Origin of the sequence: Streptomyces longhuiensis, assembly GCF_020616555.1 — a bacterium.
Taxonomy (GTDB): Bacteria; Actinomycetota; Actinomycetes; order Streptomycetales; family Streptomycetaceae; genus Streptomyces; species Streptomyces longhuiensis.
In genome coordinates this window covers 114789-565988 of record NZ_CP085173.1, presented here as the reverse complement: position 1 = coordinate 565988, position 451200 = coordinate 114789, and the positions used below count along the sequence as shown (strand labels likewise).

Genomic DNA, 451200 nt, shown 5'->3' with positions numbered 1-451200 from the left:
GCCGACCAGGACGCGTAGCGCGAGGATGTCGGCGCCGCCCGGACCAGCGGCGAGGCGCTGGGTGACAGCGCTGCGGCGGATCCAGCGAAGGCGCGGGGGCAGCCACAGCAACAGCACGAACACCACCGGGATGACGATCAGCGCGACCGTGGTCCACGTCGCCACGTGGCCCACCGTCTCCTGGAGCGAACGACCTGCGTCGGCCAGCCCGGTGCCGGCCTCGGCGGCGGACCTGAGCGGCTTCTTCAACTGGCCTCCGACGAACGGAACCTTCGAGGCGGCCTCGCCCGCGTCGTCGAGTCCATTGGAGAGGCTGTTGCCGGCGCTTTCCGCCTTGCGGCCCGGTTCGGCCAGTCGCGTGATCACGTCGTGCACGGCCAAGGCCAGCTTCACCGCGGCGTAGATCAGGGCCGCCGCGATCAGGTCTGCGAGGACCTGGCGGCTCCGACGTGCCGGGGTCTGGGCGTAGAGGCGCATGGGGCGTGCTCCTTGTCCGGTCAGGGTCGGTGGCTGTTCGTACGGCTACCCCGATCGGGAGGGGTGGACGCCGTGTCCACCGTCGGTCCATGGGTCTCCAGAGATAGACCAGGCCCTGCCGCAATTTCGCGCGAAGGCGGACGGCAGTCTCAACGGCACCCGTTCGCGAGCCTCATCTGATCCATGTGGGCCTCTGGGCCGTGCTCTTCTCGTCGAGGACTTGACGGGCGGGCAGCTCGCGCAGCGAGCGCAATGGCGACGCGATGGCGGTTGACGCACCGACCAGCATCATGCAGCCGCTGGCGATCAGCGTTGCCCTGAGTCCGAGCACGGATCCCGACATGCCCCCTGCCAGGGCGCCGAGCGACTGTCCTCCAAAGACAACGAAGCGCCAGGTGGCGTTGGCACGGGAGAGCAGCGACGGGGCGATCACGGCCTGGCGGAGGGTCTGCTGGTTGACGCCGTACATCGAGGGGCCGATTCCGCGCAGGACCTGTGCGAGAAGCAGGATGGACAGCGACATGGGGGAGGGGCCGACTGCAGCGGCAGCCACTAGACCCCCGAACGAGGCGACAAGGACGCCGGAGATGAAGGCCCGGCCAGTTCCAACCCGTCGAGTGAACCCGGTCGCCATGGTGGCCCCGAGGATTCCCGCCACTCCGCTGACGGCGATCGCAGCTCCGACCAGACCTGAAGCCAGATGCAAGTCCCGGACAAAGAACAGCACCAGGACGACAGCCTGCAGCTGGCCCGCGAACGCACCGATGGCAGCCGCGAGTATCACAGCGCGGAGGATCCTGTGGGAGAACACCGCGCGCAGCCCTTCGAGGATGTCGGTCCGCAGCGACAGGTCGCGAGTGGTGACCGAATCAGCGATCCGTCCGGAGTGGCGTATGGATGCTTTGCACATCCCGGAGACCAGGAAGGACAGGGCGTCGACAGCGACAGCCATCGGCGCGCTGAGCACCGTCACCAGGAGGCCGCCCAGGGCCGATCCTGTCGTGTTGACTGCCGCGTTGCTCAGCATGAGAGCGCTGTTGGCAGGGAGTAGTTCTTCGCGCGGTACCAGCAGCGGAGTGAAGGACTGCGCGGCTATGGTCTCGAAGAGGTTGGCAACGCCCGCGAACAGCACGACGGCGTAGAGGTGCCACATCCGCAGCAAGCCGCAGGTAGCCAGGATCGGTACTGAGCCGAGTACCAGTGTCTGGGCGAAGTCGGTGATGGTGAGTATGCGTCGATACGGAACGCGGTCCGCCCATATGCCGGCCGGTAGCCCGAGAACGAGATGCGGCAGAAGACCCATCGCGCCGAGCAGGCCCATTTGAGTCGGCGAAGCGTGGAGGTAGACCACGGATGTCAGCGGGAGCGCCACCGTTGTGACGCTCGATCCGAGCAGTGATATCGAGTTGCCGAGGAATAGCTTTCGAAAGTTGCCATGGCGGGCGAGTACCTCCCACGGCCGAGTTGGGTGATCGGACTCGTCACGGACCCCTCGCGTCTGTTCCGAGGTATCCCCTGCATCCGCTGGCATGACGGGAACCTAACGGCCAGGGAGGGTGTGACCGCTGCCCTTTCGCCTTCGGCCGAACCGATCGCTCACTCGCCTCGCTGAACACGCGGGCGAGTGTGGGTCTTGAAGCGGTAGGTACGCGGAGGCGCATGCGGCGGACTTGTCAGGGGCGCCTGAGAAGCGCCCCTGACAAGGTGGTCGTCTAGTCGACGTCCGCGCGGGAAAGGCCCAGCTTCAGGTGGTCAGGGCGCGGTGCCCCAGCTCAGGGTGCCTCCCACGTACACGCCGATCTTCGACGCGTCGGCGTACGCCGTGTTCGTGGAGCGGCTGTAGTCGTCGGCCTCGTTGAAGTTCGACCAGTCGGTCTTGTTGAAGCGCAACTGCATCTCTCCGGTCGAGGCCCCCGCCGCCAGAGTGCCGCTGCCGAAGCCGACCTCCAGGTAGTGGCTGGCCCCGGCGACCGGGCTGCCGGAAGCCGTCACGTTCTGGGTCAGGCTGCCGCAGCCCAGTACCGCGTAGTCACAGGCGGTGCTGAAAGTACTCGCGCCGGCTTCGGGCGTGAACCAGTAACGCACCTTCACCGTGGACAGGTTCACCGAGGCGGTCCCGGTGTTGACCAGCTGCAGGCCCATCCGGATCTGGTTGTCGGTGGCCGAGGAATCATTGTTCTTGTACTGGACCTTGAGGGTGCCGGTGCCGGTGCCGCCCCCCTCGGACGTGGTGGCGGAGACCGCCGAGGAGGCCGCCGAAACATTTCCGGCCGCGTCACGGGCCTTGACCGTGTAGCTGTACGAGGTGGAGGCGGTGAGCCCCGTGTCGGCGAAGGAAGTCGTCGCCGAGGAGCCCACCTGGACGCCTGCGCGGTACACGTCGTACGCGGTGACGCCGGTGTTGTCGGTCGACGCCGTCCAGGTTAGCGAGACGCTGCCGCTCGTCTTGCCCGAGACCGTGAGGCCGGTCGGCGCGGTGGGTGCCTGGGTGTCGCCACCGCTGCTGCCGCCCAGGGGCGGGTACGCGTTGTGCAGCAGCTCCTGGAACTGGGCGGAGAACCAGTGGCCCGCCAGCGGTGAGTCGGGCAGTGCGCCGGTCAGGTTGTTGCCGTTGCGCCCGTTACCCGTGTACGTCGGATCGCACATCTGGTCGAAGCCCTTGCCCTCGTCGTTCGCGATGGGCTGGCTGTTGCCGTCCGACTCGCCCGGGGGCTTGGCCCAGACGTACGCGTCGATGCCGGATTCCGGGGCGGTGGTGGGCCGCTCACCGATGCCGGCCCCCTTCTGGTTGCACCAGTTCCCCGCGTGGATACGCCGGTCGATGCGGCCGCCGTTGACGTAGTCGTCGACGCTGGTCTGCGGGCCGGCGGCGGTGGGCCGGGCGGAGCCGCCCCACCCGTTGCGGGCCGTGTCGATGAGCATGCCGATGTTCGAGGCGAAGCCCTGGTTGACCATTTCCGTGCGCAGGGCCTGCGCGAAGGAGAGCTCGTCGACGTAGAAGTTCCAGTCCAGCCACTTCGACTGACGCACCGTCGTGCCGTTCACCGAGTCGGTGACCTTGAAGTACGGCTCCTTCAGAGCCGAGTAGTTGGCCGTGTTGACGATGAAGCCCTGGACGTCCGCGACCGTGGCGCCCTCGGTGGTCGCGGCCTTCTTGAACTCCTGGGCCGCCGGCACGAAGTTGGTGTCCCAGCCCAGCCAGCCGTGGTGCCCCGCGTCGACGTAGTTGTAGACGTTGGGAATGGCCCCCAGAGTGTGGAGCGCGTAGCCCACACCCTTCTCGTAGTTGCCGTTCGCCTTCATGGTCGCGCACTGAGTGGTGGATCCGGCGGTGCCGCCCGCGTTGGTGACGAGGTTGGGCAGCGAGTCCGGTTCGATGATGGTGACGATGCGCAGGTCCGCGTAGGCGGGATCGTCGAGGATGTCGGCAATGGGGTCGATGTACTCGGTCTTGTACCGGTCGAGTTCGGTAGGCCCGAGTTCGCCGTTGGAGGCCAGCGCGGCACAGTCGCGTCCCGGGAGGTCGTAGATGACGACCTGGAAGAGGTTCGCGCCCTGGTCGAGTGCCTCGTCGAGGTGCTCACGCAGGCTCATCGCGTCGCCCGCGCCCTCGATGGCCGCGATGCGGTCCATCCAGACGAACGAGGGTTCGTCGGCGATGGCACTGCCGCCCGGCTCCGCGGCTGCCTTGGCGGACCACTGCGGGTTCACATATGCCTTGGCTCCGGTGTACGGGTTGTCCAGGCGGGCCGCGGCGGAGGCCGGGGTGGGGACGGCCACGGCGAGGGCGGCTGCGATTGCCAGGGCGGAGAGTGCGGCGAACTTTCTTCGTATCCCGTGCCGAGTAGAACTTCGTGATCTCATGCGGCTCCGTAGTCCTTTCCTGCGTGCGCCTTCGGGCACTTTCCGAAGGCGGGGCGAGAGGTTGTTCCGGGGCTCCGCGGTGTTACGGCTCGGTGCCCCGCACCAGGTCGCCGTCGACATGGATCGCGACGGGCGAGGCGTCGGTGAACGTAGTGCCGGTGGTGCGGCTGTAGTCGTCGCCCTCGTCGAAGTCCGACCAGTCGGTCGTGTTCAGCCGCAGCTGGATCTAGCCGGTGGAGGCGCCCGCGGCCAGGCTGCCGCTGCCGAAGCCGATTTCGAGGCAGTGGTCGGCGCCGGCCTTCGGTGAACTCATGGCGGCTGCCCGGTGGGTGATGCTGGAGCAGCCGAGCGGGGACCAGTCGCACCTCGTGCTGTTGGTGGTCACTCCGCTCTGGTCGGTGATCCAGTGGCGCACCTTCATGGTGGACAGGTCGACGGCGGTGCCGCGAGTGTTCACCAATTCAAGGGCGGGCTTGGTCTGGTGGTCGCCGGGGGCGGAGTTGCTGGTGCGGTACTGGGCCTTGAGCGCGCCAGGTTCAGCGCTGCCTTCGTCGCCGCCGCCCGGCTCGCAGGGCACGGTGGCGTAGGCGGCCTTCGGCCGGACGTTCTCGTCATGGAGGCTGGCCGCACCCTGGCCGGGGAACGCGCTGGGAACCCAGGAGAACTTGTCGATGTGGTCCCAGGCCGTGATGCCGACACGCCACGCCACGCCACGGCCAGGCAGGCCTCGATGACGTTGCGGTAGTAGGTGGTCTGGGTGGCGAGTTTCGTCGCGTCGGCGGGCAGTCGCATGCGCACGTCGACGAGTTTGGTGACGGCCCCGTCGAGCCGGAGATCGGCGAAACGCTGCAATTTCTGCTGCGTGCCGCCGGGGGACCCGTACTGGAGGGCCCGATGACCCTGGAACTCGACGTCGTAGATCGGCGCACCGTCGGCGACCAGGTCGCTCACCAGGTTGTACATGGCGTTGCTCTCGGCGCCCGGGCCCTCGGTGTTGCAGCCGTCGATGGAGAGCCCGGTGCCCGGAGCGGCAGGGTACGCGGCTCGCAGCGCGGCGGCGATGTAGCCGCTGCCCCATGCGTTGTGGAGCGGGCTTGTACGGAAGGTCCCGTCGTCGCTGAGCGGCTCGTGCGCGATGTCCCAGGCGGCGACCTCACTCTTGTAGTGACCTGCCACTTCGGTGATGTGATGCGTCATGGCAGCCTGCACGTGCGCCGGCGGCAGGGAGCCGATCCAACCGGGCAGCTCGCTGTGCCGGACGAGCGTGTGACCACGCACGGCCTGGCCGTGATCCCGCGTGATGCCGGTGATCACATCGCCCTTGGCGAAGGTGAACTGCGCCAGCTGCGGCTCGGTGGTTTCCCACGTCATGGAGTTGCCCGGGGTGATCTGACCGGACTCGGAACCGAGGGTGGCGGCGTACACGGTGTTTGGCGACTCGAGGTTGTCGGTGGCGGAGTCGAAGTACTTGGCGTGTGCGACTGCCAGGTCGTGCGGGCTGCCCTGTTCGGCCGCCGGGGCCGGCACGCCCCGCAGGGGCGAGACGGGGGCGTACGCGGAGAGCAACTGGCCGGGCAGTCTGCCCGGGCCGACGGGCATGGAGTGCCTTACCGGAATCATGACATTCGCTTTCCTCGGCCGAGAGCAGCCAGGGCAGGGGAGCGGGACAGCGCCCGTGCCTCGGGTTCACGTCTCGAAGGTGTGGCGTGCAGAGGGTGGGGAAGCGCGCAAGTCTTGATTGTGGGAGCGCTCCCAAAGTGGCGCGGTGATGCGCACCTGTCAAGTGTTGAATCGCAACTGCCTTACATATTCGTAGACTTGAACGCAACTTGACGACCCAGCTCCACGCCCCGCGACGGCAGCCCACACCGCAGAGCGACCGGGCGATCCCACTCTCCGTGACGGCGTATCCGGACCCATGGCCCCGCCGCAACCTTTAGCCGTCGGCGTGCACGGTGCCGCCCGGAGGGCGGTCCGGGCGGACCGGGACGGCATCGAGGCCGGTTGTGCGGGCGGGGGTGAGCGCTATCAATGGCCGCCAGGTCAGGGGCACTTGGGGATGAAGGCTGTGTCGTCGTGCGGGTCCCCGTTGGGGCGGCCCGGCCGTCGGTATCAGGTGTCGGTGGTTGATCTGATTGCGGGGACCTGGCGGCTGTTTCGCGAGACGCCGCTCAAGGCGCCGCTCAAGGCGCCGCTCAAGGCGCCGTCCGGCGATGGATCGAGAGCGCATTTGGCCTATGCGTGCCTATATAGACCCAAAGGCTCGCATTCCTCATGATTTCATCTCGCCATGGAGGAGATCAGATGATGACTGGAGACAAACAGGCGGCCACGTCTCGGCGACGCGTCCTGGCCGCTGCCGCGCTGGCACCGGTGCTGGCCGGGGCGGGGCGGGCCAGCGCCGGCGGGATGCCCGCCGGGGCGATGACGGTCAAGCCGGTGAAGACAACCCTGTCGGACTGGGCGGCCGTAGCGAAGGTGCTGGGCCGCAGCGGCAACCTGCTGCGAGGGACGACGTACCACACCCCCTTCCCGCGCGACGACCTTCGCGTCGTCGTCAAGGGCGGCATCGTCATCACACCGGAACTCGCACTGGGTGCGCACGTGGCGTTCGTCCGATACGCTGACGGCAGCACGATGTGCATGGGCGATGTGGCGGTCACCGAGAGCGAACTGCAGCGGGTGATCGACACCTGGCAGGCGAATGGGATCGCGCAGACCGCGCTCCACAAACATCTTCCCGCCCATCACCCCGACATCTGGTGGGTCCACGTCCACGGACACGGCCATGACGAACTGGCCCTGGCGCGCGGTCTGCGCGCGGGATTCGAACGCACCGACATCCCTCCGGCGACCCCGTCCGGCCCACCGACCCCCGTCAACCTGGACACTGCCGCAATCGACGCTGCGCTGGGCGCCAAAGGTTCCAGCGACGGCGTGGTCTACAAGGCCGTCTTCGCCCGCCGCGAGACGATCTACGACGGCCATCTCGAACTGCCCGCCGGCCTGGGCGCGACCAGCGCGTTCATTTTCCAGCCGCTGGGAAACGGCAGAGCAGCGCTCAGCGGCGACTGCGTCATGCTCGCCGAGGAAGTCCAGAACGTACTGGGAGCCTTGCGGCGGGGCGGGATCGAACTCGTCGAGCTGCACAACCACCACTTGACGGAGAGCCCCCGCCTGTTCTTCACCCATTTCTGGGCCGTGGGCGACGCCGTCAAGCTCGCCAAAGCACTGCGCCCCGCGGTGCATGCCACCAACGTGGTGCCGACCAGCGGAGTATGACGAGCAGACGGCGGATCGCTGCCCCACGGCATCCCCACAAGCTGACTCTCACGATCCATGGCCTTGAGCAGCTCGGCGTATTCCCGCTTCACGGCGGCGAACCCCTCCGGGACGGTCCGCAGATCCCCGGCCTCGTCGACTGACTTCTGGACGATGCCGACCGCATCGACACGTACGGCGCCGCTGACCGTATCCGCTCCTGGCAACTGTGAGCACTGAGGCCGGGCTTGGCTCCTGTCGCCTCCCGCGGCTCGGTGATCGCGTTCTGCGGGCGGGCCTCTCGCTCGGCATCGGTCAGGTCGAGAACGGATCGGGCGTAACCGTTCCCACAGCGAGCAATTCCAGGTCGCTGCGCCCTTTGGCTGGGGCGCGGCGACCTGGACAGGAGCGCTCAGCGACGGCTATGTCCCGTTCGTCGCAGTCCGCACTGCAGGGTTGGAATCATCACGCCGCAACATCTGCGGCCCTGCGGCATGAGGCAAACCGTCATGCGCATGGCGCGACGCCTCAGGCTTCCGACCCAGGTCAGGTTGACCTGCAGCATCCCTCAAGCCGAACGCGGAGGCGTGGAAGGCCGGCGCAAGCGTTTGTGAGGATGCGTCGGTGCTGGTGTTCTCCTGCAGCCGGTGTGCGCCGTACACGATCAGTGCCCAGGTCAGGCAGGCGAAGGCTCCGGTGTGGAGGAGGGCTCGGACGATGTTCCAGGTGACCCACTTGGCCTCGAAGTGGACGCGGACCGTTTCCAGATGCTTGATGTGATCGGGGTCGCCGGCACGGGCGAGTTGGTCGTTGAGGGGGACGTTGACGCCGCTGGTGACCGCGAAAGCCACCAGATATAGAGCCAGCGCGGCGATCAGCCAAGGCAGTGCGGGGCGGCCGTGGCCGCGCCAGGCCAGGACCACGGTCAGGCCGAGGAGCGGGATCGATCCCAGGAAGGGGAGCATGAACACCGGGTTGATGATGGCCTTGTTGATGGCCTGCATGGCCTCTACGAGGGTGTGGTCGGAGGAGCGGGCCAGGCCGGGCATGACCGAGTAGGCGAAGGCCGCGAACAGGCCGGCCATCAGCCCGGTGAAGAGGGTGGCGGCGAGCAGCGTGCCGGTCTGCAGGTGTTTCATGCGGCGCCCCTGTCAGTGCTCTTGTCGGTCCAGATGCCGGTGGCGGCGGTGCCGTGTGCGTAGGCGGTGAAGTCCCGGGCAGCGCGGCCGAGGACCTGCTGGACGCCGTCGCCCAGGTGGGCGCCCCGCCCGTCGAGCACCGTGGTGAACAGGTAGGTGAGCAGGGCGGTGACCTCGTCCGGGACGCCATCGGCGGCCAGTCCGGCGGCGTAGTCGTCGACGGGCACGGAGACGAAGGAGATGTCCCGGCCGGTCGCTTCAGCGATGGTTGCGACGGCGTCGGCGAAGGTGAGCAGGCGCGGCCCGGTCAGCTCGTAGGTCCTCCCGTTGTGCCCGTGCTGGGTGAGTACGGCAGCGGCGACCTCGGCGATGTCGGCGGCGTCCACGAATGGTTCCCCCACCTTGACGACGGGCAGCGCCACCTCACCGGCCAGTACCGGCTCCAGCAGGTAGCCCTCGCTGAAGTTCTGGGCGAACCAACTGGCCCGCAGCACCGTCCAGTCGGCCCCCGAACGGGCCACGGCCTTCTCGCAGGCCTCCGCTCCCTGTTCGCCGCGGCCGGAGAGCAGCACCAGGCGGCGCGCGCCCGATGCCACCGCCAGTTCGGCGAAGGCCCCGATCACGTCAGGCGCCTCAGGAGCGGCCAGATCCGTGTGGTACGCGATGTACACCGCTCGCGCACCTTCCAGCGCGGGCGCCCAGGTCGCCGGATCCGTCCAGTCGAACGGCACGCCCCCGGACCGGGAGCCGATCCGTACCGGCAGACCGCGTCCGGTCAGCAGCCGCGCGACGCGGCTGCCGGTCTTGCCGCTCCCGCCCAGGACGAGGGTCAAGTCATCGCGTGTCACTGTGTTTTCCTCCGCTTCTCGGTAGTGCCGGCCGTGTCTTGTTCGGCCACTTCCGATGATCCGGCGGCTGGGTATCGGCAACAACGAGCAAGCGTGCAAGGATCGTTGACCCAGAGGTTGATGAACCGGGCCTGCGACGGGACGGACGGACGAGGTGGCCATGGAGCGGCGTGACATCGAGATCTTCCTGACCCTTGCCGAGGAACTGCACTTCGGCCGCAGCGCCGAGCGGCTGCACGTCTCGGTGGCCATGGTCAGCAAGGCGATCAAGAAGCTGGAGCGCGCCGTCGGGGCGCCCCTGTTCGACCGCACCAGCCGCCGCGTGACGTTGACGCCCATCGGGCAGCGCCTCGATGACGACATACGCCCTGCTCATCAGCAGATTCTCGACGGTTTCGCACGGGCGGTCGCGGCCGGCCTGGGACTCGACGGGGTCCTGCGCGTCGGTTTCCTCGGCACCGCCGTCGCCCAGTTCGTCCTGCAGGTCGCCGAGGCGTTCCAGGCCAGGCACCCGGCCTGTCGGGTGGAGATCATCGAAAGCCGTTACGCCGACAGCGCCACACTGCTGCACGGCGACACCGTCGACATCTTGCTGATCGCCGCGACGGGCGTCCATCCCGACCTCAACGAGAGCCCCGTGCTCTTTTGCGAGCCCTCGGTCCTGGCGGTCTCGGCGCGCCACCCCTTCGCACGCCGCGATTCGGTCTCCCTGGAGGACCTCGCCCGCGACAGGGTCCTGCGCCCGCGCGGCATTCCCGCTGAACTCGATGCACTGTCCGTGCCCAGCCACACCCCCGGCGGCCGGCCCATCGAGCGCGGCACGGACTTCGCGACCATCCAGGAGATGCTCGCCCTGGTGGGTTCGGGCCGCGGCATCTTCCCCGTCCCCACCCACGCGGGCCGCTATGACTCACGGCCAGACGTGGTCTACATCCCCATCACTGACGGCCTCCCGTACGAATGGCGCCTGATCTGGCGAGCCGCCGCCGAGACGAGCCGGATCCGCGCCTTCTGCCAGGCCGCCCGCGACTTCGTCGAGGCCAACGGGAACCCGCTCCTGGCCGCCTGAGGTCACCAATGGAGCGTGTACGTGGGCAGAGGCCATGGCAGACAACTGCGGGGATCTCCGCGGCTGTTGCGCTCCTTGGCCACCGCCACCTGACGTCGACCACAACTCGCAGGCGGCCGTTGCGACTCGGAGCACGCTGACTGCGTCCAGATGTGGTTCAGGCAGGGACGAAGACGCTCTCGTCGGCTCCGTCGAGGATGAACCCGTTGTCGAAGCGGACCCGTACGCTCACGTGAGGCGCTCGTTCCTGGTAGGCGGTCCACGCGGGTTCCAGAGAGGCAACCTTCTCTTCGAGCTGTCTCCTGCTCTGCGTGGGCATGTCGGGCCCGAAGGCGTCGAGCAGCGCCTTGAGCCGCTCGTACTCGCGCACGTCCTCGCTCTCGTCCTGGTGGTCGGTCACCCGCTCGACGGTCCCGCCGGTGCCCGCCGCCAGGGACAGGAACCCGATGACGACTCCTGACACCTCGACCGAATCGGTCAGCCTGGTGTCGGCTGCCAGCTCCACCCGCTGGCCTTCCTTCAGAGTCATCGACTTCCCATCTCTCCTGTGCACTGTTCGCCGGCCGCAAATCCTGCTGCGGAACGGGCGTCCGCTGAGGCTACATCGGCAGCAGGCCCGCAGGCCGGGAGGGCTGTGGGCCCTGAGCGGAGGTGTTGGTCGTTGCCGTGCAGCACCCCGCACCCGCCCATCGGACAGGCACGTTTCGGTCGGAGAGGCATCGACCGTGCCCGCTTCGGCTTCCGCTCGTCGATCACCGTCTGAGGCGCGTCAGACGCCTCGTTCTCAGAAGTCGGCTCAAAGCATGCAGGGGTACCTCCGGCGTATCGCCTCGACATGGGGCGGAAGCACGAAGGTCCGCTGATCTTGACCGATCGGGATCTCTCCGAGGTGTCTCGACTAGACCGTTGCCTCAGCGCCTGGGGCGGTCGCAGCCTGCGACATGGCCGGGGACACGGTGAACAGCGCGTACACGGCGGCGCGCACCTGGTCGGCGACCACCTCAGGGGTGGAGGTGTCCAGCTTGCCGTCGAGGTGGAGGAACGCCAGGCCGTGGACGAGAGCCCACACCGTGGTCGACAGCGCGCCCGCATCGTCCGCACCCGGGAACGCGTCGCGGACGATGCCGTGGACGTACTCGGTGATGACGGCGGTCGCGGCGACCCGTTCCTCGCTGGCTGGATCGCAGGGCTCGGCGAACATCGCCCGGAACATCGCCGGGTGATCGAGCGCGAACTGCACGTAGACAATCGCGACCGCGGCCAGGTCGTCGGGCGTCGAGGGGGAGGGGTGGGCCGTGGCCAGGTGCCCGGCGAGCTCGCGGTAACCCTCCGCGGCGACTGCGGACACGAGCGCGTCGCGGTCCGCGAAGTGGCGGTAGGGGGCCGTGGCTGACACTCCGGCTCGGCGGGCGACTGCGCGTAGGGACAGTCCGGCGCTGCCGTCCTCCTCGAGCAGTTCCCGGGCGGCACGCAGGCAGGCCGCGCGCAGGTCGCCATGGTGATAGGCGCTGGTCTGCGGCATAAGTCACACTCCCCCATGTTTACGATGCTTACATTTCTGCTTTAATGTGAGTGGTGTACACATCGTAGGTGATCGACATGGAAGAGGGAAACGGGATGACCAGCGAGCTGTTCTCGCCACTGTCCCTGCGCTCCGGGCAGGCACTGGGCAATCGCATCGCGAAGGCGGCCATGGAGGAGAACATGGCCGGCGACGGCCAGCTTCCCGACGAGCAGCTGTTCACGCTGTACCGGCGCTGGGCCGCCGGGGGCACCGGACTGCTGATCACCGGCAACGTCATGGTGCACGCCGAGGCACTGACCGGCCCCGGTGGCGTCGTGCTCGACGAGCACGCGCCGCTGAAGCCGTTCAGCGACTGGGCCAAGGCCGGCAAGTCCGGCGGTGGCGCGATCTGGATGCAGATCAACCACCCCGGCCGCCAGGTGGCATCCGACATGGGCGCCGAGCAGAAGCGGATTCCTGCTTCACCATCGGTTCGAGACAGGTGGCGTGACCGCCCCACACCTACGGTCGTAGCTGAGCCCTCGCCTTGGCTGCGGTACCGCACGAGTGCCGCCTGCTGTGGAAGCGTGGCATCAAGCGGTGACCGCCCGCGCGGTGTCGCCCATGGCTCCGTACTGGGCGAGGTCCGGCAGGTGGTCGCACGAGACTCGCCTGGTTTCACCAGCTCACACGACACGGCATCGGTTGCGAACGGCGCGCCGATCTCCACGTGTGTCTCCCGGAACTGGCCTGCAGCCTCATCCGCCGCCGTCTGCGCACCGCTTGGCTCGTTGAAGTGATGGGTCAGGTCAGGATGATCGGATTGGTGAGTGCGGCGACGTACCCGTTGGGACGGCGGACCTCGATGCGGACGAATGCCGATTCCTCCGCCGTCGTGTGCCACTGCACGACACCTGATCCATCGCCGGGGAGAGACAGGCGGTGAACCCTCCCTCGACGGGTGTGGAAGCTGACGGTCGCTTCCGGCACGCCATGCACCTCTGCCTGCACTTTGACCTCTCCACCACGAGTTGCGAGCCGTTCACCTACCCCGACGATGCGGCCCGCGACGCCGGCGGCAAACGACACCTTCACGGCGGCCGACTCGGCGATCCAGCTGCGACCCGACCGGATCCCGGCCAGGATCGCCTCCGTACTCAGCTCCGTGGCGAAGACCACCGTATGAGGGATGCCGATCTGTCCTTCCAAGTGCGTGTCGCTGTTGCCCACCGCCGGCAGCCACGAGCCCGTCTGGATGCCGGCTGCGAGACTCCGCCCCCACTCTGCCAAGGAGGCCTCGTTGTCTGCATTCCAGGGCCGGTCCGACGTCCACGGCCCGTTCCACACCTCTACGACATCGAAGCCCTGGAAGGAATACATGAAGTCGCCTGACGGATAGGGCGCGTGCGGGTGCGCGACCACGCAAAGGCCTCCCATTCGATGGACCTGATCGAGGCACCGATCGATGAGTCCGTCCCTGGCCCGATCAGTCAACGATCTGGCCAGGGCTGGTGCCGAGTGCGAGCCAGTGCCCGGTGTTCGTGGTCACCTCCTCACCGAGCATGATCAGGAAGTCATCGGCAGCCAGAGGCGTCCACACACCGGGTGCTGCAGCAGAGTTGTGCTCGGTCGTCGCGATGAAGTCGAGCCCGACAGCGCGTGCCCGGTATGCCAACTCCTTGGGAGTGAGTTCTCCGTCCGAGTGGACGGAGTGGACATGGCAGTCCCCGCGATACCAGCTCGGCCCGCGTCCCATCGCCCGTACCGGCGGGAAGTTCGAGCTCGACAAGGTTCTCCTCCCTCAACGGTCTGTCGAGCGAACGTGCGGGCTGAGCACACGGTTCTGTGTCACCGCCGAGCGCCGCCCCGTTGAGACATCAAGTTCTCGTTCTGAAACGACCCCGATAAGCGGTTCTGGCTGCATGGGGAGAGAAGCCGGACCGGAACCGAGTGAGTTCTGGTCCTACCTTTGATCTTGGCCAGTGCTCCGCCGTTTGCGGCGGGGGTGAAGGCCATCTCAGGGCTGCTCTGACCCGCACGTTCGCATGGGTCCGCAGTGTTGTCCTCAGCCGGTGGGGCGCTGCTGGTTTTCGATGTACTGCTTGACGACGGTCAGCGGTGCGCCGCCGCAGGATCCGGCGAAGTAGGAGCCGGGCCAGAAGTGTCCGCCCCACAGGTAGCGGCGGACGTGGCTGTCGTATTCCTGGCGAAGCCTGCGGGAGCTGACGCCCTTGAGGGAGTTGACCAGTTTGGAGAGCTGGACCTTGGGCGGATAGTGCACGAGCAGATGCACATGGTCCTGCTCGCCGTTGAACTGCTTGAGTTCGGCCTCGAAGTCGGTGCAGACGTCGCGCATGATCTCCTCGGTGCGCGTCAGCATGGCGTCGGTGAATGCCTTACGCCGATACTTGGTGACGAATACCAAGTGGGCGTGAAGGTTATAGACGACGTGACGGCCGGTGCGTACGTCAGGATTTGGGTTCCATCGTGGTGACATAAGCCAACTGTATTAGGGTGATGGTCATGGGTGAACTCGTGTGGGAGAAGCGGCAGTTCGGGCACCGCGCCCGGCTGGTGCTGACGCCCGCACAGGTCCGGCTCATGGATGACCAGGCGCACGCGGCACGCGCGATGTGGAATCAGCTCCACGACCTGTGGCAGATGACGCCGAAGTGTCAGCGCGCTCTGACGCGCATGGATCAGGCGTTGCGGCAGGCCCGCAAGGAGATCGACTGGTACGCGGTGCTGCCCGCGCAGGCCGCGCAGGCGGTACTCAAGACGTACTTCCAGGCGTGGCGGAACTGCTGGGACGGGCGTGCGGACGAGCCGAACTTCAAGGCCCGCTTCCGCACGGCATTGTCGGTGGACATCCCGCAGGGCCGGGACTTGCAGATCAAGCGAGTACACCGACGGTGGGGCATGGTCAACATCCCCAAGGTGGGCCGTGTCCGGTTCCGCTGGACCAAGGATCTCCCCGTCGGCAAGCTCGCCAACAAGGAGAACCGGATCACCGGGGCACGGCTGGTCAAAGACGGGCTCGGCTGGCACATCGCCTTCCGTATCCGGACCCTTGAGCTCAAGCCGGAGCCCCACCAGGGTCCCGAGGTCGGTATCGACGCCGGGGTGAACCTGCCGCTTGCGCTGTCCGACGGCAACCATCAGGATCACGGACGACCCGCCCGGCTCCCGGACGGCACCGCCGACCGGGACAAGTGGCTGAACCCGGATGAGAAGGCCAAACTGCTCCGCCTGGAACAGCGCGCCGCGCACCGCAAGAGCTTCCGCAAGCCGAAAGAGCGCAGCTCCAACCGGCTGCACGTCACCTACGACCAGATCAAGCAGCTCCGCGCAAGAGCCACGCGCCGAGCAATCGACTGGCAGCACAAGTCCACCACCGCCATCGCCAACCAGTACGGCACGGTCGTGGTGGAGCAGTTGCAGATCACGAACATGGTCAAGTCCGCCAAGGGAACCATCGAGAACCCGGGGAGGAACGTCGCGCAGAAGTCCGGCCTGAACCGTTCCATCAGCCAGGAGGCGTGGGGCCGCACCGTGACACTGCTGACGTACAAAACCGCGCGAAATGGCGGAACCCTGGTCAAGGTACCCGCCCCGAACACCTCCCTGCGCTGCTCCGCGTGCGGATTCGTCACGCCCGGCAGCCGCGAAGACCAGGCCACGTTCGTATGCAAGAACCCGGACTGCGGATGGTCGGCGAATGCCGACTGGAACGCGGCCCGGAACGTCTTGCACCTGTACCGGATCGGCCTCCTGGCGATCCCGGCTGCCGGGAGGGCAGTCGTCAGGCGCACCCGTGGCGTCAAGCCCGCTGCCGCAAGGTAAGCAGGAATCTCCTTCCTGAGCCTGCGAAGGGAGGAGAGCACTTCAAGTGGCCGGCCTGTCGACGCTGTGCCCGGAAACAGTGCCGCGGCTTCGGGCTGAGACGGGGGAGTGGGACCCGAGAAGAGGGCGAGCCCGTCGTGTGGATGGGCCGCCCTCTTGCCGTGGTGTGGCTCCACGGCCGTGGAGCAGTCGCCGTTCAGCGGACGCCGGCTGCCTTCATGAGCTTCAGCGCGCCGGTCAGCAGGGTGGCCCAGGTCTCGGGGGAGACGCGGGCCGGTGGGTAGAACCCCTGGATGCGCTGGTGGGCGACGGTCTGGGCCTCGGTGTACTTGAGGATGCCGTCCACTCCGTGGCGGCGGCCGAGTCCGGAGTCGCCCATGCCGCCCATCGGCGCGTCGATGCTTCCCCAGGCAGCGGCGAAGGCCTCGTTCACGTTGACGGTGCCGGCGTGCAGGCGGGCGGCGACGGCCCGGCCCCGGGCGCCATTGCGCGACCAGACGCTGGCGTTGAGGCCGTACGGGGTGGAGTTGGCCCGCTGGATCGCCTCCTCGATGTCGCGGTAGGGGTAGATCGAGACGACGGGGCCGAAGGTCTCGTCGTCGTACAGCGTCATGTCGGGGGTGACGTCGGTGAGGATGGTCGGCTCGTAGAACAGCGGTCCCAGGTCCGGCCGTGCCTTGCCGCCTGCGAGGACGATGGCGCCCTTGGCGACGGCGTCGTCGACGTGGGTGGTGACGGTGTCCAGTTGGGACGGGTTCGTGAGACTGCCGACGTCGATGGTGTAGTCGAAGGCGGCGCCGATCTTGAGTTGCTTGGCGCGGGCGACGAACGCGGCGACGAACTGGTCGCGGATGGACTCGGCCACGTACAAGCGCTCAATGGAAACGCACAGTTGTCCGGCGGAGGGGAAGCAGGCGGCAACCGCGCCGTCGGCTGCCTTCTCGACGTCGGCGTCGTCGAGGACGATCATGGCGTTCTTGCCGCCGAGCTCGAGGGATGTGCCGATGAGGCGTTCACCGGCATCACTCGCGATCTTCCGTCCGCTGGCGGTGGAACCGGTGAACATCATGAAGTTGGCGTTGTCCATCAGCGTGTTGCCGATGGAGCTGCCCCTGCCGATCACCATCTGCCACACCCCGGCAGGCAGTCCGGCCTCGTGCATCAGATCGAGTGCCCACAGCGCGCTCAATGCCGTCTGGGTGTCGGGCTTCTGGACGACGGCGTTGCCGGCCATGAGGGCGGGGATGGCGTCGCCGGCGGCCATGCTCAGGGGGTAGTTCCACGGGGAGACGACGGCGACGACGCCTTTGGGGTGGCGCAGTTCGGTGGTGTGGGTCAGCACCGGGATCGCGCCGCGCCGGCGCTTGGGCTCCAGATACTTGGCGGCGTTGCGCGCGTAGTAGCGGGCGGTGATCGCGATGTCGGTCACTTCGAGGAACGCGTCGCGGCGGGTCTTGCCGTTCTCGGCCTGCATCAGATCCAGCACCTCGTCCTGGTGGGCGAGGACCAGGTCGTGGAAGCGCAGAAGGATCCTCTTGCGCTGACTCAGGGATATCGCCGCCCAGGCCTTCTGGGCGATGCGGGCGCGGGCGAAGGCGTCCTCGACGTCCGCGGGTGTGGAGACCGGCAGGTCGGCCAGCGGAGCCCCGGTGTACGGGGCGTTCGTGGTCACCCGCGCGGCGTCTGCTGCGGCGGCGACGCGCGCTGCAAGCCGCTCGATCCGGGCCGGAGTCAGCCAGTGGGGCAGGCCGGCGTCGCGGGGGGCGGTGGTGGGCAGGGTGGCGTGGTCGGTGACCATGGCAGGGCTCCTTACTTCCGGCGCTGGACCGAGGTGGGGACCGGCATGTGCAGGGCCAGCTGACCCTCGGTCACGACGTCGAGCTGAACCTTCCTGATCGGCCTGAGCGATCGCAGGTCGTCGGCCATGCGGCCCTTTCCGACCTGGAGTTGGACGTCACGAGGAACAAGTGCGGTGCCGGCCGACAGCACATTGGTCTGGCTCAGGGTCGAGTGCCAGGCGCCGTCGATCGACGTGTACGAGGTGAGAGCCGAGACCCGCTCGCCGCTCGGGTACACGGTCTGGGCGGGCGTGGCCACCGAGAGAGACAGGTCCGTCCCGCCGGTGTCGTTGGCCACGCGGGCGGTCGTCCGGTTGGCGTCGATGGCCACGTCGAGGCCGGTGACCCACTTGGGGAAGCCGTACCCGTCGTGGCCCCGGACCTGGGCGATTTCGGTGCTGACCGGCAGGGACAGCACGTAGGTGACGAGGTGCTCGTTCTTGAGGGCGGAGACGAGGTCGAAGAATCCGAGCTTGCCGTGCCGCGCGGGCCTGACGGCGATCCCGACGGCGGCTTCCGTGTAGAAGTCGATGTCGCACACGTCGTAGCGGAAGAACATCACCGAGACCAGGCCAAGCCCCGGTGCAATTTCCAGCGGTGCCAGCTCCGCGGGAAGGCGGGTGCGGATCGCGCGGGACGGAGCGAGCAGCGTGAGCCGGGCAGTCGAGATGCTGTAGTAGAAGTTCGGTGTGAGCGTGGGACCGATGGGAGAGTCGACCTTGGTCTTGGGCAGTTTTCGGAAGAAGTCCACGCCGCTGACTCGGGGGTGACGGGCGATCTCGCCGAGATCGGTGTCCATCCGGTACCGGTCGTACAGGCCGCCCTTCGGGACCGGGACCGATCGGCCACCGAGGTCGACCGTGACGGTGTCCTTCTGTGTCGATGTCATGACGTAGTTCCCTCGCTCACTCATGTTTACGGTGCATACATGAATTTAACTCGCCATGTATGCACCGTCAACACTGTGGGCTGGGGGACTGCTGCAGGCGTCCTCGGCGCTCGCGCAGGCGACCGGCACCCCCGAGGCGCTGAGAGGGAAGCAGTTCCGGGCCCGCCCATGCCACGGATGGCTTCGGCGGACCCGGAGCGGTCATCAGTACCTGTGCAAGGGGCGGAGTCAGCTTTCGTGCAGTGCCGTCCGAAGAGCGTCGACAGCGAGCTTGCGGGCGACGTTGGCGGCGCGGGTGTCACGCAGGCTGTCCAGGAGGAGGAAGTCGTGGACCATGCCTGCGACGCGGACGGAGGTGACATCCACGCCGGCCTCGCGGAGTTTGTTGGCGTACTGCTCGCCCTCGTCACGCAGGACATCGGCCTCATCGGTGATGACCAGGGTGGTCGGCAGCCCTTTCAGCTGATCGAGGCTCGCCTGCAGTGGTGAGGCGTAGTGCTCGGTGCGCTGGGCGGGGTCGGTGGTGTAGGCGTCCCAGAACCACTTCATGCCGTCGCGGGTGAGGTAGTAGCCCTCCGCGAACTGCAGGTAGGACGGAGTGTCGAAGTCGGCGTTGGCCACCGGGTAGAGCAGGACCTGAGCCTTGAGGTCGATGCCACCGCGCTCCTTGTTCATCAGCGCGAACACCGCCGACATGCAGCCACCCACCGACTCGCCGGTGACGGCGATGCGCGAGGTGTCCAGGCCGTGCTCAGCGCCGTGCTCCAGGACCCACCGACCCACCGCATAGTTCTGCTCGACCTGGGTGGGGTACTTCGCCTCCGGGGCCCGGTCGTAGACAGGGAAGACGCCCGCGGCGCCCGCACCGACCGCCAGCTCACGGAAGAGGCGATCGTGGGTCTGGTCGTCGCCGAAGACCCAGCCTGCGCCGTGGATGTAGAACACCACAGGCAGCAGGCCAGTGACTCCCTTGGGCCGGATGATGCGGGTACGGACCGTGCCCCACTCGCCGGCGTCCACATCGACCCACTCCTCGTCGACCTCCGGGCGGGGCACGCTCGGGTCGCTCTGCAGGCCGAGGAGGATGTCACGGCCCTTCTCGGGAGGGACCTCGTAGATCCGCGGATGCGGATCGGTCGCCTCGCACAACTCCTTTGCGGCGGGCTCAAGATAGGGGGTGATCGGCGGGGGAAGCTCGGTCATGTCCACTCCCGTGTCACGAGCACACACGTGTGCCCTGCTCCTACGGCCCATCCGACCGCGGCTGTGGCCCCCCTTGCCAGGCGTGAATGCCAGGTTCCATCGTTCGCGCCCTGCCCGGAAGGCGCAACTTAGCCGCAGGCATGCCTTCTGGGGCACGGACCGCGCCGTTGCTCAACAGCGGTTCCGCGGCCTGGGCTCAAGGTTTTCAGGGGCGAACTCCGCAGTCAGGGCTGGGCTGATAGCCGAAAAGGGTGTGTGCCAACGCGATTGAGTAGCGCGGGCCGCTCACTCGGGCTCCGTGCTTCAGGTCTCGCAAAGGCGTACGGCTAGGGCCGCGATGTCGTCGTCGAGACGTCCTCTGCTGTGGCGGACGACCTCGTGGTGCAGAGCCGTGAGCAGTTCGCGGGGTGGTCTCGGGGGCTGCCGACGCATCCACGCTGCCAGCGGAAAGAACTCGCCGTCGCGGGCGCGGGCTTCGGCGATCCCGTCGGTATAGAGGAGCAGTGTGTCGCCAGGGGCGAAGTCGAAGGTGTCGACGTAGTAGTGATCGCCGATCAGCTCGGCGAGGCAGAGCAGTGGCGAGGGATTGGCGGACTCGAGGATGCGGAGGTTCCTGCGGTTCAGGAGTAATGGCGGGGGGTGTCCGCAGTTGAGGATGTCGATACGTCTGCCCTCGTGCGGGATCTCGGCGAGAAGGGCGGTGGCGAAGCGCTCCATCGACCCCTCGGAGGGAAAGGCGGCGTTGTAACGGGTACTGCTGGCGTCCAGCCTGCGTGCGACGTCGACCATGTCGGCCTCGCCGTAGGCCGCTTCCCGGAAGGCGTTGACGATCGCCGCGGCCACCCCCACTGCCGGCAGGCCCTTGCCCCGCACATCACCGATGAGCAGCCTGACCCCATATGGCGTGTCGGCCACCTCGTAGAAGTCCCCGCCGATACGGGCCTCCGCCGCGGCCGCAAGGTACAGCGACTCGATCTCGATATTCCCCAGGCGGCGCGGCATAGGGCTCAGCACCACCTGTTGCGCCGCGTCGGCGACGAGCCGTACCTGGAAGAGGGTGCGCTCCCGCTGGAGCCGGACATGGCTTCCGTACGCGGCGGCCACGGTGACTGCGATGATCCCTGCGGCCGTCCACCACGTTCCCAGATCGGGGAAGACGAGGCTGAGGCCGATCATCAGAAAGAGACAGACCGTCCCGAGCAGGACGGTGGGAAGGACCGGCCACATGGCGGCCGCCAGGGCCGGCGCCGCGGGCAGGAGACGGCTGAAGGCCAATTGCGGCGGAGTGGTGTATGCCAGGCTGGCGATGACGACGGTCAGAATGACCGGCGACAGCCGTACAAGTCTCCCCCGGCCGTAGCGCCGACGGAGCCACGGCCGTCCAGGCTCGATCACATTTCACAGAATATCTTCGCAATAAGGGCATAGCACGCTGGCGAACAGAGTCGGCTCCCCGCCGTCCCGCTCCAGAGCCGACGAGCGTTCCTGTGGCCTCCCTGCGATCGCCGGATGGTCATCCACAGGGCCTGCCGCACGCCGAGCGCTGGCATCAGCGCTGGGAGACGGCCTCGCGGACGTGTGCCGTCCTCGGACCTGGGCCCTCAGCGTTGGTCGCTGCGCAGTGCGCGCCGGGGCAGGTCCATCACCGGCCTCCCTCCGGGCGTCGGCCGTGCCGGGACGGCACGCGGATGGTGCGCTGCTCGACGAATGGAGACGGCATCGCGTCGGCGTGAACCGTGCCACGCGTATAGCCCGCCTCTGGAGGCGGGCCGGCCGTCCACTGCGAAGAATGAGAGCCCTCCGCATCGGTGCCGCAGCCCGCGGCCCCCGAAGCCGTCCGCAGAGAGGCTCCCGCCCATGCCAGGTCTCTTCCGGCGCCGGAAATCCGATCCGCCGGGGCGGAACGCTCCGCGCGCGTCGCATCCGGCCACCGACCGCATGCTGCGTACGCTCCTGCGCCGCCGTAAGAAGGCCCTGTCAGCCCAGGACGTGACCGTCGCCGACCGTCCGAAGGTGCGCAAGGCCGTCACCGCGGCCGCCCTGGGCAACACCATGGAGTGGTTCGACTTCGGCGTCTACGCCTACCTGGCCGGCACCCTGGGCAAGGTCTTCTTCCCGTCGAGCTCCCCCGGTGCGCAGGTCGTCTCCACCTTCGCCACCTTCGCCGCGGCCTTCATCGTGCGCCCCCTGGGCGGACTCGTCTTCGGGCCGCTCGGCGACCGCGTGGGCCGGCAGAAGGTGCTCGCCGCCACGATGATCATGATGGCGGCCAGCACCTTCGCCGTGGGCTTCCTGCCGACCTACTCGGCCGTCGGCTTCCTCGCCCCGATCCTTCTGCTGGTGTGCCGCCTCGTCCAGGGCTTCTCCACCGGCGGCGAGTACGCGGGTGCCACGACCTACATCGCCGAGTACGCGCCCGACAAGCGTCGGGGCTTCCTCGGCAGCTGGCTCGACTTCGGCACCTTCATCGGCTACTCGCTCGGCTCCGGTCTGGTGACGGTCCTCACGCTCGTGCTCGGCAGCGACGGCCTCGAGGACTGGGGCTGGCGGATCCCCTTCTTCGTGGCGGGTCCGCTCGGTCTCATCGGCCTGTACATGCGCATGAAGCTGGAGGAGACCCCCGCGTTCAAGCAGGAGGCCGCGTACGCGCACTCGCAGGCGTCGGGGAAGCGGGCGGACGAGAACCCCGTGGAGCAGGCCCGCCAGTCGGGCAAGGGCCGCGTGAAGGAGATCTTCGCGCGCCACTGGGAGGCGGTACTCATCTGTATGGGCCTCGTCCTGCTCTACAACGTCACCAACTACATGGTGACGTCGTACCTGCCCACCTATATGACCGTGACCCTCGGCGAGAACGACACGACGGCGCAATTGCTGGTCCTCGGCACGATGCTCCTGGTCGTCCTGCTGATCACGACCGTCGGCAGGACGTCCGACCGGTGGGGACGCAGACCCATGTTCATGGCCGGCAGCATCGCGCTCATCGCGCTGTCCTATCCCGCGTTCCTGCTCATCAGGGAGGGCGGCATCCTGCTCCCGGCGTTCGGGTGCGCGATTCTCGGCATGCTGCTCGTCATGTTCGCGGGAACCGCAGCCGCCACACTGCCGGCCCTCTTTCCCACCCGGATTCGCTACGGCGCCCTGTCGATCGCGTACAACCTGTCCGTGTCGCTCTTCGGCGGCACCACACCCCTGTTCGCCTCAGGCCTCGTCGAGGCGACGGGTAACAACATGGTCCCCGCGTACTACCTGATGGTCGCCGGAGCGATCGGCCTCATCTCGACGTTCTTCCTGCACGAGACCGCGGGGCGACCCTTGCGCGGATCCGGCCCCATGGTGGAGACGCCGGAACAGGCCCGCAGACTCGTGGCCCGCAGCCGCACCGCCGCCGGACGGCAGGCGCGCGACATCTGGGTGCGCCTGCGCCATCCGCACGCGCGTCACTCGTCGTCCGACGACGAGTGACGCGCCCCCACAACCGCGAAGCGCCGGACGGCTTTGAGCACCTACGTTCACGGACTTGGGAAAGCACACCCCGACGCGCATGGGGCGGTAATCTCTGCGCTCGGCCGGATGTTCCACCGGGCAGCCGAAGGGTGGGGGCATGGGGATTGCGCGGCAGGTCAGGTCCGGGCCAGGGTCGGAGAGAGATCCGAGTTTGCTGCCGGCCCTAGGGATGTTCATCGTGCTGGCCGCAGTACTGGAACGCTGTCTGTCGCTGTTCGGCGGACCGGAGACGTACATACTCTGTGGCGACCTTGTCGAGCTGTCCAAACGACTCGACCGGGAGGCAGGCGTGAACCGGTGGCTCCTGCTGGTCAGCCTTGTGCTGGCCGTGACGTCGCTGGTCATCTCACGCGTACGCCGCGGGCGAGTTCTTCCCGTCCTTATGCTGACTTTAGTTCTGATCTTGGTGGTTCTGGCGGACGACCATGCGGCGCGTGCGGATGCCGTCGCCCTGCAGATCTCGACATCCCAGACGTGCGACGAACCCACGAACCTCTACGACACCTCGCGGGGCTGGTTCAACTGGAATCCACTCGGTTAGGGACCGTGATCGCATAGGTCACCCGGGTTGAGGCTTGAGTCTCGAGAGGTCCTCATCCTGTGCGAGCAAATCGCACACACAGCTGGTAGGCCCGGACTGCTCACCCTCACCTGGGGCCACGAGGGACGCATTTTCGCCGACGTCGGGCCGCTGGGCGGCGTGCCGCCACAGGAAATTGGCGGCGTAGGCGACGGTGACCAGCAGATTCAGCGCCATGTGGACGAGGCCCATGCGGAAGGCCCGGGGACCCGGCGGGATGGCGAACAGGTCCAGGAAGCCGACCACGGCCGCGGATAGAGCGCCGATCACGCCGAGCGCGATCAGCCACATCGCTCCCCGGACCAGAAATCCCGGATCGCCGACGAGATGCGAGGCGATGTCGAAGACCAGGCTGCCCAGCCCGCGCCCCGATGGGAACGGTGACCAGCATCGGGTGGAACGGGTGCCCGTACGGTCCGGCCAGCGCAGCACTCACCTGGTCGCCTGGCCTGGTCATGCGACGGACCACCCGCCATGACGACCATCTCTCTTTTCGCCAGCAAATCTTGGTCTTATTCGAGCGAGCCGTCAAGATGCCCACTTCCACGCCGCGTTCCACGAAGATTCGCCGGTTGCGCCTATCGCTGTACGCGTTATTGTGAAGAGGTGGCCTCTGACGCAACGCCGCAGACTCCTACAGGTGACTCGGCGATCGAGTCCGTCAGCGTCCTCGGCGAGGACTCCCGGCGGCAGATGTTCGCGTTCATCCGGCGTCAGCGCCGGCCCGTGACCCGGGACGAAGCAGCCGCCAGCGTGGGCATCTCGCGCAAGCTCGCCGCCTTCCATCTCGACAAGCTGGTGGACGCCGGACTGCTGCGTGCCGGCAACGGCTCTCCCGGCGGGATCCGGAAGGTCGGCCGTCAGCCCAAGGTCTACGAACCCACCGACACCCACATCCACGTGAGCATCCCCGACCGCCGTCACGAACTGCTGGCCGACCTCCTGCTGGAGGCCGTCCTGACCGAGGACGGTGACGAATCCGCACCCCACGCCGCCGTGCGCACGGCCGGCCGGCGCGGCCGGGAACTGGGCAAGAGCGAGCGGGAACAGACACGTCCCGGCCGGCTCGGCGCAGAACGTGGACTGAGCGTCTGCGAGCGGATGCTCGAACAACACGGCTTCGAGCCCGTCCGCGAAACCCCCACCCGACTACGGCTGCGCAACTGCCCGTTCCATCCCCTGGCAGCCAAGGCTCCCGAGCTGGTGTGCGGCATGAACCACGCCTTCATCACCGGCTACCTGCAGGGCCTGGAGGTCAGCGGTGTAGAGGCGACCCTCGCCCCGCGCCCGGGGGAGTGCTGCGTCCAGCTGGGACCCACCAAGGGGTGATGCGCAGCCCCGTTCACCAGAGCGACGGCGTCGAGCTTTCGGCCGACGACGTCACCGACGCCACCTGGCGCTACCACTGAGACGGCCGGCAAGATCAGGAAACGGTCGCAGCGCCGAGGAGGCCGTGGGCGACGACCACAGGGACCGGCCCGGCGTCCTTCGACCGGGAGCATTCCCATGCTTACCAAGCTACTTGCGTACCACCAACCCTCGAGTACGACTGAATCGGCAGCACACGGCACCGTGACAGCGAGAGCGTCCGCCTCCGACGGTGGGCTTCTGCTGATCAGGCTGGCCTTCGGACTGCTGATGGCCGGGCACGGCGCTCAAAAGCTCTTCGGGATCTTCGGAGGCTCGGGCCTCACGGAGACCGGGAAGGGGTTCGCCGCCCTCGGCTACCACCCGGGCAAACTCTTCGCTGCGATCGCTGGTCTGTCCGAGTTCCTCGGCGGCCTAGGCCTGGCTTTCGGGCTGCTCACACCGCTCGCGGCGGCTGCCATCATCGGCGTCATGATCAACGCGATGGCGACCGTCACCGGGTCCCACGGCCTGTGGGAGACGGGCGGCGGAGTGGAGTACAACGTCTGCATCGCCGTGGTCGCCCTCGGTATCGCCGCCACAGGTCCTGGGCGGCTGGCGGTGGACCGGTTCTTCCGCTGGGGCACGGGAGGCTGGCCCGAGGCCGCCTTCGCCCTAGGGCTAGGGGGAATAGCCGCCGCGATCACCTTGAGCCTCTGAGCTGTCGGGCCCACACCCGCCCCGGCGCTGTCGACGGCCGTCGCGAGCGGGCAGGTCCCACCCGTCAGCCTCCGGTGGAGCAGCCGGGCTTCACCTGGCCCCCTTCGTGCCCGCAATCCCGCCGTCTCCAGCCGGGTGCCCACAGCGTCGAGTGACTCGGTCCCGGCGACGACCTCTCAGGAGTTGCAGGCACGGGCGCCTGGATCCTGAGCGTCCCGGAGGGCAGCCCCGCCAACTGTCGTGCTCACACGATGTGGTGACTGAGCACGACAGTCGCCCCCAGGCGAGGGCCTTAGGTGACCCACAGGCTCAAGCGGTATCCGGCAGATAGACCCACGCACGCCGCCAAGAGGGCCCCTTTACCCTGGCCGGATGATGGATGAGGGGGACTTCCGGGTCGGCGACGTGCTGTCGGTCGCTTGCCCTTTCACACTGACCAGGGTCGAGCGGGGTGTTACGTGGGATCACATATCGGTGCGCTGGCCGTGGTGGGAAATCGACACAGACAACGATTTCGCGCACTGGAACGGGATCGTCGCCCTCGGTGCAGGCAGCGGCGTGCGCGTCGCACCTGAAGTAGAGGCTGAGCTGTTTCGAACCGACCCTCCGCCCGAACAGCTGAAGGCGGGAGACGTCTGCCGGGTCGGCGTGCCACCCACCGTGGTGCACGTGACGGCTGTCGACCATCACGATCCTCCGCTGGAGACGGCCTGGCTGCCCCATCCCACCCAGACCGTGACCGTGCTGCGCCGAGGTCTGTCGTATCGCGAGTTTCCGGACGGGAGCCATCTCGATGGCTCGGGTTACACGCTCCACCCTGGCGACGGGATCCCCCTTCGCCTTCGAACTGTTGATGCGCCCGTATCCGTTTCTCCGCGTTGGCGACGAGGTCGCCGACGCCGTCGGCTGGGCATGGCGGTTCGACGGGCCCTGGGACTGGTCCGCCTTTGACGGAGAGTCCGCCGGCGCGGGCCCCGAGTGGCCACTCGTCCTGCTCACCCGAGCCGGAATGCCGTGCGCTGTCGAGGACGCGGAGGCAGTGGCTGCGACCACAGCGAGCGGTTCGCACCAGGGGACGGTACGAGCCTGGATGTCACTCACCGAGGCCTCGCCCACGCCCTGACCCGTCGGGACGACTCGTCTCTTCCGCGGCTGGGCACAGACCTGGCCTCACAACGCGCCAACTGTCGTGTCGGTCAAAGCTGTTGAGACTGCGCGCGAGGACCCGGTCGGGCGACCAGGCGGAGCCAGGCCGGAGCGAGTGCGGCGTGGCCGGCCGGCCTTGAGCGAGCGAGCACCGGTCGACGCCGGCGGAGCCGGACATCGCCACGTGAGAACAACGCGTCGGCGGTACCGCCTGAGCACCTCAGCAGCCCCAACCCGCCACAACGGCATATCGCCGCAGACACCACCAATGAAGCGCTCACGCCCTGTAAGGCCGGCCGTGCGCCGCAGCTCACCGCACCGACTCGTTGGGCGGGCGCTCGCGCATGGCGCCGTAGCCGATGAAGTACGCCGGCACGCGCTTGAGCCACGGTGAGGTGGCAAGTAGGTCACTCATCCGCTCCGCCCGCCTGGCATTGCCGAAAGGAGGGCGTCCCGCGAGCACAGGCGCGATGACCCTCGCGTGAGCGAACCGCTGCAGTGCCTGCGTCGCCGCCGTGGTCGGCCACCGGCGCCGCTGGACGCCGCGTACGTCCCGAAGGCCGACCACACCCCTGCTCAGGGGTTCGACGAGATACCGCGCGGCGGCCACTGCGTCCTCGACGGCGAGGTTGATGCCGATGCCGAACACAGGTGACATCGCGTGCGCCGCGTCGCCGATGCACAGCAGTCCCGGGCGGTGCCAGCGCCGGAGGCGGTCGAGCCGTACGTCGAGCATCTTCACCTCGTCCCATGACCGCAGCGCATGCGTCCGGTCCGCGATCCAGGGCACGGCCGCCGAGAAGTCGGCCATGAACCGCTCGAGACCGGCGGCGCGGCGCTCGGCGTCAGTCCCCTTGGGAATCAGCGCGGCGCACTGCCAGTACTCCCCACGGTCGATCATCGCGGTGAGGAGCCGGTCGCCGGCACCTCCCACGAGCCCGTGTGGATCGCCTTCCCGGCGCGGGAGCCGGAACCACCAGGCGTCCATGGGGCAGGTGAACCGCCGCAGCCGAAGTTCGCGCCGTGAGCGGGCCAGCGAGCCCCGACCGTCGCAGGCCACCGTGAGGGTGGCCCGCAGTTCGCCGGTACGGCCGTCGGACGTGCGGTACCGCACCCCGGTGACCCGTTCGTGCTCCACGACGAACGACGTCACCTCGGTGCTCATTCGCACCGAGAAGGACGGCTCTTTCCGGGCCTCGTCGGCGAGGAGGTTCAGCAGGTCCCATTGCGGGACCATCGCCACGTAGTTGTACGGCCCCGGCAGTGCGCTGATGTCCGAGACGGTGATCAGCGAACCGTCCTTGCCGAGTGGCAACTGCACCGTGGTCACCCGACGTTGCTGCAGATGGGCGAAGCGCTCGGCCAGGCCGAGATCGTCCAGCAGCGCCAGGGTCGAGGGATGCACGGTGTCGCCGCGGAAGTCGCGCAGAAAGTCCCCGTGTTTCTCCAGGACCGTGACATCCACGCCGGCGCGGGCCAGCAGCAGGCCGAGGACCATTCCCGCGGGCCCGCCGCCCACCACGCAGCATGTCGTCCGTTCCATCGCAGCCCTTCCCTTCGGTGACATCCGCAACCCGAGCCAGTGGGGCATATACCCTCAAAACTGACAAACTTTGCCGTGTGGGTTCGTGACGACCCTGGAGGCCCGATGAGCGAGCAGCCGGCCCCTTTGCCCTACGCCGATCCAGCCTTCATGGCGGATCCTTTCCCCTTCTACCGGCAGCTGCGCGAGGACGGCCCGGTACGGCGCGCCGTCATCGCCGGTGGCATCGAGGCATGGTTGGTCACCCGCTATGAAGACGGCCTCGCAGCCCTCTCCGACTCACGGCTGAGCAGCGACGTCCGCGACGCCACGGACCCCCGGCTCCTCGAGCGACTGCCCGCCACGGAGCGCGAGTCAATGCTGCGCACCATGCTCCGCTCCGACCCGCCCGACCACACCCGCCTTCGCCGCCTGGTCTCCAAGGCGTTCACCGCCCGCAGGGTGGCCGAACTGCGGCCACGCGTCCAAGAGATCACCGACGGGTTGCTCGACGCGATCGTGCCCGCGGGCAAGGCCGAACTCGTCGAGGACTTCGCGCTGCCGCTTCCCGTCACTGTGATCAGCGAACTACTCGGTGTGCCCGTCACCGACCGGGACGACTTCCAGGGGTGGACCAACGACATGATCCTCCAAGGAGCCGAGCCGCCGGACCCGGCCCGGACGGACCGAGCGTGGCGGCAGATGCGCTCGTACCTGACCGGACTCATCCAGGACAAGCGAGTCCGGCCCGGTGAAGACCTGCTCAGCGCGCTGATCGTCACCCGGGACGAGGAACACCGGCTGGACGAGGACGAGCTGATCGCCATGGCTTTCCTGCTCCTGGTGGCCGGGTACATCACCACGGTCAACCTGATCGGCAGCGGCATCGCCGCACTGCTCGCTCACCCCGACCAGCTGCAGCTCCTGCGGGACGATCCGGAACTGCTGCCCGGTGCGATCGAGGAGTTCCTGCGCCACGACGGACCCGTCAACCCCGGCATCGCCCGGTTCGCGCGCGAGGACGTCACCATCGCGGGAGTGGCGATCCCGCGCGGCGCGACCGTGCTGATCGCCTCCGCCATCGCCGACCGCGACCCCGCACAGTTCCCGGACCCCGACCGCCTGGACATCACCCGGCAGGACAACGCACACCTCGCCTTCGGGCACGGCATCCACTACTGCCTGGGAGCGCCCCTGGCCCGGCTCGAGGGCCAGATCGCCGTGGGAACCGTCCTGCGCCGCCTGCCCCACCTCAGCCTGGCCGTGCCGCCCAGCGAACTGCGATGGCGCTCGGGCGGTCTGCGCGGCCCCGAACAGCTGCCCGTCACGTTCACCCCCGACGCCTCCAGCTGACCGCACCACACAGAGATCTTCATGCTCCACCCATCACGGCAGATGGCTGCTCGTTGCACGTGTGCTCTCTGCCTGCCCAGTCGCTTGTGTGGCCACGGAGACGGGCATCTCGCGGGGCATCGGGCGGGTGGGGGTGCGCCGGCGGTGGGCGGAAGCATCGCTCTACCGGCCGCAAACTGTCATCGCTGCCACACCGCACTCGGCGGCAAGCCCCCCCCGTGAGCCGTCGTAACAGCCCTGCAGGGCTCTGCCCCTAGGAGTCCGGCGCACAGCGACAGGACGAGCATCGCAGCCGAAGCCGCCGCGACAGGCGACGCCTTCGGGACGGCCGTCCGGGCCGAGCCGCATTGAGCCGGGCCCGGCAACGCCGGCCCGGCTCAATGCGGTCATGTGGGCTTGATGTCGTCCACCCGCTCACCCTCCGCCTGGGACGGCTCGGTCCTGGGGACGTCCGGGTGCTGGGCTGAACGCTCAGCCATCTCGTCGCGCTCGCCCTCAGCTTGGGAGGGTGTGTGAGAGTACAGCCAGGTGTCGTAATCCGAGGCTTCGGACTTCATGGCGGGCCTCCCTTGGTCGCCCATCTCCCATGCTCCTCCGTCGGCCCCCGCAGGGCGAGACCAGCGAGCACTGCATCTCGCGTCCCAAGCCAATGAATCTGCCGGATGCGCAGCCCAGCCGATTCCCGGTGGTGCTGCTGGAGCTGAAATTTGCTGGCTTCTCCGCAGCTGACCGCGCTCAGAGGATCCCAGCACTCACCATCAGGCGTTGTCGCTTGTCACCGGCGCCATCCTCAGCCACCGAGCATCACAGGCGGCCAGGAGGGCCGCATCCGTGGGTGCGTTCCTACCGTTCCTGATCCTTATCGGCTGCCTCGCCGCTGTCCTGGGCTTCTTTGCGTGGCCGGCCGCGCGTATTCGTCGGCGGGGCCTTGCGGGCGGGGCCATGAGTGCCGCGCTGAATTCCTGCGAAGAGGCGTTCCGCGTCACCGCTCACGAATCTCACGTGGAGATCCGAGTCCAAACAGAACGCAAAGCACCGATCCCGTCGCCGGACGATCAGTGGGGGCGCAACCCCGGCGAAGCCGACCAGGTCGGCGCAGAGGACCGTCGACCACGTCAGCCGCAACGCCGCCGCTCACGTCGGGGCCTTGGCCGCTGGGTCCATCGTCTGAGGTCCGGTCGCTGATCCACGGGCACTGTGTTGCTGGTTGCAGGAGGAGTTGTTGCGCTGGGCGTCGCGATGTTCCTGGCAGATGATGTTCTGCCGGCGATGAGGCTCGAGGCTGGATCTACCTTTTGATCTTGGCCAGTGCTCCGGCGTTCACGCCGGGGGTGAAGGCCCGCTCAGGACTTCTCTGACTTGCGGGTGAGCATGGGTCGGCACTGTTCACCTCGGCCTATGGGGCGCTTCTGGCTCGATGTATTGGCGTGCGACGGTCAGGGGCCTACCGCCGCAGCTTCCGGTGAAGTAGGGGCCGGACCAGAAGTGGCGGCCCCACAGGTGGCTGCGGATGTGCGCGTCGTACTCCTGGCGCAGACGCCTGGAGGAGGCGGAGTGGACCAGTTTGGAGAGCTGGACCTTGGGCGGGTAGTGCGCGAGCAGGTGCACGTGGCCCTCCTCGTCGTTGAGCTGCTTGAGTTCGGCCCGGAGTCCGCGCACATCTCCCGGATGATCTCTTCGCAGCGCTTCGGCATCTTGTCCGTGAACGCCTTGCGCCGGTATGTGGTGTCGAACGCCAAGTGGACGTGCAGGTTGTAGACGATGTGCCGGCCGGTTCTGACATCGGGGTTCGGATTCCATCACGGTGACATAGACACACTGTAGGATCATGGTCACCATGGGTGAACTCGGCTTGGAGAAGCGGCAGTTCGGGCACCGCGCCCGACTGGCACTGTCCCCTGCCGAGCATCTCCTCGCCGACGAGCAGGCGCACGCCGCCCGCACGGTGTGGAACTGCCTGCACGCGTGGTGGCAGATGATGCCGAAGGACAAGCGGACTCTGGCGAACGCGGACGCCGCGATACGCCAGGCCCGCAAAGAGATCGATTTCCTCGCCGTCCTTCCTGCGCAGGCCGCGCAAGCGGTGCTCAAGACGTACTTCCATGCCTGGAAGAACTGCTGGGACGGCCGTGCCGGCGCTCCGAACTTCAAGGGCCGGTTCCGGTCCGTGATGAGCGTGGACATCCCGCAGGGCCGTGATCTCCAGATCAAGCGGGTACACCGCCGCTGGGGCATGGCCAACATTCCCAAGGTCGGCCGTGTCCGCTTCCGCTGGACCAAAGATCTCCCCGTGGGCAATAAGGCGAATGCCGACAACCGGATCACCGGGGCACGGCTGGTCAAGGACCACCTGGGATGGCACATCGCCTTCCGTGTGCAGAGCGTCGAAGCCAAGCCCGCATCTCACCAGGGGGCGGAGGTCGGAATTGACGCCGGGGTGAACCTGCCCCTCGCCCTGTCGGACGGCAACCACCAGGATCACGGGCGTGCGCCTCACCTCCCGGATGGCAGCGCCGACCGTGACAAGTGGCTGAACACCGAGGAAAAGGGCAAGCTCCTGCGCCTTGAGCGCCGGGCCGCCCAGCGCAGGACACACCGCAAGCCTGGCGAGCGCACCAGCCGCCGCCTGCACCACACCTATGACCAGATCCGGGGGCTGCGCGCTAAAGCCACGCGGCGGCACCAGGACTGGCAGCACAAGACAACCACCACCCTCGCCCAGAAGTACGGCGTCATGGTGGTCGAAGCACTCACCATCACGAACATGGTCAAGTCCGCTCGGGGCACCATCGCCGAGCCGGGGACAGGCGTCGCGCAGAAGGCCGGACTCAACCGCTCCATCAGTCAGGAGGCATGGGGCAGGACGGTCACGATGCTGACGTACAAGGCCGGCCGGTACGGCGGCACCGTGCACAAGGTGCCCGCCCCGAACACCTCCCGACGCTGTTCCACCTGCGGCTTCATCACGCCCGGCAGCCGGGAGGACCAGGCCACGTTCGTATGCAAGAACCCGGACTGCGGATGGTCGGGCAACGCCGACCACAACGCGGCCCGGAACATCTTGCACCTGTACCGGACGGGCCACGCGCTCATCCCGGCTGCCGGGAGGGCAGTCGTCAGGCGTGACAAGCGCGTCAAGCCCGCCACCGCAAGGTAGACGGGAATCTCCTTCCTAAGCTTGCGAAGGGAGGAGAGCACTTCAATGGCGCAAAACAAGGGCCTGTCATCGATCGGTGCCGACCTCATCCGGGAGAGCGACACCGAGGCCCAGGCCGCCAAACACGGCCTGGCGGGCGGCGGGCCGGATAATCGGCGGCCGAGCCAGGCAAGAGCGGCAGACGCCCGTGAGACCGGTGACTTCGATCCGGCCCGCCGATAAGGAAGCGCCTCAACTTTCGCGCTGGTGTCGTGACGTACGCGGCGGCCGTAGTGGAGGGTCGGACAACTTCCCTTCCTGACAAGCCGAGACGCCCCTAGGATCGCACCTCCTGGTTACCGGCCGGTGACCTGTATGAGGGGGTACAGATGGGGTTCTTGATCGGCATTCTGTTGATCGTCTTCGGCGCACCGCTCGTCGGCCTCGTGGGTCACTGGCTGGAGAACGCCGGCCATGAAGCCGCCGGAAAGGCGATCTCCGTCGGTGGGTATGTGACGGTGCTGGGCGTGGCAGCCTGGCTGATCATCGGCAGCTTCTGAAGCAACTGCCCAGGATGGATCGGCCCATCATGCGGTTGCTGTCATCGAGCACCGCGGACAGAAGAGGGGCATCCGTTCCTGCGCCTCGTCGAGAGTGAGCGTGGGGAGCCGTAGGGCGGGCGGTCTTCAGCGCTGGCGTGATCGTCGAGTTGGCGGGCGGCACTGGTCGGCGAGATGGACGGCGTGGCCCAGTGCGACCAACTGGACGGCGTGGCTCAGTGAGACGAGCTGGTGCCGCAGGTCGTCGGTGGTCACGCCGGGGAGCGAAGGCCCGCGGCGCCCGCGCTCAGCTGCTCGATGACGAGGCGAAGCTGCTGCATGTCCGTCAGGTCGGGGGCTTACCCGGCTGGCGCGAAGTTCTCCGTGATCGCGCGGTGGCATGGCGACCGTACGGTGGCGCCTTGGCGGAGCGTGAGGTCAATACGTCAGTGACAGAACGAAGACGTCGCTGAAGACCGCCTGTAACTCGGTGAGAGATACAAATACTTCCGACCACATGCACCGCGCTCGTTCTGGGGGAACACCGTGAAGTACACCCGCATCACCGCACTCGCCGCCATCGGGGTCGCCGCCACCCTCTCGCTCACCGCCTGTGGCAACAACGGCCCCGGGAAGAAGTCGTCATCCAAGGGCTCCTCGTCCTCGTCTTCTTCGTCCTCGGACGGCGCCTCCAAGTCGCAGGGAGGCGGTTCGAAGTCGGAGGGCGGCTCGCAGGCCGGCAATGCGAAGTCGGACTCCGGTGAGGACACCGCGGCCGGCGCCGGCACCGCGAACGGTACGACGAACACCGGCGGCAAGGTCACGTTCTGCAAGACGGAAGACCTGGCCATCGACGCCGTGGATGCCGCGCCCGACGAGAACTCCGGCAGGATCAACATCACCATGATCAACCGCGGTTCGACCACCTGCTCGGCCACGGGCTTCGCGGGCGTCAACATAAAGGACGCCGACAACACCTCGAACCCCATCGAGCGCGGCCACGCCCAGCCGCGTATCACCACCCTGAAGCCCGGCGACGCAGCTGTCTTCAACCTCGCCTACGACATCGACAACAGCGGCGACAGCCTCGCGGACCCGACCGACATCCAGGTGACGCCCCCGAACGAGACCCACACCGTGAGCCTGAAGTGGCCTGCAGGCGCGGGGGAGATCAAGGGCGCCTACACCGACGTCGAGGTCTACCCCACGCACACGACCGAGTAGGGGTGGTGACCGCGGTCAGCCATGGTGGCCAACCGCCGCATCCGGCCAGGACCTTGGCCATCCCTGACGGCGCGCACTGACAACGACGGGCGGTACAGCTGGTCCTCGGGCCACTGCTTCAAGGCCTCGTAGTTGTCGTCGCCGCTTCGTTCCGAGAGGAGGATATTCGCCTCGGTTATGGCACTGAGGCTGCCGATGCGGGAGGTGAACTTCCGTTCTGCGCTCGCGAGTTCGGCCCACCATCCCTGCATGACGACAGCGCCCGCGCCCGTTAATGGTGAGGCGATGGCGCTTGAGGTCAGCCATGGCAATGGCCCGCACTGTCGGGCCACCGCATCGGATGCGGCTTATGGGCAGGGTTTGACGGTGCCTGTTGTCGGCTGGATGGTGCCGGGTGCCGGGTGCCGGGTGCCGGGTGCCGGGTGCCGGGTGCCGGGTGCCGTGTGCCGGGAGATGAGGGACCGTGCCCGGCGTCACGGTCCGTACCGGCGGTGCAGCGCTCAGGTGGTCAGCGGGTCTGGCTCGCCGCGCCCTGGGGCTGGGCGAGTCCGGTGGCCCACAGCTGGTCGACGCGTGAGCGCTCGGTGGCGTTCGGGTAGTGGCTGGTGCAGGTCGGGCCGGGGCCGCCCCCTGACATCAGCTCACTGCAGGGCCCGCTGTAGTCGTCGGGCAGGCCCAGTATGTGCCCGGTCTCGTGGGTGGCGACGCGGACGGAGTCGTTCTGCCGGCTCTGGGTGTAGTCGAGGAAGACGTAGCCGCTTCCGTGGCCGTTGGTGTCGGCGTAGGACCCCTCTGGGTCGTTGCCCTCGCGGTAGGAGAAGTCGGCACCACTCGATGCCGGCTGGAGCTTGACGTTGGACTGGGAGCTGTTCCAGATCGAGGCCGCAGTCGATATCTGCGAACGGAAGCTCGGTGCCTGGGAGGCGTTGTAGTAGAGGGTCACCGCCTGCGCGTTCGGCTGGGCGGCGCGCTTCTTGGCGACCGATTTGAGTACGGCGTCGAAGAATGCCTTGTTGTTCGCAGCCTTCTTGACCGACCCGGCGTACCGCGCATCGGAGGTGCCGGCGGTAGCGGACGGGGCGGCGGCCGTCTGAGCGCTCGCCGGCACCGCTGCGCCCAGTGCGCTGGAGGCCAGACCCAGGCCGAGAGCGAGGGCGAGGAGCCTCGCGGGCATTCGAGACGACTTCATACGGGGGACTCCTACTCGCTCGGTGACGCCGAGCGCCCGGTGCGTGGTCGACTCGGCGTGAGCACCGATTCCGGACTGCGGCGACGTCTTGTGAGTCGTCATTCTTAGAACGGCTCGACAGCGAGCACAATGGGTCCCATAACTACGCTGCTTCGTAGGTTCCGGGACCTCGCCGGGGCGATGTGCGGGCCTTCGGCGCGCACATCGGGGCAGAGGGTGAAGCTGACGCAGCGTCAGAAGCGTTACGCCAGGGGGTGACGAGCGCGCGGGTCGGCCGGGTGGAATCCCGGGGCGAGCGACAGGGTTCGAAATTGGGCAATACGGACATATGAGCCAATGTCTGACACGTCGCATCTACTAAGCACGCCGGTTGGTCGGCGGAGCGCCGTGACTGATGTCATAGAACAGGCGCTTTCGTTCCTTTCGCGCCTTGCCGGCCCCGGCTCGCCCCCCACGGGATCGCCCTCGGAGATGGGGCGCGCCCTTCACCGCCGAGCCGCCGCTCGGTCCCCATCGAGAAGGAGGCCGGGCCCCGCCGTGCAGCCCGGCGCGGGATGTGGGGGAGGGAGGGGGCGGTGGATTCCTCGCCCGCCTCCAGCAGCACGTCTGTCGCACCCACGATGAGGGGGGCCGGCCTCCCGACGACCGCGTGGCCCTTCGGGCAGGTAGGCGTCCGATCCAGCAGGCTGCCCATGGCCTCGATCCGGTGTTCTTCACGAGGTCCACGGCGCGTGCTCGGTGGATGAGCTCACTCGCCGGTTTCGCCCCCACGCCGGATCGCCCCGGTCGAAGGGGTCTTCCATCAGCGCCAGGGCATCGATCGCCGACAGGGCAATCGCGGCGGCTCCTTCCCTGAAAAGCTGGTGATTGAGAGCGGGGCGTGGCCGCCATCCTCTACCTGCGGAGACTGTGCACCCAGGACGTCCTTGTCGATGCGCTGGGCGACGTGAGTGGGTCCTCGGTCGGGGGCGTCGGCCGCGAGATCGGGCCCCTGCTTGCGGAAGCCGGACTCCGCCCGCCCACGGACTCCTCCACCCGGACGCCACCCGGTACCGGACATCAGCACTGTGAGTAATCTGCGCTGGTCAATGTGAAGGTAAGGGATTCCCTCGATGGAGTCGCAGCCGGTGCAGGAAGGTAGCTGGCTGGCGCTGTGAGTGCCGTGCGCGAGTGTTGCTGGCCGGAAATCCTTCGTACTTCCGCTACTTCACGGCTGTTCAAACCTCAACCAGCCAGAAAGGGCGGGCTGACCTGGCCCTATTCGGTGGGTCTACGGTCCTGCCGCTGGGGCGGTATGGCCCGTCTTGTTGTGCGCACGGTGCGGGGGAGAATGGAAAAGGAGGGGTATAGCCCCTTCCTCTCCAGGACGGCGAGGGGCACGGCGCGGCGAGGGTCCCGTTGCGCCGCCGTGCGGGGCTCTTGTCGGGGACCACGAAGGAGTCGCCGCCGTTGTGACTGCGGCCTGGGTTCGGTTGTCACTCCAGCCCCGGACCGAAGCCGACCAGCACCCCCAGGCTCAGCGAGGACGGACGTGAGATGACCACACCATCACGTGGACCCGAAGAAGGGAATTTCGGCGACCCGCTGAGGGTCGCGCAGGCCGCCACCGTCATGCTGGACGAACAAGGGCGAGTGACCGGATGGAGTCGGGAGGCCGAAGCGCTGCTCGGCTACCGCGCTCAGGAGGTGCTCGGGCAATCGATCGACACGCTCTCGGTACGGACGGATGGGGACCGGACTGGAGAGTGGCTCCCGCAACTGTCCAATCCGGAGCATTTTCAGCACGTCACTTTGCGTCATCGTTCGGGTCGTCCTCTGCGAGTGACGGCAGCTTGCTGTCGCCTCTCCGACACGGTGGAGGGCTCGACCGTGTTGCTGTCCCTTGAGGATGCCGAGGAGTTCAACGATCGGCAGATGCAGCAGGCCATGGTGCACGGCCTTGCCGCTCAAGCGACCGTGGCGCTGACGATCTACGGCACCGACCTGCGCGTGGTGTGGGCGAACACCGCCGCCCGGCAAGAACTTCCCGGGCCGTTCGCTCAGTACCTGGGGCGCAGTAAGGATGAGCTGTATCCGGGAAGCCAGATACTCTCCGCGCAACACCCGTCTTCGGTCACACAACTCATGAGTAGTGTGCTCGACACCGGACAGAGCGTGAGGGGCCTGCACTACCGGGGCCGCCCCCCTGCCGATCCCGGCCGAGAGCATGTGTGGTCGCTGTCCTACTACCGGCTACAGGACGCTGAGGGTCGGCCTCTGGGGGTGTGCGAGGAGTCGGTGGACGTCACCGACCTGTACCAGGCGCAACGCCGACTGGCCCTGCTGAACGAGGCCAGCGTGCTGATCGGCAGCACTCTGGGCCTCACCCGCACGGTCGAGGAGCTCGCGGAGGTCCTCGTGCCCCAAGTCGCCGACTTCACCGCCATAGACCTTCTCGGCGACGTCCTGGACGGCGGGGAACTCTCCGCGCGCTCCTCCGACCCGAGCGGCGACATGCGCAGGGTCGTCCACCGCTCAGTCAAGGAAGGCATGCCCGAGGCTGTAGTCGCGCCTGGCCAGACGGTCGGCTATTCGGCAGGCTCCCCGCAGTGGCGGTCTCTCGCGACCGGCCGTCCCATCCTGAACGCCGTCCTGGACCTGTCAAGCCCGTGGCTGCTCCAGGACCCAGTGCGCGAGTCACGCATGCGCATGGTGGGTATTCATTCCCACCTGGTGGTCCCACTCCGCGCCCGGGGAATCACCCTGGGGGTGGCCACCCTCATGCGCTGGCGCACTCCAGATCCCTTCACCAATGAAGACCTGCTCCTCGTCGAGGAACTCACCGCCCGCGCCGCAGTCTGCATCGACAACGCACGCCGCTACAACCGCGAGCACCGCTCCGCACTCACCCTGCAGCGAAGCCTTCTGCCGCACGAGCTGCCCAGTGATACAGGCGTAGAGGCTGCCTACCGCTATCTTCCGGCCGACATCGAGGCGGGAGTGGGTGGTGACTGGTTCGACGTGCTGCCCCTGGCCTGTGCCCGGGTGGGACTGGTCGTCGGAGACGTCGTCGGCCACGGCATCCGTGCCGCAGCGACCATGGGGCGCCTTCGCACCGCCGTCCACACCCTGGCCGACCTCGACTTGTCGCCCGAAGAGCTACTCGTCCACCTCGACGACCTCGTCAGCCGCCTGGCCGACGAAGCCGAAGCGGCGCATCCCACCGGCGTCGAGGGCGTCGTCGGTGCCACCTGCCTGTACGGGATCTACGATCCCGTCACGCGCCGCGCCACCTTCGCCCGTGCCGGCCATCCGCCTCCCGCCCTCGCCCATCTCGAGAAGGCAATGGAGTTCCCCGACATCCCGGCGGGTCCTCCGCTGGGGATCGGTGGGCTGCCGTTCGAGTCGGCCGAGATAGACATCCCGGAAGGTGCCATCCTCGCCCTCTACACCGATGGACTCATCACGGCCTCGGACGGCGACGTGGACACCGGCCTCGAACGCCTCACCTTCGCGCTCGCCCACCCGGACCGCCCCCTGGAGGAGATCTGCGACACCATGGAGCGGGTCCTGCTGCCCGACCACCCCTCGGACGACGTCGCCTTCCTCGTCGCCCGACCCCGCCCGCTCACCGCCGAGAGCGTCGCCACCTGGGACCTTTCCTTCGAACTGAGCTCGGTAGGACTGGCCCGCAAAATGACCAGCGATCGCCTGACACAGTGGCGCCTCGAGGAACTGTCGTTCTCCGCAGAGCTGATCGTCAGCGAACTGGTCACCAACGCCATCCGGCACGCCCACGGCCCCATCGAACTCCGCCTGATCCGCACCCGCAACAGACTCATCTGCGCCGCCTCCGACGCCAGCAGCACCTCTCCACACCTGCGACGGGCCACACTGAGCGACGAAGGAGGCCGAGGGCTGTTCCTCATAGCCCAGTTCGCACAGCGTTGGGGCACCCGTCACACCGCAGAAGGCAAGGTCATCTGGGCCGAACTGGTCATCCCGCAGGACGAGTGCGGGGGCGAAGGCAGCAGCGAATCCAATAGGACACCGTGAGGCGGGGATGGGATTGCCTCAGACTCGATGACGTTTCCGGGTGCGTTCTCAATACCTACGCGGAGCGCAGTCCCGGTCACGGAAGTTCGTCCGGGCTCGCGACCGTCACCGGCTCGTCGGATCTGTAGGGAGAGTCGGGGCGGCAGGCGAAAACGCGGTCATGGAGCCCTTCTTCAGACTGCTGCAGAAGAGCGTTTTCGACCGCCGTACATGGGCCACCGGTCAGGAACTACGGATCGCGATCGTGACCTGGATGGAGAGGACCTACCACCGACGCCGTCGACAGACCGCGCTCGGCCGGCTGACCCCGGTCGGATACGAAACCGTCATGACTACACCGGTCATCCAGGCCACGTGACCCAACCCGTCACCTACCCCTGCATCAGACCCCTTCAGTATGGGGGGATGGTGTCTACAACGACGGTGATCGTCTTGCCGCCACGATGCTGCTGGGTGGTGACCGAGCGGGCCAGATTCTGCACCATGAGCCAGCCGAAACCGCCTGGCAGGGCAGGGTCGTGGGGGAGCGGTTGCGGCGCATGGGTGGTGCGGTCACTGACCTGCAACAGCAATCTGTGCCGGCGCACGCAGGCACTGAAGCGGGTGATGCCGCCGCCGTGGCGCAGGGCGTTGGCCGTCAGCTCGCTGGCGATCAGCAACGCATCCTCTCGTAGTCGGCGCGCTTGGTGATAGGGAAGGCCCTCACAAAGAGGGGCGATGGCCATGCTGGTCTCGGCCCGAGCCTGCGAACAGGTCATGCGCTCTTTGCGAGGCATGTCGAGAGTGCCCATGGAAGAAGCCTCCTTCGGTCGCATGCTGCTGGCTTCCGAATCGCCTGCCCGCCGTCTGCGGAAGCACACATTAAGCGAGGATTTCCTGGCGCTCAGAGGCCACTGCATTGCCGCGATGCTCGGAATTAGGATTCTGGCAATGCCACACGCCAGGCCCTCATTCGCAACGCTGTCGGTGCGCGGCCCTGATCCGGCAGCTGAACGATTGCGGCGCTCAAGTTTGTTTAATGGAAGGCCATTTGGGATTCGAGGTTTCGTATTCCGTTGAGTGGACAGCGTCTCGACGGAGCTTGATGATCCGCCCGCCCGAGAGTCCAGGGTGCCCCGGTCGATACCTTGCCCCCGAGGGCACCGCCTTCCACCACGTCTCTGGACTGGCATCGTGGAGAATCCGGTCCATCCCCGGCCTGGTCGGGGGAGGCATCGGGGCGACAGGAGCCGGCCGCAGGATCCGGGCATCGCGGCGAGAGTGCCCCGCGCAGGTGCTCCTCAGGAGCACTGCTCGGTAGCCCGCCGGGTGCATGGTCCGGAGGTCGCGGGTTCAAGCCGTGTGCCCGCCTTCTACGCCCGAAAGCGCCCTGAACATCTGCTAGTTGGTGTGGTGCTGCCATCATCGTCCCCGGTAGGGACCCAGATCAGAGGGGGCCGTATCCGTGCGTCCTGTGCGGGGGTCGTCGTGTAGACAGGGCCCGACGTGGGCCTGTTGCTCGTCGTGGAAGGCGGGAGGAGTCGGCGAGCGGGTTGCCACAGGGCGGCTCCATAGAGGATGGTTGCCATACGGCAACTTTTCTTCGAGTGGATGAGGTGAGGGGTTCGCGCAGCGGGCCCTCGTACTGTGACTTCTGCCCAACAGGCACACGCCGCGGGCGCGCCTGCCGCGGACATGGCATGGACCTCGGTGCCCTATCCGGTGCTGATGGTCGATCCCAGAGGCACGGTCCGTCTCGTCAACCCGCTGGTCCGTGATGTTTTTCCCGATATCGCCCCGGGTGTTCCTTTGGCCGGGTGCGTTCCGGGCTGGCTGGCCGACGCGCACAGCCGTCGGGCCGCTGCCGGGACAAACGGCGCGAAGGTGTCCGGGCCAGTGGGGGAGCGGAGTTTGGAGGCCCACCCCACGGTCCTGGAAAACGGGGACACTGTGTGGTGGCTGGTGGACGACACCGACCACCGCCGGGCCCGTGAGGCTCTGCGGGTGGAGCGCGAGCGGACGGCGTTCCTGGCTGAGGCATCTAATGTGCTGCTTTCGTCGCTGAACGTCGATCGGTGCATGGACGCGACGGCGGACCTTGCCGTGAAGCACCTCGCGGACGCCGCCTTGGTGGTTGCGCCCCGCGGCCGCCACGGGCTGCCGGTGGTGACGTGCCTGAGTGGCGGCACACCAGAGCGTTCCCAGTGGGCTGCCAATCCTGACGAGGTGCCGGGACTGGCCGAGGCTCTGCAGGGCTTTCCGCCTGTGCCCTCCCGATGGATCGATCCCGAGTCCGCCCCCGGATGGCTGATCCCGGACGGCTTCGGCCCGGTCGGCTCGATCGTGGTGACCCCTCTGCCGGGTCATGGCGTTCCAGCCGGCGCGCTCATACTGCTGCGGCGAGACGGGCAGGCCGCATTCACGCAGGCGGAGGAGGTCTTCGCGCGGCTCTTCGCGGCCCGCGCGGGTGCGGCCATGTCGTCGGCACGCATGTACGCGGAGCAGGCCTCCCTGTCCAGGGCGTTGATGCGGGATCTGCTTCCTCCGGCTCTGCACCACATCTCGGGTGTGGACTTCGCCGGCGGCTACCGCCCCTCGAAGGACCACGAGCGGATCGGCGGCGACTTCTACGATGTCCACCCCGCCACGCAGGACGGCGAAGAGTCCTTCGCGGTGCTCGGCGATGTCTGCGGCAAGGGATTGGAAGCCGCTGTCCTCACCGGAAAGATCCGTAACACGCTTCAGGCACTGCTGCCGATGGCCGATGACCATCAGCGGATGCTCGACCTCCTCAACGGCGCGCTCCTCAACTCGCACCACACGCGTTTCGCCACCCTGGTGATGGCGTCCGCCGTGCGCGAGCAGGCAGTGGTGCGCCTGCGGATCACCAACGCCGGACACCCACCGGTCTTGATCGTGCGCCGCGACGGCACGGTGGAAGAGGGGCGCTCCCGGGGCACGCTGGTGGGAGTGCTACCCACGGCCCAGGCGTCCACGACGCACGAGATCCTGCAACCGGGCGAGTTCTGCGTGCTGTTCACCGATGGCATCACCGAGGCCAAGGGTGGCCCATTGGGTGAGGACCGGTTCGGCGATCAGCGGCTGAAGGACGCCGTGTCCGCCTGCGCGGGGATGCCCGCCGAAGCGACCGTCGAGCACCTGCAGATGCTCGCCTCCCAGTGGGTGGGCGGCGGGCCGCACGACGACATGGCCGTCATGGTCATCGCAGCACCACGTTCCCACCATCTCAGCGCTGTAGGCGGCCATACTCGGGGCAGGTTCACTGCATGACGAACACCATGACCGCTGCCGCCTCGGACGCTCGCCGGGTTGGACAGCTGTGGGAGGCCGTCTCCGCAGGGGACGAACGGGCGGCCACCGACGTGCTCTTCGACGCGCTGGGAGACGGGATGCCGGCGGAGAAGGTGCTGCTGGATCTGATAGCTCCGGTGCAGCGCACCGTGGGTGAGGAGTGGGCCGCCAACCGCATGTCGGTCACGCAGGAGCACGCCGCCACCGCCATCAACGACCGGGCGATCGCCGCGCTTTCCCACCAGTGGTCGGCACACGTCCCTGCGGGCCGCGGGCGGATGACCGTGGCGTGCACGGACGGGGAATGGCACGGCCTGCCCGCCCGCCTCCTGGCCGAGGTGTGCAAACTGCGTGGTTGGACAGTCGACTACCTCGGCGCACAGGTCCCCACCCACCACCTCATAGCCCATATCCACCAGACGGGCCCGGACGTGGTGGCACTCTCATGCTCGATCGCCACCCGCCTGCCCACCGCGCACGCGGCGATCACCGCAGTACAGGCCACCGGCACGCCCGTACTGGTCGGAGGGGCCGCTTTCGGTGCACACGGGCAGTACGCGCGCCGACTCGGCGCGGATGCCTGGGCGCCGGACGCGCGCAGCGCCGCGGACCGCCTCGATCAGGAAACACTGCCGCGGCCGGCAGCGGCACATCAGCCCATCGACGACCTGCCGCACCTGAGCGACCAGGAATACACGATGGTCACCCGCACCCGCACCGAACTGGTGCGCGCCACGATGGGGACTCTGGAAGAGCGCTTCCCCGCCATGCGGGACTACACCCCCGCCCAGCGGGCGCACACGGCCGAAGACCTCGCGCACATCGTGGACTTCCTCGCTGCGGCCCTCTACATCGACGATCCGCAGCTGTTCACCGACTTCCTCGGCTGGACCGCCGGTATCCTCACCGCCCGCCGCGTCCCCGCTCACTCCCTCATCCCTGCACTGGAAATCCTGGGCGAAGAGCTCAGAGACTTCCCCCGCTCCCTTCAGCTCATCCAGCGGGCCACCGACCACCTCACCGGGACAGGACCGGTGACCGCCACCGACAGGACCACCGCATGACACCGCCCCCCGAGCCCACCGCGCTGCGTCTGACGCGCGTCCCCAGCGCCGAGGAGGGCGCCCTGCGGCTGGAGGTGCAGGGTTACCTGGATTACGAAACGGGCGAAGGTTTCCTGACAGCTGCCACACGACAGTTGGCCGACGCCCCCGACGTGAAACATCTCTACCTGGACTGTGCGGAACTGAGCGGCCTGGATTCCATGGGCCTGGCGATGCTGCTGATGCTGCATCGGCACGCGAGTGCCGCCCAGGCCACTATGCACTTGGAGAAGCGCACGCCGGTTCTGGACCGCATACTGGCGATCACCGGCACCCTGGAACACCTCGCCCCCGGCTCACAGAAGGCGGCGGGTGCGGCGGGTGAACAGCCTCAGGCTCAAGGGCTGGCATCGGGTCGAACCCCCGGCGAGCAGCAGGCTGCCGAGTCCTGCGGCCGGGGCACGCGCCCCGATCCCGAACCCCACGCGTGATGATGCCCCGAGGGGCGAACACAGGCCCTCGGCTTCATCGGCCGCCGAACCCCAACCTCCGCCAACCGGCGAGCTTCACGTCGTCCGTGACGACGACCAGCCACGTCCGCCCTGTCCGGATCCCGGAATCGAGCGGACTCCGATGCGTCCAGTCCGTCGCCACGCTGCCCGCACATCAGCACGCTGCTCTGACAGAAAACCGTGCCGTCTCCCGGGAAACGCAGGCCGAGCAGCACGCACCGCGTCCCGCCGAGGACTGGCCGCGGGCGACGCCACCGCTCGAGGCCGGCCCGACTCGGCTGTGGCAGTGCCGCATACGACACACTGCCCGATCGGTGGTCAGCCCTGCCGTAACCGCGGCACTCGATCCGCTGCAGGAGGCTCCCACGAGTGGATGCGAGGCGGGGACTGGGCTGGTTTCGAACGGCCGCGGAGGTAGGATTTGCGAAAGTCAGCCTCACTCCGATGTCAGAGGGTGCTCGGATGCCCCGAAGCCTGCCACCCCGTAACCAAGAGCAGGTGGCTCTGGTAGCGGGCAATGTGTCAGAGCTGCTCCAGGTGCTGTGGGGACGGGGCCATGAAGCCGTGCGGTCAGGTCCGCTGTCCCCTTCCCAGCTGCGCGCCCTGACGGTGATCGAAGGACAACACACGGTCAACCAGCGAGCGCTGGGTGCGGCACTGGGCTCGCGCCCCTCCTCGATCAGCCGGCTGTGCGACCGCCTGGAGGCCGCGGGCCTGATCGAGCGGTGCACCAGCACCACCAGCCGCCGCGAGGTCGATCTGCGCCTCAGCCGCCGCGGAGCTGCCGCACTAGAGGAGTTCCGTACGTCCCGCCTCCGCGAGATCGAGGCCGTACTGCAGCACATGTCGCCGGCCCACCTGGCCACCTTGGCCGAAGGGCTGGAACAGTTCCAGGCGGCAGCCGCTGTGCACATCGGCCTCCAGACAGAGGATGATGCGGACGGTGCCGCTTCCGCGATGACTGCCTGACTGCGACGGCGCGCGGACGTCAGTCATGCGGGGAGGGTCCGGCATCGTCCGGCCGGGCAGCCTGCACGAAGGCCCGCAGCCCTGTCAAAAGCTGCCTGCGGGAGCCGGGCGGCATCCGGCTGAGAACGTCACCCACCCACTCGGCACGCTGGGCGAACACGGTGTCGAGCATGTCGTTTCCCTGAAGCGTCAGCAGCAGGCCTATCTCGCGCCGGCTGGTGGGCGCCGGTTCTCGCCGGAGCAGCCCGGCCGCTTCGAGACGGTCGCACAGTCTGCTGGCGGCGGGCGGAGCCGCCCCCACCTCCCTTGCCATACCGCTGAGGTTGATTCCCGGGTAGCGACGGGCGACGAGCAGGGCTTGCAGCTGGAGGACCGAGAGCTGTGGGGACAGGGGTCTGGAGGCGTGCTGCCAACATGAGATCAGCGCCTCCAGGGCCTCTGTCATCTCTGTGGTCACACCGTGCGAGACCTCGTTCGGGGGGCCCGCCCGGGCCATGCGGCCGTCACTGTCCATCAGCTGAAGTGCACCTCTCGCGGGCTGACGCCGGACCGTACTCACCACGCCTCTTCTGCCCATTGCGCCGAAAATATCCCCGGAACGGGTGCTGGAAAGGCGCCTGTGCGGCAGAGTCACCGCAGCGGACTGCCGCGATCGCGTACATACGAAGACTCCGGCACACGGGTCAGACGGCGCGAGATAGAATCAATCATTGCCGCACGGCAACATTCGTGCGGTGCTGAGACCTACTCTCCAGCCCAGGCTGCTGGGCAGCTGCAGGCGTGGTCGGGGGCTGGAGATTGGTGGAGAGCGCATGCTGTAACAAGGATTCTTCCCGGACGGCGGGCGATCTGCGGATCCAACCGTCTCTTCTCCCGCTGGGCATCTTCCATCCACTGAAACAGGGCTTCCGGTGACGAACTTTCTTGCTGTGGAGCGTGCCGTGCGCAGTGCTGCCCCGTACGACCTCCTGGACACGCTACGGGCCGCACTCATCGAGCACTACCAGGCAGTGAAGGTCGACCTACTGATGGCCGACTACAGTCTCACGGTCCTGCAGCCAGTGACAGAACTGCCCTATACCGCAGAGCCCTTGTCCGTCCATGACAGCCCCGAAGGCCGCGCCTTCGGCAGTCAGGAACCTCACGGATATGCGGTACGCCATGAAGGAGCAGTCGATCTGCATCTCCCGGTGACCGTCCGCGGAGACAGACTCGGCATCCTCAGTGTGCGAGTACCGGAACAGGACTGCACGCCCGACGCCGTAACGGAACTCGCGGCACTCGCGGAAATCGTGGGACACGCCATCGTCGTCGCCGAACGCGATACGGACATCTTCCTGCAGGCCCGACGGGCACGCCGCCTCACTCTCGCCGCCGAAATGCAGTGGCAACTGCTCCCGGCGCGCGCCTGCAGTCGCCAGGAATACGCTATCGGCGCCCAACTGGAACCTGCCTACGCCATCCACGGCGACAACTTCGACTGGGCAGCGACCGCACAGACACTGACGCTCACGATCACCAACGGCATGGGCGAGGGAATCCAGGCATCGCTGCTCACCAACCTCGCCGTCAACGCGCTGCGCAACGCCCGACGGGCCGGCATCGGCATCGCGGACCAAGCCGCCCTGGCTGACCAGGCGCTCTACGCACAGCACCGCGGCGAACAGTATGTCTCCACCTTGCTGCTCTCCTTCGAACTGGCGACCGGTCGGGTCCAGGTGGTGGATGCCGGATCGCCCCAGCTGTGGCGCCAGCGCGACAGGAACGTAGAACGGATTCACTTCGAAGCCCAGCTGCCCCTGGGCATGTTCGAGGAGACCGAATACATCACGCAGGACTTCGAGGCACAGCCCGGCGACCGGCTGATCTTCGTCAGCGATGGCGTGTACGACGCGGTGTCGGAGTCGGGTGAGCCCTACGGCAGACAGATGCTCGCCCGAGCAATCCAGTCGGTGAGCCTTCTGCCCGCGGCTGCGGTTCCCCGGGCGATCCTGCAAGAGCTCTCGGCCTATCTCAAAGCCGTGGCTGATGACGACGCCCTGGTGGTATGCGTGGACTGGTTCGGCCAAGCTCCCCGCTCCTGAGGCCACCGTGCGAACAGGTTGGTTTGCTTCCGGTTGAAACGGTCGAAGGGGGTACGGCCGCCACCGAGTTCGTCAGCGAACGGGTAGCCCAGCGGCTGAAGGAACCCGACGTTGCGACTACTTCTTCCGTGGGTACGCCAGGCCGTCTCGTGCAGCGCGTGCATTTTTGGTTCAGCCTTTGGAATGCCTGTGCATCTGGTGCGCAACCTTTTCGGTCACCTCCTCTACCTTTCCACGCACCTGTTCGCCACGACCTGACCGCTGCATGGATTTGTCACCCAGCGCTTTGCCGAGGGTTTCCTTCACCTTGCCCCTGATCTGCTTCGTCTTGGCGTTTCCCTTGATCATCACGATCACATCGTCTCTCCGAGTTTGACGGACCGTTGCCGACCTCCTGTCCGAGCGTAAACGTCGCAAACGCTGCACGCACTCTTCGCAGGTCTGCTGTTCGCGTGGCCACGAAACAAGTCCTCTCCTGGTGAAGTGGGCGGTGCGACCAGGTCGAATTCCGTCGTGCTGACAGAGCGCCCGAAGCCGCGTCCGTTCCCTGACGCACCTTGCACTTGTCCCTGACGCACCTTGCACTTGGAATAAGCTGTCAGTGATCCATCGAACACGTCTGGTGAGAGTTGATGAGGTGATGGTGATTCGGTCACTCGAATTTGCGTTTCATGCGAGTCCTCTGGGGCACCAAGGGGGCGAGGTCTCAGAAAGGACCGCGTCATGAGCGGCAGTGAAAAGGCAAAAGCCAAGGCAGAACAGGTCGCCGGCAAGGTCAAGAAGACAGCCGGACGTGCGGTCGGCAATGAAAGCGCAGCCGTGAAGGGTAAGGCCAAGGAATCCAAAGGTCATCTGCGTGAGGCTAAGGAGAAGGGCAAGGACGCCTTGTAAGGTCCGACCCCTTGGAGAACTTGCGGGCGGGTCCTCGCGGCTCGGGGGGACCCACCTGTCCGCCACTCAATCCAGGTTGTGAAACTCGAGCTCCAGCAGACCGCCTCCTGTCATGGCGATCGCCCTCGTCGCAGATGCTGTTGCGGGCCTCTGCGTCGCCATGGAGTCCTTCAGGCTCAGGTCGCGCCTCACCGTTGAACCTGAATCGGGCTGACGGCTGGGGAAAATCAGGTAGAAGCGCAGCAAGCGTCGTACGTAGCGGAACGGCACGGCGCCGGCCATTGAGTGCACCCGGCAGCGCCCACCTAGTCATGGTCGTGGAGTTCATCGCTGCCCACGGACCGGCGACCATGTCACACGCTGCCGTCTCCGTGAACAAAAGGAGCGCGCTGGCGACGCGCATCTGTCGCCGTAAGAACGTCTCACGTTCGCGCAGATCGAGGCGTGCTTGCGACCGCCGCCTCTCGCGTTCCCTGCTCGTCCCCTCCACGACGGTCCGGATGCCGCTGGCAGTGACGCTGATGCTGGCTTCCTCCGTGTTCCTCGCCGTCGTCGGCACGCGTGCGTCGGCCCCATCCCTCCTAGGGGGCTGCGCGGGACTTTGGCCGCTCACCGTTCTGCAGGCTGTACGACTACTGCGTCGATGGACGACACCGACTGGTTGGATCACGCCCCTAGGTGTGAGAGGGCGTCAAAGGCCGTGATCTCGGCGATTCTCAGCCGTCCGAGAGTTGTTCGAGCAACGGCTTGACCTTCTCGCAAATGCTTCGCGAAGGGCTAACCGCTCCATACGCCTGTTGTACAGGGACGTCGGCGTGTCCGAACGAGCGAGGACAGATCGAAGGCGGTCCCTCATGCCTCTCGCGCCCGGGGGGAAAGGGGGCCCAGATGGCTCCGCTCGAGATGCAGGTCATCATGACGGCGATCAGGCTTGCCTCATGGCAGAAGAGCGTCGTACACGTGCACGGAAGTCCTCGACGCCATCCACCCGCCGCCCGTCGTCCACTCGCGGACCCGAATACGCCGCTGGCGCAGCCTGCCGGAGTTTGCAGCGATTGATCGGCCACACCACGGAGGGCGTATCGGCTGTGAGGCGCAATGACGACGGATGGTGCGTCGTGGTGGACGTCCTCGAATTGCCCCGGATCCCCGACACGACGAGTCTTCTTGCCTCCTATGAAGTGCAGGTCGATCAGGAGGGCGAACTCATGGAGTACCGCAGGGTCCGCCGCTACCGACGCGGTGCCGCCGACGAGTGATGCAGGTTTGCCCGACAACCGGAAGGACGACCCATGCCTGCGACCACCTATTCCGATGAGGTAGTGGCATGCCCGCCTCGGGCAGGCACCCTGTACGACGTGCTGGAACTGATCCTCGATCGGGGCATGGTGATCGACGTCTTCGTCCGGGTCTCCCTGGTAGGCATCGAGATCCTCAAGATCGACGCGCGCATCGTCGTCGCGAGTGTCGATACGTACCTGCGCTTCGCCGAAGCGTGCAACCGGCTCGACCTGGAACGGGATTCAGGCAGTACTACGGTCCCCGAGCTGCTCAGCGGGAGCGCTGCCAAATCCATCGGCAAACGCAAGGTACGCAAGGCGGCGGAGTCCGTGGGCGAAACCGTGCGCAAGGTAGTCGGTGGCCATGATGACGACTCCGAAGAGCCGGACGAGGACGATGAGGAGACTGAACGGCCGAGGAAGCGGCGCCCTCCTGCCCGCAGCGCTAAGAGTCGACGACGCGTGGAGGCATGAGCCGTGGCAGCTGAGGGTGTATACGTCTACGCGATTGTCCGGGCGGCAGTGGCCCCGCCATCAGATGTTGGCGGCGTAGGTAGCCCACCTGCCCCGCTGAGGTCTATTCGGCGGGGGAAGGTCGCCGCTGTTGTCAGCGAGGCGCCGCCGAAGCTGCGCGCACGGCGCCGCGACCTGCTGGCCCACCAAGACCTGCTGCAGCGCCTTGCGGAGGACGGCCCTGTGCTGCCCATGCGCTTCGGCGTGGTCGCGCCAGACGAGGAAAGCGTGCGCAGGCAGCTGGCCAGAGCCGAGGGGGAACACGTCGCCGCCCTGGAGCGTCTTTCCGGCGGAGTCGAGGTCAACATGAAGGCTTTCCCGGCCCAGAGCGGGCTTTCGTCCCTCATCGCCGAGGACAGAAACGTACGCCACCTGCGGGACGAAGCGCGCCGACGCCCAGGTTATGAAGCCAGTCTCCGGCTGGGCGAGGCAGTCGCTGCCGCTCTCGCCGCACGAGCCGCCGCGGCTGGGCGGCGCATTCTGCGCGAACTCACCCCTCTGGCACGCGAGGTGGCTACGGGACCGGACGTACAAGGTTGCACGCTCAACGTGTCGTTTCTCGTTGACCGGCGCGAGCAAGAACGTTTCCGTGCCCGGGCGCAGCGGTTCGCCGACGCACACCGTGACCATGTCGAGCTACGCCTGGCGGGGCCACTGCCCTGCTACAGCTTTGTCACCGCCGAAAGCTGCCCGTCTCAGACGGCCGCCGGAGTCTGAGATGGGTCTGATCACCGGTCTGTTGACCCTCCCCATCGCCCCAGTACGTGGCGTGGTGTGGGTTGCCGGAAAGCTCCAAGACGCCGCAGAACGCGAGTTGCACGATCCGAGTGTCCTTCGTGCGCAGCTGACGGTGCTGAACCAGGAACTCGAAGACGGCTTCATCAGCCTTGAGGAGTTCGAACGGGAAGAGGATCGGCTGCTCGAGCGGCTGCACGCGGCCGAGGCCAGTCCCACGTTGAGAGAACGAAGGTGACTCACTCATGGATGACACGGCCAAGGCAACCCTGGCGGCCGCTGTGGTAGGCGGTTACGTCTTGGGCCGCACGAAAAAGGGCCGGCTGGCTCTGTCCATCGCCACCTATCTGGCAGGCAGACGGTTTGGTCTTGAACCCCGTGAGCTCGCCGCCGAGGGTATGCGGAGGCTCGGGGAAGTCCCCCAGATCGCGGAACTGCAGGAACAGCTCAGAGGGGAAGTTCTCGAAGCCGGCCGTAAGGCCATGACGGCCGCAGCTGACCGCGGCATGAGCTCGCTCGCGGACGCGATCAGCGATCGTACGGCTCGCCTCCACGGGACTGACGAGGAGGAAGAGGAGTACGAGGACGAGGACGAGGAGGCCCCGGCGGAAGGCGAGTACGAGTACGACGAAGAGGACGAGGACGAACGGCCCGAGGCTGAGTACGAAGAGGAAGACGAGGAGGAAGAGGAAGAGGAGGGCGGCGAGCAGCCAGAAGACGAGTACGAGGAAGAGGAAGAGGAGGAAGAGGAGGAAGAGGAGGAGCCGGAAGAGGAGGAGCCGGAGAAGCCGCGGTCCAGGCGGCCACGTGGTTCTCGTGAGTCGGGCCGGCCTCGGAAGACGCCCAGCACTTCGGCCAAGCGCAGCGCCGCACGCAAGAAGACTGCCCCCGCCCGCCAGAAGTCCGAGCGGGGAACGGCTGGGCGCGCCGACAGCAGGAGGACAGCCGAAGCCAAGAAGTCAGCTGCGAAGAAGACTGCTCCGGCCAAGAAGACGGCTGCCAAGAAGACGGCCGCGAAGAAGTCAGCTGCGAAGAAGACTGCTCCGGCCAAGAAGACGGCCGCCAAGAAGACGGCCGCGAAGAAGTCAACAGCGAAGAAGACTGCTCCGGCCAAGAAGACCGCCGCCAAGAAGACGGCCGCGAAGAAGTCAACAGCGAAGAAGACTGCTCCAGCCAAGAAGACCGCCGCCAAGAAGACGGCCGCCAAGAAGACGGCCGCCAAGAAGACGGCCGCGAAGAAGTCAACAGCGAAGAGGACTGCTCCAGCCAAGAGGACGGCCGCCAAGAAGACGGCCGCCAAGAGGACGGCCGCGAAGAAGTCAGCTGCGAAGAAGACTGCTCCGGCCAAAAAATCCACGGCCAGGAAGACGACGTCATCGAAGCGAGCAGCATCCAAGCGCGCCGATCGTCGGAGGTAGCCCGGCATGGCCAAGACGGAGAATAACGAGCCCGAGGCAGGAGAGTCAGGCGTGGACCGGCTCCGTGAAGAGCTTTCCAAGTTCCTCGGCGCACAATTGGAGAGAGCCGCCGAAAAGGCGGGCGAAAAGCTGACCGATGTCGCTGGCAAGCTCACTGACGTAGCCGAGAACGGTGGATCGCTTCCTGCAATCGGATCTCGCATCCTCCAGGGCGAATCGCCAGTGAAGGCGTTTGTCTCGGAGAAAGCCAAGGGGGTCAAGGACACCGTTGTGGAGAAGGCCAAAGAAGCCTTCGGCGGCGGCAAGGGAAAACGCAAGTCCAGCGGTGGAAAGATCACACACATCTTCGAGATCCAGGATGTGGGAGTGCCGCTGCGCACGGCCTACGACCACTGGACTCAGTACGACCGGTTCAGCAGTTTCGCCAAGGGCGTGCGCGACGTATCGACGAGCGACGAGACGACCAGCGACTGGAAGGTCAAGGTCGGGCCCTCCTCACGCTCTTTCAAAGCAACCGTCCAGGAACAGATTCCCGATGATCGGATCGTGTGGACGTCGGAAGGAGCCAAGGGTACGACGCGAGGTGCCGTCAGTTTCCATGAGCTCTCACCGAACCTGACGCGCATCGTACTGGTAGTGGAGTACTACCCGGCAGGCTTCTTCGAGAAGACAGGCAACATTTGGCGAGCCCAAGGGCGGCGCATGCGCCTGGACTTCAAGCACTTCGTGCGCTTCGTAACCCTCACCCAAGAGGAGGCAGAAGGCTGGCGCGGTGAAATCCGCGACGGCGAAGTTGTGGTGACCCACGAAGAAGCCATGGAAGAAGAAGAGGCGCAGGAGTCGGAAGCCCAGGACGAGGGGCAGGAGGACGAGTACGCCGACAACGAAGAGGAGCCGGAGGACGAAGAACTAGCAGACGAATACGACGACGAGGAAGACGACGAAACCGAGGAAGACGGTGACGCCGGCGACGAGTACGAGGAAGACGAAGAGGAGGAAGAAGAGGACGAGGAGGAAGAAGAGGACGAGGAGGAAGAAGAGGACGAGGCACCCTCAAGGAAGCGTGGAGCAAGGAGGCGCAGCCGTGTCTGAGGTGGACTTCAGGCAGGCAGGCTCTCCGATCTCCGGACCACAGTCCGCCAACCTGGCCGACATTCTCGAACGGGTGCTGGACAAGGGAATCGTCATCGCCGGCGACATCAAGATCGATCTCCTCGACATCGAGCTGCTCACCATCCGTCTCCGTCTCTTCGTTGCATCCGTGGATACCGCAAAGAAGGCGGGAATCGACTGGTGGGAAACCGACCCAGCCCTGAGTTCACGAGCCTCCCGCAACGCCTTGCGGGACGAGAACCGTGAGCTGCGCCGACGTCTGGACGCGTTGGAGTCCAGCACAGATGGGGGTGACCCACCCGGTGCTCCCGACGAAGCCGCACCCGTGAAGACGAAGAAGAGGCGAACCACATGACCGAGCGCAGCCCGGAGGGCTCGGACACCCTCGCCACTTATGTCTTCGCGGTCTGCCGTGGTGTGGATCCGGAGGCCTTCACCGGTCTCCCGGGCGTCGGCGGCGAGGAGATGCGCGCGCTGCCGCTCGGAACACTCACAGCCGTCGTGCAGTCCGTCGACGCTGCCGACTTCACAGATCAAGCCTGGCAGAGCCGCCTGTCCGACCAACGTGAGCTGGAGCGCTACGCCCGCGCGCATCACGAAGTTGTGTCCGCCACCGCCGCCTGCTGCCCCACCGTCCCCCTCCCGCTGGCCACTCTGTACCTCGACGACGAGAGGGCACGGCAAGGCCTGACTGACGAGGCTGAACGGTTCCATACCGTTCTCCGGCGTATCGCGCACCATGCCGAGTGGGGCGTGAAGGTCTACGCGCCCGAAGAGGCCGCCGATGACACCGTGGCTACTGCACCCCTGGCCGCCACGCCCTCAGAGCGAACTCGTCCGTCACCTGGGGCTGGTCTCGCCTATCTGGACCGCAAGCGGGGGATCCAGCGGCGTCGGGAACAGCACCGTGACGAGGCTCTCCGCATCGCTGAAACTGTGGACACTGAAGTCCGCGGCCTTGCCACCGCGTTCCGCAGGCTTCGACCGCAAGCTCTTCAACTGACCGGACAACGTCACGTCCAAGTCCTCAACGCCACCTATCTTGTGGCGGACCACCGAGCCGATGATCTCGCCCTGCTGACGCGGACGCTGCGTGAGCGGACCGGGGTGCGGATCGATCTGTCGGGGCCCTGGGTTCCCTATTCATTCGTCGGTGAGGTATAGGCCATGACGCAAGCATTGGTGCCTTGGGACAGCCCCGAACCGCTGCAAGGTCCTATCGGAGTGCCACTCGTCGACCTACTTGATCGCCTCCTGGCGACCGGTGTGGTGGTCAGCGGAGACCTGGTCATCGCAATCGCAGATGTTCCGCTCATCCGGCTCTCGCTCCATGCTCTGCTGTCATCCGTCAACGAGCGAGTTCCGGCACCTTGGGCGGACGGAGGCCCTCTGTGACCGGCGGCCCTCGTCTCGACCTGGACTCCGACCAGATGGGGCGTGACCTCGTCGCTCTCGTCCTGACCGTGGTGGAACTCCTGCGGCAGTTGATGGAGCGGCAAGCGATCCGGCGTGTGGAGCAGGGCGACCTCAGCGAGAAACAGGTTGACGAGATCGGCACCACGCTCATGCTGCTCGATCAGCGCATGACGGAACTCTGTGAGCAGCACGGACTGAGCCCGGAGGACCTCAATCTCGACCTCGGTCCACTCGGAACCCTCCTCCCCAGAGACTGAGCCAACAGGCTGTTCCACAAACCGAGTTGGCCAGGACGAGCACTCTAGGCCAGGCTGCGAGGTGGATGCGCAGCGCTTGCATCGAGGTGGGAGCTTGGCGCCTTCGCGGGAATAGTGGGACACGCCATCGTCGTGGCCGAACGCGACGCGGGCATCTTCCTGCAGGCCCGACTCACTGCGCGATCTCCCAGACGTGGCCGCCCGGGTCACGGAAGCTGGCTGTCCGAATCCCCCAGGGCCGGTCCATCGGGCCATTCAGCAGCGTCACGCCGCGGGCTGTCAGGGCTTTGCACATCGCGTCCACATCGTCCACGGGGAGGGTGAACTGCATGCGGGATCCGGCGTCCGGAGCAGCTACGCGCGCGGGGCCGATCAACTCGTGTGCTGCGGTGGACCGCAGCAGGTTGATGATGGTGTTCCCGAAGCTGAAAACGGCCGAGTTGTCGTTCTCGAAGGTCACCGGAAGGCGGAACACATCACGGTAGAACTCCTTCGTGGCTTCCAGATCCTCGGTGAACAAGGTGATGGCGCTGATCGCTCCGGGCCAAGGGGTTTCGCTCGTTGTGTCGGTCACGGGGACCAAGAATCCACGAGTGACTGCGTCCTGCACAAGGCTTGTCCCGCAAATGATCTCCGGGTGAGTGTGGGCCCGGCAGTGGGCGGTTGGGGCCCGTCGGCCTACCCAGCGAGGGCGAGGTTGTGCAGTCGAGCGATGCCGCTCATCGCGTGAGAAACGCCGTCCACCTTGTGGCGGCAGTCACGCAGGATCATGGTCTTGCCGACGGAGGCCTTCGCCGCGGATTCCTCCCATGCTTTACAGTCGCGCGGTTGCCGGGAAGGGGACGGCCGACCGCGACGACCAGGCGGCTGTCCGCGTCGACGACAACCTGATGGTTGGTGGAGTACCGGAAATTCTTGGACTGTTCAGCCACCTTGTGGTCGCGGGCGGGTACCAGGGTTCCGTCCACGATGAGCACGGTGTCTTTGCGGAACCTTATGCGGGGCTGGAGTGTGAGCAGAGGGCCGAGGTGGTCGACGATGCGGTCGGCTGACGACTTTGAGACCCCGAACAGCGGGGCAAGGTGGCGCAGCGTCAAGTTGGTTCGCCAGTACGCCGTGACCAGGAGTACTGGGTCCTCCAGCGGTAGGCCCTATGGCCGACCCCGGCGTGCAGCGTCAACTCCCCGACGTCGCAACGAGGTCACCGACTTGCCGAACTGGCGCGGGCTCAGCCGCTGAAGGGAGCTATCCAGGACGGCACCGCTGCCGTGAACAGACCAGCCATGCGGTGATCATTCCAGCCCTCCTGTCGTCGCGGGTCCCGTTTCCTCGGCCCAACGTCGACTCCAGGCGTCCAGCGGGCTCAGCGCCTCGACGAGATCCTGGCCGAGCTGGGTGAGGCGGTAGCCATCGCTGTCCAGGGCGAGCAGGCGGGCGCCGGACAGTTCCTCGATCCGGGTACTGAGCACGCTGGAGGACATACCCGATCGAGTCGACGTTCTCGACGGTCCGGCTACGGACCAAGGTCACTCGGGGAGCCGGCAGCGCGGCCGCCGCCCTCGCGATGGTCTTCAAACTCGTCGAGTCCGCCCAGGCCCGCTGGCGGGCCGCGAATCACCCCACCTCGTCGCCCTCGTCCGCGCCGGAGCCCGCTTGGAACGCGGCCACCTCGTCGAACGCCCCGAGGCTCACGCAGCCTGAGCAACCTCAACCGACCCGCAGGTCTCTCTATTTCTCCGAATACGAATACACATCGCCCCAAGGGAAGGTCGTCATCAGTTGGCGCCACGCCGGAAGGCTGCGCGGTAGTCCCTTGGTCGTCGTCCGGTGTGTTTGGCGAAGAGAACAGCGAAGGTGCCGGGGTCTCTGTACCCGATCGTTGCAGAGATGCTGGCGACCGTTCGGTCCGTGGTCTCAAGGAGGTGTCTGGCGCGATGGACGCGCGACGATCGCAGGTACTGCAGCGGACTCTGGCCTGTCTCGTCTGCGAAGCGCCGCAGCAGCGTTCGAGTGCTGACATTGAATGTGTCCGACAACGCGGCGAGGTCGTATCGGGCGGCAAGGTTCTGGTCGAGCCAGCGCATGACCCTGCGGGAGAACTCGTTTCCAGGCTGTGGAAGAAGTCGCACGTCAACGTACGGGGTCTGAGACGATCGCGCATCGTCGACGAGCGCCACACGCGCGGTCGCCCGCGCCACGCCGGCACCGCTGTGCTGGCGGATCAGCTCCAGCGCGAAGTCGTACATGGCACTGAAGGCCGCCGTCGTCGTCACCCCCTTGTCGGTGACGACGAGACGTTCGGGTCGGACATCAGCGTCAGGACAGCGTCGAGCCAATTCGTCCGCGAAGAGCCATGACGTCGTAGCGCGGCGCCCCTTGAGCAGTCCAGCTTCGGCGAGCAGGAACGCCCCGACACAGATCGAGACGACGACATGGCCTGCGGCAGTATGTGAGTGGATTGCGGCGACTTCTGGGGCGAGGGACGCGAGCTTCGCGTCCACGTCGAGGCCCGGCAGAAGCTCGAACCCTGGCACGACAAGGATGTCGACCTCGCGCAGCGGAGAGACAGTCAGTGCTGCACCGCCCGATGCGGTGACATGACGTCGCGACGAAACGACCGACACTTCGTATCCGGCGTGGTCCGGGCCGGCAACGTGCGTGGCCATCGTCAATAGATCGGGTACGCCGAACACCTCGGACGCGAAGCAGCCCGGATAGGCCAGGACACCGACCCGCAGCGCGCTCACGCTCGCCTCCTCACCATCACGCCTATGGCGAGATTACCCCTCTACATGGCGATCTGGCCTATCACCTTGTGCGGGCAGGCCAGTTCACGCTGTCGGCATGAGAGCCAACGGACGCCTTAACGACGCGATCAAGGACTTCTCCCGACGACTCGTGGACGTCGACGGGGTGGTGAAGACGGTGTACGCCTCGGGTTCCGGACCAGCCGTCGTGTTGATGCCGGAGATGCCGGGTATCAGCCCCGACGTCCTTCGGCTAGCACGGTGGGTGCGGAATGCGGGCCTCACCGTCTACGTCCCCTCGCTCTTCGGCATCGACGGCGCCTATCCCACGGTCGAGGGTGGTAAGGAGGTCGTCCGTCGCGCCTGTGTCAGCGCCGAGTTCCGTGCGTTCGCCGGGGGCGGCTCCAGCCCCGTCACCGCGTGGCTACGTGGGCTCGCGCGCCAAGCCCACGCCGAATGCGGCGGTCCGGGAGTCGGTGCGATCGGTCTGTGCTTCACCGGCAACTTCGCACTCACCATGGCGCTTGAGCCGGCCGTCATTGCGCCAGTGGTCAACCATCCGTCACTGCCGCTGGACGACCCTGCCGCACTCGAGATCAGCGGCGAGGACGCACGCGCGGTCCGAGAGCGCATCGCGCGCGATGGACTGAAAGTTCTCGCCTACCGCTTCGACGACGACCGCTGGTGCACCGGCCAGCGCTTCGCCGCTTACCAAGCACTCCTCGGCGACGCCTTCGACGGCCGCGTTCTTCCGGCCAGTTCCGCCAACACCAACCCGCCCCCGTTCTTCCGTGACGTGGTCGGCTCCCCCCACAGCGTCGTCACCGCCCACCTCGTCGACGAGGACGGACATCCCACTCTGAAGGCCAGGAACGAGATCCTCGCTTTCCTCATCGACCGCTTGAGCCCGTCTGGACATTCCGAATGGTCAGACGACTGACCGTGAGCAGCGTCACCAGTTCGATGGCGGGTCGTCCACATCGGGTCCTTGGCGTGCTCTTAAGACTCAAGTCGCTGACACCCCGATCCACAGGTCTTGACTATTTCTCCGGGCCCCAGGGCGTGCACTATCTGATGCGGAAGAACGGCATCACCGAATACGACGGCTGGGGCACCTTTGCCGACGACCACACACTGTGCGTCGCGCGGTCCGACGGCGAATCGGAGACGCTCATCTTCGACCACTGCGTCATCGCCACCGGTGTCACGACCCGGCTGCTGCCCGGCACCAGGCTCAGCGACAGCGTGGTGACCCATGAGGAGCAGATCCTCGCCGAGGAGCTGCCGGGGAGCGTCGTCATCGGCGGCGGGGCCATCGGTGTCGAGTTCGCCTACGTGCTGCGCGCCTATGGCGTGAACGTGACCATCGTCGAGTACCGGGACCGCGTGGTGCCGACCGAGGACGCCGAGGTGTCCACCGAGCTGGCCAAGCGGTACCGCGAGCTCGGGATCACCATTCTGACCTCGACCCGGGTCGACGCCGTCGACGACACCGGCCCGGCGGGCAAGGTGCGGGTCACGGTCACCCGCGACGGCGCCACCGAGGTACTCGAGGCTGACAAGGTGCTCCAGGCGGTCGGGTTCGCACCCCGCGTCGAGGGCTACATGTCGCGGGTCATGACGTTGTTGACGGTGCCGTCGGCAGCGACTTGGGCGGGTAGCTGCGCAGTACGAGGGCGGTGGTGACCGGTCCGTAGCGGGCGAGGGAGTCCACGACTTGTTCAAGGCGTTCGGCGTGAGAGCAGTGCACGTCGAACACGAGGCAGTCCTCGCCGGTCACGCGGAGGGTCGAGACGACCTCGGGGGTCTGGGCGGCGAGGGTGAGGGCTTGGGTCAGCTGCGCGTGGGTGGTGCGTAGTCGGACGATGGCATGGATGTTCAATCCGACTGCGGCTGGGGCAACGACGGCGCGGTAGCTGGTGATGATCCCGTTCTTCTCCAGGCGTTGGATGCGGGCGCTGGCTGCCGGCTGGGACAGTCCGACTCGGCGTCCGACCTCGGCTCCGGTGAGCCGGCCGTCAGTCTGGAGCAGTTCCAAGATGGCACGGTCGATCTCGTCGAATGATTCCATCGTTGTCACCCCCACTTTCTTTGAGATCGCTTGCTGAGCCCGATCGTTGCCGCTGCCCCATCGAGAATCGCCCCAGGGTGCCACCGCGATGTGTGGGGGCCACGATCGAAAGGGCGGTAGGCAATGGTCGCGTACGTCATCATCCCTGGGATCGACGGTTCGAATGAGCGGCACTGGCAGAGCTTGTGGGAGAAGCGGTGGGGGTCCTCAGCGGTCCGGATCGCACCGGCCTCGTGGAGCAGGCCGGACCTGCCGGACTGGGTTGCCGCGATCCAGGACGCCTACGAGATCGCATCCCGGCGTGAGGGCAAGGTGGCGTTGGTGGCTCACAGCCTCGGCTGCTGGGCAACCGCGCACTGGCTGGACCGGACGCGACCCGACGGGGTCACGGCGTTCCTGGTCGCTCCCCCGAATCCCCAGGGGCCGGCGTTCCCAGGTGAGGCCGCACCTACGTTCTTGGACCTGTCCGCTCGCCTATTGCCGTGCCGGAGCCTGATGGTGGCCAGCGACGACGATCCCTACTGCGACCCGACGACGTCCGCCTCCTTGGCGCATACGTGGCAGGCGCAAGGCCATTTCATCGGAAGCCACGGCCACATCAACTCCGGCAGCGGTCTTGGCGACTGGCAGGCCGGCCAGGAACTCCTTCGCGTACTCGTCGACGGCTGAGATGACCGCTTCGACGCGGAGGCCCTTCGCGTCGACACCGGCCCTCGCCCTGCCAAGAAAGCCCGTGCATGTCGCATCGCAATGCCCCGCTGTCCCCTGAAGGCCGGAGCCGTCTGGTCGGCCGCTGCCAGAACCGTCAGGTCGCCCACGTCGCCGCAGAGAGCCGGAGGCCGCCGAGTTCCTGTCCGAGCTGACGACGGCACGGATGTGGGATCTCACAGCGCACGAGATCGCCAGGAACGTCCATGCCCACCCGACGCTCGGGGAAGCCGTCAAGGAGGCCGTCCACGGCCTCGTCGGTCCGATGATCAATCACTGAGAGCTGAGGAACCACCTATGAAGATCGCCGATTTCCCCGCGTCGGCGGCGCGGGCCAGCGTGGCCGCGGCCCTGGCGGAGGACAGGGCCGCCGACGACATCACCACCTTGTGGAGCGTCCCGGCCGGCCTGATCGCCACCGCCGAGATCAGTACCCGCCAGCCCGGTGTCGCCGCCGGACTGCCCGTGGTCCCCGAGGTCTTCGCCCAGACCGACGCCGAGGTCGAGGTCGAGACTCTGGTCGCGGACGGCGTGCGGCTGCGGGCCGGGGACGTCCTGGTGCGGCTGACCGGATCGGCTCGCAGCCCGATCACCGCCGAGCGCACGGTGCTGAACTTCCTGCAGCGCCTGTGCGGCATCGCCACTGTCACCGACGGCTTCGTCCAAGCCGTGGACGGAACCCCGGCGCGGATCCTGGACACCCGCAAGACCGCCCCGGGGCTGCGGGCGCTGGACAAGTACGCCGTCACCGCGGGCGGCGGCAGCAACCACCGGCTCACCCTGGCGGCGACGGTCCTGCTGAAGGAGAACCACATCACCGCGGCGGGCGGGGTGACCGCGGCGATCAATGCGGTCTGGAAGGGAATGGCCGATTCCGGGACGAGCGTGCCGATCGACGTCGAAGTGCAGACCGTCGCGCAGGCCCGCGAAGCCATGGAAGCGGGAGCCGGCTGGCTCATGCTCGACAACATGGAGGTGGGCGCCATCGAAGAAGTGATGCGCATGAGGGCCGGCCGGTCCGGCGGTTCGGAGATCCTCCTGGAGGCCTCCGGCAACGTCACCCTGGACCGGGTTCGCGCCATCGCCGATGCCGGCGTCGACCTCATCTCGATCGGCGCCCTGACGCACAGCACGCCCGCGCTCGACCTGACGATGCTGATCACGATGGACGCGGCGCCATGCCCGAGGTGACGATCGTCGACGCGTGCCGGCGGCAGGGCCAGGGCGGCAGTCCGACCGCCGTTCTCGACGACGCACCCTTCACCGATGCCGAGCGACGGCGCATCCCTGCTGCGACAGGCACCTCGCACGCGGTCTTCATCGCTGCGGTGGACGGCGAGGATCAGGCTCGACCGTCGTATCGGCTCCGGTTCTTCACCGGCGAAGGCGAGTTGCCCGCCTGTGGTCACGGCACAGTCGCCGCACTGGCGCTGCTCGCTCTGCGCTACAGCGGCGACGCCGATTACCGGGCCGCGCTGCACACCACAAGTCGCGTATTCGAAGGCTGGGCGAAGCGAGAACACGACGACCTGACGGCCACTTTCGACCCGGGCCCGATCAGCCCGCGGGACGCCGGGGAACCCGAACTCCGGGCGATCGCGACCGCCCTCGGCCTGATGGGCGAAGCCCTTCCCGACGGCGCCTGCGTGGCCTCACCCGGCCGGCCACGGCTCCTGTTACCCGTGCGATCGCGCACTGTGCTGGCCGAACTCCGTCCGGACTTTCCGGCGTTGCGCCATGCCTGTGACCGCTACGGACTGCTGGGCTGCTACGCCTACTCGATCCCCGATGCGGACGGTCGGGCGGCGGCCCGGATGTTCGCCCCGTCGATCGGCGTCCCCGAGGATGTCGCCAACGCCAACAGCACCGCATGTCTGGCCGCGTATCTCGCGGATCAGGGCGTCACCGGCATCGCGGTCGACATGGGCGATCACCTCGGCCATCCGTCCACGATCATCGCCAACGCACAACGCAGCGCGTCCGGCACCCTGATCCGCCTGGGCGGCGCCGCAGGAATCGCGGGCGCCGTCCGCCTTCCCCGGCTCGGCTGACACGAAGGCGACTCGCGGTGGTCAGCAGACCGACAAGGACGGCCGCCGACGCTCGTCCGAGACCAACTCGTAAGTCCCGTAAGTCGGATGCACTCATCCCCACACTGGAGGTTCCATGCCCAAGGGCTACTGGGTCAGCGTCTACCGCACCATTTCAGACCCTGAGAAGCTGGCTGCTTACAACAAGCTGGCCGGTCCGGCCGTCAAGGCCGGGGGCGGCCGGGTCCTCGTCCGTGGCGGTCGGGTCGTGGCGCATGATGCCGGAATCGCCGAGCGCACCGTCCTGATCGAGTTCGACAGCTTCGAGCAGGCCGTCGCGGCGCACGAGAGTGCGGCCTACCAGGAGGCGCTGGTCGCCCTCTCAGACGGCGTCGAGCGCGACTTCCGCATCGTCGAAGGCATCGACTGACCGAGGTCCAGTCGGATCTTCACTGAAGATCCACCACCTTGGTTCTCGCTGGTGCGGCTGCTGGTGTGGCGGGGTTCGTGGGTGCTCGTGCTGGCCGTGGGCCGCACGAGCCCCGCCCGCGCCACCAACCTGCTCCGCGCCACCGGTTCTCCACACGATGACTACGTTCCGCCCCTACCCGGGCGTCGACCAACATTGCGGGACAGGCCTTAGGCTGCGGCAGGCCTTTTCGCAAGCAGCCCCCGGGACGCATCCGAGCATGGTGTGGTGGACGCCCTCGCCCTTGAGGTGGCAGTCGCAGAGGATCTTCCAGGTTTTCGTCCAGGCGACGGCATGCTCGACGCGGGCGCGAACTCGCTTGTGGGACTTGTTGTGTTCGTGCTTCCAGCCGCACAGTTCCTCGCCCTTCCACCGTCGATGCAGCATCACGATTCCCATGCCCGGACAGCCACCGTCCACGATGGACATCGTTTTGCCGACAGCGGCCTTCGCGCCGGATTTCGCCCACGCCGTACCGTCGTTGCGATTGCCCGGCAAGCGTCGGCCGACCACAACGACCAGACGGGTGTCGGCATTGATGACGACCGATGGTTCGTCGAGTACCGGTAGCTGTTGGACTGTTCGGTAATCGTGGGGTCGCGGGCTGGCACCATGGTGCGGTTCACGATGAGCGGGGTGTCCTTCGCGAACCGACGGCGGGGCTGGATCGCGAGCGGCGGGCCGATCTGGTCGATGACGCGGTCGGCCACGGACTTGGATATTCAAACAGCCGAGCCAGCTGGCGCAGCGTCAAGTTCGAGCGCCGGTACACCGCAACCAGCAGCGCCCGGTCCTTCAGAGGCAGGCTCTCGTCTAAAACGGACGGCCGCTATCGACAGGTGGGTCGCACCTAGGAGATCTGCATGACTGAACGCGAGCCTTCAATGCGCGCCAGACATCGGCTCCCGGGCCTTCCGTGGAACAGTCACACATGGTCATTCTTGAGAATCACTCGGCGGCCGCGGGCGGTGTCGCTCGGACGGGTCCCGGCGAGTTACCTCTCCACCCTAGGCGCGCATCGGCGCCGGCAACCTGGCTGGCACCGGTACACCGGCAGGTGCGGCCCCGCACGTGCGGCGGTCATGGCCCATTGGGAGGCGACGCGCACTCATTCGGGTGCATCACCCGCGCCGTCACTCCCTCTCGCTCACCCCTGTGGTTTGAGTGATCTTTCGTACGTCGTCATTCTTCCCGTCGGGGCTTGTGCTACCCCGCACGGTGACGACGTCGCCAGACACGATCAACAGGAGTTGTAGTGACATCACCACGACGGGGTGCTGGGCTTGCTGCCGCGGCTGCCCTGCTGGGCTCGCTGTTCCTCGGAGCTCCGGCCGCCCAGGCCGCACCGGCCGCAACGCTCGCCGATGACGCGCACCGGCCACACCTTGCGGCACCGGCAACTACACTCGCCGATGACTCGATCCGGCCACACGTATGCCGAGGCCTGGTACCGGATCCCATTCCGTACCCCCTGCGCTCGGACTACTTCTGCAACGACTGGCGGCTCGGCCCGCAGAAGCTGCCGACCCGCGGCCTGGTAGCGAAGACCCTCCACCGCTACCAGCGCCTCGGCCACCTCACTGCGACCCAGTTCCTGAACCGGTGGTGGGACCCGACCGCCGACACCGGCCAGGGCGACTGGCGCTACCCGGACGCCGACGGGTACGCAAAGGACCCCCAGGGACATCCGATCGCCGCCGTACTCACTCTCCACAAGGATGAGTACGTCGACCGCTTCGGTAATGAGGCTGGACGCTACCTCGCACCCGCCGGCACCAAGTACGGGAAGCGGAGCATTCCGCCGTCCAGCCTCAACACCGCCGATCCGCGCCACCCGTACAACTACTACCTGTACAAGGTGACCAAGGATGTCGACGTGTGCGCGGGGCCGATCGCCCCGGCGTTCGAGCAGCCCGGCCTGGGCGTCCAGTACGTGACGTCCAGTTCGTACTGCCCGGACATTCCGCGCACCTCCGTGCTGGACCTGGTGCGCAACGGCACCCTGGTGCGACGCGCGACCTCGTAGCTTTCCGGCTGCGACGACCGCCGCACGCCTCGTACAGATCGCCGGATAGGAGACTGGTTCCGTGGACCGTCACCAGCTGTGCGAGGCGCTGCGGGCAGCCGGGGTTCCCGATGCCCACTACGAGATTCCCGACTGCCCGGGCGGCCCCCCTCCGCACGAGGGCTACTACTTGGCCCAGCGTCAGGGCGAGTGGATCGTGGGAGTCCACGAGCGCGGCAGGCGCGAGGTGCTGAAGACCTTCGCCGGCGAAGGCCAGGCCTGCACGTGGCTCTACGAACGCCTTACCGACGAGAGCCCGGCCCCCTCGCGGCCCACAGCGGCGGAGATGGACGAGCTGCTGCACGACAGCGAGGGCATCGAACGCCGAGCACAGGAGCAGCTCGAACGGGCGCTCGCGGAGCGCCGGCGCGGGACCTGCCCCGACCCACCGAACGGTGGCCGCTGAGAAGTGTCGACCCGATGGGCGCTTATGTCTCCCTGAGGCTGAAATATCGCCTCGAGCCGATGCGGGGAGATCCTCGACCCACGGGCTCGGCGTGCCGTGCCTGGTACTATTGATCTGAGCTGTCCAGCCGAATTCATGCTGAAACGTCGTGCGTTGGTAGTCCAAGGAAAGACGCCCCGCTTCCTGCGGGGAGATGCAGGTGCAAGGCCTGTCCAGCGCTCTGTGAAGACCCCGTACCGAGATCTGCGGCGCGGGGTCTTTTCACGCCTGCTGCCCGCCGTGGTCTACAGAGGACCGGTCCAGCTGCGCGGAGATTGGGCGGCGGCCCTGTCACTCACTTTCGGGTGACGGCTGACCACTCGCCGCGTCGCCCGGTTTGACGGATGGAATGCGGCGGCCGGTCATGGCAAGGGTTTGGCATGCCGTAGGCCTGTCAATTCCATGCACAGTTGATATAGGCGGATGTCGCAGGCGCGTATCCCGGTGGTGCGGGTGCTCGGCAACGCGTGCCCTTCTGCGTCCGCGGTGTGCCAGCCAGCAGCCGCAAGCTGGGTCGCGCCGCGCTCGCCCAACAGGTCAGCCCCGTCTATCGGTGACACCATGACGTGCCCGTAGCGCGGCCTGGGCAGTGACCGGTGCGATCGGGCCGCCGTCTCCAACCGTGTCGCGTAGCGGACCTGTACATGTGGTGGCGTCCGCCTCCGCGCACCAGTGGTAGCCAACGGGCCCGGTCGGCGAGGACGAGAGTTGGCTCTCCTCATGTACCTCTTGGCGAGGGCCGCGACCAGGTCGCCCGGGTCCTAGTGTTGAGGCGTGCAACGGGGGAGGCCGTACTGGCACTTGTCGTCCTACGTGCCCACCGCTCCGCTGACGAATTCGAAGACGATCCTGTACACCTGCCGGGCTTCCGCTTCCATCCCTCCTGCGGCGCGGCTGGCTCTCCAACGTGGCCTCCAGCACCTTGTCCGACGCTTCCGACATGGCCTACGGCACATCCAGTACCACAGTCCCCTCAGAGACGGCTGCCTCACCCAGACCGGCCTGACCGTCCAACCCGCCTGGTCAGCAGGACGACATCCCGAGTTCAACCTCAGTACGCAGAACAGTCCGTGCGATGGAAGGCTCCCAATCCGGATCAGGTCTGCCTGCGGGAACCCCTGCGTGCTCGGCGCGGACGTGTGTGGCGCCGTCGGTGCTTCAGACCGGGTCCGTGCGGCCGAACAGGCCTGCGTGTCCCGGCGGGAGCTGGATGAGGATACGGCGCAGTAGTGCGTCGTCGGCCACATCCGCGACGGTGGTCAGCACTGCAGTGACGGCGCGGCGCGCTTGCGCCACCTCGAGGTCGTCGCGTGCGGCGACCGCTTCGACGAATCCCGACGGCGTGAGAGGTTCGCTGGCAGGTACGACGTCGATGAGCAGCGGGCTGCACGACAGGGGCAGGAGCCGGGCCAGGTCTGTACGGTCATCGCCCACCAGATGTGCGCCGAGCACCTCGAGCACGCTGTGGACCATGCCGGCCGCCTGCTGCCGTGCTGTGTAACCGCCGCGGTCCTGGACCTGCTCAAGCAGCAATTCAACCGTCGCGTCCATAACCGCTCCTTCTCTCAAGTCCTTCCACTGCGTGAACTCCCGGACTGGTGCGCCACGCAGGGTGATCATCCCAATACCCGGCGTCTGGTCTCGCAATCTCCCTTCCCCGTTCGGTGTAGTCCATATGGCCCCAGGCTTACCTCAATCCCGGCCCGCCACATTGCCGATGCTGCGCCGGAAATTGCCCGCTCTCTATCCAAAGCGCTGTTCGCATCGGCTGTATGCTCCGGAAGGCCTTCGCCGAGTCCGCCAATGTGCGCAGCGCGCAGGTCGAACTCGACTAGGCCCTTTGCGTCTTTTTAGCCGTGAGTGCGAGTCGGACTGCTCTATGCATTCCCGTAGCAGCCGGGGGCTCGTGGCTGCTCAGGAGCGCTAGCATCAGGGCACCGCTGATGACCGATCGAAAGCGATGCCGAAATGGCCGATGACGCGTACTTGTTCTTGCTCTCCGACCGGCATCCGCGGTTGGGGGCTGCTCTTGCTGCCGTGGGCCTTCTGGAATGTGCGGAGACGCCGGCCGTGCACGGCTGGTTGCAGGCCCACGACGTATCAGCGACCTCCGAGCAGGTTCGGGTTCTTCCCTCCGAGGCGCAAACCCTGATCCCTCCGGACGTAGAGCGCTTGCCGGTTCCGTTGAGCGAGGAAGAGACGCTGAGGGTCCAACAGGAGTGTGCGCCCCAGTCCATCACGGACGTGGAGGCGGAGCTGCTGGAGTTCCGGGATGTCACGCAGGACTGGCAGGCTCTGGTCCACCGGGCCTTGACTGCCGGCATTCCCGCGTCGCGTATCGCTCAGCTGACCGGTTTGGACCCACAAGAAGTTGGCCGTCTCAGCGTGTGACCGAGGCGTGCAGAACGCGGTGCGAGGCTGTGGATCGAGGCTCCGCACCGCGTCTCCAGCCCTGGCCCTCGGAGGGGTCGGATGGGGCGAACATGTCGCGGCAGAGTCTGGCCTGGATGACGTGCAGGATACGGTAAGTGCCTCTTTTCCCTTGTGAGTTGGTCGGGATTACGACTCACAGGACGCTGTAGTCCCGGGTAGCGGGATAAGAACCCCTAACGAAATGATCTTCAAGGTGGTTGGATCGCTCCGGGACTGATGATCCGGGGGTGTGGTTGTGGCTCGGTCGAAGCCGTGGGAAGTCGATGACGCGCTGTGGGCGGTGATCGAGCCGTTGCTGCCGAAGGTGGAACGGCGGACGCGGCATCCGGGACGAAAGCGCCATCCGGACTGACTGGTGTTCCAGGGCATCCTGTTCGTGCTGCATACGGGGGTTGCCTGGGAACACCTGCCGCAGGAGTTCGGCTTCGGCTCGGGTATGACCTGCTGGCGGCGCTTGGCCGAGTGGGCCGAGGCCGGCGTATGGACCCGGCTGCACCAGGTCCTCCTCGCCAAGCTCCGTGGCGCGGACGCCCTGAACTTCTCCTGGGCCGCAGTCGACGGCTCCCACATCCGCGCGTTAAAGGGGGCGCCAAGACGGGACGAAGTCCTGTTGACCGGGGCAGAAACGGCAGCAAGCATCACCTGATCACGGACGCCACCGGCATCCCGCTCGCGGTCACTCTGACCGGCGGCAACTGCAATGATGTCACCCAGCTCATCCCACTGCTTCAAGCAGTACCGCCCGTGCGAGGCAAGCGCGGCCGACCTCGCCGCCGCCCGGACGCCGTACTTGCGGACCGCGGTTACGACCACGACAAGTACCGCCGGCTCGTCTGGGACTTCGGCGTGAAGCCGGTCATCGCCCGCCGCGGAACCGAGCATGGTTCCGGCCTCGGTGCCCAACGCTGGTTTGTCGAGCGCGCGTTCGCGCACTTGCACTGGTTCCGCCGCCTGCGGATCCGTTGGGAGATCCGCGACGACATCCACGAAGCCTTCCTCACCCTGGGATGTGCACTCATCTGCTGGCGGCGGCTTGTCTCCCTACTCTGACAGCATCGGAACCCAGTGATTCATCACCTGGTGCAGGCGTTGCCGGTGGTCAGCGATCCAGTCGTCCGGCGGCACGAGCGGCACCCGCACGGTGACCATGGACCCCGACTCGTCCTCCACGATCACCTCCGGACAGTCACGCTCGCCGGTGAGTTGGATGGAGATGGACGGCCCTCTGTCCCACTCCATCCAGACGACGTCCTCGTCGGCGTCGAGCAGGTTCAACGCAGCTGCCCAGCTTTCGAGCTTCGAGGTTGACAGCACCAGGTTGATACGGCCGGACACGAACGGTGTCCTGACCATGATCTCGGCCTCCAGCCCGGCGGACCATCTGAAATCACGCCCCAGAACGTTGACGGTGACGCTGTTCCCCTCGTCGTCGGCGAGGGAGATGAGCTCCCCCGGAGCGATGTCGCCCATAGTTGCCCCTTCATCGGCGAGTACCGAGCGATCGTCGCCCTGCGAGGAGTGCATCCGCCACTCCATTTCGTTAGGGGTTCTAAGCCGCCGGACGCTAACGACGCCGTGCCGGGCGCGGACCCTCGCCGGGCGTTGGTTCCTCCAGGTCCGGACGCTGTCGAGCCGGCCCGCGCCATTCGTGAGAAGTTCCGTTGTGGGGGAGGAGCCAGGCATACCTTTCGAAGCGGTCGGGCTCCGGCACCGATCAGCTCCTCGCCGAGGGTGATCGGTCGGCGAGGAGGTCACGGATCTGCGCAAGCCTCAGCGCCGAACCAACCGACGGGAGGCTCCCGTCGGCCAGAACTGTGGTCTGGTGCCTGTGCCCCAGGAAACCAGATAGAACGGCCCGCAGAGCGCCGTCATCGCCGCGCCGTAACCGCGCGCAGGCGGACCCCTGTTGCTGACGTACACCAGTTCGCGGACCGACGGCTCGCCGTAGCTGACAGCGGGCTACTGTCTTGGCATGAGCAAAGTGGATCCCCTGTTGAAGAGGTTGACTGACCGAGTGGAGCGCGAGGCCCTCACGCTACCGATCACACTCGTCGTATGCGGCACCACGGTCACGGGAGAGGTAGTACCGCACACCGTCTGGGCCGAGCACATAGCCGAGCAACTCGGCGATTCGGCGAGCCGCGCGAGCGCCTTCTCCGCCGATTTCACCTGGGCGACGGAGGAGCCCGAGCAGAACAGCAACTACCTCCACCTGAACGGCGGCAAGGTGGTCAGCGGCGGAGCCGCCTTCCCTGAACACGGCGGGCTGTTCCGAATCGGACTCGACGAGGTCAGCGGCTGGTTCCTGGGCGAGATTCAGGTCCACGGCTAAGGGCTGTCCCCCCCCCCGTAAATAGTCTTTGACTTGAAGGAGACATCGCCGGTCGCCGGTCGCCGGTCGCCGGTCGCCGGTCGGCGACCGGGGCTATGCGGCGAGGGCGAGGTTATGCAGGCGGGCGATGCCGAGCATCGCGTGATGGACGCCGTCGCCTTTGAGGCGGCAGTCTCGGAGGATGTTCCAGGTCTCCATGCGGGCGAAGGTGTGTTTGACGCGAGCGCGGACCTCTTCCCCTTTGCGGCGGCGGCGGTGTGGCATGACGAGTCCGGTGCCCAGGTAGCAGCCGTCGGCGATTGGCGAAGCCGTTCCACCGCTCTTTCTGCAGGAGCAAGCGGCCCTTCGGCCGTGTCGGGCGGTGGCCGGCCGTGCCCATCAATGGTTCGATCCCTTGATCCGACGATACGAGACCTGTTCCCGTGCCTTGCGCCACCGTGACCGAGTGTGCTCGACCACGCTGTCCCACTGCCGGCGGACCTCATGGTCGGAAGGGCGGTGACCCTGACGGATCCGGTTGAGCTCGTCTTGTACTTCTCGTCCCAGTGCCGCCGATGCAACCAGGACCAGCATGACTGCGAAGAGGGCGGAGATCATCGCGAAGACAGCACCGACCACCCCGTAGCGTGCTGCGTAGGAGTTGAAGAGATGCGGCATGTAGATGGCTGCGCCCACTGAATAGGCCGTCGTCAGGACGGCGGCTGTGACACCGAAGGGAAGGAGGTCCGGCCAGCTGATCCGCTTCGCCGACAGGATCCGGCCGCTCCAGACGAGGAATGCAACGGTCACCAGTACCCCACACACCGAAGCGGCCAGACGCAGCGCACCCCGGGCAAAGAGCGCGGACAGCAACGTGCTGACCAACATGTAGCCACCGAGAGTGAGGATCCACCACAAGCCGTTGCGCGTGTTGCGCACGCTGAGGGGCTTGAGTTCCCATGCCTGTTCGAAGAGTCGCTGTGCGGCTCGCGCGAAACTCAGCACCGAGATCGTCAGAAATACGACCCCGAAGATGCCCACGCTTGCGCTGGTCGCTTCGGCAGGAGAGAACAGCGAGTTGACTGCCGTGGCGCCTGCTCCGGTGAGGTTGTAGCGCTTGATGATCCGCTCTGCGGCGTCGTAGTTGACGAAGTTGCTCAAGACAGCGCCAATGAGGATGGAGAGCGGGACCAATGCCGTCAGAGCACTGGACGCCAGGGCCATCGAGCGGTCGAAACCCACGATCTTCTGGAACCGGTTGATGACCCGCAGCGCGAAGGCAGGCCGCAGCCAGAACGTCAGCGTTCTGACGAGGCGCTCTCGATTGATCGCCGTCGCCCTGCCCTCCGTGAAGATCGGGACCTTTGTGGCGACGCGAGCCTAACGCTCGGTCGCCTACCGATGAAGGACGACACGAAAAGCAGCATGCCGACCGTCACTTGTGATGCGGTACAGCAGCGAAGTACCGCAACTACAGCAGCCCTTCACATCCCGTAGCGCCCCTGCGTGGCTTTATCGAGCAGTAGTGACGTCACTTGTCGATGGGTTTGGGAGGCGCCCCGATCCGCGGTCGGGTGATGTTGACGAGTTTGCGAGGCATGGTGGCTCTTCCCAGGGAAGTATCGAGATGCTCTTGGCGAAAGGTGCTGGTCATGCCGCAGGTGGTGCGCTCGGTACTGTCCCGAGAGGGAACTCCGCAGCGTCCTGGGCGTGGAGCTTGGAAGGGGAACCAGTGCTGATCCAGGCAATTGGAGCAGTGCTGCCGGCAGCGCTCGCGGTTGCCCTCAGCCCTTTCCCTCTGATCGGGATCGTGCTGATCCTGGCCGGCCGACAGGGCCGACGCAACGGCCTGCTGTTCACGGCCGGGTGGATCGCCGGGCTCGGGATCGTGGCAACGCTCGTGGTGGTCGTGTTCGGTGGAGCCGACGACCCAGAAAGCCCCTCGTCAGCGATCGCAGACTGGGGACGGGTACTCGCCGGAGTGGCCCTCATCGTGCTCGGGGCGCGCAAATGGTGGCAGCGTCCAGGCGTCGGCGACGAGACCGAGACGCCACGCTGGATGGCGTCACTCGAAGACGTCTCGGCCCTGCGGGCGCTGCTCCTCGGTGCGCTGCTGTCAGGCGCCAACCCGAAGAACCTCGTCCTGACGGCCTCGGCGGCCACGTCGATCGTCGAAGCGGGGGCTCACAACGGCGATCTCACTGTGGCCGTCACTGTGTTCGTTCTCGTCGGATCCTGCACCGTCCTCGGCGCCGTCATCATCCATCTCCTCGGCGGACAACGCGCGGCGTCGTTCCTGGACAATGTCAGGCAATTCATGATCACCAACAGCGCCGTGATCACCACGATCGTGCTCCTTCTCCTGGGCGCCAGCATCCTGGGCGACGGACTCACCGGACTTGGTCGGTGAGTCCTTCCATCGTCAGCACGCGTGAGACGTCAAGCCGAGCGGCTTCATTCACCTGAGCAGCATGCGCGGGGCAACCTGTTATGCCGTCATTTCGCATCAACAATCCGGGGTGGGTTGATCATCAACTGCCGCCGGAACTCATGCACAAGTGCTGTCACTAGACATCGACGAAGCCACCTGCGAGGCCCACGGACGACCTGTTTGCCCTTGGCTGACCGCTCGACATAGGACTACGGATCAGATGGTCGTGGATCAGGTTGCCTGAACCTGGGCCGTCCCTGGGCCGTCCGAAGCCCCTCGACACCGGTCCCCAAGATCCCCGACAAGACCCAGGGCACCCAGGGCAAGAAGAAGTCTTCAGAGAAAGAGACCCCAAGGCCATCGGTTCAAGCGGCAGGAGGCAGCTTGCCCAAAAGCTGTCGATCCGAGGAGGCCCGCCAGTGGAACAGAGCTTTGCAGGTACACCGTGCAATCTGGATGACCTGGTACCCGAGCTCGCGGTCCTCTGTTGTTCCTGCTGGGCGACGACCCGGGGAATTCGAACGACCCGCGGTTCTTCCTCGACCAGCAGTCGGGCAGTGTCGCAGCCTCCGGGGTGCTCGGGCGAGTGCAGAAGAGCTTCACTGTGCCAGGGGTGTCGGTGGCGCTCGGCGTCCGTGGGAGGGGGAGTGGTCACCCATTGTTTTGTTCACGGATCAGGTCGGAGACACCTTCACCGTGAAGCTTGTGGACGGCGCCCCTTCACGACGTCCGGGCACGCCCTCCTGCCCGCAGCCTCTCGCACCTGGAGCATCCTGACACTGCGGTCCGCCTACGGGCACGTGCGTGGCCGCAGGAGCAACGACGCGAGACGGCGGCCGTGACCCGCTTCTTCGGTCGTGTGCGTGATGCCTTGGCATGTGTGGCATGCGTGCGGTCCGGCCCTGTGGCAGCGTGGAAGACGACCAGCCATGGACGTACAGGAACGGCCCGCATGGACGGACGGTCAGGCGTGGCGCCGTCCGCTCGGGCTCGTGCGCTCGCGGTTGCGGGTGCGCAGCATCGCGGGGCAGGTGTTCCTGTGGCAGGTCGCTGCCGTGGTGCTCCTGATCGCCTCCGCGCTGGCGGCGCTCGTCCTGCAGGCCCGGTACTACAGCACGACCGACGCCGAGCACCGCACCCGTACCGCAGCCATCGCGCTGGCGGAGTCTCCAGGAATCGCGAAAGCTCTGGGCGGCCGCGATCCAACGGCGACGCTGCAGCCCATCGCCGAACGGGCTCGCAAGAGCGCCGGTTTCGACTATGTCGTGTTCACCGACCCGCGGGGGATCCGTTACACCTCGCCCATCCCGGGTCTCATCGGGAAGCACATCTACGGCCCGTACCTGCGAGCTCGGAACGGCCCGTACACCAGCAGCTTCACCAACCCTCTGGCACACATCGTGGACACCACCGCGCCGGTCCGCAGCCAGGGTGGACACGTAGCCGGGTACGTTTCGGTGGGCATCACCGTCGCGCGGGTGAACCACGGGGTGATCGGCCAGCTGCCAATCGTGTTCGGTGGCGCGGCGGCCGCGCTCTGCCTGGGCATGGGCGGAGCGGTGCTGGTCCGGCGGCGGCTGCACCGCCAGACGCACGGCCTGGACCCGGCCGAAATGACGCGCTTGTACGAGGAGGCCGACCGGGCGCGGGCCCGCCTGCAGCTCCTGTACGACGCCGGCGGGCGGGTCGGCACCACGCTGGACGTGAAGCGGACCGTGCAGGAGCTGGCGGACGTGGCCGTCCCCCGCTTCGCGGATTTCGTCACGGTCGAGCTGGCAGACCCCGTACTGCACGGCGATGAGCCGTCCCCGGACACGGGCGCGGCCGGGGGCCTGGCGCTCCGCCGCACGGCCGTGAGCGGCATCCGGGACGATGCGCCCCTCTATCCGATGGGATCGGTGGTCAGTTTCCTGCCGACGACCCCCGAAGGCATGGGCCTGGTGACGGGACGTCCTGTCGTCGCCGCCGATCTGCGCCGGGCCCGTGCCTGGCGGGAGCGTGACCCGGCGAATTCCGACAGCCTCCTCGCCTACGGCATCCACTCGCTGCTTTCCGCGCCCCTGCGTGCGCGGGGCCTGAACCTCGGCATGGTCAACTTCTGGCGCGCGGGAGCCTCCGAGCCGTTCGGGGACGACGACCTCTCCTTCGCCGAGGAGTTGGTCGCCCGCGCCGGGATCTCCGTGGACAACGCCCGCCGCTTCACTCGCGAGCACACGATGGCCGAGGTGCTCCAGCGCAGCCTGCTGCCGCGCGGCCTGCCCGAACAGAGCGCCCTGGACGCGGCCTCCCGCTACGGCCCGATATGGCAGGGAGTGGGCGGAGACTGGTTCGACGTCATCCCGCTCCCGGGGTTCCGGGTGGCGCTTGTCGTCGGTGACGTCGTCGGCCATGGCCTGCACGCGGCGGCCACCATGGGCCGCCTGCGGACCGCGGTCGACAACTTCTCCACCCTTGACCTGGCACCCGACGAGCTGATCGCTCGCCTCGACGACCTCGTCACCAGCCTCGACCAGCCAGGTGCCGATGACGAGCAGGGCACAGAGGTCACCGGAGCCACTTGCCTCTATGCGATCTATGATCCGGTCTCCGGGCGCTGCACGATGGCGCGGGCGGGCCACCCGGCGCCTGCTCTCGTGGGGCCTGACGGCGGCGTGGAGTTCGCCGACCTGCCTGCGGGGCCGCCGCTCGGCGTGGGCGGTCTGCCGTTCGAGGCGGTGGAGCTGCAGCTGGAGGCTGGAACCGGGCTCGTCCTCTACACGAACGGGCTCATCTACAGCCGCGAGCGTGACGTGGAGGAGGGGCTCGCCGCGTTGCGCGCCGCGCTGCGGGACGCGAGCGGCGACTCCCCGGAAGGCATGTGTGACGCGGTCTTTCGTGCGCTCGTTCCACCGCAGCCAAAGGACGACGTCGCCCTTCTCGTCGGGCGCACGCGCCTGTTCGCGTCCGACCAGATCGCCGAGTGGGAGCTTCCCAATGATCCGTCCGCCGTCTCGCGGATCCGGTCCGAGTGTGTCGGGCAGCTCTCGGACTGGGGGCTGGAGAGCCTCGCCTTCACCACCGAGCTGATCCTCAGCGAGCTGATCACCAATGCGATTCGCTACGGCAGGCCGCCGGTCCGCGTCCGCCTGTTGCGCGACGAGGGCCTGGTCTGCGAGATCTCAGATCACAGCAGCACCTCACCGCACCTGCGGTACGCCGCGACGACGGACGAGGGCGGCCGGGGGCTGTTCCTGGTCGCTCAACTGGCCAAGCGGTGGGGGACCAGGTACACGGCGCTGGGTAAGGTCATCTGGGCCGAGCAGTCGCTCACCGTCAGGCCCGACCAGCTGGGGGACGCACTGATCGGTTGACTTGTTCCTTGCCCTGAAGGACTGCTGGAGGCGTTCGGGTACGACTCTGGTCAAGCGACTGGCATGCCCGTCTCTTTTGGCACTGCAGATTGATCAGCGCGCAGAAAGGCGGCGCCTCTGCCGCTGATCACATCGCACGGGAGTGGTTCCGGCCCCGGCGCGCCGTGACGAGCCGCTCCGACGGGTCGCGTGCAGGGGAGGGGAGAGGCGCCGCCGCAGTACTTGTGATGCGCTGGGTGGCGGCACCTGAGAGGGGCGTCGTGTGCGCGGGTGGCCGCTCTGCGTTCATGCCTCGTGTCTCGCCGGGGCGAGGGTGAGCGCGGCGTCGTTGCCGACGGTGAGCGCCTGTGAGAAGGGGGCGCCGTGCCGGGTAAGGGCATCGTTCAGCCAGTGGGCGTCGCGGAGGCGGGCTCGATGCAGCGTGAGGCGGCGGGCCTGGAAGGGGGTCAGGCGCAGTCCTCGCAGCGTCCCCGTGGCGCGGTCGAGGCGGGCGGTGTAGAGCAGGCGGAGGTCGTCGCGGTACTGCTCGTGGCCGGTGATCCCTTCGTAGTCGTCGACCAGGTCTCCGCAGCCGTAGAGGATCAACCGGCCGCGGTAGACCTCCAGGGGGCGGGGGTGGTGCGAGGAGTGGCCGTGGACGAGGTCGGCGCCGCCGTCGATGAGGTCGTGGGCGAAGCGGATGTGGTCGGGCGGGACCCGGTAGCCCCAGTTGGAACCCCAGTGGATCGATACGGCCACCAGGTCACCGGGCCGGCGGGCGGTCCGTATGCGGGCGACCAGGTCGGTCGCGGCGGCCGGTGAGGGTGCGGAGACGAAGGCGATGCCGCTGCGGTCCGGGGTGGCTGCCCAGTCGAGCGGGATGCCGCTGGAGGGCAGGCCGACTGCGAACACAAGGAGGCGTGGTCCGTGGCCTGACGTGGTTCTTGGGGAGGAGGCAGGAGGCCGCAGTGTTACTTCTGCCGGCCGCCACGCCTCGGCGGCGTCACGGCCCGCACCGGCGGTACGCAGCCCGGCGGCGCCGAGGCTTTCGAGGGTCTCGGCCAGCCCGTCCCGGCCGAAGTCGAGGACGTGGTTGTTGGCCAGTACGCACACGTCGGGCCGGGCGGCGGCAAGGCACGGCAGGTTCGCCGGATTCATGCGGTAGTGGACGCTCTTGCCGGGGGCGAAGCCGTCTGCCCGGGTCACGCTGGTCTCCAGGTTCAGTATCCAGGCACTGGGCCCGGCGGCCCGAAGCTCCTCCAGCAGGTCGCCCCACGGCCAGTCGTATTCGACGGGCCGTGGTACCGGTCCGTGCGCGGTTTCGGCCATCTCGACGTACATACGTGCGTCCGTCACCCACGGCTCGGCGAGCCGCGGGTCGCCGGGGTACCGCAGCACCTGGTCGATGCCCCGGCCGAGCATCACGTCGCCGGCGAGGCAGACGGTGACCTCGCGTTCCGTCCCACGGTCGCCGTTGGCTTCCACATGTCCACCGTAGGCCCGCAGGACGGGCCGGTAGATGCTGCAGGCGCCGAAGGAGCGCCACGTGCGTAGGCGCCATATGCGCGGCAGGTCCCGGGAGGGGCCCGGTTTTCCGCGAGGAGGCCGGGCCTTTCGCCGTACCTCCCCGCGGAGAACTGCCTGTCGCACCCGTGATCAAAGTCTGGTTGTGTCTGTCGCATGCCCGAATCTGTTTACTTTCTCGAAATCTCGTCCTAGCATCAAACTGAAACCACAGACTCGGGCACGACCGAGCGAGAGCGTCGGAGGCAGACGGACATGTACGCACCGGAGCGGCAGCAGGAGATCCTCCGTCTCGCGCGTGACGGCGGACGCGTGGACGTGCTGTCTCTCGCCGAGGAATTCCAGGTCACCGCGGAGACGATCCGGCGCGACCTGAAGATCCTGGACAGGGCCGGTCTCGTACGGCGGGTGCACGGCGGTGCCATACCGGCCGGGCGGCTCGACTTCGAGCCCGACGTCGCCGAGCGCGAGGGCACTGCGGCCGACGAGAAGGACCGCATCGCCCGGCTCGCGCTGGCCGAGCTCCCCGAGGAAGGGACCGTGATCCTCGACGCTGGCACTACGGTCGCCCGCCTCGCCGCGGTGGTGCCCTTGGAGTCGACGCTCACCGTCGTCACCCACGGCCTGCCCGTCGCGGCCCGCCTCGCCGACCACCCCGGCATCCAGCTGCATCTCGTCGGAGGCCGCGTCCGCCACCGCACTCGCGCCGCCGTCGACGCCTGGGCCCTGCGGGCGTACGGGGAGATCCGCGCGGACGTCCTCTTCCTCGCGGCCAACGGGTTCTCCGCCGAACACGGCCTGACCACCCCCGACCTCGCCGAGGCCGCCGTGAAGCGCGCGGCCGTCGGCGCCGCCCGCCGGGTCGTCCTGCTCGCCGACTCCGCCAAGTACGGGCAGGAGCACTTCGCGCGCTTCGGCGACCTGGGCGATGTGGACGTGCTGATCACCGACAGCGGCCTCAGCGACGGGGACGCGGCCAGGATCGAGAAGGGCGGTACGGAAGTGGTCCGCGCATGAGCCCCATGAGACCGACCCCGGAACCGGCATCGGCTCCGGCACCCCCACGCCAGCCACCACGGAAGACGCACGCGGCATGATCCTCACCGTTACCCCCAACCCGTCCCTGGACCGCACCTACGAGGTCCCGGCGCTCGACCGGGGCGAGGTCCTGCGCGCCACCGGCGAACGCATGGACCCGGGCGGCAAAGGCGTCAACGTCTCGCGGGCCGTCGCCGCCGCCGGCGGCCCCACGCTCGCCGTGCTTCCGCTGGGCGGCGCGCCCGGCGCCCTCGTGGCCGAACTCCTCGACGCCCAGGGGATCAGCGTCGACCCCGTCCCCGTAGCCGGACAGACCCGGTCCAACATCGCGCTCGCCGAGCCGGACGGAACACTGACGAAGATCAACGCTCCGGGCCCCGAACTCACCCCGGAAGAAGCCGAGTCACTGCTCGCGGTCGTCGGCGAGCGCTCCGCGGGCGCCGACTGGATCGCCTGCTGCGGCAGCCTCCCGCGCGGCCTCGCCCCGTCCTGGTACGCCGAGCTCGTCGCCCGCGCCCACGCGGCCGGCGCCCGGATCGCGCTCGATACCTCGGGCCCGGCTCTCCTCGCGGCCCTGCGCGAACGGCCCGACGTCGTCAAGCCGAATGCGGAGGAGCTCGCCGAGGCGGTCGGCCGTCCGCTCGCCACCGTCGGCGACGCGGCCAAGGCGGCCGAGGAGCTGCGGGACCTCGGCGCGCGCGCCGTCCTCGCCTCCCTCGGCGCGGACGGGCAGCTGCTCGTGGACGGTTCGGGAGTCTGGTTCGCCACTGCCCCGGTCGACACCGTCCGCAGCAATGTCGGCGCGGGCGACTCGTCCCTGGCCGGCTTCCTCATCGCGGGCGGCAGTGGCCCGCGGGCGCTGGCCTCGGCCGTCGCCCACGGCGCCGCTGCGGTCCAGCTCCCGGGCAGCGCGATGCCGACCCCGGCCGACCTGGACCCGGACGCGGTGACCCTCACGGCAGACGTCCCGCTGGACCGCGTCCTGAAGGAGCCCGCGCCATGACGGCCTGCGCCCCGCCCCTGAATACGCCCCATCCGGTCGTCTCTGACCTGATCACTCCCCACGCTCCCCTCCGGAGCCGCCGTCCCCGCGGCGAAACCCCCGTCCCCACCCCCGCCGCCAAGGCGATACGAGTGCGAAGGAGCCCGCGATGAGCGAGATGATCACCGCGGACCTGGTCGATCTCGACCTGTCCACCGACACCAAAGAGGCGGCGGCCCGCGCCCTCGCCGAACGGATGGTCGCCCAGGGCCGGGTGACCGACCTGGACGGCTTCCTGGCCGACGTCGCGGCCCGCGAGGCGCAGATGCCGACCGGCCTCGACGGCGGCATCGGCATCCCGCACTGCCGCAGCGAGCACGTCACCGAGCCGACCCTGGCATTCGGCCGCAGCGCCGAGGGGATCGACTTCGGGGCGCCGGACGGCCCGGCCGACCTGATCTTCCTCATCGCCGCGCCCGCCGGTGCGGACGACGCCCACCTCACCATCCTGTCCTCGCTGGCACGGCAGTTGATGGACGAGGACTTCAAGGCGGCGCTGCGCACGGCGACCGATGCAGGGGCCACGGCGGCGCTGATCCGCGGGGACGAACCGGAGCCCACTGCCGAGCCGGAGTCCTTGCCCGAGCCCACTACTGAGCCGGAGTCCACGGCCGAGACCGCTCCCGTGGCCCCCGCCGCGAAGTTCAAGATCGTCGCCGTTACCTCCTGCCCAACGGGCATCGCCCACACCTACATGGCAGCCGAGTCCCTCGAGAACGCGGGCCGGGACGCGGGCGACGTGGAAGTGGTGGTCGAGACTCAGGGCTCGGCCGGGTTCACCCGCCTCGCCCCGGAGGTGATCGCGGGAGCGGACGGCGTGATCTTCGCCCACGACGTGCCCGTACGGGAGAAGGACCGCTTCGCCGGGAAGCCCACCGTCGACGTCGGCGTGAAGGCCGGCATCAACCGGCCCGCCGAACTCATCGGCGAGGTCCGCGAGAAGGCCGCCCGCGGCGAGACGACGTCGGGCGCGGCGTCCGCCACCCCCGTGGACCGTGCCGGTGACGCCGGCGACGGCTACGGCACCAAGCTGCGCAAGTGGCTGATGAGCGGCGTCAGTTACATGGTCCCGTTCGTCGCGGCCGGCGGTCTCCTCATCGCCCTCGGCTTCGCGATCGGCGGCTACACCATCAACAAGGCGCCGTCCGTCGCCGAGCACTTCGTATGGACCCAGACCGACAGCTGGGCCGCGCTGCTCTTCCAGGTCGGCTCCGTCGCCTTCGCGTTCCTCGTCCCGGTTCTCGCGGGCTTCATCGCGTACGGGATGGCCGACCGGCCGGGGCTCGTGCCGGGGTTCGTCGGCGGTTCGATCGCACTCACCATCAACGCCGGCTTCCTCGGGGGCCTTGCCGCCGGTCTCATCGCGGGCGGCGTCGTGATGGCGATCCAGAAGGTGAACGTGCCCCCCGTGCTGCGCGGGATCATGCCGGTGGTCGTCATCCCGCTGATCTCCTCCGCAGTGGTCGGCTTCCTGATGTTCCTCGTCATCGGCAAGCCCATCGCCTCCCTCCAGCGCGCCCTGACGGACTGGCTGAACTCCCTGTCCGGCGCCAACGCGATCATCCTCGGAGTCATCCTCGGCCTGATGATGTGCTTCGACCTGGGCGGCCCGCTGAACAAGGTCGCGTACGCATTCGCGGTCGGCGGCCTCGCGAATCCCACCGAAGGCTCGCTCAAGGTCATGGCCGCGGTGATGGCCGCCGGCATGGTCCCGCCGCTGGCCATGGCTCTCGCGACGACCGTGCGCGGCCGGCTCTTCACCAGGACCGAGCGCGAGAACGGCAAGGCGGCCTGGGTGCTCGGCGCCTCGTTCATCACGGAGGGCGCGATCCCGTTCGCCGCGGCGGACCCGCTGCGCGTCATCCCCGCCTCGATGGCGGGCGGCGCGGTCACCGGCGCCCTGTCGATGGCCTTCGGCTGCACGCTGCGCGCCCCGCACGGCGGCATCTTCGTGGTCCCGCTGATCGGCAACCCATTCCTCTACCTCATCGCCATCGCCGCCGGTGTCTGTGTGTCGACGGCCCTGGTCGTGATCCTGAAGGGGATGCGGAAGTCCGCGCCCGAGGGCGGGGCGGACGGGGCGGGCGACGCGACGGCGCAGGGGCAGGAGCCGAAGATACCGGTGGCCGTCTGACGAGGGACTCCGGTGGCCACCTGACACCAGAACAAACCGGTAGTCACCTGATGGTTGGCACCTGTCCTCTCATGCAAGATGCGTCACGGTCCGGGGCCATAGTCCCGGACCGTGGTGCTGACCGGCCCGTCTCGCGGGCTCCGACGGCTTCTGCGGCGTTGCCTGATCCGGCGCCGGTTGCTCTGCGGCAGTCGGAAGGGTCGGTAGCGAGAGAGATCGGTGCCGGCCTCCGGAGTTCCAGACGTCAGAGGCGGTCGGCGTCCAGGACTGCCTGGGCGAATGCTTCCGGTGCCTCTTGCGGCACGTTGTGCCCGATGTGCTTGAGGGTGCGGTGGTTGTACGGACCGGTGAATTTGGCACGGTAGGCGGCCCCGTCGCCCGCCGGGGTGAATGGGTCCGACGCGCCGTCGACGGTGATCGTGGGCACGTCGATGGCCGGGCCGGTGGCGAGCTTGGCCTCGATGCCGTCGAGGCGTGGGTTGCCCGCCGCGAGGCCCAGCCGCCAACGGTAGTTGTGGATCACGATGCTGACGTAGTCCGGATTGTTGAAGGCCGTAGCGGTGCGGTTGAAGGTGGCATCGTCGAAGTGCCAGGTCGGGGAGACGTTGCGCCAGATCAGTTCCGCGAAGTCGTGGCGGTGCTCAGCCAAGCCCAACTCCCCCCGCTCCGTGGCGAAGTAGTACTGGTACCACCACGCCCACTCGGCAGCCGGGGGCAGCGGCTGCTTGTTCTTCTCCCGGTTGGTGATGAGGTAGCCGGTCACCGAGATCAGGGCTTTGCACCGCTGCGGCCACAGTGCCGCGATGATGTCTGCCGTCCGCGCGCCCCAGTCGAACCCGCCGAGCAGCGCCTTCTCGATCCGCAGTGCGTCCATCAGAGCGATGATGTCCAGCGCGACCACCGCTTGCTGGCCGTTGCGGAAGGTGCTCTGCGACAGGAACGTCGTGGTGCCGTAGCCACGCAGGTAGGGGACGATGACGCGGTAGCCCTTGGCGGCCAGCAGCGGTGCGACGTCGACATAGCTGTGGATGTCGTACGGCCACCCGTGCAGCAGGATGACCACCGGGCCATGGGCCGGGCCGGCCTCCGCATACCCGATGCTCAACTCGCCGGCCCTGACATGCTTCAACGACGTGAACGAGGCAAGCCCGTCCGCTGGGCCGTCCGGCGTCGCACTCCCTCCGCGAGGAGTGGCCGTCGAGGCGGATGCGGGTGAGGAGTCGAGCCGGCCTGCCGGCGTCACAGCAGCTGTCCCGATGGCTCCTGCTCCGATGGTCTTGCCGAAGGCCCGCCTGTTGATCATGAGAACCGTCCTGTAGGGGCGTGTCGAGGGTGCCGTCCTCTGGAGCGCGGTCATGGCCGGGTGCGCCTCTCAGCTGGACCGGGCGCCACGACCGTCTTCCTCGCGGGTACAAGCGCAGGTTCTCAGCCGCTACAGATCGGGGTCCGGTGTCGCCTTTGGAGACGTGGCACGGACGGATCCGGCCCGTCGTGTGTGCGCTCCGGAACGAGGAGGAGGTGCACCCGAGCTTCCCAACCGTCGGGTCGCCGAAGGTGACGGCGGCGAAGCCATCGGCCAGCTACGGGCCGATTTCGTCAGTGTGGAGCACGGGGGCGTCCGTCGCACGTCGATGCTCGCTGTATGTCTGCCACCAGCCAGGAGGTCGGCGGCCTCGTCGAGGGTGAGCTGGCCACCCTTGGCGACCGGCGCATCAGGCTGCCGCATGCGCCGGGTCGTGCTCCGAGGCCCTGTACCGAGCACCGTTCCGGGCCCTCTACACTCACTTGGTAGCTACAAGCAATAAAATCTGAGTGGAAGAGGGGGCGGGCAATGGGCAAGGGGACGGTCCATGACCGCGCAGCGGGGGAGCACACGACAACCGGGGACACCGGGGTCGCGAGCGCCGAGGATGCCGGGGCAGGACTGGGGAACCAGATCGTGCGCTTCACCCGGCTGGTCGCGGCACGCAGGCACCAGACCAAGCTGGAGCAGGGCGCCGGTGAGCGCGTCCTGCTGGCCCGGCTCGTACGGGACGGGGAGCAGCGGGCCACCGATCTGGCCGCCGAGACCTTCCTCGACCTGTCGACGGTCAGCCGTCAGGTCCGCTCCATGGTGGAGCGCGGCCTGATCGAGCGGCGGCCCGACCCGGAGGACCGGCGCGGCACGCTGCTGCACGCGACCGAGTCCGGCAGGGCGGTGTACGAGAAGTACCGCCAGCAGCGCGACGCGCAGCTGGCGGAGCTCCTCGGCCCCTGGCCCCCCGAGGACCGGTATCAGCTGATCCGGCTGATGACACGCCTCAACGACGACCTGGTAGCGCATCAACAGAAACGCCACGGCGACGGGACTCAGCCCGAAGCCGCGGCGCAGCAGGGAGCAAGCAAGCATGAGTGAGGCCGTGTCGGCACCGCGCCGAGACACCGCTAAGCACACGGAGGCGACGCCCGCCTCCTCCGGCGGTGGCCTGAGCCACCGCCAGATCCTGACCATCCTGAGCGGCCTGATGCTGGGCATGTTCCTGGCCGCGCTCGACCAGACCATCGTCTCCACCTCGATCCGCACCATCGCGGACGATCTGCACGGCCTGAGCCAGCAGGCGTGGGCGACGACGGCGTACCTGATCACCTCGACGATCGCGACGCCGCTCTACGGCAAACTGTCCGATCTACACGGCCGCAAGCCCTACTTCCTGGGCGCGATCAGCATCTTCATCCTCGGCTCGGCGGCGTGCACGTTCTCGACGTCGATGACCGAACTCGCCGCGTTCCGCGCCCTGCAGGGCATCGGCGCCGGCGGCCTGATGTCCCTCGCCCTCGCGATCATCGGCGACATCGTGCCGCCCCGCGAACGAGCCCGTTACCAGGGCTACATGCTCGCCACCTTCGCCACCTCCAGCGTCGCTGGGCCGCTCATCGGCGGCTTCCTCGCCGGGCAGGACAGCATCCTGGGTGTCGTCGGCTGGCGCTGGGTGTTCCTGGTGAACGTGCCGATCGGCATCATCGCGCTGTTCGTCGTCGCCAAGGTCCTCAACATCCCGCACACCCGCCGCGACCGGCGAATCGACTGGTGGGGCGCGTTCACCATCGCGCTCGGCGTCGTGCCGCTGCTCCTGGTGGCCGAGCAGGGCCGCGAGTGGGGCTGGGACTCGTCCAAGTCCCTTTCCTGCTACGGCATCGGCATCGTCGGCATCATCTCCTGGATCCTCGTCGAGCGCCGGATGGGCGACGACGCGCTGATCCCGATGCGCCTGTTCCGCAATGCGATCTTCAGCAAGACCAGCCTGCTGTCCGTCCTGATCGGTGCGGGCATGTTCGGCGGGATGCTGATGATCCCGCAGTACCTGCAGATCGTGAAGGGCGCGAGCCCCACCAAGTCCGGTCTCGAGATGCTGCCACTGATGCTCGGCATGATCATCGCGTCCGTCGTCTCCGGCCAGATCACCGCGAAGACCGGCCGCTACAAGATCTTCCCGACCATCGGCACCGTCCTCATGGTCACGGCGCTGCTGCTCTTCCACTTCAAGGTCCAGTGGGACACCCCGCTGTGGGAGAGCATGATCTACATGCTCGTCTTCGGCCTCGGCCTCGGCGGCTGCATGCAGACCTTGGTGCTCGCCGTGCAGAACGCCGTGCCGCCGCAGGACATGGGAGTGGCGACCGCGTCGTCCACGTTCTTCCGCCAGATGGGCGCCACCGCCGGTACGGCCATCTTCCTGTCGGTGCTGTTCTCGAATGTCGGCGACAAGATCTCTTCGGCGTTCAAGTCGGCCGCCGGGACACCCCAGTTCCAGGCCGCGCTGCACGACCCGGCGGTCCTGTCCGACCCCGCCAACAAGCCGGTCCTCGACATGCTGCAGCACCCCGGCGCCGGCGGCGGCTCCGACGTACTGAGCGACTCGTCGTTCATCCAGCACCTGGACCCGCGCCTGTCGGAGCCCTTCAAGCAGGGCTTCGCCGACTCCATGCATGTGGTGTTCCTGATCGCGGCGGGCGTGATCGCGATCGCGTTCCTCATGGTCCTGTGGACCAAGGAGGTCCCGCTGCGCAAGATGTCCGGCCTGGAGGCGCGGGCGGCGGAGGAGAACGGCACCGCTTCGGATGCCGCCGCCGAGAAGACCGTGACGGAGATGGCGGACACGGCGGAAGCGGTGGAGGCGGCCCCGGTCGCCTCGCTCGCCACCGCCCTCATGGACGAACCTGGCTCGGGTGTCCGCGGCCACATCCGCGACATCGCGGGATCGCCTGTGGCGGGCGCCATGGTCACGCTGATCGACCTGCGCGGCAGCCAGGTCGGCCGTACGACGACGCAGGCGGACGGCCGTTACGCGGTCGCCGCGCCCGCCGAGGGAACGTACGTCCTGATCGCCTCCGGCGGCGCCCGGCAGCCGCAGGCCACCACGATCACGGTGGCCGACGGTCCGGTCGACTTCGACCTGGTGCTCTCCGGCGCGGCCGGCCTGACCGGCACGGTCCTGGCGACCCCCGGCGACCTGCCGCTGCCCGGCGCCCTGGTCATCGCGACCGACGTGCGCGGCGAGGTCGTCGCCTCCGCAGCGGCCGACCAGACCGGCGAGTTCGGCTTCGCCGACCTGGTCCCCGGCGGCTACACCCTCGTGGTCAGCGCCCCCGGACACCGCCCGGCGGCCCTGCCGGCCGAGGTGGCGGGCGGCGCAGCCAACCGCTACGAGATCCGCCTCGACCCTGGCGCCCACGTCCACGGCACGGTGCGCAACCGCGCGGGCTACCCGGTCGACGACGCCCAGGTCACGCTCCTCGACGCGGCGGGCAACACGGTCGCCACGACGGTCACCGACGCGCAGGGCGCCTACGCGTTCGACGACCTGGACACCGGCGACTACACCGTGATCGCCAGCGGGTACGCGCCCCAGGCCGTGGCGCTGCTGGTGAGCGGCGAGGGCGAGGAAGACGCGGACGTGAATCTGGGGCACTGACCGACACGGGTGGCGGGAAAGCCTGAGAGGGCGCTGCCGATCCCTGTTGTCCGACGGGGAAGGACCGGTACGACCTCGTGCTCTGCGACCGCCGTTGAGGCGTTGCCGCCTACCGACTGAGAATGCCCCGCCGGAGCACCGCCGGCGGGGCTTCTCCGTCACGCCCCGTGCGCACCGTGAACGCCGCGTTCTTAGCACTTTCAACGCCGCGCACGCGTACGGGGTGTCGGCGGCGATCCGTTGGATCGGCAGCAGCGTGGCGTCCACGATCAGATACGCCTCGGTCCGGAGGGACTTCATCGCCTCGGGCAGGGGCGGTGCGAGGTCGGCCAGGGCGTCGACGGCCTCGCGTAGGGAGCGGTACACGGTCGCGATCCCGATGCGGAACCCCGCGGCGAGCTCGGCGTTCATGTCCCCGCACCTGAGGTTGGCCGGAGCGAGCAGGGCTTGGCGGCCAACGGGAAGGCGCCGCCGGCAGTTCCGATCTCGCGACGCCGGGCACGGAGTTGCCCGGTCAGGGATCACAGGGTCCGGCGGGACAGACAGATGGATGACGGATGGTGGAGCACCGAAGCTCCTGGCGGACACAGGTGATCTTGGTCGAGTACCCGTCTACCAGGAGCTTCTTCGCGTTGTACAGCCAGCCAACGTGCCCACCACGACATCTGATGGGGGACGTCACTGTTCGGTCCAGGAATGCCTATTCCTGGATCTGCTTCGGATCGATCGGGATCTCCCGTGCCGTGTTCTCGGCGCGCTGCTCGGCGCCCAACTGCCGCGCCGCGGTCCCGCAGCAGCGGTCGTACTGGTTCTGCCAGTCCGTCATGAACGTGTCGTAGCTGGACTGGCCGACCAGCTTCAGGTCCGTCTCGTCGTTGTGCCAGATGCCATTGCTCGTCCAGTTCGAGGAACCGACGAACACGAGTCTGGAGTTGGCCACGCCCGCGTAACTGCCGCTGATCATCATGTACTTGTCGTGCGTGTAGTGCAGAGCGTTGCCGTTCGCGTCGGTGCCGTGGCTGGTGTCGTGCACGTCGATGTTCGGCCGGTTCTTCAGGTAGCTCTGCACGCTGTTGTCGACCTGACCGGCGGTGAAAAGAATGTGGATCTTGACGCCGGTTTGTGCCAGGCTCACCAGCTTCTTCGGCAGCTCCAGATAGTTCTTGTCGCCCGGCTCCCCGTGAGAGGTCCACTGGAACATGGCGATGTTGATCGTGGCCGGCGCCTTGATGTTGTTCAGGAAGTCGACCCAGGTATCGCTCTTGTCGCGTGCCTTGGGCCACTGATAGGAGGGCGGGGACAGCGTCCTGGCGGCCGTGCCGCTGGTGGAGCTGTAGTAGTCGGGCGCCAGCGGGCCCGGGCCATTGAGCGCCCCCTTGGACATCGCGGTGAAGTAGCTGACGTAGGAGTTGTACAGCGCGACGTTGCCCTTGACGGTGGCGCTGCTGTTCCACGCCGTGCTGGCCTGGGCGGCGGTGGGGTTGGCGCTGCTGACGGTCACCGTCCTGTTCGCATCGCTCCCGCCGCTGAGCATGTAGTACTTCGCGTGCAGGGAGGAGCCGGCGTAGTGGGTCAGGCAGCCGCCCGGGCACAGCGCGGCGAAGCTGGAGGCTCGCGGGTCGTTGCCCAACTCGGTGACCATCGACTGCCAGATCGCATTGTCGCTGTGGGCGTCCATCAGCGCCTTGACGATGACGCCGCGCTGGTGCGCGGCGATCAGGGCGTTGGCGAAGTCCGGGCCCGGCTGTGCGTTGCTCATCGAGTACATCGAGACGCGAATGGTCTGCCCGCAGCTGGCGCTGTTGATCGACTCGATGATCGAGCCCATGATCTTCATCTGGGCGGCGGGGTCCTCCGGGTCGTTGAAGCGCGGTCCCGGGGTGGAGGTGAACGTCCGAGACTCGCAACTGAGCGGGTCCTTGGCCTTCTTGACCGCGGCCTCCGCGGATGTCAGCGACAGCGCGGTGACGACCAGTGCGGTGATTAACGTGAACGTTCGCTTCATTGGGCGGCCTTTCGCTGGGCTGTTGATGTTGAAGAGTCGGGTTGCCGCAGGAGTGATGCCGCTGGTAGCGGAATCAACTACTGTGCCACCGAATGTTCCGAAAATCACCGTGAAGGCGCGGTACTGCGCATCACGAGAGTCCTCGAGTAGGTGAGCGACCGCGGGGTGTTGCTCTACCGGTCGGCCAATCAGCGGCCGCCGTGGGGAGCGACCATCGCCCGGCGTAGCGACCCGTCCATGCCGTCGGGCCGGCGCTCGCACCCCTGCCACCACCCGCTTTTGACGCGCCCGCAGCAACGACTGCGCCGAACGCCATTACCCCCGGGCAAGGCTGGGAAGGCATACGAACCCTGTCGGGCTCGTGGACTGCAGAGCGCTATCGCTCGCGCTGCGCCGAGGCTGTTGCAGCTATGGCGACAGCGACATGACGAAACTTCAACGTCCCCCCCGGGAGTGTCCTGAAGGGTGCCCCGAGCCGCCGATGATGATCGGCGCCTACACCCCAATGCTCTTGCAGCGGCCCCATGGGCGAGCCTCAAGCGGGCACGCACCACCCTGAACCGGGCCTTCCCTTACATCGGAAGATTACCACGATAGCTTCACGTAAAATCTACAATCGCCCCCGAGGGGGGACATGGGAGGTCTCCTCCAACTTGGCCGAACGGCAAGCCTGTTGACGGGTAACGCTGAGTGAGGCTCTTCCCATCAGATGTTGTGGTGTGCACGTTGGCTCGCCGTACAACGCGAAACAGCTCCTGGTAGGCGGGTTCTCGTCAACGGGATCAAGACGCTGAAGCGCCAGATGGTCGGCTGGGCAGGATCCGAACTCCGCGCAAGCGCGTCCTGCTCTACGCATGGCACTCGGATGCCGCTCTGCTCAACGAATGGCCTTCGCCTGTGACCCGCAACCGTAGCCAGACCGGGCAGCTTCACCCCGCCAAGCTCGCTCCCTTGCGTCGCTCGAAGGCACGGATCGGGCATCGCTCGCCACGCCACGTGGGAACGGGCGCCCCTACCTGCGGCGCTGGCACGCCTCACCGACCCTTACCTGCAGGTCCGGAATCCGCTGCCCCAAGATGCTCTCGGGCAGCGACTCACCAGAACAGGCTTGCGAGGCCACCGTGTCCGTGGCGCTCTGCATCGCGACGATCCTCGACCACCCGGCCATCGCAGCGGGCTCTTCCCTCCACGATGTCAAGGCGCCCCCGAATGGCCCGAATCTCGTGCGAATGCTTGAGCGACTCGGCGACACCGCTCACGACGCTGGCGACGAGAGCGTTGCCCACCCTGAACGCGCTCAAGGCATGAGGCTGCGACACCAGCAGCCTGAAGAACGAGTCCGACAGCGCAGCCCGCGAGCAGAGCAATTGCCAACACCTGTGGATGAACGTCTCACCGCTCCGGTGATCGCAATTCAATGGCCAGTGACGTGCGAGTGGCCGTAACGTCCGCCCATGGACTGGAGCGCCTGGCACGATCAGTACGACCTGTCCGACTCGTGGATGGCACGGCGGCTGCGGACGGTTCAGGCACACGTCCGCACCGCCCTGTCTGAGGCCCCGGCTGGCGAATTGAGGGTCATTAGCGTCTGCGCCGGGGAAGGCCGCGATCTCCTGGACGTTCTGGCCGGGCATCCCCGCCGCGACGATGTGCGCGCGAGGCTGGTCGAGCTGGACCCACGCAACACTGCAGCTGCAGCGGAAAGGGTCGGCCGGGCCGGCCTGTGGCAGGTGGAGGTTGTCACAGGCGACGCCGCCATTGTTGACCAGTACGAGGACATGGCTCCTGCGGAACTCGTCCTGGTCTGCGGCGTCTTCGGCAACATCACCGACGCCGATATAGAGCGCACCATCGCGGCATGCAGTCACCTGTGCAAGGTCGGCGGCACCGTCATCTGGACGCGACACCGCGCCGCGCCCGACCGTGTACCTCAGATCTGTGAATGGTTCGAAGCGCAGGGCTTCGAACTGCGTTGGCTCTCAGCACCGGACGCGGGCTTCGGGGTCGGTGTGCACCGGTTCGTCGGCACGCCTCAACCCCTACGCCGCGGCACCCGCCTGTTTGAGTTCGTCGGCTACGACGTCCTCCGTCAGGCCGTCACAACGGAATTCATCGTCCGTAACGAGCCCACGACGTACAACGAGCGCGAGCCGTAGTCGAGTGGAGTGAGTTCAGATGAGGCCGGCCTCGGCGCGCTCGATCAGGATGCCGTTCTCGAACAAGGCCCCGGCGCGGACCAGCGGGACCAAGTGAGCACCGGTGATCGCGCGTCAGCGGGCCTGGGCGGACTCGACCAGCTTGAATACCATCGCAAGGGCCCCCGGATGCCGGCGCCGCGGGTGACCTTGGTTCACAGCTGCACGGTGGAAGACATCGACTCGAGGGGGTTCGTGTTCCGCCGGTGGATCCAGTGCTCGGCTGGGAATTCGTAGAACGGCCAGCAGTCCTCGGCGTCATCGGTGATCTTCCCGACGGCCGCAGGCCGCCTGGCTCCGTAGGTCTTGGCGAACGCCTCGATCGCACTCTCGGATTGGGTACGGTCCTCGGCGTTATAGATCTCCTGCATCGCCTTCGACGCGGTGGGGTGCGCGGACTTCGGCAGGCCGTTCGTGACATCTCGTGCCCTGTGAACTCGGCACCGCTGATGGTTGGCTGCGGGGAACACCTCCCGGAGCGCGTTCCGCAGGCCCATCGCGCCGTCGCTGACGGCCGGCTCGGGGTCGCGCGTAGTCACCGATGTCGGTGCCCTGGGGGGTGCTGGTGCGTGAAGGTCTGCAGACGCGGTGTCAGGGCGGGCAGGGTGCGGTCCGTTGGGAAGACGAGGGCGACGCACGCAAGGGCTGGCCCAGCCGCAGGGCATTCGGCCGGCCGGCATGTCAGCAGATCTGGAGTGCGGGCCCGGGCAGCGCTGCGGGCTCGGGTCTCGCTGTCGGGATCTGAGTTTTGCGGGGTGGTTGGCCAGGTCTTGGCGAGATGGCGCTCGGCGACGGCGGCAACTTGGAAGCGGTGTCGGGCGGGAATCCGGTCGTCGATGGCGAGGGCCGCGAGCAGGACGAGGCCGTCAGCGGTGGCGGGCTGGCAGGCGTCCCGGTGGAGGATCTCGTTGTAGAAGTCGCAGAGGAAGCCTCGGTCGTCTCAAGAGGGGGCGATCTCGGAGCCGAACAGCATCGCCGCCTGGGGCTGACTGCGACTCGGCAGGCGGTCGGCGATGACGTACCGGAAGAGCTGCCGGATCGGCGAAACGGCCGCGATCGCATCGTGCCGGGTCTGCTCGGTTCGGCTCGCGTATCCATGGCCCGCGCAGCCTCGTGGAGCATCTCGGGTCGACAGCCGTCGCCTGGGCGGGGAACTGGCAGGTCGTCGGCCCGGAGAGCGGCGGTCGGCCGGCCCTGGCGGGCGTTTCGGTCAGTGCGCGGGTGCCGCGAGGCGGTAGGAGTTGTTGCCAGTTCGATGATGAAGGGCTGGCAGGGCGTACTCGGGGCGGTACGAACCGTGCGAGGCCTGGCACTCGAGATGGCGCCATCCGAGTGTGCAGCGGCTGTGTCGGGCCATGATCGCCGGACTGATTGATCATGCTGAGGCCGGACCAGCATCATGCCCAGCGAAGGGGTATCTAGTATGCCGAACGAATCAGTCGCACGCTTCCTGGCTGCCTTGGCGCCTGAGGACAGAGAGGCTGTCGTGGCCAGGCCGGGGGAGGAGCAGGAGCGGCTCGCCGCGGCCTGGGAGCGGGAGTTGGAGGGGGATGACGAGCTTGATGTCCTCGATGAGTTGTCCCCGCCGGCAGCCGAGGCTGAGGCGGCTCGCCGTGTCCTTCGTGGGGATTCGGACTGACTCGTCTGATGGTCCGTCATGAGGTAGTACCTAGCGGATTGGTAGGTGTTTCGGCTGTGTCTGCGATGAGTCCCCAGCAGTGATCGGGCCCCAGCGATGCCACCGCGTTGCCCTGGCTCGGGCTGAGCCTACGGCCGAGCGGCTGTTTCGGAGCGGTACAGAGCCGGGGCGACGGTATGGGGGAGGAGCCACGATTACGGTTTGAGCGGAAAAAGCACGGCGCCTGGATACCCGGCGCTCTCATGGACCACAGAGGAATCTCATGCGAGCCATCACTGTTCAGGACCGCGACGCCGGCGTCGGCGGACTGACTCTCACTGAGCTGCCCCATCCGCATGCCGCCGAGAACGACGTGATTGTGCGCGTCCACGCCGCCGGGTTCACCCCGGGCGAGCTGACCTGGCCCGGCACCTGGACCGACCGCGCGGGGCGTGACCGTACGCCGAGTGTGCCGGGGCACGAGCTGTCTGGTGTCGTGACCGAACTGGGCTATGGCACCACCGGACTGACCATCGGCCAGCGAGTGTTCGGCTTGGCCGACTGGAGCCGTGACGGCTCGCTGGCCGAGTACACGGCGGTCGAGGCCCGCAATCTGGCTCCGCTCCCGGCCGACGTCGACCATGTCACGGCCGCCGCCCTGCCGATCTCCGGACTCACCGCCTGGCAGGCCCTCTTCGACCACGGCCGCCTCACCACCGGCCAGACTGTGCTGGTGCACGGGGCCGCGGGCGGCGTCGGCTCCCTCGCCGTACAGCTCGCCCGGGAGGTCGGCGCCCGGGTGATCGGCACCGGGCGGGCCGCCGACCGGGAAAGCGTCCTCGCGCTGGGCGCGGACGTCTTCGTCGACCTCCAGGCCGAGCGCCTTGAGGACATCGGCGACGTCGACTTGGTCTTCGACGTGATCGGCGGTGACATCCTTGACCGCTCCACGGCGCTGGTCCGGGCCGGAGGCACGCTGGTCACCATCGCTGCGCCGGTCACCGTGCAGCCGGCGGACGGGCGGGCTGTCTTCTTCGTTGTCGAACCTGACCGTGCCCGCCTCGCGGACCTGGCCGGACGGGTGCGGGACGGGCGGCTCAAGCCGATCGTCGGTGCGGTGCGCCCGCTCGCCGAGGCCGCCGACGCATTCGCGCCGCAAAAGCGCGTCCCCGGCAAGACGATCATCCGCGTCAACGAGGACTGAGGCAGCTCCACTGGGCCCCTCAGTCCTGTCGCCCCCGGGGTAGCGCCCCGGTGCCGGCCGATCCTCCGCCGGAGGCACTGACTTGACCGCAGACCACGTTCTGCGGTGATCGCCTCATGGCCGCTGGCCTCGTGTCAGGGCCTTGACCTCCGGAGGCAGGCTGCCACCGGATTGGACGGCGAGGAGCATGACCTCGTCCGAGGTGTACCGCATCGCGATGGCGATATGTGGATTCAAGCCGTCGACGGCATAGGCCGTGGTCGGTTCGGGCCCTGCGGCATCGTCGTTGTGGCCCGGTGTGTCATCACAGGGCGGGAACTCGGCGGGGCCGAGTGCTTTGCCTACGGTGAAGTCGACGTTGGCCACCTGCGTATAGGTGCGGCCCCCGTACGTGGCGGCGATCGCGCAAGACCCTCCGGCCTCCCCGCCACCACCCTGCGCTGAACAGGCGGTCGTCAGCGCGGCCACGACCATCACCGAGTTCAACGGCAGCCACAGCGACCGTGTCGACATGTCGGCGTCGCGGCGGCGTGAAATTCTGATTCGCATCAGTGGGCTCCTTCTGGAGCGTGCGCGCTCCGTCTCACCGGGTGCCGCGTAACCCCTGGGGAGTTCGGACCCCCGGGCGCGTCTCCCGATCAATTCATGAACATGACGGAGTTCGGGGCGAACTGGTTCGTTCCGCTTTCGGTGGCTCGCCCTTCTGACATGATCCGAACAACAGACCCCAGGGCTGTTCGAGGTTCGGATCATGTCGTTGAAGCTCCTCACGTCAACCACATGATGCGAACCCCGAACAGCTCCTAGCGAGCGCTCGTCGGCTGTGTGTTGTTGGGGGTACGGGTGATGGCCAGCAACGCCATGTCGTCGGCTTTCCGGCCACCGGTGTGCCTGTGCACGTCGGCGAGCAGGGCGTCAACGAGGGCATCCGGACTGGGATAGCGATGTCCCGTGAACCTATCGATCGGGTCGTAGAAGGTGCCCGTATCGTCCCGGGCTTCGGTCAGACCATCGGTGTACAGGAGCAGACTGGCCCCTTCGGCGAACGTCACCGTGTCCACGCACCCAGGGCCGGCACCGAGGGCGGCCAGGCCCAGAGGCAAACCGGGCCGACCGGGCTCGACATATCGCACTGCGTCTCCCACGAACAGCAGAGGCGCCGGGTGCCCGCGGTTGACCAACCGGAATTCGTTTCCTCGCTGCGGGAATTCCACAAACACGCCTGTGATGAACCCTTCAAGCTCACTCACGCTCCCTGCCTGCCGAGCATCGAGGGCGACGGCCCGCTCCATCCGTTCCACGAGACCGGCCAGGCTGGGCTCCTGCAGGGCCGCCTCTCGAAAAGTCCCGATGCAGACTGCTACCGCCCTGACCGCTCCCATCCCCTTGCCACGCACATCGCCGATCACGCAGCGCACGCCGAATGGAGTGTCGACGACCGCGTAGAGGTCCCCGCCGATCTGCGCATCCGTCTGAGCAGCCTCGTAGTGTGCGGCGAAGCGCAGCGGACCGACCCTCTCCGGCGGGCGCGGCAGAACTGCATGCTGAGCAGCGGCGGCAATGTCGCGTACGGCCTGCAGTTGCATTTTTCGGTGGTGGAGGAGGCGATTGAGGAAGGCTGCGATCACGGTCACTGTCGCAACCATGGCCAGCTCGCTGAACTCGATCGGACTCTGGTGATAGCCGAAATACCCGAACATGGCCCAGTCGAGGACGAACGCACTCACGCCGGTGAGGATGGTGCCGCACAGAGACAGCAGAGGGGCAGCCGCCAGGATCGCAGCCGCATACAGGGCCGCAGCGCTGACGGTGCGTGGTGTGGTGAGGTCCGTCAACACGGCGAGGAGAAGCAGGACGGCGGGCAGCAAGCGGCTCCGCTTTCCCACCCACTTCCACACACCCAGCCTTGCCACGTGTTGCTCCCGACGTCGACTGGGCTGCTGGCCAGCTCAGGCTAGCTGCCGACCCGCCCGCTCCGCGGTCTCACCGCACCCGGCTCGCCCACGCCGCGCCCCACCACGCGGTGGCCATCACTCAACCGGGGTACACATGTGAGAATCATGCAGCTTCTTCCGGGAGTAACTTCGCCACAGCTTGCAGCCCCTCTGTGTGACGGAGTGGTCCCTTGCCAGGCGGGCAGTTTTCTCGAACGCGGGTACGCCGTTCGACGGTGATCGGTCGGACCGTGGGCCTGGATGCTTGGGAGGCCGCAACAGGTAGGGCTCTCGCCGTCGATGTCCAGCGAGGAAGCCGCCGGGTTCCGTCAGGACGATCCCTGGCAGGTACCGACTTGGACGTCACGGCCCAGCAGTTCGACGACACACTCAACCGGCGCAACAGTGCAAGCCGCAGGATGTACGGCTCTTGCGCGACTACCTGCGGAACCTGGCCCTGCCTGGGGCGAGACCCTCGTCCCCTGCAGTGTCCTCACTCGGAGAGGAGCACGTCTTGCCGCCCCCTCTGATTCCCGTCGCGTCGCCCTACGAGCGTGCAGCACCGTTCGTGAGATGCCGACATCGTGGCCGGGCGTTTCCAGAGCATTGGTGAGGCATCTCGCCTCCCGCGCGCTGAGGGAAGGAGGCCAGTGCCCCGGTGTATTGGTTGCAGGGGAGCGACGGGAGACTGGCCTTATGGATGCAGGTTTTGCCGCGCTGGCGGGGGCCGCTGTCGGATCTGTCGCCTCTTTGGGCGCTGCGGTGGTCGGCGGTCGGGTGCAGGCCCGGGGGCAGCGTGATCAGTGGCGTCGTGAGCATCGTCGTGATGCTTACGCCGGCTACCTCAGCGCGCTCCATGACCGCGACATCGCGATGGATTCAGTCCTGGACGCGCTGCGGTCGGACGACCCCGACCTGCCCGATGTCGATGAGAAGGTAGGCCGCTTCATTGCCCTGGCCCGAGAGGCTCATCGTGCTGGCGAAGTCGTCATTCTTGAGGGTCCGGCTTCGCTTGCGGAGGTGGCGGGGCGAGTCACTCACGCATCGAGCGGCCTCGCCCATGTCATGCGGCGGATGGCCGAGAACGCTCACGCGGGAGTCACCACGCACAAAGCCGAGGATGTCACCCTGGCTGCCGAACGAGAGCGAATCCTCTACGAAGCCGTCAAGGACTTCCGCCTCGCAGCCCGGAGTGTCATCGGCAACACGAACTGACCGGGCAAACACTGACGGCCGGTGTGCCGGTTGGGCAGGACCTCCTCGACTGTGCGTCGTAGATGATGTGGCGCGGCGGTCGGGCGGACCCGAACACGACGGAGGTCAGCGTGCGCAAGGTGCTCGATCTGCATGACGGTGACACCTGAGGGTTTCGCCGAGCAGCACGCGCCCATATGGTGGCCCGGTGATGTCGATCAAGAAGTTCCAAGTCACCTTCGACTGCGCAGAACCTGAGCGCCTCGCTCGTTTCTGGTGCGAGGTGTTGGGGTACGTCGTGCCCCCGCCACCGCAGGGGTTTGCCACTTGGGACGATTTCAATCGCTCGCTGCCGCCTGAGCGGCAGGACTCATGGTTTGCCTGCAGTGATCCCTCAGGTGTGGGCCCGCGACTGTATTTCCAGCGCGTCCCCGAAGGGAAGGCCGCCAAGAACCGGCTGCATCTTGACGTGCGGGTCGGCACCGGGCTCGTGGGTGAAGAGCGCCTCGCCGTACTTGAGGCCGAGTGCGCGCGACTGCTTTCGCTTGGCGCGGTACATGTCCAAACGCTGTATGACGGCAACGATTCGTGCATTCCGATGCAGGACATCGAGGGCAACGAGTTCTGTATCGACTGAGGGGCCGCGAGCGTGCCCTCGTTCGTTCATCGGGTTCCCGCGTGGATACCCCTGGCTTCAGCCGGGGGAGGAATCGGACTCCTGTGGAGCAGGGCAACGGGCTGCGATTCGCCCTCTGGGGATCGCAGTGCGACCCGTCGTCCTTGCGCTCACACGGCCCGATCGTCACACATGCCCGATCGTCTCGGTCCCAAGCGGCTACGTCGCCCGAGTTACCAACCACCCCTGCCGGGACGTAACAGTCTTTAAGAGGCCCGCCACACCGTCAATGCCCCGGTCAGGAAGCTGTCCCCGCTCTTCGGGAGTGCGGTCGACTTCGTCTCGACCACGAACAGGCCGATGTAGCCGTCAGGGTGTTTGAAGCAGATCTCGCTGCCGGTCGTGATGATGGCGAGCGGCAGGCGCGTGTCGGCGCCCTTGCCGGCGAGCCAGGCGCGGCAGTCGTCAAGGGTGGTGCCCGGTTTGCCGTACACCGGGGCGATCGTGCTGGTGGTGGTCTCCAGCGCGCAGCTCTGCTCCTTGGCGCAGGTGAAGCGGATGTCCCCCTTGCGGTCCTTCCGATCTGCACCGTCCTTGATGCTCAGTGAGTTCTTCTCGTCCAGCCACTGCATGGGGTACGGGGTTGCCACGGGTGACGAGGAGGCGTCGACGCCGCTGGATCCCGTTCCGGTTCCCGCTCCGAGCTTGGATGCCGACGCGGACACCGACGGTGACGGTGATGTCGATGCCCCCGTCGAAGTGCCCGTATGGGACCCTTTCGCAGACTTGTCACCGCCCCGGCCGCCGTCGAACGTCCCCGTCGCGTCCATCACCGTCCACGCCAGGACCGAGAGCACCAGCACCCCCGCCGTCACCGCCGCACCGGTGAGCAGCTTCGCGCGTCGGCTGCGGGGTGGTGGGGCGGCCCAACTCGGCTCCTGCCAGGGCGAGTTCGGGCCCACGGGCGGTCGCGTGTGCGCCAGGGTGGGGCCCATCTGAGGAGGAGTCGGGGGTGCAGGGGCCGGTGCCGGGACCGTGATCTCCGGGCCGGTGACCTCGCGCCATACCGCACCGGCGTCCGCGTCCTGCCCGAGCCGCTCCCGGCACCACGCGACGATCTCCGCCAACGTGGCCCGCTCCGCCGGATCGGCGGCGAGGCAGCGGGCGAGCAGCGGGCGCAGTTCCGGAGGCAGTACGGACAGGTCGGGGTCGGAGTGGACGATCCGGTAGAGCACGCTGACCGCGGGGCCGTTGCCGTACAGCGGTTCGCCGAGTGCCGCGAAGGCGATCGTCTGACCCAGCGAGAAGACGTCCGTGGCCGCCGAGACCGGACCCGCGGACGCCTGTTCGGGCGCCATGAACTGCGGGGTGCCGATGGTGGCGCCGGTGGCGGTGTACGACGTGCCGTCCGCGGCGAGCGAGATGCCGAAGTCGATGACGCGGGGGCCGTCGGCGGCCAGCAGCACGTTCGACGGCTTCAGGTCACGGTGCACGATGCCCGCCGCGTGGATCGCCTGCAGCGCCTCGGCCACCCCGGCCGTCAGCCACAGGAGCGCGGGCAGCGGCAGTGGGCCGCGCCGGGCCACGGCCTCTGCGAGAGAGGGGCCGGGCACGTACAGCGTCGCCAGCCAGGGCGGCGCGGCGTCCGCGTCGCCGTCGATCAGCTCGGCGGTGTACGCGCCCCGCACACGCCGCGCCGCCTCCATCTCGCGGCGGAAGCGCCGCCGGAAGTCGGGGTCGTCGGCCAGTTCGAGACGTACGACCTTGATGGCCACAGGGCGGCCGCCCTGGGTGTGCGACAGATAGACCCGCCCCATGCCGCCAGCCCCGAGTCGCGCGGCGATCTGGTATCCGGCCACCCGGTGCGGATCGTCTGCCGCCAGCGGCTCGAACACCTCTCTGGCTTCGTTCATCTCCCTCTCCCCCCTGCCTCTCGCCCACCGAAAGTTGACCAGTGAACCATGAGCAAGAGCAGCAGCCTAACCGATGGTTTGAGAATGAGTTCGGTGTGGCGGCTGGGAGTTGAAGGAGGTTACAGGCCATGTCTCCGCATGGCTGACGATCTTGTTCCTGATGACTTGCGGGAGCGGGTAGCCCCGTTCATCCCTCGACCGCCGCGCCGTCACCGGTTCCCGGGGCTCAAGCCGGTTGATGACCGTTTCGCCCTGATGGGCATCGTGTGCGTGCTGCGCACGGGCGTGACGGGGCAGATGTACGCGCCGAGCGGACCCGGCACGGCACCCGCTCGCTGTTTCACTGACCGCCGGCAACAGGCACGACGTCACCCAACTCATGCTGCTGCGGGTCGCGACACGCCGCATTCGAGGAGTCCGTGGTCGTCCGTGTCACCGGCCCAAGCGGCAGTTCACCGACCGTGGCCACGACTTCGACAAATGCCGGCGCCTGATCCGCAAGCGCGGAGGCTTCTGCTGTTGCGTTCATCGGGGGCGGTGCGTGCGGCGTGGTGTCGGCGGCTGTTGCGTTGGCGGACCAGGGCAGGCCGGTGGCGAGGCCATGGGGCAGCGGAGCCGTGGGTCGGTGCGGCAGAGGGATGGGTGAGTTTGTGTCGGTGAGCTGCTCGATGTCAGCGAGAGTTCGCGGTCACCTGTGCTGTGTGAATGCTTGGGTTGTGAGTTCTTGAAGTTCGGGTAGCGGGACGTCGCGGAGGTGTTGGGTCAGTCCCCATCGGTGACCGAAGGGATCGAGGAGTTGTCCTTCTCGCTGGCCCCAGTAGGTGTCGTTGAGCGGGCGGATGACGGTGGCGCCGGCGTGGACGGCCTGTTGCCAGGCGGCCGTGACATCGTCGACGTGCAGGTAGATGGCGCTGTAGGTGCCGTCGTAGTGCTGGGGTCCGAAGGATTTCAGTTCGGGGAACTCGTCGGCCAGCATGAGGGTGAGTGTTCCGATGCGGAGTTGGACGTGGATGAGCCGGCCGTCGGGTACCACGAGCCTGGTGAGCTCTTCGGCTCCGAAGGCTTTCTGATACCAGCCGGATGCCTCGTCCGTGCCGCGAGCCGTGAGGTGCAAGGTGTGGGAAGTAGACGACATGGTTGTCCCTCTCTGATTTCTGGTCCCGGCCAGTTCAGGTACGGCACCGATTCGATGCGCAACCCGGTGAATCGACGTTGTGGGAGGGCGAGTTGTCAGTGTCGATCGGGTCAAGCGGGTCGGTTGGCCCATGAGCGCAGCTTGTCCGGGTTGCGGATTGCCCAGATGCGTTGGATGTGGGCGTCGTCAATGTCGAACGCGTAGACGGTCAGTACGTTGTTGCCGTTCATCGCGACGAGGCCGGGCTGGCCGTTGACGGTGCGCTCGAGAAGGTCGAGCCGGCCGGCGAGGTTCGCCAGGTGCACCAGGAACTGTGCGACTGCTTCGCGGCCTTGGACGGGAACCGGTGACGCCATTGCGCGTCCACCGCCGTCGGCGGCTGCAGTGACTGACGGGTCGAGGAGCGTGACGAGGGCATTGATGTCTTTGGCCTGCCATGCCTGCCGGAACTCGCGGATGATCGCGGCACGCCGGGGCGCTCCCGTACCGCGGTTGTGGGCGGCGGTTACCCGATGACGGGCTTTGGAGGCCAGTTCGCGGCAGGCCCCTGGTGTGCGGCCGACGATCTCGGCCACGTCGTTGAACGGCAGTCGGAACACATCGTGCAGCATGAAAGCGACCCGCTCGGCCGGCGTCATGGAGTCCAGGATGATCAGGAAGGCCATCTCGACGGATTCATCCAGCGTGATCTGGTCGGCCGGGTCACTCGCGGTCGAGCCGAGTGTGAGCCGGCTCCATTCCGCTCGCACGGGGAGCGGTTCGGGTATCCATGGGCCGACGTACCGTTCGCGGCGCATGCGTGCCGAACGGAGTTGGTCGAGACAGATCCGGCTCACCACGGTGGTCAGCCAGGCGTGTGGAGAGGAGATCGCGTCGCGGCGCGGCGCGGGGAGCGCGAACCAGCGGGTGTAGGCCTCCTGTACGGCATCTTCCGCCTCGGTCAGTGAGCCGAGGAGACGGTAGGCGACATTCGTGAGATTGCGGCGTTCGGGCTCGAGCAGGTCCTCGTCCGAACGCGTCGGGGGCTTTTCGTTTCCGCCTGTGGTCTCCATCGGCTGGTTCCCTTCGCTCGGGCCGCACGGGTCTCCTCGTCCCTACGACGAATCAGGACTCGTCGATGTCAGCAGTGGGCACGGATCTGCTGTAGGCCTGTCCATCTCTCGCGCGCTCCCGTCGGTTCACAGGGTCGGTGAACCTGCCCTGACACGAAAGCTGTTGAGTGCTCACAGGGCGCCCCATCGCGCGCGACAGGGGACATCATGAATGAAGCTCCGCCATCCCGAAGTCCTGGTCAGAGCGGTGGCGTGACCTCATTTCGGGGCGTGCTCGTGCTGGTCGTGGGCGGCAGTCTGTGGAGTAGATCGTCCGGCGGGGTGGTTGCGCCGATGAGTTCACCGACCTCGAACGGTCTGCCCAGAGACGCGACCGTTCTCGACAGGAGTGCCATGTCCACCATCCAGCCAGTGATCGTGACTGCCAACCAGGACAATCTGTTCGGCTTCTATACGAAATTGTTCGGCGCTGAGGAGATCTTTCGGGTACCGGCGGAAGGCCCGGCCTTCTACCTCGGCTTGCGCATCGGCGACACCGACCTCGGGCTGGTGGCCAAGGCGGACCCGGGGACCGGGGCTGCGTCGCGGATCCTGCTCAGCATCGGTGTCGATGACGTCGACGAGACGCTCAGCCGGGTGGCGGCGCTGGGCGGCTCGGTCCGCGGCGGCCCCAACGACATGCCGTGGGGACAGCGCGTCGCCCACATCCAGGACCCCGACGGCAACCCGGTCAACCTCACTCAGCCGATCCCGGCCCGGTGATGCTGTTCCGGGGCAGGTACTGATCGTGGGCTACCTGCCATTCCGGAGGGATGAGGTATCCCGATGACGGCGGGCTGACGGCTGAGGAGCGGGCTCGGCGTGGGCGGATTCGGCTGGCGGCCGCCGATCTGACCGGGGCCGGAGCCGGTGACCCGGCGGTCGCCCGGCGGGTCGCCTCCGCCGGGCAGGCGGTCGACCTGGAGGCGCATCAGCGTGCCCTCGATGATGTGGAGTTCGCCGGTATGGTCGATCCACGCGGAGCGCATGATCAGACGAAGGCCGCCTCAACGTCCGGCGAACACTCAGGTGAACGACCTAGTTCGAGGAGCAATTCGACTCATCGATAGCCTGCATCACCATGATGCGCGCTTGGATCCTGCCGATGCTGCTTGTGCTCAGCGGCTCAGCTGTCGCGACCGGGCAGATCTTCAGGGGGAGCCCCGGCGCAGCCGCAGCACTCCTGCTGGCGTTCCTGACGCTCGCCGGCGTGAACTCACCCCTGATCTTCCCGAGGTCGATCGGCGCGCAGGAGGCACAACGCCGCAGCGCGGTCGACGGCCGACCAGTCGTCTTCTGGCGGCCGGGCTGCAAGTACTGCATACGACTGCGCATCCGGCTGGGCCGCAGCGCCCGCCAGCTGCACTGGGTCAACATCTGGCGCGACCCGGCAGCAGCCGCAGCGGTGAGAGCCGTCAACGACGGCAACGAGACCGTGCCGACGGTCGTCGTGGGGGGCCAGCCACACACCAACCCCGATCCCGCATGGGTGCGCGAACAACTCCCCTCGTCAGCGTGATCAGAAACCACGACCTACCGGAGAGGCGCCCGCGCCCATGCGCACCGAGGTTAAAAGACAAGCCCAGCTTGCGTTTTAACCTTTGCCTAGTCAGCTATTGACTCGTTGAGGCAAAGAAGAGGACCGCACGGAGCTGAGCGACAGCTCTCAATCGTCATGCGACACACCGAGGTCGTGACGCATAGTGGTTCTCATGGTCCGCAGCAAGTCCCAGACCTCGTACTGGGCCTGAGCCGCAGTCTCCATCGTTTCGCCTGGTTCGGGGTCACCGCGTTCGAGGCGCTTGACCTGGCCGTAGACCTTGTTCAGGGCTTGATTGACGACGCTCGCTCGCATGAGTACTTCTTCAGGGGCGATCATCTGTGCTTCGGAGTATCGATCCCGGTGCGCGTCCTTCGCTTCGTCGAGTGTGTCGCTGTCGGCGTCCCCAACGCCGCGTTCCCTCATGACGTGCAGGTGGCGGTTGAGTGCTGTGGTGAACTGCCGGGCATCTCGGTTGAGTTCCACATAGCAGGTGCGTCGGAGTGAACGTTTTTCGCGGATCTCATCATGATCACGAATGAGCTCTATTTCCCGACGCTTCGCTCGTTCGGAGCCGCGTTGGGTGAGTAGTGATCCTCCCAGGGTTCCTGCGACGCCTGCCACCGCGATGATCACTGAGCTGAGATCCACCAACGCACTCCGTGAGCTTCTTCGGCCTCGTGCCCGCTACACATGGCCCCGGCCGTCTAGTCTGCCGTTCTTCGGTACGCCGGAGTTTGGTGCCCCCTCTTGTCTTGTGGTGGGTGAGGCCGCTGTACGCCTCGCCCACTGGCAAGGACTCTGCCCACGTCATGACGGGTGGCCGGGCGGCGGTTCGTTGGGCTCCTGTGCCTGCAGCGCGACCAGTCGCCCGATCACCTCTACCGGAGTGCGATCGGTGCGCGCCAGCAGGAACTGTCGGTCCATCAGCGCCCGGTTCAGGGCCCGGAGGGAGAGGGCGGTCACGCCAGCCGCACCGAGACATTGCCCCGGTAGGAACCCTGAAGCAGCGAGAGGAACGCCCGCGGCACGTCCTCGATCCCGCCGTCGACGACCGTCTGCGGGTAGATGAAGCGGCCCTCGCCCAGCCACGTGCTGAAGTGCTCTTTCCAGGCCGCGATCTGATCCGGTGTGTGGTAGCAGGAGAACGGCAGAAGCTTGATGCCCTTCGCCTCGGCCGCCGCGCGGTCGGGCTTCGGGAAGCGTTCGGCCGCGTCGCCTAGCTGGCTCGACAGTGAGCCGCACAGGGCGAAGCGCGCCCCGGGCCGGGCCGCCTGCAGCGCGGCGTCGTACTGCTCGCCGCCGACAACGTCGAAGAACACCGAGATGCCCTCGGGCGCGAGCTCCCGCAGCCGGTCGGCCGCGGAGCCGTCGTGGTAGTCGAACGCGGCGTCGTAGCCGAGCTCGTTGACGAGGTAGTCGACCTTCGCCGGGCTCCCGGCACTGCCGATCACCCGTGCTGCACCGAGACATCTGGCGATCTGTCCGGCCAGCGAGCCGACCCCGCCCGCAGCACCGGAGACGAACACCACATCGCCCTCGCCGACGGCCGCCACATCGGCCATCCCGTAGTAGGCGGTCGGCCCCTGTCCGAGGTGGTAGCCGGGGTCGGCGAAGAGAGTGCGGTCGAGCTTGACGTACTCGGCGGCCGGACCCGCCGAGTACTCGCTCCAACCAGCCATCGACTGGACCAGGTCGCCGACCGCGAGCTCGGGGCTGTCGGACCGGACCACCGTGCCGGTGGCGGCCACTCCCACCCGCCGGCCCGGCTGCCAGGCCGGCACCGGGAGGGTGCAGTCGGCCCGCATCAGCTCCAGGTATGTCGCGGCGAGCCCGACCTGGTCGGTACGCACCAGGACCTCGCCGTCCACCTCGGTCTTGGCGACGGTGAAATGGTCGAGGGTCGGGACGCCGCTGATCTGCGCGGCCAGTTGAATCTCACGGCTGATCATTTCTTGGTCCTCACATTGGTCCGGTACGGCCTTCGAGATCGACTTTAGGGAGGCTTCCGGCCACTTTCTGACCGGAACCCAGGGCAGTATTCCGGCATGGCCAACACCAGCTCACGGACCCTCAAACTGCTCTCCCTGCTGCAGACCCACCGACACTGGCCCGGCCTGGAACTGGCCGACCGGCTCGGAGTCTCCGAGCGGACCCTGCGCCGAGACGTCGACCGGCTGCGCGAACTCGGCTACCCGGTCAGCGCGGCCCGGGGCACGGACGGCGGCTACCAGCTTGCGCCCGGCGCTGTCCTTCCCCCGCTGCTGCTGGACGACGAGGAGGCGGTGGCACTCGCGGTGGGCATCGGCGACGCGGCACAGAGCGGGATCGCAGAGATGGAGGATGCGTCCCTGCGCGCCCTCACCAAGGTGGTGCAGGTCCTGCCGCCCCGGCTGAAGGCCAGAGTGGACGCCCTGCGCGCGATGACCGTTTCCGCTGCCGCTTCCGGGCCGGTCGTCGCAGCAGGGGTGCTCACCGCAGTCGCCCAGGCATGCCGGGACGAGGAACGGCTGCGGTTCGGCTACACATCCAGGGGCAACGCACCCACCGAGCGCGAGGTCGAACCGCACCGCGTCGTCGCCCTCGGCGGGCGCTGGTACCTGGTCGCCTACGACCTGGACCGCCACGACTGGCGCAGTTTCCGCCTCGACCGGCTGACCGGGCCGACGGCGACCGGCGCCCGCTTCCGGCCCCGCCTGCTTCCGGCCGAGGACGCCGTGGCCTTCGTCCAGACGGCGAGCGGGGCCCCGGCTCCGTATACGGTCGAGGCCCTCGTCCACGCGCCGTCCGCACGGGTTCGGCAGGTGGTCGGCCAGTGGGGCACGATCGAGGCACTCGGCCAGGACAGCTGCCGGCTCACCATGACCTCGACCTCCCTCGACTGGCCGACCCAGGCACTGGGCAACGTGGGCGCCGAGTTCGAGGTCCTGGGGCCGCCGGAGTTCGCCGCGCACGTCCAGGAGTGGGGGGCCCGCTTCCTCCGGGCGACCCGCGCAGCCGAGTGACCTTCCTCGGCGTGGCACCCGGGTCGTCCTGGGCGGGCGACTCGGACACCATGAAGTCCACGATCTGCGCCTTGCAGCGGCCAGTGTCGGCCCAGCGCTTGAGCATGGACACCACGCCGCGGCCCATGCCGTTCTGGTCGACTTGAGGCGGACGGGTGCTTGGAGCCGAGGACGTCGGCCACGCGCTGGCGGCGTCCGGCCTAAACGGTCCTTGGCAGCGGACGAGGGTGCAAAAGCCCCCGTCTCGCGGGGATTTCCTTGAGGACGCCCACCCTCGAAGGCTACGGCGTCTGCCTGCGCCCGCTGGGGGTGACACGTCCGGCCCCGCGCCAATCCCCAGTACGTCACCCCGCGCCCACGCCCTGTGCGGGCCCAGCCTGACCACCCGGCACGTCCTCCTGCCCGGGCAGACAGGACCAGTTCCTCGGCGACCCCGAATACGTCGGCCGTGGCCGACCCATCTCGTAGACCAAAGGGGCGCGCACCGGTCGGCGGGCGGGGGAGGCCGGCATGGCGATCGGGCTCCCCACCTGAGTGTCATTTGTCAGGCCCGACCTGATCGAACGATCGCCGATATTGCCGGTTTCCTCCCCTCCCGGTCGGCGATGGAGACGAAGGAGCGGATGGCACGGCCGTCGGTGACCGTTCGGCATCGAATTACGGATCACAAGGCGTGCGCAGTTTCAGGCGCGGCGGGCGAAATTCCATCGCGACCGGGAAGGCGACGCCGTAGGGTCACACCGTCCCGACAAACGGCGCCCGGGGGCGCCCCAGGCGGAAGCCAAACCGGTGGGAGTAAGAGGCGGCTCGCGGGGTGGTCGCACGCGTGGCGCGCGGTCGGCGTCCTGAGTAGTCCCCACCGGACCCCGGCAGTTGCTCGTGCCAAACCCGTGCCAGGTTGGGCGGGGAGCCACGCAACGACCAGGCAACGGGTCATCGGCCTCAAGCTGGCAGGCCAATTACCCGCAGGTCAGATGCCCAACTCTCTCTGGACGAGTCGAGCTTGACGCGCCCAGAGCTCGATGTCAGAGCGAGGTGAGAGCGTGCGGGTATGGACGCACTGTTTGAATTCCCGGAACCAGAGCCGTCGGAGCAAGCCGTCATTGCCTACTACTGTCTGAGCGATGACCAGTACGGCTCACCCGCTGAGCGCGAAGTCATCTACGACGCAGAGCGAGCCATGACCTCGGCAGTCAAGGAAGCGGGAGTCGGCGAGGTCGACGGAAACGAGTTCGGCGGGGGCGAGGTCGTGCTGTATGCGTACGGTGCGGACGCCGAGGCACTCTTCAGGGTCATGGAACCGACCCTGCGTAGCTTGCCGTTCAGGCCGGCACATGTCGTGCTGCGGCGGGAGCCCCGCGAGACGGAGTCCCGCGTGGACTTGTGACGCCGTACATCAGCGAGTACCGCAACTACAGAATCCGTTCGCATCCATCGCGCCACTGTCCTGTCCGAGGAGAACTTCTGATGCGCGGCGTGACGTCGGTCTGCGCCTGGGCAGTGGGAGTGCCTGCCAGAGAGGTCGCCGCCAGCACGACGGTGCCGATTGTTGGCGTGAGGCGTGTGCGCATGAGACCTCCAGAGTGTGAGCCGGTGCCTGTTGGCGGTAGTCCCCATGGCGTCGGACCCCAGGGCGTTCTGGCTGTTATGGAAGGGAAGTTGGAGGCTATCGGGCACCGCAGCGCCCGGGGGTTCATCAGGGGCACGGTGGGTCCGGGACTAGAAGGGGGTGTCGTCCCAGCAGGTCATGGCGACCCAGCCCCACTGTCCACCGAAGGTCTTGACCTTGATCCAGCCGTTTGCGCGGTTGTATCCGCATCCTTTGTACGGGTCACCTACGACGGTGCTGTTCGGGGAGCAGACACGGTTCTGGTCGTTCGGCACGGCTTCCAGGATCCGGGCGTTGTTCTTCGCGAATTCCCTGATCTGCCCCCAGGTGCTGATGGGTGTCACCATCCCCGTTGCGCAGCCGTCAGTGAATGAGGCGGACTTGTCAATCCCCCCGAATCGTGGAGACCTTCTTATGCAGCCAGCCTCTCGTTGAGGCTGGCCCAGTAGTCGTGTTCGTAGTCGATCGGGCTCGTAAAACCGCACACGCTGTGCAGCCGTCGTGTGTTGTAGAAGTCGGTGATCCAGGTCGCGATCCGGATCCGTGCCTCGGTGCGGGTGGTGAAGGCGTGCCGGTGGACGTACTCGACCTTGAGGACGCTGTTGAACGCTTCGCTGACGGCGTTGTCGAAGCACGAGCCTACGCGTCCCATGGACTGGAAGACGCCCAGCTTGCGGCAGGCTCGGCGGAATCTCCGTGATCCGTATTCGCTCCCGCGGTCGCTGTGAAAGATCACTCCACGGACGTCGCCGCCGCGGGTGGCCGCGGCCATGTGCAACGCGGCGACCACCAGGTCGGCGTCGTGCCGCGGACCCATCGCGTATCCGAGCAGGCGACGGGAGAACAGGTCGATGACCGTGGCCAGATACAGCTTCCCGTCACCGGTTGCGATCTCGGTCATGTCCCCGCACCAGACCAGGTCAGGGGCCTCGGCGGCGAAGTCGCGGTGCACGAAGTCAGGGGCGGCCAGCCGTTTGCCGGGCCGAGTCAGCCCCCGCCGGCGACGCACCGTGCGGGCCACCAGACCGAGCTCGGCCATGACTTTGGCAATGGTGTTCACCGAGACACGCCAGCCCTGCCGCACCAGCTGGATCCAGATCTTCGGTGAGCCATAGGTGCCGCCGGAGGCGGTGAACTCTTCGGTCACCGCCTCGGCCAGCTGCTGGCGGCGTACTTCCCGCCGGGTGGGCTTGCGGGAGCGGTGCTTGTAGAACCACGACTCGCTGACGCCCAAAGCCCGGCACGAGACGCGGTGCGAAATGCCGTGCTCGGTCCTGAAGTCGCTGATCACCCCGACCACTTGGGCCGGGTCCGCCACGGCTACTTCACCCACAGGACCATGCAGCGTTTGAGCACATCACGCTCCATGCCCAGTTCCTTGTTGTCCCGCTTGAGCTGGGCATTCTCCCGCCGCAGCCGCTCCAACTCCTCGCTCCCGACAGCCGGTCTCGTCCCGGCCTGCCGAGCCCGGGACACCCAGGTGGCCAGGGTCGTCTCGTTGATCCCCAGGTCTTTCGCGACCTCGGTGATTGACTTCCCGGTCTCCGTCACGATCCGGACCGCACCCTCACGGAACTCCGGATCGAACTTCCGTCGCTTCTCCGCCATGACTCCCAACTTCCCCTGCAGCCGCAGTCTTCACGCTATGAGGGGAGGGACAGACTTGACGGAGTGGTCAGCGGCGTTCGCGACGCCCGGAATGGCAAGGCTGATGGCTGCGGCAGCCGCCAGCGATGCGACTGTCCTTGAGCGCAGAGACTTTTTCACAGGTTCCCCCTCCTATGTCATCTCGTGCGTCAGACCCTAACGCCTTGCGGGCTGATCCTGCGGAGCAACACCACGAGGCCGACTGCACAGCGAGGCCATTTCACCAGACTGCTCGAAGGTGAAACCTCTGAAGGGCCTGACTCGGATACGCGGCAAAGGGGCCATGAGTTGATCTTGGGCGCCTGACGGGCAGCTGGGGGCACGCTCGGCGTTGTCAGCTCCTTCGGCGCGGGTGCGGTACATGGTGGCGATCGAGGCTTCGGCCCGTCATAAGGATGGTGAAGGCGTCTGCGGCCTCGGGCACCGTCTTGAGCTTTGCCGTCCGGCGCTATCTCATTGGATCTGGCAGTCCGGGTGCGCGTCGGGGGCAATGGGCTTGACCTCGTCGACGTCCAGGCCGCGGTCAACGCCGTGGGGGGCGGCATCCTGCCCGGGCTCGAGATGCCAGGTAGGCGCAGCCGTCTGGGCTTTCGTGCGGGACGCCGATACTGCCGCCCCGGCACCCTGCGCCTCAGGCGAGGACGCGGGCCAGGAAGTCGCGGATGCGCTCGGTGATGGTCCCGAGGTGGCTTTCCAGAGCGAAGTGCCCGGACTCGAGCAGGTGGATCTCTGCGTCGGGCAGGTGTTGGGCGAACGCCTCCGCGCCCGCGGGGCCGAAGATCTCGTCGTTCGCGCCCCAGACCGCCAGCAGTGGGACCTGGGAGTCGCGGAAGTACTCATGGACTTGCGGGTAGAGGACCACGTTGGTGGGGTAGTCGCGGAAGAGCTGAAGCTGGATCTCGTCGTTGCCGGGGCGGTCCAGCAGCGCCTGGTCGTGCACCCAGTTGTCGGGGCTGATCAGGGTGGGGTCGGCGACGCCGTTCACGTATTGCCAGCGAGTGATCTCGGGGGTCAGAGCGCCGCGCATGGGGGCTTCGGTGTCCGGGCCCGGGGCGTGGGCGTAGGCGAAGACGCCGTCCCAGAAGGGCTTGACGAAGCCCTCCTCGTAGGCGTTGCCGTTCTGGGTGATGATCGCGGTGATGTGGTCCGGGGACTGGAGGGCGAGCCGCCAGCCGATGGGAGCGCCGTAGTCCTGCACGTACATCGCGAACCGGTCGATGCCCAACTGCTGGAGCAGGCCGGAGGTGACTTCGGCGAGGGCGTCGAAGGTGTACGGGAAATCTTGCAGGGCGGGCATCGCGGACTGGCCGAACCCGATGTGGTCGGGGGCGATCACGTGGTAGCGGTCGGCGAGTGCCGGGATCAGGTGGCGGAACATGTGCGAGCTGGTCGGGAAGCCGTGCAGGAGTACGACCACGGGTGCCTGGGGGTTGCCGGCCTCCCGGTAGAAGACCTCAAGGCCGTTGACGGTGGCGGTGCGGTGGTGGACTGCGGAGACCATGTCTCTAACCTCTCTGCCTGGATTCGCTGGTTACATATAGAGTCGAGCACGCAAAACCTAACCTGTCAAGTTAGGTTTGCAGGTTAGATCGAAATGGTGCTCGGGGGTGTAGCCCGGCCGCGGCGGCGGAACGCCGGCCCGCCTCAAGCCTCCGCCCGTGAACGGTGGTCAGCCAGCGCACCGTCTACTCAAGCCCGCTCAGGGAGCCAATGTCCGCCCGCGCCGGGCCGGCTCTGTGTGCTGTCGTGGTCGACCGGCTTGAGGTGTCCGGGTGGGCCCGGGACTTGCGTGAGCGGCTATCCGGCGGCCTGCGCGCCCGGCCCACGCGGCACGCGGGTTCGGTTCGCCGTGCGGTCAGACGTGGAGCGCGGACCTGCTCTTTGGGCGCGGTCCGGGTCGGACGAGGGCTGCCCCTTCCGGTCGCGACTGCTGACCGTTTGGCGGTTGCGGTGCCCCTTGGTAAATCTAACCAGTAAAATAAGAGTCTCTGGTTAAGGTGGGCGAGCTGGTAAAGCCTGTCATGTGAACCAATTCGGTTAGGAGGCGCGATGGTGACCGACCGAGAGCAGCAAGACGTACTGCTGGAGCTCCTCAACAGCACGCCGGTGGTCAATGGCGTCGTCCAGGACCAGCTGGCAGATCCGCAGGAGGCCCGATCCTGGCAGCAGGCCCACGGCGGCAGTGGAAGCGCGGACGAGCTGCGTAGCCTCGTGCGGGCGCGCGATGCCCTTCAAAACGTGGTGCGCGGCAGCCGGCCCGCCACTTCGCTGGCTCCGCTCCTCAAAGGCGTCACCTCCCGACCTGAGCTCTCCCCTGAGGGAGTGTCGTGGGCCCTGGAAGCCCCCGCGGAGCGCCAGATGGCAGTGGAAGTGGTCATGGCGTGGAGCGCGGTGCAACAGACAATGCCCGGACGGCTACGGTCGTGTGCCAACCCGGAGTGCCGGCTGTTCCTCATCGACCGCAGCAAAACCAACAAGGCCCGCTGGTGCTCGATGGCAGTCTGCGGTAACCGTATGAAGGCACGGCGCCACTACCAGCGCATCCGCGACGCCGCAGCCGAGTAACACCTCTGTCAGGCGTTCGGTGCCGGTGAGTCAATGCCATCCGCGATCCCCGGAAGGCAAAGCCGGGGAGGGCATCGGTGCTCACATCCGATGTCCGCGGTGACGCCAGAGCTTCGCCGTGGGGGATCTGGCCCGCGATGGGAAGTCAGTAGTTGACGATGAAGGCAGCGATCACAGCAGCGACCGTGGCCGGCGTTGACGAGCGCGGCCGCCCGGTGCGCGCCGTGATCACCGTCGTCGTACGGAGGTTCGTCGAGTCGACGACGGGACCGGTCTGCAGCGCTACTTGCGTGTGTGCAGCGCGTGTGAGAGCGCGTCGACGGTTACGCCCACGATGGCCAGGAGTTGCGTCGGGCTCGCCCCGGCTCTGCTCATGACGGCGAGGGACTGGTTCACGGCGGCCACGTGTTCAGCGAAGGCCTCGGCGTCCTCGTCGGTCAATCGGCCTGCCTTGAGTGCGGCGCGTAGGCGCGTGCGCTGGAAGCCCAGCGCCTCCTTCGTGTGTGTCGCGATGCTCTGGCTCAGCGCTGGAATTGCCATGGCCGATTGGGCCACCAGGCATCCGTCCGGCAGTTCGGGATCGGCGATGCGCTCGAGGGTGACGTCGAAGAATGCACGAACGGCTGTAAGAGGCTCCGAGGCTGCACACGACAGGGCGGCGTCGTACTTGTCGCCGTAGCGCGTGGCGTAGCGATCCAGGCAGCGCAGGAAGAGGGTGTCCTTGTCGCCGAGCGAGGAGTAGATGGAGCTGCGGTTCAGGCCGGTTGCCTGGGACAGATCGTCCACTGAGGTGTCGGCGTAGCCGGCGCGCCAGAACTGGATCATCGCGGCGTCAAGTGCTGTGTCCATGTCGAATTGCTTCTTGCCCGCCACGTGGCACTTCCTTGCCGGTGTGTCCGATGTTTCGTGCTGCTCCGCACCATTCTATCTTGAACTAATCAGTTCAAGATGTGTTAGCGTCCGAGCGCGGCCATGACCGAGCGTCCACCTCGCACTTCGCGACAGCGCGACAGCGTTCGTCCAGTCCGGCTCTTCGTCCCTGTCCTGCTACTGGGCCTCACCGATCAGGCCGTCGGGGCCCGGATGCCGAGCAGCACGCTGGCCGCTCTCGTCATCTGTACTGCGCTCGTGGGCCTAACCCTCGGGCGAAGCTCCGAATCAGGATGCTTAACACCGACGGAGGATCCCCGTGACTGACCCTGCGACCAGCGCATGGCACCGCTGTGAAAGTAACCCTGTCCGCGATCTGCCCCTGCACGACCTGGCGGGATTCACTCACTGCTGGGTTGATGCCGACGGCGTCCGCCTTCATGCCGTCCAAGGCGGCCAGCCGACCGGCCCGGCCGTCGTCCTGCTCGCCGGATTCCCGCAAACCTGGTGGGCATGGCGAAAGGTCATGGCCAGCCTCGCCGGCCGGTTCCACGTCATCGCGATCGACCTGCCGGGACAGGGCCACTCCGAGCGCCCGGAGCGCAGCTACGACACGCACACGATCGCCGCGCATGTCCACGCCGCCGTGAAGGCTCTCGGCGTGTCGACCTACTGGCTGGCCGCCCACGACATCGGCGCCTGGGTCGCCTTCTCCCTCGCACTCAAATTCGAGAGCCAACTGCGTGGGCTCGCATTGCTCGACGCCGGAATTCCCGGCATCACCCTCCCCGAAGCGATCCCCACCGACCCGGATCAGGCGTGGAAGACCTGGCACTTCGCATTCCACCTTGTGCCCGACCTGCCGGAGACGCTGCTTGCCGGCCGCGAACGGGACTACGTCGGCTGGTTCCTGAAAGTGAAGGCCCACTCTCCTGACACGTTCGAGGACGCCGAACTCGACCACTACGCAGCGGCCATCGCCGTCGACGGTGGCCTCCGCGCTTCCCTCGCCTACTACCGAGACGCCGCCGAGTCGGCGCGCAAGAACCACGAGGCGCTCGAGCGGCAGCACCTGACTGTGCCCATCCTCGGAATCTCCAGCAGCCACGGCTCCATTCCGGACATGGCGGCTTCCATCAGCCCGTGGGCCGACGACGCCACCGGACTCGTCGTGCCCGACGCCGGACACTTCATCCCCGATGAGCAGCCCGAAGCCGTCGCTGCCGCCATAGCCGAATTCATCCTCGACCGCGACTGACACCGGTCAAACCTGCCCGACTGTGCACCGCCCGTTGCTCGTGGTGGACGCCGTCCTGCGTGCGGCACGACAAATTCGCCTTCAACGCAGGTCGGCTCGACCAGTCGATCACCGGGCATGGACGTCTGCGCCAACCTGAGCGCGCACACGATCCTGTTGGCAGCGAATACTGTGTTCGGCTTCATCACGTCCCGCACGGCGTCCAGCAGTTCGGCGGGCCGCGGACCATCAACGGCTTGCCGCCTGATGGCCGACTTGTCGCAGGAGACTGGCCGCGCCTGCCGCGCCCCACCCACGTCACCCAAGCTCGCTGCCCCTGGCGCGGTGGTTCGCGCTGAACAGGTGGGCAGGCCCGACGGCCCGACAGGGTGAGATGGAGATGATCAGGCGCGCCTGTCGGCCCAGGTTCCCGCATCGGCGGTGGTCGGGCACGGAGCATGGCGGGCATGACCACTGAGCATCCCGCCGAGCGGGGCGGCACTGGGCGGGACTGGTTCGCCGCCTTCTCCGATCGGGCATCGAATGTCACCAGCTCGCCGCTGTTCTATGTCCTGTGCGTGCTCCTGGTCCTGGGCATGGTCGCCGTGCACCTCGCGCACCTGCCGCTGCCCTGGCTGATCTTCGCCGGCGATGTCATGACGGCCGTCAACCTGCTCTTGCTCACTTTGCTGAAAAACACGGAACGGCGTGACGCTCACGCCGTCCAGCGCAAACTGGACGCGATCGCGGCGGCAATGCTGGAACAGCGCGAGGGCGCGAGCCACACAGCGGCCGACGAGCTACGGCGTGCGATCCGTATGGAGGAGGAGCAGTGACGCGGCTGCTTCACGGACATCCGTCGTCAAGGAACGCCACCGGCTCGAACCCGTAGCCGAGGCTTCCGGCGGACCGGCGTTTGTGGCCTACTCAGTCCTGATCGAGTCCCTCAGCTCCCGCTTGCGTGAGGTCACCGGGCGCCGTGGACATTTCCCCGGCGAGGCGGCAGTTCAGTTCTCACGGCGCTCTGCCTCGTGGACCAGGACTGCGACCCGACCGGCACCATCTCACCGGCCGGAGCGGTCCGAGCGGTGTTGTTGGTCTGCCTGGCGTTATGGGGTGGGGGGGTGTTGTGGGGAGCGCAGTACGAGCAGGGTGATCTCGCTGGGGGCGAAGACGCGGAAGGGCGGGCCCCAGAAGCCGGTGCCGCGGCTGGTGTAGAGGAGGGTGCGGCTGCCGTGGCGGCTGAGGCCGGCGAGGGCGGGCTGGTCGATGCGGACCAGGTGGTGGAAGGGCCAGATCTGGCCGCCGTGGGTGTGGCCGGAGAGCTGGAGGTCGATGCCGTGGGCTGCCGCACGGTCGACGAACTTGGGCTGGTGAGCCAGGAGCAGGACGGGTAGGTCGGGGTCGGCGCCGTTCAGGGCTTTGGCGAGGTGGGCGCGGTGGCCGGCCAGGCCGGAGGACTCCGCGGTGACGTCGTCCACGCCGGCGACCACGAGGGTGTCGCCGCCGCGTTCGAGCAGCAGGTGGTGGTTGCGCAACGGCTGCCAGCCCAGCTCGTCCATCAGGTCCACCCAGCCCTGGGCCTGGCTGTAGTACTCGTGGTTGCCGGTGACGTAGACCCGGGCCCGAGTGGCTTGCACGGTGGCGAGTGGGGCGGCCTGGGCGCGGCGGCGTTCGGCCGTGCCGTCCGCGATGTCGCCGGTGTGGCAGACGAGATCGGCGTCCAGGGTATTCACTGTCGCGCAGACCCTTTCCGACCAGCGGGCACGGTCGAGCGGGCCGTAGTGGGTATCGGTGATGAGAACGACACGGGTGCCGTCCAACCCGGCCCCCAGGCGCGGAAGTTGCACGTCGAGACGGCGCACGCGGGGCACCCGGCGCGCCTCGGCGTACCCCCAGGCGAGCAGCACGGCGGCTGTGCCGAGGACCGCCCAGGTGACGATCCTTGCCCGGTCCTCGCCGTCACCGACGCCGGCCACGGTCAGGGCGAGCCGCAGCAGGACACCGAGCAGAACGGACCAGGTGAACAGAACCCAGCTGGCACCAAGGAGGGTGTCCCCGACGATCGCGGCCCCGTCCTCCTGCCGCCGACCGTGGCCGCGCACCATCGCGAGCGGCATACCTATCAGGCCGAGGGCGAACAAGGCGGTGCCGGCCAACGTGACGGCCAGCGGCCAGTGCTGGCCGGTGAGCAGCAGCACCCAGCAGGGCACCGTCCACAGCAGGACGGGGGCGATCAGGGGGATGAAGCGCATCAGGCGGCGAAGTCGGCTCTGCTGACTCGCTTGCGCTTCGCTGTCAGCGGGCCGGGTGTCGCTTGTGTCGGTCACGCTTCCCCTCCTTCTAAACCAGGCTGCCGTCGCGCGCACTGTATCCGGTCGTCCTGGGGCCCGTCGGATGGACGTGGCCCTTATGGGGGCGGCCGGGATGTGCCGGGTGGAGACCTTGTGCGACGCGGACGCCGTGCTCGCCGGCGCCGTAATGGCGCCTGAGGACAGAGAGGCTGTCGTGGCCAGGCCGGGGCAGTAGCAGGAGCGGCTCGCTGCGTTCTGGGAGCGGGAGTTGGAGGGGGATGACGAGCTTGATGTCTTCGATCGTTCGTGCTGGGCCCACGGCCGAGCGGCCGTTGCGCAGCGCTTCACTTGGCGAGGGAACGGTCGACTTGGCGGGCAAGGCCCTCACCGCCGGCACACCAGATCCGCTATCACGGCAGTCGGCAGGGACGGGTTGGCTGCTGCTGCTTCCACCACCTGCCAGTCCGCGTCGGTGAGCAGCTCTTCGATGACCGGTGGAGGGAGTGCTGGGTGGCCGGCGGCTACGGGTCTCGCCCGTTGGTCTGCCAGGCAGACGAGCAGCGCCGAGTTCGTCGCCCTGCGATGCCGGGCAACCTCACGGAAAACTTTCTGCACCGCTGGTTGGTGCCGGACCAGGTCCTCCAGCAGCACCGGGGGCGCGTCTGGGTTGGTCGCCACCTTGGCCAGGACGCTGACGCCGTGTCGGTGGACCATGGCGCGCAACTGCGCTTCGGTGAGACCGGGGTGCGGAGCGAGGGCCTTGACCACCTTCGCGTCGGGGTCGTCGGCCAGCCGGTTGCGTGTCTCGGGCGGCAAATCGCGTCGTTGGGCTACGAGCATGCGGGCAGCCGGGTCCGGTGACGTGGACAGCTCCTCGACCTCGGCGGGAGAGGAGGCGGCAATACGGGGCAGAAGGGTGGTGCCGGTCCTGGTAGTTCGGGCCAGGTGGGTGAGCACGTCGAGCGGCACGCGGGGGTGGTGTGCGAGCCTGCGGCGCACGTCGGGGTCACGGTCGTCGGCCAGCGCGCGGATCAGGGCGTCGTCGATCGCGGGATTTTCGGCAAGGTCGGCGCGGATACCGGGAGTGAGGTCCGAGGCAAGCCGCGCGCACGCTTGCTGGGGGAGGTCCTGGCGGGTGGCGAGCGCCCAGCGCAACAACATCGACGGATGGTCCACGAAGCCGACGACGGATTCGACGGGCGTGGCAGGGTTACGGAGTGCCGCCTCCATCATGGCGTGGACGGTGGACTCGTGGGATCCGTCGCAGGAGGCGCCCGGCAACAGGTCGCAGTCGAGCCGTGGGCACTGCCGATCGTGAACGAAGGGAGTCTGCTCGCGGTCACAGACCAGGCAGCGTCGCGCCGCAGGCAGCCCCTCCCCGGCCAGCAACGCTGCCAGTGTGGCCGGGGGTGTCGCCTCATTGGCCGCGACCGCGCGGCGGACCTCGGCGTGCGGGTGCGCCGCGAGCCTCGTGGCCACGTCTGGGATGGTCCACAATGCAAGCTCGGCGACGACACGTACGTCCGTGTCCGCCGCAAGCGTGTCCACAAGGTCGGACGGGAGGCCGGGGCAGGCTGCCAGTTTCTCCCGGCGCTCACGGACCGGGTCCGCCGCGAAAAGACGCGCCCACTCCGGGCGACCGACTCCCTGGTCGAGCAATGCGAGCGCGGCATCCGGCCGGACAGAGGGATCGATGTCGGCGGCGGTCAGCCGACCCTCGTACGCGAGCTGCACCGCGCTCTGGTCGACGCGCTCGGCCAACGCGACCGCCTGTGCACGGCTGAGGTCCGCACGACAGGCGAGGTGCGTGGCGATGTCGTCGTCCGCGATGGATATCAGCCGGTCGACCAACTCGGACGGCAGGGCGGGATTGGCGGCGAGCCCGCACAGGATGTGATGCACAGACACATCCTGCCTGGTGCGTGATGGATGACTGCGGGACCTCTTGATGCCAACGAGTTGCCGGCGGAACGCCCCGCCCCTGCTGCGTGGTACCTGACGAAACCCCCTATGGAAGCGCTCAGTCACAGCATGGTGTGACTGAGCGAGCTACTTGGGCCTTGAGTAAGGCAGTTGGCCACTGAGCGCGTTTCCAGGCTCGTACGAAGACGGGAGGGGCTGCTGACTGAAGTGCTAGCGGACCCCTGCCAATAGGCTCCGGCACCATGACTGCCACCACTCCCAAGTCGCCGATCCCGGTTGCGCCTGCCGGCCTGAGTGACAGGGCCCAGCGGTTTGTCGAGGCGGACGGGTTTCGTGTTCCCCACCAGGACATCGGGCGGCACCGAGAGAGCTGGATGGAGCACGGGATCCCGGTCGCAGAGATCGACAGGGCCACGGCTTTCCAGGAGCGATGGGGCGGTCTTGCTCTGCCGCCTGCCCCGTTCTACGAGGGCGGCCCGCACATCCTCAACGCCGACTGCCCCGAAGAGATGGCTGCTGAGGGCTGGTCGTTTCCGGCGGGAACCTGTCGCGTGTCCATGGCCTATGGATTCATGATCGGCCCTGACGACGCGTTCGGGATCGATGCCAACCGCTGGACACCCCTGCACGCCAGCACCGACGGATGGGTGGAGTCCTTGGCACTCGCCGCCCATGCCCGCCGTTGGGCCAAGACCCTCACCAGGCTCGAGGGTGAGGGCGTCGAGTCCTTGGACCTTGGCGGGTACGAGCCCGTTGCTGAAGTGCAGGGGGTGACAGATATGTGGTGGCGGGGCAAGGACTCGCTCATCGCCCTCTACCGAGGCGAGGCCGTCGGCATGGACGCCCCACGATGTCTTGAAGCCCACGTGTATGGGGGCCTTGACGAGTGGGGGCTCCATGGTGGCTGATCGCCAGCACTGCCAGATCGGGCAGCCTGCTTGGCCTGATGGGCCACCTATCGCGCTCAGTCCCCAAGCGCCGGAACTGGGTCATAGTTCAAGCGTCGCCGACAGCGGGCGGTGGTGATCTCCGACGAGAAGTCCGGCCGGGCCGCTGAGAACCGGCGCGCCAGACGCGCCTGACCGGGTCCTTCGCCCGGCAGGCGCCTCTGGTTCGACTCGCTGGAAGCGAGAATCGACTTGGTCTGTTCCTCCCACCCAACGTGTCATGGAGTGGGTCCGAGACCTGTCTGCAGCTGTCGGCGTTCGGGTCGGCCGACGGTGGCCGCATCGGTCAGCGGGTGCGGAGACTGCTGGTGTACACGTCCGTACGATTCTGTGGTGCGCCGGAGTGGGTCTCGGTGAGCACCGCCCGTACTCCCTTGCCGTCTGCCACCAGGCCTTGGTAGTCGCCGAGGAAGTAGCCTCCGGCGAACGGCGCCTGCAGCCAGTCGAAGACTCGCGAGATCCGTCGTTCGGTCCGGAGTTTCGGGTGTCCGTGCCGCAGCGTGGCCAGTTGGTAGGCGGTGGGCAGCGTGGTGGTGTTGCCGGGCTTGAGGAAGCGCAGGTCGTAGTAGGTGAGTGCGACCGTGCCCCGCTCGTCGACCGCGATCGACGGAGAGAAGGCCGGCACGCCCTTGGGACTGATCAGCTCCGGAGTTCCCCAGGTGCGTCCGCGGTCGTTGGACCGCACGAGCTGGACGGAGTCGAACTTTCCACCGGAGAAGTCCGCGCCCTCGTAGGCCATGTACAGCGTGCCTGTCTTGGCGTCGACGGCCGGGCTGGGCAGGGTGGCCGCGGCGCGCAGCAGCTTGGCGGGGTCGTTCGGGTCGACCTCCGGTACGGAGGTGTCCCGGGCCACGGTGACCGGGGCGCTCCAGGTCCTTCCGGCGTCGGTCGAGGTGACCATCGCGTAGTGGGCTTCGGCGACAGTGCTCAGGTCGTCGGAGTAGGTGATCCGGTCGAAGAAGTCGTACAGGGTGCCGGTGCGGCTGTCGACGACGATCACATGGCCGATGGTCTGGGTGTTGGGCACGGTGCTGGTGTCGACGAACCGCCGGGCCTTGCTCCAGGTGCGGCCGCCGTCGCGGGTGAGGGAGATGTAGCCCGGACCGTCGAGGGAGCTGGGGCCGGGTGGGTCGTTGTCGAGGCGGTTCCAGACCTGATAGGCGGTGCCCTTACGGAGGGGGTCGGCGGTGAGTGAGGGCTTGTCGTTGAAGAACGGCTCCTCGTCGACGTGCGTGGTGGTGAGGTTCCGCCAGGTGCGGCCGCCGTCGCGGGACGTGGCGGCCAGGAGAGCGCTGCGGGTGCTCTTGGTGAAGTCGACGCCCTCCCCGCTCGCGTAGACGGTGCCGTCCGGTCCGGTGCTCACCCAGGGGTCGGAGGCCCGTTCGAAGTCCGCGCCGCCCGGGGCGCACAGGCTGAACGGCAGCGTGCTCCGGTGGAAGGTGTGGCCGTCCGCGGTCCAGCTGGCCGCCAGGCCACGGGCGCCGCCGTCGTTCCAGCGGTCCTGCTGGAACACGGTGACCACGCGTTTGGGATCGCGCGGATCGACCGACAGGTACGGCTCGACCTCGGTGGCCGGGTAGACGATGCTGTCGGAGGACCTCGCGCCGATGGTGCAGTGCGCGTACGGGTCGCCGTGGGACACCTTGACAACTTGTGTGCCGTCGGGGTTTCGGTCTGCTGCGGCGGGAGTCGCGCCGGTGACCGTGATGAGCAAGAGCGCGGTGGTGGTCACGGCGGTCAGGGGCAGGAAGACGCGCATGCGGGATCTCCTCCGGGCCTCGCGGCCGGGGTACGGGACCGCCGTCATGGGGGCGGCCGGGGGCGCGGAGGCGTGCCGGAACGCGAGGGTGGGACGGCTCCGCTTGATCCTTTTCGGCGTTGGCGCCGGTGCCCTTGATGGGCCGAAAGGCGGAGTCCGCCCCAGGGTCGTCGAGGAGCACGGCGCGGCGGACGAGCTGGCCGGTGGACCTGTAGCGCGACGCCGGACGGTTCAGACCGTGTCGGGCCGGGATCGGGTGCACGGGCACGGCGGAATCTGGAATGGGGGAAGGCGGGAATGCTTCAGGACCGGACCGATCCGTGCAGCGCCGAGCTTGCGGCTCCGGCACACGGCCATCACGGTCACCACTTCAACAGCACAGCTCGTCAGCACTTGTCGTCGACGAGTTCGGTGAAGTCCTTGGTGCTCATCGCCCGGTCGTCGGCCCAGACCTGGCCCGGCTTGAGGGAGGCGAGGTCGTCGGCGGTGAAGTAGACGTGTGCCATGTAACTGCCGGACCCATGGAAGCCCAGCGCGTAGGTCCGGCCGGGCAGCAGTTTCTGTCTGCCGTAGGTGTGCGCACGCCATTCGGATGGTGGGGAGAAAAGCGGGAAGACGACACCTCCGTGATTCTTCGCTCCCCCTGTCTCCCACCCGCTGTCTTCTTGGTGCGCCTGGCTCCCGTCCGGATTGTCAGTGCCGGCCTGTGCAGGTTGGGAGGCCGAGGAAGAGCCGACCGAGCCGAGTGATGCCTCTTCGATCGCGGCTTCGCCTTCCTCAGGGGTCCAGCTCTGCAGACCGATCCCCGAGAGGGTGTCGCCTCCTTCGCACGGACGCAGTTCGGCCACCGGCTGCCCGTCGTCCCCGTTTCGCACCGCCACGAGCGGCAGGTCAGGGGGGCTGCACCCACTCACCATGGTGAGACCCAACGCCAGGCACGCCGCTCCGCACACACGTCTCATTCTGGCTCCCCCTCGGATGCTGGTTTCCTAGAGTTGGGTGTGCCTGGGGAAAGAGTCGAGTTCTGTACGGTCTCGGTTCGGACTCGTGTGCGGGCCGGGCGTCTTCCCAGGGCCTTGCGGGGTTGCTTGTTGGGTAGATCGCCCGGTAATGGCCCGTCGCCCAAGCGCGTTCCGATGGGACGGGGCCTGCGGTTTTCATCGGGCTGCAGCGGGCTTGACGGTTCGTGTCCGGGTGCTGGCGCGGCGGTAGACGCATCACGTTGCTATGCCGTCAGGCCGGGGGACTGTGGGAGCCGTGTCCGGTAGCGTGGTCCGCCTCTTCGAACGGGCGGGATGAAACGTTGGCCGACGTGGTGCGTGTCATGGAGGCGCTGGCCGGGCAGGGCGTCACGGTGCTGTTCAAGGCGGATGCGGAACGCATGCGTGATGGGGTGCGGCCGTGGACGTTCGTCGCGAGCGGTCTCCCCTTCCACGAGGACTTGCTCGTGCGTACTGATGCCGCCTCGGTGGAAGCCTGTCTGGATGTCTGTCTGCCGCAGCTGCGCGCCCGCGGGCTTGTCATCCCCGAATGAGTGCTGCCCGGCCGGCAGTGCTGTGTGCGGCGGCCACATCTGCGGCTGCGAATGCTGCGGTTGGCAACGCCGTGCCTTCGTCATAGCGCCGGTATGGCTGAAGGCGGCAGAAGGGGTGTCCGGCGACGGAACTGCGGGTGGACCGAGCCACTGGTGCTGGATGGTGTGAGTCAGTGGTGGGCGTTGTGCTCTGCGGAGAGGACGGCGGCGGGGATCCGGCCCGCGGTTGGGGGGACGCCGCAGCCGTTGGCGCGTGGGAGCCCGTGGCGGTGTCGGGGAAGGCGTGCCAACTGATGCTGAAGCGTGCAGGTGTGACGTGTAGTGAGGTGCTGAAGCGGTGGGGGAGGGGCTGCCCGCCACCACACATGCGGTGAGTGTGAGGACGACAGCCAAGCTGTGGCGCACCCGCGTGGATCACGCGGATCCGGTACATCGGCCAACCGCTCCAGAAGGCCTGGGACCTCCCCGGATACGACCTCGGGGTGTTCGCGGAGCTGGTCAAGGGCAGGCGGGATCAGCGTTGATGCGTCGGCAGGCAAGGCCCACTCGGGCCACGGGGCGTCGAGAACCTCATGATCTTGGGAGCCGTGCCTGTCAAGTTCCGGGCCCCGTCGACGATCTGACGGACCACCACGAACCGGGCGTCACGCGACTACGCCGAAGCCCTGGGACCGGTGGCCTTCCCTGGCTGATCAGTGCGCCCAGGCTGTCCGGCTGGCAGGGGGGTGCTTCGGGTTGGCGGCCCGGGGACGGGCGTGGGGCCCCTGGGTGGTGTTCCAGGGGCCCCAGGCGAGTGCTGGCCGGGTCGGGTCCGGGTTAGAAGTGGCGGTAGCAGTTCCTGTAGTCGTCGTGGCCGCGGTGGTTCCAGCTGCTGTACCGGTAGTTGTACCTGTAGTTGTACCGGTCACGGTAGTTGTCCCGGTCCCAGCGGGAGCGGCAGTCGTCGTCGTACCGGTTCCAGTAGTGGGCGCCGCGGTAGTGCCGGTCGTTGTCGCACCGGTCGTGGTCACCGTGGGTGGGGTGCAGGACTCGGTAGGAACCGGAGGGGGCGGCGGCAGTGGTGGACGCCATGGCCGTGCCGGTGAGGGGGATGGCGATCGCGGCGACGGTCAGGGCCGCCGTCGCGGTAGCGCGTGCCAGTTTTCGCACCGTGTTTCTCCTTGGTTTCGGTGAATTGCCGGATGGCGCGTCAGACATTACTGGCCCGTCGCCCCCAGCTGATTTATCCGGCCGGTTCTCTGCCGCTTACCGGACGACAATGGATGACGACCCTGTGGCGGGCATGTGGCCTGTGAACTGCACGTATCCACTGTGCGCGGTCTCGCCCGAAGGGTGGCGGGAAACACCCTTCAAGGTGATGCTGCTTCGGCATGTCGTGGAATTTGCGTGAATCGCAGGGAGGGTTGAACAATTCTTTACAGTGCCCCGGGAATTGCGTTGACGAATTCCGTTCTCATTCGTTATTCAAGGGGGACTCTGCTGCGCAAACCGTGCCGCGTCAGATCGTATGCGCCCCGTGTTGCGCGCAGCCGGCCGTGCGGTTTCTGTGCCGGCATGCGAAGAGCCGGCGGGTTGGCCGAGTCGGCTCGGTGATCAGGCCCTCTCGGCGGGGCGGCCGTCGGGCGGGTGCGGGCGCGGCGGTCAAGACGTTGCCGGTGAGCTTGGACAGTGCCTCGCGCAGTTCGGGGCCGGCGCCGAGAAGCGCGGCCTTGAGCCGGGGTGGTTTTCGCTTGCGCGCGGGCGTTGACGGCTGGCTCGTTTGCTGGCCGGAGCGCACGCCCAGCCAGGGGAGGGGTTTCGTGTGCGGATGAAGACGATCGGGGCTCGCAGGGAGATACGTACAAGCGCATGGCGCGGCCCGGCTGACTGACCATGGCGGCCTGGATGTTGCCCCGGCTCAGATGGCCTGGCGGGGCCGCTTCGCAGGATCCGGTGCATTCCCATCCGGCTCGACGCGTCGCACCGAACGACCCCGGTCAGAAAGGTGAGTTGGCGGCATCCGCGGCGGCAGCCGGGAACTCCTCATGGGTCGGAAGCACTCTGGGTGCGGTGATCACTGCGTCGGCATGGCCGTCCGTGGAGGCACCCACGTCCGGGCATGGCATGGGGGCCTCTGCGGCAGCGTTGACGTCCGGGTGCCCCTCCCAAGGATCATCACGTCCTCAACTACGCCCGTTATCGCTCCTGTTGACCCTGCGCCGTCAGTGTTGTCTCCCTGCGTGTATCTCATGCGCACCGCATGCTGCTGGCGGAGTGAGCTGTCGCGGCCAGCTGCTGTCGTGTGTCCGCTCTCAGTGGCTGCGGTAGACGGTGAGGATGGCTCCGCTGACTTCGATGCGGCGTTCGTGGAGTTGTTCTCCGCAGTGGAGTGCGGTCAGGCAGGTGCGGAACAGGTCGAGTTCGTGGGTGTCGAGGACGGCGGCGGCCAGGCTGAGGAGTTCGTCGAGGGTGGTGGGGGTGAGGGTTTCGGGGAGTTCGCCGGACAGGAGGACGACGGGTTCTCCGGTCCGGTCCCTTACGACGGCGGTGGCTGACGCTCCGTGGACGACGAGCACGTGCACCCCTCTCGAGGAGGTTTTTGGGGTGGTTCACCCTTCTTGCGGGTCGAGAGGATAGTCACGCCGCGGGGCGGCAATGGGGGTCGGATGGCTGCGAGTTGGGCCATTCGGGTGTCGGCGCCGCGCGTGCCGGACGAGTTTCGTTTCGGGGTGCTGGCGCTCCTGCCTGCTGGTTCTCCTGTTGGGCGGGATGTCCGGGGAGGGGGGATGTGCCGGAAGTGGTTGCCGGAGGATTTCCCGACCCGCTACTGTCCAATCTCGTCAGACAGATCGTCCGGCATGAATGGACGTCCGGATGGGATCCGGAGCTGTCCCATGCCCCCTTCAGCAAAGGAATCACCATGCTCGGCATGAGTGAACTCGACGCGGAGTCCGCACAGTTGCTGCCCGGCCGTGAGGCCCTGGGCCGGCTGAAGTTCAGCCTGGTCAAGACGACCAACGTGACGAAGCACGTCGCCTACGTGTCGGCGCACAACAACTCGTACGCGCTGAACGCCTGCTCGCCCGAGGCGATCGCCCAGTCGGCTGGTAACCAGTCGATCTCCGTCCACCAGTGACCGGCATCCACCCCGAAAGAGGATTCACCATGAACAACGACCAGCTCAACGCCGAGTCCGCGGAACTGCTCCCCGACCGCGAGGCCCTGGGCCGCCTGAAGTTCAGCTTCGTCAAGACGACCAACGTCACCCGCCACGTTGCCTACGTCGACGCGCACAACAACTCGCTCGCCGCGAACTACAACTCCCCGGAGGCGATTGCCGCGTCCGAGGCCAACCAGTCCATCAGCATCAACCAGTAACGGATGCCTGGGCGTGCGGACCGCGTGTGTGGCACACGCGGTCCGCACCGGGGAGGGAGGACTGCATGGTGGACAACCACCGAAGGGGCCACGATCCCGCTCTCGCGGGGACGGCACTGCAGGACACGCACCACGCGCCGCCCAACAGCGAAACGTTTCCCTCGCACGACGCGCCCCCCGCAGACAGCGCGTCACACCCGGACACGACGTTTCCCCAGAGTGTCGTGTTCGCCGGCGACAGCATGTCCGCCGCGGATGTCACGCTGGTCCAGGACGACACATATACCAAGAACAGCACGCAACCCTGGGACGGCACTTTCGCCGGAGTTAGCACGTATCCCAGTGACGGCACGTTCTCTGGGGTCGGCACGCCAGCCGGGGTCGTCACATCGGCTGGTGACGGCACGTTCGCCGGGGGAGGCGCGCATCCCGGGGACGGCACGTATCCCGGAAGCAGCGCGACGGCCGGGAATAGCACGTCGGCGGGGGTCGGCATGTCTGCTCGGGTCGGCGTGGTGGCTTTGGATGCGGGTGGGCAGTTGGTGTCTGCTGTGCCGCGTCCGGTGGTGGGGTTGCAGCGTCTGGGGGAGTATCAGGGATCAGGTTCGCGGGAGCGTAAGTATCTGATCCGCCGGGCGGACGGGCAGGTGGTCCAGCTGTCCCGGTTGCTCTACCTCGTCACCGAGGCCATCGACGGTGTGCGCGACACGATGGCCATCTCTCACCGGGTCAGTGGCCGCTTCGGACGCGAGATCAGCGCGGACAATGTCGAGTATCTCGTGGAGCACAAGCTCCAGCCCCTCGGCCTGACCGTCCCGCCCGGCCAACAGGACGAGCAGAGCGTTGCCGCTCCGCGCTCCGATCTCCTGCTGGTCCTCAAGGGCCACCGGGTCATTTTCCCCGAGCGGCAGGTCGCGCGTATCGCGGGGGCGTTGGCGTGGCTTCACCGGCCGCCCGTGGTGGCCCTGGTCCTCGCCGCCCTCGCGTCCCTGGACCTGTGGCTGTTCGCCTTCCACGGCGCGATGCAGCCGGTGCTCCAGGTCGTGGAGCAGCCGGTCCTGATGCTCGCGGTGTTCGTACTGATCGTGGCTTCTTTGGTGTTCCATGAGTTCGGACATGCTTCGGCCTGCCGTTATGGCGGTGCACGGCCCGGGAGTATCGGCTGCGGCCTCTATTTGATCTGGCCCTCCATGTATACGGACGTCACGGACGTCTACCGGATCAACCGGACCGGCCGGATCCGCACCGACCTCGGCGGCGTCTACTTCAACACGGTCTTCGTCCTCGGCCTGGCCGGCGCCTACTTCGTCACCGGCCAGCCCTTCTTCCTGGCCGCGGTCTATCTCGTCCACTTCGAGATCCTCGAGCAGCTCATGCCCGCTCTGAGGCTGGACGGCTACTACATCCTCGGCGACCTCGCCGGGATCCCCGACCTGTTCGGGAAGATCAAGCCCATTCTGCAGAGCATGCTGCCGGGCCGGGAAACCCCCGCCGAAGCGGCCGACCTCAAACGCTCCGCACGGATCATCGTCACCATCTGGGTCCTGACGATGGTCCCGCTGATCGTCGCCGAGCTGGGGTATGTGCTGTGGAACCTGCCGCGCCTGATCGAGACCGGGCTGCGCGCCCTGTCGGAACAGGCGGTCGGCACCTGGTCCGCGTTCACCGACGGCCAGATCGCCGCCGGACTCGTCGGTGTCATCGGCCTCGTCATGCTCCTGTGCCCGCTGGCCGGCGCCGTATACCTGTGCGCGCGTCTGGCAGGAAGGGTCGTGCGCGCCACCCTGCGCGCCACCGAGAACAACATCCGGGTGCGGCTGGCCATCTGTGCCGGTGTGCTGGCCGCGTGCGGTGCGCTGGGTGCGGCCTGGCTGAGCGGGATGACTCCCGAGCCCCTGCCCTCGCAGGCACCGATCGTTCCCCTGCTCGAACCCGGAGTCGTCGCCCCGCGCACCTCGGCCCCCGCCACCAGCGCCCCGCCGGACGATTTTGCGCCCCCGGCGCCGCAGCTCACCCAGGCACCACCGATGAGCCCGACCCCCACGCCCGAGGCGTCCCCCTCTACCACGGCCTCGGCGAGTGATTCCCCCTCGGCCACCGACCCGGCAGACGCCCCCTCGCCCCTCAAGGCGAGTCCGAGCCCGAGCCGGACCCGCCGGCCGAGTTCGGCGCCGCCCTCGCCCAGCCCCTCCTCCGGCACGCCGAGCCCCACCGCGTCCACCTCGCCCTCGGACAGTGGTTTCCCGACACCCACCATGAGCTTCCCCGGCCCCCTGTCCACATGACACCCCCGGCCCGATGACGCCTATGACACTCCGGACTCATGACGCCCCCGCCCCTTGACGCCTATGACGCCCCGGGCCGGCCGGGCTTCATGACATCCCCGGCCTTGTGCCGCCCCGCTGTACGACTGCAGTAAGGAGAAAAACTAGTGAGTCACCGAAAGCCGCGTCCGCGCACTGGCGCACGCACCGCTATGCGCCTGGGCATGCTGACGACTGTCTGTCTGACCGGACTTGCCACTACCGCCCCGGCCGACGCGGTCACAGGGTCGCGGGTCACCGCCGGTGCGGGTATCGCCCTGGACGAGGCACGTTCCCAGGCCAACCCCAGGCACCGGGCCGACTACGACGACGAGTTCACCATCCACCAACTCGGCACCGTCCTCGGCGCCGGCGTTCGCAACCGGGCGATCGCCCGCTCCACCGGCTGCTCACTCGAGCGGCCCTGCCGCTCGGTCGCCCTGTCTTTTCAGGTGGTCACCGCCACCGGCGCCGCACGTCTGAATGCCTCGAACACCAGCAGCGCGGTCAACGACCACTGCCCGGGCTGTCAGACCTTCGCCGGCGCCTACCAGTTCATCGTCTCCACCCCCTACCGCTTCACCCTCACCCAGGCGACCAGGAACCAACTCGCCGTCTATGAACGTCGGTTGGGGGCACTGGAGCGCAGCCGGGAGCCGATCGGCACGGTCAAGAACCACGCCGACACCCTCGCCGCCGAAGTCGTCAGCCTCCTCCAGGACGCGGTGGCCAACACACCCCACGGCCCGGCCGTCAACTCGCTGAACCTCAGGCCCACCGTCACCCTGCGCCGCCACATCGACTAGCACTCCCTGCGCCCCACGACAGCCCATCTGCCACCTCCCGAGTCCGGGAGCAGGCCCCAGCCACCCCCTTCTCGGGTGGGCCTGCCCCCGGACGCCCCCGGGTCCGGGAGCAGGCCCGTCCGCCCCTTCTCGGGTGGGCCTGCCCCTGGACGCCCCCGGGTCCGGGAGCAGGCCCGTCCACCTCCCAGGGTGCGGGCCTGCCCCCGGCCATCTCCCCGGTCCCGGCCTGATCCTCTGGATCCAGGGACCTCGTCTTGTCTTCACTTCGGCATCCGACAGAAGCACACAGACTCATGCGATATCCACCCGAACTGCGCCGCCAGGCCCTGCAGATACTGGCCGACGGTGAACCCGTCAAGAACGTCGCCGCTGCGCTGGGCCTGCCAGGCCCCACTCTCTACCAGTGGCGGCGCCGGCATCTGCCGCATCTGGGCCGCAGCGCACACGCCCCCTCCACCGGGCAGGACCTTGCCGCCGCGCGCCAGCGGATCACACAGCTGGAGACCGAGCTTTCTGCGCTGCGGCGCGTGAGTGAGCTGCTGCGGGAGGTCCTTTCCCCGAAAAGACGGTTCGAGGCAGTACATGTGATGGCCAGGGAGGGCCTGCCGGTGCGGGTGGCCGCGCGGGTCCTGGGGGTGACCGAGTCCGGCTACTTCACCTGGCGTTCCCGCCCGCCCTCCCCACGCGCCCTGCGGCACGCCTGGCTCACCGAACTCATCACGGTCATCCACGCCGCCTCGAACGGCACCTTCGGATACCGGCGCATTCACAGCGAACTCACCCACGGCTACGGCATCACCGTCAGCCACGGCACCGTGGAACTCCTCATGCGCCGCGCCGGCCTCCAGGGAGCGCCGGCCGACCAGCCCTCTCTCACGACAGGAACCGGCCTGTGCCCCTGAACCACCCGACACCGCCCCTGCCCATTGCCGCGCTCCTGCGTGCCCAGATGCGCGCGGACCAGGACCTGCCGGCCTCCCAGGCACACCAGGTGCTGCTGCACTGTGCCCTCGACGCCGCCTGCATCACCCCACGGACCTCCGACCTGCGTGCCATCACCAGCATCGCCGAACTCGACTACCAGGCCGTGGCCACAGTCATCAGATGGCTGAGAACCCTCACCGACAGACGGTGACACATCAGGCGGCCGGTAGGACCACGGTCAGCCCAAGACGGTGAAGCACAAGGAGCCGGGCGCCACCGACGTCAGCTCGAGCCCGGGCTGGTGCCGGTCTGGGTGTCGTGGTCGGGGGTGCTGCGCAGAAGGGACTCCACGAGCGCGGTGACATGACGGCGGTCGGCATCCGACAGCCGCTGCAGACTCGCGATCAACGTGGCGATCTCCGGATCGGCCGCGGAACCGGCACCGTCCTCGAAATACAGATGAATACCGCACGCCTCCGCGGCCGCCCGGCGCACCGCGTCCAGAGGCAGCTCCAGCCCCCTCGCCAAACCCTCCAGGGTGGCCTGCTGCGGCATCCGCGCCACCTGCGCCACGGTCGCCAGATGATGGACCGTCGAACGTGGGATACCACCACGCCGGGCCACATCACCGTAGGACCAGCCCTGTTGCTCCAGCCGGTTCTTCACCAATTCCTGAAGTGCATTGGCCACGAGATCGATTCTCCTTGCTTCTACCGCCCCAGGCAAATGACCACCCAGACGCGACATCCCACCCGCACACGGCATCCCACGACACCAGAATGATCACACAGCCGAACCAGTGCAGACCCCGACAGGCAGCAAGCAGCAAGCCGTCATTCGTGCCGCTGGTTCTCTTCACAGGTCGTGAAGTCAGTTGTTCGCGAGTGTGAGAGGCACCCCGTTTTTAAGGTGAGCCATGGTCGCGAGTCTTTTGGTTCTGGCTCACTTGCCGTGGAGGTCTGACTGACAGCGGTTAACACAATGGGCTGGATCGCTGCTGATGGCCGTGCCTACGTGAGCAGTTGAGCGTTCCGTCTGGTGTGGAGACGTCGCCGTGGGTCGTGCCGGATGAGCTGTGCGACCGTCTGAAGCCGCTGCTGCCGCAGGGCGAACGGTGCTTCCGGCACCCAGGTCGCAAGCCGTTGCCTGACCGGGATGTGTTGTGCGGGATCCTGTATGTGCTGCACACCGGGATCCAGTGGGAGTACCTACCCAAGGAGCTTGGCTTCGGCTCGGGTATGACCTGCTGGCGACGCTTGCGGGACTGGAATGAGGCGGGTGTCTGGCAGGCACTTCACGAAGTCCTGCTCGCCGACCTCAACGCGGCCTCCCGACTGGAGTGGTCCCGTTTCGTCGTCGACTCGTCCCACGTCAGGGCGCTAAAAGGGGGCATCACATGGGCCCGTCGCCAGTTGACCGAGGCCGAGCCGGCTCAAAGCACCACCTGATCACCGACGGGCACGGCACCCCGCACGCGGTCTTGCTCACCGGCGGCAACCGCAACGACGTGACCCAGCTACTGCCCCTGTTCGACACCATTCCACCGATCCGCGGCCGGGTCGGTCGTCCCCGCCACAAACCGGATTCGCTATTCGCTGACCGCGGCTACGACCACGACATCTACCGGGACCAGGTCAGCGATCGAGGCAGCGTGCCGGCGATCGCCCGACGTGGTACTCGGCACGGCAGTGGTCTGGGCACCTACCGGTGGGTCGTCGAAAGGATCTTTGCCTGTTTACACGGCTTCCGACGTCTGTGGATGCCTTGGGAACGGCGGGCCGACATTCCCGAAGCGTTTCTCAAACTCGCCTGCTGCTTGATCACCTACCAACAACTTGGCGTGTTGGGTGGCCCGTAGACGGCTGAGAGCTATCTCCGCTTACTTCAGCGGGTCCGACTTCAGGAAGGTACGCATCTCGATGGCAAGGCGGCGCATGTCTTCTCCAGGGGCATGGAAGGTCGCCATCTCGAAACGCCACTCGTCATCGGGGAGACGGTCATGCAGCCCCCACGTCAACCGGACGTGTGATCCTGCGTGCTCGGCAGCCAGCGTCAAGTCGTCCTCAAGGGAGCGCCAGGTCTTGGTGCCGTTCCAGCCACGAAACTCCTCTGCCAGTTCGGCAAGGAAGACGTCGAGGCCGTCACCGTCCCAGGTCCTCACCGTGACCTCGATCCGCGCCGACTCACCTTGAGCTGTCACGAGGAAGTCGCGCATCACGTCATCTCGCTCTTCCGGGTACGAACGTGTCAGCATGTGGAAGCGCAGGCTGATCGTTCGATGCCGGTCACCTCCGACGCGGACAACCGGGTTGGTCTCGTCTTCCTCCATCACGTGTGCAGGCTACGGACACGAGGCTCCCAGTGACCAGGGGTTTTGTACCTCGTAGCTGACACCCGGTCCGCGGGGGAGCCGAGCGCAGTTTCGACGCGGTCATTCCGTTAGGAGTTGTGAGTGGGATGTCAGTGGCGTGTGGTGGGACGGCCGGACTCTGCTGCCGTAACTGCTGGGAACCCGCCTTGATGCCTGTGTATACGTCTCTGACCCACGCCTTGGCCGAAGCCCTGGTCGATGTCCTGCGGTTCATCGAGAGCTGCGACGACGAGCAGATGGATCCGGACGACGCGGTCAAGGTACTGGAGGGCGTCGGCCACCTGGTCGGCAAGCTGTCGAGCAGTCAGCGGAGCGAGTTCATCGATCTCCTGGGAACGATGGCTGAAGCCGAGTCTGACCCTGCGCGGCGCGCCTTCCTGGAAGGGTTCTCGGAAGGCTTCGGGCTCCTTGATGATGCGGTCTGACCTGCGGCTCACGAGTAGGGCACGACGCGTTTGCGAAGGAGATGGAAGCCTGCCCCGCTGAACATCCGGCGCTTGAGCAATTTGATTCGGATGTCCGCCCCGCGCCACTTCCTCCGCCCGTGGCTGGAGACCGTTGAGAAGTGAGACAGGGCCGTTCGTTACCGTTCGTTACCCAGGGTCCCGGTAGACCGCCAGGACGGCGCCGTTCACCTCGATGCGGCGTTCCTGGATTTTCTCCCCGTATCGCAGTGCGGCCAGGCACTTGCGAAACAGTTCCAGTTCTTGTGTGTCCAGCACCGCGGCGGCCAGATTCATCAGGTCGTCCAGGCTGGCGGGTGTGAGCGCTTCGGGAAGCTCGCCGGAGAGCAGGACCACCGGCTCTCCTGTCCTGTCCCGTACGACGGCCGTCGCAAACGCCCCATGGACGACAAGCACCTGGACCCCCCTCTCTGCCTCATGGAGGTTTCGGGCGGTTCAGGCCCGTGCGACGAGAGGATAGCCCCAATGGAACCTTTTTTAAGGTGATCTGACGCTTCGGCATGCAATAGGCGTAGGTGTCGAGATCGCCGGATCCACCCCCCGACATGCCGCATAGAAGAAACGCCTGATCCTGAGCCGACCGCCCACGTGCGTCGGGTGTGAGGGTCCGTCTGTTCGGTGGGCGGCGAACAGGGTGGGCGCCTCCAACGAGTCCCTCGGCGGCTGGGCCAAGACCTCCACCGACCATGGCTCTGCACCGCCATCGTCGACCGGCTCACCCTCCGGCAGCCTTGTTGGGGCCCCCTTTACCGCCTACTTCCCGCCCCGGAAGCGCTCGGAGAGCCACAGACGCGCGGTCAGGCCTGCGTGTGGTGCGGCGCCAACCTGTGCACACTCGCCGCGGTCGAACTCGGCCAACGCGAAGCCGCCTTTCACGGCACTGTGGCCGCCTGGTTCCCCCGCGGCTGCCGCGCGTGCACCGCCCTGCTCACCTACCCGCAACTGCTCGAGCACAGCACTACGTGCGAGCAGTGCGCCGACGAGGCTGCCCTGTGCCCCGATGCGCGCGACCTGCGGCGGGTGCTGAGGGAGGCCCGCCGGTGAGCGTCGAGGGTGTTCGGTTCTGCTGGTACTGCGACCAGCCGATCGAGCCGGGCCAGAAGATCAGGTCTGTTATGAAGAACTCTCCATCGGCGGGCGGCCTGACGGTCGAGCTGCACGAGGCGTGCGCAGAGAAGGCCCGTTACGTGACGCGGACGCGGACGCGGACGCGGACGCAGCGTTCGCCACTAGAGCGCGTCTCTTTGATCGGTTGGTCTGTTGATCGGGTGTGTCCGTCCGATTAGTGATCACTGATGCGATGTGGGACCGGATCGAGCCGCTGATGCCGGCCGATCCGGTCCGTGGTCGGCGGTGGGCCGATCACCGCCGAACCCTGGAAGCCATCGCGTGGAAGTACCGCACCTGCTCGCCCTGGCGGGACCTGCCCGATGAACTCGGCTCGTTCCAGACCGCCCACAAACGGCTGATCAGGTGGGCCGTGGACGGCACCTGGGAACGCATCCTCGCCGCGGTTCTGGCATCGGCCGAGGGTGCTGACGACATCGGCTGGACCGTGTCGGTGGACTCCACCGTCTGCCGGGCTCACCAGCACGCCGCCGGCGCCAGGAAAAAGGGGCTCCAGGCCGGACCGAACCCGGCGACCATGCGCTTGGACGCTCCCGCGGCGGCCTGAGCACGAAGGTCCACCTCGCCAGCGACGGCCTTGCACGCCCCCTCGCCCTTTGCGTCACCGCAGGCCAAGCTGGCGACGCCCCGGCCTTCGAGACCGTCATGGCCGGCATCCGTGTTCCGCGAAGCGGGCCGGGAAGACCGAGGACCCGACCCGATGCCGTCCTGGCGGACCGCGCGTACTCATCCCGCGCGATCCGAAAACACCTCCGCCGACGTGGAATCCGCGCTGTCATCCCCCAGCCGTCCGACCAACTCGGCCACCGTCTGCGGCGAGGCCGCGCCGGCGGTCGCCCACCGGCTTTCGACGCCGAGGCGTATCGGCAACGCAACGCGGTCGAGCGATGCATCAACCGGCTGAAGCAGTGGCGCGGCCTGGCCATGCGAACGGACAAGCTCGCCATCGCCTACAAGGGCGCACTCCACCTCGCCGCCATCCTCATCTGGGCACGCCGATGACCACGGAACAAGAACCTAGACCCGTTCCAGCGGGCGGTGAGGGGGTGGCGGGGGCTCGACCTGGATGGAATCGTCGGGGCGGACGGTCCCTCCACGGCGGACCACAGCCATGACGCCACACTTGAACGTGAACTCGCCGGACAAGGGGTCCATGGCGAAGACCTCACCGAGCAGCCCCTTGCGGAAGTCGTTGATCTTCGAGCATGGGTTGCGCAGTCCGGTCACCTCAAGTACCGCCTGCTCCCCGAGATGGAGCAGGGCGCCGGTGGGCAGGCCCAACAGGTCCATTCCGCGCGTGGTGATGTTCTCGCCGAGCTGGCCCGCAGAGACCCTATAGCCCTTGAGCGCGAGTTCGTCGAAGAGTTCCTCGGGCATCAGGTGGACCTGGCGCAGGTTGGGCAGGTTCGGCTCGTAGGTCATGCGGAACTGGTGGCGGATTGTCTCACCTGCGTGAACGTCTCCTTCCACTCCGAGCCCCGTGAGCAGCCTGATGGAATCGCGATTGGGCTTGCTGAACGAGTACCCCTCGTTACGGCTCACTGCGGTCACCTGACCAGGCATCACGCCCTCCATCTGTCGTCGTTCTGCGGCCGGTCGATCATAGAGGCGGTGCAAGCAGCCTTGTGAGGGAAGCGTGCAGTGAGCGGACCTCATCCGGCGGATGGGTCATGTCCGGCTCCTGATCGGCACCGTCCCGTCAACGAACGCCAAAGAGACAGCTCCTAGCCCCCGCCGCCGGCGCTTGGAGGTGACCGGCGGCGGGAGAGGGCGGCCGCTCGATGGCGAGCAGTGGAGCGGTCGTCCTGCACGAGATCGCGGAGCGGAACTCCGAGCGCATTGGCGATGCGGATCAGGGCGTCGAGCATCGGGCTCGCGTGGTCCTGCTCGATGCAGTTGACGCCCTGCCCGTCGTCGTAGGAGAGGAAGACAGCTCCGTTAATCGGTGCGAGCTGGGGTGCTGTCCAGGGCCGGGTACACGGACGTAGGGGGTCAAGAGGGCACATCCGGGGCTCCCGTGTACGAGAGGCCCTCCATGGCGGCAGCCGGAAGCGTGCTCACGCAAACGTCGCTGCTGATATCTATCGGGACAGCGCTACGAACGCCCCCTGCCGCCTATCCGGCCTTCCCAGGTCTGGCAGCCGCCCTGCGCTGTGGGGCGGGCTGGTGGCAGGGTGGTCGGTGCCGCGGCGGATCGGGTCGGCGCTCTCCTGGTGGTAGGGGCGCGCAGTGTGGTCGACATCGAACGGAGATGCAGGCCCATGCCATGCCGGTGGCCGAGGACGGTAGATTAGGCATGCCTAAGAAACATCTGCGGCATACGTCTACGCGACTGTAGTCGTCGGCAAGGTGCTATCCGCACTGGTCTGGCTGTGCCGCCCTGGGGTTGTGGGGGGACGGGAGAAGTGCCGAACAAGCGTCGGGACGAGAAGCGTCAGCATGGCGAGCTTGTCGCGGACGTGCTGGCCGTGCTGTGGCAGGCCGGTCAGCCGATGACTGCGCATCAGGTCAATGCCGCCCTCGACAGGGGCCTGGCCAGGACGACGATGGCCACCATCCTGAGCCGTCTCTATGACAAGGGAACGCTGCGCCGGATGCCGGTGGCGCGCGGTTTCGCCTACGAGCCGGTGCAGGACGAGGCGGGACTTGTCGCGGGCCGTATGCGTCGCGAGCTGGAGAGTGATCCCCGCCGTGACCTGGTGCTGAAGCGGTTTGTTTCGTCGCTGTCCGAGGGCGACGAAGAGACGTTGCGACGGCTGCTCCTGGAAGCTGAGGACGAATCCGAGTGACGTACGTGTTGGGCGTGGTCGTTTTCACCCTCGCTTTCCCATGGGGCGGGGTGGCCATTGCAAGACGTCTTGCCTGCAGGCTGCCGCCGCGCTGGGCGTGCTGGGTGCTGACGGGTGCGGCCGTCCTGCTGGCCGGCGCGACGATCTCTGCGCTGGTCGGCTTGTTCCACGTGCCGTTCCTCGCGTCGTTGGAGCAGCTGTCGTTGACGCGTGTGCTTGAGGTGTGGCCGGCGGCGGTTCCGCTGGCCTGTGCGGCTGGAGCGGTGATGCTGGTGCAGCTGGTACTGCTGGCGCGGCGCTGGCTTCAGCACCGTTCGCTGCTCGAACGCGCCTGGCTGTCGGCGGATGAGGGCACCGGTGACGGGGACGTGTTGGTGGTTGCGGGAAGTGACGTGGATGCCTTCGCGCTTCCCGGATACCGGGGGCGCCCTGGCCGGGTTGTGGTGACGTCAGGGATGGTGCGGTCGCTGAAGGCGGGCGAGCGCGAGGTCTTGCTGGCGCACGAGCGGGCTCACCTGGCCGGGCGTCATCATCTGCTGTCGGCAGTGGTCGATCTTGCCGCTGTAGTTCACCCTGCGCTGCGGAGCTTGAGGGAGGCGTTGGTTTTCCACGTGGAGCGATGGGCGGACGAGGATGCCGCCGCGGTCGTGGGGGATCGGCGGATGGCGGCTGCGGCTATCGCCCGGGCGGCTCTGGCCGGGATGTCCCACGGCGGTGTCGGCGGCTATCCGTTGTTGTCGGCGACAAGCGGGCCAGTGCCCCAGCGTGTTGAGGCTCTCCTTCTGCCTGAGCCGGTGATCCCGCGAGGGGGTGGCCGGCGAGCTGTTGTCGCTGCCTTGGCGGGGATGGTGGTCGTTGCGGCGGTAGCGGCTCTTGCGCTGGCTTACGGGCTGCATGAGTACGTGGAGTACGCGGCACGACAGCTGATCGGCTAGCCGACGGGCCGCTCGAGGTTGTGGGGTGGCTCAGCGTGTTGTTCGCTTCCGGCACGGGTTAGTGATCGTGGCTCCTTCATCGGCTGCGTCCAGCGGGCTGGCGAAGAGGTTTCTTGTTGCCGTCGTGCAGGCGCAGACGGACTCGCTGCCGGTGTCGGCATGGATGAGGCGGTGGTGGAGAGTCCGTCTGCGCTGTGTGGCTGTGTGGCTGTGTGGCTGTGGGGGTTCGGCGGTCAGGCTGGGGTGGGGGCAGGCTGGGGTTGTGCAGCGGCGAGCGCGGTGTTGTAGCGGCGCAGCAGCAGCAGCGCGGTGGTGGCGAGGCCGGTGAGGAGTCCGAGCCAGATCCCGACCGTGTCCAGGTTCAGCGCGTAGGCGAGGAGCCATGAGGCAGGCAGTCCGATGGCCCAGTAGCCGATCAGGGTGATGCGGAAGCCGCTCTTGGTGTCGTTCAGGCCGCGCAGGAGACCGACCCCGATGTTCTGGGTGCAGTCGAAGAACTGCAGGAACATGGTGACGATCAGCAGGTGTGTGGCGATGGTGAGGGCCTGGTCGGATCCGGTCTCGAGGAACGGGGCCAGGACAAGGCGGGGCAGGGTGAGGTACACGAGGCCGACAACCGTCATGACGGCCGCCGCGCAGGCGAGGGCGGTGTTCTTGATGCGGCGGGCGCCGTCGTGGTTGCCCAGGGCGAGTTCGCGGCTGACGTTGATGGACGCGGCGTGGGACAGGCCGACGGCGACCTGAAACACGATGTAGACGAGCTGGTTGACGGCGGTGTGCGCGGCGAGCGCGTCGGGTCCGAAGGAGCCGGCCATCAGGGCGGTGACGGAGAAGAAGCCGGCTTCGGAGCCGTAGGTGGCGGCGATCGGGATGCCGAGGCCGAGGAGGCGTTTGGCGGTGGCAGGGTCCGCGCGGGTGATGTCGAGGGTGAGGAGCGGCGCCAGCTCGCTGTCCTTCTTCGCGGCGAGGTAGAGGGCGATGAAAGACAGCAGGTAGACGGTGGAGGTGGAGATGCCCACCCCGGTCAGGCCGAGGCGGGGGAGGCCGAATGCGCCGTGGATGAGTGTCCAGTTGAGTGCGGCGTTGACGGCGATCGAGCCAAGGGTGATCTGCAGGAGTGCCTGGGGGCGTCGCATGCCGACGGTGAACTGGCGGATGGCCTGGAACCACAGGCAGGGGAGCAGGCCTGGGGCGAGCGCGTAGAGCATCGTCTGGGTGAGGCGGACGACGGAGGCGTCCTGGCCGAGCCACGAGAGGAGGTGCCCGATGAGGATCATGACGAGGGCGCCGACGATGCCGGCGAGGGTGGCCACGGCCAGGCTGGCGCGGACGATGGCCCGGACTTCGTCCTGTGCTCCCTCCTTCGAGCCTTCGCCGCTGATGCTGCCGGTGTTGGTGGCTTCGGCTCGTGCGGCTGCGGCGGCGATCTGATTGCCGACGGAGGTGACCAGGCCGACGCCCATGGTGCGGATTTGGTTGAAGATGACGATGGCGAGGCCACCGGCGGCGAGTTCGGTGGTGCCCAGCAGGCCCATCATCACCGTGTCGGTGGTCGTCAGGGCGACCTGCGCGAGCTGGGTGAGGATGAGCGGGATGGCCAGGGCGCCGAGTGTGCGGCTGTCGCGGAGGAGGGTGTTCAGCATGGGTTACCGGTTCCTGCGGAGCTTGGTGAGGTGTTCGTCCACTTCGCGTTCGACCTCGGGGCTGAGGAGGTTGCGCTCGGCCATCCAGTCGTCGTTGAAGACGGTGTCCATGTATTTCTCCCCTCCGTCGTTGATCAAGGCGACCATAGTGGTGCCCGGTGGCAGCAACGGCAGGCGGGTGAGGGCTTCGTAGACGACTCCGCCTGCGGAGCCGCCGATGAGTACTCCAGTGCGGGCGACGGCGCGGCAGGTGGCGAAGGCTTCGATGTCGCCGACCTTGACGCCTTCGTCGATGAGGTCGAAGTCGACCAGTGCGCCGATCTCGGCGCCCTCGGGGGTGCCGGTCCCGGACTGGTAGTAGTCGTGAGCGGGGCCGCCGAAGGCGATGGACCCCTTGGGCTCGACGCCGACGACGGTGAAGTCGGTGATGAGCTTGGCCAGTTCGCGGCCTGTGCCGCACAGACCGCCGCCGGTGCCGACGGCGCCGATGAGGATGTCGATGTCGCCGTCCAGGGCTTCGGCGAGTTCGTGCGCGACGGGGAAGTAGCCGACGCCGTTGGCGGGGTTGTTGTGCTGTTCGGTGAAGATGGTGTTGTCCTGGCCACGGGCCATGTCCTCGGCGAGTTCCTCGCGGGCTGCGGTGGCCAGTTCCTCGGTGCCGTCGTCGACGACATAGACGAGTTCGGTACCCAGGGCTTTCATGGCGCGTAGCTTGTCGACGGCGGCGTGGTTGTCGACGACGGCGGTGAACGTGTAGCCGCGTTCGGCGGCGATCACGGACAGACCAAGACCTGTGTTGCCGGAGGTGGATTCGATGATCCGGCCTCCGGCGCGGAGGTCTCCGCAGGCTTCGGCGGCGTCGATCATTGCGCGGGACATGCGGATTTTCGCGGTGCCTGTGGGGTTGAACATTTCCAGCTTCAGCAGCAGGCGGCTGCCGGTTTCGGTGGTGGCCAGTTCGAGGAGGGGGGTGTAGCCGATCAGGTCGGATATGCGGGAGACCACGGCGGGTCGCTGCAGGGCTCCGGGCATCAGAAGACTCCTGTGAAGGGGACGGCAGGGCGACGGGCGCATGTACTGGCGGTCAGGTGAAGTGGCGGTCGAGGCGCCAGCGCGGGCGGGGGCGGTCGATGTGGTCGATGACCACCTTGGGCGGCAGCGGCAGGTCGTGGAAGGAGGACTCGTTGGAGTCCATCTGGTAGCCGGCCGTGTTGGGGTACAGCAGGAGGTCACCGGGCCCGGGGCGTTGCGGGAAGACGATCTTGCGCCAGGTGAGCATGTCCGATTCCAGGCAGGTGGAAGCGCCGATGCTCGCGGGGAACGCGCCGGTCGGCGCGTTTGGCCGGAGGGGGATCAGCAGCGGGTCGGGGAGGTACTCGCTGTTGAACCACTGCTCGGACAGGCTCAGGCTCGTGCCGTCGACCGTCAGGAGCTGGTAGCCGTCGCGGTCCTTGCTGCCCTGCACGGTGAACACGGTGGCGCCGGCCTGGTCCAGCAGGGCACGGCCCGGCTCCAGCAGAAGTTCGACTCCGGCATCGGTGAGGACCCGGGCGAGGGTGCTGTCGCCGTTCTCGGGCTCGGTTTCCAGCAAGGTGGCCACGGCGTGAGCTTTGGACGCCGGTGAGTGGTACGGGTAGAAGTCCCCGCTCTTGAACGTCTTGCCGGCGTGGAAGTGGGTTGGCTTCTGCGCCTGGAGGAACGTGTGCCAGCTGTCCGCGTCGGTGTAACTGATGGGCAGGCCGCCGCCGATGGAGATCCGGCTGGCTTCCAGGCCCATCACACGTGCTTTCAGGCACTGTTCGACCAGGCGGGCCGCGAGGTCGGCGCGGGGCTCGAGGGCGTAGCCGGACAGGTGGAAGCTGAAGCCTTCCATCCGCAGGGCCTCACCGGCCTCGACACACCGCTGCAGAGCGGTGGTGATTTCGGTGCCGGTCATCCCGAAGCGACTGTGCGGCTGCGCCGGGGGCAGGACACGTAGCAGGATGCGGGCCGGGCGGATCCGTCCGGCCATTGCGGTGGTGATTACCGCGTCGAGTTCATCGAGAGCGTCGACGGCGATCAGGGCACCGTGTGTCACGGCCAGAAGCAGCAGCGCCGGGTCCTTGGCAGGGCCGGTGACCATCAGCTGCTCACCGCGTACTCCGTGACCGAGTGCCTCGCGCAGCTCGGCGGTGGAGGCGACGTCCACGCCGGCACCGTGTGCGGCGGCCTGTTCGACGAAGACGGCTGCCTTATTGGCCTTCTTCGCGAAGTAGACGAAGCCGTCCACGCCGGCCGCGGACAGAGCCGCCCGCATGGCGCGCAGGTTGGTGGCGAAGGCGTCGGGCAGCAGGAAATGGAAGGGTCCGCCGAACGCGTAGGCGAGTTCGGGCAGTACCCCGGATGCCATCACCGCCTCGGTGGCGGCATCGGGCAGGGCCGGCAAGCGGGGCCAGCTTTTGCTGTTCACTGCCACAGGGCCACCTCGGTTCCGAGCTTCTGCTCGGCAGCGAGCTGTGCGAAACGGTGTCCAAGGGCGATGTCGGTGACGACCAGACCGCTGTTGTAGGCGAAGATGCGCTGTTCGGCCGTGGTGCGGGCCCTGGAGACTCCGGAGATGATGACGGGAAGCTCCAGGTCCACGGCGGGCAGGTTGCCGTCGGCGTCGGCCATGTCGGTGCCTGTGACCTGCATTTGGGCTTCGCTGGTGGCGATGACCCGGTCGGCGCGGTGCAGGGTGGAGGGGGACAGGCCGTGGCCGACGAGGATCGCCGTCGCGCCGGGCCGCAGCCAGTCGGCTTCGATTGCGGCGGGCGTGTGGGCGCCGGCAGTCGCGATGACGACGTCGGCTTCGCGCGCGGCGGCCTTCAGGTCGCTGACCAGTTCCACGTCGCGGTCGGTGAAGTGGCGGGCGAGTTCGGCGCGGACGGCGGCGATGCCGTCGGGGTGGGTGCCCGACAGCAGCAGGCGGTCCAGCTGGGGCAGGGTGGTCAGCAGGAACGGCAATGCAAGACGACCCTGGGTGCCGGTGCCGACCACCAGCGCAGTCGAGGCATCCGGGGCGGCGCACTCGCGGGCCAGGAGCGCGGAGACGGCCGGCGTGCGCAGGGATCCGATGCGGGAGCAGTCCATCATCGCGACCGGAAGGCCGGTGACGTCGTCGTAGAGGGTCAGGGTCGTGTAGTAGTGCTGCCTCTCGCGGCTCTCGTGCAGGCCGTGCTTGTACGAGGTCTTGATCGCGACGACCTCGCGGACGCCGTCGCGGCCGAGCATGGCGTATGAGACGGAGTGGCCGTCGGCGGGCTTGACTGTGAGCTTGCGCGGGTTGTCCGACTTGCCTGCCGCCAGGGTGCGATAAGCCTGCTCGACGGTGTCGACGACGTCGGCGAGGGAGATGTCCAGGCCGGCGAGGTCACTGGTGGACAGTACGCGCAAGGTGGTGTCGTCCCGGTCCATGAAGAAGCCCTTTCGAAGTGGGGGAGCGGCGGTTGGGGCGGGCTGGTCAGACGGCCCAGGCGGTCAGGGCGGCCTGCCCGTAGCCGTGCTCGTCGGCCTCGGCACCCGGACGGGTGGGGCGTCCGGGAACGCGTACGGAGGCGCGCTTGAGCCAGCGGTCGGTTCCGTCGTAGCGGGCTTTGAAGGGCACCCTGCCGTGGACGACGATGTCGTTGTCCACGACCAGGACGTCGCCGGGCTCCAGGCTCACCGCGACCGAGACGCGGGCCAGTTCGTCCTCCAGGCGCCGGTATGCCTCACGCCACTCAGCGTCGGCCTCGTCGAGCGGGGTGTAGGCGGGGTCGAACCGCATGGTCAGCCCCTCGGGAGTGCCGAACAGGGTCGGTACGTGCGCGGGGCGTCCGGCGAACTGCTGGGCCTCTTCGTAGGCGTCGTCCGGCAGGATCGGTACGACCGGCCGCTTGAGCTGCTCGACGTCGGCCTCGGAAAGGGCGGTGCGGCGGACACTGGCCGCGGTGGTGGCGATGTTGTCGTTGTTGCGCATGCAACACAGCAGGAGCAAGTGGGCGCGGCCGGGGTGGAATGCGTCCTCGGTGTGGGGCGTGAGCAGGACGGAGCTCGAGGCGCCCGTCTGCTCACTCTCGTGACCGGGTGAGGGCACGATGTTGTGCACGAACCGGCCGTCCTGCTGGCCGTCCCAGGCGATCGGGGTGCCCATCAGTGCGGAGACCAGCAGCAGGACCACGTCCCACAACGCGCCGGCGTCGCCGACCGTCGACCAGTGACCAGGCGTGGGGCCGAGGCCCTCGTCCTCGAGGTGCAGGCCGCGCAGGACGAACAGGCCGTCGGCGGTGTCCACGGGCCGAAGGGTGTGGCGGACCGTGTCTGTGAGCCCGGCGCACGCCTGGGGGAGGGCGGCGAGAAGCTCGGGCGAGGTGGCGGAGCCGTGATCGGCGAGCAGCTTGGCTGCGGCGGTGGCCAGTTCGGCTGCGGCGGTGACGTCGAGAGGGCGTACCGGGGCAGGGCAGGTGGGCACGGTGGCACCTTCCGGGGCAGGACGAATCGAAGCGCGGGCATGCGGCATCGCCGCACCGGCTCGAAAGCGGGGGGAGAGAGGCGTAAATGGTCGGGCGCTGCGCGGCTCGGGGCGCCGCCGGACACCAGGAAAGTAGCAACGCTACTGAGGTAAGGCAACCCTAACTGATGTGATTGACTACATCAACGTAGTCCCATTTTCGGCGAGTCAGCATCTGTCTGACACATCATCAAAACTCTTGCTGAATAGGCGTGTTGAGGAATGCCGGAGCCGCTTCGGCGGCCTCGGCTGCAAGGTGGGGCGGCTTGCGAAGTCTGGCTGACTTCGGTTAGGTAACCCTAAGAACGACCAAGTGCGAACCTGAGACGAGGACTAGACGTGGGCGTCACCAGACGACAGCTGCTGTGGGCCGGCACCGGCATCGGAGCGGCCGGGATTCTTGCAGCCTGCAGTGGCGGCAGTGGGAATTCCAAGGACACGGCAGCCTCTGGTGGGACGCCAGGCAAACCTCGCGCAGGCGGCACTTTGCGAGTGGGGGCACTGGGGCACGCGAGTGCCATCACCCGGGACCCGCACGGCACCCAGGCCAACGAGAGTGACTACCTCATCCTTGCCCTCGTCTTCGACACCCTCACCGTCCCCGGGGCGAAGTCCAACACCGTCCCGCGCCTGGCTGCTTCGTGGGAGTCGTCGGCAGACCTGAAGACGTGGAAGTTCAAGATCGCCAAGGGGGCGGTGTTCCACGACGGCACCCCGGTGACCGCCGAGGACGTGGTGTGGTCGCTGAAGCGACTGCGCAACACCCCCTCCGGCGCGGCCCGTCTGCCCGGTATCCAGGCCAAGAACATCCGCGCCCAGGGCGCGGACACGGTCGTGGTCGTCTCCGACTACGCCAACGCCGAATTCCCCCTCATGACACGCTTCGCGTCCTTCGTGATGAAGAAGGACACCAAGGACTCCGCGATAGCCAAGGCGCCCGGCACCGGCCCGTTCAAGCTGGACTGGTTCCGGGGCGGCAACGCGCGCCTTGTACGCAACGACAAGTGGTACGGCGGCACGGTGCACCTCGACGCGATCGAAGTCACCATGTTCGAAACCCCGCAGGCGATGGCGAACGCTCTGCTCGCCGGGCAGATCGACCTTGCCTCCAACGCCGGTGCCCTAGCCGCCCGCACCGCCGAGTCCCGCAAGGACGTCCAGGTGCTGCGCCGCCCGAACGACATGGCGATGCCGATCGTCATGCGGACCGCCAAGGGCAGCCCCTTCGCGGACGAACGGGTGCGTGAGGCGATGCGCCTGGTCGTGGACCGCGAGGCCATGGTCAAGCAAGTCCTGTCCGGGTACGGCACGGTCGCCAACGACATCCTGGGAACTGGCGACCCCGAGTACGCCAAGGCCATCCCACAGCGCAAGCGCGACCTCGCCAAGGCCAAGAAGCTGCTGAAGGACGCGAACTTCGACCTGTCGAAGACGTACGAACTGGTCACCACCGAGGACATCTCCGGACTCGCGGACTCCGCGACCCTGTTCGCCAACCAGGCCCGCGAAGCCGGGATCAAGATCAAGGTCGTCAAGCAGGAGTCCGGCGCATTCTGGGAGAAGACCTGGAAGTCCGGCGACTTCTACACCAGTTACTGGGGCACCAACGACTCGGTGATCTTCTTCGCCTCCAAGACGATGGTCAGCGAGGCGGGCCAGAACGAGGCCGGATGGGCCGACGCCGGCTTCGACGCCGCCTACCGCAAGGCCATCAGCAGCGCAGACCCCAAGAAGCGCACTGCGGCGCTGAAGGATCTCCAGCAGATCGAGCACGACCGCTCCGGCTACCTGCTGTGGGGCATGGCCGACGGAATCGACCTCGCAGCCGCGAAGGTGCAGAACCTGCCCAAGCTCGCCGGCTACGGACGCGTCCAGCTCGAAGGCGTGTGGCTGCGTTGAGCCAGACGGCCAAGACCGGCCCGGTGGCCGCCCCCGGCACGGGGGCGGCCACCGACCCACGCCGGGCCGCACACATCGCGGTGCGGATCGCGGGGACGGCAGGACGCCGCATCCTGATGCTCATCGTCCTGCTGGCCATGGTGTTCGCGGCAGTTGAGATTCTGCCGGGGGACGCGGCCGGCGCATCGGCCGAGCGCGGGGAGAGCGCGGCAGACCTCGCCGCCCGGCGGCATCTGCTGGGCCTGGACCGACCGTTGTGGGCGCGGTTCGCCCACTGGATGACCGCGCTCCCGACCGGTGACCTCGGTACATCCGCCCGCGGGCAGAAGGTCACCGAGCTGCTCGCCGACCCGCTGCCCAACACCCTCGTCCTGGCCATGACCGCGTTCGCGATCACGGTAGTGCTGTCCCTGCTGCTGGGATGTTGGGCCGCCGCCCGCCCCGGCCGCCCGACCGACCGGATCATCTCCCACACCTCGACAGCCGCGTTCGCCGTGCCCGAGTTCGTGGTCTCGGCCGCGCTGCTGCTGGTGCTGTCCCTGTGGACAGGCTGGCTGCCCGCCGTCACTGTGACCGGCGGCGACGGAAAACCCGCGTCCTGGACCATGCTGATCATGCCGGTCCTCGCCCTGGTCATCCCTCAGGCCGGGTGGAACACCCGTGTCGTGCGCGGCGCACTGGCCGACCAGGCATCGACCCCACACGTGGAAGCCGCCCATCTGGACGGCCTGCCCCTGCACCACGTCCTGCTGCGCCACCAGCTGCCCGGCGCTGTCCCCGCGATCGCCACCGGCATGGCCACCTCCACCGGCCTGCTGTTCGGCGGCGCTGTCGTGGTGGAGACCCTGTTCAACTACCCCGGAATCGGCAGCGTCCTGGCCGGGGCGGTCGCCGCGCGTGACACACCACTGATCGCCGGCGTCGTCATCTGTGCTGGTGCCGTCGTCAGCCTCGTACTGCTGGCCGCCGACCTCATTCGCTACGCCGTCCTGGGAGCGCGCGCATGACCGCCGTCCTGCCCCTGGCCGCACGCCGGCCGTCCCGCCGGGTGAAGACCACCGCACTCGTACTGATCGCGGCCCTGCCGCTGCTCCTCGCGGTTGCCGGACCCCTTGTCGCCCCGCACGCCATCGACACCCCCGTCACCGCACCGTTCGCCACCCCCGGCGACGGTGCCCTGCTGGGCGGGGACCAGCTCGGCCGCGATGTGCTCAGCCGCGTTCTGCACGGCGGCACCCTCCTCATCGCGGGTGCCCTGCTCGTCGCCGTCGTCACCACCCTGGCCGCCACATTGATCGGCTGCATCGCCGTGCTGCGGCCCGGACTTGGCCGAGCTGTCGAGCGCAGCGCGGACGTCGCGATCCTCCTGCCGCCCCTGCTGGGCATCATGCTCATTGCTCTCGCCTGGCCCGGCGGAGGACGCTGGGCCGTGGTCGCTGCCGCCATCATCCTCGGTGTGCCCTACGCGGTCCGGGTCGTCGCAGCCGCCGCGTCCCCCCTCGCCACGGCTGGTTACGTCGAAGCGGCCCTGGGCCGCGGCGAGCCCACGCCCTACATCGCGCTGCGCGAGATCCTGCCCAACCTCCGCGCCACCGTCCTCACCCTGTTCGGACTCCGCTTCGTCGAAGCCGTCTACGTCATCTCCATGGCCGGATTCCTCCAGATAGGCCCCCAGCCGCCCGCCTCCGACTGGTCGCTGATGGTCCGTGAGAACGCCTCCGGCATCCTCCTCAACCCCTGGGCCGTCATCGCCCCCAGCCTGGCCATCGCCCTGCTGGCCATCGCCGTCAACCTGGTCACTCTCTGCCTGGCCCCCGACACCACAGCGAAGGCGGTGACCCGCTCATGAGTGAACTCGCCCCTGCCGACCCCACCGCTCCCACCCCTCAACGCATGACCGAGGCGCCCCTCGTCACCATCACCGGCCTCGAAATACGCCTGCCCGACGGGCCCGTCCTGCTGCCCGAGACCACCGCACGCATACACGCCGGGCAGGTCACCGCCCTCATGGGCGCTTCCGGATCAGGCAAGACGACCCTGCTGCGCGCCTTGATCGGACACCTTCCCCCCGGCGCCGCCACGACCGGAACCCTGGATGTCCTCGGCCGCACGCCGCACCAGCTGCCGGCCGACGAACTGCGCACACTGCGCCGCACCGCCGTCGCCTACGTCGGCCAGGACCCAGGCTCCGCCCTTAACCCCCGCATGACCGCCCGCCGCCTGGTCGCCGAACTCGCCACCGACCCGTCCGAGGAGAACGTTCTCGAGCTGCTGGCCGAATGCCGTCTGCCCGTCGACACCGGGATTGCCAGCCGCAGGCCCACCGCCCTGTCCGGCGGCCAGCAACGACGCGTCGCGCTCGCCCGCGCCCTCGCCCGCACCCCCAAGATCCTCCTCCTGGACGAGCCCACCGCCGGACTCGACGCCGCGGTCCGCGACGAGATCGCCCACCTGCTGCGTCACCTCGCCGCCAGCCGGAACCTCGCCGTCATCATCGCCACCCACGACCCGCATCTGGTTGAGACCTGCGCGGACCGCACAATTCGACTGACGACCAAGAGTGCCCCCGCACTGCGTGCGGTCTTCGACCAGTCCACCACTGAAGACGGCGCGCACGACACGCCCCCCGGCGACGGCATCACCGGGCAATCGATCGAGGCCTACTTCGGCAACGGGCGCCAGCGGCGCCCGGTCCTGACCGACGTCGCATTCACCGCCGTGCCCGGCTCGGCCACGGCCATCATCGGCCTGTCCGGATCCGGCAAGACCACCCTCCTGCGTGTCCTGGCCGGACTTCATCCCGCCCACACCGGGCACCTGACTTTCGACGGCCATCCGCTCGCCCCCCGGGTGCAGCGCCGCACCCGGGAACAACAGCGCCGCATCCAGCTCGTCCCCCAAAATCCCCTTGCCGCGCTCAACCCCCGGCGCACCGTCGCCCAGCAGTTGACCCGGCCCCTTCGCCTGCACGCGGACCTGCCCAAGAGTGTCCGCCCCGAGCGCGTCGTCGAACTCCTCGCCCAGGTCGACCTTCCCGCCGACTACGCCGACCGCTACCCCGCCGAACTGTCCGGTGGACAACGCCAGCGCGTCTCCATCGCCCGTGCGCTGGCCGCCGACCCCGACATCCTGCTCTGCGACGAGGTCACCTCCGCCCTCGACACCGAAACCGCCAACGGCATCATGGACCTCCTCACCCGCCTGCGCGCCGAACACCGGATGACTCTGGTCGTGGTCTCCCACGAACATCACCTGGTCGCCCGCTACACCGACACCGTCCACCTGCTCGACGCAGGCCACATCACGGACCAGGGCCCGACCGCAAGCCTCCTGCCTGCCCAGGCCACATAGTGAAGGTGCCTTAGCCCCGGTCCGGCGCACGGATGATCTCGGGGCACAGTGCGGGGCGCATCGGCTGCACGTCCCCTCCTCGTAGGAACTGGCGCGCGGTTTGCGGCGCGTTGTCGCCGGACGCCTATCGAGACCCTCATCCACGACGGCCGGCTGGGGCGATGCCAGCAGCTCCTACCGGGGCTGCCGGGGTGCCGTGAGCCGCGCTGCCGCTGATTCCTCGATGATGGCGGCGAGATTGTGGATTCCGGGGTCGTTGAAGCGGGGTGCCCGGGCTGCAATGAAGATGGTCCGCTCGATGGGTGTGGAAGGCGTGAGGAGGTCGACGCCGTCAGGAAGCGTCTCGACGGTGAGGTCGGGGACGAGGGCGACGCCGACCCCGGCGGCGACGAGAGCGAGTTGGACGGAGAAGTCCAGGGATTCAGCGACGATTTGGGGGCGGAACCCGGCGAGGCCGCAGGCACGCTCAACCATGTCGAAGCAGGTGACGTCGTCCGTGGCGGCGATCCAAGGGCTTTCGGCGTAGTCCTCCAGACGAGTCGAAGGTTCCCCATCACCTGGACGGTCAGGCTTTCGGGTCGCGAGCCACACGGGTTCGGTCCCGATCGTGCGCGTCGCCAGGCCGGCTGGGACGTCCCGCGGAACGTTCGAGTAGGAGTGGATCACGGCGAGGTCGACGGCGCCCGAGGACAGGGCGTCGAGGGCGGCCTCGGGTTCGGACGTGGTGATGCGCAGTTCGAGCGCGCACCCGTCGTCGCCGATGACGTGGCGGCAGGCGTCGGCAAGGAAGGTACGCCCGGCAGAGGGGAACGCCGTCACGGTGTAATGCCCCACGGTCCCGGCCCGCAGCGCGTTCAGTTCAAGTTCGGCGAGCGAGATCCGATCGATGATGTCGTGCCCGTGCGCGGCGAGAAGGCTGCCGGCCGGCGTAAGGGTGACACGGCGTCCCTGTCGCTGCGTGAGCTGGAGCCCGAGTTCCTTTTCGAGCCCGGTGAGCTGCATGGACACACCAGGAGGGCTGAGGTGGAGTTCGTCGGCGACAGCGGCGATGGTGCCGAGCCGCTGGAGCGCGGCAAGCATGCGCAACTTGCGGACATCGATCACCGCACACCTCTTTCGTAAGTTTCATTTAGGTAATAAGTAAAGAACATTAAATTGTGCTTACTTCTTCATCTTGGCACCATCGAAAGATGAAGGTCAACCGCGCACTGGTCTCCGGACTCACCGTCGTCATGCTCTGGGCATCCGCGTTCCCGGCGATCCGGACAGCAGCACCCGCGATGGGCGTGATCGGGCTGTCATTCGCCCGGCTCCTGATCGCGACACTCGCCTTGGTCGCGTTCGCGTTGATGGCGAAGGCGCGTTTGCCCCACGTACGCGACCTGGGCTTGATCACCGCATGTGGATTCTTCGGCATGACGGCGTACCAGCTGCTGCTGAACTGGGGCGAGACCTACGTTCCCGCCGGTACGGCGAGCATCATCGTTGCTGGGGCGCCCCTCGTTTCCGTCGGTGTCGCGGCGGCGCTGTTCCGCGAGCGGATCTCCGTGGCGACAATCGTGGGCAGCGTCATCGCGCTGGCCGGGGTGGTGTTCGTCTGCCTGGCAAGGGCAGGAGTCTCCGTGTCCGCGTCACTGTGGATCGTGGTCGCCGCGATGGTGGTCCAGGGCATCTACCACCCCCTGCAGCGTCCCCTGCTCCAGCGGTACACAAGCCTTGAAGTCGCCTGCTATGCGATGGCGGCGGGCACGGTGATGACCCTTCCGTTCGTTCCCCTCGACCTCGACACGTTCCTCGGGGCGGGAGCAGGCGCCTGGATCGGTGCCGTCTACTTGGGCCTGCTGCCGTCCGCGCTCGGCTTCGTCATGTGGGCCTATGCCGTGGCGCGCATGCCGGTCGCCACATCGACGTCACTGCTGTACCTGGTACCACCTGTCGCCGTCCTCATCTCCTGGGTCTGGCTCGGCGAACTACCCATCCCGGCCGAACTCCTCGGTGGCGTCGTCGTCATCTTCGGGGTAGTGATCATCTCTCAGGCGCCCCGCGTTTCGGCACGTCGGGCTGCGACGCGGGCCGGGGCCGAGGCCATGGACGACGTGGAGGTTCCCGTCCCCTGATCCCAATTGATCGATGGGTCCTGGGGATCTTGTCCGAGGATGACAAGCAATTCGTCGGCCGTCCGTATGGGGGCAGGCCGCGTCGTCCCGGCGTCGCCCTGCCCCCAGGGGTCTGCTCGCCGCCACTCCAGACCGACTCCAGCACCCTTGCAGCGCGAACGCGATCGAAGTTCCAACTGTCGACTGGAGAATTGGTGCACTGTCATCGAGCGCCAGGCTGACGCGGCTTGGGACCTCAGCGCTTCTTTGTGGCTGGCAACCAGTTGTCCGCAGCGGTCAATACTTACTGGTCGTCGCGCTGCACGAGACGGTAAGTGTTGGTGGAAGGCTTGAGCCCTGGCTTGCGCGGCCGATAGGTGGATGGGACGTACGTGCTGGGTTTCCGGGACCGGGCGCGCCGCGCCGCATCCAGGAGAGCGATGAGAGTGGGGGATTCCCTCCACAACTGGCGGAGTTTACGAACGCTCAGCCCCGCCGCGGCGGCGGCAGCGTCCCAGGTTGCGCCTTTGCTCAGGGCCAGCATCACGACTCGAATCATCGCCGGCGTCTTTGCGCCGCCGGGCTCAAGCCCGTGTGCGCTGGCCAGGGCGGAGGCTGTTTGGACAGCGGAGGCGAAGTGCTGGTCGCTCGCCAGCCACCGCTGCAGGAGGGGTTCGGGCACACCAGCCCATACCGCGGCTGCCTGTGGCCCAAGTCCCAGTGCAGTTGCCTGGAGAATGTCGGCCATACGGGCAAGCCGTTCGTCTCGTTCGCTCGGTAGATCGCCCAGCGGTGCATGGAGGGTTTGCTCGACGTCCTCGCGGGCGGCCAACCATGCCATCACTCGGTCGGCCTGGGGCACCGCTTCCCTTACGGATTCGGCGCTGGGCCTTTTGATCTCGTACATCATCTCCCGTCCAGGGCCGGGGCAAAGGTTGCGGTGCGTGGCCGACGTGGGGTTCCAGGTGTCTGTCGGGTGTGCCGGTATCCGGGCCTGCCAGGCGTCACCGCACTTCAGTGCTGCTGATTGCTGCAGAACGGTTCGGTCTCGGCCGGCGGTACCGGCGCTCTGCTACTCGGTGGTCGGCTGGCTTGCCGGTTGCTGGAGGCGGGTGGCTGGGCGAGGGCGCTCGGGGGCAAGGAAGAGGGCCATGACAGGGATGAGGTAGAGCAGCCAGACGATGATTTGGAAGACGGTCGGGTCGGGCTGGAAGTTGAAGATGCCCTTGAGGAGGGTGCCGTACCAGGAGTCGGGCGGGATCGTGCTGCTGATGTCGAAGGCGAGGTTGCGCAGACCGGGCAGGAAGTCGGCCTCCTGCAGGTCGTGGATGCCGTAGGCGAGGACACCGGCTGCGACAACGACGAGCATGGCGCCCGTCCAGCGGAAGAACTTGGCCAGATTGATCCGCAGCGCGCCCTTGTAGAAGAGCCAGCCGAGGATCACAGAGGTGGCAAGACCCAGCACAGCTCCGATGAGGGGACGGATGCCATCGCCAGTGGCCTGCACCGCGGTCCAGATGAACAGGGACGTCTCAAGGCCTTCGCGGCCGACGGCGAAGAAGGAGGTGATGACCAGAGCGCCGGTGCCGATGGCTAGCGCGGCGTCCAGCCTGTCCTGGAGTTCGCTCTTGAGATGGCGGGCGGTACGCCGCATCCAGAACACCATCCAGGTGACCAGGCCGACGGACAGGATGGACAGGCTTCCGCCGAGGGCTTCCTTGGCCTGGAAGGTGAGAGTGGAGGACCCGAACTGCAGCAGGGCGCCGAAGGCGAGCGACAGCGCGACGGCGATGCCGACACCCGTCCACAGGGGCGGCAGCCGACGCTGGTTGCCGGTCTTGACGAGGTAGGCGACAAGGATGCAGACGACGAGGCTCGCCTCCAGGCCCTCACGCAGACCGATCAGGTAGTTGCCGAACACGCCGGTTCCTTTCTCTGGTTGAAGCAGTGGGGCGCTTGCAGTGCGTCAGGTGAACAGCGCCCGGTCCCACCAGGTGTCCGTGTCGCAGACACCACGCGGGACGGCGAACAGTGCCGAACCCACGTGCTGGACCTACTCGTTGAGCGCGTCATAGCGCGCCAAGTTCGGGCTGCGCGGTTCACTTCGCCACGGCGGCAGCGAGCTTCGACGAACACTCGGCCAGGGCGTTCACACCGTCGGAGAGTTCCTTGCGCTTCGGCCCGCCGACCTTTTCGTACGTGGCATACGCATAGCTGGGTTCGTCCGTGCCCTTGTCCGTGCGGGACGTGTCCAGTTGGGTCGTCAGCGCGGCGACTTGCTGGTCGAGTTCCTTGGTGGGCGAGGGGTCGTTCTTCACGGCGATCGGCTTGAGCAACTCGTAACACGTCTGCGGGCCTTCGAGGTTGGCCTTGAAGTCGACCAGATCGGTGTGGGAGCAGAAAACTTCTCCAGCAGACGCCAACCGGTCCAGTCCGCAGCCGGGATCTGGCCGGCTTCCAGGCCGTCCTCGCGGACGTCGACCTTGGGATCGATGTCACCGAAGGCCTCGGCGACCGGCTCGGTGCGCTCCCAGCCGATCCGGGAGGGGGTGTAGAGCTGCTTCGCCTTGTCGATGTCACCGGCTTGCGGCGCGTCCGTGAATGCCTTTGCCTTAGGAGGGCTCTGTTCGGCCTGCGTCAGCACGTCTGAGGGGTAGGAGACAACCGCGGTGTCCTCCTGCGGGCTCCGCTTGGCTGCCGTGTTCTTGCGTGTGGCCCTGACCTTCTGGCGGATGCCGTCGCCCTTCAAGCCGGGCTTGCACGCGATCTCGTAGTCGCCCGCCTTGAGTTCGGCGACCAGGGATGCCTTGGTTTTGGGACCGATGTTCTCGCGCTCCGCCGCGATCCGGTCGTCAGAGAAGAGCATGCACACCTCGGTGACCTGGGACCCCTTGTCCTCCAGGGCCATGGTGATGTGTCCAGCGGGGAACTTGGTCTCGGACACCTTGTACGCCGAATCCGAGGCGTTCACCGTGAGCGCGCCGTCATTGCTCGTCGCCTTCTGCGTGCAGCTCGACAGGGTGCCGGCGCCAAGGAGAAGGGGACGGGGTATGGCGGACATGGGTGCCTCAATTTCACACGGGTGTGCCGACGGCGCGGGCACAGGTGCCCTGTCGCAGCAGAGTCTACGTAGATGTAGACGGTAAGGGAAGGCTGCCCTTATCTTGAAGCCGGGTGGGGGTGGTTACTCTCATTGGCGCTCGTACCGCGCGATCTCGACACCGCCGCGCAGCCAGACGGCCACCAGTGACGAAGCCTCAGCGGCTGCGCATACGACGCCGCTGGTGGTGCCCATGACGGCGCCCGCGCGGCCTGCGCGGAGTCGAGGAGGCCGCCTGGGCCCGTCCGCTGCTGTGGCCGAGAGGGTTTTTAGCACGTGCTATTGCGTGTCGGTACCTCTGTCGAGCCGGTACCCGTGTCCCCGCAACGTGGTGATCTCCGGCAGCCGCAAGGGGCGCGGTGAGTCGGCCGCGGCCAGGTGAAGGCGGCGGCGCAGCGAGGCGAGGGTGACGTCGAGCGTTTTCGTGGGCCCGAACCAGTTCTCGTCCCACACCTGCGCCATCAGTGTCTCGCGGGAGACAGCTGCCCCCACGTGCCGGGCGAGTAGGGCGAGCAGCTCGAATTCCTTGGGACGCAGCGAGATCTCCTGGTCGTCGAGCAGGCAGCGCCGCGCGGAGGTGTCCACGGTCAAGTCGCCCAGGTGGATGGGCTGTTCCTGTGGTACAGGCCCGGACGGCCGGCGGCGCAGATGAGCGCGCAGCCTGGCCAGCAGGACTGTGAGGGTGAAGGGCTTCACGAGATAGTCGTCGGCTCCGGCGTCGAGCCCGGCGATGACGTCGATCTCGTCGCTCCTGGCGGTGAGGATCACGATGAGCACATCGGGGAATTCGGCTCGCAGGGTGCGGGCGATGTCGATGCCGTCGGTATCGGGCAGGCCGAGATCGAGCAGCACGATGTCCTGAGAGTGAGCGCGTGCCTCAGCCAGCGCGCTCGTGCCGGTGCGGGACCGGACCGTGGTGTATCCGTGGCCCCGCAGTCCGGTTTCGAGATGGCGGCCGATGGTTTCGTCGTCCTCGACGACCAGGACACGGGTCCCCTCCTGGGGCACGGGCGGGCTCATGGTCCGCATCGTAGGCTCCACAGGTTCACAGTTCTCGGAGCTCCTCGACGGCTGGTCGCGAGGAGAGGCGTGCTGCGTTCAGCGCGGCCGCGGCGATCGCTGCGATAGCAACAACGACGGTGAGGGTGAGGTAGCTCCAGGGGACCGCGATGGTGGACGGGGGAGGGTCGAAGACGCCGGTGAGGACCTTGACCAGCATCTGGGACAGGGTCCAGCCGATCAGAGCACCGCCTGCCAGACCGCCGGCCGTCATGACGGCCGCCTCGCTCAGGACGAGACCGCGCAACTGCCGCCGGGTGGCGCCCAGGACAGTAGTGATGGCGAAGGTCCGTCGCCGCTCGGCGAGCCCCAGCGCCAGCACGATGCCACCCGAGGCGGCGGCCAGGATGACCGCGAAGCCCAGTTCGATGCGTGTGAGCCCGGCCAGGTCCACCGAGGTGAGGCTGGAGCCGACGGTGGAGCGGGTCCCGACGACGTCGGTGACCGTCGCGGTGGTTCCCAAGTGGTGCCGCAGCGTGGCCGCGACACTCCTTTGATGGATGCCGCCGGTGTCGATCAGGAACGCACCGACTGCGTTGCTGCCTGTGGTCTTGGCGATGTAGTCGGCGTTGGCTACGAAGAAGCTGTCCTTGGGCGCCGTGGGGAACTCCTTGACGATGCCCGCGTAGTGGAAGGGCACGGTGTGCAGCGACTCGGTGCGGCTGTCCTGCAGCCGCAGGTTGAGGGTGTCACCGGGAGAGAGCTGGAAGTCCTTGACGGTTTCTTCGCTGACCAGGACGGAGTCGGGCCGCGCGGCGAGCTTGTTCATGAGGCTCTTCGCGGTACCGCCGGCGAAGTAGGCGTCCTGGAGGGAGGTCGCTGATGTGATGGAGGCGGGGTTGACCCCGTAGAGGTCCTGAAGGTCGGCGCCGACATAGGCGAAGCGGTGCTGGACGGGCTCGATGTGCCTGACTCCGGCCACCTTCAGGGAGTGCCCCGCGCCGGGGCCGACGGCAGTGCCGGGAGATTCGGTGACGGTGACGTCGGCGCCGTTGGTGAGCTGCGCGTCGACCTCGGCCTGCTGCCGGTAGGTGGCGTTGAACGTGGCTGTGGAAGCGGCGAAGGAGACGGCGAGGGCGAGCAGGACGATGGCGCGGGCCAGCGGACGGCGTTGGCGGGACATGCTCGCTGCCGTTGTGCTCGCAAGCGTTCCGGTCAGCGGACGGGCCAGACGTGCCAGCGGCCGCCTTCCATGGGCGAGTACGACAGTGGCAACGCGCCACAGGAGTAGTGCGCCACCGAACCAGAGCAATGCCGGTCCCAGGAATGCCCAGTACGACACCGAGATGCTAGCGACCCCTTCGGGCGCGAGGACCAGCGCGTACTGGTTTCCGCTCGAGGCTCGGAACACCAGGAGCGAGGCGGCGAGCAGGATGAAGTCCACGCCGAACCTCATCCACCACGGTGAACGAGCGCGGCCGACGACCTGACGTGCGGCGGCGACGGTGCCGCCGCGCAGGTCGCGCAGCGCCGGAATGAGAACCGCACCGGCTGCGACGGCGAGTCCGAGGACCAGAGCGAGGGCGAACCATCCGATGGCCGACGCGCCTTGTACACCGAACGAGGCGGTGCCGAAAGCGGCTTGGCCCACCAGCGCCGCGATGCCCAGCCCGAGGAGACCGCCGGTCATACCGACCAGGGCGGCCTCTGCGCCGGCCAGCGCCATGACCTGACGGGGCCGCAGCCCACGCGTGCGCAGCAGTGCCTGCTCGCGGCGCCTGCGCCCGGCCCCCGCGCCTGCGACCGCGGTGGTCAGGAGGGCTGCGAGCACCGCTCCCGGCACGCCGAGGAACAGGAAGAGGATCTGCGCATAGAGGGCGTCCTGGCGGGCCGCGTCGAGGGCGGCACCGAGGTTGTCGCCGACGAGAGCCCCTCCGGAGGTGTGTGCCTCCAGGTTGTGGGCGGCAGCGGTGACGGACGTGAACGCGGCGGCTGGGTCTGCGGGCAGGGGTGCGTTGCGGGTGAGGTGGATCTGTGTGGTGACGGCCGCGGGGTCGACGGCCCTGACCGGCGCGGTCAGCTTGTCGAACGCGGGGGAGGGGAGCAGCAGGACGTTGTCGGGTGGCGCGGTGGGCTGCGACTGGGGCGGTGCGCCCACCTTCTGGAACAGAGAGTCGGCCTGCGGGAGGTCGACGACACCGGACACCTTCACTTCGGCGGGCCGCGTGCCGGGCAGTCGTACCGTGACGCTGTCGCCGGGAGCGACGTGCAAGTTGGCCGCGGTCTGCTGGGCGAGGAGCACGCCGGACGTGGCGCCGGTGAGCTGCCGGATCTCACGGGGGAACGCGGACCGGTAGGTGTCGGGCAGACCGAGGACGACGCCCGGTCCGGTGTTTTGCGTGCTGCCTTGGCCGGTGGCCTCGAATCCGGTGGATCGGGCCATCCCGACACTCTGCGCGTTCCCAACTCCTGGTGTGGAGTTCACGGTCCGAAGGATCCCGGCTGGGTCGGCTCCGGGCTGGACCTCCACCTGCCAGTCGACCGCGACCGAGCGGACGGCCCGGTCGGTCATGGTCGATTTCGACGCGGTCAGGAACGAGCCGAGCGAGGCCACGAGGGCGACCGCGAGAGCGATTCCGGCCGCGGTGGCGGCCAGCCGTCCCGCGCGGCGTCGCAGCAGCCCGCTGATCCAGTTGATGATCATGGCGTGTCTTTCCGGTGAGCCGTTGCTCCAGTCCGTGGCGACGGAGCGGGCACGGGTTGCAGACGGCCTTCGTGCATCTCCCACTGCTCGGTCAGCCGCTGGGCGACCGTGGGATCGTGCGTGGTGACGACCAGGGCGGCGCCGATCTCGTCGGCCACGGATATGAGGACGTCGATGATGTGCTGGCCCGTCGCGCGGTCCAGCTGACCGGTGGGTTCGTCTGCCAGGACCAGGCGCGGGCGCAGGGCCAGTACGCGGGCGATGGCCACCCGTTGGGCCTGACCGCCCGATAGTTCTTCTGGCAGCTTGCGCGCCAGATCGGCCGCAGCCACGAGGGCGAGGGCGTCCATGGCACGGATCTCCGCCTCCGCTCCCGGGATCTTGGCGAGGACGAGCGGGAGTGCGGTGTTCTCGGCCACGTCGAGGGCCGGTATGAGGCTGGGGCCCTGGAACACCACCCCGACCTGTCCGGTCATGCGCCCCTCGGTGAGACCTGGCCGGCTGACCCTCCCGGCGGTGGGCTCCTCGAGCGCGGCCATCAGATGCACCAGGGTGGACTTGCCCGAACCAGACGGTCCGGTGATGGCGATCCGGTCGCCGGACCGCACCTGACAGGTGGCACCGTGCACCGCGACAACAGCGGTAGGACCCGAACCGTAGGTGCGGGCCGCGTCCTCGCACCGGACGAGTACCTCCCCGGCAACCACGACGCCCGCGTCGTCCGTGGTGCTCATGACGGGATCCTTCCGTCGCGCAGGGTGATGACCCGGTCGGCGATCTTGACCGCTTCGGGGCTGTGGGTGACGACCAGCACCCCGCCCCCGGCATCGGCGCGGGCCCGGAGCAGGCGGAGGATCCGCTGCTCCGTCGCTCCGTCCAGCTCACCGGTCGGCTCGTCGGCGAGGAGGATGTCAGGATCGTTGGCCAGGGCAACGGCAAGGCCCGCACGGGCGAGTTCGCCGCCGGCCAGCTCCTGAGGCAGAGCCCGGGCCCGGTGCCCGAGCCCCACCCGGTCGAGAAGCGAGGCGACAGACTGCTTGCTCCCGCCGGGCGCTGCGGTACGCGCGAGGCGGATGTTGGCGCTGACGTCAAGATGCGCGACGAGGTTGCCGGACTGCAGCAGGACGCCGATACGGCGGGCACGGACGCGTGACCGCTCGGCCTCCGGACGATGGCTGATCCGCTCCCCGCCGATGTGTACGACGCCGCCGTCCGGCTCGTCGAGACCGGCCAGACACGCCAGCAGGGTCGACTTGCCGGATCCCGACGGCCCGATGACAGCGACGGTCTCCCCACGCCGGACCTGCAGCGTGACGCCGCGCAGGGCCAGGGTCTCCTCCTCGCCGGCCCGGTAGAACCGGTACAGGTCCGTGGCCCGGAGTGCGTCTCTGTCGGCGTGTTCCGGGGCCTTGGCACATGGGGTGCTGGTCATCACTGCCACCGCAGCGAGTCCGAGACAATGCGCCACGGGTCCACGTTGTCGGCGCCGACAGGTCCGGACAGCGTCAGATCGACCTCGTGTCCGTTCTTGGAGTAGGCGTAGCGCTCGAACGCGTCGTGCACGACCTTGCCGGTCACGGAGTCCGGTGCGCTGTCCCCGCGGTAGGTGACCAGTACGGCCTTGCCTCCCTGGCGGGACACGGTCGTGACCTTGCCCATCCGGAAACCAGGAACTTGTTTGCGCAGGACGGGCAGGGTCTTCGTGTTCACCGACCCAGCGGTGGGAGCCACGGACGTGTTCGTCGGCGCGATCTCGATCCGGTTCAGCTTGTCCGTGAAAGTCACCGCGTTGCCGGTCGTCGTGCGAGACCACCCCTCGGGGACCTTGACGGTGAAGCCGCCGCCGGCCGGTTTGTAGACGACGTACGCCTGGTTGTCGGGGATGTCACCGGCCGGGTTGGACTCGGTGGGAGCGGGCGCTGGACCGGAGCTGTTCGACGTGCCGCCGCCAGATGCGGAAGTGCTGCCGCCGCTGCATCCCGCCACTGTGCCCGCGGCCAGTGCCACCGCGGCAACGGAAAGAACGAGTTTGCGTCGCATGATCGTGGTTTCCTTCACGAGTGAGGCCGACTGCATACCTGCGACGCTAGGCAGCGGCTGGTTAGAGCCCGGCGCGCGCAGGGTTAGACGACGGCAAAACCTGCCTGTGGCTGCCGGTCACACGCGTGCGCGCCCGCATCATGGAGGCCATGAACAAGCGCGTTGTCAGGGTGGCCCTGGTGGCCGCGGTGGTGGCTCTAGTCCTGCTCGCCGTGCCGCTCGCCGTGGCCATCCGGGTGTCGTTCTTCGCCGATGAACGCGGAGAGGTGGAGCGCCGCGCGATGGCGGCCGCGGCCCGGGTGAGCCCTGACTTCGCCTCCGGCGACCCGGTCGAACTGCCGCCAGGGCCATCCGAAGGCCAGGTCGGCGTCTACGACCGACAGCTGCGTCTGCGTGCGGGGACCGGCCCGGGTACAGCCGACAGCGCCACGCGCCGCGCGATGGCCGACAAGGTGGTCCAGGAGCAGACGGATGACGACCTGGTGGCCGCCGTACCCGTATCCCAGAACGAACGCGTCATCGGTGTCGTACGCGCCTCCACCGCCACGCAAGGAGTGTGGAACCGCGTCCTGCTCGGCTGGGGCGCCCTGGTGGCCGCAGTCCTGATCGCGCTCGGCGTCGCCGTCCTCGTGGCCCGCAGACAGGCACGCATCCTGAGCGCCCCTCTGGAGGCCCTCTCCCGGACATCCCTGGCCATCGCGGACGGCGACCTGTCCGCAAGGGCCGAACTCTGCGGCATCACCGAGATCGACCAGGTGGCCGCCACCCACAACACGATGGTCCAGCACCTGGCTCAACTACTCCAACGCGAGCGGCACTTCACCGCCAACGCCTCCCACCAGCTGCGCACTCCGCTCACCGGCCTGCAACTGGGTCTGGAAACAGGGCTCAACACCCCCGGAGCGGACCAGCGTGCCGCCCTGGAAGAGGCATTGGAGCAGGCACACCACCTTCAGCACACCATTGACGAAGTCCTTCGACTGGCCACGGCGGAAGCGCTGCCGGCCGCCGTCGCCTCCACCCGTCCGGCCGGTGACCTCCTGGACCAGGTCGAGGCACGCTGGCACGGCCCCTTCGCCCAGGACAGCCGTCGCATGGAGGTCGTGCCGGACCCGGCAGCGCTCACCCTGCCCGTCCCCGGCCGGACCACTGACCAGATCCTCGACATCCTCCTCGACAATGCCCGCCGCCACGGCACGGGAACAGTGACGGTGACTTTGCGCGAACTCGGCGGCGCGCTCGCCCTCGACGTCGCTGACGAGGGAACTCTCGCCATCGACGCGAAACGCCTCTTCGAGCGCGGCGTCACGACAGGACCCGGCAGGGGAATCGGCCTGTCCCTCGCTCTCGATCTCGCCGAAAGCGCAGGTGCACGCCTCAGCCTGAGCCAGCGGTCGCCCACGCGCTTCACCTTGCTGCTGCCACTGGCCGAGTAACGCCCCGCTTCCCTTACGTTCCGGGTCCGGAGTGCTGCGCCGACCTTCCAGGGAGCGCCATCAGCGGGGCGTGAACGGCTGTGTGCCGGTGCATAACGGCGCTTCTTCCCGCCGGGGCTCCTGCAGCGGAAGTAGACCGCAACAGAGCAGCCCAAAGGTGCTTCCCGGGCTGATGGCGACCGGCTCGTTGCGATACCGAACCGGCCCCGGAGGTCGTGTCCTGCGCAGCCGCCTTGCTCCTGCCGGCTCCACTTGCTGCCACTCGCCACTTACCACCGCGCAGCCAGCCACAGACAGCCGCCGTCTTGTGTTGCGCAGCCGGTGGCGGATCGTCCCGGCCGGTGGCAGAACGGGCAGAACAGAGATCAACGACCTTTTCGTCCGAGTCCCGTGGCTGTGGTTGAGCGTGCCACCTAGTCTCTCGGCCAACTCGATGGCAGGGCAGCCCCGTTCGCGTCATGGGTTTGTGCTTTGCCTTTCGCCTCTGACTTTCCGGGAGATTGCTTCATGAGACGAGCCTCACGAGCAGCCGCTGCACTGACACTGACCACCACTCTGTTGGTGGCGGCCAGTCTCACCAGTCAGGCGCAGCCGGACAACGACGCGAAGGACTTCGGCACGTGGGCGATGGCGCCGCAGAAGACGGTCACGCCGCAGACCGATGACCAGGACGCCTACAACCAGGCACACGGGCGCCCTCTGCCCGAGCGGGAGCTGCTGCAGCCCTCGCTCGATGCGGCCCTGTCCTCCTACAGCGCGAAGCCGAAGAGCTCTCTGCACGGTGACTACCAGTGCGGGGCCTCGGACGTGTTGGCCGCGCTGTCGAAGACCTGGATCAAGGAGTTCGAGAAGAAGTATCCGCGGGTGCACATCTCCGTGAACCCGCCCTATGCGGGCAGCCTGGGCGCCCTGGAGCTGGTGAAGGGGAACCTCGACTGTGTCTTCGTCTCGCGCGAGCTGAAACCCACGGACGTCAAGGGATTTCACGACGCCTTCGGCTACGACCCGCTGAGCGTGCCGATCTCGGGTGGCAGCTACCGCCACTTCGGATTCCTCGACTCCGTCGGGATCATCGTCAACAAGGACAACCCCGTCGACAAGCTCTCGTTCGACCAGCTCGACGCGGCGTTCTCCACGACACGCAACCGCGGTGGCTCGCCCGCGCTCACCTGGGGAGATCTCGGCGCCACCGGTGAGTGGGCCGACAAGCCGGTCCACATCGTCGGTCTGCAGCCGTGGAACGGCTTCGAGGAGTTCGTCCGCCAGCGTGTCCTGAACGCAGCCGGCAAGCGGGGCGAGTGGCGCCCCGGCGCCGGCGACGGCTCGACTCCGGCAGATCCCGACGTGCGCTGGGAGAAGACCGTCTTCCCCATCGCCAAGGACGTCAAGGCCGACCGTTACGCGATCGGCTACACCGGCATGGCCTACGTCGACCAGGGCGTGAAGGTCATCGCGCTCAGCGAGCACAACGGGGCGACGGCGTATGCGCCCACGTACGAGAACGTCGCCTCCGCGGCGTATCCGTTGAGCCGGGTCACGTACTTCAACGTGAACAAGCGCCCGGGCAAACAGCTGGATCCGGTGATGGAGGAGCTGATGCGATTCATCCTCAGCAAGCAGGGCCAGGGCGTGGTTTCCAAGCAGCAGGTGTTCTTGCCGCTGCGCGCGCAGCAAGCCGACGCGAGCAAGCGGGCCATCCGCCAGGCTCCCTGACCCTCAGTGCCCGGGGCCGGCGGCGTCGCGGCATGCCTGCGACGCCGCCAATCCGGGCCGACCGGGCTCGCCAGGCTCGCTGTCGAGCCCTCAGGGCGGCGATGGCGGATTTGTGGGGCTTGGGCGGCCGGTCAGCAGGCGGCGGAGCCAGTTCAGCCGAGCGGTGGCGGCCGTCTGGGAGAGGACAGCGCGGGGGAGCAGGCTGGTGAAGCCGCGGAATCCGCCCGGTCATCCCTTCTCTTGCGTGGGAGCCCCCGGTTTAGACCGGGCCAGATATGGGGTTGCGGGAGCGACCTTGAGAACCGCGTGGGGTTGCGGGCTAATTGCTCGCTGATGGCTGTCGGCAGGTGTATGGATCTGAGGATGCTCTCGGCCGCGTTCAGCGAGCTCTCAGCGGGGGTGTGGAAGAGTTGCTTCGCGTCAGTCGCGGTCGCGAGATGAATCGTCGGACTGTAGCCGGTCCGATTTCATGTCCCGGCGGCATCAGCGTTCTTATGTCGCGTGCATTGCTGCGTGAGCCTAATCAGATCCGTGCATGCGGCAACGGAATATTTGGAGACAGGTGGAATTATGACTGTCACCGCGCCCCGGTCCTCCAGGGTGGATGGCTCGGCCAAGTATGTGCTGCGGAAGCTCCCCCTTGTGACAGCGTTGTTCTGGGCGCTGAAAATCGTCGCTGTGACTCTCGGGGAAACTGGCAGTGACGAATTTGCGATCGAACTCAAGTTTGGGTACGTCGCCTGTGCGATCGTGTTCTTCGTGTTCTTCGTGATCGTCGTCGGTTTCCAGCTGCGAGCCAAGCGCTTTCATCCGGGAATTTTCTGGACGGTGATCTTTAGCACCAGCATCGTCGGGACCGCCATCTCGGACCTCATGGACCGCGGGGTCGGCCATTCCGGGACTGTGACCAGTAACGGGATTGGCTACGGGGCTGGTGCGGTGATCCTTACCAGCCTCCTGGTGATCATCTTCGTGGTGTGGTGGCGTACCGGGCAGACCTATGACGTGGAGAAGATCGCCTCACGCAAGGGCGAGGTTCTGTACTGGGTTGCGATTCTCGTGTCCAACACCCTCGGCACCGCCAGCGGCGACTGGCTGGCCCACGGCGCCGGCCTGGGATTCCGCAATACCTTCTTCGCCATCGCCGGAGTCATGCTGCTCCTGCTCGCCGCCCACTACCTGACCAGCATCAACACGATGGTGCTGTTCTGGCTGGCGTTCATCCTCACCCGCCCACTGAGCGCGGCAGCCGGTGACTCGATCACCAAGCCTGTCAGCGAGGGCGGACTCGGACTGGGCACGCTGTGGGGCTCGGTGATGCTGGTGGGAGTGCTGGCCGCCTTGGTCGCCTACCAGACCTGGCACATCCGGCGTCACCCGCTCGACATGCTGCCGGCCCCGACCCACCGGATCACTGGGCAGCCCCAGCAGCCCAACGGGCAGGTGGTCCTGGCCTACGGCCCGCGTCCTGAACAGATCGTCGAGGTCTCAACGAAAGCACCTCGTTGATGATGTTCCTTCGAGGGATTCGATTCAGTGCTGTGTGATGGGGAGGCGGACGACGAAGCGGGCGCCGGTGGCGTTGTCCTCGACATGGACGGTGCCGCGGTGGACGGTGATGATGTCGCGGACGATGGAGAGTCCCAGTCCGCTGCCGCCGGTGTCTCTGCCCCGCGCGTCGTCCAGGCGTGTGAAGCGGTCGAAAACGCGCTGTCGGTCGGGTCCGGGGATGCCGGGACCGTCGTCGGAGACGACAAGTTGCGCGGTGCCGTCGCAGACGCCGAGGCTCACGTCGATCCTTTGGGTGGCGTACCGGAGGGCGTTGTCCAGCAGGTTCCGCACCACGCGGGTGAGGGCGTCAACGTCGCCGTCCGCGCGCGCGGCACTGACGGCGTGCTGATCGATGGTGAGATGCGTGCGCTGACGAGCGCGCCGGACTTCGGCGAAGACGATCTCGTCCAGGTCCACGGGGCGTGTGCGGAATTGAGGGCGGGCGTCGAGACGGGCCAGGCGCACCAGGTCGTCGACGAGACGGGAGAGGCGTTCGCTGTCCTCTACGAGGACCGGGCCCAGGCTGCGCCAGTCCGTGGATTCGGGATGCCGGGCGGCGACCTCCAGTTGCGTGTGCAGGCTGCTCAGGGGGCTGCGCAGCTCGTGGCTCGCGTCGGCGATGAACTGGCGCTGCTTGTGCGTAGAGGCCTCTAGCCGGGCGAGTAGATCGTTGAGTGTGGTGGCGAGCCGGCCCAGCGCGTCGGCTGATGGGGGCACATCGAGACGGCGACTGAGATCGGAGACGGTAATTTCGGCGGTCTGAGCGCGCAGCACCTCTACGGGATGCAAAGCACGCCCGGTGAGCAGCCATGCGACGCTGGTGAGCACGGTAACGGCCAGCGGCACGCCAATGGCCAGCCCCCTGGTGAGCCCGGCGAGGCTGTTGTCGACGTCCTCCGTGAGCACGGCGGCGTACACGGTCATCGGCGTGTTGGGCGTGCCGGCGCGGATGGCCACGGCGCGCCATGTTCCGTTCTCTCCGTGGGGAAGGTGATGCACGCTACGGGCGTGGGGCTCATCCGAGGTGGCCGGTGCCGGGGCGAAGGTGAACGCTCTCTGGTTGCCTTCTAGATTCGGTGAGCTGGACCGTACCGTGCCTTTGCTGTCGATGACTTGGGCGGTGATGTCGCGATCGCCGGCGGAGGGCAGCGCGGCAGGGAGGTTTCCGGAGTTGACGATCTCGGCGACGGCTTGGGCCCGCTGCCAGGCGGTCTGGTCGAGTCCGCTGATGAGGTTGGTGCGAAGCCAGGCGACCAGCACTACGGCGGCACCCGCCAGTGCCGCTGTGATCACGAGTGCTGCCGCGGCGGTGAGCCGCAGGCGCAGCGACCGGCGGCTCCACCAGGCCCAGGCACGGGCGGGCCATCGTGTCACTGGCCTGTGCCGCGTAGCCGGTAGCCGGCCCCGCGGATGGTGTCGATCGACTGGCGGTCGAAGGGGACGTCGATCTTGCGCCGCAAATAGCCGACGTACACCTCGACAATGTTGGTGTCGCCGTCGTAGTTCTCGTCCCACACGTGGGTGAGGATGTCGGTTTTGCTGACCACCTCGTCGCGGTGGCGGAGCAGGAATTCCAGCAGCGCGAACTCCCGCGCTGTCAGAGCGATTTCCCGCCCTGCGCGGTGACATCGGCGAGATGCGGGGTCCAAGTTGAGGTCGTCGGCTGTGAGTACGGCGGGTCTGGCCGGTGCCCCGCGGCGCAGCAGGGCCCGCAGGCGGGCGACGAGCACCACGTAGGAGAACGGTTTGCTCAGGTAGTCATCGGCCCCGAGATCGAGGGCGTCTGCCTCGTCGCACTCGCCGTCCTTGGCAGTGAGCATCAGCACTGGGGTCCACACGCCGGCCATCCGTAGCCGTTTGAGGACCTCGTATCCGGTCAGTCCGGGCAGCATGATGTCCAGCACGATGACGTCGTGCGGCTCGTTGACGGCATGCCAGAGCCCGTCCACACCGTTATAGGCGATATTGGCGACGAAGCCGTCGGAGGCGAGGCCGTGCGCGAGTCCCGCGGCAAGCCCGCGTTCGTCTTCGACTACGAGCACTCGCATGATTGCCTTTCCGGCCGCTTTCTGCCCTACCCATTACAGCAGGACCCTGGCCAGTCGGCCGGAGACCGTTTCGCCTGAGACACGGACAAACGCTATGCGCGCACGTTCTTGCCGTGACGCCAGCCTCTGCAGGAAAGAGGTCTGATCACTAAGCTCAAGGCACGGCGAGGCATCGCGATGCCTTTACAGCAAGACTTTCGACAGGTGCCGCGCAGGCCTCCATCTGCGCGGCACGGGCGACTCCGACGTCCGGTGAAACTGTCCAGGTACCGGTGTGACCGGCAGGTCGGTGACGTCGAGGAGCTCCGTGTCCAGCTCGGCCTGGAGAGCGTCGATCTGCTCGCGTACTCGGCGGCCGGTGACCTCGCGCTGCCCTACGTGGCCAGGTACCTCTGGCGCGTCCGCACTTGACGGTGGGCACCGCCCGCGCACGCGCCCACTGCCGTTACGACGCCCTCGGGCGCCGCTCGTCGAAGTGCTGCATGGCCCACGACGGCATCACAAACGCCGACGAAGCCCACTCCAGCTGGGATGGCACCCTCGCAGAACAGACGGACTCCATCATCAAAGCCACTCTGACCTGGGAATACGACGGCCACCGGTCACTGACCCTGCGCTCGGGGATCGTCGTCTGGTTGGTACGGGCCGGGACGGTGACAAAGCGGGTCGGTACCTGCCCTGGGGTCAGGGATGCCCCGTCACCCAAAGGCGCGCCAGGGCCTGTGTTTCCAGGTCGCCGTGGGGCCGTCGACTCGCGCTCTCTTGAGGCAGGGAACTCAACGTGACCAATCGGCGGCAGGGGCGCGCCGCCGCCTGACGCAACTCGACTCGCATCGACCGCCGTCGCCCAAGGCGGGGGCGCACACCGAGGAGGGTCGGTGTGCGCCCGCGGCCGAGTGGATCAGGTCTCCGCAATCCACGTACGCCGCCTCATAGTCGTGTGCGAGGCCGCCGAGCCGTGTAACCCACGACGGATCGTCGAGCAGCTCCTCCGCATCTGGCAGGCCCGCACGGCACAGGAAATGGAGCACGTCCACATCCGCGCAGGCGAAACCGGGGAGCCGGCCGCGCGACCGTTACTCGCCGACCGCCCAAGCCGAACGGCAGGTACGCGGCTATCGGCGCCACCGCCGTGACTGGGGCGCCTGTAAGCGCCTCGGCTTTGCTGCTACACAGCAGGGCGAAGGAGCCAGCCCGTCGTCGGGTTCGTGACTGAGCAGTCATAGCGACTGTGCCTGCGGGCGGACGTCGGGAAACAGACACAGTTTCGTGGACACAAACTGAAGGATCCGTACATATTGTTTCTTTTCATGGGTTGACGCTCAGTGTGGTGATTCTCAGGCTGGTAGGTGGGACTGGCGGAAGGACTGCGGTGGTGAGTGGTGGGCAGAGCGGACATCCCCGGTTGCTGACGGCAGCGGAGACGGCGGCGCCGGTGGATGCCGTCGATGTGATCGCGGAGGACCTGCGGCTGCGTTTCGGGGCCACGCAGGTCTCTTTCCTCATCGTGGACCTGACGGGGAAGGCGGTGGCGCGGCTGTCGACAGCCCCCGCGGAGGATGGGCTGAAGACGGAGCGGATCCCTGTCTTCGGCAGCGCCTACGAGGAGGTGATCCGTACCCAGCGGCTTTATCAGGAGGTGACCGATCAGGGGCAGCGAGTGATCGTGCCGGTCACCAACCGGGGGGACGCGATCGGGCTGCTGGAACTGCTCCTGCCAGCCGATCCCGGCAAGGACGTCCTTGATGAGGTCGGGGAAGCGGCCCATGTCCTGGCCTACATCGTGATCGCCAATGAGCGCTTCACCGACTTCTACACCTGGGGCAAACACTCCAGGCCAACCACTCTGGCAGCGGAAATCCAGTACCAGCTGCTTCCCTCGTCTCTTTCGTGCGAGGCCGCACAGTTCACGCTGTGCGGGAGCCTGGAGCCTTCCGAAGACCTCAGCGGCGACACCTTCGACTACACCCTGCAACGGGACGCACTGCACGTGTCGGTGACCGATCCCATGGGCCACGACCTCGATGCGGCCCTGGCTGCCACGGTCCTCGTGAGCGCCCTGCGTGGCGCCCGCCGCGCAGGAGCCGGCCTGGCCGAACAGGCCCAACGGGTCGACCGGGCACTCGTCGACCACGGCCACGGGCACGCCACCGGGCAGCTGCTGCGCATCAATCTCCATACCGGGCGGGCCCAGCTCGTCAACGCGGGACACCCCTGGCCACTGCGCATGCGCAAGGGCGTTGCAGAGGTGATCACCTGTGAGGTGGACCATCCATTCGGGCTGTCGGAATTCACGACCCTCCCCTACCGTGTGCAGGACCTCGATCTGCGCCATGGCGACCGTCTGCTCATGTTCACCGACGGCATGGTCGAACGACATGGGGAGAAGGTCGACCTGCCTGCCCTACTGGAGCGCACCCGGGGCCTGCACCCGCGGGAGACCGCGTTGTTGCTGACGTCCGCAGTCCGGGACGCAGCTGGCGGGCGGCTCGAAGACGACGCCACCGTGATGTGCCTGGACTGGCACGGCCCACAGGAGACCCAACGACACGCCAGTTCCGGCGCGGACGCTCAACAAGCCTCAGCCAGTCGCACGAAGCAGCAGCCGTGACCAGTGCGGTTTCCTGGACGGTGCCGGGCTGCCGCTGAGTAGCGCTCGCGCCCTACCTCCTCCTGGAGGCGGCGGCCAGACCTAGGTGTTCAGTTCGGGCACGTTGGTGACGGCAGGGTGGCCTTGCGTGGGTGAGGGCCTTCTGGTTTCGGTGACGCCTCGACCTCCTCGACCCCGTCCAGACCGGACAGCAGGACAACGAGCAGGACAGGTCGGGGCGCGCCCTGGGCACTGTCCGGGCGGCTGTCCGCGCTGTCATGGACACGGTCCCGAACGCCGCCCTCGACGATGTCCTTGACCAGCTCGATCGCCTGCGCACCGACGCCGACGAGGACACTGTCCGCGCCGTCTGGGACAACGAGCAGGGCATCGAGGACAGCAGGTCAGAGGGCAACCTCCGCCCCGTTGCCCCGCCGGGACAGACCGTCACGGACTCGATCAGGACAGCCCTGTCCACCGGCATGCGGGACAAGGAGCGGATCTACAAGTGCGTGCAGGGCATCCACGGCAAGGACGTCCCGCGCTCCACCGTCGTCCGCACGGTCAACCGCCTTACCAACGAGCTGAAGGGCACCCGATGACCGAGACCCGCCCCGGCCTCGACCAGTAGGAACTCACCATTCGTGACTGGCTCCGCAAGCGCGGCATTGGCCCCGACGCAGACGAGCCGCAACTCCCCTCCGCGCCAGCTCAACTGCCCGACGGCTTCGAGCCCCGCCCGCCGGACTGGCTCGACGACATCCTCGACGGCAACGCCGAGGCAGGCGCCGACGAGGAACCCGAGCCTGCCACCAGCACGGACCCCGATCCGGACCCGGATCCGCACCCGGTGGACGACGATCCGGACGAGGAGCCCGCGCCTTGCGAGCGCCGCCGCCCGCACATCGAGCTGTCCCGCACATCCCTCGCCGAAGCCCTCGCAGCACTGACACCCAAACAACGCTGGCTTCTGACCCACGGCACCGCCGCAGCCGGATGGCCCATCGGCCTCGTCAACTGGGGCGCGGACACGGCGCGCTGGTTCGCCGCCGGCCACTGGACGAGCAGCTGAGCGTGGACGATCTACGGCCTCGCCGCCATCGTCATCTACCGGCGCACCCGGCACCGCCTGTTCCCCATCGCCTGGCTCGCCGCCGTACCCGTCTCCTCCGTCCCCCTCGGCGCGCTGCTGTACGGCCGCGCCGCCTAGCCAAGGAACCCACCGTGAACAGCCTGTTCGGTAACCTCGGCATCGTCGGCCTCGCCGTCGCGCTGACGGTACTGCTCCATATAGGCATCAAGGGCGGCGGCATGGTCAAGCCCCTCGGCTGGAGGCCGTGCCTGACCGGCGGCATACTCGCGGGCTCGTCGTACGCGGCGGCCGGCGGAATTTTCAAGATCGCGCCTGACCTCGTGGGCGGTCTCCTCGACGCGGCGCAGGGCATCATCCCCGGCTCACCATGCCCGCGGTCGCTGTGGTCATCGCCAGCCGCGGGCTCGTTGCGCAGTGACGAGCCGCGCCTGGTCACACCAGGCCGAGTCCTTCAGGACGTAAGTCACGCTGAGCTCAACTACGGTCCCGAAGCAAGAAGCTCGGCGCTCTCGGAACTCTTTTACTGATCTTGGGAACCTCGATACCTGTGTACGGCCTGTGCACCCGTAGAGTCCGCTCGGCTCAACCGCACCACTCCTCAAAGAAGGACTCAGAAATCCCGATGCGTCACCTCTCCCGCGCGGCCAAGGCGCTGCTCGCCGCAGCCGTGCTCCCGCTGGCCCTGGCGGCCTGCTCATCCGGAACCACCGTTCAGCCCTCGTCTGCCAAGACGAAGCCGGCCAAGGACCCCAACGCCGGTCTCCTGACGGGCGCACAGCTCAAGAAGGCGCTGGCACCCGCGTCCTTCTTCGCTGCCGGTTTCGCGGTCGACCCCAGCGGCGCGCGGGATACCGGCACCACTTACGTCTCGCCGAGTTCCTCCCCAGCGCCGAAGCCGGACTGCTCCCTGCTGGGCGGCACCAGCTGGATAACGATCACCGGCGACTCGGGGGTGTCCTTCGCCCAGAACGACTACGTCAGCAAGGCCACTTCCGAGGACATCGCCCAGGAGATCGACACCTACCGCGGCACGACCTCGACGACTGTGCTGACGGACCTGGAGAAAACCGCCACTGCGTGCGCGACCTTCACCGACTCCGACACGCACACCAAAGTGAAGGTCACCGGCGCCACCACGCCCGGCCTGGGCGACGCCGCTTACACCATCACCCTGACCGACAGCGCCTGGCAGAACGGCACGACCCTGATCGCCGTGCGCGCGGGCACCGACGTCGTCAGCGTCATGTCCACGGACGGGCACGACAACGGCGCTGCCACGGCCAAGAAGCTGGCGACGCAGATCGTGACGTCCCTGAAGGACGAACACCAGCGCGTCTGACCTGCTGGATGTGAGCACGACGACCCTGAGAGGTTTCTCGGATTCCGAGAAACCTCTTGGGCGGCTCGTAGCGCTTGTGGGTGCTTGGGGGCGTGCTGGACGTTGCACCCAACGGGCGACGCTTCACTTCTTGTCGTTCCCCCAGCCAGTCGGACTCGTGGCCTGTTTCAGGGAGGAGCGTCGTGCAGCTGGTCTTCGGCGTCGTGCTGATCTCTGGCGCCTACAGACGCCGCCGGGATGCCGCGCCTCCTAGGTGATGGCCCGCCCAGTCAGAGTCAATCCAAGGCGTGGTCAGAGGGCGACCGTTGCCTGATGCGGTTCTAGGCCGCGCCGGTTCGTGCCTGAACACGGAACGAACCGGTCGCGCAGCCCGTGATCCGCCAACCGCCCTTCTCTCGCGCTGACTTCACATCGGTCACCCCGTGCACGGTGAGCTTCGGCGAGGCCGCGCCGGGGAACCACACGTCGAGGGTGCACGAGCGAGCGCTCTTCGCTTTCGTGCCGCTGAAGTACAGCGTGTGTCGCGAGCTGGAGAGCGCGTCCAGGGTCCCCGGTACGGCCCGCGGATAGGGCCGTACCACGAGGCCCTTGACTCCGGCGGCCGGCGGCAGGGTGTCGCCGGTGGCGCAGTCTTGCTGGACGTAGTTGCCGGTCGTCGGGGACGTGGTGCTCGACTCGGGGCTGCCGCAGGCCTGCTTCCACACCCAGAAGGCGCCGCCCATCCGGTACGCGTCCGCCTGGTCCTGGAATCGCTCGGCCAGGGACTGCGCGCGCTTGCCCGTGAACGGGAACCAGCCCCACTCGCCGCTCCACATAGGCATCCCGTATGCCTTGGCCTGCCGCTCTGCCAGTGTGAAGCCCCGCTCGACGGAGACCAGGGTGATGCCGAGGGTCTGGTCCATGGTGATCGACTCGTTGTACAGGTGCGGGGCGAACACCGTCCAGGGATCGTCGGTGAAGGCCGGCAGCGGCGTCGCGGCGAAGCCGAGCCCGGACCACAGCACGCTGGGTTCGAGGAAGGCCAGGTGGTGGAAGCCGCCTGGGGTCGCGTTCTCGGCCGCGCGGATCGCCTTCAGCGCTCGGTCGTAGTACGCGCCGAGCAGCACCGAGCTGCTGGTGCTCGCGTCGTCACCGAACCCCGGCTCGTTGTAGAGGCCGTATCCGGCCACCGCCGGATTGTCGGCGAAGGTGCGCGCGAGAAGGGCGAGGGTGTCCACGAGGTGGCCCTGGATGCCGTCGGTGTCGTGGTAGAAGTTGCTCGCCGCGCGCTGGACGGCGGACGTGGTGTCCCGGTCGAGCCCCTGGCAGCGGGAGAGTCCGTCGGTGAGCGTCGCCCAGGCGGGCGCGCCGTCGAAGCCCGGCAGCGGTGTCGCGCACGCGCTGCTCTTCGCTCCCGCCGTGTAGCGGGAGTAGGCGTCCTGGTGCATGTCGATGTCGGTGTACATGCCGTACTCGGCGGCCCAGTCGACGGCCTGCTCGATACGGGCGAGGTAGGCCCGCGACCAGTGCCCACGGGTGGGCTCCAGGCGTGACCAGTTGACGTTGAGGCGTACGACGTCGAAGCCCGCGGCGGCCATCTGCTGGAAGTCGTTCTCGGTCAGTGGGAGCACCCTCTTGGCTCCAGACCGGCCGTTGGTGCCGTAATCGTTGAGTTGGTTGACGTTCACGCCGCGCAGCAACACCTGACGGCCGTTCGCATCGACGATCGTCCGGCTCCGCACCGTCAGTGCGGGCAGCTCCTGCGACCCGGTGGCCCGTACGGCGGCGCTCAACGGCGCGGTGCGGTCCGGCGTCGCGGTCAGCAGGTTCCCTGCGACGACGGCGAGCAGCACCAGGACCGTCGCCAGCGGCAGGCCTGTTCGTGGGTTCGTACGTACCTGTGGCAGGCGGCGTAGGAGCAACTCGGTCGGGGCGAGGGCCCACCCGAAGGCCAGGCCGAGCGCCAGCCCCGCGGCGACCGCCTGGCCTGCCATGGGTATCGCCGAAAGGTCGTCGGTGCCGGACACCGCCTCGTGCACCACTGTGCCGAGTCCGTCGACCACGCCGACCACTGCGCCCGCGCCGAGCGCGCAGACCCAGCCGCCGACCAGGAGTCCAATGCCCCGCGCCTGGGCGAATCGCCGCTCGCCGCGCAGTTGCAGCGCGGTCGCCGCCGTCGTCACCAAAACAGCTGACATCGCGGGCAGTTGGGCGGTCAGGCCTGCGGATATCGAGGCGGCGGGTGAGGAGGAGGCCAGGGCGCCGAGCAGCAGCAGTCCGGCGGGCAGAGCGGTCGGCAGCGTCCGGGCGACGATCGACCGGAGGTCCTGTCCGGCCGCCGGCTCTCCTGGCGGGGTCGAACGCCGCAGCGCCAGCGCCGCGACCAGTGCGGGCAGCCAGCCGAGCAGCGCCGTCCGCTCGGCCACCAGTCCTGCCGACCAGAGCGCGACCGGTAGGAAGTCCGTGCTGCCGCTGTGCACGGCTACTCCCACGGTGCCCGCGACGGCCTGCCCGAACCTGGCCAGGCCGCCCGCGAGGACGCACACCCCCCAGACCCGAAGGAGCACCCGGCCGCGCCCGGTGCCCGGCGCGGCCGTCCGCACCGTCACCAGTGTTCCCGCGTACGCCACCGCGGCCAGGACTGGCAGGAACACCAGCCATCCGGCCAGCGACCACAGTCCGTGCACGTCCCCCGGGCGCAGGGTCTGAGCGCCTACCGGGGCGAACAGGCCGGTCGGATCCGCGTACGCGGCGACGAGGCACAGTGCGGCGAGCGAGACGGCGGCGGCTGCCGCCGCGGCGTGGTCCTGGTACCTGGCGCGTGACATCGGGCGATCGTAAGGCGCCGTCGGCCCCGCCAACTGGCCTGTGGCGATCACGAGTTGATTAAGTTACCGACGGGTTGGGCCGGGCGGCGTGAACGCACGGGTGCTCGGCCCTCAGCGAGAGTAGGGGCCGCGCATCGGCGTGTGCTGAACCGTCGTCAGAGGGCTGATGTCTGCGAAGAGGTCCAGGTCGAGCAGGCCGCTGAGGCCAAGGTCGATGTCGCGTCGAGGCCAACATGCTGGCTTGACAGAGAAATCGTCGGCCAGCCGCTCGCGGCAGACGTCCAACGACAGGCGCCAGGTGCGGGGGAAGCCGCGGCGTTCCGGGTCTTGCCGCTCCCGACCGCCCCGATCGTCTCGGAGGACCACGGTGGCGGGCCGTGGGCCCCGGTAGCAGGGAGCGGGCGGGGGTGGGGCCTGGCCGGCGGCGTTCGTCGAGTTGCGCGCGGCCTGGGAGCGAACTTCATGTCGGCGGGGTCGATGCGCCGCAGCACACGAAGACTTTCACGAGGGCGGGGAGACTGGGCCCGCACAGCAGCGTGGCGAACTACCAGGCGTCCTCGGCGACATAGACGCCGGCGCAGAACATCGGGACCGCGACGACCCCGCCGCGGCCCAGCACTTTGGCCTCTGGCCAACCACCATCTCCAGATTCGAACGGAGACTCAACAGAGACGACAACCTCGCCCGCGCCTATCGCAACTGGCTCCAGACCGCCTTGACGGCAATTGGAGCATCAACGCGCGGGGCGGGGGGGGGCTATGGCCGCCCGTCGTCCGGGTGGTCCGCGTGCTCGGCGTAGGGGAGCGCGAGTAGGCGCACGGTCATGCAGGCGCACTCGGGTACTGGCCCGTCCCCCCGCAGATGACGGGCCGGGGATCCCCGGGCCCTATCTGGCGCGTCGGGCGAAGCGGCGCGACCGGCAACGAGCAAGGCCCCTGTCACCGGATGTGCCAATACACTACGCCCTGCACCAACTGGCCCAGAGCGAAAGGGGAGCGGCATGGCTACGGGGGGATGGGGCCCGGGAAACGGCCCGGGTCAGCCTGGCGGCAACGGACCGGGAGGCCAGGGCGGCTGGGGCGCTCCGTACGGACCACCGCAGGGCGGCCCGTACGGTCCGCCACCACCGAATCCGGGGCCATACCCGTACCCGAACCAGCCTCCGTACCCCTACGGCCCCCAGCCCACGAGGCCCGCCGCCCGGCGCCGCCGCGGTTGCCTGTCGTTCGGCTCTCCCTTCGGGCTCGTCGGCGCGATCCTGCGCTCCGCGCACCGCGTTGCCACCAGGCTCTTCGTGCAGGAAGGCGACGGTCGGATCGAGGACCGCGCCGTGGACCGCGTCCAGTTGGCCCGCACGGTGCTCGGTGCCGCTGCCACCATCGCCCTGATCCTCGCCTACAACGTGGACCCGAACCGCTGGGAGGACGCGGCGTACGGCGGTGCCGCCCAGCTCATCGTCGCCCCGTTCGTGCTGATCATCGCCGCGCCCCTGGTCATCATCGGATTCATCTACTACGCGCCCCCGCACCTGCGGCCGCGTCTGCGCTCCCGGCTGCGCGCTCCGCTCAAGGCGGTCGGCTGGTACGTGCTGACGTTGGTCGTCATCGGCGGGGTCCTCGTCCCGACGGCCCTGACCGTCAACGCTGACGACGGGAAGAGCTGGTGGGAGTACGTGCTGGCTGTCGCCTCGCTGATCGTGATCGTGTGGGGGTTTCCCTTCTTCTTCATGGCGTCGTTGTACTCGGCCCGTAGTGCCTTCAACAGCGCCCAGGTCCACCCGATGCTGCCTCCTGTCCTCACCCTGACGCTGGTGTGGGTGTTCGCGGCCTTCAGCGTGATCGGCGACGGCATGCCGGCGGGCCCGCCCATCGTCCAGTTCTGCTCCGTACTGGGCGGACCGCTGTCGGTGACCGCCGTCTCGCTGTGGGAACTGCGCCGGATGAAGACCCGTTTCGGCGTCACCCTGCGCGCCTGATCCGGCTTCGGCGGGCCCCGCTCCCAGGCGACGTGCCGAACCGAAGAGACGGAGTGCGGCGTAGGCAATGGCGCCGGGCAGGATGCGCGGCCTGCGCCAGACCTTCCAGCGACTTCATGTTCGTCGCGGCGTTCTATCGCCAGGTGCGGAGCTGTTCGGCGATGCGAGTGGCGGTGCAGCGCGGGTCGTACAACTCGTGTGCGAGTGCGGTGAGTTGGTCACGGTCTGGATCGACGGGAATCCCACTGGCCGTGAGGTACATGACGGCGACGGCGCATGCCACGGTCAGGTTGGACTGTTCGAGCCAGCGGCAGCGGCCGAGTGTGTGCACGAGTGCGGCGGCCCGAGCGAACGGTCCGCCGTAGACGGGCTGTTCGAGGAGTTCGGCACGGTGGCGTTCCACGGCCGCGACGGGCACTCCGAAATCGTCGGGAGCCGGGTCGTGGCGTCCGGCACGCTGGGTGACTTCGAGGATCCAGGACAGGTCGACCTGAAGAGACATGCTCACGCAGCGGCGTCCCGCGCAGTGTTCTGCGAGCGAATGTGGCCCTGGTCGAGGTCGCGCTCGAGACTGTCGAGGAAGTCGCCGTGGCGGTCGAGAAGGTCCTGGACGGCGGCCATGCCGGCGGCGCGGGCTCCGGTGGTGTCCTCGTCGATGAGACGTTCCACGTAGCGGTTGAAGTCGAGGCCGCGGGCGGCGGCTGCTTCCTTGCCTGCGGCCAGCACGTCGGGGGCGAGCCGCACCTGGGTCTGCTTCCGGTCGTTGCTCACATCCACAAGGTAGCAGGGTGGTAGCAGGCTGTCTCGTGACCGCCGGAACATGCTCAGTGTCCGCTCCCCGTAGGGCGACCCGCGCTCGCCGGCCGTGGCCCTGGACGAGACGGCCCCGGACTTCCGCCTCGGACACCAGGCGCAAAGGAGGTGCGTCTTCGCTGGTCAGCGGTTCGGCCGACGGTGAGGGAAGAACGCTGCCACCAGCTTCGATGAGTCGGCGCACCGCCTCGACGACGGCCCGCTCGCCCCATTCAAGATCGGCGAGCGCCTTCTCGGCCACGTCGCCGCAGAAGGCGTGGGTGCGTACTCATGACTTCGGTGCGTGCGGGCTGGGCCGGCCGAGGCCTATGCGCGGCTGACGGGACGGGTGGTGGGGCGGAGGGTTGCCCGGAAGGGCCGGATTCTCCGGGTGACGTACGTCGCCGGTGCCGAGCAGGACGCGGGCGCGGACCCGCATCGGCTCGTCGCCGCGCCGGGAGAGCACGACCAGCTCGTCGACCCGGGCTGTCATGGGGCCGAGGAGGGCCTCCACCTTGCGTGCGAGGAGGTGCGGGTCCGGGGTACGGCCGAGGGACAGGTGCGGGGTGAAGCCGTGCGGGTGCGATCCGCACAGCGGGAAGCGGAGCTCCAGGGAGTCCCGCAGCCGTGCCCAGGGCTCGTGGTCGGCGGCGGCCGGGTCGAGCCAGACGGTGGCGTCCTCGCGGTGTTCGAACCAGTGGACGCCCGCCAGGCGGGCCGAGAACGGCGGCGTCTCGGCGAGCGCCGCGGCGACCAGCGGCAGGGCCCGGGCGAACTCGGCCTCGGGGACGAAACCGAAGAGCACGTTGACGTGCGGCGGCCAGCGGCGGATCTGCCGGTCGTGTTCGCGGCGGATGTGCTGGATCGGCGGCCACAACTTTGCCGGCGGCAGCCAGGCGACCGCGGTGCGGTTCGTCGATGGGACGGCGAGGACGTCGCCGGGTGCCGGGGCAGGCACGGGACCGACCTGCCCGGCGAGGGTCTCGTCGAGCCGGTCGACGCCCGAGGCGCGGTCCCAGACGACCTGGCCGTCCGCCTCGAAGAACACGACCCGATGCCACGGGATCTCCCCGCCCGGCACGAAGTCGCCGAGCAGGACCCGCTTCGGCGGGGCCCTGCGCTCGGCGACCCCCATCACGAACCGCTCGGGGTCCAGGCGCGGGTCCCAGAGCACCCGGTGGTAGATCTCGTCGCTGGTACGCACGGTCAGCACCTGCCCTCGCCTATCAGGGTGACGCGCGCCCGGCCCACCCTGCAAATCAACGCCTGGCCCGCCCCACCTCGCCGCGGTTACGGCACGAGAGCGAACGACAGCGGCGGATTTCGCCCCGGACTCCCACCAAGGACAAGGGACAAGTAACCCGCGATTAGGACTGTCGACGCCCGCCGATTGCCGACACTGCCGACCCGCGGAAACTCCACGAATCGCCGTCAGCGCCCCAGGATCATGCTTGGCTGCGTGCGGGCCCTCACCCGGTCCGCGCCCTCATAGGTCTGCCCGCGCGCGGGTCCTGCCCCTCGGTCATCCAGCCCTCACCCGGTCCCAACTGACGGCCGTTGGCGCGAGAAGCCCGTCTTCCCGTGAAACACAGTTGCGGGATCGCTCCCGCACCCCCAAAGATCGGCGCCATGACTCCCTCGCCGGCTTCCCAGGCCACCCTGCGCCCGTACCGCCCCGAGGACCGCGATGCCCTCTTCGACATCTGTGTACGGACCGGGCACGAGGGCGGCGATGCCCGCCACCTCTACCCGGACCCGGCGTTTCTTCCGAACATCTTTGCTGCACCCTATGTGGTCCTCGAACCGGACCTGGCCTTCGTCGTGGAGGACGGCGGACGAGCCGTCGGCTACATCGTCGGTACGGCCGACACCGCATCCTTCGTCGCCCGCTACCGTTCCGAGTGGCTCCCCGGCCTGACGGACCGCTACCCCGCCCCCGTACAGCCTCCGTCCACCCCGGCCGAGGTGATGACCGACTTGATGCACCGCCCGGAACGGATGGTGCTCCCGGAACTGGAGGCCTACCCGGCCCATCTCCACATCGACCTGCTGCCCTCCCACCAGCGGAACGGCTACGGGCGGCAGCTCATGAACGCTTTCCTCGCCGCCCTGCACGCCAAGGGCGTCGCGGCGGTCCACCTCTCCATGGTCACCAGCAACACCCCGGCCCGCGCCTTTTACAACCGCGTCGGCTTCCACGAGATCGCCGTCCCGGACCCCGGGCCTGTCACCTACCTCGGCCGGACCACGACCAGCCCCTGAATCGACGGCCTGGAGAGCTCAACGGAAGATCGAGTCCGCCGCGCTGATCGGTATCGGCGTATGTACGAACCGTTCCGGCTCCGTCGGCGGGTGCCGCCACGCCAGCGGGCCAGGTCCGGCCGTCCAGCCCCGGCGCAGTAGGTGCTGGTGCTAGGCGGAGCGACACCAGCACCTTCCGCGATTCTGGCATGCCGCCCGTCGGATGCTGCAAAGCTCAAGCCGGTCATTGCGCGTATGGACCCGAACGCCAGGCGACGTCGGCTGAGACTGCCGACGCGGACGCTCACCGCAAGCCCCAGCCTGGAACAACTCGCCGACCGGGGGCGGCAACGGCGCCCGCGGCGGCGACTCCGGCAATGCCCGCACCACGGGCTCCAGCACCGCTGCCGCGCACGCGATGAAGTCCGCCCACCACATCTGGAGCTGGAGCCGGAGCAGCGGTGACAGCAAGGCCGGCGCCCTCGCGCGCAACACCACCGGCGCCGCATCTGGTGACACCGGCCGGGGCGGCAACGGCGGCAAGGCCACATCCGACACCAAGGCCACGAACGGGAACACCGGCTCGAGCGGCAACTCGGGCGCGACCGACGGCAACAAGGCCAGCCACATCAACCTCCTGACCGGTGGCGAGCGCGGCCACCGCGGCGGACGCGACAACTGCTGGGGTCACCACCAGCTCGGCCACCACGGCACCTGGGGCCAGAGCCGCGGTTCGTCCTGGGGCCACGGCCAGCACCGGGGCTGGAAGCACGACTCCGACAAGGCCACGGCCACCTCGGCCAAGTCCAGCCGCACCGGCGACACAGGCATGAGCGGCAACGCCCACGCCTGGGGCATGGGCCACGCAATGGGCCGCATGCCCGACCCAGCAGTTCGACCACAGCGGTGGGGCCCCGAAGGCCATGCGTCTTCGAGGCCCCACCGCTGTAGGGGTCCCAGCTGCGCTGCAGTAACTGCGGCCTTGAGTGCGAAAACGCCCTGCCACGATCGGATATCTCACCGCCGTCTGTTGGATCAACCGCCCTACCTGACACCGCTACATCGTCTCGCTCGCCTGGCGCCCAGGGCCTGCACGGCGCTCTGACCAGCGACCCGGGCGTGCCGTGCCCGGCATTGTTGATCTTGATCTGGTCGGCGGGCGTCCTGTCGGCAGGCTATGCGTTGGTGGTTCAAGGAAAGACGTCCCGCTTCCTGCGGGGAGATGCAGGTGCAGGACCTGCCCAGCGCTCCGTGAAGACCCCGTGCCGAGTTCTGCGGCGCGGGGTCTCTTCACGTCTGCTTCCTGCAGTGGGCCGGTGCGGCCCGGTCCAGCTGTTGCCGAGACCGGGCAGTGGCGCTGTTACTCACTTTCGGGTGACGGCTGTCCGCTCGCCCAGCCGCCGGGCTTGCTGGGTGGAACGCGCCGGCCAGTCACAGCAAAGGCAGCGATCCTGCCGGTCTATCAATTCCACACATAGGAGACATAGATGGATGTTACAGGCGACTGTCACGGTGATGTAGGCAAACGGCAACGTGCGCCGCGTTGCGTCCGTGGCGCGCCGGCGGAGTGAGCAAGGTGCGCGTGTGCGGCCGACCGGCCGCCACCCGAACACCGCACCACCCCGGCCGCTCTTGGGGGGCTGCCGGGCTGGTGCCCGCACGATGCAGGGAGATCCTGTGACCGTTTCCATGTCCGCTCGCCGTCTGACTGCTGCCGCGCTGAGTGCCGCGGCTGTCACCGCGGTGATCGCGGTGCCCGCGTCCGCCGCCGATCACGGCGCGCAGTGGCGGAGCGTCGAGATCAGCCGCGTGCAGTACGACTCCCCGGGATGGGACAACCGTTCCAACCGCTCCCTGAACCAGGAGTGGGTGGAGATCACCAACAACACGCGCCGCAGCGTGAACCTTGACGGCTGGACCCTGGCGGACGAGGACGGCCACACCTACACCTTCGAGCACTACCGGCTCGCCGGCCGTGCCACGGTCCGCGTCCACACCGGTATCGGCTACGACTCCCGCCGCGACGTCTACCAGGACCGCCGGGCCTACGTGTGGGACAACCGTTCCGACACCGCGACCCTGCGCAACGACCGTGACCGCTTCGTCGACGACGCTTCCTGGGGCCGCCACCACTACCGCCGCTAGAGGCACCTGAGCCGAACACCGCGGCGGCGCGTGCCCCGTGGCTTCGGCAGCCAGGACGACAATCGTGGGGCGGGCTGGTGGTCTACAGCCCGCCCCACACCACTCTTTGGTGCGCTGAGGGCTGGGCGATCATCAGGCTGCGGACAGGCCGAACCTCGACCGACTCGCGCGCGAGCTCGTCATTCACGAGGCAGCGCTCGCGTAGACCTGGCAGTGCGTGGGCCGCGCCTTCATGGCCGACCAGGGCGAGATCCTGCCCAACGAACCCGAGGACCCGATGCGTACCGTCAAGCGTCAGATGACGGGCGTCTTCGTCCGGTTGGAGCGGTGCGATGATCACTGCCCGGCCTAAAGATCTCCAGTAGCTCCGCACGTCGTCGATCAAACGGACGGGGCGCCCGCCGTCCGCGCCCACCAGCCGCCGTCGATGCCGGAGCCGTTGAGGGTGGGCGCACGACCGGTCCTGCGACGTGGCTGCGCTCGCTGACGAAGGTCAGCAGCCCCGACGGTGACGGGTTCAGTCACCCTCGTTGGCCTGCTCCCAGGCCTGCCGCACCTTTGCTGGGATGCGTCCACGCAGGGGGACGCTGAAGCCGTTCGCACGGCCCCACTCGCGGATTCTCTCCGGGTCGGAGGGCGGCGGCACCGACGGCACCGGCGGATACCACTGGTCGAGGTCCGACGGTTCGAAGCTGATGCCCCCTGCCAGGAGATCCTTCGGGAACTGCGGAACCGCCGTTTCTCCGCTCAACACAGAAGCCAGGAACTGCGTCAGGTTTCCGGCGAACGTGAACCAGCGAGGCCCGCGTGCTTCGTTGACGGCAATTGTCCAGGTATCCGGTCGGCTCCGAGGATCGGTCACCCAGAACAGCCGCTCACCGTTGTCTGTGCCACCGCAGGGAAGCAGGAGCGTGGGATCCACGGGAGCCGGGCAGATGCCCTGAGCGTGATCGGATCGCATCCGCTCCCGGAGCTGGTCACTTGCGGAGCCTGTCAGGTTGACGTGGACCGAGGTGTGCCGGGGGTCGTAGACCCAGAGGTAGTCGGCGAAGCAGCCAGGGTCGTACGTGGCGGTGAGTTTTTTGTAGTCGTCGGGCAGGGGGGTGTCCAGAGCGGACTCGACCTGTGCCCAATCCACCGGCTGCTGGTGGGGGGTGGGAGGGGGACAGAGCTCCGTGATGCGCTCAAGGGGACACATTCGATTCCGTTCCTGCGTCGGATCTGCTGCGCGGCATGGTCAGGGTTCTCGAGCCGGGGACCTCGACAGGCTTCGGGCCATCCTGGACCGGCACACCACTCGCGTGCAACAGACGGGAAAGGCGCCCCCGTCGTCGGTCGACTGCCGGGGCTTGCCACTGGGATGTGGTGACCAGCAGTCGCCGAGACCGGAGCCGACTAACTGATCGTTTCAGAATGGGAAACGCCGTCGTCTGGCCTCCATGGTCAATGGCCCCGGCCGTAGCCACACTCTGGGGCCTCAGGGGCTGACGTTGACTCAAGCCCACTCCGTCTGCAGCCCGAACCGCTGGACGTGCTCCGCGCCTAGGAACGAGGTGAGGCCTTCGACGAGCTCGCCGCGCAGGGTCAGCACCGTGATCGACCACGCGAGGTGCGGGGCCGACCGGCTCGCGCCCACGTAGAAGGCCACTGCCGGTTGGCCGTTCGCCGAAGTGAGGTGGTAACGCCAGCTCGGGCAGCGGGTGAGCGGGACCTCAACGGCGAAGTCCATGACGGCGGCCCGGCCCCGGTACCACTGGGCCAGCGGCGGCATCGACCAGGCGACGTCCTCGGTGAGCAGGGCGACCATGGCGTCGGCGTCGCCGCCTTCCAGGGCGGTGGCGAAGGCGGTGACGGTCTCGCGGACCCGGGCGTCGCCGAGCTTGCGCAGGGTCTGCTGCTGCGAGCGCGCCGGGACCCGCTCGGCGAGCAGCCGACGGGCGCGGGCCAGAGCGGAGTTCACCGAGGTGGTGGAGGTGTCCATCATGGTGGCGATCTCGGCGGCGGAGAAGCCGAGCACGTCGAACAGGAGCAGCGCGGCCCGCTGGTTGCCTGACAGGTGCTGCATCGCCGCGACGAAGGCGAGTTCGACGGCCTCGCGCTGCTCGTACCGCGCGGCCGGTCCGGCCGGGCCGGCGGGCAGGCCCGCGTCGAGGTAGGGGCCCAGCCAGGCGACCTCGGTCAGCGGGGTGGCATCGACCACCGCGTGGTCGCTGGCCGGGCCGAGGTCGATGGGCATCGCCCGCCTGCCGCGCCGGTCGACGGCGTCCAGGCAGGTGCGGGTGGCCACGGTGTACAGCCAGGCGCGCAGTGAACTACGCCCCTCGAAGCGGTCCAGGCCCCGCCAGGCCCGCAGCAGCGCCTCCTGCAGTGCATCGTCCGCATCGTGGGTCGACCCGAGCATCCTGTAGCAGTGCGCGTGCAGCTCCCGGCGCAGCGGCGCCACCAGGCGGGTGAACGCGGCGTCGTCCCCCTCGCGCGCCCTGGCCAGGTCGCCCGTCGCGGATCCCGCCGAAATTTCCTCGCCCACGAGGGACGATTCTGCCCCACTCCGGGAGTCACCTCTTCGACCCATCGTTTCCGACACCCCGAGGAGACCCCGATGAGCAGTGCCGCCTGGTTCGACATCTCCACTCCCGAAGCGCCACGCGCCCGCCGCTTCTACCAGGAGCTGTTCGGCTGGCCGGTCCACGTGCTGGACGACACCTACGCCCTGGTCGGCGACGAGGACGGCCGACCGACCGGCGGGGTCGGGCAGGCGGGCCCGGATAGCCCGTACACCGGGCTCGTCGCTTACTTCCCGGTCGACGACGTCGATGGCGCTCTCGCCCGCGCCGAGCGGCTCGGCGCCGCACGAATCCTCCCCCCGACCGACACGCCCGCCAGCCGCATCGCCGTCTTCACCGATCTCGACGGCAACCACGTCGGCCTAATCAGCCGCTGACCGGTCCCCTGCCCGACCTACCACCGCACAGGAGCATCACCCCCATGACGACATCCGCCACCGGAACCTGGCCACTGATCCACACCGAGCGGACCGCCCTGGCCGCCGACCTCGCGCAGCTGACCGACCATCAGTGGGCCACCCCGTCGCTGTGCGAGGGGCTCACCGTTCGTGACGTGCTCGCCCACCTGACCTCGGCGGCCGGCCTCAACCCGGTGCGGTGGATGGCGGGCGTGATCCGCTGCCGCTTCGACTTCGACAAGCAGGTCGCCATGCGGCTGGCCGAACAGCTGGGCGCCACCCCGGCCGAGACGCTCGACCGGTTTAGCCGAGTGGCCACCCGCACGACGAAGCCGATCCCCTCGACCGTGGCCATGCTCGGCGAGACCATCGTGCACGGCGAGGACATCCGCCGGCCGCTCGGCATCGAACGCGACTACCCCGTCCGCACGTTGACCACCCTGGCCGACTACTACCAGCGCACCGATCTGCCCGTCTTCACCAAGACCCGCATCCGCGAACTGCGCCTGACCGCCACCGACAGCCCCTTCACCACCGGCGAGGGGCCACGCGTGTCCGGCACGACCCTGGCCCTGATCATGGCGATGGCCGGTCGCACGTCCTACCTCGATGCGCTCGATGGAGACGGCGTTGCCATCCTTCGCGAGCGCCAGGCACAACCACGGGCATGACGCCCTGTATCAAGGCGTGAAGCTCAATGCCGCCGCCCCGTCCGGGGCGGGGGCATTCTGATCCGACGGTTCGTCAGCCTAGGGTGAAGCGGTCGGCCAGCAGGTACGTGCCGCCCGTCTTCGCTACCTGACCTGCGGAATTAAGGGAGAAACGCCCAGTCTGTTCGGTTCAGAATGAGTTGAACTGCGCTCTTGTGCCCGACGATCATGGTGGGCAGGCTGTCCAGGTGTGTGCTGATCTTGTTCCGGATGACCTGTGGGAGCGGGTGGCTCCGCTGCTGCCGCCCGCTCCCGAACGACGCCACCGCCACCCCGGGCGGCTACGAGTCTCGGACTGGGCGGCCCTGGCCGGCATCATCTACGTGCTGCGGACGGGTGTGGCATGGCGCGATGTCCCCGCGCAGGCCGTGGGCTGCTCCGGAGTCACGGCCTGGCGTCGGCTGCGGGATTGGACCGAGGCCGGCGTCTGGCCCTGCCTGCACGCCGCACTGCTGACCGAACTGCGCCGCGCAGACCTGCTGGACCTGGACGACTGCGCCGTGGACGGCTCGCACGTCCGGGCTCTCAAAGGGGGGATCTTGTCGGCCCATCGCCCGTCGACCGCGCCCGTCCCGGCTCCAAGCACCATGTGATCGTGGATCGTTGTGGCACCCCGCTCGCCGTGATGCTCACCGGAGGCAATCGCCACGACGTCACCCAGCTGCTGCCCCTGCTGGACGCGATCCCGCCGATCCGAGGACTGCGAGGACGCCCGCGACACAGGCCCCGGCGGCTGTTCGCCGACCGGGGCTACGACTTCGTGCAAGTACCGCCGCCTGCTGTGGAAGCGCGGCATCAAACCGATGATCGCCCGACACGGCGTCGCCCACGGTTCCGGACTCGGCAAGGTGCGCTGGGTCGTAGAGCGCGCCTTCGCCTGGCTCCACCAGTTCAAGCGCCTCCGCACCCGCTACGAGCGACGCGCCGATCTCCACCAGGGGCTACTCGACCTCGCCTGCAGCATCATCTGCCTCCGGCGCCTTCGAAAGTCATTCTGAGTGGACGTTAAGTCCGATCTTCCTCGGTTCGTGATCGCTCGATCGTGGTACTGATCGCCGCACGAGCCGCCTGCTGGGCATGTCCATGCGGAGATGCGGGGCGTGAAGAGAGAGCCGTACCTCAGCAGCAAAATGATCAGCCCCACGAAGCGACCAAGCAAGTCACACCCACTCACGCTTGACATACGTTTTGAACGCGTTCAAGATCTGGTTCGGCAAGTGCGGCGCGCTTGAGCCGTGGCGCCGTGATGATCAGGGGGACAGGATGAGCAGGGGGATAGTCGGACGGTGGTTCGTCGCTGTACTGGGCGCTGCTTCGGTACTTATCTCAGGGTGTGCGTACTCGGCCGACCCCGACGAGCTTCCCGGCATATACCGCAACGGCAAGACCGGCGGCGAGATCACGCTCGATTCCGACGGCACATTCACCGCCACTGATCTGTCGACAGACGCGCACACCGACCCCGAAGATTTGCACGGCCACTGGGACTTCGTCGACAGCAGCGGCGGCGACTTCGTCTACCTGGACATCGATGAGCGTGGCATCGGTGAGGTCTCCGGTGTCCAGCTCTACGCGCGCGGCGGAGGGAAGGTGGAGTTCAGCCGTCCGGATGGGTCGTGGTCCCTGGTGCTCACGAAGGTGTCCGCCCAGTAGATCTGGGTGCCCAGTCAGGCGTGTGGTGGCACCACACCCGGCGGCGGCAGATCCGGGTGGCGACCGATGCGTTGAGGAATCAGCAAGGCTGCTTCAGTGGACGCTGAGCCCGTTTCTGGTAGCGGCCGCGTCCGGGCTGGGCGAGGAAGCCTTGGCGGGTGAGGCGTCCGAGGCGGGCGCGTGTGACGTTGACGGATGCCTCGTCGGTAGGCATGCCGAGGAGTTCGTGCAGTTCACGAGCGCGGAACTCTTGGTCGGGGTGCTGGTTGAAGGCGTTCACGATGGCCTGGTAGGCGGTGCTCGTCTCGGGAGGTTCGGGTTCGTTGTGGGCCGGGGCGAGTTCGGCGATGACCTTCTGGGTTGTGACCAGGTCCGCGAGTCGCGCTTCGGTCTCGGCCAGGGCGGCGGTCAAGTTCTCGATCTGGTCGCGTAGTTCAGCGGCCCGGGCCGTGGTCTCGTCGCGCTGAGCCTGGAGGCCGGCCAGGAGCTCGGTGATGTTCATGCGGCCAGCTCGAGGGTGTCGCGCCAGGTGGGACTCGGTATGGTCAGGCGGCGCGTCATGTTCGCGATGGACGCCCAGTAGACACGTGAGGTGGAGGTGTCGGTGCGGTGGTCGTATTCGCGAGCCAGGCGCCGATGCAGCATCAACGTGCCGTTGACCTGTTCCACGATCCACCTTTTCGGCTGCGGGACGAAGCCTTTGCCCTGGTCTTCGGGGTTGCGGCGGACGACCTCGACGTCGATGTCCAACAACGTGCCATGGATGACGACTTGATCCTTGAAGCCCTGGTCCACCAGTGCCTTCTCCAGCCGGTTCCCGCACCGCTCGGCGGCCTGGTCGAGCAGGGCGGTGCCGGCGGCGTTGTCGTGGGCGGATGCGGCCAGCACCACGACGCCGATGATCAGCCCCAGAACGTCCACGGCCAGTCCCCGCTTGCGGCCCGATACCTTCTTGTTCGCGTCCAGCCCCGTCGTGGTCTTCGGGACACCCGCGGCCGCGCGCACGGACTGGGTGTCGATGATCACGAGGGACGGGTCCTCTAATCGCCTCGCTCTCTCCCGAACCTGACAGCGCAGGAGTTCCTGAATCCGCTGGTCCAGTCCGTCCTCGCGCCACAGCGTGAAGTAGTAGAACACCGCCGACCAGGACGGCAGATCATGCGGAAGGAGGCGCCACTGGCAGCCCGTCCGGTTCTGGTAGAAGATCGCGTTCACGACCTCCCGCAGATCGCAGACCCCGGGATCTCCGGTCGCCGACCGGGCCACCCGGACTCGCTTCCAGGCCGTGATCATCGTTTCGATCAACGCCCACTGCTCGTCCGACAAGTCGCTGAGGTACGGCTCTCTCTTCACGCCCCGCATCTCAGCATGGACATGCCCAGCAGGCGGCTCGTGCGGCGATCAGTACCACGATCGAGCTATGGCGAACCGAGGAAGATCGGACTTAACGTCCACTGAAACGATCAGTAACCCCACCCGCCAGCGAACGTCTGATCAGCGGGACAGACTACAGCGACCGCCCCGCTCGTGGGTCGCATCGAGAGGGTCACCAGTTCACGGTGTTGCGCTGTTTGTAGGCCTCGCGGTCGAAGGCTCGAGGCCTGTGGCTTTGTCGAGCAGTAGTGACGTCACTTGTCACCCGAACCTGCAGCAGCCCCCCAATCCACACAACAGTGACGTCGACGAGTCAGTGCGAGAGGTGCCGTTCTTGACGTGAGCGACGAGGGGTTGGGGGCGTCGAGACCAAGGCAGGTGCTAGAAGATTGTTGTATGTGGAGTCAGCGAGTGATCGAACTGACCGGGTGGGAGCCGCTCGGAATCTCCGTCGATTGGGCGGAAGTTGAAGGAGAGCTGGGGGTTCCGCTTCCGGCGGACTACAAGGAGCTCTACGAGGTGTTCGGCGGCGGCGTCTTCAGTGATTCCGTCTACTTTCTGGGACGCGACGAGGGCATCGCGTTTGACTTCCTGACACAGTGGCGGGCCTCCCTGTCGGTCGACCAAGACAGCAGGTACGGAGACGTCTCCGCCGTCGAGCCCTATGCGATGTATGCGCCAGGCGGCAAGGGGCTGGTTGAGTGGGGCTCCACCGAATGGGCCGACGAGTACTTCTGGCTGATCGATGCCGAGCGTCCGGGCGAGTATCCCGTCCTCGCTCGGTCCAATGACATCGGCACGTGGCACCAGTACGACATGTCCACCTCGGAGTTCCTCTACCGCGTCCTTGCCGATGCCGATTTTCAACCTTTCGGGATCGCGAAGTACGACCTCGGCACGACCTTCGAGCCCGGCTCCGGCGACCCCTTCGACGGCCAGCCACTCTGACGAAAGGCCGGCTGTCCCAAGTTCGTGGACACGACAGTGCCGCCGATTCTCATCGAGATCCGTGAGCCAGGTGACACCAACTGCCTCCGGAACGGTTCGCCAGACTCTGTTCCTAGAGACCGATAAAGCCATGGCATGCCACCACAGTTGTCCGCGGGTACCCCTTGCGAGGCTGCGGGTCCGAACAGTAGCCGGAGTGTGCGCCCGTTGCGTGCCCGAAGGGGTAAGGAGCTCCAGCTTCTACCCAGAGCGCATCGAAGGACGAGAAGTTCAGCCTTCTGGATCAAGCTAATGAAACAACTCTACGAAGGCTACGGGGCCTGGCCCAGCCGTGACGTGACATCGGGCGACGAGCCGCGCTGACATCAACGACGACGTACAGACGCAATCGCCGGAAGACGTGCACGGCCTCGGTCCGCCCCGGCGGGCTCTACCGCGATCAGGGCGGAGCGAACTTACAAGGCGGATGCCCAGCCCACTCACCGGTTCCACACCCGCTGGAACTCTTCGGCCGGGATGGCCTCCTGTGGGTTCTCTTCAGGGGCGACCGCTTGATCTGTCAAGAAGCCGTGCTCGTCCTCCAAGTGCTCCCAGTTGTACCGGTGGAGCTGGCCGGCCGAAGTCAGCTCGGCTTGCTTGATGACGATCAACTCGCCGCGGTCGGGTGCGGCCTCGACGTACCACAAGCCGCCATCCTCATCAGCGCGATGGAACTGGTGCCGCAGGCTGGCGTTCTCATCGAATGCTGGGAAGTACGCCACGCTCTGAGCCGAGGCGCCCCTCGAAGCCGACGGTCCTGCTACCCGAAGTCGGCGCGACGATGGTGGAGTTCGACTGTCAGCCCGTCGTGCACCGCGTCCGGGGTTCGCGGGCCGGGCGTGGACGCGTCGTCTGGCTCGACCGCTCGGACCGCGCCCGACACACCGGCTGGATACACCCCCAACTCACGGTCGGCTTGGGCCATTCCGGCTCGGGCGGCCCGGCGCAACTCGTGTGCCCGGGGCATCGCCCGCAGCGCCACGTAGAGCACCGGAATGGCAAGCACGATGAGGAGGGTTCCTACGAACGGATGCGCCCCGGCCCAGTGGGCGAAGCGCACGAAGAGCAACAGGCCCGCGCAGAAAGCAAACCCGATCAGTGCGAGGGCGACCACCAGCACGCTCAGGCGGTCGCCCCCGCCACGGGTCGAGGCCGCGCAACCGGTCATGGGGGGCGCGCCTGTCACGCTGTCGGGCTTGTGCATCACCACTGAATCTCCTTCGTCCGTCAGTAAACGCCGTGGGAGGACGGGTGCCCCGGGAAACCCCAACCATGATCGACTACTTGCGGGTGCTCTACGCCGCGTAAGTCCGTGGCATGAGCACGGGTTCAGCGTCGACGCGATGTTCTGGTACGTGCCCAGCCACCGGCTCCCGCCAGATGGAGAGCCAGAGCGGTGAGTCCGAGGAGCATGACGTTCACAGACGAGAAGACGTCGTTCGTCGCGATGTCGGCGGCATTGATCAGGAATGCCAGGAAGAACAGCACGGCAGAGGCGATGGCAAGCATGGGAACTCCTGTTCCTAGTCGTTGTCGCCCGTGTGCCCGCTTTCGTGTTCCGTATTGCTTCCCGGGTAGTCGCAACGTGAGCGGCGACGCAATGTGGCAGCTCTTGGCGAACGGCACCTTGGAGGCGTCATGCCCGGCATCTTTGACCGGATCAAGCAGTACAGCCGCAGTCCGCAGGGACAACGGGCCATCGCGACGGCGCGCCGGACGGCCGCGGACCCTCGCAAGCAGGCTCAGGCTCGCGCGTGGCTCGACCGACTGCGGCGTCGCTGAGCGACGGCGATGTACGTGTGTCACCGGTCTGTAGTCGGCCTCGTTCCTGGCATGGTGCACCGTCCGGGCTCGGGGCCGGCGTCGTCGCATCCCGGGTCGGCAAGCGCACTTGCCCGGGCGGCCCTGGCCAACACCCTCCCCTCACCGAGGAGATGCCGGTGCCGACCACCAGCCGCTCGGTGCCACCAAGCAGCGATGCGTAGCCGAGGTCCTCGATCTCTCGGGCCATCACGTCGCTGATCGACCACCGGTTGCTCGTCCACCAGGCGCAGGCAGGAGAGCCAGAGTTGATTCGGTGCCATGCTTCGAGGCTGGGGGCGCTGGCAGGGGGGAGCGGGCGCCCCCAGCAAGGCATTGAGGCGCATGGGGAAGCGCACGCATCTGGCCGGTCGACGTATGCGGCGCCGGCGTCGGGGTAGTTGGCGCCGCATGAAACTCGAACCTCGTCCGCGGCGGCGCTCATGGGGCTGGAATCTGGTACGCGCCTTTGCCATGGCAGTTGGCTTCGTCTGCATGGTGGCTTTCGCCGTCGCGCTGGCGAAAGTCACACTCGTCCCGTCACCTACGTCTGTACCGTTGACCCACACCAACCTGCACCCCGGCAGCTCGATTCGGCTGTACTTCAACCAGCCTGACTGGCGAGACACGATCAAGCAGGTCGGAGGAAACGTCGTTCTGGGAGTGCCGTTCGGACTCCTGTTGCCAGTGATCTTCCCGCGCACGCGGGGCTTCGTCCGAGTGGTGCTCATGACGGCGTTCGTGATGCTCACCGTAGAGGTCGCTCAAGGACTGCTGGTTGCCGGTCGGGCATTCGACATCGACGATGTGATCCTCAATGCGGCAGGCGCCTTCCTCGGGTATCTCGTCCTTGGCCGCAGGCTCGGCCGAGCGTTGCATCCGCGCCGCGTCCACTGGTGGCGCCCGCGCGCCGAACCAGCCGACGAACCAGCTCGGGTCGCTGCCGTCAAGAAGAGCCGGGAACGCTGGGTGTGGGCCTGGCGCAAAAGCGACGATCGCCCCGCATCGGCCACCAAAACAAACGCCAAGACAAAGGCCAGGAAGCAAACTGCGCCGAGGTCCCTCCGCAAGAGGATTCCTGCGTTGCTGCGGGCGAAGCGCCCCTGATCCTCGAGGCTGCCCGCCGTGCTAGGAGCATGCTCCCTGAGGCGCTGGTGAAGCTTCCCCTTGATCCCGGACACCTGGAGGCTGGGAGGCGTGAGCCCGGAAGCAGCGCCAGGTGGGAGGCAATTTCACGAAGCGGACATTGCGAAGAGGGCGCCGGCTCGTGGTCTTGCAGGGCGGAGGAGGGCTTGGGCGTGGTGCATTCCCTGAGCGATCTTTCAAGCCCTCATCGATCTGTTGAGGCCGCGGGATCCGATGACACTCCCTCGGGTCGTCAACGGGAGGAGGGGGGGAGTCATGCAGGGCCCGAAGGTCGGTGGCCTCGTTGTGGAGCCATGAAAGAGGTGGCTGGGGGCTGCTCTGCCCGCCGCGTTCTCAGCCGGGCGGAAGCGGTAGGGACGGGCCAGGTGTGGAGTCAGCGTGTGTGTCGGCGCCGCCCCTGGGCCGCACGACGTGGTGTCGGCTGTGTCAGACCTTGCGCCAGCGGGTGTTGGCCCAGGAGAAGGCGCCGTAGGCCGCGAGGCCGAGCGCGAAGGCAGCGCCCCGGCAGGCGCCGCCGAACATTCCCGGAAAGGTGACCACCTTGCGGGCCTTCGGTGAGATATCGGACATCTTCACGTGCTTCTGGAACGTGCGTATGAACGCCCGGGCAGCGATCCATGCACCAGCATCGGCCACCGTCGCACCCGCGACCCCGACGATCCACTGCCCGCCCGGCCAGTCCAGAGTCTTCGCCGTGATGTCCCGGGATTCCTTGTCCGATCTGCCGCTGCCGCTTCCCTTCTATCCGGCCGCGTACGACAGCACGGAGTAGGCGACGAACCCGTAGAAGACGCAGTGGCCTGCAACGATCGTCCTCTTGCAGCCTTCTTGCTGTCGGGCCCCGCTTGCCGAAGGCCGCTTCGGTCAGCCGCCACAGGGCCATCCCTGCCAGCGCTATGCCGAGCAGCCACAGAAGGACGGTGCCGAAAGGCTTCTCAGCGATCTCGGCGATGGCACCACCCTGGTCTGCTTGCTCACTGCCCGAGTCCGGGAAGGCGATCCTGAGCGAGAGCACACCAATGAGTAGGTAGATGACTCCACGGGCCGCGACGCCCGCACGGGCTGCGCCCGAAACTGCTGTGCTGTTCGCCGCGCGCCGGGCCTGTCTGCGTCCTCGGCCTGCAACTGATCCCGTGGTCACGCGCACCTTCTGCCCCCGGAGGGGTATGCGATCGATGAATCCGGCCCGTCCCCTTTTGGTTTCCCGCTCATCGTCCAGGAAGGTGCATCCATGACACACACCCAGAGCACTCCCGCAGGCCCCGCCGAAACGAGCAACGTCGTCAGGCCGTCTTCCTCTGGCAGCGGGGGAGAGGAGGACATCAATGCCGTCCTTGATGAGCGGGCCCGGCGCGCCAGACGTCGGCTGGAGAGACTCATAGGGGTGGCGGCGACCGAAGGCAACGCGCTGGTCCCGCTGCGCAACGGCGACGAGATTTTCACGGCGATGCTGGACGGCATCCGCTCCGCGCGGCACACCGTGGACATGATGACGTTCGTGTACTGGAAGGGCGAGATCGCCCAGCGGTTCGCCGACGCACTGGCCGACCGCGCGCGGGAGGGGGTGCGGGTGCGCCTCCTGCTGGACGGTTTCGGCAGCCGGCTCATCGAGAAGGATCAGCTGGAGGTGATGGAGCGGGCCGGTGTGCAGGTGGCCTGGTTCCGCAAACCGCTCTATCTGTCACCGCTGAAGCAGAACCACCGCTGTCACCGCAAGGTCCTGGTCGTCGATGAGGAGACCGCGTTCACCGGAGGGGTCGGTATCGCCGAGGAGTGGTGCGGCGACGCCCGCACCCCGGACGAGTGGCGCGACACCCACGTGCAGGTGCGCGGTCCCGCCGTGGACGGGCTGGCCGCCGCTTTTGCCCAGAACTGGGCCGAGTGCCACGACGAACTCTTCGATGACCGCGACCGGTTCATCAACCACGCCCCGCAGGGCGAAGCCGTCGTGCAGGTGGTGCGGGGCTCGGCCAGTTTCGGCTGGCAGGACATGCAGACACTGCTACGCGTGATTATCGAGTCTGCGGAGGAACGGATCCGGCTGGCCACCGCCTACTTCGCACCTGATGCCTACTTCATCGAGTTGCTGTGCGCCACCGCACGCCGCGGCGTCGAGATCGAGATCCTGCTCCCGGGCCCGCACACCGACAAGAGGGTCTGCCAGCTGGCCGGCCAGCGCTACTACGAAGACCTCACCGCCTGCGGCGTAAAGGTCTTCCAATATCAGCCCACGATGCTGCACACCAAGGTCATCACCATCGACAGAACCATGGCACTGATCGGTTCGACCAACTTCAACCGCCGCTCCCTCGACCACGACGAAGAGGTCATGCTCGCCGTCCTGGACCCGACGTTCACCGCCACGCTCGATGGCCACTTCACCGAGGATCTCGAGCGCAGCGAGCTCATCAGGCCCGGACGCTGGAAGCGCCGTTCCGCCCTCCAGCGCGCCAGGGAAGCAGCTGTCGTACCCATCCGGCGCTTCCTCTGACCCGCCAGACCCGTCACCGCGCCAGTCCCACGGCGGCCAACTGAGGCCACCCGTGAGGGCTGAAGCTTCTTTTCCCCGCACATGGGCCTCAGCGGGGTCGGCCCCGGCCCAGTTGCGGGATTGGGCCCATCCCTTCGTGCGGCTGGTGGCGCCACGAGTGAAAACCCGGAACACAGCCTGCTCTTTCGACTCGGGAGCCGATCAAAGCCTTGCAGACTCCGCCCACAAGGGCGCTGAGGTCCCACGGCGCCACAGCCTAGGTCCCCGAGATCGAGCGTCGCATCAACGGCATCTGACCTGAAACGTGCGAGGACCCTTGTCCTTATGGCCGAGCAGAATTCCTCGTTCTCAAAGGCCACCCCGCAGAGAGCGGCGGGGGACCGAATGATGCGATAGAGGTGGGGCGGACTCCTTGGGAGTCCGCCCCACCTCTATCGCATCATTCGGTCGGCTAGTGCTTGCCGACATCCTTGATCTTCTCCTTCGCCTCCCGGGCGTCACCCTTCTTGCGCTCGGCGCGGCCCTCGACGGTCAGGCGCTCGTTGCCGACAGCGCGTCCCGAGACCTCCTTGGCGGCGCCCGTGACCTGCTCGGTCTTCGCCTTGGCCTTCTCGTTGGCAGTCAAGTCCGCTCACACTCCCTTGGCTTGGACATCATGTGCTGTCAGTTCGGGTGGCCACGGATCAACAGCGTAAACACGAGTGGCAGCGAATTTCCCGGATGGATAACACGGAATCCGGTGCATGACCAGTTCGGTCAAGGGCGCTCCGTGAGCGGCCACGGCGCGATCAAATACCCTTGTCTCTATAAAACAAACTCCTCTTTCACGCGTTTGTATGAGGTAGACGAGGACAGATGGCGGCCAGGAGGTTGATAACGATGGTTCCCCTGATTCTTGTTCTTCTTCTGGCCCTGCTCCTCTTCGGTGCCGGCTTCGCGTTGAAGGCCCTGTGGTGGATCGCGGTCATCGTCCTGGTGCTGTGGCTGCTCGGCTTCGTGATCCGCCCGGCGGCGAGCGGCGGCCGCAAGGGCCGCTGGTACCGATGGTGATCACGGCCGGCTGAAGACGGCCCGCGGCGGATGCAGCACTGCCGCCGGGGCGATGGACTGAGGGGTGGACCCCGACCTGGGACGGTCGGGTCCACCCCTCTTCTGCGCACCTGCGAAGAATTGCCCGTCCGCTGGGCCGACGTACTCAAGCAGCAAATCGAAAGTCCGAGGAAGCGCGTTGGATCGATCGCGTACAGAAGTGCCGTGCGCAGAAGGCGGGACACAGCCCATGGAGACCAGTATCGGCAGAGTGTCCGAGGCGCCGTCCTTGTACCGGATAACGTTGACGCTCTGCCTTTGAGTGGGTAGGGGGAGTGTTGTGCGACGGGTCGGGCAGGTGGGACAACGCGACGGCGCACCTTCCGATTGACGAGTTCGCACAACGACGCAGAGAGGGGCTGAGGTCTTCATGACCACGCACACGGCACCCGAGATCCAGAAGATGGGCTGTCACGACGCGCGCGCCGAGGTCAGGGCAGTTATGGAAACCGTCTGTCGGCTGCGCTCAGGCCAGGCCAGGCGCTTTCGTGAGGACGCCCTGCTGGTGACCAGCGAGTTGACGTCCAACGCGATCCTGCACGGCGGCGGGCTCACCCGGTTCAACGCCCGCATAGAAGACGGATCCCTGCTGGTGCAGGTGAGCGACCAGAGCATGACGGCGCCTCACCCCGTACGCCACAACCCCGGACTGCCCGGCGGCTTCGGCTGGATGATCACCCAGCGCCTCGCCTCACACGTCTCCGTTGACATCCAGCCCGACGGCAAGACCATCACAGCCGTCCTCGCTCTGCCGTAGAGCACAGGGCGCTCATCGCCGGACACTCAAAAGGATCTTCCGGCTTCCGCATGCATGTCCGCCGCCATGGTGGGTAGTCGCGCCAGAACGGGGAGCAGCAGGCAAGCTCGGAACAAGCAAAAGGGGCGGGCGCATGATCACCGTAACGACGCAGGAGAAGATCCAGGCCGCACAGGCTCAGGAGGACCTCGCCGAGCGGGCATACGCCGACCCCTCTTCCATCGCCCCGAAGGATGCGCGAGAGATCGGCAAGCGGTTCTTCGGCCGGCTCGGGCAGCTGGAGGAAGGCACGCACGAGTATCAGTACGTGCGCAACTGCCTGATCGAGATGAACCTCTCCCTGGTGCAATACGCGGCCTCCCGGTTCCGTCACCGTGGCCAGGAGGAGATGGAAGACATCGTTCAGGTCGGCACGATCGGCCTGATCAAGGCGATCGACCGGTTCGAACTGACCCGTGAGGTCGAGTTCGCGACGTTCGCCGTCCCCTACATCACCGGTGAGATCAAGCGGTTCTTCCGCGACACCAGCTGGGCCGTGCACGTGCCGCGCCGCCTCCAGGAAGCCCGCATCGAACTGTCCAAGGCTACCGAGGAGCTGCGCACCCGTCTGGGCCGCAACCCCTCCACGGCCGAGCTGGCAGAGCTGATGCAGCTGGAGCCGTCCGAGGTCGCCCAGGCGCAGATGGCGTCCAACGGCTACAACGCCTCTTCCCTGGACGCCTCGGTGATGAGCGCAGGTGACGAGTCCGACACCGCGCTGGCCGATTTCATCGGCTTCGAAGAGGACTCCTACGAGCTCATCGACAACTTCCACTCGCTGGCCCCGCTCATCGCCGGCCTCGACGAGCGTGAACGCACGCTGATCCATCTCCGCTTCGTCGAGGAGCACACCCAGTCGCAGATCGGCGAAGCACTCGGTGTCTCGCAGATGCACGTCTCCCGCCTCATCGCCCGCGTGGTGGCGAAGCTCCGCACCGGCCTGATGACCACCGACTAGTCCAGCCCGGCTCCTCGTGAACGCATCCCGCCCTCCGGCATCACAAGTGCCGGAGGGCGGGATGCGTTCGGGGCACGTTGTGTGTCAGGGTGCTGAGCATGACATCAGGCATCGGGAAAGTGCGTCTTGATCAGCGGGAACGTGTAGCGGTGATCACGCCGTTCGGTGACGTGGACCTGCACGATCTCGCCGACGTTGTGGAAGTCTTCGCACAGGTACTGTCCGACACGTCGACGGACGCAACGCTCCTCGATCTGTCGGAAGTGACCTTCGCCGACAGCACCTTCCTCAACCAGCTGATCCGGACGCTCTCCGACCACACCTCGATTGCCAGGCCGCTCGTCCTGACCGGGCCCCTGCAGTCGGAAGTGCGACGACTGCTGCAAATCACCGGGACCGACACCATCCTGCCCCTCGCCGACACTGCACACGAGGGACTGCAGCAACTCCGCGCAGTCGATACGTCCGCAACGAGGGGTCAAACACCCGCCGCTGGCATCTGACCATCATCTGGGCGAAAGCACGTGACTGCTGCCCAAGGCAGGTTCAGTGACTCACGGAACTGCTGGCGGTGGCTGTCGCGGCGTCCGGGGGGGATGGTGAAAGCTTGGTCCAGACCGACGATGCCCAAGATGCGGGTGGTGTTGGTGGGCACCGCGGGCGGCCAGGCCTATGCCACCGCCTTGATCGATGGCCAGGCTCCTGGCCGACAGCAGAGCGCTGATCCCGCTGGAGTCGCAGTCGTCCAGGCCGGTCAAATCCAGGACCAATCGTTGGCCTGCGGAACCGGTGAGGGCGTCCACGGCCTTGCGTGGTTCGGTGCTGTCTCATGGCTATACCTGTGCCCGTGACGACCCGTCCACGGTTCCCTTGCGCTTACGAGGTGTCGTGTTGTTGTCGGTGCTGGGCCGGCCGTCAGGTCGGCGTGGGTGCGGCGGTTGAGGTACGTGGTCCACCAGGCGAGGCGGTCGGCGGAGTTCTGGGGGAAGAGGGTGCTGAGGGCCGTGAGCGCAGTGGAAGCGGCCGCGGTGAGGACGACGGCGGTGAGCGTGGCCCACCAGGGGGCGCCGGTGGCGGTGGCGTGCGCGGCGGTTGTGCTGGCGCCGGCGAGCGCGTTCCATGCGGGCTTGGGTGCCATGAGGGGGTCTGCTTCCCAGTGCCGGTGGCGCCTGCGGGCGCCGGTGGGAGCAGATCGCGCCGCGGGACTTCACACCGCGGTTCCGCGACCTGGACGAGCAGCGGTTCTGGCGGGCCGCGATGCCGACAGGACCTCGATGATTTCGGCGATGCCAGCGACGGGTTCGCCCTCATGCATGGTGATCACGTCACCGGGCTTCAGATGCTGCCATTGCCCAGGCTGCAGGGGAGCCAGGCGAATGTCGGCTGTCTCTCCAGGGCCGAGCTGCGGCGCGAACTCCACCCAAAGCCGCGCGATGTTCAGATCCTGTTGTCCGTCTGCGGTGCGGTTACCGATGTCCCAAAGAGGCCTGAGCCGGCCGTCCCCTGAGAAGGCGCTCTGACGCCCGCCCTCGTCGGTTCCCACAAGCGTCAAGGTCGCACGGATCGTGCCGTGTTTGACTTCCCAGCCCCGCCACTCGCACCAACGGCGGCTGCGGTCGAGCATCATCTGCCGAGCGGCCTCGGAGAGCATCTCCCAGAAGGTGATGGATACCGGATGGACATCCGCGATCTCGATGAGCACGTCGAGCGCCATCTCCCATTCCTGGAGCTGGATTTCCCTGCGAACATCTCCGACCGTCTGGCCGTTCTCTGCCACGGCGCCCTCGGACAGTAGGTCAGCGGCCTGCCGAAGGAGTGTGAACGCGTCATCCATGTACTGGATTGTCGCCTAGTTCCGGCCTCAACTTCTTTGGCGTGAGGCCAGTGAGTTGCTGCCTGCACTGAGGTTTCGGTTTGGGACGTAGCTGATGGTCTGCATCATGCCGAGGTCTTCGTGGTGGAGTTGGTGGCAGTGGGCGATGGCGCGGCCGGTGAAGTGCTCGTACTTGACGAGGAAGGTGATGGATTGGCCCGGTGTGCCGCCAGCCAGGCCGATGGTGTCGTGCCAGATGGGCGGGTCCAGCCGTTTGCCGTTCCGATGGGTGAGGAGGATCTGGTTGGTGTGGAGGTGGAACGGATGGTTGAACTTCGGCATGGTCTCTTCGGTGCGGACGGTCCATCGTTCCACGGTGTCGAGCCGAAGTGTGTGGTTGGTGTACTCGGGGTCGAACAGCCCGTAGGCCGAGTCGCGGGTGAGGTCGCCGTCCGGGTCGGCTGCGGGGGTTGCGTGGGTGCCCAGCATGCGGAAGGCGTTGGGGAATGCCCCTGTGAAGGCGCCGGGGTCGGCGTGGAAGACGACTTCCCGGTCAGCGTCGGGGTTGATGATGTCGTTCTCGTCGAGGAATGGCCTGCCTGGGGGCAGGGACGCGGGCAGCTCCATGGCCGGTTCGACAGGCCGGCCCGTCACCTCGATCGTCATCAGCGGTCCGGGGACCGCCTCGGCCCGAAGTTCGTACCTGCCGGGCAGAGTGCCACGGATCAGGACGTCGGCACGGTTGCCCATGGCCAGCTCCACCGTCTCCCGCGCGACCGGTGCACCGAAGGTGACACCGTCTTGGGCGATCTGGTGCACCGTCATGGCGCCGCTGCCCCCGGTGACCGTGAGCCGAAGGGCAGTGAATGCGGTCGCGGCCACCAGCCGCCACCGCTGGACCTCGCCCTGGCGCAGAGTGATGGTGGGGTTGACCGTGCCGTTGACGGTGAAGACGGACGGGACGCCCATCACCCAGTCACCTGAGGTGAAGGCGGGGACCTTGCCGGCCTTGAGCTTGAGTTCGTTGATACAGACGACGACATCGGCGGCCGCCTTGATCTCCGGGACCTCGTCGACGTCGCCTTCGACGACGATCACCCCGGCCATGCCGCCGACGATCTGCTCGGCGGTGGCTCCGTGCAGGTGTGGGTGGTACCAGTAGGTGCCGGCGGGGTGGTCGGCCGGGACGTGGATGGTCGTCGTGTACTGCGGTTCTGCGGCGTCGGCTGCAGCTTCGCTGGCGGTGCGCGGTGCGAACTCGCGCAGGACGTTGTCGGCGTGCCCGGATGGGGAGACGTGCATCCCGTGGGTGTGCACGTTGAAGCTGTTGGCGTGGTGCGGCGTGTTGTGGCCGCCCAGGTGGGGCGGGTTGGGCGGCAGCCCGTTGACGTGAGTCAGCCGCAGGGTGTCCCCGCCGCGCAGGCGCAGGGTTGGCCCCGGGATCGTCCCGTTGTAGGTGCGCGTGGTGACAGAGCCGTGGCCGGGGATGGCGACGTCCGTGAAGCGGACACCGAGGATTTGGTCGAGAACGCACGAGGCAGAGATCGGCCCAGGCCGCGAGACCACCACGGTCGGTTGAGGAAACGGCGCGGATCGCGGCGCCGTGCGTCGTCCGCTCAGGGCTGCGCCCGGCGCGGCCGCGATGCCGGCGAAGGAGATGGCCTTGAGTGCCGAACGCCGGCCGATTCCGCCGCCTTGTCCCATAAGGCAGCAATCTAGATCAACTCGACCTGGGGCAGCCGGATGGCGCACCGGTGCGGCATCTGCGGCTGCCGCGAGCGCGCGACGGGCGGCGGCGCCGGCGTCGGCGAGGACTGCCTGTCCGTGCCGGCCGCGTGCGCCCCTCTTGCCCGCCCCGACTATGCGGGGGTCAGGAGCCAGGCCGGTAGCCGCACCGCCCGCGATGAGGCCAGGACGCCGGGGCCTCACGAAGCCGACGACCTCCGCGTCGACTGTGTCCCTCGGCCCTCCCACTCATGACCACAACAACCATAGGGACCAACGACACAGCCCTGCTCGAATCACGCATTCCTCAGCAGAGTCGTAAACGCCGGAGCACTGGCCAAGATCAAAAGGTAGAGCAGTTCACGTGGGCACAGGCGTTCCTGTGGATAGGGTGATCCTGGGCAAGGGGGCTATGAACCAGCAGCATGCGCGCGAAGCGGAGAAAGTCCGACAGGCGTGGGGGCGCGTCACACGGTGGCTGGAGCGCCATGCCCCGAGGAGCGCCGCTGCCCTTGGTGAGCCCGCAGGTCCGAAGATGATCAGTGAGGCCGAAGGCCGCCTCGGCGTGAGTTTCCCGCAGCAGATGTGGACCTGGCTTCTGACCCACAATGGCGTACGGAGGAAGGAGGATCACTTTGGCGGCAGCTCTGAGGCCCGTGCGAACTGCTTCCTCCCCTCCGGCTGGCACCTGCTTTCCGTCGAAGAGATCGTGGCGGTGTATGAGTGGCGCACCTCGATGGCGGCCATGCAACCGTCGCCCCACCCAACCCCCGAGTGCCTCGGCTGGCACCGGAACTGGATCCCCTTCGCCGTCGAAAGCGACTGGCTCTACGGCCGGTTCGTCGACGCCAGCACCGGCGTGCTCGGAAGCTGGAGCGACGGCGACCTGAACGAGCTGGGGACGCACGACGACCTCGCGGAGTACTTCCACGACCTCGCGGACGAGATGCGCCTGTACGGCAAGGTCGAGGACGGCGAGCTTGCCTGGTAGGAACCCAGACCGCATCCCTCGCAGCACTGCCCCGCCTCGCACTCGTGTGCGTGACCGCCTCACCGCCCGATAGAAACGATGCCGCGAAGCTCCCAACGCCTTCTCTCGTCGGCCTGCAGCCATAGCAGTCGGGCCCCGCGCAGCCTCACATCCGGGATCTCAGCACGTCGACCTCACAACCCGGCGCGAAGGGGTCGAAACCGTGCTCGATCAGCCAGCGAACTACCAGCAGGCTTCGCAACGACCACCACGCGTGAATCACGTCGAGGTCGACGTCGGTGCCATAGCCGGCGATGACGTCGTCGAGGTGCTTCTCGTGTCCGAGCGTGAAGGTGGCGAGGTCGTACAGGGCATCTCCCTGGCCCGCCTCGGACCAGTCGATGATGCCGGTGACCTCGCCGCCGTCGACAAAGACGTGCGCGATCTGCAGGTCGCCGTGAGTGAACGCCGGAGTCCACGGCCGGAACGCGGCCTCGGCGACCTGGCGGTTGCGGGTGACCAGGTCAGCGGGCAGGACACCGTTCGCCACGAGCAACTCGCACTCGTCGTCGAGTTCCGCCGTCAGCGCGACGATGCTCCGCCCGGCCCGGCCCGGCCGGGGCGGCAGTGGCGCGTCGTGCAGCTTCCGGATGGCGGCGCCCGCAGCGGCCCACGCCGCCGGCGATCCGGTCGATGGCCCGCCGAGGCGCCCCAGCGTCGTCCCTGGGAGCGCGGCGATCGCGAGCACGGACGGCTTGCGCCACAGGATCTCCGGGGTCGGGACCGGCGCGAGGGACATCGCCTCGACCTCGGCGTCGATGCGCGCCTGATCGGCGTCCACCTTGAAGAACACGTCACCGACGCGCAGAGTCGCGCGCTCGGAATGGGCGACGACGACTTTGACTTCATCCATGGGCGACCAGTATCCCAGGGATGATCCCCGACGTCGCCAGGTTTATCGCGTGCGATGAGGCGGCCTGACCGCGTCCCGAGCCCCGGCCGCCTCTTGCACGACACCGACCTCTACAGCGAGGTTAGGCCCGCCACTTCGATAGGAGCCCCTCAGCCGCGGTCAACTTTGGCCTGCGGCCGGGTAGTCCGACCAGTGCCTTCCGGCGAAGTGATCACCTCGTGCCCGTCTTGGCTTGTGCGCTGCCCACCAACTACCAGTAAGGCCCGTGAGGATGGGCGCGCGAGAGGCCGGTGATCGTCACGGCGGGGGTTGCAAACAGCCCGGCAGGCTTCGGGCGCAGACGGCGCGGCATGGTCTCACCAGGGAATCGGCCCGTCCTCGGCCAAGAAGGCGCCCGTCGGGCCGTCCTCGCCCGCCGTCGCCAGGTCAACCGCCAAGGCCGCGCCCTCCTCCGCCGTGCGTATCCCGGTGTGGCGGTTGAGGTCGGTCGCGCAGTAGCCGGGACTCACCGCGTTGACCAGGATCCCTTCGGCGCGCAGTTCATTGGCGTAGAGCACGGTGATCGCGTTCAGCGCGCTCTTCGAGGTGCAGTAGGGGAGGAGGATCGAGGTGTAGGCGGACCACGGGCTGCCCGGGTCGGCGAAGTGGGTGAGGGAGCCGAGTTCGCTGGACATGTTGACGATGCGTGCGGCGGCGGAGCGGCGGAGCAGGGGGAGCATGGCGTGGGTCACCGCGATGACGCCGAACACGTTGGTCTCGTAGACCTGCCGGACGGTAGCGGCGGGGGTTTCACTCGGCTTTTGCGGTGCGGCGGCGATCGCGGCGTTGTTGACGAGGATGTCGAGGCGGCCGAACGTGGCGTCGATGTGCTTGGCGGCGGCCTGGACCGAGGTCTCGTCGGTGACGTCCAGCGGAAGGAACCGTACGTCGGCGCCGCCCGCGCGAAGCTCCTCGGTCGCCGCCTCGCCACGCTCGGCGTTGCGGGCGCCGATCAGCACGGTGATGCCGAGGGCTGCGAGCCTGCGCGCCGTTTCCTTGCCGATGCCCTTGTTCGCGCCGGTGATCAGAGCAGTCTTTCGCGAAGTCGTCATGGCACCCAGCCTCCCCTCACCCACGGGTGGCAGGGAAAGACCAGATGACTCTGGATCTATAGTCCTCAGATATGAGTGAGCTTGAGGTGCGGGAGCTGAGGTACTTCATCGCGGTCGCCGAGGAACTGAACTTCAGCCGGGCCGCGCAACGCCTGGGGATGGCGCAGCCTCCGCTGTCGAAGGCGATCGCTCAGATGGAGTCCCGGCTCGGGGTACGCCTGCTGGAGCGCACCACCCGGCGGGTGAGGCTGACCAACGCCGGTCAGGTGCTGCTCGGCCAGGCCCGGATCGCGGTCGACGCGGTGCACGCGGCGGCCCGGCGAGCACGCCGGGCCGGTCAGCCGACACCGCAGCTCGTCGTGGCGGTCAAACCGGGAGGCGATGCCGGGCTGCTGCGGGACATCCTCGCCGCCTACCGGAGAACTGGTTCGCATCTGCCGCCGCCTGAAGTCGTCGTCGGCGGCAGCGGAGAGCCGATCGCCATGCTGCGGGACGGCCGTGCCGACGTAGCGCTGCTGCGCAGCCCGTTCGACGGTCAAGGGCTGGATTCCCAGACACTCGTGATCGAGCCGCGACTGGCCGTCCTCCCCGCCGCGCACCGCCTGGCCGGACGCCGGCGACTGCGGCTGAGCGACCTCAAGGGCGAAGCGATCCCGCGCTGGAAGGGGGCCGCGCCCTCCACCACCGCCTACTTCACCGGATACGACGGCGCAGAAGCAGGCGATGCCCACAGTGGCTTGGCGCCGGCTGACCCTCCTGAGGGGCCGCTCGTGGCCAGCGTCGAGCAACTCCTGGAGGTGGTCGCGCTGGGGCAGGCGGTGGCGTTCCTGGCACGCTCCACCACCGAGCGGCACCAGCGCCCGGACATCGCATACCGGCCGGTCACCGGCCTCAGCCCCAGCGCGGTCATGGTCGCCTGGCCGGAGACCTCGCGATCCGCAGCCGTTGCCGCCTTCGTCCAAGCCGCCCACGACGTCGCCACCGACGACCCTGACTACATGACCGCACTGGCCTGACCGCACTGGCCTGGCCGGCGTACTCAACCCCTGGTCTGCGCCGACCACGCGCTTCTTTCCTCGCCCCGACACCAGACAGCAACCGGCGCGAAGAATGGCCGGCCCCAACCCGTCACCGTCATGCGCATGCCGCGGGAACACACCAACAGGCAGCCGGAGTCTCCTCCGAGACCGTCTACAAGGCGTTCGGTGGCAAGCCGGGGCCGGTCAAGGCGCTGTGGGACGTCACCCTGGCAGGGGATGACGAACCGCTGGCCATGGCCGAGCGGCCCCAGTTGCGGATGATGTGGGAATTCCGCGACGCGGCCTCCAAGTTCCGCCTGTACGCCGCGTTCGTCCGCGGCGTCCATGAACGGCTCGCCGCTCTGTTCGCCCACCTCGCCCAGGCCGGCCCCGACGTCGGGCAGGTCCTCGTCCTCAGCGAGGAGGAACGCATGACCGGGGTGACCGCCTTCGTCGCCCATCTCGCCGAGACCGGCGTCCTGCCCACGGATGCTGACGCCGCCCATATGGCGGACTCCTGCTGGGCGCTGACCGGGCCCCATCTGTTCACCCAGCTCACCGTCGGTCGCGGCTGTGACGCCGACACCTACGAGGACTGGCTGACGGGCATGCTCGCGTCGCCCCTTGCGGACACGACCTGAGCGCACACCGCTCGGCCGCGCGGTCGTAGCGACGGCGCAGCCGGTGTTGGGCTGCTGCGCCGTACGGAGCGCCTCCTCGAACTGTGGGCGGACCCGTACGCGGATGCTGGTCTTCTGGCCGGGCACCTTGTCGCGGGTAATGCCGTGGGCGGTGAGCGCGTAGTGCTGGGAGTCGAGTTCCTGCCTGGGTGTCGAGCAGGGGCGTAGCCGATGTGGATGTCCGGGCCGGGGGGCGGGGGCGGGTATTGGTATCCGCGGTGGTTTCGTGAGCCGGGCACTTTTGCGAATCGGCCGGTGTGGTGGGCAGCGACCGTGCTGCCGTGCGAGCGGCGAGGTGAGCCGGACTCGACTTCGCAGCGCGAGCAGGGGGTGCTCGACGTCGTCCGCGTCGGCCGGTGAAGGGCCGTGAGGGCCCGTCATGTCCCTGGATCGTCAACCCGTGCACGTCTGAGAAGGCGCTCCGGCCTGTTTTTGCACGAGAACGGTTTCTGAGAGTCGATTGACGGTCGGTGAGGTCCCATCGGCCCGTTATCGATCTTGCTCCGGGAGAGGGTCTGTCGGTGAAAGCGCGGGGTTTGTCGGCGTCGACGGGTGTTTGGCCCTCACGGCTTGTTGTGGGGGCGGATGAGGAGCAGGGCGATGTCGTCGTTGAGGGGTGCGGCTTGTTCGGCGTAGTGGATGAGGGTTTCGGCCAGGGTGTCGAGGTTTTGGGTTTGGGCTGATGTCAGGTGGGCGGCGAGTGCGGTGGTGGCGTCGTCGATGTCGGTGCCGGGGGATTCGACGAGTCCGTCGGTGTACAGGGCGAGGACGGCGCCAGGTGGCAGGGCGATGTCGGTGGTCTGGTATTGGGCGTCCGGGGCGATGCCCAGCAGCAGTCCTGGGGGGGATGCGGAGGATGTCGGTGGGGCCGTCGGGGTGGCGGAGCAGGGCGGGTGGGTGTCCGGCGGTGGCGAGCTGTGCGCGGTGGTGTGTGAGGTCGAGGTGGGCGATGAGGCAGCTGGCGAAGAGGCCGGGGTCGAGGTCGGTCAGGAGGCGGTTGGTGCGGGCGAGGATGTCGCCGGGGGTGGCGCCGGCGGTGGCGTGGGCGTGGACGGCGGTGCGGACCTGTCCCATGAGGGCGGCGGCGGTGGTGTTGTGGCCTTGGACGTCGCCGATCACGGCGACTGCCGTGGTGGGTGTGCAGCGGATGAGGTCGTAGAAGTCGCCGCCGATGTCCATGCCGTTGCGGGCGGGCCGGTAGCGGGCGGTGACCTCTAGCCCGGCAAGGCGTGGCAGGGTCCGGGGCAGCAGGCCGGTTTGCAGGGTGTGGGCCAGCTCGTGCTTGGCGTCGTAGAGGCGGGCGCGGCCCAGGGCCTGGGCGATGAGTCCGGCGAGGGAGGTGAGGATGGCCCGCTCGGCGGGCGGGTAGGGGCGGGGCTTGTCGTAGGCGAGGACGAGGGTGCCGACCGGGTGGCCGGAGGCGATCAGGGGGAGGAAGGCCCAGGATGATTTGTCGTCCAGGTGCACTGCCGTGGGATAGGACCTTTTGAGGTCGGCGAAGGTGGAGTAGAAGCTGGGAACGCCGGTGGTGAGGGCGGCCGCGGCGGGGGTGTCGGCGGTCAGCGGGGCTGCGTCGAAGCGGGCCATCAGGTCGGGGCTGTAGCCCCGGTAGCCGATGATGCGCAGTCGTCCCTCCTCCACGGTCATGAGGGCCATGGCTGTGGGGCCGAAGGCCGGCACGATCTGGTCGGCGGCCTGTTCGACCACGTCATGAGCGCCGACGGCTTCGCCGAGGGCGGCGGCGATGTGCGTCAGGTGATACAGCGCTGTTGCCCCCACAGGCTCGTCAGGGGGTGGGGCAGGATTGCTGGCCTTCGTGGCAACGGGCTTTTCGGCGTGGGTGATGTGGACGCTGATGCCGCTGCCGTCCGGGTAGAGCTGGAAGAACAGCCAGGTGCCGGAAGGGTGTTGGGCGGTGAAGGAGATGGGCTGGCGTGCGATCACCGCCGCTCGGTAGTGGTCTTCGAATATCGGGTCGTACAGCCAGGGGAGCACCTCCCAGGGGCGGTTGCCCATCAGATGGGCGGCGTCGGCACCGAGCAGTTCGGCGCCGGCGGCGTTGAGGAAGGTGAGCTTGCCGTCCAGGTCGAGCGCGCAGCACCCTATGGACAAGCGCTCGGTGAAGTCCAGGGCGGCCATGGCCTGGGCCGGGTCGGCCTGTGGGAGATGCGGCGCGGGAAGCAGGCGGGGCTCATCGGCGGGGCGCAGCGGACGGCCGCTGTCCGTGGCCTGTTGCAGGAGGGCTGCCGCGCGGCGGCAGCAGGCCGTGATCGTCTCCTGTTCGTCCGCGCTGAGCTGCGGCGGGTGCCAGACAGGCCACAGCAGCCCGATGCTGCCCCACACGGTGTCGGCGCCGGTGATCGGGGCCGCGGCCACCATGAAGTCGTACGGCACCACGGCCCCTATCTGCGGGTAGCGGCGGGCGATCTCCTCCTGGCTGCCCAGCCAGATCAGGCGCCGCTGCCGGACGGCCTCCGCAAGCGGGGCCTCGGCGTCCCAGGGAATGCGGGCCCACGGCGCGACGATCCGCCGCGACACACCACAGACCAGCACCATCCGCAGCACCCGCTCACCCGGCGGCAGCAGGTACACGAACCCCGCCGAGGCCCCGGTGTCGCGCACCACATCGGCCAGGACCGCATCGAGCAGCTCCGCGGCGGCGCCGGCAGCGGTGCGAGCGGCAGCGGGGTGCTGCATGACCCTCACCCGCCCCCGGCCGGCTCAGCACTGCGGGTGCGCCCGAAGCGGCTGCGCGCCGCCTCGGCACTGATGCCCAGCCCCGCACCGATCTGCGCCCAGCTGGCCCCGGCGCGCCGGTCCGCCAGCACCGCCGCCCGGACCAGCGCTCCGGCCAGATCAGGAACCCGGGCTACCGCGGCACAGTGCCACCCCGCCGGCCAGCCCGGCGAAGGCTGCTCCAGGGAGCGCTGCTCGGCGCTCATGACGTGCCGCAACAGGACTTCACCGGCCGCAGCCATCCCTTCCCGAGCGGAAGCTGCCTCCTGCCACCTGCGCCGAGCCCGCCAGGCCGCCTGCCGGTGCGCCGGCCGGCAGTACCGGCGCCCCCGGGCCACCGGCCCCGGGAGCGGCGCACCGCACCAGTCACATCGCGCGTCACCCATATTCGGACAATACGCCCGTGGTGCGGTGACGGCGACGCGCAGCCCTGGTCCGGTGGGTCCGGCCCTGATGCGCTCGTGCACTCCTCTCTTTCTCCGTTCGTAGGTCCGCTCTTTCTCTGTTCGTGGGTCCGCCCGCCGTGCGGTCCCGCTCTCGGTGATCGGGCGGTGGCTGCACTGCGCATACCGGCTCGTGCCCGCCGCCGGCAAAGCCGAGGTGCTGGACCTCGAAACCCGCCTCGCGCCATTCCTGGACGGAGCGTCCTGAACCTTTCACCGATCCCTGGATGCTCGTTTTCCGGAGCACGCCCGGGCTGCCCCGCCCGCCCGACGCCGGCGGTGACGGCCGGTGCGACAGCAGTGAAGACGACGCGCTGGGGCCTATGGGCGACCGTGGTCGACGTCACTAGGTCAAAACGGACAAATAATGCCATCATCGATGTCGTGCAAGATTCAACCATCTGTGTGGGGCGCGCGCCCGTGACGACAGCAAGGTCGATACCCCGCCTCGCCGGCCGGCTCCGCACCAAGCGGGCGGACCATGTGGTTCACGGCGCCAAAACCCTCATCGCGACCCTGCTCGCCTGGGGCATGGTGGCCCCTTGGTCCGCCGGGGGGCGCCCCTACATGGCGGTAGCCACGGCGCTGCTCATGGTCAACGCATCCACGGTCTACCAGTCCGTGACCAAGGCGGCGCAGAATGTACTGGCGAGACTCGCCGGGCTCGTCCTCGCCCTCGTGGCGGCCCGACTGCTGGGACCGACCGCGGGCGCCGTCGCGGTCATTGCGGTCATCGCGGTCCTGGCAGGCCCTCGCCGCACCGCTGAGGACCGTCTCCAGATCGCCTCCACGGCAGTCATCGCGCTGGCTGCCACCACGGCCGATCCCATGGGCAGTCTTTGGGCCCCCGTGCTCCAGACGCTCGCCGGTGCGGCCGTGGGCATCGCGGTGAACGCCCTCGTCCTGCCGCCGCTCTACTTGAACGAGTCCGGTTCCGCCGTACGCGACCTCGCCCGCTCCATGGGAACGCTGCTGCATGACATGGGTGTCGGCCTGTCCGGGCGGCAGCTCAACTCGAAGGCCCACAACTGGCTGCACCAGGCGCGCAACCTGGACGAGCGCCTCACTCGCGCAGAGGAGCAGGTGCGGCAGGCTGATGAGAGCCTGCGCTGGAACACACGCTGTGTCGCGCACGCGCGGCGCAACGAGACGGCCTTCAGCGACAGCGACACATTCAGGGCCTTGCGTGGCGTGTCGATCCAGGTACGCGGAATCGCACGGACCCTCGCCGACAGCGCGCACGACCACCACGCCGATCACCACCTGGGGCACCAGTTCCTCGACCGGTACGCCGAAACCCTCCAGCTGGCAGGGGCGGCCGTCCAGACATTCGCCGAATCCACCCCGGCGACCGGGGCGCCGGACACATCCCCTCGCGAACGCTTGCGCGGAGCGATCGACGGCACGCTGGCCTGGCACGACACCATGACCGACATGATCGCCCGGGGCGCCCTCACTAAACCGGGTGCCTGGCACGTCTACGGCTCCCTCATGACCGACGCGGAAAGACTGCTGGCCGACCTCGACTGCACGGGCGCACGCTGATACACGCTGGCTGAGGTTTCAACGGTGCGCGCGACTTTTGGCCACGCCTGACGTTCATGCCAGGGTCGCAGGGGCACCTGTTGTCGCCCCGGGAGCAGTTCCGCCACCCCGCATCCAGACCCACCGGCATCCTCGCGCCCCTGACCCGCACGCGAGGTCCAGGAGTCATGGACCGGAGGGCTGCAAGGCACGCCCTGACTGCCAACGGCTCCCCGGCCGCGCCGTGACGCGCCCAACCGGGCGGACGGGGCCGTAACGGCATCCGGCCGCAGTCCGTCGTCCCGACCCGCACCGTCCACCGGGCCGCGGGGAAACACGGCTCGCCTCCGATCGCGGCCCTCGTCGATCCGGCATGGCGCCCCGCAGGGACGTGCGCAGGACCGGCCGCGCGCTTGAGGGCGTAGGGCTGATGCTGCCCTCGAGTGAGCGGCGGCATCTGCCGGTGGCCGGGGCGAGACTGCCAGGGCGCCGCGGTGCGCAACCCGTTGCCCGTGTCGCCGCCGTGGATGAGTGCGGCGGCGGGGCGGGAGCCGCAAGCTCGCCGGGGGACCGATCCGCAGGGGCCGCCCGTCTCGGCACTCACGGCCGGTCAGCCGTTGCAAGGGGTGCAGCTTCAGCCTCATGCCCGGCCGGGCCCCTGCGGGCTCGGCAACGCCCGGGCCGCGACAGCGGGCCCCGCTCCATCAACGAGCCGGACGCACAGCGCCGGGCCGCCCGCGAGCCGGTCGTCGGCGCCGACGTGCAGAAGCAGGAGTCGCTCCGCCAACTGCCCGGCCCCGGGCGGCAGGCGACCGACGGGGCTGCCGGAATCATTCCGGCCCAACGACTCTCCTGGGCATGGCGCACCTCACTCCCCGGATAGTTCATCGTTCAACCACTTCGGAGTACTGTCGTCAGTGCCTCATCGAAGGCAAGCCCTCGCGGCCTGTTGCGCAGGTGACGCGATAAGCAAGGAGGAAAGATCATGGCTTTCAGGATTGCGCGACGCGCTGCTCTCACGGCCGTCTCTGTGACGGTCGCAGCAACCGGACTCCTCGCGACCGGTGGTCCCGCCTCGGCAGGGGCCCGCCCGACCGACGAGCGGACAGCCGTTTCGCACCACGTGCAACACCTCGGCACTCATGACAACGGCCGCAGCCGGGACGCAGGTCAAGCCAACAACGAAGACCGTCGGCGCTGGGTCAGCGACCAGATCGAATGGACCCTGCACCACAACCGCCTCACCCAGCAGATGAACGACGACGAAGGCCGTCGGCGCTGGGTCGCTGACCAGGTCGAATGGACCCTGCACCACGCCCCAGCAACTCAGCGGACCTACGACGCCCACCGTTGATGCTGAGTCACTGACCAGATCCTCGATCCGGGACCAAGATGGACCTCACCGCTGGGTTCGGCGGCCACATGGACACCGTGACCCAGTGGGCGGCGCTCGCCCAGGATGGCTGGGCCGGCTACCTGGCGGCTCTCAAAGCCACCGAACGGGCCGTGCTCGCCGGGTGTGGTCACCTTTTGACGATCATCCTCTCGACGTGGGGAAACCCCTTGTCCCACCAGTGTCCGTAGCGCCGGTAGGCAGCTGGATCGCGGTTGGCGAGCAGCGCTGACAGCTTTTCCGCCTCCTCGGTCAGACCTTGCCACGCAACCGCGCCGAGCTTACGGAAGGCGGTCAGTTCCAGCCCGCTGTCGACCGCGCGCCATACTCCGGCGACCTGGCCGTCGACGAGCAGGCAGGGCAGCACATCGCCGTTACGCCGGACGGTCAGGGGCCGGTACTCCGGGGGCATGAGCCGCCCGGGGACGGCGTGAGCCAGGAGCGTGCTGTCCCACATCGGCAGCAGCCTCGGCGGCGCCGGGGTGTCATCGGCGGGCACTGTAGCGCCAGGCAGGTCGAACAGGGCGGCGCGGCCGGGGCCTGCCACTTGTACCACCTGGTCGCCGAGCTCATGCAGCGCCTTGGATATGGCGGTGCGAGTCAACAGGGTGAACCGGGCGAAGTCCTGGGCCGACGCGGGCCCGAACGCGCGCAGGTAGGCGAGAAGCAGGCGTTGGACCCCAGCGTCGGCTTCCTGTGGCGCGGCCGCAGGGGCCGCCGGGGAGGCGCGGTAGGTGTTGGGCTGCGTGAACGACCACGGGCCGCCGGTCGGCGCATGATGCACCGGCGCGAACGTGCGCAGCGCCCACCACACGCGGTGTGAGTGCTCGCCGTGCCTTCCCGTGACCTCGTCCTCTACCTGGGCGCCGGTGCGAGGCCGCTTCAGGAACCCGGCGAGCTCTGGGAGCAGCGCGTCGGCGTCGTCGGGAGTCAGCCCTGTTGCGGTGAAGCGGCGGTCGTACAGCCGTGACGCCCGCAGAGTGCTCAGCATGGCAGCGCGGTAGGGCTCGTAGTCCTCGGCATGGACGACGTGCAGCGTGATCCGCATGAGGGTTGCCTTCACGATCCGACCCTGCGCGAACGCTGCGTCGAGATTCTCGGGCGCGAAGTCCTGCACACGGTTCCAAAGAGCCAGGTACGGCGACGCGGGTGCCTGCGCCTGCAGAGCGCAGACCCGCCGAACCGCCTCTGCCACATCGAGGCGCCGGCGCTCGAGCAAGAGCTGACGGTCCAAGGTAGCCAGGGCGAGCTGTCGCGCGGTGAGGCTCATGACCGGATCATGCCACCTCGGCTTCAGCTCCCGCACGGAGCAATTGCTTTGACAGTCCTGTCAGTTGAAGGCGCCTGCTGGGCACGGATCGAACCGGTGCTGCCGCCATGGCCCGAACGGTCGCCAGGGCCGAAGCCGGTGCCCGACCGGCTGTGTCTGCACGGCATCCTGTGGGTCCTGCACCAGAACATGGCTTGGCAACTCCTGCCCTTGGAGCTGAGGTTCGGCTCCGGACAGATGTGCTGGCGGTGCTTGGAGCGCTGGCAGAAGTCGGGCGTCTTCGAGTAACTGCACCGCCTCCTGCTCACTGAACTCAACGCGGCGAGGTCAGTGGCCGGGAGCGGGGGCCTGGGCGGGGGTGGGTTGGGGCAGGGTTTGTTCGGCCCAGATGATTTTTCCGTGTCGGGTGGGGCGGGTGCCCCAGTGCTCGGTGATTTCTCCGGTGATGAACAGGCCGCGGCCGCCTTCGTCGCTGTCGTCGGCACGCCGTAGTTGCGGGACTGTGCTGCTGGTGTCGGAGACTTCGCAGGTGAGTGTCCGGTCTCGGATCAGGCGGAGTCCGATGGGTCCGTCGGAGTAGCGGACGGCGTTGGTGACCAGTTCGCTGACGACCAGTTCGGTGGTGGAGGTGAGGTCTTCGAGGTCCCAGGCGGCGAGCTGGGCGGTCGCATATTTACGTGCCTGGGCCACGGATTCGGGGGAGGGCTGCAGGGTCCAGGACGCCAGTCGGTCGGGGCCGAGGGCGCGGGTTTTGACGAGGAGCAGCACCGCGCAGTTCTGAGCGATCGGGGTGCGCAGGAGGGTGTCGCAACTCGCCTGGAGTGAGCGGGTGCCGGGTGGGAAGAGGCCCTGGATCTGGTCCAGTGTCCGTGTGGTGCTCTGGGCCAGATGGCCCGGGACGTGGGTGCTGGTCAGGATGAGGTGGGTGCCTTCGGGGAGTGTGTGTTCGGTCGCCTGGTAGGCGGGTCGTCCCTGTCCCAGTGCCGGTCCGGACGGGGCGTCGGCGATCTCCAGCGTGCCGTTGGGCAGGACGAGGAGCGGTTGCGGGTGGCCGGCGGTGGCGATTGTGCAGTGCCGGGTGGTGGGGTCGTAGATGGCATAGGTGCAGGTGGCGTTCAGGGCCGCGGTGGGGGACCTGTCGTGTGTGGAGGGGCTCTGCTGTCCGCTGAGCCAGGTGACGAGCTCATGCAGGCGCTCCAGCAGTTCGTCCGGTGGCAGGTCCATCAAAGCCAGGGCTCCGATGGCGGCCCGCAGTTCGCCCATGGCGGCGACGGCGGGGAGGCCGTCGCCCTGGACGTTGCCGGCCACCAGCGCGACGCGGGCGCCGGGCAGCGCGATGACATCGGTCCAGCCGCTGCCGGAGCGGGGGGCCGGGTAGCTGTATGCGCTCTCCACGGCGCTGTGGACCGGGGTTCCGGCCGGTCTGTGTCTCATCTGGAGAATGAGGGCAGCCGCGCGGCCGTGGCTGTACAGCCGGGCGTTGTCCAGGCACAGGGCGGTGCGGGTGGCCAGTTGCTGTGCCAGGACCCGGTCGTCGTCCGCGTACGCGTCCGGGGAGCGCCAGCGGTAGAAGCAGGCCAGACCGAGGACGAGGCCCCGGGCGTGCAGCGGAACCACGATCATCGAGTGGACCTGGACTTCCCCCAGCAGCCGGTGGAGAAGAGGATCGCTCTGCAGCCAGGCGGCATGCGGATCGAGCCTCTTGATCAGCCGGGGACGAAGGTCCGCCAGGGCGTCACGGTAGGGCGATCCGGCGGGAAGACCGCTCACTTCCCCGGCCACGGGGCCGTGTGGATCCTCGATGCTGCGCATCGAGTGCCAGCCCCCGCGCCGCAGCTCGATGTGCTCGATCTGCGGTCCGGGTTCCAGAGCCTCACCGCGCAGTACCGGGTCCAGGAGATCGACCGTGGTGGTGTCGGCGAAATCCGGGACGGTCGCATCGGCAAGGTCCTGCGCGGTGCGGAAGACATCCAGCGTCGTACCGATCCGGGCACTGGCCCCTTCCAGCAGAACCAGCCGCGCCTGAGCCTTGTGCCGCTCGGTGACATCCGTGATCGACGCGGCCACTCCCAGGACCTGGCCCCGTTCGTTGCTCAGCTGGAACCAGGACGTTGAGAGAGCGAACTCACGGTACGGCGCGTGGCGGGAGCGCGCCGTCACCTGGACATCGCGCCGGGGCGTACCGCTCTCGAGTACTTCACGCGCCAGAACCTCAACAGCCGCGGCCCGCTCCCGGTTGAAGCCCTGCAACGCCTCCGCGAGCGTGAAGCCGAGGAACTCCTCGACCGGGAAAGCCCGGACGTTGCGCGCGGCAATGTTCATGTGCACGATGCGCAGCCCGGTGTCGAACACCAGCAGGCCGACCGGAGACTTGGTGAACAGGGCCCTCAGGACCGCGTCCCCCATGCCGCCACCGAGGTGACCCGCAGTATCCCGCGCAGCGCTCACCGCACTCCTTCGGCTGAAGGTGAAAGACCTTGCTCCGGTCTCCGTACCGGATTGGATCATCTCATTCCTGATTGATCGTGGAGGAACAGGACACTTGGGTGCCCTGGGATCAGCCTGCCGGGAGCCCGCGCCACCACCACGTGGACGCAGAACAGCCCGGCCGGGTCGGCGCTGGACCTCCTGCCGGCGGTACGGACTGTGCGACCCGCCGACATCACGTCCCCACTCCTTCCCCTGTGGCGGGGATGTGGCGGCAGGCTCTGCGCGCCATCGAAGACGGACTGGTGCCTCTCGCCCCGAGGAAGGCCCCCGGGGAATCCGGAGAGGGGCAGCAGCGGCCGGGACGGGCCCTGTGTGATGTGATGGCCCGATGCCTGTTGGGACCGTGCAGGGTGGGGCTGTGATACGTGCAGCAGACGCAGCGGGGAAGGGGCAGGCAGATGGGCCGAGCTCCCAGCGTGAGCAGACTCGATGAGTTCCTGGGCGCGTGCCTGGTGCCGGGGTTGTCGGGCGGCACGAGGCCGCCTGTCCGTGTGAGGTCCTTGCCCTTGCCTTGGGGCCTGCCGCACAGGTGGATCTCTGCAGGACGCGGAGCGCTGCCGGACCCCGCAAGAACACACGCCGGTGGACCGACAGGCTGACCGGCGGCAGTCTTTCCTGCAGGCACGAGCCGACGGCATCGCGCGGGTCAAGAAGCCCCTGCCGGGCCGTTCGTGGCGGGTCGCGTCCAGGGAAGTGCTGTACGGGTTCCCGCCGAGTCGGGTGGTGACCAGCCGTGGATCGTCAGCGGCGCATCCAGATCTTGCCACTGGTGTCCTCGTCATAGCCTTCGCAGCAGACGCCCACGGCAACGACGTGGGACGTGCCGGGGATGACAGCAAGGCCGGTGATTGAGTGGTCGGAGGCGACATGCTCGCTCGACCAGTGCCGGCCGTCGTAGTGGAAGACCAGATCGTCTCCCTTCGCGGAGAATGCGGAGACAAAGACCCCGCCATGCCCGTCGGCGGCAGCATTGACGAACTTCCCGGCGACGCCGGAGCCGACCACACTCACCCACTTGTGCCCGTCCCAGCGCACCGCGACAGGCCCGACGGCATCCCCCGTTCGACCCGTGCGGCCGACCGCCCAGAGCTGCGTCGGCGACTGTGCGGCGAGACCGCGCAACTCTCCGGCCGGCCCCGCGACCGCGGGCGGCAGCGGCACCGTGCGCCACCTCCGCCCGTCCCAGTGCAGAGTTACCGGTCGGCCCCGGCCCTCGCCCACAGCCCAGACATCCCGAGGCGACACGGCATGCATGGCATGCACGCACACCACCGACGGCAGGGCGACGGCCGACCAGCCCGCAGCCGTATGGTGCCGGAGGAACGAACGACACACGCCGTCACCGCCCCGCCGCCGAGCCGCCACCCACACGTCGCCGGGCCCCGCGACGGTTGCCGCATCCACCAAGGAGTTGGGCTCACGCCAGGTGGGTGTCCACCGGCTGCCGTTCCACCGCGCCGCTCGGGACTCCTGGCCACCGGCCGGCCCTGCGGCACCGAAGACCCACATGTCACCCGGCCCCGAGGCTGCAACGACGCGCAGGCTTTTCAGGCCCAGCTGCCCGGGTACCTCGACACGCGTCCACGTCCTGCCGCGCCACCGCATGACGACTGGCTCGTCGTTCTCGTCTCCCACAGCCCATGCGTCTTGCGCGCCGGTAGCCACCACGCCGTACAGGTTCCCGGGGTTGCCGGTGTGGCCCACCGGCCGCCACAGCGCGGAGCCGGCCACCCCGCTCTGACGCGCCGTCGGACGCGTGTCCTTGTCCGTCGTACAACCACCGACCGTCATCACCAGGACTGCGCTGAAGACAGCAATCACAAAGCGGCGCACCGGCCGCACCCCCTCTTCGCCCCACCTGAAGCGGGATCGTACGAGAGCTGACGGCTTTCGTCAGCCAGAGCGCCCCCAGTCTTTTGCGGACTGCCTCCAGCGCGTGCGTGTGGTGAAGGGGCGCGACGCACGCTGCGGTGCCCACATTTTTCTGAGACAGGACACTCGTGGACAGCGGTGTGCCGCTCTCCACCGGCAGTGCCACGGATAGATCGATGGCTTTGCCGTCGATGCGTACGATGCCCCACGCGGACAAGGCCCGAGGCATCCGCCTCCTTGGGCACGTAGCTATGCGGCAGATGTTCCGGCACGGGCATCCCTGACCCCTTCATCCACCACTGCAAGATCACGGCCGGGCCTGCGCGTTGCTTGGCGGGAGGAGAAGGCCGCCGCGTGCGACCCCCGATTGAAGCCGGGGATCTCGAAGGGGCTGTGATGCTGGCGATGGACGAACTCGGCGGATGTGTACCAGAGTTGGAGCATGGGAACGGGAGCCGTGGCCTTGGTCGGTCTTGCAGGGGCCGTCGTCGGAGCGGTTGTTACAGGGATGCTCGGTCCGCTTGTGCTGGAGAGGCGCAGAGCCAGGAACGAGTCTGCGCGCGTCCAGATCGAGTCCATCAGGGACGTGCGCGCCGGGAGCCTGATGTGGCTGGGCCATCTTGAAGCCACCGTCGCGTCGCTGGAGCAAGGCCGGCCTGTCGACGCGGACCGGTTCGGGGAAGAGTCCAACGAGCACTTCAAGGAGCTCATGAGGGCCAAGTTCTCCAATGTCCTACTCGATGGGACAGGCCTGCTGGAGAGTCTCAGGCTTGCCGACAGGCGGGTGGCGCGCGACGTGGCCATGCAGAGCCCTGGCCGCTCGGTGAGCAGCGCTACCCGCCGTGCTTTGCAAGAGGCATTCGAGGTGCGGGCAGCCGTGGAACCGACGTTGACACGCAGGATGCGCGTGTTGTTCACCGGTCTGGGAGGCTGATGCGCGGTGCGGGCTGCCTGCTTCACGAGCGGGCAGCCCGCCCTGAGCCGTCTGAGCCGTTCCGTTTCGGATCATCGGGCGGACTACATGAAGAGCCTGCGATGCGGAGTCCGGCGAGGTAGATGCTTGCGGTCTCCTCTTGACGCCCTTGCCTGCGTGAACGCAGGCGAACATCGTCCAAGAGGCGAACCTCACCGAGCCGCGGATGACGCTTTTTCCGCAGGGGCGCGAGTGGAACCGGTCTCGCGAGCGCGCGGGCCTCGTGTCTGACGCCCACGGCGACATGCACGCAGGGGAGATCGAGACCTCCATCCTGCTCCACGCGGAACCGAGCCTCGTGCGCGAAGGCTACGAGACCGCGGACCACGATGGTGGAGAGCGCCCGTTCCTCCTGACGCACGGCATGAAGGCGTACACGGAGACCGGTGTCATTGGCTTCCCGTCGTATGCGACGGCCGACAAGGGGAAGGCCGTGCTTGCGAGCCTTGTCGGCGACTTCTCGGAGCATCTCCGGGCGCTGGGGGAGTAGGCGTGCGGATGGCTCGCGCCTGAAGGTCGTCCAGTGCAGCGCGTGCAGGTGCCCCTGCCGGGGCACCTGCACGTCGTGGGTCACTGACGGTGCAGAGCCATGCGCAGCTCGGCGTCCGGGTCGGTGGACGGGCCGTCGCCGCGCCGGATCTCGACTGTCTCGACCCGGCCCGCGAATTCGGCCGGGCCGTCGTACTCCGGCCACACCATGAGGACGTCCCGCCCGATGCGCAGGCCGTCGGCCTGCAATCCGTACGTCACCGCGTTGGTGCGCGGCACGTCCGCCTCCGCGACCGGCCTGCCGTCCACCGAGAGGTGGGCGCTGCCGGCGTGCGGGGCCGTCTGGTCGAACTCCAGCAGGATCTCGTGTGCGCCCGCCGCCAGAGGCGTGGCGGATCGCAGCACGGTGAACTCCTTGCCGAGGGCGTTCGAGACATAGACGACCCGGCTGTCCTGGACGCACAGCAGATAGCCGCCGTCCGGGCCGCCGTCGGCGACGAGCACGCCGCCCGTCGTGGGGTCGGCAACGTCCGCGCGGACCAGGATGGAGTGGGAGGTGTTGCGGACGACGGGAGTGGAGCGCATGTCGAGGTGGACGGGGCCGTCGTAGCGATAGCAGTCGCGGGGTTCGAGGATGTCGGGCTCGTCCATCGAGCGCTCGGCGAGCCGGTCGTCCAGGGGCAGTACCTGGTGGCGGCCGGCCTCCTCCCACCACAGGTCGACCAGTTCCTTCAGTCTCTCGGGCATGTCCTGGGCGCGGTCGTGGACCTCGGCTACGTCGGTGTCCGTGTGGTACAGCTCCCAGACGTCGGCGTCGAAGTCGCCGTCGTTCAGCGGGTGGTCGATCTGACCGAGGCGGGTGTGGATGGCCTTGGACCAGTGCAGGGTCACCGCCTTCCAGCCGTCCTTCCACATGGCCCGGTGCCCGAACATCTCGAAGTACTGGGTGGACCTGGTCGTCGGGGCGTCGGCGTCGTCGAACGAGTACCGCATCGTTGTGCCGTCGAAGGGCAGCTGAGGATGTCCGTCGACGACGTCGGGCATGGCCGTGCCCGCCACGTCGAGGACGGTCGCCGCGAGGTCGGTGGGGCTGTGGAACTGGGTCCGGATCCCGCCCCGGTCGGTGATCGCCCGCGGCCAGTGCACGATCAGCGGCACCCGGGTGCCGCCCTCGTGGCAGAAGGACTTGTAGAGGCGGTTGGGGGTGTTGCCCGCCATCGCCCAGCCGGTCGCGTAGTGCGGGCTGGTCGTGGGGCCGCCCCAGGCGTCGAGGAGCGGCAGCATCTCCTCGACCTTGTCGCGTACGCCGTTGTAGTAACGGTTCTCGGAGGAGATGCCGTCGGGTCCGCCCTCCGCGCTGGCACCGTTGTCGGAGACGACCATGAACAGGGTGTTGTCCAGCTGGCCGAGGGCTTGCAGGCTGTCGACGAGGCGGCCGATCTGGTGGTCGGTGTGGGCGACGAAGGCGGCGAAGACCTCCATCTGGCGGGCGTAGAGGCGGCGTTCGTCGTCGGTCAGCTCCGCCCAGGAACGGACGCCTGGGTTGCGGTCGGGCAGGGAGGTGCCGGGCGGCACGAGCCCCATCTCGATCTGGCGGGCCAGCGTCTCCTCGCGGATCACGTCCCATCCGGCGTCGAAGCGTCCCTCGTAGCGCCGGATCCAGTCGGCCGGCGCGTGGTGCGGCGAGTGCGCGGCGCCGAAGGCCAGATGCAGGAAGAACGGTTTGCTCGGCGTGACCATTTTGCGCTCGCGGATCCAGGAGACGGACTTGTCCACGAGGTCCGAGCTGAGGTGATAGTCGTCGTCTTCCTTGCCGGTGCGGCGCGGCACCCGGTGGTTGTCCTCGTACAGGTTCGGGTTGAAGTGGTCGTCGTCGGCGCCGAGGAACCCGTAGAACCGGTCGAAGCCCTGGCCGAGCGGCCACCGCAGGAACGGACCAGCGGGGGTCGTCTCGGTCGGCGGCGTGAGGTGCCACTTGCCTGCGGAGAGTGTGCTGTAGCCCTGCAGTTGCAGAACGCGGGGAATCATCGCGGCGTTCTTGGGGATTCGGGCGTTGTAGCCCGGGTAGCCCGTCGCGCGCTCCATGATCATGCCGATGCCGACGGAGTGGTGGTTGCGGCCGGTCATCAGTGAGGCCCGGGTCGGTGAACACATCGCCGCGGCATGGAAGTTGCTGTAGCGCAGGCCGTCGGCGGCCAGCACGTCGATCGCCGGGGTCTCGATCCGGCCGCCGAGCCCGCCGAAGCTGCCGAGCTGGGCGAAGCCCACGTCGTCAAGGATGACCATCACCACGTTCGGGGCGTCGGGCCCCGGGGTGGGCAGCACCGGCCAGGCTTCCTGCGAGGCGGCGATGTTCGCCCCGATCGTGCCGATGAAGGGGCTGCCCTCGGGGTAGGTCCGTTTGGCGGCTGGAGTGCTGCGCATGTCTCAGTCCTCAAGGTGTGCGGTTCAAGGGGAGTTCGGCAGGAGAGGGTCACTTCAGGCCGAGGCGCTCGGCGTCGCGTTCGGGGTGCACCCACAGGGCCACGGCGATGCCGCCGAGGATCATGGCCAGGGCGGGCACGAGGAACCCGACGCGGTAGCCGACGCCGGGGTCGTCGAATAGTCCGGTGAGTGCGCCCATGAGTGCCGGGGCGATGACGCCGGCCGATGTCATGACCGCCGTGCCGATGCCGAGGGTCGCGCCGCGCTGCCCGACCGGCGAGATGTCGACGACGATCAGCGCGCTGAAGATGAACACGATGCTGGGCACGCTGAACGCGACAGTGAACAGGGCCAGGTGGAGCGGGCCGCCGCCGGAACCCGGCAGCAGCGCCGCCGCGAGCGCGGCCCCCGCGACGACGAGGATCACTGCGGCCGTTCCGGCCCGCGCGGCCCGGCGGCTCGCACCACGCCGCATCCACCGGTCGGCCAGCACCGGCACGGCGAGTTCCAGGACGACCGCCACCGCGCGCGGCACGGCGAGAAAGGACCCTGCGTGCTGCTCGCTGAACCCGTCGACGTCCTCCAGGTAGGCGGGCAGCCACGTCAGCATCAGCGCGATGGTGGAGTAGGCGGCGAAGCCACCCGCGCACATGCCCACGAACGTTCGGGACAGCAACAGCTTCCGGTAGGGAACGTGTGGTTCGTCGACGACGACATCCTGGCCCTGGCCCACGCCGAACGTCGTCAGCGGGCCTTCCTTGCCGACAGCGGTCCAGACGAGCCCCCAGACCAGGCCGGCGACCGCCAGAGCGGTGAAGGGTGCGCGCCAGCCGTGGTGCACCGTCAGATAGGTCAGCACGGGCGCAATGACGACACCCAGGGCCGCGCCGATGTTGACCACGGCCGTCGGCAGCGCGCGCCTGCTGTCCGGGAACCACTTCTGTACGGAGTGCTGGGCGATGCCCAGGGTCGGGCCCTCGGCTGCGCCGAGCAGCAGGCGGCTGCCCAGCAGCGCCGGCAGGGTGGCGACGAGGACGATCGGCATCATCGCGGCGGACCAGATCACCGCCATGCCGAGGAGCAGCCACTTCGTGCTCATCCGGTTGGCGAGAAACCCGACGGCGACGCTGGAGACACCGAAGAGGAAGAAGAAAGCGCTCGCCACCAGCCCGTACTGGGCCTTGCTGATGTCGAGCTCTCTCATCAGCGGTTTCGCGGCAATGCCCAGGACGACCTTGTCACCGAAGTTGATGACCATGAGCGCGGTCAGCATCGCGGTGATCAGCCAGGCGCGTCCGCGGGGTGGCTCCGCTCCGGGCCGGGTCTGGCGGGGCGGAGCTTCCACAACAACCGGGTCCGTGTCCGGGTGAGGTGTCATGTCGGGGGCCGTCCTCTGGGGCCGGGCACCGGTTGAACGGTGCGGGTCGAGGTCGGACCGCCGCCACCGCGCCTACGGCGATCCGTGCGTGACGAACCGTTGGAGATATAGAGCTGGGCCGGTGGCTGCTCCGCGCTCTCCGTGGGAGCGCGGAGCAGCGGCTTTCACATGGTGGTGAGCGCCCGGCCGAGGATCTTGCCCTGGGCGAGATCGGTCACGGCCTTGTTGATGTCGTCGAGCGGGTAGCGGTCGGTGACGAAGGCGTTGAGGTCGAACTTGCCGGTGTGGTGCCAGTCCAGGAACGTGGCGATGTCGTCCTGGCGGCAGCCGCCTGCGGTGGTGCCGACGAGGGACTTCTGGCCCGTCAGCATGTTGCCGTTGATCTGCTGGGCGATGTTCAGCTCCAGCGGCTTCTTGGGCAGGCCAACGATGACGGCGGTGCCGCCCATGTTCACGCCGAGGCGGCCGGGTCGGGCGGCGTTGATGGCGTTGGTGACGGTGTCGGGCAGGGCGACGCAGTCCACGGCGACGTCGACACCGCCGCCGGTGATCTCGATGATCTGCTGGACGGGATCGCCCTGGCTGCCGTCGATGGTGTGCGTGGCGCCGAACTTCTCGGCGAACTCCAGCTTGTCGGCGCCGAGGTCCACGGCGATGACGTGCTCTGCGCCCCGGATGGAGGCGGCGGCGACGGCCGACAGGCCGACTCCGCCGACGCCGAACACGGCGACGCTGCCGCCGGCCTGGACCGGGGCGACGTTGGTGACGGCGCCGGCGCCGGTCAGCACGGCGCAGCCGACGACGGAGACGACGTCCTGGTGGCTCTTCTCGTCGAGCGGGACGACGTACAGCTCGTCGACAAGGGCGTGCTCGGCCCAGGTGTAGACGTTGGGCGAGTACGCGGTGCCGAGGCCCGGGATGTCGAGCGAGGCGCGGCCCGGGGCGCGGTCGGAGGCCCGCGGCAGCCACGTGACCATGACCGTGGTGCCCTCTTCGACGTGGGTGACCTCGCTGCCGGTGGCCAGGACGGTGCCGTAGCCCTCGTGTCCGAAGAGCATCGGGTCGGGGTGCGGGGCGTGCATCCAGAACAGCTGGCTCTGGCAGACGCCGCTGGCGTGGACCTTGACGAGGACGTCGTGCGGGCCGGGGTCGGGCAGTGTGACCTCACGCAGGTCGAGCGGCTGCCCGGGCTTGTCCTGGACGACGATGCGGGTGGGGGTGGGCATGGTGGTGCTCCTGACTCAGGGGTACGTAAGACGGGCTCGATGTCAGATGCCGGGCCACGGGCTGGGCAGCGGGGCGTCGGCGACGCGCAGCGTGACGCGCTTGGTACGGGTGCAGCCCGCGACCGCGTCCTCGCCGTAGGCGTTGCCGAGGCCGCTGTCCTTGAAGCCGCCGAACGGCAGGGCGGAGTCCATGACGAGCGGGGTGTTGCCGTGCACGACTCCCGCCTCGATCGCCTGGGTCATGCGGATCATGCGGCCCATGTCGCGGGTCCACACGTAGCTGCTCAGGCCCAGCTCACCGGCGTTGGCCAGCTCGACGGCCTCGGCCTCGGTGGTAAAGGTCTGCACGGTGAGGACCGGGCCGAAGACCTCCTCGCACGCGATCTCCATGTCGGGGCGCACCCCGTCGAGCAGGGTGGGCCGGACGTAGAAGCCACGGCCCTCGGGGTCGTGGGCGCCGCCGCCCGCCAGCACGCGCGCGCCGTCGGCCTTGGCCCGCTCCAGCATGGCGAGGACCTTCTCGTACTGACCGCGCGAGACCAGCGGGCCGACCATGGTGCCCTTGGTGGTCGGATCGCCGACAGCGACCCGTTCCATCCGCACACGGACCTCCTCGACGAACTTGTCGGCGATGTCGGCGTGCACGATCAGGCGGCTGGAGGCGGCGCAGATCTGGCCGGCGTTGACGAGGATGCCGAGGACGGCGGCGCGGGCCGCGGAGTCCAGGTCGGCGTCGTCGAACACGACGATGGGTGACTTGCCGCCCATCTCCAGGGTGAGCTTCTTGAAGGTGTCGGCGGCGGCGTGCGCGATGGCCCGGCCGGTGGGCACGGAGCCTGTGAAGGAGACGCCCGCGACGCGCGGGTGCTCGCACAGCGCGGCGCCGGTGGCGCCGTCACCGGTGACGACCTGGAGGACGCCCGCCGGGATGCCCGCCTCCTCGGCCAGCTCGGCGATGCGCACGGCGGACAGCGGAGAGAGCTCGGACGGCTTGACGATGACGGAGTTTCCACAGGCCAGGGCCGGGGTGACGCGGGCCATGAAGGAGTGGGCCGGGGCGTTCCACGGCAGGACGACGACATACACGCCGAGCGGCTCGACGATGCTGTACGACAGTCGGCCGGGGACGTCGGCGAGCTGCTGGCCGAAGAGCTTGTCGGCGCGGCCGGCCCAGTAGCGGGCGTGTCGGGCGCCGCGGTGGGACTCCATCATCGCGTCGGGCAGGTTCTTGCCGGTGCACTGGACATCGAGCTGGGCGATCTCCAGGTGCGCGGCCTCGACCAGCTCGCCCCACTTCCACAGCAGCTGGCTGCGGGCCTCGCCGGGCAGGCCGATCCACGCGCGCTGGGCGGCTGCGGAGGTCTCGACGGCGGCCGCGCACTGCTCGGCGGTGTGGTTGACGACCTCGCCGACGACCTTTTCGGTGGCCGGGTTCACGATCTCGATCACGGACGACTGCTGGCTGGGCATGGAAGAAGAACCTTTCGTGCTGTCCCCGGCCGACGGGGCCGGAAGTCTGCGAGGGCGGGACGGGAGCGGTCAGGCGGCAAGCGGCTGGACGTCGGGCAGTTCGGCCGCCTTCGGGGCGTCGCGCTCCGGATTGACGGTCAGTACGGCCACGAGCCCGCACAGGAGGGTGAGTGCGCCGCCGCACACGAACGCGAGCGTGTAGCCGGAGCTGTCGTCGGACGCGGCGTCGATGAGCACGCCGGTGACGGCGGGGGCGATCAGGCCGGGCAGTGTCTGGATCGCGACCAGCAGGCCAAGCGAGGCGCCGCGCCGGTCCACGGGCGTGACCTCGGAGGTCGTCTCGTACGAGAGCCCGAAGGCACCCGCACCGACGCCGAACCCGACTGCCACAAGGACGAGTTGGCCCGCCTTCGCGTCGACGAACGGAAGGAACGCCAGCGCGACCCCTGCGGCCAGGACGAGCGCGCCCTGCGTGATACCGCGCGAGTGATGGGAGGAGACGCCCCGCCGGAACAGCCGGGCCGTCCACGGGCTGACGGTGAGCGGGACGATGACGGTGAACGCCGCGTAGAGGGCGACCGCCTGGGCGGCCTGAGCCGACGTGTAATCGTACTGGTCCTTCAGGTACGACGGCAGGAACGCGGAGCCGAGGGCGACGGTCCAGTACGCCCCGAACCCGCCGATCGCACCGCCCCACCAGGTAAGACTGCCGAGGAAGCCGCGGTACGAGGACGGTTCGGGGGTATCCCTGGCCGTGGAGGGTTCGGCGGTCTGCGCGTTGCCGTCGGCGTCCACACTGAAAGGGCCCTCACGGCCGATCAGGAGCCAGAGTGTGGCCCACAGCGCACCGGTGGCCGCGAGCGCCCAGAAGGCGGAGCGCCAGCCGTGGTTGTCGATGAGGTGGCTGAGCACAGGGGCGGCGATGAAGACACCCAGGCCTGAGCCGATCACGTACAGGGCACTGGGCAGGGCGCGCCGCGTGGGCGGGAACCACTTGTACAGCGCGTGCACGGCGACACCCGCGGTCGGCCCCTCGCCCGCACCGAGAATGATCCGCGAGGCGAACAGCGTGCCGACCGATGTCGCCAGCAGCAGGGGCAGTTGGGCCAGGGACCACACGATGGCGAGAGTGAGCAGGACCCAGCGGGTGGCCACGCGGTTGGCGATGAATCCGACGATGACGGCCGAGACGCTGAACAGCACGAAGAAGCTGCTGGCCACCAGGCCGTACAGGCTGTGGCTGAGCCCCAGTTCGTCGGAGAGGGGGTGGGCCGCAAGCCCGAGGACGGTCTTGTCACCGAAGTTGATCATCGCCAGGGCGAAGATCATGAACGCCATCAGCCATGCGCGGCGCGGCTGGGGAACCGCGGCCGGATCCGCCACGTCGGGCAGAGCCCCTTGCTGTCGAGTCATGGTCGTCACGCCTGTCTGCGTCGTCGGAGATCGGATTGGGGAACGGGATCGGGATATGTGGATGTGGCGGCGCGGCCTCAGACGACGCCGTCTGCGTGGAGCACGGCCACGGCGTCGGCATCCAGGCCGAGGAACTGCGCGAGCACCTCGCCTGTGTGCTCACCGAGTGCGGCCCCGAGGCTGCGGATGCTGCCCGGCGTCGCGCTCAGGTGCGGCAGCGGTGCCGCCATCAGCAGGTCGCCGTGGTGCTCGTCGTGGACCTCGGCGATGGTGCCGCGCTCGAGGTAGTGGCGGTCGGCGGCGATGTCGGCGACGTTCATGAGCGGCGCCGACGGGATGCCCGCGTCGTTGAGCAGCGTCACCACGTCATCCGCCTCCAGCGTGGCGACCCAGGCGGCGACGATCTCGTACAACTCCTCCTGGTGGGAGAGCCGTTGGTTCCGTTCCGTGAACCGCTCGTCCTCGGCCAGCTCCGGGCGGCCCATCGTGTGGGCGAGGCGGCGGAAGAGCGGATCGGTGCCGGCGTGCACGGACACCCGCCGGCCATCTGCGGTGTCGAAGTCGCTTGCGGGAGCGATGTTGGGGTTGCGGTTACCGAGCCGCTCGCGCACCTGTCCCGTGCCGCTGTAGGCGACCAGCGCGTTTTCACAGGCCCGGAAACCGGCCTCGTACAGCGCGAGGTCGATGATCTGGCCCTCACCGCCGCGCAGATCGCGGTGGTACAGCGCGGTCATGGTCGCGAACGCGGCCATATAGGCGGCCATGTAGTCGATGACGGAGTAGCCCGAGCGCACCGGCGGGCGGTCCGGGTCACCGCTGACGTAGGTCAGTCCCGAGTAGGCGCTGGCGATCCGGTCGAAGGCGCCCCGGTCGCGGAACGGGCCGGTCAGCCCGTAGCCGGTGAGGAAGACGAGCACAGCGCGCGGGTTGAGGGCGGCCAGCGCGTCCGGGCCCAGGCCCCATTTCTCCAGCGTCGGTGGCCGGTAGTTGGTGACCACGACGTCGAAGTGCGGAACAAGGGCGCGGAGCAGTTCCTGCCCGCGCTCGGTGCGCAGGTCGATGGTGACCGACTTCTTGTTGCGTCCTTCCTGCACCCACTGCAGAGACCGCTTGCCGGGTGCGTCCTGTCCGGCGCCGCCGCGGGTGAAGTCGCCACGGCCAGGCTCCTCGACCTTGACCACGTCGGCTCCGAAGTCGCCCAGGAAGGTCGCGGTGACCGGGGCGGCCAGTACGGTCGAGACGTCGAGTACGCGTATTCCAGCAAGGGGTGACTGTGTGTCGGTCATGCATCCACCTAATCAACGGTTCGTTAACAACGGTTCGTTAACAACGGAGCGTTAAGATGGGACGGTACGTCGCCACCACGCGCCCGACAATGGGTTACTGACCAGTAGTTTTTGGGAGTGTCATGCCGGACCAACCAGCTGCAGTACCGACCAAGCGCCGCCGGCGCACGCGCCAGGAGACCGAGGCCGACCTGCTCGACGCAGCCCTTCGGCTCCTCGAGCGCGACGGCACGCTGGCCGGGATCACGTTGCGCGAGGTCGCCAAGGAGGCGGGGGTCAATCACGGACAGATCTATCAGTACTTCGGAGACCGCCAGACCCTGCTGCGCGCAGCCATCGGCCGCCTGCTCGACACCCAAACCCTGGGCGCGCAGAACCACTGGGAAAAGCCCTTCTCCGAGCGCGTCCGCGCCATGCTGCGCTACGCGCTGGACCAGCCTCAGCTCCTGCGCCTCGAAGCGCTCCTGGCCCTCGACGGAGACCCCGAACTGACGCTCTTCCCGGAACTGGAGCACACCAAGGCGGCCCTGGAACGCGACCGGCGCGACGGCCATCTGCCCGAGGACGCCGACGGACTGGTCATGCACGCCATGACCGCGGCCACGTACCTCGGCTACTGCATCTTCCGCGAGGCCCTCGCCCGTGACCTCGGCCTGGACCCGGACGAACTCGACCAACGGGCATCCGCCGTCTACGACCTCATGCTCGACGGCCTCGTGGACGGTCGCCGAAACCCAGGGCCGTCCGCGAGCTGATCCTGGCACTGGCGGCGGCGAGAACGCCCAGCGCGGTCCCCAGCGGCGCCGTCGAGGAGTCCGGGCCCTGCGGTGTCGCCTGGGGAACGCGGCGCGGCCGCCTCCTCCCAGCTTGCGCCAGGAGGGAGCAGCGTGGAGAGAAGGGAGGGGAGGACCGCGCGCAGTTCGTTGGCGGACTCGGGGGGCGTCGGGGACGGTGCGAGCAGCGAGGTGGGCGAGCCCGGCTACACCGTGGCAGAGCCCGGTGTCCACCGTGGCGCGGAGCTGCGCGGGGTCGGTCAGCGAGTCCAGTAGAGCAGTCTCCGCTTGTGCGCGGCATTCAGCGTTGCCGAGGGCGAGCACGGCGAGTTGCTGGGCGCGCCAGGCCTGCGGTGCCATAGCAGCATGACGGGCGCCATGGCGCGGTGGGCGGCGAGTGTGAGCACCGCCAGGACGGAGCCCACCCCGTGGGTCATGCCGCTGTTGCCGTGGCCGCCGGAGAAGCGGTCGCGCGGACACTCTCCTTCAGGCGCAGCATGCGATCTGCGCTCTCCTCCAACTGGTGGCCGACGGTGAACGCTCCGGGCTGGCGCCCGGTGGGGGCGGAGGCTGCGTTGGAGGAATCACGCCGCGGAGCGGACCGTAGAAAGCCTCGAAATTTGCGTCTCGGCCTGCCGAGACGGTCAGCCGGACCGCAGCAAGTACGCGGTGATCGAGTACGTCGGCGAGCCCGCCGGCCGATAGGCTGAAGCCCACGCGACAGAGCTCCGATTCCGTACCCTCGCACCGGCCGACACGGCGTAGCCAGACGGGAAAACACACAGTGAACAGCGCCGATACCGACCGCCTTCCGCAGCGGGCCTTCCGCTTGATCATCACGGGCGGCGGAACGGGCGGTCACACCTACCCCGCCCTGACCGCTGTGCGCACGCTGACGGCCCGGCTCGCAACTCAGGGCCGTGCGCTGGAAGTCCTGTGGGCAGGCAAAGCGGACAGCTTGGAGTCCCGAGTCGCAGCTGCCGAGGGAATCACGTTCGCGTCGGTGGCCACGGGGAAGATCCGCCGCTCGAAGAACCCGCTGAAGATGATCTCGCCCGCGAACGTGGCGGATATGAGTCGGGTCCCGCTCGGTGTCTTGCAAGCCCGCAAGATCATCAGTGGGTTCCGGCCCGATGTTGTGCTGGCAACTGGCGGGTACGTGGCTGTTCCGGTGGGTGTGGCCGCGACCCGGCTGTGCCATGTGCCCCTGGTGGTGCATGAGCAGACCGTGCGTCTGGGCTTGGCCAACAAGACGCTCGCCGGCGCAGCGACCCGCGTAGCCGTCTCTTCGGAGACCACCCTGCCGCTCCTGCCGGAATCGGTGCGAGCATCGGCGGCTGTGACGGGCAACCCGGTCCGGCCGGAGGTGTTCACCGGGCAGGCTGAGAAAGCGGTCGAGGCATTGAAGTGGGACGGCTTCGACCGCCGCCTGCCGACCGTCTACGTCACCGGCGGGGCGCAGGGATCACAGCAGATCAACACGGTGGTGCGCGATGTGCTGCCGTGGCTGCTCGGCCATGCCAACGTGATTCACCAGTGCGGTCCCGACCACGTCGAGGAACTGCGTGAGCACGCCGCGCATCTTGCTGCGCCGAGCGCGGCGCGTTATCACCTCACGGGATACGTCGGCGCTGAACTGCCCGACGTGCTGGCCCTGGCCGATGTGGTGATCTCCCGTAGCGGTGCCGGCACGATTGCCGAGTTGACCGCGCTGGGCAAGGCCGCAGTGTTCATTCCACTCGCCACCTCGGCCGGAAATGAGCAGGTGCACAACGCCGGACACCTGACGGACAACGGGGCCGCGGTCACGCTGGTCGATGATGTGTCCGCGGCCCGGCTTCAGGCTGCGGTGGAGCCGCTGCTGAAGGATTCGACGCAGCGCCAGGCGATGGCCGAGCGGGCCCGGTCGTACGGCCGCCCCGATGCTGCCGAGCGGCTTGTTGACGTCGTCCTGTCCGCGGCCGCCAGCGGCTGACGGCGGCGGACAGGCTGTCGCGCTACGGCAGGCAGCGGGCGGCTCCGGCCTCGAAGATCGCGGCGCAGGCGGCGAAGTCCCTTACGGTGTGCTGGTGTTACGGCCAGCCATGTTCTGTCAGTCCAGTGTCACCGTTCAGGTAGCCGAGGAGGCCCTCCTTCGGACACTCGATGATGTCCTCAGGCAGATCGTGAACACTGAACCACTCCAGAGCCAGGCACTTTCTTGATCACCCGGCTGACGCCGGGGAGCAGACCGTCGACGAACCGGAAGGCGTTGGCACGGCCCTACTGCCTCAGCTGATGCAGACATGCATCCAGCGGGGTTTCCGCATCCTTCAGGGCGAGGTCAAGCGGCTTCCTGGGCGGACGGACCCCGCCGCCCGCGTCCTGATCGAACTCGAGGGAACCGCCGATTCCGCTCAGCTGACCTCGGAGTTGCTCTGAGGGGGTGTGCGCCCATCTCCTCCGGCCATGGGCTCCGACCACAAATGCGGCCGGAAAATCACGGTTCTCCTTCATCCGATCGTACGTAGCCCGGAGGCGGCCACTTTTGCGATCTTGAGGGGGCGCAGCCGACGAGTACGGTGCCGCCTGGTCGCCCCGGTCCAGCGCCCAGCGGCCCCTTGCCCGGCGGGCCGCCGCACGACCGAACCGCCACCTTCACCACCGGCGATCACTCGATCGAGTCGTCGCCGGCGGCACGGGCCGGATCGGTAACGACAAGCACGGCACTTCGCCAATCGAAGGTCGTACTGCCGGAGTGCGTCACCAACTCTCGTTCACCAGGCCCTGAGGAGGGGCCTCGCCCATGTATAGATCACCACGTCGGCACCTCACGCCGGACGGCCGCTCAGTTGCGGCCACACGCGGTCACTCACGCCGAGTTCCGACGCTCATCCTCGCGGTAGCGACCGCCTTGCTGGCCAGCAGCCCGGCCTCAGCGACCGTCGCCAAAACGACCAGGTTCGGCACTGCGGTGAACCTCGACGACAGCGGCCGTGGCAGCTCCGCCGTCGCGATCGGCGATCTCAACAACGACGGGAAGCCGGACCTTGTGACGGCGATCCGCACCGAGGGCCTCGGCGTGTTCCTCGGCTCGGGCGGCGGCAGCTACGGCGCCGTAACGAAGTACGCGGCGCCGCGCACCTCTTGGTCGAACCTCTTTATCAACTCGGCAGTGATCCGCGACGTCAACGGCGACGGCCACAAGGACGTCATCAGCCAGGACGCGCGCGGCAACGTCGCTCTGGTCTGGCTCGGCGACGGCTCCGGCGCTCTCCGTGCCGGAGCGGCCGTGCAACTCAACCCGAGGCCCGGGTGCGACACCACGGGCGACAACCCCTGTGTCGTGCGCTGGCCGAACGACGTCGCCGTCGGCGACTTCGACGAGGACGGCAAGCCGGATCTCGCGACGTCCAACACGAACACGAACAACGTCGCGGTAGTGCTCGGCAACGGCGACGGAACATTCGGCGCGGCGACGCGGTTCGGACTGGGCGGCAGTACCGGCCCGCAGGGCATCGCGGCCGCCGATCTCAACGGCGATGGCCATCGGGATCTCGTCACGTCGAACTCATCGGCCGGCACGCTCTCCGTGCTGCTGGGCGACGGAGACGGGGGCTTCGGCACAGCTTCGAACGTCTCGGCCGGTGTGCCACTACCGTCCAAGCTCAAGCTCGCCGACGTCAACGAGGACGGCAAGCTTGACGCCGTCATCGTGGCGCCCGGCACGCCGGGGCGCGTCGCTGTCCTGCCCGGCGACGGCGCGGGCGGGTTCGGCACCGCGAGTGTCCTGTCGGCGGGGTCGAACCTCACCTCCGCGTCGGTGTCCGACCTGAATGGCGATTGCCACGCCGACCTGGTCGTCTCCAGCTCCGGCTCGCACGAGGTCGTGGTGTTGGAGGGCGACGGCACGGGTGCGTTCGGCAGCCCGCTCGCATTCGGGCTCAACGGCGGTAGCAACCCGTATGCCGCAGCGGTAGCCGACCTCGACGGCGACGGGCGTCCCGATGTCGTCACGGCCAACAGCAACAGCTCGGCGACGTTCGTCAAGGACGCGTCGGTGCTGCTCAACACGACGAAGCGGCCGCGGACGGCAACACACCAGCAGCGGTCCGACGCTCCCGGGCGCGGATGCGATCACGGCCGACGGCTCCTGCGAGACCATCGTTGAGGTGCCGTAGCCGACGAGCCGTTTCCGGCGGCTGCCTCTGAGCCGCTGACGTGCGTCGCGGGCTCGGCGATTGCGATGATGCGATCGCCGAGCCCCTCTCGCCGGCGCACGCACATCGTTGAGCACTGTCCACGGCTACCGGGTGTGGTCCGGGACGCGTATGTGCAGGCTGCTGCGCCGCCGCCGGGGTGTCATCTGTCGTGGTTGTTGCTGAGCGGTATCGGTCGGATCGAGTCGTGGCACGCGCGCGGCGGTGACGTGGGAAGGGCGCGGTTGATGTTGAGGGCGTAGCGCAGGTACTGCTTGGGGCGGGTGCGGAGATTTCCACGCGCGCTGACAAGGAGTGGATCGTTGAGCCCTTTGTGTTCCTTAGCCGGATCCTGTGGGACTTTCTGCCGGCTTCAGGCGGGGTGGGCGCCGGCCGGGCGGTCGACGCCGCCTTGGCCGGCCGCTCAGTGCCCTCGTGCAGCTTTACGTGATCGCATTCACGCTCGTCTTCCCAAGTCACTGCCTGTGCGGCGCAGTGTCGCAGCATCGCATCGTTGGGGCATAACGGCACACTGAGGACAGGCGGCGATCCGGCGCCGGGTACTCCTGGGTCAGTACCTCACTCGCCCGCTGTGAGGGGGATGGCCCCGATGGCGGCGGAGGCGGCTTGGCTGTGGCGGACGATACGCTCATGATCGTCGATGGCTCCGGTGTCGTCATGGAGTGGAGTCACGAGGCCGAGTCCTTGCTGGGCCTGCCGGCGTCCCAGGTGCTGGGCTTGCCGGCGACAGGTCTCTTCACGGTCGGCAGGGGCGATCATGGCGCGGAAGAGGTACGGCTGAGATGCCGGGAAGGTCACACGGCAACGGGTGAGTTGTGGGTGCGGCCGGTACTGAGGGACGGCGCGGTGGCCTGGGAGATCGGGCGGCTGCCGACGCAGCTCACGCGGGGGAGTGCGGGCAGTATCGGTGCCAGTGTTCTCGAGGCTCTGTTCACTCAGTCGCCCATCGGTTTGCACATCCTCGACGCCGAGCTCCGGGTGGTCCGCTTCAACACGGCCGCACGGGGCATGCGCGGTGTGCCGGCGGACAGCATGCTGGGCCGGCCGCTCGCGCAGGCGTATCCCCTCGTGGATCCTGCGGCTGAGGAAGCTGTGGCCCGCCGAGTCCTGGAGGACGGCGTGCCGGTGCTCGACCGCCTGGTAAGCCTTCGCCTTGCTGCCGATCGCGGCGCGGAACGTGTGTTCTCCGTGTCCATCTTCCGGCTCCGGGATCCGCAGGGTGCGGTGCTGGGGCTTGCGGTCTCCGCGGTCGATGTCACCGACCGCGACCGCGCGCACGCACACGCCGCTGTGCTGGCCGGTGTGCGTGAACGTGTCGGCCGGAGTCTCGATGTGGTCGCCACCTGCCAGGAGGCAGCGGACGTTCTGGTGCCCGGGTACGCCGACATCCTCGTAGTCGAGGTGGTGGACGACGTCGTACGGGGTGAGGACCCGCCCATTGGTCCGCTCGGCCGGGATGTGCCCCTGCGGCGTGCCGCTTTCCGCAGCGCTGCCGCGCAGCCCGTGCATCCACTGGGCGATGTACGCACCGCACCCTACGGGACCCCGTTCGGGCAAGCCCTGTCCGATCTGCGTCCCAGGCTCTTGCAACTGAGTGCCGAAAGCGCCTGGTTTGCGGCGGATCCGGCACATGCCGAAGCCATCCCCGCAGCGGGAGCACATTCACTCATCACGGCGCCGCTGACGCTGCGCGGTACGGTGCTGGGCCTGATGAGCCTGTACCGCTGCGGAGAGAGTGAGCCCTACGCGGACGACGACGTCGGCCTCTGCCTCGAACTGGCTGCTCACACCGCCCTGTGCATCGACAACGCCCGCCGCTTCACTCGCGAGCGGACCATCGCCGCCACAACCCAGCGCAGACTCCTGCCCCAGAGCACGGGGCAGTGCACGGCCCTCGATACAGCGTGGCTCCACCTTCCTGCCGACGGGGGCGCGAGTTGGTTCGACACCATCGCCCTGCCCGGCGCCCGCACCGCACTGGTCACCGGCAATACGAGCGGACAAGGCATCTCCGCCGCCACCACGATGGGACAACTGCGCACCGCAATCCACACGCTGGCCGCACTCGACCTGGAACCCGACGAACTCCTCGCCAGGCTGCACGACACCACCGGCCGTCTCGCCGAGGAACGCGCGGCGCTCCCACCAGCGGACCCGCTCCACAAAGAGACGCTCACGGCAAGCTGCCTCTACGGGATCTACGACCCCATCACCCGCACCTGCACCCTGGCCTGTGCAGGTCACCCCGCACCGATCATCGTCCACCCGGATGGCTCGACTCGTGTCTGCGACGTCCCGGCAGGCACCCCGCTGGGCAGTGCCGAAAACCTCCCCAGGGCCACCGCGCACCTCGAACTCGCCCAGGACAGCATCCTTGCCTTCTATACCGCCTCCCTGCTCCCGCAGACGCAGACGGAGCCTGATGTGCTTCTCAGCGCTTTGAGGCGATCCCACCGCCCGCTGCAGTCCCTGTGCGACGACGTCGTCTACGCACTGGGGAGCCAGCGCCCACGAGGCGACGCCGCGCTCCTTTTGGCCCGTGCCTGCGAGATCGCCCCCGACCACGTGGCCACCTGGCAACTCACCCCCGACGCGACAGCCGCCGGCAAAGCCCGGCACCTTGTCCGGCGCCAACTCACCGAATGGAACCAGGATGAGGAAACCGTCTTCACCACAGAACTGATCGCCAGTGAACTGGCCACCAACGCCGTCCGCTACGGGACTCCTCCGCTGCAACTGCGCCTCATCCTGGAGCACACCCTCACCTGCGAGATGGCAGACGCCGGTGACTCCGCACCCCGCCTGCGGCACGCCCGGTCCGTGGACGAAAACGGCCGTGGACTGTTCATCGTCTCCCAACTCGCCCACCGCTGGGGCACTCGCTACAACCAGTACGGCAAGACCATCTGGACCGAACAGCCCCTCTCACCGCAGTGAAGGCCGAGGAATCAGCCTTCCGCTGTCTCGATAACCGGACCGGACTCGTCACCATGGATCTCAGGGCGGGATCTACTCGGGACTGTTCGGCAGCCGGTCGTCGACACGCTGATTCGATGCACGAATCCCGGCAGCACACGTCCAGCACTGCGGGAGGCGGTCCGCCGCCGTGGAAGCCGGCCTTCACGAGGACGGGAGACAACTCGTCCCGGGCAGGCGCGGCTTGCAGGGCCCTGCCCTGCCTGCCGAGGGTGAGGCCAGGGGCAGCGATGGGTTGATCCGTCTGCGAGTCTTGATCGCTGCCGAGCGTGCTGATTGGCTAGCCGGCATGACTGAGCTCGGAGACGTCGCCTGGCCACCTGCCCCGATCAGGACCGAGAGGCTCGTGCTGCGTGAGTCGGAGGCCCGGGACCGTGCGGCGTTCATCGAGCTGCACGCCTCGCCAGAGGTGCACACCTACCTCGGCGGTCCCCGGAAGCGTGACGCGCTTGAGCGTGAGATGCCCGAGACGCCGGGGCGGTGGCCTGGGAGCTTTGTCGTTGATCTCGACGGGGCGATGATCGGGCAGATCCTGCTGCGGAGAGCAACGGAGCATCGTCGCCCGGCTGCCGTTGGGAAAGCCGATCTCGGCTACCTGTTCCTGCCGCGGGCGTGGGGATTGGGGTACGCCGCCGAGGCGTGCGCGGCGGCACTCGCCTGGCTCGACGGCGCGCTTCCGGGCGAGCCGGTGGTGCTCACCACGCAGAGCGCCAACGTCAGCTCGATGCGGCTCGCGGCGAAGCTGGCGTTCACCGAGGTGGAGCGGTTCGAGGCCTGGGGCGCCGAGCAGTGGCTCGGCATGCGGTCCCCGCTCACGCCGTCTGGTTGAGCTCGTGCTCGACCGTGCGGATCCGCAATTCGACAGCGCTACTGGGACGGAGCCCAGCGCTGGTGAAACGCGTGAACATCTCACCAGGCGGAGGCGGCCCAACGCGTCCCGAAGCGCTGTCCGTTCTCGTGGGCGAAGCCACCATGTGGCAACTCCTGTCGCCCTGCCGTAAGCGCGGCATCTCCGCCCGTGTGCTCGACACCCGAGCGGCCGCCTGCCTGGCCCAAGTAGATTGATCACAAGTGTCGTTGAGGCAGGCGCGAAGGGCTGGGGCATGGCTTTGGAGATCAAGCCGATCGGGGAAGTGGTCGCAGGCCGCACGGAGGTCGCTGATGACTACTGGGGCGGCGTCGAGTCGGTGATCCAGCTTGATGAGGCCGAGTTCCCCCTCGACTCCGTACAGGGCCTTGAGGAGTTCTCGCACCTGATTGTGGTGTGGCACTTCGACCAGGCCTCACCCGGTGATGTCGAGTACCACGCCCGAAGCCCGCGCGGGAACACCCAGTGGCCGGCAACGGGCACGTTCGCCCATCGCAACCACCGACGCCCCAACCAGCTGGCACAGAGCTTTCCCCGACTGCTCAAGGTCGATGGACTCAGCTTGAGGGTGACCGATCTGGATGCGGTGGTGGGCACGAAGATCTACGACCTGTCGCCGTACTTCACCGAGATGGGGCCACGCGGGACGGTCCATGAACCGGCCTGGCCTGCCGAGATGCTGGCCGACTACTGGAGGGACAACTCCTGACAGGCCGTGCGAGGGTGTGCGGCTCAGTGCGCGCTGCCACGGCCGCGAACGGGCGCCTGGAGCACGCCGGAAGCTGGCAGTTTGCGAGCCTCACATCCCATCTGCGCAGGCCGAGGAGATTAGCTGTGGGGTTGCGAGGCCGCGCGCCCGTGCTCCCGGCCTCCTGGTCCTGCCCGCTGGCGCGGAGAGCGCTGAGTGCCAGGTCACCTCGATGCCCGCTCTCTCCGCCAGAACCAGCACCGTGGCTACGGTGGCTTCGAACTCCTCGGGCAGGGCGGCCATGACGGCGTGACTCAGGAATGCGCCCCGTCAGTTCTCACGCCTTGGGTCTTCCGCGACTGCCACGCGACCCGACCGCAAGGACGTCCGCCCTCGCGCCGGGCCGCCGAGGGCGTGGGTGAGGCTTTGGAGATCGTTGTCGGACACCACCTGCAGGCCGTGTTCCGCGAGCAGAGCGGCCATCGCCTGTGGCTTCCATAGTGAGCGCCACGGTTCGCCGGAGGTGCTGGCACTGCCGACCAGGCGGGTCAGTAGCCGGCCGACGGCCGCTCGCGCCGAGGGCGTCTGGTAGTTGACGACGAGGACACTGCCCGGGGCGGTCCGGGCTGCGAGCGCGGCCAGCGTGGCACGCACCTCGTCGCGCGTGAGGTAGGGGACGACGCCTTCCCACAGCCATGCCGTCGGCACGGACGGGTCGTGTCCGGCGCCCTCCAGTGCCGCGCCGAGGTCGTCGACGGAGAAGTCAACCGGTGTGAACCGCACGGAACGTGCGGCGACCGGTAGTTCGACCGCGGGCCGCTCGTTCTCCTCCGGCCCCTGCGGCCTTTGCGACGCGGCCTCGGCGAGGCGGGCCCGTTTGTCCTGCTGGGAGGCCGGATGGTCGACCTCCCACACATCGGTCTGTGCCAGCTCGGGCAGACGCCACGCACGCGTGTCCAGGCCGGCTCCGAGGATGACGAGCTGGCGGGGTCGGCAGGCGCGCAGGGCCTCATCGATGGCGACTGTCCGCGGCACCATGACCTCGGCGCCTGCCCGTACGCTCTCGTACCTCGAGCGTGCCGGCCAGCCTTGTGGCGGCACTCCTGCCCGCACGTCGTCCACGGGTGTACGTTCCTCGGCGCGCAGCAGCCGCACCGCCACCGGGTCCGAGAACCGGCCGACAGCTACGCTGCCGTCCGCCGCTGCCCGCCCCTGGCAGACCAGCACTGCCGTCCGACTCGCCGCACGCCCAGTCTCGTTCACGGGTCCGTATTCAACACGACCTGATCGTGCAGTTGAAGAAGGTGCACCGCGGTCGGTGCAACGGTGCGGTCCGTGTCCTGCGACAGTTCCGCGAGTGCGTGGGACGCCCTCGCCCTCCGGGATGCCCGTTAGCGCCTGGGGCAGCCGTTCGCGGGCGCTGGAGTGGTCGGGGGCGGTCGAGGAGTCTGGTCGCGAGCGGGTCCGTGTCTCTCGCCGGCACGCTCAGCGCGGCGGTGTCATTGCGTCCCTCTATGAGTTCCCTCTCCTCAACCAGTTCCAGGTCTCCCGTCCCCGTCGGCGGGGTGCTCTCGGCTCGGGTACGGGGCACGTGTCGTCAGGGAACGGCAGTTCGCGGAAGAGAAGTGGCCTGGGGGGCCTCTTGTTTGGGTGGGCCGTCCGACCGACAGGTGACCTAGCTGTGCGACGAGCGGCCCGTCACCGCGTCGCCCCGAATGAGCTGGTCACAGCCACTCGTTGATGACGAGGCGAGGGCGGGTGTGCTCGCCGGGTCCGCTGAGAATGCCGAGCCCTCCACCTCACTCGACCTTTGCGGCGCGCGTAGGGCAACGATTGACGACAGCCGCAGCGCCTCTGGTGTGGCGCAAAAACGATGACCCCTCTCGGGCACATCACCCCGTGATGACTGTGTCGGGCACTGTAGAACTTGGCGCCGAATCCCGATGGAGAGGAGTCTCCGACGACAAGGCACGAGGACGAACGGGAGAGGGAAGAGGCAGAACTCAGAAAGCGGAGGGAGGACGAGGAACGCAGGAGGCGGCAAGAGCAGGCCAACATCGAGCAAGCCAATATGTTGGCCAACGACGTGTCGACCTACAGCACGTCGTCTAACAACACGTCCAGCTACGACACGTCCAGCTACAGCACGTCGTCGAACGACACGTCGACCTACGACACGTCCAGCTATAACGACCCCGGCAGCTACTGAACCAGCCGCGTTCAATTTCACTCCGTAGTGGGACGTGCCACCCTGTGAAGGTAGTACGCCTAACCTCGCTGATTCATGATGGGCCGCCGACTCCGTCGGCGGCCCATCATGTTGTCACTGGCCGAGGGCTGGTAGACCGAGGACGTGGGTGTCGTGTCAGGCGGATCCCGGGTTCCACTGCTCCGGGTCGCAGCCTCATCCAGCAGGACCAACCCCGCCTGCGAGAGGAGGCTAGTTACACCTTGGGGGCTTCGTAGTGAAGTTGGCTTCTCGTTATGCCTCGTCGACCAGGTGAGCCGCAGCGCTGAGAGCGATATCCCAGGGATACCCGGCCGGCTTGCCGGACCCTGCCGGGTTGGGCTCGAACCCGCCATCGCCGTACAGGACTGTGACGCCCTGCTCGCGCAGTTCGGTGACGCTGCGATGGAGCTGCCGGTGTTGGGCGTACGCGGCGTTCACACACGGCATCGTCACAGTAGGGATGCCTTTGCCGATGCCTTCGGCGACGACGCCGACCACGAACGACGAGGTGATGCCGAGGGCCCACGAGTTGATGCTGTTGAAGGTGGCCGGGGCGAAGAGGATGACGTCGGCTTTGGGCCAGACATCCGGCTGACCAGGCAACTTGTATTCGCTGCGCACCGGGTGCCCGGTCAGCGCGGCCAGGCCATCGAGGCTGTCTCGGCGGGTGCCAGCTTCGTCGAGCCAGCGGGCCGCTGTTAGCGTCAGGCCGAGACACACGTCCCACCCGTCGGCCTGCGCCGTCTCGATGACCTGCGCGATGTCGAACACAGGCGGCGCGGCTGACGCGAACAGGTACAGGGTCCGTGAGGTCATGCCCTCATCTCATCCCGCACCGTTGATCACATGCAACCGGCCCCGTCCGGAGGGGAACGAGGGCGATCACGGGTCCTGCGCCATGGAGCGCGGGTACCGTTCCAGGTGGTGAGCCAGGAACGGAGTTCCAGTATGCCCAGAGACGACCACGCAGGGGCCCGCATCGCGGAAGCCCGCAAGCTCGGTGGATATACGCAACGCGGATTCGCCCCGTTGATCGGCTTCTCCTACAGCCTGCTCCACCAAGTCGAAGGCGGCCACAAGCCGGCGTCTCCTGACTTCATTGCGGCATGCGCCAGGGCACTGCACATCGATGTCACAGCCCTGACAGGACAGCCGTACATGACCGAGCTGCAACAGGATCGCCTCGCTGAGCTGATCCGCCCCATCCGCGAGTCACTCGACCTGTACGACCTCGGCGCCGATCCCGACGTCACGCCCCGCTCAGCGGGCGAACTCATCGCCGGCGCGGACCTGTTGTGCCAGCACATGAGGGCGGCCAAGCTCACCGCCGCGGCCAAGAGCCTGCCCCGCCTGGTCACCGAACTGACGACCGCCGTTCACCTCCACCCGACCACCGATCTGTGGCGCGCCCTCGCCTCCACGTATCGCAGCGCCCACGACATCGCCGTCAAGCTCGGTTTCTACGACCTGTCCACCATCGCCCTCGACCGCATGGACTGGGCTGCACAGCGCGCGTCCGATCCTCTTCTGGCCGCGGTCCGCCAGTACATGCGAGGTCTCGTCTACTTCCGCGAGGGCGAGCACACCATCGGCTTGCGCCTGGTCGCCGCCGGCCATCTCGTTCTCGGTCAGGCCGACGAGAGCACCGAGTCCCTAGCCGTGGCCGGGCAACTCCATCTCGGCGCTACGGTGATCGCCGCCCGGGCGCGTGACGCAGGGCTGGTGGATACGCATCTCACCGAGGCGCGGCGGATCGCTAAGCGGACCGGGGACGCGTCCGCGGTGCACTGGCTGTCCTTCGGGCCCGTGAACGTGGCAGTGCACGAAGTGTCTGCGTTGGGCGAGCTCCGCCAGTACGGGCAGGCCGTCGAGAAGGCTCGCAGGGTGAAGATGCCCAACACGTGGGCGACGTCCAGGCGGGCGCACTTCTACATCGACCGGGCCCGTTCCGAAATGGAGATCGGGCGGTGTGAGGCCGCGCTGAAGTCCCTGGTCCGGGCGCGGGAGGCCGCACCGCAGCAGACGCGGTATCACCCCGCTGCACGCGAGACGATCCAAGGGCTCGTCCACCAGCAGCGCAGCACGCCCGACGCCCTCGGATACATGGCGGCATGGGTCGGCCTGTGAGCTGTCACTGAGGAGTGACAGTTAGGCCCCTCGCTAGTCGCGACGCTGGTCACACAGCGAATCCGCGACGACGGCGGGGGCCGAGTATGAGCAGTCCCAGAGGAACGGTGCTTCCAACACCCACGATCTGTGAGGTGATTGAGGAAGCGCTGTCCGCGCCCCGTGACTATCCCACCCCGGAGCGGTTGCGGTACCTGTACGCGGCAGCACGGCTGGCGATCCAGAGGCTGACGCCGATCGTGGCCGCTCAGGTCGAGGACGCAGCGCCCGGACCGGAGCGCGCATCCCGGGAGCTAGCGGTCGACGAGGCCGAGGCGATCGTGCGCGAGGGTCTGAGCCCGAGCCCGCTCGCCGCGTCCCTCACGATCAGCGCACTCGGACGCGCACTGTGGGGCCTCCACCAGTTCGCCGGCGGTGAGCGGTGATCTGCGAGGGCGTGCGGTTCTGCTGGACGTGCCAGAAGGCGATCCGGCCTGGCGAGCAGACGCGGAAGACTGACGTGTTCAGCGCGTCCGGGCCCGGCGCCACGGTTGAGTTCCACGCCCCGCGGTGCCCAACCACTCCACCCCCGTACCAGCGGACGCCTGTACCGCGCAGTCACTAGACCCCCGCAGCCGGGTGCTTGGAGCTGATGGTCGGCGGGACAGGGCGGGCCGCCCGATGGCGAGCAGTAGGGGCGGCCCGCCCAACACGTACCGCCCACCACTTGTGCTGGCCCGTCCGGCGAACCCCCACTCCGTCGCATCTGCCCGCACCGCCCCTCCGCGAAAGGAAGGCTCGTGCACCGACTGATCGCCAGCCCGTTCCTCAAGGACTACCTTCTCCTGCACCCCGGTCATCCCTCCGGCGTCCGTATCCCTGAGCCCCGCTACAACGAGCTCCGCGCCCTCACCGAGCCGGACGCCCTCCCGGTCTGGTTGCACGACGCCGCCCGCCAGGCATGGGGGCTGGATCGCCCCCAGCCCGAGGACCTCTTCGTCCGCGAGCGCTCCCGGTACGGGTACGCGAAAGCATCCTGGGAGATCAACCTCGGCTGCGACTACGACTGCGAGTTCTGCTACCTCGGAGAGAAGCGGTTCGAGGGCCTCGACTGGGAAGGCAAACAGCAGCTGCTCCGCACGATGCGTGACGCCGGCGTTCTGTGGCTACAGATCACGGGCGGCGAAGCCCTCATCGACCGAGAGTTCGGCGCGGCCTACGAGTACGCCCACCAGCTGGGCATGATGGTGCAGGTCTCCTCGAACGGCTCGTCCCTGCGGAAGGCTCCGATCCGTGAGCTGTTCGCCCGGCACCGCCCGTACCGGCTCACCCTCAGCGTGTACGGGGCGACCGCAGAGACCTACGAGAAGCTCACCCGGAACCGCGGCTCGTTCGGCAGGTTCCTCGAGGGCCTGGACGCCGCCCGTACCGATGGGCTCCCGGTCCGGCTGAACGTGATCGTGTCGGACGACAACGCCCACGAGGTCGACGCCATGGTCGCCCTGTGCCAGAAGTACGGCTTCTCGCATCAGGTGTTCACGAACATGTCGCCGACGATCGACGGCGAGGCCAACCCCCTTGCCACACAGGCGGAGAGCCACATCACTCCGCGGAGCATCTTCACAGGATGCAACGCGGGCCACACCTTCTTCCACGTCAACCCGCACGGCATCGCATCGGTCTGCAAGGTCGGCCGCGACCCGAGCGTCAATCTCATTACCGAGGGTCTGGACGCCCTTCCCCGACTCGGCCAGATCGCCGAGTCCCTACAGCTCCGCACCGGTGGATGCTCCGGCTGCACAATGGTCGGCACGTGCCGAACGTGCCGACCGCTGGCCAAGCTCTACCAGGAGGCGGGGGATCGACGAGAGCTCTACTGCCAACACGGAGGTTACGGATCATGACACCGCCCACCGCCACCATCGCCCCGCCGCGTGAGCCCGTGATGCTCACCATCAGCACCCGCCCGCCCGCGCACGCGACCGCTACCCTGCCGCTCCCGCTGACCGCCACGCCGATCTGCGCGGACGAGTTCCAGATCATCGCCGATCTCGACGTGGCCGCCGAGGGCGCTAGGTGCTCGTGCTCGGCTGGCGACGACCAGCCCTACTAGAACCGGCACCCTGCTCCACCGTGCCGCCCTGGCCCGTAGGCTGGCCGGGGCGGCATCATCCCCCCACTCTCTGAGGATCAGCGCGTGCCCATTCCCCGCATCGCCTTCGAGCAGCTCCCCGCCGACGCCCGCCGGGCCGTCGCCGACCAGACCGGCACCGTCCACCACACCGAGACGATGACCGGCGGCATGAACTCCAGCATCGCCTCCGTCCTGCACACCGGCAGCGGGCCCGTGTTCGTCAAGGGCATCCCCGCCGACCACCACCAGGTCGACGCGCAGCGCCGCGAAGCCGCCGTCGCCCCACACCTGCCCCCCTCCTGCCCCCGCCTTCACTGGCACATCGAGGCCGCCGGGTGGAGCCTGCTCGGATACGAGGTCGTCCACGGCAGGCACGCCGACTACGCGCCCGGCTCGGCCGACCTCGAGCTCGTCGAGGACGCGCTCACCGAGCTCCAGGCCGTGACCGCGCCAGCCGACCTCGATATCAAGGAAGCCGCAGACCGGTGGAAGAACTATGTCCCGCTGAACGTCCTCCACTACTTCCGCGGCACGGCGCTGCTCCACACCGACTTCGCCCCGGACAACATCTTGATCACCGGCGGCCGGGCCCGCCTCGTCGATTGGGCGTGGCCGACGCGTGGCGCTGCCTGGATCGATCCTGGGGCGCTGGCGCTGCGGCTCATGGAGGCTGGCCACTCGGTTGAGGATGCGCTCGGGTTCGCTGACCGGTTCCCGTCGTGGCACGACGCCGAGGCCGGGGCGCTTGCCGCGTTCGGGATGGCCTCGGCCGCCCTGTGGCACGAGATCTCCGAGCAGTCGCCGGCCGAGTGGAAGCAGGGGATGGCTCGCCACGCTGCCCTGCTGGCTGACCACTTGGCCGAGGGACGGTAGGTCAGACGAGGTCGCGGAGCGGGACGCCGATCCCGACGGCGATGCGGATCAGGTTGTCGAGGATCGGGCTCGCGTGGCCTTGCTCGATGCGGTTGATGCTCTGCCGGTCGAGGCCCGCCTGTTCCGCCAAGGTCTCCTGCGTCATGTTCGCGTGGATGCGCGCGGTTCGGATGCGCTCGCCGACGGCCCGCCGGCCGCCGAGGACGCGGGGAGAGGGCGGAGCGGGCGGCACCCGCTTAACGGATGCCGGATCATGATCGTCTGTCTGTATCGTCGACCGTACATTCTTGGATCAATGTTCGACCCAGGACGCAAAACCGTATGAAATAGAGCATAGGTTCGAGTGGTCTCGGTGGGGCGCCATTGCCAAACGGTGATCAAGACCCACCGATTACTTGCGCCGGACGCTAGCCCTCACGCACGTCGGGTGGCCCCAGCGATGCCCCATGAGCCGTCCCGCCCGCAGGCGGGACCTCACCCACTCACAGGCAGCCCGCCCCGACTCGCGCGCCGCGACCTTGATTACGCCCGCTCTGAGGACTTGGCGCAGCTCCCCGCCGCCGGTCTCATCCTTCTCATCGAACGCCTGCGTGGCCGACTGGACGACACCCTCACCCTGGTCGACGAAATCGCCGCGCCGCGAGCGGACTTACATGACTGAGCAACCTTGTCGTCCGTCAACACCTCGATGTATGTACGGTGTTCGAGCAGGGAGTGCACGGCCCGTTCGATACCGGGCGTCGCGTCGACCGCGTGCGTGGGCGACGACGAGCCCGCGACGGCGACCCAGCGCACGCCGTTCCACGGCTCGAGTCCCTGCGCGATGAGCTCGGGGAAGATCACGGCTTTCAGCCCGACGGTCACCAGGCCGCTGTCGACGCGCGCCAAGCTATTGATGAGCGTGCAGAGCCTCGCCGCGCTCCTGACATCGCTCCTCGTCATCGCCCGAGCGGTAAGCGTTCTGCACTGAACTCCCGCGACGCACCGAGGCGACGGACAAGGGCACCCGTGCCACGCCGTCTTCCTTCTCGCCAACGCGCTCGTCGTACACCTGGAGGGCTGAACTCCTGGCCCTCTTGTGTGACTTGACGGGACTGGGGTACCCGACGCGCACAGGACGTCACGATCGACTGGAGGCGAGATTCATGGGACTCGGCGGATGCATCATGCTGCTCGGCGCGGGGGCGGTACTCACCTTCGCGACCGACTGGCACATGGACGGGGTCAACCTCAAACTGGTCGGCCTGATCATGATGGCGGTGGGGCTCATCGGGGTCGTCACCTACAGCAGCATCGCCCGGCGACGGCGCATGGTGGTGCCGTCGGCCACCCCCGTGGTCGAGGAGGAACGCCACCACCACGGCGGCTACTAGGCGGCCGGACGCCCACTCTCAGGACGTGCGAGTGACGCGGTAGGTGTCCGGCAGCACGCTTACCTGCGTGATCGAGACCGATCCGCTCATCCAGGCACGCTTCGCGATCATCCACCGTTCGGGCACTTGGCGTCGGCGGCACAGCATTTTGTCCCCCTCACGTGCGCCGGGCGCTCGATTGCCGGTTCGCCGGCCTCGACCGGGCCCACTGTGCAGTCGTCGTCATACGCCGTGGTCAGTCTCCGTAGCGGGCTGCAGGGGAGAGCGGAGTCGCCTGCGCTCACTGCATGAGGATGCCAGGGCCAGCGCCTGCTCTCGCCCTGGACAGATCCGCGGCGGTGCCCCCGAAAGCGAGTGGTTCGACGACGCCGCCGGCATCGCTTGCGGCGGTCTCGAGCAGGACCAGATCGCCTTCGGCGATGTCCCGTCCGTCAATGCGGATGTCGCAGACCGCGATGCGACGCAGAGTGCGTACCGGCGGATCGCGGCGGAGCGTCTCGGTGAGCTGCACCTTGATCGGCTGGGTGCCGACGCCGGTCGCCGTGGCAGCGGTGCTGGTCTGCGGGGGAGTGTCAGTTGAGCATCTTGCCGATGCCCTGAATGCCGGAGGCGCCTTCGGTCGTGTGGGTGAGTCGCACGGCTCCAGGCGAGCCGTGCGCATCATCCCGTCTGCCCCTGCGTGGAGGGTCGGCGAGGAGCTGCATACCGGCGCTCTCGACAGCCGGGCAATATGCCTGCTAGCAAGTCGAGTTGTTGGGGTTCCGTATCGCGCATCGCGCGTCTGCCCGTCGTGGCATAAGGCTGTCTGCGCTACAACATCTGGTTCCGATGGGGCCCCGGTTCTTCCTGGGCTTGTGTGCTTTGGCGTGCGGATACGCGGTCCGGTGCCTGCCTGGCTGGCTTGCCAGGCCAGATCATCCATCGTGGCATCGAGTGTCCAGGCGGAAAGTGCTCCGGCCGTGGTGAGTTGCTTGACGCCGTGACGAGCTGGCTGTCCGTCAGCCCACAGCTGCGAGCCACCTGGCCGGCGTCTGCGGTGGCGTGTGCCCCGCCCGGGGAGGTGCGAGCGGTCAGCACCACCGCGGTCAGTTGCAGGCTGGAGCCGCGGTTGCGTAGCGCGAGTGTACGGGCCGTAGGGCCCAGTCGGCGGCGCGGGCCCGGCTGCGGCGTTCCGGCCCGGGGCTGAGCAGGGCTGCATCCAGCAGCTGAACGGTGGCCCTGTGCCCGGATGAGGGGGGCGGCCGGTGCAGCCAGTGGGACTGCTCCAGCTTGCGCCACCACACGCCCTCGCCGTTCAGGTGCATGCTGCGCAGGAGGCCGCGCGGGAGCAGGACAGGGCCGAAGCCGTCGGCGCGCAATGAGCATTGCAGGGTGAGTAGTCGCTCCTGTGGGTCAGTGGGGGAGGGGAGGGTCGCGGCGAGATAGGAAAGCATGTCGCCCACACGGTTCCGCGCTCGTGGCACTGGCACGTCCGAAGGTGCAGCTGGAGTGAGTCGAGGCGGGCGTGCCGGGCCAGATGGGTCAGAGCGGCGGACGGAGCTGGCGTCCCCCCGGCTGGCGTCGTGGCGGGCTGGCACTGCGGGCATACGAGTTCCGGGCCGCAGCACCCGCTGAAACCCATGGTCGAGGGTCACCAAACGAGACATGACCCCTACCGCGGACGCTACTTCAAGCCACAACGCCTTCACGGAGACAAGGCCTACGACATCCCTCACCTGCGGCGATGGCTCTGGGGCAAGCGCATCGGGGTCCGCATCGCCCGCAAGGGTGTCGAGTCCAGCGAACGATTAGGGCGCCGCAGGTGGGTGATCGACGATGTCGTGGCTGACGGGCTACCGCAGACTCAGCCCTCGTTACGAGCGCCAACCCGCCGACTACCTGGCCCTTCTCGGCCTCGCCGCAGCCCTCTGCTGTTACAAACGGCTCCTCAAACTCACCATGTAGGACATCGTCTTAGCATGTCGGTGGCTGGTGGGCTCAGCTTCGCCCTTGATCGCTACGATCTCGACCTGATTCGGCCTGACCTGAAGAACGACATTCCGAATGGAGCGCCACAGGCTGTCATGGTCTACCGCATACATTTCACGGTTCAGGATCTGGCCCGGACACGTGTGGCCGAGGCGCCGATGCCGCTGCATGAGCTGGAACTTGCAGCGCGAGCCCTGCAGAGTCGCAGCCAGCCCGCCTGGCTCGATGCCTGGCGACATCGTGCTCGCGCACAGCTGTCTGCGCAAGCTCGTATGGCCCTGGCCCTCATGCCTGCTGTGGGATATTCGCCAGGCTTCATAAGCCCTACCAAAGTGGGAGCTATTGAAGAACTTTTGGAACAGGTGCGCAGCACGCCTCGCGAGCGCGTAAGGAAGAGTCTGCTGGAAACAGCACATCGTCATCCCTCGCTACCTGGGTGGGCCCGCCGTCTAGCGGACGATGCATCTTTGTTTGCTGAGCTCTGCACAGGGCTCAGCCATCTCCACACCTGCCTGCTCGCTCCGTACTGGGCCCAGTTCACCGAACTCCTGGCGGTCGATCGGACTCTGCGCGCGCAGCAATGGCTCACCGGCGGTGTCGAGCAGCTGCTGACCCAGGCCAACCCCCAATGGATGCAGTGGAACTCGCCAGTTCTGGAAGTCCGAATGATGAGCGGCGCCGACCGGGATCTTTACCTGGACGGGGAAGGGTTCCTGCTCATCCCGTCGATGTTCTGCACACGCGCCATCGTCACTGACGGCCGGCCGGTCGCCGTGAGCTATCCCGTTAGCCCGGATCAGCGCCTCCGTGAGCTCACCGCCCTTGCTTCTTCGCCTGGCCAGGCAAGCCCCTCCGGTGCGTCGACGCTTCTGGGCCGTACGCGCACTACGGTGCTCACCACCATCGCGGAGCACCAAGGCTGTTCCACCAAGGAATTGGCTGCTCGCGCAGGTATCGCACCAGCGAGCGCAAGCGAACACGCAACCATTCTTCGCGAAGCCGGACTGATCCGCTCTCTCCGCCACCGGAACTCCATGCTTCACAGCCTCACCCCTCTCGGCCTGGTACTCCTCAATGGCTCAGCGGGAGGCTGAGGACGCGTCGGTGGCCGGTGCTGTGACGGTGCCGACCAGTGCCGGTGCCGCTCGTAGACGCGCAAACGCCTCCACTCGGCGGTGGGTTACTGCCCCACACGAAGCCCATGATGAGGACAAGAAGTCGCGATTCCCCGCGTGAAACAGACGGTCACATGCCTGTCGGGAATACGCGAGGTCTGTCAGCAGACCACGACAGCTTGATGTGATCCTTCCGGAATGTCGTCCTTCGGGCCAGGCCGAATCAGGTCGAGATCGTAGCGTTCGCAGGTGAGGGTGAGCGCACAGTCAGCAGGAGTCGACGGCGCACGGGTACCTGAGCAGCCACGAGTTGGTCATGCAGTCACATGACCGATGCAACCCTGGGCCCGGGTACGTGATCGACACATGAACCCCCAGGTGGTGGCGGAGGGTGCCCGACAACGTACGTGCTCTTGCGTTTCAGCTCACCCGAGGGGTCTCCTTGCCCAGCGTTCCCATTTCCCGGCCAGGGCCGATCGCGCTTGCCGCGGTCGCCGCTCTGACGATAGGGGTCATACCGGCCACCGCCGCGGTACCGGCGGACACCGGTTCCATGCCGTCCGTGGGTGCCGTTCACCAGCCGGCAGGAAGCGGCGGCACGCACAGCGTCACCCTGATCACCGGTGACAAGGTCACGATCGGCACCTCCGCCGACGGCACCGCCATCCGGTCCTTCGAAAGCCCGAAGGGAACCACCACCGGTTTCCACCGCTCAGTCATCGACGGCTCGACGTATGTCTACCCCGACGCCGCCCTGCCCTACGTCAGCGCGGGCAAGCTCGACAAGCAGCTGTTCAACGTGACGCAGCTGATCGCTGACGGCTACGACGACGCGCACGCCAAACGGCTGCCGCTCCTCGTCCGCTACACCGACGCCGCCGCCAAATCCCGGACCCGGCCGAAGGTGGCCGGCTCGACCGTCGCCCGCCAGCTGGACAGCATCCAGGGCGCGGCCCTCGGGCAGAAGCGCGAGCAGGCGTCGGCGTTCTGGTCCGCGCTCACCGGCGGTTCCGGCGCGGCGGCCCGATCGGCGAACCCGGCCTTCGAGGGTGGTATCGCCAAGGTCTGGCTCGACGGCAAGGTGAAGGCCGACCTGGCCGACTCGACCGCTCAGATCGGCGCGCGGCAGGTCTGGGAGCAGGGGGACACCGGCAAGGGCGTCAAGGTCGCAGTACTCGATACCGGTGTGGACACCGAACATCCCGACCTGGTCGGGAAGTTCGACGCCACCGCCAGCTTCGTGCCGGGCGAGCAGGAGATGACCGACTACGTCGGCCACGGCACCCACGTCGCCTCGACGATCGCCGGCACCGGCAGCGCCTCCGACGGAAAGGAGCGGGGCGTCGCCCCCGGTGCCCAGCTGGATGTCGGAAAGGTACTCAACGGCAGGGGCCAGGGGCAGGAGTCCTGGCTCATCGAGGGCATGGAATGGGCCGCCCGAGACCAGCAAGCCAAGATCATCAGCATGAGTTTGGGCAGCGCCGGCGACGGCACCGACCCGCTGAGCCAGGCGGTCAACCAGCTCAGCGCCGAGACCGGCGCCTTGTTCGTCGTCGCGGCGGGCAACGCCGGCCCGCACAACATCAGCAGCCCCGGTGCCGCGGACTCCGCGCTGACCGTCGGTGCCGTCGACTCGGCGGATCACCTCGCCGACTTCTCCAGCCAGGGACCGCGTAACGTCGACGGAGGGCTGAAGCCCGAAATCACCGCCCCCGGAGTCGACATCCTGGCCGCTCGCTCCAAGGACAGTTCGGCCGGCTCCGGCCACTACACGACGATGAGCGGCACGTCGATGGCGACGCCGCACGTCGCCGGTGCCGCCGCGCTGCTGGCCGCAGCCCACCCCGACTGGACCGGTCCGCAGCTGAAGGACGCGCTCGTCAGCAGCACCAAGGCCACCCCGTCGTACACCCCCTACCAGGCGGGCAGCGGACGGCTCGACGCCCTGGCGGCCGTGCACGCCCCCGTCTTCGCTTCCGCCAGCGCCTACTCCGGTTTCCACGCCTGGCCCACGAAGCCCGCACAGACCGACGTCCAGAAGGTGACGTACACCAATCCCGGCGATGCCCCGGTCAGTCTCGATCTGGCGGTCAACGCCGCCGTCGCGGCGGAGGCCTTCTCCCTCTCCGATGAACGGGTGACCATTGCCGCCCACAGCACCACCTCGGTGACTCTCACCGCGGCACTGGACCGTATACCGACCTTCCAGCCGGTCAGCGGCATGATCACCGGTACGGACAGTGCCGGAGTGGTCCGGGCGCGGACCCTGATCGGGGCCGTCAGGGAGGGGCCGCGGCACGACCTGACCATCGTCGCGAAGGACCGTTCAGGCAAGCCGCTCTCCGGCAGGGTCACCATCGTCTCGGAGCACAGCATGCCGACGGTGACGCTCGACGAGTCCGGCACCGGCACCGTGCACCGGCTGCCCACCGGTACCTACAGCGGATGGCTCATTGCCAATGTGGAGGGAGCCAACGGGCCGCACTCGCTGGGTCTGGCCCTGCTCCCCTTCACCGGCGCCCATTTGGAGAAGGACCGGACCATCACCCTGGACGCCCGGAAGGCTCGTCAGGTCCGGGCACACGTGCCGAAGGAGGCCACCGCGGTCCTGTCGCGGATGGACGTCAGCCAGTCGTTCGGCGGCAATTCGGCGGCTACCTCGTTCATGCCCGGTTCTGTCTCGGAGCAACAAGATGTCGACGCCTACGACAGCATCTGGGCTCTCCCGACCGGCGGGAAAGCCACTGACGGGTTCACGTTCGGCGCCCGCTTCCGACTTGAGCAGCCGGCGCTGACCGTAAGCAGGGGGTCGGAAAGCTACGACGATCTGCTGGTCAAGCGCGCGGCCAGGCCGCTGCCGGCCGGCACCCGAAAGCTGACGGCGGTCTTCGCCGGCGAGGGTACGACCAAGGACCTGGCCCGGAAGAATGTCCGCGGCAAGGCCGTGGTGGTACGGCGCAGCGACGCCATCGGAATCGAGGAGCAGGCCAAGACCGCCGCGGCGGCGGGCGCACAGGTGCTCCTGGTCGCAGGCGACGGCATCGGACGACTGCAGCCCTGGAACGAGCCGACCGACAGCACGCAGAGCCCGGCACCGCTGACGGTGGCGACGCTCAACGCCGACCAGGGCGGTGACCTGATCGACGCACTCCAGCAGGGAACAGCCACGCTGAAGGTCACCTCGCACCCCACCACCGACTACCTGTACGACGTGGTGCACCACTGGTCCGGCGCCGTTCCGGCAAAGCCGGCCTGGCGGGTGAAGCCGGGCGACCTGGCCCGGCTGGACGTCTCGTTCCGCAACTACCGGCCGGGCAAGGCGTACGAGTACCGCAACGACATCTCGGACGGCTGGGGCGGTACCTGGAGGGCCTTCCCGGCTCCCGCCCAGGGAGAGCGGACCGACTGGGTCACCGCGGACACGGACTGGGTGGACGACGCCGGAATCTACGGCGAGACCACGCAGGAGTCGCTCAACCCCCTCCACTACCCGGCAGGGAAGACCGACAAGGTCAGTTGGTTCGGCCCGATCCAGCGGCCCCGGATGAGTTCGTACATCAATCAGCCGACACGCTACGGCGACAACCTCGTCATCCGCGTGCCCGGTTGGGGGGACTCCGGGGCCGGCCATGTCGGCGACGCTTACAACAACTTCGACGTCCAGAACTGGGTGGGGCTCTACCAGGGTGATCACCAGCTCATGTGGGGCAACGCCGAGAAGGCGGTGGCGTTCGGGCTCGCCCCGGAGCGGCTGCCCTACCGGGTGGTGGTCGACAACGACCGTGGCGCCTGGGCCAACCCCTACTCGACGCACACGCTGACCGAGTGGAACTTCACCTCCGCAGCCGCTGAAGCCGACCCCCTACCGCTGATCCAGCTCGACTACGGCGTGGACACCGACAAGGCCGGCCGGGCAGACCGGCAGGCCCAGCTGACGGTGACCGCCTCCCACCTGTCCGGCACGACAGCCGCCATCGGCAAGCCCTCGCTCGAGGTCTCGTACGACGACGGGGCGACCTGGCAGAGGGCTGAGCTGAGCCACAAGAGTGACGGATGGCGGACGGCCCTGCACGCGCCGAGGTCCGCGCGCTTCGTCACGCTCCGGGTCAACGCCAAGGACAGCGCCGACAACAGCGTCTCGCAGACGATCACCCGGGCCTTCGGCCTGCGCTGACGTCACCTGAGGTAACAACCCCGCCGGGCGGGGCCGCAGCCGGCGGCCCCGCCCGGAACGACTTCTGTGGACCAGCTGCGTGCCAACAGCCCCCAGTACACCGGAGCAGCCGGCAAGCTGCTGACCACCCACCTGCTGAATACGCTGGGAGCGTTGCGTGAGATTCGTGACCGCATCGGCGGCATCCCCGGTCTGCCGCCGCCCCCGATTTGTCGGGCGCGACGCGGAACTGAGGCGTGTGGATGGACGCGCTGCGGCAACTGCCTGCACTCGTGCTGGTCGATGGTGAGGCAGGCATCGCCAAGAGCCGCTGGTGCAGGAGGCCTTGGCGGTGGTCGCCACTCGGGGGCCGCGCACACTGGTGGCGGTGTGCCCGCCATGTCGCGAGGCGCTGACCTTTGGCCCGATCGTTGACGCCGCCCGGCAGGCCGCACCGAGTGGCGCCGATGTATCCGGCCTCGGACTGTCGGCGCTGGCCGGTACGCTGCGGCCGCTGTTCTCAAAATGGGCAGACGGCCTGCCACCCGCGCCGGAGCCGCCGGCCGATGCCAGTGCCGCCCGGCACCAGCTGATCCGAGCCTTCGCCGAATTCCTGGACCGCCTCGGAATCGACGTTCTGGTCGTCAAGGACGTGCACTGGGCGGACGAGACGACGCTTGAGTTCCTGCTGTTCCTGGCCTCCCCGCAGCCGTTCCGGCTCACTTTGGTGATGACCTGTCGTCCCGGGGAGGTGGCCGCCGACTCTCTGCTGCCCGCCGAATTCACCGTGGACGTCCGGCACCGTTTTGGCGTTCCGTGGAGTCCCCTGTCGGTTGCGCTGCCCAGACGGTCTTGCCCTGGGCTTGGTAGCGGGTGCCCCACTGGTCGGAGACGCTCGCGATGATGAACAGTCCTCGGCCTGTCTCGTCGATGGTGCGGGCATGTTTGACCTGCGGAGCGCTGGCCGCGGTGTCGCTGACCTCGCAGGTCAGCATCCGCTCGAAGACGAGGCGTAGTTGCAGGGGCGGAGCGCCGTAGCGGACCGCGTTGCCGACGAGCTCGCTGACGATGAGCTCGGTGGTGAACGCGGTTTCCTCGTTCACCCCCCAGACATCCAGTTGGCGGCGGGCCGCTGCGCGGGCGATCGGTGCGGCTTCGGGGCCCGCGGGCAGCGGGAGGGTCAGTACCCGGTCTTGGGGCAGCGCCTTCGTGCGGGCGAGCAGCATCAGTGTCTCGCCGGTCCGGTTGTCGTCGGGGAACGCGTGTGCGATGTCGTCGCGCAGGTCAGGCAGAGGCCTTGTGCCGGCGCTGTCCAAGAGAGGGCGCAGTGGACCGGACGGTGCCAGGACCGTGTCCGCGAGCGCGGCCGTCCCTATCGCCAGAGTGCTTCCTTCGGGGAGGGCGATGGTGGTCGCGGGGAATGGGGCGTTGCCTGTTTCGGCGAGTGGGGGACCGGGGGGGACGGGCAGGTCGACCGATGTGCCGTCGGGATGGACTGCGACCGGCCCGGGGAGGCCGGCGCGGGCGATGGTGCAGGTGAGTTCGACCGGGTCGTAGATCGCGATGGCGCAGCCGGCGGTGACCGGCTCACGGCTCAGGGGATCCGTGGGAGGCAGCGTTGCGCGCGCGGCCACGAGACGGGTCACGGTGTCGCTGAGGCGGGCCAGCAGGTCGTCGGGCTGCAGGTCCAGGGCGGCGAGTGTGTGGACGGCCGTCCGCAGAAGCCCCATCGTGATGGCGGCGGCGATGCCTTGCCCTGCCACGTCGCCGACGATCAGCGCGGTCCGTGCGCCGGGCAGCGCGATTGCGTCGGACCACGCCCCGCCGCCCTGCGGAGCGGGAAGGTGCAGTTGGGAAACGTCGATGCTGGCGTGTGTGGCAGGTGGTTCGGGGAGAAGCCTGCGCTGGACGGTCTGCGCGATGACCCACTCGCGCATGAACTGACGGGCGTTGTCGATGCAGAGCGCAACATGGGCACACACTGCGGACGCCACCGCGATGTCCTCCTCGTCGAAGGGGTCTTGTCGCTGGTGGCGGTAGAAGCTGACCACGCCCAGAGCGTGGCCGCGCAACGCCAGCGGTGCCACGATCAGGGAGTGGGCACCGGATCGCCGGATCACTTCGGCTCGGGCCGGGTCGGCGGCAAGCCACGAGCTGTCCTCCTCGATCGACACGAGGCGCGGCCGAAGGTCGGACAGGACGTCGGAGAAGGGGGTGCCGATCGGCAGGGGGCGGACGACTCCGAGTGGATGATCCGCTGCGATTTGGCTTTGGAAGGCTGTTCGGCGCAGTGGAACGTTCCGGTGGACGGGCACCGGCGGGGGCTCGTTTCCGCGGATGACGTCTTCGATCACTTCGACGTCGGCGATGCCGGCGAAGGAGGGCACCACCGCGTCCACGAGTTCCTTGCAGACGGTGCCCACGTTCAGCCGGTGCCCCACTCGTGTGCGGACTGTGTCCAGGAGGGCCAGCCGGTTCTGTGTGTTCTCCCGGTCGGTGACATCGGCCGCGGACGCTACCAGTCCGGCCACATCGCCGTGGGAGTCCTCCAGGCGGAAGTACGAGACGGAGCGGATGAGGCGCGTGGGCCGGTCCGGCTTCTTGATGCGCCGGACGAGCCGGTTCACCACCGGTTCTCCGCTCTCCAGGACCCTTTGCGCCACGGCGACTTCTTCTTCGGGGTCTGCGAGTTCGTACGCTTCGGTGAAATGCTTGCCCAGCAGGTGCCTCACCGGCGCGTCCTCCAGCCCGGCGGTGGTGGTGCTGGTGCGGACCACGCGCAGCTGGTTGTCGAGGACGTGCACTACGACCGGGGAGTGGGCGAGCATGGCCTTCAAGATCGCCACGTCCTGCCCCGACATGGCGTCCGCCGCCGAGAGCACCTGCCACACCACGCGAGTACCTCGCAGCACCGGCTTGACCAGCACCGAGGCAGTCTCCGAGAACCGTTCCCGCTGGCGTTTGCTGTCAGTGGCGGCCTCACGCATGAGCGCGGTCACGGACCGGCCGACGGCCTCCTCGGCGGACCACCCGAACAGCTCCTCAGCCAGATGCCCCCACTCGACCACCCGGCCACTGTCATTGATGAGTGCGAGCATGTCGCCGCTGGGCATTCGAAAACACCTCCGCCGCCATCTTTGCCCACCCCGTGCCGACGACAGGCCCCCTCGTCCGGTAGCTACGCCGATTGGCTCAGCTCCCTTCTCGCCGGAGCTGTCCCCGGCTGGCTGGTGTCCGCGGTGAGTCAGGGGCGCGGTCTGGGTCGGGCGATGAGTACGGACACGTCGTCGTGCTCGTCCGGATCACACAGTGTTTCCACGAGCCGGTCGCAGGTTGCTTCCAGGGGAAGGCCGTGGTTGTCGAGTACGCGGAGGAGGAGGTCGAGGCGTTCGTCGATGGCGTCGCGGCGTGTTTCGACCAAGCCGTCGGTGTAGAGGACCAGTTGATCGCCGGGGCGCAAGGGCACGGTGGCCGTTTCGAAGGGAACGCCGCCGACCCCGAGGGGTGCACCAGCTGGTAGGTCGAGCAGTTCGGGGGGTCCGCCTGCAGGTGTCAGTGCGGGGGGCAGGTGGCCGGCTACGGCGATTCGGCATTGGTCGCTGTGCGGGTCGTATTCGACGTAGATGCAGGTGGCGATGTAGGGGTCCAGACCGGCGGTGATCTTGTCGAGGCGTTGCAGCACCTGGGCGGGCGGGAGGCCAAGGTCGGCCAGGGTGGCGGTGGCGGTGCGCAGGCGGCCCATCGTGGCGGCCGCGTCGATGCCGCTGCCCATCACGTCGCCCACCACGAGCGCGGTCTTGTCCTCCGTGAGGGGGATGACGTCGAACCAGTCGCCACCGACCTCGTTCGAGGTTCCGGCGGGTTGGTAGCGGGTGGCGATCTCCAGGTTCTCGGGTGGCGTCGGCTGGGGCAGCAGGCTGCGCTGGAGGGTCACCGCAGTGTTGCGGACGCTTTGGTGCAGGCGCGCGTTGTCGAGGGAGACTGCGGTTCGGCTGGCGAGCTCGGCGGCCAGGGTGACGTCGTCCGCGTTGAAGGGCAGTTGATTGCGGCCGCGCATCAGGCCCAGGACGCCAAGTGCCTGGCCCTGGGCGGCCAGCGGTATCGCGAGATATGAGTGGATGCCGACACTGGCCAGGACAGCGGCGGCTCCGGCGTCACGGGCGATGTGCGCCAGATCCCACTCGTCCACGCGAGTCACCAGGATCGGCTCACTGGTCCGTAGGCATTGGGTGGGCAGCCGGTCGGCGGCATAGCTGACCAGTTGGTCGACCGTGCCGGCGGCGCCGGTCGCCTCGGCGAGGTAGGCGGCCTTTACCGCGAGGGTGCGAAAGAGCGCCGGGCCGCTGTCGGGTGTCGCGGGCCGGCGATCGTCCAGGACGGATTCGAGTACATCCACGACCGCGAGGTCGGCGAGCTCGGGCACTGCGACGTCAGCCAGCTCGCAGGCGGTCTGTTTCATGTCCAGGGTGGTACCGATACGGGCGGAACCCTCGGCGATCTGGGCCAGCCGCTGCCGGGCCTGGGCCGCCGCTGTGATCGCGCCGTGCCGATCGGTGACATCCACCACCGACGTGGCGACCCCAAGAACCTGACCTTCTGGATCCTCCAACCGGTAGACGGAGACAGACCAGGCATGATCCTTGTCAGGGTCGGCCGGGGTGCGGCCAATGGTGTACTTGTCGACCAGGGGGCGTCCGGTCTCGAGCACTTTTCTGACTGCCGCCTCGGACGCGTCGACACTGTCGGAGGGCAGGACCTCGCGAAAGCCCCGACCGAGGTGGTCCTCGGCAGACAGGCCGTGTATCCGTTCCATCGCCGGATTGACGGCCACATAACGCAGGTCGGTGTCCAAAACCTCCAGCGCGACCGGTGACTGGGCGATCAGCTGCGTGGACAACGCCAAGTCCTGCTCCACCTTACGCAGCGTCGACACATCGGTGGCGATACCCAGAGCGTAGAAGTCGCCCTGCTTGTCCGGCAGACGGTTGTAGCGGAATTCCACCAGGCGCGTACTGCCGTCCTTGTTCCGGACGGGAATGAGTCCGGCCCAGTCCTCGCCGGTCTCCATCGCCTGCTCGCGCTTACCGGCGACCAGGTCCATATCCGGGTCATGGACCAACAGCTGAGCCGCGTGCTGTCCCAGTACTTCCTGTGCGGAGTAACCGAACAGCTCCTCGGCCTGCGGGCCCCACCACACGAACCGCCCGGCCGTATCAAGCGCCACCACCGCCACGCCGAGCGCATCCGGCACCCCGCTCGGCAGCTCCAGCCGGAAATCGGACGAGCCGCTGTCGGCACTGAAAGATCCCGCTTCACTCATCCCCAGGTGCTCCTTCCACCTGCCAGGCCGACGCGCGCCCAGCGCAGGCCCTGGAGCTGCAGCGCTGGGATGTTTTTCGTTGCTTGCTGGTGCCTCCATAGTCTCTTGACACGACCGACGACGCACAGTGGGGGCGAGGCGTGCGGTCACCGGGTGTGAGTGGCTGAGGTACAGGAAGTAGCGTCGAGATTGATCATGGTCCGTTGCGGCAGCGGCCTCCCAGGGCGGTGGAAAGATCGCTGAGCGGGCACGGAGCGCGGCTACGTCCGGCTGTGCCGGTGGAATTTCTGACGGAGCGAGCCGCTGGCTACGGGGCCCTCGGGGAGGCGCCCATGCGCCCCGAGCGGGAGCGGTTCTTCTTCGATGACGACGGCCGCTTACTTGATCGCGCTGCGACGGTCCGACGGGCATCGCCTCGGGGTGGTGATTCAGATCTGCACCGTGCTGCACATCGGCACGTTCCTGGGAGGGAGCCCCTATGTCTTTGGCCAAGGGAATCGGGGGAGCGTTGGGTTGGCGAGCTGGGCAGCATGGCGGGGTGACCGACCTGCTGTGGGATGGCGTGAAGTACTTCCTCGACCCGGACTTGATGGGGCCGTTGCCGGACGTGCGTGTCCCGAATGCCTCGGTGGAGAACTGGCAGGCGGTCCTCAATCTTGTCGCAGAGAAGGGCTGGAAGTGCCAGTACTGGGAGGGGATGGTGCTTCCGGTGCCCCGGGCGGAGGCCGAGTGCCCGGACCCTCCGGGAGATCGGACGGCGGTTGGGCAAGCCGGTGCTGATGGACCCGGAAAGCGACGTGGCCAGGATTGAGGAGTCCGAGCGCCGGGTCGCCGGAGCGAGACCGGCGTAGGCGCGGCCGGCAGTCGGGAAGGTGCTCGGTCGCGGTCCGTTCCCGGGGAGCGAACGGCTCGATGCCGGTGACCGTGACCGCCTTGTCGGCGTCGGTCCGCTGTGGCCGGGCGCGCGGCCGGGTTCGCCGGTCCGCGTGCGCAACGATTTCAGCTACGGGCGCGAGTGGCAGCCGTCCCCTTTCCTTCGGCGTCGCTGCTCGCTGGGCTGGTCAGGATCGCGCTTGCGACAACGTCGAAGAGGCGGTCGGCGCGTGGCGCGAGCGAGCGCTGATCGCCGAGCCAGGCGAGCGCCGATACCAGCGCGAACAAATCGGCGCCGTCAATGTCGGTCCGCGCCATGCCCGCTGCCTGGGCACGGGCGAGGAGCCGCGCACCGGCCGCACGCAGGGTGACGCACGAAGCGTGGAGTGCGGACTCGGGGTCCTCGATGGCGGCTGCCATCAGCACCACCGCGCCCCGGTACTCGGTCGTCCACGCGACGCAGTCGCGCAGCCACGAAACGAGAGTATCGTCGGGCGAGCTGGACGTTTCGAGGGCGCCTGCCTTGGAGGTCAGCTCGTCGAAGCTCGTGCGGAGCAAGGCATCGAGCAGCGCCTCGCGCGTCGGGAAGTGCCGCAACAGCGTCGCGAGTCCGACATCGGCCCGGCGCGCGATGTCACGCAGTGACACGTCGACGCCCTGCTCGCTGATGGCGGTGCCCGCTACGGCGAGCAGGTGATCGCGGTTCTTCCTGGCGTCGGCCCGCATCTGTCCCTCTTGACTATTCGAATCACTGATCCGAATGAGCCTATCCCGCAGCGCGGGCAGGAGAAAACGATGCCCACCCACACGATGAGTGCGGTCCGGCTCCATGAGCACGGCGGTCCTGAAGTCCTGCGATACGACGAGGTGCCGATTCCCGGGTTGGGGCCGGGTGAGGTGCTCGTTCGCGTGCACGCGGTCGGCGTCAACCCCCCGGACTGGTACCTGCGCGACGGGATGTCCAACCTGCCTGTGGAGGCGCGGCCGAAGTTCAGCTTGCCCGCGATCCCGGGGACGGACCTGTCGGGTGTCGTCGAGGCCGTCGCCGCGGATGTGGACGGCTACTCCGTCGGTGATGAAGTCTTCGGTCTCCTTCGCTTCCCGGGTTTCGAAGGCAGTACCTATGCCCAGTACGTGGCCGCGCCCGCGTCGGACCTCGCAGTCAAGCCGGCCGGCATCGATCACGTGCACGCCGCCGGGGCGCCGATGTCCGCACTCACCGCGTGGCAGTTCCTGATCGAGGTCGGACACGATCACCCCTCGGGCTTCCAGACGGCGCAGCACCGTCCGGTGCCGCTCGACGCCCACAAGACGGTGCTCGTCAACGGCGCCGCGGGCGGCGTGGGGCACTTCGCGCTGCAGCTGGCGAAATGGAAGGGTGCACGGGTCATCGCGGTGGCGTCGGGCGCGCACGAAGCCTTCCTGAGTGAGCTCGGCGCCGACGAGTTCATCGACTACACCAGGAGCCGTCCCGAGGAACTCGTGCACGACATCGACCTCGTTCTCGACGCCATCGGTGGCCCCGACAGCAGGCGCTTCCTGCGTACCCTCAAGCGCGGAGGCTCCCAGTTCCCCGTGTTTTTCGGAGAGTTCGACGAAGAAGAGAACGCGAAGCTGGGCGTCACCGTCACGGGCACCACAGTCCGCTCGAACGGCGCGCAGCTCGCCGAGCTGGGACGCCTACTCGACGCGGGCACGGTCCGCGTCGCGATCGACAGCACGTTCGCGCTCGCGGATGCCCGAGCCGCGCACGAACGCGCCGCCCGAGGACACATCCAGGGCAAGATCGTACTCACGGTCGCCTAGCACTCCAGCCGGACTTTGTGCCTGGCATCCTGTCACGCGCAGTGCCGCGCAGGCCCATATCCAAGCGACACACCCCGGCGACGTGACAGCCTCGTGAATGCGGATACGCGCGACAGGGAAGGTAGGACGGTATGGCCGCTGACGAGACCGGACGGCGCGACCCCGAGCCGCGGCAGGACCTGGTGCAACGCTCGGCACCGTTGCTGCCCGCCGGCAGCGAGATCCGGCAGGTCTTCATCTGCCAGAGCGCGCCGAACTTCTGGTTCTTCGTCATCACTTATCTCACCGGCATGACGATGTTCTGGAACAAGTACCGGTGCTTGGCGGTCACCCAGGACGCCATCTACGTGTTGGACAGCAGCAAGCTGTCCGGTGGCGCCAGCCCACAGCGTCTGGCGGGCACGATGCCACGCCATACCCGACTTGGTCCGGTCTCCGGCCGATGGGGACAGGTGAACCTACTCGGCGAGCGTCATTGGGTCCATAAACGCTTCCACGACCAGATCGCTGCCGCAGACCAGGAGACTGGCTTCGCCCTATAGGTCACGACCTCGGACGGCGACCTGCTGTCACGGTCTGACGCGGCCGACCCGGGCTGCCGCGAGCACCGAATTCCGCAGCGCCCGCAACGGACCACGACTGGACCTGGCGCCGATGCCACCAAGCCCGAGCGCGCCACAGCCACTACCGCCGCCAGGCAGCCCTTCGATCATGAAGATCACGATCTACAGCTGGTGTACTAGGAACGAGCCCGTTTCACGGACGCGTCCCGCGCTCGTCCGCACGGCCCGGTAGTCATCGAGACGTCGATGCGGAGAGTTTGGGACGTGTTGGGCGACCAGGCGGTCGAGGTGCTCGCTGAGGCCAACCGAGCGGCCCCGTGCGGTCGGCTCGGTTCGCCGCTCACCGAGACGGTTGCATTGATTCTGCGAAGCCCCGGGCCCGTGAAGGGCCTTCAAGGCACCTCCTCGTCCGACGCGGGCGACGTCGAGCGTCAACCATGCCCGCAGTGCGCGGCTGAACCGGGCTCGTTGTGCCGCTGGAGCGGCGGCGCGGTCGCCGGCAGCCGGAGGGCCGTTCCACGGCCACGAGGCCTGAGGCGCTGTCCACCAGGGCGCAGGTCAGGAGCTCCTGGCCAGCCCGCACCCCGATCGCGCCCCCTAACCTCACCTCTAGCGACCCGGACGGCGACGGCTGGGTGCCCAGGGCCAATTGGCCGTGGAACTCGTGTCAGCGGCCCGCCTCGACGCGGCCGATGGACGGCTCGTTCCTAAGCGACCGTGAGCACGATCTTGCCCTGGATGTGCCCCCGGGCCATGCGCTCGTGCGCCGCCCGGGCATCCGCGAGCGGGAACGTGCTGTCGATCGCGACGCGAATCTTCCCCGCCTCAACCAAGCTCTCCAGTTCGGCGAGCTGCGCGCCGCTCGAGCGGACCGACACGGCCGTGACCGTGACACCCAGCTCCGCGTTCTCCTCGTCGTCGAACTGGCCGAAGTACACCGGGTAGAGGGACCCGCCGCGCTTGAGGGTGCGCAGGAAGCGCCTGCTGCCTGGCCCCCCGACGGTGTCCAGGACCAGGTCGACGTCACGGACGACCTCCTCGGGCCGCTCCTTGGTGTAGTCGATGAACTCGTCGGCGCCGAGCTCACGCAGGAACGTCTCGTGGGCGCCGGAGGCCACGGCGATGACGCGGGCCCCCTTCCACTTGGCCAGCTGGAGAGCGAGGTGCCCCACGCCACCCGCAGCGCCGTTGATGAGCACCGTGCTCTCGCTGTCGAGTGCCATCGGTCGGTGTTGGGCCTCTTGGAACGGCGAGGGATGATCGTGCCCAAGCTCGATCAAGAACTGCCACGCCGTCAACCCTGACATGACCAGGGCGGCGGCGTGTACGTGGTCGATGCCAGCCAGCTTGCGGGCGAGGTCGGACGCCGGCGCGGTGACGTACTCGGCGTACGCGCTGCTCTGGAGAACGGTGGGGAAGCGCAGAAGGCCGATCACCTCATCTCCGACCACGAAGCCGTTGACGTCGGCGGCGACGGCTTCCACGACGCCTGAGACGTCGGTCCCCGGAATCAGGGGGAGATGGAACTGAGGCCTGATCTCGGGGGGTATGTCAGGCATCCCCTCGCGCGCATACCGGTCAGGAGGGTTGACGCCGACCGCGTGCACGCGAACGAGCACCTCACCCGGCCCCGGCACGGGAACCGGCACCTCCTCATGACGCAGCACCTCAGGGCCGCCGAACTCGTGCAACCGGATCGCCTTCATGGTCTGTTCTGGCACAGCGCTCTCTCCTTCGTCTCTCGCGGGGGTAAACTAAGTGAACCAATGGTCCGTTTTACCGGACCACTGATCCGAATATATGGACCACTGATCCGAATAGTCAAGAGGGGCAGATGCGGGCCGACGCCAGGAAGAACCGCGATCACCTGCTCGCCGTAGCGGGCACCGCCATCAGCGAGCAGGGCGTCGACGTGTCACTGCGTGACATCGCGCGCCGGGCCGATGTCGGACTCGCGACGCTGTTGCGGCACTTCCCGACGCGCGAGGCGCTGCTCGATGCCTTGCTCCGCACGAGCTTCGACGAGCTGACCGTCAAAGCGGGCGCCCTCGAAACGGACGACTCACCCGGCGACGCTCTCGTTTCGTGGCTGCGCGACTGCATCGCGTGGACGACTGAGTACCGGGGCGCGGTGGTGCTGATGGCAGCCGCCATCGAGGACCCCGAGTCCGCACTCCACGCTTCGTGCGTCACCCTGCGCGCGGCCGGTGCGCGGCTCCTCGCCCGTGCCCAGGCAGCGGGCATGGCGCGGACCGACATTGACGGCGCCGATCTGTTCGCGCTCGTAGAGGCGCTCGCCTGGCTCGGCGATCAGCGCTCGCTCGCGCCACGCGCCAACCGCCTCTTCGACGTTGTCGCAAGCGCGATCCTGACCAGCCCAGCGAGCAGCGACGCCGAAGGAAAGGGGACCGCCGCCACTCGCGCCCGTAGCTGAAATCGTCGCGCACGCGGACCGGCGAACCCGGCCGCGCGCCCGGCCACAGCGGACCGACGCCGACAAGGCGATCACGGTCACCGGCATCGAGCCGTTCGCTCCCCCGGAGCGGACCGCGAGCGGCACGAAGCGGCCGACGAAGGCGGCGCGCACGGAACAGTCGAGGCCCGGGCACCTTGTCCGCGGCGGATGTGGGCGGTGCCGTCATCCAGCAGTTCGTCGAGCCGGTTCGGCGCTGGTGCAGCGAGTGCCGAGCCGTGCGCGGTGGGGCTCGCCCTCCGTCCCGCAGCGCGGGCGTCGGCAGGGCATCGCAGCCTGAGTCGATAAGGGCTGCCGGCCCCTCGGTGTGGGCCCGCGCCCACTCCCGCCCGTACCGGAAGTGGTCGGGAATTCCCGTGACCACTTCCGGTCGCCCTTTAATCCCGGTACCCGCACAAGCCGACGGACACGGCGATGCCCGTGCGCTGGGGCAGGTGGAGGAGATCTCCGCGTTCGGACCGGGCGGGTGAATTTGTCGCGGGTGCCGGTGGGCCGGCTGGACGCGTCGGCACGGTACGGGCAGCCGAGCAAGGCGCAGGCGATCGAACGGGCGCCGCAGCCTCGGCATGGGCCGGGCGACGGCGCCGCGCACCGGCTGCGCACAGGGTGACGTACGAAGCGCGGAGTGCGGATTCGGTGTCCTCGATGGCGGCTGCCGTCAGTACGGTCACGCCCCGGCACTCGGTTGTCCGTTTGCCCGCACGACGCAGTCGCGCATCCACGAGAGGAGAGCACCTTCGGGCGAGCTCGACGTCTCGAACTCGCCTGCCTTTGCCGTCAGTTCGCGTGGAGCAGGGCATCGAGCACGCCTCGCGCGTCGGGAAGTGCCGCAGCAGCGTCGCGAGCCCGACATCGCCCCCCCCTTGACTATTCGGATCAGTGGTCCATATATTCGGATCAGTGATCCGGCAAAACGGACTATTGGTTTAGATTGGGCCGCGGTGGACGAGCCGCCCCCTCCGGCCGTCATCGCCGTCCGCCGCAGCAGCCGGGGGCACTGAGGCGCCCCGGCTGCGATCACTACCTGTTGAACCGGTGACGCATTGGATGCGGATTCACCGACGCCAAGGAACAAGGACATCCCCATGCATCTGAAGCTTGAAATGATCGTGCTGCCCGTCTCCGACATCGACCGGGCCAAGGCCTTCTACGAGAAGGTCGGATTCCGCCTGGACGTCGACTACACGGCCAACGAGGACGTCCGGGTTGTGCACTTCACGCCGCCCGGCTCCGAGTGCTCGATCACCTTCGGCGAGGGGATGACCCCCATCGCACCCGGCTCGTTCCAGGGCCTGTACCTCATCGTCTCCGACATCGAGGAGGCCCGCGCGGAGCTCACCGGTCGCGGCATCGAGGTCAGCGAGATCTTCCATGACGCAGGCGGCCTCTTCCACGGCCACGAGGGCGGGGACGTCACCCACCGCAGCCCCGGCCAGGAGCGGCTGGCCGGCCTGCACCCCGAGCGCGCCTCCTACGGCTCCTTCCTCACCTTCAGCGACCCCGACGGCAACGGCTGGGTGCTCCAGGAGGTCACACAGCGCCTTCCCGGCCGCTGACACCCCAAGCCGCCGTCCAAGGGCTGCACGGGCCGTGTCCGGCCCGGATGGCAGCCCGCGCCCGTCCGGCCCAGTACCTCTCGCGGGCCGGGCCGAAAGGCCGGCACCGTGCCGCCGGGCGAGCGCAAGGGTGCTCTCCGCCGCCCGGCGGTCCGGCTGCCACGGGCCGAGCGGCCGCCGGGCAGCTTTGCCGCCGGGCCGTCCCATCCCGTGTCCGACCGAGTCACAAAAGCAATGAGGAACGAAGCAGTGAGGATCGAAACAGTGATGAACGCAGCAGTGATGAACGAGACCACCCGCACCTATGACGTCATCGTCATCGGCGCAGGGCCGGTCGGTGAGAACGTGGCCGAACGCGCCCGCGCCGCCGGGCTCAGCACCGTGATCGTGGAGCGTGAACTGCTCGGCGGTGAGTGCTCGTTCTGGGCCTGCGACCCCAGTAAGGCGCTGCTGCGGCCGGTGGTGGCGCGCGCCGACGCGCGCCGCGTGCCCGGGCTGGGTCAGGCGGCGGCCGGGCCGCTGGACGTCGAGGCGGTCCTCGCGCACCGCGACAAGATGTCCTCGTACTGGAAGGACGAGGACCAGGTCGACTGGCTGGACTCGGTCTCTGTCGACCTCATCCGCGGCCACGGCCGCCTCACCGGCCCCAAGCAGGTGGCCGTGCAGACCCCTGAGGGCGACACCATCGCCCTGACCGCCCGGCACGCCGTCGCCGTCTCCACCGGCACCCGCGCCGCCCTGCCCCCCATCCCCGGATTCGACGCCGTGCGCCCTTGGACCAGCCGCGAGGCCACCAGCGCCGACAAGGTACCCGGACGCCTCGCCGTCGTCGGCGGCGGTGTGGTCGCCGTCGAGATGGCCACCGCCTGGCAAGCCCTCGGCTCCCAGGTCACCATGCTCGTCCTGGAGAACGGACTCCTCGAGCGAATGGAACCGTTCGCCGGTGAACTGGTCACTGACGGACTGCGCGAAGCAGGCGTCGACATCCGCTTCAACACCAGCGTCACCTCCATGGCCCGCGAGGACGGCGAGGTACGGATCACGCTGTCCGACGGCGGACAACTGGCCGCGGACGAGATCCTGCTGGCGACCGGCCGCGCCCCGCAGACCCGCGATGTCGGGCTGGAGAGCGTCGGTCTCACCCCCGGCGGCTGGCTGACCGTCGACGACACCTTCCGGGTCACGGACGTCGACGGCGGCTGGCTCTACGCCGTCGGCGACGTCAACCGCCGCGCCCTGATGACGCATCAGGGCAAGTACCAGGCCCGGATCGCGGGCGCGGTCATCGGCGCCCGCGCCAAGGGAGAGCCCATCGACGACGCCCCCTGGGGCGCGCATGCCGCCACCGCCGATCACACGGCCGTCCCCCAGGTCGTCTTCACCACCCCCGAGATCGCCTCCGTCGGCCTGACCAGCCGCGAGGCCGAGCACAGCGGGCGCAGCATCAAAATCGTCGACTACGACCTCGCCCACGTCGCCGGCGCCCACCAGTACGGCGAGGACTACCGCGGCCAAGCCCGCATGCTCATCGACACCGACCGCAACACCGTCGTGGGCGTCACCTTCGCCGGCCCCGGCGTCGGGGAACTGGTGCACTCGGCCACCATCGCAGTGGCCGGCGAAGTCCCCATCGACCGGCTCTGGCACGCCGTCCCCGCCTTCCCCACCCTCGGCGAAGTCTGGCTGCGGCTGCTGGAGACCCACCGCGGCTGAGCATGCTCCCGGCGGGGTGCGGGACGGTCCCGGACCCCGCCGGCGCATCGACCGAGCCTGCACCTGCCCGTGCAGCTACAGGCCGATCCAGACCATGCGCCCTGATGGACAGCCCGACGAGACATTCGCGGCTGTGTCCTGCGACGGCCCTGGCGGCCACCGTCTGCCTGTCCGCTTGCGCGGACGCGGACGCGCCGCCGTCATCCTCGCCCGAACACGCCTTTCGTTGCTGCCTCGAGGCAGCAACGAAAGGCGTGCACAGCAACGAGCCTCAGCCGTGCGGAACGTCAGCCGTTGTGCGCCGGGGTCTGCTTCATGCCGTCAACGATCGCGCGCTGGGTGATGGCGCTGGTGAAGCGGACGGTACCGGGCTTCATCACGACGCCGTACTCGGTGACCTTCTTCACCTGCACGGTGCGCACACCGAGGAATGCATGGCTCTTCTTGTCGAAGATCCATTCCTCGCGTGCCCCGCTGGTCTCATCCAGCCGTGCCACCGCAACCCCGCGCCGGCCGATTGCATCCCGCGCATCGTTGACCACGACCACGCCAGGGATCTTCGCCGCCGCCTTGAACAGAGCCGAGTTGAGCTCCGCGGGCGCATAGCTCTCCACGACCAGGTCCCCGATCGTGGCGAACGCCTGCTGGTCAGGGGAGTTCCCCTGCCCCTTGGTCTCCTTGTAGATCTTGGCCAGCAGCGCGTCGGGGTCCGTGGTGAGCTTGGACAGGTAGTCGTAGGACGGGCTTCCCAGGTGAGCCTTCGGGGTGTTCCCTTGTTCGTCGGGCAGGCTCAGCGTCTCGCCCTCGGGGCTACTGTTGACGGCCGGGTCGACAAGCCATCCCTTGGTTCCGTCCGGGGACTCCCAGATCTGACGCTGGTGCAGTATGTGGCTGGCAAGGGCACTCTTGCCGTCCACGGTCTTCACGAAGGTGTTGGCCGTCTTGGACGCGATGTAGACGTACTGGCCCGGCTTGACGACCGGGTGGGTGCTCTCCGCGGCCGCCAGCGAGATCTGGTCGAGCAGCTGTGGCACCCCCTCGGTGGTCGACGAACCAAGTGAAGTGGTCAGCGCCGGCCCAGTGGCAACGCCGGCCGATCCTCCGTCACCATCGATCAGCACCGAACCGACAGCCACCGCTCCAGCCAAGGTCAGTGCCATCGCGGGCAGCGTGAACGCGGGGCGCAGCAACCGAGCCTTACGGATCTTCGGGCGGGCGGGGGAAACCGCGGTGGTGCTTTCGTCTTGCTGAATGCGGGCCATCAGACGCTCCTTGTGGAACTGGTTACGGCCCGCAGGGAGATCACGCTCGGGCTGCGGAAGGAGAGACGCGCTCTCCTCCCACTCAGCCGGATTCTGCCGAGTCGCTTTCATCGATTTCCCTCCGATACGGGCCGGATAGCGTGGTTACGCTCATCTCTTCTCTGTCGCCCTGCCCGGCCGAGTTCCCGCATTTCTTGTGCGAGTTCTTCCGCGTGCTCATCGGCACATGGCGCCGACTTCGTGCGTGTCCCGCGGAGTTCGGCTTCGGTGTGTTTGCGCAGCTTGGCACGGGCACGCGAGAGACGTGAGCGGACCGTCCCGACAGCGATGCCGAGCGCCTCGGCCGCCGCCGTGTACTCCAGCCCCTCCCACAGGCAAAGAGCCAGAACCTCACGCTCCGGCCGGCGCAGTGCAGCAAGGGCGCGCAGGGCAGCAGCGATGCGCCGCTGGTCGTCGAGCTGCCCTGCGACCATGTTCGCGTGGTCAGGCAGGGTCATTTCGGCTCGCGCAGCAGCCTCTGCAGCGGCTCGGTAGCGCCTGTTGCTGCGGTAATGGGAGCGGGAGACGTTGGTCGCCACGCCCAGCAGCCAGGGCCGCAGGGAGCCACCCTCGGCGTCGATCTGGCCACGCAGTCGCCAGGCTTCCGCGAAGGTCTCGGCCATCACGTCCTCGGCCGTATGCCAGTCGGGAGCCAGGCGGAAGGCGTGGTTGTAGACCGCGCGGGCGTACGTGTCATACAGCTCGACAAACGCGCTCGGCTCCCCGGCCCGCACCCGGGTGCGGATATCAGTGCTCACAATGCAATACCTGTCGTTTCACACCCGCGAGTTCCCGTGATCCACATCACTAGCGCTGGCGCAGCTGTCGAGAGCCCTGGTCCTGGCCGCAGAGCAGAAGTTGGGCGGCATAGCCGAGGGTACGGTTCGACGACGTGGAGAGATGGACAGCCTCGTGCGGCAGCGGCCGCGTCGGCCGCCCAGGCCATCACCTCCGGCCGTCGAGGGATTTGCCGTCGTCCCACAGAATGCCGTCGAGGATTTCGATCTTCCACGGCTGGATGGGGTTGGGCAGGGCGGTGTGGATTTCGGGGCCGCCGGCCCAGGGGGTGAACGTGGTGCTTCGACAAGTACTGCCGCCTGCTCTGGATACGCGGCATCATGTCGATAGTCGCCCATCGCGGTGTCGCACACGGCTCCGGTCTCGGCAAGGTGCGCTGGGTGGTCGAGTGTGCCTTCGCCTGGCTGCATCAGTTCAAGCGACTCCGAATCCGCTGCGAAGGCCGAGCTGAGCTCCATCAGGGCCTACTCGAACTCGCCTGCAGCATCATCTGCCTCCGACGCCTCCGATGATGATTCTGCAACGATCAGTTATTCAAGGCGCCGCCGATCGCCGTCCTGGCGACCATCTCCGGGCAGTGCAGCCGCCGGGCGCTTGTATGGGCGCCGCCTTCGGCAGAGGCCCTCCGCCGGCCGCCCCGTTGCTGCCGCTCCCCGGGGCGGTGACTGGCCGGCGCGTGGGCGGACGCGTCACAGTCGAACCTCCGAGACCCCCGTGCGCTCGCCGCCCTGGCGGTGCCATCGGCTTCGGCGGCCGACCTGGCCCTCCGGACGCCTCAGCCGCCTGCTCAGTGGGCTGGCCCTCCCTCACGTGCGCGCTCTGGGCGATGACGAGGCGGAGCGGTTCACCACGGCCGCACTGGTCAACTCCCGGCCGACGGCCGCGCCGCCGTCCAGTTGGTCAACTGCGGCCACCTGACGCCCCTTGCCATAAGCCGTCGGGGCGCCTGTTGAAAGAGGCAGTGTCGCTTCCTCTCCCTTTGTTCGACCTCGCCGCCGCCGAGAACGTTCGCGTGGCGTGTATTGAACTGGATCGCGATGAGACGCTGCTGCTGATGTCCGACGGCGTGTCCACGGTGGGGGACCGCAGTCGTGGAGTACTGGAACGGTCAGGGTGCGGCGCCGATGCCCTTGTGTAGCCGCGTAGGCCTTGTCCGCCTCTTCGGGCCGGTGGAACTCCTCGAACCTGACAACGTCTCGTGCTCGCGTTTGCGCCCCGAGGCTGCGGACGAGGAGATCGTTGACGGTGCCCACTTCGGGGGCGTGGCCGGAAGCCGTGGGACGACAACTCCGATGGACCCCTGACGTGCCCCCTGGTGAAATGCCGGGGACCGTATGCTTTCAGCGCAAAGGTTGCGGAATCCGTCCATCCGTTCCATGGCGGGAGAGCACGGGCAGGCGTAAGACAGGGGTAAGGGGTCCGCCCCGGGCCCCCTCACCCCCAGGAGGAGCCATGACCCAGGCCGGATCCATGACCGCGATGAGCAAGGAGATGCAGGACTGCGTCGCAGCGTGCATGTCGTGCCACAGCATCTGCGAGGAGACCATGAGCTCCTGCATGCAGGTGGGCGGCCAGCCCCAGATGCAGATCATGCGCGCGCTCATTGACTGCTCCGAGATGACCCGCATGTGCGCGGACATGATGATGCGCCGCTCGCCGATGTCGCCCGAGATGTGCGCGATGTGCGCCAAGGCGTGCGACATGTGCGCCGAGGCATGTATGTCAATGCCGGACGATCAGCAGATGATGCGCTGTGCCGAGGCGTGTCGCCGCAGCGCGGAGATGTGCCGCGCGATGGCGGGCGCCACGATGTGATCCCCGCCTGATCGGCTTTCACGGCGCCCGGGCCCGGGCGCCGTCAAAGCCCACGGCGGCGCCAGATCGGACTGGGGGTCTCCAACTGTCTCTACTGTCTCCACGGGTCGCCCAGTCGATGTGATTTCAGAGCGCGCCGTCCGCGATCAGTAGTGCTCGCGCCGCCGCGATCTGCTCCTCGCGTGCATCATCGATGTTCACGATGTACTCCACGCGGTCCTCCCAGCCGGGCCCCCTCCCTCCCTCCCTCCGCCCAGGACACGCGCGAAGACAGGGGAGGGAGCGACACAAAGACGGCCGCCCGGGGTGAGAAACGTTGTTGCCGGTCGCCCGACACCACCCAGAAGTCCACGCGGCGTTGGCCACGGGCACCACCCTCGCCGACCAGGCCCCACTCGTCGGCCGCGTCCCGCAGGGCGGAGTGAGCCGCGAATGCATCCGGGAGGCTCTTGTGGGGCGTCCCTATCCGCCACCTCAGCAGCGCACCCTCACTCCCTGGCCGCCCTCGTCGCCGCCCGCCTGCAGCAGCTCGCGCTCATGGCCGCAGCCTCCGATCAAGCTCGCCGTTCCTGGATGGCGCCGGCGGCGGTCTGCGGAGCTGAGGTTGGCCATCGCGCGCCGGGCTCCGCTTCGACATGGGCGTACGAGTGACCTCCGTGATCGATGAGACGTGCGGCTGTGGCGGGTCGGAATCGCGCGTGTGGGGCTGGTCCTATCAGACCCTGGAAGGCCACCTGGAACAGGGTGAACTCACCTACGATGTCGTCAAACGACTGCGGACCGGCGCCGTGGAGTTCTGTATTACCAGCTACTCGAAGCGAGCTCCGCTGACCAACCCCCTGATCCACGCAGAGCTAGAGGGCGCCGCCCCGCTGACACCCAAAACCCTCCCCGGCTACGACAGCATCGTCATCGCCCCTAACCTGTGGGCGAACACATGCTCATACAGAGCCTGTCACGGTCAGTGAAGTTGGTTGTTCAGGACGCGCGTCACGCTGCGTAGTGCACCGGTCAGGCGGCATCGAGCAGCGCGCCTTTGTGCAGTGCCAGCGCCCGAGGATCTCCTTGGCGCATCGGTTCCGCACGGGCGGGCGGGCCCGGTCCTGGCATCCGAGGTACGGCACCTCGACGGGTGCGGCGCGGTGCGCTGGAACAGCGGACCAGCGCGTGTCTCTTGCTGCGGCATGCCGAACTCATCGGTGATCTGACCGTGCATCATGCACTGCAGCAGAACGTGCACGCCCAGCTCATCGTGTCGCTGCATCGCCGTGGCCGTTCCGACGAGGCGGCGGCGTTCCGCTGACTCGCCGGTCGGCGAGGAGAGCGTGAGCGACACCGAGCCAAGCCAGATGGGGAGGGCGGGGAGGTCTGTGGCTGAGCTGTCGAAGAAGACGTGGGCTCGCCGAAGGCTGTCGAGGCGCCCGGAGGAAGGAAACACCCCAGGGGCCCTCCCCGCGGGGAGTCAGTCATCTGAGTCAGAGATTCGTCGGCAGTGGGTGGCGACTTTGTTGAGGGTCTCGTCGGCAGTCTTCGTTCAGACGAAGGGGCGTGGGTGCTCGTTCCAGTCGGCGAGCCAGCTGCGGATGCGGCGCTCGGGGCTTTGACGGAGCGGTGGGCGCCACGCTTGATATGCGGATAGCCGAGCGCGCCGTGTCCGCCGTGCTGCGGCGCGCAGCCGACGAGGTACCCGGCGTCACTGCCGTCAGTTGTCGCCTTGCCCGATCTGACCTCTTCACGGGTGTGGGCGTGGGCATGACCGTGACCGACGTCGGCATCACGGTGGTCGAGGTCCACCACGCATCCGTGTAGCCGTACCCAACTGCAGCAGACCAAGCCGCGTCCGGTGTGTCCCGTCGCCCTTCGTCACATCGCCGCAGCGGCGCCGCCAGCCCATTCCGCACCGCTGCTTCCCCGCAGACCAGAGGCTGATGGCCGCCGCGCCCGTGGGGTGGCCGCGGCCCGGAAAGCCCGCGTGAGCGTCCCGCAGTCTCAGTGGCAACCACGAGGCCCGGCAGGTATTGGCCAACCGTCGGACCCGGCCCCGGGGACGCTGACGTGCAGGCACGTCCGATGCTGATCCGGGCATTCGATGTGAGCTCGGCAAGCTATTGGCCGCAGGCGTGAGCAATCGGTCCGACGCGTGCGCTCGCTGCTCCGCTCGACGTGCGCCAAGCCCGACATTGGTCAGACTTGTATTCATGGCAGAAGAACGTCGGCCACACGCCGGGAAGCCCCCGACGACAGCCGCTCGCCGCTCACCGCCCGTACGGGGAGCAGGCCAAGCCGCGCGGGCTGCCTGCCGGAGCCTGGAAGGGCTGATCAGCCATCCCACGGAGGGCGTATCGGCCGTGAAGCGCGTCGACGACGGTTGGTGTGTCGTCGTGGATGTCCTCGAGCTGCCCCGGATTCCGGATACGACGAGCCTTCTCGCCTCCTACGAGGTGCAGCTCGACCAGGACGGTGAACTCATGGAGTACTGCAGGGTCCGCCGCTATCGGCGCGGATCCGCCGATGAGTGACCCTGGCTTGTCGACAACCGGAAGGACACCCCATGCCTGCGACCACCTACTCCGATGAGGTAGTGGCGTGCCCACCGCGCGCCGGCACGTTGTACGACGTGCTCGAACTCATCCTCGATCGGGGCATGGTGATCGACGTGTTCGTCCGGGTCTCCCTGGTCGGCATCGAGATCCTCAAGATTGACGCGCGCATCGTTGTAGCGAGTGTGGACACCTACCTGCGGTTCGCCGAGGCCTGCAACCGGCTGGACCTGGAACGGGACTCGGGCAGCACCACCCTTCCTGAGCTACTGAGCGGCAGTGCTACCAAGTCCGACGGGCAGGACGACGACGAAGAAGACCAGCGGGAACGGCCCCGGAAGCGGCGTGCTCCAGCCCGTGGCAGTTCGCGTCGACGTCCGGCGGAGGCCTGAGTCATGACAACTGATGGGGTATACGTATATACGCGACCATTCGGGCGGGAAGACTGCTGCCGACGGACTCAAGCGGTGTGGGCAGCCCTGCCCCCGTCTGCGAGTCATTCGGCAGCGTCGGTTCGCCGCTGTCGTCAGTGACGTGCCCGCGAACCTCCGCGCCAGGCGACGCGACCTTTAGCTCATCAGGACCTTTTGCTGCGCCTTACGGGCCAAGGCCCCCGTTCTTCCCATGCGATTTGGGATGGTGGCACCGGACGAGGAGGCGGTACGCGCTCAGTTGGCAGCCTGCGAGGCGGACCACCCGGCTGTACTTGGGCATCTCGCGGACGGGGTCGAGGTCAACGTCAAGGCCTTCTCGGCTCAGAATGCGCTGCGAAGCCCCCTTGCGGAGGACAAGAACGTCCGCCGCCTGCGAGATGAGGCGCGCCACAGGCCCGGCTACGAAGCCGACGTCCGATTGGGCGAAGCCGTCGCAAGTGCTCTGGAAAACAGGGCCGCCGCAGCCGGCCGGCAGCTGCGCGAACTCACGTCCAAGGCGTGTGCCGTGGCCTCGGGACCGGAGGTCCACGGATGCGTGCTCAACGTGTCGTTCCTGGTAAGTCGTGGCGACAGCGACGGCTGACGCGGCGCGGAGTGAGGTGCTCGGCGATTAGCGCCAGCGTGAACAGTACGGCCCCCGCCTGGAGTTCTCGGGTTCTAGTGAACGTTGCAACACTCGACGTCCGGGCGGGGCCGTCGTCATGCAGTGGGCTCGTCGCCAAGTACCGCAGTCAGCCGATCGCGCAGCATACGTGCGGCGGCTGGCGAGAGCAGCGCATCCACCTCGGGGCAGCCGAAGAACAAGGCGAGCCGAATATGGTCATGGAGGCCATTCGTGGCCACGTCGATGTTGATCGTGGGCTCGCCCTCGGCGTGATAATTGGCCGCGTCGTCGGTGCCGTTCAGGGCGAGGATGTCAGGTCCTGGAACGCTCGCCCAGATACTCACGTGCTCGCCCCCTTCTTCGCTTCCAACCAGAGTCCGGCCGACGGCCGTTCGGGCAACTTCGCCCCGGAGCGCCGAATGTACCAGCGGATGAACTCGCGCACGACGGCGGCGCGTGAGCTGCGGCCGGCGGGGTGCTGCGCCTTGGCCGGAAACTGCGGTGGAACCATCCAACCCGGAGACTGATTCCGAATGGCACCCGGCAACCCACCAGGTCACCACCTCCACTGCAACCATCCTGCGCGTGCTGCGCCGCCTTGGCAGGCCCACCGCCCGGCCACGATCTGCAGCTGTCACCGAACTTATGGACTGCATCCCCACCGCCGTCGGGTCGGTTACCTCCGCGAGCCCGACATGCTCCTCCCCATGCCAGGCCCCGACTTCGCCGCCCACGTCCGCACTCTGCTCAACGCTGCCGCCCACAGGCCCGACACCCCTGACAGCCTGCCCGCGCGCCCAGACGCCAGTGAACGCAGCCCACACGAAACCAGCCCACGCCCCGTGTCCAGTCCTGGTACCCACGACTCCACCCCGACCATCCAGCCGCAGTGGGGAGAGACCGCTCACCGGTGATCAGCCCGCTACGGGGTTTTGGCAGTCTGGCTGGCGCGGACGTGCGCAACGTCGGCAGCGCTCTCTTCATGACTTCCGTACCCGGGAGAGGATTCTGCGTGTCGGCGGGCCTGCCGCGATCCGAGGTGACGAGCGAACCGTTGCTCCAGCCGGTGCAGCCGCGTGACCGGCAGCGCGTCCAGCCCGGCCGCGATGTGCCACGTTAACTCGACACTTCCTCCCGTCGCCGGTCATCGATGTCTGTGGCGGGGATGGCATTGTCGATGAGGACGGCGGCGATGGCGGCAGCGGTGGGGAAGGCGTCGGCGTTGAGGACCCGGGTGCGGGCCGCGGCGCCGTCGATGAGCAACGCGAGCTGCTCGCCGAGCTGTTCAGGGTCGGCGGCGCCGGCTTCGCGGGCGGTGTCGGCGAGCCGCGCGGCGACGGCTTCCTTGTAGTCGCGTGCGTACTGGGATGCGGGGTGCTGGGGGTCGTGGAGTTCGACGGCGGCGGCGATGTAGGGGCACAGGGGGGTGGTGGGGGGGATGTCGAAGGCGGCGAGGAGCCGTTCGCGGGGCGTGAGGTCGGTGCGGTCGAACACGCCGGACAGAACGGAGGGGTCGAACCGGCGCAGGTACTCGGCGACGAGCTCGTCCTTGCCGCCGAAGTGCTGGTAGGCCGTGCGCTTGGACACCTCGGCCGCCGCGCAAAGCTGGTCCATGCCGGTGCGGTTGATGCCCTGCTCACGGAACAGTTGCTGGGACGCGCTGAGGATGCGCTCGCGTGCGCCCCGGCCGCGGCGGCGGCCCGTGGGGCCCTTCTCCAACTCCGTCATGGTCCCATTCTATCGCAGCTGGGTAACGACCGGTGTACATAGTTTGCGCCCCTGCCGCCCGCCCCGTACCGTAAGCACACAGGGCGGTGTACATAACACCGTCGCCCCGGGTGCACACGGCACCACCGACCCAAGGGAGCGGCTATGGGAAAGCTCGACGGCAAGGTTGCGGTCATCACCGGCGGCACCACCGGCATGGCGCTGGCCGGCGCGAAGCTGTTCGTCGACGAGGGAGCGCACGTCTTCATCACCGGCCGCCGTCAGGACGCCCTGGACGAGGCCGTGAATCAGATCGGCCGCAACGTCACCGGCGTCCAGGGCGACGCCGCCAACCTGGACGACCTGGACCGCCTGTACGACACCGTCAAGCAGGAGAAGGGAAGCCTCGACGTGCTGTGGGCCAGCGCGGGCGGGGGCGAGCCGGCCCCGCTCGGCGAGATCACCGAGGCCCACTTCGACGCCGCGTTCTACCTCAACGCCCGCGGCACTCTGTTCACCGTCCAAAAGGCCCTCCCGCTCTTCAACGACGGCGGTTCCATCCTCATGACCGGCTCCAACGCCTCCCTCGGCGCCTTCCCCGGCTGGAGCGTCTACGCCGGCAGCAAGGCCGTCCAGCAGGCCTGGGCCCGCGTCTGGCTCAACGAGCTCAAGGACCGTCGCATCCGCGTCAACGTCCTGACTCCCGGTCAGGTCGCCACAGCCAAGCAGGAAGAACTCTTCGACGAGGCCACCAAGCGCCAGTTCGAGTCCCTCATTCCCCGTGGCCAGATGGGCCGCCCCGACGAAATCGCCACCGCGGCCCTCTTCCTCGCCTCCGACGACTCCAGCTACGTCAACGGCATGGAACTCGTCGCCGACGGCGGCACCACCGCCGTCTAAACCGAACAACCACAACCAGGGCAGGACATCTCATGAGCACCATCAGCATCATCGGCACCGGGAACATGGCCCGCACCATCGGCGCACGGGCGATAGCGGGCGGCAACACCGTCGAGGTCATGGGCCGAGATCAGTCCAAGGCGGCTGACCTGGCCAAGGCTCTCGGCGGCGACGCCACGACGGGAGAATGGGGCACCGCCCCGGCCGGGGACATCGTCATCGTGGCCCTGCTGTACGACGGCGTCGTGCCGGTCGTCGCCCAGTACGCAGACGCTCTCGCGGGCAAGGTCATCGTCGACATCAGCAATCCCTTCAACTCCACGTCCGACGGGCTAGCCCACCGCGAGGAGACCTCGATCGCGCAGGAAGTCGCCAAGGCCGCCCCGGCAAGCGCCAGCGTGGTGAAGGCGTTCAACACCATCTTCCGCCATGTCCTGGAGAAGGGTCGGCCCGACGTCTTCATCGCTGGCGATAATGCGCAGGCCAAGGCAAGTGTGGAGACGTTCATCGAGACCCTCGGGCTGCGCCCGCTGGACGTCGGAGGCCTGAAAATGGCGCACTGGCTGGAAGGAGCAGGCGTGGTCACGATGGGCCTCGCCAACCACGGGGTGGGGAACTTGGACTTCGCCCTCAGCGTCACCGAACTTCCCGTCTGAGTGAACGGTTGACGGATCACCGAAAGGACTCGCCAAGTGAGGCCGTGGCGAGTCGGCGGGGTAGTGGTCCTGCACGTCCTTCTCGAAGGCGAAGATCACTCCGTCAGGTCGATGACCGCCCGGCCAGCCGTGCTTCGGCCGCCTCCAGCCCCCCCGGGCCGCCGTCGGTGAACTCGGCGAGCAGCCTGGTCACGCGCGAAGGCCGTAGCCCGGTGGCGTGCGCCAGCTGGACGACCAACTCCGAGCACCGAACGACCACCTCGCCGGGCGCTGTGATGGGGCAGCACACGCCGCAGCCGCACGACGGGCTCGGGGTGGGCGCTGTAGGGGGTGTTGAAGTAGTCGGTTCCCTGCGCACAGAGCGCTGCGAGGATCGGGTCGCCGTCCGCGATGTCGCCGGCGCGTGCCACCCGCGCGTGCGGCAGGGCGAGCGCGAGACGAGGTTCCGGGCTTTTCACGGCGAGCTGCCCGTCGAGCAGGCGGACGTTGCCGGTGGCGTGCGCGGCGAGCAGGGGCCGGTGGAGGTCGACGGCGGTCTCGGCAGTGTGCGTCGCGGGGCCCTGAACGTCGCTGATCATCGGTCACGGGCGTTCCGGGCACGAACGCCTGGTGCACCAATTGGCCGCCGGCACCGTCGACGGCGCCCTGTTCACCGACGACATGCGCTGCCCAGTCCATGCCTCGGACCTGGCGGCAGCCTTCCTGGAACTGGCGTCGAGCGGAGCAGATGGTATCCACCATCTCGCAGGGACCGACGCCCTGAGCCGTCACGAACTCGGCGCCCTCATCGCCACACGCGACGGTCTTGACGCCTCCCGTCTGCCCACGGGCCTGCGAGCAGACAGCACCGTTCCAGCAGCCCTCGACGTTCGCCTCCAAAGTCGGGCGACCCAGCGTCAGTTGCGCACTGTGCTGCGTGGAGAGCCCGGCAGTTCCTGCGCCACGGTGCGTGACCGCGGCGCCTCGCCGGCACTCGCATAGTGCGGCACCACCACCGCCCGTACATGCAGCTCCGGCGCCCCCGCAGGCAGCCAGTGCATGAAGAAGCTCCAGTAGGCCGCGACCTGGAACACCGGATGAGCCGCCACCACCCCTTTGCTGCGCATGACCCGCTGCCTATCCAGGGCGCGGCAAGCCAGCCACTGCCTCCGCCCGACCACCACCAGGCCCAGCCCCCGGTCCGGTCCGGCCCTGAAGAGCAGCGGGTCGAGGTGTCGACTGCCGCACACGCCACCATCTCCGCCCCCGTGGCTGATGTGCCCGGTGCGGGGCGTGGGGAGGGGCGGTGAGGCTGCCGGGCTGTCGCCGTCTGGTCGGACAGATTCTTCCCCGGGTTCTACGCCCCCTACAGGCACCTGTATGGCACGTCAGCTTCGGCGCGGACGCCCAACAAGCCTCAGCCGTCCGCACGAAGCAGCAGCCGTGACCAGAGCGCTCTCCTGGACGGTGCCGGGCTGCCGCTGAGCAGCTCTCGCGCCGCGCCTCCTCCTGTGGGGCATCAAGCCCTACGCCGCGTTCCTGGGCGCGCTGCGATGGGCCGACGCCGTTCCGGTGGAGTCGAGGTAGCCAGGCTCGAGCCGGCGGACGGACCTGCGGCGCCGCCGCGCACGGGCCGCACCTGAGGGCGGCGGCAGCCGTACAGGGACCCGACTCAAAGGCTGCAGGGTATTTGTCCCGTTCGGCTCCTATGGTGGGTACATGAGAGCCATCATCGTCGTGTACGAGGTCGACAAGCCGGAGCCGGCACATCCCTCCCCGGGGGTAGGAGGCCGCGAGGAACGGCATGTCCGCAAGGTGCACGCAGCGCCGACCGCACCCGGGGAGCCTGCCGCCGCGGGGCCGCGCACCTTGTGCGGGAAGGACACCTTCGCCATGGAAACGGGTCCCTTGACCGTCGAGGATGGAGGGACTACCTGGTATCCCGCGCCATACGCGTCTGTGGTCTGTCCGGACTGCGACGTCGTGATCGAGACTTGATGGGCATGCTGACTGCCCTTCGGGGCACGGGGCGTCGGCCGCTGCGGGCAAGAGACTTCCCGACGACGTGGGCGACCCAAGCGGCCCATGAGCCAGCCTGAAGCAGAAGGCCCAGGCCGCCAAGGACTGCGCGACGAACTTCAACATCGGCAGTTGCGTCGAGTGACTCCCTCGCCTGGATCGGCAGCTCGGGAGGCGATTGGCCCGGTGGCTCCGTTCACGGGAATGAGCTCTGGCTCAAGTTCTGTGACGCGGCCACCGTCCGTCACGCTAATAGGACGCGCTTGCGGAGAAGTTGGTGTCCCGCCCGCCCGAACATCTGGCGCTTGAGCATCTTGATCCGGTTGACATGGCCTTCGACCGCGCCCGAGCTCCAGGGCAGGGTGAGACCGGCGATGACGGCATCGCGGTCGCGGTCGATGCCGGCGGCAAGCGTGTGGAGACCGGGCAGATCGTTTCGCCGGACGGCGGCGAGCCAGTCCGGAAGACGCTCGCCCTGGCGCTCGGTCAGCATGACCGCGAAGGCACGGACGTGCCGGGTGAGCGCGTCGATCTCGGGGCAGTGGGTGCGGACGGTTTTGAGCTGCAGTTGCTCGGCCTCAGGGAGGGTTTCCGGTCGCCGGAGAATCCATCCGGCGACTGTTCGGGGCGAGGGCGGCCGGGCGACCACCGGTCGCGGGGGAGGTGCGCTTCTTGTGCAGGTAGGCGCGGACGCGCTGGTATCTGCCCTTAGCCAAGCGGCACGATCTCTTCCCACAGCTTCCAGGCGTTGGTGCAGCCCTCGTTCCAACGGTCGTCCAGGTAGGGCTTGTAGTCATCGAGGACCGACGGCCGGTTCTGCCACTGCCCAGTGAAAAAGCTGCATCGGCGAACTGCTTGACGGTCCGCCAGGTCATGCCGAGCTGCCGCTGGACCGATCAACGGCTGTGCCCGGCCTTCAGCAGTGCGTGGACGTTGGCGTGCCGGGCTCTGGTGCGGTCGGCGAAACGATGGCCGGTCGGCCATGGCGAGCCAGACGAATCTTCCTCCAGCGCAGGCTCCGGATCGGGTTCGGGGCGGCCGTGACAAGGGCGCGGAGGCAGTTGCGGTGCTGAGCGACAGCTCGTTCGGCAGCCTCGCTCACGTTGTGCCAGAGATGCCACCGGTCCGCGACCTGGACCGCCTGAGGAGCACCGGTGACGGCACCTTCGGCGAAGAACGGCGCCCGGTCACGGCAGATGACCTCAACGCCCGGCCGTTCGGCGAGCCAGGCCGCCAGGCTGGACGGCTCCCGGTCGGGTAACAGGTCAACTGGGCGGCGGGTTTCGACATCGATGAGGACGGTGCCGTAGTGGCGGCCCTTCCGGGTGGCGTACTCGTCGACACCGACCACCCGCGGCGCGGCCAGCTCGGGCTCGGGAAGCGCATCAACCAGCCGAAGCACCGTGCTACGGCTGACGGAAGCGCCGAGAACGCTGGCGATGCGAGCCCCGGCCCGGCCCGCGAGGGCCAGAGCGACCGAGGCCAGGGTCGAGCGCAACCGTTCGGTCCGCTGACTGTGACTGTGCCGGCGCGTCAGGCCAGGTATCTGCTCGACGAAGGTGCGGCGTGCGCAGCCCGAGTTTTCGCAGGAGAATCGCCGGACCCTCAATTGAAGGACGACCCGTCGGCCTCCGCTGGGAACATCAGCGGGAAACCGCAGGTAGGAACCGTGAACCCGGTTCGACCAGGCGCCACAGACCGGGCACGCGGCGCCGTCGGCGGTGCATTGCGCGTTAACGCGCACCATCGCGATGTTCACGTCTACCGACAGCACCGCGACGTCCGCGATCGACGGGAACAACAACTCCTTGAGCCGGAGCAGGACCTCTTTCACAGCCCTGAACATTCAGCCCAACTGCGTTGCCCACGGACCAATTTCGGGCGATTTCACCTAGAGCTCGAAAAGGCCCAGCAGTCACTGAGAGTGGCCACGTCAAAGAAGTTGAGCCAGAGCCCTCCTGGAACTGCGGCACCGACGCGGGGCTCACGGAGCTGTGGGAGCTGCTGGACGGTGCCCGTGGCCAATCCTCAGTTGTATTCGAACCAGGCCAGAATGGCCTTGACGCGCCGATTGTCCTCGTCGGGAGGCATGCCGAGCTTCACGAAAACGTTCGCCACATGCTTACTCACGGCAGCGCCGGAAAGAAACAGTTCCTTCGCTATTTCTGCGTTGGAGCGCCCTTCGGCCATGTGGGCGAGCACTTCCCTTTCACGAGCGGTGAGCCGGGCAAGCGGCCCCTGTGGCGAGTCCGCGCGGGTGACGTGGCGAACAACCTCGGGGTCGATCACGACGCCACCTGCGGAGACCGTCTCGACAGCTCGCAGGAAGTCGGCGACTCTGCCCACTTTCTCCTTGAGCAGGTACCCGACGGCTCCGTCGGCACCCGGGCCGTTCAGAAGCTCCCTCACATAGGGGCCCGTGACGTAGGCGGAGAGAACCAACACCGGCAGGTCCCGGTGCCGGGAGCGCAGATCGATCGCGGCACGCAGTCCGTCGTCGGTGTTTTTGGGGGGCATGCGGACATCCGTGATCACCATGTTCGGGGCGGCTCCGGCATGCACCAGCTCGTCGACTGCGGCAACCAGTTCGTCGGCGTCCTCGCATTCGCGGATGACATCATGAGCGTGGGAGGTCAAGATTTCCCGGATGCCGGCCCTTATCAGCACGCTGTCATCTGCCAGAACAATTCTCATGACCCCCCTCCCCGGGGAACGTCCTGCTTCAATTTATCACCATGGGGGTTGGCTGGGAGCGGACGCCACAACCAGCGTCCCGCCACCCGGTGGGCTGAGAATTTCGATATTCCCGCCGACACTTCGCATTCGCTCGCGCAGTCCGGCGAGCCCGGAGCCCGTGTCGATTCTCGCACCGCCGACACCATCGTCGTGCACACGCACGTGTACGTCTGTCGTGGCGCATCTTAGGTCGATCCGAGCGCTTCCCACACCTGCGTGTTTCGAGATGTTCGTCAGGGCTTCGGACACCGTGAAGTATACGGCGGTCGCAGTCGGTGACGAAAGCTGGGCGTCATCGCCGGTGCTGGTCAATTCGACCCGCAAAGGTGATCGCGCGGCCAACTCTCGGACGGCGGCGATGAGGCCGAGGTCGCTCAGTTCACGGGGATGGATGTCGCGCACCGTGTCCCTCAGCCGTTCGAGTGCGCGCTCCGCGTGAGCCTGGGCCTGCCCTGCCAGCCGCACGATTCGTTCCTGGTCGGCGGCTGCGGCTGCGGCTGTGGCCGTGGCTTCCAGCATCCCGAGACGCATGACAACGGCGACGAGTTCCTGTTGGGCGCCGTCGTGCAGATCGCGTTCGATGCGCTGTCGCTCGAATTCGAAGGCCGCGGTCAGCGAAGCCCGACTGGTCCGGAGCTCCTCCAGTTTCGCGAGCAGATCCGGGTCACGGCTTCTGGAGAAGGTGCGCAGAAGAAGGTCGCGAAGAAATGATGTGCCGGTCAGTACGGCGGTGGTGACCGCGCCGAGAACGATGCCTGCGGGCATCGCCAGGAGGGTTTCCCTAACGGATTCAGGGGTGAATGGACCGACCTGCGCGGCGATGCCGAAGAGCCAGAAGACGGGGGAGAACACCAACGCGGCAGCGCCGATGAATCCGAAGAAGGCCACCAGCAGTGACAGCGCGGACAGGAGCACGGCGGTCACGAAAACCGGCAGGTCGGTGCGCCAAATCGACCGTGAACGCAGCCGGAGTGCCACCCACTGGGCCCAGCTGTGGTCAGAGGGTTTCAGGGGCATCGTCTCGACGCCGCACCACCGGGCTCTCGAACGGTCCGTCTCCGCCACCACCGGGGCCGAGACCGGCGCAACGAGAATGGAAAGCAGCAGAATCGGAAAAGCAATTGCCGCGATGCATTCCGTCAGCACCCTCCGGGCAACACGAATCTGCGCCATGCCCGCCATTGTCCCATACTGTGGATCGCGCAAAAGGTAGACCTAGGTCTACCTTTAAGCAGTGCAGGCACCCGTGTGGCTCCCGCCGTGCCCTGCTTAGCTCGATGCATGCCCATCTCAGCTGCTGCTTCCGCGCCGTGCATCCGTTTGCGCGGCCTTCATATGGACTTCCCCGTTCCGGGCCGTCGACGCGAGACGGCGCGCGTCCTGCACGATATCGACCTGGACATTCCCGAAGGCCGGCTGACCGCCATCGTCGGCCCCTCCGGGTCCGGCAAGTCGACGCTTCTGCTCTGCATTGCTGGTCTGGAGCAAGCGACCGCGGGTTCCATCGAGGTCCTGGGAACGGACGTCCTGTCGCTCCCCCCTCGCAAGCAAGCCGCATTCCGCAGTGAGAACGTCGGATTCATCTTCCAGGAGTACAACCTCGTCAGCTCGCTGACGGTCGAGGACAACATCGCCCTGCCGGCGCGACTCGCCGGCCATCGGGTGCCCAGGTCGAGGGTCGGCGACGCCATGTCGAGGCTCGGTATCGCCCAGCACGCGCGGCGGCGCCCCGACCGGCTCTCCGGAGGTGAACGCCAGCGCGTCGCGGTGGCCCGGGTCGTCGCGAATCAGCCGCGGATCGTCTTCGCCGACGAGCCGACCGGCGCGCTCGACCTCAAGTCGGGTCACGTCGTGCTCGATTGGCTACAGGCACTTCCCGCGCAGGGAACCACGGTCCTCATGGTCACACACGACCCTCATGCGGCCGCACGTGCTGACCAGGTCGTGGTGCTGGGGTCCGGGCAAGTGCACGCCATCATTCCTGGTGGCGACTCCCACGCGGTGAGCGATGCCGTCCTCGCGGCGCAGTCGGAGGACGAAGCGGGTGAGCAGGCGTCATGATGCGACTTGTCCTCTCGGACATTCGGATGCAGGCGTCCATGTGGTTGTGGACGTTCCTGTGCGCAGTGGCCGGTGCGGCATGCGCAGCGGGCTCGGTCATCGCCATGTTCACCGCCGTCTCGACAGCGCGGGCGGCGGGTGATGCGCGGATGGTCTCCGCGTCGATCGCGCTCGGCGGCAACATCGTCTTCTTCACCGTGCTTGCCGCCGTGGGCATCGTCGCATCCACCGTCGGCCTGACCTTGACGACCCAGCGACGCGATCATGCCCTGTGGGCGATCCTCGGGATCCCGCGCAATCGCATCAGAGTCATTCTGCGCACGGAACTGGTTGTGCTCGGAGCTGCAGCCGGCGCGCTGGCAGTACCGCTGGCCCCTCTCGTCGCGAGCACCGCCCTCGCACAGTGGACGACCACGGGACTCGACCTGCACGGAGCCACGGCCGGATTCCACCTCTGGCATGTCGGGGCGAGCGTGCTGTCCGGGGTGGTTCCGTGTCTGCTCGGCGGCTGGGGAGTCACGCGCCGTGCCGCCAAGACACCGGAGATGCGCGCGTTTCGAGACCTCTCCGATCCACCGGCGCGGCCCGGCGTCACGCGCAGCGTTCTCGCCCTCTGCCTCCTCGCCGGTGTGGTCGGGATGTGGATTCCCGGGCTGGGACTCGAACTCGAGGGCGGGATCGAACAGCGGACGGCCTTCGCTTTCGCCGGCGACCTCTTTCTCATCTGCCTGTTGCTGCTGATGGGGCCGTGGGTGCTCACACCTCTGATGAGGTTCTGGACCGCACTCGTGCCCTCGCGCGGTGTCGCCTGGCACCTTGCCGTGCAATCGTGCCGCACCCGCGCGGCGAGAAGCGTCGCCACGGTGCTGCCCTTCGCGCTATCCCTGTCGTTCGTCGGACTCTTCATGGTCATGGGGAACGTCATGCCCGGAAGCACCGCCGGGCTGGGCGATGTCCTGGTTGTGCTGGGCTGGGTCTTCGTCGTGTCCTGGGTCGGCGGCCTTGCTGTGATCGCTCTGGTCGGGCGGGAACGCACACGTGATTCCGCCATCGTGACGGTCGCCGGTGCGCGACCAGGTGTGGTCACCCGATCAACGATCTATGAGGGAGTGATCTACGCGGGGACGGCGATCGTCTTCGGCGCGATCGCCATCGCGGTGACGAGTGCCACTATCGCCGTAGGCGCCGAGATCAGTGTCGTCCGGGTTCTGGACGGCCTCCCCTGGGCGACTCTCGGCGTGCTCGCCGGCGTGACGCTCGTGACCACCTGCCTCGCTCTGGCCCTCCAAGCCGCCCGTGTGTCGCGCACGGTCGCAGCCCGGGCTCTGCGTTCGTGAAGCAGGGCGACGTCCGTACCGCCGCGACAGCAGAATCCCCCGGCCGGTATTCAGGCTGCCTGCTGACTCCACGGAACGAACTCGCCACCGACGCGATCGCGTCCTTCGAACCAACCACCACCATGAACGGCATGCGTCACCTGCATGACCAGAATTATGAAGGAATGAATCAATGGGAATGAGGCCTCACACTGTGCTCGCCCTCGGGGGCGTCGCGATCCTCGCTGTCGCAGCAACGGGATGCAGCCCGGACGGTACCCCGGCGAACACAGTCGTGGAATCGAAAATGTTTGATTTCGGTGGAGACAGCCTGACCGTGAAGTCCGACTCCGCCGACCTGGAACTCGTAGCCGCCGATGTCAAGGGCGTTCGGGTGACGCGGCAGGTCAGCGGTACGAAAGTAGGCGGAGAAATAGAATCCGGATGGAAGCTCGAAGGGGGCGTTCTCACGCTCTCGTTGGACTGCACGGGTCTCTCCGTCAACTGCGGTGCGAAGTACACCGTGAAGGTACCGCGCGACGTCGCGATCATTGCCGAGAACGACAAGGGTCTTGTTGAAGCCACGGGCTTCACCGCAGATTTCTCGGCCAAATCCGGCGACATGCGGTTGTCGGACCTCAGCGGGCCCCATCTGGATCTGGAAGGCCGCGACGGAACCATCGAGGGCGACAGGATCTCCGCAAGGTCGGTCACTGTCGCCTCACGGAACGGCGACAACGAGCTGAACTTCGTCTCCGCACCTGACCTCGTCGATGTGCGAAGCCAGGACGGCGACGTTCGGCTCGGCCTGCCGGAGGCGACGTACGCAGTCGACACGGCCGCCAAGAAGGGCGACATCGCAGTGGATGTCATGAAAGACGACACAAGTGACCATGCCGTGAGGATTCACACCCGTAACGGAGACATCGTCATCGGCAAGAGGGAGGCGCCTTAGTTGGATATGAGGAATGGGGGTTTTCCCTACCATGCTCTCTCCCGCTGCCCGCGTTGTTCGGGCGATACCCGGTTCGCCACTGGCAGTGCAGTGAGTCGCGCACCCCGTGGTTTCCGCTGGTTCCCGAATATTCCTTGGCTATCCCATCAAGATAGAAAAGGAATTCATTGGTGGCGCGGATTGGCATTACGTTCTTGAAACCGTACTCCATGCGCTGGCGCCGGCGCATCTCGATCGCCTAAAGCACGACCGCCGGCATTCATGGCGCCCCCTCGTTTAACGCTAGAAGTTAAAAGGTATCCTCGCAATGTTTATGAAAGTCCCTGATCTCATGCGAAATCGCATCCGAAGGGAACGCAGGCCCGCAGTCCATCGGAGGGCGGGAGCCACACGGTGGGAGGTGACTGGATACGGCTCACGCCGACTGTGTACCCGCGCAGCCGCAGTAGCTGTGGCATCGGCCCTTGCGGCCGTCACGATGTCGGCGTGCTCCAATGACTCAGAGGATCACTCGAATTCCGCGTCCCCGAACGCTCCAGGTGTGAGCGCCGAGCTGCAAAAGCTCATGGACACCTCACCGTGGGCAACAGGCGACTGGGGCGTGCAGGTCGCCGACCTGAAGACAGGAAAAGTCCTCCAGTCGAAGAACGCCGAATCCAAGTTCATGACTGGATCGACAGCCAAGACCTTCGCGGTAGGTGCAGCCCTCGACGACCTCGGCAGCGACCACCGTTTCCTTACGCCAATCGTGCACAGCGGTTCGATATCGGAGGCCGGACGACTCACGGGCAACCTGATCATGGTGGGAAGCGGCGATCTGGCTCTCGGCGGACGGACGACTGCAGCAGGACGACTGGACGTCCCCGACTTCGACCACTACGACGCAAACGCCGTGCCGGGAATGGCAACCATCACTCGGGAAGACCCGCTGGCAGGCATCAATGACCTGGCTCGTCAGGTCGCGGCAAGCGGCATCCGTCAAGTGGACGGCAACGTGATCATCGACAATCGGCTCTGGGACCCGGTGTCGATCGGTGGGACGCCTGTCACGCCAACGGTGGTCAACGACAACCTCATTGACCTGCTCATCACGCCCGGCACGCCCGGCACGCCCGGCAACCCGGCGAAGGTCGACTCGCAGCCCAAGACGGCAGCCTTCACCGTCGACGCAAACGTCACAACCACGCCCGCCGGCACGAAGCCGACGGTGAAGACCGAAAGTAACGCCCCCGGGCACATCCGGGTTCGAGGCTCGGTGCCCGCTGACGCCACCGCACCATTCGTGGCGACATTCCAAGTACCCGACCCCGCAGCATTTGCCCGCACCGTACTCATCGAGGCTCTTGAGCGGAATGGTGTCACCGTCAGCGCCCCGACGCTCGGATCCAACCCCGGCTCCGACCTTCCGTCACCGGAGGAGGTGAAGGCCCTGCCTGTCTCGGCGACGTACACGTCACCGCCCTTCAGGGAATACGCCAAGTTGATCAATAAGGTCAGCCACAATCTCGGCGCCAACCTCTTGCCACCGCTGATGGCAGTCCATCACGGCAAGCACACCTATGCCGACGGAATGCAGATCGAGCGGAACTTTCTCGCCGGCGCAGGTATTGACCCGAATTCGTTCAATCTCGTCGATGCCCAGGGCTTGACCGGGGACAAGGCCACACCAGCCGCACAGACGGAGTTGCTGCGGCATCTTTCCCACAGTCGCGACTTCAGCACCTTCTACGACTCTATGCCGAGCCTGGGTGTCGATGGATCACTCGCGGATGTCATCGCGCACACCGACCCTGCCGCAGGACACATTCGCGCGAAGACCGGCACCCTGGTCGGCGCTTTCAAGGGCAAGCTGGCTCTCACCACCAAGGCGCTTGCAGGATACGTTGACGCGAAAAATGGTCACCGTCTCGTCTTCGGTATCTATGTGAACAACGTCCCGGTCCCCAGCAACAGCGTCAGCGACGCGATCGACCTGGCGCTAAAGGCCAACAAGCAATTGGGATCAATGGCCGCCAGCATCTACCAGAACCCCGAAGGGAGAAACTAACCTCCCCTCCGGGTCAGGACCGGCGATCAGCGAACACCCGGGCGGCCGCGACGAGTCGGGCGGTGGCGGCGGTGACCTCTACCTGGAGCGTCGATTTGCCGAGGGATGCACCAGCGTCACCCGACAGCACGGCGAACTGGTTGCCGAGCACGCTCCCCGTCACCTACGGCATGGTTCGCGCGCACATCGCCACCTTGCGCGGGGCTCCGCCTGCTGCGCCGCCGCGGGCGCCGTCGGTGCGGCAGGTGACCAGCTGGCTCACCCGTCACCCAGCGACCCTGACCGAGGAAGACCTCACCGGCCTGAAGGAGGTCCTGGCCCGCTGCCCCGAACTGGACAAGGCGGCCGGACACGTCCGCGATTTTGGCGAGATGCTCAGCAGTCGCCTCGGCTCCACACTCCCCACCTGGATCGACGCAGTCGACGCCAGCCGGCTGCCCGGTCTCACGGGCTTCGCACTCCACTTGCTCCGAGACCTCGATGCCGTGACCGCCGGGCTCACTCTCCACTGGAGCTCCGGCAGCATCGAGGGCGCCGTCAATCGCATCAAGAAGATCAAGCGGCAGCTCTACGGGCGCGCCGGGTTCGATTCGAACTGCTCCGCAAGATGATCCGGCTCCAGTGACCCTCCGCGATCGCGACCGATGGATTCTCCGGCGACCGGAAACCCTCCCTGAGGCCGAGCAGCTGCAGCTCAAAACCGTCCGCACCCACTGCCCCGAGATCGACGCGCTCACCCGGCACGTCCGTGCCTTCGCGGTCATGCTGACCGAGCGCCAGGGCGAGCGTCTTCCGGACTGGCTCGCCGCCGTCCGGCGAAACGATCTGCCCGGTCTCCACACGCTTGCCGCCGGCATCGACCGCGACCGCGATGCCGTCATCGCCGGTCTCACCCTGCCCTGGAGCTCGGGCGCGGTCGAAGGCCATGTCAACCGGATCAAGATGCTCAAGCGCCAGATGTTCGGGCGGGCGGGACACCAACTTCTCCGCAAGCGCGTCCTATGAGCGTGACGGACAGTGGCCGCGTCACAGAACTTGAGCCAGAGCCCGGGAACGGGCAGCAGATGTTCACCACTTCGGAAGCCGCCACAGCACACCGGGAATTCGAACACTGAGTGAGCCGCATGCCCCAGTCGCAGGCGGCGGCCGGCCTTGCCCGCGCTGCGTTGATATTCCACGACGATGGCAGGTGCCGTTCCCACAACGGATGAGAAAACCTGTTGGCCGGCTGCCGGCGAGCTGCGACGATGCGCTTGATTCCCAGGCGGAGGACATTTGTTCGTTTTCGTGTGTGCGGGATGCGGCGCCGAGTTGACCACCCCGCTGTCCCCGGTCTCACTGCCGGCCCACGCCCGTCAGACGTATGGGAACGGAGCCCAGCTTCCGGTGCTCATGAAGTCCGGGACGTTTGCCGTGGACCCGGACCCTTGGGGAGGGCCTTGGCGGATGTGGGACGAGATCGATCCGGGCGAGGCACAGGCACGCGGTATCTACGCGCCGGTCTACGCCCTGTCCGACAGCACGCCTGGGGCGAGTGTCATCGCGCCCGGTGATATCCGTGGAACCCGGCTGATCCTCGGGAAGCGCGGCGGTGCCTGCTGCGGCCTTGACGGGGCCGACGGGCCCAACATGGCCTGCGAGGCATGCGACCTGCCCGTGGCGACCAGGGTCGACGACTGTTCGCTCTGGCAGCAAGTGCGGCTCAGCCCGGACGCCGTGCACCGCGTCCCCGTCGACGGTATCCACGCTGCGCCCCTGTCCTGGGCGGAGCTGGCAGAGGAGGGGGAGAAAACGCCCCCGTTCGAGCCGATCGCCACGTGGGGAGGACGGTCGGGGTCGAACCACTACTGGTCGTGGAGCCCGCAGTGGGAGGCGGCAGCCGGCCAGGCCCTCGCCCACCTGCTGGTTGCCTCCCAAGGGCAGCCGGTGAAGGTCCCGGGCGGTCTGACCGCGGACGTCTTCCAACGCGCGCTCGACGCCCTGCTGCCCGCAGGCCCCGCGAAACGGCGCGCCGTCCTGGCCGGACCAGGAAAACCCTCCCCGGGTAAGGGCGTTGACATCCTCCTCGTGCCGGTCCATCCCCAGACAGGCCAGACCTGGACACCCGCCGGCTCGACTGCCTCGGCATACCTGGTGCCCCTGCCGCTGGGGGTGTGGCTATGGCTGACATCTCCCGAGCCGTACCTGCCGATTCCCGCATCAGGCCGCATACCCCAAGACGTCCTGCGCGACGACCCGCTCCCGCTGCTCCCCAACTACCTGTTCCGGGCCGACCGGGGAACGTTCCAGCACACCTTGGTCCGGCTACCAGCCGTGCGCAGCCCATGGCTGCGCACGATCCTCGAGAACCTCACGCAGGGCACCACGGCCAACCTCTTCTAGCCTCCTGATGGGTTGTCAGTGCCGGATGCGTTCCTGGGGGTCCCGTGCGCGAGGGCGCACCGGGCCTGGACCGGGGGAGTAGCCAGTGGTGCACGTGATGGAGTACGTACGCGCAAACGGAACGAAGGTCCGGGCGCACTCGCGATGGGCGGACGGCGCGTGGCGGGAGATGAGTGTCCCTGGCCACCATCGCCCTGGTGGTCGTCGGCTTCGCCGGCACCACAGGGAGCGGCAGCGCAGACGGGAAGAAGGTGCCCCGGCCCGGGGCGATCGCCGTGCATCCGGTGAAGTTCCCGGACCGGTACAGGCCGCGGCCCCGGCAGACGCCGACCGTCTCGTATCCGATTCCGTGGGACCGGAGCCACTGAGCCGGAGCATCCCGCAACGTGAGCAGGCTCCGGCACGCAAGTCGTTCCGCGAAGGGCTTTCCAACTGCGTACATAACAGTGGGTGATTGATCGAGATGCAGGGAGTGTTGGGGCCTGTTTCTCTGATGTGGCCCGCTCTTCACCTATCACCCAAGGAGTGATCATGAGCGTTGCAGGCGAGTCCGGTCGTGCCCAGCAGATGCGTGCCAAGGCCCAGGACATGGAACAGGCCGCGGAGCGCGCCACTGACCCGCAGGAGCGTCAGCGTCTGAAGGACAAGGCCCGCCAGCTCAAGGAGCAGAGCGAGCACACAGGCGGTACCGGCACGCGGGACATCGACCCGACGGTGTCGTCCCGCTAGTTCCGAGCACAGACACCGGCCGGTGACCGCCCTCCGTGTCTTTCTGGCACGCGAGAGGCCCCCGGCCGGTCACTGCTGTCTCCGCCCAAGAACAACGCCTCCGCCGCCAACGACACTGGCAAGGGACCACCGCACTGCCGGCGGTAGCACCAAGCCGTCCCCGCCAGCTCAGCCACCCTGGTGCGCGCGTGGGGCTCGCGCCGACTCCTCCAGCGCAGCCATCAAGTCCACCGCCGGCCCGGACCCGGGCGGCGCGGCCGGCTGACCGCCGGACCCCTTCGCCCTGGCCAGTTCCTCAAGTGCGTGACGGCGCTCGTCCCGGAACTGGTCGACCTCGGCACCCGTGAAAGCGCCCATCAGTACCTCGGTGAGCTCCAGCTCCGGTCGGTGACCATGCGGAGGAGGCGAGGCCCCCGGATCGCGCAGTTCGTCCTGCCGGAGCAGCGTCTGGAGGATGAGCATGCCGCGGCGTGACCGCGGCAGTCCGACGCCCATCCGGCGGCTCCCAGCCGCGCCCGACCTCCTCGTACGGGATCTCACGGTCCTCGGCTTCACAGAACCGCCGATACTGCACCCTGTCGCTGTCCGCGGCAGGGATCTCCCGCAGCCGCACCTGGTGCTCCTCGGTCGCCGAGACCAGGTTCTCGGGCAGCACGACCAGCCCGAACTGGATCACGCCGGACCACAGGGCCCTCATACTTCCGGCTTCTATCTCCACCGCGCAGGGTGCGCCTCGGCCGAGCTGATCAATCACCGACGTGCACCGGGCTCAAAGTCCATGCCGGCGCGACGTTCCCGCACTCGTGCCGTGGACGGGCCAGCGTTCTCACCGGGCGGGGGCAGGGCCAGTCAGTCGAGGTCGATCGTGAAGCGCCTCTTGCCCGGAGCGATCGTGGCGGCGTGGACCTGACCACGGGCCCGGTCGAATTTCCCGGTGCCGCCGGTGATCGCGTTGTCGAATGAAGGGGGAGGGAGCGTCGGCAGGCCCTGGGTGAGGATGCCGAAGACCATCCCCTGCACGGTGAGTTGGCCGCCCGGGAGGTTGTAGGTCACGACGCACACCTCCGCTCCGCCGTTTTCTTCGGCCAGGGTAGTGGTGCAGGTGCCGTTGGTCTCGCCGACCTGCTTTTTGTCGTTCTTGTCGAAGAGGATCGAGCGGAAGACGGTCCGATCGCCCTGGGCGGCGGGGCCCTCGGGGTTGACGGGGAAGCGGGTCTGCTGTGTGAGGTGGCCGATGACTGTGATGACTCGGTCTGTGCCCTTGGTGTGGGCGGAACCGGTGTCTGTAGCGGCGGCTGCGACAGGGGCACCGGCGAGAAGGGCGACCAGCGCAGTGGCCGTGCCGAGACAGGCTGATCTGATGGGGCGCATCATGTGGCTCCTGAGGTCGATGCTCATGGATGGTCAGGCGACGCATTCATAGCCTCGGTTCTGCCGCCACCCGGAACCTCCCGGCGCGACCCACCGGAAGATCCGACCAGTCGGACCAACCCGTGACGAGAGACGGCCCGCCCGACACCGGCCCCCCTTTTTCTTCCGTTTCTGTATATGGCCGTTTTGCGGGTTTGGTATCGCCCTTGTCCGCGGCCTGGCGGTACCAGGTCTTCGCTTCGTCGTCGCGGCCCTGGTCGGTCCCTGCCGGACCCGATGCCTGCCACGCCCACCGCCGATCCCGGGCTCGTGCCGGTTCACGCGGCAGAACCCGAGTGGGACGGCTGCCGGGCACTCGTGGGCCGGTGGCCCGGCGATCGCGTGCTGATCTGGTCCCGCTCCGGCGGTGATCTGACGGGGCATTTCCCGAGATTGTTGCGGCAGCCGCCGACTTGCCCGACAACACCGCGCTCGACGGCGTTATGTGACCTGTGGGCGGGTCTCAGCCCTAAGGTGTCTCAGGTGGCGCAGCTCCCATAGACGAGACGTGACGGGTGTCGCGGCCACGTGCCGTAGCGGCCGCTCAGAGGTGGCCGTCCAGGAAGTTCCGTACCTCGGCGATGGTCATAGGCCCCGTGCTGTGCGCCACCGCCTCTCCCTCCTTCAGCAGGACGTAGGACGGGGCTCCGGTGATCCCGTATCGCTCGGTTGCGGCCGGACAACGCGTGATGTCGGCGCGGATGGCGGTCAGGCGGCCTGTGTAGTCGTCGGCGATGCCACCCACGACGAGGTCCATCACCCGGCAGGGCTCGATTGCCTTGGGCCATGTCCCGGTGAAGTATGCGAGGACCGGAACCTTGCTCATCCCGAGGATGAAATTGAACTCCGCGTCCTCACGGGGGCGGTGAACCCGCTTCGCCATGGAAGCTCCTGCCTTACGTTCCGTCATTCCATCCCCATCATCCCTCGCTCGGTGTGCCACGCCGGCCCGGTCGGTCGTCCGGTTGACCTGTCGCTAGGGAGGAACGGAGCCGTCGCACAACCACGGTGGTACCCGTCGCGAGCGGCCCGGCCCTCCGCCCCTGGTGACCCGGCCTGGCTGACCCGCCGGTCACCCAGCTGCAACCCGCCGCGCGCCCCTGGGGTCAGCTCGTGCCATGACAGCGCTCGCCACGACGACGTTGAAAGCCGTTTTCAGGGCATAGCTGCCCAGATCATCGACCAGATGCTCGATGAGCGCGTCGACGAGGCCGGTGCGCGTCGTCCACCGGATCCAGTCGAGCCGTATTCGCCACCCCGCTTCTCAGAGACAGCGCTCCCGACGGGCTTCCCGAGGCCTTGTCTGGTTTCACATCAACCCCCGGTCTCAGCTGGCTATTACCGCTCTTCCCCGCGGCCGCATGAGCCAGCTGATGGCACCGAGAACGAGGCGCGATTCCTGGACCGCTCGCGGACGCGGTCGTGGACGGTCGAAGTACACGTCAGCCGACCCGAAGACCGACCGCCAGCGTCAGTTCAAGGACCTGGTGTGGCGATGCGAGATCCGGAAACAGCTCCCGCAGCTGCGACATCCGGTATCGGACTGTCTGGGGATGGACGAACAGCGCCGCCGCCACCTCGTCCCGTCTGCCCTGGTGCAGTAGCCACTCCCGCAACGTCTCCTCCAGCCGCCGTGCGGTCGCGTCAGGCAAGGTCCGCAACGGTGCGAGGGCTCGGGCACGCAGGTCTGCGAACGCGTCCACGTCGGCGCTCAGCACCAGCTCGGGCAGGTGGTCCTCGGTGTCGCGAATATCAGAGGAAAGGGAGCGCGCGCGTACGGCTCGTGCGAACGAGGCGGACGCACGAGTCCAGGGCCGGGCCGGGCCGACCACGGCGGTGCGGTCGGTCAGCTGCCTCAAGAGATGTGAGCGGTCGGCATCGGGGACGAGCAGCACACCGGTGGCGTCCGGCAGATCGTCGAGGACGAGGGTGCTCGGGTCGAGCGTGCGGTAGGCAGGCCGGGCCTGGGCGGCGGGCAGCAGGACCGCGGTCAGCGAAACCGGAGGCTGCCACCCGGCCCGTTGAACAGAGGCCAGCAGCGCGTCCGGGCTCGCGCCGGCGAGGAGGTCGCGGGCCAGGTGTTCCAGGTGGAGCTCGTGGGCCCTGCCCCGGGCGGCCAGTTCGTCGGCGTGGCCCGCGGCGCTCGCGGCGGAGAGCTCGTCGATGTAGGCGAAGGTCAGCTCGGCGAACTTGGCGACCTCGGCGGCGGGCAGACCTGCGGGTACGGCACCTGCTGCCAGGCATCGCCAGGCCACGCGGGCGCCGACGCGGTAGGCGCTGAGCAGGGCGTCCATCGAACGGCCGTCGCGCACCTCGCCGCGGCCCAGCTCGTAGGCTGCGTCACCGGCGTCGCCGCCCGTGGCGTTCCCGCTCGCGAGGTCCAGGTAGTGCCCCAAAGCCGTGCGGACGGCTCGGCGGATGGTGCCGCCCATGCGGCCCGAAAGAGCGTTGGCGTAGGGAGGGACCTCGTCGATGATCGCCTGGACGACCTCGTCGGCGGTGGTCTTCAGCGCGGCCCGAAGTGCGGTGACCGTCGTCTCATCCAGGGCCAGTTCGCTGGCCCTGCGGACTGCATAGCTCACGTTTCTGTTCCCTGCGAACAATTAAGCCGACCAGATTCACATCCTGCGGTCAGGACTTTACGCCTTGAGGCGCATCAAGCTGAAGCCATGACGAGTGCAGCCCTCCGCAGCAGGGCGTGGAAACTACTGGAGATGGTCACGACGCCGCTGCTGCCGTCGGACTACCTCGACCTGGTCAGCCCGCTGCGTGCGGGCGCTGACCTGCGTGGGCGCATCGAGGCCGTGCACCCCGAGACGGGAGACGCCGCGACCATCGTGATCAGGCCGGGACGGGGCTGGCGCGGCCACACAGCCGGTCAGTACGTGCGGATCGGGGTCGATGTCGACGGGGTGCGCCTGTGGCGTGCCTACTCCATCACCTCGCCGACAAACCGCCAGGACGGCCGCGTCACGATCACCGTGAAGGCGATCCCGGACGGCAGGGTCAGCAACCACCTGGTCCGCAGGGCCAAACCGGGCACGCTGATCCAGCTCGACCAGCCGACCGGTGACTTCGTGCTGCCGCAGGCCAAGCCCGCCAAGGTGCTCTACCTGACGGCCGGCAGCGGCATCACGCCCGTGATGGGCATGCTGCGCGACATCGAGTTCGACGACGTCGTCATGGTCCACTGCGCGCCACAGCCGCAAGACGTGATCTTCCGCAACGAACTGCACGACCTGGTCGCGGACAAGAAGCTGCGGCTCACCGAGGTGCACACCGACACAGACGGCATGCTCGACATCGCCCGTCTCGACGAACTCGTGCCCGACTGGGCCGAGCGCGAGACCTGGGCTTGCGGGCCCGCGGGCCTGCTCGACGCCGCCGAAGAGCACTGGACCGAGCACGCCGTACAAGAGCGCCTGCACACCGAACGCTTCCGCCCCAGCATCGTCGTCGCCGGCGACGGAGGCGAGGTCACGTTCAGCGCCACCGGAAAGACCGTCGACGCGGACGGCGCCACGCCGTTGCTGGACATCGGCGAGGAGGCCGGCGTGCTCATGCCCTCCGGGTGCCGCATGGGCATCTGCTTCGGCTGCATCACGCCGCTCAAGGCGGGCGCCGTCCGCGACCTGCGCACCGGCGAGATCACCGAGGCTGAGCCGGACGTCCTCATCCAGACCTGCGTGTCCGCCGCGGCGGGCCCCTGCGACATCGAACGGTAGGAACACCTTGACCGCCATCGACCCCACCGCCCACCTGACCGCCGTGCAGATCGAGGAGCTTGGCCGCGAGTTGGACGCGATCCGCGACGAGGTGATCGCCAGCCGCGGCGAGAAAGACGCCGCCTACATCCGTAAGGTCATCTCGGCGCAGCGCAAGCTCGAGCTGGTCAGCAGGGCCGTGTTGCTGTTCTCGATCTTCCCGCCCGCGTGGCTGCTCGGCACCGCCGGTCTGTCCGTCGCGAAGATCATGGACAACATGGAGATCGGCCACAACGTCCTGCACGGCCAGTGGGACTGGATGCGAGACCCGAAGATTCACTCCACCACCTGGGAGTGGGATCACGTCTCGCCGTCCGAGCAATGGAAGCACTCGCACAACGAGCTGCACCACACGTACACCAACGTGATCGGCAAAGACAACGACCTCGGCTACGGCATCATGCGCGTCGACGAGGACCAGAAGTGGCACCCGTTCCACCTCGGCCAGCCGTTGTGGAACTTCATCAACGCCTGCTTCTTCGAGTACGGCATCGCGGCGTACGACCTGGAGCTCGGCAAGAACCTGCACAAGCACCGCCGCAAGAACCCGGAGTTCTGCGCGCGGGCCAAGGCCGTGGGCCGCAAGATCCGCAAGCAGGTGCTCAAGGACTACGTGATCCACCCGCTGCTGTCGGGCCCGTCGTTCCTCCCCACGCTCGCCGCCACGTTCACCGCGAACCTGGTCCGCAACATCTGGTCCCACTCAGTGATCATGTGTGGGCACTTCCCCGAGGGCGTGCAGGTCTTCGAGCGCCGGTCGATCAAGGGCGAGACGCGCGGCCAGTGGTACCTGCGCCAGATGATGGGCTCGGCGAACATCAGCGGCAGCAGGGCCATGCACTTCATGACCGGCAACCTGTCGCACCAGATCGAGCACCACCTGTTCCCGGACCTGCCGAGCAACCGGTACGCCGAGGTCGCGGTCAAGGTGCGCGCGCTGTTCGAAAAGTACGAGCTGGAGTACGTTACCGGGCCGCTGCCCAAGCAGGTGTTCTCCGCGTGGCGCAAGGTCTTCCGGCTCTCGCTGCCGAACAAGAAGCCCAAGGCCAAGACGCCGGACCACGAGCGGGAGCTCGTCGCGGCCTGATTCCCGGTATTGGTTCAGATCTTTCGGCCGTACCGGCACCGCCGGGTTCAGCGAGATCCGTTGTGGACAGTGGGCGGACGTGAAATCAGACCATACGACACCGGATCCGGGCAGCCCGGTGTCCGGCTGCGTTGCCTGGACGTGCGCCAGCTGCAGGGGAGCCGATAGCAGCCCTCGTAGACCGGCGACGGGCGCATGCCGGGCGGGGGCGGCCGCCCCACGGTGATACCGGCCGCGGTGTCGTCGGGGCCGAGGGCGAGAGCCACGCTGAGTACGAGGAGTCGGTGGGACAGTCCGGCGGTGACGCACACATGCGTGTGGCGGGGCGGCTCGATCTTCAATACGGCGTCAACGAATTGGACGGCGAAGTCTGCCGCAGTGTCGGCCACGGGCGGCGTGGTCCCCCATGGTGGGTACGCGGCGGATACGCCGCCGTGGACGTGATCCATCAGGCTCGGCGCCACCCGCCACGTCCACGCGACGGACTCGTGTACGGCGGGCATTTCACCGGGCACCGCTGTTGAGTCCACCGACACATCCCAGTCGATCCGGCCTGCTTGGTCCTCGGCAGCCTGGACTTTCGACAGCAGCATCTGCCACGTTCCATCAGCTGACCAGCGGCGATGTCGTTTATAGACGGTCTCCCACGGCCCGAACCGCTCTGGCAGGTCCCGCCACTGCACACCCGTCCGCACTCGATAGAGGACCCCGTTGATCACCCGACGGTGATCGCTCCACCTGCCCCCACGAGTACCACCACGAGGTAAGAACGACTCCAGCCGATCCCATTCCGCGTTTGTCAGATCCCCGCGACCCATACCGCCAGCCTGACCCCAACTCCCCACTCACGTCAGGAGATCCAAGAAAAAGTGCCTAGGTGTCAGGTCGTTGCCCGGATGTTGCCCGGACCTTCAAGGAACCCTGCGAACTGGTGCGAACATGCGAAGGCATCTCAAGGCTCTGACCTGCACAGGAGAGGAAAAGTGGAGAGGAGCGGAGATCTGTGTGAACGAGGCCGAGTGGACTCATAACCCGAACCCGTCCAGGGCTCACTCCTGCGGCAGGCTCCCCACCAGCCGCCCGACCAGGGCCGCCCGCTCCGCCATGCGGCTCACGTCGACCCACTCGTGCTCAGCGTGCGGTCCGCCGCCCACGGCGCCGAGGCCGTCCAGGGTGGGGGTGCCCGCCGCCGCGCACAGGTTGCCGTCGGAGATGCCGCCCACCGCCGCCGAGCCGGGCCAGTCCAGGCCCAGGTCGTCGGCGCAGACACGGGCCGTCTCCAGCAGGTCCGTGGCTGAGGCCTCCTCCAGGGGCGGGCGGTTGGGGCCGCCCGTGATCTCGTACGGGAGCTGCGCCGTTTCGGCCACGAGACGGCGCAGCTCGGCGTCGATCTCTTTCTGGGCCACGACATCGGGGACGCGGACGTCGACGGTGACGTACGCGCGGTCGGGAACGGTGTTCTGTGTCGTGCCCGCGTGAGCCATCGTCGGTGTGACGGTGATCCGGTCGTCGTCCGCGGCGAGGGACTCCAGCGCGACGACGATCCGGGCGAGGTCGGTCAGGGCGTTGCGGCCCTTGCCGGGCTCCAGGCCCGCGTGCGCGGCGACACCCTCGACGCGGATGTCGTAGAACGACCAGCCCTTGCGGGCGTGCTTCAGCGCGCCGTCGTCCGCCGCGCCCTCCAGCACCAGCGCCGCACGGGACTTGCGCGCCCACTCGGTCACGACGCGGCCGCCGGCCGGGGAGCCGATCTCCTCGTCGGCGGTCACCAGGAACGCGACGGCGGGGTCCTCGCCAGACATCTCGCGCAGCCGAGCCACCCCGTACAGGCCCTGGATCAGGCCGGCCTTCATGTCGAAGACGCCGGGGCCCGTCGCCCGGGCGCCGTCCACCCGGAACGGGCGGCGCTGCAGTGTATTGCGCGGCCACACCGTGTCGAAGTGCCCCACCAGCAGTACGGGTCGCGCGTCGGCCGGGCCCAGGCGCCACAGCAGCCCGCCGGGGCGCCCGTCGGTGGGGTCGTCCGGCAGGACCGAGGGGGCGGTGCCAAGGAGACGGGTGCCGATCTCGGCCAGGACGTCACGGCACGCACTCAGGGCATCCCCGTCCGAGGACGGCGACTCGGCGGCCACCAGCCGTTCCAGATCCGCGATCATAGACGGGGTGTCGGCGGTGAGCCGGTGGAGCAGATCACGCGGATCGAGGGCATGGGGTGCGGGCACGGCGGGACTCCTTTGGCGCGGCTTCCGTGGGGATACGCCTCTGCATGATTGCCCCGCCGCGGCATGCGATGGTTTGTGCGACCCCCCAAGTTTTGGAGCTGATCGGCCGTGTCTGACCACAACCCGGAGAACTGCGGCGCTGCCGGGCAGACGGGTGCCGACGCCCCTGTGACCCTGGCCACCGTGGTGGACTGCCTGGGCCCCGGAACCGTCGCCATGTGGGCCGCTCCGCACGGTCTGGGAGTACCCGTCCGCACGCTGGCCGTGCACGAGGGCCCGGCCGGGCCGGGCCGCAGCGGACCGGCCCGGCCCGGGGCGCTGCTGCTGGGCATCGGGACCGGTGGCGAGGCGCGGGAACTGATCCGCGCGGCGGCCGGGAGCGGTGCGAGCGCCGTGATCGTCAAGAACGGCGGGGACGGTACCGGGCTGCGCGACGCGGGCGCTCTCGGTACGGAGCACGGGGTGGCGGTCCTGGCCTTGGCGGCCGACCAGGACTGGACCGACCTGATTGGACGGCTGCGCGCACTGCTGGCCGTACGCATGGGCCCCGGGACCGGGCGGGCCGCGATGTTCGGCCGCCGGCACGACCTGGTGAGCCTCGCCAACTCCCTTTCCCGGCTCGTCAACGGCTCGGTGATGGTCTTCACGCCCGGTCAGGAACTGCTCGCCGCCTCCCGCTTGGGCCCCGGGGACGACGAGATGCGCCGGGCGGCCGTGCTCGACCAGCACGGCCCGGTCGGGTACCGGGCCCGGCTGGTCGAACTCGGTGTCTACCGGCGTCTTTGGTCCGGCTCCGAGGTGGTCGACGTGGCGGCCGTGCCCGAGATGGGCGCGGGACGCAGGCTCGCGGCGGCGGTGCGCGCCGGGACGGAGAACCTCGGCTCGATCTGGGTGGCCGAGGGCGCCGAACCGCTGGCCGGGAACGCCACCGCGTTGCTCGCGGAAGCCGCGACGGTCGCTGTCGGTGTGCTGCTCGGCCTCGACCAGGAAGAGGTGGCCCGGCGCCGGCTGGACGAGGAACTGTTCGGCCGGGCCCTGCTCGGGGACGTCGACCCGCGCCTGGCCGCGTCCCATCTGGTTGTTGAACCCGGCACGCCGGTCTCCGTGATGATCGCGGACCTGTCCTCGCGCGACGCCCGCCTCGGCGCCGCCGACCTGTACCGGGCTCGCGAGGAGGCGCTGCGCCATCTCGCCGGCTACCGGTGGCGCGCGCTGGCCACCACCGGGCCCTCCCGGGTCGTCCTTGCCTTGGTGGGTCCGGCCGACCGGGATGGGATGCGGCGGGCGGCGGACGGGGTCGGCGCCGCCGTCGCGGAGGCCGTCGGGGCCCGGCCGCGTATCGGGATCGGGCCCTGCGTGTCCCACCTGGGGGAGCTGCCCGCCAGCCGGATGGAGGCGGAGCTGGTGGTACGGGCCCTGGCCAGGCGTGGCGAGGTCCGCAGCGCCTGCCTGGAGGACGTACGCGGCACGGCCAACCTGCTGCTGTTGGGCGAGGCCGTCACCGCCGACCGGCGGCTCCAGGACGGTCCCGTGCACCGGCTGCGCGCGCACGATCAGCGGCGCGGCACCGCGTACACCGAGACCCTGGCGGCGTACCTGGACGCCTTCGGGGACACCGCGGCGGCCTCGCGGGAGCTGAACGTCCACACCAACACCCTGCGTTACCGGATGGGTCGCATCCGGGAGCTGACGGGGCTCGATCTGGGCGATCCTTACGAGCGGTTGAACGCCGCCGTGCAACTCTTCGCCCACGGACCGGACGTACTTGTTGTCGAACACGAGGAAACACCGAAAATCTCTTCGCCCTCCACAAACCGTGGGGGTACGCCGGGTTTGCACACTGCTGACCACGACCCGGAGACCGGGTTGTGAACGACCGGAATCTGCGTGGAGGTGGAAGATGACAGAGGGCAAGAGCTCCCGGGCACGCTCAGCCAAGCGGGTGGCTGTGGCCGCCGTTGCCGTGCTTTTCATGACCTGGCTGATCGATTACATCGACCGGCTGGTGATCACCCTGGCCCTGCCGGACATCGGTGACGAGTTCGGCCTCGGCACGACGATGCAGGGACTGATCCTTACCGCCTTCTTCATCACCTACGCACTGATGCAGATCCCCGGCGGCATCCTCGCCGACACCAAGGGGGCCCGCCGCACCATGCTGCTGGCCGCCGGCGGCTGGACGATCTTCACGGCCGCCAGCGGGCTGGCCGTGGGTCTGACGTCGATGATCGCGATCCGTGCCGTCTTCGGCATCTTCCAGGGCATGTACCCGGCCGCGTCCATCAAGGCGCTGAGCGAGCGCACCACCCCGGAGCAGCGGCTGACCGCCAACGGCATCATGTCCGCGTCCAACCCGCTGGGCTCAGCGATCGCCCCCATCGTCGCCGCGCCGCTCATCGTCGCCTTCGGCTGGCGCGGGGCATTCTGGGCGGTGTCCATCCTCGGCCTGATGATCGTGTTCGTGCTGTGGAGGGGGATGCCCAAGCCGCTGACGACCGAGGAGCTGGCCGCCGCGTCCGGGAACAAGGCGGCCCCGGAGCCGGTCGCCCAGGTGTCGCTGCGGCAGGCGATGGGCCTGCTCAAGTCCTCGATGATGTGGCGCTTCACCCTGATGTTCTGCGGCTTCAACATCATCGGCTGGGGCCTGGTCTCCTGGGTGCCGTCCTACCTGCGCGAGAACAAGCACGTCTCGCTCACCGGCGTCGGCCTGATGTCCGGCGTCCCGTGGGTCGCCGCGGCGATCAGCATGATGGTCGGCGGCTACCTCTTCGACCGCTTCCTGCAGGGCAACCACCGGCGCGTGGTCATCCCCGTCATGCTGGTCACGGCCGGTCTGCTGGTGATGATGGTGCGCGCCGGGTCGGCGACCGAGTTCATCGCCTGGGAGACCTGCGGAACCCTCGTGATGTACCTCGCCTACATGCAGATCTTCGGTCTGCCGCTGCGCATGCTGCCGCCCGAGTACGCGGGTGTCGGCGGCGGCATGGTGAACTTCGGCGGTCAGCTGGCCGGAGCCATCTCCCCGTTCATCATGGGCTTCCTGGCCGAGCACTTCTCCTACGGTGTGGCCTTCTCCTTCCTCGGCGTCGGCTGTGTCCTGGCGATCGTCGGCGCGCTGGTCACCCCGCAGACCCCGGAGGCCTTCCGGGCCGGCCTCGGCCGTCACCTGGACCTGGCGGAGAAGAAGCCCGCACCGGCCGTCGTGGTGAGCGCCGCATGAGTGTTCCCGCCCCTGGCCCCGCACCGGCCGCAAGGCTCAAGGAGCGGGCGCGCACGGCGATCGAGGCCTGCCGGGAACGGCTGCTGGACCTGAGCGAGGACCTGCAGCGCCACCCGGAGACCGGATTCCGTGAGCACCGGGCCGCTGCGACGGTGGCCGGGTGGTTCACGGAGCTCGGGCTCCCCTTCGAGAGCGGCCTCTCCCTCACCGGGGTGAAGGCGCGCATGTCCGGGCGCACGCCGGGGCCCACCGTCGCCGTGCTCGGTGAACTGGATGCACTGGTGATGCCCCGGCACCCGCTCGCCGACCCGGAGACCGGTGCCGCCCACGCCTGCGGCCACCACGCCCAGGTGGCGTCGATGATCGGCGCGGCGGTCGGCCTGGCCGCCGTCCGGCAGCACCTGGACGGGGACGTGGCGCTCCTCGCGGTGCCGGCCGAGGAGAGCGTGGAGCTGGAATGGAGGCGCGAGCGGGTACGGGCCGGTGACCTGAAGCACCTGGTCGGCAAGGCCGACCTGCTCGCTCGGGGTGCTTTCGACGATGTGGACATGGCGATGCTCTGCCACACGTCGGGGCAGCCCACCCGCCTCAGCGTCGGGGACAGCCACAACGGCTCGGTGGTGAAGCGGATCGTCTTCACCGGCCGGGCCAGCCACGCCGGTTCGTCCCCCTGGCACGGGGTGAACGCCCTGAAGGCGGCGACGCTGGCGATCAGCGCGATCGACGCCCAGCGGGACACCTTCCGCGACGAGGACGCGGTACGCGTCAACGCCGTACTACTGCACGGGGGCGACGCGCCCACCGCCGTACCGGATCGCGCCGAACTCGAAGTCGTGATCCGGGCGCGCACCCTGGACGCCCTGCGCGGCGCCTGCGCCACCGTCGACCGTGCCGCACGGGCGGGTGCGGTGGCGCTGGGCGCCCGGGCAACCACCGAAACCACCCTGAACTACCTTCCGCACCACCAGGACCCGGCCCTGGTGGAGGTGGCCCGGACCAACGGGACCGCGCTCTTCGGCCCGGGCGCCGTGGCCGCCGGCAGGCATCTCGGAGCCTCCACCGACATGGGGGACCTCGGCGCGGTGATGCCGGTGCTGCACCCCTTCACCGCGGGCGCCACCGGTGACGCGCACAGCGTCGACTACGCGGTGACCGACCACGTCCTCGCCGCGCTGGAACCGGCCGTGCTGATGACCTGGTGCGTCATCGACCTGCTGGTCGACGGCGCCGCCGGGGCGCACGACGTCCTCGCGCGGCGCGAGCGGCGTACGGCGGCGGAACCGGACGAGCGGACCGCCGCCGACCGGTACAGCGATTTGCGGGCCGGATTCGACGGCCTGACCCATTACGACGGAACCCACGACACGGTGCGTGGGACAGAAGGAGAACTGTGAGCACCCCCGAGCGGAAACAGCCGAGGATCGCGCTCGTCACCGGAGCGGCCGGAGGCATCGGGGCAGCCATCGCGAGGCGGCTGAGCAAGGAAGGCGTCCAGGTGGTTCTCGCAGACCTCCGCGCCGACCGCCTCGCCCCCCTCGTCGCGGAGAACACCGGGCCATTCGCCGCCCTGGAGGTCGACCTCACCGACCGCGCCTCGCTGCCCGACTTCGTCGACCGCGCCTGGGAGGTGTTCGGCGGCCTGGACATCCTGGTCAACGCCGCCGGTCTCTACCCGAGCGCCCCGCTTCTGGAGATGCGCGACGACCAGTGGGACCAGGTCATGGAGGTCAACCTGTCCGCGGTCTTCTCCCTGTCGCGGGCCTTCGCGCGGCGTGTGGTCGACGCCGGTACGGGCGGCCACATCGTCAACATCAGCTCCGGCGCGTCCGCCCGGGCCCGCCGCGGTGCCGCCCACTACTGCACGTCCAAGGCCGGTCTGGACATGCTCACCAAGGCGTTCGCCCTGGAACTGGCGGAGCACCGCATCCATGTCAACGCGGTCTCGCCAGGCTTCATCGAGGTCGACAGCGAGGTGAACCCGCTCGGCGCGGACTACGTCCGCTCGATCCGCGGCGGACAGCCCTGGCCTCGCGCGGGTGTCCCTGAGGACATCGCGGGCGCGGTCGCCTACCTGTGCGGTCCGGACGCCGAGTGGATCACCGGAGCGTCGCTGTCCGTGGACGGCGGCGCGGGCACCGGCAACGCCGCGCTGCCGCTGAGCTGAACGGAGGAGAACAACGATGACGACTCCGACTACCCCGACGAGCCGTAACGCCATTACCGGTCAGGTGGATTCGTCGACCTCGCGGCGCGGATACGTCTGCGTCACCTTCGACTTCGACGCCCTCTCCTCCTGGATGGCCCGGGGCATGCTGACCGCGACCCCGCGCTCCCGTGGGGAGTTCGCGGCCGTCGCCGTACCCCGGCTGCTGCACATCCTGGAGACCCGGGGCATCACCGCGACCTGGTTCGTACCTGGGCACACCGCCCTCACGTACCCCGAGCTCACGCGCAAACTCATGGAGCGGGGCCACGAGGTGGCGGTGCACGGCCACGCCCACGAGAACGTCGCCGCACTGGAGCCGGCCGAGGAACGCGCTGTGCTCCAGCGGTCGTTGGACGCCCTGAAGGAGGTCACCGGCACCTTGCCGCGCGGCTTCCGGGCCCCGGCCTGGGACCTGTCCGACGCCTCGGTCGACCTGCTCGTCGAGCACGGGCTGGCCTACGACAGCAGCCTGATGGGCCACGACTACGCCCCCTACCCCTGCCGCACGCCGGACTCCCTGGACAATTCGGGGGTCCGCTGGGGCGAACCCGCCGGTCTGCTGGAAATCCCGGTCGCCTGGAGCCTGGACGACTTCCCGTACCTGGAGTTCCTGCGGACCCCGTCCGGCCTCATGCCCGGGCTGCGCAACCCGGCCGAGATGTTCGCCAACTGGACGGCGGACCTGGACTACATGGTGCGGGACTTCGAGGACGGTGTCCTGACCGTCACCATGCACCCCGAGGTGATCGGCCGTGGCCACCGCCTCCTCGCCCTGGAGCACTGGCTCGACGAAGTCGCCTCGCGGGACGTCGAGTTCGTCACCTGCGAGCAGATCGTGGACCTGACCTCCTCGGGAGCGGAGCTAGGACAGTACCGGCCCGTCTGACCGGTCGAACGGAAACGCGGAGCGGTACGGAAGACATGACAGGCTCCCGGGCACACGCCCGGGAGCCTGTCATGTCGTTGGCGCTGTGGTTAACCACATGCAAGCATGTCGCCGTGATCACCGGGTTGCTGACGCGCGTGCCCCGCATCTGATCAATTGCTGCTTTGGATGAACCCTCTTCGGTTGTTGGTGATTGTGGCGAGTAGATCGTTGATGAGACAGTCCACCGCTGCACCGGCCTCCGGTTCGAAGTCGCTGATGCGGTGGGCCGTGTCGGCGATGTCCGAGGGGTTCAGAACTGCTCGTGATTGAGTCAACTCTGCTGTGTATTAGCGTCTCTGAGTGGCTGTTATGTTCTCTGTGTGAGCCTCATGGAGTGGGCGGTGGTGAATGGTGTGCATCCGCATACTGCGTATCGCTCGTTCCGTGAGGGCACGTTGCCGGTACCTGCTCAGCGGGTCGGTCCGCGCACGATCCTGGTGAACATCGAGGCAGACTCCTCGCCGTCCGTGTCGGGCGGCCTGGGCCTGTATGCCCGTGTCTCCTCGCATGACGAGAAGAGTGATCTGGAACGGCAGTTGGCGCGCCTGGTCGTCTGGGCGGCCAGCACCGGTCTCCGGGTGGTGCGTGTGGAGTCCGAGATCGGGTCGGGCATGAACGGTGGCAGGTCCAAAGCGAAGCGCCTTCTGGCCGATCCGGATGTGGCCACGGTCGTGGTCGAGCACAAGGACCGCCTGGGCCGGATGAACGTGGAACTCGTCGAGGCCGCAGTATCCGCGACGGGCCGCCGTCTGGTGGTCCTGGACGGGGGTGAGGTGGAAGACGATCTGGTGCGGGGCATGGTGGAGGTACTGACCTCGTTCTGCGCCCGCCTGTACGGGCGTCGTTCCGCGAAGAATTGGGCAGAGAAGGCTCTTGAGGCGGCTGGAGCCGATGACTGAGCCGAAAAGGAAGCAACTGCGTGCCATCGATGCGCCGTTCGTTGCCCTCGGGCCGTCCGGTGTCGCGATACGCGACCGTCTCAAGCACCTCACGCCCGAGGATGAAAAGGTGTTGCGCCTGATCGGCGAACACCTCGGACACTTGGCGTCCCGCGATCTGGCGGCCCGCTGCCAGGACGCAGGTGACCATTCCACCGAGAGGTGGGCGGCGCGGAAACGGGACCTGACGGCCCAGTCGTCCTCGCGGTGGGCCGGAGCGATCACGAAGGCCACGTACGACCAGTGGGCTTTGTCCCGCCGCTGCCAGCTCGCCCACATCCAGGGCCTTGAAGCCGGTGTCCGTACGCTGATGCACCGCCTGTCCCAGCCGCTCGGTGAGAAGGGCACCAAGCGCGCTCCCAGCGGCTACCGCTCCAAGAGCGAGTGGTTCCACAAAACCCGGCGCCTGGCGATCCTGGAACACCGTCTCGACGTGGCGCGCGCCGACCGTCAGAGCGGTGTCGTGCATGTGGTGCGTGGCGGCAGGCGCCTGCTCAACACTCGCCGCAACCTGGCCAAGGCGCAGCTCACCGAGGCGCAGTGGCGGGAACGCTGGGAGGCGGAACGCTGGTTCCTCCAGGCTGACGGCGAGTCCGGGAAGCGGTACGGGAACGAGACGATCCGCGTCACCCCGGATGGCGAAGTCTCGATCAAGCTGCCGGCCCCGCTCGCCAGCCTGGCGAACAGCAAGCACGGACGCTACGTCCTGGCCTCCAGGGTCGCTTTCGCGCACCGGGGCCAGGAGTGGGCCGACCGCATCGAGGGCAACCGGGCTGTCGCCTACCGCATCCACCGGGACGTCGAGCGTGGGCGCTGGTACCTGACCGCCTCGTGGCAGCGGCCGGTGGTCCAGACGATCGGGCTGGAGACCGCACGCGCCAAGGGCATGATCGGCGTGGACACGAATGCCGATCACTTTGCCGCGTACCGGCTCGACCCACACGGCAACCCGGTAGGCGACCCACACCGCTTCTCCTACGACCTCAGCGGGTCGGCGGGCCACCGGGACGCGCAGATCCGGCACGCCATCACCCAGCTCCTGCACTGGGCGAAAAGCTGCGGCGTCGCCGCCATCGGTATCGAGAACCTGGACTTCACCGCCGAGAAGACCCGGGAGAAGCACGGCCGCAGGAAGCGGTTCCGGCAGTTGATCTCAGGCATGCCGACCGGGAAGCTCAAGGCCCGGCTCGTCTCCATGGCCGCCGAGATGGACCTGTCCATCGTGGCCGTGGACCCGGCCTACACCTCGATGTGGGGCGACCAGCACTGGCGCAAGCCGATGCAGACACCCCACCGCAAGATGTCCCGTCACGATGCCGCTGGCATCGCGATCGGGCGACGCGCCCTCGGGCACCCGATCCGGCGACGGACGGCACCGCCCCACGACGACCAGAGTGATCGTCGTGGGCATCGGACCGTCCAGGCCCGACCGGGTACCCGAGAGCGTGAGGGAACCCGCCCACCCATCACGGACCGTGCACACGATGCGCGTGCCCGAGCGGGATAGAAAAGGCAACGCGGGTGACCAGTGCATCCAAAACCGTTCGGGATGCGCGCAGTGCCGGGCAGTGGGTCCAAGACTCACTCCTGCACACTGATTAGGAACGGTTGAAGCGCCATCCCTGGATGAGGCTCCATCCGGCCTCCACCCGAGCGTGCGTGCCGTCCTGGGATGTAACCCGCAACCAGCCGGTGTATTCGTCGGAGAAGTCGAAGGGCAAGAACACGGAACTGCCCACCGGCCGCAGCTGGGAGACCAGTTCGCCCCATTGCTCCAGGAGACGGGCGAGCTGCTGTGGCAGGTTCTTGGCGGCCGTCGTGGATGTCTTGATCGGTGGTGCGCTCAAGACGCGCTGCGACATCGTTCACGGCTACGGCTGCCACCGTCACCAACGCGATCATCCCCAGCATCAGCCATGCCCTCGACATGCCCAAGTTCCCCTTGTCGGCAGCCAGCACGATGTCCACGACAATGGCGAACGCGCCGATCACACCGGTGCCGACAGGGTTCCGTGTCGCGGCTGCAAGGGCCGGAGCTCCCTCCAGAAAGCGATTGAACGGCCAATGCACCGGGGTTAACTGATCGACGATCACGGTAAATGCGATCAGCGCCAGCGGCGCCATGCGCACCGCGACGTAGCCGGCACCTTTGGGCAGGGCGGCGAGCCGCCCAGTTGGTCGTTCGCTGGGAGCGAGGTGGGTACCAACGTTTCACGCGATTCCGATGGTTGCTATTGAGTATGGCCTTCGGGGGATCGTGCTCCATGGGCCATGGACTGGGGCAACGCCGGACAATGCCGACACGCGATCGCCGCCTGGAAGGGCGAGCAGCGGTCCGCCGCGTGCTTTTGGTTGAACGCCCCCACACCGGGCTGGCGCACCGACACCGGCCGCATGGCCGGATACTTCGTTCGGCTGCTCGCCGCGAGCCTTCTTCGGATGTCCTCGACGGCTACGAACTGACCGCGCCGGCCTTCTCGCGCTTGCTGCTGTCCTGCTCGGGCCTGGGCAGCGCGGGAGCCGGGGCCTTCTGGGGCGCGGCCTGCACGGCGGCTGACGTGTAGAGGACCGAGGCGCCCTGCTTCGACCGGTGAGCCTGGCTCTTGGCGACAAGATTCTCGAGGGTGGTGCGCACGACGGTCGTCTTGATGGTGCGCTGGGGGTGGGCCTCGGTGAGCGCCGAGGTGACCTCGGCTGCGGAACGGGGTTCTTTCTGCTGGTCGAGGTGGGTGCGGATGAGCGCGATCAGGGTGGGCTGTGCCGATGCCGTAGCCGCCTTGGGCTCCGTGCCCTGGGTCTTGTCCTTCTTGGCCTGCACCGTGGTCTTCTTCGTGCTGGGGGCCTTGGCTGCAGCCTTTTTGGACGGGGCACGCCGGGTAGTGGTGTTCTTGCCGGATGCCTGCTGCGGGAGGGACGTCGAAGGCTCCGGGGTGCTCGGCGTAGATGCCGGTCGGCTGTCGAGCGTCTTCTGGATGCTGTGCAGCACGCTCTGGTCGTCCTGCAGGATTTTCAACTGCGCCTGCAGGGCGGAGAGTTCCGCGCCGATACGTTCCTGCTCTTTGTTGTTGAGTTCGAGGTCCTGTGCGACCTGAGTGGTGTACTGAGATGTCACGCTGGTGATGGTGACGGGGTTGTCGGTCATGGTGTTGTCCTCTTTTCAATTCGGGAGCAACGGCGCACTACCGTGAGTGCGAGCGAGGCAGGTGCGCCCGCCTGTTCATGTACTTCCGTGGCGAACGGTGGTGTGGTGGCGTAGCGATAGTACGCATGAGTGATGGCTCATGTTCCCATCGAGTGATGGTTCCACCCTGCATTCAGGGTTGAAGCTTTGTGTAGGGCGGCCCTTAGAGGGCGGTTATTGATCACGCGGCGAGCGTGAGTTTAGCGGTGTGGTGTTCGTATTCGTTTGCGCTGAGGTGGCCGTTGGCGGAGTGCCGGCGGCGGGTGTTGTACCGGGTCAGCCAGGCGAAGACGGTTCTTCGGCAGGTGTCGGAGTCGCCGTAGTAGTGGGCGCCCTGGAGGCTCTCGTGTTTCAGGGAGGCGTGGAAGCTTTCGCAGGATGCGTATTGCGTTCCGTGGTCGCAGTGGAACACGGCGCCGTCCAGGCGGATACGGGGCGAGGCTGCCATCCGCAGTGCGTCAGCGACCAGGCCGGTGCGCATGAACTGATCGATTCAGAATCAGGCTCTCGTGACCTCCGGAACCTGTCAGCTGTCGATTCGATGCAGGACCTGGGCGGACTCATTGGTCTCGACCGGAGCACCTGGGTCAGGTTGCTGATGGGTTGGCAACAAGGCCGGACCACGAAGAGCGCAGGTTCCAGCGGCGCGGCGACCGGCGGTCAGTAGACGTGGTGGCGGCGCTCCAGTGCGACCAGCTCACGGCGTGCTCGCGACGTGCAGGACGGTGGTGGGACGCAACTGCCAGCAGACGGCGGATTTCTGCGCGGGTGAGGTCCACGAGGTCGGGTGCGTCGGCCGCACCCCCTTTCGCGTTCCTGGACGGCCATCGCCGCGAGGAAAACGTGGGCAGAACGGCTGGCAACGCGCCGAATACGCACGCCACGCCACGCCACCCCAGACGGACTGGCTGACCGGAGCCCTCATGGAAGCGCGGCGGCCTGGTCGTCGACTGTCGGCTCAATTGCGGCCGGGCGCTCATGGTCCTACACCTCCCGGGCGGGGCGGAATTGATGCTGCTCCAGCGGGAACTCGTCCCAGAAAATCTGCGATCGAGCCTCGCCGCTCAGGACGGCGGTGAGGAACTGGGGCACGGTCATGTCGTAGCGTTCCCAAACCTCCCCGGACTCGTCGTTGATCAGGATCGGGCGACTGTCGGGAGTGTCGCCGGGCTGGACGAGCCAGTACAGGTATTCGCCGTTGTCCGTGGTGGCCCAGCAGAGCAGGCGGTTGCCATCTGCGTCCATCTCGGCGGGCTTGTCCTCGTACTGCCACAGAGCGTCGTTGGCTTCTTCGCGCTCTGCGGAGATCTTGAGCTGGTCGTATACGTCGTTGGCGCAGCCCGGCTCCAGGAGCAGCAGGTAGCCGTCGACGAAGCCGCCTCCGTAGGTGGTGATGAGCTCTTTGTAGTCTGCGGGCAGCGCCGTGCTCAGGGCGGTTTCGGCGGCGTCCCAGTCGGGCGTCTGGGTGGGTGTGGAGGGCCGGGGCAGGACCTCGGTGAGCCGGTTCAGTTCGGGACTCATCTCGCGGTTAGTTCCTTATCGTCAGTGCTTGCGGTTCCAGATGGTGACGCTGTTGGTTCCGCCGCTGTCGCTGCCGTGCTGGATGCATTTAGCTGGGGGAGGTGTGCGTCGTCTCTTGGCCGTGCTGTTCCTTCAGAATTGTGCTGCCGATACTGCCGAGGTCGGTTTTGAGTGAAGCCGTGATCTTGGTCTTCGTTTTTCCGTTGGCGAGCAATCGTTCCACGTGGTTCTGGAGGTGGGTGTCGAGGCGGTTCAGGAACTTGCCTCGGTGTGTGTAGTTGTGCGGCGTCGGTGGTTCAGCGGGATGCCGTTGTTGTGGTGGACGGACTGCGCTCGGACCATGCCGCCCTGCAGATCCATCACCAGCGCTCTCGACACCAGATGGTCGCAGGCCGCGGCGATGTCGTGCTCGCTGGAAGCTCGGTCGCGGACGTCGTCGGCGGTCAACAAGCCCGCGTACAGGCTCAACCCGATCCCGCCCACGGCCATCGTCTGCCATAGCCGGCGCCAACCCGCACGCATGATGTTCCCTCGTCGATCCCCTTCGCAGCGGCAGCCACGTCGGTCACCGAGCGTAGAGGGGGTGCGTCTGAGCACTGCAGTTGGCTCGACAGACTGCCGAGGCCTGCGGTGCAACACCTACAGAAGCCGGCGCCGCAGGCCGTCGAGCGTAATCGCACGATCGCCTCTTTGCTGCGCCGCCGCTACTGCCGCACCGAAGTCGGGCCGTTGGCAGACCGATCGTGCCCCGGGTTGTGAGTGGCCCCCAGTACGGGTGGAGTTCTTCTGCAGTACCCGCCGCAGGAGACCACCGGCGCACCAACGTCGCGCTCGGGGCTCGCGGAGCCTGCGCCGAGTGGGGCTCTGCCGTGGGTTCTCCGTGTGTCAGATCTGGTCCGCGAGGCGCACGTAGTCGTAGTAGAGAGGGTCCCCGTCCTCGTCCACCGGGTACTCGTAGCTGCTCTGGTTGGCGAGGACGACCCTCAGCTCCGGCAGCTCGTCGAAACCGAGGTCGTTCTCGGTGATCTCGTGGCGCCGCTCTGCGGACAGCTCGAAGAGGTCCACACTCGGGGTGCGGAAGACGTCGAGGCCGTCGAGGAGCACTCGCACGTCGGCGTCCTCGTCGAGGAACCGGAACAGCTCCACGCCGCTCGGCGCGCCCTTGGTGAAGCCGAGCATCACGTCAGGCCGGACGCGTCGTGCTTGAGCAGGATCTGCCCGGGCTCCGGATCACTGGAGGCGACCCGCAGCAGCCCCCACGCCTGGACCGCGTCGCGCGTCTCCTGCGCCGGCATGCCGAGCCGCAGCGGCCCGACACCGACCAGCGGCAGTAGTTCCGGTTCCATGTTCCGTCCTTCGCGATTCTCGATGCTCTGATAGGACTCCGTTGTTTTGTAGTGGATCTTGCTGGTTGATGTCTGGTCCGGGGTAGGGGCTGGTGGCAGGTGGTGCAGATGCCGGTCCAGCATTTCAGGAGTCTTGGAGTGCATCGAGGGGCAGTTCGGACCACTCGGTGACGAGGACGGCGGCGTCGGTGAGGGCTTCTTCGATGGTGGGCCGGGGGTGGGCCTGGTCCCAGGGGTACATGCCGGGCTGGGGGCGGCCGGTCGACTACGGGGCCGCCGCGCGGAGGATGGCCAGAAGGGCCCGGGCGGGCGGGGTGTCCGCGTCGAAGAACTGTGTGGCCAGCGCGGAGGGCACGGTCAATCCATGCATGCGAACCTCGTGGCAGTTGAAACAGAACGCTGCCTCGAACAGCACCGGTCCGAGAGACTCCTCGTACGCCCGGATGCTCCAGCCCGGCGAGAAGCCGCAACGGTGCTGCTCGCTGCCGGGCAAGGTCTGAATCAACGTCAGGACATCGGTGGCCTCGCTCCCGACCCAGTGGGCGACCGCCCTGCCGGGGTAGGGAGCGCCCCGCTTGGCGGGGAGGGCTGAGATCCTGACGACCTCGATCAGCTCGGTGGCGACAAGGCTTTCGGCGGGGAGCTGCATGTGAAAAGTCTGGCCGCTGTGCCGTTCGACAGCTATGGCATTTCGCGGGTGGAGACCTCTCTCGTGAAAAGCACAGGTGCAGAGCTGGAGGAAAGCTGGTGCTTGAAGGGCGCCGCCTTCATCGAGCAGGCGCAGCAGCTGCGCCTACTCCTCGCCCAACCGGGCTCGAGCCGCTGTTTCGCCGGCGAGCCCGGCCTGCTGCTCGTGCTCCGGGTCGCACTGCTCGCCTGCTGCACAACCGGTCTCGCCGCGCGGCCTTGCGCTGACCGCAGGTCAGGCTCCTGCATGAGTTGTGGGTTCGCTGTTCGTCATCAGAAACGAACAGCACAACACGGCCGCACCTGCGGTCAAGGGGCCGGGAAGCTGAGCGTCGCGTTGCCGGTGATGTACTCGTCGTCGTCGGCCTTCGTCAAGGTGAAGTAGTAGGTCCCGTTATCAGGCGCGTCGAAGTACGCGCGCCGGCCTACACGGCACGTGAGCGTGTGGCCTTCCAGCTTTGTGTCCTGGCCGAACCTTTCCCGCACGAGGAGGGCGTGGAAGGACCGCTGAGCACGGCACTTCGTGAAGAGGATGGACACCTTGCCCCTCTTCTGCTTCCAGGTCTGCGTGTCCATCCGGTACTTGAAGGCGAAGGACACCTTCTTCTCAGCGGCCGCGGCGGGACCGGCCTGGCTCAGTGCCAGGGCCAGGGCGCAGAAGACGGCTGCTGTTGCCCGCGCAACTCGTCGCCGGGTGGTGGTCTGAAGCATGCGAGTTGTCCCCTATCTAGCGTGAGTGCATGAATCACAACTTTTTCAGGGATTTGAGCAATTCCCTATCCCCTGTGCGAGGGACGCACCGAGCCGGGAATCACCGCGTACGTAGTCAGCTCCGCGAACGCCGTCCCCTCCTATCACCCGAGCACCGGAGTGACTGTCTTCACCGTTGGGCCGGCGGGGTTACGGTGACGCGCATGACCGTTCTGATCGTCGGTGGCTGCGGCTTCCTGGGTCCGAACTGATTCGGCAAGTGAGGAAGGCGGGGCACACGGCCGTCGCGACGTACGCGACCGGGCGGGGCCGCTCATCCCCAACCGCGTGGTGCCTCCTCGATCTGCGGGACGCGGGAAGGATGGATGCCGTCATGACCGACGTGAATCCAGCCGTGGTCATCAACGCATCGAGCGGCGGGGCCGACTGGGCGGTTACTGCACAAGTGCTCTTCGGCTCGCGATCGTCGCGGCGAAGCACGGAACCCGCATGGTTTACGTGTCGAGCGACGCGGTGTTCTCAGGTGCGGGCCAGGTCCACTACGACGAGTCCGCTCTCCCGGAGACCATCACCCCGTACAGCGTAGCCAAGGCCGCGGCCGAGACCGAAGTTTTTGCGGTGCACCCGAAGGCCGTTGTCGCCCGAACGTCGCTGATCATCGGGCACGGGAGTGAAGAACTCCAGGGCGAGGTCAAAGGCACCACGGGAGCCGCGACGAGCGTAGAGCAACCACTGAGTACCAGCGCTCCTGTCACGTACCGCTTCAACCGCATAGGGAGCCAAAGGAAACAACGCCTTGGCCCCGCGTTCAGCTGCCGTCGGTTCCGTGGCGATCGAGCCAGAAACGGATGTCCTAGGGGAGGGACTCCGGGCTCGCTTCGCCGTAATACAGCCGGAGGAAGTCCTCCATCGCCGCGTTGACGCCCTCGCGGTCACCGGTGGCGAGCAGGTCGAGCAGCAGACCGCGGACGGTGGCGAGTCCCAGCCTGGCGCGGTTCCGGGCCACAGGAGGGTCCGCCCCTGTGGCGACCTCGGCAGCCACGAGCGGCTCCAGCCAGTCGTTTACGAGCCCTTCGAGGAACGGGGCAGCCTCGGGACGGCCTCGCAGCGCCCACCCGTAGATTTCGAAGAAGAGCCGCTCTTGACCCGCCAGTTGAGGGGCCGTCAGCTGCTGCCAGAGGAGACGGGCAGCATCGACGGGCAAGAGACCTGGCTCCAGCCGCAGCCGGGACAGTAGATCGCGTTGACGCTGCTCCGACGTCCGGACGATCTCGACGAGCAGGTGTTCCTTGGAACCGAAATAGTGGATCAGCATGCGGTGACTGACACCGATCGCGGCGCCCAGGCCGCGCAGACTCAGGTCTGCGATGCCGTGTGCCGCGACATAGTCGACGGCCGCGTTCACCAATTGAGCGCGCCGGTCCCCGTCCTTGCCGGGCGCTGCCTCGCCCTCGGGATCTGAGCCGACCATATCCACCACCTCACGAGCGTACCAATTGGTACATGCCCTGTGTACCGTGTGGTACATGAAGTCTGTCACCGTGTCGATCGACGTACCGCAGACGCCCGAGCAGGTCTACGACTTCCTCGATGTCATGGCTCACCACGAGCGATTCACCGACCACTACCTGACCGACTGGCGCTACAGCGGCCCCGGCCGCGGCATCGGATCGTATGCCACGGTCACAGCCGCGCTGGGCGGCAAGAAGACCGACGTCGCCATCGAGGTCGTCGAGGCAGACCCGCCGCGGCGCATCGTCGAACGGAACGTCAGCGCGGCCGGCCGACGCCTGGCCCACGGCATCTACACCATCGAGCCGCTGCGAACCGGCGGGAGTCACGTGTCGTTCACGTACGCCTGGGCCCACACCCCACTCGCCGACCGCCTGCTGGCACTCGTCGTCCGGGCCACGATACGACGCGCCAACCGGACGGTGATGCGACGCCTGGCCACCGAGTTGGCTCGCACGTCCGCTGACGGATCCTGACGTCGGTACATGTCGGCACTTCTTTCCGACGAAGCTGCGCACAGGCGTCTCATGAGACATGGCTGAGTCTGCAGAACGACGGAGATCGCACGGTCTGATTCCCCAAGCGGGCCGACGCCGCGTGAGTTTCGTGGTGGTTGCGTATCCGCACGCCCACGTGGAGGAAGTCGCATCCGGCGGGCTCAGTCGCCGCGCTTGCGTAGCCCCGCGGCCGCCAGCACCACCGTCGGCACCGACACCAGCACAGCCCATCCCAGGCGCCGTGTCTGGAACGAGGCGCACGTCGACTCGGCCCCCTTCTCCATCGACCCGTAGTTGGGGCTCCATTCGGTGCCGAGGACGGAGTGGCACTTGGAGAGCGGATAGCCCGAGCTGATGTCGGGTGCGCTGGTCAGCAGCCAAAGGATCACACCGAACCCGGCGCACGCGAGAAGCCATATGAATGGTCTGGTCATACGTCGCCTGCGCAGCTGTTTGCGCTTGTACCGATCCGTTCTGGACCGCGAGGTCACAGACGCGATCCGAGGGGATCTGAAGTGGCTGGCCGGCGAGCTGGGCGCAGAACGCGATCAGGAAGTGCTGATGGTGCGTCTCAGCCGGGGCGTCAAAGCCCTACCCAAAGAACTCGTCCTCGGCCCCGTCTCGGAACGGCTACAGGCGTGGAACGTCGCTCGCGGCTCCGAGTCCCACCAGCGCAGTCTCGACGCCCTGGGCTCGCGCCGCTACCTGGCCCTGCCCGATTCCCTCGCCGCGCTCGGGCAGCAGCCACCGCTGCGCGCCAAGGCCGGCAAGGCGGCGGACAAGGTCATGGCCAAGGCAGTCCTCAAGGAGTTCGACCGCCTGGCCCAGCGCATGGCCCCCGCTCTGGACCTGCCACCGGGGAGCGGATTATCCGGGGCCGTTTGGTCTGCCGTGGCGGGAGGGTAAACGCCCGTACGGGCACAGCGCGTTGAAGACTGTGGCGGCCTGCCTGAAGGGCTTCTACCTCCACCTGGGCACAAGGTGAAGCACCCTGAGGCCGCGCAGCACGTCGACGAGGCCCAATCCGGACTCTCGTGGCACGGCGACGAGCGGCGTGAACAACAGCAGCCTGCGGATCTGACGATCGACCGCGGCGGTGCGGACGCGACCTTCCCGGCGGCTAGTTCGGATCACCGGGCGGGCCAGAGGAAGGTGCCCGCGACGGGCAGAGCGTGGCCGTCTTCTCGTAACGGGTGGCGATGCCGCGCCACTGCTTCGGGCGGTTGACGCACCGCCCGACGGTGCTGCGCTGCTTGTATGCCTCGCGGTCGAAAGCAGCGGCCTGTCCCTGCCGCGCCGCATTCGACGGCGATGGCGGAGCTGGCCGACTGGGACCGGAATGACGGTGCGTGGGCTCCGTTCACTTCAAAACCCCAGCGGGTGCCTGCCCATGCGAGGGCTGATCGGTGCACTGCGGCAGCGGAGACCATCACACGGCGGCGTGAGGCCGTGTGGTCAGGGGCGTGGCTCGCCGAGGTACTGGTCGGCCCAGGCGCTGATGATGTGCGCGGCCCGCTGTGCCTGCCCGCGTGCGGTCAGCAGGTGGTCCGCGCCTTCGAGGGAGATGAAGCTGCGGGGGTGGCGGGCCTCTTGGAAGATTTCCGCGGCGTTGTCGATGTCGACGGTGGAATCGGTGGGGGAGTGCGCGACCAGGAGCGGCAGGTTCAGCTCGCCGATCCGGTCGCGCAGGTGGGCCTTGCGGACGTCCTCGACGAATGCGCGCTTGAGGACGAGGGTGCGCCCGCCGACGAACCACTGGTGAGAGCCATCGCTGAGTACGCGGTCCAGGACCGAGTCATACTGCCGCTCGACGTGGCTCGGGTCGACGGGCGCGGCGATGGTGGCCAGTGCGCGCAGGCCGGGGATCTCGCCAGCGGCGGCGATGGCGGCGGCGCCGCCCCAGGAGTGCCCCACCAGCAGGTCCACAGGGGTGCCGCGCTCGGCCATGAAAGCCGCGGCGCGGATCGTGTCCTGTGTTTTGACGGTGAAGGACCCGTCTCCCCAGTCGCCGTCGGAGTCGCCGATGCCCAGGTTGTCGAAGCGCAGCATGCCGATGCCTTCGCGGGCCAGCTGCTTGCTGACGCGGGAGGCGGCCGGCGAGTCCTTGCCGAGGGTGAAGCCGTGCGCGAAGAGTCCCCAGCCGCGGACTTCGCCTTCCGGCAGGTCGATCACTCCGGCCAGTTCGGGGCCGACGACGCTCGGGAATGTCACTTTTTCTTTCATCTGTCGTGCTCACCTAGGCAGGAACTGATCGGGGGACAGAGGCGAGAGTGGCACCGGCCGGTGCCACCGCGAGCCGGTGAGCAGCATGCCACGCGTTGCTCACCACTTTCGACAGGCCAGACGCTAACCCGGCAGGGGAGGAACCCGGAGTGTCTGCGACTGGGCCTCTCGGGCCCGGCGGTGGACGCCCCGGGCGATCGCGCGACAGGAGACCCAGACGGCCAGGAGTAATCCGAGGGTGTCTGCGCTGATGTGGCGCTTGCGACCTGCGAATTTCTTGCCGGCATCAATGCCCTGGCCGGTCGCGGGCACGTTCGCGGAGGTCTTCACACTCTGCGCGTCCAGCACGCATGCAGTTGGCTCGCCGTCGGGGACTTCGGCCTCGCGCACCAGGCGACGCAGGAGACCGTTGAGTTGGTCGAAGACGCCTTCTTTCTGCCAGGCGGCGAAGTGGCCGACCGTTTCCCACGGCGCGAAGTCATGTGGCAGACATCGCCAGGGAATGTCGGTGCGGTCGACGTAGAGGACGGCATCCATGATGCAGCGCAGGTCATGCTCAGGCGGTCGGCCAATGGTCAGGCCCTTGCCTCTGCGCTCGGCCCGCCGAGTGGAGAGCGTGGGTTCGATCAGTTCCCAACGTGCGTCGGAGAGGTCGCTGGGATACGGACGGCGTCGTGTCATGTTTCGGGTAGCGTCGAGTAGGCGGTCCCCCCCCAGGACGCAAGCAGGTTCAAGCGGGGGCGCGTTGGGAGCAGACAAGAGCGACCGGTGAGAATCGGCCCCTCGGGAGATGACACCAGTCCCATACGTCACATCGGACTGCTCTGCCTCTGGCGGCTCTCGCCAGCTCGCACCCGGAAGCCGCGGCAAGCGCGGCTTCCGGGGCGGGTTCAGCGGATGGCCTGCTCCTCGCTGCGCGCGGCGGAAGGTCCCGGCCGGAATCCGGCGGGACCTTCGTCGTTCCGTGGCTGCGGTGACCGCCGTCAGCGTTCGAGGACCAGCCTCGAGCAGCCGGGGACGGCCCGGGAGACGCAGACGAACATCACATCGTTGGCCGCTCGCTCGTCGGGCGTCAGCAGGACGTCGCGGTGGTCGATCGTGCCCGACAGGACGCCGGTCTCGCAGGTGCCGCAGGTGCCTTCCCGGCAGGAGGAGAGGACCTCGATGCCGGCCTCCTCCATCACGTCGAGGATCGATTTGTCGGCAGGCACCTGTAGAACCTGTCCGGAGTCGGTCAGCTCAACCTCGAAACCCTCAAAGACGGCGTCCGGGTCGGCCTCGAGCGCCGTGAACCGTTCGGTGCGCAGCGTGCCGGACGGCAGGGGCGTGCACACGGACTCCAGGGCGTCGAGGAGTGGCGCCGGCCCGCAGCAGTAGATCGGCGCGCCGTCCGGACGGCCTGCGACGATCCCGGCCAGGTCGAGGTGTCCGGTCTCGTCCTGCGGGCGGACGACGACGCGGTCGCCGTGGCGCGCCACAAGGTCGTCCACGAAGGCCATCGAGCCCCGGGTGCGGCCACCGTAGTAGAGCCGCCAGTCGGCACCGGCTGCGTCGGCCGAGGCGAGCATCGGGAGGATCGGCGTGATGCCGATGCCGCCCGCCACGAAGACGTATGCGGCCGCCGGCTCCAGCTCGAAGTTGTTGCGCGGACCGCGTGCCTTGATCGGATCGCCCACGCCGAGCTTGTTGTGGACGTGCGCCGAACCGCCGCGGCTTTCCGGCTCGCGCAGCACGGCGACCTGCCAGCTGCTGCGGTCGTCTGGATCGCCGCACAGCGAGTACTGCCGCACCAGCCCGTCGTCGAGCAGCAGGTCGATGTGAGCCCCGGCGGACCAGGCAGGCAGCTCGGCCCCGTCGGGGCTGCGCAGTTCGAGTAGCCGGACGTCCGTGGCGGGCTCCGTGGCGGCCGCGACGACCAGCTCCAGCTCGATCTCAGTGTTCACGCGTCCACCAGCTCCGGCTCGGGGTCGGGTACGGCGGAGTCGGTCCGGCCGCCGCCGTGCGTGTCCGGGTGCGCCAGGAGCCACTCCCACAGGGCGATGGGGTCGGTGTCCTCGTGGGCGGTGCCGCACCAGCAGTAGCCGACGAGCACGTCGGTGTTGAGCTTCCACACCACCCGGTAGACGGTCCGCCCTTTGAGCATCTTGGTCGGCGCCGGCAGGTCCGCGCGCATGGGGGCGGCGGGACCGGCCTGGTTGGGGCTGCTCATGGCGCGGTCACCGCCTTCGCGGCGGCCGTCCTCTCCTCGCCCTGGGCGACCAGCTTGGTGAGGATCCGGCGGGCGGCCAGGGCGCCGGTGTCGATGTTGATCGACAGCTCCTGGTAGTTCTCCTTCTCGCCCTCGACAACCTTTTCGAGCAGGTCGAGCGCGACGACGTCCTGCATGACCACCGTGTGGTTGTTGGTCGCGAGGAACTCGGTGACCTCCTCGTCGTCGAGGGCGAAGTCACGCGAGACCATCCAGAAGTCCAGGGTCTCGTGCTCGGTCGACGGGGTGATCCCGTAGGTCACCTCTACGTGGAAGGCCTTGTCGTCCGGGCCCTCCTCCGGCGGCAGGACGCCGGCCGGGGCGATTCGGCTGTGCAGCAGGTAGAGGCACGGCGCGTGGTACTCGACGTCCTGCCAGCGGGTGATCCGGCCATCGATGCCCGTGGACTTGGAGTAGAACGGCGGGCACTCGGCGTCGTCCATGTGGCGGCTCACGTAGACGACGTTGGCGTCCTCGTCGACCTCGGTCGTGATCGGCGTCTCGGCGACCTCCGGCGTGCCGATGTAGCCGCCGTGGAGGTAGGTCTCGTGGGAGAGGTCCATCAGGTTGTCGACCAACAGGCTGTAGCGCGCCTTGAGCGGCTCCATGCCGCGGACGACCGTGTAGTCGGGCGAGTCCAGCCACGGCGCCCGCGGGATCAGCGCCTCGTCGGCCAGTTCCTGGTCACCGATCCAGACCCACACCAGCGAGTCCTGCTCGCGGACCGTCCAGGCGGGGACGCGGGCCGTGCGCGGGATCCGCTTCTGGGCCGGTGCGGCGACGCAGGCGCCGGTCTTGTCGTAGGTGAAGCCGTGGTAGCCGCAGACGATCTGGTCGTCCTTGAGGTGGCTGAGCGACAGCGGGTACCGGCGGTGCACGCACCGGTCGGCCAGCGCGACGACCTCGCCCTCGCCGGTCCGGTAGAAGACGAGCGGCTCTCCGCAGATCGTGCGTCCGAGCAGGCCGTCGCCGATCTCTTCACTGTAGGCGGCGACGTACCACTGGTTCACAGGCCAACTGGGCATCGGTGTCTCCTTGTGTGCATCTCGCCGGCCGAACCCCGTCCGGGGTCCGGTGCGATGACCGGGTTGCCTCACGTTGACCGACGCGGCCCTCTGCGGCCCAGGGCACTTCCGATGTACGGAAGGAAAGGAATTTCAGCGTGCTCTTGCGAGGAACCCTGGGGGTTCACCCCCCCGGGAGGAATCGCATCCTGTGGTGGCGATGCGCAGCATCGCCGCGGCAACGGGCGCGGAGCGCCCGCAGGAAACCGGGCCGCAGCGCCCGGCGAGGAATGTGCACTGTTCGAATGCCGGTACGTCGGGCGGCGGGTAGCGTCACGGTCGTGAAGTTGACCGTGCAGGTGAAACTGCTGCCGACGCCCGTGCAGGCGGCGGCACTTGAGGAAACCCTGCATGCCTGCAATCAGGCCGCGACCTGGGTGTCCCAGGTGGCGTTCGAGAAGGACATCAAGCGCGCGACCTCCCCCTGCGTGAGCACACCTATACGGCGGTCAAGGACCGGTGGGGGCTCGGAGCGCAGGCGGCCCAGCACGTCATCAAGAAGACCTGCGACGCCTACCGCACGCTCAAGGCGAACCTGAAGGCGGGGAACCTCGGCAGGCCCTCCTCCAAGTGCTACCGGCGGGCGGTCGAGAGACCGATCGCTTTCCGGCCGGAGGGCGCGCAGCCGTATGACGACCGGATGCTGTCCTGGCAGTACACGCAGCGCACGGTGTCGATCTGGACCCTGCCGGGCCGGATGAAGAACGTGGCGTTCACCGCCGCCCCCGAGCATGTGGCGCGCTTGGCCCTGTGCCGCAGGGGCGAGTCCGATCTGCTGTTCCGCGACGGCATGTGATTCCTGATCGCTACCTGCGAGGTCCCCGAGGCCGAACTCAACACCAACGTGGTGGAGTTCCTGGGGGTCGATCTGGGGATCGTGAACATCGCGACGACCTCGGACGGTCAGATCATGGCCGGGCGCCGGCTCAACCGTGGGCGTCTGCGCGAGCGCATCCTGCGTCAGAAACTCCAGCGTAAGAACACCCCGTCCGACAGACGCAGGTTGAAGAAGCGGCGCCGTAAGGAGGCGGGGCGGGCGCGGGACATCAACCACAAGATCGCGAAACATGTGGTGGCCGAGGCAGAACGCACCGGTCGCGGAATCGCCCTGGAAGACCTCACCGGCATCCGCGCACGGGTACGGCTTCGCAAGCCCCCCACCCTCCACTCCTGGGCTTTCGCCCAGCTCGGCCAGTTCATCGCGTACAAGGCCCGCAAGGCGGAAGTGCCGGTGGTGCACGTCGATGCGGCTTACACCTCCCTCACCTCGCCGAATGTGGGCACATTGACAAGGCGAACCGGGTCTGTCCGGCCCGTTTCGTATGCCGGTCCTGTGGTGTCGTTGCACACGCGGACTGGAACGGCTCCCGCAACATCCGCCACCGTGCGGAAGAGTTGTGGCGATGCGGGGTGCAGTCAAACGTCCCAGACCCGCCCCCGAACACCGGGCGTGGGACAGGACGCAAACGCAGCGCCACAGCCAGTGGCGCCCGTTGTGCAAGCCCGGGACTTCCGTCCCGGGTGGTTGACCTCGCGCCCGATGGGCTCTCAGCTCGCGTCGCGCGGGCCCTCAGCCCACGGACCTCAGCCCGCGTCCAGCAGACGCCGGCCACGGGTCTGCCGGGTGGGTTCCCAGCCCAGGGCGCGGGAGATGCTGCGGCTCGCCGCCTGTACCGCGGGGGTCAGCGCCGTCGGGGTGAGGGGGCCGTCGGAGCGGACCACGACAGAGAGCGCCGCCACCACCTCGCCGCCCGCGCCACGCACGGGGCAGGCGACTGACAACGCGTCCTCGGTCACCTGACGGTCGCTGAGGGCCGACCCGGCGCCACGCACTTCGGCGAGCATCTTGCGGAGCACCGCGGGGTCGGTGACGGTGTACGGCGTCCAGCGCCGCATCGGCTCGGCCAGCACCCGCTCCTGGACCTCCCGAGGAGCGTGTGCCAGCAGGACGAGTCCGACGCCGGTGGCCGGCAGGGCGAAGCGCCCGCCGACCTTGGTGAGGACCCGGATCGCGCCACGGCCGGTGATGCGCTCCACGTAGACGACCTCGAGCCCCTCGCGCACGGCCAGCTGCACGTTCTCGTGGGTCGCCTCGTAGAGGTCCTCCATCGCGGGTAGCGCGGTCTCCCGCAGGGCGAGCCCGCGGGGCGCCGCGCACGCCGCCTCCCAGAGCCGGAGTCCGATCTGGTAGCCGCCGTCGGCCTCTTCCAGCGCGCCCCACTCGATGAGGTCGGTGACGATGCGGTGGGTGGTCGTGAGGGAGAGGCCGCTGGCCCGGGACAGCTCGGAGAGGGTGAGCCGCGGGCGGGCGGCGCCGAAAGCGCCCAGCACGTCGAGTGTGCGGACGCTGAGGGAACGGGCGTCGCGCCCGCCCGTCGCTGCGCTTTTACCAGGCACCGGCGGCTCCGGGATGCTCGGGCTCCTGGCGGGAGACCGCCGGGAGCAAGGCGCGCCCGATCGTGTACCGGCGGGCGCGGGGCGATATGAGGGCTACCGTACGGCCCGCCCAGGTCGCCGGGGCGGCCTGGGCCGAGGGTGTCCGACCGGTCACCCGCGCCTCGGGGGCCGTCACCGGTGAAGTCGGTGACGGCCCCCGAGCCGCGGGCGGGGCGCGGACTCGTCACCGCGGATGATCTGACCGCGGCCACGGGCCGTGCACCACCACCAGCCCGTTGTCGGCGTCGACCTCGACGCGGTCGCCGGTCGCGATCCTGGCGACCGGGTCGTCGTCGAGCTCGGTCACCGTGGGGACGCGGGTCACGATCGCGCCCAAGGCGGCCTTGGTGGTCAGGTTGGTGAAGACCATCGCCAGCGGCGCGGTGCCCATGAGGCGGGTCGACTGGAAGAAGCCGGACCAGCCCGAGGAGCCCTTCGCCCCCGGGAAGACCAGCACCTTGCCGGTGAAGCAGACGCCGTAGAGCTCGTGCCTGCGCTCGACGATGGTGCCGGTGGCCGGATCGATCCCGCCCCAGCCGGAGATGGTCTCGTGGGAGACCAGGGCCTCGCCCTCGACGCGCCCCGGCACGATGCCGCGGCCGCGGAGCACAAGCCGCCGGGGTTCTGCGACGCTGGTCATCGGACCACCGCCGCGGGGGCCAGCGAGCCGCGCCAGCGGCCGGTCACGGCGGCGTCGACGCACTCCTCGGTGGTGCCGAACCAGGCCTCGATGCCGAGGATCGCCGGCAGGTAGTGGGCCTGCTTGGCCGAGTCCGTGGCGAACACCTTGGTGCCCGCCGGCGCCACCCGCGACATGGCCGGGCAGGAGTCGGTCAGGACCCGTCCCCCCGCGCCCTCGATGGTGGCCGTCCACCCGTTGCGGTCCGCGACGGAACGCAGCGCGCGCGGCGTCATGACCCACAGTTCGGTCCCGGCCGACAGGGTGCGGCCCTCGAGCGCCCGCGCGACCCGGCCGATCTGCTCGAGCGAGGCGTGCGGGCAGCCGATCAGCACGAAGTCGACGTCCTCGCTGTTCCCGATGGAGTTGAGCGAGTCGTACATTGCGCGGCGCTCCGCCTCGCCGTAGTGCAGCGGCTCGGGCGGGGCGGCGCCGCCGAAGGCGGCCTCCAGGGTCGGCGCGTCGGGTGTGCGTCCAGGGATGTGGTACATCTCGACGCCGCCCGAGGAGGCGGCGGCCGCACCGAAGTGCTTCAGGTCCGCCAGGTCGGGCTGGCCGAGGTCGCCGACCATGACCGGCCGTGCCTCCATGACGGCGTCGCCGACGAAGTAGCCGAACATGCCCCAGTCCTGGAAGCCGGTCATCCGCAGCCCGGACTCGATCAGATGGGTGCCGTACCGGTTCTCCACCAGGTGGTTGCCCCAGCAGGGGATCCGGCCGGTGATGCTCGCCGACCCGGTCGAGGCGCCCCCTTCGCAGTTGGTGCGCGCGCCGAGGACCGAGTTGGCGTACACCACCGCCGAGGACTCCATCCAGGCGACGTGCTCGCCGTAGGTCGGCAGGTTGCCCACCTGGTACGGAGTGCACGTGGCCAGGACGTTGACGCCCTTGGAGCTGTAGAACGACTCGGCGTCGGCCTGCAGCTCGATGTTGCGCTCGGAGTACGGCATGATCCCCAGGGCGTCGTTGCCGAAGCCGTGCTGGAGCTGGCAGGTCGGCACCTTCATCTGCGGCACCGTGATGTCGTCGTCGCAGTCGAGGCTGATCACCGCGAACGCCTTCGACCAGCCGCCCTCCTCGAACAGCTTCGTCTTGGCGGGCGAGGGCTGGGTGTTGGTCCCTGCCACATTGCGTGTCTCGCACAGGTGCTCGGCGCCCAGGGCGTCGGCGTACCTGATGAGCAGGTCCATCGCCGCCGCGACGGCGTCGCCGTCACGGCCGTCGCGCATGGCCTTCTCTTCGTCGGTCAGAGCGACCATCGGCTCCTCCTCAGTCCTCGACGTTCTCACGGACGCGGTCGCGCAGCGCCCCGAGGTCGACCTGGTGGACGTCCTCGCCCAGGGTCAGGTCGAGGGCGTGCGCGGCGGCGAGGCCCATCGCCGAGCAAGGGCCCATCACCCGGACGCTGGAGAGGGCGGCGGCGTCCCCGTCGACACAGCGGCCCGCAGCCACGAGGTTGTGCGCCTGCGGCGAGAGCATGCTGCGCAGCGGGACGTAGTGGGCGTGGTCGGGGCCGAAGGTCTCCCATACGTAGCCCTCGACCCGGTCGTGCAGCTCGACCGGCCAGGCCGTGCGGGCGATGGCGTCGTCGAACTTCGTCTCCTGCCGTACCTCATCGAGGGTCAGCTGGTGGGAGGCGGCGAGCCAGCGGGCCTGCCGTCGCCCCGGGAATCCGTAGGCCTGGACCTTGGCGTTCTTGAACGCCTTCGGGAACTCCTGCCGGAGGAACTTCACGACCCGGTCCGCCTGGGCGCGGCCGCGCAGCTGCGCGTCGGCGGCCTCGACGGCGGTCAGCGGAGCCTCGACGTGGGTCATGTTCATCACCGCGGTGTCGCGGCCCGGGAAGAAGAACGCGAGCCCGTCGCGGCGGACGAGGCCGTACTCGCCGGCCTTCTCGTCGACCCGGGCCACCAGCTCGGCGGGCTCCGGATTACCGGACTCGTCGAGTCCCTCCAGGCGGATCTGCTGGGAGCCCCAGACGGTACGGTCGGGGACCTGGCAGGGCAGCCCCGCCTCCCAGGCGAGCGCAGCGTCGCCGGTCGCGTCGACGACACCGCGGGCGGTGACGCTCACGGGGCCGAAGCGGGTGGCGAAGTCGACCCGCTCGATGACGCCGCCCTCGATCCCCACGCCGCTGACGGAGGCGCCGAGGACCACCCGGATGCCGAGCTCCTGGACGATGTTCTCGAACCAGCGGCCGAGGGCCACCTCGTCGTAGACCACCGTCTGGGTGTGAGTACGGCGGTAGTAGATGTCGTTGGTCTTCTCCATCGCCTCGAAGAGCTCGCCGAAGATCCCGTAGGTCAGCTGGCGGTAGTCGGGCGCGTTGCCGTAGATCCCGCAGAAGAGCCCGATCATCGAGTTGACGCACTGGCCGCCGAGGACCGGGAGCGCGTCGACGAGGACGACGTCGCGGCCGAGGCGGCGCGCCTGGATGGCCGCCGAGAGGCCGGCGATGCCGGCACCGACGACGAGGATGTCGGCGTCGAGCCGTTCGGCCGGATGGTCGGCCGGCTTGGTGACCGTGTGGACGACGAGATCGGAAAGAGCGTGGGGCATGGTGTCGTTCGTCTTTCTTGAGAGCGTTGGTCAGTTGGCGGCGGTCCGGCGCAGCGTGGCGCCCCGGTCGAGCGGCTCCACGGCGTCGGCGTACACGCCGAGCCAGGAGCCGGGCCGCGCCGGCCAGGTCTGCGGCGCGCGTGTTTCGGCGTACGCCTCGATCCGGCGGTTCAGCGCTTCGTCGTCGATCAGCAGGTCGACGGTCCGGTTCGGGACGTCGATCGCGATCTCGTCACCGGTGCGGACGACGCCCAGCGGGCCAGGCACGCCTGCCTCGGGCGAGATCTCGCCGACGACGATGCCCTTGTTGACGAGCCCCGAGAGCTGCCCGTCGGTCACGAACGCCACCTGCTCGCTCAGGCCGGCGCCGTTCAGCGCGAAGACCACGTTGGAGGCCATCCCCATCCCCGGTGTTCCGGTGACGCCAAGACCCCGCAGCACGAGGACCTCGCCCGGCAGCACCTCGCCGCGCTCGATCGCCTCGGTAGCCTCGGGCGCTGCCTCGAAGACACGCGCCGTGCCGCGGAAGGTGCGGGCCCGGTTCTCCGTCACCGACAACTTCACGATGCCGGAGTCGGGGCACAGGTTGCCGCGCATCAGGACGATGGTGGACTCGGCGCGCATCGGCTCGGCGCGGATCACCTCCGCGTCGACGGGGGCGCCGGCGACGGCCTCGGCCATCGGCTTGCCCGTGACCGTCATGGCCGAGCCGTCGATCCTGTCGCCGAGCTGCCGGAGCACGCCGCGAGCGCCGCCCGCGGCGTCGAACTCGTCGATCGTCGTGGGCCCGTTGGGCTGGACCGCCGCGATCGGCCCGACCTCCCGCCCGATCTCCTCGAAGAGCCGGTGGACATCGATGTCGTACGGCGACTCCGCGGCGATCGCCTCCAGATGCTTGACCGCGTTGATCGAGCCGCTGACCGCGATGACCGCCGTCACCGCGTTGCGGAACGCGGCGGGGGTCATCACCGTGCTGGGGCGCCGGGCCGCCTCGATCGCCGCCATGACGACCGGGCCGGCGGCCTTCGCGGCCGCCCACATCGTCTCGCTGTTGGCCTGGGTCGGGGCGGAGCCGGGCAGCGCCATCCCGAGCGCCTCGGCGACGATGTGCATGGTGTTGGCGGTGCCCATCCCCTGGCAGACGCCGGGGCCGGTGATGGCGCGGTCGGACATCTGGCAGAGGTCGTCGAAGCTGATGGCGCCCGCGGCGAGCTTGCCGGCGTCGACGAAGACCTCCTCGATGTCGACACGGCGACCGTTGTCGAGGACACCGCAGCTCTGGTATCCGCAGGCGACGATCACGGTGGGGACGTCGGTCCGCGCGGCCGCCATCAGCTGGCCGGGCGTCGTCTTGTCGCACGACGCCAGGCAGATCATTGCGTCGAGCTTCGCGCCCTCGACCACCGACTCGATGTCGTAGGACACCAGGTCGCGGCCCGAGAGCACATATCCGCCGCCCCGGCCGGCGGCCATGCTGAAGTCCGTCGGCGCGACGGTGCGGATCTCGAAGCCCAGCCCACCGGCGTCGTACACCGACTGGCGGACGGCCTCCGCGACCTTGTCGAGGTGGGCGAAGCACGGCGCCAGCCCGGAGGAGGAGTTGACGATGGCGATCTTGGGCCGACGGATCTCCTCGTCGTTGTAACCCAGCGCCTTCCACTGCGTGCGGGTCGTCGCCCAGCGGGAGGACCCGATCGGATGGTTGCTCCGCAGCTCTGTGGACACCGCTTGACTCTTTCCTGGTTGTTGCTGGTGGTTCTGTGCGAAGTGACTGAGGCGGGCGTCCGTCATCAGGAGGTGGCCGCCATCTTCACCGGCGCCACGCCGGTCGTGGGTGTCTCCACGGAGATCGCTCCCTCGGCCTCGGCCGGCAGCCGACGCTGGACCCGGCCGAACACGAACAGCACCACCACCATCACGGCCGGGCAGACCGCGAACACGGTGAACGCGCCTTGTGCCCCGAGACCGGCGTCGAGGATGACACCGCCGAGCCAGGGACCGACCATCGCGCCGATCTTGGCGACCGAGGACGCCCAGGCGGCGCCGTTGGCACGGATCGCCGTCGGGTAGAAGGTGCCGGCGATGCTGGTGATACCGCCATGGCCGCCGTTGACGAACATCTTGGCGCCGATGACGAAGGCGATGTAGAAGGCCGGGGCGAGAGCTCCGCTGCCCAGCGTCACCATGCAGACGACGGCTGCGAGCGGCATCCACAAGATGATGCCCGCGCCCTTGCGGTCGACGAACCGGCTGATGAACAGCTGCGCGACGGCGCCCGCGACGCTCGCCAGGGCGGCGATGGTGGCGGCCGCGCTCACGCTGAAGCCCATCCGCTCGTTGATCATCGGGGTCCAGAAGACCAGGAAGTAGATCAGCGCCGAGGAGAGGAGGTAGACGACCCACAGCAGGGGAGTGATGGCGGCGAGGTGGCCGCGGAAGAGCTGGGCGGGGGTGAACCGCTTGCCCGAGTGCGCCTGCTCCTGGGCCTCGGTGGTGAAGCGGGTCCCGGGCTCGATGGACAGGCCCGGCTGGAAGCGGCTCAGGATGCGGGAGATGCGCTCGTCGCTGTCGGGGCGGGCCTTCAGCGCCAGGAACTTCACCGACTCGGGCAGCAGCGGCAGCACCGCGAGGACGGTGAGCAGGGAGCAGACACCGCCGACGACGAACACCGATCGCCAGCCGTAGTCGGGGATCAGCCAGTTGGAGACGGGACCGCCGGCGGCGCCGCCGAGCGTGTAGCCGCACATGATGATGGAGACGGCGGTCACCCGGAACCGCTTCGGCGCGTACTCGGCCGCCAGGGCCCAGGTCAGCGGGAGTACGCCGCCGAGGAAGAGCCCGGATATGAAGCGCAGGGCGACCAGGTGTGCGTAGGTGTCCGCCTGGGCGAAACCGAGCATGAAGACGCCGAATCCGGCGACCGACACGATGATGGTGGGACGGCGCCCCATCCGGTCCGCCAGATAACCCATGATCAGCGCACCGATCATGGTGCCGAAGAGGCCGACCGTGCCCAGGGTGCCGAGCTGGGTCTCGGTGAGCCCGAAGTCCTTCTTGAGGTAGGTGGCGGCGAACGACAGGATCTGGAAGTCGAAGCCGTCGAGGAAGGTGATCAGACAGCAGACCGCGTACATCAACAGCCAGCGGCGGTTCGCTCGCTGGCGCTCGATGATCGGGGCCAGTTCCACGAGGTGTGGTGTGGCGCTCATGGACGTCTCCTCATCGTTGAGGGGAGGGCGGGGCGGGGTGCGGGGTCAATGCGGGCCGTGGCGATGCCCTGGCCGGCGTCGACGCTGCCCCGGTCCCCGGTTCGGATGACAGTCAGCGGGTCCCGGTCCGTACCGGTCACGGTGAGGACGCGGGTGACGACCGCGCCGGGCGCGGCTGTTGCGGTCATGGCCGCGAAGACCATGCCGAGGGGTGCGGCGCCGACGAGCCGGGTCGCCTGGAAGAAGCCCGCCGCTCCGGAAGAACGGGCCGATCAGGGAGCTCCTCACATGCTCGCCGAGCGTGGGCAGGCCGTCGATCAGATGTGACCTGCGCCATGGTCAGGGCGTGGGGCATCGAGGGCTCCTGTGGAAGGGGTTGTGCCGCGAACGCGGCGCTCACTGCATGCCCCGCACCGTAGGCGGACCGTCTCGCCGGAGGGAATGCCCAGGTCAATAGAGCGTTCGACTGGGAGGTATCAATTCCGTTTATGGTCCGAGGCAGGCCGCCGCCCGTGCCACCAGGTCACGCAGCCAGCTGTGCGCCGGGTCCTCGTCGTGGCTCGCGTCCCACCAGAGATGCTCTTCCAGCGGATCGAGCGATACCGGGCAGGCGAGCGTGCGCAGCCCGTGCGCGGACCTCAGCGGCGCGGCGAGCCGCTCCGGAACGAGCGCCACCCGCCGCGTTCCGGAGATGAAGTCGGGCACGGCCCGGTAGCTCTCCACGCGTACGGCGATCCGTGGCCGGATGCCCAGGGTGCTCAGCTGCCGGGTCGCCGGAGCGGCCGACGGGTAGCCCTCATCCCGGTGGTAGGGCACCACCCACGGCAGCCGTGCCAGATCCTCGATGCCGAACGACTCGGTCCCGCACAGCGGGTGGTCGGCGGACACCAGGCAGACCCACCGGTCCTGGAAGAGCGGAGCCGAGTGGACACCTGGGGTGCGGAAGTGGCCCAGCGGCGGAGAGACCATGGCGTCGACGAGCCGGATCGCGTCGCCCGCGCCACTGCCCAGGGTCTCCCTGATGAGCTGGACGTGGAGCGCCGCATGCGGCGCCTCGCGGTCGAACAGCCTTGACAGCGCGGGGCCGAGGACCGTGGCCTGGTAGTCGGCCATCAGCAGCGTGAACTCCCGCTCGGTGGTGTCGGGGTCGAACGCCCTGCCTGTCGCGAAGAGCCTCTCGGCGGCCGCGCACACGGTCTCGACCTGCCCGGCCAGCTGCGCGGCGAGCGGCGTCAGGACGTAGGCCCCCTGCACCCGGGCGAGCAGCTCGTCCCCGAAATGCCGGCGCAGCCGGGACAGCGCGGCGCTGACGGCGGGCTGGGTGACGCCGAGGTTCCGGGCGGCCCGGGTGACGTTCCGCTCGCGCAGCAGCGCTCGCAGCGTCACCAGGAGGTTGAGATCGAGGTTCGCGAGGTGCGTGGGACGGGACTGCCGTGGGCTCATATGTCCGGGATTCTGCCCCACGCACGCCGGCCTTTTCCAGCCTTCAACCTCCGGGCCGCCTCCGCGACTGCCACCTATGCTGAACTCACTCGGTGACAGGCCTGAGTGATTTCGTCCCGATGCTCCGATACCCACTGCGGGCAGCCTGTGGCTGCCCTTCGACGGTCTGCGTCTTCCAACTCGCGTGCCAGCACGCTGAGGTGGCCTCCCACACGTTGCAGGTCTCCTCCGCGATCTGGTCTCGCTCACCCACAGGAAGGCACGCAGCATGTCGTCCCGGGTTCCCTTACCGATGATTCCGTCGACTCTCGCTGGTGCAAGGACCGGCTGACGCCGGCAGCAGGCTCCGAGTTGGGCTGCGTTGCTCCCGAGGTGCGGGATCGTCTCGTCGTTCGGTTCGGTGCCGATGTGCTCGGTTGGTGTCGGTCACGAGTTCGACTGTGCTCAGTCGTCCGACGGTGGGCGCCAGGGTGATGCGGAGTGTATGACGGCGACGTAGATGGATTTTGCCGCGTTTCCCATGACGGGTCCGTGCGCGGGCATAGGGCGTCTGCCAGTGCGATAGCCCATCAGGCGGCACTGGTCGGTTCCTTGGAAGGCCGCCGTCAGGTGCTGGAGTGCGTTGTGCGTAGCCTGCGCAAGCGCTGCTGTGCCTTCAATATGCGGCACGACCAGCACGAGGCGGCCGTCCTCGCCCCGGGCGCCCGCGATCGTCGCCTGCTGGCATGTCTCGTGTTCACGGCGGCGGTCTGGATACGGAGGCTCGGCAGGCGTGGAGCGCAAGCTCCCTCCGCGCGGCCCGTGGCGGCGGTCCGCCTGCGCGCTGGTTCAGAGCAGGCCGTGGCGCTCTCGCGCCTCGCCGAGGCGGGCGCCGGAAGGTCCTGTTGCCCAGGCCCGGCCAAGCGACGACCGAGGAGGAGCCAGGTAGCACGGTCACGGAGTGATCAAACCTGCCTCACAACTTCATCCCGCGCCCCACGATCGCCGTGTGCCCAGCCTCTTCGAGCGCCGCCCCAAGCCGCAAAGACACCACACCCCAAGGTCTAGGTTCTTTGTCGGTGAGTCGGAGTGCGGAGGCTAGAGCCTTATGTCCAATATGAGTGTCATGTCTCCAGCGACCAAGCCTGTCTCCTCGACCGTCGCCATCCAGAACAAGGCCCTGTTGAACAGCCTGCCGTTCTCCGACACCCAGGACTTCCAGGACGCGACACGCGGCCTGCTCGGGAAGCGGATCCCGAACGCCATCACCAACGCTGCGGGGACGGTGATCTGGGACAACGACACCTACGATTTCCTCCAGGGCGACGCGCCGGACAGCGTGAACCCAAGCTTGTGGCGCCAGTCGATGCTCAATGCGATCCAGGGCCTGTTCGAGGTCGTGCCCGGTATCTACCAGGTGCGCGGGTTCGACCTGTCGAACGTGACGTTCATCGAGGGCGAGACAGGGGTCTTGGTGCTGGACCCGCTGGTGACGCAGGAGACCGCGGCGGCCGCGCTCGCGCTGTATCGCGAGCACCGCGGCGACCGGCCCGTCACCGGCGTGCTCTACACCCACCCGCACGTGGACCACTTCGGCGGTGTCCGCGGGGTCACGACACAGGAAGACGTGGACGCCGGCCGTGTCCCCATCATTGCCCCGGCGCAGTTCACGGAGCACGCCGTGTCGGAGAACGTCTACGCCGGAACCGCGATGTCCCGACGCTCGGCGTACATGTTCGGGGCTGCGTTGGCTCGCAGCCCGCAAGGTGCGCTCGGAACCGGTCTGGCACAGACCGTCGCGACCGGCAACATCACGCTCATCGCCCCGACGCTGGAGATCACCCAGACCGGCCAGACCGAGACGGTCGACGGCGTCCGGATGATCTTCCAGATGGCGCCCGGCACCGAGGCACCAGCCGAGTTCCTGGTCTACTTCCCCGAGCACAAGGCACTGTGCGCCGCCGAAGACGCGACCCACACGCTGCACAACCTCCTGACGCTACGCGGTGCACTGGTGCGCGATCCGCACGCCTGGTCCCACTACCTCACCGAGACCATCGATCTCTTCGGTGACCAGGCGGAGGCCGTCTTTGCGTCCCACCACTGGCCTACCTGGGGCAACGAGCGCGTCGTGAAATTCCTGTCCGAGCAACGCGACCTGTACGCCTATCTGCACGACCAGTGCCTGCGGCTGATCAACAAGGGTTGGACCGGCATCGAGATCGCGGAGGAGCTGAAGCTCCCGCCCGCTCTCGAGCACGCCTGGCACGCCCGCGGCTACTACGGCTCGGTGAGCCACAACCTCAAGGCGATCTACCAGCGGTACATGGGCTGGTACGACGGCAACCCCGCGCACCTGTGGCAGCATCCGCCCGTCGAGCAGGGCAGGCGGTACGTCGAGCTCGGCGGTGGCGCGGACGTCGTCGTGGACAAGGCTCGCGCCGCGTTCGACGAGGGCGACTTCCGCTGGACCGCGGAACTCCTCAGCCACGTCGTGTTCGCCCAGCCCGACCACGCGGCGGCACGCGAGCTGCTGGCCGATACCTTCGAGCAGCTCGGCTACGGCGCGGAGAACGGCGTGTGGCGCAACATCTACCTGTCGGGCGCGACCGAGCTACGCGAGGGGAAGTTCGGCACACCGACCGTCTCGGCGTCTGCGGACGTCATCTCGGCCCTCACTACCGAGATGCTCTTCGACACCATCGCCATCCAGGTCAATGGCCCCCAGGCGTGGGACGAGAAGCTGACCATCGACATCATTGTGACCGACGCGAACAAGCAGTACCGCCTGCGGCTGGCCAACGGCGCGCTCACCTACAGCGCCGCGCCCCAGAGCGGTGACGCGGACGTCACGCTCACGACGACAGCCCGCACGCTCCCGGCCCTGGCGACGGGAGAACTCACGGCCGACGCTCTCGCAAAGGCGGGCATCGAGATCGCCGGCGACGCCTCGGCCCTCTTCCGCCTCACGGCTGTCCTCGACCCGGGCGACCCGGACTTCTCCATCGTCACCCCCTGACCAGAGCTTGAGCCATCTGCGTAGTCGAGTAGCCCGGAAACACATCTGGATGACATCGATCTCGTACTCGACGTACTGGATGGCGAGGACCGTCCCCCGCCCATACAACGCGCCGTCAGGCGCCAGGCAACCCATTCCTGGACTCCGGGAACGGGGAGGTTATCCGGCATCCAGACGCGAAGCGGGGGCGTTCGCCGTGCCCCGGCCCGCCGGCCGTGGTGGCCGGTCGCCGGCAGGGCTTGCGTATGCAGGAGCCGGGAGCGGCAACTGCCGGCCGCGCTTGATCGTCATATGCCGGGTCCCGGGCTCTGACTGCCCGCTCCAGTGTTGTCGGTTCCGGTCTCGGTCGGCGGTGCTTCGACGGGGAAGAGGATCGGGCTGATCAGGTACTGCGTGCGGTCGGGCGATGGCTCGTTGGCCAAGTGGGGAGCGATTGCCTCCCGCATCCCGCCGATCATCCCGTGCAGTTCTTCAGGGCTGAGCCAGACGGCATGCTGCCGGTAGCCGACCTGGTCGGCTACCGGGTCGGCCGTGCCACGGCCGAGATACGAGGTGAATTCTGCAGTCAGGACCGCCAGAGCGGCAGCGAATGCGCTGCGATGGTCGTCGAGCGACAGTGAATTGGCCGTTGCTGTCCCTATGCCGAGCCCGGCCGCTTCAGCGAGCACGAGGTCACCGTCGGCACCGGCCCCTTCGCGGTGTCAGGCACGGTGAGCGTCCCCCGCGGTCAGGCTCCCGGCCCCGGCGTGGTGCTGCTCGCCGGTGGTGGACCGTTCGACCGCGACGAGACCAGCGGGCCGAACAAACCGCTCAAGGACCTGGCCTGGGGGCTCGCCAGCCGCGGGACGACGGCGCTGCGCTTTGACAAGGCGACATTCGCCCACCGCGATGTTGCCGCGGCATCGGACCTGACGATGACGCAGGAATACGTGCCGCATGCCGTCGACGCGGTCGGCCTGCTTCGTAGCCATCGCTCGGTGGACCCCGAGCGGGTCTTCGTCCTCGGCCACAGCATGGGCGGCAAGGTCGCCCCCGCCGTCGCCGTCGCCGCACCCACGGTGGCGGGCCTGGTGATCACGGCCGGTGACACGCAGCCGATGCACCACGCTGCTGTCCGCGTCGTCAGCTACCTCGCCAACGTGCTCCCCGACCAGGTCCCGCCCGCGGTCATCGAAACCTTTCAGCGGCAGGCCGCCCTGGTCGACAGCGTGGACCTCACGCCCTCGACCCCCGCAGCGGAGCTGCCGTTCGGCCTGTCCGCGCCGTACTGGCTCGAACTGTGTGACTACGACCCGGTCGCAATCGCGGCCGGACTCAGCAAGCCGATACTCATCCTCCAAGGAGGACGCGACTACCAGGTCACCGTCGCCAACGACCTGGTGCGATGGCGGACGGGCCTGGCCGGCCGCCCGGAAGCCGATATCCGTGTCTACCTTTGATCTTGGCCAGTGTTCCGCCGTTTACGGCGGGGGTGAAGGCCATCTCAGGGCTGCTGTGACCCGCACGTTCGCACGGGTCCGCAGTGTTGTCCTCAGCCGGTGGGGCGCTGCTGGTTTTCGATGTACTGCTTGACGACGGTCAGCGGTGCGCCGCCGCAGGATCCGGCGAAGTAGGAGCCGGACCAGAAGTGTCCGCCCCACAGGTAGCGGCGGACGTGGCTGTCGTATTCCTGGCGAAGCCTGCGGGAGCTGACGCCCTTGAGGGAGTTGACCAGTTTGGAGAGCTGGACCTTGGGCGGATAGTGCACGAGCAGATGCACATGGTCCTGATCGCCGTTGAACTGCTTGAGTTCGGCCTCGAAGTCGGTGCAGACGTCGCGCATGATCTCCTCGGTGCGCGTCAGCATGGCGTCGGTGAATGCCTTACGCCGATACTTGGTGACGAATACCAAGTGGACGTGAAGGTTATAGACGACGTGACGGCCGGTGCGTACGTCAGGATTTGGGTTCCAGGGTGATGGTCATGGGTGAACTCGTGTGGGAGAAGCGGCAGTTCGGGCACCGCGCCCGGCTGGCGCTGACGCCCGCACAGGTCCGGCTCATGGATGACCAGGCGCACGCGGCACGCGCGATGTGGAATCAGCTCCACGACCTGTGGCAGATGACGCCGAAGTGTCAGCGCGCTCTGACGCGCATGGATCAGGCGTTGCGGCAGGCCCGCAAGGAGATCGACTGGTACGCGGTGCTGCCCGCGCAGGCCGCGCAGGCGGTACTCAAGACGTACTTCCAGGCGTGGCGGAACTGCTGGGACGGGCGTGCGGACGAGCCGAACTTCAAGGCCCGCTTCCGCACGGCATTGTCGGTGGACATCCCGCAGGGCCGGGACTTGCAGATCAAGCGAGTACACCGACGGTGGGGCATGGTCAACATCCCCAAGGTGGGCCGTGTCCGGTTCCGCTGGACCAAGGATCTCCCCGTCGGCAAGCTCGCCAACAAGGAGAACCGGATCACCGGGGCACGGCTGGTCAAAGACGGGCTCGGCTGGCACATCGCCTTCCGTATCCAGACCCTTGAGCTCAAGCCGGAGCCCCACCAGGGTCCCGAGGTCGGTATCGACGCCGGGGTGAACCTGCCGCTTGCGCTGTCCGACGGCAACCACCAGGACCACGACCGGCCGCCCCGGCTCCCGGACGGCACCGCCGACCGGGACAAGTGGCTGAACCCGGATGAGAAGGCCAAACTGCTCCGCCTGGAACAGCGCGCCGCGCACCGCAAGAGCTTCCGCAAGCCGAAAGAGCGCAGCTCCAACCGGCTGCACGTCACCTACGACCAGATCAAGCAGCTCCGCGCAAGAGCCACGCGCCGAGCAATCGACTGGCAGCACAAGTCCACCACCGCCATCGCCAACCAGTACGGCACGGTCGTGGTAGAGCAGTTGCAGATCACGAACATGGTCAAGTCCGCCAAGGGAACCATCGAGAACCCGGGGAAGAACGTCGCGCAGAAGTCCGGCCTGAACCGTTCCATCAGCCAGGAGGCGTGGGGCCGCACCGTGACACTGCTGACGTACAAAACCGCCCGAAACGGCGGAACACTGGTCAAGGTACCCGCCCCGAACACCTCCCAGCGCTGCTCCGCGTGCGGATTCATCACGCCCGGCAGCCGCGAAGACCAGGCCACGTTCGTATGCAAGAACCCGGACTGCGGATGGTCGGCGAATGCCGACTGGAACGCGGCCCGGAACGTCTTGCACCTGTACCGGATCGGCCTCGTGGCGATCCCGGCTGCCGGGAGGGCAGTCGTCAGGCGCACCCGTGGCGTCAAGCCCGCTGCCGCAAGGTAAGCAGGAATCTCCTTCCTGAGCCTGCGAAGGGAGGAGAGCACTTCAAGAAGCCGACAACCACCTGTTCTTCCCCGGCGCAGGACCATCCACCCCCGCCGAATACGGTATTCCGCAGCATGTCGACCCCGCCGTCATCGGCGACATCGCCCATTGGCTCAGCCGCGGCCAGAAATGAGCGTTCGCGCCGACTGTGAACCAGCGGCCGGCATTCCCCTGGCGGGGGCACCAGCACGAGCGTCTCGTTCTTGCCCCGGTTTCAGTAGAGCCAAGTAGTTCCTGGCGCGACATCTCCGGTCAGGTAGCCGACGATCGGTTCCCGCTGGGTTGCGCTATCCAACCTGCCGAGCAGCTTCAGAGCGTCGGGAAGCGGGAAGAAGGCAGCCTGGTTGATGTCGTCGTCCTGTGGCGCGATGGTCCCCGACCATTCGTCGATCTCAAAGGCAGCGGCCAGCGCCGAAGGGTAGGGCTCGGAGTTGATGTGCATGAGGAATGTGGTCCGTACCGGGTCGCCCACCAGCAGCCCGGTCTCCTCCTTGAGCTCGCGCCGCAGGGCTTCGTGCATGAGCTGGCCGTCCTCGACCCCGCCGCCGGGAAGTTACCAGAGAATCTCCCCGTCGGCGCCGAGGCTCCCGCACACGAGCAGAACCTCGCTGCACCTCCGGACGATGCCAATGACCAGTTGCACCCGGGGTTTTGGGGCCTTCGAACCTTCCACCGTCATCGGCAGACCGTACGTGATGGACAGCTCTCTGTAGAAAGAGCTGACGAAGAGACGGCCATGCAGGACTGTGTCAGAAGAGGTCCAGTAGTTCCGTCAAGGACGCGATGGACGGCACATCGGATGTCATCGAGTTGCGACAGATGGCGCGTCCTGCGTATCCGAGTGTGATCGCGGCGGCGACCAGGCTCGGATCGTCGTCGACGAAGAGGCATTGTGCGGGGGCGAGATTGAGCGCGGTGCTGGCGCGGTGGTACATGCGCGGGTCCGGCTTGTCGCAGCCTAGTTCGGCGGAGATCGCATACGCCTCGAAGAACTGGCCGATCCCGAGTCCGGCGTGGAGCTTGGGCAGATCGGGCCAGGCGTCCGAGACCACCGCCATCCGCACGCCCCGCCGGCTCAGCTCTTTGAGAGTTCCCATGACCTCGGGGTACGTCTCCAGGACCGTGGCAGGCGGGACCTCACGACGCAGGTCGGCGAGGAGCTGCAAGGTTGGTGCGACGCCGAGGTCACGAAGCATCACCCGGTGGTAGTCGTCATAGTCGGGTGTCGAGGCCGAGGCGGCGAAGAATTGGTCGCCCGTGATGATGGCCGCCGCGAACTGTTCCGGCGTGATGGAGGGGGAGTGGGAGAGGACGGTCTGCTCGAAGTCGGCTCGTGGGTTCCACCGACCGCCGATCGGCTGCATCAGCACGCCGCCTGAGTCGAAGAGAACAGCACGGAGATCTTTAGGGGAGGAGAGTCGTGACGTCACCCACCCAGTCTGGTGATCGGACGCCCCACCGGCCGCCGAAACTGTGCCCATTGGCATATGCCGCAAGTTGAGTTGCCTGCACTCACTCGAGACGTCATGCAAATAGCCGTCTCAGTTAAGACGTTGTCCTACATGGTGAGTTTGAGGAGCCGTTTGTAGCAGCAGAGGGCTGCGGCGAGGCCGAGAAAGGCCAGGTAGTTGGCGGGTTGGCGCTCGTAACGGGGGCTGAGTCTGCGGTAGCCCGACAGCCACGACATCGTCCGCTCGATCACCCACCTGCGGCGCCCTAATCGTTCGCTGGACTCGACACCCTTGCGGGCGATGCGGACCCCGATGTGCTTGCCCCAGAGCCATCGCCGCAGGTGAGGGATGTCGTAGGCCTTGTCTGCGTGAAGGCGTTGTGGCTTGAAGTAGCGTCCGCGGTAGGGGTCATGTCTCGTTTGGTGACCCTCGACCATGGGTTTCAACGCGAGGCTGTCGTGGACGTTGGCGGCGGAGAGACCGACGATGATGGGCAGTCCGTTCGCGTCCGACAGGATGTGCATCTTGGAACCCGGCTTGCCCCGGTCCACGGGGCTCGGACCTGCGTGTTCGCCCCCTTTTTTGCCCGCACGTGCGCGGAGTCCAGCACGACACGGGAGACATCGACGAGGCCGGCATCGTCCAGCCGGTGCACAACCGCCTCGTGCAGTCGACCCCACACACCGGCTCTCGACCAGATCATGAACCGCCGGTGCACTGTCGACTTCGACACCCCAAAACAGGGCGGCAACGCCCGCCAGGCGCAACCGCTGACCAGTACGTAGATGATCGCGGCGAACAGCGTCTCATCAGGCGTGTTCTGCTTTCCGCCACCCTGCGGCCGCACCCGATCCGCCGGAATCAACGGCCTGGCGATCTCCCACAGCCCGTCCGGAACAATCCAACTCCACGTCCCCTGACCCATGTTGAGGAGCACTACCCAGCCTCACCATGTAGGACACGGTCTAAGTTCGGGCACTGCAGGTCAGGGGATCGCCCTGTCCGGGCTTATCTGAGACAGGACAGGAAGCCCGGACTGTGAGAGCGGCGGACCACCCGGTAGACGGTTGTCACGAACTACGCTGACACTCCTTCTCGCCGGCCCAGGGAGCAGAGTGCCGCCGTCCTTCGCCCACCAGATAACCAAGTACGACCCCGCCGACCGCGACGAGCGCGGGCACTACAACGGCGCCGAAGACACGGTGAGCGACCACGGGCCGGCCGGTCGAAGTAGCCTACTTGGAGGCGATCGTCGCCTTTGCGCAGGACTCGGGCATTGACCGGCTGGAGATCCGCGAGCCCGAGGTCACCGGCTTCGTCAACTTCGGCCTGGAGGCACCGGTTGACGGACACGGCCTCGGTGGACTGTTCCCGCCGGACCTGACCGGCTACTACGACGGGGCCGAGGTCTCAGTGCCGGTCGCGCTGGAGCTGGTCCGGGCCATGCTCCGCGACCAGGGCGCCTGGTGCAGGCTGGAGTGGGGTGACACGTTCACCGTGCACGTCGGGTGGGACCAGTACGTGTACGTCGGCAGCGACCAGCCTTGCGAAGCAGCCGTCGCCCGGACCCGCGAGCTCGGCCTGTTCGCGGAACCGATCACGGCCTCGCCCTACGCCGCAGACCTTGAGGAGCCAGAGGTGACACAGGCTGCGGACGAGGACTTTTGGGAACGAGTACGCGCAGAACTTGCCACACCGCAGACGCTACTCCTGGAAGAGGCCTACCTCCGCAACGCCACCCGCTGGCACCGCCTCACCGAGGACAACCTCGACACCGTTCGCTCCGCGCTCGGCCCACGCACGCTCCTGACCGTCTGGCCCGACCTCGACCTCACCCCTGATGTCGACGCGATCCTTGCCGCACTGCCCGAGGACGAATCCGTGGACTTCGTCTGGGAGGCACCGGACGGAACGATCCGCCACGTGACCGTCGACGAGACCGACCACCAACAGCTGACCACTTTGGTGGCGGGCGCGAGGGCGGCCTGCGCCCTGCCTCTGGCCCTCGACGAACGCCACCCGCTGTTCCAGGTCGCGCTGCCTGACAGAGACGGCGTGCTGCGCGCCAGGTGGTGATCTGGTTCCTGGTTCTCCATGTCCCGTCTACGCGATCGGCAGGCATTCCCCAACGCTGCTGGCCGGCCCCGGGAATGAACCATCATCGTGCCTTGCCCTGCCCAGGAAGGGCTGGTGCCCAGCGACCTGGAGGTACGCATCGACGGCATCCCGGCACGACGCCGGCTGCGCAATGACGAACCCGTCGAGCAGATCATCGCGGCCCTGCGAATGCTGCGGGGGATCTGACCCGGCAGGAGGAGAGTCAGGGCGGCTCCTCGTCGTCAACGGAAGCCTTGGCGGCTCCGGCCGCGTGGAAAGCACGGGTACGAATGGGAAGTTCACCTACTGGAGAGGCCGGACTCAGGAGAAGGGCCAGCGGGGCGGCCGAGTCCGCCAGCACCCAGTTCCTCATTGAGCCTTTTCCATCATCGGCCTGAGCTGGTCAGACGCAGGGCGGCGGAAACCCGCGTCTTGCCCTGAATCGCGGCGCGCCCCCGGCCTGGCGACGGCCGGCCGGGGGGGGGTGCCCCTATGTCTTTGGTCAAGGTGGATGGGTGCCAGTTCGGATGTCTGGAACGATGTGCCTGTGCATGCTGATGATCAGGTTGGCGAGGGTGTCTCTGCGGGCCTCGCGGCGTTTCTCCGGAACACTGCCGACGACCGTCCGGTGAAGATCGTTCCTTCCGTCTGCGGCGGGTGCGGCGGGCGCGTGTTCTCCGTGCTTGTTGATGATGCCGAGGGCGGAGCCGAGCGGGTATGTGCTGGTTGCGGCGGCCGAGCGTTCATCGCGGATAGCGAGGAGTTCTGGGAGGACGCGGATCCCGGCGAGGCTGGCTGCCCGTGCGGGAGCGAGGAGTTCGAGACGGCAGTCGCGTTCTTGCTCGCCGGCGACGGATCGGTCCGCTGGGTGACCGTTGGGCTACGGTGCCAAAAGGACGGCGCCGCCGGGATCTATGCCGACTGGAAGATCGACTACGGCCCCACGGACCACCTCCTGACCATGGTCTAGGTCTGCGGAGCGACCGCCCGAACAGGCTGGGGTTCGTAAAAGGTTCCGTCACGGAGCATCGCGAACAGAACGTCGGCCCGACGTCGGGCGAGGCAGAGTAGTGCCTGGGTGTGGTGCTTGCCCTGGCTGATCTTCTTGTCGTAGTAGGCCCTTGAGGTCGGGTCGCCCAGGGCGGCGAACGCGGAGAGGAAGAAGGCCCGTTTGAGCTGCTTGTTTCCCCTCCGGGATGGCTGTTCGCCTCGGATCGATGACCCGGAACTGCGGGTTGCCGGGGCGAGACCGGCGTAGGCGGCGAGGTGGCCGGCGGTCGGGAAGGTGCTGCCGTCACCGACCTCGATCAGGATCCGGGCTCCGGTCCTGACGCCGATGCCCGGCATCGAGGTCAGGACCTTCGAAAGAGGGTGGTCCTCCAGGAGTTCCTCGATCCGCCCGGCCAGCAGTCTCCGCTGATCAAGGACGGCGGCCAGGGATCCGGCGAGGCTCGGGACGATCAGCGCGGCTGCCTCGGTGCCCGCAACGACGACGGTCTGTTCGTCCAGGGCCGTGAAGATGTCCTCAACCAGCCGCTCGGCCATCCTCGGTGCCTTCGGCCGCAGCAGGGTGACCAGCCGCCGCCTGCCGGCTTTGCGTATCTGGGCCGGGGACCCGAACCGTTCCAGCAGCGTGAGGACGGCCGGGTGCTGCAACCGTGGCCCCAGCACCCGCTCCAGCGACGGATGGATCTGGGTCAGCAGGCCGTGCAGTCGGTTCGCGACGCGGGTCGCTTCGCCGGCAAGGTCGTCGTCGAACCCGACGATCATCTCCAGCTCGGCGATGGTCTCGTCCTCGCCGTCGATGGCCCGCAGCGTGTGCGGTATCGCGCGGGCGGCGTCCGCGATGATGAACGCGTCCCTCGCGTCCGTCTTGGCCTCGCCCGGGTAGAGGTCGGCGATCCGCCGCATCGTCAGCCCTGGAAGGTAGGCGACCGGGCAGCCCATGTCCCGGGCCACGGCCAGCGGCAGGGCGCCGATCGAGGCCGGCTGGTCGACCACGACCAGCACCGTTCCGTGCTTGGCCTGGAGTTTCGCGAAGAGCTCGCGGAGCTTGGGTTCGGTGTTGGGCAGCCGCCTGTCGAACGCCTTCTTCCCGGCCGGTGTGACGGCGGTGGCGTGGTGTTCGCCCTTGCCGACGTCCAGGCCGAGGAAGACGTCGATGTCGCCGGTGTCGATCACGTGCAGGCCCCTCCATCACGCTTTCGTCCGGCCTTGCCTCGGCACCGAGCTGCCACACCCACGTTACGGAGAGCTTTTCCGGCCCGGGTAAAGCCGGCGCTCAAGCCCCTCATCAGCGGTCCGTCGATGCCTCCGGACCCGGTGACACCACCCCCCGGATCATCAACTGCAACAAGGGGGGGAAGTCATGCCGGACCCGAAGGCCGGAGGCCCCATTGCGGAGCCACGAAAAAAGTAACGGGGGGGGGCGACGCTGCCCGGCCGGCCCCCGTCGGTCCTGTCACCTCTCGTCGAGCTGCGCCGCGGTCCGCGCATTGGGCGTTCCGTCGGGGCCGGGCTGCCGGCGCTGGGGTTCGACGCGGCGGGGTGTCGAGCCGAGCTGGAGCGCGACGATGATCGTGGCGAGGACCGCGAGAGCGGTCGCGATGAGGAACGACAGGCGGTAGCCGTCCACCGGGGAGCCGCTGTGGCCGGTGGTGGCCGCGGCGGCGGTGGCGAGGACCGCAAGGCCGACCGCGGCGCCGGTCTGCTGGCTGGTAGTGAACAGCGCCCCGGCCAGCCCCTGGTCGCTGGCCCGGACACCGTTGGTGATCGCGATCGAGGCGGTCGGCAGGGCGAGCCCGACCCCTGCCGCGGTCAGCACCATGCCGGGCAGTACGGCCGCCGGGTAGCCAGCCCCGGCGGTGATCTGGGCGAGCCACAGCTGCCCGGCGCCCATGCAGGCCAGCCCGGCGAGCAGCAGAGCCTTGACGCTGAACCGGGCCGTCAGCCAGCGTGTGCCGAAGGTGGAGACCAGCACGACGGTGCCAGTCGACGGGACCAGTGCCAGTCCGGTCGTCACCGGGCTGAATTCCAGCACCCTCTGCAGGTAGAGCGACGCGAAGTAGACGTAGCCGGCCAGGATGGCGCCGATCAGCAGCATGGCAGCGATCGCGGCCCGCCGGGCTGGCTCCGCCAGGATCGGCAGGGGCAGCATCGGGGCCGCCGACCGCTTTTCGGCGACCACGAAGCCCGTGGTCAGCAGCACCGCGAGGGCGAGAGCGACGAGGGTGGTGGGCGTGGTGAAGTCGTGCTGCTGCCCGCTGCTGAGGCCGAAGATCAGCGCCGCAATGCCCGTGGTCACCAGCAGTGCCCCGCGCACGTCGAGGCTGCCGCCGCCGGACCGCTTCCCGGTCGGCAGGCGCGGGACCAGCGCGAGGATGACGGCGATGACCGGCAGGTTGATCAGGAAGACAGCCCGCCAGCCGAAGTACTGGGTGAGCAGCCCGCCCGCCACGATCCCGGCGGTCGCGCCCGCCGCCGTGGTGGCCTGCCAGATCGCCAGCGCCCGGTGGCGCGCTGCCCCTTCCGCGCTGGTCGTCGTCAGCAGCGACAGCGCGGCCGGGGAGACCATCGCCCCGGCCGCGCCCTGCACGATCCGGGCGGCAATCAGCATGATCGGCCACTGCGCCAGACCGCAGGCCAGCGACGCGATCCCGAACAGGGCCAGGCCGACGGTCAGCACCTGCCGTCGGCCGAGCAGGTCCGCCAGGCGGCCGCCCGCCAGCAGCAGCGACCCGAAGGACAGCGCGTAACCGGTGACGATCCACTGCAACTGCGCTGCGGGCAAGTCCAGCTCCCTCTGAACCGACGGCAGCGCCACGTTGACGATGCTGAAGTCCAGTTGCAGCACGAACTGGGCGGCGCAGATCAGTGCGACGACGAACGCGGCCCGCTGCGATCCGCTTCCGGCGGGCTGAGGCACGTCGTGCTTCGCCGAGTGGTCCGGCATGGTGAATCCCCTGTCCTTGATGGTGTTCCTTACCGCTTCGTCGGTGTCAACCACGCAGGTCGGAACGTCGATGGCCATCCGGCGGCAGCGTGCGGAGATAGGCTGCATCTGTCCGACAGATGGAACTGTCCGGATGCACTGCAACGCAGGCCTGGAGGCGGCGGCCGATGGAACTCCGACAGCTACGGCACTTTCTGGCGCTGGTCGATGAGCGCAGCGTCACCCGCGCCGCAAAGCGAGAGCTCATCGTGCAGTCGGGCCTGTCGAACTCGCTCCAGGCCCTCGAACGCGAACTCGGCACGCCCCTCTATGTCCGCGGGACCCGGCCGGTCCGGCTCACCGCGGCCGGCGAAGCCCTGGTCGGCCCGGCACGCCGGACCGTGATCAGCGCCGCGCAGGCGGAAGAGGCCGTGCACCACACCCGTGACGTGCTCATCGGCACCCTGCGTCTGGGCGTCGGGCTGTCCGCCCAGCATCTGGTGCCGTTCGCCTCCTACCTCGGCGAGTTCACCCGCGATCACCCCGGTATCGACCTGCGCCTCCAGTACGGGCCCGCGCTGACGATGATCTCGATGATCGGGACCGGAGAGGTGGACTGTGTGATCGGACCCGCGGTCGACCGGGTCCCCGGCATCCGGATGACCGGCCTCGCGCGGGAGCCCCTGCGCCTCGTCTGCCGTGCCGATCACCGCCTGGCGGAGCGGTCCGACATCACCATCGGGGAACTGGCCGACGAGCGGTTCGTCGAGGTGCCGCCGCAGTGGACGGCCCGCCTGCTCAGTGACGCCGCGTTCGCCACCGAGGGGATCCAGCGCCGGGTCGTCTGTGAGGTCGGCGACTGGGAACTGTTCCTCGAACTGGTCGGCGCGGGCGTCGGCATCGGCTTCGCTCCGACCGGCCTGCAGTACCCGGTGCTGACCGCCCCGGACAGCGTCCTGCGGTTCGTCGAGGTCGAGGGCGTGCGTCTGGAGCGGCACATCCACCTGATGCTGCCCCCGGCGGGCGAGACCAGCCCGGCAGCGGCGCGGTTCGCCGATCATCTGCTGCGTGTCCGCTCGGCGGGCGGCTGACCCGCCGCCCGTCGGCGACCGCGGCCCTGCCGATCGGGAGCGGCGCGGCTGCGGAGGCGCCCGCGCTGCCACCATCTGATCGTCAGATGGACTCCATCTGGGGAAAGCACGACGCATGCGACATCAGCGGCGATGGAGGCACGGTTGCATGGGGGTGAAGCTTTCACGCCGACCGCGGACACCGGCTGGACGGCGGCGAAGAAACGCCGCTCCGGACGATCCGCCACACGGTCTGCGCCTGCACAGCCCATGAGAAGAGGAAGGAGGTCACTGAGGTGAACCTCACTGACCACGCCGGAGTCCGGCTCACACACGGCAAGCCCAAAGTCAACGGTGTGGAGATCCACTACGCGATCGGCGGCACCGGCGAGCCGGTGTTCCTGGTGCACGGCGTGCCGAAGACCATGGCCTACTGGCGTCACGTTGTACCGCTGCTGACCCCGCACTACACCGTCATCGTGCTCGACAACCGGGGTGCCGGCGGCTCCCAGCGCCCCCTGTGCGGCTACGACACCTCCACGATGGCCGCCGACGTCGCCGCACTCGCCACCCACCTCGGCTTCGACCGGTTCCGCGTCGCCGGCGAAGACTGGGGCGCGGCCATCGCCTATGCCGTCGCCGCCTTCCACCGGCCCCGGGTGCGGCAACTGGTCTTCCAGGAAACGCTCCTGCCGGGACTTCCGGTCGGCCCGGGAATGCCGGGCGGCGGCCCCGACCCCTCGCTCGCCCCCGACGACGGCCGCACCGGCTGGCACTTCAGCTTCTTCAGCCTGCCGCACATCCCCGAACTGCTGCTGGCCGGACGGGAACGGCCCTTCTGGACGTACTACGCCCGCCGCCAGATGTGGGACCCCAGCGCGCTGGCCGAGGAAGACGTCAACGAGATCGTGCACTCGGCCGAGCAGCCGGGCGGCACCAGGGCCATCCTGGAGATGTACCGCGCCCGGCAGACCGACGCCGAACAGAACCGCCCGCATTACGCCGACCCGCTCAGCTGCCCGGTCCTGGCCGTCGGAGCCGAGGAATACCTCGGGGACGCGGTAGCACAGCAGATGGCGCAAGTGGCCGACGACGTCCACGGCGTCGTCATCCCCGCGGCCGGTCACAACGTCGCGCTGGAGAACCCGACCGCTCTGGCCCAGGCCTACCTCGACTTCTTCGCAGCCGGCTGAGGTCCGGCACCGTCCCGTGCGGCGACGTCCGGACATGAGCAGGCCGAAGGTGGCGTAACGAGAGGGCCGGGCGCGGCGCCGCACGGACGTTCCCCGGCGTCACCGCGGCCTGCAGTGTCGCCGCACCCGGTGAGGCGGCCCGGCGTCACGGGGATTCGTGACTGGAGACCGTGCTCCGCAGAACGTTAGACATGAGGCGTCCACTCAGTCAGCCTTCCCAACCTGCCTACTTTGTCTCGGAGTTGCCCTGACACAAGGGCGAAGCCCCTGGTAGACCGGTTGTCGACCAAGAGAACCGTGTCCACCAGAGGCTTCGCATGCTTGACCGGTTTCCAACTTGGCTGACTGGCGGGCCAGTTGGAGGCGTGCGGGTGGCGTCCGGGAAGGGGTGAAGCTCCTGGTAGATGGGTTGTCGACCAAAAGCAACCTGTCCGCCCGGAGCTCACGTGCTTGACTACCCATCGGGGATCGATCTGTCCACCTCGACCCTGCGGTACCTCTCCCGCCTGCTGGCCACCCGACGCCGGGAGCGGGGCACGCGGTGGCGCCGGCTCCCCGCGGACCGGCAGGCCCTGCTGGTCCTGGCCCATCTGCGGTGCGGGCACACCTACGCCCAGCTCGCGGCCGGGTTCGGTGTCGGGATCGCCACCGTCTACCGCTACGTCACCGAGGCGGTGGAGGTCCTGGCCGCCGTCGCCCCCGACCTTGCCACGGCCGCCCGCACCGCCGCACGCAAGGCGTTCGTCATCCTCGACGGCACCCTGCTGCCCATCGACCGCATCGCCGCCGACCGCCCGTACTTCTCCGGGAAGCACAAGAAGCACGGCATGAACGTGCAGGTCATCACCGACCCGTTTGGGCGCCTGCTGTGGGCCTCACCCGCCTTGCCCGGCGCGGTCCACGACATCAAAGCCGCCCGCACCCACGGCATCATCGACGCCCTGGCCGAGGCCGACGTCCGGTGCTGGGCGGACAAGGGGTACCAGGGCGCCGGCGGCACCGTGCGTGTCCCCTACCGCGGCCGTTGGGAGAAGCTCTCCGCAGGCCAAAAAACCGTCAACGTCACCCACGCCAAGATCCGCGCGGTCGGCGAGCAGGCGATGGCCACCCTGAAGTCCTGGCGGCTGCTGCGCAAGCTCCGCTGCAGCACCACCCGCGTCACTGACCTGGTCAAGGCCGTACTCGCGCTTCACCTGGCAACGTCAAGCTGAAGTTGGAAGAGCCTCATTCTCGTTAGGGAACCCTGACGATATTTATACCGTCAAGAGACCCTGACGGCCTTCCGGTCGCAGTCGAGTCGAGGAGCGACGTATGGGCTGGTCGCACGCGGACGAGACCCACGAGGCATTCGTCGTTGCGGTGCTCTCCGGCGGGGAGGACGCACCCCACGACACCTTCGAGGAATCGAAAGAGACCTGGGAGCGACGCGTGAACTGGGCGTGGTCCTTCAAGTACGACGGAGGTGAAGGGTGACGAGGCACCCAAGGGACCCGGGCTGTCTGTGCATGCGGCTGGCGTGGACCTCGTCGCCCCGTGGACTTCGACGACCCCGAGGCTTGCGATGAAGGGCTGCAACAAGAGTGGGTCCGATATGCCGAGGTCAGCTTGTCCCGCACGCTGCGAGCAGCTCCGACGATTGCTCGATGAAGTGGAGGACACGGTCGCGGCGCTCAGTGCCCCCCTGCGGCCGGGCGGTGCACCCGACGAGCAACGCCCCCTGCTCGCCGCCTATGTGGCCACTCGGCTCAAGAACAGTGCCGAGGGATGGCAGAAGGAGGCCGTGCGCGCAGCCGGGGCGGCGGACTGCTCTTGGGACGACATCGCACAGGCGCTCAGGACGAGCACAGCAGTCTGCACACGAGAGGTTCCGAAGGTACGTGCCTGACGAGCAGCAGAAGCAGGAGCCGCCAGTGCAGAGCTGACCTGGCTCGGCGAGATGCCATCACGCGCCGGACGAGGCGGGAGGACGAGGGAAGGTCGGGCTCGAAGGGCCCCGCTCTTCCCTCGTCTCCCATCCACTGACGACCCGGAAGTCTCAGCGCAGGTGCCGACAGGTGCGCCTGATGTCCTGTGCCTGATGTCCGACTGCCGCGGCGAGCTCCTCGACGGGGTGCTCCAGCGCCTTACCGAGTCGTCGGGCCGGCGCGGGACCTCGTGGGCGGCCGGTATGGCCATTTGGGCAAGACCCATTGCGCGGTCGGGTGCCTCGCGTCCAGCGGCGCGTCCGAAGTGCCGGACCAGAGTCGAAGGCAGGGAGCTGAGGCCGCGACGGGCGGGGTGTGATCGACTGCGGGCGGCGTGAGTGGAAGGCCGGGACCGGTGCTGATGGTCCTGGCCTTCGACGTGTGCCTACCTATGCCTGATACTTCGGGCTGCCGTGTTCGCGGCGGTTAACTCACACTGTAACCCGTCGCTAATGAGTGAGAAGTTCAAAAATCGGTGTGACTTTGAGTCTGCAATTGTCTGAACTTTGCTACCCTGGTGTCGAGTTGATAGGCCTGGGAGGGTGAGTGAATCAGCCGGTGCACGAAGAGGGCGCGATGAACGCGACCGCGGCACGCAACGCCCTCTATGCCTTGGCCAAGCGCGCCCAGGAAGACGGGCGCACGACCCGGATCTGCAAGGGTCAGAGGAAGCAGGAATGCGTCCTGCTGGCGCCGCTCGACCGGCTTCCGGCGGCGCGGAAGGCCGACGCATTCCCGTCCCACGCACTGAGCGCCGCACAGAAAGACTTCGGCGACCTCATCACGCTGGCAGCTCAGGGCCAGCCGCAGGTGCTCCGACGGGGCAACACACCGGTCGCGGTGCTGCTCCCTGCCGACACTCCGTCAGGTACCCCCTCGTCCGACACGACCGCGCACGCTGGCGCGGTGCCCGCAGGAGGTGCGGTGAACAGCCCACAAAACCAGGACAGCCCAGCGCCCCGCAGGCTCGCCACGCTGGGCGATGCCATCGGCGCCGCGCTCAGCTCCGGCCCCGCCGGCGGCCCCACGTTCGGGCTGCCCGGCCTGGATGCCGCAACGGGCGGTCTGCAGCCGGGCCTGCTGACACTCGTCGCAGCACCCCCAGCCGGCGGCGGAAGTCTGTTGGGGCTGTCGGCCGCCAGGAAGACCGCGCTCATCGACAGCCGCAAGGTCCTGTATGCGGCGTCGGGGCCGAGCCGAGCCGACATCTTCCGCAGGATCCTCGCCGCCGAGACCGGCGGCGACTACCCGCGCCTCAAGCAGGGCCGCCTCACCGAGCACGAGCAGCAATTCGCCGAACAGCTCCGCCAGAAAGCCTCCGTGCTGCTCATCGACGACGGCAGTGACCTGACCGCTGAGGCGATCGCGGAGACCGCCCCTCATGTCGAGGACCTGGCCCTCGTGGTCGTGGACCGCCTCCAGGCCGCCCACAACGCCCGGCTTCCCCTGTCCGGTGACCGTCTCCCGGACGCCTCCCAGGTTCTGGCCTCCCTTGCTCGCAGCCTGCACGTGCCGGTACTCGCTATCGTGGACAGCGCCGATCCCACACTTCTGGGGCTCCTGGACGCCGACGTCACGCTGACGCTCGCACCGACCGAGGACTCCTCCAAGGTTCAGGTGACAGTCTCGGAGCGGGACTTCGGCGCGATCGGCTCCGCGTACCTGACCCCCGATCTGCTGCACGCCCGCTTCCTCGACGCCGGTATGGCCCCCGCCGCCCGCACGGCCGCGGAAGAACCCGCGAAGCGTCTGGGCAGCGCCACGGAACGGGAGTTGGCCGAAGCAGCCCTTCCCTACACGTCCGGCGCCCGGCAAGGGCTGCCAGCCTCCGTCACGCGCGTACTGGCCGCGCTGCGTGCCGCGCTGGCAAGCGCCGACCAGGAAGCCCTGGCCGACCTCGGGCCTGAGCTGGCCGAGACAGCTTCGACGGCGCAGCAGCTGCCGGACGACGCCGACGGACGTCGACTCGCCGACGCGCTGAAGGCCTACAACACCGCTGTGTCCGATCGGACCACCGGGGAGCCCGCCGTCGCCCAGCCCGCCATCGACAACGAACCCGTTCCGGACGGCGAAGACGACGCCGAAGCAGAAGTGGAGCTTCAACCGGGGGACGAGGAAGACGAGCCGGAGAGCGCGCCCTTCCCTGCGCTGAAGCTTCTCAAGGAGGCGGTCGCCCGCTCGAAGATGCATCCGATCAAGGTCATCCGCCTCGAGGAACGGGAGAGCGCTCCATGGCCACTGATCAGTGAGCGCATGGACGGCGAGCCGCGCTGGGTCCACCCCGACGCCACCAGCACACGGGTGCCCTACACCCGGGAGAAGGACGGAAAGCGCGTCCGGCGAGATCAACTCGTAGTGCCGTCCGACGTGTTCGGTGAGGGGGTGCTGTGCCTGATCGACCGCAACGGCTCCTACCCGTCGGCGTGTTCGGGCGTTCCGCTCGCCCCGAACAAGCTGGTGCACACCGGTCCCCTCGAGGCTTTCGACAAGACCCATGCCGGCATCTACCTCATCGACATCCCGGAATGGCCGCGCACGGACATGCCGCACCCGCTGGGGCGGATCATCGACCGGCCCGACGAACAGGGCCACGTGTGGGTCACCACCCCGCACATCAAGCTGCTTCTGCGGCTCGTCCGCGAAGGCCACCTCGCCGCGATGCCGACCATCCACGACTCCTGGACGGGGAAGTACAACGAGTCCCTGTTCAAGCCCTTCTACGAAGCAGCCAAGGAAGCACGTACCGAGCTCGTGCAGGTTGGCGGCGACCCGTACAAGGCGTACAAGACGCGGCTGTCCATCGCGCTGCGCCTGCTGTGGCCCAAGCGCCAGGAACAGCGCTCCCCGTTCTGGCGGCCGGACTGGCGCATGAGCATGGTCGCCGAGGCCTCAGTCCGCCACTGGGTCGGCGCCTTCAAGGCCGTCCAGGAGGGCCACAAACTGATCGCATTGCGCAACGTCGACGCAGCCGTCTTCTGGACACTCCCCGGCACCCCGCCCGCCACATACCGGATCGGGACCGGATTCGGCGAGGTCAAGGCCAAGTTCATCGAACCCGGCCAAATGATTCCCGAGGGTGACGACTGATGGCCGGCCCCACCGGCCATGGAGAGTCCCTGGGCGCCGCACTCAACGACCTCCTGCGCGCCCAGGTCACCCCCCGCCACAGGCTGTCGTCCTACAACGCCAAGCACTGGCACGCCCAGCTCTCCCAGCTCACCGGAACCCACCGCGGTTACCAGGCACTGGACGAAGCCGGGCTCGACGTGACCGTCAAGACGCTTCTCAACTGGCTGTCCGACCCGGAATACAACGTCCGCCGCAGCTACCGCGACCTCATCCACACCGCCTACGAGAACGTCGCCATCGTCCCCGCCGACCCGATCCCCGCCCACATCAAGAGTGGCGATTTCGAGATCAGCGGCTATGTCACCACCGGCCGTGACCGGCGCGAGCGCGGAACACGAGAAGCCGCGCCCCTGCGGATCGACGGCCGACAGGGCGACTGGAACGACATCGAGGCGCTCTGGATGGCCGGCGAGCTCACCGACGACGAGATGGAGGACCACTTCATCGACGACGTCATCGAACTGGACATCGGTGGAGGCTCCGACGGATGGGAGTTCGACGGAACCAGCTACTCCGTCGAGCTCAGGTAAGAACCCCACAGGGAAACCGCGTATGAGCACCAGCCCTGAAGAGCCCGCCTTACCGCTCATCACCGTGCACGCAAAGGCAGCCGCAAGCGGACAGCGCCGTGTGTCAGATCTCCTTGAAACCACGGGCGCAAGGCCGCAGGAGATACAGCACCTCCTGGCGGTGATCAAGGCCGGGGTCCTGGAAGGCGCCCACGTCGACGTATCCGCGCTGGGCACATAAGCGCCCGCCGGCAGGAGCGCCGACTTCGGTGAAGGCTGGCTCGCTGCCGTCCAGACGGCCGCAAGCCAGCTCACCCACGTCGCTGACCGCCCTTGGCCCCGGCGGCGCCAGGCCGCTGAGTGCGGCTGGCAAGGCTGATGAGGCTCCTTGAAATTCCCCACCCTGTGCGCGGGGACGGGCCAGACCTACTCACCCTGATTCCCCACCTGCGTGTGCTGGCCTGTGGCGGGCTGTCGGGCAGGATTCGCCCCTGTCAGCCAGCCAGATTCCGCGTGACGGTCCGGCCTGGTACACGGTAAAACCCGACGTGTGACCGTCTTCTACTGCGCCAAGTGCGGGACCGCGCTCACCGGGGACCTGGTGGCGCTCCCGATTGTTCCGGACGTCGATGACCCAGATCAGGGCCGGGACAAGAAGACCGGTCGGGCTCGCTCCACCGTCCCCCGCGGACGCTACGCCGTCGACCCCGACCCGTGGGGCGCCCCGTTCGTCATCGCCGCTGCATCCCGCCGCCGCGCCCGCAGCGGCGGGCGCGAGCTGCTGCGAGCCGGCACTGGGGCCACGGTGTCAGCCGGATGGCGTGACAGTTTCATCGTCCACCCAGACGACGTTCTGCCACACCTCGAACCCTTCACACTCGGGGACAACTGGCTCGGGTGCTGCGGTCCCACCGGCGCGCACGGCCCCAACCTGGCCTGCTTCTGCGGCTCTCGCCTGGCCACCTGGGCCGCCGACTGCATAGGCCCCAATGAACTCCACCTCGACCGCGTCCGTATCTACGCCTGGCATCAGGGCGGACCAGCAGACGGCCATTGACGAAGGTGCGCCCCCACCGTCCCCGGGCGGCCTGCCCCCCTCACGGTCAAACGATCAATGAAGTGGGGGCCGAAGATCGAGCCTGGGGATTTTCATGAATCGCCATCAGGGGCTTTGTCGGTTGGTGATGCCGTTATCGCGCGAGGGTGACGTGTACTGGGGCGTTGGGGCAGTGGGTCAAGCCCTCCGAGAGTGCGGCTCGCTCAGCGGGGTCAATGGCGAGCTGCCAGCGCACCTTCACGACGATCCAGTCCCGCGCGTAGTCGCAGTGGTCGCTTGCCGCGGGCGGCATCCAGGTCGACGGGTCTTGATCGGCCTTGCTGCGGTTCGACTTCGCGGACACGGCGATCAGTGCGCGGTCATCGCCGAGGTCGTTGGCGTAGGCCTGGCGTTCGGCCGCGGTCCAGTTGGAGGCGCCGGAGTCCCAGGCTTCGGCGAGCGGGACGCGGTGGTCTACGTCGAGGCCGCTCGCGCCGTCGATGTATAGGTCGTCGTACTCGGAGTACCAGCGCCCGCCGGTGAGCTTGCAGTTCGGTCGCTGCTCGGGGGTCATGAATGCTTCGGCCTTGAGAACTTCGGCGCGGGTGTTGCAGCCGTCTTTGTCGGCGTCGATCCAGTGCTTGAAGCTGGTGCGCTGGTAGCCAGTACGGTCCTCGTCCGCGATGGGCAGGGCCTTCAACGCGTACTGGAGCGGGGTGGTGATGATGTCGCCGGGGCTGCCGAACGGCCCGGGCGCGGCCTGGGCTGTGGTGGCGGTCGGGATGGCGAGCGCGGCGATGGCGGTGAGCAGGGCGGCAGTGCGGGCGAAGGTGCGCACGAAGCTCCTCGAAGATCAAGAACGGGTCAGGTCCTTCGTAGCGGGATGCTGGCCGCCGAGTCGATGCCACGACGGGGCTATTCACTCGCGAGTGGGGATAGTCAGCCCGTCATACAGCCGCAAGCTGCGTGATGCTGCGGGTGAAACCAGTCCCGGTTGAGGCGTGGCGAAGAGCCGCCGCTCTCGCCGATCCACGCGATGACGAGATTCGCGGATTTGAGATCATCACCAATGACAAGCCTGCCGCCCCCTACAGGCAGAGCATGATGGCCATGAGCGGGGTCAACGGCAACGCACGATACGTACCGTAGGACACCAACCCCTCATGAGCGACGAAGCAGCGCGCCGCGTCACGTTCAGTTTCGCTGCGCCCGTGGACAACGCTGCCGCCTGGAACCTCGACCTCGACGTTTTCGCCAATGGTTTGCTCCAGGCCTTCCCTGGAGCCTCGGCAACCCGCGAGGGCGAACTCGGCCCCCACCCGTCCGACGCTCTGCGGATCGAGATTCCCTTGGGCGGTGGCGCATGGCTCGAGGGGCTCGTGACGATGCCGTACCCGAAGGTCGGTTCCGTTTTGGCTCTGACGGCGTCTGCCGCGGAGGCCGCCGTCCTTGCCCGATGGATTCGTGACTTCTACGCACCATCGCCTGATCTCGTCTACTTCACAAGCGATTTGGCGCTAGACCAAGGGGCCACTGATTACGGCCAGATTCCCTCCTCCGGTGACACACAGGCAATTGCATGCGTCTTGCAGGAACACATCGACGACATGGATGAGTAAGGGTCACTGCGTTCCCTCAGGCTGAACAGCGGGCCTCCGTAACCTCTTCAATAACGTGCCGTTGACCCGTTCATGGATGATCTCGCGCTCGACTGTTCTACCGACTTCGCGGTGCCCGAGCCGCCGGCCGCCCTACTCCCCCTGCTGACGGTGGGGGAGGCGCAGGACGTGCTGGAGATCCTGGCGGCGGTCGCGAACCACACCCCTGCTAATGCTGAGCTGGCCCGCACCTTGCTCATGAACCTGGCCGCCCGGGTTCCGTCACGGGACTAAGCACCGTCGGGCTCTTCGCCCGGAGCGAGGAGTTGAAGGAAGTTGGGCAAGTGAGTCTGGTCGTCGTGCACGCCGTCGCGGCCGCCCTCTCCGACAGGGGCTCCTTTGGCTGGCTGAGATTCGTGAGCGTAGTGACGCGTCGGGCACCTGCTGTCGAGTTCAGGGTCGACGGCTTGATCACGCCACTCGCCGCTCCGTGAGGGCTGTGGTGTGGGCGGGTGCTAGCTGCAGCCGCTGGAGGGGCTGGTCTGGCGCTTGAGGCCCCAGGCGGCAACCAGCTCGTCCCAGTCGTCCCGGCGAGGCTCGTTGTCGCCGATCTTGTTCAGGACCGGCCCCGGCTTCACCTGCCAACGGTGGCCCGATCCGTCCCGGAACTGGAGCACGACCAGTGCGTCAGTGCGAACCTGCGACTGGTGGTCACCAAACAAGAACCAGTCCTGCGTGCATGAGTGCACCTCGCCGAACTGAACTTGTTGGACGCTCACGCCGCCCACCTCAAGCCGAACGGTCACATCCACTATGCGGATCGACTGCTGGTTCTCCACCATCACTCCGGCGGTCGCAGCCCCGGAACTCAACAAGTACACATTGACCTTCATCGCCTCCCGTTCCTCGTCGCTGGCCCGTTGCGTCTGATCGCGATGCAGAGCGATGACGGAAAGAACGACCGCGCACAGCACTCCCAAACTGTTGATCCACTCGTGTATAACGCTCGATCTGCCGTCCTTGCCAGAGGAGTTCATGTCCAGGAATGTGCACGGGAGCGGCTGTGATCACTCCTCGAGGGACAGCCGGCTGGCCATGTGTCTGCCAACTCCCGCACCGCCACCGACAGGTCACGCTTGACGCGGGCGTAGTGCTGCAGCAGCGCCATCGCGGCCCGCACCTCAGGTCGCCGAGTTCATCGAGAGTCCGGGTGAACTTCTCCGTATCGACCGCCCGCTGTCGAGGAGTTGTGAGGATGAGCCGTGCGAGGTCGTGCAGCTGGTGCGCGGCACGGTAGTAGGTGACCTGGAGGTCGGTGAGGCGGCGCACCGCGTACCCGCCGCACTTGCTGCACGGGTCGAACTCCTTGCTGCCCAGCCGCTCTTCAATGGTCTCGATCTCGTCGTGGTGGTGGACCCCGGGCTGTGGGCGTCGGTGCGCGCAGTCGGGGGAGTGGGCTCGGCCCTCAAGACGGCCGGCTGCGTCTGTGGTGTAGGCCTGCACCGAAGCGAGCACTCCCAGGGGAAGACCCGAGCCGCGGGGCCAGTCGCCGTCCGAGCCGGACCCGAAGGGCTCCAGGTCCAGTTGTTCCATCGCCAGCAGGCCGTCCCAGACGGCCGGTGCGAAGGGGCTGCGCGGGTGTCCCCGGTCGTCGTATCCGGCGGCTGGCCATCTGCTGTCAGCGAATCCGCCTGGCCGGGCGGTGATCCCGGTGCTTGTGTGTCGGTATGGAGATCCTGGTTCTGGGCGGAACGGCATGGGTGGCTCGGGAGCTGTCGCGGCAGGCGATCGAACGCGGCCATCGGGTGACCTGCCTCGCACGTGGCGAGAGCGGAGAAGTCGCGGACGGAGCGACACTGGTCGCCGCCGACCGGCGCGATCCGTCGGCCTACGAGCCCCTGCTCGACCGGGTATGGGACGCGGTCGTCGAGGTGTCATGGCAGCCAGGCTTCGTTCGTGGAGCGCTCGACGTGCTGGGCAGCAAGGCCGGCCACTGGGTGTATGTCTCGTCCGGCAACGCCTACGCCTCCCACGCCACGCTGGGGGCGGACGAGTCCGCGGCCCTGCTCGCCCCGACCGACCGGAGCGAGGTCGACCTCGAGTTGTACGGCGAGGCGAAGGTTGCCTGCGAGCAGGCGTCGACGGCCGCTGTGGGCGACCGCCTCCTCATCGCACGAGCCGGGCTCATCGGCGGCCCGGGCGATCACAGCGGGCGCTCCGGCTACTGGGTCGCCCGCGCCGCACGCGACCCGCGAGGACCGATGCTGGTCCCCAACACACCGGCCATGCCGACTCAGGTGGTCGACGTGCGGGACCTCACCTCCTGGCTGCTCGACGGCGCGGAGACGGGAATCATCGGCACATACAACGCTGTCGGCCCGGTCGTTCCGTTCGAAGAGTGGATCCAGCTGTCCCGCGCCGCCGGCGGGCACACCGGTCCGGTGGTCACCGCCGAATCGGCGTGGCTGCTCGCCAACGGCGTGGCCCAGTACATGGGGTCCGAATCGCTGGCGATGTGGCTGGTCGAGCCGGGCTGGGAAGGGTGGTCGGCCCGGGACGGGTCCGCGGCGCGCGCCGCGGGGCTGCGTCACCGGCCCCCGGCGGAGATGCTGGCCGACACGCTGCGCTGGGAACACGAGCAGGGACTGGACCGGGAAAGGCGCGCAGGCCTCAGCGTCCAGCGCGAGCGCGAGTTGCTCGACGCCCTCGGCTGACGGCGCTGGACCGGCTTTCTTCCGACCTGGGACGAACTGATCGAAGCCAGCCGCGGATTGTTCAGCATCGTGGAGGCGCGCGCCGACCCTGACGACGGCGTCGCCACGGTACGCAGCTGGTTGGAAAAGGCAGAGGCCAACCACGTACGCGGAGCGGAACTCATCGGCGAAAGCGCGGTGTCAGACATCATCAGGGAGCAGAAGACCGCGCTCAGGTTCCTGCGCGAGGGCCGCTTCACCGTCGTTCGCATGGTCTTCGAGAAGGTGTGAGGGCGCCAGCCAGCGATCTTGCCCAGCGTTACCCGTCCGCATCAGACGAGCACCCGAATCCATACCGAAGGGGCTCACTGGAGAGAAGCTGCACCCACACGGCATCGTGCCCTTGCGGCGGGCAGCTACCGTCCGCGCTCCGGTCAGTGCCCAGCGTGCGAAGCGTCTTCCGTACAACCAACCTGCCCTGGTGTGTGTCTTCTCCACGCCCGGACCAAGATCCGGCTCATCATGCCTGGAGAACCATGCGAATCCGAACGGCCGCCACCGCCGCAGGCGGCACCCTGGCGCTGCTCACCGTTCTCGCCCCCGCCGCGCAGGCGGACAGCCACAAGGGCGACACCACTTTCACGTCCGTGACGTTCAGCAAGACCACCGTGAACATCGGCGTCAGCGCCGCTCAGTCCCTGACTGTCGTCGCGACGGCCAAGGACGGCTCCGGAATCAGCGGCATCTACGGAGGCAAGCTGGTCAGCCCCGACGGCCGCATCGCCTTCCCCGACTCCGCCTCGTGCACCCGGCCCTCGTCCACGACGATGAAGTGCACTTGGACGTACACCCTGGACGCGAACGACACCGACGACTATTCCGACCTCAAGAACAGCAACGCTGGCACCTGGCACCTCGACGCCGAGGCCGCGGCCAACGACCACGACTTCTACACGCTCGACACCAGCAAGTCGGTCAAGGTGAAGCGCTACGCCAAGCTGACCGCCACCCAGGCGAGCCCTGAACCCGTGGTCAAGGGGCGCCCCCTGACCGTGACCGGCACCCTGACGCGGGCCAACTGGAACACGAACGTCTACGCCGGCTACAGCGCCCAGCGCGTCGCCCTGCAGTTCAAGAAGTCAGGCGCCTCGACGTACTCCACCGTCAAGACCGTGACCACCGACAGCACGGGCAAGCTGAAGACGACGGTCACTGCGAATTCCGCAGGTACCTGGCGCTGGAAATTCGCTGGTACGAGCACCACCAGCGCAGTGACCGCCACTGGGGATAGCGCCGCCTTGAAGTAGCCCAACAGCCGGTCGGCACCGGAGCTCGGACGGACACAGGGCACGCAGCGCGCATACGAATGCCCGTGACCGCCTGGCTGGCTCTCTTCCCCCAGATGGGCCGCCGACTGTGACTTTGCAGAGGCGCGATGCCGTACCGAGCGGTCCCGACTTTCGGCGGTCGGGACCGTCTGCCGGACGCCCCTGCGCTCAACTCGACGCATTTTTCGTCACGTTGGCAGGAAATCCATGAACGGGGAACACCCGGCCTGTTCGAACGGCTGGGTTCCGGGTGGTCAGGAGAGTTGGTCTCCGCTGGTCTCTCCGGTTGAGCTGCAGGGTCGGGTCGGCGCCTTCGGCAAGTCAAGGCCTGCCGAAGACGCCGAGTGCCAGGAATTGTTGCTCGCGCCACAGGTCGGTGCGGCCGGTCACCGTCGGTGTCGTGCGATTCGCTGTGCCTCGGGCGGCCGGTCCAGGTGATGTTCATCTCAGCGCTGCTTCATCCGCAGCATTTGCCCCTGTCCGTGAGCCCGTCGAGGTTCACGAACGGTCCGTTAGGGGGCCGGGCCCGAGGCGGGCAGTGTCAGGCCTTCGGCGTGGCGTTCACCACGACCTTCGCGGAGTTGTTCTTCGTCTCCGGGTCGAAGGCGAACTCCCCGAAGACGGGACGCACCTCGACCGGTCCGGTGGCGTCCTGCACCACGGTGTCCACGCGCAGCTGGAAGGCGAAGGCCCGCTCGGTGTTCTCCGACACCCAGTACGGCAGGTTGCAGTCGTAGCGCGGGGCTCCCACCCGGTTCGGGTAGTAGCCGCCGGTCAGCGTGCGCGGGCGGCACTCCGTGGGGGCGTCGGAGACGGTCGTTCCCTGCGGTACACGGAATTCGACGACTGCGGCCGGGTCGCCGGAGCCCAGGTTGCCGAACCAGGCGGGGCCCTTGTTTTGGAACCGGACCTCGGCAGTGACCGTCTCGCCGGCGCTCCCCATGACGTTGGTGCCGCGCACCGCGAAGTCTGCCGTGTTGTCGGCGAGTACTGCCTGCGCCACGTAATTGTCGCCGCTGTCGATGTCGGTGACGCCGCCCGCCGGGTCCACGCTGAGATCGAGCCGTTCGTACAGCGCCTTGTCGTTGACGGAGAACACCAGTTGCTCGGGCAGCTCCACGCGGGCTCCCGGGGCGATCTCGTCGTCGAAGGTGCACGTGGCATGCGTCATCGGCGCGTACTCGCCACCGCCCTCGTCCTTGCGGTACGTGCACTGCGGGTATGAGGTGACGAAGTCCAGGCCGTAGGAGGCGCTCATCTTCAGGGTGTAGCCGTGCGCCGTCTCGTTGCCCTCGTTGGTCACGCTGACCGGCCGCGGAAGGTTGGCGCCCGGCTGCACGCCCTCCGCCTTGCCGGGGTCGTTGAGTGCGAGGTCCGGGCCCGACGCCACCGTCACCGTGGTGCTGAAACCCTGCGGCGACTTCATCGTGCCGGACGGCGTGGTGGCCGTAGCCGTGTACGAGACAGTGCCCTGCGCGCCCTTCAGCGCGCCGGTGGCGGCCCGGATCCCCAGGTGCACGGCGTCGACGTTGGTCACCGGGATCTGGCCGTCGACTGTGCACACCGCGACGGTGCCCTCGGGCGTACAGTTCGCCGGCCAGATGATGTCAGCCACTCCGGCGAGCCCGGAGACATCGAGCGTCAACCGCCCGTCGGTGACCGAGACGTTACTGTTGTCGTGGTAGAGCCCGAGGTCGAGCGAGCGGGCCGGGGCTTCGCCGCCGTCGACGCCGAGCGGCACGTTCAGCTCGTACGGCGACTGGATCCACAGCGTGTCGGAGGCCGCTGCAGTCGCAGCTCCCAGGCCGATCACGAACAGGCCCGCGACCGCGGTACCGCACGCTCCCAGCCGCAGGGCGCGGCCGACGGAGACTCTGTGCATTGCATCCCCCAAGAGTGTCGGGGAGCCGGACGCTCCAACTCCTCGACAAGCAGACGATCTTGAAGGGGAGAAGGTTGTACCGCTTGCGACCGGCAACGACGGCGGTGGCCGTCCGCCCTCAACCCGCAGGACTGGAACCGGCAGGGACTGTCCGTCGCCTGGCTCGGGTTCGGCGGGTGAGAACGCTGTAGGAGCAGTACGACGGCTGCCGGACAAACCGCGGAACGGGCCGAGGACGTTGATGCCGATCCCGAATTCTGGCTCTGCTCGGAGTTCATGACGTGAAACGACTCGGTGCCAGCTGGGGCGACCACGATGGAATGTCATACGGACCGGCTCAGGAACCGTTCCCCCAGATCTCGCGTGTCCTCCTTTGTTGCCGACTGTTGCTGAGGGGGACTGGATGCGAGTTCGGACGCTGGTGAGCGTGGGGGTATCGACTTGCGTGGCGCTGGCGGCGTGTGCGTGTGGTCCGGAGAAGTCGGAAGAAGACACCTCCACGGCCGCTAAGGCTTCGCAGTCGTCCGAATCGGCACGGCCCGATGAACCGTCGACCACACCGTCCTCGTCCCCTCGGACCGAGAAGCCGTCGGCCGAGCCGACCGGGGACCAGCCCGCGCTCAGGACGAAGGAGGGCGCGATCCAGCGGTACGAGCAGTACCTCCATGCTGTGGGCCGCGAGGACATCAACACTGTCTGCGAAGTGGCCGGGCCCGCCGCGAAGCAGGCAGAGGACCAGGGGTTCGGCCCGTGCACGTCGACGTTCGTCGTCACGTTCCAGATGATCTCGCCCGCGCAGAAGAAGGCCCTGCGAACCGCGACGGTCGATCCGCAGCACGTCGCTGTGCTGGCCCCCGACAAGGTCGAGATCCCAACCGAAGCGATCAGGGCCTCCGTCACCTTCTCCGAGAGCGAGCTCGGCAGCAGCACCCTGGAGTACCTCAAGAGCAATTGGTACATAACCGATTAAACCCGATCCGTCGTCCGCAGAGCCGTATGGCGAAGGGCTGGCTGATCCCCAGTCCCGCGGGAAGCATGGTGCCGCCGGAGCGGTCGACTGGGATGGGCTCGTGTGATGGACTCGCGCCGGCACCGGGCTGCTCAAGGAGTTGGCACTCCGCTGCCCGCTACGACGGAGGCGAGGCCGTGAACGATCCGCGCCGGGGCGCGCGACCGGCGCGGGCGCGTGCAGTTCTCCGGCCAGCAGGGCATTGCAGCATGCCTGCGCCCGGCTGCCCGTAGAGCGCGTCGTGCGACGCGCAGATCCTGTCGTCGCCGGTGGGGTCCGGGTCCTTCCCCAGGAGCGTTTCCAGCAGGTGATCGCTCCCCATGCCGATGCACCGGTGGATCCGGGTCATGCCGATCCGATGGCCTGCCTGGCGAAGGGCCTCCCACCACGCCACCGTATGCAGATAGACGGTGTCCATCAGTGTCCCGTCCACATCGAAGAGCACGGCCGCAGGCTGCTCAGGCTCGTTACTGGTGTCCGTCATGTTCCTCTCCCAATTCTCGTGCGAGCCGTTATCACTGCGTCCACACTGTTCGGCCCGTCTCCGACCGTCTACAGACCCCAGAGCGTGCGGTATGGGCAGCCCCAGCCTCCGCAACGGCACATGCCGGTTTGATGACGACGGCGATGGCGACGTCGGTCGGCGGAGCGGGCTGTATGACCGCCGGGTGGTGCCGACGGTGCTGGGCCAAGGGCCTTTCAGGCCCGACGCCTGTGCCGTTGTGTCAGTTCTTGGTCGGTTCGCCATCGTTCGTTGTAGGCGGCGGCTGCCCGGTCGTTCAGTGCGCTTCCCCACTTACGCAGTTTCGCGGCGATGGCAGGGGTGCTGACGCTGCGCATCCCGATCGCCGAGCGCGCCAAGCCTCGCAAGATCGCAATCGGCGGGGAGTCCAACCACAAGCAGATCAGTGGCTGAGGAGCCAACTCCCGACCGTACCTACGGCGGAGGACGGGCATCGACCTCCCCTTCCGGCCCCGTCCTCCGCACTCCGTCCTTCGGGCAACGATGCAGAAGGAGCAGTGGTGGCCATGCGATGGGAAGCAATCCTCGGCCACGTGCAGGAACGCGGCAAGTACGCCACACCCCAGAAAGCCGAACGCTCCGCACGCACCGTTCTGGCCCTGCTGGGCGCACATCTGGTGGGGGCGGAGCGGGCCGCTAGGCTCCCGGATACCTTCGCCGTGATTCTTCTCAACCCGCTGCAGGCCACCGAGCCGCTCTCGACCGAGCGGTTCGTGCGAGCGACCGCGGCGTGGATCGAGGGAGCCACGGAGCAGACTGCGGCCTGGGACGTCAGTGCCGTACTGAGCGTGACCGCCGACGCCCCCGGCGAGGACCTCGCCCACCGCATCCTGCTCCAACTGCCCCCGGGCCACGACCTCCTCTTCGGCCATCCCGAGCACACCTAAGCCCGTGAGCGTGCGCCGCTCACGCAAATCAGCTGGGCGGGCCGGCCAACGTTGGCCCACCCTGCCGGCGAAGACGCCCTTGAATGAGAAAGGCAACCACCCTCCGATGCTTCCCTCCGTGAATCGGCCGCTGCCCGGTCCGGCATGACGTTTCAGCATATGGTGGGAAAGAATCCGCTACGAAGGCGCGTATCCCACCGGGGAGCGGGCCGAAGACGTCACGCGCACCGTGCTGGCGGACCTGGGCCGCCGGCTCATCGGCGACGAGCGCGTCGACATCGTCGCCTGCCTCCCCGTAGAGGCCGCTGTGAGGATGTTGGGGTGCCGCCTTGGGCGGTGGTCTGGCCCGCGATACGACTGGCCCTGATGCCTTGCGTTTGATCTGCCGACTGCTGCCTGAAGCGGTGCGTGCTGTCACCGAAACGGTGGGCGTGTCCCGATAGACATCTCGGGATCCGAAGAAGTCAAGTAGCAGCTGCCAATCATGAGTGCGAGGGCGGAGCGAATGCACGTTCCTCGTCGAAGAGGACTCGCTCCTGGAGACAGTGGAACAGCTGCCCGAGCAGGCGGTTGAACAGGTGCCGTTGAGCTTGCGCGTGCCAGTCGTCGATATCCCGCCGGTGGCGGTAGTGGGACTGCGCGCCGGGTGATGAGCGCAGGGAGGAGAAGGCCCAGAGGTAGCCGGCGTGGTGGAGGCGATTGCTCTTTACCACGCGGCGTCCGACATAGTGCCTCTTGCCAGAGGCGCGGGAGATCGGCGCGGATCCGGCGTATGCCTTCAGTCCGCGGGCGTCGGAGAAGCGCCTGCGGTCGTCGCCGGTCTCGGCGAGAACTCGTGCCGCGAGTTGGACGCCGACGTCCGGGAAACTCAGGAGCATCTCGGCATCTGGGTGCTCGCGGAAGCTGGCGTCAACTGCTTCGGCGAGGTCTTCACTGGGCTGGCAGGCTGCTTCGCTGCTTCAGCAGAGCGAGAAGTTGCTTGCCGAAGGCGTTCTTGATGGCGATTCTTGAGAACGACCGGCATTGCTCCTCGCCTCACTTGATCCAGTTCTCGATGAATCGGCGCGATGGGTCTGGGAGGTGTCGGCGGCGAGCCTGGGCGCCTGGTCGATCAGGTACAACCTGTACGTTCCGGCTCGGATCAGGGCTTTCCGAGGCTTGTTCAGGGCAGTCCTACGCCTCCGCGGGGGCGGCCGGTCGTGTCGCGTAACGGTGGCGCATGGCGTCGCTGGCTGCGGGGCCTGCGGTGAAGACGTAGGTGTCGCTGTCGTCGAGTCGGCGGCCGGTCTTGGCGTCGACGACGACGGGCTCGACTTCCTCGCCATTGTGGGCGTCGATGAGGATCATGCTGCGTTCGGCCGGTGTGAGGCGGGAGTTGCCCCACGCGGCCAGGGCGACGATCACCGGTCGCAGGGAGTGCCCGAGTTCGGTGAGGACGTACTCGTGGCGAACGGGGTTGGTCTGGTAGGGCCGGCGCTCCAGGAGCCCGTCCGCGACGAGGGACTTCAGCCGGGTGGTGAGCATGCTGGACGAGATGCCCAGGCTTTCCTGGAACTGGTCGAAGCGTGTGTAGCCGTCGAAGGCGTCGTGGAGGATCAGCAGCGTCCACCACTCGCCGACGTGCTCCACCGTCGTGGACAGCGGGCACTCCCGGTCCTCCAGCCTGATCCGGCTTGCCACGGCGACCATCTCCTCAGTTACTGCTAAAGTCGAAGTTAGTGGCTTCTATTTTAGCAGTTAGCAGTAATGACGGGAGCGGTGCCTTCTGCGCCCGCGCCCGGGAACGGAGCACACCGTGAGCGCATCCATCAGTGAATCCCTCGAAGGCCGGCGTGCTCTGGTCACCGGCGGCACCAAGGGCACCGGAGCCGCCATCGCCCGACGGCTCACCCAGGCCGGCGCTACCGTACTGGTCACCGCCCGCAGCCGCCCCGACGACGTCGGGGAGAAGGCGTTCATCGCCGCCGACCTGTCCACCGCCCAGGGCGCGGCCCATGTAGTCGCCGAGGTGGAGGCCCGCGTGGGAGGCGTCGACATCCTGGTCAACACCCTCGGCGGGTCCGAAGCGCCGGCCGGAGGGTTCGCGGCACTCGGCGAGGACGACTGGGCCAGGGAACTCAATACGAACCTCCTGGCCGCCGTCCGACTGGACCGGGCGCTCCTGCCGCACATGATCACCGCGGGCAAGGGCGTCGTCGTGCACGTCACCTCGATCCAGCGCCGCATGCCGCTGTGGAACGGCACTCTGGCCTATGCCGCCGCCAAGGCTGCCCTGACCACCTACAGCAAGGGCCTGGCCAACGAGGTCGCCCCGCACGGCGTCCGCGTCAACACCGTGTCGCCCGGCTTCGTGCAGACCTCGGCCGCCGACAACCTCGTCACCCGGATCGCCCACGACGCAGATATCACCCAGGAAGCGGCGCTGGGCCGGCTCATGGATTCCCTGGGCGGCATCCCGCTGGGCCGTCCCAACCGGCCCGAGGAGGTCGCCGAGTTGGTCGCCTTCCTGGTCTCCGACCGTGCCTCGGCCATCGTCGGCGCCGAACACGTCATCGATGGCGGCACCACCCCCACCGTCTGAACCCGCCACCATCCCAAGGAGCGTCATGTACGACAACCAGCCCCGCACCAGCGCCCCGGACACCCTGCCCGAGGTCATCACCCGCTACCTGAAAGCGCACCGCGCCCACGACACCGCCACCGCAATCACGGCGTTCACCGACCAAGCCACGGTGATCGACGACGGCAACACCTACGCTGGCACCGAGGTGATCGAGGCGTGGCTCAACCGATCGGTCACCGAATTCACCTACACCATCCACCTCACCAACGCCCAGCAGACCGACGCAACCCGCTACATCGCCACCCACCACCTCGAGGGCAACTTCCCCGGCGGCACCATCGATCTGCGCTACCAGTTCACACTCCGCGACGGCCTCATCGAACGCCTCGTCATCGAACCCTAAGACGTTGTCCTACATGGTGAGTTTGAGGAGCCGTTTGTAGCAGCAGAGGGCTGCGGCGAGGCCGAGAAAGGCCAGGTAGTTGGCGGGTTGGCGCTCGTAACGGGGGCTGAGTCTGCGGTAGCCCGACAGCCACGACATCGTCCGCTCGATCACCCACCTGCGGCGCCCTAATCGTTCGCTGGACTCGACACCCTTGCGGGCGATGCGGACCCCGATGTGCTTGCCCCAGAGCCATCGCCGCAGGTGAGGGATGTCGTAGGCCTTGTCTGCGTGAAGGCGTTGTGGCTTGAAGTAGCGTCCGCGGTAGGGGTCATGTCTCGTTTGGTGACCCTCGACCATGGGTTTCAACGCGAGGCTGTCGTGGACGTTGGCGGCGGAGAGACCGACGATGATGGGCAGTCCGTTCGCGTCCGACAGGATGTGCATCTTGGAACCCGGCTTGCCCCGGTCCACGGGGCTCGGACCTGCGTGTTCGCCCCCTTTTTTGCCCGCACGTGCGCGGAGTCCAGCACGACACGGGAGACATCGACGAGGCCGGCATCGTCCAGCCGGTGCACAACCGCCTCGTGCAGTCGACCCCACACACCGGCTCTCGACCAGATCATGAACCGCCGGTGCACTGTCGACTTCGACACCCCAAAACAGGGCGGCAACGCCCGCCAGGCGCAACCGCTGACCAGTACGTAGATGATCGCGGCGAACAGCGTCTCATCAGGCGTGTTCTGCTTTCCGCCACCCTGCGGCCGCACCCGATCCGCCGGAATCAACGGCCTGGCGATCTCCCACAGCCCGTCCGGAACAATCCAACTCCACGTCCCCTGACCCATGTTGAGGAGCACTACCCAGCCTCACCATGTAGGACACCGTCTAAGACCGTGTCCTACATGGCGAGTTGGGGTAGACGCCCTCTATGGGGAGTGGGCAATGGGACTGGATTGTTCCGGATGGTTTGTGGGAGATCGCCGAGCCGTTACTGCCGGCGGCGCGGGTGCGGCCGCAGGGTGGTGGGGTGGCGAACATCGATGACGAGGCAGTCTTTGCCGCGATCATCTATGTTCTGGTCAGCGGCTGTGCCTGGCGGGCCTTGCCGCCGTGTTTCGGGGCGTCGAAGTCGACTGTGCACCGCCGGTTCGTCATCTGGTCCCGTGCCGGTGTCTGGGGCCGGCTGCACCAGAGAGTTCTTCAACGCCTGGACGAGCAGGGCCTGGTGGACCTCTCACGAGCAGTCCTTGACTCTGCCCACGTCCGGGCTAGAAAGGGGGCGAACTTGCAGGTCCGAGCCCCGTGGACCGGGGTAAGCCCGGTTCCAAGATGCACGTCCTGTCGGACGCGAACGGACTGCCCCTACGCGTGGGAATCTCCGCAGCGAACACCCACGACAGCCTCGCGCTGAAGCCGATGCTGTCCCATTTCCACATGGGACACGATTCCTAGCGGCCGAATCCAAGCCCACGCGCCTGCACGCCGACAAGGCTTACGACATCCCCCACCTGCGGCGATGGTTATGGGGCAAACACATAGGCGTGCGTATCGCCCGCAAAGGAGTCGAGTCCAGCGATCGACTGGGGCGACACAGGTGGGTCATCGAGCGGACCATGTCCTGGCTGTCCGGCTACCGCCGACTCAACCACCGCTTTGAGCGCCAACCCGCCAACTACCTGGCCTTTCTCGGACTCGCCGCAGCCCTCTGCAGCTACAAACGACTCCTCACGCTCACCATGTAGGACACGGTCTAAAACGAGGCCACGCCGGAGAACGTCGCCTATCCGAACCAGGCGTGGCCGGAGAACGTCCGAGCACCCGGCTGCGCTCTGATCGCGCAGTACCGGTCGCAGTTCGGCGTCGGACGCGGGGATCGCGGTCATGCCCTCGCAATGGGCCACTGACAAAACATCGCACCCCGGGCAGCATGAGTACGCCGTCCGGGGTGCGTTCGGGCTGGGGGTTCGGTCAGCCCGTGCCGCCCCCGGCGCTGCCGTAGAAGAGGGCGAACACGGCAGCGATGACGACCAAGGCCAAGCCGACGACCACGGCCATATCGAGCTGCGAGACCCGGCGAGAACTCATTTCGTCCTCAACGGAATCTGGAAGTGATCACTGCTGAGAAAACCTCAGTCTCCAGTTGACATGCAGAGTCCCGGTGGGAGGCTTGAAGTGAATGGTCCGCGGGGCTCACCTGCTGCGTCTAATGCTGCGGCTGAAAAGGTAACGTGAAGCAGCGGCCCGGCCATTGAGGTCGTGCGGCTCCCCGATGAGTTCCTCCCTGGTGAGTTGCTCGCGTCAATTCCGAGTGAGTATTTTGCGAAGCCTGCCAGTGTCGTACTGGGGAAAGCAGCCACGTGCGTCCTGCGTTCGCGTTTCACGCGGCGCATGTTGATTCATTCGTGAATTTTGTTCCTTCCATCGATATTCGAAATATCGGACAGGAGGCGAGAACCCCATGAAGGCTCTGGTGTACGACGGGCCACGTTCGGTGAACGTGCAGGATGTGCCGGACGCGAGGATCGAGCGGCCGACGGATGTGCTGGTGAAGATCACTTCCACCAACATTTGCGGGTCGGACCTGCATATGTATGAGGGGCGCACGGACATGGAGACGGGGCGTGTCCTGGGCCACGAGAACATGGGGGAGGTCATCGAGGTCGGCGATGGCGTGGACCGTGTGCGGGTGGGGGACCTGGTCTGTTTGCCGTTCAACATCAGTTGCGGGTTCTGCCGCAACTGTGACAACGGGCTGACAGCCTTCTGCCTGACCACGCCGGTGGATCCGACGATGGCCGGTGCCGCATACGGCTTCGCGGGAATGGGCCCCTACGGCGGCGGTCAGGCAGAGTTCCTGCGGGTCCCGTACGGAGACTCCAACTGCCTGGTGCTGCCGGAGGAGGCGCGAGAGAAGCAGACCGACTACGTGATGCTGTCCGACATCTTCCCGACCGGCTGGCACTGCACGGAGCTGGCCGGCGTGCAGCCGGGCGAGACCGTTGTCATCTATGGCGCGGGCCCGGTCGGTCTGATGGCGGCGCTGTCGGCAAATCTCAAGAGCGCCGCGCAGGTGATGGTCGTCGACCGTCACCCGGACCGGCTCGCGCTCGCCGAGCAGATTGGTGCGATTCCCATCGATGACTCCAAGGCCTCGCCGATCGACCAGATCAACGAACTCACCCACGGTCTGGGGGCGGACCGTGGGTGTGAGTGCGTGGGCTACCAGGCGCACGACCCTCAGGGTGTCGAGCACCCGAACCTGACGCTCAACAACCTGGTGCACTCGGTGAAGTTCACCGGGACGATCGGGGTCGTGGGTGTCTTCGTGCCGCACGACCCGGGGAGCCCGGACAAGCTGTATAAGGCGGAGGGTGAGGTCGCCTTCGACTACGGCCTGCACTGGTTTAAGGGCCAGTCGATGGGGACCGGCCAGGCCAACGTCAAGGCATACAACCGACAGCTGTGCGCCCTGATAGAGCAGGGCAAGGCCAAGCCCTCATGGATCGTCTCCCACGAGCTGCCGCTGGACCAGGCCCCCAACGGCTACCGGCACTTCGACGCCCGTGACGAAGGCTGGACCAAGGTCGTACTCCACCCCAACGGCTCGAGCTGACCGACCGGGCCATCCCGGGTCAAGGCCCGCCCCGCAGACACCGGGAACCTGGCTTTCGCGCGTTGGCTTTGTTCACTAGAACCAGAATCGACAGCGCCTGGACACGAGATTGGGCAGCACCCGAAGCGCTGCAAAAATCGAACAGTTCATGACTTTGGGCAGCCGGGAGTCATGCAACTCGCTGCGCCGCGGGACGTGCGCCCTCGATTCCCGACCACCACCGTGACGGCGCCGCTCTATCGGGAGGCCTCGAGGGCCCGGGGCCTTACAGACGTCCGTCACCAGAGACACCCAGTTGCCCAACTGCGGCTTCCGGAACCACCTTCACTACGGATTCGAGGTCTTCGCGACAGACACCTTCACAGTCCTGACCGCCACACCGTTCCGGCGTCGGCCATTGGTGTTCCCGAGACGATCAGGAGACAGGCGACCATGCCCATCAAGACTCAGCGGAGGCATCCACGTCACGACACAACTGATCAGCACGAACAGGTCCTGCGCAAAGATGTCCACGTGGCGGCGGTCATCACCAGCACCGGTCTTCTGCTGGACACGCGAAGCTTCTCCGCGACCCGGGAGGGCTATCGCCAACTGCTGTCCTGGGCACGTGCCTTCGGGCGGTTACGGCAGGCCGGAGTGAAGTGCACCGGCTCCTACGGAGCCGCCCTTACATTTAGTGGGCCTGGACCCGGGCGCAGACGGCGTCCATCACGCCCAGGTCGAGACAGGCCGGGTCGCCCGGGAGGGTCTGCGCGATCTGCAGGAGTTCTTGCGGGGGTGACCCGCAGTCGGGCCTGGCTGAGCTGCGGCGTTCGCCGCGCGCCGGGTGGGACGAGCGGTGTCGGGACGGCGGGCGGATGGACACCCAGCTCCTCCGGGGCAACGGCGGTGTCGGGTAGCCGAATAACGGCGACGACGAGCCGTGATGGTGCCGGTACTGGTGATGCCGGGGGCGGCGTGTCTCCTGCCCTACGGTCACCCCCCCGACGCGGCACGCCAGCCATGCCACCGGCGGACGGCGATCACGAGCGCCGGACCGGTCGGCGGGCGCTGCCGGTACGGCGCGTACTTCTCCCGCAACAGGGCGACGGTCGCCGGGTACTCGCCCTGGGTGCCGGGCGGCAGCACACGGGCGTCACCGTCCGCGCGGACCCACCACAGCCGCTCCCAGTCCTCGTCGTACGCGTCGACGAGCAGGCAGACAGCCGGGTGGGCCGCGATGTTGTCCAAGCGTTTCAGCTGCTGTGACCTCTTCGGCTTCCAGTCGACGGCGGTGACGATCTCCTCGCCGTGGGCCGCGAAGACGACCGGCACCAGATGCGGGCGCAGGCCCGCGTCCACCGTCGCCAGGCGCGCAACCCGCGCGGTCATGAACCGGCGGCGCGCCTCGTCCCCGGCCATATCCGGCACGGTCAGCTCCTATTCAGCGGCAGCCGCGAGCTGTCACCGGTGGCCGGACGTGGCCTCGGCCAGTTCGTCCAGGGTGCGCAGCGTCTCGTTCTCCGGCAGGGTCGGCAGATACAGCAGGACGCGTTCGACGCCGAGTTCGGCGTAGGTGTCGAGCGCCTTCCGGTCGTGTCGGCCCGCGTACACCACGACGGACGGGCGGTCACCGGCCGTCCGCCGCATACGCGCGATGCGTTCACCCAGCTTCTCGAGCGGCAGAGCGCTCGGCATCCACGCCGCACCGTACGCGGCGACGCGTTCGAAAGCGCGCTCGCTGTCGCCCCCGACCCAGATGGGCGGATGGGGCTTCTGGACCGGCTTGGGCCAGGCGTAGACGGGATCGAAGTCGACGAAGTCGCCATGGAACTCGGCCTCCTCCTTGGTCCACAGCTCGATCATCGCGCGGATGCGTTCGTCCATGAGCCGCCCACGGACGGCTGGATCCGTCCCGTGGTTGCGCATCTCCTCGCGGTTCCAGCCCGCGCCGACCCCGAACACGGCCCGGCCGCCGGAGATCAGATCGAGGGAGGCGACCTCCTTCGCGGTGTGGATCGGATCGCGCTGGATCACCAGAGCGATGCCGGTGCCCAGGAGCAGGTCACGGGTCGCCGAGGCGGCCGCGGCGAGCGCCACGAACGGGTCGAGCGTCCGGTAGTAGATCCGCGGCAGCTCACCGCCCCCCGGGTACGGGGACTCCCGCTTGACCGGAATATGCGAGTGCTCAGCCAGCAGCAGGGAGTCGAACCCACGCTCCTCCAGGGCGGGTCCCAACGCCTTGGGGCCAATGCCCTCATCGGTGACAAATGTCGATACTCCGAACCTCATCCGCGACCACCTCGTCTCGTCGGCACACCCGCTGTCAGTGTGACGCGGTCGGACGCTCCTCGTCGGGCATGCCCTCCCGCGGCGTGGCGTCCGGACCAGGACCGAACCGGCCTGCGAGACGACGGGGCGACCGTCGCCCGGACACGTACACGCGGGTACGACCCGATACTCTTCTTCACCTGAGGAGTGCAGCTTTCCTGATGACGCACAGGACCCTAGACAAGTCCCATCGTCCCAGGTCAGAGGCACTCCTCGCTTATTTGATCAGCCATCGGACAGCCCACCTCGTGAAAGCGCGAGGCTAGGCTAAATAGTCACCGTGGTCGTCCTGGAGCATGAGGCGACGTTCCTGTTCGCGCTTGGAGTAGGCGGCTGCCCGGATCGCCTCGTCGCTCTCCAAGCCCGATCCCAGTGCGCCGCCCACCGTTGCGACCGAAGCGACGAACCATGACAACGTCCAGTAGCCCGTTGCGTGCAGCGGGGTTCGTGTCATGGAAGCGAACACTTGGTCGTTGAGGATAAACAGCGCCCACACCAAGTTGATGACCATCAAGCCCACGTAGCAGACGAGCACCCCGATACCCACGGTCACGACCGTCGAGGCGTTGTAGAGTCTCGCCCTCTGCCTCGCCTCCAGCGAGCCCTCTGCTGAGCGATGCCATAGCTGCGCGTCTACGATCAGCCAGCCGATCATGACCCCGACGGACCCGATCATGGCGATCACGAGTCGCGGCGCGCTCAGGGCCTCGGCCAGGGTCCAGACAGTGGAGTTCACGGTGGCGACTGCTCCCGTGGCAAGTGCGGCCGCCAGGGCTTTCGACAGACCCGGCACCAACCGCCACGGTCGGTTGGCGCGGACCATACCGACGAGCACCCGCAGGTAACCGCGCGGCCCGCTGACGACGTACCGAAGATCGGCGGTCTCCTCCCCGCCGACCGGGACCGGGTGGATGGGCGCGAGTCGACCGGCAAAGGGCCCCAGCAGCGGCTGACTCTGCGGAGGTCCTTCAGCCCCAGTAGCCTTCGGGCCTGCCAAGCCCAGCACGGCTTCTTCCACGGCCCGCCGAGCCCTCGTATACAGCCGAAAGCCCCCCAGAGAGGGAAGAGACAACAGCGCCAAGCCGTGTTCGTGACTCAGATTCACAACGAGCTTGCGCCCGTGCGTGTGCAGCGGAAGGTCGGTGAGGGCCACGACAATGTCCCAATTCTCAGCTCTTCCGCGGTCCATGATCCGGCGCATCAAGGTGGGCAAGTCCTCGGTCCCTGCGGTGAAGGGCTCACTGACCACCTCGACGTCGAACCGTCGCCCCTGGCCCGACTTGTCGGCGAGCCGAGCAGTAAGTGTCTGGGCCATGCGCCGCGCGATCTCCGTCGGCGCATCCGGATCCGCCAGGAGAGCCACGACCGTAACGCCCTGAGACGACACCCGCATGACTGGACCCTTCTCGTCGGCTGCCCCCCGACCGCCCGTGCCCACAGGATGCCCCCGAGGTATCGCCGACGCCGCGTGACACGCTGGCCCCTGCCAGCAGGTGCAGGCGGTACGGTCAGATCTCCTCGTCCTCCCCGTGCAGGGCCTGCCCCACCACCGGGCCACGGTTGCGTGCGCCACCGCGAACACCCGCTCCGCGCCACACCGGGCACCGCGACGAGATCGATTGGCAGCAGGCCCGCCTCCTGTTCAACCTCGTCACCGTGATCACCTTGTTCATGGGCATCACTGCCTCTACGCCGCGCTGTTCCTGCTCGTCCATGTCACTGCGGCGTTCCTGCTCACACCGCAGGCGTTGCGTCCCCCCGTCCGACACCAGCACGATGCCGAGTGCCTCTTTATGGCCCGCCACCGGCCGGGGCCCTCGAGGCCCGCGGTGGGGACCAGGTTGCCCGTCTTTTCTCGGTGCTCGTGCACGAGGCGGATAGCCATGGCACCCTCACCGGCCGCCGACGCCACCCGTTTGAAAGCGTGTTGCAGAAGGCTTTGGGCCAGGATCATCGACGCCGCCACGAAACTGGTCATCGCCACAGCTCGTCCCGCGCCCGGCAACCGGGCAGACGCCCGCGTGTGGAGAGAATCCGGCCTGGCCGAACACTGCCAGGACGTGATCGTGCTGGCAGACGGCGCCTACATCAACACCGGGCTCGTCGTCCCGCACCGCAATCGCGCAGGACGTCCCCTCCTCGCGGGCGAGGAAGCGGACAACGCCGAGCACTGCAAGGTCCGCGCCCGCGTCGAGCACGCCTTCGCCCGCATGAAGAACTACAAGATCCTCCGCGACTGCCGGCAGCGCGGCGACAGTCTCCACCACGCTGTCCAGGCCATCGCCTGCATGCACAACCTCGCCTTCACGGCATGACCAGTAAGGCCCCGAACCGCAGCTCAACCTGCCTACCCACACCCTTATGCAACACGCTTTTCAGGCCGTGGGGTCTGCTGCACGCTCGTGTGAGCGGGGCCCGGCGACGGGGCCTGTCGCGCGGTTCCCGGTGCGATCAGGTAATCAGGAACGGTGAACAAGGACGCGACCGACCCCTTCGTGCATGTCCGGGGCGCCAGTGAGAACAACCTGCGGAACATCGATGTCGACGTTCCGCGGGACGCGATGGTCGCCTTCACCGGCGTCTCCGGTTCGGGCAAGTCCTCGCTCGCGTTCGGCACGCTCTACGCGGAGGCCCAACGGCGCTACTTCGAGTCCGTAGCACCGTACGCCCGAAGGCTGTTGCAACAGGTCGGCGCACCGCACGTGCAGGAAATCACCGGACTGCCACCCGCCGTGGCCCTGCAGCAGCGACGCGGGTCGCCCAGCTCGCGATCGACGGTCGGCACCATCACCACGCTGTCCAATCTGCTGCGCATGCTGTACTCCCGCGCCGGCACCTATCCGCCCCGGGCCGCGCGGCTGGAGGCCGAGTCGTTCTCACCCAACACCACGGCCGGCGCCTGCCCGGAGTGCCACGGACTGGGCGTCGTGCACGACGTCGCCGAGGACCTTCTCGTCCCGGACCCCTCGCTGAGCATCCGCGAGGGGGCGATCGCCGCCTGGCCGGGCGCGTGGCAGGGTGCCAACCTGCGCAGTGTCGTGAGCGGCCTGGGGATCGACATCGACCGACCGTGGCGCAGGCTCAGGAAGAAGGACCGGGACTGGCTGCTGTACACGGACGAGCAGCCCTCCGTGTACATCGAGCCGGAGGAGGACCGCGTCGACTACGGCTACCAGGGCAAGTTCTGGAGCGCCCGCAAGCACGTCATGCACGTCCTCGCCGACTCCAAGAGCGAGAAGATGCGCGAACGGGCGCTCCGGTTCGTCAGGAGTGTGCCTTGCCCCGAGTGTCACGGCAGCGGACTGCGGCCCGAGGCGCTCGCCGTGACCTTCGCCGGACGTTCCATCGCCGAGATCAACGCGATGCCGCTCACCGAGGTCGTGGCGCTGCTGCGGCCCGTCGCGGGGCGGTCCGAGGCCGACGCCACCACGTCGACCGCCCGATCCGGGGAGACGACAGAGGTCGCGGTCCGGATCTGCGGCGATCTGGTCGCGCGGGTCGACGTACTGCTCGACCTGGGCCTCGGATATCTCAGCCTCGGGCGCCGCTCGACGACCCTGTCGCCCGGCGAGGCGCAGCGCCTGCGGATCGCCACCCAGCTGCGCTCGGGGCTGTTCGGCGTCGTCTACGTTCTCGACGAACCCTCCGCGGGCCTGCACCCGGCTGACGCGGAACCGCTGATGGACGTGCTGGACCGCCTCAAGGCGGCGGGCAACTCGCTGTTCGTCGTGGAGCACGACATGGATGTCGTACGGCGGGCGGACTGGGTGGTCGACATCGGCCCCGGCGCGGGTGAAGGCGGCGGACGCGTGCTGTACAGCGGCCCGGTCGCCGGTCTTGAGCGGGTCGGGGAGTCGGCCACGAGCCAGTACCTGTTCGGGCGTGCCCAGCCGCTCGATCACCGCCCGCGCACACCGCACGGCTGGCTGCACCTGAGCGGCGTCTCCCGCCACAATCTGCACGACGTGTCCGTCGACGTACCGCTCTGTGTACTGACGGCGGTGACGGGCGTGTCCGGTTCCGGAAAGTCGACGCTGGTGACGCAGGTGCTCGCCGAGGTCGTCCGCGGCCACCTCGGACTCGTACCTGAGGAGCCCGACGAGGCGCAGCTGGAGGTCGACGTCCAGGACGCGTCGGGGGTCGAGTCGTTCGACCGGCTGGTGCGGGTCGACCAACGGCCCATCGGCCGGACTCCCCGGTCCAACCTGGCCACGTACACGGGGATGTTCGACGCAGTGCGCAAGCTGTACGCGGCGACGGACGAGGCCAGGGCGCGCGGCTACTCGGCCGGGCGGTTCTCCTTCAACGTGTCCGAAGGGCGGTGCGAGACCTGCCAGGGCGAAGGATTCGTCGCGGTGGAACTGCTGTTCCTGCCCGGCACCTACGCGCCGTGCCCGACCTGCCAGGGCGCCCGGTACAACGCCGAAACTCTGGAAGTCACCTACCGCGGCAAGAACATCGCGGAAGTACTGGCGCTGTCCGTCGACGCCGCCGCCGAGTTCCTGTCAGCCGTCCCGGCCGCCTCCCGCAGTCTGGAGACGTTGCGTGAGGTGGGACTGGGGTACCTGCGGCTGGGCCAGCCCGCGACGGAACTCAGCGGTGGTGAGGCGCAACGCATCAAACTGGCCACCGAACTGCAGCGAGCCCGCCGCGGGCACGCGCTCTACCTGCTCGACGAGCCGACGGCGGGGCTGCACCCCTCGGACGTCGCGCTGCTGCTGCGACAGCTGCACCGGCTCGTCGACGCCGGCAACACGGTCGTCCTCGTCGAGCACGACCTGGACACGATCGCCACCGCCGACTGGGTCATCGACCTCGGGCCGGGCGGCGGCGACGCGGGCGGGCGGGTGGTCGCGGCGGGCCCGCCGGCCAAGGTGGCGAGGGCTCGCCGCAGCGCCACCGCGCCCTATCTCGCGGCCCGTCTAGCGCGCTCCTGACGACGGCGCGAGGGGCTGAGGACTGGTCAGCCGGGTTCGGGGCGCAGGGTCGCGCGCGTCGCCGTGCTGCGTTCCAGCTTGTGGCGGATATCGCTCGCGAGGTGTCCCGCCTGGGCCCACTACACGATGAGTTCGGCGACGTGGCGCATCTTGATGTCGGGGTGCTGGGAGATCTCCCGGAGGACGTCCCGGCCGTCCTCCGCGCGCAGGCCGGCCAGCGTGACGACACTGCCGATCGCCCTGATTGCGGGCCCTGGCCGCATGCTGGTGTGCTCGGCAGACCGTGGAGTCGATGCTCAGGTCCCAACGTGATCGCACCCTTCGCGTCGGCCAGGGACTGGAGTCGGGTGGATCTGGGGCCAGGTGCCGTTCTGCTGCCATCGGCGGAGTGAAGTAGGCCGCCGACGAGGTGCCCGTGGCCCGGGTCCTTTTCCGACGGCCCCTTCCCGAACGGATCCGTGTCACGCGTGCCCGCACCGAGTGCCCAGGTCCGCGCCTCCCAGACAACCGGTGTCGCATGCGCCGCGGGGAGGTCAGGAGGGGCGAGCGGACTGCGCCGAGAGCGCGCCGGGACCGGGTGCGCGGTCGCGCAACGCGACGGCGACCGACACAACGGCGCCGCAGGAGAGGACCACCGCGAAGCCGATCATCGCGGTCTGCACGGCGAAATGCCGCAGGGCGATGCTGAACAGGACGGAGGGCAGGCCCATGCCCAGGTACGCGACGACGAAGAACACGGCGAGGACCCCCGCGCGTGAGGCGGGCTCGGCCACTGAAACGGCACGTTCGACGCCTCCCTTGAACAGCAGCCCGGAGCCGGCTCCCGACAGGGACACGGCGACCAGGTAGAGCCAGAGCGCCGGGTGGTAGAGGGCGACGGCGCACAGGACCAGGCCGACCGGGAATACCACCGCCCCCACGGTCAGGACCCGGGGCAGTGGGAGGCGGCCGAGCACCAGCTGGGCGGCCGCCGCGGAACCGAACATGAGGAAGGCCGACAGGCCGACCACGAGGTGCGAGTCGGTGTGCAGGGTGCCATGGAGCACGCTCGCCCCGAGGGAGGAGATCAGGCCGAGGATCGCGAAGGCGAAGGCGCCCAGCGCGCCGGCCGCGCCGAACGTCCGCCCGCCGCCGGGGCGCAGGACGAACCTGCTGGGCGGTTCGGCCGCGGGCAGCTCCAGGTCCACGGTCTCCGGGGTGGACAGCACCAGCGCCAGGCACACTGCCATGGCGAGCGTGAAGATCGCCTGGGCGGTGATCAGGGGCGCGGGAAGCCACTCGGCGGCGGCTCCGGCGACCAGGGGCCCTGAGGCCAGGCCGCCGAGGTTGGCGGCGGTGGCCACGATGCCGGGCAGCACCGAACCCGTCCGTTCCGGACGGGCCTCGTGGTGGAGGTCGTGCAGGTACGTCGTCGCGGTCGAGGCCATCAACCCCAGTCCGACACCGTTCAGGATCCTGCCCGCGATCAGCCCCGGCAGGTCCTGCCACGCGATCAGTACGACTGACGCGACGATGCCAACCAGCAGCGCAGGGACGATGACGCGCCGTCGGCCGAGCCGGTCCGACAGGTGTCCCAGTCCGAGGAAGGCGGCCGCTGCGCCCACGACCATCGAGGCGTACGCCACCGTGACCGTGGTCGCGCCGAAGTGGTCCCGGGCCTCGTACAGCGGCCACAGCGGGGTCGGCGCGGTACCGAAGGCCATAAGCACGGTGAAGGCCACCGCCACGAACCAAAAGCCGGTCGTGTGCGAGGCACGACGCCGGGCGGGGGCGCGGGGCGGCAGGTCGGCGGGAGCGGGTGCTGGGATCGGATGGGTCGGGTCGTCGGGAGCGTCGGCTGTGGGACGGCTCAGCGGCGTCGGAACGGCAGGCAGGGGTACCCCTCCTCGGGCGGAAGTGGATGGCGCTTTCCATTCTCCTGACCAGCCGGGATCAGTGCCAACGAATGTTATTGCTGGGCTCGAGCACTGTGAGCGATACTTCTCGTGTGGAGCTACGTCAGCTGGAGCAGTTCATCGCGGTCGCCGAGGAGTTGAGTTTCACGCGTGCCGCCCGACGGCTGCACGTGGTGCAGTCCGGGGTGTCCGCCGCGATCCGCTCCCTGGAGCGCGAGCTCGGTTGCGCGCTGTTCGAGCGCACGTCGCAGCAGGTCCGGCTCACCGGGGCGGGCGCGGCGCTGCTGCCGGAGGCTCGGGCCACCCTGCACGCCGCCGAGGCGGCCCAGGACGCCGTGCGCGCCGCACAGGACACGCTGCGCGGCACGGTGAATGTGGGCGCCATGGCCTCGGTCGAGGTGGTGGACCTGCCTGCGCTCCTCGGGCAGCTGCACGCGCTGCATCCGGCGATCGACGTCCGGCTGCGGCTGGCGACGACCGGATCGGCGGGACTGGCGCACGCACTGCTCAGCGGGGACCTGGACGTGGCTTTCCTGTCGCTGCCCGAGCACAAACCCGCCGGGATCGACGCACGGGAGCTGGCCACCGTGCCGCTCGTCCTGGTGGTGAGCGCCGCCCATCCGCTCGCGCAGCGGGGGGAGGTGGCACTTGCGGACCTTGCGGGGGAGCCCTTCGTGGACTTCCCGCCGGGCTACGGCAACCGCGAGGTGGTCGACCGGGCGTTCGCGGTGGCGGGCGTCGTACGCCGGGTGGCACTGGAAGTGCCCGACATCGACATGGGGGCGGCACTGGTCCGGCACGGTCTGGGCATCGCCTTCCTGCCCGCGTTCGCCGTTGCCCGTACCCCCGGCCTGCAAGTCCTGGACGTCCACGGCACCATGCTCCGCTGGAGCATGTATCTCGGCACGTCGTCGACCCGGCGACCCAGCTCGGCCCTGCGGGCGCTGCTCGAGCTGGTCGACCTCCATGTCATCGCCCTGTGACGCGCGGGCCGCGACCCGGGCGTCTCCCGTCGGTGGTGTCCGGCCCTCTGTGCTCGCCTGGCTCCGGCCGCGACATCTGTCGCAGCATCCGCTGATGCTCAGGCGGCCGTCGTGTCGTCCACAGGCGGCGTCGGTTCAGCGGGGCATCAGCCAGGTCCGCCCAGCACGATGGTCCACACTCGGGTCGCCACCTGGAGGTTGAGGCGGTCCTCGACGTTCGCGAGGTCGTTGCCGCTGATGTCGCGGATGCGCTGGAGCCGATAACGCAGCGTGCTGCGGTGGATCGCGAGGGATTCGGCGGTCTCGTCGTAGTTGCCGCCGCAGTCGAAGTACCGGGACAGGGTCTCCACCATGGCCGTATGGTGCCGGGAGTCGTAGTCGATGAGCTGCCCGAGCCACTCGTGGACGAATGTCTCTAGTTCCCGGTAATCGTTGCCAGGTCCCAGTACGCGGTAGAGGCCGAGCTCGTCGAAGAATGTCGTGCCGTAGCGCTCGTGGGAGTGGCGGCGTACTTCCAGGGCGCGCTGCGCCTCCTGGTAGCGGTGGGGGATGTCGTCCAGGGAGTCGCACAGGGCGCTCACCCCGATCGTCCCGGACCGTGTCCCGGTCTCCCGGGCGAGCGCCTCGTACAGCGCGCGGGCGTGCGGCCTGTCGTCGGCGACCAGGACCACGTGGTCGGAACGTCTGGTCAGCAGCGAGCGCATGCCCACGGCAGAGGCCGCTCGGCCCACGGTCTGCGCGAAGGAATCGTCCACAGTCCGGTTCGACCACTGCACTACGACAATGTACTGACTGCGGTGCAGGTCGTGTCCGACTGCCTCGGACCGGGCGTAGGCGCTCGCCTCGTCCGTCCCTGCCAGGAGGTCGTCGACCAGCTCGCGGTGCAGCCTCAGCTCCACTTCGGCCAGATTGCGCAGGTGTGCGAGCTCCAGGGCGAGCGACGTGGCGGCGTGTTCCAGCGCGAGCACAGTGTGCTCGTCGGCCTCGCCTCGGGCATCGACCAGGGCCAGCACCCCCAGGATCTCGCCGTGCGGGCGGATCAGGGTTGTCAGCCGGTCCTCTATCCGCACCGGCCCGACCTCCCGGGCAACGGCGCGCAGCATTTCGTCCCGGCGCACGGGGTCCGGCTCCGGATAGGGGTCCGGGCGGCTGGGGCCGGTCCAGGACCTCAGCCGACCGAAGCGGTCTTCGACCAGCGCGGGGAGTCCGGTGAGCTCGTGCAGTGCGCGGGTGATGGCTTCCTCGCCGCCGCCCGAGGCGGCGACGTCGGCCATGAGGGCGTGAATGGCACGCTGGCACCTCAGCTCAGCGACGACGGAGATCAGCTGCTGCTGGAGGGCCGTCCGTTCCTCCCTCAGCCGGTGCAGCTCCAGCGCGTCCTCGCGTTGGTGGCGGTGTGTGAAGGCGGCTGACATGGCATCAGCGGTGTGCCGGACGAGCGTGGCGAGCAGGGAGCGCTCGGCCTCGGTGGGTCGGGAGCGGGACGTCACCACGAGGTAGCCATGGAGTCCCTCAAGTCCGCGTAGCCCCAGAGCCCGGCCCCAGGGTCGGCCGGGTACGGTCACATCGCCGTCTTGCCCGGCCAGCTCCCGCACCCTTCGGTCCACGGCCGAGGCATGGGTCTGCCCGTCCCCCGGGTTGGGGACCAGGTCGCCTTCGACGCTGAGGTAGCCGGCCTCGGCGCTGTATGGCCCTGCGGCGGCTATGTGGTCCATGGCCAGGCGCAGGATCTCGCCTTCGTCGCGGGTGTCGGACAGTGCGCTGAAGAGCACCATCAGTTCGTGGAGGGCATGATCGGTGGGGGTTGGAACGGGGTGGGCGGAGACCCCTCCCCGTGGCCATGGACTGCCGCCCGGCGCTGCCCCGCGGAAGGCTGCTCTCCCGGTCGGGCAGCGGCGGTAGAGGTTGTGCGCCCGGCTGCCAGACATGGGATTCCTCCCTTCCTTGAGCCCTCAGAGAGGTGGCAGCGACCGTTCCTGTGCGCCTCCCTGCCCAATTTACCCGTGATGTCCGGAGTCTTCGTCTCGTGCTCGCAGGGCGACGCGCTCCGCTGCTCTTTGACCTGCCAGGTGCAGGCGTAGAGCTGCTCGGTTTGCGAGTCTGGGACCTGCTAGAGGCCGTCGTGCACACAGTCAGGAAGGACTGGGCGATGACCGAGCAGCCTTGTAGGCCGGTTGCCGCGTACGAGACGTACCAGGAAGCCGAACGCGCAGTCGACCACCTTTCGGACCTGGGGTTTCCCGTGCCGAGGGTGGCCATCTTCGGCACGGACGTCCGCCTCGTCGAGCAGGGCATCGGCCGCATGAACTACGCCGCGGCCGTCCTGCACGGAGCGGCGAGCGGGCACCTTCCCGGTGCGCTGATCGCCTGGCTCTCCGGCCTGGTCGACTGGCTCGACCACGTCATCTCCGCCCTGCTCCTCGCCCTGTACGGGCTGATCTTCGGAGCAGCTGTCGGCGCGCTGTTCGGCATGCCGGCGCACGCCCTGCAGGGCGTGCGCCGGGATTTCGCCTCGTTCCGCTCGATGCAGCCCAGCAAGTACAAGGTCGTCGTGCACGAGGCGGTCGGTGACGGGGCCGTACGGCTGATCGGCGGGCTGCGGACCACCGGCGGAGGTCCCATCCGTACCTGAACGAACGTGATCCGGAGAGTCGGCGCAGGCCGCCGCACCGGGAGGAGTTCCTCATGGCCAAGGCAGTGGGCATCGACCTGGGCACCACCAACTCGGTGATCGCCGCGTGGGAGGGCGGCGAGCCGTCCGTCGTGCCCAACAGCGAGGGCAACCGCACGACACCGTCTGTGGTGGCCTTCACCGATACCGGCGAGCGCCTGGTGGGCCAGCTGGCCCGGCGCCAGTCGATCCTCAACCCCAAGGGCACCATCTACTCGGCCAAGCGGTTCATCGGCCGGCACTACGACGAGATCTCCGACGAGGCCAAAGCGGTGGCGTACGACGTCGTCGAGGGCGACGGCGGGGCGGCCCGCTTCAAGGTGCGCGACAAGCTGTACGCGCCTGAGGAGATCAGCGCACAGGTGCTGCGCAAACTCGCCGACGACGCCTCCAAGCAGCTGGGGGAGCGGGTCACGGAGGCAGTCATCACGGTGCCCGCCTACTTCAACGACGCTCAGCGCACCGCCACCAAGGACGCCGGACGGATCGCGGGACTGGAGGTGCTGCGGATCATCAACGAGCCGACGGCGGCCGCCCTCGCGTACGGCATGGACAAGAAGGAGCACGAGACTGTCCTCGTCTTCGACCTGGGCGGCGGCACCTTCGACGTGAGCATTCTCGACGTCGGCGACGGCGTGGTGGAGGTGCGCTCCACCGCTGGCGACAGCCACCTGGGTGGTGACGACTTCGACCGGCGTCTGGTGGATTACCTCGCGGACGACTTCCAGAAGGAGAACGGCATCGACCTGCGCCAGGACCCGCAGGCGCTGCAACGACTGTTCGAGGCGGCGGAGAAGGCCAAGACCGAGCTCAGTTCGGTGACCCAGACGCAGGTCAGCCTGCCGTTCATCACCGCCGACGCCTCAGGCCCCAAGCACCTCACGGACTCGATCATGCGGTCCACGTTCGAGCAGATCACCGGCGACCTGGTGGAGCGCTGCCTGGGACCGGTCCAGCAGGCAATGGCCGACGCCAAGGTCGGCGAGAGCGACATCGACGAGGTCATCCTCGTAGGCGGCTCCACACGTATCCCTGCGGTCCAGGCCCTGGTCCGTCGGCTGACCGGCGGCAAGGAACCCAACATGAGCGTCAACCCCGATGAGGTCGTGGCCCTGGGCGCCGCGATCCAGGCCGGGGTGCTCAAGGGCGAGGTCAAGGACGTCCTGCTGCTCGACGTCACACCCCTGTCCCTGGGCGTGGAGACGCGCGGCGGAGTGATGACGAAGATCATCGAGCGGAACACCACCATCCCGGTGCGCCGCAGCGAGACCTTCTCCACCGCCGAGGACAACCAGCCGGCCGTCGATGTGGTGGTCCTCCAGGGCGAGCGCGAGCTGGCCGCCGACAACCGGGTGCTCGGCCGGTTCCAGCTCACCGACATCCGGCCGGCGCCGCGGGGCGAACCGCAGATCGAGGTCACCTTCGACATCGACGCCAACGGCATCCTCAACGTCAAGGCCCGCGACCGGGACACCGGCAAGGAACAGGGCATCACCATCAGCGAGAGCTCCAACCTGGACCGCAGTGAGGTCGAACGCATGGTCCAGGAGGCCGAGCGCAACCAGGGCCAGGACCAGGCACTCCGCGAGGCCGTCGACGCCCGCAACGAGCTCGACGCCGTCGCATACCAGGTCGACAAGCGCCTCGCCGAACTGGGCGACGCAGCGCCCGCACACGAGAAGGCGCGCGCCGAGATGCTCGTGTCCGACGCCCGAGCGGCGGTCAAGGAAGAGGCGGGCGTGGAGCGCGTACGGCCCCTGACCTCCGAACTCCAGCAGGTGCTAGCCGGGCTGACGGCCCATCAGGGCGCCGCCACCACGGACGGCCCCGGCCAGGACGCCGCCACCAGCCGTCCCACGAGCGGCGGTGACGGTGGCGACGATGTCATCGACGCCGAATTCGACAAGGACTGAGGCGCGCCATGCCCCGCCACCCCCAGGAACCCGACCGGGCTGCGTCGGATCCGACCGAACCGGCCCCGGAAGGGGCCGTACGCCCTCCCCGCGGGGATCTGCCCCAACCGGGCCCTCCGACCCGGCCGGAAGCAGGGCACGACGAACCGGGACCCGACGCCGCCGGCCCCGCGCCTGCCGAGGACGAGTACACGACCGCGATCCAGGAACTGGAGGACCGCTGGCGGCGCGCGCTCGCCGACCTCGACAACCTTCGCAAGCGCCACGCCAGGGAACTGGAGCGCGAACGGGCAGTCGAGCGGTCCCGCACCGCGGCCGCATTCCTGCCCGTCCTCGACAACCTCGAACTCGCCCTGACCCACGCCGGGGCCGATCCGAGCGCGATCGTGGAGGGCATCCAGGCCGTACGCGACCAGGCGGTGAACATCCTTGAACTGCTCGGCTACCCGCGCCACGCGGAGACAGGCGTCGCCTTCGACCCGGCCCGGCACGAGGTGGTCGGCGTCGTCCAGGACCCCAACGCCGCACCAGACACGGTCGTCGAGGTGCTGCGCCCGGGCTACGGGGACGGCGAAAGGCAGCTCAGACCCGCTGCCGTCACTGTCGCAAAGCGGAAGTGACCGGTCATGGCACGGGACTTCTACGAGGTGCTGGGCGTGTCGCGGACCGCGAGCCAGGACGAGATACAGCAGGAATATCGCAAACTCGCCCGCAAGTACCACCCCGACGTCAACAAGGACCCGGAGGCGGAGGAACGCTTCAAGGACCTCAACGAGGCGTACAGCGTCCTGTCGGACCCGAAGACCCGGGCCCGTTACGACCGCTTCGGCGAGGACTTCCGCAAGATCCCCGAGGACTTCGACGAACGGGTCGCGGCCGGAGCGGGCAGCGGCTTCCGCGCTCGGAGGACCGCAGGCGCGGGCGGCCCCCGTGTCCGGTACGCCACCGGCTTCGGCGACGACTTCGCAGCGGAGGGTGTCGACATCGAGGACCTGCTCGGCTCGCTCTTCGGAGCAGGCGCCGCACCCGCCGGTGTACCAGGAGCCGACCAGGAGGCCGAACTGCCGCTCACCGTCGAGGAGGCGTACAAGGGCGGCCGTCGCACCGTCACGCTCGCCGGTCCCACCGGGCAGCCGCGGCGCTACGAGGTCGACGTGCCACCGGGCGTCACCGACGGGCAGCGCATCCGGCTCGCGGGCGAGGGCGGCCGGGGCAGTGGGGACGCGCCCGCGGGCGACCTGTACCTGCGGGTGCGTATCCAGCCCCACCCCCGGTTCCGGCTGGACGGCCGCGACGTGCACGTCCAGGTCCCCGTAGCCCCCTGGGAGGCGGCCCTGGGTGCGACCGTCCCGGTGCCCACCCCCGGCGGTGGCACTGCCAAGGTCACGGTGCCCGCGGGCTCGTCCAGCGGTCGACGGCTGCGACTGCGCGGCGAGGGCATGCCGAACCCGCGCGGCGCGAACGGCGACCTGTACGCCGAACTCCGCGTCATGGTGCCGCCCGCCCTCGGCGACCGGGAGCGCGAACTGTTTGAGGAGCTCGCCGCCACCTCCTCGTTCGACCCCAGGAGGATGCGATGAACGACCGACCCGCGGAAGCGGCAGGCATCGGCCGGGCCGGCGTGGGCGACCGTCCGGTACGGACGGGCGCCGACGTCACCGCCTCGACGACTGTCCGGTACGCGCTTGTGGCCGTCCCCAGGCTCTCGCTGGACGCCGTGGCCCGTCGCTCGGGACTCCACCCCGATCTGATCCGCCGGTTCGTCGCCCTCGGCCTGGTCGACGCCGAACGCGACGCCGCGGGGCACCTGGTGTTCGACCCCACGGCCCCGGCGGTCCTCGCCCGCATCCAGCGGCTGCGCACCGGACTCTGCCTCAACTACGCATCCATCGGCCTTGTGCTCGACCTGCTCGACCGCATCAGCCTGCTCGAAGCCGCCCTGCGCGACCGAGGCACGAGGAGTGAAACACCCCCATGGACATGAACCGTCTCACCCAAAAGTCCCAGGAAGCCCTCCAGGAGGCCCAGACCGCGGCCGTCCGCATGGGGCACACCGAGGTCGACGGGGAGCACCTGCTGCTCGCACTTCTCGATCAGGAGGACGGTCTGATCCCACGGTTGCTGCAACAGGCCGGCACCGAGCCGAAGGAACTTCGCGAGGCCGTGCGCGAGGAGCTCTCCCGCCGCCCGAAGGTCACCGGCCCCGGCGCGGCACCCGGCCAGGTCTTCGTCACTCAGCGCCTCGCCCGACTGCTCGATGCCGCCGAGCGGGAGGCCAAACGCCTCAAGGACGAGTACGTGTCCGTGGAACATCTCCTGCTCGCCCTGGCTGAGGAGGGTTCTTCCACCGCCGCCGGTCGACTGCTCAACCAGGCCGGCATCACCAGGGACTCGTTCCTGAGCGCGCTCACCCAGGTCCGAGGCAACCAGCGCGTCACCTCCGCCAACCCCGAAGTGGCCTACGAGGCTCTGGAGAAGTACGGCCGCGATCTCGTCGCCGAGGCCAGGGAGGGCAGGCTCGACCCGGTCATCGGCCGGGACGCAGAGATCCGTCGCGTCACCCAGATCCTCAGCCGCAAGACCAAGAACAACCCCGTCCTCATCGGCGACCCCGGCGTCGGCAAGACCGCCATCGTCGAGGGCCTCGCCCAGCGCATCGTCCGCGGCGACGTCCCCGAGGGCCTGCGCGACAAGACGGTGTTCGCCCTAGACATGGGCTCCCTGGTCGCCGGCGCCAAGTATCGCGGGGAGTTCGAGGAACGCCTCAAGGCTGTGCTCAGCGAGGTCACGGCCGCCCAGGGGCGCATCCTGCTCTTCGTCGACGAACTGCACACCGTCGTCGGCGCGGGCGCCGCCGAAGGGGCCATGGACGCGGGCAACATGCTCAAGCCGATGCTCGCCCGCGGCGAACTCCACATGATCGGAGCCACCACCCTCGACGAGTACCGCAAGCACATCGAGAAGGACGCCGCCCTCGAACGCCGCTTCCAGCAGGTTCTGGTCGACGAGCCGAGCGTGGAGGACACCATCTCCATCCTGCGCGGACTGCGCGAACGTCTGGAGGTCTTCCACGGCGTGAAGATCCAGGACACCGCGCTGGTCTCCGCGGCCACCCTCAGCCACCGCTACATCACTGACCGGTTCCTGCCCGACAAGGCCATCGACCTCGTCGACGAGGCGTGCGCCCGGCTGCGTACCGAGATCGACTCGATGCCCGCCGAACTCGACGAGATCACCCGCCGCGTCACCCGCCTGGAGATCGAGGAGGCGGCCCTGTCCAAGGAGACCGACCCCGCCAGCAACGCCCGCCTGGAGGAACTGCGCAGGGAACTGGCCGATCTGCGCGGCGAGGCCGACGCCAAACACGCCCAGTGGGAGGCCGAGCGGCAGGCGATCCGCCGCGTGCAGGAACTGCGCCAGGAACAGGAGCAGGTCCGCCAAGAGGCGGAGGAGGCCGAACGCGCCTACGACCTCAACCGCGCCGCCGAACTCCGCTACGGCCGCCTCCAGGACCTGGAGCGCCGGCTGGCCGCAGAGGAGGAGCAACTGGCTGCGAAACAAGGGCAGAACCGGCTGCTGCGCGAGGTCGTCACCGAGGAGGAGATCGCCGACATCGTCGCTGCCTGGACCGGCATCCCCGTCAGCCGTCTCCAGGAGGGCGAACGCGAGAAACTGCTGCGCCTCGACGAGATCCTGCGCGAGCGCGTCATCGGCCAGGACGAGGCCGTCAAGCTCGTCGCCGACGCCATCATCCGCGCCCGCTCCGGCATCCGCGATCCTCGCCGCCCCATAGGCTCGTTCATCTTCCTAGGCCCCACCGGCGTCGGGAAGACCGAGTTGGCCAAGACCCTCGCCCGGGCCCTGTTCGACTCGGAGGAGAACATGGTCCGCCTCGACATGAGTGAGTACCAGGAGCGGCACACTGTCAGCCGGCTGATGGGCGCACCGCCCGGATACGTCGGCTACGAGGAGGGCGGCCAGCTCACCGAGGCCGTACGCCGCAAGCCGTACTCGGTTGTGTTGTTCGACGAGATCGAGAAAGCGCACACCGATGTCTTCAACACCCTGCTGCAGATCCTCGACGACGGCCGCATCACCGACGCCCAGGGCCGCACGGTCAACTTCCGCAACACCGTGATCATCATGACGTCCAACATCGGCTCCGAGCACCTCCTCGACGGCGCCACCGCCGAGGGCGAGATCAAGCCGGACGCCCGCGCCCTGGTGATGGGCGAGCTGCGCGGGCACTTCCGCCCCGAGTTCCTCAACCGCGTCGACGACATCGTGCTGTTCAAGCCCCTCGGCGAGCGGCAGATCGAGCGGATCGTGGATCTGCAGTTCGACGAGCTGCGGCAGCGGGTCGCCGAGCGCCGCATCACCGTTGAACTCACCGACGCAGCACGAGAGTTGATCGCCCACCAAGGCTACGACCCGGTGTACGGGGCCCGGCCGCTGCGGCGCTACATCTCCCATGAGGTAGAGACACTGGTCGGGCGCGCCCTGCTGCGCGGCGACGTCCAGGACGGCGCGACGGTCCGCGTCGACGCCGAGCAGGGAGAGCTGGTGGTCACCTACGACCAGCAGGAGGGGGCCCGGGAAGCGAGGGCGGCGTGAACACCACCCGCACGACGACGGTGACCTGCCCGAACTGCGGACGCGGCAACCGGATTCCCGTGGCCGCCGAGGGCCGCCCCAAATGCGGCCACTGCAAGCATCCCCTGCCCTGGATCGTCGACGCGGGCGACGACGACTTCGCCGAGGTCGTCGACAACGCCACCACGCCTGTCGTCGTCGACCTCTGGGCCACCTGGTGCGGCCCCTGCCGCATGGTCAGCCCCGCCCTCGAACAAGTCGCCCGCGACCTCGCCGGACGGATCAAGCTCGTCAAGGTCGACGTCGACAAGAACCCACAGCTCAGCCGGCGGTTCGAGGTACAGGCGGTGCCGACCCTGCTCGTCCTGGACCAGGGCGAGACGGTCGCCCGGCAGGCCGGCGCGGCACCCGCGCACGTCCTGCGTGAGTGGGTCGAACAAGCCATGGCGGGCCGGCAAACCGCCGCGGGAGAACGGTGAAACGGGCCGGTGCCGCCCTCGACATGAAGCTGCGTCGCTGAGTGGAAGAGACCACCGCGGGCCGCGGCTGAGCAATCCCATCCACGGAAGGAGAACCCCAATGGCCACGATTCACGACCCGCACCTGGCGATGGTGCGCCCAGTGACGCCGCGTACCCCGGAGGGCTGCGAGGAGTGCCTCATGGAGCGTTCCCCGTGGGTGCACCTGCGGCTCTGCCTCACCTGCGGGCACGTCGGCTGCTGTGACTCCTCGCCCCTCAAGCACGCCAGGCGGCACGCAGGTAGCGCCGGTCACCCCGTCGTGCAGTCCTTCCAACCGGGAGAGGACTGGCGCTGGTGCTACGTCCACGAGGCCATGGTCTGATGAGCACGTCCGAGCACAAGCATGGTGCGGTCCGCGAGACACCGGACCGATATGGGGCGTTCCCGCGCCTGACACCGGAGCAGCTTGAGGATTTGGCCGCGCACGGTGAGCGCCGCAGGACCGCCGAGGGCGAGGTGCTGTACCGCGAGGGCGAGCCGTTCCGGGAATTCCTCGCGATCCTCAGCGGGACAGTCGAGATCCTCCAGGACCACGGCGAGCCCGACGAGCGCACGGTGGCGGTGCACGGGCCCGGCAGGTTCCTGGGCGAACTCGGGCTGCTGGAGGGCCAGGCGGCGTTCAACACCGCCGCGGTGCGCGAGGCGGGCGAGATCCTGGCCGTACCGGTGGAGCGGCAACGCTCCCTGGTCGGCCGCGACCCCGTCCTCGGCGACCTGATCCTCCGCGCTTACTTGGGCCGCAGGTACCTGCTCATAGGCCTCGGCGCCGGCTTCCGGATCCTGGGGTCGTGTTATTCACCGGACACGCTGCGGCTGCGTGAGTTCGCCGCCCGCAACCGGCTGCCGCACCGCTGGTTGGATCTGGAGAAGGACAAGGAGGCTGAGGCGCTGCTGCGTCGGTTCTCCATCCGTCCCGAGGAGACTCCGGTGGTCCTTTGGAAGGGCGAATGGGTACTGCGCAATCCGAGCAACGCCGAACTCGCCCGGCTCATCGGGCTGCCCGCCCCATCGCCGGACGCCGGGCGGTGCGACGTGATGGTGGTAGGTGCGGGCCCCGCGGGACTCGCCGCCGCCGTGTACGGTGCCTCCGACGGCCTCACCACGGTCACCGTCGACGCGGTGGCCACTGGAGGCCAGGCCGGTACCTCGTCTCGCATTGAGAACTACCTTGGCTTCCCGTCTGGCATCTCCGGGGGCGAGCTCATCGAACGCGCGGTGCTCCAGGCCCACAAGTTCGGTGCCCGCCTCATGGTGCCGGCCCGGGTCAGCGGGCTCACCTCGCAGGACGACGAGTACGTCGTCACCTTCACAGACGGGTCCCAGGCGCGGGCGGGTGCTGTGGTGCTCGCCTCGGGCGTGTGGTACCGCAAGCTCGAGGTGCCCGGCATCCAGCGACTGGAGGGCATCAGCGTCTACTACGCGGCGACGGTCCACGAGGCCAGTCTCTGCCAGGCGGATCCGGTCGCCGTGGTCGGCGGCGGGAACTCCGCCGGGCAGGCGGCGCTGTTCCTTGCTAACCACGCGTCCAGGGTCCATCTCCTCGTCCGGGGCCGTGACCTCAACGCGGACATGTCGCGCTACCTGGTGGACCAGGTGGAACGGCACCCGAAGATCGAGGTGCTGCTCCACACCGAAGTCCGAGGCGTCTCCGGGGAGGAGAAGCTGGAGTCGCTGATCGTGGAGGACAACGCAAGCAGTGAGCGCCGCGAGCTGCGTGCCGCGGCGCTGTTCGTGTTCATCGGGGCCCGGCCGCACACGGATTGGCTCAGGGGCGTGCTGGCCCTGGATGAGAAGGGCTTTGTCCTCACCGGCGCCGACGCGCAGGCGGCGGCGGACGCGACCCTGTGGGACTCGCTCGGCCGTGCTCCGTTGCTGCTGGAGACCACCCTTCCCGGGGTCTTCGCCGCCGGCGACGTCAGGAGCGGCTCGGTCAAACGGGTGGCCTCGGCGACCGGTGAGGGTGCCATTGCAATCCGGCTCGTGCACGAGCACCGGGAAAAGACGGGCAACCTGGTCCGCACCGCGGACCCCGAGAGGCATCGGCCGGTGGGGGGCTAGTCCAGTACTAGGCCGTGTCCTGGCGCTGACCCTCCCCCTGACGGACCCCGTAGGCGGCCCGACCTAGCGCACGGTCGTCCTCCCAGCGGGCGCCCTGCGCACCGCCGACGGTCCCATAGACGAGATGAACGGGGCGAGGGAGAGGTGTGCCCGGCATCGGGCTGGTGCCACGACGGCCGGGCGCAACTTCGGTGTACGAACGCCGCGGTGACATGGACGAGCACGAACAGCGTGGCGTAGAGGCAGGTGATGCCGATCGAGGTCGGGCAGGCTTGGCTTGCTGCCGGGCGATAGCCGACCCAGCGTGGTGATCGACAGCAGGGTGACCACCGCGTCGCGGAGCGGCCCCGCGAAAAGGGTGACCCGCCAGATGTCGGTGCTGACGATGCCGAACGCCGCGGTGGCGAACACGCCAGCGAGCGCTCGCGAGAGGCCGGTGGACAGCAGCCAGGGACGGCTGCCGCGGATCGTCCCGCCCGGCAGCCACAACCGCCCGCGGATGCCGGCCAGGACGTAGTGCTGTACCTCGCAGGTGTTCTGGATCCTTCGGGGTGGCAGAGAGTTGCCGGACTCCGGGATCAGCGCTCCCATCACGCCTATAGGCCGTTTTGTTTGGATCACCGGATAATTGGTCCGGGTGTGTTGTGGACCGGCGCGAAGTGGGCGCGGATCGAGGCCTTACTCCCGGGCCGGACACCGAAGTGCGTTGGGTGGTGGCGCGACCCGGCAGGGCGTTCCGGCTAGGCTCACACCCGTGAGGTGGCTGCGGGCCTTCGGGGAGGTCGTGCGATCCGGGCTCCGGATCGAGGAGACGCGGCTGGAGCCCCTGCTCGCGCTGCGCACGGCCGCTGGGGTGGCGATCGTCATCGGGCCGGCGCTGTGGCTGATCTCTCCTTCGTACGCCGCGTCCGCCGCCCTCGGTGCCTACTCCGCGGGTGGGGCCACCTTCCAGCGCACCTGGCGTCCACGCAAGGTGATCGCTCTCAGCGCGGGCGCGGGTCTGGCGCTCAGCACCTTCGTGGGCTACCTGGCGGCGGGGCGACTCGTGACGTTCCTCCCCCTGCTGGCCGTATGGGGCTTCGTCGCGGGGATGGCGTGGGCCGTCGGATCGACCGCTGGGATCGTCGCAGCGACGACGGTCGGCAGCATGCTGGTGACCGTCACGTTGCCCACGAGCGTCGGGCGAGCCCTGGAGCACGCCGGGGTCATCGCGCTCGGAGGCGTGGTACAGGCCATGCTGATCTTGCTGTTCCCGATCCGGCGTTGGGGGGCGCATCGTGACGCGCTCGCCGACGCCCTGGCAGCTGTGGCGGACTACGCCCGCCGGCTGCGGCACGACCCGACCGCCCCGTTCGACCCGGAGCCGTTGATGACGGCCCGGGACGCGGCCGCCGTGACGCCGTCACAGGCCCGAACCCGTCCCCCCGTCCTCCACGGCCCCCGGGGCCTCGCCGAACGCATTCGGCCGGTCGTCGCCGTGCTCGCCGACCCGGACGTCGGCGCCCCGGCGGAGGGTCCCGGGCGGGACCGCGCGCGGGAGTTGCTCGACGCGGCCGCCGACGTCCTGGACGTCGCCGCCCGTTCGATCCGCCGCGGCATTCCCGCCGAGGTGCCGCCCAGGAGCGCGGCCGTCCTGCGCGTCGATCAGGAGCACGAGGTGCTCGAGGGGCCCGCGCGGCAGGCCGCCGAGCGACTCGTGGAACTGCTCGGCGAGGCGTTGGAGATCGCCGGGAGCGGCGGCGGGACGAGGCCCACGCAGCCCGGCCCAGCGGGCTCTCAGTTCCTGGTGCGCCCGACCATGTTCCGGCTTGTCCCGGTCGTCGTCCGGGCGGTCCGTCGTGAGCTCCGTATGGACTCGCCCGTGTTCCGGCACGCCGTCCGCCTGGCGGCGGTGGCCACGCTCGGCTATCTGATCGCCGCCCAGCTACCCCTGGGCCACGGCTACTGGGCGCCCATCGCGTCGGTGATGGTGATGCGGCCGGACTTCCACCGGACGTACGCGCGTGCGGTGGCCCGTCTCGCCGGGACCCTGGCGGGGGTCGCACTCGCCACCGGGATGGTGCGGGCCCTGGGCCCGGACGCCCATGTGTTCGGCGCGCTGACGGTTGTCTCGGCGGGCCTGTCGTACACGCTGAGCCGTACCGGCTACGCCTACTCCCAGTGCTTCACTGCCGCGTACGTCGTCTTCCTGCTTGGTATGGGCGGCCAGGCGTGGGAGCAGACGGTCCCGGAGCGGGTGGTGCTCACTCTGCTCGGCGGGGCCCTGGCCATGCTGGCGTACGTGGTGTTCCCCGCATGGGAGACGCCCCGGCTGGCGGGCCGGCTTGCGGACTGGCTCGCCGCCAACGGCCGCTACGCGGCCGCGGTGCTCCGCAGCTACGCCGATCCGACCCGGGAGCATCGCGCCGACATGCGCAGGGCACTGCTGGCGAGCAGGGAAGCACGTGCCGCCTGGCAGGAGGCCTACGACCGGGCAAGGCAGGAACCGGTCAGCCCCAGGGGCCTGACGTCGCGCGAGGCGGAGGAGGCGCAGGAGGCGCTCAAGGGGTTCGGCCGGGCGGCGATGCTCATGGAGAGCGACGTCCTGCGGGCTGACAGTCGTTTCGTTCCCGAGGCGGAGCGGTTCGCCGATGCCCTGGAGGCGGACACCGCGCAGGCGGCAGTCGACGTGCGTGAGCACAGGAATCCGGACTGGGGGCGCGTCGAAGAGGCGCTCCACGCGTGGGAGGGCGCTGTCGACGGGGACCAGAGCCCGGTGGTGCGGCGTGGGGCGGAACTGCAGAAGCGGGCCTTGGAAGACCTCGCGACGGCGGTGAGCCGCACACCCCTGGAACGGGACGTCGGCTCTGCTCGCGAGGAGCAGCGGGTGCGGGCGGCCGTGAAGGCGGAAGGTGATGGATCAGGACCCGCGCACCGGGATGGGTGACGGCCCGGCTACGGGGCCTCCTGGAGCGGGAAGTAGTCTCCCGGCCGCGTCGAGCGCCGCCACACGTACACCGCTGTCGCCATCACGAGGATCAGCCCCGCCAGGATGAGCAGTTCGATCCCCTCGACGTTCCACCGGAAGGACTTCTCCGCCTCGGCTGTCACGATGAGCACCCTGCGGATGCCGGCAATGAGGCCAACGACGAGGAACGGCTCCGCGTCGAGGGTCTGGTTCCTGATGGTGAGGCGGACGGTGTGCAGCAGCTCGGCCACGATGAACAGCACAAGGCCGTTGTCCAGGGCGGAGAGAACGACCGTCTCCTCACGGTATGGCCCCTGGATCGACCTGATGACGTCGTGGACGACCCCGACGGTCAGGAGCCCCGCGAGCAGTACAAGGAGCGCCGCGACGACGAGGTGGATGCCGTCCTCGATGAGCTGCAGGAGGCCCTGCACCCGGCCGCCCTCGAACTTCGGGAGAATGGGTCGCACAGTCAGCATGCTAGGCGTTCTCCGGCTCGCAGGCGCGATGTGCCGATGAACGGGTGGACGAGCTGATCTCTTCCTTTGAGGGCAGTCTGGGGGAAGGGGCGAGGCGTGACATCGCCGGGGCCCAGGCCACCCGCGAACGCCGCGCCGCCGACCGCACCCAAGCCGAATGGGCCCGACCTGCGCCGCGTCGCCCGCCAGACCACCGCCCTCACCGATTTCCCCGCCGCCCGCCACCCGCTCGACCAACTCCACGCGGCCCTCGCCCTCACAACGACCCCGCTGACCTCATCCACCCCCTCAACGCCACTCGCCCCCACCTGACCACCGCCCGTCCCGACCTCGCCGCCCGACTCGACACCCGTGCGGTGCCGGCCGATGCGCGCGGTCAGCAGGCTGCAGGCAAGGGCGCCGATCGCGGCGCCGAGCAGGATCGCGGCGGCGATCACCTGCTTCATGTCATTCCCGATGTGGAATCCCTTGGAGATCTGCAGCAGTCCGCCGGAGATGATGGTGCAGGAGGCCGGTTCTTTGCGCGGGCCAGGCGAGTGTGGATGTGCCGGCAGTTGCCTTGGCCAGTCACATGCCGAGCACCCGTCGGGTCTCGGCGGCGATCTGCTGTGTCTCGCCGGTTGCGACCACGAGGACCGGGACACCTCTCCTCGCCTGATCGATGCGTCGGAGCCCTTCCCGCATCAAATCTTCCAATTCGGGGACGAGCAGCCCGCCTCGTACACCGAGAACAGTCAGGGCCGAGCAGATCTCCTCGCGTACCTCGGGTTGGTCTTCGCCGATCTCCCCGGTGAAGACCAGCGCGTCCAGCCGGTCCAGCGAGGCGGCCATCGAGGCGATGCCCCTGCGGCAGCTGAGTGTGAATGTCGCCAGAGCCAACGCGGCCGCGGCATCACCCTCCGCGCGGGCGCGCACCAGGTCCCGGGTGTCTCCCGAGATACCGGAGAGGCCGAGCAGACCGGAATGCCGGTGGAGTGTGTCATCCAATTCGTCCGTGCTCAGACCGTGCCGCCGCTGCAGCCACAGCAGCGCGCCGGGGTCGAGGCTGCCGCTGCGCCGGCTCATCACCAGGCCTTCCAGCGGAGTGAGGCCCATGGTGGTGTCCACGCTGCGTCCGTTCCGGACGGCGCAGGCCGAGCAGCCGCCGCCCAGGTGCACGAGCACGACCTGGAGGTTGTCGACGGGGCGGCCCAGGGCCTGCGCCGTCCTCTGGAGTGCCCACGAGTAGGAAAGCCCGTGGAAGCCGTACCGGCGCAGCCCGTATTCGGCTCGCCATCGCTCCGGCACGGCGTACGTGCGCGCCTGTGCCGGCAGATCCTTGTGAAAGACAGTGTCGAAGCAGGCGACATGAGGAACGTCGGGCAGGAGTTCTCGTGCGGCATCGACCACAGGCAGGGCAGGGGTCACATGCAGCGGCGCCAGATCGGCGACGTCCGCCAGCAGAGCCCGTACGCGTGCGTCGATCAGCGTATGACCGGTCAGGTGCGGACCGCTGTGGACGATGCGGTGACCGACCGCCGCAGGAGTGGGCACCTCGCTGAGGAAATTCCGCAGTTCCGCCGCCGCAGCAGGCCCGGGGGGCTCCGAGGCGTCTCGATCCGCCACCCGTTCACCGCCCGCAGCGAACAGGGCGATGTGAAGGCTCGAAGAGCCAGCATCGAGGACCAGTACGTGACCATCACGGCTCTCGTGGGAGCGGTCAGCACTCATCACACACCTCCAGTGCACTCGCGTCCTCGGCACGGTGCGCCGCCACGTAGCAACGGGCCCAGTACAGGCTCCCCGCCATCGCTTCGCGCCACTCCGGCAACGCGAACTTGGCAGGGTGCGGACGTCCAGGGACTCAGCGGTGACGACCTGCCAGGTCGTGCCGTTGATGAATCCGGCGGCCGCGGTGGCGAAGACGTCCGCCAGGGCGCGGGACTGGCTCAGGCATCCGGATCCGGATGCCGGGGCGGCTCGCGTGCAGGGCCCTGGGGAACACCGCCCAGGGGCGGTTGGCGCGCGCCATGCCAACCGCTGGTCCAGCCGTCAATCCGCTATCTGAAGATGACCGGAGAGGCGCAACCGGCCCACCCCATGGGCATAGCCAGGGCGGACCCTGGGACATAGCCGAACTCCGTCACCACGACACTCCTGATCGAGATGCATGGGCTCCTCACCCGAGTGGCCCAGGGGCGCGTGAGGAGACGTGCCCTCTCGCACCTCCACATCATGGGCGCGCGGCAACAGCCTGGCGTGCGATCGTCACCGTAAGTGCGTAGGTGGTCGTACGCGTTGCGAAAGGCTCTCGGCCGCTGACGCGCGGGCATCGTGTGACACCTTTGCTCTCAATCCGTCTGGGCCCGGACAGGGCGTGCAGTCATTGCCGGGTCTCGACCGGAAGACCCCCGTTGACAGCTGCTGTCAGGCCGTGCTGTGTCCCGAAGCTCTCGCTCAACTGCTCGTACGCGTTAGGTTCCGCCGGACAGGCCTAGCGGTTGCCGCAACCGCGATGAGGGCAGGGAGCGCGCATGGCGATGCTGCGTGGAGTGGCGGCCGTAGGAATGCCCGCGGAGCCGGTCGGGGCCACGCGCCCGAGGGACTTACGCCCACTGGGATGGCATCACCGGGCACAGCACGCGGCTAGTGCCAGAGGCGCCTAGGCTGACTGAAGCGGCACAGTGAAATCGGAGGTCAGAATGGTCGCCCTCGGTGTAATTTTGCTGGTCATCGGCTTCGTCACGGGAATCAGCATCCTGTGGACCATCGGTGTCATCCTCGTCGTCATCGGAGCCATCCTCTGGATCATGGGAGCGGTCGGACACTCCGTCGGCGGACGCAAGCATTACTGGTAACGAGCGCGTCATCACGGGGAGCGCGGCAGGCGCGGAGGGGGCTTCATCCGCCACCGGAGAAGGAGGCCAGACCATGGCTACGTGCTGCTGTCGCGGGTGCTGGTGACCTCGATGCGGTGTCCGAACCGAACGACCCCGCGGTGCGTTCGGTGGTTCAGGGTCACGTCCGGCGATGTGCGAGATAGCAACTCCGCCATCTGCAACAACACCAGGAGTTCCGGCGGCGGATGAGCACGGCATCGGGCCGCGCACCCGGCCTTGGTATCGAGGCGTGGGCGGGTCGGGCGGCCTCTTCTGACGGCGGGTTGCACGGGGTGAAACTGGAACCCGAGGAGTTTTGGACGTGAGGGCTTCGGCAAATCGTGAACCATGGTGCGATTCGGCTACACGATGATGACGGAGCAGGCAGGTCCGAGGACTCTGGTGGACAATGTCGTCGCGGCGGAGCGGGCAGGGTTCGACTTTTCCGTGACGTCGGATCACTACTTCCCCTGGCTGGCCTCGCAGGGGCACGCACCTTACGCCTGGAGTGTGCTCGGTGCTGCGGCTCAGGCGACCACACGCATTCCGCTCATGACGTTCGTGACCTGCCCGACGATTCGCTATCACCCGGCTGTGGTGGCCCAGAAGGCGGCCACGATGCAGTTGCTCTCCGAGGGCCGATTCCGTCTCGGTCTCGGGTCGGGGGAGAACCTCAACGAGCATGTGGTGGGCGGGGGCTGGCCGTCGGCCGGTGTCCGTCTCGACATGCTGGAAGAGGCGGTCGAGATCATTCGCGCTCTCTTCGCAGGCGGTGAGCTGAACCATCAGGGCACTCATTTCGACGTGGAGAACGCGAAGCTGTGGGACCTGCCGGGCCAAGCCCCTCCGGTCGGGATCGCGGTCTCTGGGGAACGCTCCTGTTCACTCGCCGGCCGGCTGGCCGACCTGGTCATCGCCACCGAGCCGAAGGCCGAACTGCTGGACGCCTTTGACCGGCACGGAGGGGCAGGCAAGCCGAAGATCGGTCAGCTCCCGGTCTGCTACGACACCGACCGGCACGCCGCCGTGCTTCGTGCTCACGACCAATTCCGCTGGGCTCTGGGCGGCTGGCCGGTCAATGCCGAGTTGCCGGGCCCGTCCGGCTTCAACGTCGCGACGACCTACGTCACGCCTGACGACGTCGCTGAAACGATCCCCTGCGGGGACGACGTCGGAGCCTTCGCCGACGCTGTCCGGCCTTACATCGAGGCGGGATTCACCGAGATCGCACTCGTTCAGGTGGGGGGTGACCGGCAGCGCCCGTTCATCGACTGGGCGGAGAAGCATCTGCTGCCCGCACTGCGAGAGCTTTGAACGGGCCAACCCGTGACGTCGGTCGTTCATCCGCCTCGACCGCACCGGTGCACGTTGTTTCACGCCTGTGAACCTCACTTCCCCAGTCCCGGAAGGCAACAGTCATGCCACGCGCAGTCCTGTTCGACGTCGACGGCACCCTCACCGACACCAACCACCTTCACGTCATCGCGTGGTGGGAGGCATTCCGGCAAGCGGGGCATCATGTGGCGATGCGGGAGATCCACCGGGCGATCGGACTCAGCGCAAGCGATCTCGTCGCCCATCTGCTGGGCGATGGCCGTGACGGGGACGAGGATGAAGCTCTGGCAGCCGCCCACGACACGTTGTACGGCACATGGTTCGACCGGCTCCCCGCTCTCGAGGGAGCCCAGGACCTCCTGCGCACCCTCGCAGACCGGGGTTGGCTTGTCGTGCTGGCCACCTCTGCCGGGGGAGCGGAACTCAAGGCTCTGCGGCGGGCTGTCGACGCGGATGACGTCATCGCCGGCGTGGCCTCGGCCGATGACGTTGCAGCCGGCAAGCCCGCACCCGATCCGGTTCACCAAGCGCTGGAACTCGTCGGAGTGGCCGTCACGGAGGCCGTCTTCGTCGGGGACACGGTATGGGACATGAAGGCAGCCACAGAGGCGGGCGCAAGGGCCGTGGCGCTACTGTCGGGCGGCATCCCTCGGACGGATCTCGAAGAAGCCGGAGCAGCCGCCGTCTACCAGGACCCTGCAGACCTTCTCTCGCATCTGGATTCCAGTCTGATCGCGGAGTACGAGAACCGCGCCTGACGCACCGTCTCGATGGAGCCGCTGCTACGAGCGCCGGGGCGCCTCTTGGAGCCACTGAGCGAGAGCACCCACGTGAGCAGGGTCCGGCACGCAAGTGGTTCCGCGAGAGCGTTCCCCACTGAGCACATAACAGCGGGTGATTGATCAAAATGCAGAGGGTGACGAGGCCTGTTTCGCTGAGGTGACCCGTTCTTCCCCATCACCCAAGGAGTGATCAGCCGCCAACGACGCCGGCAACGGATCACCGCACCCCCGGCACTACCGCCGAGCCGTCCCGCCAGCCACTCAGCCACTCAGCCGCCCTGGTGCGCGCGTGCTGCTCGCACCGAAAGTGAGTGGTTTTGCGGGTTTGGTATCGGCTCCGCGGAGGATGACCCGGCGGGTGCGGTCGCCGAGTGGGCACGGATCTTCGGCAACCCGCTGACCTGGAACGACCTGCCCTGGATGCGTTCGATCACCGATCTGCCGCTGATCGTGAAGGGCATCTGACACCCCGACGACGTCCGCCGTGCCAAGGACGGCGGCGTGGACGGCATCTACTGCTCCAACCACGGCGGACGCCAGGCCAACGGCGGCCTGCCCGCCCTCGACGCGCCAGCCAGCCGGGGCCATATCCACATGGCAGACGCGTCGGGTCGGGCCGTCACCGAATGGACCACGCGTCGCGACGAGCAGACCCCTGCCCGGCAGGATCAGATTGTCCGCGCCTGGTCTGGTCTCCCCACAACGCCGAAGAAGGCATCACGACGCCGAAGACGGCGTCCGGCCTCCCCAGCTAGAAAGTCGGTTGTAACCATGTCTGAGAAGTCCACCGTCCGCAGCGTGACCTATGACCTGCTGCGGACCCTGAACCTCACTACGGTCTTCGGTAACCCCGGCTCCACCGAGCAGCCGTTCCTGCAGGAATTCCCCGAGGACTTCACCTACGTCCTGGCGCTGCAGGAGGCGTCCGTCATCGCGATGGCCGACACCTTCGCCCAGGTCACCGGCCGCCCCGCGCTGGTCAACCTGCACTCCTCGGCCGGGATGGGAAACGCGATGGGCAACCTGGTGGCGGCCTACCACGGGAGCACGCCCCTGATCATCACCTCCGGCCAGCAGCACCGGGAACTGGTCATCGGGGACCCGTACCTCGGCAACCGCGAGGCCACCACGCTGCCCAAACCATGGGTGAAGTGGTCCTACGAACCGGCCCGCGCCGAAGACGTCCCCGAAGCTTTCATGCGGGCCTACGCACAGGCGCTGCAGCCGCCGACGGGACCGGTCTACCTCTCGATTCCCATGGACGACTGGAAGCGGCCCCTGGCCGGCTTCCCGAGAGTGCGGACGGTGAGCGACCGTGTCGCCCCCGACATCGCGCGCCTGCGCGCCTTCGCCGACCGCATCTCTGCCAGCCGTCGCCCCGCACTGGTCTTCGGACCGGAGGTCGACCGCGCCGGCGGCTGGGACGCGGCCGTCGCCCTGGCGGAGAAGCTGCGCGCCGCCGTCTACGGCGCCCCACTGCTGGACCGCGCCTCCTTCCCCGAGGACCACCCCCTCTTCGGCGGCCCGCTCGGCATGTCGGTCAAGACCATCAGCGACCGGCTGACCGGTCACGACCTGGTGGTCGTGATCGGCGCGGAGGTGTTCCGCTACTACCCCTACGTCCCCGGCAACTACCTCCCCGACGGCACCGAACTCCTGCAGATCACTGGCAACCCGGCAGTCGCCGCGGCGGCCCGCGTGGGCGACAGCCTCCTGGGCGACCCCAAAACGGCCATCAAGCTGCTCCTGGACATGATCACAGAGGGACCGGCGCGGACCGCTCCAGAACCGATGCCGCGGCCCCGTGAGCTGCCCCAGACGCCGAACAGCCCGCTCACCCCACCGGAGGTCTACGCCACACTGAGCAGGGTCAGGCCGCCCGACGCGGCCATCGTCAACGAATCGACCTCCACGATGGCCCAGCAGATCGAGTGGCTCCCGACGGTCAGGAGCGGATCGTTCTTCGCCACGGCAAGCGGGGGCATCGGATGGGGCACCCCGGCCGCGGTGGGGGTCGCGCTGGGCGACCGGGAGCGGGGCGTCGAACGGCCGGTGGTCGGCCTGATCGGCGACGGTTCCTTCCAGTACTCCGTGCAGGCCATCTACACGGCGGCCCAGCACAACCTCCCGATCGTGTATGTGGTCATGCGCAACCAGGAGTACTCCATCCTCAAGTCCTTCGCGGTACTCGAGGAGACCCCGGGCGTACCGGGGCTGGACCTGCCGGGGCTCGACATCGCCTCCGTCGCCCGCGGCTTCGGATGCCGCGCCGTCGACGTGGAGACCACCGAGGACCTGGAGCGGGAGTTCAAGTCGGCCCTGACCGCCGGCACCACCACCGTCATCGTGGTCGCCACACAGCCCCAGAAGGCGATGTTGTAGGCCGCGCGGCTTGCACGGTCGAAGACAGAAGAGCGGAGAGGGGACAGCAATCATGGACTTCGGACTGAAGGACCGGGTGTACATAGTCACCGGCGGCACCCGGGGGCTAGGCATGGCCGCGGCGCGCGAGTTGGTGGCGGACGGTGCGCGGGTGGTCGTCAGCGGCCGCAGTGAGAAGTCAGTCGCCGCCGCACAGGCGGAGCTCGGCGGCCCGGGGCAGGCGGTCGGCGTTGTGGCCGACAACGCCGAGAGCGACACTCCAGACCGGCTGGTCGCCGCGGCACATGATGCCTTCAAGCGGCTCGACGGGGTGCTCATCAGCGTCGGCGGACCCCCGGCAGGCACGTCGGACACCATCGACGACGACCAGTGGCGCACCGCCTTCGAGTCGGTCTTCCTCGGCGCGGTGCGGCTGTCCCGCGCGGTGGCGGCGGAGCTGGGCGCGGGAGGTGCCATCGGCTTCGTCCTCTCCAGCTCCGTGTATGAGCCGATCCCCGACCTTGCGATCTCCAACGCCCTGCGGCCGGGCCTGGCCGGATATGCCAAGAACCTCGCGAACGAGCTGGGCCCGAGGGGCATCCGCGTCGTCGGCCTCGTGCCCGCCCACATCGAAACCGACCGCGTACACGAACTCAACGCACGGACCGGCGACGCTGACGCCGCCCGCGAGCGCGCCACCGCCGACGTCCCCCTGCGCCGTTACGGCGCGCCGGACGAGTTCGGTCGCAGCGCCGCCTTCCTGCTCTCGCCGGCCGCGTCGTACCTGACGGGCGTGATGCTGTCGATCGACGGGGGTGTGCGCAAAGGCTTTTGACGGATCCCCCAGCGAACTACACGACCAGCTCAACCCCCAGAGGGCCAAAAGCCCAAGCAACGGTGCAGATCAGAGGATCCTTCCGGTCCGAACGGGACCGACAACGGCTCGCTGACCCGATCGAAACGAATCTCCTGCCCGTTACGACGCCAAAACCTGGCTCGAAGCGCGTCAACGATCACTGTCTGTTCAGGGCCCGGCCGCCTGCCAGCCGTGAACACCAGGCAGTTGAGGAGACATGATGCCCATCTACACGTGCACTACCACCCAGGGGTCGCTGACCAGCGAGGTGAAGGCCCTGCTGGCAGCCGAGATCACCCGGATTCACGTGGACATCAACCACTTGCCACCGGCCTACGTCAATGTGGTGTTCTCCGAGCTGCCTACGGACAGCGTCTTCGCAGGCGGGCAGCCGGCGAAGACGCTGATCCTCAGTGGATGGGTGCGGCGAGGCCACCCGCAGAAGGAGGCGACCCGACTGGCCCTGGAGCTGTCCTCAGCGATCGCCCGGATCTCCGGCGTCGACGAGAGCCAGACCATGGTGGTACTGCAGGACGGCCCTGCACGGTCCGCTGTCGAGGGCGGGCACGTGCTGCCTGAACCAGGCGAGGAAGAGGAGTGGCTGCGCCGGACCGGGGCCTGAACAGCGTGCGCGTCTTTGTGCTGTCCATGCCGGAGGCCATCGACCAGTCCACGGACGGCAACTCGTCTTCGGAGCCGGGGTGTTTGGCATCGGCGTCGTCCCGCACCACTCACATCTGCACGGTGTGAAGCTGTGTGAGGGGGACTGCTCGCGCATGGCCTTCCCCGAGTGCGCGTACCGGTTCGCCCAGTCCTGCAGATGGCGCACTTCACCGTCAAACAGGCCGCCCGCGTCCCGGCTGTCTGCGCCGCGAGCCGACGCTCATCGGCCGGATCCGGTGGTGCCGGGCGGCGGAGGGGACCCGGTTGTCAGTGCCGGGTGCAAGGCCGGGGCAGAGCGTTTGTCGACCACCTCAGCGGCTGAGGCGTCACAGCCACAGCGTGGTAACAGCTGTTACCAAGCGGATATGGCGAAGACACAGCTGGGCGCGCGTGTGGATGAGGACGTCGCGGAACTTGCGAAGAGGCGTGCCTCCGACCTGGGCCTGAGTATGGGGGACTACCTCGCCAGGCTGGTTCAGGACGATGTCAGCGGCCTGCGCGCCCGTGCGGTGGATGCGGCCGCCCGCTTCCTGAACGAGCATCAAGCGGTTTTTGACGACGCCGAAGAGGCCCAGGAGACAGTTCGCGGAGCGCGCGCGGCCTGATGGATCTGCACATCGATGTTCCGTGGATCCTGCAGGTCGCCGAGGCTGCCGGAGCGGACGACCCGGCCCCCGACGACTATGGCGTTCCTGTTTCGGCAGTGGCCCGTCACCGGGCCGAGCTGTTCGAGCAGCCCGTCTATGACGGCCCGTACGCCAAAGCCGCCGCCCTGGTCCACAGCCTGGGCCGGTGCCGCTGGCTGGAGCGCTCCAATCTGGCCGTCGCCGCCGCTACCGGCGTCATGTACCTTGAAGCCGCCGGAATTCCCGTCAAGCCAGCCCGCGAGGACGCCATCGCCCTCAAGGACCTGCTCCTCGACCCTGCCTGCACCGCCGGGAAGATCGCCGCGTTGCTACGGACCTGGCCCACCGCCACCTGACGCCCGCACACCCGGTGCCACTTCGCCCAGAGCAGTACCGCTCGCGCACCGAGGCGCCCGCGCGGAGGGGCAGTGCAGTTCAGAACGGCTTCGCAGAACTCGGCGGTTGTGAGAGGGATTCTGCGAGAACCGGGCAAACGTGCTTGGCGCTGGCCAGCATGAACGGCTCTCACAACCGCGCCGGGCGATGCCGACCGGTCAAGGCCAGCGGACCCGGCCAGGGCCTGCAGCCCTTCCGCGACCCCGATGCCATCGAGGACGAAGAGGAAGACGGCTGAGGGCGCCGGCACATCCGAGACGGCCTGCGCCCGCTGCGCGGCCCGGCCGCGGCGGCGATGGCGACGCGGACGGTAGAGAGGAATGACCTCTTCCCGACGGCGGTCTCCGGATAGGCACGGGGAAGTGCTTATCGGCCGGTTCCGGCGTGGGTGTGGCGGACGTCGTGGTGGGGGCCGTGCCAGTCGAGGCACAGCACCGTGGCGTCGTCGGGCAGGTGGCCGCCGCAGGCGTCGGTAACCGCTGCTGCCAGGACGCGCACGACCTCGCGAGGATGTTCGGAGGCGGTCTCGCGCATAAGGCCGGGCAGGTCGACGGACTCGGCTTGTCGTTCCTGCATGCCGTCGCTGTGGAGCAGGAGCCGGTCGCCGGGGCGCAGGTCGAGGAACTGTACCTGGTACGGGGTGGGGCCGGGGGCGCCGAAGAGCAGGTCGACGTCCAGGCACACCTCGTTCACCGCGCCGTCGCGCAGGAGCAGCGGCCAGGGGTGTCCGGCGTTGACGACCTGTGCGCCGGTCCCGTCCAGGGCGATGCGCAGGAGCTGGCCGGTGGCCATGGTGCCGCGGCCGTGGTCGAGGAGAGCCTGGTGGATCCGGCGGGCCTGCTCGGTCAGGCTGGCGCCATCGCGACGAGCGCCGCGCGAGGCATTGACCAGGAGGGTGGCCATGAGTGCGGCGTCGACGTCGTGGCCCATGGCATCGGTGACGGAAAGATGCAGGGTGTCGTGGCCGAGGGCGTAGTCGTAGGTGTCCCCGGCGGCGTCGTCGGCCGGAACCAGGCACGCGGCGAGCACGAACTGTGCGGCTTCACAGGAGGGCGCGTCAGGCAGGAGCTGGCGCTGGATCTCGGCGGCCAGGCTGAGAGGGGTAGCGCGCTGACCCCACCGGTAGAGGTCGGTGAAGCGGCGGTCTGTGACGATGATGTACGCCAGCGCGTGCGCGGCCTCGCCAACCTCGTCCAGGATCTCCTGGCTGACGTGCGGCAGGGACATCTCCAGGACGCCGATGGTGTCACCGCGGTTGGTCACCGGGGCGAACACCCGCATTCCGTGCCCGGCGTCGGGGGCCTGCACCAGCTCCTGGGTGCGCAGCACCTGTTCGTAGACGCTGCCGGCCAGCTGGATCTGATCGGCGTCGAGGCCGGCCCGCGAGGCGATCCCCTCGTCGACCCGCACCATCTGCCGGCCAGCGACGCCGACGAACAGGAACGACACCGCCCGCGCGTCGAACCGGTCGCGTAGATTGCGCGCCACCACAGCGAGGGACGCCCCCGGCGCCGCGTCCTCCGCAGCGGCGAGCACCTCGGCCAGCCCGAACGAGTCACCCGGCATCCTTGCCTCCGCTCATGCGAATGTCCCAGCCTGACCGCGGGCACTGCCCACATGCGATCTCACACCGGTTCCACCTCGGCGGCGGGGCAGACACGCCCAGTCCCTCGCATAAATGACCGGTTGTGAGAGGCGTTCATGCTGGCCTGCGCCAAGCACGTTTGCCCGGGCCGGTTCTCGCAGAATCCCTCTCACAGTCGCGGCCAGGGTGCTGCGACCTGCGGAAACCGGCTTGGTGTTACTGGCTGTTCCGTTGGTCCCCGATGCCGGGGTCGTGGCGGCCTGCTGCCTCTCGTTCTCGTCGACATCGATATTCCGGCGCGGCAGGTGCCTCCCGCAGCCGTGAACAACTGCTGTCGTGAGTCGTCGATAAAGCCACAGGGCCATGAGCCGGGTGGCGGTGCCCAGCTTCTTCTTGCGGATCTTCCGATCCCCCCGCGGTCTTCTACGCCCAGCCGGAGATCCTCGAGCGGTTGTTCTTGCCGAAGGTGAACGGGCGCGGCTGCTCAGGCAGCAGCGGAGGGACGATGGACGCGGTGGGGTCTTCGGGCCGGGAAGCCATCGCGTCGGCGACGGTGACCGGCAGGCCCAGCCAGTCGGATTCGACCAGCTGGGCAAGGACGCGTTCGGCATCGCCGGCGAGCCAGCCGGTGTGGGTGCTCACCTTTCCTCGGGTGCATGACACTGGCTGCTCCTTCGTGGGCGCGGCTCCCTGTCCGTGTATGAGATTGAGCTTGATGTCAGTTGCCTGGTCGGTGACCTGCACATCTGACGGTGCGTGCGTCAATGGCCTGAAGTGGTGAAGGGTTTGAGGTGCACTGCCTTGACGTAGCTGAGATTCCCTGACGTCGTTGAGAACTCTTGTGCCGATGGGTGGTTCCCTGTGCCCTGGGCGAGGCTCGATCCTTAGAGGGCAACTGATCTAGTTTGCAGACGGTTTGGGGTGTTCGCTGTGACCGAGGTGACGGTGGATCGTTGCGTATCTCGTGAGTTCTCGACGCGCCTATCGCAGTGACCTCTCTGATGCCCGCTGGGCGTTAATCGAGCCCGCGTTCGCGGCCTGGCGGGCCGCCCGGACCGGCCCGGGAACCGCGGCACGGGTACATGATCTGCGGGAGATCGTGAACGCGATTCTCTACGTCAACCGCACGGGTATCCCGTGGGAGTATCTGCCGCACGACTTCCCGCCGTACAAGACCGTCTACGACTATTACGCGAAGTGGGAAACGGACGGCACCACCCAGCAAGTCCAGGACCTGCTGCGAGACAGGGCCCGCCGCACGCACGGCCGGCCCTCGCCTCCGTCAGCTGCCGTGATCGATGCTCAGAGCGTGAAGACCTCCGCAAACGTCGCTGAGGCCAGCCCGGGCATCGACGCCGGCAAAAAGATCAAAGGCCGCAAGCGGCACGTGGCCACGGACACACTCGGCCTGGTTCTCGCAGTCATCGTCACCGCCGCCTCGGTACACGACTCCACCGGCGGAAAACGCCTGCTCGATGAGCTCGCCGCCTCGCATCCCAGCGTGACGAAGGTCTGGGCCGACGGTGGATACCAGAACAGCGTCTTCCAACACGGAGCCGCCAGGGGAATCGACGTCGAGGTCGTAAAACGGCCCACCGCCAAAGGATTCCAACCCCAGCCGAAACGCTGGGTGATCGAAAGAACCTTCGGCTGGCTCATGCAGCACCGACGCCTCGTCCGGGACTACGAAGCCCTGCCCCAGAGCGTGCGGGCCCTCCCGCAGTTCACTCCTGATCCCTAGTCGTCGCCCCCGGATGGAGGCGGCGGAGACCAGTCGCAGAACGCTCCACCCGCGCTTCCGTAGCAAGCCTGCAGACGGACCCACGGCCGCACTCGGCCACGTCGATTTCGAGCTTCGCCGCAGCCGCTGTCCCACAGGAAGCGACCCTGCACGCGATCCGACCCCAGACGGCAATCCCGGCTGCTGGCACAAAGCAGCGATCGATCCGCTATGAATGCTTGGCTTTTCCCGGTTCATCCGCATTGATCTGGGCACTTGGTTGTGAACTGGGGGCCGAACTCGCTGGAGGTGCAGCGTGGCGGTACGGCATCGCCGGGTCAAGGTGACTCCGCAGACTGTCTGGTCCATCCTCGTGGACGGCAGCCGATACGGGGAGTGGGTAGTGGGAACGTCGACCTCCGAGCCGGTACGGGGGCAGTGGCCGCAGGTGGATTCGGCGATCAGCTACGAAGTTTGCGTGGGCCCTCTGCGGTTCAGAGCGCGTCGGCAGGGCCGTCGCACGGCCCCGGATCGGGGGCGGAGAGCGCTGTGCGCGTGCCTGCCGCATCAACGGCGCCGTCCGGGTCCGGTCGCGCCTGCGTGCGGATCAGGTGTGGAGGCGGTTGTTGGGGCCGTCCAGGTCACCGGTGCTTTCGTCGTTGAACCAGTAGTCCCCGGCGGCCAGATAGCGGAACGAGTGGACGCTCTCATTGGGCAGCGCGACGGTGACAGCGCGTTTTCCGTCCTTGCGTGGCTTGAGGGGGTGGACGCCGGGTTGCCAGTCGTTGAAGTCGCCGACCACGCTGACCGGGCCGGGCGGCGTGTCGGCGGGAAGGACGAAGGTGACCTCGGTGCGGTCCTTCTTCAGCGTGCGCTCCAGCATGGGCGGGGCTCCTGACGGCGGCAGCGGATGGGTACACCGCCCATCGTCGGAGGAGGAATCGACAGCCGCACGCCGAACCGACCTCCCTCGCCTTGGCATCACCCGACCACCACACTCCGTGTCGCAAATGATGCGTGATGTCATCTGCCGTGACAGCGTGGCTGGAGAAATCTCCAGCTACGCATCGCTCGCATAGGAGTCGCCGTCATGGGCGGTATGCAGGACAAACGCCAGAAGCCGGGCAAGGGCCGCGAGGAGCAGCAGCGCATGCACCGAGGCGACCAGGACACCGCCCACCCTGGCTCCGGCCAGGGCGCACGTGGGAAGAGTCCCGAGGAGCTCAAGCGGCGCCGCGAGGAGGAGACGAGCCGCGAGCGCCGCGAGGACGAGATGCGCGACGAAGAGCTCTGAGAACGGCCAGTCCGTCACCCCCGCGCACGCAGGACCCTGCCCGGCCCGTAGTCGCCTGGCGGGGTCCTGTCCTGTGCTCGGCTCCCGGGGGTAGGGCCTGTGGAGCCTCGGCCACGACGGCTCGACGACCTGACCATGCGCCATTTGGTCTACTCGCGATGCCGAAGAGGGCGTCTGAGGGCCGCGCAGGGTGTCGGTGCGGAGGTTCGTGAGCCGAGCCTCAGGCGCTCATTAGAGGACCATCCCTTCTGCAGCCCTCTTCGGTAGGGTTGTGACCTCTCGGTCCCGGCGGGTGCATGGCTTGTGGCGCGAGCCATTCGATGGCCACTGTGGGTTGTGCCAGCCCCGCTGGGCCGAGGCCGTCTGATCGGCATCAGGGACACGCCCCGCAGAGGGCCGATAAATGAGCTCCCGGCAGACGTCCTCACCACCGGGCAGGTGCTCCGCGCACGACACAGGAGTACTTCTTTCGTGTACATCGGATGGGACTGGGCGACCGAGACCCACGACGTGACGGTCATGGACAACACCGGTGTCCGGGTGGCCCATTGGGAGTTCGCGCACACCGAGGAAGGCATCGTCAGAACGCTGGCCAAGCTCGCGAAGTACGGCAGCCCGGCGGACCTGCCGGTGGCCAGCGAGACCACCCGCGGCCTGGTCGTGGACCGGCTGCTCCAGGCCGGTCACCCGGTCGTGCCGGTGCACCCGAACGCCTTCCACGCGATGCGGCCGCGCTGGGGCGCTCACCGCCGGACCGCTGGAAGCCTGGTGCAAGCGCCACAGCTACACCGGCAAGCCCGGCAGTGTCCTGATCGAACGCGTTCGCTCCGCTCCTCAGCCTGCGTCCCGGCTCGGCGAGAGCGTGATCGAGCAGCTCGTTCGGGTCCAGGTCCAGCTGGTCAGGAGCATCAGGGCGACGATCCGGGTGCTGGATGCGGCCATCGCCGACGCCGTCGCCTCGCACCCCTACGCGCCGCTCCTCGCGACGATGCCCCGGATCGGCACGATCAACCTCGGGCAGATCATCGGCGAGATCGGACCGATCCTGGAACGCTCCCGCACCAGCGAGCAGTTCATCGCCGACACCGGCGTTGTTCCCGTGACCCGGGCGTCGGGCAAGTCCCACGTGGTGAGCTTCCGCCACGCGGCCAACCGCCGTGCCCGTCTGGCCATCGTGGGATACGCCGACAACAGCCGGCACGCCAGCGACTGGGCCGCGAAGATCTACAACGACGCGCGAGCGGACCGCAAGCGCCATCCCCACGCCGCCCGCATCCTCGCCCGTGCCTGGCTGCGCGTGATGTGGGCCTGCTGGCGCGACGGAACCTGCTACGACTCCGACACACACCGAGCCAACAACAAGATCAACCCCGATCCCGAGGCGGCTTTGGCGGCATAGAGGTTGACTCAGGGAACTCACAGGGCGCCCCGCCCCAGCGGCCGCATGGCCGCCCGCACGGTCTTGCTTGAGAAGTCCGGGGCGGCGGACCAAGAGAGGGTCTGTACGGTGAGTGGTGTAACTCCCTTGTAGAGAGCGACAGTTGATGACTGACGCGACGAGTGGCGTCGAGGCCGGCAAGGCAACCACGGATGCTTCCGGGGCCGTGGATGAGGCTCTGCTGAGCGAGCTGATGGAGCGGGCCCGGGCCGGCGGGGTGAGCCTGACCGGCGAGGTAGGGCTGCTGCAGCAGCTGACCAAGCGGGTGCTGGAGTCCGCGCTCGAAGGCGAACTGACCGCCCACCTGGGCCACGAGCCGGGCGAGCGGGCCGAGGGCGGCCGGGAGAACTACCGCAACGGCCGGCGCGCGAAGACAGTGACGACCGAGATTGGGCCGGTCGAGATCGAGGTGCCCCGGGACCGGGCGGGGAGCTTCGAGCCGCAGTTGGTCAAGAAGCGGCAGAAGCGGCTTGGCGGGGTCGATGAGATGGTGCTGTCGCTGTCCGCGAAGGGGCTCACCCATGGTGAGATCTCCGCGCATCTGGCCGAGGTGTAAGGCACCGAGGTGTCCAAGTCGACGATCTCAACGATTACCGACAGCGTGCTGGCCGGAATGGTCGAGTGGCAGAACCGCCCGCTGGATCCGGTCTACCCGGTGGGTTTGTGGATTGCGTGAACGTGAAGGTCAGGGATGGTCAGGTCGCCAACCATCCGGTCTACATGGCCGTGGCCGTCACCGCCGATGGGCACCGCGACATCCTGGGCCTGTGGGTCGGCGACGGTGGTGAGGGGGCCAAGTAGTGGCTGCAGGTCCTCACCGAGATCAAGAACCGTGGCACGTCCGATGTCCTGATGCTCGTCTGCGACGGGCTGACCGGCCTGCCCGACGCGGTGAACACGGTCTGGCCGCAAACGATCGTGCAGACCTGCGTAGTTCACCTGCTGCGGGCGTCGTTCCGTTACGCGGGCCGCCAGGACTGGGAGAAGCTCGCCAAGGCACTGCGGCCCGTCTACACCGCGCCCACCGAGGACGCCGCTCTGGAGCGGTTCATGGAGTTCACCGAAGCCTGGGGGCACAAGTACCCGGCCATCGTGCGGCTCTGGGAGTCGTCCTGGGCCGAGTTCGTGCCGTTCCTGCAGTTCGACGTGGAGATCCGAAAGATCGTGTGCACGACCAACGCGATCGAGTCGATCAACGCCTGCATCCGCAAGGCCGTCCGGGCCCGAGGACACTTCCCCACGGAACAGGCCGCCCTGAAGTGCGTCTACCTGGCTGTGATGAGCCTGGATCCCACCGGCACCGGGCGCAAACGCTGGACCATGCGCTGGAAGGCCGCTCTCCAGGCCTTCGACATCACATTCGACGGCCGACTCACCGTCGGCCGCGGCTAATTCAATCCGCCCGAGTTCCACCGATCGCTACACAGACCCGGCGGTGTTCGTGGTGAACAGGCGTTGGGTGGCGGTGGTGGCTCCGGTCAGGCTGAGGGGGATGTCGAGGTTCTTGCACATGCGGTGGGCGCGGACGATGACGCTGAGCGTTGCGGGAGTGGGTTCTCCGGCGGGGACCTGGACGGTGACGTGGCGGGGGGTGTGGGTGTGGACGAGGGCTTCGATCGCTGCGGCGGCTGCGGCCCGGGTGGTCACGTCGAGGCTGTGGTGCAGGGTCACGTGCAGGGTGTCGCCGTCGACGCTGTGACTGATCGGCATGATGGCCTCCGCTTGCCGTGTCTTTCGGCCGTACGTGGTCCCGGCGGGCTGGCGCGGGGCTGTCCGGCTCCAGGGTGACACTTGGGCGGCGTTGTCGCAGCTCACGGCGGCTCTCGGCGGGTCGCGTCGCGCTCCCGGGCCACGCCGGGGCCGCTGATCCGGCCCCGATGGCGGCCGTTCGGCTCGTTGTTGCGGCAAGGCGTCGTCCGCACGGTGCGGGCGTGGCCCCCACCGCTCCCCGAGAGCCGCGAGGCACACGCCGGCGCCTCGCTCCAGGCTGCGTTGGTGGCAGCGAGGTTGGGGCCCCGCCGCTTGGGCAGCCCCATCAGTTCATCATCTCGGCCGGTTCGCCGTAACACCGCCCAGGCGCAAAGCCCTGGCCACGCCCCGGAGGGGCAGACCAGGGCTCTGGTTCGCACGGTCCGGGGGAGAGGGAGCCGGAAGCCGTTGTCGCGCGCCGTCTCAACGTTCCGCCTGCCGCACGGACACGCTCCACGTCAACACACAAGCCTCCTCAACCTCCTGGGAGGATGCTGGTCATGGAGCCGCTGCCGATCCCCTGCCCCGCCGACCTGATCCCGGACGCGACCGGCCTGGAAGCGTTCGAGGCCGCCTGCAAGGCGGCCCGGGATCAGCGCGTCGTGTTCATCGCGGTCGAGCAAGTGGGCGGGCCCGGCCCGCGGTGGACGGTCAAGGCCGACGCGCTCACCGCCCCGCAGCACACCATCGACCCCGCCGTGTACAACGCGGTGCGCGAGGCCGTCCTCCGCCTCATCCACTCCCACGAGATCCGTCCCGACTCCTCCGCCGGCCCCGTCTCCTTCGACCTGCACGACGTGGACGGCGAGGTACGGGCCCGCGAACTGGCCGCCGCCCTGCACGCCGCCCTCTACGGCGACCTCAATCCCCTGACCCGCGCCGTGCCCCCAACCACCTGACGACGCACCCGCGACCGGGCCCCGGCACGCTCCCGATCCGATGCGAACGGGCCCGTGCCGAACCAGCTGTGCCCCTGACGGGCCCCGCAGGGCGCGCACCTGTGACCGGCAGCCATCCTGTACGCCCTGGAAGACCCCTCTGAGCTCGGCCTTGGGCATGGAGATGCCCCCTCCGGAGAGGGGGCATCTCCATGAGGCCGCCCATGGTGTTCTACCTGATCAGAGCACCCTACGCGTGTACCGCTACTCTCTCTGGCTACCTCTGGGGCGAGCAGTACGCGCAGTCGAAGGCGCGGCCACTCCCGGCGTCTGCCGGCAGGTCAGGTTCCCGGACTGGGACAGGCTGCGGCCCCGGCCGCCGCCCCTCTCGTATCCGATCCCGTGGGTCCGAGGCCACTGAGCGAAAGCACCCATACCGTGAGCTCCGGCACGCAAGTCGCCCCGCGATGGCGCCCCAACGGCACGCATAACAATGGGTGATTGATCGAGATGCAGAGGGTGACGGAGCCTGTTTCGCTGATGTGGCCCGCTCTTCCTCATCACCCAAGGAGTGATCATGAGCGCTGCAGGCGAGTCCGGTCGTGCCCAGCAGAAGCAGATGCGTGCTCGGGCTGAGGACCTGGAACAGGCCGCGGAACGCGCTACTGACCCGCAGGAGCGTCAGCGTCTGAAGGACAAGGCCCGCCAGCTCAAGGAGCAGAGCGAGCACGCAGGTGGTACGGGCAAGCCGGAAAACATCGACCCGATGTAGTCCCGGCAGTTCCCAGCACAGACACCGGCCAGTGGCGGGCCTCCGTGGCTCTCCGGGCACGCAAGAGGCCCCGGCCGGTCACTGCTGTCTCCGCTCAAGAACAACGCCTCCGCCGACAACGGCACCAGCACTCCCGGGCAGTACCGCCGAGCCGTCCCGCCCGCCACTCAGTCGCCCTGGTGCGCGCGTGCGACTTGCACCGACTCCTCCGGCGCGGCCATCAAGTCCACCGCCGGCACCGGCTCAGGCGGCGCGGCCAGCTGGCCGCCTTCGCCTCTACCAGCTGCTCAAGCGCGTGACGGTACTCGTCCCGCATCTGGTCGACCTCGACACCCGGGAGTTCGCGCATCAGTACCTCGTTGAGCTCCAGCTCCCCCTCGGTGACCGGTGCAGACAGGGCCAGGCCCCCGGATCGAGCAGTTCGTCCTGCCAGAGCAGCGTCTGGAGGGTGAGCATGCCGTGGCGGCCGTTCCCAGCTCCACCAGGCCGTGCCCGTCGGCGACTTCTCCATTGCTCAGGTCGCACAGCCATTTACCTGCTGTCTCGGCACCCAGTCGACTGGAGCCCACCGCGGTTTCGCCGTGCCCAGCACACGGTCACCCGCATCGGGCAATGGCGCACCTGGTCAAGAGGGACGTTCCACTCCGCTCCGCCGGGTCCTATCTGGGCCGCCCCCGGAGGAAGTAGTCCGAGCGGGAGTGGCTGACCAGCCGGATCGACCACTACGCCTAGCACAACCGCTCGGCGAACCCGCAGCTGCGCATCAATGAGCGGGCCGTTGTCATCCTCATCGTCCTGGGGTCCGCGTACACGCCTATGGTCCACCTGAGCGGGCCAGCGATCGCGTGGGATGGAAGCCGCGGCCGAGGAGCGGCGCGCGTGGCTCGACGAGCAGCTGACCGGCGTCCTCCTGCGCTGGTACCGACACGTCCGGCAGATCCAGCGCTGACAGTTGTATGGCTCGCGAGGTGTCGAGCGGCCCCGGTTGGTGCCTCTTGGCAGCTCGGGGCTCACCCTCCTGATGCGGCGGGCAATTCCACGGTGATGCGCATCCCGCCGGCAGGGCGTGGGGTAAGCGTGAGAGTTCCGTCGTGTGCCTCGGTGATGGTCTTGACGATGGCCAGGCCCAGGCCGACGCCTGCCTGGTCGGTGTGGACGCGTTCGGTGCCGCGCTGGAAGGGTTCGGTGAGGGTCGCGACCAGCTGTGGGGTGAGCTGCTCGCCGGTGTTCTCGACGGTGAGCGCCGCGGTCTTGGGGCGGACGCCGGTGTGGACCCACACGGTGCCCTGGTCAGACAGGTTGTGGACGATCGCGTTGTGCACGAGGTTCGTCGTCAGCTGCAGCAGGAGCGTCGGCGATCCGATCGTGGGGGCGATGTCGCCGCGGGTCTCGAGGGTGACGCCGTGCTTTTCGGCGAGGGGGAGGAGCGTTTCGGTGGCTTCTTCCGCCATGAGGGACAGATCGACGCGCTCTCGGGCGAAGGACCGCTGCTCAGCGCGGCTGATCAGGAGCAGTGCCTCAGTAAGGTCGATGGCCCGGGTGTTGACGGCGTGGAGGCGGTCGATGAGTTCGCCGGTGTCTTGGTGCGGATCGGTGCGGGCGACGTCGATGAGTGTCTTCGAGATCGCCAGCGGAGTACGTAGCTCGTGCGAGGCGTTGGCGGCGAATCTCTTCTGTTCCGCGACGTGTGCTTCGAGCTGCGCGAGCATCATGTCGAAGGCGTCGGCGAGTTCGCGGAACTCGTCGTTGCGGCCCGGCAACCGGATCCGGTGGGTCAGCGATCCGGCCGCGGCCGTGCGGGTGGCGTGGGTGATGCGGTCCAGGGGGGCGAGCATGCGTCCGGCGAGGATCCACCCTCCCAGGAGACCGAACACCAGGAGGAACACCATTACTGCGGCTGCCGTTGGGGCGAAACCGCGCACGAAGAGGGTGCCCGGAGTTACTCTCACCGCCCCCGATTCGTTGGTTTGCAACCACCCCTGTCGCAGGAGGAACACTCCCACGGCGACGAGCAGCAAAGCACCCGCGAGTATGAGGAATCCGGCGTAGCTGAGGGTGAGTTTGAGGCGGACGCTCAAGCCGGGCTGCCTATCCACGGTGACCACCCCCATGCCCGGTGACGGGTGCTGTGTCGATGCGGTAGCCGACGCCTGGCACGGTGGTGATGAGCCAGGGTTCGCCGAGACGCTTGCGCAGTGCCGAGACGGTGATGCGTACGGCGTTGGTGAACGGGTCGGCGTTCTCGTCCCATGCCCGTTCCAGGAGTTCTTCGGTGCTGACGACACCGCCTTCGGCGGCGACGAGGACTTCGAGCACGGCGAACTGTTTCCTGGTCAGCGCGACGTAGCGGCCGTCCCGGTAGACCTCTCTGCGGAACGGGTCCAGCCGCAGGCCTGCGATCTCTCGTACGGGAGGTCTGTTGTGGGCGCGTCTGCGGTTGAGTGCTCTGAGCCGGAGCGCGAGTTCTCGGAGTTCGAAGGGTTTCGTGAGGTAGTCGTCGGCGCCGAGTTCGAACCCGGTGGCCTTGTCGTCGAGACGGTCGGCTGCGGTGAGCATGAGGATCGGCATGCCGCTGCCGGAGTCGACGATGTGTTGGGCGATCTCGTCTCCGGAAGGTCCGGGGATGTCGCGGTCGAGGACGGCGATGTCGTAGTCGTTGATGTTCAGCAGTTGCAGAGCGGTGTCGCCGTCGCCTGCGATGTCGGCCGCGATCGCTTCCAGGCGTAGGCCATCGCGGATGGCTTCTGCCATAAAGGGCTCGTCCTCGACGATCAACACGCGCATGTCATTGATGCTACGAGTCGGCGCATATCGTCGGCGTATCGAAAATCCCATACGTGCCGGCAACACCCCGCTGTCTTGACTGGTGGCATGAACCACACCGCACCATCGGCACGAACAACGACCCGCCGGATTCACGGGCGCATTGTTGTCGGCCCTATAGCCGCCACCGCTGCGATCGCCGCAGTCCTCGGCTGTCAGTCGCAGAAATCCTCGCCTTCCCCGACCAGGTCCTCCTCGCCTTCCCCGGCCGTATCACCGTCGTCTTCCTCGACAGCACCGCCCTCGTCCTCCTCCGCAAGGTCCCGCTCGAAGGTTCCTCGCGGTGAGCAGGGTGGTACACCTGCCGGTGGGCGCCATGGTGCGGTCGGCGACGCCGTCGGGAACGACACCACCGCCCGATGGGTGGCCACCGCCGAGACCTCTCCTCACGTGTCGGGGGACGCGGTCGACATCGGGCACTCCGCTGCGAGGACGTGGCTGTCCGTACACGGCGCCGTGTACGGGTTGTGCCAGATCTACAAGAATGAGTCCTGGCACTACGAACTCCGCTCCGAAGCCATCGATCACAGCTGCCCGCGGACGTACGCCGACTCCACCCGGGACCCGAGGATGCAGCAGTGAACGGCAGTGAGCGAGGACAGACGATGGTGCAGGTGGACCCGGCGGAGCAGGCCGGACAGGAGGGCATCGGCCGCCGGGACACCGGCTCCGGTACCTGGCGCGCGGCCGTCCGCCGGGCGATGCGCAGCGGCTCCCGGCCGGAGGCATGGAAGCGCGGCCTGGTGCTCGCGGCGCTGGCGCTGCTGCTCGGCCTGGTCCTGCTGCTGCACTCGAAGATCACGGACCGCGGGGGCCTCGGCAGTCTGGTGGAGACCGTGCTGCCGTGGTTCGGCGTGTTCATCCCGGTGCTTGCGGCCGGTGCCCTGTGGCGCCGCTCCGCCTCCGCGGTGGTCGCGCTGCTGCTGCCGGCCGTGGTGTGGCTGATCCTCTTCGGCGGACTGCTCGGCGACAAGTCCCATGCGGGCGGCGACCTCACGGTGGTCAGCCACAACGTCGCCGCCGAGAACCGAGATCCGGTCGGTACCGCCCGGGCCCTGGCCTCCTCCGGGGCGGACCTGCTGGCGCTCGAGGAGCTGACCGACCAGGCCAAGGGCACGTACGAGAAGGAGCTCGCGAAGGCGTACCCGCACCACACCGTGCAGGGAACGGTCGGGCTGTGGAGCAAGCTCCCGCTGTCGGACACACGGCCGGTCGACGTCCTGCGGGGCATGGTCGGGCCACTGGCCAAGAAGCTGCGGCCCGAGGACATCCCGGTGGACCCGCCCCGTGCACTGCGCACCACGGTGACCACTCAGAAGGGGCCGCTGGCGGTGTACGTGGCGCATCTGGGTTCCGTAAGGCTGATGCCCAGGGGCGGCTTCTGGACGGACTCGCGCGACGCCGGCGCGACAAAGCTCGCCAAGGCCGTCGCCGCCGAGCGCAGCGAGCGGGTGCTGGTGCTCGGTGACTTCAACGGCACCATGGACGACCGTGCGCTCGACGGCCTCGCCTCGCAGCTGCGCTCGGTCCAGGACGTGGCCGGGGACGGCTTCGGCTTCAGTTGGCCCGCGAAGTTCCCGGTGGCGCGCATCGACCAGATCCTGGTCCGCGGCGTGGAGCCGAAGAGCGCGTGGCTGCTGCCGGCCACGGGTAGCGACCACCGGCCGGTGGCGGCCGGAATCAGCTGGTGAACGCCGCGTGAGCCGCCGGGTGGTGACATGTCGGCGGCGTATCGAGAACTGCATTACGCCTGCCGGGACGCCGATTCCGCCCAAGCCTTTCCGTCCGGCGCAGCCGGCCTCACCGCCGCTGCCACTGCGGCGCCGTCTGCGGGCGGGACTGGCCGATTGGTCGGACGCCGCAAGAAGCGCCGGGGCTGAGCCGCCCGCTCCGGGGGTCGGTCTCGTGTCGTCTGGCGAAGGGGCGCGTAAAGGAGTCTTGACATGCAGTCGGGCGTCAAGGCGCCTTTACATGCATGAGTGAGGGCGAACCCAGCTCCTCCGTTGCTGCCGACGCGGCGGACCGGGAGGTCATGGGGCTGACCTTGAAGGCCAACACGACGCTGCTCGCCGACGTGCTCCTGGGCAGCCGGGAGACCGGCGGCGATCCGGCGCTCTCCGCGCTCGCCGCCTCCCGCGGCCTCATCGCCGTCGTCGACGACATCCAGCGCGCCCTGGTGCGGCAGGCCCGCAGCCGCGGCCTCAGCTGGGCCGCCATCGGCGACGTGCTGCACGTCACGCGCCAGGCCGCGTTCCAGCGATTCGGCGGAACCGCGGACACTTCGCAGGGCACTCCAGAGCTGCCCGGCGCGGCCGAAGCGGGGATGCGGGTGCTTGAGCACTTCGTGCACCAGCGATGGGACGAGATGCGCTCAAGCTTTGATACGCGGATGTCGCAGGCGGCCCCAGCGGACATGCTGCGTGGGATCTGGCAAAAGTCAGACCGCGAATTCGGCCCATTCCTGGAGCTGGGCACGCCCACTGTGCGCACTATCTCCGGCTACACCGTGGTCGACATCCCCGTGGCCCACGAGCGCGGGGACCTGGTGCGCCGGGTCGCCCTCAACGCCGACGGACAAGTCGCAGGCTTCTTCGTCCTGCCGGCAGAGACGGAATGACCATGCACGGCACGAAAAAAACCGCAGGACGACGACGTGGCCTGCCCCGATGCGCCGTCCGGCAGGCGCAGGCCGAGGGTGCGGCGCCTGTTCGTCGTCCTCATGGCAGTGGCTTCTCTCGCCCCGCTCGCCCTTTACTACCTGCTGCGTCCCGCCGTCCACAGCGACGCCACCGCTCTGGCGATCAGCGGGCCGTCCCGGTCGGGCTCGCCCTCGCGTCGGCGGCCGTACGCCGCCACTCGCCCTGGGCCGCCCTGCTGATCGCGACCGGCCTCGGCCTCGCGGTCGCCGCCACCGTGATGTCCGGGGGTAGTTCGCTGCCGCTCAAGCTCTACCGCCCGCTCGCGACCGGGGCGTTCGGGCTCGCCTGCGTCGTCTCCGCCGCCGTGCACCGCCCGCTGCTGATGCTTTTGGTCCCTGCCCTCGCCAGCCGTGACGAACGGGTGCACGCGGCCCTGGCGCGGATCGGCGACGCCGACAGACTCCAACGGCGGCTGGTCGGCCTGACGTTGATCGTCGGGTTCGTCTGCCTCGTGGAGGCAGGCGTCACCGCCGCGCTCGCCCTCTCGCTGCCCACCGGCGCTTTCCTGGTGACCTCGCGCGTGATCCGGTGGGCCGTGGCCGGGCTCGGGGTCACCGCTGCCCTCGTGTACCGGGCCTGGGCGGGCCGGGGCCGCCGCAATGCGCGTAGCGGTGGCGGGGCCGAGGGCAAGCAGGCCTGGTTCGGTCCCAAGCGCCACGGCATCGGCTGGGGCCCGCAGACGTGGCAGGGCCGCCTCATCACGCTGGCCGTCGTTGCCGCCCGCGCTCGCGGCCAAGTTCGCCTTCGGCCTCCACCTCTTGAACGGCTAACGACGTCGGGGGAAGTGCCGGCTGGGCTGTTCGGCCGTGACATGAGAAGGGCCGTGCGGGTTGGGTGAGTTGTGAAGCCGACCTATAGAGCGGGCCCGTTTGCGGTAGACCGCATGGCACGTAGACGCGTGGCGATGGACGGTCTCTAGGTGTTGTGCCAGCCGGGTTCGAGGCGGTCGAGAAGGGTGTGGAAGGCCGCGTCGGCAAGGTCCCAGTCGCCGTCGGCCAGGGGTGCAATGAGTAGGCCGAGGAACGCGTCGACCAGGAGGGCGGCCTCCGTTCGGGCTCGGGCCTCGGTCAGGCCCAGGCCGCGGAAGACGGAGATGAGCAGGTCCGTCCACTCGGTGAGCACGTCGCGCATGACGGGGCCGTACCGGTCGGGATGGAGCAGGCTGGCGGTCATGATCTCGAGGTAGAGGGGGAGCCAGGCGCGCATGTTCGGGGCGCTGAGCTGCTGCCAGGTCTGCTCCGCGAAGCCGCGGAGCCACGCAGGGTTCTTGGGCAAGGCGGTGGGGTCGAGCAGATCCCGGGCTAGCAGGAGCGGTCGCCTCTCGTCGAGGGCGAGTGCCTCGGCGACCATGCGTTCCTTGGTTCCGAAGTAATACAAGAGCATGCGGTCGCTGGTGCCCAGGGCCCGGGCCAGCGGGCGAAGGGATAGGTCGGCCAGGCCGTTGCGGATCACGTAGTCACGGACCCGGTTCAGCAGGTCGCGTCGTTTGGCCGGGTCGGGCGGGCGTGGCATGAAGGCTCCCAGCTGCAGCTACGCGAGACGAACCAATCCCGCATGTCCGATTCATTGGCATTTGGGTTGGTATTTACTGTAGCACCTGCTACATGTATATTTGTAAGCGTAGCAAGTGCTACATGACGCACGACCTGGTGCACGCCCGGCCCGGTCATCGACGGCCCTCCGCCTTGCTGGCGGCCATGGTCGCCAGGGCTACAGAAGGGACTGATCCGCATGGCCTCCCAGGCCATCGACCCCTCCACGACCTCGGGCTGGGGACGCTTTGCCCGGCTGTACCGCCGCCGACTCGAGGAGTCGGGGCAGAAGGGCGCCGCGGAGGCACAGGGGAAGGGTTCGTCTCCGCAGGGCGCGTCCACATCGTGGCTCGCCCGGAACCTGGCTCTGTGGTCGCGCACCCTGGAGCCCCTGCGGCCGCTTGACAGGCCCCGCGCCCGTGCCACCGCTTGGGACGCCTCATGGCCTATAGCGCGGGAACTGACCTCGGTACGCCAGGCCCGGCGCCTGGTGAGAGCCCAACTGGGCGACTGGAATCTGGAGGGCCTCGCAGACACCGCCGAGCTCTTGGTCAGCGAACTGGTTACCAACGCCCTGCGTCACACGCGCGGCCCTCTGCGGCTCAACTTGCAGGTGCGCGGCTCGCGGCTTCGGTGCGAGGTCGAGGACACTGACCCCACCGGCCCCGTGCGCAGCGTCGTCGACGCCGACGCAGAAGGCGGACGCGGTACCGAACTGCTCGATCTGCTCACCGAGGCCTGGGGGAGCACACTCACAGCCACCGGCAAGACCACATGGTGCGAAATGCTGACGCAGACGCCTTCGCCGAAGGGATCGCCTGCCTCCGACTGAGCTGCACCAAGGTGTCATCACTGCAACGGCTCGGTCCCCAGCGGAAGCTCCCAGCCGCGCCCGACCTCCTTGTACCCGATTTCACGGTCCTCGGCCTCACAGAACCGCATGTGCTGCACCCGGCCGCTGTCCGCGTCATGGAGCTACCGCGGCCGCACCTGTCGCTCGTCGGTCGCGGAGAACAGCTTCACGGGCAGTACGACCAGCCCGAACTGGATCACGCCGGACCACAGGGCCCTCATGCCTTAGAAGCGTCCATCGCCACCGCTGCGGGTGCACCTCGGACAAGCTGATCACTGCGACCTGATCTAGCCCGGTCACGGGCCCTGCTTCCTGAGCGTAGCTGGTGTGGCCACGGGGGCCGGGGGTTCGGCTCAGGTGGGGTGGGGGACGCGCGGCCAGCCAGCCGAGGCGCCGGGGTGAGGCCTCCGGCCTCGCCGCGGTCGCGGAAAGGGAGGACATCGCCGCGTGCGGCATCGATTGCGCTCCCGCGCACCGAGGCAGAGTGCGCCTGGGGCCCACCTGCCCGGGCCCGGTGTGCCGCGCAGGAGGCGGGGCCGGGAAGTCTCGACGGTCGTCTTCGCCACTGCGGGGAGCGGCACCTTGGCATCGTCTCAGCTCGTCATCTCGGACTGTAAGAGGGCATCTGATCTAGGTAGTTGGTGATTTGGGATGTTCTTGTGACTGCTGGCGATGGTGGGTCGTTGGACAGAGGGTGAGCACTCGTCGTCCGTATCGCAGTGATGTGTCCGATGCCCGGTGGGCTTTGATCGAGCCGGTGTTCGCTGCGTGGCGCGCCGGGCGGACCGGGCCCGGTGTGGCGGCGCGGGTGCATGACTTGCGGGAGATCGTGAACGCGATCCTCTATGTCAACCGCACCGGCATCCCGTGGGAGTACCTTCCGCATGACTTTCCGCCGCACAAGACCGTCTACGACTACTACGCGAAGTGGGAGGCGGACGGCACCACCGGTCGGGTCCACGATCTGCTGCGGGACAAGACCCGCCGCGCCCACGGTCGCGCCGCGCAACCGTCGGCAGCAGTGGTGGACGCCCAGAGCGTGAAGACCTCGGCAAACGTGGCCGAGACCAGCCAGGGCATCGACGCGGGCAAGAAGATTAAAGGTCGCAAGCGTCACCTGATCACTGACACCTCGGCCTGGTCCTCGCCGTCATTGTCACGGCTGCCTCGGTGCACGACTCGACCGGTGGGAAGCGACTGCTCGACGAGCTGACGGTCACACACCCCAGCGTGACCAAGGTCTGGGCTGATGGCGGCTACCAGTCGAGTGTGTTCCAGCACGGTGCCGGCCTGGGCATCGACGTCGAGGTCGTCAAACGGCCGACAGCGAAAGGCTTCCAGCCCCTACCGAAGAGGTGGGTGATCGAGCGGACCTTCGGCTGGCTGATGCAGCACCGGCGCCTGGCGCGGGACTACGAAACCCTGCCTCAGCGGTCCCGAGCAATGATCCACTGGGCAATGGCTAACAAAATGAGCCGCGAACTCACAGGAGAATCCACCCCAACCTGGCGAATCGAAACCGGCGAATCGGTCAACACGCCCTGAACACTGATCAGATGCCCTCTAAGTGGGGCCATGGCTGGAGCACCTCCTCTTCGCGGTCCTGCACCGTAGCGGTGGCCTGGGCGACGGTGTCGAAGACAGGCATTACGTCGCTCAGCTCCGTGATCTGCAGGAGGCGCCGGATGCGCCGCTGCGGGCATACCAGGCGAAGCTGGCCCTGACGGTCCTTGGCCGCGTGGTGCGCGGCAACCAGGACACTCAGGCCGCTCGCGTCGCAGAAGTCCAGCTGGGACATGTCCAGAACGACCCGTGCCGGGGTGTGCGCGGCAATGACCTCTTCGAGGTGGTCGCCCAGCTGGTTCCTGGTAGCGACGTCGAGTTCACCGCTCACCTCGACGACCGTCCACCCCTTGTGGCGACGGGACGACACCCTCAGCCAGTCCATCAACCTCACCCCCTCAGCCTGTGGCGGGAACGCCCGGTCGCGGGCGGCTGAGGGCCCGCGGGGCGACGGCAGCGGATGGCCTCCGCTCACGCGGCGGCCATCCTGCACGCGGCTTGACGTCCCGGCCCAGCCCGCAGGCGTCACGGCGCCCTTGTGGGTCGCCCCGTCGGCGAGCCGATCGAGTCTGCGGTGGACTTGGAAACGGGCACCTGTGCCGCTATGCCCTATAAACCCCGTATAGCTCTTTTTGTGATCGAAAGCAATACGCCCTGAGCAGGGGGTTTGGCATCGAATGCGTGAGGGTCGGGGGTGTACCAGGCCATGGCGCACGCGTCCTCGTCCTGTCGTGGCGCAGCCATCATCCTCGACCCGGGCGCCCGCGCTCGTCGCCTGCTGGCATGTCTCGTGTGCGCGGCGCGGTCTGCGATTTCCCGTGCCGGCGCGCTTTTGACTAGCGGTCGCCGTTGCCTTGGCGGAGCCGGCCGGTGTTGCGGGTGAGGGCATCGATGCGTGCCGCGAGTTCGGGGTGGCCGGCCTTGAGGTGGATGTGGGTGTCGGTGAGCGGGTCGATGAGACGGGCGGCGTCGTTGTCGGCGAGGGCTTCGGTGAGGCGTGCCAGCGGCGGCTGGGCCTGGGCGGGGAGGTCGGTGAGGGCGGTGATCTGGCCGGCGAGCTGGCGCAGATGGGCGGCGTTGGTCCGGGCCCAGGCGGTGAGGGTGCGGTCGGCTGCGCGGCGGCTGCGGGTGGCCTGTACGCGCTGTTCGCGGGTGGTGCCGGGGGCGCCGGGGCGTACGCGCAGGTAGCGCCGCTCCGCGGCCTGGCGGCTGGCGACCCCCAGGGGGTGTGCGAGGTCGGCCCAGCTGGTGCCGGCGGCGCGGGCCGCTTCGATCAGTCCTGGCTCCCATCCCGCGAGCTGTTCGCGTAGTTCGCGCAGCATCAGCAGGGCGGTCAGCGCCTCGTCGGAACTGACCTGCTCCCCTTCTGCCCGCACGGATTGCGCCCCCTGGGCACTGTGGACGGCCTCATTGATCGTTTTCAGCGCCGCGGCGGCGGCGAGGAACGGGACGGGCTGGCCGGCCTGCAGATAAGCGTCCACGAAGGTCTCCTCAAATTCGTCACCCTTTAGACGACACCACACTTGTCATCGTTTGGATGACATGTTACAACGGTGGCAGGTGAAGCGCATTGGCAGTTCCTGCCAGACCTGTGGAGGTGTTTCGTGATGTTGATGCGCACTGACCCGTTCCGTGAACTCGACCGGCTCGCCCAGCAGCTGACAGGCGTGACCGGCACCTGGTCCAGGCCCTCGGCGATGCCGATGGACGCCTACCGCGAGGGCGAGGAGTACGTGATCGCCCTCGACCTGCCCGGTGTCGCCAAGGACGCGATCGACATCGACGTCGAACGGAACATGCTCACCGTCCGGGCCGAGCGCCGCCCGGCCGCAAAGGCCGACGACGTGCAGATGGAGCTCTCCGAGCGACCCCTGGGCGTCTTCTCCCGCCAACTGGTGCTGGCCGACACCCTGGACACCGAGCGCATCACCGCCGACTACGAAGCAGGGGTGCTGACCCTGCGCATCCCGATCGCCGAGCGTGCCAAGCCTCGCAAGATCGCGATCGGCGGGGAGTCCGACCACAAGCAGATCCGAGGCTGAGGAACGGTTCCCCGGCCCGCGCCGGCGGCGGAGGACGGGTGTCGATCTCCCCCTCCCGGCCCGTCCTCCGCACTCCCTCCATCCTTCGCACGACAGAAGAGGCAGAGCGGCCATGCGATGGGACGCATTCCTCGAGCAGGTGCAAGAACGCGGCAAGTACCCCACCCCCCAGGAGGCCGAGCGCTCTGCGCGTACCGTTTTGGCGCTGCTGGGCGCCCATCTGGTGGGTGAGGTCCGGGCCGAGCTGGCCGCCTGCCTTCCGGAGACCTTCGCCCTCATCCTGCTCAACCCGCTGCAGGCCACCGAGCCGCTTTCACCCGAGCGGTTCGTGCGGGCGACCGCGGCGTGGATCGAGGGAGCCACCGAACGGACCGCGGCCTGGGACGTCAGCGCCGTGCTGAGCGTGGCCGCCGATGCGGCGGGCGAAGAACTCACCCGGCGCATCCTGCTCCAGCTGCCCCCGGGCTACGACCTCCTCTTCGGCCATCCCGAGACCTGAGCCCCCGTAAAGACGACATCGTCCTTGGACGAGAAAGGCAACAGCCTCATGCCGCTGCGTGAAGTCTCCGCTGCCCGGCCCGGCACGACGTTTCACCAGATGCTGGAAAGAATCCGCTACGAAGGCGCGTATCCCACCCGGGAGCGGGCCGAGGAGGTCACGGGGGCCGTGCTGACGTCTCTGGGCCGCCAGCTCACCGGCGACGAACGCGTCGAGTTCGCCGCCTGCCTCCCGGGGGAGGCAGCACGCATCTTCGCCGGCCAGATTCCCGACTGTCAGCCACTCACCGGCTGGGGCTTCGTCAAGGACCTGGCCGCCCGCACCGGGGCGACCCCCGCGACCGTCCGCTGGGACACCGGCGCCGTTCTCACCGTCATCGGCGACCTGGCCGGCCCCGGCCTTTTGGACCGTATCCTCACCCAGCTCCCGCCCGGATACGGCCTGCTGTTCGGCCGCGCCGAACTCACCCCGACCGTCTGACCGTCCTGGCACAGGAGCGGAGCGAGAGCAACTGCGCCGACCCGGGCTGGGACATGAAAGAGACGCCGCCATCCCGTGCCGACGTTGGGGACGCTGTACTTCGGGCTGCTGACGCGTCGGGTCCGAGCCGTCGCCGCCCGGCACGCCAGGGCCTCGCGGCGTTTCGGCACCCAGGTCTGAGGCCGTCAGCCTTCCAGGGCGACGCGTACGAGATGCCCTTCGCCCCGCCATGTTCTCGCCAGAAGACCGACCTACAAGCAGCGGCCCTGTCGGCTTGGGTTCAGGGGCAACCGGATGACCCGGCGCCGTCTGTGCCGTGGCTCCTTTACCTGTCGATCACGGCGGCGTACGAAGAACAGGTGGCCCGGCCCGGTTCGGCGAAAGCCGGGCCGGGCCCTCCTCCGTTGGAGACGCAACCGACGACGTGACACACGCGGGCGCACCCCAAGACTCGGGGCTCAGCGTTCAGGCGGCCTGTGCGTTCTGGCCCGGCTGCTCGCCGCGGGTGGCTTCGTCGCGTACGCGCCGGCAGCTGGTGTGGATGAGGCGGGAGACGTGCATCTGTGAGATCCCGAAGTGTGCCGCGATCTGGCTCTGCGTCATGTCCTCGAAGAACCGCAGGTAGAGAATGGTGCGTTCGCGTTCGGGGAGGTGCCTGAGGCCGGCCTTGGCGGCTTCCCGGTCGGTGATGACCTCGTACGCGGCCTCCGGGGCGCCGAGCGCGTCGGCGAGGCTGAACTTGTCAGCGACCACAAGACTCGCATCCAGGGACAGAGCGCTGAAGCCGTCGATGGCTTTGAGGCCGTCGCGGACCTCGTCCTCGCTGAGGCCGCTGTGGGTGGCGATGGCGGCCGCGCTGGGCTCCGAGCCTGCTCCTGGCTGCAGGGCGAGATCGCGGCGGGCCAGGCGGACCTTGTTACGCAGGTTCTGCACGCGCCGCGGAACGTGGACGTCCCACATGTAATCGCGGAAGTGGCGGCGCAGCTCGCCCCGGATGGTAGGGACGGCGTAGGGCTCGAACCGGCCGCGCTGCGGGTCGAAGTTCTGTACAGCCTTGAGCAGCCCCATGGCCGCGACCTGGCGAAGGTCCTCGAGGCTTTCGCCCTTGTCCTGGAAACGGCCGGCGATACGGTGCGCCATGGGTAGCCACGCCTCGACGACTTCTTCACACAACAGATCCCGCTCGCGTCCTTCGCCGAGGCCCGCGAGGTGGGCGAAGGCGTCCGCCGTGTCGGGGCTGTCGTCGTAGGCCCGATCGGAGGGCCCGCGCCGGGCAGTGCGCCTTTGGTCAGTGAGCATGAGAACGCTCCTCAACATTCGCGACTGTCGGTCCGTCCGCGAGAAGCGATGCGCCAGCAGGCCGTTCGACCAGGGAGCGGTTTCGCCGCTCGCGGGTAGATGCCTCCGGTCCGAAGCACCGTTCTGGTACGCCTGCCCACCATTGTCCGCCCAAACGAATCCGCCCACGAATCGCCTCCGGAGCCCGGACCGCTCCGCGGCCGGCAAGGGGCAGTTGATCACCCGTTCGAGTGACCCTTGAAGTGCTGGTATCCGGGTAGCCGCGCGACGTGACCGCGCTAGCTGGACCAGAGAAAACTGCCGGACCGCTGATCGATCAGATCGTGCCGGCCGTCTGTGAGGGAGGCGACACCGGCTTGCCCGCGCTGCTCGGCCGCTTCGCACGCGAGGCCGATGTGCGTGCTGCCCTCACGCTGCGGCAACGGCTGCTCCGGGACCTGCAGGACGAACCCAATCGGGCTGTCGAGGCACTCGGCTCCGCCGGCCATGTCCCAACGCACTGACTAGGCCGTCTGCGCGGCGTTCGGTGGTGCGCTCTGCGCATTCGCCGACTACGTGGACGCGCACACCGGCCGGGCCCTCTGGCCGCGGGCGGCCGATGCGCTGGCACGGTCGGCAGAACGCACCAGTCAGCAGCGCCGGGACCCTCAGATCATCGATGACGTGATCTGAACCGTGTACCTCGGGCCCATCGTTTTCTGACACCGAGGCCGCCGACGTCCTGGCGCTGCTGTGCGAGCAGATCGGCGAGCCCCTCGAACACGGCCTCGCTGCCCGCCGCTATGCGATCTCCGGCGACCGCCACGCCCTGTGCGGCAAGTCCTGTGACCGAGACTGCCCCTAGGTCTTGTGTGCGGCGCTTGTGTCCGCGCGGTGCGGGCGCGGTCCCCACCGCGCCCGCACCGCATCCCCTTGGAGCTGCGAGGCGCCGTCCCCCGGCGCCTGCTCCAGGCTGCCCGTTGGCAGCAGCGAGGTCGGGGCCCCGCCGCTTGGGGCAGCGCGACCAGTTGATCATCTCGGCCGGTTCGACGGAACATCGCCCCCGGCGCAATGCCCTGGCCATGCCCTTGAAGGGGCAGGCCAGGGCTGTCTCTTGCCCGGTCCGGGGAGGGGAACCGGAGGTGTTGTCGCGCGCCATCTCAACGATTGCTGGCCCGCGTGGGCACGCCCCGCGTCACCGCACAGCCCGCACGTGGTCCTCGTCTCCGTTCCTGGGAGGGTGCTTGTCACGGAGCCGCTGCGGACGCCCTGCCCTGCCGACCGGATCCCGATCTGAGGCCGCCTGGTAGTCGGCCAGGATCAGTGGCTCGTAGATCTCAAGGAACAGTGTGTGTCGACGGCTTCGGGAGGCAGTTGGTGATCAATCGGCGGACGAGGGTCGAAGAGACGGCACCAGCGAGCCCGTCGATCGACGTGACCAGACCAGTGAGTTGTGGCTGGGAGGATGCGCAGGCGCTCCGGCGTTGTTGTCTTGGACCACGGCCGTCCGCTCAAGGAAGAGTTCTCTGATGTCGCCGCAGAACGATCAGTCCTCAGCGTCCCATCGTCCGCGGCAGGAGTTGGTGGACGACGTCCTTGCCCGCTTCGATGCTTACGCCCGGATCCGCGCAGGCCGTGACAGCGTGTTCGAGGTTTCCCGGAGCACTCCGCAGCAGGAACAGCGTGCCTTCGACGACTTGGAGCAAGCCGTCGCTCGGCTTCGCAGCACCGCGTGAGAACGTCGGGCCCGCCGGCTGTTCGCCGATGACGGCCGACCGTCAGAGGGAAGACAGGGTCGGCTGGCGTTGGCGGGTGCCTGTGCCTGTGCCCGGGCCCGGGTGCTTGCGCTCAAGCTCCCTCATCAACAGGGCCGCGCAGTGCCCCACGGGTTCTGATGATGCACCTGACAGAGAGACCAACCGCAGCACCACCTGCTGGCCGCGGTTGCTTCTCGCCGGCGCGGGTTCAGGCTCGGGGAATGGGTCGCGGTCGAGGCATGCAGAACCCGTGACGGACTGCCGCAGTGTGCGCGATGATCGCCCTCCGCACGGCCCGGCGCCACCCCGCGCGACGGGGCAGACCGTCCGCCTCACGCGTCCTGGACGGGCAGCTGCAGGTACGAGGCGTGGTCGCCACCGGTGTGGATGATGTGGCGGCCGCTGTTGGCGGGGGTGTATTCGCGGTTGCCGGGCATCATCGTGCCGAGCAGCGAGCGGCCGCTGGCGACGAGGCGGAGCTGTTCGCCGGGGTGGAAGGTGAGTCCGATCGGGAGGAGGTCGATCTCGAGGTCGACGATCTCGCCGGGGGAGAGCTTCTCCACCCGGTCGAAGGTGTGCGCGGGGACGTCGTCGGTGGCGAGGGCCTTGTCGAGGTGGCGCATGGAGACGCGCAGGCGTCCGTCGGAGCCCTTGTAGCGCAGGATCGAACCGCCGCGCTCGGTGACGTCCTGGGCCACCGCGCCCCTGTTGAGCGCGGTGAACGCCTGAAGCGGTGTGCCGTACGCGTCGAGTTTCTGGACGAGGACGAACAGGTCCATGTCGTCCGAGCCGTCCGCCTCGACCCACAGGTGCGCCTTCGGGTAGCCGACCAGGGTGGTCTCCTGGTCGAAGCGCGTCACGAACGACACCAGGTCCGGGGTGGCTGCGACGTCGCACCCCGCTGTCGCCTCGCCGTCGGGCATGGCCGTACCCAGGGCGCGGGTGCGTGCGTCGAGGTAGTACTTCGTCGACGTGACGTCGGCCGGCGGGAACTGGTCCGCGGGGACGTTCACTTGGTCGCCGCCCCGGAGGTCGAGGAGCGAGTAGCGCACGCGTGGCGTCTGCTCCCGCCGTTGTCCTCGCCCTTGAGGACGTGGTCGAAGAACCGGCGCAGGTCCTCGACGTTGGACTGGTCGTAGTAGTCGGGCCATTCCTGGCTGTTGTGGATGCGCAGCCACTTGTCCTCGGAGCCCATCCGGCGCCAGGCGCGGAACGTACCGGCGGTGTGAAGGGTGTTGGAGTAGCTGGCGACGACGTAAGCGGGCACGTTGATCTTGTCGAACTGGGGGATCTTGTTCTCCCACAGTCCGTCCATCAGCGGGTGCTGCTCGGCCTCGGTGAGGATGTCCTCCTTGTGGCCCTTGCCCTAGTAGCTGTTGTCCTGGAGCTGGCGGGCGAACCCGGTGTCGGGCATGCCGCCGCGCAGCACGAGGTCGCGGTAGACGTCGCTGACGCCCTCCCACGGGTTGATCGCCGCCAGGTGCGGCGGCTGCTCGGCCGCGGCGAACCACTGGGTGACCGCGAGGTAGGACGTGCCGCTCATGGCGACCTTGCCGGTGCACCAGTCCTGGACGCCGAGCCACTCGATCAGATCGTAGGCGTCCCGGCCCTCTTGCCGGTCCCACATGACGCTGTCACCTTCGGAGTTCATGACGCCCCGGATGTCCGGGTTGCAGATCGCATAGCCTCGCGCGCACCAGTAGGCGGGGTCGGGGCCCTCGAACTTCTCCAGCCCGGACACGATGCCGTTGTCGAGGCCGACCATGCCGAAGATGCCCATCACGCTGGCGGACGAGCCCTGTCCCTTGCCGTACGGGCTGAACGCCACGATGACCGGCACCTTCTCCGCGCCGACGGGACGGAAGATGTCGACGTACGTTGTCACGCCGTCGCGCAGGGTCACCGGTACGTCCTTCTCGAAGACGATGTCGACGGGCAGCGGCTTGAACGGCGGCGCGATCTGAAAGCCGGCCTCCAGGGTGCGGGTCCCGGGGGCGTAGTCGCTCAGGACGCCCTTGCGGGCGCCCGGCTCCAGCGGCTGGGGCGGCGTGAACACCTTCTGGTCGTCGCTCATGGCGGACTCCTCGCGTCGCTGCGTCGGCGGAGGGATCCCGCCGGCCATGCGACGGTACGTTCGCGGCCGGTATTTATCAACACGTGTTGAGTTCGAGGTGTGGGAGGTAGTTTTGGTGCATGACCGCGCACACGAGTCCCGCCGCCGCGACCGCCCCCGCCACCCGTCGCGGGCGCAGGCCGGGGACGAACACGACCCGGCAGGAGATCCTCACGGCGGCCCGCGCTCGCTTCGCGGCCGACGGCTTCACCGCGACCACGATCCGGCGGGTCGCGGCCGACGCCGGGGTGGACGCGTCGCTGGTGATGCAGTTCTTCCGGTCGAAGAACGAGCTGTTCGCCGCCGTCATGTCCGTCCCCGCGGAGGCGTTGACGCGCTTCAGCGCCGCGTTCGGGGGAGCGGACGAGGGCCTCGGCGAACGCGTTGTACGGGCCTTCCTCAACGTGTGGGAGGAGGACGCCCGCAGCTCCGAGCCGCTCATGGCGATGCTCCGCGGTGCCATCACAAACGACCAGGCGAATCAGCAGCTGCGCGAGTTCCTCCAGGAACGACTGCTCGTCGACGCCATCGCCTCGCGCGCCGTTGACGAGCCCACGCTGCGGGCCGGAATAGCATCGTCGATGCTGGTCGGGCTCATGGTGGGACGGGGCGTCGTTGGTGTCCCGACGCTCACGGCGGTGGAGCGCGAGAGGCTGGTCGCGCTCGTGGGGCCGGCCGTGCAGAGCGTGCTCGTTCCGGTGGTGAGGGCTGCTGACGACGAAGGGACAGGTTCATGACGCCGATCGACGGCCGTATCTACGTCGGGGGGCGCCGCACCACGTGCCCTCCCGATCTGGCGGAAGCGGCCGACGATCTGGATCGGTCCCGGGGAGTGGCCTGGATCGGACTGATGGACCCCGCTCCGGACGAGCTGGATGCTGCAGCGACCCGGTTCGGGCTGCACCCCTTGGCCGTCGAAGACGCTCAGAAGGGGCACCAGCGCGCGAAGCTCGATCGGTACGGCGAGACGCTCTTCGTCGTCCTGCGGCCCGCTTCCTACGACGACCGGCACGAAAGCGTCGGCATCGGCGAGGTGCACCTTTCGTCGGCCCACAGTTCGTCATCACCGTCCGACACGGTCCGGTACCGGACCTCTCGGCGGCCCGCGACGCACTCGAAGCCGAGCCCGAGTTCCTCGGCCGGAGGCCGGAGGCGATGCGCACGGCGTTCTTCGACGTCGTCGATGGCTACGCGCCCGTCGTCGCGGGACTGACGAACGATGTCGACGAGGTCGAGGACAGCCTGTTCGGGGAGAAGAACGCCGACCCCGCGCTGTCGGAGCGCATCTACCGGCTGCTCTCGCAGGTGGTCGCGCTCCAGCGTGCGATCGGACCGCTCCCGGACATGGTGCGAGGCCTGCTGCGCGGCGCCGGCAGGACTCGCACGCAGATGGAGGCCGCGCTCAAGCGGGCCGGGCGCAAGCGGGGCGTCGCGGCCGAGGCAGTGAGGATCCGTGACGTCTTCCGGGCCGATTAAGCTCACCAGCCGCCACTGGTCGAGGGCGCGCTGGGCAAGCAGATGCTCGCGCTCCTGGTCCAGTTGGAGGCTGCCTGCACGGCTGCTGACGACCTTGCCAAGGCGGTCGAAGAGGTTTTCCCTCAGCACTCGGACGCTGAGATCATCCTTGGCTTCCCCGGCCTCGGCGTGCAGCTCGGCGCCCGGGCGCTGGCCGAGATCGGCGACGACAAGTCCCGCTTCACCGACGCCCGCGGGCTGAAGGCGTACGCGGGCTCCTCACCCGTCACCAGGGCCTCTGGCAAGAAGTCGTCCATCACCCGCAGGTGGGTGAAGAACGACCGGCTCAACCACGCCGGATACCTCTGGGCGTTCTCCGCGATCACCGCCTCACCCGATGCCCGGGTCCACTACCGGCGCCGCCGGGACGAGCACGGCGACTGGCACGCTGCCGCCCAGCGGAACCTCTTCAACCGCATGATCGGACAGCTCTACCACTTTCTCCAGAAGCGCGAGCTGCTCGACGAAGCGACCGCGTTCCCCACCGAGCTCACTGCTGCTGCTTGACACCTTGAGCCCCTGAGGTGTCTGACGACCCGCAGCGCAAAGGGCCCGGTACGCGGTGCGTACCGGGCCCTGCTGATGTTCTGAGCACCCTGCGTGTGAGGGGCGGCGGAACCTCTACTCGGCGTCGGATCGATATACCGCGTCTCCGTGCCGTCTGGTGTGTGAACCGACTCGCGGGCAGCGTGGGTGCGGCGGCAAATAGCGGGAAGGCGGACAACGGTGCTTCGGATGAGAGGCACCCCCGCGAGCGGTGTGCCGCTCCGGTCGGTGTTGCCGGGCGTCTCGCTTCTCGCGGACATCTAGTGTTCCGACCGTTGAGGAGCGATTCCATATGCTCACCACCGCGTCTCCGCGACGTGTGCGTTTCGATCGCGCGCACGACAGTCCCGATACAGCGGGCGCCTTCGCTCACCTGGCGGGGCTGGATGAAGGGCGCGAGAGGGAGCTCCTGCGCGAGGAGGTCGTCGAGGCGTGGCTGCCGATGGCGCACCGTATCGCCGCCTCCTTCCGCGGCAAAGCATGTGGTCGCGGAAGGAGGCGGCGCAGTTCGCCCCTGATGGTGGGAATCGCGTAGAGCTCGAACGGGCCCTGCTGCGGGTCATAGTTGTTGACGGCCTTGAGCAGCCCAGGGCGCAACCTGACGCAGATCTTCGAGGCTTTCGCCCTTTGAGACGTCCACGTACCCCGTCGCGTGCAGGACCTGCGCAACAAGGTGCGCCTCGCGCGCCAAAGCCTTGCTCAGGAGCCCGGAGACAGCGAGGAACCAAGCATCGGTGCCATAGCCGTCCAGTCGGGCCTGACCGAGGTGGAGATCCGCGACGGGCTCAAGGCGATCAACGGGTTCAGCGCTCTGTCCCTCGAGGCGGGTCTTCTCCCCTCCGACGGCGAGGGGTACAGCCTCGTCGACGCGCTCGGCGCTCCCGATGGCGCCTACGAGATCGTCATCGACCGCGAAGCGATCAAGTCCGGCTTGGAGCATCTTCCGGAGTGTGAGCGCTCCATCCTGTACATGCGGTTCTTCGAGGACATGACGCAGAGCCGGATCGCGGAGAAGTTCGGCATCTCGCAGATGCACGCGCGCCTCATCCGCGACAGCTGCATGCGTGTCCGCGAGGAAGCCGGCCGTGACTGGGACAGCATCGATGCCGCTCAGGCGGCCTGAACGCTGGGGTGGGTCCCGAGGGCCGACCCCGCTGTAGCAGTGAGCAGGCGGCGGGGTCGGCCGAGATCAATCGCAGGATGTGCACCTACGCTGCGGGCCAGACCGCGGCGGGATCTGCTGATTGGTCTCTGTGGAAACGATGAGTCATGGTCGGCGGGTTCTGCTGTAACGCCGCGCCGTTGACGCTCTCCTGGGCGCGCAGCACCCGTCTGCGTTCGATTTTCTGGGTGAGTTGCCGGGGCGGCGGGAGCCGGATTTTCTGGTCAAGGTGCTTCGCGCAGGAACAGCGCACCGCAGGTGTGGCAGAACGGCTGGGCGGCTTCGGTACCCCACGCGTCGGAGGGCAGCTCTTTCGCTGACGGGTCAATATCCCGGCCACACATGGCGACGTCTTGGTCTGCGCGGACCATGTGCCATTCCTTGAGGGCGTCACCCCCGGGCTCGGACATGATGCGGTACTCCATCGCCGACTGCTCCTTGGGTCCCAGTGCTGATGTGGTTCGTGCTGGCCGGGCCCGCCCGGTCGTCCGCGGGCCGAGTTCTGGGGATGTTTCAGCGGCCGACGGCTCGGCGGAGTTGTTCCTTGTTCATGTGGGAGCGGCCTTCGACGTTCTTCTTCTTGGCTTCCTCGTAGAGTTGGTCACGTGTGGGTGCGCCCGGGCCCTTGTGGGAGCGTTCCCCGCCGCGCTGCGGGGCGGACTTCGGGTCGCGTGTAGATGTTTTGCTTGCGGTTTTGGCCTCGCCGGAGCGAGCGCGTTCCTTGTTCACGGTGCGGGCGGCCATCTCTTTGGCCCGCTTCTCGGGCATGCCGCGATCCTCGGCCTGTTCCTTGATGTGCTCGTACTGCCGCTCGCGCTTCTTGCTGGATCCTGCAGGCATAGCTGCCATCCCGTTCTTCGTGTCGTGCCGGCGGGTGGTTTCACCCTCACCACCAGTCCATGTCCGAAGCGGGAGGGTTGCCAGGCGAGTTCCGCCAGCCGGGCCACAGACGTCTCAGTGTGTGGACGGCGGGCAGGACCGCGCCCGTCTGACCGGTGGAAGGGGCGGTCAGCGGTAGAGCTCGCGCAAATCGCCGCGAGGGACTGGGGTAATCGCTCCAAAACGGCGTTCTGCCCTTACCGGTTCGGGAATCCGTGAAGGGACAGCCGGACGTGCCGGCTGCGTAGCGAGAGGCGTTGAGTCATGGGGCATGGCGGTGATGTGATCGCGGAGCTGACTACCGACCACCGTGAGATCGAAGACCTCTTCAAGCAGTTCTCGGACACTTTCCCTGGGAGCGAGGGCCGCAAGCGCTTGGTGGATGCGTTGACGATCGAGTTGGTGCGGCACTGCGTTGCCGAGGAGGAGTACCTCTAATCCGGCCGTGCGCAAGCATCTGGAGGAGGGCGACGCGCTGGCGGACAAAGAGCTCGCCGACCAGCCCGCGTCGAACGGCTCCTCGACGACCTCCAGCAGCGCGAACCCGGCGATCTTGACTTCGACCGGCTGATGGTGAAGCTGCACACCGAAGTGACCGCCCACGTGGCCGACAAGGAGAACAACCTGTTCCCCCAGCTACGCAGCGGCGTTCATTCCTACGTCCTTGAGAAGCTGGGCAACAAGGTGCGGCAGGCGAAGAAGACCGCTCCCACCCGTCCGCATCCCGGCGCCCCGAGCACCCCGCCGGCAAATAGGCTGCTCGCCCCGGGGCTGGGAATGGTGGACCGGGTGCGCGATTACCTTTCGGGCCGCGGCCAGTAGCTCCCGCCCTCGTTCCTTGTGTACAGGACAAGAGGCGCACGAGTACCTCGAAGGCCCACGCCCCCGTGCCCCTTCCGCCGGACGCATCGGCGCCAACGACAGCGGCATCCATGCTGCTTGCCGCATCATCGTCCTCGAGGACCAGCTCGAAGAGGCCCGGCGCATCAACGACGAATACCGGCGCGCCGCCGAATCGGGTTCGCCGCCCGCGAGCTGAGGTGACAAGGGACCACCGGGCGCCGGCAGGCCCCCTTTAAGGTCCAGAGCAGTTGTGGCCAGGTCCTGTTCTTCTTCCGACAGGCGATGTCCGGGGAAGCGGCCCCCTGCAGGCTGATTCCCGGATGTGGTGGACGAAGTCGTACGAGCGTCCGGTGTTGTCGGCGATGCTCCGGATGAAGGCGCCGCTTTCGTATGCGGTCTTCAGTTCGGCGGCGAGCTTGTCGCGTGCCACGCCGGTGATCGGCTTGCCCGCTTGCCCTTGTCCACGACCTCTCCTCCGCCGCCCTCTACCTCGAAATCCCGCTGGGCTCGCTGCACTCCGCCACCGTCAGCATCCGCGCCTGGCAGAAGGAAGCCGGCAACGCCACGGCTTACCAGAGCGCCCTCCACCGCGTCGCTGAGATCGCCATGGCCGAAGATCGGAGCGAAACGGCCGGAGGTGTCGAAGGCAGGTGACAGCGGCCCCTCGCGGTCTGCCGCGGGCCGCCACAGACCTGCGGCGATTCGGCACTCGTGGCGGAACTGGGCGTGCCAGAGGGCCGGGGCGCTGAGCTGAAGCGACGACAGAGAGGCTGGGGCGTCCCTCTCGGCGGCCCGACGCGGTCCACACCACCTCACCAGTAGTCCTTGACCCTCAGAGGCCACCAGGTATCTCTCTGCAGGGGCAGCAGGGACAGGCGACCGGCGGCACGGAACCGCACGTGACCATCGTGCGATCAGTCGCGGGCCTCGGTGCCGGTCTGGGCGAGCGCGCTGCTGTGGATCCCATGGGCATGGCGGGTCCGCTGGTGATGCCCCCGACCACCGCCCTGCTGCTGGACCACGTGCCCGCCCGCCGAGGAGACCGGGACCGCCAGCGGCGTGTTCAACACCAGCCGCCAGATGGGCGGCGCCCTGGCCGTCGCCGTCTTCGGTGCCCTGATCTCCGGCGCGTCCGGATTACAGCACGAGCTGCGCGTCAGTCTCGCTCGGGCCGGTGCCGTCGCGCTCCTGGCGGCGCTGGCCACCAGGAGCCTGGGCACCCCGGGGCCGCGAGCTGTGATCGAGGGCGCCGTCGACGGTCATCCGGCCGACGCTGCGGCCTCGCTCGGTGACAGGCTCAGTCCTGCTCCTCGATGATGCTCTTCAGTACGCTGGTCGCTCCCATGCCGTTGGGCCAGCCGGAGTAGAACGCCAAGTGCAACAGTGCCTCCTGCAGCTCCTCGTCGGTGACCCCGTTCTCGCGGGCGAAGCCGAGGTGGAACCGCAGCTGGTCCATCTTCCCGAGCGCGGTCAAAGCGGAGATGGTGACGAGGCTGCGGTCGCGCTTGGACAGGCCCTCGCGCTCCCAGACCTCGTCGAAGAGGACCCGGTCGGTGTAATGGACCATCCCCGGGGCGAAGTCGCCGAAGGCGTTCTTCCCGCCGGTCCAGCCGGTGCTCGTGTTCTCAGTCATGATCTCTCCCTGTCTGCGTCGACGTGCGTCGATCGATCTCTGTCTGTGTAATGCCGATGACATCGCCGCACATGCCGAGCGAGGGAGTCCCCGGTGAGGGGCGTACTGGCAGGGCATCCCTCACAGCGGCTTCGCGGCTTAGCGTGGAACGCATGGACGCAAGGAACCAAGCACGGGAGTTCCTCATGTCCCGTCGAGCGAAGCTCACTCCCGAGCAGGTCGGGCTGCCGGTCTCCGGGCACCGGAGGGTGGCGGGCCTGCGCCGCGGCGAGGTGGCGATGCTCGCGGACGTGAGCCCGGAGTACTACGCCAAGATCGAGCGTGGCCACTTGGCCGGCGTGTCCGACGCCGTGCTGGAGTCGCTCGCCCGGGCGCTGCAGCTGGACGACGCCGAGCGCGAGCACCTCTTCGACTTGGCCCGGGCGGCCCATGGCGCGGCCCGGCCCGTGCGCAGGCGCGGGTCGAAGAAGTGGGTACCCCGGGAGAGCCTGACCCGTGCGCTGGATGCCATCGACCGCGGGCCCGCGTTCGTGCGCAACGGCCGGATGGACGTCCTTGCCACCAACGCCCTCGGACATGTCTTCTACGACGAGGTGTTCGACGGCCCGGGGCAGGGGAACCTGGCGCGCTACTGCTTCCTTGACGAACGAGCCAAGGCGTTCTACCCCGACTGGGCGGCGGCTGCGGATATCACCGTTTCCATCTTGCGCACGGAGGCGGGCAGGGATCCCCGGGACAAGCAGCTGCACGACCTGATCGGCGAGCTGTCCACGTGCAGCGACGAATTCCGCACCCGGTGGGGAGCACACAACGTGCGCCGCCACGGATCGGGCACCAAGGAGTTCCACCACCACGAGGTCGGCGACCTCACCTTGACCTATGAGGGGATGGAGCTGACCGCCGAGCCCGGCCTTTCCTTCCTCATCTACACCGCGGAGCCCGGCTCGCCCAGCCAGGAGCGCCTGCAGCTGCTCGCCAGCCTCGCCGCGACGTCCACCGTGCGACCGCTCCGCGGCGGGCACCTGACCACGATCCAAGAAAGTTGACCATGCACACCAGAACACTGGGACAAGGCCTGGAGATCTCCGCGATCGGGCTCGGTGCGATGGGCATGTCCCAGAGCTACGGCCCCAACCCCGGCAGCCGCGACGACATGATCGCGGTGCTGCGGGGCGCCGCCGTCGACGAAGGAGTGACGTTCTTCGACACCGCCGAGGTCTACGGGCCCTACGTGAACGAGGAGCTGGTCGGCGAGGCGCTCGAGCCGATCCGCGACCAGGTCGTGATCGCCACCAAGTTCGGATGGGACATCCAAAACGGCCGGAGCGTGGGCCTCAACAGCCGTCCCGAGCAGATCCGCCACGTCGCGGAGCGGTCCCTGAAGCGGCTCCGCACCGAGGCGATCGACCTGTTCTACCAGCACCGCGTCGACCCCGACGTGCCCATCGAGGACGTCGCGGGCACGGTCGGCGAGCTGATCGCCGAGGGGAAGGTCAGGCACTTCGGGCTCTCCGAGGCCTCGGCCGCCACCATCCGCGCCGCACACGCCGTCCATTCCGTGACTGCGGTCCAGAGCGAGTACTCCCTGTGGACACGAGACCCGGAGGCCGAGGTGCTGCCCACGCTCGCTGAACTCGGCATTGGCTTCGTGCCGTTCAGCCCCCTCGGCAAGGGCTTCCTCACCGGCACCGTCGCAACGTCCGCAACCTTCACCGACGGCGACATCCGCCACCGGGTCCCGCGCTTCACGGCGGAGAACCTGGCCGCGAACCAGGCGCTCGTCGCCCACGTCCGGCAGCTCGCCGAGGCGAAGGGTGCGACGCCGGGCCAGATCGCCCTGGCCTGGCTGCTCGCGCAGCAGCCGTGGATCGTGCCGATCCCGGGCACCCGCCGCACGGCACGCATCCAGGAGAACAACGCCGCGACGGCGCTCGCGCTGTCCGCGGACGAGGTGGCCGACCTCGACGGCCTCGCCCAGCGGGTCGGCGTCAGCGGCGATCGCTACAACGCCGAGCACATGGCGTACGTCAATCGCTAGAGCGGGACACGCTGAAACACAAGGAAAGAACGAAATGACCGTCACCGAATTCGATCAGATCTTCCCGCTCGGGGAGAAGAACGACGCCTACGCGCAGTACTTCATCGGCGAGAGCTACCTGGCTCCGCTCGCCTCGGGAAGTGTTCCCGTCAGCAACGTCTCCTTCGAGCCGGGCTGCCGCAACAACTGGCACATCCACCACGGCACGGGCGGCGGTGGCGATCAGATCCTGCTGTGCACGGCGGGCAGCGGCTGGTACCAGGCCGAGGGCGAGGAGCCCATCAGCATGGAGCCGGGAACGGTGATCCGCGTTCCGGCGGGCACGAAGCACTGGCACGGTGCGAAGGCCGACTCGTGGTTCTCCCACATCGCCTTCATCACCCCGGGCGAAGACGTCAGCAACGAATGGCTCGAGCCCGTCACCGACGAGGTGTACGGCAAGCTGCCGAGGAACGGAGCACACCCATGACCGTCCAGGACGAGACCTACACGCTGTCCAACGGCGTCCAGATCCCCAACTGGGGCTCGGCACCTGGTTCATCGACGACGACAAGGCGGCCGATGCGGTCCGCGCAGCCGTGGAGATCGGCTACCGCAACATCGACACCGCCCAGGCCTACGGCAACGAGCGCGGCGTCGGCGAAGGCGTGCGCACCGCCGGCGTATCCCGCGACGAGCTCTTCGTCTGGACCAAACTCGCCGCGGAGATCAAGGACTACGACCAGGCCGTGGACTCGATCGACGAGTCACTGCAGAAACTCGGGATTGAGTACATCGACCTGATGCTCATCCACAGCCCGCAGCCCTGGGACGACTTCCGCGGCGGCGACTACGCCGAAGGCATCCGCGAAGCATAGCGTGCCCTCGAAGCAGCGCATCAGGCCGGCAAGATCCGCTCCGTCGGGGTGTCCAACTTCCAGCAGCAGGACCTGGAGAACATCCTGCGGGACGCGACCGTCGTGCCGCACGTGAACCAGCTACTGGTCCACGCAGGCAACACCCCCTCAGAGCTCCTGGACTACTGCGAGGGCAAGCAGATCCTCGTCGAGGCGTACTCGCCGATCGCATACGGAGCGATCCTGCAGAACGCCGAGGTGCACGCCATGGCCGAGAAGTACAGCGTGTCCGTCCCGCAGCTGTGCATCCGCTACACCCTCCAGCTGGGCACGGTGTCGCTGCCCAAGACAGCGAACCCCGAACACATGCGGTCCAATGCCGAGGTCGACTTCGAGATCTCCGGCGATGACATGAACGCCCTGCGAGACCTGCGCGACGTGGACTACGGCGAGCACAGCGCGTTCCCCGTCTACAGCGGTAAGTGACGCCAGATCGACGCAGGTTGGAGGCGGAACGTCCTCCATCCCGCCCGCCGCAGCGAAGGCTTCCACTGCGTGCACTTGAGTTGGCGAGCGGCGCCAACTCAAGTGCACAGTCACAATGGTGACGGCGGCCGGATGTCGTGGGGCTATTGGGCGGTGTAGCCGCCGTCGACGGGAAGCGCGACGCCGACGACGAAGCTCGCGCCGTCACTGCACAGCCACAGGACGGCCTGGGCCATCTCGTCGGCGGTGCCGAGCCGGTTGATGGGCTGGTTTGCTTCTGCTTCGGCGCGGTCGAGTTCTCCCTTGGCAATCATGTCGCTGACCATGGGGGTGTCGATGGTGCCGGGGCAGATGGCGTTGATGCGGATGCCGCGTGGTGCGTATTCGAGGGCGGCGCTGGTGGTCAGGCCGATTACGCCGTGCTTGGTGGAGTGGTAGGAGGCGCGGCCGGGGATGCCGACCAGGCCGCCGAGGGAGGAGCAGTTGACGATGGCGCCGCTGCCCTGAGTGCGCATGTGGCGCAGTTCGTGCTTCATGGCGGCCCAGATGCCGCGCAGGTTGATGGCGTGGACCTTCTCGAACTGGTCGAGGGATTCGTCGGCGGCGTCGGTGGGCGGGATCTGGATGCCGGCGTTGTTGTAGGCCATGTCGAGGCGGCCGAAAGTGGTGACGGTGCGGTCGACGGCTGCGGCGACCTGGTCTTCGTCGGTGACGTCGCAGACCAGGGCGAGGGCCTGGTGGCCGGCGTCGGTGAGTTCGTTGGCAGCTTTGTTCACCGCGGTCTCGTTGATGTCGGCGAGGGCCACGGCGGCGCCGGATTCGGCGAAGGCGCGGGCGGCGGCCAGGCCCATGCCGGAGCTGGCGCCGGTGACGAAAGCGACCTGCCCGCTGAAGTCGTACGTGGGGTTCATGAGGTTGCTCCCAACAGGATCGGTGCGAGGTGAACGCAGGCGGATTCAGTGCGTGTTCATGGCCGGTGTCTCGTCCTTGCACGGGCCTGCGGCATGGGTGTGCTGGGCGGCGACGATCCGTGCCGGGCGCGCCGTGCCGCTGAGCGCGAGAACGATGAGCGGCAGCAGGGTGAGGGCCGCTGAGACGGCGCCGACAAGCGCGGGTCCGGTCAGGCCGAGGGACGAGCTCAGGGCCCGCCCTGCGATCGCGGAGCCGGCCGCGATGCCGGTGTTGTAGGCGGAGGTGGTCAGGGCCGAAGTGAGGGTGGGGGCGTCGCCCGCGTAGCGGACGGCGAGGGAGGTGACGACCGGGTTGACGGTGAACCCGGTCAGCGCCATCAGGAAGACCAGGACGACGGCCGCGACCGGGCTGGTCGACAGCGGGATCAGGACCAGCAGCGTCACGGCAGTGGCCGCAGCGGCGGTGATGGTCGTGGCCATGGGAAAGCGGTCACCCAGACGGCCGCCGATCGCGGTGCCGCCGAGGGCACCGATGCCGAAGGCGGTCAGGACCAGCGGCACGGCACCGGTCGCGATCCCGGCACGGTCGGTGAGCAACGGGGTGATGTACGTGTACGTGGCCAGCACACCGCCCATGATCAGTACGGCGGCAGCGAGCGCCAGCCACAGCCTGCCCTGCCGCAGCGCACGCACTTCGGCGCGCACGGACACCTGGCCCCGCTGCTCCGTCCGGGGGATGAAGCGCCCGACGGACACGGTGGCCAGGGCAGCCAGCGCGGCCAGCGCCCAGAACGGGCCGCGCCAGCCGGTGTACTGCCCGACGAACGACCCGATCGGAACACCGACGACGTTGGCCAGGGTCAGGCCGCCCATCATCACGCCGACCGCACGCGTGGAGTTGCCACGGCCCGCAGCGGTGGTGGCGAGGCCGAAGCCGACGGCCCAGAACGCGCCGGTGGCCAGCGCGGTGACCACCCGCGCGGCCAGCACGACGGCGAACGAGCTGCTCAGGACGGCGGCGACATGGCCGAGCGCGAACACAGCCAGGGCCAGGACGAGCGTACGGCGCTGCGGCAGACGCAGGGTGGCCAGGGCCATGGTCGGCCCACCGATGATCATGCCGACGGCGAAAGCGGTGATCAGCAGTCCGGCGTGCGAGACGCTGACGCCGAGATCGCCGGCGATCTCCGGAAGAAGGCCCGCGATGACGAACTCGGTGGTTCCCATGAGGAACGTGCCGGCGGCGAGCACCCAGATGACGAAGGGCAGTTTGCCGGTGGCGGGCCCGGCTGCGGGGGACATCAAAGACTTCTTTCCGTATAAGGAGGGGGTGGTCAAGAGGCGGACTCGATGGTGATTCGCTCAGCACGGGCCAGTCGATCATCAGAGGAGGCATCGATGTGGCCGAGGACGAGAGATGCCCGGAGGCGGAGGGCCCGTCCTGGTAGAAGAGGGCGAGATTGCCCCACGGCGCGAAATAGGCGATGTCACCGGATTTTGGCGCGACCGGGGCAGGCGCGCCGTCGGTGGTGAGCTTGCGGGGCGGGTAGCCGATCCGCTCCGTCCCGTGGAAGTCCGCCAGGTCCAAAGTGAGCGGCAGCAGGGCAGCGAGGTCACGGGCGGCGGGGCTGTCGTTCAAAGTCGCCGCGACGGGGCGGCCGTCGAGCGTGACACGGATGTCCATGGTAAAGCTCCCGTCAGAGCTGGACGGGGCAGGGGAAGACGGCGTCTCCTGCCGCGTGGTCGGCGAAGAGGAGGCGTCGGGGGAGTCGTTGGAGCAGGCAGCCAGCGCCATCAGTAGTGCAGCTGCCGGGGCGGTACGAAGCAGAGTCCGTCGCTGTGCGAAGAGCATGGCGTGGTCAGTCACATCACTCGGGCATGGGCTCGGCGTAGTGCCGGAACCCATTCCGCTCGGTGTGCAGCGCATACAGGCGTTCGGCCAGCGCGGCCCGACTGGAGTGGCCGGCGTCCCGGGCGGATCGCATCGCTCGAGTGCAGGATCTTCGGGTCGTCCAGCGTCTCGAAGCGGACGTCGCCGGGGCATGGATCACTGCTCCGCGCATCAGGGGGCTCCTTCACGTGCTGAGGCGGCGAACCGCCCTTACGTCGATGCAGCGCGGGCCCAGTCACGATTCGTGGCCGACTGGAGGCGCCGCGGATTCCAGGTAACCGGCTTCCCGCGCGCACAGCGAGTCACCAACAAGGGGTGTACTGCCAGTACATCGCTGTGGCCACGTGCCGGACGTACCGTCGATAGCGTGGACAACCAAGCAGAGGTCCGCGAGTTCCTGACCTCGCGACGAGCGAAGATCACCCCAGAGCAGGCGGGCCTGCCCTCCGGCAGCCGGCGCCGGGTGCCCGGCCTGCGCAGGAGTGAGGTCGCCGCGCTGGCCGACATGAGCGTGGAGTACTACTCGAAACTGGAGCGCGGCAACCTCGCCGGCGCCTCCCCAGCCGTCCTGGAGGCGCTCGCCCGCGCTCTCCGGCTCGACGACGCCGAACGCGCCCATCTGCGCAATCTCGCCCACGCGGCCGACGGCTCCGACGCGCTCACCCGCCCCCGGCGGCGTACCCCGCAGTGGAAGGCGCACCGCAGCCTGCAATGGGTCCTGGACGCCGTCACCGCCGGCCCGGCCTTCGTGCGCAACGGCCGCATGGACCTGCTCGCCACGAACCAGCTCGCCCGCGCGTTCTACGACGACGTCTACGCCACACCCCACAACCAGGCCAACCTGGCCCGCTTCAACTTCCTTGACCCAGCCTCCCGCCGCTTCTACCCCGACTGGGAGCAAGCCGCCGACGTTGCCGTGTCGATCCTGCGCACCGAAGCCGGCCGTAATCCCCACGACAAGGGCCTGCACGACCTCGTCGGCGAACTGTCCACCCGCAGCGACGAATTCCGCACCCGCTGGGGCGCCCACAACGTCCGCCACCACGGCACCGGCACCAAACGCTTCCACCACCACGCGATCGGCGAACTCACCCTCGCCTACGAAGGACTGGAGATGGCCGCCGAACCCGGCCTCACCCTCACCGTCTACACCGCCGAACCCGGCTCCCCCTCCGACGAAGGCCTGCGGCTCCTCGCGTCCTGGGCCGCCACCCAGAACTCTGACGCTGCGTGGCCCATGTCCACGAGCTGATGGGTCCGCCCACACTTCAGCGGGACACCTGCTCCTTTGCCGTGTCACGTATGTGAGAGCACCACAGGTCACAGACTCGGCGTACCCACACCAACCTGAGACAGGACACTACTGATCTTTTCGTAAGTTCGGTGGGTGTGGTGGCCGTGTGGGTGGGAGGCTGTCGGCGTGGCTTATCAACCTTCCCCTTCGGTTGCCGGCTCCTCCCTTCCTCCTTTGTCGCGGCCTCAGTTGGCGGAGGCGCGTCGTCTGCGGGCAGTCGAGTTGTTCGAGGACGGCGTCTCGAATGCGGAGATCGCGAGGGCGGTGGGGGTGTGTGCCGAGAGTGTGCGGCGTTGGCGGCGGGTGTGGGAGCAAGGCGGTGCTTCAGCCCTGCGGCGACGGGCAGCCACCGGACGTCCACCCAAACTGGACGACACCCAGGTCGAGATGGTCCGGGCCGCGTTGGAGCAAGGAGCCCAGGCTCATGGTTTCGAGGCCGACCTGTGGACCCTGGAACGAGTCGGCGCGGTCGTCACCCGGACAACGGGGGTGGTGTTGTCGAGGGCGTCGGTATGGCGGCTGCTGACCGGCCGGCTCGGATGGAGCCTTCAACGGCCCGAGCGGCGGGCTGTCGAGCGGGACGAATCGGAGATCGCCCGCTGGATCGCGCACGAGTGGCCGCGCATCAAAAAGGGGCCGTGAACACACGTGCCTGGATCGTCTTCCTCGACGAATCAGGCGTCTCCCTGCTCCCTCAGATCCGCCGCACCTACTCGCCCCGAGGGCGGACTCCGCTCCTGCGGCACCGCCTGAACTGGAAGCGTGCGTCGATGCCCGGGGCCTTGGGCTACCACTCCACCGACCCCGATCGCGGGGCCCGCCTGTGCTTCCACCTCAAGCCCGGCAGCTACGACACCGCCGGACT

General features: G+C 68.0%; 420 protein-coding genes and 45 pseudogenes (2 of these 465 running past the window's edge). 254 read left to right on the top strand and 211 right to left on the bottom strand.

All coding sequences use genetic code 11. From position 1 onward, the window contains the following. The 6 genes and pseudogenes from LGI35_RS02840 to LGI35_RS02820 all read right to left on the bottom strand — a co-directional run. Positions 1 to 477: the 5' portion of a hypothetical protein gene (locus LGI35_RS02840; protein ID WP_227291995.1), read on the bottom strand. The gene continues 144 nt to the left of window position 1, outside the view; 477 of the gene's 621 nt are visible here — the first part of the coding sequence; it begins with the start codon at positions 475 to 477; its stop codon lies beyond the left edge, outside the window. Between the two features lie 172 nt (positions 478 to 649). Continuing rightward, positions 650 to 2008, bottom strand: a complete 1359-nt coding sequence (locus LGI35_RS02835) for an MFS transporter (RefSeq protein ID WP_227291994.1) — start codon at positions 2006 to 2008, stop codon at positions 650 to 652. A 221-nt stretch (positions 2009 to 2229) separates the two neighbouring features. Then, complete coding sequence (locus tag LGI35_RS02830; protein ID WP_227291993.1) at positions 2230 to 4341, bottom strand: glycoside hydrolase family 6 protein; 2112 nt, start codon at positions 4339 to 4341, stop codon at positions 2230 to 2232. Between the two features lie 226 nt (positions 4342 to 4567). Beyond that, positions 4568 to 4798, bottom strand: a complete 231-nt coding sequence (locus tag LGI35_RS02825; RefSeq protein WP_264484714.1) for a cellulose binding domain-containing protein — start codon at positions 4796 to 4798, stop codon at positions 4568 to 4570. Positions 4799 to 4969: 171 nt separating this feature from the next. Further along, positions 4970 to 5050, bottom strand: a pseudogene (locus LGI35_RS46535) (hypothetical protein); the annotation flags it as partial. A 59-nt stretch (positions 5051 to 5109) separates the two neighbouring features. Continuing rightward, a pseudogene (locus LGI35_RS02820) lies at positions 5110 to 5940 on the bottom strand (endo-1,4-beta-xylanase); the annotation flags it as partial. Between the two features lie 708 nt (positions 5941 to 6648). On the opposite strand from LGI35_RS02820, the gene LGI35_RS02815 reads away from it, so the two are divergent. After that, positions 6649 to 7623: a DUF1259 domain-containing protein gene (locus LGI35_RS02815; protein WP_227291992.1), complete on the top strand. Its 975-nt coding sequence runs from the start codon at positions 6649 to 6651 to the stop codon at positions 7621 to 7623. A gap of 401 nt (positions 7624 to 8024) precedes the next feature. On the opposite strand, the gene LGI35_RS02810 is transcribed toward LGI35_RS02815, so the two are convergent. After that, the gene (locus LGI35_RS02810) at positions 8025 to 8741 is read right to left on the bottom strand and encodes an anthrone oxygenase family protein (protein ID WP_227291991.1); all 717 of its coding nucleotides are present in this window, start codon (positions 8739 to 8741) and stop codon (positions 8025 to 8027) included. Next, on the bottom strand, positions 8738 to 9589 hold the full coding sequence (locus LGI35_RS02805) for an NAD(P)H-binding protein (RefSeq protein ID WP_227291990.1): 852 nt from the start codon (positions 9587 to 9589) through the stop codon (positions 8738 to 8740). The genes LGI35_RS02810 and LGI35_RS02805 overlap by 4 nt, the downstream gene beginning before the upstream one ends. Positions 9590 to 9749: 160 nt before the next feature. On the opposite strand from LGI35_RS02805, the gene LGI35_RS02800 reads away from it, so the two are divergent. Further along, entirely contained in the window at positions 9750 to 10658 is a 909-nt protein-coding gene (locus tag LGI35_RS02800; RefSeq protein ID WP_227291989.1) for a LysR family transcriptional regulator, read from the top strand. A gap of 157 nt (positions 10659 to 10815) precedes the next feature. Here LGI35_RS02800 and LGI35_RS02795 read toward each other — a convergent pair whose 3' ends face one another. Beyond that, entirely contained in the window at positions 10816 to 11187 is a 372-nt protein-coding gene (locus LGI35_RS02795) for a hypothetical protein (RefSeq protein WP_227291988.1), read from the bottom strand. 369 nt (positions 11188 to 11556) lie between these two features. Beyond that, positions 11557 to 12180 carry a TetR/AcrR family transcriptional regulator gene (locus LGI35_RS02790; RefSeq protein ID WP_227291987.1) on the bottom strand — a complete coding sequence of 208 codons (624 nt, stop codon included), beginning with the start codon at positions 12178 to 12180 and terminating at the stop codon, positions 11557 to 11559. Positions 12181 to 12257: 77 nt separating this feature from the next. On the opposite strand from LGI35_RS02790, the gene LGI35_RS46530 reads away from it, so the two are divergent. After that, positions 12258 to 12962 (top strand): oxidoreductase, encoded by a 705-nt coding sequence (locus LGI35_RS46530; protein WP_423835677.1) that lies wholly within the window; start codon positions 12258 to 12260, stop codon positions 12960 to 12962. Positions 12963 to 12966: 4 nt separating this feature from the next. Here the strand turns inward: LGI35_RS46530 and LGI35_RS02775 are convergent, their stop codons facing one another. From LGI35_RS02775 to tnpA (LGI35_RS02765), 3 genes are all read right to left on the bottom strand, one after another. Beyond that, on the bottom strand, positions 12967 to 13599 hold the full coding sequence (locus LGI35_RS02775; RefSeq protein ID WP_264484659.1) for a CehA/McbA family metallohydrolase: 633 nt from the start codon (positions 13597 to 13599) through the stop codon (positions 12967 to 12969). A gap of 49 nt (positions 13600 to 13648) precedes the next feature. Then, positions 13649 to 13951 (bottom strand): PHP domain-containing protein, encoded by a 303-nt coding sequence (locus LGI35_RS02770; RefSeq protein WP_227291985.1) that lies wholly within the window; start codon positions 13949 to 13951, stop codon positions 13649 to 13651. Positions 13952 to 14227: 276 nt separating this feature from the next. After that, positions 14228 to 14659 (bottom strand): IS200/IS605 family transposase, encoded by a 432-nt coding sequence (gene tnpA / locus LGI35_RS02765; RefSeq protein WP_227291984.1) that lies wholly within the window; start codon positions 14657 to 14659, stop codon positions 14228 to 14230. Positions 14660 to 14685: 26 nt separating this feature from the next. Between tnpA (LGI35_RS02765) and LGI35_RS02760 the strand changes: the two genes are divergently transcribed. Then, positions 14686 to 16005, top strand: coding sequence for an RNA-guided endonuclease InsQ/TnpB family protein (locus tag LGI35_RS02760; protein ID WP_227291983.1), 1320 nt, complete (start codon positions 14686 to 14688; stop codon positions 16003 to 16005). A 196-nt stretch (positions 16006 to 16201) separates the two neighbouring features. On the opposite strand, the gene LGI35_RS02755 is transcribed toward LGI35_RS02760, so the two are convergent. The 4 genes from LGI35_RS02755 to LGI35_RS02740 all read right to left on the bottom strand — a co-directional run bounded on the left by LGI35_RS02755 (position 16202) and on the right by LGI35_RS02740 (position 21330). After that, on the bottom strand, positions 16202 to 17803 hold the full coding sequence (locus LGI35_RS02755) for a succinic semialdehyde dehydrogenase (protein ID WP_227291982.1): 1602 nt from the start codon (positions 17801 to 17803) through the stop codon (positions 16202 to 16204). Between the two features lie 11 nt (positions 17804 to 17814). After that, positions 17815 to 18732, bottom strand: a complete 918-nt coding sequence (locus LGI35_RS02750; protein WP_227291981.1) for an acetoacetate decarboxylase family protein — start codon at positions 18730 to 18732, stop codon at positions 17815 to 17817. A gap of 228 nt (positions 18733 to 18960) precedes the next feature. Beyond that, the gene (locus tag LGI35_RS02745; RefSeq protein ID WP_227291980.1) at positions 18961 to 19935 is read right to left on the bottom strand and encodes an alpha/beta hydrolase; all 975 of its coding nucleotides are present in this window, start codon (positions 19933 to 19935) and stop codon (positions 18961 to 18963) included. Positions 19936 to 20238: 303 nt separating this feature from the next. After that, on the bottom strand, positions 20239 to 21330 hold the full coding sequence (locus LGI35_RS02740; protein WP_227291979.1) for a PP2C family protein-serine/threonine phosphatase: 1092 nt from the start codon (positions 21328 to 21330) through the stop codon (positions 20239 to 20241). A 543-nt stretch (positions 21331 to 21873) separates the two neighbouring features. Between LGI35_RS02740 and proP the strand changes: the two genes are divergently transcribed. Then, the gene (gene proP / locus LGI35_RS02735; RefSeq protein ID WP_227300180.1) at positions 21874 to 23397 is read left to right on the top strand and encodes a glycine betaine/L-proline transporter ProP; all 1524 of its coding nucleotides are present in this window, start codon (positions 21874 to 21876) and stop codon (positions 23395 to 23397) included. Between the two features lie 211 nt (positions 23398 to 23608). Beyond that, entirely contained in the window at positions 23609 to 23980 is a 372-nt protein-coding gene (locus LGI35_RS02730; RefSeq protein WP_227291978.1) for a hypothetical protein, read from the top strand. An 18-nt stretch (positions 23981 to 23998) separates the two neighbouring features. Here the strand turns inward: LGI35_RS02730 and LGI35_RS02725 are convergent, their stop codons facing one another. Then, positions 23999 to 24451 carry a DUF2231 domain-containing protein gene (locus LGI35_RS02725; RefSeq protein WP_227291977.1) on the bottom strand — a complete coding sequence of 151 codons (453 nt, stop codon included), beginning with the start codon at positions 24449 to 24451 and terminating at the stop codon, positions 23999 to 24001. Between the two features lie 174 nt (positions 24452 to 24625). Between LGI35_RS02725 and LGI35_RS02720 the strand changes: the two genes are divergently transcribed. The 3 genes from LGI35_RS02720 to LGI35_RS02710 all read left to right on the top strand — a co-directional run bounded on the left by LGI35_RS02720 (position 24626) and on the right by LGI35_RS02710 (position 27037). Then, positions 24626 to 25348 (top strand): helix-turn-helix transcriptional regulator, encoded by a 723-nt coding sequence (locus LGI35_RS02720; RefSeq protein WP_227291976.1) that lies wholly within the window; start codon positions 24626 to 24628, stop codon positions 25346 to 25348. 243 nt (positions 25349 to 25591) lie between these two features. Beyond that, positions 25592 to 26086, top strand: a complete 495-nt coding sequence (locus LGI35_RS02715; protein WP_361038770.1) for a DoxX family protein — start codon at positions 25592 to 25594, stop codon at positions 26084 to 26086. 372 nt (positions 26087 to 26458) lie between these two features. Beyond that, positions 26459 to 27037, top strand: a complete 579-nt coding sequence (locus tag LGI35_RS02710; RefSeq protein WP_227291974.1) for a hypothetical protein — start codon at positions 26459 to 26461, stop codon at positions 27035 to 27037. Positions 27038 to 27542: 505 nt separating this feature from the next. On the opposite strand, the gene LGI35_RS02705 is transcribed toward LGI35_RS02710, so the two are convergent. Continuing rightward, complete coding sequence (locus LGI35_RS02705; protein WP_227291973.1) at positions 27543 to 28775, bottom strand: FAD-dependent oxidoreductase; 1233 nt, start codon at positions 28773 to 28775, stop codon at positions 27543 to 27545. Between the two features lie 105 nt (positions 28776 to 28880). Here LGI35_RS02705 and LGI35_RS02700 point away from each other — a divergent pair, with 105 nt between their 5' ends. After that, entirely contained in the window at positions 28881 to 30107 is a 1227-nt protein-coding gene (locus tag LGI35_RS02700) for a cytochrome P450 family protein (protein ID WP_227291972.1), read from the top strand. A gap of 386 nt (positions 30108 to 30493) precedes the next feature. Here LGI35_RS02700 and LGI35_RS02695 read toward each other — a convergent pair whose 3' ends face one another. Beyond that, the gene (locus LGI35_RS02695; RefSeq protein WP_227291971.1) at positions 30494 to 30664 is read right to left on the bottom strand and encodes a hypothetical protein; all 171 of its coding nucleotides are present in this window, start codon (positions 30662 to 30664) and stop codon (positions 30494 to 30496) included. A 786-nt stretch (positions 30665 to 31450) separates the two neighbouring features. Continuing rightward, positions 31451 to 31870, bottom strand: a pseudogene (gene tnpA, locus LGI35_RS02690) (IS200/IS605 family transposase). 74 nt (positions 31871 to 31944) lie between these two features. On the opposite strand from tnpA (LGI35_RS02690), the gene LGI35_RS02685 reads away from it, so the two are divergent. The 3 genes from LGI35_RS02685 to LGI35_RS02675 all read left to right on the top strand — a co-directional run bounded on the left by LGI35_RS02685 (position 31945) and on the right by LGI35_RS02675 (position 33803). Continuing rightward, entirely contained in the window at positions 31945 to 33264 is a 1320-nt protein-coding gene (locus LGI35_RS02685) for an RNA-guided endonuclease InsQ/TnpB family protein (protein WP_227300179.1), read from the top strand. A gap of 45 nt (positions 33265 to 33309) precedes the next feature. Continuing rightward, positions 33310 to 33486 carry a hypothetical protein gene (locus LGI35_RS02680; RefSeq protein WP_227291970.1) on the top strand — a complete coding sequence of 59 codons (177 nt, stop codon included), beginning with the start codon at positions 33310 to 33312 and terminating at the stop codon, positions 33484 to 33486. A gap of 146 nt (positions 33487 to 33632) precedes the next feature. After that, positions 33633 to 33803, top strand: a complete 171-nt coding sequence (locus LGI35_RS02675; RefSeq protein WP_227291969.1) for a hypothetical protein — start codon at positions 33633 to 33635, stop codon at positions 33801 to 33803. A 126-nt stretch (positions 33804 to 33929) separates the two neighbouring features. Here LGI35_RS02675 and LGI35_RS46010 read toward each other — a convergent pair whose 3' ends face one another. Continuing rightward, complete coding sequence (locus LGI35_RS46010; protein WP_264484658.1) at positions 33930 to 34058, bottom strand: hypothetical protein; 129 nt, start codon at positions 34056 to 34058, stop codon at positions 33930 to 33932. Positions 34059 to 34328: 270 nt separating this feature from the next. Here LGI35_RS46010 and LGI35_RS02670 point away from each other — a divergent pair, with 270 nt between their 5' ends. Further along, on the top strand, positions 34329 to 35006 hold the full coding sequence (locus tag LGI35_RS02670; protein ID WP_227291968.1) for a DUF4232 domain-containing protein: 678 nt from the start codon (positions 34329 to 34331) through the stop codon (positions 35004 to 35006). 508 nt (positions 35007 to 35514) lie between these two features. Here LGI35_RS02670 and snpA read toward each other — a convergent pair. After that, a complete protein-coding gene (snpA, locus tag LGI35_RS02665; RefSeq protein ID WP_227291967.1) occupies positions 35515 to 36195 on the bottom strand; it encodes a snapalysin in 681 nt (226 codons plus the stop codon). A gap of 1536 nt (positions 36196 to 37731) precedes the next feature. On the opposite strand from snpA, the gene LGI35_RS02660 reads away from it, so the two are divergent. After that, positions 37732 to 40230: a SpoIIE family protein phosphatase gene (locus LGI35_RS02660; protein WP_227291966.1), complete on the top strand. Its 2499-nt coding sequence runs from the start codon at positions 37732 to 37734 to the stop codon at positions 40228 to 40230. A gap of 58 nt (positions 40231 to 40288) precedes the next feature. Next, positions 40289 to 40588: pseudogene (locus tag LGI35_RS02655) on the top strand (IS3 family transposase); the annotation flags it as partial. Between the two features lie 34 nt (positions 40589 to 40622). On the opposite strand, the gene LGI35_RS02650 reads toward LGI35_RS02655, so the two are convergent. Next, positions 40623 to 41021, bottom strand: a complete 399-nt coding sequence (locus tag LGI35_RS02650) for an ATP-binding protein (RefSeq protein ID WP_227291965.1) — start codon at positions 41019 to 41021, stop codon at positions 40623 to 40625. Between the two features lie 883 nt (positions 41022 to 41904). Here LGI35_RS02650 and LGI35_RS02645 point away from each other — a divergent pair. From LGI35_RS02645 to LGI35_RS02630, 4 genes are all read left to right on the top strand, one after another. After that, positions 41905 to 43500, top strand: coding sequence for a PP2C family protein-serine/threonine phosphatase (locus LGI35_RS02645; protein WP_227291964.1), 1596 nt, complete (start codon positions 41905 to 41907; stop codon positions 43498 to 43500). Next, positions 43497 to 44585, top strand: a complete 1089-nt coding sequence (locus tag LGI35_RS02640; protein ID WP_227291963.1) for a cobalamin B12-binding domain-containing protein — start codon at positions 43497 to 43499, stop codon at positions 44583 to 44585. The genes LGI35_RS02645 and LGI35_RS02640 overlap by 4 nt, the downstream gene beginning before the upstream one ends. After that, positions 44582 to 45055: an STAS domain-containing protein gene (locus LGI35_RS02635; RefSeq protein ID WP_227291962.1), complete on the top strand. Its 474-nt coding sequence runs from the start codon at positions 44582 to 44584 to the stop codon at positions 45053 to 45055. The genes LGI35_RS02640 and LGI35_RS02635 overlap by 4 nt, the downstream gene beginning before the upstream one ends. 483 nt (positions 45056 to 45538) lie before the next feature. Then, entirely contained in the window at positions 45539 to 46045 is a 507-nt protein-coding gene (locus LGI35_RS02630; protein WP_227291961.1) for a MarR family winged helix-turn-helix transcriptional regulator, read from the top strand. A gap of 19 nt (positions 46046 to 46064) precedes the next feature. Here LGI35_RS02630 and LGI35_RS02625 read toward each other — a convergent pair whose 3' ends face one another. Next, positions 46065 to 46559: a MarR family winged helix-turn-helix transcriptional regulator gene (locus LGI35_RS02625; RefSeq protein WP_227291960.1), complete on the bottom strand. Its 495-nt coding sequence runs from the start codon at positions 46557 to 46559 to the stop codon at positions 46065 to 46067. A 397-nt stretch (positions 46560 to 46956) separates the two neighbouring features. On the opposite strand from LGI35_RS02625, the gene LGI35_RS02620 reads away from it, so the two are divergent. After that, positions 46957 to 48129: a PP2C family protein-serine/threonine phosphatase gene (locus LGI35_RS02620; RefSeq protein WP_227291959.1), complete on the top strand. Its 1173-nt coding sequence runs from the start codon at positions 46957 to 46959 to the stop codon at positions 48127 to 48129. A 171-nt stretch (positions 48130 to 48300) separates the two neighbouring features. Here the strand turns inward: LGI35_RS02620 and LGI35_RS02615 are convergent, their stop codons facing one another. After that, the gene (locus LGI35_RS02615) at positions 48301 to 48477 is read right to left on the bottom strand and encodes a CsbD family protein (protein ID WP_227300178.1); all 177 of its coding nucleotides are present in this window, start codon (positions 48475 to 48477) and stop codon (positions 48301 to 48303) included. A 375-nt stretch (positions 48478 to 48852) separates the two neighbouring features. Here LGI35_RS02615 and LGI35_RS02610 point away from each other — a divergent pair, with 375 nt between their 5' ends. After that, positions 48853 to 49020 carry a CsbD family protein gene (locus tag LGI35_RS02610; RefSeq protein WP_227291958.1) on the top strand — a complete coding sequence of 56 codons (168 nt, stop codon included), beginning with the start codon at positions 48853 to 48855 and terminating at the stop codon, positions 49018 to 49020. A gap of 66 nt (positions 49021 to 49086) precedes the next feature. On the opposite strand, the gene LGI35_RS02605 is transcribed toward LGI35_RS02610, so the two are convergent. Then, the gene (locus tag LGI35_RS02605) at positions 49087 to 49302 is read right to left on the bottom strand and encodes a hypothetical protein (protein ID WP_227291957.1); all 216 of its coding nucleotides are present in this window, start codon (positions 49300 to 49302) and stop codon (positions 49087 to 49089) included. A 656-nt stretch (positions 49303 to 49958) separates the two neighbouring features. On the opposite strand from LGI35_RS02605, the gene LGI35_RS02600 reads away from it, so the two are divergent. Genes LGI35_RS02600 through LGI35_RS02555 form a run of 10 tightly spaced genes read left to right on the top strand, consistent with a single transcriptional unit; the run spans position 49959 to position 55752 of the window. Beyond that, the gene (locus LGI35_RS02600) at positions 49959 to 50279 is read left to right on the top strand and encodes a gas vesicle protein GvpO (protein ID WP_227291956.1); all 321 of its coding nucleotides are present in this window, start codon (positions 49959 to 49961) and stop codon (positions 50277 to 50279) included. A gap of 33 nt (positions 50280 to 50312) precedes the next feature. Then, a complete protein-coding gene (gene gvpJ / locus LGI35_RS02595; RefSeq protein ID WP_227291955.1) occupies positions 50313 to 50774 on the top strand; it encodes a gas vesicle protein GvpJ in 462 nt (153 codons plus the stop codon). Between the two features lie 3 nt (positions 50775 to 50777). Beyond that, positions 50778 to 51530 (top strand): GvpL/GvpF family gas vesicle protein, encoded by a 753-nt coding sequence (locus tag LGI35_RS02590; protein ID WP_227291954.1) that lies wholly within the window; start codon positions 50778 to 50780, stop codon positions 51528 to 51530. A 1-nt stretch (position 51531) separates the two neighbouring features. Then, on the top strand, positions 51532 to 51786 hold the full coding sequence (locus LGI35_RS02585; protein WP_227291953.1) for a gas vesicle protein GvpG: 255 nt from the start codon (positions 51532 to 51534) through the stop codon (positions 51784 to 51786). A gap of 7 nt (positions 51787 to 51793) precedes the next feature. After that, positions 51794 to 52966, top strand: a complete 1173-nt coding sequence (locus LGI35_RS02580) for a histone H1-like repetitive region-containing protein (protein WP_227291952.1) — start codon at positions 51794 to 51796, stop codon at positions 52964 to 52966. 6 nt (positions 52967 to 52972) lie between these two features. Continuing rightward, the gene (locus tag LGI35_RS02575) at positions 52973 to 54058 is read left to right on the top strand and encodes an SRPBCC family protein (protein ID WP_227291951.1); all 1086 of its coding nucleotides are present in this window, start codon (positions 52973 to 52975) and stop codon (positions 54056 to 54058) included. Continuing rightward, entirely contained in the window at positions 54051 to 54434 is a 384-nt protein-coding gene (locus LGI35_RS02570; protein ID WP_227291950.1) for a gas vesicle protein, read from the top strand. Before LGI35_RS02575 ends, LGI35_RS02570 begins: the two co-directional genes overlap by 8 nt. After that, on the top strand, positions 54431 to 55243 hold the full coding sequence (locus tag LGI35_RS02565; RefSeq protein WP_227291949.1) for a GvpL/GvpF family gas vesicle protein: 813 nt from the start codon (positions 54431 to 54433) through the stop codon (positions 55241 to 55243). Before LGI35_RS02570 ends, LGI35_RS02565 begins: the two co-directional genes overlap by 4 nt. 3 nt (positions 55244 to 55246) lie before the next feature. Further along, entirely contained in the window at positions 55247 to 55474 is a 228-nt protein-coding gene (locus tag LGI35_RS02560) for a gas vesicle protein (protein WP_227291948.1), read from the top strand. Next, positions 55471 to 55752 carry a gas vesicle protein K gene (locus LGI35_RS02555; protein WP_227291947.1) on the top strand — a complete coding sequence of 94 codons (282 nt, stop codon included), beginning with the start codon at positions 55471 to 55473 and terminating at the stop codon, positions 55750 to 55752. Before LGI35_RS02560 ends, LGI35_RS02555 begins: the two co-directional genes overlap by 4 nt. Positions 55753 to 55924: 172 nt before the next feature. Here the strand turns inward: LGI35_RS02555 and LGI35_RS02550 are convergent, their stop codons facing one another. The 3 genes and pseudogenes from LGI35_RS02550 to LGI35_RS02540 all read right to left on the bottom strand — a co-directional run bounded on the left by LGI35_RS02550 (position 55925) and on the right by LGI35_RS02540 (position 57221). After that, on the bottom strand, positions 55925 to 56326 hold the full coding sequence (locus LGI35_RS02550; protein WP_227291946.1) for a VOC family protein: 402 nt from the start codon (positions 56324 to 56326) through the stop codon (positions 55925 to 55927). 104 nt (positions 56327 to 56430) lie between these two features. Next, a pseudogene (locus LGI35_RS02545) lies at positions 56431 to 57037 on the bottom strand (transposase family protein). Positions 57038 to 57044: 7 nt separating this feature from the next. After that, positions 57045 to 57221: a hypothetical protein gene (locus tag LGI35_RS02540; RefSeq protein ID WP_227291945.1), complete on the bottom strand. Its 177-nt coding sequence runs from the start codon at positions 57219 to 57221 to the stop codon at positions 57045 to 57047. An 8-nt stretch (positions 57222 to 57229) separates the two neighbouring features. On the opposite strand from LGI35_RS02540, the pseudogene LGI35_RS02535 reads away from it, so the two are divergent. Then, a pseudogene (locus tag LGI35_RS02535) lies at positions 57230 to 57453 on the top strand (IS256 family transposase); the annotation flags it as partial. Between the two features lie 74 nt (positions 57454 to 57527). Here LGI35_RS02535 and LGI35_RS02530 read toward each other — a convergent pair. Next, positions 57528 to 58499, bottom strand: coding sequence for a GlxA family transcriptional regulator (locus LGI35_RS02530; protein WP_227291944.1), 972 nt, complete (start codon positions 58497 to 58499; stop codon positions 57528 to 57530). A gap of 151 nt (positions 58500 to 58650) precedes the next feature. On the opposite strand from LGI35_RS02530, the gene LGI35_RS02525 reads away from it, so the two are divergent. Both LGI35_RS02525 and LGI35_RS02520 read left to right on the top strand, forming a co-directional pair. Further along, the gene (locus LGI35_RS02525; protein ID WP_227291943.1) at positions 58651 to 59439 is read left to right on the top strand and encodes a dienelactone hydrolase family protein; all 789 of its coding nucleotides are present in this window, start codon (positions 58651 to 58653) and stop codon (positions 59437 to 59439) included. 116 nt (positions 59440 to 59555) lie between these two features. Next, positions 59556 to 60104 (top strand): annotated as a pseudogene (locus tag LGI35_RS02520) (FAD-dependent oxidoreductase); the annotation flags it as partial. Between the two features lie 10 nt (positions 60105 to 60114). Here LGI35_RS02520 and LGI35_RS02515 read toward each other — a convergent pair. Beyond that, entirely contained in the window at positions 60115 to 60570 is a 456-nt protein-coding gene (locus LGI35_RS02515; protein WP_227291942.1) for an Lrp/AsnC family transcriptional regulator, read from the bottom strand. A gap of 123 nt (positions 60571 to 60693) precedes the next feature. Here LGI35_RS02515 and LGI35_RS02510 point away from each other — a divergent pair, with 123 nt between their 5' ends. From LGI35_RS02510 to LGI35_RS02490, 5 genes and pseudogenes are all read left to right on the top strand, one after another. After that, positions 60694 to 61239, top strand: coding sequence for an RBBP9/YdeN family alpha/beta hydrolase (locus tag LGI35_RS02510; RefSeq protein WP_227291941.1), 546 nt, complete (start codon positions 60694 to 60696; stop codon positions 61237 to 61239). Positions 61240 to 61414: 175 nt separating this feature from the next. After that, positions 61415 to 61558 (top strand): annotated as a pseudogene (locus LGI35_RS02505) (hypothetical protein); the annotation flags it as partial. A 17-nt stretch (positions 61559 to 61575) separates the two neighbouring features. Then, positions 61576 to 62469: a carboxylating nicotinate-nucleotide diphosphorylase gene (gene nadC / locus LGI35_RS02500; RefSeq protein ID WP_227291940.1), complete on the top strand. Its 894-nt coding sequence runs from the start codon at positions 61576 to 61578 to the stop codon at positions 62467 to 62469. Then, positions 62457 to 63329 (top strand): PhzF family phenazine biosynthesis protein, encoded by an 873-nt coding sequence (locus tag LGI35_RS02495; protein ID WP_227291939.1) that lies wholly within the window; start codon positions 62457 to 62459, stop codon positions 63327 to 63329. Before nadC ends, LGI35_RS02495 begins: the two co-directional genes overlap by 13 nt. A gap of 115 nt (positions 63330 to 63444) precedes the next feature. After that, positions 63445 to 63738, top strand: a complete 294-nt coding sequence (locus LGI35_RS02490) for a DUF1330 domain-containing protein (RefSeq protein ID WP_227291938.1) — start codon at positions 63445 to 63447, stop codon at positions 63736 to 63738. A gap of 174 nt (positions 63739 to 63912) precedes the next feature. Here LGI35_RS02490 and LGI35_RS02485 read toward each other — a convergent pair. Next, positions 63913 to 64585 (bottom strand): annotated as a pseudogene (locus LGI35_RS02485) (transposase family protein); the annotation flags it as partial. Positions 64586 to 65032: 447 nt separating this feature from the next. Between LGI35_RS02485 and LGI35_RS02480 the strand changes: the two are divergent. Continuing rightward, positions 65033 to 65803 (top strand): TNT domain-containing protein, encoded by a 771-nt coding sequence (locus LGI35_RS02480; RefSeq protein ID WP_227291937.1) that lies wholly within the window; start codon positions 65033 to 65035, stop codon positions 65801 to 65803. A 61-nt stretch (positions 65804 to 65864) separates the two neighbouring features. Then, complete coding sequence (locus tag LGI35_RS02475; protein WP_227291936.1) at positions 65865 to 66248, top strand: hypothetical protein; 384 nt, start codon at positions 65865 to 65867, stop codon at positions 66246 to 66248. Positions 66249 to 67445: 1197 nt separating this feature from the next. Here the strand turns inward: LGI35_RS02475 and LGI35_RS02465 are convergent. Further along, positions 67446 to 67838: a DUF2267 domain-containing protein gene (locus LGI35_RS02465; protein ID WP_227291935.1), complete on the bottom strand. Its 393-nt coding sequence runs from the start codon at positions 67836 to 67838 to the stop codon at positions 67446 to 67448. Between the two features lie 417 nt (positions 67839 to 68255). On the opposite strand from LGI35_RS02465, the gene LGI35_RS02460 reads away from it, so the two are divergent. Beyond that, positions 68256 to 68678 (top strand): DUF6003 family protein, encoded by a 423-nt coding sequence (locus tag LGI35_RS02460; protein WP_227291934.1) that lies wholly within the window; start codon positions 68256 to 68258, stop codon positions 68676 to 68678. 277 nt (positions 68679 to 68955) lie between these two features. Continuing rightward, positions 68956 to 69770 (top strand): annotated as a pseudogene (locus LGI35_RS02455) (IS5 family transposase). Here the strand turns inward: LGI35_RS02455 and LGI35_RS02450 are convergent. Further along, positions 69762 to 70244, bottom strand: coding sequence for a DUF5959 family protein (locus LGI35_RS02450; protein WP_227291933.1), 483 nt, complete (start codon positions 70242 to 70244; stop codon positions 69762 to 69764). The pseudogene LGI35_RS02455 and the gene LGI35_RS02450 overlap by 9 nt on opposite strands. A gap of 448 nt (positions 70245 to 70692) precedes the next feature. Here LGI35_RS02450 and LGI35_RS02445 point away from each other — a divergent pair, with 448 nt between their 5' ends. Further along, positions 70693 to 71052: a hypothetical protein gene (locus LGI35_RS02445; protein WP_227291932.1), complete on the top strand. Its 360-nt coding sequence runs from the start codon at positions 70693 to 70695 to the stop codon at positions 71050 to 71052. Positions 71053 to 71145: 93 nt separating this feature from the next. Here LGI35_RS02445 and LGI35_RS02440 read toward each other — a convergent pair. Both LGI35_RS02440 and LGI35_RS02435 read right to left on the bottom strand, forming a co-directional pair. Next, positions 71146 to 71397, bottom strand: a pseudogene (locus LGI35_RS02440) (IS5/IS1182 family transposase); the annotation flags it as partial. Between the two features lie 33 nt (positions 71398 to 71430). Further along, on the bottom strand, positions 71431 to 72273 hold the full coding sequence (locus LGI35_RS02435) for a YhjD/YihY/BrkB family envelope integrity protein (RefSeq protein WP_227291931.1): 843 nt from the start codon (positions 72271 to 72273) through the stop codon (positions 71431 to 71433). A gap of 385 nt (positions 72274 to 72658) precedes the next feature. On the opposite strand from LGI35_RS02435, the gene LGI35_RS02430 reads away from it, so the two are divergent. Both LGI35_RS02430 and LGI35_RS02425 read left to right on the top strand, forming a co-directional pair. Next, positions 72659 to 73441 carry a GAP family protein gene (locus LGI35_RS02430; RefSeq protein WP_227291930.1) on the top strand — a complete coding sequence of 261 codons (783 nt, stop codon included), beginning with the start codon at positions 72659 to 72661 and terminating at the stop codon, positions 73439 to 73441. A 950-nt stretch (positions 73442 to 74391) separates the two neighbouring features. Further along, entirely contained in the window at positions 74392 to 76812 is a 2421-nt protein-coding gene (locus tag LGI35_RS02425; protein ID WP_227291929.1) for a SpoIIE family protein phosphatase, read from the top strand. A gap of 285 nt (positions 76813 to 77097) precedes the next feature. Here the strand turns inward: LGI35_RS02425 and LGI35_RS02420 are convergent, their stop codons facing one another. Further along, the gene (locus LGI35_RS02420; RefSeq protein WP_227291928.1) at positions 77098 to 78276 is read right to left on the bottom strand and encodes a CapA family protein; all 1179 of its coding nucleotides are present in this window, start codon (positions 78274 to 78276) and stop codon (positions 77098 to 77100) included. A 294-nt stretch (positions 78277 to 78570) separates the two neighbouring features. Between LGI35_RS02420 and LGI35_RS02415 the strand changes: the two genes are divergently transcribed. The 3 genes from LGI35_RS02415 to LGI35_RS02405 all read left to right on the top strand — a co-directional run bounded on the left by LGI35_RS02415 (position 78571) and on the right by LGI35_RS02405 (position 82529). Next, positions 78571 to 79332: a DeoR/GlpR family DNA-binding transcription regulator gene (locus tag LGI35_RS02415; RefSeq protein ID WP_227291927.1), complete on the top strand. Its 762-nt coding sequence runs from the start codon at positions 78571 to 78573 to the stop codon at positions 79330 to 79332. A 76-nt stretch (positions 79333 to 79408) separates the two neighbouring features. After that, entirely contained in the window at positions 79409 to 80356 is a 948-nt protein-coding gene (gene pfkB / locus LGI35_RS02410; protein ID WP_227291926.1) for a 1-phosphofructokinase, read from the top strand. Positions 80357 to 80504: 148 nt separating this feature from the next. After that, the gene (locus LGI35_RS02405) at positions 80505 to 82529 is read left to right on the top strand and encodes a fructose-specific PTS transporter subunit EIIC (RefSeq protein ID WP_227291925.1); all 2025 of its coding nucleotides are present in this window, start codon (positions 80505 to 80507) and stop codon (positions 82527 to 82529) included. Positions 82530 to 82773: 244 nt separating this feature from the next. On the opposite strand, the gene LGI35_RS02400 is transcribed toward LGI35_RS02405, so the two are convergent. Further along, positions 82774 to 83832 carry an alpha/beta fold hydrolase gene (locus tag LGI35_RS02400; protein ID WP_227291924.1) on the bottom strand — a complete coding sequence of 353 codons (1059 nt, stop codon included), beginning with the start codon at positions 83830 to 83832 and terminating at the stop codon, positions 82774 to 82776. 528 nt (positions 83833 to 84360) lie between these two features. Between LGI35_RS02400 and LGI35_RS02395 the strand changes: the two genes are divergently transcribed. Both LGI35_RS02395 and LGI35_RS02390 read left to right on the top strand, forming a co-directional pair. Next, positions 84361 to 84924, top strand: coding sequence for a MarR family winged helix-turn-helix transcriptional regulator (locus LGI35_RS02395; protein ID WP_227291923.1), 564 nt, complete (start codon positions 84361 to 84363; stop codon positions 84922 to 84924). After that, entirely contained in the window at positions 84917 to 87481 is a 2565-nt protein-coding gene (locus LGI35_RS02390; RefSeq protein ID WP_227291922.1) for an MFS transporter, read from the top strand. Before LGI35_RS02395 ends, LGI35_RS02390 begins: the two co-directional genes overlap by 8 nt. Positions 87482 to 88181: 700 nt before the next feature. Here LGI35_RS02390 and LGI35_RS02380 read toward each other — a convergent pair. Continuing rightward, positions 88182 to 89486: a phospholipase D-like domain-containing protein gene (locus LGI35_RS02380; RefSeq protein WP_227291921.1), complete on the bottom strand. Its 1305-nt coding sequence runs from the start codon at positions 89484 to 89486 to the stop codon at positions 88182 to 88184. Positions 89487 to 90940: 1454 nt separating this feature from the next. On the opposite strand from LGI35_RS02380, the gene LGI35_RS02375 reads away from it, so the two are divergent. Further along, the gene (locus tag LGI35_RS02375; protein WP_227291920.1) at positions 90941 to 91642 is read left to right on the top strand and encodes a class I SAM-dependent methyltransferase; all 702 of its coding nucleotides are present in this window, start codon (positions 90941 to 90943) and stop codon (positions 91640 to 91642) included. Positions 91643 to 91657: 15 nt separating this feature from the next. Here LGI35_RS02375 and LGI35_RS02370 read toward each other — a convergent pair. Continuing rightward, a pseudogene (locus tag LGI35_RS02370) lies at positions 91658 to 92211 on the bottom strand (transposase); the annotation flags it as partial. Positions 92212 to 93104: 893 nt separating this feature from the next. Between LGI35_RS02370 and LGI35_RS46325 the strand changes: the two are divergent. Then, positions 93105 to 93320 carry a hypothetical protein gene (locus LGI35_RS46325; RefSeq protein ID WP_341483336.1) on the top strand — a complete coding sequence of 72 codons (216 nt, stop codon included), beginning with the start codon at positions 93105 to 93107 and terminating at the stop codon, positions 93318 to 93320. A gap of 262 nt (positions 93321 to 93582) precedes the next feature. After that, complete coding sequence (locus LGI35_RS02365; protein WP_227291919.1) at positions 93583 to 94503, top strand: NADP-dependent oxidoreductase; 921 nt, start codon at positions 93583 to 93585, stop codon at positions 94501 to 94503. Positions 94504 to 94617: 114 nt separating this feature from the next. Here LGI35_RS02365 and LGI35_RS02360 read toward each other — a convergent pair whose 3' ends face one another. After that, complete coding sequence (locus tag LGI35_RS02360; protein ID WP_227291918.1) at positions 94618 to 95052, bottom strand: DUF6281 family protein; 435 nt, start codon at positions 95050 to 95052, stop codon at positions 94618 to 94620. 254 nt (positions 95053 to 95306) lie between these two features. Then, positions 95307 to 96371, bottom strand: coding sequence for a PP2C family protein-serine/threonine phosphatase (locus LGI35_RS02355; RefSeq protein WP_227291917.1), 1065 nt, complete (start codon positions 96369 to 96371; stop codon positions 95307 to 95309). Between the two features lie 762 nt (positions 96372 to 97133). On the opposite strand from LGI35_RS02355, the gene LGI35_RS02350 reads away from it, so the two are divergent. Together LGI35_RS02350 and LGI35_RS02345 are read left to right on the top strand one after the other, a co-directional pair. After that, on the top strand, positions 97134 to 97652 hold the full coding sequence (locus tag LGI35_RS02350; RefSeq protein WP_227291916.1) for a proline dehydrogenase: 519 nt from the start codon (positions 97134 to 97136) through the stop codon (positions 97650 to 97652). A 187-nt stretch (positions 97653 to 97839) separates the two neighbouring features. Beyond that, positions 97840 to 98268 carry a VOC family protein gene (locus LGI35_RS02345; protein WP_227291915.1) on the top strand — a complete coding sequence of 143 codons (429 nt, stop codon included), beginning with the start codon at positions 97840 to 97842 and terminating at the stop codon, positions 98266 to 98268. A gap of 245 nt (positions 98269 to 98513) precedes the next feature. Here LGI35_RS02345 and LGI35_RS02340 read toward each other — a convergent pair whose 3' ends face one another. The 3 genes from LGI35_RS02340 to sigJ form a co-directional block, all read right to left on the bottom strand. Further along, a complete protein-coding gene (locus tag LGI35_RS02340; protein WP_227291914.1) occupies positions 98514 to 100160 on the bottom strand; it encodes a serine/threonine-protein kinase in 1647 nt (548 codons plus the stop codon). 688 nt (positions 100161 to 100848) lie between these two features. Beyond that, positions 100849 to 101295 carry a VOC family protein gene (locus tag LGI35_RS02330; protein WP_227291913.1) on the bottom strand — a complete coding sequence of 149 codons (447 nt, stop codon included), beginning with the start codon at positions 101293 to 101295 and terminating at the stop codon, positions 100849 to 100851. A 110-nt stretch (positions 101296 to 101405) separates the two neighbouring features. Continuing rightward, positions 101406 to 102347, bottom strand: a complete 942-nt coding sequence (sigJ, locus tag LGI35_RS02325; RefSeq protein ID WP_227291912.1) for an RNA polymerase sigma factor SigJ — start codon at positions 102345 to 102347, stop codon at positions 101406 to 101408. A gap of 393 nt (positions 102348 to 102740) precedes the next feature. Between sigJ and LGI35_RS02320 the strand changes: the two genes are divergently transcribed. Further along, on the top strand, positions 102741 to 103109 hold the full coding sequence (locus tag LGI35_RS02320) for a VOC family protein (protein WP_227291911.1): 369 nt from the start codon (positions 102741 to 102743) through the stop codon (positions 103107 to 103109). On the opposite strand, the gene LGI35_RS02315 is transcribed toward LGI35_RS02320, so the two are convergent. Further along, positions 103088 to 103375 carry a hypothetical protein gene (locus tag LGI35_RS02315; protein ID WP_227291910.1) on the bottom strand — a complete coding sequence of 96 codons (288 nt, stop codon included), beginning with the start codon at positions 103373 to 103375 and terminating at the stop codon, positions 103088 to 103090. The genes LGI35_RS02320 and LGI35_RS02315 overlap by 22 nt on opposite strands. A gap of 92 nt (positions 103376 to 103467) precedes the next feature. Between LGI35_RS02315 and LGI35_RS02310 the strand changes: the two genes are divergently transcribed. After that, entirely contained in the window at positions 103468 to 103905 is a 438-nt protein-coding gene (locus tag LGI35_RS02310; RefSeq protein ID WP_227291909.1) for a glutaredoxin domain-containing protein, read from the top strand. A 147-nt stretch (positions 103906 to 104052) separates the two neighbouring features. Here the strand turns inward: LGI35_RS02310 and LGI35_RS02305 are convergent, their stop codons facing one another. The 3 genes from LGI35_RS02305 to LGI35_RS02295 all read right to left on the bottom strand — a co-directional run bounded on the left by LGI35_RS02305 (position 104053) and on the right by LGI35_RS02295 (position 105878). Next, complete coding sequence (locus LGI35_RS02305) at positions 104053 to 104577, bottom strand: hypothetical protein (protein ID WP_227291908.1); 525 nt, start codon at positions 104575 to 104577, stop codon at positions 104053 to 104055. Positions 104578 to 104736: 159 nt separating this feature from the next. Beyond that, on the bottom strand, positions 104737 to 104892 hold the full coding sequence (locus LGI35_RS02300) for a hypothetical protein (protein WP_227291907.1): 156 nt from the start codon (positions 104890 to 104892) through the stop codon (positions 104737 to 104739). Beyond that, a complete protein-coding gene (locus LGI35_RS02295) occupies positions 104889 to 105878 on the bottom strand; it encodes an MDR family NADP-dependent oxidoreductase (protein ID WP_227291906.1) in 990 nt (329 codons plus the stop codon). Before LGI35_RS02295 ends, LGI35_RS02300 begins: the two co-directional genes overlap by 4 nt. 96 nt (positions 105879 to 105974) lie before the next feature. On the opposite strand from LGI35_RS02295, the gene LGI35_RS02290 reads away from it, so the two are divergent. Continuing rightward, complete coding sequence (locus tag LGI35_RS02290; protein WP_227291905.1) at positions 105975 to 106931, top strand: helix-turn-helix transcriptional regulator; 957 nt, start codon at positions 105975 to 105977, stop codon at positions 106929 to 106931. A gap of 1051 nt (positions 106932 to 107982) precedes the next feature. Beyond that, entirely contained in the window at positions 107983 to 108318 is a 336-nt protein-coding gene (locus LGI35_RS02285; RefSeq protein WP_227291904.1) for a hypothetical protein, read from the top strand. A gap of 332 nt (positions 108319 to 108650) precedes the next feature. Here LGI35_RS02285 and LGI35_RS02280 read toward each other — a convergent pair whose 3' ends face one another. The 4 genes from LGI35_RS02280 to LGI35_RS02265 form a co-directional block, all read right to left on the bottom strand. Next, a complete protein-coding gene (locus LGI35_RS02280) occupies positions 108651 to 108887 on the bottom strand; it encodes an SH3 domain-containing protein (RefSeq protein WP_227291903.1) in 237 nt (78 codons plus the stop codon). A 65-nt stretch (positions 108888 to 108952) separates the two neighbouring features. Then, positions 108953 to 109873, bottom strand: coding sequence for an IS3 family transposase (locus LGI35_RS02275; RefSeq protein ID WP_227291902.1), 921 nt, complete (start codon positions 109871 to 109873; stop codon positions 108953 to 108955). Further along, entirely contained in the window at positions 109861 to 110148 is a 288-nt protein-coding gene (locus tag LGI35_RS02270; protein ID WP_227291901.1) for a transposase, read from the bottom strand. Before LGI35_RS02270 ends, LGI35_RS02275 begins: the two co-directional genes overlap by 13 nt. 670 nt (positions 110149 to 110818) lie before the next feature. After that, the gene (locus tag LGI35_RS02265) at positions 110819 to 111688 is read right to left on the bottom strand and encodes an alpha/beta fold hydrolase (RefSeq protein ID WP_227291900.1); all 870 of its coding nucleotides are present in this window, start codon (positions 111686 to 111688) and stop codon (positions 110819 to 110821) included. Between the two features lie 548 nt (positions 111689 to 112236). Here LGI35_RS02265 and LGI35_RS02260 point away from each other — a divergent pair. Next, entirely contained in the window at positions 112237 to 112752 is a 516-nt protein-coding gene (locus LGI35_RS02260; protein WP_227291899.1) for a CGNR zinc finger domain-containing protein, read from the top strand. 282 nt (positions 112753 to 113034) lie between these two features. On the opposite strand, the gene LGI35_RS02255 is transcribed toward LGI35_RS02260, so the two are convergent. Next, entirely contained in the window at positions 113035 to 113625 is a 591-nt protein-coding gene (locus tag LGI35_RS02255) for a TetR/AcrR family transcriptional regulator (protein WP_227291898.1), read from the bottom strand. Positions 113626 to 113941: 316 nt separating this feature from the next. Between LGI35_RS02255 and LGI35_RS02250 the strand changes: the two genes are divergently transcribed. Further along, on the top strand, positions 113942 to 114880 hold the full coding sequence (locus LGI35_RS02250; RefSeq protein WP_227291897.1) for an alpha/beta fold hydrolase: 939 nt from the start codon (positions 113942 to 113944) through the stop codon (positions 114878 to 114880). 446 nt (positions 114881 to 115326) lie between these two features. After that, entirely contained in the window at positions 115327 to 115695 is a 369-nt protein-coding gene (locus LGI35_RS02245) for a hypothetical protein (RefSeq protein ID WP_227291896.1), read from the top strand. Between the two features lie 273 nt (positions 115696 to 115968). Here LGI35_RS02245 and LGI35_RS02240 read toward each other — a convergent pair whose 3' ends face one another. Both LGI35_RS02240 and LGI35_RS02235 read right to left on the bottom strand, forming a co-directional pair. Then, positions 115969 to 117189, bottom strand: coding sequence for a metallophosphoesterase (locus LGI35_RS02240; RefSeq protein ID WP_227291895.1), 1221 nt, complete (start codon positions 117187 to 117189; stop codon positions 115969 to 115971). A 348-nt stretch (positions 117190 to 117537) separates the two neighbouring features. After that, complete coding sequence (locus LGI35_RS02235) at positions 117538 to 119055, bottom strand: hypothetical protein (RefSeq protein ID WP_227291894.1); 1518 nt, start codon at positions 119053 to 119055, stop codon at positions 117538 to 117540. A gap of 263 nt (positions 119056 to 119318) precedes the next feature. Between LGI35_RS02235 and LGI35_RS02230 the strand changes: the two genes are divergently transcribed. Next, positions 119319 to 119984, top strand: a complete 666-nt coding sequence (locus LGI35_RS02230) for a hypothetical protein (RefSeq protein WP_227291893.1) — start codon at positions 119319 to 119321, stop codon at positions 119982 to 119984. Positions 119985 to 120309: 325 nt separating this feature from the next. Here the strand turns inward: LGI35_RS02230 and LGI35_RS02225 are convergent, their stop codons facing one another. Further along, on the bottom strand, positions 120310 to 121782 hold the full coding sequence (locus tag LGI35_RS02225; protein WP_227291892.1) for a glycoside hydrolase: 1473 nt from the start codon (positions 121780 to 121782) through the stop codon (positions 120310 to 120312). Between the two features lie 1312 nt (positions 121783 to 123094). Here LGI35_RS02225 and LGI35_RS02220 point away from each other — a divergent pair. Next, positions 123095 to 123316: a hypothetical protein gene (locus LGI35_RS02220; RefSeq protein WP_227300177.1), complete on the top strand. Its 222-nt coding sequence runs from the start codon at positions 123095 to 123097 to the stop codon at positions 123314 to 123316. A gap of 816 nt (positions 123317 to 124132) precedes the next feature. Here the strand turns inward: LGI35_RS02220 and LGI35_RS02215 are convergent. Together LGI35_RS02215 and LGI35_RS02210 are read right to left on the bottom strand one after the other, a co-directional pair. Beyond that, positions 124133 to 124465: a hypothetical protein gene (locus LGI35_RS02215; RefSeq protein WP_227291891.1), complete on the bottom strand. Its 333-nt coding sequence runs from the start codon at positions 124463 to 124465 to the stop codon at positions 124133 to 124135. Positions 124466 to 125607: 1142 nt separating this feature from the next. Beyond that, the gene (locus LGI35_RS02210; RefSeq protein ID WP_227291890.1) at positions 125608 to 125871 is read right to left on the bottom strand and encodes a hypothetical protein; all 264 of its coding nucleotides are present in this window, start codon (positions 125869 to 125871) and stop codon (positions 125608 to 125610) included. Between the two features lie 353 nt (positions 125872 to 126224). On the opposite strand from LGI35_RS02210, the gene LGI35_RS02205 reads away from it, so the two are divergent. From LGI35_RS02205 to LGI35_RS02180, 6 genes are all read left to right on the top strand, one after another. Further along, complete coding sequence (locus LGI35_RS02205) at positions 126225 to 126431, top strand: hypothetical protein (RefSeq protein ID WP_227291889.1); 207 nt, start codon at positions 126225 to 126227, stop codon at positions 126429 to 126431. A gap of 29 nt (positions 126432 to 126460) precedes the next feature. Beyond that, positions 126461 to 126673 (top strand): hypothetical protein, encoded by a 213-nt coding sequence (locus LGI35_RS02200; RefSeq protein WP_227291888.1) that lies wholly within the window; start codon positions 126461 to 126463, stop codon positions 126671 to 126673. A gap of 494 nt (positions 126674 to 127167) precedes the next feature. After that, positions 127168 to 128958, top strand: a complete 1791-nt coding sequence (locus LGI35_RS02195) for a hypothetical protein (protein WP_341483494.1) — start codon at positions 127168 to 127170, stop codon at positions 128956 to 128958. A gap of 203 nt (positions 128959 to 129161) precedes the next feature. After that, complete coding sequence (locus LGI35_RS02190) at positions 129162 to 129782, top strand: hypothetical protein (RefSeq protein WP_227291886.1); 621 nt, start codon at positions 129162 to 129164, stop codon at positions 129780 to 129782. Between the two features lie 293 nt (positions 129783 to 130075). After that, on the top strand, positions 130076 to 130684 hold the full coding sequence (locus LGI35_RS02185) for an IS3 family transposase (RefSeq protein WP_227291885.1): 609 nt from the start codon (positions 130076 to 130078) through the stop codon (positions 130682 to 130684). Further along, positions 130675 to 130917: a hypothetical protein gene (locus tag LGI35_RS02180; protein ID WP_227291884.1), complete on the top strand. Its 243-nt coding sequence runs from the start codon at positions 130675 to 130677 to the stop codon at positions 130915 to 130917. Before LGI35_RS02185 ends, LGI35_RS02180 begins: the two co-directional genes overlap by 10 nt. Before the next feature lie 71 nt (positions 130918 to 130988). Here LGI35_RS02180 and LGI35_RS02175 read toward each other — a convergent pair whose 3' ends face one another. Continuing rightward, positions 130989 to 131396: a helix-turn-helix domain-containing protein gene (locus LGI35_RS02175; protein ID WP_227291883.1), complete on the bottom strand. Its 408-nt coding sequence runs from the start codon at positions 131394 to 131396 to the stop codon at positions 130989 to 130991. 350 nt (positions 131397 to 131746) lie between these two features. Here LGI35_RS02175 and LGI35_RS02170 point away from each other — a divergent pair. Beyond that, positions 131747 to 132564, top strand: a protein-coding gene (locus LGI35_RS02170; RefSeq protein WP_227291882.1) for an IS5 family transposase whose coding sequence is annotated in 2 segments (ribosomal slippage) — positions 131747 to 132070 and positions 132073 to 132564 — 816 coding nt in all. Because the reading frame shifts where the segments join, the coding sequence is not laid out codon by codon here. A gap of 21 nt (positions 132565 to 132585) precedes the next feature. On the opposite strand, the gene LGI35_RS02165 is transcribed toward LGI35_RS02170, so the two are convergent. Next, the gene (locus LGI35_RS02165) at positions 132586 to 133035 is read right to left on the bottom strand and encodes a DUF6228 family protein (RefSeq protein ID WP_341483493.1); all 450 of its coding nucleotides are present in this window, start codon (positions 133033 to 133035) and stop codon (positions 132586 to 132588) included. Between the two features lie 221 nt (positions 133036 to 133256). On the opposite strand from LGI35_RS02165, the gene LGI35_RS02160 reads away from it, so the two are divergent. After that, positions 133257 to 133502 carry a hypothetical protein gene (locus tag LGI35_RS02160; RefSeq protein ID WP_227291880.1) on the top strand — a complete coding sequence of 82 codons (246 nt, stop codon included), beginning with the start codon at positions 133257 to 133259 and terminating at the stop codon, positions 133500 to 133502. A 168-nt stretch (positions 133503 to 133670) separates the two neighbouring features. Here the strand turns inward: LGI35_RS02160 and LGI35_RS02155 are convergent, their stop codons facing one another. After that, positions 133671 to 133877: a hypothetical protein gene (locus LGI35_RS02155; protein WP_227291879.1), complete on the bottom strand. Its 207-nt coding sequence runs from the start codon at positions 133875 to 133877 to the stop codon at positions 133671 to 133673. Between the two features lie 964 nt (positions 133878 to 134841). On the opposite strand from LGI35_RS02155, the gene LGI35_RS02150 reads away from it, so the two are divergent. Further along, positions 134842 to 135671, top strand: a protein-coding gene (locus LGI35_RS02150; protein ID WP_423835767.1) for an IS5 family transposase whose coding sequence is annotated in 2 segments (ribosomal slippage) — positions 134842 to 135168 and positions 135171 to 135671 — 828 coding nt in all. Because the reading frame shifts where the segments join, the coding sequence is not laid out codon by codon here. A 15-nt stretch (positions 135672 to 135686) separates the two neighbouring features. Here the strand turns inward: LGI35_RS02150 and LGI35_RS02145 are convergent. Further along, complete coding sequence (locus LGI35_RS02145) at positions 135687 to 136232, bottom strand: MOSC domain-containing protein (protein ID WP_227291877.1); 546 nt, start codon at positions 136230 to 136232, stop codon at positions 135687 to 135689. An 842-nt stretch (positions 136233 to 137074) separates the two neighbouring features. Between LGI35_RS02145 and LGI35_RS02140 the strand changes: the two genes are divergently transcribed. Both LGI35_RS02140 and LGI35_RS02135 read left to right on the top strand, forming a co-directional pair. Next, entirely contained in the window at positions 137075 to 137458 is a 384-nt protein-coding gene (locus tag LGI35_RS02140) for a BlaI/MecI/CopY family transcriptional regulator (RefSeq protein ID WP_227291876.1), read from the top strand. Beyond that, positions 137455 to 138393 (top strand): M56 family metallopeptidase, encoded by a 939-nt coding sequence (locus LGI35_RS02135; protein ID WP_227291875.1) that lies wholly within the window; start codon positions 137455 to 137457, stop codon positions 138391 to 138393. Before LGI35_RS02140 ends, LGI35_RS02135 begins: the two co-directional genes overlap by 4 nt. A gap of 233 nt (positions 138394 to 138626) precedes the next feature. Here the strand turns inward: LGI35_RS02135 and LGI35_RS02130 are convergent, their stop codons facing one another. From LGI35_RS02130 to LGI35_RS02110, 5 genes are read right to left on the bottom strand one after another with little or no spacing between them, the layout of a single operon-like run. Then, positions 138627 to 140036: an MATE family efflux transporter gene (locus tag LGI35_RS02130; protein WP_227291874.1), complete on the bottom strand. Its 1410-nt coding sequence runs from the start codon at positions 140034 to 140036 to the stop codon at positions 138627 to 138629. 3 nt (positions 140037 to 140039) lie between these two features. After that, entirely contained in the window at positions 140040 to 141068 is a 1029-nt protein-coding gene (locus tag LGI35_RS02125) for a cysteine synthase family protein (protein ID WP_227291873.1), read from the bottom strand. Positions 141069 to 141120: 52 nt separating this feature from the next. Next, a complete protein-coding gene (locus tag LGI35_RS02120; protein WP_227291872.1) occupies positions 141121 to 142491 on the bottom strand; it encodes a Y4yA family PLP-dependent enzyme in 1371 nt (456 codons plus the stop codon). Further along, a complete protein-coding gene (locus tag LGI35_RS02115) occupies positions 142482 to 143471 on the bottom strand; it encodes an ornithine cyclodeaminase family protein (RefSeq protein WP_227291871.1) in 990 nt (329 codons plus the stop codon). The genes LGI35_RS02120 and LGI35_RS02115 overlap by 10 nt, the downstream gene beginning before the upstream one ends. A 46-nt stretch (positions 143472 to 143517) precedes the next feature. After that, positions 143518 to 144507, bottom strand: coding sequence for a TauD/TfdA family dioxygenase (locus LGI35_RS02110; RefSeq protein WP_227291870.1), 990 nt, complete (start codon positions 144505 to 144507; stop codon positions 143518 to 143520). 378 nt (positions 144508 to 144885) lie between these two features. Between LGI35_RS02110 and LGI35_RS02105 the strand changes: the two genes are divergently transcribed. From LGI35_RS02105 to LGI35_RS02090, 4 genes are read left to right on the top strand one after another with little or no spacing between them, the layout of a single operon-like run. Continuing rightward, positions 144886 to 146445, top strand: coding sequence for an ABC transporter substrate-binding protein (locus LGI35_RS02105; RefSeq protein ID WP_227291869.1), 1560 nt, complete (start codon positions 144886 to 144888; stop codon positions 146443 to 146445). After that, the gene (locus tag LGI35_RS02100) at positions 146442 to 147452 is read left to right on the top strand and encodes an ABC transporter permease (RefSeq protein WP_227291868.1); all 1011 of its coding nucleotides are present in this window, start codon (positions 146442 to 146444) and stop codon (positions 147450 to 147452) included. The genes LGI35_RS02105 and LGI35_RS02100 overlap by 4 nt, the downstream gene beginning before the upstream one ends. Then, positions 147449 to 148294: an ABC transporter permease gene (locus tag LGI35_RS02095; RefSeq protein WP_227291867.1), complete on the top strand. Its 846-nt coding sequence runs from the start codon at positions 147449 to 147451 to the stop codon at positions 148292 to 148294. The genes LGI35_RS02100 and LGI35_RS02095 overlap by 4 nt, the downstream gene beginning before the upstream one ends. Then, a complete protein-coding gene (locus LGI35_RS02090; RefSeq protein ID WP_227291866.1) occupies positions 148291 to 149796 on the top strand; it encodes an ABC transporter ATP-binding protein in 1506 nt (501 codons plus the stop codon). Before LGI35_RS02095 ends, LGI35_RS02090 begins: the two co-directional genes overlap by 4 nt. A 174-nt stretch (positions 149797 to 149970) precedes the next feature. Here LGI35_RS02090 and LGI35_RS02085 read toward each other — a convergent pair whose 3' ends face one another. Beyond that, positions 149971 to 150900 (bottom strand): LysR family transcriptional regulator, encoded by a 930-nt coding sequence (locus LGI35_RS02085; RefSeq protein ID WP_227291865.1) that lies wholly within the window; start codon positions 150898 to 150900, stop codon positions 149971 to 149973. Positions 150901 to 150986: 86 nt separating this feature from the next. Between LGI35_RS02085 and LGI35_RS02080 the strand changes: the two genes are divergently transcribed. Next, positions 150987 to 151913, top strand: a complete 927-nt coding sequence (locus LGI35_RS02080; RefSeq protein WP_227291864.1) for a DMT family transporter — start codon at positions 150987 to 150989, stop codon at positions 151911 to 151913. A gap of 283 nt (positions 151914 to 152196) precedes the next feature. Here the strand turns inward: LGI35_RS02080 and LGI35_RS02075 are convergent, their stop codons facing one another. The 9 genes and pseudogenes from LGI35_RS02075 to LGI35_RS02035 all read right to left on the bottom strand — a co-directional run bounded on the left by LGI35_RS02075 (position 152197) and on the right by LGI35_RS02035 (position 160735). Beyond that, positions 152197 to 152802, bottom strand: a complete 606-nt coding sequence (locus tag LGI35_RS02075) for a hypothetical protein (RefSeq protein ID WP_227291863.1) — start codon at positions 152800 to 152802, stop codon at positions 152197 to 152199. A 162-nt stretch (positions 152803 to 152964) separates the two neighbouring features. Next, on the bottom strand, positions 152965 to 153813 hold the full coding sequence (efeU, locus tag LGI35_RS02070) for an iron uptake transporter permease EfeU (RefSeq protein WP_227291862.1): 849 nt from the start codon (positions 153811 to 153813) through the stop codon (positions 152965 to 152967). 45 nt (positions 153814 to 153858) lie between these two features. Continuing rightward, a pseudogene (locus LGI35_RS46525) lies at positions 153859 to 153990 on the bottom strand (deferrochelatase/peroxidase EfeB); the annotation flags it as partial. A 1-nt stretch (position 153991) separates the two neighbouring features. Beyond that, positions 153992 to 154953: pseudogene (locus tag LGI35_RS02060) on the bottom strand (imelysin family protein). A 318-nt stretch (positions 154954 to 155271) separates the two neighbouring features. Beyond that, a complete protein-coding gene (locus tag LGI35_RS02055) occupies positions 155272 to 156021 on the bottom strand; it encodes a response regulator transcription factor (RefSeq protein ID WP_227291861.1) in 750 nt (249 codons plus the stop codon). Between the two features lie 16 nt (positions 156022 to 156037). After that, a complete protein-coding gene (locus tag LGI35_RS02050; RefSeq protein ID WP_227291860.1) occupies positions 156038 to 158695 on the bottom strand; it encodes an ABC transporter permease in 2658 nt (885 codons plus the stop codon). Next, positions 158692 to 159429, bottom strand: coding sequence for an ABC transporter ATP-binding protein (locus tag LGI35_RS02045; protein WP_227291859.1), 738 nt, complete (start codon positions 159427 to 159429; stop codon positions 158692 to 158694). The genes LGI35_RS02050 and LGI35_RS02045 overlap by 4 nt, the downstream gene beginning before the upstream one ends. After that, positions 159426 to 160127 carry an ABC transporter ATP-binding protein gene (locus LGI35_RS02040; RefSeq protein WP_227291858.1) on the bottom strand — a complete coding sequence of 234 codons (702 nt, stop codon included), beginning with the start codon at positions 160125 to 160127 and terminating at the stop codon, positions 159426 to 159428. Before LGI35_RS02040 ends, LGI35_RS02045 begins: the two co-directional genes overlap by 4 nt. Further along, complete coding sequence (locus LGI35_RS02035) at positions 160127 to 160735, bottom strand: hypothetical protein (protein ID WP_227291857.1); 609 nt, start codon at positions 160733 to 160735, stop codon at positions 160127 to 160129. The genes LGI35_RS02040 and LGI35_RS02035 overlap by 1 nt, the downstream gene beginning before the upstream one ends. Positions 160736 to 160884: 149 nt before the next feature. On the opposite strand from LGI35_RS02035, the gene LGI35_RS02030 reads away from it, so the two are divergent. The 3 genes from LGI35_RS02030 to LGI35_RS02020 all read left to right on the top strand — a co-directional run bounded on the left by LGI35_RS02030 (position 160885) and on the right by LGI35_RS02020 (position 165393). Continuing rightward, positions 160885 to 162171, top strand: coding sequence for a sensor histidine kinase (locus LGI35_RS02030; RefSeq protein ID WP_227291856.1), 1287 nt, complete (start codon positions 160885 to 160887; stop codon positions 162169 to 162171). 507 nt (positions 162172 to 162678) lie between these two features. Then, positions 162679 to 163884 (top strand): PstS family phosphate ABC transporter substrate-binding protein, encoded by a 1206-nt coding sequence (locus tag LGI35_RS02025; RefSeq protein ID WP_227291855.1) that lies wholly within the window; start codon positions 162679 to 162681, stop codon positions 163882 to 163884. Positions 163885 to 164454: 570 nt separating this feature from the next. After that, positions 164455 to 165393 carry a COG4705 family protein gene (locus LGI35_RS02020; protein WP_227291854.1) on the top strand — a complete coding sequence of 313 codons (939 nt, stop codon included), beginning with the start codon at positions 164455 to 164457 and terminating at the stop codon, positions 165391 to 165393. A 24-nt stretch (positions 165394 to 165417) separates the two neighbouring features. On the opposite strand, the gene LGI35_RS02015 is transcribed toward LGI35_RS02020, so the two are convergent. Both LGI35_RS02015 and LGI35_RS02010 read right to left on the bottom strand, forming a co-directional pair. Continuing rightward, positions 165418 to 166695 carry a sensor histidine kinase gene (locus tag LGI35_RS02015; protein ID WP_227291853.1) on the bottom strand — a complete coding sequence of 426 codons (1278 nt, stop codon included), beginning with the start codon at positions 166693 to 166695 and terminating at the stop codon, positions 165418 to 165420. Positions 166696 to 166805: 110 nt separating this feature from the next. Then, the gene (locus LGI35_RS02010; protein WP_227291852.1) at positions 166806 to 167483 is read right to left on the bottom strand and encodes a winged helix-turn-helix domain-containing protein; all 678 of its coding nucleotides are present in this window, start codon (positions 167481 to 167483) and stop codon (positions 166806 to 166808) included. A 252-nt stretch (positions 167484 to 167735) separates the two neighbouring features. Between LGI35_RS02010 and LGI35_RS02005 the strand changes: the two genes are divergently transcribed. From LGI35_RS02005 to LGI35_RS01975, 6 genes are all read left to right on the top strand, one after another. Further along, positions 167736 to 167894: a hypothetical protein gene (locus LGI35_RS02005; RefSeq protein ID WP_323182890.1), complete on the top strand. Its 159-nt coding sequence runs from the start codon at positions 167736 to 167738 to the stop codon at positions 167892 to 167894. Positions 167895 to 168858: 964 nt separating this feature from the next. Then, positions 168859 to 170094, top strand: coding sequence for a PP2C family protein-serine/threonine phosphatase (locus LGI35_RS01995; protein WP_423835676.1), 1236 nt, complete (start codon positions 168859 to 168861; stop codon positions 170092 to 170094). 257 nt (positions 170095 to 170351) lie between these two features. Next, the gene (locus LGI35_RS01990) at positions 170352 to 170675 is read left to right on the top strand and encodes a hypothetical protein (RefSeq protein ID WP_227291851.1); all 324 of its coding nucleotides are present in this window, start codon (positions 170352 to 170354) and stop codon (positions 170673 to 170675) included. 248 nt (positions 170676 to 170923) lie between these two features. After that, positions 170924 to 171145, top strand: a complete 222-nt coding sequence (locus LGI35_RS01985) for a hypothetical protein (RefSeq protein WP_227291850.1) — start codon at positions 170924 to 170926, stop codon at positions 171143 to 171145. A gap of 152 nt (positions 171146 to 171297) precedes the next feature. Next, the gene (locus LGI35_RS01980; protein WP_227291849.1) at positions 171298 to 171693 is read left to right on the top strand and encodes a hypothetical protein; all 396 of its coding nucleotides are present in this window, start codon (positions 171298 to 171300) and stop codon (positions 171691 to 171693) included. Positions 171694 to 171788: 95 nt separating this feature from the next. Continuing rightward, positions 171789 to 172505, top strand: coding sequence for a hypothetical protein (locus tag LGI35_RS01975; protein ID WP_227291848.1), 717 nt, complete (start codon positions 171789 to 171791; stop codon positions 172503 to 172505). Positions 172506 to 172825: 320 nt separating this feature from the next. Here LGI35_RS01975 and LGI35_RS01970 read toward each other — a convergent pair whose 3' ends face one another. After that, a complete protein-coding gene (locus tag LGI35_RS01970) occupies positions 172826 to 175312 on the bottom strand; it encodes a glycoside hydrolase family 5 protein (RefSeq protein ID WP_227291847.1) in 2487 nt (828 codons plus the stop codon). 1000 nt (positions 175313 to 176312) lie between these two features. Here LGI35_RS01970 and LGI35_RS01965 point away from each other — a divergent pair. After that, positions 176313 to 177287 (top strand): hypothetical protein, encoded by a 975-nt coding sequence (locus LGI35_RS01965; RefSeq protein ID WP_227291846.1) that lies wholly within the window; start codon positions 176313 to 176315, stop codon positions 177285 to 177287. Positions 177288 to 177420: 133 nt separating this feature from the next. On the opposite strand, the gene LGI35_RS01960 is transcribed toward LGI35_RS01965, so the two are convergent. From LGI35_RS01960 to LGI35_RS01950, 3 genes and pseudogenes are all read right to left on the bottom strand, one after another. Beyond that, positions 177421 to 177789: a fic family toxin-antitoxin system, toxin component gene (locus LGI35_RS01960; protein WP_227300175.1), complete on the bottom strand. Its 369-nt coding sequence runs from the start codon at positions 177787 to 177789 to the stop codon at positions 177421 to 177423. A 2-nt stretch (positions 177790 to 177791) separates the two neighbouring features. After that, complete coding sequence (locus LGI35_RS01955; RefSeq protein WP_227291845.1) at positions 177792 to 178058, bottom strand: hypothetical protein; 267 nt, start codon at positions 178056 to 178058, stop codon at positions 177792 to 177794. Positions 178059 to 178473: 415 nt separating this feature from the next. Continuing rightward, positions 178474 to 179283 (bottom strand): annotated as a pseudogene (locus tag LGI35_RS01950) (RNA repair domain-containing protein); the annotation flags it as partial. A 425-nt stretch (positions 179284 to 179708) separates the two neighbouring features. Here LGI35_RS01950 and LGI35_RS01945 point away from each other — a divergent pair. The 3 genes from LGI35_RS01945 to LGI35_RS01935 all read left to right on the top strand — a co-directional run bounded on the left by LGI35_RS01945 (position 179709) and on the right by LGI35_RS01935 (position 182465). Beyond that, on the top strand, positions 179709 to 180341 hold the full coding sequence (locus tag LGI35_RS01945; protein WP_227291844.1) for a GNAT family N-acetyltransferase: 633 nt from the start codon (positions 179709 to 179711) through the stop codon (positions 180339 to 180341). Between the two features lie 397 nt (positions 180342 to 180738). After that, positions 180739 to 181425: a hypothetical protein gene (locus LGI35_RS01940; protein WP_227291843.1), complete on the top strand. Its 687-nt coding sequence runs from the start codon at positions 180739 to 180741 to the stop codon at positions 181423 to 181425. Between the two features lie 584 nt (positions 181426 to 182009). After that, positions 182010 to 182465, top strand: a complete 456-nt coding sequence (locus tag LGI35_RS01935) for a lamin tail domain-containing protein (protein WP_227300174.1) — start codon at positions 182010 to 182012, stop codon at positions 182463 to 182465. An 82-nt stretch (positions 182466 to 182547) separates the two neighbouring features. Here LGI35_RS01935 and LGI35_RS01930 read toward each other — a convergent pair whose 3' ends face one another. The 3 genes from LGI35_RS01930 to LGI35_RS01920 form a co-directional block, all read right to left on the bottom strand. Beyond that, positions 182548 to 182850, bottom strand: a complete 303-nt coding sequence (locus LGI35_RS01930) for a hypothetical protein (protein WP_227291842.1) — start codon at positions 182848 to 182850, stop codon at positions 182548 to 182550. A 132-nt stretch (positions 182851 to 182982) separates the two neighbouring features. Next, the gene (locus LGI35_RS01925) at positions 182983 to 183387 is read right to left on the bottom strand and encodes an Lsr2 family DNA-binding protein (protein WP_227291841.1); all 405 of its coding nucleotides are present in this window, start codon (positions 183385 to 183387) and stop codon (positions 182983 to 182985) included. 573 nt (positions 183388 to 183960) lie between these two features. Then, on the bottom strand, positions 183961 to 184992 hold the full coding sequence (locus LGI35_RS01920; RefSeq protein WP_227291840.1) for a sigma-70 family RNA polymerase sigma factor: 1032 nt from the start codon (positions 184990 to 184992) through the stop codon (positions 183961 to 183963). Positions 184993 to 185064: 72 nt separating this feature from the next. Between LGI35_RS01920 and LGI35_RS01915 the strand changes: the two genes are divergently transcribed. The 4 genes and pseudogenes from LGI35_RS01915 (at position 185065) to LGI35_RS01900 (ending at position 187790) form a co-directional block, all read left to right on the top strand. Continuing rightward, a complete protein-coding gene (locus LGI35_RS01915; RefSeq protein WP_227291839.1) occupies positions 185065 to 185406 on the top strand; it encodes a VOC family protein in 342 nt (113 codons plus the stop codon). Between the two features lie 44 nt (positions 185407 to 185450). Further along, a complete protein-coding gene (locus LGI35_RS01910) occupies positions 185451 to 186098 on the top strand; it encodes a maleylpyruvate isomerase family mycothiol-dependent enzyme (RefSeq protein ID WP_227291838.1) in 648 nt (215 codons plus the stop codon). Between the two features lie 227 nt (positions 186099 to 186325). After that, a pseudogene (locus LGI35_RS01905) lies at positions 186326 to 187135 on the top strand (IS5 family transposase). Positions 187136 to 187313: 178 nt separating this feature from the next. Next, the gene (locus LGI35_RS01900) at positions 187314 to 187790 is read left to right on the top strand and encodes a hypothetical protein (protein ID WP_227291837.1); all 477 of its coding nucleotides are present in this window, start codon (positions 187314 to 187316) and stop codon (positions 187788 to 187790) included. Positions 187791 to 187869: 79 nt separating this feature from the next. On the opposite strand, the gene LGI35_RS01895 is transcribed toward LGI35_RS01900, so the two are convergent. Both LGI35_RS01895 and LGI35_RS01890 read right to left on the bottom strand, forming a co-directional pair. Continuing rightward, positions 187870 to 188292: a hypothetical protein gene (locus tag LGI35_RS01895; protein WP_227291836.1), complete on the bottom strand. Its 423-nt coding sequence runs from the start codon at positions 188290 to 188292 to the stop codon at positions 187870 to 187872. Beyond that, entirely contained in the window at positions 188289 to 189143 is an 855-nt protein-coding gene (locus LGI35_RS01890; protein ID WP_423835674.1) for an IS5 family transposase, read from the bottom strand. The genes LGI35_RS01895 and LGI35_RS01890 overlap by 4 nt, the downstream gene beginning before the upstream one ends. Before the next feature lie 432 nt (positions 189144 to 189575). Between LGI35_RS01890 and LGI35_RS01885 the strand changes: the two genes are divergently transcribed. Then, on the top strand, positions 189576 to 190112 hold the full coding sequence (locus tag LGI35_RS01885; protein WP_227291834.1) for an SMI1/KNR4 family protein: 537 nt from the start codon (positions 189576 to 189578) through the stop codon (positions 190110 to 190112). A gap of 479 nt (positions 190113 to 190591) precedes the next feature. Here the strand turns inward: LGI35_RS01885 and LGI35_RS01880 are convergent, their stop codons facing one another. The 3 genes from LGI35_RS01880 to LGI35_RS01870 all read right to left on the bottom strand — a co-directional run bounded on the left by LGI35_RS01880 (position 190592) and on the right by LGI35_RS01870 (position 191660). After that, positions 190592 to 190873 (bottom strand): hypothetical protein, encoded by a 282-nt coding sequence (locus LGI35_RS01880; RefSeq protein ID WP_227291833.1) that lies wholly within the window; start codon positions 190871 to 190873, stop codon positions 190592 to 190594. Between the two features lie 38 nt (positions 190874 to 190911). Next, a complete protein-coding gene (locus LGI35_RS46520) occupies positions 190912 to 191361 on the bottom strand; it encodes a hypothetical protein (protein ID WP_423835673.1) in 450 nt (149 codons plus the stop codon). Positions 191362 to 191480: 119 nt separating this feature from the next. Continuing rightward, positions 191481 to 191660 carry a hypothetical protein gene (locus LGI35_RS01870; protein WP_227291832.1) on the bottom strand — a complete coding sequence of 60 codons (180 nt, stop codon included), beginning with the start codon at positions 191658 to 191660 and terminating at the stop codon, positions 191481 to 191483. Between the two features lie 702 nt (positions 191661 to 192362). Here LGI35_RS01870 and LGI35_RS01865 point away from each other — a divergent pair. Further along, entirely contained in the window at positions 192363 to 193058 is a 696-nt protein-coding gene (locus LGI35_RS01865) for a VanZ family protein (protein ID WP_423835672.1), read from the top strand. A gap of 465 nt (positions 193059 to 193523) precedes the next feature. Here LGI35_RS01865 and LGI35_RS01860 read toward each other — a convergent pair. Further along, positions 193524 to 194238, bottom strand: a pseudogene (locus LGI35_RS01860) (DUF1206 domain-containing protein). Positions 194239 to 194328: 90 nt separating this feature from the next. Here LGI35_RS01860 and LGI35_RS01855 point away from each other — a divergent pair. Then, complete coding sequence (locus LGI35_RS01855; protein WP_227291831.1) at positions 194329 to 195588, top strand: phospholipase D-like domain-containing protein; 1260 nt, start codon at positions 194329 to 194331, stop codon at positions 195586 to 195588. Positions 195589 to 196039: 451 nt separating this feature from the next. On the opposite strand, the gene LGI35_RS01850 is transcribed toward LGI35_RS01855, so the two are convergent. Further along, on the bottom strand, positions 196040 to 196213 hold the full coding sequence (locus LGI35_RS01850) for a CsbD family protein (protein ID WP_227291830.1): 174 nt from the start codon (positions 196211 to 196213) through the stop codon (positions 196040 to 196042). A gap of 254 nt (positions 196214 to 196467) precedes the next feature. On the opposite strand from LGI35_RS01850, the gene LGI35_RS01845 reads away from it, so the two are divergent. The 4 genes from LGI35_RS01845 to LGI35_RS01830 all read left to right on the top strand — a co-directional run bounded on the left by LGI35_RS01845 (position 196468) and on the right by LGI35_RS01830 (position 198934). After that, positions 196468 to 196638, top strand: coding sequence for a DUF5670 family protein (locus tag LGI35_RS01845; protein ID WP_227291829.1), 171 nt, complete (start codon positions 196468 to 196470; stop codon positions 196636 to 196638). A 409-nt stretch (positions 196639 to 197047) separates the two neighbouring features. Further along, complete coding sequence (locus tag LGI35_RS01840) at positions 197048 to 197434, top strand: ATP-binding protein (RefSeq protein WP_227291828.1); 387 nt, start codon at positions 197048 to 197050, stop codon at positions 197432 to 197434. Positions 197435 to 197567: 133 nt separating this feature from the next. After that, a complete protein-coding gene (locus LGI35_RS01835) occupies positions 197568 to 198431 on the top strand; it encodes a SigB/SigF/SigG family RNA polymerase sigma factor (RefSeq protein ID WP_227291827.1) in 864 nt (287 codons plus the stop codon). 98 nt (positions 198432 to 198529) lie between these two features. Continuing rightward, positions 198530 to 198934 carry an STAS domain-containing protein gene (locus tag LGI35_RS01830; RefSeq protein WP_227291826.1) on the top strand — a complete coding sequence of 135 codons (405 nt, stop codon included), beginning with the start codon at positions 198530 to 198532 and terminating at the stop codon, positions 198932 to 198934. Positions 198935 to 198985: 51 nt separating this feature from the next. Here the strand turns inward: LGI35_RS01830 and LGI35_RS01825 are convergent, their stop codons facing one another. The 3 genes from LGI35_RS01825 to LGI35_RS01815 form a co-directional block, all read right to left on the bottom strand. Next, positions 198986 to 199234, bottom strand: a complete 249-nt coding sequence (locus tag LGI35_RS01825) for an STAS domain-containing protein (RefSeq protein WP_227291825.1) — start codon at positions 199232 to 199234, stop codon at positions 198986 to 198988. A gap of 404 nt (positions 199235 to 199638) precedes the next feature. Beyond that, positions 199639 to 200265 carry a hypothetical protein gene (locus LGI35_RS01820; RefSeq protein WP_227291824.1) on the bottom strand — a complete coding sequence of 209 codons (627 nt, stop codon included), beginning with the start codon at positions 200263 to 200265 and terminating at the stop codon, positions 199639 to 199641. A gap of 27 nt (positions 200266 to 200292) precedes the next feature. Next, positions 200293 to 201948, bottom strand: a complete 1656-nt coding sequence (locus tag LGI35_RS01815; RefSeq protein ID WP_227291823.1) for a multicopper oxidase family protein — start codon at positions 201946 to 201948, stop codon at positions 200293 to 200295. A 433-nt stretch (positions 201949 to 202381) separates the two neighbouring features. Between LGI35_RS01815 and LGI35_RS01810 the strand changes: the two genes are divergently transcribed. After that, positions 202382 to 202960: an SMI1/KNR4 family protein gene (locus LGI35_RS01810; RefSeq protein WP_227291822.1), complete on the top strand. Its 579-nt coding sequence runs from the start codon at positions 202382 to 202384 to the stop codon at positions 202958 to 202960. Positions 202961 to 203105: 145 nt separating this feature from the next. Here LGI35_RS01810 and LGI35_RS01805 read toward each other — a convergent pair whose 3' ends face one another. Together LGI35_RS01805 and LGI35_RS01800 are read right to left on the bottom strand one after the other, a co-directional pair. Next, positions 203106 to 203852 (bottom strand): phosphotransferase family protein, encoded by a 747-nt coding sequence (locus tag LGI35_RS01805; RefSeq protein ID WP_227291821.1) that lies wholly within the window; start codon positions 203850 to 203852, stop codon positions 203106 to 203108. Positions 203853 to 204208: 356 nt separating this feature from the next. Continuing rightward, positions 204209 to 204943 carry an SDR family oxidoreductase gene (locus LGI35_RS01800; RefSeq protein WP_227291820.1) on the bottom strand — a complete coding sequence of 245 codons (735 nt, stop codon included), beginning with the start codon at positions 204941 to 204943 and terminating at the stop codon, positions 204209 to 204211. A gap of 71 nt (positions 204944 to 205014) precedes the next feature. On the opposite strand from LGI35_RS01800, the gene LGI35_RS01795 reads away from it, so the two are divergent. Continuing rightward, positions 205015 to 205959 (top strand): LysR family transcriptional regulator, encoded by a 945-nt coding sequence (locus LGI35_RS01795; protein WP_227291819.1) that lies wholly within the window; start codon positions 205015 to 205017, stop codon positions 205957 to 205959. Between the two features lie 257 nt (positions 205960 to 206216). After that, positions 206217 to 206603, top strand: a complete 387-nt coding sequence (locus tag LGI35_RS01790; protein ID WP_227291818.1) for a hypothetical protein — start codon at positions 206217 to 206219, stop codon at positions 206601 to 206603. Positions 206604 to 207205: 602 nt separating this feature from the next. On the opposite strand, the pseudogene LGI35_RS01785 reads toward LGI35_RS01790, so the two are convergent. Next, positions 207206 to 209339: pseudogene (locus LGI35_RS01785) on the bottom strand (SpoIIE family protein phosphatase). Between the two features lie 5 nt (positions 209340 to 209344). Next, positions 209345 to 209584: a helix-turn-helix domain-containing protein gene (locus tag LGI35_RS01780; RefSeq protein ID WP_227291817.1), complete on the bottom strand. Its 240-nt coding sequence runs from the start codon at positions 209582 to 209584 to the stop codon at positions 209345 to 209347. A gap of 657 nt (positions 209585 to 210241) precedes the next feature. Here LGI35_RS01780 and LGI35_RS01775 point away from each other — a divergent pair. Further along, positions 210242 to 211366: an FUSC family protein gene (locus LGI35_RS01775; RefSeq protein ID WP_227291816.1), complete on the top strand. Its 1125-nt coding sequence runs from the start codon at positions 210242 to 210244 to the stop codon at positions 211364 to 211366. A 964-nt stretch (positions 211367 to 212330) separates the two neighbouring features. After that, on the top strand, positions 212331 to 212699 hold the full coding sequence (locus tag LGI35_RS01770) for a hypothetical protein (RefSeq protein WP_227291815.1): 369 nt from the start codon (positions 212331 to 212333) through the stop codon (positions 212697 to 212699). 169 nt (positions 212700 to 212868) lie between these two features. On the opposite strand, the gene LGI35_RS01765 is transcribed toward LGI35_RS01770, so the two are convergent. Then, positions 212869 to 214008, bottom strand: a complete 1140-nt coding sequence (locus tag LGI35_RS01765; protein ID WP_227291814.1) for a winged helix DNA-binding domain-containing protein — start codon at positions 214006 to 214008, stop codon at positions 212869 to 212871. A 9-nt stretch (positions 214009 to 214017) separates the two neighbouring features. On the opposite strand from LGI35_RS01765, the gene LGI35_RS01760 reads away from it, so the two are divergent. Then, positions 214018 to 214296 (top strand): transposase, encoded by a 279-nt coding sequence (locus tag LGI35_RS01760; RefSeq protein ID WP_227291813.1) that lies wholly within the window; start codon positions 214018 to 214020, stop codon positions 214294 to 214296. 39 nt (positions 214297 to 214335) lie between these two features. Here LGI35_RS01760 and LGI35_RS01755 read toward each other — a convergent pair whose 3' ends face one another. Together LGI35_RS01755 and LGI35_RS01750 are read right to left on the bottom strand one after the other, a co-directional pair. Further along, entirely contained in the window at positions 214336 to 216456 is a 2121-nt protein-coding gene (locus LGI35_RS01755) for a SpoIIE family protein phosphatase (RefSeq protein WP_227291812.1), read from the bottom strand. A 783-nt stretch (positions 216457 to 217239) separates the two neighbouring features. Then, positions 217240 to 218331: a beta propeller repeat protein gene (locus tag LGI35_RS01750; protein ID WP_227291811.1), complete on the bottom strand. Its 1092-nt coding sequence runs from the start codon at positions 218329 to 218331 to the stop codon at positions 217240 to 217242. A gap of 481 nt (positions 218332 to 218812) precedes the next feature. Here LGI35_RS01750 and LGI35_RS01745 point away from each other — a divergent pair, with 481 nt between their 5' ends. Continuing rightward, entirely contained in the window at positions 218813 to 219304 is a 492-nt protein-coding gene (locus LGI35_RS01745) for a hypothetical protein (RefSeq protein WP_227291810.1), read from the top strand. Positions 219305 to 219509: 205 nt separating this feature from the next. Continuing rightward, positions 219510 to 219833, top strand: coding sequence for a creatininase family protein (locus LGI35_RS01740; RefSeq protein WP_227291809.1), 324 nt, complete (start codon positions 219510 to 219512; stop codon positions 219831 to 219833). 80 nt (positions 219834 to 219913) lie between these two features. Here LGI35_RS01740 and LGI35_RS01735 read toward each other — a convergent pair whose 3' ends face one another. From LGI35_RS01735 to LGI35_RS01710, 6 genes are all read right to left on the bottom strand, one after another. Beyond that, positions 219914 to 222256: an arylsulfatase gene (locus tag LGI35_RS01735; protein ID WP_227291808.1), complete on the bottom strand. Its 2343-nt coding sequence runs from the start codon at positions 222254 to 222256 to the stop codon at positions 219914 to 219916. Between the two features lie 49 nt (positions 222257 to 222305). Next, a complete protein-coding gene (locus LGI35_RS01730; protein WP_227291807.1) occupies positions 222306 to 223634 on the bottom strand; it encodes an MFS transporter in 1329 nt (442 codons plus the stop codon). 164 nt (positions 223635 to 223798) lie between these two features. Beyond that, positions 223799 to 224860 (bottom strand): zinc-binding dehydrogenase, encoded by a 1062-nt coding sequence (locus LGI35_RS01725; protein WP_227291806.1) that lies wholly within the window; start codon positions 224858 to 224860, stop codon positions 223799 to 223801. A gap of 42 nt (positions 224861 to 224902) precedes the next feature. After that, positions 224903 to 226330, bottom strand: coding sequence for an aldehyde dehydrogenase family protein (locus tag LGI35_RS01720; protein WP_227291805.1), 1428 nt, complete (start codon positions 226328 to 226330; stop codon positions 224903 to 224905). A 69-nt stretch (positions 226331 to 226399) separates the two neighbouring features. Further along, on the bottom strand, positions 226400 to 227743 hold the full coding sequence (locus tag LGI35_RS01715; protein ID WP_227291804.1) for an MFS transporter: 1344 nt from the start codon (positions 227741 to 227743) through the stop codon (positions 226400 to 226402). Positions 227744 to 227820: 77 nt separating this feature from the next. Then, positions 227821 to 229029, bottom strand: a complete 1209-nt coding sequence (locus LGI35_RS01710; RefSeq protein WP_227291803.1) for a CaiB/BaiF CoA transferase family protein — start codon at positions 229027 to 229029, stop codon at positions 227821 to 227823. 122 nt (positions 229030 to 229151) lie between these two features. Between LGI35_RS01710 and LGI35_RS01705 the strand changes: the two genes are divergently transcribed. From LGI35_RS01705 to LGI35_RS01670, 7 genes are all read left to right on the top strand, one after another. Then, positions 229152 to 229784, top strand: a complete 633-nt coding sequence (locus LGI35_RS01705) for a TetR/AcrR family transcriptional regulator (RefSeq protein ID WP_227291802.1) — start codon at positions 229152 to 229154, stop codon at positions 229782 to 229784. An 802-nt stretch (positions 229785 to 230586) separates the two neighbouring features. Continuing rightward, positions 230587 to 231777, top strand: coding sequence for a UDP-N-acetylglucosamine--N-acetylmuramyl-(pentapeptide) pyrophosphoryl-undecaprenol N-acetylglucosamine transferase (locus LGI35_RS01700; protein WP_227291801.1), 1191 nt, complete (start codon positions 230587 to 230589; stop codon positions 231775 to 231777). A gap of 302 nt (positions 231778 to 232079) precedes the next feature. Further along, positions 232080 to 232223, top strand: coding sequence for a hypothetical protein (locus LGI35_RS01690; protein ID WP_227291800.1), 144 nt, complete (start codon positions 232080 to 232082; stop codon positions 232221 to 232223). 532 nt (positions 232224 to 232755) lie between these two features. Further along, positions 232756 to 233952 (top strand): FG-GAP repeat domain-containing protein, encoded by a 1197-nt coding sequence (locus LGI35_RS01685; RefSeq protein ID WP_227291799.1) that lies wholly within the window; start codon positions 232756 to 232758, stop codon positions 233950 to 233952. Positions 233953 to 234613: 661 nt separating this feature from the next. Beyond that, positions 234614 to 236938: a SpoIIE family protein phosphatase gene (locus tag LGI35_RS01680; RefSeq protein ID WP_227300173.1), complete on the top strand. Its 2325-nt coding sequence runs from the start codon at positions 234614 to 234616 to the stop codon at positions 236936 to 236938. A gap of 328 nt (positions 236939 to 237266) precedes the next feature. Continuing rightward, complete coding sequence (locus LGI35_RS01675; RefSeq protein ID WP_227291798.1) at positions 237267 to 237806, top strand: GNAT family N-acetyltransferase; 540 nt, start codon at positions 237267 to 237269, stop codon at positions 237804 to 237806. A gap of 274 nt (positions 237807 to 238080) precedes the next feature. After that, complete coding sequence (locus LGI35_RS01670; protein ID WP_227291797.1) at positions 238081 to 238554, top strand: TrmO family methyltransferase domain-containing protein; 474 nt, start codon at positions 238081 to 238083, stop codon at positions 238552 to 238554. A 309-nt stretch (positions 238555 to 238863) separates the two neighbouring features. Here LGI35_RS01670 and LGI35_RS01665 read toward each other — a convergent pair whose 3' ends face one another. After that, entirely contained in the window at positions 238864 to 239760 is an 897-nt protein-coding gene (locus LGI35_RS01665) for a class I SAM-dependent methyltransferase (RefSeq protein ID WP_227300172.1), read from the bottom strand. 844 nt (positions 239761 to 240604) lie between these two features. On the opposite strand from LGI35_RS01665, the gene LGI35_RS01660 reads away from it, so the two are divergent. After that, complete coding sequence (locus LGI35_RS01660) at positions 240605 to 240742, top strand: hypothetical protein (RefSeq protein WP_227291796.1); 138 nt, start codon at positions 240605 to 240607, stop codon at positions 240740 to 240742. 273 nt (positions 240743 to 241015) lie between these two features. Here LGI35_RS01660 and LGI35_RS01655 read toward each other — a convergent pair whose 3' ends face one another. Beyond that, positions 241016 to 241579 carry a flavoprotein gene (locus LGI35_RS01655; protein WP_227291795.1) on the bottom strand — a complete coding sequence of 188 codons (564 nt, stop codon included), beginning with the start codon at positions 241577 to 241579 and terminating at the stop codon, positions 241016 to 241018. 132 nt (positions 241580 to 241711) lie between these two features. On the opposite strand from LGI35_RS01655, the gene LGI35_RS01650 reads away from it, so the two are divergent. From LGI35_RS01650 to LGI35_RS01630, 5 genes are all read left to right on the top strand, one after another. Next, positions 241712 to 242890 carry a helix-turn-helix domain-containing protein gene (locus LGI35_RS01650; RefSeq protein ID WP_227291794.1) on the top strand — a complete coding sequence of 393 codons (1179 nt, stop codon included), beginning with the start codon at positions 241712 to 241714 and terminating at the stop codon, positions 242888 to 242890. Positions 242891 to 243024: 134 nt separating this feature from the next. Next, the gene (locus LGI35_RS01645) at positions 243025 to 243315 is read left to right on the top strand and encodes a DUF6415 family natural product biosynthesis protein (protein WP_264484657.1); all 291 of its coding nucleotides are present in this window, start codon (positions 243025 to 243027) and stop codon (positions 243313 to 243315) included. 354 nt (positions 243316 to 243669) lie between these two features. Then, a complete protein-coding gene (locus LGI35_RS01640) occupies positions 243670 to 244773 on the top strand; it encodes a radical SAM protein (RefSeq protein ID WP_376693455.1) in 1104 nt (367 codons plus the stop codon). Then, a complete protein-coding gene (locus tag LGI35_RS01635) occupies positions 244770 to 244982 on the top strand; it encodes a hypothetical protein (RefSeq protein WP_227291792.1) in 213 nt (70 codons plus the stop codon). The genes LGI35_RS01640 and LGI35_RS01635 overlap by 4 nt, the downstream gene beginning before the upstream one ends. A gap of 84 nt (positions 244983 to 245066) precedes the next feature. After that, positions 245067 to 245876, top strand: coding sequence for a phosphotransferase family protein (locus LGI35_RS01630; protein ID WP_227291791.1), 810 nt, complete (start codon positions 245067 to 245069; stop codon positions 245874 to 245876). 1 nt (position 245877) lies between these two features. On the opposite strand, the gene LGI35_RS46005 is transcribed toward LGI35_RS01630, so the two are convergent. Both LGI35_RS46005 and LGI35_RS46515 read right to left on the bottom strand, forming a co-directional pair. After that, positions 245878 to 246021 (bottom strand): helix-turn-helix domain-containing protein, encoded by a 144-nt coding sequence (locus LGI35_RS46005; RefSeq protein WP_264484656.1) that lies wholly within the window; start codon positions 246019 to 246021, stop codon positions 245878 to 245880. Positions 246022 to 246398: 377 nt separating this feature from the next. After that, positions 246399 to 246716: pseudogene (locus LGI35_RS46515) on the bottom strand (hypothetical protein); the annotation flags it as partial. On the opposite strand from LGI35_RS46515, the gene LGI35_RS01615 reads away from it, so the two are divergent. Further along, complete coding sequence (locus tag LGI35_RS01615) at positions 246634 to 246846, top strand: hypothetical protein (RefSeq protein ID WP_227300768.1); 213 nt, start codon at positions 246634 to 246636, stop codon at positions 246844 to 246846. The pseudogene LGI35_RS46515 and the gene LGI35_RS01615 overlap by 83 nt on opposite strands. A 175-nt stretch (positions 246847 to 247021) precedes the next feature. Then, positions 247022 to 247249, top strand: a complete 228-nt coding sequence (locus LGI35_RS01610; RefSeq protein WP_227291789.1) for a DUF6458 family protein — start codon at positions 247022 to 247024, stop codon at positions 247247 to 247249. A 280-nt stretch (positions 247250 to 247529) separates the two neighbouring features. Here LGI35_RS01610 and LGI35_RS01605 read toward each other — a convergent pair whose 3' ends face one another. Continuing rightward, complete coding sequence (locus LGI35_RS01605) at positions 247530 to 247760, bottom strand: cytochrome P450 (protein ID WP_227291788.1); 231 nt, start codon at positions 247758 to 247760, stop codon at positions 247530 to 247532. A 1018-nt stretch (positions 247761 to 248778) separates the two neighbouring features. On the opposite strand from LGI35_RS01605, the pseudogene LGI35_RS01600 reads away from it, so the two are divergent. The 3 genes and pseudogenes from LGI35_RS01600 to LGI35_RS01590 form a co-directional block, all read left to right on the top strand. Next, positions 248779 to 249193 (top strand): annotated as a pseudogene (locus LGI35_RS01600) (transposase family protein); the annotation flags it as partial. A gap of 14 nt (positions 249194 to 249207) precedes the next feature. Then, on the top strand, positions 249208 to 250311 hold the full coding sequence (locus LGI35_RS01595; protein WP_227291787.1) for a winged helix-turn-helix domain-containing protein: 1104 nt from the start codon (positions 249208 to 249210) through the stop codon (positions 250309 to 250311). A 574-nt stretch (positions 250312 to 250885) separates the two neighbouring features. Beyond that, the gene (locus LGI35_RS01590) at positions 250886 to 254506 is read left to right on the top strand and encodes a S8 family serine peptidase (protein WP_227291786.1); all 3621 of its coding nucleotides are present in this window, start codon (positions 250886 to 250888) and stop codon (positions 254504 to 254506) included. A gap of 499 nt (positions 254507 to 255005) precedes the next feature. Here LGI35_RS01590 and LGI35_RS01585 read toward each other — a convergent pair whose 3' ends face one another. The 3 genes from LGI35_RS01585 to LGI35_RS01575 all read right to left on the bottom strand — a co-directional run bounded on the left by LGI35_RS01585 (position 255006) and on the right by LGI35_RS01575 (position 259805). Beyond that, positions 255006 to 255287, bottom strand: coding sequence for a hypothetical protein (locus tag LGI35_RS01585; protein ID WP_227291785.1), 282 nt, complete (start codon positions 255285 to 255287; stop codon positions 255006 to 255008). Continuing rightward, on the bottom strand, positions 255268 to 257598 hold the full coding sequence (locus tag LGI35_RS01580) for a SpoIIE family protein phosphatase (protein WP_227291784.1): 2331 nt from the start codon (positions 257596 to 257598) through the stop codon (positions 255268 to 255270). The genes LGI35_RS01585 and LGI35_RS01580 overlap by 20 nt, the downstream gene beginning before the upstream one ends. A 131-nt stretch (positions 257599 to 257729) precedes the next feature. Continuing rightward, positions 257730 to 259805: a SpoIIE family protein phosphatase gene (locus tag LGI35_RS01575; RefSeq protein WP_227291783.1), complete on the bottom strand. Its 2076-nt coding sequence runs from the start codon at positions 259803 to 259805 to the stop codon at positions 257730 to 257732. A 478-nt stretch (positions 259806 to 260283) separates the two neighbouring features. Between LGI35_RS01575 and LGI35_RS01570 the strand changes: the two are divergent. Continuing rightward, positions 260284 to 260602, top strand: a pseudogene (locus LGI35_RS01570) (hypothetical protein); the annotation flags it as partial. 202 nt (positions 260603 to 260804) lie between these two features. Here LGI35_RS01570 and LGI35_RS01565 read toward each other — a convergent pair. Then, on the bottom strand, positions 260805 to 261404 hold the full coding sequence (locus LGI35_RS01565; RefSeq protein WP_227291782.1) for a TetR/AcrR family transcriptional regulator: 600 nt from the start codon (positions 261402 to 261404) through the stop codon (positions 260805 to 260807). 69 nt (positions 261405 to 261473) lie between these two features. Here LGI35_RS01565 and LGI35_RS01560 point away from each other — a divergent pair, with 69 nt between their 5' ends. Then, positions 261474 to 262484 (top strand): NADP-dependent oxidoreductase, encoded by a 1011-nt coding sequence (locus tag LGI35_RS01560; protein WP_227300170.1) that lies wholly within the window; start codon positions 261474 to 261476, stop codon positions 262482 to 262484. A 131-nt stretch (positions 262485 to 262615) separates the two neighbouring features. After that, on the top strand, positions 262616 to 263026 hold the full coding sequence (locus LGI35_RS01555) for a hypothetical protein (RefSeq protein WP_227291781.1): 411 nt from the start codon (positions 262616 to 262618) through the stop codon (positions 263024 to 263026). 728 nt (positions 263027 to 263754) lie between these two features. On the opposite strand, the gene LGI35_RS01550 is transcribed toward LGI35_RS01555, so the two are convergent. Continuing rightward, positions 263755 to 264753 carry an NADP-dependent oxidoreductase gene (locus LGI35_RS01550; RefSeq protein ID WP_376693475.1) on the bottom strand — a complete coding sequence of 333 codons (999 nt, stop codon included), beginning with the start codon at positions 264751 to 264753 and terminating at the stop codon, positions 263755 to 263757. A gap of 128 nt (positions 264754 to 264881) precedes the next feature. Here LGI35_RS01550 and LGI35_RS01545 point away from each other — a divergent pair, with 128 nt between their 5' ends. From LGI35_RS01545 to LGI35_RS01535, 3 genes are all read left to right on the top strand, one after another. Next, a complete protein-coding gene (locus LGI35_RS01545; protein WP_227291779.1) occupies positions 264882 to 265481 on the top strand; it encodes a TetR/AcrR family transcriptional regulator in 600 nt (199 codons plus the stop codon). A gap of 1124 nt (positions 265482 to 266605) precedes the next feature. Then, positions 266606 to 267076: a VOC family protein gene (locus LGI35_RS01540; RefSeq protein ID WP_227291778.1), complete on the top strand. Its 471-nt coding sequence runs from the start codon at positions 266606 to 266608 to the stop codon at positions 267074 to 267076. 282 nt (positions 267077 to 267358) lie between these two features. Beyond that, entirely contained in the window at positions 267359 to 268789 is a 1431-nt protein-coding gene (locus LGI35_RS01535; RefSeq protein WP_227300169.1) for a dihydrolipoyl dehydrogenase family protein, read from the top strand. A gap of 287 nt (positions 268790 to 269076) precedes the next feature. On the opposite strand, the gene LGI35_RS01530 is transcribed toward LGI35_RS01535, so the two are convergent. Together LGI35_RS01530 and LGI35_RS01525 are read right to left on the bottom strand one after the other, a co-directional pair. After that, a complete protein-coding gene (locus LGI35_RS01530; protein ID WP_227291777.1) occupies positions 269077 to 270162 on the bottom strand; it encodes a CU044_5270 family protein in 1086 nt (361 codons plus the stop codon). After that, positions 270159 to 270848 (bottom strand): RNA polymerase sigma factor, encoded by a 690-nt coding sequence (locus LGI35_RS01525; protein ID WP_227291776.1) that lies wholly within the window; start codon positions 270846 to 270848, stop codon positions 270159 to 270161. The genes LGI35_RS01530 and LGI35_RS01525 overlap by 4 nt, the downstream gene beginning before the upstream one ends. 324 nt (positions 270849 to 271172) lie before the next feature. Between LGI35_RS01525 and LGI35_RS01520 the strand changes: the two are divergent. From LGI35_RS01520 to LGI35_RS01490, 8 genes and pseudogenes are all read left to right on the top strand, one after another. Continuing rightward, positions 271173 to 271400 (top strand): annotated as a pseudogene (locus LGI35_RS01520) (transposase); the annotation flags it as partial. A gap of 940 nt (positions 271401 to 272340) precedes the next feature. Further along, complete coding sequence (locus LGI35_RS01515; protein ID WP_227291775.1) at positions 272341 to 272703, top strand: four-helix bundle copper-binding protein; 363 nt, start codon at positions 272341 to 272343, stop codon at positions 272701 to 272703. A gap of 635 nt (positions 272704 to 273338) precedes the next feature. Next, the gene (locus LGI35_RS01510) at positions 273339 to 273671 is read left to right on the top strand and encodes a DUF1990 family protein (RefSeq protein ID WP_227291774.1); all 333 of its coding nucleotides are present in this window, start codon (positions 273339 to 273341) and stop codon (positions 273669 to 273671) included. Positions 273672 to 273877: 206 nt separating this feature from the next. Continuing rightward, positions 273878 to 274006, top strand: coding sequence for a hypothetical protein (locus tag LGI35_RS46000; protein WP_264484655.1), 129 nt, complete (start codon positions 273878 to 273880; stop codon positions 274004 to 274006). A 308-nt stretch (positions 274007 to 274314) separates the two neighbouring features. Beyond that, positions 274315 to 274512: a hypothetical protein gene (locus LGI35_RS01505; RefSeq protein WP_227291773.1), complete on the top strand. Its 198-nt coding sequence runs from the start codon at positions 274315 to 274317 to the stop codon at positions 274510 to 274512. Positions 274513 to 274901: 389 nt separating this feature from the next. Then, a complete protein-coding gene (locus LGI35_RS01500; protein ID WP_227291772.1) occupies positions 274902 to 275222 on the top strand; it encodes a gas vesicle protein GvpO in 321 nt (106 codons plus the stop codon). Positions 275223 to 275254: 32 nt separating this feature from the next. Then, positions 275255 to 275635, top strand: a complete 381-nt coding sequence (gene gvpJ / locus LGI35_RS01495) for a gas vesicle protein GvpJ (RefSeq protein ID WP_227291771.1) — start codon at positions 275255 to 275257, stop codon at positions 275633 to 275635. A gap of 244 nt (positions 275636 to 275879) precedes the next feature. Then, positions 275880 to 276260 carry a GvpL/GvpF family gas vesicle protein gene (locus LGI35_RS01490; RefSeq protein ID WP_264484654.1) on the top strand — a complete coding sequence of 127 codons (381 nt, stop codon included), beginning with the start codon at positions 275880 to 275882 and terminating at the stop codon, positions 276258 to 276260. A 116-nt stretch (positions 276261 to 276376) separates the two neighbouring features. Here the strand turns inward: LGI35_RS01490 and LGI35_RS01485 are convergent, their stop codons facing one another. After that, complete coding sequence (locus LGI35_RS01485) at positions 276377 to 276625, bottom strand: hypothetical protein (RefSeq protein WP_227291770.1); 249 nt, start codon at positions 276623 to 276625, stop codon at positions 276377 to 276379. Between the two features lie 772 nt (positions 276626 to 277397). Continuing rightward, positions 277398 to 278009, bottom strand: coding sequence for a TetR/AcrR family transcriptional regulator (locus LGI35_RS01480; RefSeq protein WP_227291769.1), 612 nt, complete (start codon positions 278007 to 278009; stop codon positions 277398 to 277400). A 144-nt stretch (positions 278010 to 278153) separates the two neighbouring features. On the opposite strand from LGI35_RS01480, the gene LGI35_RS01475 reads away from it, so the two are divergent. Continuing rightward, positions 278154 to 278888, top strand: coding sequence for an SDR family NAD(P)-dependent oxidoreductase (locus tag LGI35_RS01475; protein ID WP_227291768.1), 735 nt, complete (start codon positions 278154 to 278156; stop codon positions 278886 to 278888). A gap of 32 nt (positions 278889 to 278920) precedes the next feature. Then, positions 278921 to 279544 carry an NADPH-dependent F420 reductase gene (locus LGI35_RS01470; RefSeq protein WP_227291767.1) on the top strand — a complete coding sequence of 208 codons (624 nt, stop codon included), beginning with the start codon at positions 278921 to 278923 and terminating at the stop codon, positions 279542 to 279544. A gap of 95 nt (positions 279545 to 279639) precedes the next feature. Here the strand turns inward: LGI35_RS01470 and LGI35_RS01465 are convergent, their stop codons facing one another. After that, on the bottom strand, positions 279640 to 280122 hold the full coding sequence (locus LGI35_RS01465) for a hypothetical protein (protein ID WP_227291766.1): 483 nt from the start codon (positions 280120 to 280122) through the stop codon (positions 279640 to 279642). 31 nt (positions 280123 to 280153) lie between these two features. On the opposite strand from LGI35_RS01465, the gene LGI35_RS01460 reads away from it, so the two are divergent. Further along, positions 280154 to 280525, top strand: coding sequence for an SDR family oxidoreductase (locus tag LGI35_RS01460; RefSeq protein WP_376224246.1), 372 nt, complete (start codon positions 280154 to 280156; stop codon positions 280523 to 280525). On the opposite strand, the gene LGI35_RS46510 is transcribed toward LGI35_RS01460, so the two are convergent. From LGI35_RS46510 to LGI35_RS01440, 5 genes are all read right to left on the bottom strand, one after another. Then, positions 280441 to 280650 carry a hypothetical protein gene (locus tag LGI35_RS46510; protein ID WP_376224248.1) on the bottom strand — a complete coding sequence of 70 codons (210 nt, stop codon included), beginning with the start codon at positions 280648 to 280650 and terminating at the stop codon, positions 280441 to 280443. The genes LGI35_RS01460 and LGI35_RS46510 overlap by 85 nt on opposite strands. A 1136-nt stretch (positions 280651 to 281786) precedes the next feature. After that, the gene (locus LGI35_RS01455) at positions 281787 to 282191 is read right to left on the bottom strand and encodes a transposase (RefSeq protein ID WP_227291765.1); all 405 of its coding nucleotides are present in this window, start codon (positions 282189 to 282191) and stop codon (positions 281787 to 281789) included. 267 nt (positions 282192 to 282458) lie between these two features. Beyond that, a complete protein-coding gene (locus LGI35_RS01450; RefSeq protein ID WP_227291764.1) occupies positions 282459 to 283376 on the bottom strand; it encodes an ISL3 family transposase in 918 nt (305 codons plus the stop codon). A gap of 194 nt (positions 283377 to 283570) precedes the next feature. Beyond that, on the bottom strand, positions 283571 to 284236 hold the full coding sequence (locus LGI35_RS01445) for a response regulator transcription factor (protein ID WP_227291763.1): 666 nt from the start codon (positions 284234 to 284236) through the stop codon (positions 283571 to 283573). A gap of 36 nt (positions 284237 to 284272) precedes the next feature. Next, entirely contained in the window at positions 284273 to 285451 is a 1179-nt protein-coding gene (locus tag LGI35_RS01440; RefSeq protein ID WP_227291762.1) for a sensor histidine kinase, read from the bottom strand. A 75-nt stretch (positions 285452 to 285526) separates the two neighbouring features. Between LGI35_RS01440 and LGI35_RS01435 the strand changes: the two genes are divergently transcribed. The 5 genes from LGI35_RS01435 to dacB all read left to right on the top strand — a co-directional run bounded on the left by LGI35_RS01435 (position 285527) and on the right by dacB (position 290657). After that, on the top strand, positions 285527 to 286339 hold the full coding sequence (locus LGI35_RS01435; protein WP_227291761.1) for an ABC transporter ATP-binding protein: 813 nt from the start codon (positions 285527 to 285529) through the stop codon (positions 286337 to 286339). A gap of 104 nt (positions 286340 to 286443) precedes the next feature. Further along, positions 286444 to 287676, top strand: coding sequence for an ABC transporter permease (locus LGI35_RS01430; protein WP_227291760.1), 1233 nt, complete (start codon positions 286444 to 286446; stop codon positions 287674 to 287676). Continuing rightward, positions 287673 to 287858: a hypothetical protein gene (locus LGI35_RS01425; RefSeq protein ID WP_227291759.1), complete on the top strand. Its 186-nt coding sequence runs from the start codon at positions 287673 to 287675 to the stop codon at positions 287856 to 287858. The genes LGI35_RS01430 and LGI35_RS01425 overlap by 4 nt, the downstream gene beginning before the upstream one ends. Next, entirely contained in the window at positions 287849 to 288610 is a 762-nt protein-coding gene (locus tag LGI35_RS01420; protein ID WP_227291758.1) for a DUF4097 family beta strand repeat-containing protein, read from the top strand. The genes LGI35_RS01425 and LGI35_RS01420 overlap by 10 nt, the downstream gene beginning before the upstream one ends. Positions 288611 to 289151: 541 nt before the next feature. Continuing rightward, complete coding sequence (gene dacB / locus LGI35_RS01415) at positions 289152 to 290657, top strand: D-alanyl-D-alanine carboxypeptidase/D-alanyl-D-alanine endopeptidase (protein ID WP_227291757.1); 1506 nt, start codon at positions 289152 to 289154, stop codon at positions 290655 to 290657. Between the two features lie 13 nt (positions 290658 to 290670). Here dacB and LGI35_RS01410 read toward each other — a convergent pair whose 3' ends face one another. After that, a complete protein-coding gene (locus LGI35_RS01410) occupies positions 290671 to 290808 on the bottom strand; it encodes a hypothetical protein (RefSeq protein WP_227291756.1) in 138 nt (45 codons plus the stop codon). Between LGI35_RS01410 and LGI35_RS01405 the strand changes: the two genes are divergently transcribed. From LGI35_RS01405 to LGI35_RS01385, 5 genes are all read left to right on the top strand, one after another. Beyond that, on the top strand, positions 290798 to 291268 hold the full coding sequence (locus LGI35_RS01405; RefSeq protein WP_227291755.1) for a transposase: 471 nt from the start codon (positions 290798 to 290800) through the stop codon (positions 291266 to 291268). The two genes, LGI35_RS01410 and LGI35_RS01405, sit on opposite strands and share 11 nt — an antisense overlap. A 10-nt stretch (positions 291269 to 291278) precedes the next feature. Further along, positions 291279 to 291662 carry a transposase gene (locus tag LGI35_RS01400; RefSeq protein WP_423835671.1) on the top strand — a complete coding sequence of 128 codons (384 nt, stop codon included), beginning with the start codon at positions 291279 to 291281 and terminating at the stop codon, positions 291660 to 291662. 270 nt (positions 291663 to 291932) lie between these two features. Next, the gene (locus LGI35_RS01395; protein ID WP_227291754.1) at positions 291933 to 293039 is read left to right on the top strand and encodes a hypothetical protein; all 1107 of its coding nucleotides are present in this window, start codon (positions 291933 to 291935) and stop codon (positions 293037 to 293039) included. A gap of 173 nt (positions 293040 to 293212) precedes the next feature. Then, entirely contained in the window at positions 293213 to 293407 is a 195-nt protein-coding gene (locus LGI35_RS01390) for a hypothetical protein (protein ID WP_227291753.1), read from the top strand. 163 nt (positions 293408 to 293570) lie between these two features. Continuing rightward, entirely contained in the window at positions 293571 to 293768 is a 198-nt protein-coding gene (locus tag LGI35_RS01385) for a DUF6381 family protein (RefSeq protein WP_227291752.1), read from the top strand. 168 nt (positions 293769 to 293936) lie between these two features. Here the strand turns inward: LGI35_RS01385 and LGI35_RS01380 are convergent, their stop codons facing one another. The 4 genes from LGI35_RS01380 to LGI35_RS01365 all read right to left on the bottom strand — a co-directional run bounded on the left by LGI35_RS01380 (position 293937) and on the right by LGI35_RS01365 (position 297760). Further along, on the bottom strand, positions 293937 to 294263 hold the full coding sequence (locus LGI35_RS01380) for a Ku family protein (RefSeq protein ID WP_227291751.1): 327 nt from the start codon (positions 294261 to 294263) through the stop codon (positions 293937 to 293939). Between the two features lie 354 nt (positions 294264 to 294617). Further along, a complete protein-coding gene (locus LGI35_RS01375; protein WP_227291750.1) occupies positions 294618 to 295166 on the bottom strand; it encodes an allene oxide cyclase barrel-like domain-containing protein in 549 nt (182 codons plus the stop codon). A 556-nt stretch (positions 295167 to 295722) separates the two neighbouring features. Beyond that, positions 295723 to 296061 carry a thioredoxin family protein gene (locus LGI35_RS01370; RefSeq protein ID WP_227291749.1) on the bottom strand — a complete coding sequence of 113 codons (339 nt, stop codon included), beginning with the start codon at positions 296059 to 296061 and terminating at the stop codon, positions 295723 to 295725. Between the two features lie 559 nt (positions 296062 to 296620). Next, positions 296621 to 297760, bottom strand: coding sequence for a PucR family transcriptional regulator (locus tag LGI35_RS01365; RefSeq protein ID WP_227291748.1), 1140 nt, complete (start codon positions 297758 to 297760; stop codon positions 296621 to 296623). A gap of 87 nt (positions 297761 to 297847) precedes the next feature. Here LGI35_RS01365 and LGI35_RS01360 point away from each other — a divergent pair, with 87 nt between their 5' ends. After that, positions 297848 to 298903 carry a ferredoxin reductase gene (locus LGI35_RS01360; RefSeq protein ID WP_227291747.1) on the top strand — a complete coding sequence of 352 codons (1056 nt, stop codon included), beginning with the start codon at positions 297848 to 297850 and terminating at the stop codon, positions 298901 to 298903. A gap of 7 nt (positions 298904 to 298910) precedes the next feature. Further along, on the top strand, positions 298911 to 300029 hold the full coding sequence (locus LGI35_RS01355) for a fatty acid desaturase family protein (RefSeq protein WP_227291746.1): 1119 nt from the start codon (positions 298911 to 298913) through the stop codon (positions 300027 to 300029). Between the two features lie 518 nt (positions 300030 to 300547). On the opposite strand, the pseudogene LGI35_RS01350 reads toward LGI35_RS01355, so the two are convergent. Next, positions 300548 to 300847: pseudogene (locus LGI35_RS01350) on the bottom strand (IS5 family transposase); the annotation flags it as partial. Between the two features lie 231 nt (positions 300848 to 301078). Next, positions 301079 to 302251: a M20/M25/M40 family metallo-hydrolase gene (locus LGI35_RS01345; protein ID WP_227291745.1), complete on the bottom strand. Its 1173-nt coding sequence runs from the start codon at positions 302249 to 302251 to the stop codon at positions 301079 to 301081. Between the two features lie 108 nt (positions 302252 to 302359). Between LGI35_RS01345 and LGI35_RS01340 the strand changes: the two genes are divergently transcribed. The 7 genes and pseudogenes from LGI35_RS01340 (at position 302360) to LGI35_RS01310 (ending at position 311145) form a co-directional block, all read left to right on the top strand. Next, complete coding sequence (locus LGI35_RS01340; RefSeq protein ID WP_227291744.1) at positions 302360 to 304123, top strand: PucR family transcriptional regulator; 1764 nt, start codon at positions 302360 to 302362, stop codon at positions 304121 to 304123. Positions 304124 to 304223: 100 nt separating this feature from the next. After that, positions 304224 to 305471, top strand: coding sequence for an MFS transporter (locus tag LGI35_RS01335; protein WP_264484653.1), 1248 nt, complete (start codon positions 304224 to 304226; stop codon positions 305469 to 305471). Further along, entirely contained in the window at positions 305468 to 306865 is a 1398-nt protein-coding gene (locus LGI35_RS01330) for an amidohydrolase (RefSeq protein ID WP_227291742.1), read from the top strand. The genes LGI35_RS01335 and LGI35_RS01330 overlap by 4 nt, the downstream gene beginning before the upstream one ends. Then, positions 306862 to 307635: an SDR family NAD(P)-dependent oxidoreductase gene (locus tag LGI35_RS01325; protein WP_227291741.1), complete on the top strand. Its 774-nt coding sequence runs from the start codon at positions 306862 to 306864 to the stop codon at positions 307633 to 307635. The genes LGI35_RS01330 and LGI35_RS01325 overlap by 4 nt, the downstream gene beginning before the upstream one ends. A gap of 16 nt (positions 307636 to 307651) precedes the next feature. Further along, entirely contained in the window at positions 307652 to 308563 is a 912-nt protein-coding gene (locus LGI35_RS01320) for a polysaccharide deacetylase family protein (RefSeq protein WP_227291740.1), read from the top strand. Between the two features lie 362 nt (positions 308564 to 308925). Beyond that, the gene (locus LGI35_RS01315) at positions 308926 to 309504 is read left to right on the top strand and encodes an IS607 family transposase (RefSeq protein WP_423835670.1); all 579 of its coding nucleotides are present in this window, start codon (positions 308926 to 308928) and stop codon (positions 309502 to 309504) included. Beyond that, positions 309497 to 311145: pseudogene (locus tag LGI35_RS01310) on the top strand (IS200/IS605 family accessory protein TnpB-related protein). Before LGI35_RS01315 ends, LGI35_RS01310 begins: the two are co-directional and overlap by 8 nt. On the opposite strand, the gene LGI35_RS01305 reads toward LGI35_RS01310, so the two are convergent. The 9 genes from LGI35_RS01305 to LGI35_RS01265 form a co-directional block, all read right to left on the bottom strand. Continuing rightward, positions 311125 to 311673 (bottom strand): hypothetical protein, encoded by a 549-nt coding sequence (locus LGI35_RS01305; RefSeq protein WP_227291739.1) that lies wholly within the window; start codon positions 311671 to 311673, stop codon positions 311125 to 311127. The pseudogene LGI35_RS01310 and the gene LGI35_RS01305 sit on opposite strands and share 21 nt — an antisense overlap. 322 nt (positions 311674 to 311995) lie before the next feature. Continuing rightward, positions 311996 to 312685, bottom strand: coding sequence for a hypothetical protein (locus tag LGI35_RS01300; RefSeq protein ID WP_227291738.1), 690 nt, complete (start codon positions 312683 to 312685; stop codon positions 311996 to 311998). A 220-nt stretch (positions 312686 to 312905) separates the two neighbouring features. Beyond that, on the bottom strand, positions 312906 to 313205 hold the full coding sequence (locus LGI35_RS01295; RefSeq protein WP_227291737.1) for an integrase core domain-containing protein: 300 nt from the start codon (positions 313203 to 313205) through the stop codon (positions 312906 to 312908). A gap of 503 nt (positions 313206 to 313708) precedes the next feature. Further along, complete coding sequence (locus LGI35_RS01290; RefSeq protein WP_227291736.1) at positions 313709 to 314245, bottom strand: SMI1/KNR4 family protein; 537 nt, start codon at positions 314243 to 314245, stop codon at positions 313709 to 313711. 252 nt (positions 314246 to 314497) lie between these two features. Beyond that, entirely contained in the window at positions 314498 to 314767 is a 270-nt protein-coding gene (locus LGI35_RS01285) for a hypothetical protein (RefSeq protein ID WP_227291735.1), read from the bottom strand. A 363-nt stretch (positions 314768 to 315130) separates the two neighbouring features. After that, on the bottom strand, positions 315131 to 315424 hold the full coding sequence (locus tag LGI35_RS01280) for a hypothetical protein (protein ID WP_227291734.1): 294 nt from the start codon (positions 315422 to 315424) through the stop codon (positions 315131 to 315133). Further along, positions 315424 to 315714 (bottom strand): hypothetical protein, encoded by a 291-nt coding sequence (locus tag LGI35_RS01275; RefSeq protein WP_227291733.1) that lies wholly within the window; start codon positions 315712 to 315714, stop codon positions 315424 to 315426. The genes LGI35_RS01280 and LGI35_RS01275 overlap by 1 nt, the downstream gene beginning before the upstream one ends. 142 nt (positions 315715 to 315856) lie before the next feature. Beyond that, entirely contained in the window at positions 315857 to 316240 is a 384-nt protein-coding gene (locus LGI35_RS01270; RefSeq protein ID WP_227291732.1) for a hypothetical protein, read from the bottom strand. A 347-nt stretch (positions 316241 to 316587) separates the two neighbouring features. Beyond that, on the bottom strand, positions 316588 to 316989 hold the full coding sequence (locus tag LGI35_RS01265; protein WP_227291731.1) for a hypothetical protein: 402 nt from the start codon (positions 316987 to 316989) through the stop codon (positions 316588 to 316590). Positions 316990 to 317478: 489 nt separating this feature from the next. Here LGI35_RS01265 and LGI35_RS01260 point away from each other — a divergent pair, with 489 nt between their 5' ends. Beyond that, on the top strand, positions 317479 to 317910 hold the full coding sequence (locus tag LGI35_RS01260) for a sugar nucleotide-binding protein (protein ID WP_264484652.1): 432 nt from the start codon (positions 317479 to 317481) through the stop codon (positions 317908 to 317910). On the opposite strand, the gene LGI35_RS01255 is transcribed toward LGI35_RS01260, so the two are convergent. After that, positions 317843 to 318460 (bottom strand): TetR/AcrR family transcriptional regulator, encoded by a 618-nt coding sequence (locus tag LGI35_RS01255; protein ID WP_227291730.1) that lies wholly within the window; start codon positions 318458 to 318460, stop codon positions 317843 to 317845. The genes LGI35_RS01260 and LGI35_RS01255 overlap by 68 nt on opposite strands. A 55-nt stretch (positions 318461 to 318515) precedes the next feature. Here LGI35_RS01255 and LGI35_RS01250 point away from each other — a divergent pair, with 55 nt between their 5' ends. Next, the gene (locus LGI35_RS01250) at positions 318516 to 318977 is read left to right on the top strand and encodes an SRPBCC family protein (protein WP_227291729.1); all 462 of its coding nucleotides are present in this window, start codon (positions 318516 to 318518) and stop codon (positions 318975 to 318977) included. A 182-nt stretch (positions 318978 to 319159) separates the two neighbouring features. Here the strand turns inward: LGI35_RS01250 and LGI35_RS01245 are convergent, their stop codons facing one another. Continuing rightward, a complete protein-coding gene (locus tag LGI35_RS01245) occupies positions 319160 to 319432 on the bottom strand; it encodes a hypothetical protein (protein WP_227291728.1) in 273 nt (90 codons plus the stop codon). Here LGI35_RS01245 and LGI35_RS01240 point away from each other — a divergent pair. Beyond that, the gene (locus LGI35_RS01240) at positions 319353 to 319904 is read left to right on the top strand and encodes a CHAD domain-containing protein (protein ID WP_341483335.1); all 552 of its coding nucleotides are present in this window, start codon (positions 319353 to 319355) and stop codon (positions 319902 to 319904) included. The genes LGI35_RS01245 and LGI35_RS01240 overlap by 80 nt on opposite strands. A 549-nt stretch (positions 319905 to 320453) precedes the next feature. On the opposite strand, the gene LGI35_RS01235 is transcribed toward LGI35_RS01240, so the two are convergent. From LGI35_RS01235 to LGI35_RS01215, 5 genes and pseudogenes are all read right to left on the bottom strand, one after another. Next, complete coding sequence (locus LGI35_RS01235) at positions 320454 to 321209, bottom strand: alpha/beta hydrolase family protein (protein WP_227291726.1); 756 nt, start codon at positions 321207 to 321209, stop codon at positions 320454 to 320456. A 198-nt stretch (positions 321210 to 321407) separates the two neighbouring features. Further along, positions 321408 to 321902, bottom strand: a pseudogene (locus LGI35_RS01230) (transposase); the annotation flags it as partial. Between the two features lie 302 nt (positions 321903 to 322204). Further along, complete coding sequence (locus tag LGI35_RS01225) at positions 322205 to 323164, bottom strand: PDR/VanB family oxidoreductase (protein ID WP_423835669.1); 960 nt, start codon at positions 323162 to 323164, stop codon at positions 322205 to 322207. Then, on the bottom strand, positions 323161 to 323430 hold the full coding sequence (locus LGI35_RS01220; protein WP_323182888.1) for a hypothetical protein: 270 nt from the start codon (positions 323428 to 323430) through the stop codon (positions 323161 to 323163). The genes LGI35_RS01225 and LGI35_RS01220 overlap by 4 nt, the downstream gene beginning before the upstream one ends. Further along, the gene (locus LGI35_RS01215; protein WP_227291725.1) at positions 323427 to 324494 is read right to left on the bottom strand and encodes an aromatic ring-hydroxylating oxygenase subunit alpha; all 1068 of its coding nucleotides are present in this window, start codon (positions 324492 to 324494) and stop codon (positions 323427 to 323429) included. Before LGI35_RS01215 ends, LGI35_RS01220 begins: the two co-directional genes overlap by 4 nt. A gap of 679 nt (positions 324495 to 325173) precedes the next feature. Between LGI35_RS01215 and LGI35_RS46505 the strand changes: the two genes are divergently transcribed. Continuing rightward, on the top strand, positions 325174 to 325329 hold the full coding sequence (locus LGI35_RS46505) for a hypothetical protein (RefSeq protein ID WP_423835668.1): 156 nt from the start codon (positions 325174 to 325176) through the stop codon (positions 325327 to 325329). Positions 325330 to 325377: 48 nt separating this feature from the next. After that, positions 325378 to 325847, top strand: a pseudogene (locus tag LGI35_RS46500) (IS200/IS605 family accessory protein TnpB-related protein); the annotation flags it as partial. 270 nt (positions 325848 to 326117) lie between these two features. On the opposite strand, the gene LGI35_RS01205 reads toward LGI35_RS46500, so the two are convergent. The 6 genes from LGI35_RS01205 to LGI35_RS01180 form a co-directional block, all read right to left on the bottom strand. Further along, positions 326118 to 326930 (bottom strand): IclR family transcriptional regulator, encoded by an 813-nt coding sequence (locus LGI35_RS01205; protein WP_227291724.1) that lies wholly within the window; start codon positions 326928 to 326930, stop codon positions 326118 to 326120. 223 nt (positions 326931 to 327153) lie between these two features. Beyond that, complete coding sequence (locus tag LGI35_RS01200; protein ID WP_227291723.1) at positions 327154 to 327609, bottom strand: aconitase X swivel domain-containing protein; 456 nt, start codon at positions 327607 to 327609, stop codon at positions 327154 to 327156. After that, positions 327606 to 328907, bottom strand: coding sequence for an aconitase X (locus tag LGI35_RS01195; RefSeq protein ID WP_227291722.1), 1302 nt, complete (start codon positions 328905 to 328907; stop codon positions 327606 to 327608). The genes LGI35_RS01200 and LGI35_RS01195 overlap by 4 nt, the downstream gene beginning before the upstream one ends. A gap of 10 nt (positions 328908 to 328917) precedes the next feature. Further along, the gene (locus LGI35_RS01190; RefSeq protein ID WP_227291721.1) at positions 328918 to 330207 is read right to left on the bottom strand and encodes an FAD-dependent oxidoreductase; all 1290 of its coding nucleotides are present in this window, start codon (positions 330205 to 330207) and stop codon (positions 328918 to 328920) included. Between the two features lie 30 nt (positions 330208 to 330237). Continuing rightward, positions 330238 to 331932, bottom strand: a complete 1695-nt coding sequence (locus LGI35_RS01185; RefSeq protein WP_227291720.1) for a dihydroxy-acid dehydratase domain-containing protein — start codon at positions 331930 to 331932, stop codon at positions 330238 to 330240. A 65-nt stretch (positions 331933 to 331997) separates the two neighbouring features. Beyond that, on the bottom strand, positions 331998 to 333416 hold the full coding sequence (locus tag LGI35_RS01180; RefSeq protein WP_227291719.1) for an MFS transporter: 1419 nt from the start codon (positions 333414 to 333416) through the stop codon (positions 331998 to 332000). Between the two features lie 153 nt (positions 333417 to 333569). Here LGI35_RS01180 and LGI35_RS01175 point away from each other — a divergent pair, with 153 nt between their 5' ends. Next, the gene (locus tag LGI35_RS01175) at positions 333570 to 333743 is read left to right on the top strand and encodes a hypothetical protein (protein ID WP_227291718.1); all 174 of its coding nucleotides are present in this window, start codon (positions 333570 to 333572) and stop codon (positions 333741 to 333743) included. Positions 333744 to 333902: 159 nt separating this feature from the next. Here the strand turns inward: LGI35_RS01175 and LGI35_RS01170 are convergent, their stop codons facing one another. Next, positions 333903 to 334859 (bottom strand): LysR family transcriptional regulator, encoded by a 957-nt coding sequence (locus LGI35_RS01170; protein WP_227291717.1) that lies wholly within the window; start codon positions 334857 to 334859, stop codon positions 333903 to 333905. Between the two features lie 1096 nt (positions 334860 to 335955). Between LGI35_RS01170 and LGI35_RS01165 the strand changes: the two genes are divergently transcribed. Next, complete coding sequence (locus LGI35_RS01165) at positions 335956 to 337857, top strand: alkyl/aryl-sulfatase (protein WP_227291716.1); 1902 nt, start codon at positions 335956 to 335958, stop codon at positions 337855 to 337857. Between the two features lie 287 nt (positions 337858 to 338144). Here LGI35_RS01165 and LGI35_RS01160 read toward each other — a convergent pair whose 3' ends face one another. Then, on the bottom strand, positions 338145 to 338525 hold the full coding sequence (locus LGI35_RS01160; RefSeq protein ID WP_227291715.1) for a hypothetical protein: 381 nt from the start codon (positions 338523 to 338525) through the stop codon (positions 338145 to 338147). A 78-nt stretch (positions 338526 to 338603) separates the two neighbouring features. Between LGI35_RS01160 and LGI35_RS01155 the strand changes: the two genes are divergently transcribed. After that, positions 338604 to 339296 (top strand): alpha/beta hydrolase family protein, encoded by a 693-nt coding sequence (locus tag LGI35_RS01155; protein ID WP_227291714.1) that lies wholly within the window; start codon positions 338604 to 338606, stop codon positions 339294 to 339296. Between the two features lie 92 nt (positions 339297 to 339388). Here LGI35_RS01155 and tnpA (LGI35_RS01150) read toward each other — a convergent pair. Beyond that, positions 339389 to 339793, bottom strand: a pseudogene (gene tnpA, locus LGI35_RS01150) (IS200/IS605 family transposase); the annotation flags it as partial. Positions 339794 to 339819: 26 nt separating this feature from the next. Here tnpA (LGI35_RS01150) and LGI35_RS01145 point away from each other — a divergent pair. Further along, positions 339820 to 341139, top strand: a complete 1320-nt coding sequence (locus LGI35_RS01145) for an RNA-guided endonuclease InsQ/TnpB family protein (RefSeq protein ID WP_227291712.1) — start codon at positions 339820 to 339822, stop codon at positions 341137 to 341139. A 256-nt stretch (positions 341140 to 341395) separates the two neighbouring features. Here LGI35_RS01145 and LGI35_RS01140 read toward each other — a convergent pair whose 3' ends face one another. The 3 genes from LGI35_RS01140 to LGI35_RS01130 form a co-directional block, all read right to left on the bottom strand. Next, positions 341396 to 341701, bottom strand: coding sequence for an NUDIX domain-containing protein (locus LGI35_RS01140; RefSeq protein ID WP_227291711.1), 306 nt, complete (start codon positions 341699 to 341701; stop codon positions 341396 to 341398). A gap of 229 nt (positions 341702 to 341930) precedes the next feature. After that, entirely contained in the window at positions 341931 to 342611 is a 681-nt protein-coding gene (locus LGI35_RS01135; protein ID WP_390955872.1) for an HAD family hydrolase, read from the bottom strand. 128 nt (positions 342612 to 342739) lie between these two features. After that, positions 342740 to 343557, bottom strand: a protein-coding gene (locus tag LGI35_RS01130; RefSeq protein WP_227300162.1) for an IS5 family transposase whose coding sequence is annotated in 2 segments (ribosomal slippage) — positions 342740 to 343218 and positions 343218 to 343557 — 819 coding nt in all. Because the reading frame shifts where the segments join, the coding sequence is not laid out codon by codon here. Positions 343558 to 343871: 314 nt separating this feature from the next. Here LGI35_RS01130 and LGI35_RS01125 point away from each other — a divergent pair. Further along, the gene (locus tag LGI35_RS01125) at positions 343872 to 344708 is read left to right on the top strand and encodes an RNA-binding protein (RefSeq protein WP_227291710.1); all 837 of its coding nucleotides are present in this window, start codon (positions 343872 to 343874) and stop codon (positions 344706 to 344708) included. Positions 344709 to 345276: 568 nt separating this feature from the next. After that, positions 345277 to 345699, top strand: a complete 423-nt coding sequence (locus tag LGI35_RS01120; RefSeq protein ID WP_227291709.1) for a hypothetical protein — start codon at positions 345277 to 345279, stop codon at positions 345697 to 345699. Here LGI35_RS01120 and LGI35_RS01115 read toward each other — a convergent pair. Continuing rightward, a complete protein-coding gene (locus LGI35_RS01115; RefSeq protein WP_423835667.1) occupies positions 345696 to 346910 on the bottom strand; it encodes an IS110 family RNA-guided transposase in 1215 nt (404 codons plus the stop codon). The genes LGI35_RS01120 and LGI35_RS01115 overlap by 4 nt on opposite strands. A gap of 280 nt (positions 346911 to 347190) precedes the next feature. Then, positions 347191 to 348759 (bottom strand): MFS transporter, encoded by a 1569-nt coding sequence (locus LGI35_RS01110; protein ID WP_227291708.1) that lies wholly within the window; start codon positions 348757 to 348759, stop codon positions 347191 to 347193. 89 nt (positions 348760 to 348848) lie between these two features. On the opposite strand from LGI35_RS01110, the gene LGI35_RS01105 reads away from it, so the two are divergent. The 6 genes from LGI35_RS01105 (at position 348849) to LGI35_RS01080 (ending at position 356546) form a co-directional block, all read left to right on the top strand. Then, entirely contained in the window at positions 348849 to 349751 is a 903-nt protein-coding gene (locus LGI35_RS01105) for a LysR family transcriptional regulator (protein WP_227291707.1), read from the top strand. Positions 349752 to 350026: 275 nt separating this feature from the next. Further along, positions 350027 to 350923, top strand: coding sequence for an alpha/beta fold hydrolase (locus LGI35_RS01100; protein ID WP_227291706.1), 897 nt, complete (start codon positions 350027 to 350029; stop codon positions 350921 to 350923). Positions 350924 to 351369: 446 nt separating this feature from the next. Beyond that, positions 351370 to 352134, top strand: a complete 765-nt coding sequence (locus LGI35_RS01095) for a transposase family protein (RefSeq protein ID WP_227291705.1) — start codon at positions 351370 to 351372, stop codon at positions 352132 to 352134. Positions 352135 to 352234: 100 nt separating this feature from the next. Next, positions 352235 to 352396: a hypothetical protein gene (locus LGI35_RS01090; RefSeq protein ID WP_227291704.1), complete on the top strand. Its 162-nt coding sequence runs from the start codon at positions 352235 to 352237 to the stop codon at positions 352394 to 352396. A gap of 1037 nt (positions 352397 to 353433) precedes the next feature. Further along, complete coding sequence (locus tag LGI35_RS01085; protein ID WP_227291703.1) at positions 353434 to 355974, top strand: DnaB-like helicase C-terminal domain-containing protein; 2541 nt, start codon at positions 353434 to 353436, stop codon at positions 355972 to 355974. Next, positions 355974 to 356546 (top strand): hypothetical protein, encoded by a 573-nt coding sequence (locus tag LGI35_RS01080; RefSeq protein ID WP_227291702.1) that lies wholly within the window; start codon positions 355974 to 355976, stop codon positions 356544 to 356546. The genes LGI35_RS01085 and LGI35_RS01080 overlap by 1 nt, the downstream gene beginning before the upstream one ends. Positions 356547 to 356649: 103 nt before the next feature. Here the strand turns inward: LGI35_RS01080 and LGI35_RS01075 are convergent, their stop codons facing one another. Next, positions 356650 to 356898, bottom strand: coding sequence for a hypothetical protein (locus LGI35_RS01075; protein WP_227291701.1), 249 nt, complete (start codon positions 356896 to 356898; stop codon positions 356650 to 356652). A 177-nt stretch (positions 356899 to 357075) separates the two neighbouring features. On the opposite strand from LGI35_RS01075, the gene LGI35_RS01070 reads away from it, so the two are divergent. Then, positions 357076 to 357582: a hypothetical protein gene (locus LGI35_RS01070; protein ID WP_227291700.1), complete on the top strand. Its 507-nt coding sequence runs from the start codon at positions 357076 to 357078 to the stop codon at positions 357580 to 357582. Positions 357583 to 357715: 133 nt separating this feature from the next. Here LGI35_RS01070 and LGI35_RS01065 read toward each other — a convergent pair whose 3' ends face one another. Then, positions 357716 to 358399 carry an HNH endonuclease family protein gene (locus tag LGI35_RS01065; protein ID WP_227291699.1) on the bottom strand — a complete coding sequence of 228 codons (684 nt, stop codon included), beginning with the start codon at positions 358397 to 358399 and terminating at the stop codon, positions 357716 to 357718. A gap of 131 nt (positions 358400 to 358530) precedes the next feature. Between LGI35_RS01065 and LGI35_RS46320 the strand changes: the two genes are divergently transcribed. The 3 genes from LGI35_RS46320 to LGI35_RS01055 all read left to right on the top strand — a co-directional run bounded on the left by LGI35_RS46320 (position 358531) and on the right by LGI35_RS01055 (position 359453). Then, positions 358531 to 358710 (top strand): restriction endonuclease fold toxin-2 domain-containing protein, encoded by a 180-nt coding sequence (locus tag LGI35_RS46320; RefSeq protein WP_341483491.1) that lies wholly within the window; start codon positions 358531 to 358533, stop codon positions 358708 to 358710. Positions 358711 to 358724: 14 nt separating this feature from the next. Next, positions 358725 to 359180, top strand: coding sequence for a hypothetical protein (locus tag LGI35_RS01060; protein ID WP_227291698.1), 456 nt, complete (start codon positions 358725 to 358727; stop codon positions 359178 to 359180). Positions 359181 to 359252: 72 nt separating this feature from the next. Beyond that, a complete protein-coding gene (locus LGI35_RS01055) occupies positions 359253 to 359453 on the top strand; it encodes a hypothetical protein (protein ID WP_227291697.1) in 201 nt (66 codons plus the stop codon). A 221-nt stretch (positions 359454 to 359674) separates the two neighbouring features. Here the strand turns inward: LGI35_RS01055 and LGI35_RS01050 are convergent, their stop codons facing one another. Continuing rightward, positions 359675 to 360196 carry a hypothetical protein gene (locus LGI35_RS01050; RefSeq protein WP_227291696.1) on the bottom strand — a complete coding sequence of 174 codons (522 nt, stop codon included), beginning with the start codon at positions 360194 to 360196 and terminating at the stop codon, positions 359675 to 359677. A gap of 690 nt (positions 360197 to 360886) precedes the next feature. Here LGI35_RS01050 and LGI35_RS01045 point away from each other — a divergent pair. The 3 genes from LGI35_RS01045 to LGI35_RS01035 all read left to right on the top strand — a co-directional run bounded on the left by LGI35_RS01045 (position 360887) and on the right by LGI35_RS01035 (position 363159). Next, complete coding sequence (locus LGI35_RS01045) at positions 360887 to 361873, top strand: NAD-dependent epimerase/dehydratase family protein (RefSeq protein ID WP_227291695.1); 987 nt, start codon at positions 360887 to 360889, stop codon at positions 361871 to 361873. 69 nt (positions 361874 to 361942) lie between these two features. After that, positions 361943 to 362143: a hypothetical protein gene (locus LGI35_RS01040; protein WP_227291694.1), complete on the top strand. Its 201-nt coding sequence runs from the start codon at positions 361943 to 361945 to the stop codon at positions 362141 to 362143. A gap of 245 nt (positions 362144 to 362388) precedes the next feature. Further along, entirely contained in the window at positions 362389 to 363159 is a 771-nt protein-coding gene (locus LGI35_RS01035) for a calcium-binding protein (RefSeq protein ID WP_227291693.1), read from the top strand. Between the two features lie 562 nt (positions 363160 to 363721). Here LGI35_RS01035 and LGI35_RS01030 read toward each other — a convergent pair. Then, positions 363722 to 365062, bottom strand: coding sequence for a COG1361 family protein (locus LGI35_RS01030; protein WP_227291692.1), 1341 nt, complete (start codon positions 365060 to 365062; stop codon positions 363722 to 363724). Between the two features lie 427 nt (positions 365063 to 365489). Between LGI35_RS01030 and LGI35_RS01025 the strand changes: the two genes are divergently transcribed. Continuing rightward, on the top strand, positions 365490 to 366032 hold the full coding sequence (locus tag LGI35_RS01025) for a hypothetical protein (RefSeq protein WP_227291691.1): 543 nt from the start codon (positions 365490 to 365492) through the stop codon (positions 366030 to 366032). A gap of 157 nt (positions 366033 to 366189) precedes the next feature. On the opposite strand, the gene LGI35_RS01020 is transcribed toward LGI35_RS01025, so the two are convergent. Then, positions 366190 to 366555 carry an HAD family hydrolase gene (locus LGI35_RS01020; protein WP_323182887.1) on the bottom strand — a complete coding sequence of 122 codons (366 nt, stop codon included), beginning with the start codon at positions 366553 to 366555 and terminating at the stop codon, positions 366190 to 366192. Positions 366556 to 366888: 333 nt separating this feature from the next. Between LGI35_RS01020 and LGI35_RS01015 the strand changes: the two are divergent. The 3 genes and pseudogenes from LGI35_RS01015 to LGI35_RS01005 all read left to right on the top strand — a co-directional run. Continuing rightward, positions 366889 to 366987: pseudogene (locus tag LGI35_RS01015) on the top strand (Hsp20/alpha crystallin family protein); the annotation flags it as partial. Positions 366988 to 367100: 113 nt separating this feature from the next. Beyond that, entirely contained in the window at positions 367101 to 367481 is a 381-nt protein-coding gene (locus LGI35_RS01010) for a DUF2267 domain-containing protein (RefSeq protein ID WP_227291690.1), read from the top strand. 166 nt (positions 367482 to 367647) lie between these two features. Next, positions 367648 to 367788: pseudogene (locus LGI35_RS01005) on the top strand (DUF2267 domain-containing protein); the annotation flags it as partial. A 175-nt stretch (positions 367789 to 367963) separates the two neighbouring features. Here LGI35_RS01005 and LGI35_RS01000 read toward each other — a convergent pair. Both LGI35_RS01000 and LGI35_RS00995 read right to left on the bottom strand, forming a co-directional pair. Then, a pseudogene (locus tag LGI35_RS01000) lies at positions 367964 to 368483 on the bottom strand (transposase); the annotation flags it as partial. 171 nt (positions 368484 to 368654) lie between these two features. After that, on the bottom strand, positions 368655 to 369170 hold the full coding sequence (locus LGI35_RS00995) for a winged helix-turn-helix transcriptional regulator (RefSeq protein ID WP_227291689.1): 516 nt from the start codon (positions 369168 to 369170) through the stop codon (positions 368655 to 368657). A 106-nt stretch (positions 369171 to 369276) separates the two neighbouring features. Between LGI35_RS00995 and LGI35_RS00990 the strand changes: the two genes are divergently transcribed. Continuing rightward, positions 369277 to 370062, top strand: coding sequence for an SDR family oxidoreductase (locus tag LGI35_RS00990; RefSeq protein WP_227291688.1), 786 nt, complete (start codon positions 369277 to 369279; stop codon positions 370060 to 370062). Positions 370063 to 370087: 25 nt separating this feature from the next. Next, positions 370088 to 370447, top strand: a complete 360-nt coding sequence (locus LGI35_RS00985; protein ID WP_227291687.1) for a nuclear transport factor 2 family protein — start codon at positions 370088 to 370090, stop codon at positions 370445 to 370447. Between the two features lie 9 nt (positions 370448 to 370456). Here the strand turns inward: LGI35_RS00985 and LGI35_RS00980 are convergent. Next, a protein-coding gene (locus tag LGI35_RS00980; protein ID WP_227300162.1) for an IS5 family transposase occupies positions 370457 to 371274 on the bottom strand; the annotation gives its coding sequence in 2 pieces (ribosomal slippage) (positions 370457 to 370935 and positions 370935 to 371274; 819 coding nt in all). An 83-nt stretch (positions 371275 to 371357) separates the two neighbouring features. Here LGI35_RS00980 and LGI35_RS00975 point away from each other — a divergent pair. Continuing rightward, positions 371358 to 372171 (top strand): annotated as a pseudogene (locus tag LGI35_RS00975) (IS5 family transposase). A gap of 716 nt (positions 372172 to 372887) precedes the next feature. Next, positions 372888 to 374042: a glutathione-independent formaldehyde dehydrogenase gene (locus LGI35_RS00970; RefSeq protein WP_227291686.1), complete on the top strand. Its 1155-nt coding sequence runs from the start codon at positions 372888 to 372890 to the stop codon at positions 374040 to 374042. Between the two features lie 673 nt (positions 374043 to 374715). Here LGI35_RS00970 and LGI35_RS00965 read toward each other — a convergent pair. From LGI35_RS00965 to LGI35_RS00945, 5 genes are all read right to left on the bottom strand, one after another. Continuing rightward, entirely contained in the window at positions 374716 to 374907 is a 192-nt protein-coding gene (locus LGI35_RS00965; protein ID WP_227291685.1) for a hypothetical protein, read from the bottom strand. Between the two features lie 110 nt (positions 374908 to 375017). Next, a complete protein-coding gene (locus LGI35_RS00960) occupies positions 375018 to 375452 on the bottom strand; it encodes a TIGR03668 family PPOX class F420-dependent oxidoreductase (protein ID WP_227291684.1) in 435 nt (144 codons plus the stop codon). Between the two features lie 33 nt (positions 375453 to 375485). Continuing rightward, positions 375486 to 376313 carry an LLM class F420-dependent oxidoreductase gene (locus LGI35_RS00955; protein WP_227291683.1) on the bottom strand — a complete coding sequence of 276 codons (828 nt, stop codon included), beginning with the start codon at positions 376311 to 376313 and terminating at the stop codon, positions 375486 to 375488. A 301-nt stretch (positions 376314 to 376614) separates the two neighbouring features. Beyond that, positions 376615 to 377745 (bottom strand): hypothetical protein, encoded by a 1131-nt coding sequence (locus LGI35_RS00950; protein ID WP_323182886.1) that lies wholly within the window; start codon positions 377743 to 377745, stop codon positions 376615 to 376617. A 115-nt stretch (positions 377746 to 377860) separates the two neighbouring features. Continuing rightward, a complete protein-coding gene (locus tag LGI35_RS00945) occupies positions 377861 to 378067 on the bottom strand; it encodes a hypothetical protein (RefSeq protein ID WP_227291681.1) in 207 nt (68 codons plus the stop codon). A 234-nt stretch (positions 378068 to 378301) separates the two neighbouring features. On the opposite strand from LGI35_RS00945, the pseudogene LGI35_RS00940 reads away from it, so the two are divergent. Then, positions 378302 to 378667, top strand: a pseudogene (locus tag LGI35_RS00940) (transposase family protein); the annotation flags it as partial. A 153-nt stretch (positions 378668 to 378820) separates the two neighbouring features. After that, positions 378821 to 381289, top strand: a complete 2469-nt coding sequence (gene uvrA / locus LGI35_RS00935; protein WP_227291680.1) for an excinuclease ABC subunit UvrA — start codon at positions 378821 to 378823, stop codon at positions 381287 to 381289. Between the two features lie 119 nt (positions 381290 to 381408). Here uvrA and LGI35_RS00930 read toward each other — a convergent pair whose 3' ends face one another. Both LGI35_RS00930 and LGI35_RS00925 read right to left on the bottom strand, forming a co-directional pair. Then, positions 381409 to 381552 carry a hypothetical protein gene (locus LGI35_RS00930; RefSeq protein WP_227291679.1) on the bottom strand — a complete coding sequence of 48 codons (144 nt, stop codon included), beginning with the start codon at positions 381550 to 381552 and terminating at the stop codon, positions 381409 to 381411. Between the two features lie 270 nt (positions 381553 to 381822). Next, the gene (locus tag LGI35_RS00925) at positions 381823 to 382998 is read right to left on the bottom strand and encodes an MFS transporter (RefSeq protein WP_481007110.1); all 1176 of its coding nucleotides are present in this window, start codon (positions 382996 to 382998) and stop codon (positions 381823 to 381825) included. 278 nt (positions 382999 to 383276) lie between these two features. On the opposite strand from LGI35_RS00925, the gene LGI35_RS00920 reads away from it, so the two are divergent. Beyond that, positions 383277 to 384167 carry a LysR family transcriptional regulator gene (locus LGI35_RS00920; RefSeq protein WP_227291677.1) on the top strand — a complete coding sequence of 297 codons (891 nt, stop codon included), beginning with the start codon at positions 383277 to 383279 and terminating at the stop codon, positions 384165 to 384167. A 146-nt stretch (positions 384168 to 384313) separates the two neighbouring features. Here the strand turns inward: LGI35_RS00920 and LGI35_RS00915 are convergent, their stop codons facing one another. Continuing rightward, positions 384314 to 385942, bottom strand: a complete 1629-nt coding sequence (locus LGI35_RS00915; RefSeq protein WP_227291676.1) for a PucR family transcriptional regulator — start codon at positions 385940 to 385942, stop codon at positions 384314 to 384316. Between the two features lie 347 nt (positions 385943 to 386289). On the opposite strand from LGI35_RS00915, the gene LGI35_RS00910 reads away from it, so the two are divergent. From LGI35_RS00910 to LGI35_RS00870, 9 genes are all read left to right on the top strand, one after another. Beyond that, complete coding sequence (locus tag LGI35_RS00910) at positions 386290 to 386799, top strand: YflT domain-containing protein (RefSeq protein ID WP_227291675.1); 510 nt, start codon at positions 386290 to 386292, stop codon at positions 386797 to 386799. Between the two features lie 53 nt (positions 386800 to 386852). Continuing rightward, entirely contained in the window at positions 386853 to 388751 is a 1899-nt protein-coding gene (gene dnaK, locus LGI35_RS00905) for a molecular chaperone DnaK (RefSeq protein ID WP_227291674.1), read from the top strand. Between the two features lie 8 nt (positions 388752 to 388759). Further along, entirely contained in the window at positions 388760 to 389371 is a 612-nt protein-coding gene (locus LGI35_RS00900) for a nucleotide exchange factor GrpE (protein ID WP_227291673.1), read from the top strand. Positions 389372 to 389377: 6 nt separating this feature from the next. Then, positions 389378 to 390331 (top strand): DnaJ C-terminal domain-containing protein, encoded by a 954-nt coding sequence (locus LGI35_RS00895; RefSeq protein WP_227291672.1) that lies wholly within the window; start codon positions 389378 to 389380, stop codon positions 390329 to 390331. Further along, positions 390328 to 390735 carry a chaperone modulator CbpM gene (locus LGI35_RS00890; RefSeq protein WP_227291671.1) on the top strand — a complete coding sequence of 136 codons (408 nt, stop codon included), beginning with the start codon at positions 390328 to 390330 and terminating at the stop codon, positions 390733 to 390735. The genes LGI35_RS00895 and LGI35_RS00890 overlap by 4 nt, the downstream gene beginning before the upstream one ends. Beyond that, entirely contained in the window at positions 390726 to 393365 is a 2640-nt protein-coding gene (gene clpB / locus LGI35_RS00885; RefSeq protein ID WP_227291670.1) for an ATP-dependent chaperone ClpB, read from the top strand. Before LGI35_RS00890 ends, clpB begins: the two co-directional genes overlap by 10 nt. Then, a complete protein-coding gene (gene trxA / locus LGI35_RS00880; RefSeq protein WP_227291669.1) occupies positions 393362 to 393823 on the top strand; it encodes a thioredoxin in 462 nt (153 codons plus the stop codon). Before clpB ends, trxA begins: the two co-directional genes overlap by 4 nt. A 100-nt stretch (positions 393824 to 393923) precedes the next feature. Then, positions 393924 to 394187: a UBP-type zinc finger domain-containing protein gene (locus LGI35_RS00875; RefSeq protein ID WP_227291668.1), complete on the top strand. Its 264-nt coding sequence runs from the start codon at positions 393924 to 393926 to the stop codon at positions 394185 to 394187. Continuing rightward, positions 394187 to 395923, top strand: a complete 1737-nt coding sequence (locus tag LGI35_RS00870) for an FAD-dependent oxidoreductase (protein ID WP_227291667.1) — start codon at positions 394187 to 394189, stop codon at positions 395921 to 395923. Before LGI35_RS00875 ends, LGI35_RS00870 begins: the two co-directional genes overlap by 1 nt. A gap of 63 nt (positions 395924 to 395986) precedes the next feature. Here LGI35_RS00870 and LGI35_RS00865 read toward each other — a convergent pair whose 3' ends face one another. Then, a complete protein-coding gene (locus tag LGI35_RS00865) occupies positions 395987 to 396514 on the bottom strand; it encodes a hypothetical protein (protein ID WP_227291666.1) in 528 nt (175 codons plus the stop codon). A gap of 163 nt (positions 396515 to 396677) precedes the next feature. Between LGI35_RS00865 and LGI35_RS00860 the strand changes: the two genes are divergently transcribed. Beyond that, the gene (locus tag LGI35_RS00860; protein WP_227291665.1) at positions 396678 to 398849 is read left to right on the top strand and encodes an FUSC family protein; all 2172 of its coding nucleotides are present in this window, start codon (positions 396678 to 396680) and stop codon (positions 398847 to 398849) included. An 8-nt stretch (positions 398850 to 398857) separates the two neighbouring features. Here LGI35_RS00860 and LGI35_RS00855 read toward each other — a convergent pair whose 3' ends face one another. After that, complete coding sequence (locus tag LGI35_RS00855; protein ID WP_227291664.1) at positions 398858 to 399349, bottom strand: phosphate-starvation-inducible PsiE family protein; 492 nt, start codon at positions 399347 to 399349, stop codon at positions 398858 to 398860. 113 nt (positions 399350 to 399462) lie between these two features. On the opposite strand from LGI35_RS00855, the pseudogene LGI35_RS00850 reads away from it, so the two are divergent. Beyond that, positions 399463 to 399711, top strand: a pseudogene (locus tag LGI35_RS00850) (type III effector protein); the annotation flags it as partial. Positions 399712 to 399916: 205 nt separating this feature from the next. Here the strand turns inward: LGI35_RS00850 and LGI35_RS00845 are convergent. Further along, a complete protein-coding gene (locus LGI35_RS00845; RefSeq protein WP_227291663.1) occupies positions 399917 to 400882 on the bottom strand; it encodes an acetate/propionate family kinase in 966 nt (321 codons plus the stop codon). Positions 400883 to 402030: 1148 nt separating this feature from the next. Between LGI35_RS00845 and LGI35_RS00840 the strand changes: the two genes are divergently transcribed. The 9 genes and pseudogenes from LGI35_RS00840 (at position 402031) to LGI35_RS00800 (ending at position 409186) form a co-directional block, all read left to right on the top strand. Continuing rightward, entirely contained in the window at positions 402031 to 402186 is a 156-nt protein-coding gene (locus LGI35_RS00840) for a DUF6131 family protein (RefSeq protein ID WP_227291662.1), read from the top strand. 369 nt (positions 402187 to 402555) lie between these two features. Continuing rightward, a complete protein-coding gene (locus LGI35_RS00835) occupies positions 402556 to 403521 on the top strand; it encodes an LLM class F420-dependent oxidoreductase (protein WP_227291661.1) in 966 nt (321 codons plus the stop codon). A gap of 104 nt (positions 403522 to 403625) precedes the next feature. Then, positions 403626 to 404300: an HAD family hydrolase gene (locus LGI35_RS00830; protein ID WP_227291660.1), complete on the top strand. Its 675-nt coding sequence runs from the start codon at positions 403626 to 403628 to the stop codon at positions 404298 to 404300. Positions 404301 to 404510: 210 nt separating this feature from the next. Next, positions 404511 to 404894: pseudogene (locus LGI35_RS00825) on the top strand (alpha-hydroxy-acid oxidizing protein); the annotation flags it as partial. Between the two features lie 201 nt (positions 404895 to 405095). Then, positions 405096 to 406706 carry a benzoylformate decarboxylase gene (gene mdlC / locus LGI35_RS00820; protein WP_227300161.1) on the top strand — a complete coding sequence of 537 codons (1611 nt, stop codon included), beginning with the start codon at positions 405096 to 405098 and terminating at the stop codon, positions 406704 to 406706. A 52-nt stretch (positions 406707 to 406758) separates the two neighbouring features. Beyond that, positions 406759 to 407520 carry an SDR family oxidoreductase gene (locus tag LGI35_RS00815; RefSeq protein ID WP_227291659.1) on the top strand — a complete coding sequence of 254 codons (762 nt, stop codon included), beginning with the start codon at positions 406759 to 406761 and terminating at the stop codon, positions 407518 to 407520. Between the two features lie 241 nt (positions 407521 to 407761). Then, positions 407762 to 408163 carry a tautomerase family protein gene (locus LGI35_RS00810; protein WP_227291658.1) on the top strand — a complete coding sequence of 134 codons (402 nt, stop codon included), beginning with the start codon at positions 407762 to 407764 and terminating at the stop codon, positions 408161 to 408163. 406 nt (positions 408164 to 408569) lie between these two features. After that, the gene (locus LGI35_RS00805; protein WP_227291657.1) at positions 408570 to 408809 is read left to right on the top strand and encodes a hypothetical protein; all 240 of its coding nucleotides are present in this window, start codon (positions 408570 to 408572) and stop codon (positions 408807 to 408809) included. Beyond that, entirely contained in the window at positions 408809 to 409186 is a 378-nt protein-coding gene (locus LGI35_RS00800) for a fic family toxin-antitoxin system, toxin component (protein WP_227291656.1), read from the top strand. Before LGI35_RS00805 ends, LGI35_RS00800 begins: the two co-directional genes overlap by 1 nt. A 406-nt stretch (positions 409187 to 409592) precedes the next feature. On the opposite strand, the gene LGI35_RS00795 is transcribed toward LGI35_RS00800, so the two are convergent. After that, positions 409593 to 410792: a PP2C family protein-serine/threonine phosphatase gene (locus LGI35_RS00795; protein WP_227291655.1), complete on the bottom strand. Its 1200-nt coding sequence runs from the start codon at positions 410790 to 410792 to the stop codon at positions 409593 to 409595. 442 nt (positions 410793 to 411234) lie between these two features. Beyond that, entirely contained in the window at positions 411235 to 411453 is a 219-nt protein-coding gene (locus LGI35_RS00790) for a hypothetical protein (protein WP_227291654.1), read from the bottom strand. A gap of 322 nt (positions 411454 to 411775) precedes the next feature. Between LGI35_RS00790 and LGI35_RS00785 the strand changes: the two genes are divergently transcribed. Continuing rightward, a complete protein-coding gene (locus tag LGI35_RS00785) occupies positions 411776 to 412552 on the top strand; it encodes an IS5 family transposase (protein ID WP_227291653.1) in 777 nt (258 codons plus the stop codon). Positions 412553 to 413138: 586 nt separating this feature from the next. Here LGI35_RS00785 and LGI35_RS00775 read toward each other — a convergent pair. After that, positions 413139 to 413414, bottom strand: coding sequence for an isoamylase early set domain-containing protein (locus LGI35_RS00775; RefSeq protein ID WP_227291652.1), 276 nt, complete (start codon positions 413412 to 413414; stop codon positions 413139 to 413141). A 207-nt stretch (positions 413415 to 413621) separates the two neighbouring features. Between LGI35_RS00775 and LGI35_RS00770 the strand changes: the two genes are divergently transcribed. The 4 genes and pseudogenes from LGI35_RS00770 to LGI35_RS00755 all read left to right on the top strand — a co-directional run bounded on the left by LGI35_RS00770 (position 413622) and on the right by LGI35_RS00755 (position 416655). Beyond that, entirely contained in the window at positions 413622 to 413825 is a 204-nt protein-coding gene (locus LGI35_RS00770) for a hypothetical protein (RefSeq protein WP_227291651.1), read from the top strand. Positions 413826 to 414128: 303 nt separating this feature from the next. Continuing rightward, positions 414129 to 414542: pseudogene (locus tag LGI35_RS46785) on the top strand (IS110 family transposase); the annotation flags it as partial. Positions 414543 to 414687: 145 nt separating this feature from the next. Then, the gene (locus tag LGI35_RS00760) at positions 414688 to 415224 is read left to right on the top strand and encodes a transposase (RefSeq protein WP_227291650.1); all 537 of its coding nucleotides are present in this window, start codon (positions 414688 to 414690) and stop codon (positions 415222 to 415224) included. 145 nt (positions 415225 to 415369) lie between these two features. Next, a pseudogene (locus tag LGI35_RS00755) lies at positions 415370 to 416655 on the top strand (IS256 family transposase). Between the two features lie 27 nt (positions 416656 to 416682). Here LGI35_RS00755 and LGI35_RS00750 read toward each other — a convergent pair. Both LGI35_RS00750 and LGI35_RS00745 read right to left on the bottom strand, forming a co-directional pair. Then, the gene (locus LGI35_RS00750; protein ID WP_227291649.1) at positions 416683 to 416973 is read right to left on the bottom strand and encodes a hypothetical protein; all 291 of its coding nucleotides are present in this window, start codon (positions 416971 to 416973) and stop codon (positions 416683 to 416685) included. Between the two features lie 101 nt (positions 416974 to 417074). Next, positions 417075 to 417299, bottom strand: a complete 225-nt coding sequence (locus tag LGI35_RS00745) for a hypothetical protein (RefSeq protein WP_227291648.1) — start codon at positions 417297 to 417299, stop codon at positions 417075 to 417077. A 213-nt stretch (positions 417300 to 417512) separates the two neighbouring features. On the opposite strand from LGI35_RS00745, the gene LGI35_RS00740 reads away from it, so the two are divergent. Both LGI35_RS00740 and LGI35_RS00735 read left to right on the top strand, forming a co-directional pair. Further along, positions 417513 to 417911: a hypothetical protein gene (locus tag LGI35_RS00740; RefSeq protein ID WP_227291647.1), complete on the top strand. Its 399-nt coding sequence runs from the start codon at positions 417513 to 417515 to the stop codon at positions 417909 to 417911. Between the two features lie 556 nt (positions 417912 to 418467). Beyond that, the gene (locus LGI35_RS00735; protein ID WP_227291646.1) at positions 418468 to 418662 is read left to right on the top strand and encodes a DUF6381 family protein; all 195 of its coding nucleotides are present in this window, start codon (positions 418468 to 418470) and stop codon (positions 418660 to 418662) included. A 1010-nt stretch (positions 418663 to 419672) separates the two neighbouring features. On the opposite strand, the gene LGI35_RS00730 is transcribed toward LGI35_RS00735, so the two are convergent. Then, positions 419673 to 420758, bottom strand: coding sequence for a sensor histidine kinase (locus LGI35_RS00730; protein WP_227291645.1), 1086 nt, complete (start codon positions 420756 to 420758; stop codon positions 419673 to 419675). Next, complete coding sequence (locus LGI35_RS00725; RefSeq protein ID WP_227291644.1) at positions 420751 to 421446, bottom strand: response regulator transcription factor; 696 nt, start codon at positions 421444 to 421446, stop codon at positions 420751 to 420753. The genes LGI35_RS00730 and LGI35_RS00725 overlap by 8 nt, the downstream gene beginning before the upstream one ends. 402 nt (positions 421447 to 421848) lie before the next feature. Here LGI35_RS00725 and LGI35_RS46490 point away from each other — a divergent pair, with 402 nt between their 5' ends. From LGI35_RS46490 to LGI35_RS00705, 4 genes are all read left to right on the top strand, one after another. Beyond that, positions 421849 to 422067: a M15 family metallopeptidase domain-containing protein gene (locus LGI35_RS46490; protein ID WP_376220496.1), complete on the top strand. Its 219-nt coding sequence runs from the start codon at positions 421849 to 421851 to the stop codon at positions 422065 to 422067. A gap of 119 nt (positions 422068 to 422186) precedes the next feature. Next, positions 422187 to 423176, top strand: a complete 990-nt coding sequence (locus LGI35_RS00715) for an endonuclease/exonuclease/phosphatase family protein (protein ID WP_227300160.1) — start codon at positions 422187 to 422189, stop codon at positions 423174 to 423176. Between the two features lie 284 nt (positions 423177 to 423460). Beyond that, positions 423461 to 424102 (top strand): DUF3887 domain-containing protein, encoded by a 642-nt coding sequence (locus tag LGI35_RS00710; RefSeq protein WP_227291642.1) that lies wholly within the window; start codon positions 423461 to 423463, stop codon positions 424100 to 424102. A gap of 299 nt (positions 424103 to 424401) precedes the next feature. Further along, the gene (locus LGI35_RS00705; protein ID WP_227291641.1) at positions 424402 to 425022 is read left to right on the top strand and encodes a DUF3159 domain-containing protein; all 621 of its coding nucleotides are present in this window, start codon (positions 424402 to 424404) and stop codon (positions 425020 to 425022) included. Positions 425023 to 425099: 77 nt separating this feature from the next. Here the strand turns inward: LGI35_RS00705 and LGI35_RS00700 are convergent, their stop codons facing one another. Beyond that, positions 425100 to 425696, bottom strand: a complete 597-nt coding sequence (locus LGI35_RS00700; protein ID WP_227291640.1) for a TetR/AcrR family transcriptional regulator — start codon at positions 425694 to 425696, stop codon at positions 425100 to 425102. A 219-nt stretch (positions 425697 to 425915) separates the two neighbouring features. Between LGI35_RS00700 and LGI35_RS00695 the strand changes: the two genes are divergently transcribed. Together LGI35_RS00695 and LGI35_RS00690 are read left to right on the top strand one after the other, a co-directional pair. Then, positions 425916 to 426548 (top strand): ATP-binding protein, encoded by a 633-nt coding sequence (locus tag LGI35_RS00695; RefSeq protein ID WP_227291639.1) that lies wholly within the window; start codon positions 425916 to 425918, stop codon positions 426546 to 426548. 715 nt (positions 426549 to 427263) lie between these two features. Continuing rightward, positions 427264 to 428114 (top strand): annotated as a pseudogene (locus tag LGI35_RS00690) (IS5 family transposase). A 7-nt stretch (positions 428115 to 428121) separates the two neighbouring features. Here the strand turns inward: LGI35_RS00690 and LGI35_RS00685 are convergent. Next, the gene (locus LGI35_RS00685; protein WP_227291638.1) at positions 428122 to 428517 is read right to left on the bottom strand and encodes an STAS domain-containing protein; all 396 of its coding nucleotides are present in this window, start codon (positions 428515 to 428517) and stop codon (positions 428122 to 428124) included. 451 nt (positions 428518 to 428968) lie between these two features. Then, positions 428969 to 429613, bottom strand: coding sequence for a type III effector protein (locus LGI35_RS00680; RefSeq protein WP_227291637.1), 645 nt, complete (start codon positions 429611 to 429613; stop codon positions 428969 to 428971). 126 nt (positions 429614 to 429739) lie between these two features. Between LGI35_RS00680 and LGI35_RS00675 the strand changes: the two genes are divergently transcribed. The 3 genes from LGI35_RS00675 to LGI35_RS00665 all read left to right on the top strand — a co-directional run bounded on the left by LGI35_RS00675 (position 429740) and on the right by LGI35_RS00665 (position 431153). Continuing rightward, entirely contained in the window at positions 429740 to 430174 is a 435-nt protein-coding gene (locus tag LGI35_RS00675; RefSeq protein ID WP_227291636.1) for an Hsp20/alpha crystallin family protein, read from the top strand. A gap of 112 nt (positions 430175 to 430286) precedes the next feature. Then, positions 430287 to 430673 carry a DUF2267 domain-containing protein gene (locus LGI35_RS00670; protein ID WP_227291635.1) on the top strand — a complete coding sequence of 129 codons (387 nt, stop codon included), beginning with the start codon at positions 430287 to 430289 and terminating at the stop codon, positions 430671 to 430673. A 99-nt stretch (positions 430674 to 430772) separates the two neighbouring features. After that, positions 430773 to 431153 (top strand): DUF2267 domain-containing protein, encoded by a 381-nt coding sequence (locus LGI35_RS00665; protein WP_264484651.1) that lies wholly within the window; start codon positions 430773 to 430775, stop codon positions 431151 to 431153. A gap of 465 nt (positions 431154 to 431618) precedes the next feature. Here the strand turns inward: LGI35_RS00665 and LGI35_RS00660 are convergent, their stop codons facing one another. Both LGI35_RS00660 and LGI35_RS00655 read right to left on the bottom strand, forming a co-directional pair. Continuing rightward, positions 431619 to 432452: a SigB/SigF/SigG family RNA polymerase sigma factor gene (locus tag LGI35_RS00660; RefSeq protein WP_227291633.1), complete on the bottom strand. Its 834-nt coding sequence runs from the start codon at positions 432450 to 432452 to the stop codon at positions 431619 to 431621. A 278-nt stretch (positions 432453 to 432730) separates the two neighbouring features. Beyond that, positions 432731 to 432940, bottom strand: coding sequence for a hypothetical protein (locus tag LGI35_RS00655; RefSeq protein WP_227291632.1), 210 nt, complete (start codon positions 432938 to 432940; stop codon positions 432731 to 432733). 1020 nt (positions 432941 to 433960) lie between these two features. On the opposite strand from LGI35_RS00655, the gene LGI35_RS00650 reads away from it, so the two are divergent. Then, positions 433961 to 434167: a hypothetical protein gene (locus LGI35_RS00650; protein WP_227291631.1), complete on the top strand. Its 207-nt coding sequence runs from the start codon at positions 433961 to 433963 to the stop codon at positions 434165 to 434167. 353 nt (positions 434168 to 434520) lie between these two features. Here LGI35_RS00650 and LGI35_RS00645 read toward each other — a convergent pair whose 3' ends face one another. Genes LGI35_RS00645 through LGI35_RS00635 form a run of 3 tightly spaced genes read right to left on the bottom strand, consistent with a single transcriptional unit; the run spans position 434521 to position 436262 of the window. Beyond that, the gene (locus LGI35_RS00645) at positions 434521 to 435240 is read right to left on the bottom strand and encodes a CocE/NonD family hydrolase C-terminal non-catalytic domain-containing protein (RefSeq protein WP_227291630.1); all 720 of its coding nucleotides are present in this window, start codon (positions 435238 to 435240) and stop codon (positions 434521 to 434523) included. After that, a complete protein-coding gene (locus LGI35_RS00640; RefSeq protein WP_227291629.1) occupies positions 435198 to 435503 on the bottom strand; it encodes a hypothetical protein in 306 nt (101 codons plus the stop codon). The genes LGI35_RS00645 and LGI35_RS00640 overlap by 43 nt, the downstream gene beginning before the upstream one ends. Before the next feature lie 51 nt (positions 435504 to 435554). Beyond that, entirely contained in the window at positions 435555 to 436262 is a 708-nt protein-coding gene (locus LGI35_RS00635) for a CocE/NonD family hydrolase (protein WP_227291628.1), read from the bottom strand. A 119-nt stretch (positions 436263 to 436381) separates the two neighbouring features. Here LGI35_RS00635 and LGI35_RS00630 point away from each other — a divergent pair, with 119 nt between their 5' ends. The 4 genes and pseudogenes from LGI35_RS00630 (at position 436382) to LGI35_RS46475 (ending at position 439485) form a co-directional block, all read left to right on the top strand. Then, positions 436382 to 437038: a TetR/AcrR family transcriptional regulator gene (locus LGI35_RS00630; RefSeq protein WP_227291627.1), complete on the top strand. Its 657-nt coding sequence runs from the start codon at positions 436382 to 436384 to the stop codon at positions 437036 to 437038. Then, positions 437035 to 437606 (top strand): annotated as a pseudogene (locus tag LGI35_RS46780) (CorA family divalent cation transporter); the annotation flags it as partial. The gene LGI35_RS00630 and the pseudogene LGI35_RS46780, both read left to right, overlap by 4 nt. Positions 437607 to 437663: 57 nt before the next feature. Then, positions 437664 to 438323: pseudogene (locus tag LGI35_RS00620) on the top strand (transposase); the annotation flags it as partial. Positions 438324 to 438654: 331 nt separating this feature from the next. Next, positions 438655 to 439485, top strand: a pseudogene (locus LGI35_RS46475) (sigma factor-like helix-turn-helix DNA-binding protein). Between the two features lie 263 nt (positions 439486 to 439748). Here LGI35_RS46475 and LGI35_RS00605 read toward each other — a convergent pair. Next, positions 439749 to 439949 carry a hypothetical protein gene (locus LGI35_RS00605; protein ID WP_227291625.1) on the bottom strand — a complete coding sequence of 67 codons (201 nt, stop codon included), beginning with the start codon at positions 439947 to 439949 and terminating at the stop codon, positions 439749 to 439751. Positions 439950 to 440037: 88 nt separating this feature from the next. Next, positions 440038 to 440364: a plasmid stabilization protein gene (locus tag LGI35_RS00600; protein WP_227291624.1), complete on the bottom strand. Its 327-nt coding sequence runs from the start codon at positions 440362 to 440364 to the stop codon at positions 440038 to 440040. 303 nt (positions 440365 to 440667) lie between these two features. On the opposite strand from LGI35_RS00600, the pseudogene LGI35_RS00595 reads away from it, so the two are divergent. Then, a pseudogene (locus LGI35_RS00595) lies at positions 440668 to 441225 on the top strand (hemerythrin domain-containing protein). Between the two features lie 106 nt (positions 441226 to 441331). Further along, positions 441332 to 441442 (top strand): annotated as a pseudogene (locus LGI35_RS00590) (MerR family transcriptional regulator); the annotation flags it as partial. Between the two features lie 36 nt (positions 441443 to 441478). Here LGI35_RS00590 and LGI35_RS46470 read toward each other — a convergent pair. Together LGI35_RS46470 and LGI35_RS00580 are read right to left on the bottom strand one after the other, a co-directional pair. Then, on the bottom strand, positions 441479 to 441685 hold the full coding sequence (locus LGI35_RS46470; RefSeq protein WP_376694173.1) for a helix-turn-helix domain-containing protein: 207 nt from the start codon (positions 441683 to 441685) through the stop codon (positions 441479 to 441481). 475 nt (positions 441686 to 442160) lie between these two features. Further along, positions 442161 to 442313, bottom strand: a complete 153-nt coding sequence (locus tag LGI35_RS00580; protein WP_227291623.1) for a hypothetical protein — start codon at positions 442311 to 442313, stop codon at positions 442161 to 442163. Here LGI35_RS00580 and LGI35_RS00575 point away from each other — a divergent pair. Beyond that, on the top strand, positions 442306 to 442563 hold the full coding sequence (locus LGI35_RS00575) for a hypothetical protein (protein ID WP_227291622.1): 258 nt from the start codon (positions 442306 to 442308) through the stop codon (positions 442561 to 442563). The genes LGI35_RS00580 and LGI35_RS00575 overlap by 8 nt on opposite strands. Here LGI35_RS00575 and LGI35_RS00570 read toward each other — a convergent pair. Next, positions 442544 to 442879, bottom strand: a complete 336-nt coding sequence (locus tag LGI35_RS00570) for a carboxymuconolactone decarboxylase family protein (protein ID WP_227291621.1) — start codon at positions 442877 to 442879, stop codon at positions 442544 to 442546. The genes LGI35_RS00575 and LGI35_RS00570 overlap by 20 nt on opposite strands. Positions 442880 to 443031: 152 nt before the next feature. Between LGI35_RS00570 and LGI35_RS00565 the strand changes: the two genes are divergently transcribed. From LGI35_RS00565 to LGI35_RS00550, 4 genes and pseudogenes are all read left to right on the top strand, one after another. Beyond that, on the top strand, positions 443032 to 443925 hold the full coding sequence (locus tag LGI35_RS00565; protein WP_227291620.1) for a helix-turn-helix transcriptional regulator: 894 nt from the start codon (positions 443032 to 443034) through the stop codon (positions 443923 to 443925). A 2-nt stretch (positions 443926 to 443927) separates the two neighbouring features. Then, entirely contained in the window at positions 443928 to 444917 is a 990-nt protein-coding gene (locus LGI35_RS00560; protein WP_227291619.1) for an aldo/keto reductase, read from the top strand. A 34-nt stretch (positions 444918 to 444951) separates the two neighbouring features. Next, a complete protein-coding gene (locus LGI35_RS00555) occupies positions 444952 to 445386 on the top strand; it encodes a cupin domain-containing protein (protein ID WP_227291618.1) in 435 nt (144 codons plus the stop codon). Further along, positions 445383 to 446239, top strand: a pseudogene (locus LGI35_RS00550) (aldo/keto reductase). The gene LGI35_RS00555 and the pseudogene LGI35_RS00550 overlap by 4 nt, the downstream one beginning before the upstream one ends. A 143-nt stretch (positions 446240 to 446382) precedes the next feature. Here LGI35_RS00550 and LGI35_RS00545 read toward each other — a convergent pair. The 4 genes and pseudogenes from LGI35_RS00545 to LGI35_RS46310 all read right to left on the bottom strand — a co-directional run. After that, positions 446383 to 447150, bottom strand: coding sequence for an SDR family NAD(P)-dependent oxidoreductase (locus LGI35_RS00545; protein WP_227291617.1), 768 nt, complete (start codon positions 447148 to 447150; stop codon positions 446383 to 446385). A gap of 45 nt (positions 447151 to 447195) precedes the next feature. Further along, positions 447196 to 448452, bottom strand: coding sequence for an MFS transporter (locus tag LGI35_RS00540; protein ID WP_227291616.1), 1257 nt, complete (start codon positions 448450 to 448452; stop codon positions 447196 to 447198). Between the two features lie 187 nt (positions 448453 to 448639). Continuing rightward, positions 448640 to 448834, bottom strand: a pseudogene (locus LGI35_RS46315) (cyclophilin-like fold protein); the annotation flags it as partial. A 184-nt stretch (positions 448835 to 449018) separates the two neighbouring features. After that, positions 449019 to 449120: pseudogene (locus LGI35_RS46310) on the bottom strand (SDR family NAD(P)-dependent oxidoreductase); the annotation flags it as partial. 288 nt (positions 449121 to 449408) lie between these two features. Here LGI35_RS46310 and LGI35_RS00530 point away from each other — a divergent pair. The 3 genes from LGI35_RS00530 to LGI35_RS00520 form a co-directional block, all read left to right on the top strand. Beyond that, positions 449409 to 450293 (top strand): helix-turn-helix transcriptional regulator, encoded by an 885-nt coding sequence (locus LGI35_RS00530; RefSeq protein WP_227291615.1) that lies wholly within the window; start codon positions 449409 to 449411, stop codon positions 450291 to 450293. Positions 450294 to 450461: 168 nt separating this feature from the next. Continuing rightward, positions 450462 to 450977 (top strand): winged helix-turn-helix domain-containing protein, encoded by a 516-nt coding sequence (locus LGI35_RS00525; protein WP_227291614.1) that lies wholly within the window; start codon positions 450462 to 450464, stop codon positions 450975 to 450977. Next, positions 450875 to 451200, top strand: the 5' end (the start) of a protein-coding gene (locus LGI35_RS00520) for a transposase (protein ID WP_227300159.1). It continues 826 nt past the right edge of the window; the window shows 326 of its 1152 coding nt (coding positions 1-326); it begins with the start codon at positions 450875 to 450877; its stop codon lies beyond the right edge, outside the window. The genes LGI35_RS00525 and LGI35_RS00520 overlap by 103 nt, the downstream gene beginning before the upstream one ends.

Bases quoted from the DNA above. Each gene is read 5' to 3' on its own strand.
- LGI35_RS01105 (WP_227291707.1), top strand. From the start codon at position 348,849: ATGGAACTCCGACAGCTACGGCACTTTCTGGCGCTGGTCGATGAGCGC.
- LGI35_RS02565 (WP_227291949.1), top strand. From the start codon at position 54,431: ATGACCGAGCGCAGCCCGGAGGGCTCGGACACCCTCGCCACTTATGTC.
- LGI35_RS00800 (WP_227291656.1), top strand. From the start codon at position 408,809: ATGGATCTGCACATCGATGTTCCGTGGATCCTGCAGGTCGCCGAGGCT.
- LGI35_RS01590 (WP_227291786.1), top strand. From the start codon at position 250,886: ATGCCGTCCGTGGGTGCCGTTCACCAGCCGGCAGGAAGCGGCGGCACG.
- LGI35_RS02145 (WP_227291877.1), bottom strand. From the start codon at position 136,232: ATGCCTGGTCAGGTGACCGCAGTGAGCCGTAACGAGGGGTACTCGTTC.
- LGI35_RS01580 (WP_227291784.1), bottom strand. From the start codon at position 257,598: ATGCCCAGCGGCGACATGCTCGCACTCATCAATGACAGTGGCCGGGTG.
- LGI35_RS02645 (WP_227291964.1), top strand. From the start codon at position 41,905: ATGGCATGGACCTCGGTGCCCTATCCGGTGCTGATGGTCGATCCCAGA.
- LGI35_RS02515 (WP_227291942.1), bottom strand. From the start codon at position 60,570: ATGGAATCATTCGACGAGATCGACCGTGCCATCTTGGAACTGCTCCAG.
- LGI35_RS00930 (WP_227291679.1), bottom strand. From the start codon at position 381,552: ATGCGGCCAGGGCCCGCAATCAGGGCGATCGGCAGTGTCGTCACGCTG.
- LGI35_RS00865 (WP_227291666.1), bottom strand. From the start codon at position 396,514: ATGGGAGCGCTGATCCCGGAGTCCGGCAACTCTCTGCCACCCCGAAGG.
- nadC (WP_227291940.1), top strand. From the start codon at position 61,576: ATGAAGATCGCCGATTTCCCCGCGTCGGCGGCGCGGGCCAGCGTGGCC.
- LGI35_RS01300 (WP_227291738.1), bottom strand. From the start codon at position 312,685: ATGACCGACAACCCCGTCACCATCACCAGCGTGACATCTCAGTACACC.
- LGI35_RS02190 (WP_227291886.1), top strand. From the start codon at position 129,162: ATGCTGACGACTGTCTGTCTGACCGGACTTGCCACTACCGCCCCGGCC.
- LGI35_RS00565 (WP_227291620.1), top strand. From the start codon at position 443,032: ATGGACGCAAGGAACCAAGCACGGGAGTTCCTCATGTCCCGTCGAGCG.
- LGI35_RS02130 (WP_227291874.1), bottom strand. From the start codon at position 140,036: ATGCTGAACACCCTCCTCCGCGACAGCCGCACACTCGGCGCCCTGGCC.
- LGI35_RS46325 (WP_341483336.1), top strand. From the start codon at position 93,105: ATGCCGAACGAATCAGTCGCACGCTTCCTGGCTGCCTTGGCGCCTGAG.
- LGI35_RS00855 (WP_227291664.1), bottom strand. From the start codon at position 399,349: ATGCTGACTGTGCGACCCATTCTCCCGAAGTTCGAGGGCGGCCGGGTG.
- LGI35_RS01560 (WP_227300170.1), top strand. From the start codon at position 261,474: ATGCCCACCCACACGATGAGTGCGGTCCGGCTCCATGAGCACGGCGGT.
- LGI35_RS02395 (WP_227291923.1), top strand. From the start codon at position 84,361: ATGGGCAAGGGGACGGTCCATGACCGCGCAGCGGGGGAGCACACGACA.
- LGI35_RS00675 (WP_227291636.1), top strand. From the start codon at position 429,740: ATGTTGATGCGCACTGACCCGTTCCGTGAACTCGACCGGCTCGCCCAG.
- LGI35_RS01770 (WP_227291815.1), top strand. From the start codon at position 212,331: ATGGCTTTCAGGATTGCGCGACGCGCTGCTCTCACGGCCGTCTCTGTG.
- LGI35_RS00640 (WP_227291629.1), bottom strand. From the start codon at position 435,503: ATGGACGGACTGTGGGAGAACAAGATCCCCCAGTTCGACAAGATCAAC.
- LGI35_RS00945 (WP_227291681.1), bottom strand. From the start codon at position 378,067: ATGGACGAGCAGGAACAGCGCGGCGTAGAGGCAGTGATGCCCATGAAC.
- LGI35_RS02230 (WP_227291893.1), top strand. From the start codon at position 119,319: ATGACTGCCACCACTCCCAAGTCGCCGATCCCGGTTGCGCCTGCCGGC.
- LGI35_RS00665 (WP_264484651.1), top strand. From the start codon at position 430,773: ATGCTGGAAAGAATCCGCTACGAAGGCGCGTATCCCACCCGGGAGCGG.
- LGI35_RS01270 (WP_227291732.1), bottom strand. From the start codon at position 316,240: ATGCAGCTCCCCGCCGAAAGCCTTGTCGCCACCGAGCTGATCGAGGTC.
- LGI35_RS02330 (WP_227291913.1), bottom strand. From the start codon at position 101,295: ATGTCGTCTACTTCCCACACCTTGCACCTCACGGCTCGCGGCACGGAC.
- LGI35_RS02755 (WP_227291982.1), bottom strand. From the start codon at position 17,803: ATGGTCACCGACCACGCCACCCTGCCCACCACCGCCCCCCGCGACGCC.
- LGI35_RS01970 (WP_227291847.1), bottom strand. From the start codon at position 175,312: ATGTCACGCGCCAGGTACCAGGACCACGCCGCGGCGGCAGCCGCCGCC.
- LGI35_RS02800 (WP_227291989.1), top strand. From the start codon at position 9,750: ATGGAGCGGCGTGACATCGAGATCTTCCTGACCCTTGCCGAGGAACTG.
- LGI35_RS02205 (WP_227291889.1), top strand. From the start codon at position 126,225: ATGAGTGAACTCGACGCGGAGTCCGCACAGTTGCTGCCCGGCCGTGAG.
- LGI35_RS02050 (WP_227291860.1), bottom strand. From the start codon at position 158,695: ATGATCATCAACTGGATCAGCGGGCTGCTGCGACGCCGCGCGGGACGG.
- LGI35_RS01555 (WP_227291781.1), top strand. From the start codon at position 262,616: ATGGCCGCTGACGAGACCGGACGGCGCGACCCCGAGCCGCGGCAGGAC.
- mdlC (WP_227300161.1), top strand. From the start codon at position 405,096: ATGTCTGAGAAGTCCACCGTCCGCAGCGTGACCTATGACCTGCTGCGG.
- LGI35_RS01805 (WP_227291821.1), bottom strand. From the start codon at position 203,852: ATGGATGAAGTCAAAGTCGTCGTCGCCCATTCCGAGCGCGCGACTCTG.
- LGI35_RS01020 (WP_323182887.1), bottom strand. From the start codon at position 366,555: ATGACGGACACCAGTAACGAGCCTGAGCAGCCTGCGGCCGTGCTCTTC.
- LGI35_RS00770 (WP_227291651.1), top strand. From the start codon at position 413,622: ATGGGCGGTATGCAGGACAAACGCCAGAAGCCGGGCAAGGGCCGCGAG.
- LGI35_RS02375 (WP_227291920.1), top strand. From the start codon at position 90,941: ATGGACTGGAGCGCCTGGCACGATCAGTACGACCTGTCCGACTCGTGG.
- LGI35_RS01500 (WP_227291772.1), top strand. From the start codon at position 274,902: ATGGCAGAAGAACGTCGGCCACACGCCGGGAAGCCCCCGACGACAGCC.
- LGI35_RS01060 (WP_227291698.1), top strand. From the start codon at position 358,725: ATGAGCGACGAAGCAGCGCGCCGCGTCACGTTCAGTTTCGCTGCGCCC.
- LGI35_RS02430 (WP_227291930.1), top strand. From the start codon at position 72,659: ATGCTCTTGGCGAAAGGTGCTGGTCATGCCGCAGGTGGTGCGCTCGGT.
- LGI35_RS02315 (WP_227291910.1), bottom strand. From the start codon at position 103,375: ATGCGCTCCGCGTGGATCGACCATACCGGCGAACTCCACATCATCGAG.
- LGI35_RS01180 (WP_227291719.1), bottom strand. From the start codon at position 333,416: ATGAGCGCCACACCACACCTCGTGGAACTGGCCCCGATCATCGAGCGC.
- LGI35_RS01790 (WP_227291818.1), top strand. From the start codon at position 206,217: ATGGCCGAGCGGCCCCAGTTGCGGATGATGTGGGAATTCCGCGACGCG.
- LGI35_RS01490 (WP_264484654.1), top strand. From the start codon at position 275,880: ATGGTGGCACCGGACGAGGAGGCGGTACGCGCTCAGTTGGCAGCCTGC.
- LGI35_RS01385 (WP_227291752.1), top strand. From the start codon at position 293,571: ATGAGCGTTGCAGGCGAGTCCGGTCGTGCCCAGCAGATGCGTGCCAAG.
- LGI35_RS01050 (WP_227291696.1), bottom strand. From the start codon at position 360,196: ATGAACTCCTCTGGCAAGGACGGCAGATCGAGCGTTATACACGAGTGG.
- LGI35_RS01635 (WP_227291792.1), top strand. From the start codon at position 244,770: ATGACACCGCCCACCGCCACCATCGCCCCGCCGCGTGAGCCCGTGATG.
- LGI35_RS01260 (WP_264484652.1), top strand. From the start codon at position 317,479: ATGGTTTACGTGTCGAGCGACGCGGTGTTCTCAGGTGCGGGCCAGGTC.
- LGI35_RS00970 (WP_227291686.1), top strand. From the start codon at position 372,888: ATGAAGGCTCTGGTGTACGACGGGCCACGTTCGGTGAACGTGCAGGAT.
- LGI35_RS01610 (WP_227291789.1), top strand. From the start codon at position 247,022: ATGGGACTCGGCGGATGCATCATGCTGCTCGGCGCGGGGGCGGTACTC.
- LGI35_RS00710 (WP_227291642.1), top strand. From the start codon at position 423,461: ATGAGTGAGGGCGAACCCAGCTCCTCCGTTGCTGCCGACGCGGCGGAC.
- LGI35_RS02080 (WP_227291864.1), top strand. From the start codon at position 150,987: ATGAAGGTCAACCGCGCACTGGTCTCCGGACTCACCGTCGTCATGCTC.
- proP (WP_227300180.1), top strand. From the start codon at position 21,874: ATGCTGCGTACGCTCCTGCGCCGCCGTAAGAAGGCCCTGTCAGCCCAG.
- LGI35_RS00570 (WP_227291621.1), bottom strand. From the start codon at position 442,879: ATGACTGAGAACACGAGCACCGGCTGGACCGGCGGGAAGAACGCCTTC.
- LGI35_RS02195 (WP_341483494.1), top strand. From the start codon at position 127,168: ATGTCTGCTCGGGTCGGCGTGGTGGCTTTGGATGCGGGTGGGCAGTTG.
- LGI35_RS02830 (WP_227291993.1), bottom strand. From the start codon at position 4,341: ATGAGATCACGAAGTTCTACTCGGCACGGGATACGAAGAAAGTTCGCC.
- LGI35_RS01740 (WP_227291809.1), top strand. From the start codon at position 219,510: ATGACGCTTTTTCCGCAGGGGCGCGAGTGGAACCGGTCTCGCGAGCGC.
- LGI35_RS01220 (WP_323182888.1), bottom strand. From the start codon at position 323,430: ATGAGCAGCCCCAACCAGGCCGGTCCCGCCGCCCCCATGCGCGCGGAC.
- LGI35_RS01360 (WP_227291747.1), top strand. From the start codon at position 297,848: ATGACGAGTGCAGCCCTCCGCAGCAGGGCGTGGAAACTACTGGAGATG.
- LGI35_RS02075 (WP_227291863.1), bottom strand. From the start codon at position 152,802: ATGATGTACGAGATCAAAAGGCCCAGCGCCGAATCCGTAAGGGAAGCG.
- LGI35_RS02280 (WP_227291903.1), bottom strand. From the start codon at position 108,887: ATGGTGACACCCATCAGCACCTGGGGGCAGATCAGGGAATTCGCGAAG.
- LGI35_RS02290 (WP_227291905.1), top strand. From the start codon at position 105,975: ATGGCCAACACCAGCTCACGGACCCTCAAACTGCTCTCCCTGCTGCAG.
- LGI35_RS02040 (WP_227291858.1), bottom strand. From the start codon at position 160,127: ATGACCAGCACCCCATGTGCCAAGGCCCCGGAACACGCCGACAGAGAC.
- LGI35_RS00740 (WP_227291647.1), top strand. From the start codon at position 417,513: ATGGAGCCGCTGCCGATCCCCTGCCCCGCCGACCTGATCCCGGACGCG.
- LGI35_RS01595 (WP_227291787.1), top strand. From the start codon at position 249,208: ATGTCGGTGGCTGGTGGGCTCAGCTTCGCCCTTGATCGCTACGATCTC.
- LGI35_RS02700 (WP_227291972.1), top strand. From the start codon at position 28,881: ATGAGCGAGCAGCCGGCCCCTTTGCCCTACGCCGATCCAGCCTTCATG.
- LGI35_RS00650 (WP_227291631.1), top strand. From the start codon at position 433,961: ATGTCGCCGCAGAACGATCAGTCCTCAGCGTCCCATCGTCCGCGGCAG.
- LGI35_RS02575 (WP_227291951.1), top strand. From the start codon at position 52,973: ATGGCCAAGACGGAGAATAACGAGCCCGAGGCAGGAGAGTCAGGCGTG.
- LGI35_RS02580 (WP_227291952.1), top strand. From the start codon at position 51,794: ATGGATGACACGGCCAAGGCAACCCTGGCGGCCGCTGTGGTAGGCGGT.
- LGI35_RS00705 (WP_227291641.1), top strand. From the start codon at position 424,402: ATGTCCGGGGGTAGTTCGCTGCCGCTCAAGCTCTACCGCCCGCTCGCG.
- dnaK (WP_227291674.1), top strand. From the start codon at position 386,853: ATGGCCAAGGCAGTGGGCATCGACCTGGGCACCACCAACTCGGTGATC.
- LGI35_RS01810 (WP_227291822.1), top strand. From the start codon at position 202,382: ATGAACCAGCAGCATGCGCGCGAAGCGGAGAAAGTCCGACAGGCGTGG.
- LGI35_RS01470 (WP_227291767.1), top strand. From the start codon at position 278,921: ATGAGCACCATCAGCATCATCGGCACCGGGAACATGGCCCGCACCATC.
- LGI35_RS02600 (WP_227291956.1), top strand. From the start codon at position 49,959: ATGGCAGAAGAGCGTCGTACACGTGCACGGAAGTCCTCGACGCCATCC.
- LGI35_RS02710 (WP_227291974.1), top strand. From the start codon at position 26,459: ATGATGGATGAGGGGGACTTCCGGGTCGGCGACGTGCTGTCGGTCGCT.
- LGI35_RS01055 (WP_227291697.1), top strand. From the start codon at position 359,253: ATGGATGATCTCGCGCTCGACTGTTCTACCGACTTCGCGGTGCCCGAG.
- LGI35_RS01145 (WP_227291712.1), top strand. From the start codon at position 339,820: ATGGGTGAACTCGTGTGGGAGAAGCGGCAGTTCGGGCACCGCGCCCGG.
- LGI35_RS02585 (WP_227291953.1), top strand. From the start codon at position 51,532: ATGGGTCTGATCACCGGTCTGTTGACCCTCCCCATCGCCCCAGTACGT.
- LGI35_RS01475 (WP_227291768.1), top strand. From the start codon at position 278,154: ATGGGAAAGCTCGACGGCAAGGTTGCGGTCATCACCGGCGGCACCACC.
- LGI35_RS00560 (WP_227291619.1), top strand. From the start codon at position 443,928: ATGCACACCAGAACACTGGGACAAGGCCTGGAGATCTCCGCGATCGGG.
- LGI35_RS02745 (WP_227291980.1), bottom strand. From the start codon at position 19,935: ATGACCGAGCTTCCCCCGCCGATCACCCCCTATCTTGAGCCCGCCGCA.
- LGI35_RS01845 (WP_227291829.1), top strand. From the start codon at position 196,468: ATGGTTCCCCTGATTCTTGTTCTTCTTCTGGCCCTGCTCCTCTTCGGT.
- LGI35_RS01655 (WP_227291795.1), bottom strand. From the start codon at position 241,579: ATGACCTCACGGACCCTGTACCTGTTCGCGTCAGCCGCGCCGCCTGTG.
- LGI35_RS00600 (WP_227291624.1), bottom strand. From the start codon at position 440,364: ATGCCTGCAGGATCCAGCAAGAAGCGCGAGCGGCAGTACGAGCACATC.
- LGI35_RS01745 (WP_227291810.1), top strand. From the start codon at position 218,813: ATGGGAACGGGAGCCGTGGCCTTGGTCGGTCTTGCAGGGGCCGTCGTC.
- LGI35_RS00545 (WP_227291617.1), bottom strand. From the start codon at position 447,150: ATGAACCCCACGTACGACTTCAGCGGGCAGGTCGCTTTCGTCACCGGC.
- LGI35_RS02350 (WP_227291916.1), top strand. From the start codon at position 97,134: ATGGATGCAGGTTTTGCCGCGCTGGCGGGGGCCGCTGTCGGATCTGTC.
- LGI35_RS02245 (WP_227291896.1), top strand. From the start codon at position 115,327: ATGACCACTGAGCATCCCGCCGAGCGGGGCGGCACTGGGCGGGACTGG.
- LGI35_RS01290 (WP_227291736.1), bottom strand. From the start codon at position 314,245: ATGAGTCCCGAACTGAACCGGCTCACCGAGGTCCTGCCCCGGCCCTCC.
- LGI35_RS02790 (WP_227291987.1), bottom strand. From the start codon at position 12,180: ATGCCGCAGACCAGCGCCTATCACCATGGCGACCTGCGCGCGGCCTGC.
- LGI35_RS02320 (WP_227291911.1), top strand. From the start codon at position 102,741: ATGTCCACCATCCAGCCAGTGATCGTGACTGCCAACCAGGACAATCTG.
- LGI35_RS02425 (WP_227291929.1), top strand. From the start codon at position 74,392: ATGGACGTACAGGAACGGCCCGCATGGACGGACGGTCAGGCGTGGCGC.
- LGI35_RS00700 (WP_227291640.1), bottom strand. From the start codon at position 425,696: ATGCCACGCCCGCCCGACCCGGCCAAACGACGCGACCTGCTGAACCGG.
- LGI35_RS02625 (WP_227291960.1), bottom strand. From the start codon at position 46,559: ATGGACAGTGACGGCCGCATGGCCCGGGCGGGCCCCCCGAACGAGGTC.
- LGI35_RS02680 (WP_227291970.1), top strand. From the start codon at position 33,310: ATGGCGCAAAACAAGGGCCTGTCATCGATCGGTGCCGACCTCATCCGG.
- LGI35_RS00735 (WP_227291646.1), top strand. From the start codon at position 418,468: ATGAGCGCTGCAGGCGAGTCCGGTCGTGCCCAGCAGAAGCAGATGCGT.
- LGI35_RS02270 (WP_227291901.1), bottom strand. From the start codon at position 110,148: ATGGCGGAGAAGCGACGGAAGTTCGATCCGGAGTTCCGTGAGGGTGCG.
- LGI35_RS02020 (WP_227291854.1), top strand. From the start codon at position 164,455: ATGACTGTCACCGCGCCCCGGTCCTCCAGGGTGGATGGCTCGGCCAAG.
- LGI35_RS02445 (WP_227291932.1), top strand. From the start codon at position 70,693: ATGAGCAAAGTGGATCCCCTGTTGAAGAGGTTGACTGACCGAGTGGAG.
- LGI35_RS02605 (WP_227291957.1), bottom strand. From the start codon at position 49,302: ATGGCCGGCGCCGTGCCGTTCCGCTACGTACGACGCTTGCTGCGCTTC.
- LGI35_RS01910 (WP_227291838.1), top strand. From the start codon at position 185,451: ATGACGACATCCGCCACCGGAACCTGGCCACTGATCCACACCGAGCGG.
- clpB (WP_227291670.1), top strand. From the start codon at position 390,726: ATGGACATGAACCGTCTCACCCAAAAGTCCCAGGAAGCCCTCCAGGAG.
- LGI35_RS01940 (WP_227291843.1), top strand. From the start codon at position 180,739: ATGAAGTCCGCCCACCACATCTGGAGCTGGAGCCGGAGCAGCGGTGAC.
- LGI35_RS01195 (WP_227291722.1), bottom strand. From the start codon at position 328,907: ATGGTCGCTCTGACCGACGAAGAGAAGGCCATGCGCGACGGCCGTGAC.
- LGI35_RS01975 (WP_227291848.1), top strand. From the start codon at position 171,789: ATGCGTCACCTCTCCCGCGCGGCCAAGGCGCTGCTCGCCGCAGCCGTG.
- LGI35_RS00745 (WP_227291648.1), bottom strand. From the start codon at position 417,299: ATGGGGCTGCCCAAGCGGCGGGGCCCCAACCTCGCTGCCACCAACGCA.
- LGI35_RS01565 (WP_227291782.1), bottom strand. From the start codon at position 261,404: ATGCGGGCCGACGCCAGGAAGAACCGCGATCACCTGCTCGCCGTAGCG.
- LGI35_RS01165 (WP_227291716.1), top strand. From the start codon at position 335,956: ATGAGTGTCATGTCTCCAGCGACCAAGCCTGTCTCCTCGACCGTCGCC.
- LGI35_RS01705 (WP_227291802.1), top strand. From the start codon at position 229,152: ATGCCGGACCAACCAGCTGCAGTACCGACCAAGCGCCGCCGGCGCACG.
- LGI35_RS01715 (WP_227291804.1), bottom strand. From the start codon at position 227,743: ATGACTCGACAGCAAGGGGCTCTGCCCGACGTGGCGGATCCGGCCGCG.
- LGI35_RS01170 (WP_227291717.1), bottom strand. From the start codon at position 334,859: ATGAGCCCACGGCAGTCCCGTCCCACGCACCTCGCGAACCTCGATCTC.
- LGI35_RS01330 (WP_227291742.1), top strand. From the start codon at position 305,468: ATGAGTGTTCCCGCCCCTGGCCCCGCACCGGCCGCAAGGCTCAAGGAG.
- LGI35_RS01190 (WP_227291721.1), bottom strand. From the start codon at position 330,207: ATGCCCCACGCTCTTTCCGATCTCGTCGTCCACACGGTCACCAAGCCG.
- LGI35_RS01670 (WP_227291797.1), top strand. From the start codon at position 238,081: ATGGCTTTGGAGATCAAGCCGATCGGGGAAGTGGTCGCAGGCCGCACG.
- LGI35_RS01320 (WP_227291740.1), top strand. From the start codon at position 307,652: ATGACGACTCCGACTACCCCGACGAGCCGTAACGCCATTACCGGTCAG.
- LGI35_RS01515 (WP_227291775.1), top strand. From the start codon at position 272,341: ATGACCCAGGCCGGATCCATGACCGCGATGAGCAAGGAGATGCAGGAC.
- LGI35_RS02025 (WP_227291855.1), top strand. From the start codon at position 162,679: ATGAGACGAGCCTCACGAGCAGCCGCTGCACTGACACTGACCACCACT.
- LGI35_RS02045 (WP_227291859.1), bottom strand. From the start codon at position 159,429: ATGAGCACCACGGACGACGCGGGCGTCGTGGTTGCCGGGGAGGTACTC.
- LGI35_RS02465 (WP_227291935.1), bottom strand. From the start codon at position 67,838: ATGGACGCGACGGTTGAATTGCTGCTTGAGCAGGTCCAGGACCGCGGC.
- LGI35_RS01690 (WP_227291800.1), top strand. From the start codon at position 232,080: ATGCAGACATGCATCCAGCGGGGTTTCCGCATCCTTCAGGGCGAGGTC.
- LGI35_RS02340 (WP_227291914.1), bottom strand. From the start codon at position 100,160: ATGAACGAAGCCAGAGAGGTGTTCGAGCCGCTGGCGGCAGACGATCCG.
- LGI35_RS00985 (WP_227291687.1), top strand. From the start codon at position 370,088: ATGTACGACAACCAGCCCCGCACCAGCGCCCCGGACACCCTGCCCGAG.
- LGI35_RS01815 (WP_227291823.1), bottom strand. From the start codon at position 201,948: ATGGGACAAGGCGGCGGAATCGGCCGGCGTTCGGCACTCAAGGCCATC.
- LGI35_RS02165 (WP_341483493.1), bottom strand. From the start codon at position 133,035: ATGGAGGAAGACGAGACCAACCCGGTTGTCCGCGTCGGAGGTGACCGG.
- LGI35_RS01870 (WP_227291832.1), bottom strand. From the start codon at position 191,660: ATGCTTGCCATCGCCTCTGCCGTGCTGTTCTTCCTGGCATTCCTGATC.
- LGI35_RS01855 (WP_227291831.1), top strand. From the start codon at position 194,329: ATGACACACACCCAGAGCACTCCCGCAGGCCCCGCCGAAACGAGCAAC.
- LGI35_RS01335 (WP_264484653.1), top strand. From the start codon at position 304,224: ATGACCTGGCTGATCGATTACATCGACCGGCTGGTGATCACCCTGGCC.
- LGI35_RS01780 (WP_227291817.1), bottom strand. From the start codon at position 209,584: ATGAGCGCCGAGCAGCGCTCCCTGGAGCAGCCTTCGCCGGGCTGGCCG.
- LGI35_RS01765 (WP_227291814.1), bottom strand. From the start codon at position 214,008: ATGAGCCTCACCGCGCGACAGCTCGCCCTGGCTACCTTGGACCGTCAG.
- LGI35_RS01380 (WP_227291751.1), bottom strand. From the start codon at position 294,263: ATGGGCGTCGGACTGCCGCGGTCACGCCGCGGCATGCTCATCCTCCAG.
- pfkB (WP_227291926.1), top strand. From the start codon at position 79,409: ATGATCCTCACCGTTACCCCCAACCCGTCCCTGGACCGCACCTACGAG.
- LGI35_RS00915 (WP_227291676.1), bottom strand. From the start codon at position 385,942: ATGGTGCTCTTCAGCGCACTGTCCGACACCCGCGACGAAGGCGAGATC.
- LGI35_RS01720 (WP_227291805.1), bottom strand. From the start codon at position 226,330: ATGCCCAGCCAGCAGTCGTCCGTGATCGAGATCGTGAACCCGGCCACC.
- LGI35_RS02610 (WP_227291958.1), top strand. From the start codon at position 48,853: ATGAGCGGCAGTGAAAAGGCAAAAGCCAAGGCAGAACAGGTCGCCGGC.
- LGI35_RS01830 (WP_227291826.1), top strand. From the start codon at position 198,530: ATGACATCAGGCATCGGGAAAGTGCGTCTTGATCAGCGGGAACGTGTA.
- LGI35_RS02675 (WP_227291969.1), top strand. From the start codon at position 33,633: ATGGGGTTCTTGATCGGCATTCTGTTGATCGTCTTCGGCGCACCGCTC.
- LGI35_RS01080 (WP_227291702.1), top strand. From the start codon at position 355,974: ATGGCCGGCCCCACCGGCCATGGAGAGTCCCTGGGCGCCGCACTCAAC.
- LGI35_RS02365 (WP_227291919.1), top strand. From the start codon at position 93,583: ATGCGAGCCATCACTGTTCAGGACCGCGACGCCGGCGTCGGCGGACTG.
- LGI35_RS01430 (WP_227291760.1), top strand. From the start codon at position 286,444: ATGTTCACCGCCGTCTCGACAGCGCGGGCGGCGGGTGATGCGCGGATG.
- LGI35_RS02730 (WP_227291978.1), top strand. From the start codon at position 23,609: ATGTTCATCGTGCTGGCCGCAGTACTGGAACGCTGTCTGTCGCTGTTC.
- LGI35_RS02260 (WP_227291899.1), top strand. From the start codon at position 112,237: ATGGTGACCGACCGAGAGCAGCAAGACGTACTGCTGGAGCTCCTCAAC.
- LGI35_RS00630 (WP_227291627.1), top strand. From the start codon at position 436,382: ATGACCGCGCACACGAGTCCCGCCGCCGCGACCGCCCCCGCCACCCGT.
- LGI35_RS01030 (WP_227291692.1), bottom strand. From the start codon at position 365,062: ATGCACAGAGTCTCCGTCGGCCGCGCCCTGCGGCTGGGAGCGTGCGGT.
- LGI35_RS00715 (WP_227300160.1), top strand. From the start codon at position 422,187: ATGCGCAGCGGCTCCCGGCCGGAGGCATGGAAGCGCGGCCTGGTGCTC.
- LGI35_RS01840 (WP_227291828.1), top strand. From the start codon at position 197,048: ATGACCACGCACACGGCACCCGAGATCCAGAAGATGGGCTGTCACGAC.
- LGI35_RS02450 (WP_227291933.1), bottom strand. From the start codon at position 70,244: ATGCACTCCTCGCAGGGCGACGATCGCTCGGTACTCGCCGATGAAGGG.
- LGI35_RS02650 (WP_227291965.1), bottom strand. From the start codon at position 41,021: ATGGGCACTCTCGACATGCCTCGCAAAGAGCGCATGACCTGTTCGCAG.
- LGI35_RS01090 (WP_227291704.1), top strand. From the start codon at position 352,235: ATGGGCTGGTCGCACGCGGACGAGACCCACGAGGCATTCGTCGTTGCG.
- LGI35_RS02055 (WP_227291861.1), bottom strand. From the start codon at position 156,021: ATGCGGACCATGAGCCCGCCCGTGCCCCAGGAGGGGACCCGTGTCCTG.
- LGI35_RS02185 (WP_227291885.1), top strand. From the start codon at position 130,076: ATGCGATATCCACCCGAACTGCGCCGCCAGGCCCTGCAGATACTGGCC.
- LGI35_RS00900 (WP_227291673.1), top strand. From the start codon at position 388,760: ATGCCCCGCCACCCCCAGGAACCCGACCGGGCTGCGTCGGATCCGACC.
- LGI35_RS01800 (WP_227291820.1), bottom strand. From the start codon at position 204,943: ATGACGACTTCGCGAAAGACTGCTCTGATCACCGGCGCGAACAAGGGC.
- LGI35_RS01295 (WP_227291737.1), bottom strand. From the start codon at position 313,205: ATGCGCACCGGCCTGGTCGCTGACGCACTGCGGATGGCAGCCTCGCCC.
- LGI35_RS02815 (WP_227291992.1), top strand. From the start codon at position 6,649: ATGACTGGAGACAAACAGGCGGCCACGTCTCGGCGACGCGTCCTGGCC.
- tnpA (WP_227291984.1), bottom strand. From the start codon at position 14,659: ATGTCACCACGATGGAACCCAAATCCTGACGTACGCACCGGCCGTCAC.
- LGI35_RS01960 (WP_227300175.1), bottom strand. From the start codon at position 177,789: ATGTCTCTTCAGGTCGACCTGTCCTGGATCCTCGAAGTCACCCAGCGT.
- LGI35_RS01535 (WP_227300169.1), top strand. From the start codon at position 267,359: ATGAACGAGACCACCCGCACCTATGACGTCATCGTCATCGGCGCAGGG.
- LGI35_RS02630 (WP_227291961.1), top strand. From the start codon at position 45,539: ATGCCCCGAAGCCTGCCACCCCGTAACCAAGAGCAGGTGGCTCTGGTA.
- LGI35_RS02495 (WP_227291939.1), top strand. From the start codon at position 62,457: ATGCCCGAGGTGACGATCGTCGACGCGTGCCGGCGGCAGGGCCAGGGC.
- LGI35_RS01795 (WP_227291819.1), top strand. From the start codon at position 205,015: ATGAGTGAGCTTGAGGTGCGGGAGCTGAGGTACTTCATCGCGGTCGCC.
- LGI35_RS01550 (WP_376693475.1), bottom strand. From the start codon at position 264,753: ATGAAGGCGATCCGGTTGCACGAGTTCGGCGGCCCTGAGGTGCTGCGT.
- LGI35_RS02090 (WP_227291866.1), top strand. From the start codon at position 148,291: ATGAGTGAACTCGCCCCTGCCGACCCCACCGCTCCCACCCCTCAACGC.
- LGI35_RS02125 (WP_227291873.1), bottom strand. From the start codon at position 141,068: ATGCCCGGAGCCCTGCAGCGACCCGCCGTGGTCTCCCGCATATCCGAC.
- gvpJ (WP_227291955.1), top strand. From the start codon at position 50,313: ATGCCTGCGACCACCTATTCCGATGAGGTAGTGGCATGCCCGCCTCGG.
- LGI35_RS01545 (WP_227291779.1), top strand. From the start codon at position 264,882: ATGCGGGCCGACGCCAGGAAGAACCGCGATCACCTGCTCGCCGTAGCG.
- LGI35_RS01045 (WP_227291695.1), top strand. From the start codon at position 360,887: ATGGAGATCCTGGTTCTGGGCGGAACGGCATGGGTGGCTCGGGAGCTG.
- LGI35_RS02705 (WP_227291973.1), bottom strand. From the start codon at position 28,775: ATGGAACGGACGACATGCTGCGTGGTGGGCGGCGGGCCCGCGGGAATG.
- LGI35_RS02490 (WP_227291938.1), top strand. From the start codon at position 63,445: ATGCCCAAGGGCTACTGGGTCAGCGTCTACCGCACCATTTCAGACCCT.
- LGI35_RS02400 (WP_227291924.1), bottom strand. From the start codon at position 83,832: ATGATCAACAGGCGGGCCTTCGGCAAGACCATCGGAGCAGGAGCCATC.
- LGI35_RS02795 (WP_227291988.1), bottom strand. From the start codon at position 11,187: ATGACTCTGAAGGAAGGCCAGCGGGTGGAGCTGGCAGCCGACACCAGG.
- LGI35_RS02835 (WP_227291994.1), bottom strand. From the start codon at position 2,008: ATGCCAGCGGATGCAGGGGATACCTCGGAACAGACGCGAGGGGTCCGT.
- LGI35_RS01370 (WP_227291749.1), bottom strand. From the start codon at position 296,061: ATGGCGAAGCGGGTTCACCGCCCCCGTGAGGACGCGGAGTTCAATTTC.
- LGI35_RS01990 (WP_227291851.1), top strand. From the start codon at position 170,352: ATGGACACGGTCCCGAACGCCGCCCTCGACGATGTCCTTGACCAGCTC.
- LGI35_RS02635 (WP_227291962.1), top strand. From the start codon at position 44,582: ATGACACCGCCCCCCGAGCCCACCGCGCTGCGTCTGACGCGCGTCCCC.
- LGI35_RS01250 (WP_227291729.1), top strand. From the start codon at position 318,516: ATGAAGTCTGTCACCGTGTCGATCGACGTACCGCAGACGCCCGAGCAG.
- LGI35_RS00835 (WP_227291661.1), top strand. From the start codon at position 402,556: ATGGTGCGATTCGGCTACACGATGATGACGGAGCAGGCAGGTCCGAGG.
- LGI35_RS00955 (WP_227291683.1), bottom strand. From the start codon at position 376,313: ATGAGGTTCGGAGTATCGACATTTGTCACCGATGAGGGCATTGGCCCC.
- LGI35_RS02115 (WP_227291871.1), bottom strand. From the start codon at position 143,471: ATGGACCGGGACGACACCACCTTGCGCGTACTGTCCACCAGTGACCTC.
- LGI35_RS01895 (WP_227291836.1), bottom strand. From the start codon at position 188,292: ATGAACATCACCGAGCTCCTGGCCGGCCTCCAGGCTCAGCGCGACGAG.
- LGI35_RS01865 (WP_423835672.1), top strand. From the start codon at position 192,363: ATGAAACTCGAACCTCGTCCGCGGCGGCGCTCATGGGGCTGGAATCTG.
- LGI35_RS02295 (WP_227291906.1), bottom strand. From the start codon at position 105,878: ATGATCAGCCGTGAGATTCAACTGGCCGCGCAGATCAGCGGCGTCCCG.
- LGI35_RS00725 (WP_227291644.1), bottom strand. From the start codon at position 421,446: ATGCGCGTGTTGATCGTCGAGGACGAGCCCTTTATGGCAGAAGCCATC.
- LGI35_RS02360 (WP_227291918.1), bottom strand. From the start codon at position 95,052: ATGCGAATCAGAATTTCACGCCGCCGCGACGCCGACATGTCGACACGG.
- LGI35_RS02615 (WP_227300178.1), bottom strand. From the start codon at position 48,477: ATGATCAAGGGAAACGCCAAGACGAAGCAGATCAGGGGCAAGGTGAAG.
- LGI35_RS46320 (WP_341483491.1), top strand. From the start codon at position 358,531: ATGCTGCGGGTGAAACCAGTCCCGGTTGAGGCGTGGCGAAGAGCCGCC.
- LGI35_RS01265 (WP_227291731.1), bottom strand. From the start codon at position 316,989: ATGCTTCAGACCACCACCCGGCGACGAGTTGCGCGGGCAACAGCAGCC.
- gvpJ (WP_227291771.1), top strand. From the start codon at position 275,255: ATGCCTGCGACCACCTACTCCGATGAGGTAGTGGCGTGCCCACCGCGC.
- LGI35_RS01735 (WP_227291808.1), bottom strand. From the start codon at position 222,256: ATGCGCAGCACTCCAGCCGCCAAACGGACCTACCCCGAGGGCAGCCCC.
- LGI35_RS01675 (WP_227291798.1), top strand. From the start codon at position 237,267: ATGACTGAGCTCGGAGACGTCGCCTGGCCACCTGCCCCGATCAGGACC.
- LGI35_RS02460 (WP_227291934.1), top strand. From the start codon at position 68,256: ATGGCCGATGACGCGTACTTGTTCTTGCTCTCCGACCGGCATCCGCGG.
- LGI35_RS02510 (WP_227291941.1), top strand. From the start codon at position 60,694: ATGGTCGCGTACGTCATCATCCCTGGGATCGACGGTTCGAATGAGCGG.
- LGI35_RS01530 (WP_227291777.1), bottom strand. From the start codon at position 270,162: ATGAAAGCGACTCGGCAGAATCCGGCTGAGTGGGAGGAGAGCGCGTCT.
- LGI35_RS00810 (WP_227291658.1), top strand. From the start codon at position 407,762: ATGCCCATCTACACGTGCACTACCACCCAGGGGTCGCTGACCAGCGAG.
- LGI35_RS01375 (WP_227291750.1), bottom strand. From the start codon at position 295,166: ATGAGCATCGACCTCAGGAGCCACATGATGCGCCCCATCAGATCAGCC.
- LGI35_RS02225 (WP_227291892.1), bottom strand. From the start codon at position 121,782: ATGCGCGTCTTCCTGCCCCTGACCGCCGTGACCACCACCGCGCTCTTG.
- LGI35_RS00555 (WP_227291618.1), top strand. From the start codon at position 444,952: ATGACCGTCACCGAATTCGATCAGATCTTCCCGCTCGGGGAGAAGAAC.
- LGI35_RS01650 (WP_227291794.1), top strand. From the start codon at position 241,712: ATGCCCAGAGACGACCACGCAGGGGCCCGCATCGCGGAAGCCCGCAAG.
- LGI35_RS02415 (WP_227291927.1), top strand. From the start codon at position 78,571: ATGTACGCACCGGAGCGGCAGCAGGAGATCCTCCGTCTCGCGCGTGAC.
- LGI35_RS01660 (WP_227291796.1), top strand. From the start codon at position 240,605: ATGTTGGCCAACGACGTGTCGACCTACAGCACGTCGTCTAACAACACG.
- LGI35_RS02640 (WP_227291963.1), top strand. From the start codon at position 43,497: ATGACGAACACCATGACCGCTGCCGCCTCGGACGCTCGCCGGGTTGGA.
- LGI35_RS02265 (WP_227291900.1), bottom strand. From the start codon at position 111,688: ATGGTCTCCGCAGTCCACCACCGCACCGCCACCGTCAACGGCCTTGAG.
- LGI35_RS01575 (WP_227291783.1), bottom strand. From the start codon at position 259,805: ATGAGTGAAGCGGGATCTTTCAGTGCCGACAGCGGCTCGTCCGATTTC.
- LGI35_RS01285 (WP_227291735.1), bottom strand. From the start codon at position 314,767: ATGCGTGCGGGTTGGCGCCGGCTATGGCAGACGATGGCCGTGGGCGGG.
- LGI35_RS01730 (WP_227291807.1), bottom strand. From the start codon at position 223,634: ATGACACCTCACCCGGACACGGACCCGGTTGTTGTGGAAGCTCCGCCC.
- LGI35_RS00950 (WP_323182886.1), bottom strand. From the start codon at position 377,745: ATGCGGGTGTCGTCTCAGGGCGTTACGGTCGTGGCTCTCCTGGCGGAT.
- LGI35_RS01255 (WP_227291730.1), bottom strand. From the start codon at position 318,460: ATGGTCGGCTCAGATCCCGAGGGCGAGGCAGCGCCCGGCAAGGACGGG.
- LGI35_RS01835 (WP_227291827.1), top strand. From the start codon at position 197,568: ATGATCACCGTAACGACGCAGGAGAAGATCCAGGCCGCACAGGCTCAG.
- LGI35_RS01540 (WP_227291778.1), top strand. From the start codon at position 266,606: ATGCATCTGAAGCTTGAAATGATCGTGCTGCCCGTCTCCGACATCGAC.
- LGI35_RS01480 (WP_227291769.1), bottom strand. From the start codon at position 278,009: ATGACGGAGTTGGAGAAGGGCCCCACGGGCCGCCGCCGCGGCCGGGGC.
- LGI35_RS02405 (WP_227291925.1), top strand. From the start codon at position 80,505: ATGAGCGAGATGATCACCGCGGACCTGGTCGATCTCGACCTGTCCACC.
- LGI35_RS01915 (WP_227291839.1), top strand. From the start codon at position 185,065: ATGAGCAGTGCCGCCTGGTTCGACATCTCCACTCCCGAAGCGCCACGC.
- LGI35_RS01200 (WP_227291723.1), bottom strand. From the start codon at position 327,609: ATGACCAGCGTCGCAGAACCCCGGCGGCTTGTGCTCCGCGGCCGCGGC.
- LGI35_RS02010 (WP_227291852.1), bottom strand. From the start codon at position 167,483: ATGCGAGTGCTCGTAGTCGAAGACGAACGCGGGCTTGCCGCGGGACTC.
- LGI35_RS01965 (WP_227291846.1), top strand. From the start codon at position 176,313: ATGGCTACGGGGGGATGGGGCCCGGGAAACGGCCCGGGTCAGCCTGGC.
- LGI35_RS01240 (WP_341483335.1), top strand. From the start codon at position 319,353: ATGTCGGGTGCGCTGGTCAGCAGCCAAAGGATCACACCGAACCCGGCG.
- LGI35_RS02660 (WP_227291966.1), top strand. From the start codon at position 37,732: ATGACCACACCATCACGTGGACCCGAAGAAGGGAATTTCGGCGACCCG.
- LGI35_RS01510 (WP_227291774.1), top strand. From the start codon at position 273,339: ATGGGCGTACGAGTGACCTCCGTGATCGATGAGACGTGCGGCTGTGGC.
- LGI35_RS02310 (WP_227291909.1), top strand. From the start codon at position 103,468: ATGATGCGCGCTTGGATCCTGCCGATGCTGCTTGTGCTCAGCGGCTCA.
- LGI35_RS01820 (WP_227291824.1), bottom strand. From the start codon at position 200,265: ATGGATGACGCGTTCACACTCCTTCGGCAGGCCGCTGACCTACTGTCC.
- LGI35_RS02095 (WP_227291867.1), top strand. From the start codon at position 147,449: ATGACCGCCGTCCTGCCCCTGGCCGCACGCCGGCCGTCCCGCCGGGTG.
- LGI35_RS00795 (WP_227291655.1), bottom strand. From the start codon at position 410,792: ATGCCGGGTGACTCGTTCGGGCTGGCCGAGGTGCTCGCCGCTGCGGAG.
- LGI35_RS00655 (WP_227291632.1), bottom strand. From the start codon at position 432,940: ATGGCCGGCGGAGCCGAGTGCCTCGACAGCCCGATTGGGTTCGTCCTG.
- LGI35_RS01445 (WP_227291763.1), bottom strand. From the start codon at position 284,236: ATGAGAATTGTTCTGGCAGATGACAGCGTGCTGATAAGGGCCGGCATC.
- LGI35_RS00870 (WP_227291667.1), top strand. From the start codon at position 394,187: ATGAGCACGTCCGAGCACAAGCATGGTGCGGTCCGCGAGACACCGGAC.
- LGI35_RS00815 (WP_227291659.1), top strand. From the start codon at position 406,759: ATGGACTTCGGACTGAAGGACCGGGTGTACATAGTCACCGGCGGCACC.
- LGI35_RS02030 (WP_227291856.1), top strand. From the start codon at position 160,885: ATGAACAAGCGCGTTGTCAGGGTGGCCCTGGTGGCCGCGGTGGTGGCT.
- LGI35_RS01465 (WP_227291766.1), bottom strand. From the start codon at position 280,122: ATGATCAGCGACGTTCAGGGCCCCGCGACGCACACTGCCGAGACCGCC.
- LGI35_RS00605 (WP_227291625.1), bottom strand. From the start codon at position 439,949: ATGGAGTACCGCATCATGTCCGAGCCCGGGGGTGACGCCCTCAAGGAA.
- LGI35_RS01725 (WP_227291806.1), bottom strand. From the start codon at position 224,860: ATGCCCACCCCCACCCGCATCGTCGTCCAGGACAAGCCCGGGCAGCCG.
- LGI35_RS00805 (WP_227291657.1), top strand. From the start codon at position 408,570: ATGGCGAAGACACAGCTGGGCGCGCGTGTGGATGAGGACGTCGCGGAA.
- LGI35_RS00635 (WP_227291628.1), bottom strand. From the start codon at position 436,262: ATGAGCGACGACCAGAAGGTGTTCACGCCGCCCCAGCCGCTGGAGCCG.
- LGI35_RS01010 (WP_227291690.1), top strand. From the start codon at position 367,101: ATGCGATGGGAAGCAATCCTCGGCCACGTGCAGGAACGCGGCAAGTAC.
- LGI35_RS00670 (WP_227291635.1), top strand. From the start codon at position 430,287: ATGCGATGGGACGCATTCCTCGAGCAGGTGCAAGAACGCGGCAAGTAC.
- LGI35_RS02685 (WP_227300179.1), top strand. From the start codon at position 31,945: ATGGGTGAACTCGGCTTGGAGAAGCGGCAGTTCGGGCACCGCGCCCGA.
- LGI35_RS01035 (WP_227291693.1), top strand. From the start codon at position 362,389: ATGCGAATCCGAACGGCCGCCACCGCCGCAGGCGGCACCCTGGCGCTG.
- LGI35_RS02390 (WP_227291922.1), top strand. From the start codon at position 84,917: ATGAGTGAGGCCGTGTCGGCACCGCGCCGAGACACCGCTAAGCACACG.
- LGI35_RS46530 (WP_423835677.1), top strand. From the start codon at position 12,258: ATGGAAGAGGGAAACGGGATGACCAGCGAGCTGTTCTCGCCACTGTCC.
- LGI35_RS02695 (WP_227291971.1), bottom strand. From the start codon at position 30,664: ATGAAGTCCGAAGCCTCGGATTACGACACCTGGCTGTACTCTCACACA.
- LGI35_RS00775 (WP_227291652.1), bottom strand. From the start codon at position 413,414: ATGCTGGAGCGCACGCTGAAGAAGGACCGCACCGAGGTCACCTTCGTC.
- LGI35_RS02285 (WP_227291904.1), top strand. From the start codon at position 107,983: ATGGACGCACTGTTTGAATTCCCGGAACCAGAGCCGTCGGAGCAAGCC.
- LGI35_RS46510 (WP_376224248.1), bottom strand. From the start codon at position 280,650: ATGCGCAGCAAAGGGGTGGTGGCGGCTCATCCGGTGTTCCAGGTCGCG.
- LGI35_RS00840 (WP_227291662.1), top strand. From the start codon at position 402,031: ATGGTCGCCCTCGGTGTAATTTTGCTGGTCATCGGCTTCGTCACGGGA.
- LGI35_RS00890 (WP_227291671.1), top strand. From the start codon at position 390,328: ATGAACGACCGACCCGCGGAAGCGGCAGGCATCGGCCGGGCCGGCGTG.
- LGI35_RS00540 (WP_227291616.1), bottom strand. From the start codon at position 448,452: ATGTCCCCCGCAGCCGGGCCCGCCACCGGCAAACTGCCCTTCGTCATC.
- LGI35_RS02750 (WP_227291981.1), bottom strand. From the start codon at position 18,732: ATGACATCGACACAGAAGGACACCGTCACGGTCGACCTCGGTGGCCGA.
- LGI35_RS02760 (WP_227291983.1), top strand. From the start codon at position 14,686: ATGGGTGAACTCGTGTGGGAGAAGCGGCAGTTCGGGCACCGCGCCCGG.
- LGI35_RS00895 (WP_227291672.1), top strand. From the start codon at position 389,378: ATGGCACGGGACTTCTACGAGGTGCTGGGCGTGTCGCGGACCGCGAGC.
- LGI35_RS00830 (WP_227291660.1), top strand. From the start codon at position 403,626: ATGCCACGCGCAGTCCTGTTCGACGTCGACGGCACCCTCACCGACACC.
- LGI35_RS01760 (WP_227291813.1), top strand. From the start codon at position 214,018: ATGCCACCTCGGCTTCAGCTCCCGCACGGAGCAATTGCTTTGACAGTC.
- LGI35_RS00750 (WP_227291649.1), bottom strand. From the start codon at position 416,973: ATGCCGATCAGTCACAGCGTCGACGGCGACACCCTGCACGTGACCCTG.
- sigJ (WP_227291912.1), bottom strand. From the start codon at position 102,347: ATGGAGACCACAGGCGGAAACGAAAAGCCCCCGACGCGTTCGGACGAG.
- LGI35_RS01945 (WP_227291844.1), top strand. From the start codon at position 179,709: ATGACTCCCTCGCCGGCTTCCCAGGCCACCCTGCGCCCGTACCGCCCC.
- LGI35_RS01140 (WP_227291711.1), bottom strand. From the start codon at position 341,701: ATGCACGAAGCCCTGCGGCGCGAGCTCAAGGAGGAGACCGGGCTGCTG.
- LGI35_RS46505 (WP_423835668.1), top strand. From the start codon at position 325,174: ATGCTGTCCTGGCAGTACACGCAGCGCACGGTGTCGATCTGGACCCTG.
- LGI35_RS01215 (WP_227291725.1), bottom strand. From the start codon at position 324,494: ATGCCCAGTTGGCCTGTGAACCAGTGGTACGTCGCCGCCTACAGTGAA.
- LGI35_RS02560 (WP_227291948.1), top strand. From the start codon at position 55,247: ATGACGCAAGCATTGGTGCCTTGGGACAGCCCCGAACCGCTGCAAGGT.
- LGI35_RS01280 (WP_227291734.1), bottom strand. From the start codon at position 315,424: ATGCTCGGCTTCACCAAGGGCGCGCCGAGCGGCGTGGAGCTGTTCCGG.
- snpA (WP_227291967.1), bottom strand. From the start codon at position 36,195: ATGAAGTCGTCTCGAATGCCCGCGAGGCTCCTCGCCCTCGCTCTCGGC.
- LGI35_RS01935 (WP_227300174.1), top strand. From the start codon at position 182,010: ATGTCCGCTCGCCGTCTGACTGCTGCCGCGCTGAGTGCCGCGGCTGTC.
- LGI35_RS01710 (WP_227291803.1), bottom strand. From the start codon at position 229,029: ATGACCGACACACAGTCACCCCTTGCTGGAATACGCGTACTCGACGTC.
- LGI35_RS02380 (WP_227291921.1), bottom strand. From the start codon at position 89,486: ATGAAGCGAACGTTCACGTTAATCACCGCACTGGTCGTCACCGCGCTG.
- LGI35_RS01420 (WP_227291758.1), top strand. From the start codon at position 287,849: ATGGGAATGAGGCCTCACACTGTGCTCGCCCTCGGGGGCGTCGCGATC.
- LGI35_RS02810 (WP_227291991.1), bottom strand. From the start codon at position 8,741: ATGAAACACCTGCAGACCGGCACGCTGCTCGCCGCCACCCTCTTCACC.
- LGI35_RS02200 (WP_227291888.1), top strand. From the start codon at position 126,461: ATGAACAACGACCAGCTCAACGCCGAGTCCGCGGAACTGCTCCCCGAC.
- LGI35_RS01110 (WP_227291708.1), bottom strand. From the start codon at position 348,759: ATGGCCATCGACGTTCCGACCTGCGTGGTTGACACCGACGAAGCGGTA.
- LGI35_RS02775 (WP_264484659.1), bottom strand. From the start codon at position 13,599: ATGGGAGGCCTTTGCGTGGTCGCGCACCCGCACGCGCCCTATCCGTCA.
- LGI35_RS00995 (WP_227291689.1), bottom strand. From the start codon at position 369,170: ATGGTCGCCGTGGCAAGCCGGATCAGGCTGGAGGACCGGGAGTGCCCG.
- LGI35_RS46005 (WP_264484656.1), bottom strand. From the start codon at position 246,021: ATGACGCAGGAGACCTTGGCGGAACAGGCGGGCCTCGACCGGCAGAGC.
- LGI35_RS00695 (WP_227291639.1), top strand. From the start codon at position 425,916: ATGGCCTCCCAGGCCATCGACCCCTCCACGACCTCGGGCTGGGGACGC.
- LGI35_RS01440 (WP_227291762.1), bottom strand. From the start codon at position 285,451: ATGGCGCAGATTCGTGTTGCCCGGAGGGTGCTGACGGAATGCATCGCG.
- LGI35_RS01245 (WP_227291728.1), bottom strand. From the start codon at position 319,432: ATGACCAGACCATTCATATGGCTTCTCGCGTGCGCCGGGTTCGGTGTG.
- LGI35_RS01275 (WP_227291733.1), bottom strand. From the start codon at position 315,714: ATGCTGGACCGGCATCTGCACCACCTGCCACCAGCCCCTACCCCGGAC.
- LGI35_RS00685 (WP_227291638.1), bottom strand. From the start codon at position 428,517: ATGGACTGGCTGAGGGTGTCGTCCCGTCGCCACAAGGGGTGGACGGTC.
- LGI35_RS00875 (WP_227291668.1), top strand. From the start codon at position 393,924: ATGGCCACGATTCACGACCCGCACCTGGCGATGGTGCGCCCAGTGACG.
- LGI35_RS02035 (WP_227291857.1), bottom strand. From the start codon at position 160,735: ATGCGACGCAAACTCGTTCTTTCCGTTGCCGCGGTGGCACTGGCCGCG.
- LGI35_RS00660 (WP_227291633.1), bottom strand. From the start codon at position 432,452: ATGCTCACTGACCAAAGGCGCACTGCCCGGCGCGGGCCCTCCGATCGG.